Source organism: Pseudomonas sp. W5-36, assembly GCF_046540455.1.
Taxonomy (GTDB): Bacteria; Pseudomonadota; Gammaproteobacteria; order Pseudomonadales; family Pseudomonadaceae; genus Aquipseudomonas; species Aquipseudomonas graminis_B.
Genome location: NZ_JAXCIQ010000001.1, coordinates 172,545 through 628,400, shown reverse-complemented (window position 1 = coordinate 628,400; position 455,856 = coordinate 172,545). Strand labels below are relative to the sequence as shown.

Sequence of the window (455,856 nt, the reverse complement as noted above, 5' to 3'; positions counted from 1 at the left end):
GCCCACGGAGCGAGACCGGAGTGAAGGAACCCGACGAAGTCGGGCCCAACCGAGAGCAAGCACCCTTGGTTACTTGGGGTGCTTTTCCAAGTAACTCGCCGAAGGCGAAACAGAGGCCGTTAGGCCGACGCCCTTGATCTTACGAAGCACGCCCCTCAGGCAGCAGTCATGGTCTTGTGCGTCTCCACCAGATGCGCCACCACACTCGGGTCGGCCAGCGTAGAGATATCGCCCAGCGCGTCGTACTCCCCGGTGGCAATCTTGCGCAGGATACGGCGCATGATCTTGCCGGAACGTGTCTTCGGCAGGCCCGGCGCCCACTGAATCACATCCGGCGAGGCGATCGGACCGATCTCCTTGCGCACCCAGTTACGCAACTCGATGCGCAGCGCCTCGTCCGGCACCTCACCGCCATTGAGGGTGACGTAAACGTAGATGCCCTGCCCCTTCAGATCGTGAGGCACGCCCACGACGGCCGCTTCGGCGACTTTCGGGTGAGCCACCATCGCGCTCTCGATTTCGGCGGTGCCCATGCGGTGGCCGGACACGTTGAGCACGTCATCGACGCGGCCAGTGATCCAGTAGTAACCGTCTTCATCGCGACGAGCGCCGTCACCGGTGAAATACATACCGCGGAAGGTCTTGAAGTAAGTGTCGACGAAACGGTCATGATCGCCGTACAGGCTGCGCGACTGACCCGGCCACGAGTCGAGAATGACCAGATTGCCTTCCGCCGCGCCTTCGATGAGGTTGCCCAGGTTATCCACAAGGGCCGGAATCACGCCGAAGAACGGACGGGTCGCCGAACCCGGCTTCAACGCAATAGCGCCAGGCAACGGGCTAATCAGAATGCCGCCGGTCTCGGTCTGCCACCAGGTGTCCACAATCGGGCAATTCTTGTTGCCGACGGTGTTGTAGTACCAGTTCCAGGCTTCCGGGTTGATCGGCTCGCCAACCGAACCCAACAGGCGCAGGCTCGAACCGTCGGCGCCTTCTACGGCTTTGGTGCCCTCGGCCATCATGGCGCGGATGGCGGTCGGCGCGGTGTAGAGGATGTTGACCTTGTGCTTGTCGACGATTTTCGACACGCGAGTGATGTCCGGGTAGTTCGGCACGCCTTCGAACAGCAGCGTGGTGGCGCCGTTGGCCAGCGGTCCGTAGACGATATAGCTGTGGCCAGTAACCCAGCCGACGTCGGCGGTGCACCAGTACACTTCGCCCGGACGGTAATCGAACACACGCTCGTGGGTCAGCGCGGCGTACAGCAGATAGCCCGCTGTGGTGTGCAACACGCCCTTCGGCTTGCCGGTGGAGCCGGAGGTGTAAAGGATGAACAGCGACTCTTCGGCGCCCATTTCTTTCGGCGCGCAGGTGCTTGAGGCCACGTCCAGCAGCGAGTGGTACCAGATGTCGCGATGACGGTTCCACTCGATATCGCCGCCGGTGCGCTTGCACACGATGACCTTCTGTACGCTCGCCGTTTCCGGGTTGGTCAGCGCACGGTCGACGTTGGCCTTCATGGGCGTTTTCTTGCCGCCACGCAGCCCTTCGTCTGCGGTGATCACCACCTTCGATTTGCAGTCGATGATGCGACCGGCCAGTGCTTCCGGGGAGAAACCACCGAATACTACCGAGTGAATCGCACCGATACGCGCGCAGGCCAGCATGGCCACAACGGCTTCCGGGATCATCGGCATATAGATAGTGACGACGTCGCCGCGGTGGACATCCTGCCCGCGCAGCGCGTTGGCGAACTTGCAGACTTCTTCGTGCAGTTCGCGATAGGTAATGTTGCGGCTCTCGGAAGGATCGTCGCCTTCCCAGATGATCGCAATTGAATCACCGCGCTCGGCAAGATGGCGGTCGAGGCAGTTGTAGGAAACGTTCAGGGTGCCATCGGCGAACCACTTGATGTCGACGCGGTGGTCGTCGAAGGAGGTCTGTTTGACGGTGGTGAATGGCTTGATCCAGTCAAGGCGCTGGGCTTGCTCGCGCCAGAAGCCATCGGGGTTGACCACCGACTGCTGGTACATCGCCTTGTAGGTCGCCTCGTCAGTCAGCGTGTTGGCTGCCACTTCAGGGCGGACGGGGTACAGGGAAGCCGCACTCATCTTTCTTACCTCGGTGGAAATGTTGTTGTTTTATGACCCTGTTGTATCCGCCGACGGCTGCAAAGGCCATTCGACGATGGTCTTACCGCTCCCGAGCATAGCGCCGAAAGCAGGTGACGTGCCCGGCTTCAGGCAAATCTTCATGTCTCGGCTACGACCAAAGAATCCATGGGCGCCTGCGAACAACCTGCATACGACGATTGTTGCCGATTTGCTCAATAGACTTTATCAAAATGGTTTCTATATGAATTCCGGAGAGGGGCATAGAATCCGTTCCGCCAACACGGCAACTGATTGATTAACAACAGCCCCCACGCTGGACATCGATCAACTAACCCACCCGGTCATCATTCGCTTCACTCAGAGCCCCACAAGGATTCTGTGCACCCTGTCGACCGCACTTTCTGCGCCGCAGTGTGAATGAAGCAACTTAGAGGAAACGAGTAATGAAAGCTGCACTGGTTGTAATGGCTCTTTGTGGTTTCAGCGCCATGGCAATGGCAGAAGAATCCGGCGCAAAAGTGGCCGCCCAGCAACAGCGTGTCGAGGAGTACACCTACTCCACAAAACTGGATATCGCGAAAGTCATTTCGGTGGATGAAGTGCCGAACGTCTGCCGGGTCGTCCCCCAGCACATGACCTACGAAGACTCGCAGGGCAAACGCCACGTGCTTGAGTATCAGGTCATGGGTAACGGTTGCAGCAACGGCTGATCAGCCATCTGTTTCGTTGAGTTGAGCGCGCGACTTATTTAAAGAAGCGCGCTTGCTCATGTAATGCGGTGTGTCCGTTTATCTGGCTGTTATCTGTCTGAGTGAAGCGCGGGCAAGGTGGACCGCCACTCCAATCACTCCCCTGTAGTTAATCAGCACATCGTTCAACGTTGGCCTATTCCATAGTGCTTCAACTTATTGGCCACCGTTGTATGGGAAATACCCAGTCGCTTGCCTAATAACCGGCTGCTCGGGTGTGCTGCATATAACTGTTCAAGTACTGCTTTCTCGAATCGCCCGACAATATCTTCCAATCCGCCTTCCAGAGAAAAGTCGCCCAAGGGTTGGCGCACGCCGTAATCCGGCAGGCGAATATGTTCGGCGTTCACTCGTTTGCCGTCGCACAACGAAACCGCCTGAAACAGGACATTCTCCAACTGCCGGACATTGCCGGGCCAGTGGTATTGGCTGAGGCGTTCCATGGCCGCGGGCGCCAGCCGAGGCAAGGTGCAGCCGATCTGCCGACTGGCCTGATCGAGAAAATGCTCCACCAGCGGCGCGAGACCGTCCATGCACTCGCGCAGGGGCGGAATGTGCAAGGACAACACGTTAAGCCGGTGGTAGAGGTCCTGGCGGAATTCACCCCGGGCGCAGAGTTCGGACAAGTCCACTTGCGTCGCGCAGATGATGCGCACATCGAGATACACCTCTTCGTCGCTGCCTACCCGTCGAAAGCAACCTTCCTGCAGATAGCGCAGCAGTTTCGCCTGCAACCGCGCGCTCATTTCCGCGACGCCGTCGAGAAACAACGTGCCGCCCGAGGTCAATTCGAGCAGCCCCAACTTGCCTTCGGCGCGCGCACCTTCAAACGCACCGGGGCCGTAGCCGAACAGCTCGGTCTCGGCCATGGATTCGGAAAACCCCGCGCAGTTGAGCGCCATCATCGGCGACTGACCGCGCGGGCTGGCGAGATGACAAGCCCGCGCCAGCAATTCCTTGCCGGTGCCGGTCTCGCCTTCGATCAGCAACGGCGCATCCAGCGGGGCCATGCGCCGGGCCTCCCGAACCACCGCCGCCATCACCTTCGAACTCTGAAAAATGCTGTCGAAACCGCGCAACTCCTGCTTGCGCACGTTATAGATGTGCTCGCCGACCCGGTCGGCGCGGTGCAATGTCAGCACGGCGCCGGCCATGGCTTCGCTGTCTTCGTGCTCGGATTGCAGGGGCGCGATGTCCGCGAGAAAAATGTCGCCCTTTACCTTCACGCGCAGGCCATTGATGCGCGAGCGGTTGGCGCGCACCAACTGCGGCAGGTCGAAATCCTCGGCGTAACGGGACAGCGGGATGCCCGGCACCTCATCGACCCGCACGCCCAGCAACTGCGCCGCAGCGCGATTGGCCGCAACGATGGAGCCGCCCATGTCGATGGAGAGCACGGGAAACTCAAGGGCGCCAAGCAAGGCATTGAGCTCCATATGCCGACGTTCGCTGGGCATTAATCCCACACGCTTGACGCCGAATACCCCGGCTATGGTCTCGAATTTCGGCACCAGCGCCTGGAACTGCAGATTGATCAGGTTCGGGCAACGCAGATAGATGGCATCGCCATGCTCACCTCCCACTTCGCCACCGGAGACGTTGACGCCGTAGGCCACCAGCAGCTCAAGGATGTCGCGCAGGATGCCAACGCGATTCTGACAATGGACTTTGATACGCATGGAGAGCTCGCGGACGTGGCATCGATTTCAGGTTCGTTCAAGTTTATCGTCAAGAATACGTTACAGCGCAAGGGCCGGAGGCGACCGCGCGGCAATTACATACGAGCCTATCCATGGGATCGTCACGTTTTCTTTACGAATTGTCGTAGCGTTTCAGGCAAATCGAGCGAAAGCCCCGCGTCCGGAAGCGCCAAATCAGCTATCAATAGGCCCATCAAGTTCATCCCAAATCGCGTTGCTCCATATAAGAACAAGCCATCAGGAGAGCCCCATGAGTACCCAGTACGTCGCACGCGAGCCGGACGCCACCGGTTTCATTGATTACTCCGACGCCGAACACAGAATCTGGAACACCCTCATCACCCGCCAGCTCAAGGTGGTCGAAGGCCGTGCGTGTCAGGAGTATCTGGATGGCATCGAGCAGCTCGCCCTGCCCCACGACCGTATTCCGCAGCTCGGCGAAATCAACCGCGTGCTGGGGGCAGCCACGGGTTGGCAAGTCGAGCGCGTGCCGGCGCTGATCCCTTTTCAAACCTTCTTCGAGTTGCTGGCGAGCAAGCGATTTCCGGTCGCCACGTTCATTCGCAGCGAAGAAGAACTCGACTACCTGCAAGAGCCCGACATCTTTCACGAGGTTTTCGGACACTGCCCGTTGCTGACCAACCCGTGGTTTGCAGAATTTACCCACACCTACGGCAAGCTCGGTCTGGCAGCCAGCAAAGAGCAGCGCGTGTATCTTGCCCGCCTCTACTGGATGACCATCGAATTCGGCCTGGTCGACACGCCACAAGGGCGCAAGATCTACGGCGGCGGCATCCTCTCTTCGCCCAAGGAAACCGTTTACAGCGTGTCATCGACCCCTGAACACCAGCCCTTCGACCCGATCGAAGCCATGCGCACGCCCTATCGCATCGACATTCTGCAGCCAGTGTATTTTGTACTGCCAGACCTCAAGCGCCTGTTTGACCTCGCCCATGAAGACATCATGGGCATGGCGCGCATGGCGGCTGAACGGGGCCTGCACGCACCAAAATTTCCCTCAAAAACGAAAGCCGCCTAAAACAAAGGCTGCCTGAACAAGCAGCCCGAACCCGATCAAGGAATTTGCCAATGACCGCTCTCAATCAAGCCCAGTGCGAAGCCTGCCGCGCCGACGCCCCGCAAGTCAGTGACGCCGAGCTGCCGGATTTGCTCAAGCAGATCCCGGACTGGAACATCGAAGTGCGTGACAGCGTCATGCAACTGGAAAAAGTCTTCCTGTTCAAGAATTTCAAATTTGCGCTGGCGTTTACCAACGCTGTCGGCGAAATTGCCGAGGCCGAAGGTCACCACCCGGGTCTGCTGACCGAATGGGGCAAAGTGACCGTGACCTGGTGGAGCCACTCCATCAAAGGGCTGCACCGCAACGATTTCATCATGGCCTCCCGCACAGACGAGGTGGCCAAAAGCGCCGAGGGCCGTAAGTAAAATGCATTTCTCACAGATTCAGCGCGTACCGGACGATCCCATCCTGGGCCTGATTCAGGCCTACGCCAAAGACCCGAATCCGAGCAAGTTCGACCTGGGCGTGGGCGTCTATAAAGATGCGCAGGGCCTGACCACCATCCCCCGCGCGGTGAAAATCGCCGAGCAGCGACTGGTCGACTCGCAGCCCACCAAGAGTTACATCGGTGGCCATGGCGAACCGCGTTTCGGCACGCTGATCTGTGAACTGGTCATGGGCGCCGATTCGCCGCTGATCGCCAGCAAACGCGTCGGCGCCACCCAGACACCCGGCGGTACCGGCGCGCTGCGGTTGAGCGCAGACTTCATTGCCCATTGCCTGCCGGGCAAGGGCATCTGGTTGAGCGATCCGACCTGGCCGATTCACGAAACCATCTATGCGGCGGCGGGCCTGAAGGTCAGTCACTACCCCTACGTGGGCCGCGACAATCAGCTCAACGTGCCGGCCATGCTGGAGACGTTGAAAACCATTCCCGAGGGCGACGTTGTCCTGCTGCACGCGTGCTGTCACAACCCGACCGGGTTCGACCTGTCCCGTGATGACTGGCACGCGGTGCTGGAAATCGTCAAGCAACGCAACCTGCTGCCGCTGATCGACTTCGCCTACCAGGGTTTTGGCGACGGTCTCGAGGAGGACGCCTGGGCGGTTCGCCTGTTTGCCGGCGAGCTGCCTGAGCTGCTGATCACCAGTTCCTGCTCGAAAAACTTCGGTCTGTACCGCGAGCGCACCGGCGCCTTGCTCGTCTGTGCTGACACCACAGAGAAGCTGATGGACGTGCGCAGTCAGCTGTCGGCGACGGCCCGTAATCTGTGGTCGAACCCGCCGGATCATGGCGCCGCCGTGGTGGCCGAAATTTTGGGCGATCCTGAATTGAAGGCCCTGTGGGCTGGAGAGGTTGAGGAGATGCGCAGCCGCATTGCGCAACTTCGGGTTGGGCTGGTCGAGGCACTCACGCCGCTGGGTCTGGGTGAACGTTTCGCCCACATTGGCGTGCAGCGCGGCATGTTTTCCTACACTGGCATGAACGACGACCAGGTCGCGCGTCTGCGAAACGAGCATAGCGTGTACATGGTGGCGGCGGGTCGAGCCAACGTTGCGGGGATTGACGCCACGCGACTGGATGAACTGGCAGCGGCGTTTGCGGCGGTTTGCAAGGACTGAGGCGCTCACCGAGTCGACGCTTTTAAAGGGCCGCGCGCATGTTGCAGGAACCCATCCTCACTACATGACCAGCGGCCCGCATTTAAAAGTCTGATTGTCATTTGTACTGCTGTATCCTCCCTGAGCGTTCTCGGACGCGCTGTTCAATTCAGCCGCAACACACTTGTGAGGAGCGACGATATGCATGAAATCCCGAACTTCCCCTTCCCAAGCCAAAATCAGCAAAGCGCAGCAGCCCGCCAGGAACTCGGTCAGCCGATCGAGATGAAAGCCAGCGGTAAACGCAACGACAGCAGCAAAGCCCAAAGCCCGCGCTAAAGGCCTGTTTAGCCACTGATTTTTCAGCCGCTAAATTTTCAGCCCCTACGGAAGAGCGTCTTCAAGGTGTATTTCCATAAGGGCTGAATCATTCGCGACAGGTTCCACCCCTGCCTGACCCCGAACTCAGATCCACCCATCCGCCACTGCCATGAACCGCCGTGCCTCGCTATCATGTGCCCTCGCGCGGATTCAAGCGTCTACGCTTCAAGCCGATTGCCCCCTCGCTATTCTTTTTCCGTCGTAACCGTGGATCTATGCCCATGCCAGACGCTTCGAGCGCTGCCCCTCAACGTCCTATGGCTGTCACGCTGCAGGTTGTTTCCATCGTCCTTTTCACCTTCATCGGCTACCTGAACATCGGTATCCCGCTGGCCGTATTGCCAGGTTATGTGCACACCGACCTTGGCTTCGGCGCGGTCGCTGCCGGGCTGGTGATCAGCGTGCAATACCTCGCGACCCTCCTCAGCCGGCCCTTTGCCGGGCGATTCATCGACACCCGAGGCCCGAAAAAAGCGGTAATCATCGGCCTGTTCGGCTGCGGGTTGAGCGGCGTGTTCATGCTCCTCGCCGACTGGCTCGACGCCTGGCCAATGATCAGCCTGATCAGCCTGTTTGTAGGGCGGCTGGTGCTCGGCAGCGCTGAAAGCCTGGTCGGCTCCGGCTCGATCGGCTGGGGCATCGCCAGCTACGGCGCCCTGGCCATCGGCGCGCCGGTGGGGGTGTTGTTGGTCAATGCGTTGGGGCTGTGGAGCATGGGCGTCAGCATCATGCTGTTGGCGGCGCTGGGGATTTCCCTGGCCTGGAAGAAAACCCCGGCGCCGCTGGTGCATGGCGAGCGCTTGCCCTTCCTGCACGTGCTGGGCCGCGTGCTGCCCCACGGCACCGGGCTGGCGCTGGGGTCAATCGGCTTTGGCACCATCGCAACGTTTATCACGCTGTATTACGCCAGCCACACCTGGCCAAATGCGGTGTTGTGCCTGAGCCTGTTCGGCGCCTGCTTCATCGGTGCACGCCTGCTGTTCGGCAACCTGATCAATCGCATCGGCGGCTTCCGCGTGGCGATTGCCTGCCTGTCGGTGGAGACGTTGGGCTTGCTGCTGCTGTGGCTGGCGCCCAACCCGAATCTGGCGTTGGCCGGTGCGGCGCTGACCGGCTTCGGCTTCTCGCTGGTGTTTCCGGCGCTGGGCGTCGAAGCGGTGAACCTGGTGCCGCCGGCCAGTCGCGGTGCGGCGGTGGGGGCTTATTCGCTGTTCATTGACCTGTCGCTGGGGATTACCGGGCCGGTGGCGGGCGCCGTGGCGGCTGGTTTCGGCTTCGCGTCGATCTTCCTGTTTGCTGCGCTGGCGTCACTGAGCGGCCTCGGGCTAAGCGTGTATCTCTACAAGCACGCGAAAAGGACGCGGGACAAGCCGGTCGCCAGCTGATCCCGCAAGCGACACTCAAAAATCCACCTTACCCCGCCCTGCCTTGATCGACCCGCGCTTGGTTTTCGATTCCAGCCGGCGGGTCTTCGAGCCCAGGGTCGGCTTGGTCGGCCGGCGCTTCTTCTCCACCTTCCCCGCACTGATGATCAGCTCGCTCAGGCGTTCCAGCGCATCGGCACGGTTCTGCTCCTGCGTCCGGTATTGCTGCGCCTTGATCACCAGCACGCCGTCGCTGGTGATGCGGCTGTCACGCAGCGCCAGTAGGCGTTCCTTGTAGAACGGCGGCAGCGACGAGGCGTTGATGTCGAAACGCAGATGCATGGCGCTGGACACCTTGTTGACGTTCTGACCACCCGCACCCTGGGCACGGATGGCGGTCAGCTCGACGTCGCTGTCCGGCAGATGGATGTTGTTGGAGATGATCAGCATGGCAATCCAGTTCCTGGTCGAAGCCGCCGCGACGTCACCGGCGGCTCTCGCCTTATTTGATGATCGACGTCCGCTGGGCCATTGACTCACTGTTGGCCCGGCGCTTGTTCTTGATCACGTAAAACACCCACATCGCCGCCAGCCAGATCGGGATCGCGTACACCGAAATCCGGATACCGGGGATCATCAGCATGATCACCAGAATCAGCACCACAAACGCCAGACAGACGTAGTTGCCGTACGGGTACCACAGCGCCTTGAACAGCGGCTGCTGGCCGACCCGGGTCAGGTGCTGGCGGAACTTGAGGTGCGAATAGCTGATCATCGCCCAGTTGATGACCAGAGTGGCGACCACCAGGGACATCAGCAGCTCAAGGGCATTTTGCGGCATCAGGTAGTTGAGCAACACGGCGATCAGCGTCACCGCCGCCGACACCAGAATCGCTCGCACCGGAACACCCCGGCCATCGACCCGCGCCAGTGACTGCGGCGCATCGCCTTGCTCGGCCATGCCGAACAGCATGCGCGCGTTGCAATAGGTGCCGCTGTTGTAGACCGACAAGGCCGCCGTCAGCACGACGAAGTTGAGAATATGCGCCGCCGTCGTGCTGCCCAGCATCGAGAACACATGCACGAACGGGCTGCCGCTGTAGGCATCGCCGGACGCATTGAGGTCAATCAGCAAGGCGTCCCACGGCGTCAGCGACAGCAGCACCACCAGCGAGCCGATGTAGAAAATCAGAATCCGATAAATGACCTGATTGATCGCCTTGGGAATGATGGTCCGCGGCTGGTCCGCCTCGGCTGCGGTGAAGCCAAGCATTTCCAGCCCGCCGAACGAGAACATGATGAACGCCAGCGCCATGACCAGCCCGCTCACGCCATGGGGGAAGAAGCCGCCCCGATCCCACAGGTTGCTGACCGATGCTTGTGGGCCACCCTCGCCGCTGACCAGCAGATAGCTGCCCAGGGCGATCATCCCCAGAATCGCCACCACCTTGATGATCGCGAACCAGAATTCAGCCTCGCCGAAGACTTTTACGTTGGCCAGGTTGATGACGTTGATCATCACGAAGAACACGGCAGCCGAGGCCCATGCCGGGACTTCCGGCCACCAGTACTGGATGTATTTGCCGACGGCGGTCAGTTCGGACATGCCCACCAGAATGTAGAGGACCCAGCAGTTCCAGCCCGACAGAAAGCCGGCAAAACCGCCCCAGTAATTGTGGGCGAAATGGCTGAACGACCCGGCCACCGGCTCTTCGACGATCATTTCGCCGAGCTGTCGCATGATCATGAAAGCAATGAAGCCGCAGACGGCGTAGCCAAGGATCATCGACGGGCCTGCGGACTTCAGCACCCCTGCCGAGCCTAGGAACAGCCCCGTGCCGATCGCGCCACCGAGGGCTATCAACTGGATGTGACGGTTCTTCAGACCACGCTTCAAGTCACCCGAATGGGACATGTTTTCACTCATTGGCAAACCACCTTGGCGCGCTTGTCTGTGACGGAATCGAACCCGACGCGCTCATGACGCGGCGGAGGGAAACGGAGTGGGTAACCCCGAGGGGTTGGCGTCCATACGCCGGTGGATCACAGAAAAAACGGGCGCGCATTGTACACCGCTCACATGGCGTTTGGCGGCGAAAGAATTCCCGGCTGAAGCCGGTCCCACAGGATGTGCATGACGCTTCTGTAGGACCGGCTTCAGCCGGGAAGCTGTTCTATACCAACCTCCGACACAATTCTGTCGCAAAAATAATTCTCCGAAATCGAAAGCTCCCTTACGTTGTTTTCGCTGCAAGTTTCCATAATTCCGGCGAAATGCCAGCATTTGTCGGTCGATTTTTACTTTGCAACAGTCTGACTATTGCACTAGTTTTTTCAGTGCTTGCTGGCCACGAAGGTCAGTGTGCTTCCATGACGAGGAGTTAAGGCGATGCCTTTCGTCCTCGCTGCATTCGGCAAGTACGTCATTCTCAGGAGATTCACCTATGCAAACAGTTGAACTGGCTCTGGAAGAAGAACTGCAATTGGACGATTGGTTTGAAGCACCGACTCATGATGCCGCTGTGGAGATGATGCAGGCTGACGCTGTGGTGCCGTTTGGCACCGCGATGTGGCCGTTCTAAAACAGCTGAAGGGCGAACGTGGCTAACGCGTTCGCCCTCTTGTTTCGAGCATCCGGATGCGGAGCGCACTATGGATAACAGCAGCGCAATCGAACATTTCCTCTACTACCTGCAACACCATCCCGCCGTCACCGGCATTCACACCCCCCACGTCTTACTGGCACACACCGCGGAATACCGCCGTCTCATCGAGAGCATCGCCGAGAGCTCGACGGCGCGGGATGTCTTCCGGTTCAGCACATTGCCGCTGGACACTACCCCGGTCGGCGAGCTATCAGAGGCCATCACCGACTCCGATCTCTTCGTCCTGTTCTACGATTCCTCAACGCTGCCCAATCCCCGCGCCGAGGGACCGCCGTTCATTCGTCAGCTGCAAGAGGTGATGTCGGCGCAGTGGAAAAAGTCTTTGCTGTTCAAAGATTACGGCGATTATTTCTACGACACGTTCAGCGTTGAACCCGAACGCATCGCGCAGTTAAATGCGGCGTTGATCGACACCATGAACGGAGGCGAGACCCTCAGCTTCAGCGACGATCACGGCTCGTACTTCGAGGCGCCGCTGCGCGAATTGAAGAAGTGGACCAACATCAACGGCGTCGGTAATTACGACCTGGCACCGGGTGAGATCGCCACCCACAGCGAATCCATCAACGGTCATGTGCGGTTCCTCGGCACCTTTCTCAGCACCATACCCTTCGCGCGCAAGTACGGGATCATCGAGTCGCCACTGGAATTGTGGATCGAGAACTCCACCATCACCCGCATTGCCACCGACGTGCCGGGGCTGGAGCACGACTTCAATAAATACCTGGACGCCAATCCCTCGAACCGGCGCATCGAAGAACTGGGGATCGGCACCAACGAAGGTGTCAGCCAGCTGTACGCACGCAATGCAGGGTTCGAAGAGCGCCATTGCGGACTGCATCTGGGACTGGGTGGCGGTGCCAAAGGCAGCCACCACATGGACCTGATTTTCAACAGCGGCTCACTGGCCGTGGACAAGCGCGTGGTGTTCGACGGGACTGCCTACGTCGTCTGACTCCCAAGCGCGCATAAAAAAACGCCAGTCTCTCGACTGGCGTTTTTTGTACTTCAGACCGCGATTACTGCTTCACAAGGCCATTACTCGGGCTTGCGACGACCAAAGCCCGGGCGCTGACCGGTGCCGCTTGGCGGGCCGCGGCGTTTGCCGGACGGGGTCTTGTCGTCCACCAGACCGATGCCGGGACGCGAAGGCTTCGGCTTGGCGGGACGCTTGTTCATGTCGCTCGGGCGTTCCGCGACCGGCGTGCCGCGACCGTTTTCGCTACGCGCGCTGTCGCCACGTGGATTGCCGCCACGGGCAGTGTCGCCACGACCACCGATAGCCGGACGCGGGGTGCGCGCCGGACGACCGTTTTCCGCAGGCTTGCGCGCCGGGCGCTCGCCATCCGCCAGACGTGGCTCACGGGCCGGACGGTCCGAAGACACTGCATCTTTGGCCGGACGAACCTGACGCACACGTTCGCCTTTGCCCAACGGACGGGAAGACTGGCGCTGCAAACGCTCCAGCTTGTCTTTGGTCTTGGCGGTCATCTGCGGCATCGCGACCGGCGTCAGGCCGACCTCGGCACTGAGAATGTCGACTTCCTGCTGACTCATTTCGCGCCAGCGACCCATCGGCAGATCGGAGTTGAGGAACACCGGGCCGAAACGCACGCGCTTCAGACGGCTGACCACCAAACCCTGGGATTCCCACAACCGACGAACTTCGCGGTTGCGGCCCTCCATGACCACGCAGTGGTACCAGTGGTTGAAGCCTTCGCCACCCGGCGCCTGCTGAATGTCGGTGAAACGCGCCGGACCGTCTTCCAGCACCACGCCAGCCTTCAGGCGCGCCAGCATGTCGTCGTCGACTTCGCCACGGACGCGCACGGCGTACTCGCGGTCCATTTCGAACGAAGGGTGCATCAGGCGGTTGGCCAGTTCACCGTCGGTGGTGAACATCAGCAACCCGGTGGTGTTGATGTCCAGACGACCGATGTTGATCCAGCGGCCTTCTTTCGGACGCGGCAGGCGATCAAACACGGTCGGACGGCCTTCAGGGTCGTCACGGGTGCAGATTTCACCGTCCGGCTTGTTGTACATGACGACGCGGCGAACGGTTTCGGCGGCTTCTTCGCGGCGGATCACGCGACCGTCGACCGTAATGGCGTCGTGCAGGTCGACGCGCTGACCCAGAGTGGCCTGAACGCCGTTGACCTTGATGCGGCCTTCGCCGATCCAGGCTTCAACGTCGCGACGGGAACCGACGCCGATGCGCGCCAGGACCTTCTGCAGTTTTTCGCCTGCTGGGCCGATCTCTTTATCTTGCTTGTCTTGTTCACTCATCTGGGCACCTCCCGGTGTGTCGAATCAGGGCATGCGCGAGTGGGCATGGCCTGTGGCCCGGCTCTCTGGACGAAAGCGGCTCCGGATCAGAACAGCTCTGAGGCGGAACGGGCGGAAAACTGAAATCCCTGGCGCGTGTGGATCGCCAAAAGGTCGCGAATCATACGCGCCTGACGCGCGTTGCGCATCAGAGACTAGATGAAAAATTCAGGCTGACTTCTTTTTCCGCCGACTGGCGCCCTTGAGCTTGATCAGCCGCAGCGCCGATTCGGCGAGCACCGAACGCTTTTCGTCCTTCTCCATCTTCTTCCAGGATTTGATCTCGCGCTTGCTGCGACCACAGCCCAGGCAAATATCATCGTCGAATTTGCAGAGGCTGATGCAGGGATTCTTGGTGCTCATGGGTTCGCCTGAATGAGGAATTGGGCGCTAGGCATCGTCCTGCCACAGCGTTCGTCACCGCGGATCTTCATCGTCCTGCGGCGGTTCTTCCAATTCAGACTCTTTATCGGCCTCATCGAGCAATAAATCGTCGAAGTCGATTTTCAGGCCCTGCTCCATGGTATCCAGCTCGGCCAACAAGCTGCGGAAACTGGTCTCATCCCGGGGCGCCTCAGGCTCTGCGTCAGCATCGAGTGGCAGGCTGGCATCGGCCAACGCCTGCAAGTGCGCGGGCACAGGTGCGTCGTCGAATTCAAGCACCGGCTCGGTTTCCATTTCGCGCAGGTCGGCCAGTGGCGGCAGTTCGTCGAGGTTTTTCAGGTTGAAGTGATCAAGAAAGGCTTTGGTGGTGGCGAACATCGCGGGTTTGCCGGGCACGTCGCGGTAGCCGACGATCCTGATCCATTCGCGCTCCATCAGGGTCTTGACGATGTTGGTGTTGACCGCGACGCCACGCACGTCCTCGATCTCGCCCCGGGTGATCGGCTGGCGATAGGCGATCAGCGCCATGGTTTCCAGGAGGGCGCGCGAATAACGCTGCGGGCGTTCTTCCCACAGACGCCCGACCCAGGGCGCAAACTTCTCGCGGATCTGCAAGCGATAGCCGGTGGCGACTTCTTTCAGCTCAAAGGCGCGGTTGTCGCAGGACTTGCCCAGCAACGTCAGCGCCTTTTTGAACACCGGCGGTTCGGGCCGCTCGCCCTCTTCGAAGAGCTCGTAGAGACGCTCCAGGGACTGCGGTTTTCCGGAGGCGAGCAGAAACGCTTCGAGCAACGGCGCCAGATCGCGGGGTTCATTCAGATTCATTGATCAGCTCTTGCTCTTTATTCGGCTCGCGCCCGCACATGAATAACGGCGAAGGCTTCGTTTTGCACCAGCTCCACCAGTTGCTCCTTGACCAGTTCCAGCACCGCCATGAACGTCACCACCACGCCCAGCCGCCCCTCTTCTGCCGTGAACAGCTCGGCGAAGGGCACGAAACCCGCGCCTTTCAAGCGCTCCAGCACATCACTCATGCGCTCGCGGGTGGACAGCGCTTCGCGGCTGACCTGGTGACTTTCGAACATGTCGCCACGGCGCAGCACGTCGGCCATCGACATCAACAGCTCTTCGAGGGCGACGTCCGGCAACAACTTGCGCACCCGCGCTTCGGGCGCCTCCAGCCGGGGCACCAGTACATCGCGGCCCACGCGGGACAGTTGATCGATGCCTTCTGCCGCTGCCTTGAACCGCTCGTACTGCTGCAAGCGACGGATCAGTTCGGCGCGGGGATCGCCCTCTTCCTCCTCGGCCATTTCCGAGCGCGGCAGCAACATGCGCGATTTGATCTCGGCAAGCATGGCCGCCATGACCAGGTACTCGGCGGCCAGCTCCAGGCGCACGGTTTTCATCAGCTCTACATAGCCCATGTACTGGCGGGTGATTTCCGCCACGGGGATGTCGAGGATATTGATGTTCTGTTTGCGAATCAGGTAAAGCAGCAGGTCCAGCGGGCCCTCGAAAGCTTCGAGGAACACTTCCAGCGCATCCGGCGGGATGTACAGGTCGACCGGCATCTGTGTGACGGCCTGACCGTAGACCATGGCAAACGGCAGCTCTTGCTGGGCGTTGGCCTGCGGGTCGGGCTGAGCGGCGGTCTGAACATCCAGCGTTTGCGCCTCGGTCACTCGACTTCGACCCCGAACGGCGTCGGATCGCCGCAACCCACGCGGACCACCTGGGGCTCGCCATCGGTCAGGTTGACCACGGTCGAGGCCGAGATGCCGCCCTCGCCGGCGTCGATGATCAGGTCCACCTGATGCTCGAGAATCCCGCGCATCTCGTAAGGGTCACTCATCGGAATGGTCTCGCCCGGCATGATCAGGCTGACGCTCATCAGCGGCTCACCCAGTTCCTGCAACAGCGCCTGCGCGATGGGATGACCCGGCACGCGCAGGCCAATGGTGCGCCGCTTGGGGTGCAGGACCAGACGCGGCACGTCACGGGTGGCGCCGAGAATAAAGGTGTACGGCCCCGGCGTGTGCGCCTTGAGCACGCGAAACGCCGCCGTGTCGACCTTGGCGAACAACCCCAGTTGGGACAGATCGCTGCACATCAGCGTGAAATTGTGTTTGTCATCGAGTTGACGCAGGCGACGGATGCGCTCGACGGCAGTCTTGTCGCCCATCTGGCAACCCAATGCGTAGGACGAATCGGTGGGATAAACCACCAGACCGCCCGCCCGGATGATTTCCACGGCCTGCTTGATCAGGCGCGCTTGCGGGTTTTCCGGGTGGACCTGGAAAAATTGACTCACGGTAATTTCCTGTTCAGACGGCAGTAGGCTGGTCATGTTTGAACCGACACCAAAGGGGCGGCAGGTCTTCGGGCAATGGGCGATAAACGCCGATTTCAGACCATGCGCCTGGGGCATGAAAATCACTGCCGGCACTGACCAGCAGACCGAACTCACGGGCCAGAATAGCCAGACTGCCGACCTGATCGGCAGGCTGCAGGCCGTTGACCACTTCTATGGCGTGGCCGCCGGCCTGAATGAAGTCGGCGACCAGCTTGCGACGCTTGCTGCGGGTGAAATCGTAATGCGAAGGGTGCGCGAGGCTGACCCACGCCCCGGCGGCGCGCAGGGTCGCCACCGTTTGCTCAAGGGTCGGCCAGTGTTGCTTGACGTCGCCCAGCTTGCCCGCACCGAGCCATTTGCGGAACGCTTCGGCGCGGTCCTTGACGAACCCCTGGTTGACCAGAAAGTCGGCAAAGTGCGGCCGGGCCGGCGCATTACCGCTGTCGCCCAGCGCCTGCTGCACCGCACGCGCACCTTCGAGCGCGCCGGGCATACCTTTCATCGCCAACTTGCGGCTTATTTCTTCGGCCCGCAACCAGCGGCCGGTGTGCAATTGCTCGATCGCCTCACGCAATTGCGGGGCGTCCACATCGAACCCATAGCCCAGCACATGGATGGTGGCACCGCCCCAGGTGCAGGACAATTCGATGCCGTCGATCAGCTGCATACCCAGCGCAAGCGCCGCAGCACGGGCCTCGGCGAGGCCTTCGAGGGTGTCGTGGTCGGTGAGTGCGAGGACTTTCACGCCGTGCTCGTGTGCACGCGCGACGAGTACCGCGGGCGCAAGGGCGCCATCGGAAGCGGTGCTGTGGCAGTGCAGATCGACGTTCATAGGGGCGCTTTCGCAGTCATTGATGTTTGTTATTATGCCGTCACATCCAGCTTCTGGCTCTTACTGTGAAACAATTCATCGACTTCATCCCGCTCATCCTGTTCTTCATCGTTTACAAAATCAGCCCGCAAGCCGTCGATGTCCTTGGCCACAGCTTCATGGTAGGCGGGATTTACAGCGCCACCGCGATGCTGATCGCCAGTTCCCTCGTGGTTTACGGCGTCCTCTATGTCCGTCAGGGCAAACTGGAAAAAAGTCAGTGGCTGACGCTGATTGCCTGCCTCGTGTTCGGTAGCCTGACCCTGGCGTTCCACAGCGAAACCTTCCTCAAGTGGAAAGCCCCGGTGGTGAACTGGGTCTTCGCGCTGATCTTCGCCGGCAGTCACTTCATCGGCGATCGTCTGTTGATTCAACGCATCATGGGCCACGCGCTGACCCTGCCGCAGGCGGTCTGGACCAAACTGAACATCGCCTGGATCGTGTTCTTCCTGTTCTGCGGCGCGGCCAATCTCTATGTGGCGTTTACCTATCAAGAATTCTGGGTCGACTTCAAGGTGTTCGGCAGCCTGGGCATGACCCTGCTGTTCCTGGTCGGCCAGGGCATCTACCTGGCTCGCCACATCCATGACGCCGAGCCGTCAACCCAGCCTACAAACAAAAAAAGAGAGGACTGACATGCTCTACGCAATCGTGGCAACCGACGTCGCCAACTCGCTGGAAAAACGCCTGGCCGCACGCCCTGCGCATCTGGAGCGTCTGAACGCAATGAAGGCCGAAGGGCGCATCGTCCTCGCCGGCCCGATGCCTGCGGTAGACAGCATCGACCCGGGCACTGCAGGGTTTACCGGCAGCTTGATCGTCGCCGAATTCGAGTCCCTCAAGGACGCCCAGGCCTGGGCTGAGGCGGATCCCTATGTGGCAGCGGGTGTCTACGCTGACGTGATCGTCAAACCGTTCAAGCAAGTCCTGCCCTGAAACGTCTGTCAGGCGCCCGGCTCTGTACACCGGGCCGGACCGCCTTCACCCGCCTTCTGAAGTTCACCCTACGCACTGCCCTGCCGATAAGTTGCTAGAACCAAAGGCTTTGACTGCGGCTCAAAGAGGCACGGGCGGTCATGCCTTGTGGGTATTGACCGAACAATAATGGTTTGTCACGAGGGGTCACGCAGCCAGGGTGGCCCTCCAGTGCGGTATCTTTGCCAGCGGCCGGCGTCGATGTCGTCGGCAATGGCTAAATGAGTGAGTCATGAGCGAGCTGTTACTTATTGATGATGACCAGGAGCTGTGTGAGCTCCTGAGCAGTTGGTTGAGTCAGGAAGGGTTCGCTGTGCGTGCCTGCCACGATGGCCAGAGCGCGCGCAAAGCGCTTGCCGAATCCGCACCCGCTGCGGTGGTGCTGGACGTGATGCTCCCCGACGGCAGCGGTCTGGAAGTGCTCAAACAATTGCGCACCGATCACCCCGACCTTCCCGTGCTGATGCTCTCGGCGCGCGGCGAACCGCTGGACCGCATTCTGGGGCTGGAGCTGGGCGCCGATGATTATCTGGCCAAGCCCTGCGATCCTCGCGAACTGACAGCGCGTCTGCGCGCGGTGCTGCGCCGTAGCCATCCGACGGCGGTATCGTCGCAAATCGAACTGGGCGATCTGTGCTTCAGTCCCGCACGGGGCGTGGTCACGATTGACGAGCAGGAATTCACCCTGACGGTCTCCGAAGCGCGTCTGCTTGAGGCCTTGCTCGGCCAGCCCGGTGAACCGCTGGAAAAGCAGGAGCTGGCGCAACTGGCCCTGGGCCGCAAACTGACGCTCTACGACCGCAGCCTTGATATGCACGTCAGCAACCTGCGCAAGAAGATCGGCCCCCACGCCGACGGCCGCCCGCGCATCGTTGCCCTGCGCAGCCGCGGGTATTATTACAGCCTCTGACGAGGCAGTTGGGAGCGGCAAGCTGCAAGCAACAGCGACAGCACAAGCAACAGCATCGGCAGCGACGCCGGACTGCTTTTTGGCTTGAAGCTTGTGGCTTGAAGCTTGTGGCTTGCCGCTTACAGCTGTGCGCGCACTCGGTAGCAGGCACACTACGTCAACACGCCAGCGCGCCCCCTTTACCCAAGCTTTACCGACCCCTGACCTCCCTTGACCTTGATCTCCCTAAACTGGCCTCAACCGGCACAGAGCCGAAATCGAGACAAGGAGATTCACCATGCGCAAGACTTTGATGGCTTTGATGTTCGCCGCAGCCCTGCCTACCGTTGCAATGGCCATGCCTCCGGAAGCTGGCCCTATGGGTGGCCCTGGCGGTCCTGGCTTTGAAGGCCCTGGCATGCATCATCGCCACGGCCCGATGGAAAGACTCAACCTGACCCCTGAACAACGTCAGCAAGTCGACCAGATGATGGGCGATCAGTGGCGCGGCCGCTCCGAGATCACCCAGAAGTACCTGGCCAAGCTGTCGCCCGCCGACCAGAAGGCGATGATGGATGAACAGGAAGCTGCCCGGGCCAAAACCCAGTCCGGCATCCGCGCCCTGCTGACGCCGGAGCAACAGAAGACCTTCGACCAGATCCAGAAGGATGAAGCCCAGCGCCGTGCGGATCGCGCCGAGTTCGAAGCGTGGAAAGCGCAGAAAGCGCAAAAAACCCAGTAACTGCCTGCTGGCGCGGCATTACACTTCCCCCAACCCGACACGCTCCCCGGCGTGTCGGGTTTTCTTTTTGACACACCGGGTCGAGGGCAGCACGTGCGTTCATTGTTCTGGAGAATCCTGGCGAGCTTCTGGCTTGCGATCGCGTTGGTAGCGGGCCTGTCGATCCTGATGGGCCATGTCCTCAATCAGGACGCCTGGATTCTCAGCCGTCATCCCGGCCTGCACAACTTGCCGCAGAAGTGGGTGGAGTTGTACGAGGACAAAGGCGAGAAATCCGCCCAGGATTATCTGCAAGACCTCAAGCGCAAATACCACATCGACGTTCAGGTGCTCAACGACAGCGGCGAAGCGGTGATTCCCGGCACCTTCCCGCCCCGCGCGGCGGCTTTTGAAGAGCGGCAGAATGACGACACACGACCACTGCCGTGGCGGCGACTGACCTCCGAATACACCAGTGAAAAAACCGGTGAAACCTACCTGCTGATTTACCGGATCCCACATCCGGAGCTGGACGCGTGGCACCGCGACAGTCTGGTCTGGCCGCTGAGCGCGCTGGGCATCGCGCTGGTGGTGCTGACGTTGTTCAGCCTGATGGTGACGCTGTCGATCACCCGCCCGCTAAGCCGTCTGCGCGGCGCGGTGCATGACCTCGGCCAGACCACCTACCAGCAAAACAGCCTGGCGCGACTGGCCAACCGCCGTGATGAATTTGGCGTGCTGGCGAACGACTTCAACCGCATGGGTGCCCGCCTGCAAAGTCAGATCAGCAGCCAGCGCCAGCTGCTTCGCGACGTTTCCCATGAACTGCGCTCTCCCCTGGCCCGGCTGCGGATTGCCCTGGCCCTGGCCGAACGCGCAGAACCGGTGGAGCGCGACAAGCTGTGGCCGCGCCTGACCCGTGAGTGCGACCGGCTGGAAGAGTTGATCAGCGAAATTCTGGCGCTGGCACGACTGGACGCCGACATGGGCAGCGCCACGGCGGTGGATGTGTCGGGGCTTTTGCATCATCTGCAGGCCGAGACGGAGATGGGCGGCGGCGAGCAGACGGTTTCGGTGTCGGTGCAGCCAGGGGTGCAGTTGCAGGGCTGGCCAAGCGTGCTGGAACGGGCGCTGGACAACCTGCTGCGCAACGCGCTGCGCTTCAATCCGGTGGGTCAGCCGATCGAGTTGAGCGCAACCCTTGAGGGGGATGAATGGCGGCTCAGCGTGCGGGACCATGGCCCCGGTGCCAATCCGGAGCATCTGGCGCAGTTGGGCGAGCCGTTCTATCGCGCGCCCAACCAGACTGCGCCGGGCTACGGGCTCGGCCTGGCCATTGCCAAACGCGCCGCCGAGAAGCACGGCGGAACGCTGGTGCTGGGCAATCACCCGCAGGGCGGATTCGTGGCCAGCATCGTCGTGCCGCGCGAGTTAACCGCTATGCACGGTTAATTCCCTGTTCGCAGCCGCTCCCGCTGAATGGGTGCGGTGACTGGTAGGACCGGCTTCAGCCGGGAAGAGGCCTGTCTGTACACCTCAGTTTTGCGGTGTAACGCTTAATGCCTTCCCGGCTAAAGCCAGTCCTACAGATCGGGGCCGGCGCTTATAGCGGGATGAAACCAGTTTGTTACCCCTCCCACGCGCTCACAAAACCAGCAACCTCCGGCTTCGCGGGTTCACGCGGCGGATTTTGCGGCGTGCCGAGGTACAGAAAGCCGACGACTTCTTCTTCGGCTGTCAGACCCAGCCCTTCGGCGACGTGGCGGGAGTAGGACAAATCCCCCGAGCGCCAGACCGCGCCAATGCCCATCGCATAAGCGGCCAGGAGGATGCCGTGGGCAGCGCACCCTGCGGTGATCACTTGTTCCTTTTTCGGCACTTTGAAGTGGTCAGTCAACTTGGCGATGACCACGACCACCAAGGGCGCGCGCAACGGTCCGTTACGGGCCTTGTCCAGCGCTTTGGCCTCAACATCGCCGCCTTTGTCGATCAATGCCTGGGCCAGCAGTTCGCCCATGCGGTTGCGTGCGTCGCCTTCGACGGTCAGAAATCGATAAGGCCGCAAGACGCCATGGTCAGGCGCGCGCAGGGCTGCGCCGAAGAGGATCTCGCGTTGCTCGGCGTCCGGGGCGGGTTCGATCAAGCGGGGCACGGACACGCGATTAAGCAATACGTCGAGCGCTTCCATTAAGTCGTCTCCAGGAAAAATGACGGGCCATTGTAGTGCCCTCGGTGCAGTCTTGAACTTCAATAACGATTAACCGGGGCAATTACTTACAACACTCTCGGAAATGCCTCGGTTTACACCAACGGGCTCGCGAGTAGAATGGCCGCCCTCTCACTACCTGATCAGAGCGACTGCATGGCGTTGCCGACTCTCCGCATCATCGGTTTCATTATCGGCATCTTCCTGATTACCCTGGCCATCGCCATGGTCGTGCCGATGATCACCCTGATGATCTTCCACCGCACCGCCGACATGCCGTCGTTTCTGTGGTCGAGCCTGATTACCTTCGTGTCCGGGCTGGCGCTGGTGGGCCAGGGCCGACCTGAACACGTGCACCTGCGGCCCCGGGACATGTACCTGCTGACGGTCAGCAGCTGGGTCATCGTCTGCATCTTCGCGGCGCTGCCGTTTCTGCTCACCCAACACATCAGCTACACCGACTCCTTCTTCGAAAGCATGTCCGGCATCACCGCGACGGGCTCCACCGTGCTCAGCGGCCTGGACACCATGTCCCCCGGCATCCTGATCTGGCGATCGCTGCTGCACTGGCTCGGCGGCATCGGCTTCATCGGCATGGCCGTGGCGATTCTCCCGCTGTTGCGCATCGGCGGTATGCGCCTGTTTCAGACCGAGTCGTCGGACCGTTCCGAAAAAGTCATGCCGCGTTCGCACATGGTCGCCAAATTCATCGTGCTTGTTTACCTGGGCATCACCGTGCTGGGCACGCTGGCGTTCTGGTGGGCGGGCATGAGCCTGTTCGACGCCATCAATCACGCGATGTCGGCGATATCGACCGGAGGGTTCTCCACCTCGGATCAGTCACTGGCGAAATGGCCGCAGCCCGCCGTGCATTGGGTGGCCATCGTGGTGATGATCCTCGGCGCCCTGCCGTTCACCCTCTATGTGGCGACGCTGCGGGGCAATCGCGGGGCGCTGCTCAAGGATCAACAGGTGCAGGGTTTTCTCGGCCTGCTGCTGGTGATGTGGCTGGTGATGACCGCCTGGTACTGGGCGACGACCGATCTGCCGTGGTACGACGCGTTGCGCCATGTCGCGCTGAACGTGACCTCGGTGGTGACGACCACTGGTTTCGCCCTGGGGGACTACAGCCTGTGGGGCAACTTCGCGCTGATGCTGTTTTTCTACCTGGGGTTCATCGGGGGATGCTCAGGGTCAACGGCGGGCGGCGTGAAGATCTTCCGCTTTCAGGTCGCCTACATCCTGCTGCGCGCCAACCTGCACCAGCTGATCCACCCGCGCGCGGTGATCAAGCAGAAGTACAACGGTCACCGGCTGGACGACGAGATCGTGCGTTCGATTCTGACCTTCTCGTTTTTCTTCACCTTCACCATCTGCCTGATCGCGCTGATGCTGTCGCTGCTGGGGCTGGACTGGATGACTGCGCTGACGGGCGCCGCCAGCACCGTGTCAGGCGTGGGGCCGGGGCTCGGTGAAACCATCGGGCCGGCGGGTAACTTCTCGACGCTGCCGGATGCCGCCAAGTGGATTCTGTCACTGGGCATGCTGCTCGGTCGGCTGGAAATCATCACGGTGCTGGTGCTGTGCATACCGGCGTTCTGGCGGCACTAGAACACTGCGGGCCGGGCAACGTCAGCTGCGTAGCCCCGAGAAATGTCGCGGCGGGCAGTGGGGGCTGGACTAAGCTCAACCAATACCCTGCCCGGAGCATAGCCTTGTGGAAACAGTGAAGCGTTTCGACCGATTCGAAGACTTCTATCCGTATTATCTGCACGAACATCGGGACAGCACGTGCCGACGCTTGCATTTCATCGGCACGAGTCTGGTCATCCTGATTCTGGCATTCGCCGTGCTCAGCGCTCACTGGACATTGTTGTGGGTACTGCCCTTGGCGGGCTACACCTTCGCCTGGATCGGCCACTTCTTTTTCGAGAAGAACCGTCCGGCCACGTTCAAGCATCCGTTCTACAGCCTGCTCGGTGATTTCGTCATGTACGGAGACATGCTCAGGGGCAAAGTACCGTTTTGACCGGCACTCGTCGGCGTCGCGCATGACGCCTTGCTGCCCCACTGTTTGAGTAAAAGCTGCCTGCTCAGACCGTCTCGCCCACGGGCTGCGCTGTTTCCGGGCTTTTGGCTTTGACGTGGGCATCGGCCAACCGGAACAGCTCGATCGTGCCATCCCAGTGCTCGATCAACGCCGTGCAGGACTCCACCCAGTCGCCGCAGTTGAGGTATTCCACGCCGCCCACCTGACGGATTTCGGCGTGGTGAATGTGCCCGCACACCACCCCGTCCAGACCGCGCTTGACGCACTCATGGGCGATGGCTTCCTCGAAATCGCTGATGAAATTCACTGCAGTCTTGACCTTGTGCTTCAGATACGCCGACAGTGACCAATAGCCGTAGCCGTATTTGGCGCGCCAGTGGTTGAGCCAGCGGTTGAGGGTCAGGGTGAATTCGTAGGCCGAATCGCCAAGAAACGCCAGCCAGCGGTGGTAGCGCGTAATGACGTCGAACTGGTCACCGTGGATCACCAGCAGACGACGACCATCGGCGGTCAGATGCACAGCTTCATCGACCAGTTGGATGTTGCCTAGAATGAGTTTTGAATAGCGGCGCAGGAATTCGTCGTGGTTGCCGGTGACGTAAATGACTTCGGTGCCGCGCTTGCTCATGGTCAGCAGACGGCGGATGACGTTGGTGTGGGCTTGCGGCCAGTACATGCCGCCGCGCATCTTCCAGCCGTCGATGATGTCGCCCACCAGGTACACCTTGTCGGCGTGGTATTGCTTGAGAAATCCGGAGAGGTGTTCGGCCTGGCAGTCGCGGGTTCCCAGATGCACGTCAGAGATCCACAAGGTCCGGACACGTTGTTTACGACTGGGTTTCACGCTCTCGGCAATGCTCATGGACCACCTCCACTTTGGTTTTCCCAAGCGTGGACGTGGTCGGTGATATGAACATGACGGCGGTGTTTAGCTTTGATGACACGACATATCGATTAACACTTTCCCAGACCCGATGCGCGCTCAGGTATCCAGGCCGGCGTGACGATCGTTGTGCCCCAGGTCCCGGGCCGGATCGATCTGGTCACGCACGCGCTGCTTGAGCACCTTGGCCTCGGGAAACCCGCCGTCGGCCTTGCGCTCCCAGATCTGCACGTCGTCGCAGGTGATGCGGAATACACCGCCGGTGCCGGGGATCAATGACACTTTGCCGAGATCATCGGTGAAGGTGCTCAACAATTCCTGAGCCAGCCAGGCGGCGCGCAACAGCCATTGGCACTGTGTGCAGTAGGTGATGGTGATTTCAGGCTTGGCAGACATCGGTCAGCCCAACCCTGCCAGCAAATCACGGGCGGTTTGCTGCGGGCCGTCATCGGAGCCGTCGATCACTTCCTGCAACAGCCGACGGGCCTCGTCGACATTGCCTTCATCGATCAGCACCTGCGCCTCATTGATCTTGCTCAGCGGCTCTTCGTCCAGACTCAGCAGATCGAAGCCGCCCTCCTCGATCATGAAACTGTCGAGAAAAGCGTCGTCCAGCAGATCGCTGTTGCTCTGCACAATGACTGCCGGACCGGCCTCGAACTGAACGTCCATTTCCGGCGGCGTTTCCTCTTCGGCGAAGTCGCTGAGGAACTGCTCTTCGGGCATCTCGAACACCTCGGGCAGCTGCGTGAGGTCGGACGAGAACGAAGTGTCCAGTTCAGGTTCGGCTTCGAGTACAGGCGCGGGCTTGCGCGGGGCGGGCGTGCTGTCGAACGGATCAACCAGATCCCAGTCGGCGTCCATGGAGAGGTCGTCGAGGTTGAGCTGGAAATCGTCGGCAGGGTCGACCGGGTTCAGTGATGCGGCCGCATTTTCGTCCAACTGGGGGGGGTCCGTCAGGCTGAGCGCCGGCGGCTCTTCTGATGCCTGACTGGCCGAGGCTGTCTGGCTGGCCAGCACCGCGGCAGCACCCAGGGCCGCGGCGGAGGCTGCGGCCGAGGTCATGGCTGGCGACGCGACTGGCGCGTACGGCGCTGCGGGGACCACGGGCTCGGGCTTCAGTTTCGGGTAACGATTGCGAATATCCTGAAGCTTCTGCGCGTCGACGCCCTGACTCAGGAGCACGCGTTCTTCTTCGTCATACGCATCGATGTCGCCCTGCTCGCCGAGCAGTTCGAGAATGCGCAGGCGAACATCGGTGCGCTCGGGCTGTTTGCCCAACGCATCCCGCAGGATGGCCAGTGCTTCGGCGAAGCGACCGTAGGCGATGTAAATGCTCGCGCCATCCAGGGCGTCAGTGGCGGCACCGGCCAGACGTTGGCCGGCAGGTGCTGACGAAGCCGGACGCGCCGGGGTGACCGCCGGCACTTCGAAGACCGGGGTGACCGTGGCCGCAGACCTGACCACCGGTTCCGCCGGCACAGGCTCGAGGGCCAGCTGATTTTTGATCCGGTTGCGGCGCACAGACCAAGCCAGCGCGAGGAGCAGCAATATCACCAACAGCGCTGCCAGAACCGACGTCCAGGGGAAGTCATCCTCGGCGGCAACCGGCACCGGCGCTTGTACGGGAGTGGCTACCGGAGCGGGTGCAGCCGGCGTTGCCGCCGTCGAGGGGGCGGGAGCAACTGGCGCCGCCACAGGCTTGGCCGATTGGGCCTTGAGTTCGGCGAGTTGGGTCTGCAGTTCGATGATCTGCTTGTCCTTGTCGGCCTCTTCGACGGTGGACGTCTGGACTTGCTGCTTGAGGTCGTCCAGCGTGTTGTTCAACTGCTGGTTTTCCAGCGCCGCCGCCGACAACTGATCGCTGGCGTTCTGCTTCGCCGAGGCAGGCGTCGGGGCGGAGGCTGCGGCCGAGGTGCCGCTGCCTGCAGCAGACCCATTGGCGGTCTTCGGTTCAACGGCGTTGTCCGGCAGCAACAGGCTCTGACCGACCTTCAACTGGCTGCGCTCACCATTGGGAAACGCTTGCGGATTGAGCGCCACCACGCCTCTTATCAACTCGGCAGAAGAGGTCTTGCTGCCCGGCACCTGTACTTGGCGGGCAATACCCGCCAGCGTGTCGCCGGACACGACCGTGTAGTGCTTGCCCTGTCGAGCCTGGGGCGGCGCGACCGGCAGACGCGAATCATCATTTGTCGCGCGGGCCGCTGGCGATTGAGTACGGCTGCGCGTCGCGGCGAGCCCGGTCGGCGATGTCGGCGGATCAAGCAGCACGGTGTATTCATGCAGCTGGTCGCCGTTCGGCCGTACCAGCCTGACGAGGAAATTCAGATACGGCTCGGTGACCGCCTTGTGGGATTCGATGTGAATCACGCTGCGGTTACCACGGATCACCGGAGTGAAACGCAGGTCGTTGAGAAAGAACACGCGCTCCACGCCAGCCTTGGCAAAGGCTTCGGGCGGCGCGAGCCCGACGACGATTTCCTCGGGACTCATCCCACCCGCTTCAATCAATTCGACATCGGCGTTAAAGGGTTGCCCCAACGCAGAATGCAGGCTGATATCGCCCAGACCCAGCGCAGCCGCCACGGAGCTGTGCAGCAACGCGGCTGAGGCGAGCCCGATGGCGAGCAAACCCGAACGAAGACCCGACTGAACGCGAAGAGGCGCACCCCCTTCACGACGACTACCGGCCTGAAAACTCTTCAGCATGCGAACCCTTTTGAAGACGAGGCAGGCTTCCCTGCACATTCGGTATGCCCGGACACGTCATCCGGGCAGCATCAGTATGGGTGCAAATAGAACAGGATGTTTCGCCCGCATCAATGTATTTGTCGCAGGCGTTCGCGCGGTTTTCAGGATTTTTCGAGATTGGCGAGGATTTTCGAATGAACGCGCATGCACATGAGCAATTCTTCTTCGTCGATGCCGGCAAACAACTCGTGGCGCAAGGCGGTGGCGATGGTTTCGATTTTCTCGATCAGCGGACGCGCGGTGTCACAGAGGACGATCTTTTTCGCCCGACGATCTTCGAGCACCGCCTGCCGAAGCACCAGTCCCTGATTCTCCAGGCTGTCCAGCAGCCGGGCCAGGGTCGGGCCTTCAACGCCCACGCTCTGGGCGAGTTCACGCTGGGTGGGTGGCGTTTTGAAACGAGCCAGATGCAGTAACACCAGCCAGCGCGCCTGGGACAATCCCAGATCAGCCAGCCGGCGATCCAGCTCCGCGCGCCAGCCCCGGGACATATGGGCCAGTTGCATGCCAAAGCGATGTTCTTCGGTTAACGGCATAGGTAACTCGATGGTTAAAGGCGAATCCTAATTAATAGGCAGCTAACCATGGAGACAGTGATGAGGCAAGCGCCCGGGCGTGGTGATTCGTCGCAGCGGCGAGGAGGTGCCGGGATGCGGCGGGTATGCCTTCGGGTTGCTTGGGGTTATTTGAGTGTGCTGCCTGTCGAGGTTGCGACGGGTCAGACCTCAAACTCCGACTGCAACGCCGCCCGCACGCAATACAGCACGCCCTCGGGTACGCGCCCGGTGAACAGTTCGGCAATGGCGGCAACGGGGGGCAGCTCGCCTTCGCCGTCGAGAAACGCATCCTGAATCTCGGTCATCAGGTCCTCGGGCAAATCCAGCGCCTGATCCAGGGAAAGCTGCTGTTTGCCAATGGCTTCAGCGAGCATCGTGTAGACGTTTTTCTCCGAGCATTGCAGTTGACCGGCGATCTGCATCGGCGTCATGCCGGCGCGGGCGAGGCTGATGAGCTCATGCCGCACATCGGCGACCACACGCGGCGCCGGTGAAGCACCGCCGAGCACTTCAAGGAACGCCTCACCATAACGCTCCAGCTTGCGAGCGCCCACACCGCTGACCCGGCCCATGTCGGCCATGGACCCCGGCTGGCTGCGCAGCATCTCGAGCAGGGTTGAATCCGGGAAGATGACGTAAGGCGGCACGCCATGTTCTTCCGCCAGCTTGCGCCGCAAGGCACGCAGCGCTTCCCACTGTTCGCGCTCTTCGCCGCGCACCAGTTGGCTCGCCGGGCTGCCGGAGGCTTTCGCGGTGGTCTGCGGTTTCAGGTCACGACGCAGCTGCAAAGTGACTTCGCCACGCAACAGCGGCCGGCAGGTGTCACTCAGGCGCAAGCCGCCGTAGCCTTCCAGGTCAATGTCGGCCAAACCACGCGCCACCAGCTGTCGGAACAATGAACGCCATTCGCCTTCGCTGCGGCTCTTGCCGACACCGAACACCGCCAGCTTCTGATGACCGAAGCTTTGAACCTTGTCGTTTTCCTTGCCCAGCAACACGTCGACCAGATGGCCGACGCCGTAGCGCTGGCCGGTTCGATAGATCGCTGAAAGCGCCTGTCTCGCGGGTTCGGTGGCGTCCCAGGTCTGCACGCCGTCGACGCAGTTGTCACAATGCCCGCAAGGGTTGGGCATGATTTCGTCGAAGTAGGCGAGCAGCGACTGACGCCGGCAGCGGGTTTCTTCACACAGCGCCAGCATGGCGTCGAGCTTGTGCTGCTCGACGCGCTTGTGACGCTCGTCGCCTTCGGAGTTCTGCAGCATCTGCTTGAGCATTAAAACGTCTTGCAGACCGTACGCCATCCACGCATCGGCCGGCAGGCCGTCCCGCCCTGCCCGGCCAGTCTCCTGGTAATAGGCTTCCAGCGATTTGGGCAGATCCATGTGCGCCACGAAGCGCACGTTGGGCTTGTCGATGCCCATGCCGAACGCGATCGTGGCGACCATGATCAGGCCTTCCTCATTAAGGAAGCGCCGTTGATTGCCGGAGCGGGTCTCGATGGGCAAGCCGGCGTGGTACGGCAGCGCCGGGTAACCGTTGTCGCTGAGGAACGCCGCAGTCTCTTCGACCTTCTTGCGCGACAGGCAATAAACGATGCCGGCGTCGCTGCGCCGCTCGGACAGAAATGCCAGCAACTGCTTGCGTGGCTGTTCCTTGGGCACGATGCGGTAAAAAATATTCGGGCGGTCGAAGCTCGACAAAAAGCGCTCGGCGTTCTGCAGGTGCAGACGCTCGACGATCTCTTCACGGGTGCGCTTGTCGGCCGTGGCGGTCAGGGCGATACGCGGCACGTCCGGAAACAGCTCGGCCAGTTGGCCCAGCTGCAGGTATTCAGGACGGAAATCATGACCCCATTGCGACACACAGTGGGCTTCGTCGATGGCGAACAGGGCGATCTTGAGGTTTTGCAAAAACGACAGCATGCGCGGCTGGACCAGACGTTCCGGTGCCAGATACAGCATCTTGATTTCGCCCAGACGAATGCGGTTAGCGAGGTCGCGCTGCTGCTCGGCGCTGAGCGTGGAGTTCAGTGCGGCGGCTGAAACACCGAGTTCTTCCAGCGTTGCCACCTGATCGTCCATCAGCGCGATGAGCGGCGAAACCACGACCGCAAGGCCGTCGCGCAACAGGCCCGGCACCTGGAAACACAGGGATTTGCCGCCGCCGGTGGGCATCAGCACCAGTGCATCACCGCCACTGGCCACGCGCTCGATAATGGCACCCTGGCGACCACGGAAGCTGTCGTAGCCGAAGATGTCTTTAAGTACGCGTTGAGCCTGGTCGAGCATAAATACCCCGGATGGTGCCGCAACAGCGGTTGAGAATCGCTGTGGAAATCGCAAAGCGCGGCAGTATACCGGAGCGCTCCGACAGATTGGACCGCGGTGACACCGGCGGTCGAAATTTACCGGAATACCGATTCCAGTGGCCTCGCCGCTGGCGCCGGGCGCCCTCAGGGCCTAGAATTCAGCATCGTTTATTCCCAAGGTAGTCTGTCAATGTCCTTCGCTGAGCAATTACACCGCCTGCAAGCCTTCCTCGATGCCGATGAGCTGCATGACGAAGCGCTGGACTACGTAGCCGCCCACGGCTATCTCACCGCGCTGTCCATTTGCGCCGAAACCGTTCCTGATCGCGAGTGGATCGACGCACTGTTCGCCGAGCCTCCGCACTACGCCGACGAGGCGCAACACGAGGAAATCGAATCCACCCTGATCCAGCTCAAGGCGCACATCGCTCGCCAGCTGGCATCGGACGAGGAGTTCGAATTGCCGTGCGATCTGGACCTGGGCGATGACCCCGATGACTCCGAGCTGCGTGGCTGGTGCATCGGTTTTATGGAAGGCGTGTTCCTGCGCGAGTCGGCCTGGTTCGAGAACGACGAAGAGGAAGTCAGCGAGATGCTGCTGCCGATCATGGTCGGCTCCGGTCTGTTCGATGAACAGCCAGAGTTCGCCGACATCGCCGCTGACGCCAACCTGATGGACGACATGATCGTGCAGATCCCGGAAGCGCTAACCGCGCTGTACCTGCTGCTGCAAGCCCCGGATGAAAAGCCGGCTATCCTCAAGCCGCGCCATCACTAAGCCCGACCATCAAGTCTCGGCGTTAGCGCAGGAGAAACGTACGAGCCGACGCCGGCTCGTACGCCCCCTTCCCCGCTACTTGTGTTTCTTGTCACTCTTCTTGAATGCCGCCTCGATCGCTTCGTTGATCGTGCGCAGTACCTTGACCCGCGCCCAGCGTTTGTCGTTGGCCTCGACCAGCGTCCACGGTGCGATTTCAGTGCTGGTGCGATCCACCATGTCACTCACTGCCTCCCGATACAGCGGCCACTTGCTGCGGTTACGCCAGTCATCCTCGGTGATTTTGTGGCGTTTGAACGGCACCTTCTCCCTCGCCTGAAAACGCTCCAACTGGGTTTTGTCGTCGATCGCCAGCCAGAATTTCACCACTACAACCCCGAAGTCGGTGAGCTGCTCTTCGAAGTCGTTGATCTCGCTGTAGGCCCTTAACCAGTCAGCCTCGGAGCAGAAGCCTTCGACCCGCTCGACCAGCACCCGTCCATACCATGATCGATCGAACACGGTGAATTTTCCCCGCGCCGGAATCTGCCGCCAGAACCGCCACAGGTAAGGCTGAGCCAGTTCATCCTGACTGGGCGCGGCGATCGGCACGATGTGGTACTGCCTTGGATCGAGCGCGCCGGCGACACGTTTGATCGCGCCGCCCTTGCCCGCTGCATCGTTGCCCTCGAACACCGCCACCAATGAGTGACGGCGCATGCGTTTGTCGCGCATGAGCCCCGAAAGCCGCGCCTGCTCGGTGATCAGTTGCTCGTCGTAATCGTCTTTTTCCAGCGCCAGGGTCATGTCGAGGTTGTCGAGCAGGCTCAGCTCATTGCTGTTGTTGGGCAAAGGGCCGAGTCCGACAAGATGGGTTGCCCCTTCAGGCGTCTTCAGGGCGTTTTGCAAACCTTCGAGCAGCAACCGGCCGACGGTCAGGCTGCGGTAGTTCGGGTCGACGCCTTCGATGACGTGCCAAGGCGCATAGTCGCGACTGGTTCGGCGCAGCACGCGCTCGCCAAAACGCACGAAGCGGTCGTAGGTCTTCGACTGCTGCCAGTCCAGCGGGCTGATGCGCCAACTGTGCAGCGGGTCATCCTTGAGGGTTTTGAGGCGCAGCTTCATCTGCCGCTTGGACAGATGAAACCAGAATTTGAAAATTACAGCGCCTTCGTCGACCAGCATCTTTTCCAGTCGCTCGGCACCGTTGATGGCCTGATCCAGCACCGGGTCCTTGAACTGCTTGTGCACCCGGCCCTGGATCATCTGGCTGTACCAGTTCCCGAAAAACACGCCGATCCGGCCCTTCGGCGGCAACTGGCGCCAGTAGCGCCAGACCGGTGGATGGGCCAGTTCTTCATCAGTTTGTTGATCGAAGGTGCGCACTTCGATGTAGCGCGGGTCCATCCAGTCGTTGAGCAACTTGACGGTCTCGCCCTTGCCGGCGCCTTCGATGCCATTGATCAATACGATGATCTGGCGCTTGCCTTGCTCATGCAGTTCGTACTGAGCCTCCAGCAGCGCTTCGCGCAGGGCCGGGACTTCAGCGTCGTAGGTTTCGTCGTCGATGGTGTGGCCGATTTCAGCGGATTCGAACATTCAAGGCTCCCTTCAGGATCGGTCAAGACTAGCAGGCGGCAGGCAGCGCCGATGCAGGTTATGACCGCCAACCGCTGCGATGGATCACTGCTGCGGGAAACATTCGGTTGCAGGAGAAGCGAGGCGGCACCGCGGCGGCGCCACCTCGTTCAGCCAATTACCAGCCCGCGCGGTACAGATCCGTCAACTGTCTGAGCATCAGTGCTTCAGCCCCATCGCGCTCGGCGATGAGTGCCAGACCTTGTCGGTGGTACTCGTCGGGATCAGCTGGCGGATGTTCTTCCAGCGCTGCCATGCGCGCGCGCACTGACGCGGTGGCCGACGCGAGGGCTGACTCGTGGCCGGATCGCAGTCGCGCGTTCCACTGTTGATTGTCGACGGCAAACTGCAGAAAAGCCGGGCCACGCTCTGCTTCCAGCACACGACCCCGAGCCTCCAGCAACGCACCACGGTCAACCGCTGCTAGGCGCGCCCAGACCATCCGGTAAGGCTGACCGGGCAGCCCGAGGTCGTCCGCCAGTCCGACCCGGTACGCCAGTCGCACCTCGGCATGATCCAGCGCCATCCCCAGACTTTCGCGCCGGGCAATCTCCGCATCCGCGATCGCCTGCACTTCGTTGAGGCGAAAGAGCTGACGAATCACCCCCAGCAACGCGTCCGTGCGCTGACTTTCTGCGACATCCCGCAGCGATCCATGGCTGTATACCGCCACTTGAATATCACTGAAGATCAGCCGTGCCCCGTCCTGACAGGTCTGGTTGGCGCCAAACAGACGGTCGTTGGCCATGACCTCGATCTGCCCGCGCAACACCGCATCCTGCGCGGCCGTTTCCAGAACGGTGAGCACCTCACTGGCAAGCTCGGCGTGGAACTGGCGGAAATCCGGGGTTTCTCTCAGCCGCTGCAACAGCACCAGCAGATGAGGCGCGTCGGCGGCGTGTTCAACCTGAGTCCACGCCGCGAGCAACCGCTGATTCAGCACATCCTCACCCGGGCGCAACCACACCTGAGCGGAGGGTCTGGCAGCACCGGCGCTTGCACCGGCGCGGTGGCCATGAGACTCGCCTTCGTCATCCGATACCTCGGACTCTGTGTCCATCGGCGCGCCTTCGACGTGGATCTCGCGAATGTCTTCGGGAAAATCGTAGTCGAGCTGGTAGCGATGACCGTAGCCGGTGTCGTTGCGCCAGTAATCCTCGAGCGACTGGTGGGTAAACGGGTTGTTGTAGGCGTAGATCACTGTATGGCGGCCATGGTCCTGCGGGTTCTCGATGACTTCGGCGGCGACCTCGGTAATGTGGTTGTCACTGATGTCCAGCTCGCCCAGCCCCAGCGTATGGGTCCATTCCGGCCATTGAGTGAGGCCCGTGTTGTTGATCCACAGGGTCGAGAGGCGCAGGCGGCTGGTGTCGGTGAAGTCGCCCAGACGGCTGCCAGCCAGGCTCAGCGAGTCCAGCGCAGGTATATCCATCAACGTGTTCATGGCGGGCTGCTCCAGCGTCCACGACAAATTTTCCAGCGACAGGTGCTGCAGGGAGTGCAGCTGAGACAATCCGTCCGGCAGCGCGGCCAAACTGCCGCGCACGTTCAGGTGAGTGACGTTCGGAAAGTTGGCCAGAAACGCATTTGCCCCGGAAGTATCAAACTGAACGTTATTGAGCTCGATCTGCGTGATGTCGGCATAGAAACTATGCAACGGCGGCAATTCCGGAATGACCAGGTGCTCCAGCGTCAGCCAGCGCGACCCCCGGGGAGCATCCCCATGGCTGTAACGCCACGCCCGACCCAGCACGTTGGCCACCCGGCGCCGCGCCAGCCGTTCACCGTCATTGAGCAGCACGCTGATATCGTCGGCCTCCGCCCAGGCGATCAGGCTCATGTGCAGGTGGTCATAGGCGGACGCACGGGCGTGCGTCGCGGCCAGCAATTGCTCCAGTGATCGCCCGCGCCGAGCCATGGCCCGCAGCTGATCCGCCAGCTCGACACTCTCCGGATAGAGGTGCGTCATTGCCTGGAGCAATTGCTGTTGAATCGCACCTTCGGCCACAGGCAACCCGCGTCCGCTGAGTGGATAACCGATGCGCCCGTCCAGTAAACGCTGCGGCGGCCTGAACTCGGTGGGTAACGTCCATTGCCCCAACTGCTCGGCCGCCCATTTCGGTTGCGACCGAACCCAGTTGAAGACACGGCGCTTGAAAGCGCGCACGCCGGTCTGCGGGTCGTTGAGCCCCATCGCCTGGCGACTGCTCTCGGGCAGCGCGCGCAACAGCGCGGAAAACAGACTGCCTTTTCCCCCCGATGCCTCAGCGGCCTCTACCTGAAAGCCTTTTTCGCCCTTGATCAACACACGTTGCCGGGTGGCATTCTCGGCGCCGATGCTGTCAAGTAACGCGCCGGTAGCGTCGCCGCTTCGTATCTCAATGCGCACGTCGGCGGGCCATCCCGGGAACGTCGCGAGGCTGCGCAACGTCAGGCGCTGAAGATCGTCATTGGCGGTGCTGGGGGTCAGGAAAAAGCCTTCCAGCGCGCGGCTCATGCGGGTCTGACGCAAATGCCCGCGTACCTTTCCGGCCATTTCCAGCGGGATGCGCCGGGTGTCCAGCATGGCCAGCCGCTGCTCGGCACCGGCCTCAGCGATCAGAGCCTGGCTGGAAGCCAGGGTGAGCGACGGGAAATCGCGTCTCAGCAGTGCAATCAGCGGGTCGTTCGACTGCTCGCTGGCGAGGTATGCCGCGTCCAGGGCCTGGGCAGAGTCGGCCGCCTGCTGACTGAGCCGAAACCGCTTGGCAGTGTCGATCAGCGCTGCGGGCGCGGGTTGCTGACTGATGTGCAATGCGGCCAGACACTCTTCGTCGACGCCGCTCACTGCCATTATCCGGCTGACGGATGGTTCGTCGATGTCTGCGAGTTCGGGGTGCAGACGGCGCAGGGCCGTGCCTACGTCAGTCAGGCGCAGACGACCTGCAGCGTCCCGGGCCGGAAGGCTGCGTTTGATGAACGACGGAGGCTGCGACCCAGCGGATTCTGCGGCCATTGCGCCCGTCGCCGCGCCCGCGGCACCCAGCGCGCCTATGAATGCCAGGTTTTGCGCGACACTCCCCAAGTGATCCAACGCCTCATCCATATCGCCATGGCGCCACGCTTCAATGCCTTCGAAGGTCTCGTCGAGCAACTGCGCACCCGCGACCACCATCATGACTTCACCCAGACCGGGAACGAACAGCGCGGCAACATTCAGCGCGTCCATGCCGTAGTCCAGCCATTCAGCGAGGCGTTGCTCCCGGGTTTTCTGGTCCTCGTCATCGGTAGGGACCGCGAGTAAGCGAGCGTCGTCCTTCAGTCGCAGCATCTGATACAGGTAGAAAACATCACCCAATGCGCCGCCCACCTCGATGGCTTCCAGATCGATAAAAGCAGTCTGATCCACCTCCGAAACGCTGATCAGCTGTCGGTGAAAACCGTTGCCACGGGCGACGCTGTGCAGGACATGGGGCGCCAGTCGTTCGTGCAGACGCTTGAAGAAAGCCGACTTGCTGCGCTGGGGAATAAAACGATCAAAGTAGCGCTGATACACCTCGGAACGCAGTTTGGTCCTCAGTGCCTGTGTGAAATCTTCCAGGGATGCATAGGACTGAATCGCACCATCAGGCTCGCCTGGCAGGTAAACCACGCAACGCGTCTGACCGGCGGCTTTGAACAACAACGCGTCGCGCAACCGGCAGCCCAGCAGTTGCAGGCTAGACACCTGATCCGCAGGCCCGTAGGCATTGACTTGAAGCAGCATCTGGTACTGGGCCTCATCAATGGCGCCCTTGAGGCGTGCGATGTGGGAATCGACCCGCAAGGCCAGACGGGCGTGCTCGATCATGCGCGCCTTGATGTCATCGCTGTCCAGGCTATCTGGCACGTCCGGCCTCGCGACGGGGTGCAGTACATGGTGCAGGTGCCGCTGATACTGGCCGCCCAGATCAAGCCGGCGGCACAGCTCGATGAAGCGACCGGGGCTGACACCCAAGGGATGAACGTTTTCCGTCCCCGCCAGCGCATCCGACGCGCCGCCAATGATAGCCGAGGTGCTTTCGCGATCAGCGTCCGTCGCTTCGACCTCTTCGAAATTCTGCAGCGCAGCGGCCAGCAGCGGACGCGTGCTGGAACCCTGAGGCGAAGCGCGACCTGTCAGCCAGTCACGCTGGAATCTGGCGTGAAAGAAGTGGTCACGGTCGACATCCAGACCCGGACCGAATTCGGTGTCGAGGGCCTGAGTCAGCAACGGCCGCGCAAACGACGGCAGGTCCTGAATGCGCAGGAGAACCTGATTGAGGTGTTCGCGGGCGGCTTGCGCGAAGGTCATGTCCCGGCGCAGCGCGTCGCGCATCGCCGGCGTCGCCTGGATAAACCATTCCGGCAGCGTGTTCCGAATGAATGAAGCAGTGAGAGCCAGACTGGCGGTGTTCATGTGACGTCCTTGTTTCTGCGTGTGATCAAAGGCGCATAGATAAACAGGAACGCGCCCGCAAAGTGGCATACATATGTAGTGCACCGCCCACCGGACGCTGGAGTAACATCGCCACCTTGCCCGCCCCGAGCCGAACATGATCACCACTGACCACACCCAGATCGCCAACGCCCAGATTGACTGGGACGAACACGGCAATCCGCATTCGCGGGTGTTCTCCGACGTCTATTTCTCGACCCAGTCGGGCCTGGATGAAACCCGCCATGTGTTCCTGACCCAGAACGAGCTGCCCGAACGCTTTGCCGCTTTGCCGGCGGGCGGGCGGCTGGTAATCGGTGAGACCGGCTTTGGCACCGGGCTGAATTTCCTGTGCGCCTGGCAGCTGTTCCACGCCAACGCAGTCGCAGATGCACGGCTGCATTTCGTCAGCGTCGAAAAATACCCGCTGAGCCGTGCTGATCTGGAGCGCGCGCTGAATTTGTGGCCCGAGCTCAAGGTGCTGGCGGATCAATTGCTGGGCCGGTACGTGGCGGTGCATCAGGGCTTTCAGCGGTTGGTGTTCGATGGCGGGCGCGTCACGCTGACCTTGCTGATCGGTGACGCGCTGGACATGCTGCCGCAACTCGACGGACAGATCGACGCCTGGTTTCTCGACGGTTTCGCGCCCGCGAAAAACCCGGAAATGTGGACACCCGAGCTATTCGCCGAGCTGGCACGGCTGGCGGCACCGGGCTCGACCATCGGCACTTTTACCAGCACCGGCTGGGTGCGCCGGGCACTGAACGCAGCCGGTTTCAAAATGAAGCGCGTGCCGGGCATCGGGCATAAGTGGGAGGTACTCAAAGGCCGCTTCATCGCATGGCCTGAAGACGTGCCAACGCCTCCGCGCGCCAAGCCCTGGTTTGCCCGGCCCAGTTCCCTGCCACGTCTACTGCCCCGTTCACCAGACACCCCTCGCACAGCATTGGTGATTGGCGCAGGGCTGGCCGGGTGCGCCACGGCGGCGAGCCTGGCGGCGCGCGGTTGGCACGTCAGTCTTCTGGAGCGCCATGGTGATCTGGCGCAAGAAGCATCGGGCAATCCACAAGGCGTGCTTTACCTGAAACTGTCGGCCCATGGCACCGCGTTGTCGCAGCTGATCCTGAGCGGGTTCGGTCACACCCGACGCTTGCTGGAGCGCCTGCAACGGGGCATCGACTGGGACGATTGCGGCGTGCTCCAACTGGCCTTCGACGACAAAGAGCAGGCGCGTCAGGCGCAACTGGCTGAGGCGTTCCCCGACGATCTGCTGCATGTACTGGACCGGGCTGACGCCGAGTCGCGGGCCGGTATCGTGTTGAAGAGCGGCGGCTTGTTTTACCCACAAGGCGGCTGGGTCCACCCACCGGCGTTGTGTCGTGATCAGGCCAGCGCAAGCAACATCAAGCTGCTGACTCACAACGATGCGATCAAGCTGCGGCGGGACGGGCCGCTGTGGCAAGCGTGGGATGGCGAGCGTCTGCTGGCTTCTGCTCCAGTCGTCGTGTTGGCGGGCGCAGCCGAGATCAAACGCTTCCCGGCCAGCGCTGACCTTCCACTCAAGCGTATTCGGGGGCAAATCACCCGACTGGCTGCCACGCCCGACAGCCAGGCCTTGAAGACTGTCGTCTGCGCCGAGGGTTACGTGGCGCCCGCACGCGGCGACGAACACACGCTGGGCGCAAGCTTCGCCTTCAACAGCGATGACCTGACGCCGAGTACGGCCGAACATCTCGGCAATCTCGAGCTGCTGCGGGAAATCTCCGAGGACCTGACCGAGCGGCTGAACGCCAATGGTTTGCCCGCCGAGGACCTGCAAGGTCGCGCCGCATTTCGCTGCACCAGCCCGGATTACCTGCCCATCGTCGGGCCACTGGCGGACCGGGCGGCATTCCTTGAGACGTACGCCGTGCTGCGCAAGGACGCGCGCCAGACGCCGGATACCGAATGCCCATGGCTGGACGGTTTGTATGTCAACAGCGGTCACGGTTCACGCGGCCTTATCACTGCGCCGCTGTCCGGCGAACTGATCGCCGCCTGGCTGGATAACGAACCCTTGCCCCTGCCGCGAAGCGTAGCCGAAGCCTGTCATCCCAATCGGTTCGCGCTGCGAGGGCTGATTCGCGGGAAATAGCAAAGCCTGCGGTATCGGGTGTCCCGCGCCCGTCATCGCTATCCGACGCAACTTCTTTGTCCTGCCGAAGATCCACTGCTTCGCCGGCTACATCGGCTCCGGTCAAACCGTTATCCTCCAGCCCATCCCTTCAATCAGGTGCGTGTCGATGCTGCAAGTCCAGGGTGTGTTCAAGAGCTATGCCACGGCCCAGGGCCCTTTGGCCGTTTTGCGTGGCGCGGACCTGCAACTGGATCAGGGTGGCAGCCTCGCGTTGATGGGTGAGTCGGGCAGCGGCAAGAGCACGCTTCTGCATCTGGTGGCCGGGCTGGACAATGTGGACACGGGCAGCATTGAGATTGCCGGACAGCGTCTGGATCAGATGAACGAGGCGCAACTGGCCAACTGGCGGCGCACGGAAGTCGGTCTGGTGTTCCAGCAGTTCAACCTGATCGGCAGTCTGAAGGTAGAAGACAACCTGGCATTTCAGGCGCGTCTGGCCGGGCGCTACCAGCCTGAATGGCAGGCCGAACTGACTGAGCGGCTGGGCCTGGGCGCGCTGCTCAGGCGCTATCCCGAACAACTCTCGGGCGGCCAGCAACAGCGCGTTGCGATCGGACGCGCCCTTGCTTCGCGCCCCGCCCTGCTGCTCGCTGACGAACCCACCGGCAACCTTGACGAAGCCACGAGCGATGAAGTACTGCAACTGCTGCTGGACCTTCTGGCCGACAGCACCACCAGCCTGTTGATGGTCACCCACAGCCCGAGGGTGGCGGCACGATTGCAGCGTCAGGCCGTGCTGCACCTGGGCCGTCTGGTCAGCGAAGGCGAACGCTGAAATGCCTGTCTTCTACTGGACCTTGAAAGCGCTGCTGAGCCACTGGCGGCGCCACCCCGTTCAGTTTTTCAGCGTGCTGACCGGCCTGTGGCTGGCAACCAGCCTGCTGACCGGGGTGCAGGCGCTGAACAGTCAGGCCCGTGAAAGCTACGCCAAGGCCAGCCAGATGATCGGCGGCGAGCCGCAGAAGATTCTGGTCTCGCCCAACGGCGCCAACTTTTCCCAGGACCTGTTCGTAACCCTGCGCCGGGCCGGATGGCCGGTCTCTCCCGCACTGCGCGGGCGCGTCACCCTCAAAGAGGCGCCGGAGCAACGTCTGACCGTGCTCGGCATCGAGCCGGTCTCGCTGCCGGTGAACACCGCGCTGGCAGGGCAATCCCTGGACACCGCGCAGATCGTCGACTTCTTCACCCCTCCGGGCACCACCTGGATTTCACCGCAGACCCTTGCCGCCCTCGGTCTCCATGAAGGCCAGCAGCCGGTCACCGACTCCGGCAAGGTACTGCCGCCATTGCGCGCGAAAACCGACATGGCGCCGGGCGTACTGCTCATGGACATAGGCTTCGCTCAGCAACTGCTCAACCAGCCGGATCAGATCTCGCGGCTGGTGCTGCCAAAGGACTTTGCGGATAACGCCCCCGCCCTGCCGGCCGAGCTGAATGGCGAGCTGGTGCTGCGCAAAAGTGGCGAAGACAACGATCTGGGCAGGCTTACCGAAAGCTTCCACCTGAACCTCGACGCCCTGGGTTTCCTTTCGTTCGTGGTCGGACTGTTCATCGTCCATGCCGCCATTGGTCTCGCGCTGGAACAGCGTCGCGGGCTGCTGCGCAACCTGCGCGCCTGCGGGGTCAGCGCAAGCGGGTTGATGGTGAGTCTGGTGGTCGAGCTCGGCGTGCTGGCCCTGCTCGGCGGCATAGCGGGTGTCATCAGCGGTTACTGGCTGGCGAGCGCGCTGTTGCCGGACGTGGCGGCGAGTCTGCGCGGGCTGTACGGCGCTGAAGTCGCCGGCCACCTGAACCTTAGCGTCTGGTGGTGGCTGAGCGGTCTGGGCGTCAGTCTGCTCGGCGCATTTCTCGCGGGGGCCAGCAGCCTGCTGCGTGCCGCGCGCCTGCCTTTGCTGGCGCTGGCGAATGCCCAGGCGTGGCATGAAACCCATTCCAAATGGCTGCGACGCCAGGGCTGGGTGGCCGGAATATCGGCGTTGATTGCCGTATCGGCCGCGCTGTTTGGCGACAGCCTGGCACTGGGCTTCGTGCTGATGGCGAGCCTGTTGTTGAGCGCGGCGCTGGGGCTGCCGGTGCTGCTTAATCTGCTGCTCGACGCACTGCTGGGCAGGAGCCGTTCGGTGCTGGGTCAGTGGTTTCTCGCTGACTGCCGACAGCAACTACCGGCCTTGAGCCTGGCGCTGATGGCCTTGCTGCTGGCAATGGCAGCAAACATCGGCGCGGGCAGCATGACGTCTGGCTTCCGCCAGACGTTCACCCACTGGCTGGAACAACGCCTCGGCGCCGAGCTGTACATCAATCCGCAGAACCCGGCGCAAGCCGCGCCGCTGCAGCAATGGCTGAGCCAGCAACCGCTGACGTCCGCCGTGCTGCCCAACTGGCAGGTTTCGTTGCAACTGAAGGGCTGGCCGGCCGAGCTGTATGGGGTGATCGATCATCCGCACTACCGCCAGCACTGGCCGCTGCTGGAGTCGGCAAGCGGTGATGCCTGGAAGCAACTGGCGCAGGAAGACACGCTGATGCTCAGCGAACAACTGGCCCGCCGCCTGGACGTCAGCGTTGGCGATGAAGTAAAACTGCCCGCGCCCGACGGGCCGTGGCCGCTGCGCGTCGTTGGCATTTATGCCGATTACGGCAATCCCAAGGGCCACGTGCTGGTGAACGCCGAGCACCTTCTCAAGCATTGGCCGCAGCTGACACCCAACCGCTTCAATCTGCGCATCGATCCCCGCGCCATCCCGCAACTGCTGCGGGTGCTGCACAACAAATTCACCATCGACGACAACCGCATCGTCGATCAGATCCAGCTCAAGGCCTGGTCGCAACAAGTCTTCGAACGCACCTTCGCCGCCACGGCTGCGTTGAACAGCCTGACGTTGATGGTGGCCGGAGTCGCCTTGTTCATCAGTCTGCTGACCCAGAGCCAAAGCCGCCTCGCGCAACTGGCGCCGTTATGGGCGCTGGGTGTGACGCGGCAGCAATTGATGCTGCTTAATCTGGCGCAGACCTGGCTTCTGGCGGTGCTGACACTGGTGCTGGCAATTCCGCTGGGGCTGTTGCTGGCCTGGTGCCTGGACGCCGTGATCAACGTGCAAGCGTTCGGTTGGCGCCTGCCACTGCAAGTGTTCCCCATGCAGCTGGTGCGCCTGACGCTGCTGGCAATGCTCGCCACACTGCTGGCGTCGGCCTGGCCGCTCTACCGCCTGTACCGCACCCGCCCCGCTGATTTGCTGAGGACTTTCGCCAATGAAGGTTAAAGCCCTGCCCCTGATCACCGTTCGCCTGCAGATCGTCGCCCTGCTGATGCTCGGTCTGCTGCTGAGCGGCTGCGACGACAAACCCGAAGAAGAAAAAGGCTTCGCCGGCCTTGCCGACGACGCCTCAAGTTACGCACGGGTAACGCCGGGCAAGCGGTTCGAGTTTCCCGACGATCACGGCCCCCACGCTGATTTCCGCATCGAGTGGTGGTACGTCACCGCCAATCTGAAGGATGCCGACGGCCAGTCGTTCGGCGTGCAATGGACGCTGTTTCGCAACGCCCTGCCCCGCGCAAAAGGTCTGCAGGGCGATGGGGCTGGATGGAGCAACCGCAACCTGTGGATGGGACACGCGGCGGTGACCTCCCAGGACGAGCACTTCGCAGCGGAACGCTATGCCCGTGGCGGCGTGCAGCAGGCCGGCGTGACATTGGCGCCGTTCGCGGCCTGGATCGACGACTGGTCCTTCACCAGCCAGTCCGCCAGCGATGACCCGCTGGCGGATATGCAGCTGCAGGCCAGCGGGCCACAGTTCAACTACCGCCTGCGCCTGAAAGACACCAAGCCTTTGGTGCTGCAAGGCAAACAGGGCTTTAGCCAGAAGTCCGAGCAGGGGCAAGCGTCGTACTACTACAGCCAGCCGTTCTTTCAGGCGGATGGCAGCATCGAGATCGACGGCAAAACCTACCAGGTGTCCGGGCCTGCATGGCTGGATCGGGAGTGGAGCAGTCAGCCGCTCACCGATAATCAAACGGGCTGGGACTGGTTCTCGCTGCACCTGGGGGATGGTGCCGAAGTCATGCTCTACCGCATGCGGCAAAAGGACGGCGAACCCTACCTGACCGGGACGTGGATCAACGCCGACGGCAGCACCGAACAACTGGCGGCGGCAGACATAGCGCTGGCACCCGAAGACACCACTGACGTTGAAGGCCGCGACATGCCCACACGCTGGTCGGTGAAAATCCCGTCCAAGGCCGTGGACATCGCCGTCGAAGCGCTCAACCCACAGGCGTGGATGAACTTGCAAATTCCCTACTGGGAGGGACCGGTGACCATAAGCGGCAGCCACGAGGGCGTGGGGTATCTGGAGATGACGGGCTACTGACACGCCGCCGCGATAGACCCTGATAAGCCTCTAAAGTTTCTTGGTCGCTGCCGATAAACAAAGAATCGGACAGTGAACCCGATACCCCAACCCCGTCAGGCCAGGACGCCTGCTTCAATAGCGTCTGGAGCCTCAATGCCTACATTAAGCTTGAAAGATATGCAGCTGGATCTCGAAGATTCGGCGGCTTACTTTGACTCTCTGTCGCAATTTCTCGAAGGTCATGCCATCTACCTGAAGGCTCAGAGAGTTGTGTGTCGACAAGAGGACCTCATGCTCCTCGAAAGTCACGCCGGTAACCTTGCCAACTCGGTGCAGTACATCAAAAGCGCTGCTTTACGGATCGCCAACCGCTCGCGTTGACTCGGGCGAGGTATGCGCTCCCAAGACATGACGTGGGGACGCTTCTTGGACCTATGAGCGAGTCGACACCCCACGAAAAACGTCGTCAGTGATTGAAAACCCGGGCACACCTCCCTCGCCTGCAATGTTTTTATTGAACGATCCACGCCTGCCGGTACTCGATAAAGCTAGGCCGCTGACGGCAGCGCGCCCTGATGATGTGTCTGCGCCATAAGGAAGTGGGCTCAGGTCAGGGCTGTATATCCACGCCGGGACAGGGCCCAAACGTTACTGGCTGAGTGCATTGCGCAAGCTTGGGATTTGACAGCGCAGGATGTACGAAACGCGCCATACGTACGCAACCACGTGCCTGATGCCCGGTGTGAACCCGGCCTTCATCGCCGCGCAATCCCAGTAACGCCAAACACGCCGAAAACATAAAGGGTTTAGGACAGATGTGCGGATTAGCTGGCGAACTACGCTTTGACAATCAACCTGCGGATCTCGCCGCAGTAGAACGTATCACCCATCATCTCGCGGCTCGCGGCCCGGATGCGTGGGGATTTCACAGCCAGGGGCCGGTTGCCCTCGGCCATCGTCGCTTGAAAATCATGGACCTGTCGGACGGATCGGCGCAGCCGATGATCGACAGTCACCTGGGCCTGTCCCTGGCCTTCAACGGCGCCATCTACAACTTCCCGGAACTGCGTGCCGAACTCGAAGGCCTCGGCTATCAGTTCCATTCCGGCGGCGACACCGAAGTGCTGCTCAAGGGCTATCACGCCTGGGGCGCCGACATGCTGCCCAAGCTCAACGGCATGTTCGCGTTCGCCATCTGGGAGCGCGACAACCGTAGCCTGTTCATCGCCCGCGACCGTCTTGGTGTAAAGCCGCTGTATCTGTCGCGCACCGACAAGCGCCTGCGTTTTGCTTCTGCCCTGCCGGCTCTGCTGAAAGGCGGCGACATCAGCCCGATGCTCGACCCGATCGCACTCAACCATTACCTGAACTTCCACGCCGTAGTGCCTGCACCGCGCACCCTGCTGGCGGGGGTTGAAAAACTGCCGCCGGCGTCGTGGATGCGCGTCAGTGCCGAAGGCAAGATTGAGCAGAAAGTCTGGTGGACGCTGCCCTATGGCCCGCACGCCGACGAAGCGAATCTGACCCTTGAAGACTGGCGCGACCGTGTGCTCGACAGCACGCGCGAAGCCGTTGCCATCCGTCAGCGTGCTGCGGTGGACGTCGGCGTGCTGCTGTCCGGTGGCGTTGACTCGAGCATGCTGGTCGGTTTGCTCCGCGAAGTGGGCGTGAAGGATCTGTCGACCTTCTCCATCGGCTTCCAGGATGCCGGCGGCGAACGCGGCGATGAGTTTCAGTATTCGGACCTCATCGCCAAACACTACGGCACCAACCATCATCAGTTGCGCATCAAGGAAAGCGAGATCATCGAGCAACTGCCCGCCGCGTTCCGTGCGATGAGCGAGCCGATGGTCAGCCACGACTGCATCGCGTTTTATCTGCTGTCCCGCGAAGTCGCCAAGCATTGCAAAGTGGTCCAGAGCGGTCAGGGCGCGGACGAGTTGTTCGCCGGTTACCACTGGTACCCGCAAGTGGACGGCACCAGCGACCCCTATGGGGCCTATCGCGATGCGTTCTTCGACCGCAGCTACGCCGAATACGCCGAAACCGTTACGCCGAAGTGGCTGACGGCGAATGACGCAGCCGGTGATTTCGTGCGCGAGCACTTCGCGATGCCGGGCGCTGATGCCGCAGTGGACAAAGCCCTGCGACTGGACAGCACCGTCATGCTGGTGGATGACCCGGTCAAGCGCGTCGACAACATGACCATGGCTTGGGGCCTCGAGGCGCGCACCCCGTTTCTGGACTATCGACTGGTCGAGCTGTCTGCCCGCGTTCCCGGCCGCTTCAAATTGCCCGACGGCGGCAAGCAAGTGCTCAAAGAAGCCGCGCGTCTGGTGATCCCGTCAGAAGTCATTGATCGCAAAAAAGGTTATTTCCCGGTACCGGGCCTCAAGCACCTGGAAGGCAACACGCTCAACTGGGTGCGCGATCTGCTGCTCGATCCAAGCCAGAACCGCGGGCTGTTCAACCCGGTCATGCTCGACAAACTGCTGACAGATCCGCAGGGTCAATTGACGCCACTGCGCGGCTCCAAGCTGTGGCAGCTCGCAGCGCTGAACCTCTGGCTCAGCGAACAAGGACTCTGACCGATGAAAGCCAACGCTTCGATTCACAACCAGCGTTTGTTGCGCGGCCAGGCGCCGTCGTACGAACGCTTGCAGGCTCGCCTTGCCGAAGACGGCAGCACGCCTGAGACAGAACCGCTGGCTCTGCATTGCGGCTGGGGACGGCTGCTGATTGGCCATACCTACCCTGACCCGGCCTCTCTCGCGCAGGATTTGATCAACGAAAAGCAGGGCGAGCGCGACATCGCTTTATACGTCGCTGCCCCGCAACAGGTGCTGGCGCAATCGCCGCAACAGCTGTTTCTCGATCCGTCGGACACCCTGCGCCTGTGGTTCAGCGATTACCGCCCGGCCCAGCGCGTGTTTCGTGGCTTCAGGATTCGCCGGGCACAAAGCGAGGGAGACTGGACGTCGATCAACAACCTGTACATCGCCCGTGGCATGTTGCCCATCGACCCCAACCTGCTGACACCGCGTCATCACGGCGGCCCGGTTTACTGGATCGCCGAAGACGAGGCCACCAATGCCGTGATCGGCAGCGTGATGGGCCTGAATCACCAAAAGGCTTTCAACGATCCCGAAAATGGCAGCAGCTTGTGGTGTCTGGCGGTTGATCCGCAATGCACACGGCCCGGTGTCGGCGAAGTGCTCGTGCGTCATCTGGTCGAGCACTTCCAGAGCCGGGGCCTGGCGTACCTGGATCTGTCGGTGCTGCATGACAATCAGCAGGCAAAGAGCCTTTACGCCAAGCTGGGGTTCCGCAACCTGCCGACCTTCGCCATCAAGCGTAAAAACGGCATCAACGAGAAGCTGTTTCTCGGCCCCGGCCCCCAGGCGGACTTCAACCCCTATGCCCGGATCATCGTAGAAGAAGCCCATCGCCGCGGCATCGAGGTGCAGGTGGATGACGCGGAAGCCGGGCTGTTCACGCTGATTCATGGCAGTCGCCGCGTGCGTTGCCGGGAGTCACTGAGCGACCTGACCACCGCGGTCAGCATGACGCTGTGTCAGGACAAACGCATGACCCAGAAGACGCTGAAGGCCGCAGGTCTGGCAGTGCCGGTGCAGCAGCTGGCCGGCAATGGCGACGATAACCTGGCGTTTCTTGAAGAACATCAGTGCGTCGTGGTCAAACCGGTCGACGGTGAGCAGGGTCAGGGCGTGGCCGTGGACCTTCGCACCATCGAAGACGTCCAGGCAGCGGTCGAGCGTGCTCGGCAGTTCGACAGTCGTGTGCTGCTCGAGAGCTTCCATGAAGGCCTGGACCTGCGCATCGTCGTGATCGGATTCGACGTGGTCGCCGCCGCGATCCGTCGGCCCGCCGAGATCATCGGCGATGGCCGTCACACCGTCGGCCAATTGATCGAGGCCCAGAGCCGGCGTCGGTCTGCCGCTACCGACGGCGAGAGCAAGATCCCGGTGGACGATGAAACCCGCCGCACCGTTGAAGAAGCGGGGTTCAGCTTCGACAGTGTATTACCGGCCGATCAGCGCCTGGCCGTGCGACGTACCGCGAACCTGCACACCGGCGGCTGTCTGGAAGACGTCACCGCGATTCTTCACCCGGTACTCAAGGACGCCGCCGTACGCGCCGCGCGCGCCCTCGATATCCCGGTGGTCGGCCTGGACCTGATTGTCCCCGCCGCCGATCAGCCGGAGTACGTATTCATCGAAGCGAACGAGCGCTGCGGTCTGGCCAATCACGAGCCACAACCGACGGCCGAGCGCTTCGTCGATCTATTGTTTCCCCACAGCCAGCCTGCCCATGGCTAAGGCGCCATTCCTGTAGCAGTGAGCTTGCCGGCGGATCGAATCCGCCAGCGAGCCCGCTATCAGGTCATTCAGCGCCCCACACTGAGGTTCCTATGACGACTGCAAACATCCATGAACCGGATCTGAATTACCTGCAGAAAGTCCTGCTGGAAATGCTCGCGATCCCGAGCCCCACCGGTTTCACCGACACCATCGTGCGCTACGTCGCCGAGCGCCTGGAAGAACTGGGCATCCCGTTCGAGCTGACCCGCCGCGGCACCATCCGCGCCACGTTGAAAGGTAAACAGAACAGTCCCGACCGCGCCGTTTCCGCGCACCTGGACACCATCGGTGCCAGCGTTCGCGAAGTCAAAGACAACGGCCGGCTGGGTCTGGCCCCGGTCGGTTGCTGGTCCAGCCGCTTTGCCGAAGGCAGCCGCGTCAGCGTGTTCACCGACAATGGCGTGATTCGCGGCAGCGTGCTGCCGTTGATGGCCTCCGGGCACGCGTTCAACACGGCCGTCGACACGATGCCCATCAGTTGGGACCACGTCGAAGTGCGCCTGGACGCCTACAGCGCGACCCGCGCGGATTGTGAATCGGTGGGCATCAACATCGGCGACTTCGTGGCATTTGACCCGTTGCCCGAGTTCACCGACAGCGGGCATATCAGCGCGCGCCATCTGGACGACAAGGCCGGCGTCGCCGCCCTGCTCGCGGCGCTCAAAGCTATCGTCGACAGCGGCGTCGAGCCCCTGATCGATTGCCACCCGCTGTTCACCATTACCGAAGAAACCGGCAGCGGCGCTGCGGGCAGCCTGCCGTGGGACGTCAGCGAGTTCGTCGGTATCGACATCGCCCCCGTTGCCCCCGGCCAGCACTCCAGCGAACACGCGGTCAGCGTGGCGATGCAGGATTCCGGCGGCCCCTACGACTATCACCTGTCACGCCATTTGCTGCGCCTGGGCGAGCAAAACGAATTGTCCGTACGACGCGACCTGTTCCGCTATTACTACAGCGACGCGCACTCGGCGATCACTGCCGGTTACGACACGCGCACCGCCCTGCTGGCGTTCGGCTGCGACGCGACACATGGCTACGAACGCACCCACATCGACAGCTTGAGCACGCTGAGCCGTCTGCTCACCGCCTACATCATGAGCCCGCCAGTGTTTGCCAGCGACGCGCATCCGTCCAACGCATCGCTGGAGAATTTCAGCCATCAGCTGGAGCACGACGCGCAGATGGAAAGCGACACTCGTGTGCCGTCGGTGGATACATTGGTGGGGCAGCGGTAGCCTGCCCGCACGGGGCGCGATAGCATCGCCGCCCCGTGTACTTTTTGTGATGGCCGAGAAACCTATGCTGATCCCTTACGACCAACTCGAAGCCGACACCCTGACGCGCCTGATCGAGGATTTCGTGACCCGCGACGGTACTGACAACGGCGACGACACCCCCCTCGAAACCCGCGTATTGAGGGTGCGCCATGCGCTGAGCAAAGGTCAGGCAGTGATTTTTTTCGACATGGACAGCCAGCAATGTCAGCTGATGCTCAAGCATGAAGTGCCAAAGGAATATTTCGAGGAATAGGTCACCTGCCCGGCAACAGGTTGGCGAGGTGCTGCAGCCGTGAGGCGATCCGTCGGATAACTTCTGCCCGATGAATCCTGATGCTCTGGGGCGCATCGATTCCCAAGCGCACCTGATTGCCGGTGATGCCCAGCACCTTCACGGTGATGTCATCGCCAATGTTGAAGGTCTCTCCGATTTCCCGCGTCAATACCAGCATACGTCCTACTCCTTGGCTGTAACCGAGGAAGCAGGTTGACGCTCAGGTCCCCGCGCTTCAATGCGCCAGAGCAAAATCAGTAACGCCCTTCATCCCTTCAAGAACATGGCCGACAGACGCTTCCTACGCACTTGGACATTTCCGGCCCACGCGTCGGAGAAAGGTACGGCAGACGTCAGGTTGTGCCTCAGGCACAACGCATCAGGCGGCTGACCAGCGCGGGCCGAGCAGGATGATGGTCGCGCCGATCACGCACAGGCCAACGCCGATCCAGTCGGACGTCAACGGTCGGACACGTTCGATAACGCCCAGCCAGGCAATGGAAGCAATGATGTAGATGCCACCGTAGGCTGCGTAGGCGCGCCCGGCATACGTGGCTTCGACCCGGGTCAACAGCACGGCGAACAGCGTCAGGCTGACCAGCGCCGGAATCACCCACAGCGCGCTCTTGCCCTGTCGCAGCCACATCCAGAAGGCATAACACCCGGCGATCTCGAACAGCGCGGCGAGGAAAAACCACAGGTAATTGAGCACAATGAGCCTCGTCTTGGGCAGCCGGAAAGTGCCGGCCACCCTATCAGAAAAGACCCGTTCAGAATGTCTGGCTCAGCTTCCGGACTTCGCCTTGGCGCGCATCTTCTCCGCCATAGTGGCCATCTCGTCGTACAGCAACTGAGGATTTTTCTGCTTGAGCTGCCAGGCCATTCGCCCTTGCTCATGGGGCAGGATCATGAACTCGCCACTGGCCACCTGCTGGTAGATGTAATCGGCGATGTCCCTCGCGCTGATGGGCGAACTCTCCAGCAACTTGCCAACCTGGGCTTTCATCGCCGGCGTGGGGCCGCGAAAGGAATCCAGCAAGTTGGTCTGGAAGAACGACGGACACACCACATGCACGCTGATTTCCTGCTGACGCAGTTCGATCAGCAGGCTCTCCGACAGCGCAACCACCCCCGCCTTGGCGACGTTGTAATTGCTCATCGCCGGCCCCTGCATCAACGCCGCCATGGAGGCGATGTTGATGATCTTGCCCTTGCTCTGTTCCAGCAGCGGCAAAAACGCTTTGCAGCCCTTGACCACCCCCATCAGGTTGATCGCGATCTGCCAGTCCCAATCCTCCAGGGACAATTCGCCAAAGAATCCGCCTGAAGCGACGCCGGCGTTGTTGACGATCACATCGATGCCGCCGAGTTTCTGTTCGCAGGCCTGGGCGAACGCGGTGAGCTGGCTGTAGTCCCGCACGTCACAGCGCTGAACGAAACCGTCCCCCCCTCCTTCGCGCACCAGGCGCAGGGTTTCCTGAAGGCCGCTGTCACTGACATCCGACAGCGCCAGCTGCCACCCTTCGCGCGCCCAGCGCAGCGCGATCTCGCGTCCCAGCCCGGACCCTGCGCCGGTGATCATGATGCGATTGTGCATAGCAGACGCCCTGTCGGTTGCGAAGAATTAGCCAGAGTGTAAACAGGAGGATTGTCCGACAAACCCTTCATCAGGTCGCTGAATATGAGAGGCAAACCGATGCTTTGAATGGATGGCCACTCTTTTGGATGTATTCGGTCTGCGGGTTGATTAAAGCGCAGCGTGTTATATCAAACTTGGCGACCAGTTAGTTACAGGTTCGTTCCACACTAAGCCAGGCACTTTTTGCGCATTTTTAATCAAAATCTGCTGCGATAAATTGTCTTGCTAAAATTTCAAACCCATGATTTATATAGATTTTTCAACAGGTGTTAATTTTTATTTCCGCCGCTCAGAACCTTTTGATTAAAGCGACAGTCGGATTCATCAAGCAGCACAATGACTCGCCTGAGAGGCAACGTCTTGAGTTGCATAGCCATCTTCCAAGAACACTAGAAGGAACTCGTCATGGGCATCGGCACAATTCTGATCATCATCCTCATCCTGCTGTTGATCGGTGGACTTCCGGTATTCCCGCACTCCAGAAGCTGGGGCTACGGTCCGTCGGGCATCATCGGTACGATCCTGGTGATCCTGCTGATATTGGTGTTGCTGGGCAGGATTTAACTGCCAGGCTGACATTAAAAAAGAACCGCGCTCAGGCGCGGTTTTTTTTGTGTTTTTTTTAGGGGCCGATCTGCCTAGGGGCAGATTGTTCGTTCGGCCTGCACCCAAGTCGCGATTGGCAATGTCTGAGCTTTTTGCGCATGAAGATCAAAAGCAACGACAACGGCAACGGCTTCCCGGCTGAAGCCGGTCCCACAGGGTGTACGCGGTGTGCTTTTTAGTGGGACCGGCTTTAGCCGGGAATGGGTCGGTTTGAACACTAACAATTCAGAAACTTGCGTTCGCCCGTCAGCGGCAGCCACTGGGTGTTGAGGAGATCGGGGGGGATTTACAACGATCGAACAGAACGTTCTGGGGAAGCTAGGGCGTGAAGCCCTAGCCAGGTGCAGATATTACTTTTTCTTTTTTGCAGGCTTGTCGGCCTTTTCTGCCTTGTCTGATTTCTTGGCCTTTTCTGGCTTGCTGTCAGCTTTCTTTGCCGCCTTCTTTGGCTCAGCGGCTTTCTTTGGTTCAGCCGCTTTCTTGGTGTCTTTCTTGGTGTCTTTCTTTTCAGAAGACTTGGAAAGAGTCGAGGCCGCCGCTGATTTCTTTTCCGGAGAGGACTTCTTGTCCTTCAAATCCTTGCTGGCTTTCGAAGCTTCACCTTTGGTTTTCTTGTCGTCTTTAGCCACGTTAACCACCTCTCGAAGAGTGCCGGTATTAGCACAAGGCCTGTGGGAATCTCCACACGCTGATCATTAGGCGAACCGGTGTAAAAGCGGTTCAATCTTTTTTAAGCACTGATCGCAAAAATGACATCTGCCTCAGATTTACCCGCGCCTGAACTGGCCCCTTCCCGGCTAAAGCGGGTTCCACTAAAAGCAGCGCGGGCATTCAGTAAAACGTTTGGTGATCAAACCGGCCCCTTCCCGGCTAAAGCCGGTCCTACACCGGACGCGCTTGTGATCTTGCTCTTCCTACGTAAAAAGCCCAGTCACCGCCAAACGCGACTTGGGTGCAGGCTGAACGGAGGTCTCGCGGAGTGGGCCGAGCGGCATGGATGCCGCGAGAGCGCCGTCAGGACATGGATGTCCGTTCGGCGCGGGCCCACGGAGCGAGACCGGAGTGAGGGTACTCCGACGAAGGAGGAGCCCAACCAGGAGCACAAGCCCTTGGTTACTTGGGGCTTTATCAAGTAACTCGCCGAAGGCGAAACAGTCTGCCCCCAGGCAGACGCTCCTGATCTCGAGCGCTTTTAAAACAAAAACGCCCCGAATAGTCGGGGCGTTTTCATCACAGCATCAGCTCAAATCAATGCGACACCGCACCACTGGCCCCCAGGCCCGTCTGCGAACGCACAAACTGCGGGAAAAACAACGCACGCTCACCTTCTGCCGCCTTCGACTTATCCGTGATCGAGAAAAACCAGATCCCGACAAACGCAATCGCAATCGAAAACAACGCAGGATACTCGTACGGGAAAATCGCCTTCTCGTGATGCAGAATCTGCACCCAGATGGTCGGACCGAGGACCATCAACACCACCGCACTGACCAGCCCCATCCAGCCGCCGATCATCGCGCCACGCGTGGTCAGGTTCTTCCAGTACATCGAAAGCAACAACACCGGGAAGTTACAGCTCGCCGCAATCGAGAACGCCAGGCCCACCATGAACGCAATGTTCTGACTCTCGAACGCGATACCCAGCAGAATCGCCACGACCGCCAATGCAACCGTGGTGTACTTCGACACACGGATCTCGTCTTTCTCGTTAGCCTTGCCCGCCTTGATCACACTGGCATACAAGTCGTGAGACACCGCCGAAGCACCGGCCAGGGTCAGACCCGCCACGACCGCCAGAATGGTCGCGAACGCCACCGCCGAAATAAAGCCCAGGAACAGGCTGCCACCGACCGCATCGGCCAGGTGAACCGCCGCCATGTTATTGCCGCCGAGCAGCGCGCCCGCCGCGTCCTTGAACGCCGGGTTGGTGCTAACCAAGAGGATCGCGCCAAAACCGATGATGAAGGTCAGGATGTAGAAGTAGCCGATGAAACCAGTCGCGTAGAGCACCGACTTACGGGCTTCCTTCGCATCACTCACGGTGAAGAAGCGCATCAGGATGTGTGGCAGGCCCGCGGTGCCGAACATCAGCGCCAGACCCAGGGAGAACGCCGAAATCGGATCTTTCACCAGACCGCCCGGGCTCATGATCGCCTCACCTTTCGGGTGAACCTTCACAGCTTCCGAGAACAGCACGTTGAAGTCGAAGTTGACGTGCTTCATCACCATCAACGCCATGAACGACGCACCGGAGAGCAGCATCACCGCCTTGATGATCTGTACCCATGTGGTCGCCAGCATGCCGCCGAACAGCACGTACAGGCACATGAGGATACCGACGAGCACCACCGCCACCGCATAGTCCAGACCGAACAGCAGCTGGATCAGCTTGCCGGCGCCGACCATCTGCGCGATCAGGTAGAACGCCACGACCACCAGCGAACCGCAGGCGGACAAGGTGCGGATTTCCTTCTGCTTGAGGCGATAGGACGCCACGTCAGCGAAGGTGTACTTGCCCAGGTTACGCAGGCGTTCGGCGATCAGGAACAGGATGATCGGCCAGCCCACCAGGAAGCCGATGGAGTAAATCAGACCGTCGTAGCCGGAGGTGTACACCAGCGCGGAAATCCCCAGAAAGGACGCCGCCGACATGTAGTCACCGGCAATGGCCAGACCGTTCTGGAAACCGGTGATCTTGCCGCCTGCCGAGTAATAGTCCGACGCTGTCTTGTTCTTTTTCGACGCCCAGTACGTGATGTACAGGGTGAATCCGACGAAGACCACAAACATGATGATCGCCGACACGTTCAACGGTTGCTTCTGCACCGCACCGGTCAGCGCTTCGGCTGCCCAGAGTGTCGGTGCGAAAGCCGCAAGGCCGAAGGCCGCAAGCAGGCGCCGGATCATTGCTGTGCCTCCTTAAGGATCGCGTTGTTCAGGTCATCGAACTCACCGTTTGCGCGGCGAACGTAGATGGCGGTCAGAATAAACGCGGACAGAATCAGCCCGACGCCGATCGGCATACCCCAGGTAATGGTTGACGTGGCGCTGAGTTTAGCGCCGAGAATCTGAGGCCCATACGCAATCAGAAGGATGAATGCGGCATAGAGCCCAAGCATGATTGCCGAGAGAATCCAGGCGAATCGTTCCCTTTTCGAGACCAGCTCCTTGAAGCGCGGGCTGTTCTGAATCGAGAGGTAAATGCTGTCGTTCATTGTTTTTGTCCTCGCAGCACAGATGGATGTCACGGTTTGCACTTTAGTCCGCTCTGCGTTGCACTCCAGACGACCTTAGTATTAGAACGACATTAGTTGAGATACGCCGAATTGCACCGCTTCTGCCGACCGCTTTGAAAGAAGTCATGACAGGCGAGCTGAATGGCCAAAAAAAAACCGCCTGGCGATGGCTCACCAGACGGTTCGGTGCAACGTTAAACTTTTGTGACCGGTTACTTGCCGGTCCACTCCTTGACGCGATCCGGGTGTTTCGCGACCCAGTCCTTGGCCGCCGCTTCAGGCTTGGCGCCGTCTTGGATGGCGAGCATGACTTCGCCGATTTCATCCTTGTTGGCCCACTGGAACTTCTTCAGGAAGTCCGCCACATCGGGGGCCTTCTTCGCCAGGTCCAGGCTGCCGATGTTGTCGACGGTTTCAGCCGCACCGTATACACCTTTCGGGTCTTCGAGGAACTTCAGCTTCCACTTCGCGAACATCCAGTGCGGCACCCATCCGGTCACCGCAATGGACTCCTTCTTGTTCTCCGCGCGGGTCAGCTCGGCGATCATGCCGGCGCCCGAACTGGCCTGCAGCTTGTAACCGTCGAGGCCGTAATCCTTGATCGCCTGGTCGGTCTTGATCATGACGCCTGAACCGGCGTCGATGCCGACGATTTTCTTCTTGAAGGAGTCGTCGGTCTTGAGGTCTGCCACCGAGTTGGCTTTCACGTACTCAGGCACGATCAGGCCGATTTTCGCGTCCTTGAAATTGGGGCCGTAGTCGGTGACCTTGTCCTTGTTCTTGGTCCAGTACTCGCCGTGGGTCACGGGCAGCCAGGCGGACAGGATCATGTCCAGTTTGCCGGTCGCGACGCCCTGCCACATGATCCCGGCGGCAACGGCCTGCAGTTTCACCGGATAACCCAGTTTCTGCTTGATCACCTCGGCGGCGACGTTGGTGGTGGCAACACTGTCGGACCAGCCATCGACATAACCGATGCTCAGCTCGGGTTTGGCGTCGGCATGGGCCAGCGTGGAACTGATGGCCAGTGCCAGCGCGGCACCGACACCCAGGATTTTTCGCATCGTCATTTTCACTTCCCCGGTAGTCCAGAACCCGACAGCGGTCGGGCGTCGTTAACGTTCTTATAACGTCGCACTCGCGCCCTGGTTCGGGGCAAGCCACGCGTTTCACGCTTCCACCACGTGCCCGCGCAGACGCAATCACTGCGTGGACAACGGATCATCAACCCCCACAGACCTTGTGCCTTTCCTGCCAGCGACACCCAGCCACCCGGTAAACGACATCACCGGGCCATCAACGACAGACAGGTCGTAAAGACGCTATGAAACCGTCCGAAAATTGCATGGCGTGCAAAAGCGCTGAGAGGATGAGGTGTGTAACCGCGTCATCTTGCTACTATGCCGACCTTCGCCCCACTTCGGCCCCGTCATGTCCGCAACCTCCCGCTCCCCTGTCGCCCTCCTTTATCTGCTCTCCTGTTTGATTGCCCTGCTTGGCCTGTGCGGCTATTGGTACTGGCTGGGCAAGCCGGTGATTCTGCCGGACGCCGCCACGCCGACCCACAAACTGCAGTGCGCGTCCTACACGCCGTTTGACAAGGATCAATCGCCCTTCGACCAGCCGTTCACCCTGCGCCCCGCGCGCATGGACGCAGACCTCGCGTTGCTGGCGACCCGTTTCGACTGCATTCGCACCTATTCCATGACCGGCATGGAAGCGCTTCCCGACATTGCTCGCAAGTACGGCCTCAAGCTGATGCTCGGCGCCTGGGTCAACGGCAATCCGGTCGACACGGCCAAGGAAATCAAGGCACTGGTGACGGCAGCCAATACGCATCCGGATGTCGTGACGGCAGTGATCGTCGGCAACGAAAGCCTGTTGCGCAAGGAAGTCACTGGCGCTCAACTGGCCACGTTGATTCGTCAGGTCAAGGCTCAGGTCAAGCAGCCGGTGACCTACGCAGACGTCTGGGAGTATTGGCGGCAGTACCCTGAAGTCGCGCCTGCCGTGGATTTCCTGACGATCCACCTGCTGCCGTACTGGGAAGACGACCCCACCGGCATCGACGAAGCCCTGGCCCACGTCGCGCAGATCCGCGAAACGTTCGGCAAGCAATTCGCGCCCAAGGACATTCTCATCGGCGAGACCGGCTGGCCCAGCGAAGGCCGCCAGCGTGAAACGGCGTTGCCCAGCCGGGTCAACGAGGCGCGATTCATTCGCAGTTTCGTCACGATGGCCGAGCAGCACGGTTGGCACTACAACCTGATCGAGGCCTTCGACCAGCCCTGGAAGCGCCAGTCCGAAGGCGCCGTGGGCGGTTACTGGGGGCTGTTCGACGCGGATCGCCAGGACAAAGGCGTGCTGGCCGGGCCGGTCTCGAACCTGCCCTTGTGGCCATTCTGGCTGACGGTCAGTGGTGCCATCGCCCTGATGGCCCTGGCGTGGGCCGGCCGTGTCAGTCAACCACGCAGCGCGCTGATGCTCCCGTTGCTGGCGGCGTTCGCCGGTTGCTGCATCGGCACGTGGGGTGAACTGGCCCTGGTGACCAGCCGCTTCGCCGGCGAATACCTGTGGGCGGCGGCGCTGGTAGCGCTCAATCTGCTGGTCCTTGCCCACGCAGCGCTGGCGTTGTCAGCCCGCGCGGGCTGGCGCGAGCGCGTGTTCGCCTGGCTGGACGCTCGGGCCGCGTGGTGGTTGTACGCCAGCGGCTTCGCAGCGGCGGTGATGATGCTGGCGATGGTCTTTGATCCGCGCTACCGCAGCTTCGCGACGGCGACGCTGTGGCTCCCCGCCTTGGTCTACCTGATTCGCCCGGTGGCGGCACCGCGCCGGGAAATCGGCCTGCTGATGTTCATCGTCGGCGCGGGCATCGTGCCGCAGCTGTTTCGCGAAGGCTTGAGCAATCCTCAAGCGTGGGCGTGGGCGGCGGTGAGCCTGCTGATGGTGCTGGCACTGTGGCGCAGCGTGCGCATCGATGTTCGGTTAACCGCGCCGAGCGGTACGCGGACCCGCATCGAAGAGGCTGTGTAACCGAGTGTGCGGCGCCACGGATACATTGTGTTACCGCCGAGGGACTGAAAAGCCCGAAGGCGGGTAACACGGAAACAAAAAACCGTTACACCGCAGAGGTGGCGATTGATCAGATTTCACAACCCCTTGATTTAAGAGGGATTACCAAAGTTGGCACGCACCCTGCTATATCTCCTGCATAACAAGAACAAAATGTGAAAACCCAATAAAAATAAGATGAATCGGCTCTGACATAACAAGAACAACGGCACAGAGACGCAGCCAACAGATTTTTTTGGAGTAGAAACGCTTTACCGAGGCCCCGGCCTCGCAGCCCGACCGAGAACAATAAAACTACCCTCAGGTAGCGGCCAGAACGGGTTGGATCACCTCTCGCAGAAGAGGAATCAAAGCAGGTCAGCGCTCAAAAAAATACGTTTGCTCTTGTATCCCGTATGGGGATCACCGAAGACGCTGTAAAGGGACCGGTTGCCAATAACAACAACAGACCGCCCTACAACAATAAGAAAGCGCACGTGCAACGATTTAAAGGGGAGCCTCGGCTCCCCTTTATGCTGTCTGGGCTTTGGGGTTCAGCGCTCGGTTTTTGAAGTCACGCCTGCCGAGCCCGCACCAGCCGCAACCCGGCAATCACCACCGCGAACACCGCCAGACTGGCCGTGTACAGCACCAGCGCCAGTATTCCCAGCAGCAAGCCAACGACCGCGAGCGCCCGGCCAACCTGACGGGGCACAAAGAACGCGATCAGCGAAGTGATCAGCGCGCCCCAGCCGAACACGCCGTAGTGAATCCACAGGCCCAGGTTCGAGCGCAACTGGCACTGCCATTTCGACGCCTCGTCAGCGCAAATTCCTACCCATTGCACGTCTTCCATCAGGCCGTAGCGCAAGCCATAACTGACGGCCAGCCACAGCAACAGGATAAAAAACAGCACCACCAACGGCAGACGACGGGACACGACACACTCCAGAAAATAACCAACGGCGCGCAGCATAGCCGCAGCCGCCCGGGCAAAACCATACGGGCGATAAAAAGCACGAGCAGACAGGCCAGAAGTGCCATAACCTGTATCGTCGCGGAGGGTCATGCGAGAGTCGCTTGCCGTCACGGCACTTTGGCACTACACCCGTGTCATAGCCTGCGTATTTCAACAGCACATCATTCCCAAGGGATTCAGTCATGCTTCGTTTTCTGCGCCTCGCCGCCTTATCAGGCGGCCTGTTTTTGAGTGCGTCCGTGATGGCGGTCGATATCGATCCGTCCAGCTATGGCTTCCCCTTGACCAATCCGTTCGAAGCGACCATCGCCACGACCCCACCGGATTTGCGTGCCAAGGTGCCTGAAGACGCCGACATCGATCAGGACGATTACAGCCTCACAATGCGCCCGGAGCGTGAGTTCACACTGCCGGACAACTTCTGGGCCGTGAAGAAATTGCGTTATCGCCTCGCCAAACAAGACCACCCTGCGCCGCTGATCTTCCTGATCGCCGGCACCGGCGCGCCTTATAACAGCACCCTGAACGAATACCTGAAGAAGCTTTACTACGGCGCGGGTTACAACGTCGTACAGCTTTCGTCGCCGACCAGTTATGACTTCATGAGCGCCGCTTCGCGTTTCGCCACCCCTGGCGTGACCAAGGAGGACGCCGAAGACTTGTACCGCGTCATGCAGGCCGTTCGCGCCCAGCAGTCCAAACTGCAGGTCACCGAGTATTACCTGACCGGTTACAGCCTCGGCGCGCTGGATGCGGCCTTCGTCAGCAAACTCGACGAAACCCGCCGCAGCTTCAACTTCAAGAAAGTGCTGCTGATCAACCCGCCGGTGAACCTCTACACGTCGATCACCAACCTCGACAAAATGGTTCAGACCGACGTTAAAGGCATCACCAACAGCACCACCTTCTATGAACTGGTGCTGCAGAAGCTGACCCGCTACTTCCGCGAAAAAGGCTACATCGACCTGAACGATGCCCTGCTGTATGACTTCCAGCAGTCCAAGCAGCACCTGTCCAATGAACAGATGGCGATGCTGATCGGCACCTCGTTCCGCTTCTCCGCCGCCGATATCGCGTTCACTTCCGACCTGATCAACCGTCGCGGCCTGATTACCCCGCCCAAGACCCCGATCAGCGAAGGCACCAGCCTGACGCCGTTCCTCAAGCGCGCGCTGCAATGCGATTTCGATTGCTACGTGACCGAGCAGGTCATCCCGATGTGGCGTGCCCGCACCGACGGCGGCAGCCTGCTGCAACTGGTTGATCAGGTCAGCCTGTACGCGCTGAAGGATTACCTCGCCAGCAGCAAGAAGATTGCGGTGATGCACAACGCCGACGACGTGATCCTCGGCCCGGGCGACCTCGGTTTCCTGCGCAAGACATTTGGCGATCGCCTGACCGTTTACCCTTACGGCGGTCACTGCGGCAACATGAACTATCGCGTCAACAGCGACGCCATGCTGGAGTTTTTCCGTGGCTAAACGTCTATTGCTTATCGCCGCCCTCCTCTGCGCTGGCGCCGTCCACGCGGCCGACGCGCCGATCGTTTCCCAGGCAGCCCCGGTCCAGCGGATCGACAACCCGGATGGGTTCACCGAGCCGTTGAAGTCGCTGAAATTCAACCCGGGTCTGGACGCTCAGGAGTTCGAGCGCTCGTCGCTCAACGCACTGAATGTCTACGATCCGCTCGAGTCCTGGAACCGCCGGGTTTACCACTTCAACTATCGCTTCGATGAGTGGGTGTTCCTGCCGGTGGTCAACGGCTACAAATACGTCACGCCGAGCTTCGTGCGCACCGGCGTCAGCAACTTCTTCAGCAACCTGGGCGATGTGCCGAACCTGCTGAACAGCCTGCTGCAGTTCAAGGGCAAGCGCTCGATGGAGACCACCGGCCGCCTGATCGTCAACACCACCCTGGGCATCGCCGGGCTGTGGGACCCGGCGACCATGATGGGCCTGAAGAAACAGAGCGAAGACTTCGGTCAGACCCTGGGTTTCTATGGCGTTCCGGCCGGTCCGTACCTGGTGCTGCCGATCCTCGGCCCATCGAACCTGCGTGACACTGGCGGTCTGGTCTTCGACTTCACCGCTGAATCGCAGATCAACTTCCTCAACGTCGCCCAGGTCAGCGAAGACCACCCTGAGCTGTACCTGCTGCGCGCCATCGACCGTCGTTACACCACCAGCTTCCGCTACGGTCAGATGGACTCGCCGTTCGAGTACGAGAAAGTGCGTTACGTGTACACCGAAGCCCGCAAGCTGCAGGTTTCCGAGTAACGCGGCCTGAACGCTGCCGGCACTGCTGGCAGCAAAACCTGTAGACCGGTTTCAGCCGGGAAGAGGCCCGTCGGCACGCCATCACATTCGTGGTGTTAATGCCGGCGTCTTCCCGGCTAAAGCCAGTCCTACCAGTGCGCGGTCCGGCCGGTGGCGATATGTCGGATGTTCGGGCCTCTTCGTGAGCAAGCTCGCTCCCACATGGACAGTGTTTGCTGCTCGACCTTACGGCGCCCGGATGAAGGGGCTCCCCGACAGTATCCGGAACAAGCCCCAGACCCATCGCCAAACCCGATCATTCCCCCGCAAAAACCTCACCCATCCATCGCCCCAACAGGCCTACCATAGGCGCCATTCCCCTTCTGCCGGAGTGAGCCCCATGCCTCAATTTCGTAACGTGCTGTCGATCCAGGCCGGCCAACCGACGTCGGACGGCGCTGGCGTCAAGCTGACCCGAGTGTTCGGCGGGCCAGGCGTTGAATCCTTCGACCCGTTCCTGATGCTCGACGAGTTCGGCTCCGAGAACCCTGATGAATACATTGCCGGCTTTCCGCCGCATCCCCATCGCGGGTTTGAAACCGTGACCTACATGCTCGAAGGCCGCATGCGCCATGAAGATCACATGGGCAACGTCGGCCTGCTGCAAGGCGGCGGCGTGCAATGGATGACCGCGGCGCGCGGGGTCATTCACAGCGAAATGCCCGAGCAGGAAAAAGGCGCCATGCGCGGCTTCCAGCTGTGGCTCAACCTGCCCGCCAAAGCGAAGATGGGCGACGCCGGCTACGACGACATTCAGCCTGAGCGGATTCCGCGCATCACCACGCAGAACGGCGTCGACGTTGTGGTCATCGCAGGTCAATTTGACGACGGTCAGATGTCCCAGGCAGGCGCCGTGCAGCGTCCGGACACCGAGCCGCAGTATTTCGATTTCCACATGCCCGCCGGCAGCCACATCAACCCGCGCGTCGCCGAGGGCCATCGCGTGCTGCTGTACGTGTACGAAGGTGAAGTCGAGATTGCAGGACAGCCGCAGAAACTGGGCACGAGCCGTCTCGCGCGGTTGTCGGAAAGGGGTGAAATTCAGCTGAATACCCAGGCGGGCGCCCGCGTGCTGCTGATCGCTGGCAAGCCGCTGAACGAACCGATCGTGCAATACGGCCCGTTCGTGATGAACAGCCGTGAAGAAATCGAACAGGCCCTGCGGGATTTTCGGGATGACAAACTGACGGCGTGATCGCCGTCCCTCCGGCATTCAGCAACGCAGTCAGTCCAGCCGCAAGAACCGCTTCAACTCTTCCTTCTGGGCCATCGCATCGCGGCGGCCCAGCTCGATGAGCTCGCTGCAATAACCCGACTCGAACAGCAGATAACTCAGCACCCCCGCCCCGCTGGTCTTGGTCGCGCCCGGGCCGCGCAGAAACGTGCGCAGCGCCGGGGGCAGTTCGCGGCGATGGCGGGCGGCGATTTCGTCGATGGGCTGGCTGGGCGAAATCACCAGCACCTCCACGGGCGCCAGGGACTGAATGGGCGTGGATTCCGACGACTGCGGCCTGGGCTCGTCGGGCCCGGGCAGCATTCGGCTGACCAGATTCAGCCGTTCCAGCAATTCAATGTCACTCTCCAGGCTGTCGATGAACGTGCTGTTGAGCATGTGCCCGCCGATCTGCGCGAGGCTCGGCTGCGTGCCACGGACCGCGCGCGGCACAGGCGGGTTCGCGCCCGGACCTCGGGGGTTGCCGCTGACGCCCACCACCAGCACACGGTTGGCGCCCAGGTGCAGCGCCGGACTGATCGGCGCCGACTGCCGCACCGCGCCGTCACCAAAATATTCCTGCCCCAGTTTCACCGGCGCGAACAGCAAGGGAATCGCTGAACTGGCCAGCAGATGGTCGATGGTCAAGCGCGTCGGCAGGCCGATGCGGCGGTGCCGCAGCCAGGATTCGATCGTGCCCTTGCCCTGATAAAACGTGACCGCCTGCCCCGACTCGTAACCAAACGCGGTGATTGCCACCGCGCGCAGATGCTTCGCTTCAATGGCTTCCTGAATGCCGTCGAGGTTGAGCCGCGCGGTCAGCAGATCCTTCAGCGGCGAACTGTTGAGCAGCGCCACCGGCACCTGTTGGCGACCGATCCCCAACAGGCTGCGACCGAAGAACCGCGCGGCCTGCCGAACGACCCCGGGCCAGTCACTGCGCAACACTTGGTGGCTGCGAAAGCCCTGCCAGAAGTCGGTCAGCTCGTGGACCGCGGTACGAAACTGCGCCGCGCCGCTGGCCAGCTTCACCGCGTTGATCGCCCCGGCGGAGGTGCCGACAATGACCGGAAAGGGGTTTTTGGCGCCGACCGGCAGCAGGTCGGCAATGCCGGCGAGCACGCCCACCTGATACGCCGCGCGGGCGCCACCGCCGGACAGGATCAGCCCGGTGATGGGCTCGACGCCGGGAGATATCGCTGAGTCGTCGCGCACCGCTTGTTGTTCTATGGCGCTTGTCGTCATGGGGATTGAGTTCTCGGTTTCAGCCACGCTTCTTGTACAGCTTCGGCTCACCCGGCGGCCGACTCTTGAAGCGCCGGTGCGCCCACAGGTACTGCTCGGGGCATTCGGTGACCGCACGCTCGACCCATTGATTGATGCGAATGCAGTCCGCCTCGTCGCTCTCCCCCGGAAAATCGCTCAGCGGCGGATAGATCACCAGTTTGTAACCACTGCCGTCGGCCAGACGCTCCTGAGTGAACGGCACGACCAGCGCGTGCCCGAGCTTGGCGAATTTGCTGGTGGCCGGCACGGTGGCCGCCTGAATACCGAACAGCGGCACGAAGATGCTCTGCTTGGCGCCGTAGTCCTGATCAGGCGCATACCAGATCGCGCGGCCCTTGCGCAGTTGCTTGATCATGCCGCGCACGTCTTCGCGCTCGACAGCGATGGAGTCCTGGTTATGCCGCTCGCGGCCGCGTCGCTGCACATAATCGAACAGCGCATTCTTGTGCTCGCGGTACATGCCGTCGATGGTGTGCTGCTGGCCGAGCAAAGCCGCGCCGATTTCCAGCGTTGTGAAGTGCAGCGCCATGAGGATGACGCCATGGCCGTCCAGCTGCGCCTGCTTTAAATGATGAAGGCCTTCGATGTGGGCCAGCCGCGCAAGACGGGGCTTGCTCCACCACCAGCTCATGGCCATCTCGAAAAAGGCGATGCCGGTAGAGGCGAAGTTCTCCTTGAGCAGGCGTTTGCGCTCGGCCTTTGAATACTGGGGAAAACACAGCTCGAGGTTGCGCGCGGCAATCACCCGTCGATCGGTCGCCTGGTAATACATGACCCAGCCCAGCGCACGGCCAATCACCAGCAACACGCGAAACGGCAACTGCACGATCAGCCAGAGCACGCCCAGCCCCAGCCACAGCAGCCAGAAGCGGGGATGAAGAAAGTGAGCTCGAAAACGCGGGCGATCCATTACAGCTTCCGTCAAGACAAAGGCGGGCATTCTACATCGGTTCGCGCAGATCGTGCCCCCGTCGGTTGCGCCTCCCTTGCGGCTGGCGGGCGTTATCGTTATAAGTCTCGGCACTTTTAGCGACAAGCCGCTGTATGCCGACATGAGCCAAATCGAATTGCAAGACAAGGACCCCGTGTTCCAGCTGAAGGGCAGCATGCTGGCCATCACTGTGCTGGAACTGGCCCGCAACAACCTCGAAGCGCTGGATCGTCAACTGGCGGCAAAAGTCGCCCAGGCGCCGAACTTCTTCAGCAATACACCGCTGGTGCTGGCCCTCGACAAGTTGCCGCCGGATGAAGGCGCGATCGATCTGCCGGCAATGATGCGCATCTGCCGCCAGCACGGGTTGCGCACCCTGGCCATTCGCGCTAATCGCATCGAAGACATCGCCGCCGCCATTTCCATCGACCTGCCGGTATTGCCGCCTTCGGGCGCGCGGGAGCGACCGCTCGATCCGACGGAAGGCGAAGTCAAAAAGAAGCCGGAAATCATCGAAAAACCGCCCGAGCCGCTGATCAAGCCGACCAAGATCATCACGGCGCCTGTGCGCGGCGGTCAGCAGATCTACGCCCAGGGCTCGGATCTGGTGGTGATTTCCTCGGTCAGCCCCGGCGCCGAACTGCTCGCCGACGGCAACATTCACGTGTACGGCCCGATGCGCGGCCGCGCGCTGGCGGGGATCAAAGGCGATACCAAGGCTCGGATTTTCTGCCAGCAAATGGTCGCCGAACTGATCTCCATCGCCGGTCAGTACAAGGTGTCCGAAGACCTGCGCCGGGATCCGCTGTGGGGCGCCGGTGTGCAGATCAGTCTGTCTGGCGACGTGTTGAACATCACCCGTCTTTAACGGATACTGCGCCATTTTTAAGCCACTCTGATTCGTCGCGAAAACGACGCGAAGGCACCGGAACGTTCGGGTTATTTTTTTGTTTTCCCGAGCAGGGATTCCGTTACGGATTCCGATCACCGCCCTCGCCCGCTTTAGTTGCGCCGTCACGAGGGGCTCTTCAGGGACTCAACGTCCTTTTCCTCTAGGGGTGATACACCTTGGCCAAGATTCTCGTGGTTACATCCGGCAAGGGTGGTGTGGGCAAGACCACCACCAGCGCCGCCATCGGTACCGGTCTCGCACTGCGCGGCCACAAAACAGTTATCGTCGACTTCGACGTCGGCCTGCGTAACCTCGACCTGATCATGGGTTGCGAACGTCGCGTCGTTTACGACTTCGTCAACGTAGTCAACGGCGAAGCCAACCTGCAGCAAGCGCTGATCAAGGACAAGAAGATCGAAGGTCTTTACGTCCTCGCTGCCAGCCAGACCCGTGACAAAGACGCGCTGACCAAGGAAGGCGTGGAAAAAGTCCTGATGGAACTCAAGGAAACCTTCGAGTACGTCGTCTGCGACTCCCCCGCCGGTATCGAAACGGGCGCTCACCTGGCGATGTATTTCGCCGACGAAGCCATCGTTGTGACCAACCCGGAAGTGTCTTCGGTTCGTGACTCGGACCGCATGCTGGGCCTGCTGGCCAGCAAGTCCCGTCGCGCCGAGCGTGGCGAAGACCCGATCAAGGAGCACTTGCTCCTGACCCGTTACAACCCCGAACGCGTGAGCAAGGGCGAGATGCTGGGCGTGGAAGACGTCAAGGAGATCCTCGCGGTGACCCTGCTGGGCGTGATTCCGGAGTCCCAGGCCGTACTCAAGGCGTCCAACCAGGGCGTGCCGGTCATCCTTGATGATCAGAGCGACGCTGGCCAGGCGTACAGCGATGCCGTTGACCGTCTGTTGGGCAAGGACCGTGAGCACCGCTTCCTGGACGTACAGAAAAAAGGATTTTTCGAACGCCTGTTCGGGGGTAACTGATGAGCATTTTTGACTTCTTTCGTGCCAACAAAAAGCCCAGCACCGCGTCGGTAGCGAAAGAGCGTCTACAGATCATCGTGGCGCATGAACGCGGCCAACGCAGCACCCCGGATTACCTGCCTGCCTTGCAGAAGGAGCTGGTCGAGGTGATCCGCAAGTACGTCAATATCGGCAACGATGACGTGCATGTCGCCCTTGAAAACGACGGCAGCTGCTCGATTCTGGAACTGAATATCACCCTGCCTGATCGTTGATCGAGAAGGCAGTCGCCACGGCGGCCCGGTTGCCTGAATCCCTTGGCGGAATCAGGCAAGCGCGCCGCCGTTGGCGTTCCTGAAGACCTGTTTTCTGCGCCGCGATGGCTGTTTCGATCGTGCTGCGCCTGTTTGAGTGATGAGGCGTTCAATGCCGCTGTCCAACGTTCATATCCTCCATCAGGACGACGCTGTCCTGGTGGTGAACAAACCCACCCTGCTGCTCTCGGTCCCTGGTCGCGCTGACGATAACAAGGACTGTCTGATTACCCGCCTGCAGGAAAACGGCTACCCCGAGGCGCGCATCGTCCATCGGCTGGACTGGGAAACGTCCGGGATCATTTTGCTGGCCCGTGACGCGGACACCCACCGTGAGTTGTCGCGGCAGTTTCATGACCGCGAGACGGAGAAGGCCTACACGGCACTGGCCTGGGGTCAGCCCGACCTGGACAGTGGCAGTATCGATTTGCCGTTGCGCTACGATCCGCCGACCAAGCCGCGTCATGTGGTGGATCATGAGTTCGGCAAGCATGCGCTGACGTTCTGGAAGGTGCTGGAGCGGTATGACACCCATTGTCGGGTTGAGTTGACGCCGATCACGGGGCGTTCGCATCAGTTGCGGGTGCATATGTTGTCAATCGGGCATCCGTTGCTGGGCGATGGTTTGTATGCCCATCCGGAGGCCCTGGCGGCCTATCCGCGGTTGTGTCTGCATGCGAGCATGCTGGCATTTACCCATCCGGGGACGGGCGAGCGGATAAGGTTTGAGTGTCCGGCGCCGTTTTGATTGGTTTGTTGCCACTCGGTTTGATGTAGGTCGCTGGATTCGAGTTGGGGCGGAATACGGTGGCCCTGCCTAACGGCAGAGCGTTTCGCCTTCGGCGAGTTACTTGGAAAAGCACCCCAAGTAACCAAGGGTGCTTGCTCTCGGTTTGGCCCGACTTCGTCGGGTTCCCTCACTCCGACGATGCTCCGTGGGCCCGCGCCGAACGGACATCCATGTCCTGACGGCGCTCTCGCCGCATCCATGCGGCTCGACCCACTCCGCACCGCCTGCGCTCGGCCTGCACCAAAGTCGCGTTTTGCGGTGTCTGGACTTTTTGTGTAGGAAGATCAAGAGCGGCAACAGCAACAGCAACAGCATTCGCGAGCAAGCTCGCTCTCACAGGGAGGGAGTTCGGTCGAACTGTCAGCGCCCAGACCGCCCCCTTCCCGGCTAAAGCCGGTCCCACCAAAAGCAGACCCCGTACACCCCGTGGGACCGGCGCTAACTGTAGGACCGGCTTCAGCCGGGAAGCCTTTGATCTGCTTCGCTTCTGATCTGCTTTTGATCTTCATACGCAAAAAGCCCAGACACCACAAATCGCGACTTGGGTGCAGGCTGAACGCAGGTTTCGCGGAGTGGGCCGAGCCGCAGGGATGCGGCGAGAGCGCCGTCAGGACATGGATGTCCGTTCGGCGCGGGCCCACGGAGCGAGACCGGAGTGAGGGTACTCCGACGAAGGAGGAGCCCAACCAGAAGCACAAGCCCTTGGTTACTTGGGGCTTTATCAAGTAACTCGCCGAAGGCGAAACAGTCTGCCCCCAGGCAGGCGCTCTTGATCTCAAGGATCTTGATCTTGATCTCGATCAAAACACCTTTTGGCCTGTAAACTCCCGCCCATTGCTGCCTGGAGTAACCTATGCGCGAAGAGTTGAATCAGGGCCTTATCGATTTCCTGAAGGCCTCCCCCACCCCCTTCCATGCCACCGCCAGCCTGGTCCAACGCCTCGAAGGCGCCGGCTACCAGCGGCTCGACGAACGCGAGCCCTGGTACACCGAAGCGGGCGGCCGCTACTACGTCACCCGCAACGACTCCTCCATCGTCGCCTTCAAACTCGGCCGCCTGTCACCCCTCACCGGCGGCATTCGCCTCGTGGGTGCCCACACCGACAGCCCGTGCCTGCGCGTCAAGCCGCAACCCGAACTGCAACGTCAGGGCTTCTGGCAACTGGGCGTCGAAGTCTACGGCGGCGCCTTGCTTGCGCCATGGTTTGACCGCGACCTCTCCCTCGCCGGCCGCGTCACCTTCCGCCGCGACGGCAAAGTCGAAAGCCAGCTGATCGACTTCAAGCTGCCCATCGCGATCATCCCCAACCTCGCGATCCACCTCAATCGCACCGCCAACGAAGGCTGGGCGATCAACCCGCAGACCGAACTGCCGCCGATCCTGGCCCAAGTCGCCGGTGACGAACGCCCTGACTTCCGCGCCCTGCTGACCGATCAACTGGCCCGCGAGCACGGCCTGAATGCCGACGTCGTTCTCGACTACGAACTCAGCTTCTACGACACCCAAAGCGCCGCCGTCATCGGCCTCAACGGCGACTTCATCGCCGGCGCCCGGCTCGACAACCTGCTGTCCTGCTTCGCCGGGCTGCAAGCGTTGCTCAATGCTGATGGTGACGAGACCTGCGTGCTGATCTGCACCGACCACGAAGAAGTCGGCTCGACGTCCGCCTGTGGCGCCGATGGCCCGATGCTAGAGCAAGTGCTGCAACGCCTGCTGCCGGAAGGCGACGACTACGTGCGTACGATTCAGAAATCCCTGCTGATCTCCGCCGACAATGCCCACGGCGTTCACCCCAACTATTCCGAAAAGCACGACGCCAACCATGGCCCGAAACTCAACGCCGGCCCGGTGATCAAGGTAAACAGCAACCAGCGCTACGCCACCAACAGCGAAACCGCCGGTTTCTTCCGTCACCTGTGCATGGCCGAAGAAGTGCCGGTACAAAGCTTCGTCGTGCGCAGCGACATGGCCTGCGGCTCGACCATCGGCCCGATCACTGCCGGCCACCTGGGCGTTCGCACCGTCGACATCGGTCTGCCGACCTTCGCCATGCACTCGATCCGCGAACTGGCCGGCAGCCAGGACCTGGCGCATCTGGTGAAGGTGTTGTCGGCGTTCTATGCGAGTGCCGAGTTGCCTTGACCTCAAACCACCCTTGAGCGCGGGCCGATCCATTTCCTTCACAGGTCATGGAAACGGCCTGCACCTCGCGCTATCCGGGACTTCACAATTCCCCCTCGCCACACCCCCCATCCCCTCGTAAACTCATCCGCCTCTGCTTGACCCGGCATGGCTCCCAAACCACGCCATCCCAAGCGCCTGTCTATTCGAGGTCTGTTTCCAGGTGATCGCTCCCACCCGCCTTTCCGTTCTGCCCCGCCTGTTTTTGCTCTGCCTGCTGGCGCTGTTCCCGTTTGCGTTGACCCACGCCGCTGGCCTGCCAAGTCTGCTCAGTGGCGGCGACAAGACGCAGCCTCAGGCCCAGGAACCGCTGGGGCAGTCCCTGGACGAGGTCATCACGTCGCTGGAAAACGATCAGCAGCGCAGCAAGTTGCTGCAAGACCTGAAAAAGCTAAGGGACGCCACCAAAAAAGCGCAGCCAACCGTGGAGCAAGGCGTACTGGGCCTCATCGGCAGCTCGCTTGCGGAGCTGGAAAAACAGTTCACCGGCACCGACAGCCCGCTCAGCCGCTGGGCGGATGAGGCGGGGATGGCTGAAGACGAGCTGATGGCGCTGATGCTGCCGGCCAACCAGTGGTGGCCGATCATCTGGGGCTTTGCCGTGGTGCTGGCGATCTGGGGCCTGCTGGCGGCGGCGTTGATCTGGCTGGGCCACAAGGTGCGCTTGCGCTTCGGCCTTTCCGCCGAGCTTCCGCAGCACCCGCGCCTGTCGGACATGCTGCGCTTCGCGCTACGCAAGCTGGGCCCTTGGCTGGTGGCGCTGGTCATCACGATCTACCTGAGTTACTCGCTGCCGCCGTCGCTCGGCCGCGATCTGGCGATGGTGCTCGCTTACGCGTTGGTCGTTGGCACGCTATTCTCGGCGGTGTGTGTTATCGCGTTTTCACTGCTGGACGGGCCGCACCGGCATCGGGCGCTGTACATCCTGCGGCATCAGGCGTTTCGGCCGCTGTGGTGGATCGGCAGCTTTGCCGCGTTCGGCGAGGCGTTGAGCGATCCGCGCCTGGTCGCCAGCCTTGGCGTGCACCTGGCGCACACCGCCGCAACCCTGGCCAATGTCATGGCCGCGCTGTCCACCGGCCTGTTCATCATTCGTTTCCGGCGCCCGATCGCACACCTGATCCGCAACCAGGCCCTGGAGCGTCGCCTGAAACGCCGCGCCCTGAGCGACAGCATCGAGGTCCTCGGTACGTTCTGGTACCTGCCGGCGCTGGTACTGGTGGGCGTTTCCCTGTTCGCCACGTTCTTTTCGGCTGGCGACACCAGTACCGCATTACGTCAGGCCCTGATCTGTACCGTGCTGCTGGTGATGTGCATGGTCATTAACGGCCTGGTGCGGCGTCATTCACTCAAGCCAAGCCACGCTCACAAGCGTCACGCCCTGTATTCGGACCGCCTGAAGAACTTCTTTTATACCGTTGCGCACATGCTGATCTGGCTGGTGTTCATCGAACTGGGCCTGCGAGTCTGGGGTTTGTCGTTGATTGGCTTCGCCGAAGGCGACGGCCGCGACATCAGTCTGCGGCTGATCGGCCTGGCGGCCACGCTGATGTTTGCCTGGCTGATCTGGATTCTCGCAGACACGGCGATTCATCACGCCCTCACCCGCTCGCGCAAGGGCCTGGCCAATACCCGCGCGCAGACCATGATGCCGCTGATCCGCAACGTGCTGTTCGTGACCATCTTCATCATCGCGTTGATCGTCGCGCTGGCGAACATGGGCATGAACGTGACACCGCTGCTGGCCGGTGCCGGTGTGATCGGTCTGGCCATCGGTTTCGGCGCGCAGTCGCTGGTGGCGGATTTGATCACCGGGCTGTTCATCATCATCGAAGACTCCCTGGCCATCGACGATTACGTGGACGTCGGCGGCCACCTGGGGACCGTGGAAGGCCTGACCATTCGCACGGTGCGCCTGCGCGACATCGACGGCATCGTCCACACCATCCCGTTCAGTGAGATCAAGAGCATTCAGAACTACTCGCGGGAGTTCGGTTACGCGATCTTCCGCATCGCCATCCCGTCGAGCATGAACATCGATGACGCCCTGAAGATGATCCGCGACGTCGGCCAGAAGATGCGCACCGACCCACTGCAACGACGCAACATCTGGTCGCCGCTGGAGATTCAGGGGGTGGAGAGTTTCGACGCGGGCAACGCCATTCTGCGCGCGCGCTTCAAGACCGCGCCGATCAAGCAGTGGGAAGTGTCGCGGGCGTTCAACCTGTCGCTCAAGCGTTATCTGGATGAAGCGGGGATGGATCTCGCGACCCCTAGATTGAGCGTGCAGGTCAACACCAATGGTGGCAGCGTAAGTGAGCTGCGTGGGAAGAAGGGTGACCCGGCAGGCTGATGTGTCAGCCTGTCGACCATCGCTGAGAGTGACGCTTGGTGGAGCCTCTGTCGGAAATCGGCCTCGGGGCTATCTCGCTGATGACCCAAAACACGATTCAGAACTCCCACATGCCGGGGCAACTACTCAAACGTAAACGTATCGACTAAAAACCAATCTCCGCGAGCCGTTTTAAATACCATCTCTCTAATACCCACGGCAGAGAATGTACTTTCAGTCACATAGGGGCTCTCGGGGGGTAATACCACTATCCCCAATGGCGAACCCTCATGATTATAAAAAGATACCTGATGATCCCTCTCGTTCGTAGCGCGGCACCAAAAACTCACTTTAGAGCAACTCCCTCTCAACTTCACACTGACGGTCTGACCCGGTGGCTTTGGATTTCCGCCAGTAAATTTTGCATGGAAGTTCAGCGTCTGCTTTTCTATCTTTCCGGGATAATTGGTGCCCGCAGGCAAGATGCCTACATTACCCACACCTTCTAAAAACGTAATCGTCATCATCGGCGTTTCGATGCTTTGACCAACTGAAATCATGGTATCTGGAAGCGAGTCGAAATTCTCAACGCCCGCTAGCGCACGCTCAACCTGTAAGGCCCACAGGTCGGAAACAGTCGTACCGTCTGCTGTCTTTGCATTAAAGCTGTGAGCCCCCTCCTCCAGCCCTGAAACATTCTTTTCCCACACGCGGCCGTTCACTGGGACAAATCCCAGCGAAACACCGTTGTCAAACAACTCCACCTGGGCATCGGCGTTGCTGTCAGCCCCGCTGGCTTCTTTTAACTGGACCTGCCGCTCCATAATGAATTCCTTTCCATGGCGTTAGCTGAATGATGGATAACGCTATCAGTGTGACGCAATACATGCATTTGGCAACGGCAGCTCAAGAACCCGCGAAGGAGCAAACGCAGCCAGAGATCCGATCATGCGACATGATTCACTTTAAAAATCATAAACATAAAGAATAAAGCTATTCAAATTCGAAATAATGTTAATTTCAAATTGATCTTATAAGCATAAATTAAGGGCCAAGCAGAGCGCCTGATGTGGAGTACGAAGCTCACAACACAACTTCACCAAAGGAATTCAAATATCCGCCACCACTGCGCTCACGTGAATCGCGTCGTGGCGCCAATATTCCAGATCGCAATCGATCAGCCGGCCGCGCTGGTCGTGATTGACCCGGGCGATGCGCAGGCCCGGGCTGCCGATGGAGACTTTCAGCGCTCCCGCCGCTTCCATGGGCAGCGCGGTGGGCACCATTTCGAAACGCACTTGGCCATAGCGAATGTCGTAATGGCTGGCGTAGAGCTCGGTCAGCGACTGGTTCAGGTCGAGCTCGAGGATCTGCGGGAAGTACTCAGGGTTGAGGTAATGCTCTACGTACAGCACCAGTCGCTCGTCAATACGACGGGCGCGGCAGATCTGGATCACACTCGACAGCGCCGGCAATTGCAGCAAACCGCAAATCACGGCGGAGGCCGGTTGCAGCCGCGCGGAAATCACCTGGGTCGCAGGCACTCGGCCCTGGGCCTGAACCATTGCGTGAAAGTGACTGCGCCGCATCAGGTCATAGGCCAGTCGCGGAGGTGAAATGAACCAGCCGCGCCGCTCCTCACGGTAGATCAAGCCCCTGGCCTCCAATTGCACCAGCGCCTCGCGCAAGGTGATGCGTGTGGTATCGAAGACCTCGCTCAGCTTGCGCTCGGCCGGCAACTTGCTGCCCGGCGGCAACAGACCGTGTTCAATCTGCTCTTGCAGCGCATTGCAGATGGTCGTCACCGCTCGGGGCATTTCTTCGCGCATTGCGTTACCTATCTGGACTAGACCAGCGCTATTTAAGGGCAGCGTCGCTCGCTGCCTGGCCCGTTTCGGTGCTCCAGAGCCTAGGCAGCGTAGATGACCGTTGCGTGACATTCCAGCCAGGAACGGCGGCAACGCCGGACTTCAGGAAATCGTCAGGACCTTTCAGATCAGGCGCTTGAGCATGGTCTACGCTCATTTCACAGCGATTGCCCGGGTTGTGGCTTGCTCCAGCAAGAGTCGGTCCAGACACGAAAGCGTCATGTTACTGGCCTAACTTGGCTCAGGTATTGCTGACCTAGACCAATCATCCGCAACGAACACTTCTATGAGTCCGTCGAGAAGTGCACAAAGGAGCTTCGAATGAAACACCTTTTGCTGGCATCACTCCTGGGTTCGGCCATCGCGCTGAGCACGTCGGCCATGGCCGCCGACACCGACCTCAAAACCCTCGAAGCCGCGGCCAAGGCCGAAGGCGCGGTCAACAGCGTGGGCATGCCCGATGACTGGGCGAACTGGAAAGGCACCTGGACCGACCTGACCGCCAAATACGGTCTGGTGCACATGGACACCGACATGAGTTCGGCTCAGGAAGTGGCCAAGTTCGATGCGGAAAAAGACAACGCCAGCGCTGACATCGGCGACGTGGGTGCCGCCTTCGGCCCGATCGCTGTCGCCAAGGGCGTCACTCAGCCCTACAAGCCGAGCACCTGGGCGCAAGTGCCTGACTGGGCCAAGGATAAGGAAGGCCACTGGGCGCTGGCCTACACCGGCACCATCGCGTTCATCGTCAACAAAAAACTGTTGCACGGCTCCGACGTACCGACCAAATGGGCTGATCTGAAAAACGGCAAGTACAAGGTCACCATCGGTGATGTCAGCACTGCGGCCCAGGCTGCCAACGGCGTACTGGCCGCTGCGATTTCCATGAAAGGCGATGAGACCAACCTCGCGCCGGGCCTGCAACTGTTCACCGAACTGGCCAAACAAAAGCGCTTGGGCATCAACAACCCAACGATCCAGTCGATGGAAAAGGGCGAAGTGGAAGTGGGCGTGGTCTGGGACTTCAACGGCCTGAGCTACAAGGCCAAGATGACCAATCCTGACGACTACGTGGTACTGATCCCGTCCGACGGCTCGGTGATCTCGGGCTACACCACGATCATCAACAAGTACGCCAAGCACCCGAACGCCGCCAAGCTGGCCCGTGAATACATCTTCAGCGACGCCGGGCAGATCAACCTGGCCAAAGGCAACGCACGCCCGATCCGCGCCGAGCACCTGACGCTGCCAGCAGACGTGCAAGCCAAGCTGCTGCCCAACGAGCAGTACAAGAACGTGACACCAATCAAAGACGCTGCGGCATGGGAAAAAACCTCGAAAGCCCTGCCACAGCAGTGGAACGAGCAAGTCATCGTCGAGATGCAGTAATCCTCAACGGCTAACGCAGCCCCCTTGTAGGAGTGAGCTTGCTCGCGATGTCGGTGTGTCACTCGACCTGTCTGTCGCAGGCATACCGCGATCGCGAGCAAGCTCACTCCTACAGTGATGTTTGGCGATCCACCCTCCGGAGATGCCATGAAACACAACGTCATCCTCATCCTGCTGGACGGCCTGAGTTACAGCGTGGCGCAACATGCGATGGGGCATTTGCTGGCCTACCGAAACGCAGGCCGCGCGGCGTTGTACAAACTCGAATGCGAACTGCCGTCGCTGTCCCGCCCGCTGTATGAATGCATCCTGACCGGGGTGGCGCCCATCGACAGTGGCATCGTGCACAACCAGGTTTCCCGGCTTTCCAGCCAGCGCAGCGTGTTTCACTACGCCACCGACGCCGGGCTGACCACTGCCGCTGCCGCGTACCACTGGGTCAGCGAGCTGTACAACCGCAGTCCGTTCATTGCCGCACGCGACCGCCACACCGACGATGCCGAATTGCCGATTCAGCACGGGCACTTCTACTACGTCGATCACTACCCCGATTCCCACCTGTTCGACGACGCCGAGCATCTTCGAACAGCCCACGCGCCGCACTTCTTGTTCGTCCACCCGATGAACATCGATGACGCCGGCCACAAGCATGGCCTCGACACCCCGCAGTACCGCAACAGCGCACGCTCGGCCGACATCATCCTCGCCGAGTATCTGCAGCGCTGGCTGGATGCGGGCTATCAAGTACTGGTCACCGCCGACCACGGCATGAACAACGACCGCTCGCACAACGGCGTGCTGCCGGAAGAGCGCGAAGTCCCGTTGTTCGTGCTCGGTGACGCCTTCAGCCTCGACCCCGAGGCGCGACCGAAACAGAGCGAGATCTGCGGCACCGTCTGCGCGCTGCTCGGCGTACCCCACGACAAACCCGTGTGCAGAGAGGTGCTCAAGTGAATTCACTAAGCCGCGGCAAATGGCTGGGGCTGTTGTGCCTTGTGCCGTTTGCGGTTTTCTTCATCGCGTTTCAGATCGCGCCGCTGGCCTGGGTGGCGATCAACAGCCTGCAATCAGACGCCGGCTGGGGCATCGACAACTTCATCAAGGCGTTCAACTCGCGTTTCTACCGCCAGGCCATGCAGTACAGCCTCGAGATCAGCTTCTGGTCGAGCCTGATCGGCATCATCATCGCGATCCTCGGCAGCTATTCCCTGCGCAAAGTGCCGTCGCGGCTGAGGGATTTCGTCAGCGCGTTTGCCAACATGACCAGTAACTTTTCCGGCGTGCCGCTGGCGTTTGCCTTCATCATCCTGCTCGGTTTCAACGGCGCGCTGACGCTGATTCTGAAACAGGCCGGGATCATCGATGACTTCAACCTGTACTCGAAAACCGGCCTGATCATCCTTTACACCTACTTCCAGATCCCCCTGGGCGTGCTGCTGCTCTACCCCGCTTTCGACGCGCTGCGCGAAGACTGGCGCGAGTCGGCGTCACTGCTGGGCGCCAGCGGCTGGGATTTCTGGCGGCACATCGGCATTCCGGTGCTGACCCCAGCGCTGCTCGGCACCTTCGTGATCCTGCTGGCCAACGCACTGGGCGCCTACGCCACGGTGTATGCGCTGACCACTGGCAACTTCAACGTCTTGCCGATCCGCATCGCGGCCATGGTGGCGGGCGACATCACGCTGGACCCGAACATGGCCAGCGCTCTGGCGATGATTCTGGTGGGGATGATGACGCTGGTGACCGTCGTGCATCAGTGGCTGTTGAAGAGGAGCTACCATGTCTCGCGCTGAACGCCGCCCGCCGGGGCTCTACCACCGCGTCGTGGTGTACCTGCTGTTTCTGATCCTGCTCGCGCCGCTGCTGGGCACCTTTGTGTATTCGATCGCCACCAGTTGGTCGGCGACGATTTTGCCCAACGGCCTGACCTATAAATGGTACGTAGCGCTGTGGAGCGATCCGCGGTTTCTGCGCGCGTTTGGCCAGTCGCTGCTGGTGTGCGTCGGCGCGCTGGCGCTGTCGGTGGTGCTGATTCTACCGCTGCTGTTCGTTGTGCATTACCACTTTCCCAAGCTCGACGCGCTGATGAACATCCTCATCCTGCTGCCCTTCGCGGTGCCGCCGGTGGTGTCCTCGGTGGGCCTGTTGCAACTCTACGGTTCGGGACCACTGGCGATGGTCGGCACGCCGTGGATTCTGATCGGCTGCTACTTCACCGTGGCGCTGCCGTTCATGTACCGGGCCATCACCAACAATCTGCAAGCGATCAATCTGGTGGACCTGATGGACGCCGCCCAGTTGCTCGGCGCCAATACCTTTCAAGCCGCGTTTCTGGTGGTGCTGCCGAACCTGCGCAAGGGCCTGATGATTGCCCTGCTGCTGTCGTTCTCGTTCCTGTTCGGCGAGTTCGTGTTCGCCAATCTGCTGGTCGGCACCCGCTACGAGACCCTGCAGGTGTACCTGAACAACATGCGCAACAGCAGCGGTCACTTCAACAGCGCGCTGGTGATTTCCTACTTCTTTTTCGTACTGCTGCTGACGTGGGCGGCCAACCGACTGAACAAGGACAAAGACTGATATGAGCTTCGTCAGTGTCGAAAACCTGCAGAAGAATTACGGCAGCACGGCGGTCTTCAGCGACATCAATTGCGACATCCGCAAGGGCGAATTCGTCACCCTGCTCGGCCCGTCCGGGTGTGGCAAGTCCACCTTGCTGCGCTGCATCGCGGGGCTGACGCCTGTGACCAGCGGCAGCATCTTCCTTGACGGCAAGGACCTGGTGCCGGTGTCGCCGCAGAAGCGCGGCATCGGCATGGTGTTCCAGAGCTATGCGCTGTTTCCCAACATGAACGTGGAGCAGAACGTCGCGTTCGGCCTGCGCATGCAGAAAGTCAGTACCGACGAAATGAAGCAGCGGGTGGCCGAGGTGCTGAAGCTGGTGGAGCTGAACGAGTTCGCCACGCGCTACCCGCATCAGCTCTCGGGCGGGCAGTGTCAGCGCGTGGCATTGGCGCGATCGCTGGTGACCCGCCCTCGCCTGCTGCTGCTCGATGAGCCGCTGTCGGCCCTCGATGCGCGCCTCCGCAAACACCTGCGCGAGCAGATCCGTGCGATTCAGCAGGAGCTGGGCCTGACGACGATTTTCGTGACCCACGATCAGGAAGAAGCGCTGACCATGTCCGACCGGATCTTCCTGATGAATCAGGGCCGGATCGTGCAGAGCGGCGACGCCGAAACCCTGTACACCTCGCCGGTCGATGCGTTCGCCGCCGGCTTCATCGGCAACTACAACCTGCTGGAAGCCGACGCCGCCAGCCGCCTGATGCAGCGCCCGATCAACAGTCGCGTGGCGATTCGCCCGGAAGCGATTCAATTGAGCCTGACCGGTTCGCTGGAAGGCGAAGTGCGCAGCCACAGCCTGTTGGGCAACGTGATCCGCTATCGCGTCGAAGCCCGGGGCGTGGAACTGGTGGTCGACGTGCTCAACCGCTCGGCCAGCGACTTGCACCCGAACGGCCAGCGCGTCACCCTGCACATTGAAGCGTCGGCGTTGTGTGAAGTCGCATGAATTAGACGCCAACCCTGTAGGAGCGTGGCTTGTCCCGCGATCGGCGGGGAACCCGTCGTGAAACCTGCGACGAAGGTCAGAATGACACACCGCATTGGCCTGGGTTGCTGCCGGTTCCCGGCAGATCGCGGGACAAGCCACGCTCCTACAGTTGATCTGCGTGTGAATGATTTAAGAGGACACTTTTAATGCCTTTAGCAATTTTCGATCTGGACGAAACCCTGATCCACGGTGACTGTTCAAGCCTGTGGAGCGAGCAGATGGGGCGTTTGGGCTGGGTCGATCCCGAGTGGTTCATGAAGAAGGACCACGAATTGATGGAAGCCTACGGCAAGGGCGAGCTGGCCATGGAAGACTACATGGCGTTCAGCCTGGACCCGATGGTCGGGCGCACGCCGGAGGAAGTGGATTTTCTGGTGGGGCCGTGGGTTGAGGATTACATCGAGCCGATCATTTTCAGCGACGCGACCAAGGCCATCGCCGAACACCGCGCCGCCGGCGACCGCATCCTGATCATCTCGGCGTCGGGGGTGCATCTGGTCAAGCCCATTGCCGAGCGCATCGGCGTTGATGAAGTGCTGGCCATTGATCTGGACGTCGCCCACGGCGTCTACACAGGCAAGACCACCGGCGTGCTCACCTACCGCGAAGGCAAGATCACCCGTTTGATGGCGTGGCTGGATCAGGAAGGCGAGAACCTTGAGGGGGCGAGTTTCTATTCGGACTCACGCAATGACCTGCCGCTGCTGCAGAAAGTGGATTTTCCGCACGCGGTGAACCCTGACTCAGTGCTGCGCGAAAAAGCGCAAGAGAACGGATGGCCGATTCATAACTGGAAGTGATCCAGCCACTGCGCTCAAGGGAACACCGCGTGTAGGAGTGAGCTTGCTCGCGAAAAGGCGGGTGCATCCGCTAAATTTTCAGCGGCTGTCATGCAGTCTTCGCGAACAGGCTCCCACAGGTTAAGCCCAGCACATCAACAGGTCATCACACCAGGCTTTCGTTGATCACCAGCACGACCTTGCCCGACACCTGATTGGTCGCCAGCTCCGCGTAAGCCGCTTCCGCTTCACTGATCGGAAAGCTGCGCGCCAGTTGTGGCTTCAGGCGGCCTTCGGTGAACAGCGGCATGACGTGTTGGCCCAGGTCGCTGAGCAGGTCGGCCTTGAACTGATCGTCGCGACTGCGCAGGGTCGAGCCGAGGATATGAATGCGCTTGCCCAGCACCTTCGCGAAGTCCAGCTCGGACTTGCTTCCGCCCATCAGCCCGATCAGCACCAGACGACCGTCAACGCCAAGCACCTTGAGGTTCAGCGCCGCGTAGTTGGCGCCCACCGGGTCAAGGATGACGTTGAACGGCGCAAAGTCGTTCAGCGCGTCGAGGTTCTCATTGCGCAGCACACCGCCCTGGGCGCCAAGCGCTTCGCAATACGCCAGCCGCTCCGCCGAGCCCACGGTGACCCAGACCGGGTTGCCGAAGGCCTTGCACAGCTGAATGGCAGCTGAACCAACTCCACTTGCTCCGGCGTGCAGCAACACTTTTTCGCCGGGCTGGAGGCCGGCCAGCTGGAACAGATTCAGCCAGGCCGTGGCGTACACTTCAGGAATCGCCGCTGCTTCGTGCAGCGAAATCCCCTCGGGCACCGGTAGCACATGCCGCGCGTCGACCACGACTTCTTCGGCCATCGCCCCGCCCGCAACCAGCGCACACACGCGGTCGCCGACTTCCCAGGCGCAGCCCGGGCCAACCTCGGCAATCACACCTGAACATTCCATGCCGAGGATTTCCGTCACACCCGGCGGTGGCGGGTAATGCCCCGAGCGTTGCAGCAAATCGGCACGATTAAGTCCGGCGGCTGCCACCTGGATGCGGACTTGTCCTACATCCAGCGTCGGCGATGGCTCATCAACCCATTCCACACGACCTTCCACGCCTTGCAATGCTTTCACGGTGCCTCCATAGTGAGTCTTGACTGAGCCCATGTGCCTCACGGCCACTGGGCTTTTTGCATTATGCGACCGTGTTCTGACCGAACCGGCGACCTCCAAAGACGGCCTAATATGCGTTATCAATTGTCCCCGCGTCGAATCAGCATGAAGCATTTTTTACCCAGCACCACCCTTGCATTACTCATTGGCCTGACTGTCCTGCCAATGTCGGCCAGTTCGTTTGCCGCCAACAGCTGGGATAATCTTCAACCTGATCGCGATGAAGTCATCGCCAGTCTGAATGTCGTGGAGCTGCTCAAGCGCCACCATTACAGCAAGCCGCCGCTGGACGACAAGCGTTCGGAAATCATCTATCAGAGCTACCTGAAACTCCTCGATCCTGCGCGCAGCTACTTCCTCGCCAGTGACATCGCCGAGTTCGACAAGTGGCGTTTCCAGTTCGACGACTTCCTCAAGAGCGGCGACCTGGCCCCAGGCTTTACTATCTATAAGCGTTATCTGGACCGCATCAAGTCGCGTCTGGATTTCGCGCTTGCGCAGCTGAGCAAGGGCGTCGACAAGATCGACCTGAATACCCAGGAAACCTTGCTGGTTGATCGCAAGGACGCGCCATGGGCCAAGAACGAAGCCGAACTCGACGACCTTTGGCGCAAGCGCGTCAAGGACGAAGTTCTGCGCTTGAAGATCGCCGGCAAAGACCCGGCGAAGATTCAGGAAACCCTGACCAAGCGTTACAAGAACCAACTCGCGCGCCTGGGCCAGACCCGCAGCGAGGACGTGTTCCAGGCTTACCTGAATACCTTCGCGATGTCCTACGATCCGCACACCAACTACCTGTCACCTGACAGTGCGGAAAACTTCGACATCAACATGAGCCTGTCCCTGGAAGGGATCGGCGCTGTCCTGCAGAGCGACAACGACAACGTCAAGATCGTGCGCCTGGTGCCGGCCGGCCCTGCCGCCAAGACCAAGCAAGTGGCGACCGCCGACAAGATCATCGGCGTTGCCCAGGGCGACAAAGAGATGGTCGACGTGATCGGCTGGCGCCTGGATGAAGTGGTCAAACTGATCCGCGGTCCGAAGGGTTCGGTCGTGCGCCTGGAAATCGTCCCGGCCAGCAATGCGCCAAGCGACCAGACCACCAAAATCGTCTCGATCACCCGCGAAGCGGTGAAGCTTGAAGAACAAGCGGCGAAGAAGTCGATCCTGCACCTGAACCAGGACGGCAAGGATTACAAGCTGGGCGTCATCGACATCCCCGCTTTCTACCTGGACTTCAAGGCCTACCGCGCCGGCGATCCCGAGTACAAGAGCACGACCCGCGACGTCAAGAAACTGCTGACCGAATTGCAGTCCGAGAAAGTCGACGGCGTGGTCATCGACCTGCGTAACAACGGTGGCGGTTCGTTGCAGGAAGCCACCGAGCTGACCAGTCTGTTCATCGACAAAGGCCCGACCGTTCTGGTGCGTAATGCCGACGGCAAGGTCGATGTGCTGGAAGACGAGAACAGCGGTGCGTTCTACAAAGGCCCGATGGCGTTGTTGGTCAACCGCCTCTCGGCCTCGGCTTCGGAGATTTTCGCCGGCGCCATGCAGGATTATCACCGCGCGCTGATCATCGGCGGCCAGACCTTCGGTAAAGGCACCGTGCAGACCATTCAGCCGCTGAACCATGGCGAGCTGAAACTGACGCTGGCCAAGTTCTACCGTGTTTCCGGTCAGAGCACCCAGCACCAGGGCGTACTGCCGGACATCGCCTACCCGTCGATCATCGACACCAAGGAAATTGGCGAAAGCGCACTGCCTGAAGCGATGACTTACGACACCATCAAGCCGGCGATCAAGCCTGCGGTGGATCCTTTCAAACCGTTCCTCGCCCAGCTGCAATCGCGTCATGACGTGCGTTCGGCCAAGGACGCCGAGTTTGTCTTCATCGAAGAGAAACTGGCGCTGGCGAAGAAGCTGATGAGCGAAAAGACCGTCAGCCTCAACGAAGCCGAGCGCCGCAAGCAACACGCCGACATCGAGAGCAAGCAGCTGGCGATGGAGAACGTGCGTCGCAAGGCCAAAGGCGAAGAGCCGCTCAAAGAGCTGAAGAAGGAAGACGAAGACGCGCTGCCTTCGGACGACGACAAGACCAAACCCGAGGATGACGCCTACCTGGCTGAAACCGGGCGCATCTTGCTCGATTATCTGGGCTTGAGCGGTTCGGTGGCGAAAAAGTAAAACGCCATGAAACGTGACAAATGATGGCAATTCGTCATCAAACAGTCATGAAGCTGTCGTGAAATAGCGGGGCTCGACGCCACAGGCGTCCAGCCCCTTTTTCTTGCCCCGAGATTGCCATGACCGTGACTGAGCAGCTGGGCGCTTTGAGTTCGATTCTGACTCACGGCGACTTGCACAGCCTGTTCCAACCGATTGTGTCGCTATCGGATCGGCGCATTCTCGGCTACGAAGCCCTGACTCGCGGTCCTTCCAACAGCGCGCTGCATTCCCCCATCAGCCTGTTCGCCGTGGCCCGCCAGGCCGGGCGCCTGAGCGAACTGGAACTGGCCTGCCGCGAGTCGGCTTGCCGTCGTTTCAGCCAACAGAAGCTGGACGGCAAGCTGTTTCTCAACATCTCGCCGGAGTCCCTGCTGGAAGCCTCGCACCCGCCGGGGCGCACCTTGCAGCTGTTGCAGCGCTACGGCATACCGCCGAGTCGCGTGGTCATCGAACTGACCGAGCAAACCCCGACCGATGACTTTGGCCTGCTCTACAACGCGCTGTATCACTACCGCGATATGGGCTTCTCCATCGCCCTGGATGATTTGGGCGCAGGGTATTCGAGCTTGCGGCTGTGGTCCGAGCTTCGCCCGGATTACGTGAAGATCGACCGGCACTTCATCGACGGCATCCATCAGGACGCGGTCAAGCGCGAGTTCGTCGGCTCCATGCTGCAGATGGCCAAGGCGTCGCGGGCGCTGGTGATCGCTGAAGGCATCGAGTTGCAGGAAGAGCTGGCGGTCTTGATCGACATGGGCGTCGAACTGGTTCAGGGCTATTTGCTGTGCCGTCCGCAGGAGTTTCCGCCCCGTGACGCTCGCGCGCTGCTGCCGAAAATCGACCCGGCCGCTGCGACCCTGACGGAGGAAACCAGCGACCTCAGCGCCCTCCTCAACGAGCTGCCGGCGGTGGTGCAGACCACGCCCACCGCAACGGTGCTGGAGGCGTTTCGCAAGCAGGCCAATCTCAACTCCCTGGCGGTGCTGGATGAGCAGCATCAGCCGATCGGCATCGTCCATCGCCACTCGCTGTCGGACGTGCTGCTGCAGCCCTTCGCCACCGAACTGTATGCGCGCAAGCCCATTAGTCGTCTGATGAGCGACGACTTTCTGGCCGTCGAGCTGAGCCAGTCGCTGCAGCAGGTCAGCCGGCTGATCACCAGTCGCGCGCGGCAACGCATCGAAGAAGATTTCATCATCATGCAGAACGGTCTCTACCTCGGGCTGGGCCGGGTGATCGATGTACTGAAGCTGATTACCGAAGTGAAGATCCAGCAGGCGCGCTACGCCAACCCGCTGACCCTGCTGCCGGGCAACGTCCCGATCCAGCAATGCCTGACCCGGTTGTTGCAGCAGGGTCGCGAGTCGATGATCTGCTACGTGGACATCGACAGCTTCAAGCCCTTCAACGACATTTACGGCTATGGGCGCGGCGACGAGGTTCTGCTGTGTCTGGCGCAGTGCCTGAACGACCGGATTGACCCGAGCCGCGACTTTGTCGGCCACATCGGCGGCGACGATTTCCTGATGGTGCTGGGCTCGGACGACTGGCGCAAACGCCTGAACATGTTATTGGAAGATTTCCAGAACCAGTGCCGACGCTTCTACCGCGCCGAGCATCTGGAGGCCGGCTGCTTCGTCGCGCTTAACCGCCAGGGCCAACGCCAGGAATTCCCGCTGCTGTCGCTGTCCATTGGCGTCGTGCACCTGCACCCGGAGGTCTGCACGACCCTCGACGCCAGCCAGCTTGCCGAACTGGCTTCCCAGGCCAAGCACCACGCCAAGGAGGTGACCGGTGCAAGTGTGCATGTGATCAATACGCTGGAGGCGGAGGCAATGGCGACCCTGAATCAGGCGGTGTTGGGGTGAGCCGCCGTTTTTCAGAAATGGGGTTGGGGTCAATCTCGAAATCCCGAGTACAACACTAGCCATGTGGGAGCGAGCTTGCCCGCGAAGGCGACAGTCCGGCAAACCTCGAATCAGAAGATGCTCTACTCCGGCTTTACCGGCTGCGCATACTCGAATTCAAACACGCGGGCCACTTCCGAGGCGTGCCAGGACGCTGCAGCGATGCCGTCAGAGGGTCCGGAGAAACGGCCGAGGCGTTCGACGCATTCAAAGAACCCGGTGCGAGGCAGACGGCTGGCGCCCTGACTGATCACCAACGAACTGCGCAATGGCTGCTCGGCGCGGGCGTCGAGGGCGGCGAGGTGTTCAAGGGCGGCAGTCAGGGTTTGCATGGCGGGGGTGGGTAATTGCAACCGCTCAAGCAACGCGCGATAGGTCACCAGATGACGCTGACGACGGGCCAGGTCCAGTTCGGCGAGCAGCCCGTCCCAGTGCTGGCGACTGATCCGCACGCTCATGCCTCACCCCGCCAGCCCGCGACGCCCAGCTCCCACGCCAGACTCCGGCGAATGGCCGCGTCCGGCTCACGGGCGCCGCTCTCAATCAGGTCCAGGTAAGAAGGACTGATGCCGACCGTGCGCGCCAGTTGCGCCACTGCCAGGCCCTTGGCCTCGCGCAATGCACCCAACTGAGATAAAGAAGGCAGGTCTGCGGCGGATGAGGACTGTTCAGACTCGGCCTGGGTGTGGGTAGCCGCCTCTGGCTCCGGGCCAGGCGCAACACCTGCGGCGCGCAACAGGGCCTGATACTGCGCCCATGGCAGCACCGCATATTCCGGCTCTCCATCGCGCGAAATAACCTGAAGATCCATAACGCTCCCCTGTAGGACTAAACACGCTTTTAAGCAGTCTTTTTCTAAGTATGGGCGGCATCTTAACAGCGGTTGGCTACGACTTGGGTGTGGGGATCACTGCAGCACTGGCGACGGAATGGATGAGCTGCACCAACCCGCGTTCAAATCTTTTTCTCGTGCTCCAGCAGGACAGGCGTTGCCGGCAAACGCTCGACCACCGCGAGCTTCTCCGGGTTCTGCAATTCGCGCCAGGCACGGAATGCGCTGAGCTCGGCTTCGAGGTGCTTCATCACCCAAGCCAGGACGGCGATGTCGTCCAGCATACCCAAGCCGGGGATCCAGTCGGGAATCGCATCCAGTGGGCTGAGGAAATACATCAGACCGGCCACGATAGAGAGAATCGCCTTACCGCTGATAGCGCGATATTCCCCGCGCCAGTAGGCCAGGCACAGCGCTTGAAGCAGTTTCAAATCGTCTTTGATCTTGCCCAGCCGACCGCCCTCACTGGCGGTTTTACCTGCAACGGCGAACAGCAACGCGGGCAGGCGACCTGCGGCCATCAAGCGCTTGGCCATGGGCAGATAACGAATGAGATTCCAGGGTGCTTTCATATCCACTCCACGATTACCGATAAAAATCGACATTCCGGCTGACTGGGTAAGCCGCAGTCGCCTGCTGACGCGTGTGCGGGTTCCGCCCCCAAAGGTTATCCACACAAATTGTGGATAACCTTGTGAACAGACCCGCTTTTCGGGGTCGGAACGCCCGTTCTACAGGGGCCGGACTTAGATCGCGCGTTTTTTACACACATAAAAACCCGCGAAAATCGTTGACTCACTGGGGCTGTGGCGCTAGCCACAATCCAATGAGGACCGCGATGAGCGCCCCGCAGCCTCCGACAAATCCCGGGTTAAAGCCCGTTGACTGACCGACATGGGACTCTGCCCGTCCATGCCGGTTCGATGAAATAGGCCCGGAAATGAAAATGCCCCGTCGAGACGGGGCATTTCTTTCAAGCGGTAACCGAACTTACGAACGATTACTTCTTGGCGGCTGGCTTGGCCGGTTCGGCGGCCGGGGCAGCCTCTTCTTCTTCATCAGCGCCGACGGCAGCATCATTGGCGCCTGCAGCAGCAGGGTCCTTGATGCCCAGCAGTTCGAGGTCGAAGACCAGAACCGAGTTCGCCGGGATCATTGGGCTAGGGCTCTGTGCGCCGTAGGCCAATTCGCTAGGGATGTAGAGTTTGACTTTCTCGCCGACGTGCATCAGCTGCAGACCTTCGACCCAACCCGGGATCACGCCGCTGACCGGCAGATCAATCGGGCTGCCACGTTCAACAGAGCTGTCGAACACTTTGCCGTCAGTCAGCTTGCCTTCGTAGTGAACGGTCACGACATCAGTCGGCTTCGGTACTGGACCGTCGGCTTTCTTGATGATTTCGTATTGCAGGCCGGAAGCAGTCGTGGTGACTTCCTTACGCTTGCCGTTCTCTTCGAGGAACTTCTTGCCGGCGGCTGCCGACTCTTCGCTCATCTTGGCCATGCGCTCTTCAGCGCGCTTTTGCAGGTCGCCGAATGCTGCAACCAACTCTTCGTCTTTGAGCTTCTGCTCTTTCTTGCCAACGGCGTCTTCGATACCCAGCGCTACCGCTTTGGAATCCAGATCGTCCATGCCTTCCTGAGCCAGGCTTTTGCCCATGTTCAGGCCGATGCCGTAAGAGGCTTTCTGGGCCGGGGTTTTCAGCTCAACGGTGCTGGCTTGCTTGTCGCAGCCCGCGAGTACCAGACCGACCAGGGCAATCGCCGCTGCCAACCGATGCTGTTTCATTCTGTTTCCTTGTTCATGCGCCAATAGGGCAAACGAGTAAAGCCGCGAGCTTATCAGGCTGCCGCGATCAATGGCTACCGGCATGAGAGGGAGAAAAGGCAGATAAGTTCAGGTATCCAAAGGTTTTCTTGTTTGATCGAGAAATTCGTTCAGTTGGGGTTCAGGGGACAGCCACGGGGGGAGAGAACGGCGCTAATACACGTCGCGCACATAGCGCTTCTGCTCGGTCAGACAGCGCAGCTGTTCGGCCGCCTTTTCCAGGCTGACGCCGCCCTGTTCGCTGATCACACGACGCAGCGCCTGATCGACATCCCGCGCCATCCGCGAAGCATCGCCGCAGATGTACAGGTGCGCGCCCTCCTCCAGCCAGCGCCAGAGTTCGGCGCCCTGTTCCTGTATGCGCTGTTGAACGTAGATTTTCTCTGCCTGATCCCGGGAAAACGCCAGGCTCAGCCGAGTGAGCAGGCCGTCCTGCTGCATGCCTTGAAGCTCGTCGCGGTAATAAAAGTCGGTGGCCTGATGCTGCTCGCCAAAGAACAGCCAGTTCCGGCCCCTATCGCCCCGGGCGCGCCGCTCTTGTAAAAACGCTCTGAACGGCGCCACACCGGTGCCCGGACCGATCATGATCATCGGCACATTGCCATCGACCGGCGGGCGAAAATGCCGCGTGGGCTGCAGGAAAATCGGCACCTCGCACTCGCCCGCACGATCCGCCAGAAAGGTCGACGACACGCCTTTGCGCGATCCATAGCGCACCGCGGAAACCGTCAGGTGAACTTCATCGGGATGCGCTTTGGCGCTCGACGCGATGGAATAAAGCCGCGGTTGCAGCGGCTTGAGGTGGTCGAGCCATTCCTGCGCAGAGCAGGCGATGGGAAACTCGCGCAATACGTCGGCCAACTGCCGGCCCCACAGCCAGTCCTTAAGCTCGCTTTTGAAGGGTTCGGTCAGCAGGGTTTTCAGATCGTTGCTGCCGTTACGCTCGGCGATGAACGCCAAAGTGTCTGCGCCAGGTCGCGCAATCTCGAACTGCTCGGCCAGCGCCTGACACAGCGGCACGTCGCCAGCCTTCACGCCACGCACCGGTTGCTCGGCGTTCAGACCCGTAAGCTCGAGCCACTCGTTCACCAGTTCAGGGCAATTGCGCGGCCACACCCCCAACGCGTCGCCGGCTTCATAGGTCATTCCTGAACCTTCAAGGGTCAATGCCAGTTGCCGCGTGTCCTTGGCGGCACCCTCCGTATTCAGTCGCCGGTTGAGCGAAACCCTGGCGTGATGGGGCTGTGTCCGTGAAGGCTGTCGCCCAACAACCGGGGCGTTGTCAGTGATTGAAGGGGTAGGAAGATTCAGCGACAGCGCCTGCTGCAACCCGGTGAACCAGCTGTCTGCGTGGGCCTGGTATTCGCCGTCGCAATCGATTCTGGGGAGCAGTGACGAAGCGCCCAGGTGCTGCAGGCGCTGGTCGAGGTTCTTGCCGTGCTGACAGAAGCGGTCGTAACTCGAATCGCCCAGCGCCAGCACGGCGTAGCGCAGCGATTCCAGACGTTCTTGCCGGGCAGCCAGCGACTCCCAGAACCGTTGCCCGTTATCGGGTGATTCGCCGTCGCCGAAGGTGCTGCTGATCAGTGCGACGTTCTGCATTTGGTCCAGACGCTCGCAGGGGAAACTGTCCATCGCCGCCACGTGAACGGGCACGCCGGCAGTCTTCAACCGGTCGCCGAACTGCCGGGCCAAGGCCTCGGCATTGCCGGTTTGTGATGCCCAGAGCAGCGTCAACAGCGGCGCCTGGTCAGGTGCTGTCTGCGTCTCGGCGTCGACTTGGGGCACATCGAGGAGGCGATGCCCGATCAGCTCGACCTTGCGCAAGGCGACCGCACAGCACTTGAATTCGGGCTGGCGGGAGATCGGGTCGACGGCGTCGTTGGTCACGGCGTTAATCGCCAGCTTTTCGCCATACACGTCATTCCAGTGAAAGGGCGCGAAGCAGTTGCCCGGCAGCACGCGGTCGCTGATCACCGCAGGCAACACCGCCAGGCCTCGTACGGAACGGATTTCCACGCCATCGCCTTCGCGGATGCCCAGCGCAAGGGCATCGTCGGGGTGCAGCTCGACGAACGGACGGGCATTTAGCGCGTTCAGTGTCGGGACTTTCCCGGTCTTGGTCAGCGTGTGCCATTGGTGTTGCAGGCGGCCGGTGTTGAGCACCATCGGAAATGCATCGTTGGGCAGTTCAGCGGGAGGCATGTGCGGACGTGGGAAAAATACCGCTTTGCCGTTTGCGGTGGGAAAGACAATCGCCGGGCGTGCTGGTGTGCCCCGCTCGACGGGCCGCGCGTTGATCTCGCTGAGGTAGCGAATCGGATTGCGCACGCGCTCGTCATCGGGCGCGCACGGCCACTGCATCGGTTGATCCCGAAGCCGCCCATAGCTGGCGCCGCGAATGTCGTAGCCCGTGGCGGGGTTCCACGCCTGTTTGATTTCCTCGAACACTTCCTCCGCCGAGGCGTAACTGAAGGCGTCGGCGAAGCCCATTTCACAGGCGACCCTGGCGATGATCTGCCAGTCCGGCAACGCCTGGCCCGGTGCATCGACGGCTTTCTGTGTCAGGTTTAGATTGCGTTCGGAATTGATCATCACCCCTTCCGCCTCAGCCCAAAGCGCGCCCGGCAACAAGATGTCGGCGTAGCGATTGGTCTCGGTGTCGAGGAAGGCGTCCTGGGTGATGACCAGTTCGGCGGTCTTCAGGGCGTCGATGACCGTGGTGCGGTTGGCAACGCTGGCGACCGGGTTGGTGCAGATGATCCAGCAGGCCTTGATCACGCCCTCGCGCATCTGCTCGAACAGGTCGATGGTGCCGCCGCCGGGCATGTGCGGGATGCTGCCCTCCGGGATGCGCCAGAGGTCTTCGATGAAGCGGCGGTCGGCGTCTACCAACACCGAGCGCTGTCCGGGAAGTCCCGGGCCCATGTAGCCCATTTCCCTTCCGCCCATGGCATTCGGTTGGCCGGTCAGGGAAAACGGACCGCTGCCGGGCCGGCAAACCGCTCCGGTCGCCAGGTGCAGGTTGCACAGCGCATTGGTGTTCCAGGTGCCGTGGGTGCTCTGGTTCAGGCCCATGGTCCAGCAACTCATCCACTCGGGTGCCGTGCCGATCATCCACGCAGCCTGACGAATGTCGGCTTCGGCCAGGCCGGTGGTCTGCGCGACGTATGCGGGCGTGTACTCGGCGAGGAAGTCGGGCATGACGTCCCAGCCCTGGGTGAACGAGGCAATGAAGTCGGCATCGGTGTCGCCGTTCTTCACCAGCAAGTGCAACAGCCCATTGAGCAGCGCGAGGTCGGTGCCCGGTTTGATTTGCAGGAACAAGCCGGCCTTGTCGGCGGTGGCACTGCGCCGGGGGTCGACGACGATCAGCTTCGCCCCGGCCTTGACCCGGTCCATCATGCGCAGGAACAGAATGGGGTGACAGTCGGCCATATTGGCGCCGATCACAAAAAACAGGTCGGCCTTGTCTAAGTCATCGTAGGACCCGGGCGGGCCGTCCGCGCCCAACGAGAGCTTGTAGCCGCTGCCCGCGCTGGCCATGCACAGCCGCGAGTTGGACTCGATATTGGCCGTGCGCACGAAGCCCTTGGCGAGCTTGGTGGCCAAGTACTGCGCCTCCAGAGACATCTGCCCCGAGACGTAAAACGCCAGTGCACCGGGACCGTCGCGATCCAGAATCCCACGCAAGCGCCGGGCGGTTTCGCTGATGGCGGCGTCCATTTCCGCGCGCACTGGCTCGTGGCTGCGCTGATGGCGGATGTAGGCGGACTCCATCCGCCCCGACTCGGCAATCGCCTGGCCGCAGGTGGTGCCTTTGGTACACAGTCGGCCGAAATTGCTCGGGTGCGTCTTGTCGCCGACGACCTTGATGACCCGGTTGTCCTCGACCTGCATGACGATGCCGCAACCTACGCCACAATAAGGACACACGCTCTTTACGCTGCTGCTCGCCATATTCCGTTTCCTGAAAGCAAAAAAAGGCGCCCTGTTCTCATCCGTTGAAAAAACGGAGAGCACACGGCGCCTTTGTCGTGAATATGGCAATCGGCGTTGATTGCCTGTGAACAGGATATTGCAAACAGCAGGCCAGCCTGGCCGTGGAACGTGCAGCGGGCGGTTTCAGCGAAAGTTGCTCACACGATCAATGGGCGTTGAGCTTCACCGTGGGGCGCACCAGTGTAAATCGCACCCTTTTCGAGCCGGAACCGTTCGCTATGGAGGGCGACGAGATCGAATAACGATCACGCTTCTGGCCCGTCAAACCTGCGCATCTGGCCGGAAAGAAACGGGGCGGGCGCGTCGATATTCCCACTGGCACAGCCATTGCTAAGTCTCTTATCAAGTCCAGCCTGAACACGCGGTTGGCAGCCCTGGCCGGTCAACGCGGACCGCCAGCCGTTCGCGGCGTCGGGCTCACCAGGTTGGCGTCGACCTGTGGTCGCGCGGCAACCCCTAAAAGAACAGGCAAAGGCGCCTGGAACCGAGAGGTTCCGGGCGCCTTTTTTTTTGCTTTCGAAAAACCTGATTGGCCTTGGCCGGGACTCGATATGAACACCACAGTCGCCCCACTCAACGACGTCCAAACCCTCATCGTCATCGGCAACGGCATGGTGGGTCACCACTGCGTCGAGCAACTGATCGCCGCCGGCGCCCTTGAGCGCTATCGCATTCATGTGTTCGGTGAGGAAGGCCAGCGCGCCTACGACCGCGTGCATCTGTCCGAATACTTTGGTGGTCGCGACGCCGAGTCACTGGCGATGAGCGCTGCTTCTTTATATGAGCAGACCGGGCTTGCGCTGCACCTGGGTGTGCCGGTGCTGGAAATCGACCGGGCGCGGCGCGAAGTGATCACCGCCAAGGGCAGCTTCGGGTACGACAAGCTGGTGCTGGCGACGGGTTCCTATCCTTTCGTGCCGCCCATCGAAGGCGCTGAAGGCCATTCTCGGCTGGTCTACCGCACCCTGGACGACCTCGACACCATCCGCGCCGCCGCCAGCCAGGCAAAACGCGGCGTGGTGGTCGGCGGCGGGCTGTTGGGACTGGAAGCGGCCAACGCGCTGAAGTCCCTGGGCCTGGAAGCCCACGTGGTGGAATTCGCGCCGCGCCTGATGCCAGTGCAGCTGGACGATCACGGCGGCGCCGCCCTGAAGGCGCGCATCGAAGCGCTGGGCGTGGGCGTGCACCTGTCTCGCGCGACGCAATCCATCAGCGCGGGTGAGGAATACCGCTACCGGATGAATTTCGCCGGCGATGAATTCCTCGAAACCGATCTGATCGTCTTCTCTGCTGGCATACGCCCCCAGGACGCCCTCGCCCGCCAGTGTGAACTGGCGCTGGGCCCGCGCGGCGGCATCGCCATCGACGAACATTGCCGCACCAGCGACGCCGACATTTTTGCCATCGGTGAGTGCGCCGCCTGGAACGGCAGCGTTTTCGGCCTCGTCGCGCCGGGTTATCAAATGGCGCGCAACGTCGCCGCGCAATTGTGCGACCTGACCGCCGAGCCATTCTTCGGCGCCGACATGTCGACCAAACTCAAACTGCTGGGCGTCGACGTTGGCTCCATCGGCGATGCCCACGGCGCGTTGACGGGCGCGCGCAGCTACCGGTTTATCGACGAGGCCACCGGCAGTTATCGCCGCCTGGTGGTGTCCGCCGATGGCAAAAAGGTGCTCGGCGCCGTGCTGGTGGGTGACAACAGCTATTACGACACCTTGCTGCAATACGTGCAGAACGGCATCAAGCTGCCGGCCGATCCGTCTAGCCTGATCCTCCCCCACAGCGACGGCGCGCCGACGCTTGGCGCCGATGCCCTGCCCGCCACGACAACCATTTGCTCGTGCCACAACGTCAGCAAGGCCTCGATCTGCTCGGCCATCGACGGCGGCTGCACGGACCTCGCCGGGCTCAAGGCCTGCACAAAGGCCGCCACCGGTTGCGGCGGTTGTGCAGCGCTGCTGAAGAGCGTGTTCGAGCACGAGCTGATCGCCCGCGGCGTCACCGTCGATAAAAGCCTGTGCGAGCACTTCCCCTTCACGCGTCAGGAGCTGTACGCCTTCGCCCGCGTGGAAAACATTGAAAGCTTCGACGAGATGCTTGCTCGCCACGGTAAAGGCCATCTGGGTTGCGACATCTGCAAGCCCACTGTCGGTTCGATCCTCGCCTCGTGCTGGAATCGGCCGATCATGGAACCGTCGCTGGTGCCGTTGCAGGACACCAACGACACGTTCATGGCCAACATGCAGAAGAACGGCACGTATTCGGTGGTGCCGCGCATCCCGGCGGGCGAAATCACTGCCGACGGCTTGATCGCCATTGGCGCGGTCGCGAAGAAATACGACCTGTACACCAAGATCACTGGTGGCCAGCGCATCGACCTGTTCGGTGCGCAGTTGCACGAGCTGCCGGACATCTGGGCCGAGCTGATCGCCGCCGGGTTCGAGACCGGCCATGCCTACGGCAAATCCACACGGACGGTGAAGTCCTGCGTCGGCAGCACCTGGTGCCGTTACGGCGTTCAGGACAGCGTGCAGATGGCGCTCAACATCGAGGACCGCTACAAGGGCCTGCGTTCACCCCACAAGCTGAAGTTCGCGGTGTCCGGTTGCACCCGTGAATGCGCCGAAGCCCAGAGCAAGGACATCGGCGTGATCGCCACGGAGAACGGCTGGAATCTCTACGTGTGCGGCAACGGCGGCATGCGCCCGCGCCACGCCGAGCTGTTCGCCACCGATCTGGACGACGAGACGCTGATTCGCTACATCGACCGCGTGCTGATGTTTTACATCCGCACCGCTGACAAGTTGCAGAGAACGTCGGTCTGGCGCGAGTCCATTGAAGGCGGGCTGGATTTTCTGAAGGCCGTGGTGATCGATGACAGCCTGGGGCTGGCCGCTGAACTGGAGGCGCAGATGCAGTTGGTGGTCGACCGTTATGAATGCGAGTGGGCGAATGCGCTGAAGAGCCCGGAGAAACTCAAGCGTTTCCGCACGTTCGTCAATGACAAGGGCGCTGACCCGGACATTCATTTCGTCAAGGAGCGCAGCCAGCGTCGTCCCGCTCGCGCTGAAGAGTTGAATCTGATTGCTGCTGTGGAGGTTTCACGATGAGCCAGGCCAATGCGGCTGTGAGGGAGATGCCAAAAGCTCAGGTGTGGCGCGCGGTGTGTGCGCGCGAGGATCTGGTGCTGAATTCCGGGGTGGTGGCGCTGGTGGGCAATGCGCAGGTGGCGCTGTTTTTTGTGGCCTCGATTGGCGGCGCGCCCCAGTTGTTTGCGGTGGACAATCGCGATCCGGTGACGGGGGTGAATGTGATGGGTCGGGGGTTGGTCGGCAGTTTGGGCGGGGACCTTGTGATCGCTTCGCCTCTATATAAGCAGCATTACCGGCTGGTGGATGGCACGTGCCTTGAAGACGCAGCGCTGCGGCTGCGGACCTGGCCGGTTCGGCTGGTGGGGGATGTTGTGGAGGTGGGTCTAGGGGACTAGTGGGTCTAGGGGACTGATTTATTTACAGCGCTTCACCGTAAATTAATCTGTCCCCGAGTGCGCGGTGCGGCTGAGAGAAGGTCAAGAGCGTCTGCCTAACGGCAGACATTTCGCCTTCGGCGAGTTACTTGGAAAAGCACCCCAAGTAACCAAGGGTGCCTGCTCCTGGTTGGGCCCCTCGTGCCTCGGGGTTCCCTCACTCCGGTCTCGCTCCGTGGGCCCGCGCCGAACGGACATCCATGTCCTGACGGCGCTCTCGCGGCATCCATGCCGCTCGGCCCACTGCGCGAGACCTGCGTTCAGCCTGCACCCAAGTCGCGATTGGCGGTGTTTGGGCCTTCTGTGTACGAAGATCAAAAGCAGATCAAAAGCTTCCCGGCTGAAGCCGGTCCTACGGGACTACGCAGTGCTTTTCGTGGGACCGGCTTCAGCCGGGAAGAGGCCGGTGTGAGCATCATCAGGCTTGCGGGCTATGAATAGTTGAACTGGATGCACGCGCTGCTTTTCGTAGGACCGGCTTTAGCCGGGAAGAGGCCAGTGTGGACACTGGTCACCTCAGATCAGCCGCGCCCACCAAATCGCAGGCACAAAAAAAGCGACCCTAAGGTCGCTCTCTTTGTCGTTACGAGGAGTTCAAGGGCCTCGTAACTCAATATGGCGCAGCGGACGGGACTCGAACCCGCGACCCCCGGCGTGACAGGCCGGTATTCTAACCGACTGAACTACCGCTGCGCGTAACACTTGAAACGAATGGTGGGTGATGACGGGATCGAACCGCCGACATTCTGCTTGTAAGGCAGACGCTCTCCCAGCTGAGCTAATCACCCTTCGCTTCGGTGTGGCGCGCATTCTACGGAGCGATCAAAAAGCTGGCAAGCACTTTTTGAAATAAATTTTATAATCCTTCCAAAGGCTTACATCAGGGTTGGCCGCAGGGTCGCAGCAGCGAATAATGCCCCCCTTTGTATAAAGGAGAGATGTACCCCATGTGGTTCAAAAACCTGCTTGTCTATCGCCTGACCCAGGACCTGCCATTTGACGCCGAGGCGCTGGAAACCGCGTTGGCGACCAAGCCTGCACGTGCCTGTGCCAGCCAGGAGTTGACCACTTACGGTTTCATCGCCCCGTTCGGCAAGGGCGAAGACGCGCCACTGGTGCACGTCAGCGGTGATTTCATGCTGATCTCGGCGCGCAAGGAAGAACGCATCCTGCCCGGCAGCGTGGTCAACGATGCATTGAAAGAGAAAGTCGAAGAAATCGAGACCGAGCAGATGCGCAAGGTCTATAAGAAGGAACGCGATCAGCTCAAGGATGAAATCATCCAGGCCTTTCTGCCCCGCGCCTTTATCCGTCGCTCGGCCACGTTCGCCGCCATCGCCCCCAAGCAGGGCGTGATTCTGGTCAACGCTTCCAGCCCGAAGCGCGCCGAAGACCTGCTGTCGACCCTGCGTGAAGTGGTCGGCTCGCTGCCCGTCCGCCCCGTGACCGTCAAAACAGCGCCAACCGCCGTCATGACCGAGTGGGTCAAGACTGGCGAGACCGCCGAGCACTTCTTCGTGCTGGACGAATGCGAACTGCGCGACACCCACGAAGACGGCGGCGTTGTGAAGTGCAAGCGTCAGGACCTGACCAGCGACGAAATCCAACTGCACCTGAGCACCGGCAAGGTCGTCACTCAGCTGTCGCTGGCGTGGCAGGACAAGCTGTCGTTCGTGCTGGATGACAAGCTCGGTATCAAACGCCTGAAGTTCGAAGACCTGCTGCAGGATGAAGCCGAGCAGAACGGCGGCGACGATGCGCTGGGTCAGCAGGACGCCAGCTTCACCTTGATGATGCTGACGTTCGGTGAGTTCCTGCCGCAATTGATGGAAGCACTGGGCGGCGAAGAGATTCCCCAGGGGATCTGATTTCGCCCACTGACGCAGGGGCCGGCTTGCTGGCTCCTTAGCGTCTGCATCCCCTTCATACCCATAAGAAAGGAGCAGGCCATGCGCGCCCTGGCTGCGTTGAGTCGTTTTGTCGGTAATACCTTCGCGTACTGGGTGCTGCTGTTTGCTGTGCTGGCGTTCCTGTTCCCGTCCTGGTTCATTGGCCTCAAGTCGTACATCGTGCCGTTGTTGGGGCTGGTGATGTTCGGCATGGGCCTGACCCTCAAGCTCGATGATTTTTCTGAAGTCGTGCGCCACCCCTGGCGCGTGGCTCTGGGGGTGGTCGCGCATTTCGTGATCATGCCCGGCGTTGCCTGGCTGCTTTGCCAGCTGTTTCACCTGCCACCGGAAATCGCCGTAGGCGTGATTCTGGTCGGCTGCTGCCCGAGCGGCACATCGTCCAACGTCATGACCTGGCTGGCGAAAGGTGACCTGGCGCTGTCGGTGGCCATCGCCGCCGTCACCACCCTCCTCGCCCCGCTGCTGACCCCGGCGCTGATCTGGCTGCTGGCCTCGGCGTGGCTCCCGGTGTCCTTCATGGAGATGTTCTGGTCGATCCTGCAATTGGTGATGCTGCCGATCGTGCTGGGCGTCATCGCTCAACGCCTGCTGGGCGCCAAGGTGAGCTTTGCCGTCGACGTGCTGCCGCTGGTGTCGGTGGTGAGTATCGTGATGATCGTCTGCGCGGTGGTGGCAGCGAGTCAGGCGAAGATTGCCGAATCGGGACTGCTGATCATGGCCGTGGTGATCCTGCACAACAGCTTCGGCTTTTTGCTGGGCTACTTCACCGGCAAGCTGTTCAAGCTGCCGCTGGCCCAGCGCAAATCGCTGTCCCTGGAAGTCGGCATGCAGAACTCAGGCCTCGGCGCCGCACTGGCCGCCGCGCACTTTTCGCCACTGGCGGCGGTGCCAAGCGCGCTGTTCAGCGTCTGGCACAACATTTCCGGTGCGTTGCTTTCTACGTACTTCCGCAAGATGACCCCGGATGCGGTGGTTGCGGAAGAGAAGCCAATTGCAGGTTGATCGGAATGGCTCCAGTGGGAGATCCCCGATCACCTACTCATCGTCCGATAAACGCGATACATGTGGGAGCGAGCTTGCTCGCGAAGACAGTATTCCTGCCGCCGAAGGTTTAGCGGCTGTACCGGCCTCTTCGTGAGCAAGCTCACTCCCACGGTTCCTCTGTCACAGGTCAGATAGCAGTCTCCCGCAGACTATTCAGCAGTCTGAAATCTTGGATTCTGACTGACGCATCGCCCCTCTTCCTAACGCACCGCACCCCGCAACTGCGCCACCCGCTCGCGCACCAGCGCCGGTTGCGACTCTTCCCCCGTCAATGCCGGCCCGGCCACCAACGTCACGCGCGACCACAGCCGGCGGAATACGCCCTTGTTCGGATCGCGGCTGAAGAAGCTGCCCCACAACCCCTGCAAAGCCATTGGAATCACCGGCACGTCGGTCTCCTGCAAGACCCGGGTCATACCGCTTTTGAAGGTGTCGATCTCGCCGTCGGTGGTCAGCTTGCCTTCCGGGAAGATGCACACCAGCTCGCCTTCCTTGAGGTAATGGGCGATGCGTTCGAACGCTGTGTCGAACACCGCCTTGTCCTCCTTGATGCCGGCAATCGGGATCGCGCCCGCCGTGCGGAACACGAAATTCAGCACCGGCAGATTGAAGATCTTGTAGTACATGACGAAGCGGATCGGCCGGCGCACTGAGCCGGCAATCAACAGCGCGTCGACGAACGAGACATGGTTGCAGACCAGCAACGCCGCGCGTTCATCAGGGATCAAATCGAGGTCGCGATGCTCAACGCGGTACATGGAATGGCTGAGCAGCCAGATCATGAAGCGCATGGTGAACTCGGGCACGATTTTGAAGATGTAGGCGTTGACCGCGATGTTCATCAGCGACACGACGAGGAACAGCTGCGGAATCGACAGTTTCGCCACGCTCAGCAGGATGATCGAAACGATCGCCGAGACCACCATGAACAGCGCGTTGAGGATGTTGTTGGACGCGATGACCCGCGAGCGTTCCTTCTCCGGCGTCCGTGACTGGATCAGCGCGTACAGCGGCACGATGTAAAACCCGCCGAAGACGCCGATGCCGAGGATGTCCAGCAACACCCACCACGCCTGTCCGTAACCCAGAATCGCCAGCCAGTTGTTGGCCTGCACGTTCTGTGGGAAATCACCGGAATGCCACCACAACAGCAGGCCGAACACGGTGAGGCCCATGGAGCCGAACGGCACCAGACCGATCTCCACCTTGCGCCCGGACAGTCGCTCGCAGAGCATGGAACCGGCGGCGATGCCGATGGAGAATACGGTCAGAATCAGGGTGACGACGGTTTCATCGCCGTACAGAAACTCCTTGGCGTAGGCCGGGATCTGCGTCAGATAAATCGCCCCGACGAACCAGAACCACGAGTTGCCGACGATGGAACGCGACACCGCTTTGGTCTGGCCCAGGCCGAGTTTCAGGGTGGCCCAGGATTCGCTGAAGATGTTCCAGTTCAGGCGCATGTCCGGCGAAGCGGCGGCTGCCGGCGGAATGCCCCGGCTGGCGAGATAACCCAGGCAGGCCACCGAGACCATCGCTGCCGCCACGATGGGCGCGTAATGGGTCGCCGACATCATGACCCCGGCGCCGATGGTGCCGGCCAGGATCGCCAGAAACGTGCCCATTTCCACCAGGCCGTTGCCGCCCACCAGTTCGTTTTCATGCAGGTGCTGCGGCAGAATCGAGTACTTCACCGGCCCGAACAGCGCCGAGTGGGTGCCCATGGCGAACAGCGCGGCCAGCATCAGCGACAGGTGATTGAAGAGAAAACCGGTGGCCCCCACCACCATGATCACGATCTCCAGGACCTTGATCATGCGGATCAGTTTGTCCTTGGGGTATTTCTCGCCAAACTGCCCGGCCAGCGCCGAGAACAAGAAGAACGGCAGGATGAACAGCAAGGCGCAGAGGTTGACGTAGATGGAGCGGTCGCCGTCGATGCTCAGCTTGTAGAGAATGGCGAGGATCAGCGACTGCTTGAAGATGTTGTCGTTGAACGCCCCGAGGGACTGGGTCACGAAAAACGGCAGAAAGCGCCGCTTACCCAACAAACTGAACTGCGACTGACTCATCTTCCCTGGTCCTGAGTGGCGCCGGTGCCGGCTTACGGATGGGAACGCCGAACGGCGGTTCCGGGCCACATTGAAGACGACACCGGCGGCAAAGTCGAGCATGCGCTCCAACGGATAGCCCGTTAGAGCGCGCGAGCGTTATTTACCGTGAGGCAGCGATGCACGGCGAAACGAACAGCTTGCCGTTATAGGCGCCGCTCAGGGTGCGCTTCATGATCATCAGCCACAGGGCTGCCAATGCAGCGACGAGCACGCTGCCGAGGGCTGAAAAGAATCCCAGATGAAGTACAGCGCCCAGTTTGAGGGTGGTCAGTGCGAACACACCCAGCGGAAAGGTAAACCCCCACCAGCCCAGGTTGAACGGGATGCCGTTGCGCAGATAACGGGCGGTGATCAGCAGCGCCATCAGGCACCACCACACGCCGACACCCCATAAAATCACGCCGCCAATCAGGCCAAGGCCCGAGGCGATTTCGCCGACGCCGGGCAAGCCGTTGGCCTCGAAGATCAGCGGCGAATCGGCGCCCAGCACGATCAAACCGAATGCACCGGTGCTGATCGGCCCGAGGGCCAGCCAGCTCGACGCGGCCATGCTTTCGTGGGGCAATTTGTGCAGGGCCATGCGCAGCAACAGGATGGTCAGGATGCTGAACGCCACCGGCACCGACATCGCCCACAGCACGTAGCTGGTGATGAGCACGCTGAATTGGCTGTGACTGTCGGCCAGATGCGACGCCAGCAGCCCGCCGCTCACCGCCGCCACTTCGCAGGCGACAAGGGGCAGAAGCCAGACGGCGGTCATCTGATCGATGCGGTGTTCCTGGCGGGTGAACATCAGAAACGGGATGAGCACGCCGCAGGCCAGAGACATCGCCACGTCCAGCCACCACAACAGCTCGGCGAACGGCAGCACGGCATCGCCCCAATGCGGCAGGCCGAAGGTGAGCAACCCGTTAATAAGGGTCGCCAGGCCCATGGGAATCGTGCCGAAAAACATCGACACCGTGGAATGCCCGAACACCCGCCGCGCCTCGTCGAAAAACATCACCCAGCGGGCGATATAGAGCGCACTGAAGGTCAGGAACAGGACGACGTTCAGCATCCACAAGGCTTCCGCCAGCTGGAACAGGCCGGGGATGGTCACCGGAAGCTGCACCAGCACCGCCGAGAGAATGCCGGTGCCCATTGTCGCGGCGAACCAGTTGGGGGTGAATTGGCGGATGACTTCCCGAGGGTGACTCAGTTGGCTGAAGGGTCTTTGCGGGATGAACATGGCGTGGGTCATGGCGGGCTCCTGTCCTCGTGTGAGGTGGCACCCATAGTAGGACGGCAGCTGATATCGAATAAGCGGGTAATTTAGCTATACCTCATAGATTTCCCAGATATGCGTTGACCATGGATTCGCTGCGCCCCTGCGACACCGCGCCGCTCAGACCTTGGTCGTAACAGACGAACCCTACGCGGCGTGCGAGACTGTCCGGCCGGCGAAGGATCGCCACCGAAACCGCTAGCCGCTTGCCTCCGGAGTTCCCATGTCGCTGTCCAGCGGGCTGATCGCTGCCGTCGCCCTGGCCTATATGGCCATCATGTTCGCCATCGCCTTTTACGGTGACCGTCGCAGCACCCCGCTGCCGCCGCGCCTGCGCGCCTGGGTGTACAGCCTGTCGCTGGCGGTTTACTGCACCAGCTGGACGTTTTTCGGCTCGGTCGGCCAAGCGGCCGAGCAACTCTGGTCGTTTTTGCCGATCTACCTCGGTCCGATTCTGCTGTTGCTGCTGGCGCCCTGGGTGCTGCAGAAAATGGTGCTGATCAGCAAGCAGGAAAACATCACGTCCATCGCCGACTTCATCGCCGCCCGCTACGGCAAGTCGCAAACCCTCGCCGTCGTCGTCGCGCTGATCTGCCTGATCGGCGTGTTGCCCTACATCGCGCTGCAGCTCAAAGGCATCGTGCTGGGGGTGAACATTCTGATCGGTGCCGGCGCCGACGCCACCGGCACTCGCGCCCAGGACACCGCGCTGATCGTGTCGCTGGTACTGGCGCTCTTCACCATCGTCTTCGGCACGCGCAATCTCGACGCCACCGAGCACCACCGCGGCATGGTCCTGGCGATCGCCTTCGAGTCGCTGGTCAAGCTGTTCGCGTTTATGGCCGTCGGCGCGTTCGTGACGTTTGGCCTGTACGACGGTGTGGATGACCTGATCAACCAGGCCATGCTCGCGCCGCGCCTGGAGGAATACTGGAAAGAAACGGTCAACTGGCCATCGATGGTGGTGCAGACCGGCGTCGCCATGATGGCGATCATCTGCCTGCCCCGGCAGTTTCACGTCACCGTGGTGGAGAACATCGAGCCCGAAGATTTGCGCCTGGCCAAATGGGTGTTCCCTGCCTACCTGCTGCTCGCAGCCGTTTTCGTGGTGCCGATTGCGCTCGCCGGGCAGATGCTGCTGCCCGCCTCGGTGCTGCCGGACTCATTCGTGATCAGCGTGCCGCTGGCCCATGCACACCCGGCGCTGGCGATGCTGGCGTTCATTGGCGGCGCATCGGCCGCCACGGGGATGGTCATCGTCGCCAGCGTCGCGCTGTCGACCATGGTCTCCAACGACATGCTGCTGCCGTGGCTGCTGCGGCGCAAAACCGCCGAGCGTCCGTTCGAGGCGTTCCGCTACTGGATGCTCTCGGTGCGCCGGGTCAGCATTGTGGTCATCCTGCTGCTCGCCTACGTCAGCTATCGACTGCTGGGATCGACTGCGAGCCTGGCGACCATCGGCCAGATCGCCTTCGCCGCCATCACGCAATTGATGCCGGCGATGATCGGCGCGCTGTACTGGAAGCCGGCCAATCGACGCGGTGTGTTCGCCGGGCTCGCTGCCGGGGTGTTCATCTGGTTTTACACGCTGGTGCTGCCGATCATCGCCCACAGCATGGGGTGGTCGCTGAGCAGCTTTCCGCTGTTGGCATGGCTGCACAGCAACCCGTTCAATCTGCCGATCAGTCCGCTGACCCAGGGCGTGGCCCTGTCGATGATCGGCAACTTCGCGTTGTTTGTGTGGGTCTCGCTGCTGTCGCGAACCCGCGTGTCGGAACACTGGCAGGCGGGCCGTTTTATCGGTCAGGAATTGCAGGCGCGGCCCAACAACCGCTCGCTGCTGGCGGTGCAGATCGAAGACTTGCTCAAGCTCTCGGCGCGTTTTGTCGGCGAAGAGCGCGCGCAGCAGAGCTTCATCCGCTTCGCCTACCGCCAGGGCAAAGGCTTCAACCCCAACCAGAACGCCAACGGCGACTGGATCGCCCACACCGAACGCTTGCTGGCGGGGGTGCTGGGCACGTCATCGACGCGGGCGGTGGTGAAGGCGGCGATTGAAGGCCGCGACATGCAACTCGAAGACGTGGTGCGCATCGCCGACGAAGCCTCCGAAGTGCTGCAGTTCAACCGCGCCCTGCTGCAAGGCGCCATCGAAAACATCACCCAGGGCATCAGCGTGGTGGATCAATCCCTGCGACTGGTGGCCTGGAACGCGCGCTATCTGGAGCTGTTCAATTACCCGGAAGGCCTGATCAGCGTGGGACGTCCCATCGCCGACATCATCCGCTACAACGCCGAGCGCGGTTTGCTCGGGCCTGGTGAAGCGGAGGTGCACGTCGCCCGGCGGCTGCACTGGATGCGCCAGGGCCGCGCGCATACGTCCGAGCGGTTGTTTCCCAATGGTCAAGTGATCGAGCTGATCGGCAACCCGATGCCCGGCGGCGGCTTCGTGATGAGCTTCACTGACATCACCGCCTTCCGCGAGGCCGAGCAGGCGCTCAAGGGCGCCAACGAAAGCCTTGAGCAGCGCGTGGCCGAACGGACGCGGGAGCTGTCGCAGTTGAACACGGCGTTGACCGAAGCCAAGGCCCATGCGGAAGCGGCCAATCAGTCGAAAACGCGCTTTCTCGCCGCCGTCAGCCATGACTTGATGCAGCCCATGAATGCCGCGCGTTTGTTCTCCGCGGCCCTGCTGCACAACGATGACAATGTGCCGGCGGAAGCGAAACAGCTGATCCATCATCTGGACAGCTCGCTGCGTTCGGCCGAAGACCTGATCAGCGACCTGCTGGATATTTCGCGTCTGGAGAACGGCAAGTTCACGCCGACCATCACGCCGTTTGCGCTGAATAATCTGTTTGAAACCCTCGGTGCCGAATTCAAGGCCCTCGCTCAGGAGCAGGGCCTGGACTTCCGCGTGCGCGGCAGCACATTGCGTGTGGCCAGCGACGCCAAACTGCTGCGGCGGGTGCTGCAGAACTTCCTGACTAATGCGTTTCGTTACGCCAAGGGGCCGATTCTGCTGGGGGTGCGGCGCCGTAACGGGCAACTGAGCCTGGAAGTGTGGGACCGGGGGCCGGGTATTCCCGAGGACAAGCGGCAGGTGATTTTCGAGGAGTTCAAGCGGCTTGACAGCCACCAGACGCGCGCCGAGAAGGGCCTGGGTTTGGGACTGGCGATTGCCGACGGCTTGTGCCGCGTGCTCGGTCACTCGCTGGAAGTGCGTTCGTGGCCGGGTCAGGGCAGCCTGTTCAGCGTTACGGTGCCGCTGGCGCCTGCGTTGCCGACGCCGGCCGCTGCGCCGACCGAACCTGTGCGCGCCGCGCTGAACGGCACCCAGATTCTGTGCGTCGACAACGAAGACAGCATCCTGATCGGCATGAACAGCCTGCTGAGCCGCTGGGGGTGTCAGGTCTGGACGGCGCGCAATCGCGAGGAATGCCAGGCGCTGCTCAGCGACGGCGTTCGCCCGCACCTGGCCTTGGTGGATTACCACCTGGACCACGGCGAGATCGGCACCGAACTGATGGCGTGGCTGCGTACGCAATTGGGCGAGCCGGTCCCCGGCGTCGTCATCAGCGCCGACGGCCGCCCGGAGCTGATCGCCCAGGTACACGCCGCCGGCCTGGAATACCTCGCCAAACCGGTGAAACCCGCAGCGCTGCGGGCATTGTTGAGTCGGCATGTGCGGCTGGGTTGAGGAGTGGCTGAGCGCGCATTGATGCGCGGATCCGTGTATCGCCGTGCGCACATTCCGCGCCAGACGACGATTCATGTAGGAGCGTGGCTTGTCCAGCGATCGGCTGCGCAGCAGTCGTAAACCTGACGCCCCGGCAATGCCTGACACACCTCATGCATCGGTTCGCTGCCGCTGCGCGCCAGATCGCGGGACAAGCCACGCTCCTACAGTTTTTGCAGTGCCCGATGAATTCAGCGCAGACCCCAAACCGTTCATGGCCGTGCGCAGATTCCGCGCCAGACCACGATCAATGTAGGAGCGCGCTTGCCCGCGATCGGCTGCGCAGCAGTCGTAAAACCAAACACCTCGGTAATGCCTGATACACCTCATGCATCGGTTCGCTGCCGCTACGCGCCAGATCGCGAGCAAGCTCACTCCTACAGTTTTCATCTGCAGTGCCCGAAGAATTCGCGGCGGGGGTGGACGGTTCTACTCAACCTTCCTGAACACAAACACCAACCCCACCACAATCAGCACCATCCCCAGCAAACTCACCAGCGCGAGGCGGTTGCCGTAGATCAGGTAATCCATGATCGCGGTGACGCCGGGCACCAGGTAAAACAGGCTGGTGACGTTGACCAGATTGCCCTGGGCGATCAATCGGTAGAGCAGGAACGTCGCGAGCACCGACACCACCAGCCCCATGTAGAGCACCGGCACGTAGAAGCCGATGCTGTGCTCGAAATGAAAGGGCTGAAACGGCACGAACACCGCACATACCACCGTCCCCGCAAGGTATTGCACGGGCAGCGTGCCGAGGGGGTTGTCGGTGATGCGTTTCTGCATGATCGAACCTCCGGTCATGCTCAACATGCCGAGCACGCCGAACGCCATGCCGGCGAGCGATCCGCCGTCGCCGATACCTTTCCAGACCACCAGCACCAGACCCGCCAGCCCCAGACCAAGGCCAAACATGCGGGACGTCGAACGGCTGCGCTCGACCAGCACGGCCGTGAGAATCGGTTGCACGCCCATGATCGTGGCCATGACGCCGGGCGCGACTTTCAGGTCCAGCGCCAGCAGGTAGCAGATCTGATAAGCCCCCAGCAGCACAGCGCCCGTCAGCAACGCGAAGCCCATCGAGGCTCGTGTGGCGGGAAGCTTGTAACCCAACGCGGGGATCAGAATCGCCAACGCCACAAGCGCCAGCAGGAAACGGAACAGCAGAAATGCAAACGGTGAAGCGTGGGTCAGGCCCCACTTGGAAACAATCGCGCCGCTGCTCCAGAGCAGGACGAAAAGCGTCGTCGTGGCCATCGAGGCCAGGGCTTTATGAGCAAACATGAGTCACCTGTGATTCAGACAGAATCGGACCCGGCACGTACCGGATTCACGGAAGTTTTGCGGGCGTTTGCAGGCCTGGACCGACAGCGTTTAGGCGGTCGATCAGCCGAGCACAACGACCCCTGGCGGTGCAACAGCGCACACGACAGGACTGTTCACAGGTGGGGGTGGCGGGTAACGCGTGATGAAGACGAGTTGCAGGCAGCCGCGCGGCTCCGCAACAGCGCGAGCCGTGGCGGATAAAACAAACCGGGTGCTGGATGCAGGCATCGTGCTTATCTTCTGAAAGGGAAGGACTGGATGACGCCAAGTGGGGCGGCAACGAAGCCGACTATAACCAGCGACCGGTGCCTTGTGCAATGTCATAAGTCGACGTCGTTGACAGCTCCAACGCGGAACTGCCAGGACAGCAAAAAGCGCCGCCGCGCAGGGTGCGACGGCGCTCGACAAAACCGTTTGTTCAGCCGAACAGCCAGTAGCCCAGCAGCGTCAGTACGACCACCGCCAGCACCGGACGAAGGATGCGATACGCCTTGGGGTTGGCGCGTTTGAACTGCTTGACCTTGCCGCTGAAGCTGTTGCTGAAGCGTTTGCTGAAGGCATATGCCTGATTGATCCCGCCAACGCGTTCGTCATCGGTGTTCTGCGGCGCAGTGGCACGGCCCAGAAACGCGCTGACGCGGCGGTTGACAGCGGTCATGAAGCGATTGCTCAGCGGTCGCTCGATGTCGCAGAACAGAATCACGCGGGTGACGTCGGTTTCGTTCTTGACCCAGTGCACGTAGGTTTCGTCGAACATCACGTCATCACCATCGCGCCAGGCATACACCTGACCATCGACAAAGATGCGGCAATCGTCAGAGTTCGGCGTCGACAGGCCCAGGTGATAACGCAGGGAGCCAGCGAACGGATCGCGGTGCGGGTTCAGGTGGCTACCGCCGGGCAACAGGGCGAACATTGCGCCTTTGACGTTGGGAATACGGCTGACCAACTCAACCGTCTTCGGGCACAGCGCCTCGGCGGACGGCAGCGGTTTGTCGTACCACTTCAGGTAAAAACGCTTCCAGCCTTTCTTGAAAAACGAACCGAAACCCGCGTCGTTGTCCTTGGCGGCGGCACGGATATAGCCTTCGTCGAACAGGTGCATGGCTTCGTCGCGGATGGTTTCCCAGTTGTCGCGCAGCACGTCCAGCTCAGGAAACTTGCTGCGGTCCAGGTACGGCTTTGAGGGCACGCTGGAGAACAAATACATCAAGGCGTTATACGGGGCGAACAGTGCGGAGTGATTCACGAACTGGCGCAATACCGGCAAACGCGCCTTGCCGCGCAAATGCACGTACAGCGTGCTGCCGACAAACAGCAGCAGAATCGCCGCTTTGACAGCAAAAGAAAGGGTCATGAAACTCTCCTTGAAACAGGGCCGAACGGCCCGAAGCTTACGCCGCTGAAACCGCCGCCGGATGATCTGGGACAATCTTCCGGCGGGTTTCGAATGGCGGCCATCATAAGCTTTAGTCCGCCGGGTAAAAAGCCGAAGCCGCGGCGCACACGATTATTGCGTCAGCTCGCGTTCAGTAAACAGGTCGCTGAAGAGCATGCTCGACAAGTAACGCTCACCGGAATCCGGCAGCACGACCACGATCGTCTTGCCCTGCATTTCCGGTTTCTCGGCCATTCGCACCGCTGCATGCATGGCCGCGCCGCAGGAGATACCGCAGAGAATCCCCTCCTCCTGCATCAGCCGCAGGGCCATGGCCTTGGCTTCTTCATCGCTGACCAGCTCGACGCGGTCGACAATCGAGAGGTCGAGGTTCTTCGGGATGAAACCCGCGCCAATGCCCTGAATCTTGTGGGGGCTGGGTTTGATCTCTTCACCGGCCATCGCCTGGGTGATGATCGGCGAGCCCATGGGTTCGACGGCCACCGAGATAATCGGCTTGCCCATGGCGTTTTTGATGTAGCGCGAGACGCCGGTGATCGTGCCGCCCGTGCCGACACCTGCGACCAGCACGTCGATGGCGCCGTCGGTGTCGTTCCAGATTTCCGGTCCGGTGGTCTTCTCGTGAATGGCCGGGTTGGCCGGGTTCTCGAACTGCGCCGGCATGAAGTATGTGGCAGGGTCACTGGCGAGCAACTCTTCGGCCTTGGCGATGGAGCCTTTCATGCCCAGCGCCGGCTCGGTCAGCACCAGTTCGGCGCCCAGGGCCTTGAGCACCTTGCGCCGCTCTATACTCATCGAGGCCGGCATGGTCAGGGTCAGCTTGTAGCCACGGGCTGCGGAGACGAACGCAAGGCCAATGCCGGTATTGCCGGAGGTGGGTTCGACGATGGTCATGCCGGGCTTGAGTTTACCGCTGCTTTCGGCGTCCCAGATCATGTTCGCGCCGATCCGGCACTTCACGGAATACCCCGGATTACGCCCCTCGATCTTGGCCAGAATGGTGACCCCGCGCGGCGCGATGCGGTTGATCTGCACCAGTGGCGTGTTGCCGATGGAATGGGCGTTATCTGCGTAAATACGGCTCATGACCGGGTCCTTGTGCAGGTTTGGAAAAGCTCAAAGCCTATGCCTTGAGCCGGTGCAACGTCCAGTCGAAGCGAACCGATCACATCGCCAGCAGTCAACAAAGCTACGTTACTGGAGGGTGGAGACATGAAACGTCGTTACAGCTGGCCGTTATGGACAATTGTTGGCTTGGTGGTGTTGCTGATCGCAGTCCACATCGCGCTGCCCTACGTGGTGCGCAATTACCTCAACGAAAAACTCGCCGACATGGGCGACTACCGCGGTCAGGTCACCGACGTGGACCTGGCCCTGTGGCGCGGGGCGTACCGCATCAACGGCCTGAAAATCGTCAAGGTCGATGGCAAGGTGCCCGTGCCTCTGCTGGATGCGCCGGTCATCGACCTCGCCGTCAGCTGGCACTCGCTCTGGTACGACCATGCGGTGGTCGCCGAGGTCGCGTTTGTCAGCCCTGAACTCAACTTCGTCGACGGTGGCCCGGACAAGCGCCAGTCCCAGACCGGTGCCGGCACTGACTGGCGTGCTCAGTTGAACAAGCTGCTGCCGATCACCCTCAACGAGCTGCGCATTCAGGACGGCAAGATCACGTTCAGCAACTTCAATTCGACGCCGAAAGTGAAAATCGATGCCGACAACATCAACGCCAGCATCTACAACCTGACCAACGTCGAAGACAAAGCCGGCAAGCGCGATGCCCGCTTCGAGGGCAAGGCCATGCTGCTGGGCCATGCGCCACTGGAAAGCACAGCGACCTTCGACCCGTTCAGCCTGGAAGATTTCGACTTCAAGCTGCGCGCGACCGGTATCCAGCTCAAACGCCTGAACGACTTCGCGTCGGCGTATGGCAAATTCGACTTCAACGCGGGCGACGGCGATGTGGTCATCGAAGCCCAGGCCACCAATGGCCAGCTCAGTGGCTACATCAAGCCCCTTCTGCGTAATGTCGATGTATTTGACTGGCAGCAGGACGTCGAGAACCAGAACAAAGGCTTCTTCCGCTCGATCTGGGAAGCCGTGGTCGGCGGCAGCGAAACGGTGCTGAAGAACCAAGTGAAGAACCAGTTCGCCACCCGCGTCGAACTCAGCGGCAGTGTCCACAAACAGGACATCAGTGCGTTCGAAGCGTTTTTACAGATCCTGCGCAATGCCTTCGTGAAGGCGTTCAATACCCGCTACGACAGTGGCAAGAGCGAGGCGAAATAAACGCAGCGTTTTGACTGGCGCATCCCTGTAGGAGTGAGCTTGCTCGCGAAGCGTTTAGTCAGCGATGACCTTGATCGCTGACACGCCTCCCCCTCGAGTCAGCTCACTCGCCACTTTCGGCTGCCCCCTTGTCAACGCGGTTCTCTTTGGCAACTCCATAGGCCGCACGCTTCTCCGCCAGCAACACACCGTTCTCCGCCTGATTCTGCAATGCATCCCACCCCAGACACGCCAGCGCCAACGTGCGCGGTGCGGCCTCGCTGCCGTTGGTGTAGCGGGTGATGCTTCGCGTGCTGACCCCCAGTGCCTCGGCCGCCAGGGCCAGCGGCAACCCGGTGCGCGCGCGCCAGCCGATGAAGATCCGTGTGTTCTCGTCGGTGGCGGCCTGCGCCTTGGCGTCCAGGTAAAGAGTGTCGGCGCCGATCTGGATGTCGGGCCCGGCCCACTCAACGGTCCAGCCGTCGTCGCCGATCTGCGCCTGCTTGAACACGCTCGGATCCTTGAGCGGTTGCAGCCCCCGGATTGCCGCGATGTCGCCGCTCAGGTCGAGGACGTACGTCACGTCGTTGATGAATGTCAGCGCCAATTTTTGATGAGCCAGCGCCTCGACGGCTTTGAGGCGTGGGCGTTTCATGGATGCCATCGTTTCCATTCCTCCAGTAATTCTGTTTGGTGGGCCCTTACCCATTCGAGCGCCTCCCTGAGTACGGCGGCCGGGGCGTGGCCGAGCATGGGTTCAACCAACTGCAGACAGATCAACACATCCAGCCCGCCACCGGTGAGGTGCACGTGAGGCGGCAGGTGATCCTTTTCCCGCAGTTGAATTCTGTATTTGTCCCTGAATCTGTGTTTGGTCGACATGGCCTGCAAGGTATAGCTATTTTGGCGATACCTCAATGACGGTTACAATTTTCTGCCCGGTCAGACCGTGACGCCCCATTCAGATACTGAATAAACCGTCTGCGTTCACAGTCGCGCGGGGCGCGCGGTATAGTCGCTGCATTCTTTGCGCCCTATCTTGCGCGATTCAGGCCACGGGTCTGTCCGCCTTGTTCGAGGATTTTCCCGATGAAATTCGAAGGCACCCACGCCTACGTCGCCACCGACGATCTGAAGCTTGCGGTCAACGCAGCCATCACCCTGGAGCGCCCGCTGCTGGTCAAGGGCGAGCCCGGGACCGGCAAGACCATGCTCGCCGAGCAACTGGCCCAATCCTTCGGCGCCCGGCTGATCACTTGGCACATCAAGTCGACCACCAAGGCCCATCAGGGCCTGTACGAGTACGACGCGGTCAGCCGCCTGCGCGACTCGCAGCTGGGCGTCGACAAAGTCCACGACGTGCGCAATTACCTGAAGAAGGGCAAGCTCTGGGAAGCCTTTGAATCCGAAGAGCGGGTCATTCTGTTGATCGACGAGATTGACAAGGCGGACATCGAGTTCCCCAACGACTTGCTGCAAGAACTCGACAAAATGGAGTTCTACGTTTATGAGATCGACGAGACGATCAAGGCTAAAAAGCGCCCGATCATCATCATTACGTCCAACAACGAAAAAGAACTGCCGGACGCCTTCCTGCGCCGCTGCTTCTTCCACTACATCGCGTTCCCCGACCGCAGCACCCTGCAGAAGATCGTCGACGTGCATTACCCGGACATCAAGAAGGACCTGGTCAGCGAAGCCCTGGACGTGTTCTTCGACGTGCGCAAAGTCCCGGGCCTGAAGAAAAAACCTTCGACATCCGAGCTGGTGGACTGGCTCAAACTGCTGATGGCCGACAACATCGGCGAAGCTGTGCTGCGCGAGCGCGACCCCACCAAAGCCATCCCGCCGCTGGCCGGTGCCCTGGTCAAGAACGAGCAGGACGTGCATTTGCTTGAACGCCTGGCGTTCATGAGCCGTCGCGGCAATCGCTGAGCCTTTTCTGGTCAAGCTTATTTAGATCAAGGGCGGGACGCCGACTATGTTGCTCAACCTGTTCAACGAAATGCGTGCGGCCAAAGTGCCGGTTTCGTTGCGTGAACTGCTCGACCTCATCAACGCGTTGAAGCAGCGTGTGACGTTCGCTGACATGGACGAGTTCTACTACCTGTCGCGCACGATTCTGGTGAAGGACGAGCGCCATTTCGACAAGTTCGACCGGGCGTTTGGCGCGTATTTCAATGGCCTGGAAAAGCTCGACGATCACTTGCAGGCGCTGATCCCCGAGGACTGGCTGCGCAAGGAGTTCGAGCGTTCGCTGACCGCTGAAGAGCGCGCGCAGATCCAGTCGCTGGGTGGCTTGGACAAGCTGATCGAAGAATTCAAGAAGCGTCTGGAAGAGCAAAAGGAGCGCCACGCCGGCGGCAATAAATGGATCGGCACCGGCGGCACCAGCCCGTTCGGCTCAGGCGGTTACAATCCCGAGGGGATTCGGGTGGGCGACGCCGGCCAGCGTCAGGGCAAGGCCGCGAAGGTTTGGGATCAACGCGAGTACAAGAATCTCGACGACGGGGTTGAACTGGGCACGCGCAACATCAAAGTGGCGCTGCGGCGCCTGCGCAAATTCGCACGCCAGGGTGCGGCAGACGAACTGGACATCGACGGCACCATCGATCACACCGCCCGTGACGCCGGCCTGCTGAACATCCAGATGCGCCCGGAACGCCGCAACACCATCAAGCTGTTGCTGCTGTTCGACATCGGCGGCTCCATGGACGCCCACGTGAAGATCTGCGAGGAACTGTTCTCGGCCTGCAAGACCGAGTTCAAGCACATGGAGTATTTCTACTTCCATAACTTCGTTTACGAGTCAGTGTGGAAGAACAACCAGCGCCGCACCTCTGAGCGCACGGCCACCCAGGACCTGCTGCATAAATACGGCGCCGAATACAAAGTGATCTTCATCGGCGACGCCGCCATGGCGCCCTACGAAATCACCCAGCCGGGCGGCAGCGTCGAGCACTGGAACGAGGAAGCGGGTTACGTCTGGATGCAGCGGTTCATGGGCAAGTTCAAGAAGATCATCTGGATCAATCCGTACCCCAAAGATGCCTGGGCCTACACCACCTCCACCAACATCGTGCGGGACTTGATCGAAGACCAGATGTACCCGCTGACGTTGCGGGGGTTGGAAGAAGGGATGCGGTATCTGGCGAAGTGATGCCGAGCCCGTAGGAGCGTGGCTTGTCCCGCGATCGGCGACGCAGTCGTCGTAAAACCGGATTGTGGCGTACATCAGGCGGAACGCATCTTCCAATTGCTGCCGGTTCCCGGCAGATCGCGGGACAAGCCACGCTCCTACAGCGGACGGCGGACGAGATACTGGAATCCCACCTGCTCCCGATGCGCCACGTCCTGCACCACTGCCCTCATCCGCACCACACTCCCCGGAAGTTTCTGCGCCAGCCGCGCCAGTGACAGCGGCGTCAATGCGCCGAGCCTCGGGTAGCCACCGATGGTCTGGCGGTCGTTGAGCAGGACGATCGGCTGACCATCCGGCGGGACCTGGATGGCGCCCAGCGGAATGCCTTCGGAGATCATCGGTTTGCCTTGGTAAACCAGCTCCGGCCCCAGCAGGCGCATGCCCATGCGGTCGGCGCGGCTGTCGAGGGTCCAGTCGCTGTTAAACGCATCGAACAGACTCAGCCCGCTGAACTGGCCGATTTGCGCGCCCAGCACCACGTCCAACGGACGCTGATCGGAAAGGTCGGGGATGAGGTGATCAGGCAGCGCGTGAAGCTCAAATGACGCCCCCGCATAAGTCAGTTGATCGCCTTGAGCCAGCGCTTTGCCATTTCCTTCGAGCCCACCCAACCCTTCGCGCGTGACGGTAGCGCAGCTGCCGAGCACATCGACCGCCGCAAATCCGCCGGGCGCGGCGAGATACGCGCGGGCACCGGTGATGGGCCGGATAAAACGCAGTTGCTGGCCTTTGCGAATGAAGAAACTGCGCCACGGCGCAATCGGGCGATCGTTGAGCATGGCACCCAGATCTGCACCGGCCAGCGCCAGGCAGCAGTCGGACTCGGCCAGCAGCGTCAGACCGCCCAGCGTCACTTCGATAACGGCAGCATCCAGCGCGTTGTTCAGAAGTTTGTTGGCCCACGACATCGACACCCAGTCCAGCGCCCCACCCTGGGTGACGCCGAGGTGTCGCACGCCAAACCGGCCCGCGTCCTGCAACAGGCACAGCGGCGTGCTGCTTTTCACCGTCAACGCGCTCATGCCAGGCCCTCCAGCGGCGTGTCGTCGCCGCCCAGACGCATGAACTCGGCGTGATCAATGGCGGCAAAACGTACGGTGTCGCCGGGCTGCATCAGGCTGCAGCCGTCGATTTCGCGATCAAACAGTTTGGCAGGTGTGCGCCCGAGGATGTTCCAGCCGCCGGGCGACTCCAGCGGGTAGGCCGCGGTTTGCCGTTCGGCGATGCCGACACTTCCCGCGGCAACGCGCTTGCGGGGTGTCTTGATGCGCGGTGCGGCGAGGCCTTCTTCCACCAGCCCCATGAACGCAAACCCCGGAGCGAAGCCCAGGGCGAAGACCTGATACTCGCGCTGGCTGTGGCGGCGAATCACATCTTCCACCGACAGCCCGCTGCGCCTGGACAACAGGCTCAACTCGGGCCCGACGCTGAGGTCGTACCAGACCGGCAACACATGCTGTCGACCGCTTTGGGCGGCGTCGGGTGTGAGGTCTTTCAGCGCATCGGTAATGATCGCCCGAGCCTGTGTCGGACTCAACGCCAACAGATCGTAATGCACCATCAGCGTGGTGTAGGACGGCACCAGATCAATCAATTGCGCAGCGAAACCCTCGCGCAGACGCATCGTCGCGGCGAGCATCCACGGCATATTGGCCTCGTCGATGGCGTCGAATAGACGGACCATCAGGCAGTCGATGGCGACGACTTCGATGCGCAGGTTCACGGGGCCGACGGTCCGGCGTCAGTGCCGTTCAACGCCTGACGAATGCGCTGGACCGCGTCGATGGAACTGGCGTTGTCACCGTGCACGCACAAAGTGTGTGGTTGCAGCCGCAGCTCGCTGCCATCGCTGGCGATCAAGGCTTCGCCTCGTGACAAGGTCATGGCCTGAGCGATGATGACCTCGGCATCGTGATGCACCGCGCCGGGAAGGTTGCGCGAGACCAGACGCCCCACATTGTCGTAGGCCCTATCGGCAAAGGCCTCGAACCACAGCGTGATGCCGAATTCATCGGCGATGGCTTGCGCCGCCGAGTTGTCGCGCATGGCCAGCAGCATCAGCGGCAGTTCCGGGTTGTAGCGGGCGATGGCTTCGATGACGGCGCGCAGTTGCGTCGGGTTGGCCATCATGTCGTTGTAAATCGCGCCGTGGGGTTTGACGTAGCTGACGCGGCTGCCTTGAGCCCGGCAAACACCGTCGAGCGCTCCGATCTGGTAATGCAGCAGGTCTTGGATCTCCTGCGGCGAACAGGCCATCGAGCGGCGGCCGAAACCGACCAGATCCTGATAAGCCGGGTGCGCGCCGATGGTGACGTTGCTGGCCAGGGCCAGCGCGACGGTCTTGCGCATGACACTCGGGTCGCCGGCGTGGAAGCCGCAGGCGATGTTGGCGCAATCGATGTAGGGCATGACCTCGGCATCCAGACCCATGGTCCAGGCGCCGTAGCTTTCGCCGATATCACAATTCAATAACAGGCGGCTCAAAGGCGTGACTCCTGTGCGAACGAAACGGGGAGAAGCTCGAGTGTACGCGCGGGGTTGTCAGGTTGGCAGCGCGGGACACGGGGCTGTGCGTTGGGGCATTCTTCGGCGCGGATGGCCCAAGCGTCCAACTAATTAAAGCGCGGGGGGAGGATAAGAAAAAGTGAACGGTGCGGAGGATCTTCGCTGAATGGTATGGCCCCTTCCCGGCTGAAGCCGGTCCTACGAAGTACCCCACACTGTAGGACCGGCTTCAGCCGGGAAGGCGTCAGTAGCATCACTGCCCAATCAAGCGGGTGCCGGCAATGAGCATCAACGCCAGTCGCGCCCCACCGGTCGCACGTGATGCCGACCCACAAACACCCAGTCAATGAACACCACAGTGCTTTCGATGACCAGCGAAAACAGCAACGCGCACAGCAGGCCCCAGCCGATGACTTCCGGCGACAACAGCACCTGCCAGGTGTAGCCATTCCAGGTTTCGTCGCGGATGCCGGTGTCGGCGGCGGTCAGCACATGCCAGGCGCGGGAGTACCACGGGCCTTGCAGCGCCAGCCATTCACGGTCGAGGGTCTGATTGCGGGTGAGCAGGTTGCTGATGTTGTCAGCGTCGGTGCGGAACACCGGATCATCGCTGCTGCGGTAATGCTGGATCAGGGCCTGCACGTCGCCACTGAAGAACCGCTGGGCGGTTTCGGTATAACCGCGCAGGCTTTGTTGCGCTTCCAGCATGTGCGCTTCGACGCGCTTGCTGTAATCGCTGATGAAGCCTGGAATCTGCACGCCTATCAACAGGCCTGCCGTGAACAACACCAGTCGTATATAGCTGCGCAGCATAGATCCCTCTCTTTCAGGCCGAGCCTTCGGCAACGCATTCGCCGCGGCGCCAAAGACTCCAGTGACCCGGTTCGTAGCGATTCCAGGTCTCGTTTTCGGTCAGCGGCTCGGTAGCGATCACCGTCACCACATCGTTGGGCGTGGTTTCGGCCTGGAAATCGACGATAACGTCGACGTCTTTCAGGCGCGCCGGGCCAAACGGGGCGCGGCGGGTGATGTGCACCAGCTTGGTCGAACAGTAGCAAAACAGCCAGTCGCCATCACTGAGCAGTGCGTTGAATACGCCTTTGCTGCGGTATTCGTTGCAGGCCTCGACCAGAGTCGGCAGCAACTGCTCGATCTCGACGGGCTCGGGAAACGCTTCACGCACCCGGTTGAGCAGGTCGCAGAACGCCGCTTCACTGTCGGTATCGCCCACTGGCCGATAAAACGTGGCACCGGGGTGAAAATCCGCGAGCTGACCGTTATGGGCGAAACACCAGTTGCGCCCCCACAGTTCGCGCACAAAAGGATGGGTGTTGGACAGGCAGACCTTGCCGACGTTGGCCTGACGAATGTGGCCGATGACCACTTCGCTCTTGATGGGGTAACGCTGGACCAGTTGCGCAACTTCCGACTCGCTGCTCGCGGCAGGGTCCTGAAACAGGCGCAGGCCACGGCCTTCGTAGAAACCGATGCCCCAGCCGTCGCGGTGCGGACCGGTACGGCCACCGCGCTGCATCAGCCCGGTGAAGCTGAACACGATGTCCGTCGGTATGTTGGCACTCATGCCCAGAAGTTCACACATGCTCGGGTCTCGGTGCGTTGAAGCACGCGTCTGGGAGGATGCCGGTGATCATCACAGTTTGGGTTCGACGCGATAGCGGCCGCTCGGCGCAGGTGCTGGCGATGCCGCCGGCGACGGGCTGGCGAAGCGTCCTGCAGGCTGGTCCGCGTAAGGCTCGTCGTGTTCCTTCTGCTCGGCGGCAGCCTGTGCAGCGGCGGCTTCGGCGTGGGCCAGACGGGCTTTTTTCTTGCGCAGGAACGGCAAGCGGATCAAGGCGTAAACCAAGTAGAGGCCCAGCGCGACGGCGCCGTAAGTGGCGAGGTCGAGCACGGCGCGCCAGACGTTGTTGCCGACTTTCAGCGCCAGATCCAGCACGCTGATCGCCAGCGCCGGGGCGTATTGATCCTTGGCCGGATCGACGATGGTCGGGCAGAACAACAGCACGGCGCCGATCACGCGCAGGGGTTCGCGCAGGTAGCGCCACATCCAGCCGGTCAGCTTGAACCACACCAACAGACAGCCCAACGCGGCGAACGCGTAAAGGCCCCAGGCAATCAGATAGTCGTTGTCGGTCATGACGTCCGTGGTAAGGCAGGTAAAGAGGCGCTTATGATAACGACTTTTCACCAGCCCGGCTTCCCCGGCTTCAGTTATCGGTCCGCCGCGTGTCCAGCACCGGGCAGCGCGACCGATCCCTTTTAAATGAGCCCACGTGAGAGAGCCCAGCATGCCTTCCGCCCGACACACTGCCACCGCCCCCGTCGCCCGCAAGGCTGACGGCGCCGACCCGTACGCCTGGCTGCAAAACCGCGACACCGATGAAGTGCTCGATTACCTCAAGGCCGAAAACGCCTGGCAGGAACAGCAGCTCGCCGACCTGCAGCCGTTGCGCGAAACCCTGTTCCAGGAGATCAAGGGCCGCATCCTCGAAACCGATCTGTCCCTGCCCTCCCCTTGGGGCCCGTATCTTTATTACACCCGGACCACCGAAGGCGACGAGTACGCCCGTCACTACCGCTGCCCGCGTCCGGCCGATGACTCCCAGACCCTCGACGAAAGCGCTGAAGAATTGCTGCTCGACCCGAACGAACTGGCCGGCGGTGGCTTCTTCTCCCTCGGCGCGTTCAGCATCAGCCCCGACCATCGGCGCTTGGCTTACAGCCTCGACACCAGCGGCGAGGAGGTTTATCAGCTGTACGTCAAGGAGCTGAGCAGTGGCGCGGTCAGCAGCCTGCCGTTCGAAGACTGCGACGGCAGCATGACCTGGGCCAACGACAGCCAGACGCTGTTTTTCGGCGAACTGGACGACACCCATCGTCCACACAAGCTGTATCGCCACAAGCTGGGCGAAGCATCCGCCGAGCTGGTGTTCAGCGAGCCCGACGGGCGCTTCTTCCTGCATTGCTATCGCAGCAGTTCGGAGCGGCAGTTGATCGTGGGGCTGGACAGTAAAACCACCAGCGAGGCCTGGGTGCTGGACGCGGGCACGCCCGAGCAGGCGTTCGTGTGCATGGCACCGCGCAGCGAAGGCCACGAGTATTCGGTGGACCACGGATTGATCGAGGGCGAATGGAGCTGGGTGATCCGCAGCAATCAGACCGGCATCAACTTTGCGCTGTACCACGCGACTGAAAAGACCGATGGCATCCCGCAACGGGGCGACTGGCAGAACCTGATTGCCCACAGCGAGACGGTCATGCTCGACGGCTTCAGCCTCAACGCCAAAGGCCTGACCTTGAGCCTGCGCGAAGGCGGCCTGCCGATTGTCGAAGTACATCCCCAAGGCCTGCCGGCGTATCGCGTGCAACTGCCGGATGCAGCGTACAACCTGTACGTGCAGGACACCCTTGAGTTCGACAGCGACACGATTCGCCTGCGCTATCAGTCGCTGAACCGTCCGCCGCAGGTATGGCAATTGTCGCTGGCCACCGGGGAACAGGTCGTACTCAAGGAAACGCCCGTACTGGGTGTGTTCGACGCCGATGCCTACGTCAGCCAGCGGTTGTGGGCGACGGCCGCCGACGGTACGCAAGTGCCGATCAGCCTGGTGGTCAAGCGCGAGCTGGCAGGTCAGACGGTTCCGCTGTATCTCTACGGCTATGGCGCGTACGGCGAGAGCCTGGACCCGTGGTTTTCCCATGCGCGACTGAGCCTGCTCGATCGCGGCATCGCTTTCGCCATCGCCCATGTGCGCGGCGGCGGTGAGCTGGGCGAAGCCTGGTACCGCAACGGCAAGCAGGAGCACAAGCAGAACACCTTCAGCGACTTCATCAACTGCGCCGAACACTTGATCGCGGAGAACATCACCACTGCCGAGCAACTGGTCATCAGTGGCGGCAGCGCCGGCGGCCTGTTGATTGGCGCGGTGGTCAATCAGCGTCCTGAGCTGTTCAAGGCGGCCATTGCTGAAGTCCCGTTCGTCGATGTGCTGAACACCATGCTCGACCCCGATCTGCCGCTAACCGTCACCGAGTACGACGAGTGGGGCAACCCGCAAGAGCCGGACGTCCATGCGCGGATCAAGGCCTACGCGCCTTATGAAAATGTCACAGCGCAGGATTATCCAGCCATGCTGGTGATCGCGGGCTATAACGACAGTCGCGTGCAGTATTGGGAAGCGGCCAAGTGGGTGGCGAAGCTGCGTGATCTAAAAACCGACGATAACCTGCTGTTGCTCAAGACCGAACTGGGTGCAGGCCACGGTGGCATGAGCGGGCGCTATCAGGGATTGCGTGACGTAGCACTCGAATACGGATTTATTCTGAAAGTGCTGAACATGGCTTGACGAAATCTGCGCGAGTGGTGTGTCACATGGCAAGCCCCGGACGCTGTAAAGTCCGGGGCTGCTCTCACGCCAGCCAGTGCTTCACGCAATCTCCCTGAACACTCAACAAGAACTCGCTATGTCTACATTACTCAACAAAGAAATCCGCGACATGCTGATGGACTGCGGTCTGTTCATAGCCCTGACGCCTGCAGAATTCGCCGCCGCTGCGGGGTACTTCAGCATCAGCAGCATTGAAAAAGGCGACGCGATCTTCAACGAAGGCGACGCGGGCACGTTCATGTGCATTATTCATTCGGGCACGGTGTCGGTGCAGAAGCTCAACAGCGACGGCCAACCGGTGGAGACCGCCGTACTGCGCAGCGGCAGAGCGTTTGGCGAAATGGCGGTGCTGGACGGCGAACGCCGCTCGGCCACATGCATCGCTGCATCGTCGTGCTACCTGCTGAACCTTGGCAAGGATTCGCTGGAAAAGATGCTCAACGAGGCACCGAAAGTGGCGGCGAAGATCATCCGCGCGATCGCGGTGGCCATGTCGAAGCGGCTGCGCATGATGGACGGCCAGGTGGTGACGCAGCAGGATTGAGAGCGTCGAGCGTGAGTCAGGGACTGGGCTTGGCCGACGGCTGCAAGCCGGGCAATGGCTCATCGTCCTTTGGCGGACCTGGCTGGGGAATCCTCGGCAATAACGGCGGGTTGCCTTGCCCGCCTGCATGGGGAACGCCCGGCGGTGCCACTTGCGGGTACGGCGTTGGCGTCGCGGTGCCGGGCGAACCCTCGGAAGCCGCGATGGGCTCGGGTGTATTCAGAACCGGCTGCAGGCTCTCGGCAGACGCTTGCGACGCGCCGAGCACAGTGATGACAATCGTCAGTAGAATGGAGCACTTCATCGTTGGCCTCCCCTGCCAATCTTTCGCTTACCGCTCAGGCTACTCCTGCGCAACCCATCGCGCTCTGACAAATTGCGCTGCATGCGGCCCTACCCTTTTGACGAGTTATCCATGAAACGTTTTGTTCTGCTCGACACCACTCCGATCCCTGATGACGGCGGCGCCTTGTGCCTGTTCGAGTACGGCGAAGATTTTGTCATCAAGATCCAGGGCGGCGACGGCGGCCAGTTGATGAACACCCGCATGCACGGCTCCGAAGACGCCCTGGCCGAAATACCGTGCAAGAAGGTCGCTGCCCGCCTTAACCCGCGGGTGCTGATCGGCGGATTGGGCATGGGCTTCACCCTGGCGTCGGCACTCAAGCACCTGGGCAAGAACGGCGAAGTAGTAGTCGCCGAGTTGGTGCCCGGCGTGGTGGAGTGGAACCGCGGCGCGCTGGGCGAGAAATCGGGCAATCCGTTGCAGGACCCGCGCGCCAAGGTCGTGGTACAGGACGTCGCTCAAGTGCTGAAAGCCGAACCCCAGGGCTTTGACGCGATCATGCTGGACGTCGACAACGGCCCTGAAGGCCTGACGCAAAAGTCCAACAGCTGGCTGTATTCGGCCGGCGGTCTTGCGGCCTGTGCCAGCGCGCTACGCCCAAAAGGCGTGCTGGCCGTGTGGTCCGCCAGCGCCGATGCGGCCTTCAGCGACAAACTGCGCAAGGCCGGTTTCAAGGCTGAAGAGGTCAAGGTCTACGCCCACGGCAACAAGGGCACACGGCATACCATCTGGATCGCTGAAAAACTCAAGGGCTGATCGACGGGCAAAGCGCTAGACTTGCCTGCATTGCTCTCCATCGCCAACAGAACACGAAACAGGTGACGCCATGAGTTCGGCCAACACGCCAACCAACACTTCCAAACTGGACCGCATCCTCGCCGACGCCCAGCGTGATCGCGAAATGGGTTACCGCGACAAAGCCCTGCGCATGTACCCCCACGTCTGCGGCCGCTGCGCCCGGGAATTTGCCGGTAAACGCCTCAGCGAGTTGACCGTTCACCACCGCGACCACAACCATGACAACAATCCCCAGGACGGCTCCAATTGGGAGCTGCTGTGCCTGTACTGCCACGACAACGAACACTCGCGCTATACCGATCAGCAGTACTTCTCGGAAAGCTCGACCAGCAGCCCGAAAGCCGCCAAGGCCACCCACAACCCGTTCGCCGCGCTGGCCGGGTTGATGAAGAAAGACTGAGGAATGAGCTGCACGTTTTGAGCGGCAAGCGGCAAGTAAAGCACAGCGGCGTCTGTCGGGCCACCGTTCACCGCCTCTTGCAGCTTAAAGCTTGAAGCTTGCCGCTGCTTCTTTCCCCTATAATCCTGCGCTTCCTCTGATGAGCACCCTCCCCCGTGGCCAACAAACGCTATGCCTGCATCGGCTTGTTCAATCCCAAATCCCCGGAAAACGTCGGTTCGGTGATGCGCGCAGCAGGCTGCTATGGCGTGGCGTCGGTGTTCTATACCGGCAAGCGCTATGAGCGTGCGCGTGATTTCGTCACCGACACCAAGAAGATTCATCAGGACATTCCGCTGATCGGCATCGATGACCTGAGAAAGATCATCCCGCTGGGCTGCGTGCCGGTGGCCGTGGAATTGGTCGAAGGCGCACGGGCGCTGCCCGAGTACACGCACCCGGATCGCGCGATTTACATCTTCGGCCCGGAAGACGGTTCACTGGATAAGGAAATCCGCGATTGGTGCGAAGACGTGGTGTACATCCCCACGACGGGCTGCATGAACCTCGCCGCGACGGTCAACGTCGTGCTTTACGACCGCATGGCCAAAGGCATCAACACCCGCTCCGGCCCTCAGTTCGGACGGGAAACCGATCGGACCTGACGTCCGCGCGCTGACAAAACGCATTGAACAGTTTGCGCTGCTGACAGTCAGCTTTAAGGACCCTACCTTTCACGGAGAACGCATCATGAGCGACACCCCGATCATTGAACGCATCGAACGACCTTTGCACGACTACCCGGAGCAGAACGTACAGGGCTGGGAGCGTATTGGCTCGCTGGCAGGTGGTGTCCTGATGATGGGCAAGGGTCTGCGCCGCGGCGGGATCTTTGGTCTGGTGCAACTGGCAATCGGCGGTGCCGTTCTGGCCCGTGGCATTACCGGCCACTGCTCGGCCAAAGCGCTGATCGACAAAAGCCGCAGCGAGATGGACGTGGCCCGTTCGCGCATCGAAGAAGCCGGCGCCGAGCTGAGCAAGCTGAAGACCAAGGCTGAAGTCGCTGTAGAAGACGCTGTCGACACTGGCGCCGACGCGTTGAAAGGTCCGAAAGGCGTCTGATCCACGCTGCATCGCACGCAAGCTCGTGACGGCTGAACCGACAGCCTCACGAGCTTTTTGCTTTAGCCCGCGCGAAAAATCAGGTAATCCTCCCAGTCGTCCTCCGGCACGCTGCCTTCACTGAGCATGCGGCCGGACTGAGAAATACGCTGCTTGTGCACCTGTTCCCGGTCCCCGCACACCAGGTGGTGCCAGAGCGGCAAGTCCTTGCCCTCGCTGATCAGCCGATAGCCGCAGGTGGGCGGCAACCACTTGAATTCATCAGCCTTTCCCGGCGTCAGCTGAATGCAGTCCGGGACCTGGGCGCGACGATTCGGGTAATCAGTGCAGGCGCAGGTCTTCAGATCCAGCAGCTTGCAGGCAATGCGCGTGTAATAAACGCTGCCGTCGTCCTCGTCCTCGAGCTTTTGCAGACAGCACAAACCGCAGCCGTCACACAGCGACTCCCACTCGACTGCATCGAGCTGTTCAAGGGTTTTGCGTATCCAGAAGGGTTCTACGATGGCGGCCATGGTTCTCGCGCAAACAGCTGTGGGGCAATGAAAGGCCGCCAGTCTAGAGGCACAAGTCATTTGGGCCAAGCATTGGCGACTGTCGGTAAACGCGTTCCTCCGGCTGGACCTGCTTTGGCGGGGTAATGCGGTCCGCGAAACGCCGAGCCCGCGTCGGCCGCTGGCTGAACGGGCGGCTGAAGGGGATTTCAGTTTGTAAGGGCTGGACGCTGGGTTTTAGTGGGATCGGCTTTAGCCGGGAAGGCGTCAGAAGCCACACCACAAAATGGATGGCGTACACATCGGCCTCTTCCCGGCTGAAGCCGGTCCCACTAAGTGCGCGCCGTGTCAGTAGAACCGGTTTCAGCCGGGGAGTACTTAATACCCCTTCGCGAAATCCACTTCGCCGCGCAATGCCTCGCCGGCGGTATAGGCCTTGAGGTTGTCCACGAACAGCTGAGTCATCGCCGGCGGCGAGGTCGGCGCCGAGCTGTGACCGGTGAGCAACAGGCCCCATGCCGTCCAGAACGGGTGACGCTGGGGCAATGGCTCCTGCCGGCAGACGTCAATGACCGCCCCCGCCAGATGCCCTTCTTTCAGCGCTTCGACCAGATCCGCATCCACCACCGCCGTGCCCCGCCCGACGTTGATGAACAACGCCGAGGGCTTGAAGCCGGCAAACAGTTTGGCGTTGTAGAGGTCCTGGGTCTGCGGCGTGTTGGGCAGCAGGTTGATGACGAAATCGACCTCGGCCACCAGACGCGGCAGGTCCTCCAGCGCAGCCACCTCAACGAACGGCGCTTCGGTCCGCGCACTCGACGCAACGCCATACAGCTCAACGCCGAACGGCACGAGGAACTGCGCCACGCAGCGGCCAATGTCGCCCGTCCCCACGATCAACGCCTTGCGTCCGGACAGGCTGCGGCCCATGCGGTTGTCCCACTTGCGCTCGACCTGACTGACCAACCGCGCCAGCACCTCACGCTCATGCACCAGCATGTATGTCAGCACGAACTCAGCCATCACCTGACCGAAGATGCCGACGGCGCGGGTCAGTTGATAGTCGCGGTACAGCCCGTCTGCCAGCAGCGGCGTGATGCCGGCCCAGGTCGATTGCAGCCATTTCGGTTTGTGGCCCTGGCGGAGCAGATTCGCCAGCAGGTCAGGCTGACCGAGCCAGATCGGCGCCTCGGCGGCCATTTTCGACAGTTCAGCGGAGTGACCGCTGCTCAACACTTCGATTTCGGGGGCCGCCTGGCGGAGGAGTTCGGTGTAAACGGGATAATCGTGTTCGGCGATCAGAACGCGCATGGCTTCAAAACTCGAATAAACGGGGCATGCGACCGCGCAGCGTTCCGGACCGCGCTCGATTAAGCCGGTCAGGTCTGACGCATGCAACGGTCCGGTGTACCCCTGCGGTGGATTGCAGGGTCAGAAATCGATCACATCGGATCGTTGCGGCGCAGCAGCTCTTCGGGCAGGTGCTCGATGTAATCGTCTTCGGCCGGTGGCATCTGCAGGTGGTAACCCTGCTTTTCCAGGTTGGCGAGCACCGCATGAATGTCTTCACGGGCCAGAGCGCGTTCTGGCGACAGGACCAGGTTGAAAGCGTGCTGCGGCTTGCCGAACGCAGTCAGCAATTCTTCAGGCACACGTTCCAGAGCGTCGCTCTTGAGGACATACAGGTACATTTCGTTCCTGCGCGGGCTGCGGTAGATGGAGCAAATATGTTTCAAGGCTGTTCTCCGGCATTGGCCAGGCTGTCGAGCAGCATCTGGCCCATCAATTCGCGGCGCCAGCCACGCAGCGATTCGGGCAATTTATAGGGACCGTCTGGGTAACCGGTCTTGAGCAGGGCTTCGAGAGTCTTTTTGCGCAGCATCAATTCCGGGGCCATGTCGAGGCGCTCGGCTTGCTGCTGGCCAATGACGCGCAAGCTCTTCAGCACGCTTGAAGCCTCGATCGGCAACGGCTCCGGCAAGGCGGGCGGCCACAGATCCGGCGACACGCTGCCGGCTTTTTTGATCAGGTCGAGCAGAAACTCGCCGTCCTGACGCACGGTCTTGGGGTGCATATCATCGATTTTCGCCAGCGCGGCGAGGTTGTCCGGCTGGGATTTTGCCAGCGGCCACAGCGAGTGCTCGCGCAACACGCGGTTGCGTGGCTGATTGCGCAGGCGCGCCTGCTGCTCGCGCCAGGCACAAAGCTCACGCAGCACGGCGAGTTGCGCCCGGGACAGCTTCCACGCCAGCTTGGCGTCGCGGTAAGCGTCATACGGATCGGTTTCGCGGCGCAGATTGGCGACCAGCTCGGCACCGTCCTCCAGCACCCAGGCGTACTTTTCATCGGACAGACGCGGACGCAGCAGGTTGTACACCTCTGCCAAGTGCACGGCGTCTTCGGCGGCGTAGCTGATCTGGGTTTCCGAAAGCGGGCGCTGCAGCCAGTCAGAACGGGTCTCGCCTTTCGGCAGGTCGATGTTCAGCACTTCCTGGACCAGACGCGAATAACCCATCGAGAACCCGAGGTTCAGGTAGGCCGCAGCCAGTTGCGTGTCGAACAGCGGCGCCGGCAGACTGCCGGTCAGGCGCAACAGCACCTCGAGGTCCTCGCTGCAGGCGTGAACGACTTTGATGACGTCAGGGTTTTCCAGCAGCGCGGCCAGAGGTCTCCAGTCGCTTATCAGCAACGGGTCGATCAGGTAAGCGCGTGAACCGTCGCCGATCTGCAACAGCGCGGCGATGGGATAAAAGGTGTCGACCCGCATGAATTCGGTGTCGAGCGCGACGTAGGACAGGGTCTGCCACTGTGCGCAATGTTCGGCGAGGCTATGGTCGTCGCGAATCCAGTGAATATCGATGGCCACACGGCTCTCCCTCGAAGAATGGCGCGCAGTATATATCGCTACAAGCGGTTACCGGGCATCCGTCCTGCAAGTCTCGAACAACTTCATCTTTGAAGCGCGCAAATAGCCGCCGCGGCAACGACCGTCCATCCGATCACTGATCACTGGCCCGCCTTGCGCAGCACGTACACACGCCACATGGCGTAGCCGGGCAGAAAGTCGTGGTGATCGACGATTCTGAAACCCGCCCGCGCGAACTCGGATTCAATGTCGCTGCGGCACACCACGAATCGATTGCGGGGCGCAGACATGCCGGCGTCCAGTCGACCCTGATGCCGTTTGCGACGCCAGGCTTTGACGTTACCGTCCACCCACAGCCCGACGATGGCCGTGTCGCGGGTTACCCGATGGAACTCGTCGAGAATCGCGCCGCGTTTTTCGCTGTCGGCCAGGTGATGGAACAATCGCATGCAGAAAATGCAGTCCACCGCGTTGCCGGACAGGCCGATGGAAAACGCCGAGCTCTGGAATGTGCGGATGCGCTTGCGCACTTCGTTGGATGACTGCGCCTCGGCGAGCGCCAGCCTGTCGGTGGACGGATCGGCCGCGAGGATCACCCGATTGGCATGTTCGGCCAGCACCGGCCAGAAACGCCCCGAACCCGACGGCACGTCCAGCACCAGTCCAGGCTCGCCCGCATCACGCAACGCCCTCCGTGCCAACTGCGCATCGCGCCACAGACTCAGACGTCGACTGAGGGTGTGTTCGTGCCCGCCCACGTACGCGTCAACGTGTATTTTTTTGCCGAGGGGCTCACTCATTGGCCAGTACCCCGTCCGTATAAATCCCCCGACAACCCGCGAACATGTCCAGCGCCGGGTTATAGGCCTTTGTCTGCACTTCCAGCAGGCCCAGCATCGAATGGAACAGGTTGTCCTGACTGAGAGGGGCATTGCGCTCTTTTTGCAGGCAATGGGTATCCACTGCGAATGACTGCTGATAGTTCTCGGAGAACCAGGCAATCATCGGGACATGTTTCTGTTGATCGGGCGCCAGCACATAAGGCGTGCCATGCAGGAACAGGTTGTATTCACCCAGTGACTCACCGTGGTCGGACAAATACACCATGGCCGTGTCCACTTTGCCCTGATTGCTGCGAAGAATATCAATCAGCGACGCCAGTACATGGTCGGTGTAGAGCAATGTATTGTCATAACCGTTGACGATACTTTCCCGGGAACAGTTATTCAGCGCATTGCTTTCGCACACCGGGGTGAACTTCTCGAATTCTTTTGGATAACGCTTGAAGTACTCAGGGCCATGACTGCCCATCTGATGCAGTACCAGCACGGTGTCCTTGTCCAGTGTGTCGATGAACTTCTGCAGGCCCTGCAACAGGATCTCATCGCGACACTCGTTGTTGGCGCACAGCGCCGGGTCCTTGAGATTGCTGACATCCTGCAACGTCACCCGGTCGCAGGTGCCCTTGCAGCCCGACTGGTTGTCCCGCCAGATCACATCCAGCCCGGCGCGTTTCAATACATCGAGCATGCCTTCTTCATTGCGCGCGGTGGTTGCGTTGTAATCCTTGCGGCCCATGTTGGAAAACATGCACGGCACCGACACCGCCGTCTCCGTGCCGCAGGAATGCACATCCGTAAAGGTGAGCAGGCCGCGCTCCTTGCTCAGCTGGGGCGTGGTATCGCGGTTGTAACCCAGGATGCCGAAGTTCTCCGCCCGCGCGCTTTCACCCACCACCAGCACGGTCAGCGACTTGCGCTTGTGCTGCTGCCAGTCGCTGGCAAGTTTGGCGTCCTGACCGATGCTCAAGAACGGCCGCTGCGCCGACTTGACCTGCTCGCTCAAGTAACCCACGGACGCTGCCAGGTAGTTGCTTGGCACCACCATCAGGCGCAACTCGTGGTGATTGCGAAACAGCGACGACAGCCCCTGGTAATTCATCAACGCAACACCGCCAATGGCGACCGCGCACACCACGGACACCAGCGCCTTGCTGAGCAACTCACGGGGCCAGCGGCGATAGGCAATCGGTGTTTTGAAAAGAATGAACGACGGCACCACACCCAGAAAGAAAAAATAAGCGAGCAACTTCAACGAGAGCAAATCGCGCACTTCCGTAACATTGGTTTCAGCGAAGTTTCTAAACATCCCCGAATCAATCATCACGCCGTATTGGCTCATGAAGTAAGCCACGCCGGCGCTGACGAAAAAGATAACGATCAACACCGGTTTTAATACGCGTTTGAACGCTAACAGCGTGAAGAAAATATTAAACGCACAAAACACCATCAGCGCAAAAGCACAACGCAACAACAGGCCCTTACCATCAGAGTCAGTAGTTGCAAATAAATGCTGCCAGAGGGTCAGGTTAAACCCGATCAATAAAAAGGCACTGGCAAGCACTGTCACAAGCTCGGGACGAACTGCTTTGACGTTCAGCATAAAAGTCTGCTTGGGTGGAAATGAGAATATAAACGCGGAGGAAACCCCGCCGATGCCGCGAACTTTAGGCATCTGGCCATCAATTTTTTGTGAAAAGGATGAGAACGAATGGTGGGGTGGGATTGTTGCTTATTCGATAGGATCCTGCGGTGCAAGCCGCAGGAAATTAGCCAAGTCTTCAGTAGCCGATCAAGCTTTATGCCGAACAGGTCTGCGCCGCTGCATCCTCAACCATCATCTGGGCCGCCTTCTCGGCGATCATCACGGTCGGCGAGCAGGTGTTGCCGGAGGTGATGTTCGGCATGATCGACGCGTCCACCACGCGCAAGCCGGTGATGCCGTGCACGCGCAGGCGTTCGTCGACCACAGCGTCGCGGCCCTGCCCCATCTTGCAGGTGCCGACCGGGTGAAAGATCGTCGTGCCGATGACGCTGGCGGCCTCGCGCAGTTCTTCCTCGGTTTGCAGGCCCGCGCCGGGCAGGTACTCCACCGGCTCGAAGCGAGCAAGCGCAGGCGCGGCGGCGATGCGACGGGTCAGGCGAATGGCGTCGGCCGCCACTTTGAGGTCGGTCTCGTGACTCAAATAATTCGGCCGAATGACCGGCGCGGCATCGGCCAGCGCCGAACGGATCTCCACCGTCCCACGGCTCTGCGGGCGCAAGTCGCACACTGACGCCGTGAATGCAGGGAAGCCGTGAAGCGGTTCGCCGAAGCGCTCAAGGGACAAGGGCTGCACGTGGTATTCGAGATTGGCGCTCGCCTGCTCCGGCCCCGAGCGCGCAAAAGCACCCAACTGACTCGGCGCCATTGCCAACGGCCCACTGCGATTGAAGGCGTAGCGCAGGCCCATGTTCATCTTGCCCCACAGACTGCCGGCCATCTGGTTCAACGTCTGGCCATTGGTGACCTTGTAGATCAGGCGCAACTGCAGGTGATCCTGCAGATTCGCGCCAACCCCGGGGAGCTCATGCCGAACGCCAATGCCGAGCTTTTCGAGCAATGGCCGCGGCCCGATGCCGGAGCGTTGCAGGACCATGGGCGATCCGATGGCGCCGCAGCAAAGGATGATTTCCCGTCGCGCGCGAAGCGTCTGTTCCCGGCCGTTGACGCGAGCAATCACCCCGCTGGCTCGACTGTTTTCGAACACCAGCCGCGACACCTCTGCACCTGTGACCACCGTCAGATTTGGCCGCTTCAATGCCGGCCGGAGAAATGCCTTGGACGCGTTCCAGCGCACACCGCGCCGCTGATTCACCTGAAAATAGCTGCACCCTTCGTTGTCGCCGCCATTGAAGTCGGGGATCGACGGGATGCCGGTTTGAGCCGCCGCTTCACGGAACGCATCCAGCAACGTCCATGAAAGACGCTGCTGCTCGACACGCCACTCACCTTTCGCGCTGTGAAGGTCCGAGTCGCCGGCGTAATGGTTTTCCGAGCGTTTGAAGATTGGCAGGACGTCACTCCAGCCCCAACCCGTGTTGCCCTGCTCCGCCCACCCGTCGTAGTCCCGGGCCTGCCCGCGCATGTAGATCATGCCGTTGATGGACGAGCAGCCGCCCAGTACTTTGCCGCGGGGATAGTTGAGCGCGCGTCCGCCGAGGCCTGGCTCCGCTTCGGTTTTGAAGCACCAGTCGGTGCGCGGATTGCCGATGCAGTAGAGGTAACCCACCGGCACATGAATCCAGGCGTAATTGTCCTGGCCGCCGGCTTCAAGCAGCAGGACCCGATGAGCAGGATTCTGCGACAGCCGATTGGCCAGCAGGCAGCCCGCCGGGCCTGCGCCGACGATGATGTAGTCATGAAGACCGACGTCCGTTTGCATGCGTCCCTCGCTGATATTTTTTGTTTTTATGCAGGCCCCATCCTGAAGTTTTTCGCCACAAAACAAAAGACCGCCGCATGTTTCCATGGGGCGGTCCGGGGTGAAGCGTTTGCCGTCAGTGGCTGTGCGATTACACCGCGCTGCGACGGTAGCTGCGGTAGTTCGGCATCCAGAAGTGACGCTCGATGGCTTCGACGAGCATTTCTTCGGTGGTCTCCAGCGCCATGCCTTCAGCTTGAGCCTGCTTGGCCACGGCCAACGCAATCTTCTTGCTCACCTGTTGAATCTCCTTCAGCGGCGGCAGCACAGCGTCACCTTTGCCCGTCACCATCGGCGAGCATTCGGCCAGCGCATTGGAAGCCGCCATCAGCATTTTGTCGGTGATGCGCGTGGCTTTCGACGCCACAACACCCAGGCCGATGCCCGGGAAAATGTAGGAGTTGTTGCACTGCGCGATGTGGAACGTGCGATCACCTACGGTGACCGGGGCAAACGGACTGCCAGTCGCCACCAGCGCGTCGCCGTTGGTCCAGGTCAGCACTTCCTGCGGGGTGACTTCGACCTTCGAGGTGGGGTTGGACAGCGGCATCACCAGCGGCTTGGCGCAGTGCTTGTGCATCTCGCGGATGACCTGCTCGGTGAACAGCCCGCGTTGGCCGGACACGCCGATCAACACAGTCGGCTTGCCATTGGCGACCACGTCCAGCAACTCGGGCGAACCCTCACCGCTCGACCAGCCCGCTACGTCGGCAGACTTCTGCGCGAGGTTCTTCTGGAAGTCCAGCAAGTTGTCCATGCTGTCGGTCAGCAACCCGAAGCGGTCGACCATCATCACGCGCTTGCGCGCTTCGGCTTCGCTCAGACCTTCGATCACCATGGCCGCAATGATGTGCTCGGCAATCCCGCAACCCGCCGAACCCGCGCCCAGGAACACCACCCGCTGCTGGCCCAGTGTTTCGTGCTTGGCCTTGCACGCCGCCAGCAACGTACCCACGGCAACCGACGCAGTGCCCTGAATGTCGTCGTTGAAGCAGCACAACTCATCGCGGTACTTCTCCAGCAACGGCATGGCGTTGGTCTGGGCGAAGTCTTCGAACTGCAGCAGCACGTCCGGCCAGCGGCGCTGAACGGCCTCGATGAACAGGGCCATGAAGTCGTCGTATTCCTTGCCAGTCACGCGCTCGTGGCGCCAGCCCATGTACATCGGGTCGTCCAGCAGCTCTTTGTTGTTGGTGCCCACGTCGAGCACGATCGGCAAGGTGTAGGCCGGGCTGATGCCGCCGCACGCGGTGTACAGCGAAAGCTTGCCGATTGGGATGCCCATGCCGCCAATGCCCTGATCGCCCAAGCCGAGGATGCGCTCGCTGTCCGTCACCACGATGATTTTGATGCGATCTTTCGTTGCGCTGCGCAGGATGTCGTCGATGCGGTCGCGCTCGGGGTAGGAAATGAACAGCCCGCGGTGGGTGCGGTAGATCTTCGAGAATTCCTGACACGCCTGACCCACGGTCGGGGTGTAGATGATCGGCAGCATCTCGTCGAGGTGCGAATCCAGCAGGCGGAAGAACAGGGTTTCGTTGTTGTCCTGAATCGAGCGCAAGTAAATGTGTTTATCCAGGTCGCTCGCACATTGCTGGTACTGGTTGTAAACGCGGGTGACCTGCTCTTCGATGGTTTCGACGTTCTGGGGCAGCAGGCCGACCAGGTTGAAATCGATGCGCTCTTGGGGTGTGAACGCACTGCCCTTGTTGAGCAGCGGCATTTCCAGCAACGAAGGGCCGGCATAGGAAATATATAAAGGTCGCGAGGTCTTGGTCATTTGCAGTGATCGCCTTTTCTCTGTTTGCTCTATCAATACGTCGTCGAAACGATGCCCCGGAGGTCGATGCATACGACGCTCAACGCAGGATCCGTCCGAAGAAATAGGGGGGTAAAAACAGGGTGCCTATCTTACTCGCCTGAAAACGATTGCGACATTTTGTCGCCCTACGATTGCGAAATGATGGAGCCAAGTCGTCTAAACGGTCAGAAACTGGCCGTGCATTGGGAACCAGCAGGCCGTGGCGGGTCACAGTAAAAACGACGTTATGGCAAATCGACCGTTTCGAGCAAAGCTCTTTCGACCACGGTCACCCTCGACCGAGACACGAAATGCCTTACACATTGAACTGGCGATGAGCCATTGCAGTCACATTGATATCAAAACGGAGATATTAATGTCAGGCCAGCGCATCTTTCGCATCCACTACCGCTTTCTGGGCGAGCACCGAGTATTTCTCCAACCCGACTCAGTGCTGGACGAATCAGACGCCTGGTATTACGCCTGTCTGCACGCAGGCATAGGCGTGCTGCACAACCTGTCCAAGACTCGGGAGGAGCTGACAGCGTTGATGGCCCATGGTCGCCGCTACGGTTTGACGGACGTGCGCTGGGGGGAGTGGGTCTGATTGATTGCCCTCCAAGCCGATCTACCCACTTTTTTGACGCCGTGGTCAGGCCTGTCCAACGCGCTGAATCACATAGCTCGCCTCAAAGCCATGCACACACCCAATCACGTTGAATCCCTTGAAATAGCCCGTCGCGCGAAGCAGGTCCACAGCCGGGCCGACTTCAGGTGAATGCTGGAAGTCGCCGTAATCGTCGAACACAATAAAGCCACCCGGTACGACGCTGGGCGAATACAGCAGGAAATCCAACAGCACATTGCGCCCGGCATGGCCGCCATCGATGTGTAACAGCGCCACCTTCGGCGACAGGTTGTAGAAACGCTCGGCGCATAACTCTGAATAGCCCCTCAGCACCAGAGCGTTCGAGAACAGCTTCTCCTGGTAATAACTGAACTCTTCAAACTGATTGGGCAGCTCAAAGGGATCAATCCCGATGATGCGGCGCTCGCGGTTGCAGACCTCATTCATCAGCACCAGCGACTTGCCCTTCCACACGCCAATCTCCACCACATCACCGGGGATGCCTTCGACCAGCAGCGCCAGATACCCCAGCAGCCGCACATGATCATGAAACGACAACTCCTTGCGCGGCATCGCCCGCTCCGCCGGCAACGTGCTCTGCGCCTGCTCGAAATGCTCGCCAATGAATGTCCAGATCTGCGCGATCGAATCGTTGAGTTCCGGGTTGCTGATGAAGTCGTTGAGCTGTTGGATGGTAGTCATGGCTTCTCTGACTGGCCGGAAGGGCTGAGGGATTGGGGGTGGAGCGTGGAGCGATCTCGTACCGTGAAGGGGCGTGAGATCGAGAGTAGGCGGGGGTTGGGAAAAGTAAAGTGCCAGATACCCAATCGCTAACGCTCCATGACCGATGTCGGAGGAGTCCATCAATTACTGAATAATCTCAGGTCGGCACGACCGCCGAGTTTATCCTTGGGAAGAAAATCTGGGATGGGAGTGCATCACCTGTAACCCATCCACCCAAAATATTTAAGAAGAAGGTCCCTCCTTTTTTTTCAATATGAAAATCTATTAATCCAAGAAGCCCCATGAGAAAAACATGCTCTTCACAACCAAACCTCTCCGGGATAAAGCACAGATCAAAATCATCAAAAACCTCATCAACAGAATAGTCCCCCGCCTCATAAAGTTTTGCGTAGGAAATTATGTCCCGCCTTAAAGAAAGGGCTTGAAAATATGATTTCCGCTGCATCCAGAGATCCACTATTTCTTCGACACTCAGCACTCCTACTCTTAGCTCCTCCGGGAGGTGATCGAGGATCCCATCTCCCAGGTCTTGCATAAAATCTATTAACTGCATATATCCGCGCATTATTACCTCAAGGTATAGGGAACGCTGTGACAATGTAAGCTGGCATGCGATTAAAGTCAGCGAACTCGATGACAACTCTTACCTTAGTCATCTTCACAAGTGAGGGGCGTCAGATCAGGAGCAGGCGGGAGTTGGGGAAAGTAAAGTCCGGGCAAGGTGACGAAGCATCTCCCCAGCCCAGCGCCGACTTGATCTAGCGAAAACCTAACCAGCCAAAGCCCTTGATCAACAGATCCTTTCGTTTTCTCTCAATATGGACGTCGATTGAACACAATATGCTCGTGAACAATTCCCACTCTTCACAGCCAAACCTTTCTGGAATGAAGGAAAGATCGTACCACGACAATATTTCATCTACGGAATAGTCTCCGGACTTATAAAGCTTTATATAGCTTATGAGATCATTCCTGAGGGAACGTGCTGCAAAATACGACTTCCCTTGCATCCATTCCTCTATTACCTGATCCACTGTGAGCTGTCCTACCCTCTGATCCTCAGGCAGATAATCAAGCACCCCGTCAGCCAGATGCTTCATGAAGTGGATGAGTTCCATATAGCCTCGCATGGATACCTCTTGAGGTTTCAAAGAAGTGACACTGTATTCAGGGGCCTGAGCCATCGACTGAGGTTCTCAGATTTCAAGCTACCTGAAAATGACCCATCGTCCGACATAGGGCGCCCTCCTTACGCAAATGGCTTGTTAGCGGTACTGTCCCAACCATCACACTGCCACCGTATGCACGCCGCTGTTGTGAGTACTCGAACTTGATACGACAGTCATTCGGGTGACCACTTCAACTGGGAAGCCAGACTGTTCCGCCCCCTGCCCACTCACCAAGGCAATCAGCGGGGCAATGGGCACTGAAGATGGTCAGAGCGCATAATTCAGAGAGGTTTTCTCGCGTCATCTTAAGGACTTGCCAGACGAAGAAAAATTTTAGCCGACCGTCCTCAAGAGTGCCATACCGTCAGAACCTTTCGCAGACGCCCAAATCTTCAAGCCCCTTCTTATTTAAAACCAAACCAACCGAAATATTTTTTAAAGCTTTTTTTCTTCTCAATTCAATATGCACGTCGAGCATACCCAGAATTTGAGCTAACAATTCTGGATCCTCACAACCAAATCGCTCTTCTACGAAACCGATATCGTAGTAAAAGAACAACTCATCAACCGAGTAATCCCCCTAAGCATGCTTACGAAGATATGATTTAATATCACTTCGTAATACACCGACTTCGTAGCAAGACTTCTTGTCCGTCCAACATTTAAGAAACTCCGTCAGCGACATAGGGCTGGTACGCTGATCTTCAGGAAGGTAATCCTGAATAGCTGTACCAAGCTCAAGCAGAAATTTGATAAGACTGTTATATTGTCTCATTTATCCTCACGGAATGGGAAAAGCAGTGACAATATAAGCAGGCATAAAGTTATATTCTTCGTATTGAATAACAACCCTCACTTTGCTCATGCTAACTAATTTTTCTGGATCTAAACGCAGTACACCGCTGCCAATTATTTCGTTTAGATCCATTACCAAAACAAGGCGCTGCTCTTTAAGTAAAAATCTAACGTTGGACAACATTTGGATTTTTAGTCTATTAGCCTTTAAGACCTGACTAACTGCCCATTCAGTCCACTAGCCACCGGCATTCCTTAATAATTTATTACGCAGGCGATTTTTGAACTCTTTATCAAGCAAGCTCAAAACATTTTTCAGAAAAAAATATAAATCACCTTCGAAATAATCCTCAACGAAAGACGTTTCCTGTCCAAACGGAGGATCTACATATTCTAGACCCTCTGGGGTCATATGGTTTTTAATGTAGCTTTTTATCTGTCTTCTTAAAAAAAATACGTTCAACAAATTTCGATCATCTATGTATCTGGTAACTATCTCATCTAACTCTAGTCGTTTGAACAGCGCCTTCTCATCATCGGTAATAAATTCGCCTACACCTTCTCCCACTTCGTAAATGAACTCAGTTATTAATCTGTACGCCACAATTAAAACCTCATAACGTTGGAAAAGCAGTTATTATGAAATAAGGCATATGGTTATATTCAACAAATTTAATTCTCACCGTTACTTTAGACATCTCAATCGCAACATTAGACGCTTCTCTTCTCACTCCCCAACCAATAGGCTTTTCTAGAGTAGTAAAAATATCATATTGCTTTTCTTTAAGAACAAGCCTGGCTTTGGATTGCATTAAAATCCTGAGTCTATTTCCTTTAATCGCTTGACTGACTGCCCATTCTGCTGTTTCAAGATCATAAAACGTCGATGAAACTACAACTTTCTTAGAAGCAAACCGTGTTTTTAAATACTCTATATCTTTTCCAACGTGTTTAAATATTGTATGTCCACCGCCAAGTTTTTTTGAGGCTTGCACTGGCTTTTCGCTTGTCGCGACAGATATCCGACCCGCACGGACAGACGAAACCCTGAAAGCGTTATAAAGCGAAGCAGTAGTAAGTGGAACTGCGAACTCTGTAGCTAAACCTATGACCTGCCCAGTGCTGCGAGACGCGCCCAAAGCCTCAGCAGCATTGGCTCCTGCTTTGAAGGCGTAAGAGTTAGTTTCTTTGCCCCGTCACAATTTGGTTTGACGCAGCTGCCAACTGATCGGAAGCGTGGACGCCCATTGCAACGCAACCTACTTTTGAAATCATCGTAGGCTCCGGGAGGGCGCACAACACGCCCGAACCTGCCAACTCGATAATGCCACCGACTAGCCTGAGACTACCGAATATGCGGTTAGACATGATCTCGGCAGGCGTAAGGGATTCATGCGTCAGCACCGCCGCCATCTGGGCGAAATTAAGTACAACGCGAAACGATCCATCGTCAGACATAGCGCGCGCTCCCTACGCAAATGGTTTATTAGCGGTCCTGTCCCAACCACCAGAAACGATACCTGCACTGCCACCGTCTGCACGCCGCTGTTGCGAGTACTCGAACTTTATACGACCGTAATTCAGGGTGACGACTTCGACAGGAAAACCAGACTGCTCCGCCCCCTGACCACTCACCAAGAGTGTCGCCATCCGTCTACCTTTCCAAACAGCAGAAACAAAAAAGCCCCAGAAGCATAACTTCTGGGGCTTTTCAAATAATGGCGGAGAGATAGTCCTACTGAATGCCATTCAACGGCATCCAACCCCATACCGTAACCCGCTGTAATAAAAGGGCTTTACGATCTAAATCGTCCAACGTAGTCCCATCAGATCTCACTGCGTCCGAGTGGAAATGTGGTAACGAATGGGGGAACATGGGTCGTCCGTAGAGAGTAGTGATCATGGGTAAGCTAAATCCTGCACAGGTCAAAAACCTTGTCGAATCCGGTACGTACGAAGATGGTCAAGGGCTCCGCTTTGTGGTCAAGGCCAGTGGTAAGAAGTACTGGGTTCTACGTTACCAGCTAGAAGGTAAACGACGTGAGATGGGGCTTGGTGCGTTTCCCCTCGTATCACTGAAGGAGGCGCGAGGCGCTGCCTATGAGAAACGCCAGCTGCTCACCAAAGGAATAGATCCGCTTGCCCGTCGAGATGAAGAAGCCTTAGCTAAGAAACGCGAGACACAACAAAAACTCGCGCGCTCGGTTACCTTCAAGACGCTCGCACTGGAGTACATCGAAACGCACCGCGCGGGATGGAAAAATGCCAAGCATGGCCAACAATGGGAAAACACGCTGATCACCTATGCATACCCGTTCATTGGAGACTTTCCGGCCGAGGAAATCACCACTGAGCATATGCTGCAGGTGCTGAGGCCAATCTGGGAGTCCAAGGCGGAGACCGCATCTCGCGTCCGGAACCGTATCGAGATGGTACTCGACGCGGCAAAGGCCCGCGGTTTAAGAGAGGGCGAAAATCCCGCCCGGTGGCGAGGACACCTCGACAAGCTGCTTCCACCCAGAGGCAAGGTCCAGACCGTGGTTCATCACCCCGCCCTACCATGGGCTCAAATGCCTGAGTTCATGAAAATGCTCATACTCAGGGAAGAACTGTCGAGCCGAGCGATAGTCTTGACGATACTCACGGCTTGCAGAACTAGTGAGGTGCTTGGCGCTACCTGGGCCGAGGTGGACCTCAAGAACAAAGTCTGGAAAATTCCGGCCGCGCGGATGAAGGCAGGCAAGGAGCATCGGGTCCCTTTAAACGAGGTGGCATGTGAGCTTATTCGCGGCTTGAAACAACTCGCAGGAAGCGCCTACCTCTTTCCCGGGGCTAAGAGTGGTAGCCACCTCTCGAATACATCGATGTTGATGGCACTGCGTCGGATGAATCGTACTGATCTGACCGTGCATGGCTTTCGATCAACGTTTCGAGATTGGGCGGCGGAATCGACGCATTATCCTCGGGAGGTATGCGAGCAGGCGCTGGCTCACATACGGCAGGACAAGGCCGAGGCTGCGTACTTTCGAGGTGATTTGTTCGAGAAGCGACGAGCAATGATGGATGAGTGGGCTCAATACGCCTGCGGTACTAGGTAAAAGGCTTTCTGGGGCTGTCTAGGCCCTAGGCAGCTTTATTTTTTTGATCCAAAAGCGTTATGGGATGGCTGAGTACGGTCCAACCTCGTAGACCGCTATCGGCCAGAAGCGGCCGCTCGCCACCGGCAGAAAACCGCTAAAACTGGACGGTACGAGAGATGAACTACCACTAACCAAAGAGTGCTGAGAGCCTGTCTGCAATTATGGGCCAGGCGGACAAAAAACTTACGTTACAAGTGATCCGGCAACTGCCTAAGCAGCCAGTTGCTGGATCAGCACTGCCTCGCGCTACCGAGGCACGGAGGCTAGGTGCTTGTTATTAAGCGGTAGTGATCTCCGGCATCACTGTACGAATTGCGTTGCGAAGACGATTGTCGCGCGAACTCTGAATAGCTCGCGCAACCCAAGCACTAAAAACCTCGACTTTCCAATTGCGTAAGTGGGAGGATGCCAGCGCTAAAAGTGGCTTCTTTCGATCATAAATGGCGAGTAGAGCGGCCAAATCACCAGCTGCGATTGCGGCCGCTATTTTAGTTTCCATTTCAGCTGCTAGCGCGACGACATCAAGTTCGCGCGTACGAGCAGCGTAACTGGCGGCAAGATCCGTGATCGACTTGTCCGCAGATAAATCAATCTGCTTAAGCATCCTGTCGATACGCCGACGGCAGTATCCAAGGACTACTTCGCTCGCGTTCTTTGCATCGGAAGCATCGGCGATAATTGCTGCCTTAAGATTGCAGAGCTTGTCTTCTAACTCAGCCCCGTCGAGATCGTTCATTTCAAGGATCGCGCGTGACACGGCCGGAAGAAGCAGAAGGTTTTCTATTTCCGACACTGGCAAAACCTGGATTCCTATTACGGAGAGTCTGGCGCGGTCAGTTGCGTCGTGGCCATCTGCGTCTACTAGTCCCGCACATTGAATCCGGGTGAAGGCTGCATTACGGCGCAACGTGGCGACAGAATGAATAACGCTCTCGCATCCACCACGCGGCACGACGGTCAAGCCTGGGTAGCATGCACGGTAGAACGCAACATCTAGGCTACACTTCTCGCCTTCTACAAAAAGGATCGGCTTACGACTGCCCAAGATCAGCGTAACAAGATCCTCACTAAATCCTTCTGCCTCGGGCACGTCTTCGATAACCCAGCCGGTAACAGTTGAGTAACTGCGCGCTACGTATTTCTTGCCCGCTCGCGACGCTGCAAACTCAAGGTCGTGGGTAATCAAGAGGAAAGCACAGTCTGCTCGCACGGCCTCCAACTCGTCCCATAGACGGCTGAGGATCGAGCGATGGATGTGAATTTCAGGCTCATCCATGATGAAAACTGAGTCAGGGTCTGCAATTAACGCTTGGCCAATAATGTAGAAAACAGCTTTTTCACCATCGCTCATCTGCGTGATGCTATACGAATCCCCTTCCAAATTTTCAAGGACCTGTGAAACGGTGATGTCGTCCGCTGTAATTTCCAAACAGCGTGTTGGCAGAATCCTATGAAATATAGCTTTAAGCCTTCTCACTAACGTATCTTGGCCCACTATCGGAGTTCCTTCCGCCAAGGCGTTATATGCCTTAACAGCGGTATTCGCCTGTTCAGCGAAAAGTACTTGCAGCAATGCACCAGCGTCATTGAGTATGAAGCGTGGTTGAGCTTGCCCCCATCGATTGACGTTGCGGGCATTCTGGAAGCCTCCATAGTCTTCCGGCTTGGCGTAGCCATATCGGAGCTGTCCTCTAGCTGCCGTCTCGCTAATTTTCTCGATAGCGGGGTCAAGCGCTAACATTCGCTGAGCAGAAATGCGATGTGCCTTTTCCCCCAGCTGCCGTTCGCACTCCACCGCCAACTTGGTTTTTCCGCTCCCATTCGCACCAACGATTATTGTGGACAAGCCCGCACGGAGTTCAATGGGCATACTCGAGCCTAGAATTTCCAGATCAATTTCTAACGGCATTGCTTCGTCCTTGAGGTAGGAATACTGTTGATGCTAAACCACCATGACGAAGTGAGTCCACTACGTTTATTTTGGTTAACTGGCGCTAGATGCGCAGTATCGAATTCGCGTTTAGCATGGCGCCGAGAATGCTCGATAAATCAGTCTGGCCCGACCGGTAGCAACCCAGCGGCCATAAAGGGGGGATCAGCGCTCGGCTGCTAGTGGCCGATCTCTGCCCATCGCCACTGTCAGCTTTGAGTCGAGTAGCGACGGCTGGAAGTCAACCGTCGCTAATCGACTCAAAGCCGACCCTGGCCAAAGTAGATATGCGGTCGGCGTAATGTCCTATTCGGACGCATCGGCAGCAGGTACAAAATAGCCCAAACGCTTTGATTTTCGGTTTTGGCGATTTTATGGGGGCGATCGAACAACATCGGTGTCAGTGGTTTATAATATGAAACTATACAAACTCAGGCGGTTTTTTGCACCCATTGCGCCACCAACCGATCTAACAAAACCGGAGAGTTGCTAATAAATAATTTGAGCCAGTGTGTACGTTCATCACTTGGTAATACTCTTGACGAGTTCAGAACGGCTCTGCGAGCCTTTCCGCCAAGATTATAAACAATCGCTTTATGATTTCGCACCCAAGCAACATTTTTGTTAGTTATTGCAGCCTGAGCCTGATTTTCAATGTTCGGCCCGTTGAAAATAAACGCGTGCAGTGCCGGCGATTTTAATAATATGAGGTTTTGGGCGATGTACCATTCTAGCCAAAAACGGCATATTTGGCTATCGACACAGGGCTTTTCGATTATTTCTTCAATGACGGACAGGAAGTGCTTCGCGAAATAATCGTCTGTAACTTCATGCAAATATAATGCGACGTCGTTTATGACGGGTGCAAAGAAATCAAAGCTTGAGAAAATTACGGTGGCAATATTTGTTTGCTTGTTGCGGCGAGCGGATCTGATAATGCTTCTTGCAAGGCCTAAGTCAAGGTACTCATAAGTAATGATTTTCTCTATCGCTGCCAATAATTGAATCTCTAATATTAAATCCTCGTCTTCTATTTCTATTTTCACCTCTTCCATTTCGTTAGTATATGCGTTGAAAATCTCCAGGGTTTCAAGTAGCTGAACCTTCTCTTCGGCATAGTGATTGTGTAGGTGTTTTTCAATGAACTCTTTCGAGTTCATTAAAAAGGTCTTCTCAGAAGAAACCGTTAGGCGGTGATTTTCATATAAGTACAATGTAAGGTACTCTAGTAAGCTGGATAGATGCCTAGTCGAATTTGAAAAAATCCGTATATCATCGACGTACCGTGTATGGTGCACTCCTTGATCTTTCAAGAAACGATCAATGTCTATGAATACCGCCTCGGCCATTATGATGCTAGCAGCGGGGCCAACCGGAATTCCCTGAGAAGACTTACTATTTTGTGTTGAAAGAAAAGTCTCTATGTCATCACCAAGAGGTTTGAGTGCGGAGTCAGCGATCTCGATCGCGTTATTCAGACGGTGAAGATAAATCTGATTGTAAAAATCAGTGATGTCAGTAATTAGCACGGTACTGTACTGTTCAGCGAGTTCTTCAGTTTTTTTGGTGAAATTTGCCCATCCCGACCCTGCGCCAAAAAAATTTCCGTCTGAAATTTGAAGGCGGTACGAGCAAGCAATATTTTCTTCGCTGGGTATGCGTGCTTTTTCGACCGCATCTGTGACCTCGCAAGCCAAGGCGGTGTAAATCACGGAGTCGATGGGTTCAAGCTGATGAACGATTCGAAAACCACCCTTAGGTTTTGCTATGGTCATGGCTCGTGGTTGGGTTACCCACAATTTAGCAATGTTCTTTGCCATCAGCTCTTTTTTCACATCCTCCCAGTGATACCAGAGGGCCTCGTACTCAATCGGCTTAGGAAAAAAATCTGAGTCGTAGTACTTGCTGATGTGTTCGCGTGCAAAGTCAAGCGATTTTTCGCTAAGTATGGCCATATTTTTTATGCCTTCCGTTGAAGTATTGAGGTTTTCCGTTAACTCCTAAAATTGTGCCTAGATTTTGTTGGTAAGCCATAACATTATTTTTCCGGCCGCCGCCAGTGCTAACTGGCCGGTCCTGGCCGTTAGCTGACCCACATGGATGACCGCTTTGGGTTGTGGATTCAACCGGTGGATGCAACACACTGGCCAAACCTTTGGGCTGGTGTTTCATAGTCTAGTGTCTTGCGCGGCCGTTGATTGAGCATGCGGGCAACATCGTTTAGCTGCTCCTGCGAGTAAATCGAGAGGTCGATCCCTTTTGGAAGGTACTGTCTCAGCAGTCCATTGGTGTTTTCGTTGGTCCCTCGTTGCCAGGGATTTTGAGGGTCACAGAAGTACACTTTAATGTCCGTCGCCAGCGTAAAACGGGCATGTGCCGCCATCTCCTTTCCCCGGTCCCAGGTCAGCGTTTTATAGAGCTCCTGAGGCAGCAGGCTAGCGTTTTCAATCAGTGCGCTGACAACAGACTTTGTATCTTTGCTGCCGACTTTGACAAGCATGACATAGCGTGTTTGTCGTTCTACGAGCGTTGCGATCTGGCTGTTCCTGCTGCCTAACAATAGGTCGCCTTCCCAATGCCCTGGGACGGCCCGGTCTGCAACCGTTGCCGGCCGCTCACTGATTGACACCGTATCGATTATCCTGCCGTGGTTCGCCGCTTTCTGTGTGTGGTGTCTGGATCTGCGCATTGCCCGGGAGCGCCTCAAGTGCTCCAAAAGCTCTTTCTTGAGCGCCCCGCGAGCTTGAATATAGAGCGTGCGATAGATCGTTTCATGTGACACGTGATTGCTCGTATCGTCGGGATATTCGCGCTTTAACCAGCCAGCTATTTGGTCAGGAGACCACTGCAATCGCAGCTTGCCTGCTACGGTTTGGGCGATGGAGGGGCTCATCGCAAGCTTGCATACTTTTGGACGGCGAGCTCGATCCCATGCGGCCTGATCCGCCGTATTGGCCCTGTAAGACTTGGAATCCCCATTTCGCCTGATTTCACGGCTAATGGTAGAAGGTGCTCGTCCAAGCGCACCAGCAATGTATCGAATCGAATGCCCCGCAACCAACGACCGCGATATTTCCTCACGCTCTGCGTTACTCAGCGCCAAGCGCGAGCGACGTCGTTGTGCAGGTCGAATGCCACCGGTTTCAGCCAAAATCCGCTGAATGGAGGAGTGGTTACGATCAAAGAGTTGAGCAATTGACTGCAGCGAATCGCCCGCACGCCACCGCTCCCACATCAAGGCTTTCTGTGTGTCGGTGTAGTAAATTCGAGGCCGCTGCTTCATGGAGAAACCCCTTTCTACCTACTGCATCTTGGACCGTTGCATCCACCGGTTGAATCCACAGTCGAAAGCAGCCTTTCGTAACAGGCCGAAATCGGCCCAATGCAGTCCTTCCGGGTTAGGCAAAGCAGTGGCCGCCATACAATCGGCTTTATTTGAACATTGCGCGCTGCGTAGGCATGACGCGCTCAGCCTTCTCGCTCGTGCCCAGGGCTTATGGCGAACTCCCGCACCTATGCGCAGGGCCGCAAGCCCAGAAGACATCGCAAAAGCTGTTGTCATGCTGATCGAGTCAGACTACCTGACCGGCAAGATACTCCTATCGGACGGCGGGTTGGATCTGACCTGAGTTTCACGTGCTCCGGTGGAGGTGTGAGTAGACGCATTAGTCCGTTTCGCCGAATCACTCAATGGCAGTGCGCGCCTAAGCCAACCGCCGGGGCAGCAACAGGCCCGAATTAGACTGTCACAAAGTGGATCTCCGCCTTTACGAGACGCAGGTCGGTTCTATAGGGCATTTGGCCGGTGCTGAGCTTGGTAAGGTGACTGCTACCCCACCAGAAAACAGCATCACACCGTGCAGCGCGCCATGCTTACTGCGGTTCGCGGAGAGTGCCAAGGAATACTGGAAAGCGCGTATATCGCCCGGCTCGCTTTAAACGATCGTACTGCCGACCGTATAGTCTTCGCCCGAGCGTGTGTTTTCCATCAAAGGCCCCAATGTTCAACCTGAACAACGTCGCCTCAGGACTGAGCAGACCTTGCATCTGAACGCACCAATTCAAGCCGGCGTGATCCCTTTCTTTCTATCAATACTCCTGAAACGCTGGACCGAAAGCACTTGGCACCCTCCTTGCTGGGAGATAAATACCATCATGTATACAAGACAGTATTTGTCCCATAACGCCACTGTGGTGGATTCCCTGAGGAGACGTCATGAATACCAAGATCAACCTAGCGCTATTACCTGCTCTCTTATCCGCATGCATGCTCGCCGCACCGTTCGCGCTGGCCAGGGATGTCGTCAAGATCGCGTTTGTCGGTCCGCTTACCGGGGGCAGCTCGGCCATTGGGCTGGGCGGTCGCAACTCCAGCGACCTGGCCGTCAAACAGCACAACGCCAAGGCCGACGGTCCTTATGAATACGAGCTGGTATCACTGGACGACGAGTGCAAGCCAAACGTTGGTGTGCAGATCGCAACCAAGATCGCCGCTGACAAGGACATTGTGGGTGGCGTTACGCACTTCTGCTCGGCGGTGGCCATGAGCGCGATCGACGTTTACCACAAGTTCAACCTGCCGGTGGTGGTGTGGGGCGCCGTGCTGCCGGACATCACCTACGCCAACGATTTCAAGGAAGTGCACCGGGTCAACGGCACCATGATCAACCAGAACCAGGAAGCGGCGAAGTTCATGGTTGACCACGGCTACAAAACCTTCGCCGTTATCCATGACACCACCGATTACGGCAAGGGCCACAACAAGTACTTCAGCGAGGCACTGGAGAAGGCTGGCGGCAAGATCGTCGGCACCTTCGGAGTGACCGCGGACCAACAGGACTTCACTGCCGAACTGACACAGATCAAGCAGCTCAAGCCGCAGGTCATTTACTTCGGCGGGCTGACGCCGATCGGCATCCGCATTCGTTCGCAGATGGAAAAACTGGGCATCGAGGCGCAGTTCGAAGGCACGTCGGGTATCAAGTCTGACGCCTACATCGAAGGTGCCAGCCCTGTATTGGCCGAAGGTTCGCTGTCGTTCATCGAAGGCGCTCCCTGGGAAAAACTGGCTGCAGGCCCGGCCTTCTTCGCCGCCTACGACCAGCAGAAATACGCCCAACCGCCTGAGGCTTATGGCCCCTTCGCATACGTTGCCAGCAACCTGTTGATGGATGCCATCGACAAGGTCGGCCCGAACCGTCGCAAGGTGCGTGACGAGCTCAACCACACCAAGGATGCCGACACCATGATCGGGCCGATCACCTTCGACGATCACCGCCAGAACATCGTGCCACTGATCACCAGCTACGTGGTTCAGGACGGCAAGTGGGTGCCTTGGCAGGATAGCGAGTACGCCACAGGTGCCCGCAAACTGAAGGGCATGTAAGCCTGCCTGATCCGGCTGCGCCGCCGCTGGCGCAGCCTTGATAACTCTGTTTTCGGGCCTTGCCAATGAATCTGGAAATCCTCAGTCAATACCTGGTCAACGGACTCATGCTCGGCATGATCTACGCGATAGTCGCGGTGGGCTTCACGCTGTTTTTCGGTGTGCTCGACGTGATCAAGTTTTCCCATGGCGATGTGCTGATGATAGGCGGTTTCGCCGGACTCTCCGCCTACATCGGCGCGCAATCAATGGGCATTACCAACCCATGGCTACAGCTGTTGATCATGCTGATCGCGGCGCTCAGCGTGACCGCCGCACTGGGGGCACTGGTGGCGCGTTTTCTGATCCTCCCCCTGCGCGATGCGCCGCCGATCAACCTGCTGCTGATCACGCTGATGCTTGGTCTGGTGCTCAGAGAGTGCGTGCGTCTGTTCTACCCCGACGGCTCCAACTCCAAACCATTCCCGCAGCTGTTGCCCACCAATACCTGGCACCTGGCTGGCCTGGTGATCCGGGCTGACAGTGCCATCCTGCTGATGGTCGGGGCGTTGACGATCTTCGGCGTGCACCAGTTGATCAATCGCAGCAAGCTGGGGTTGGCCATCCGCGCAGTGGCCCAGGACGGCGAAACAGCACGGATCATGGGCATTAACTTCGAGCGCATCGTGCTGCTGACCTTCGCCCTCGGATCGGCATTGGCGGCTACCGCCGGCATGATGAACGGGCTGTACTACAACGAAATCAACTTCAACGTCGGCCTGCTACTGGGCGTGATCGGTTTTTGCGCCGCCATCCTGGGCGGTCTGGGCAATTTCTACGGTGCGATTCTAGGGGGCTTTCTGTTCGCTGCCCTGCAGACGATCGGGGCTGTCGCCCTGCCCCACCTCATTCCCGGTTTTCAAGGCGCCTACAAAGACGTCTTCGCCTTCGCAGCGGTGATCATCCTGCTGGCCTGGAAACCCACCGGCCTGATCGCCGAACGCAGCAGTGAGCGAGTCTGATCATGAGCACATTCTTTTCCAAGGCCTCCAGGGGGCTGTTGATCGGCGCTCTGGCGCTGGGCTTTCTCGCCGCATGGGCATTGCTGCATGCCGAGAGCCAGCTTGAAATTCTGATTCTGGGCGTGATCGTCTTCGCTGTCGTCGGCGCCTCCCGGCACCTGGGCCTGGCCTCGCCACTGGGGGCGAGTGCCAGTGCCAATCCGCGCTTGCTGGGGCTGGGTTGCATCGCGGGCGTACTGATTCTGCTGGGGCTGTTCCATGACGAGCACTTCGCGCTGCTGCTGCTCGCCACGGTGCTGATTTACAGCGTCGCATGCCTGGGCCTCAACGTGCAGTTCGGCTATGCCGGGATCGTAAACTTCGCCGGCGCGGCGTTCTTCGGGATCGGCAGCTACACCGCCGCGATGCTGGCGCTTCACAGCGGCGTCCCGGACCTGCTGGCAATACTGATCGCAGGTTTGGTGGCCGCCGCGCTGGGCTCGTTGTTGATTCTGCCGGTGCTGCGCACCCGCGGTCATTACGCGGCCCTGGTGACCATCGCGTTTGGCATCCTGTTTCGCACGTTCATGGAGGTCAACGACAGCTTCGGCGGCCCGCAAGGCCTGCGCATTCCGAGCATGACGCTCTGGGGCATCGACCTGGGGGAAAGCCTGGAATGGGGCGACAGCGAGATCTCGTTCTACGCCAACTTCGTGATCCTGGCGCTGATCCTTTGCACCACCGCTTTCTGGCTGGTACGGCGTCTGGAGCGGTCATGGCTGGGAGTCGCCATGGACATGGTACGCACCGATGAAATCTCGGCCTCGGTGTTCGGCGTCCGCATTGCACGCACCAAGGTCATGGCGTTCGTCTTCGGCAATTTCCTGATTGGCGTTGCAGGCGCCAGCTACGGGCTGATGACTGGCTACGTCGCGCCCAACAATTTCACCTTTGGTGACTCGCTGATTCTGGTGTCAATCGTGATTCTGGGGGGCATCGGCAACCCGTGGGGAATCATCCCGGCCGTGGCCATCGTCATGATCCTGCCGGAAAAGCTGCAGTCAATTCAGGAGTACCGCTTCCTGCTCTACGGTCTGCTGGTGATTGCCATCCTGCTGTTCAGACCACAAGGCCTGTTGCCACGCACGGTCCGCCAATTCTTTCCGGGGCGTCCTTCATGAAACCATTGCTGCAAACCCGTGGACTGACCATGCGCTTTGGCGGCCTCACCGCCCTCGACGCCCTCGATCTGGACATCGCGCCACAGGAAATCCTCGCCTTGCTGGGTCCCAATGGCTCCGGCAAGACCACCTGTTTCAACGTGATCACCGGACTTTACAAGGCCAGCGCCGGCAGTGTCAGGTTCGGCGGCGAAGACCTCAGTGGTTGTGCACCACAGACCGTCTACAGCCATGGCATTACCCGCACCTTCCAGCGCTTGCGCCTGTCGCTGCCGTTGACGGTGTTCGACAACGTGGTCATCGGCAACACCCGCAACCTGGACGAAAGCCTGTGGTTCAACCTGTTCCGCCGCGCAGCTTTCAAGCGCCAGCATGGCGAGATGGTCGAGCGTGTTCATCAGCTCCTCAAGACCTTCAACGCAGGTCTGGCTGACAAGCTGTGGGAGCCGGCGATCAACCTCAGCATGCTGGACCGCCGCCGTGTCGAAATCTGCCGTGCGCTGATCAGCGAACCGCGTTTGCTGTTGCTCGACGAGCCGTCGGCCGGTATGACCCACGACGAAACCAACGAACTGATGGATGACATTCTCAAGGTTCGCCAGAGCGTCGCGCCCTTTGCCATCGCCTTGATCGAACACGAAATGAACCTGATCCAGCGCATTTCAGAACGTTGCGTGGTGCTCAACTACGGCAAGAAAATAGCCGAGGGCACCTACGCCGACATTATTCAGGACCCACAGGTCCAGGTGGCCTATCTGGGCAAGGAGTGAGCCGATGCCTCTGTTAAGTGTGCAAAACATCGCTACCGCCTATGATCGTATCGATGTCATCCATGACGTGTCTCTGGAGCTTGAGGAAGGCCGCATCTCCTGCATTCTCGGCGCCAACGGCGCGGGCAAGAGCACGCTGATCCGCTCGATCCTCGGCCTGACGCCGCCCAATCGCGGGCAGATCAGCTTTGCCGGAGAGTCGCTGCTGGGCCTGCCGACGCACCGCATCATCGCCAAAGGCATCGCCTGTATCCCGGAGGGACGCAAGATTTTCCCGAAGATGACGGTGGCAGAGAACCTGCGGGTGGGCGCCTATCAAGTGACCGATTCGGCCGAGATCGCTCGCCGCACTGATGAAGTGTTCGAACTGTTCCCACGCCTTAAGGAGCGCCGAGAGCAGTTGGCCGGAACCATGTCCGGAGGCGAGCAGGCCATGGTTTCGATCGGTCGCGGGCTGATGGCCAAGCCACGCCTGCTGATCATCGATGAGCCGTCGCTGGGGCTGTCGCCGCTGTACGTGAAGGAGAACTTTCGGATCATCGCCGATATCTGTCAGCTGGGTATCAGCGTGCTGCTGGTGGAGCAGAACGTCCACCAGACCCTGGCGATTGCCCACTACGGCTACGTACTATCCCAAGGCCGCATGGTCGCTCAGGGCGATGCGCGCAGCCTCGGCGAAAATGCAGAAGTCCAGGCCGCCTATTTCGGCTGACGTTTACTTTGGAGCCTCACAGATGAGCACCGACCACAACCCGATACACATGACTCAGACGCTGGTGCGGATGAACACCATCAACACCCCCGGAGATGAATCCAGCTGTACCCGCTACCTCGCCGAGCTGCTGGAGCCGCTGGGGTTCACTTGCACCCTCAGCGAACTCGCCCCCGGTCGCGCGAGCCTCATCGCCAGCCTGGGCGATATCAGCAAGGGGCTGCCGCTGGCGTTTACCGGACACGTCGATGTTGTGCCACTGGGCGATGCAGCCTGGACCCAGGCGCCGTTTGGCGGCGACATCGTTGACGGCAAACTGTACGGGCGTGGCAGCAGCGATATGAAGGCCGGCGTTGCGGCTTTCGTGTGCGCCGCCATCGCCTGCCGCGAACAATTGGCCAACAGCGCCGGCGTCACCCTGATCATCACCGCCGGTGAAGAAACCGGCTGCGAAGGCGCTTTCCAGATGGCCGCGCAACCGGGGCTGCTGCAACCGGCCGGCGCGCTGCTAGTGGCCGAACCCAGCTACAACAATCCGCTGATTGGCCACAAAGGCGCGCTTTGGCTAAAAACCACGGCGTCTGGCGTCACCGCCCACGGCTCGATGCCCGAGCATGGCGACAATGCCGTCTATAAAATCGCCCGCGCTGCGTTGGCGCTGCAAAGCTTTACCTTCGACTGCCCGACACATCCGCTGATGGGCCGGCCAACGCTCAACGTCGGCATGATCAAGGGCGGCCTGAACGTCAATTCAGTGCCCGATGCTGCGGAGCTGACCATCGATATCCGTACCGTCGCCGGACAGTCCCATGCTCAGATCCAGCAGACGTTGCAATCGCTGTTGGGTGATGACATCACCCTGAACGTCATGATCGATCTGCCGCCGATCTATACCGCCCCTGAGTCGCCGTGGGTCCAGCGCGTCGTCGCTCTGTGCGCCAGCGAGCAGACGCCAGGGACCGTGACGTATTTCACCGATGCCGCAGCGCTGCTGGCACCCTTGGGCAACCCACCGACCTTGATCCTGGGCCCCGGCGAAACCCACCTGGCGCACCAGACCGACGAATACTGCACGGTGGCCCGGATCGAGGAGGCCTTTGACCTTTATCGGCGAATGATTCTGGACTGGTGCCAGCCATGAGTACACGCTTTGCCGATGATCCCAGCCTGTTGAGCGCCAGCGCGGCAGCCGACTTGCTGCAGCAGCGCAGGCTGGGTGCGGAAGAGTTGCTGAGGGCCTGTCTGCGGCGCATCGCCGAGCGCGAGCCGGAGGTCATGGCCTGGTGCAGTCTGGACGCCGAATCAGCGCTGGCCCAGGCCCGGATGCTTGACAGCGGGCCGTTGCGCGGGCCACTCCATGGGCTGCCGCTGGCCGTCAAAGACCTGTTCGATACACAAGACTTCGTGTCCTCCTATGGCTCGCCCATCTATGCCCAACATCGCCCCGTGGCAGATGCGGCGGCCGTGGCGCTGTGCCGCGAGGCCGGGGCCATTGTGCTCGGCAAAACGGTCACCACCGAGTTCGCTACGTTTTCGCCTGGCCCTACGCGCAATCCGCACAATCCGGCGCATACCCCTGGAGGTTCATCGAGCGGGTCTGCGGCCGCCATCGGTGCACACATGGTGCCGCTGGCGCTGGGAACCCAAACGGCGGCGTCCATCATTCGCCCGGCGGCCTATTGCGGCGTAGTGGGCTTCAAGCCCAGCTTCGGTTTGATTGCCCGGGCCGGCATCAAAAGCCTCAGCGAATCCCTGGACACGGTGGGCGGTTTTGGCCGCTGCGTCGCCGATGTCGCCTTGCTGACTTCAGTGATGGCGTGCGCCCCCGCCTGGCGCCAGCTTGGGGTAGATCGTCCGCCACGCATTGGCCTGTGCCGAACCCCACAATGGCAGGCCGCCAGCGATGCGACCCGTCACGCGGTGGAAAGTACGGCGCAGCGACTGCGCCTTGCCGGCGCCCATGTTGTCGACGTGACGCTGCCAGCAAGCTTTGCAGCCCTGCCCGAGATTCACGACCAGATCATGTGGGCCGATGCTTACAAGGCTCTCGCGGACGAGCGTCTGCGGCACCCGCATCAGATCAGCGAGAATCTGCAACAGCGCCTGGCCATCGGCGAAAAAATCGACGTGGTGCAGAACCGCTACAATCGTGATCGTGTCGCCCAGGCCCGCGCTGATTTGACCCAGGTATTCGCCGAATGCGACCTTTTGCTGACACCCAGCACCCACAGTGAAGCCGAGGTCGGTCTGGGGCAGACGGGCGATCCGCTTTTTTCCCGAACCTGGAGTGCGCTGGGTCTGCCGAGCCTGCATCTGCCAACCGGCACGGGTACACGGGGCCTGCCGCTGGGCGTGCAGCTCGTCGGACCGCTGGGCAGCGATGCCCAGACCCTTGCCTGGTGCCATTGGACAGAACGACAGTTGAACCTTTCATAAGGACGGACCATGCAACTCGCCTCCACTTCAAGCCCAGGCAAGGATCGCCCGGAAGGTCTCGCCGACCGGATCTACGCCCAGCTCAAGGAAGACATCTTTGAGTTCCGCTTGCTGCCGGGCGATCGCTTCAGCGAAGGGGAAATCGCCAAACGCATGAATGCCAGCCGTACCCCGGTGCGCCAAGCGTTGTTTCGGCTGGAACAGGAGCACTATCTGGAGGTGCACTTTCGTGCCGGATGGCAGGTTCGGCCGTTCGATTTCACCTTTTTCGAAGAGCTGTACGACGTGCGCATCGTCCTTGAGCAGACTGCACTCAAGCGCATTTGCGAGCATGAGGCGCCCGGCCACCAGGAAGCCCTGCAAAGCTTGTTATCGATCTGGGGAGTCGCGGCCGAGCAACGTTCACGAGATGCCCATGAACTGATCCTGCTCGACGAACAATTTCACCAGCGTTTGCTGATCCTGGCCGGCAACGCCCAGATGAGCCGCATCCATGCGGAAATCGCCGACAAGATTCGCGTGATACGCCGTCTGGATTTCAGCCAGCAGGCACGTATCGACATCACCTATGACGAGCACTCACAGATTCTCAATGCAGCACTGCACCGCCGATCCAGCGAGGCGCAGCGGTTGATCAAGGCACATATAGAGGTGAGCAAGGCCGAGGTGCGCAAGATCACCCTGCATCGGTTATTCAGCGCACGTAGCTGAAGCCAAGCCACAATGGGATACAAGCCTGCCACTTGCACTCGACTTGACTAGCAGACACGAAAGCCAGACTGGCAGAAGACGGCCAATATCAGATATGGGGGCTCGGTCAATAGCTTAAGGGATATTCCCACAACCAGGTTTCGACCCAGCCCTCTCGCCTACCCCAAAGACGAGCCTGCAACCGGGTCTTGAGGATTGAAAGATTCAGCCCGCCAGCATGAGCACACCTGCTCCTGCCGATATCATACCGAGCGTGCGAGTGATGGCTGCCTCTGCAAGCGGCGTCCAGCGCGCCAAGGCATAACCGGCCGCGTGCAGTGCAGAGGTGGCCGCGACGAAGCCTGCCGCAAAGCCTGCCGGGCTGTTCATCGCCGGTAGTTCAAGCCCGTGGGCCATACCATGGACCAGTCCGAACAGTCCGGTCATCACCAGACTCACTGTCACGGGTGGACACGCCGCCGCAGCCACCAGCAAGCCAAGTGCAAGCACCGATGCGGCGATGGCGCTTTCCAGATACGGCATTGCCACCCCGTCGAAACCCAACAGGCCGCCCAGCAACATGGCGCCGACAAACGTCACCGGCAACAGCCAGCGAGCTTGACGCTTTTGCTGGGCAGCCCAAAGTCCCACGGCAAACATCGCCAGCAAATGGTCCCCCCCAATCAGCGGATGCGTCAGGCCGGAGATCAGTCCTGATTCATCGTGCCCGGGATGGGCAAATGCAACCACCGGCAGCACACACAACGCGGCGCCCAGAGACAGCCGTACACATGGAGTCAGTCGCATCTTGCGCTCCTCGATTCTGAAAGGAAGGGCAAGGACGCCAGCCTGTCAGGGGCCAGCGCCTCGCAAGGACGAGCTTACGCGCGCGGTGGTTTGGGGAATTCGCCACGCGCCTGTTCGTAGGCCTGGGCCACGCACAGCGCCAGGGCGTCCTTGAAACGCGGCGCCACGATCATCATCGCCACCGGCAGACCGTCCGCCAGACCTACCGGAATCGAGGTAGCCGGATGCCCGGTCAAGTCGAACGGTGCGGTGTTGGCGAGCATATCGAGGGCGCTGTGCACGTACTCCTCAACGGGCGCGTCTGCAGCGGTCAGTGGGGTCGCCACGAACGCCATGGTAGGCATCACCAGCACGTCGAATGCTTTGAAGGCCTCGTCGTATTGACGGGTCAACTCGGGCACCAGCATGCGCGCCTTGGCGTAGTAGGCACCGTGCAGGTTTTTCAGGCTGTAGTGACCTGTCAGGGCCACCGCTCGCACGCTGCTGGACAACGCGTCGGCGTGTTCTCGACGCTTCTCTCCGAAATAACTCATGATGTCCGGATCGTAGTAGCCATCGACATTCATGCCATAGCCGTTGCCTTGCAGCATCTGGTAGGCCGCGCCATCGGTAGCGATGACGTTCCACAAGTCCATGGCCACGCCCGCATGCCAGGGTGCACTGGCTTCACCCACCGTGGCCCCCAGTTTTTCCAGCTGCTCGACCGCCGCTTTGACCAACGCGTCGACCTGCGGCTCCGAGACGCCTGGAATGGCGAACCCTTCGCGCAACAGCCCGATTTTCAAACCGGCCACGCCTTGGTCGAGCGTGGCGATGCAGTTCACCGCAGGCGGGCTTTTCTGCCGCGAATCAAGACCGTCTGCGCCCGCGATGACGTCGAGCATCGCCGCCACATCACGCACGTTGTTGGCCATCGGCCCGACATGGTCGATGGTGCGTTCAATCGGAAACGCACCGGTGTAGGGCACCAGGCCGTAAGTCGGCTTATGGCCAACGATGCCGCTCCAGGCCGATGGCATCCGGATTGAGCCACCCTGGTCGCCACCAATGGCCATGTCGACTTCACCGAGTGACACCAGCACAGCGCTGCCGCTGGACGAGCCCCCAGCGTTGCGTGTCAGGTCCCAGGGGTTTTTGACCGGGCCGCTGGCAGAAGTGAAACTCGCGCCGGAGAAGCACAAGTCTTCGCACACCGACTTGCCAACAACCGTTGCGCCGGCCGCCAACAGGCGCTTGACCACCGTGGCGTCTTCGGAGGGCACGTAACCGTCCAGACTCAACGAGCCGTTGGCCATGGGCACCCCCGCCACTGACACGTTGTCCTTGATCACGACGGTTCTGCCGGCCAAGGGGCCTTGGGCGGCACCCGCAATGCTGGTTTTCACATACCAGGCGCCATGCAGGTTATCGGCGTCGGGCGCTTTGCTGTATTCGCGTTTGGGCGGTTGCTGCGCAACGTTGGCGGCGTACAGCGCATCGATGGCTTCGTAAGACGTCAGGGTCTCGTCGGCCAGCGAGAGGAAGGCCTCCATCTGGCTGTCGGACAGATGATAACCATGATCTTCGGCAGCGATCAGAAAGTCGGCTTTGCTGGGGCGTTTTACGGACATGGTGTTCTCCAGATAACGTTAAGGACAGCCCGTCGTTCGGGCTATCGTTGACTCGGACCGGCCGCGCTCGATGCACAGGCTTCGGTTCTCCGGAGGACTCCGTTGTCCAGGCCGGCCACCACGTGGCGATCCATACTTGCCGAGTGAGGGCGTATGGCAAACGTCCGCGCAGAAGAGGATCCCGCCATAAGGCCGGACACTCAAAGGCTGTTCAAGTACAGGCTCGTTGAAACAACTCGTGAGCCTTGACCAGCGCTTCGGCAATTTTCTCCACCGGTTCGCGCTTGGCCATGGCTTGATCGCGCAAGGCGTTGTAGGCATCGATTTCCGACATGCCCTTGGTTTCCATCAGAATGATCTTTGCCTGCTGCACGGTCCGCATCACGGCCATGCGGCCTTCCAGCCGTTTGACATGCTTCTCCCGTTCGCGGGCCTTTCGCGATTGGCCCAAGGTGATCGCCAGGGCGGTGAGCAGGCCGAAGGATCTGACCGGTGACGGGATCACCGAGCAGGCGTTGAGCTGCACCAGCGCTTCGACGATGATCGGGTTTTCATAGGCGATCACTGGAATGATCGGCGGCGTGCTGGCGTGCAGCAGCCACGGGGTATTGGTCGACAGGCTTTCCGGGGACACCGCCAACACGATGACATCGGTTTCCAGGGTCAAGCGCTCCGGAATCGGCCATTGCACGCGCACCTGGCAGCCGATGCGCTGTAATTGCTCGATGAGGTTGCGGCCGTCATCATCGTCCGGGTGCATCACCAGTACGCTGATGTCGCGTAGATCCTTGATGCCGCCGGCGCTGTCGTTGCGCAGGCGTTTCTTGGCGGCGCGCAGGGTCATGGCAGGCTCCCGGCCGAACTGGACCAGTCATTGAAGTTCGGCGCGATGGCGTAGGGGTCGGGTTTGAGCGCGGTCTGGCTTTCGTAGAGGATGTCGAACTGGCCCTGGGCGTCGGCCCTGCCAATCCTTGAAAACAGGTACGTGTGGTGGTTGTTGGCATCGACCCGGATACGTCCCTGTGGCGCTTCGAACTCAAGCCCACGCAGCGCCTGCAGAACATCCTCCACTTCAGTGCTGCCGGCGCGGATGATCGACTTGGCCAGCAAATGCACCTGAAAATACGCGGCCTCCCAGCAGCGGTCGGTGACCTGATGCTGACCGAACAGCTCGCGGTACTGCGCAATGCATTCACGGTTGTTCGGTGTGTCTACCGACTGGAAGTACGTGGCCGCGGAAATGTGCCCCGCGCCCAGGTGTACGCCCATTTGCTTGATATCGGTTTCGCTGGTGGTCAGGCTGGCGATTGGCATGACCGCTGGATCGAAACCGGCATCGGCGTAGGCCTGATACAAGTGGCCCATGGTTTCCCCGACCACGGTGGAAAAAATAAAAGACGGTTTCAGTTCCCGGGCCTTGACCATCAACTTGGCGAAATCCTCGGGCCGTGCGTTTTTCAGCGGCAGGTAATACTCGCCCAGCTTGGTCCCGCCGCGCTCATAGAGCAGGTCGCTCATCAACCGGTTGGTTTCGTACGGGTAGACGTATTCGGAGCCGATCATCAGCACGCGATTGCCGAAGTTTTCCAGCATGTAATTGCCCAGCGGCAACGCGTTGTGGTTCGGCGTGGCACCGGTGTAGATGATGTTGCGCGAGTACTCGAACCCTTCGTAATACACGGGGTACATCAGCAGCGCATCGTAACGTTCGACGATGGGCAGCGCCGCCTTGCGCGCGGCCGAGGTGTAGCAGCCGAAGAAGAAACGCAGATGCTCTTCGCGGATCAGCGACTCGATGTGCATGGCGTACAGCGCAGGCGTCGAGTCGGGGTTGCGTGTGATCAGCTCCAGAGGGCGACCATCCACACCACCGGCCGCGTTTATCTGCTGGATCGCGAACTGCGCACCGCGCATCGTCGAGCCCTCGGCTGCGGCGGTGACGCCGGTATCGGAAAACAGACCGCCTATGCGGATCGACTGGTCAACCATGGATATAAACCTTGTTCAACGTGGGATGAGACGCCCGCTCATGGTCGGGGGTCTGGAATCTGGCGGAGGAAGACTGAGCGATATACCGTCGACTAAGTAGACGGTTGCTCTCAGGCCGGTTGTGCCTGGGGCTGGCGCGACAACGCTGTCGGGGCCAGTCATGCGAGGGGCCTTCCACACCTGCCGAGGATGGGCGTGTGACAAGGGACCCTGCGAGGGTGTCGTGCAAGAGTAATGCAGATAGCGGGCCATGCCCAATGCAAGCCTGCACACCGCGAACATCCCGCAATTTCCTGCAGGCAAGTCCTGGTTTCCTCCATGGACGCTACCCCGCCCCCGGGAAAACCCCTCGCGCAGCTTCACGGTATTAGTGCGCGAAGGGCCGTTTCGCGCCAAAGCGGCGCAGGCAGTTTCGACGTTGCTATAGATGCAGCGATACGCCGCGCACCACCGCGAAGATGCCGAAAACCGTGCTGGCGGTAATTGGCACCACCCTTGCTTTAACTCTTCTGAGACATCGCGCCAGCTGTCTGCCCTACGCCCCGCTCGGCAGGTAGGGAGACACCTGGCGTACGACTGGATCGGACACAGTGGTCCCGCCAGATTCGGCACAAGAAGCCTGACCTCCCGGTTATTTATTTATCCGGGACGTCGGGCTTTTTTTATTCCTGGGGAGAAACGCAATGCACAACGAGAAACGCCGCTTGATCAAGCACGCCCTGCTCTTGGGGGCTTTCAGCCTGCTGCCGTTTTCCCTGGTCAGCCAGGCCCAGGCAGACACCGTGAAGGTCGGGATCATTCATTCGCTGACCGGCACCATGGCCATGAGCGAAGCCTCTGTGGTGGACGCTGAAAAACTCGCTATCGAAGAGATCAACGCCAGCGGTGGCGTGCTGGGCAAAACCATAGAGCCGATTGTCGAGGACGGCGCCAGCGACTGGCCGACCTTCGCAGAAAAGGCCCGCAAACTGCTGGAAAATGATCACGTCGCGGCCACTTTCGGCGCTTACACCTCGGCGTCGCGCAAGGCGGTGCTTCCGGTCTTCGAGCGCAACAAGGGCTTGCTCTACTACCCGACGTTCTATGAAGGCCTGGAGAAATCCCCGGCCATCATCTACACCGGCGCCGAAGCGTCCCAGCAAACCCTCGCAGCCGTTACCTGGTTGATGGCCAACAAAGGCAAGAGCGTTTATCTGGTGGGTTCGGACTACATCTGGCCACGCACCACCAACAAGCTGGCGCGGGCATCGGTGACCAAGCAAGGCGGTTCCATCGTCGGCGAAGACTACCTGCCGCTGGGCAACATTGAATTTTCCTCGGTGATCAACAAGATCAAGGCGGCCAAGCCTGACATCGTGCTGTCCACCATCGTCGGCGGCTCCAACGTCGCGTTCTACAAACAGCTCAAAGCCGCAGGCATCGACAGCAGCAACCAGACGCTGATGGCCCTGGCCGTGACCGAGGAAGAAGTCACCGGCATCGGCGCCGAAAACCTCACCGGTTTTCTCACCTGCATGAGCTATTTCCAGAGCCTGAAGAACCCGGTCAACGAGAAGTTCGTTGCTGCGTTCAAGGCCCGTTATGGCGAGAAGCGTGTCGTCGGCGATCCGATGGCAGCGGCCTACACAGCCGTGTACCTGTGGAAGAAAGCCGTGGAAAAAGCCGGCAGCTTCGACGTCCCGGCAGTGATTGCGGCCTCCTCGGAGCTGACCCTGGACGCGCCTGAAGGCGAGATCAAGGTGCACAAGGACAACCACCACCTGTGGAAGCGGGCGCGCATTGGCACCATCAACGCCCAGGGTCAGGTTGACGTGATCTACGAATCGGCACCTATCGAACCCAATCCATTCCCGAAACTGTAATACCGGACCGGGCGTGACGTGATGCGCGCCCTTTTCACCCACGTGGCCAGCTCACGTGGCCAGTCAGCGTGCAGCAACAGGTGGCGACGCAATGACATTCGATATTTTGGTGATGCAGGTGTTCAGCGGGTTTTCGCTGTTCTCGGTGCTGGTGCTGATGGCGCTGGGGCTGACGATCGTATTCGGTCTGATGGGCGTGATCAACATGGCCCACGGCGAGTTGATGGCGATGGGGTCCTACATGACCTACGTCACCTCTGTGGTATTCCAGCGGTACTTTCCGGACTACATGGGCTGGTATTTCATCATCGGCATCGGTGTCGCGTTTGTCGTGACATTCGCCTTTGGTTTCCTGCTCGAACGCTGCTTCATCCGCTTCATGTACAAGCGCCCGCTGGACACGCTGCTGGCGACCTGGGGCCTGTCCCTGGTGCTGCAACAATTATTCCGCCAGGTCTTCGGCCCCAAGGAAGTCAGCGTGCCCACCGTGCAGTGGCTGCAAGGCGCCTGGAAGGTCACTGAAGGGCTGGAATTACCGCTCAACCGGATTTTCATCATCGGCCTGACCCTGGTCATCGCCGGTGCCGTGTTTCTGTTTCTGTACCGTAGCCGTTGGGGCCTGCGCATCCGCGCCGTGACCCAGAACCGTGCCATGGCCGGAGCTGCCGGGATCAACACCGCCCGCGTCGATGCCGTGACGTTCGCCCTGGGCTGCGGCTTGGCCGGGATCGCCGGCAGCTCGTTCACCATGCTCGCTTCAACCGGACCGGTCAGCGGCCAGCAGTATCTGGTGGACACATTCATCGTCGTGGTGTTTGGCGGTGTCGAGAGTCTGCTGGGCACGTTCCTTTCGGCCTTCGCCATTGGCCAGACGCAGATTTCACTGGAATACCTCACCACCGGTTCCATGGCCAAGGCCATCACGCTGCTGGTGGTCATCGTGTTGCTGTTCTTCCGCCCCAACGGCTTGTTTGCCGCCAAAGTGAGACGCTGAGATGAATGACATGACGGACAAATCTCTGCACCGCCCTGACACTCAAGTCCGGGTGCCACGCTGGTTTTCCGGTGGCTGGCTGCCGATGATTGAACGCTACAGCCTGATCTGGCTGTCGATCCTGTTGCTGGTGATATTGCCGCTGAGTCTGGGCGACTTCCGTCTGGGCCTGGCCGGCAAATACCTGAGCCTGGCCTTCTGCGCCGTGGGCATGGTGATGATCTGGGGTTACGGCGGAATTCTCAGCCTGGGTCAAGGCATCTTCTTCGGCCTAGGCAGCTACATGATGGCGATGTACCTGAAGCTTGAGGCCACCGCCACCGACGAAGCCGCCAGCGCCCTCGCCGCCTTTTATGGCTCGGCGCTTCCGGATTTCATGATCTGGAACAGCGTCGACGCCCTGCCCTGGTGGTGGAAGCCGTTCGAGTCGGCGACCTTTACCTTTGCTGCGATCCTGATCCTTCCGGCGTTACTGGCGTTTCTGTTCAGCTACGCCTACTTCAAGAAACGTGTGGGCGGGGTGTATTTCTCGATCATCACCTTGTCCCTGGCGGCGATCATGTCGATCATGATCATCGGCCAGCAAGGCTACACCGGCGGCGTCAACGGCCTGACCGATTTCAAGACCGCCTTCGGCCTGAGCCTGCAAACGCCTCAGACGCCGTGGATTCTGTACCTGATTACCGCGCTGCTGCTGCTCGCCTGTGTCGCGTTGTGCGGATTTATCCTCCACAGCCGCCTGGGCAAAGTAGTGGTGGCGATCCGTGACCGTGAAGACCGTGTACGGTTTTCCGGCTACAACACGGCGCTGTTCAAAGCGTTCATCTTTGCCGTGGCAGCGCTAATTTCAGCACTGGGCGGCGTGATGTTCACCCTGCAGGTGGGCCTGGCCTCGCCTTCCCTGGTGGGCATCATACCGTCGACCGAAATCGTGATCTACGCAGCCCTTGGCGGACGACTGTCGCTGGTAGGCGCTGTGTACGGCACGCTGCTGATCGGCGTGGCGAAGACCTACCTGTCCGAGAATTTCGTCAATTTCTGGCAGTACTTCATCGGCTTCCTGTTCATGGGAGTGGTGCTGTTCCTGCCTACCGGGCTGGCCGGCCTGCTGCAGCGGTTGAGCAAAAGGGAGGTTGAACAATGAGCGGCATGCTGCTGAGTGTCGAAGACCTGACCGTGTCCTTCGATGGTTTCAAAGCGGTGGACAGCCTCAACTTCTACGTCGAGGAAAACCAGGTGCACGTGGTGATCGGGCCCAACGGCGCCGGCAAGACCACCCTGCTGGACATGATCTGCGGCAAGACCCGCCCAAGCGCCGGGAGTATCCGCTTCAAAGACCTGCAATTGGCCAACATGATCGAATACCAGATCACCCGCGCCGGGGTCGGCCGCAAGTTCCAGAACCCGTCAGTGTACGAAGACCTGACGGTGCGAGAAAACCTCGACATCTCTTCGCCGGACAAGCGCGGCATCTTCAATTGTCTGTTCGCCCGCAAGGACCCGGCTCTGCAAGCCGAGATCGAACAGACCGCCGAGATGATCTTTCTGCAGGACCAGTTGGGGCGCAAGGCCGGGCTGTTATCGCACGGCCAGAAGCAATGGCTGGAGATCGGCATGCTGTTGATGCAGCGCCCGGAACTGCTGTTGCTGGACGAGCCGGTGGCGGGCATGAGCGCCGGCGAAAGGGAGAAAACCGCCGGCCTGCTCAAGCGTATCGCCAAGGGCCGGGCGATGGTGATCATCGAACACGACATGGAATTCGTGAAATCGGTGGCCGACAAGGTCACCGTTCTGCACCAGGGCAAGACCCTGGCCTACGGCTCGATGGATCAGGTGCAAAACGATCCTCGGGTCATCGACGTCTACCTGGGGCACTGAGCATGCTGAGCGTCAATCAACTGAACGTGTATTACGGCGACAGCCACGTGCTGCGCAACCTCGACCTGGAGCTGGCGCCCGCCGAGTCGCTCGCGATCATGGGTCGCAACGGCATGGGCAAGACCACTCTGCTCAGGAGCCTGGTAGGCATGCTGCCGGCACGCAGTGGCAGCATCAAATTAGGAGGTCAGGAACTCACCGCCTGCAAGAGCTACGAGCGCGTCGCCGCGGGTGTGGGTTTCGTGCCCCAGGGCAGGATGATTTTCCCGTACCTGACGGTCGAGGAAAATATCCTGGCCGGCATGCAGGGCGCGCCCGCCGTATCTATTCCCGATTACATCTATGAGTACTTCCCGGTGCTGTTGGAAATGCGTCGCCGCAAAGGGGGCAACCTCTCCGGCGGCCAGCAACAACAGCTGGCGATTGCCCGGGCGCTGGTCTCCAACCCCAAGGTGCTGATCCTCGATGAACCCACCGAAGGCATTCAACCGTCGATCATTAAGGACATCGCCCGCGCCCTGAACCTGCTGAAAAAGGAGCGCGGCTTCTCACTGATCGTCTCAGAGCAGGTGCTGTCTTTCGCGATGGCCGTGGCTGACCGTTACCTGATCATCGAGAAAGGCGAATTCGTCCACAGCGAGGTCCGCGAAACCGTCGACCGCGAGCGCATCCTGCGCTACCTGACGATTTGAAGCCGGCCTTGGAGCACACGCCATGTTGATACTCGACCGCATCCTCGGCCAGGCCAGTGACCCTGCCCTCGCCGACCGTCTGCACGACCTGAGCCACGCCGGTCAGGTAGAAATCCTCAGCCTCTCCGGCAGCGATATCCAGCGCCACCGCCTGCGGCTTGCCAGCGATCGCGGTACCGATTGTGCGATTCGCCTGGAGCGCCACCAGCATCTGCGCAACGGATCGGTGTTGATGCTCGACGCTAAGCGCGCCATCGTTGTGCAGATGCAGGACCAGCAGTTCCTCAGCCTGCGACCCCGGGACACCGCTGCGGCGCTGGAGCTGGGTTACTTCGCTGGCAACATGCATTGGACCGTGCGTTTCGCCGGCGACACCTTGCAAATCCCTCTCAACGGCCCTGAAGCCGATTATCTGGAGCGTCTGGCGCCCATGCTCGCTGATGGCCGGGTGCAGCGCGCATGAGTGTGGCACTGACCACGTTGGGCAGCAGCCTCCTAGCCCTGCAGCAGGCTGACAGTTTTTTCCCCGGCGGCGCGGTGGCGTGGTCATGGGGCCTGGAAACACTAGTGGCCGATGCGCGCCTGGGTACGCCGCCAGCCGCAACCACCGGGCGCCGCCAGCGCGGCCTCAGGCAGGACTGCAGTGAACAGGTACGCGCCTTCGTCGAAGGCCAGTTGCGCCATCGATGGAACAGTTTTGACCGGGCGTTTCTTGACGCCGCCTGGCAGGCCGCGGACGAGCTGCCAACACTAATGATGCTCGACGCCCAAGTCGAAGCCCTGACCTTGGCCGAAGAACTGCGCCAGGGCTCACGGCGGGTCGGGCAGTCGTTGCTGGGAGTGCATGTCGCCCTCGGTACCCCGGGAGCTGCGCCTTATCAGCATCAGGTCCTGGCAGCTGCGACACCGGGGCATTTGCCGGTGGTTCAGGGCCTGATATGGCGGAAGCTGGGCATGCACCGCGAGCACTGCCACTTGGCGTCGGCCCACGGATTGTGCACCGGTCTGGTGAGCGCTGCGGTGCGGCTTGGCGTGATGGGCCATCTGGACGCGCAGCGAGTGTTGACCGATATCCAGCCGCTGCTGCTGGAACTGCAGGACACAGCGCCCTGCACTCCCGATGACGCCAGCGGTTTCACACCCATGGCCGAGATCGCGGTAATGCGCCACGAAACCCAGGACCTCCGTCTTTTCGCCAATTGAGTCGGCAGGCTGATCGCTTGCCGCCGACACAGGAGTTTCATCATGCTGCTGACACCCACCGAGCTTGAGCGGCTTACGCTGTACACCGCCGCCGAATTGTCGCGCAAGCGCAGGGACAAAGGCCTGCGCCTGAACTTCCCGGAAGCTTCGGCGCTGATCGCCGACGAGATTCTCGAAGGCGCCCGTGAAGGCCGCAGCGTCGCCGAATTGATCGGCTTCGGCTCGACGATTCTGAACACCGACGACGTGATGCCCGGCGTGGCAGAGTTACTGCCGGTGCTGCAAGTGGAAGGCACCTTTCCCGACGGCACCAAGCTGGTCACCGTGCATCAGCCGATCCGACCGGGACTGCTGGCACTGGCGGAAATGCCTACCCCCGGCGAGATTATTTCGCCGGACGCCGATATCCAGCTTAACAGCGGACGTCCTACTGCCATTCTGCGCGCGGTCAACACCGGCGACCGACCGGTGCAGATCGGCAGTCACTATCACTTTTTCGAGGTCAACAAGGCGCTGGATTTCCCCCGGGAAATCGCCTTCGGCATGCACTTGGACATCCCGGCCGGGACAGCGGTGCGGTTCGAGCCGGGCGAACTGCGCGAGGTGCAATTGGTGCAGTTCGGCGGCAGCGGTGACATCCATGGTTTCAGCGGTTTGGCCAACGGCAACCTGCACGACCCGGCCTGCAAGGCGATGGCCCTTGAGCGCGCCCGTGCACAGCTTTTCAAAGGGGCTTGAACCATGGCAACGATGACTCGAAAGGAATACGCCGCTATGTATGGCCCCACTACGGGGGATGCAGTGCGTCTGGGCGACACCTCGCTGCTGGCCGAGGTGGAATTCGACCATTCGGTGCCGGGCGATGAATGCCTGCACGGCGGCGGCAAAACCCTGCGCGATGGCATGGGCCTCATGCCAGGTCACGACAGCGAAGACGGCGCCCTCGACATGCTGATCTGCAACGCGCTGATCATTGACCCGGTGATCGGCATCGTGAAAGGCGATATCGGCATAAAGGACGGCAAGATCGTCGCGATCGGCAAGGCCGGCAATCCGCAGGTTATGGATGGTGTGCACCCGCAGTTGATCTGTGGCGTAGCTACCACCGTGCGTGACGCCGAAGGCCTAATCGTCACACCCGGCGGCATCGACGTGCATGTGCACTTCGACTCCGCCCAGTTGTGCGATCACGCTCTGGCCGCAGGCTTGACCACGCTGATTGGTGGCTCGCTGGGACCGATCACCGTAGGCATCGACTGCGGCGGGGAATGGAACGTCGGCAAGATGCTGCAAGCCGCCGAAGCCTGGCCGATCAACTTTGGATTTCTTGGACGCGGCAACTCCAGCAAACCGGAGTCGCTGCTGGGCCAGCTGCGCGGCGGTTGCCTGGGCTTGAAAATCCATGAGGACTGGGGCGCCATGCCTGCGGTCATCGACACCTGCCTAAAGGTGGCCGACGAGTACGATTTTCAGGTGCAGCTGCACACGGACACTCTCAACGAATCAGGTTTTCTCGAAGACACGCTGGCGGCCATCGGTGACCGCACGATTCACATGTATCACACAGAAGGCGCGGGAGGCGGTCATGCGCCGGACATCATCAGCGTGGCGGGCAAGTCCAACTGCATCCCCTCCTCCACCAACCCGACCAATCCGTACACCATCAACACCTTCGACGAACACCTGGACATGATAATGGTCTGTCACCACCTCAATCCGGACGTACCGGAAGACGTGGCCTTCGCCGAATCGCGGGTGCGTCCGCAGACCATCGCCGCCGAGGACATCCTGCACGACACAGGGGCCATTTCGATCCTCGGCTCGGACAGCCAGGGCATGGGCCGCATCAACGAGGTGATCTGCCGGACCTGGCAGCTGGCTTCTAAGATGAAGAACCAGCGCGGCCGTCTGCCGGAGGAGAAAACCGGGCTGGGCGACAACGAACGCATCAAGCGTTATATCGCCAAATACACGATCAACGCCGCACGGGTGTTTGGCATCGACAGCTACATCGGCTCGCTGGAGCAGGGCAAGATCGCCGACCTAGTGCTGTGGCGCCCGGCCTTCTTCGGCATCAAGCCGGAGCTGGTGGTCAAGGGCGGTTTCATCGTGCACGGCATAATGGGCGATTCGGCGGCGTCGCTGTACACCTGCGAGCCACTGATCATGCGCCCTCAATGGGGTGCCTTTGGCGAAGCCAAACAGGCGCTGTCGGTGAACTTCGTAAATCGCCTCGCGGTGGAAGCCAATACCGCCGAGAAACTGGGCCTGAAAAAAACCATGTTGCCGGCCTTCGGCACCCGCGCCCTGCGCAAGTCCGACATGCTTCACAACGACGCCTGCCCGGACATTCGGGTCGATCCACAAACCTTCGATGTTTACGCGGACGGCGAGCGCCTGACCTGCGAGCCGGTCAGCGAAGTACCCCTGGCCCAGCGCTACATGCTGCGCTGATCAACGCTGTAAAAAGGAAGCCTGCCCATGAGCATTGCATTGAACGCCCTACCCCAGCTCAACCCGCACCCCGGCGCGGCGCGCGTCGGCATCGGCGGCCCGGTGGGCTCAGGCAAGACCCGTCTGCTGGAGCAGTTGATCCCGCGCTTCATCGCGCGAGGCACGGAGCTTGCGATCATCACCAATGATCTGGCGACGCGCGAGGATGCCGAACGGGTCCAGCGCAGCGGCCTGATCGATCCGCACCGGGTGATCGCCGTGGAAACCGGTGCCTGCCCGCACACGGCAATCCGTGAAGATCCGACCCTCAACCTGCAAATGGCCGACGAGTTGGAAGCGCGTTTCAAGAACCTTGACCTGATCCTGATCGAATCCGGCGGAGATAACCTGGCCTCGACCTTCTCTCTAGATCTGGTGGACTACTGGATCTTTGTCATCGACGTGGCGGGCGGTGACGACATCCCCCGCAAGCGCGGGCCTGGGGTGCTGATCTGCGACCTGTTGGTGGTGAACAAATACGATCTTGCGCCCTACGTTGGGGTGGATTTGCCGCGCATGCGTCGCGAATCGGCCCAAGCCCGTGACGGACGTCCGGTGCTGTTCACCAACTGCGCCACCGGTGACGGGGTCGACGATGTGGTCGACGCCATCAGCCGCGCCGTGCTGTTTGACCATCCATGAACGCGCCGCAAACGCTATTTCCGCCTGCGTCGCTCCCGCCTCAGGTACAACCGGCGGTGCAGGCGCGCATCGCCTTCAACAAAGCACCTTCCGGGGCGAGCTATATCAGTGGCCAGCAGGTGGGTTATCCCTTTCATTTGGGTCGCCCCCTGAAATTGCCAGATGATCCGGCCGGTATGGCGGCGGTGTACCTGCAATCGTGCTCCGGGGGCATTTTTTCGGGCGAGGATTTGCACGTGCAGCTGCATGCCGGACCGGGCAGCGAGGCTCACGTGAGTACCGGCGCGGCGACTGTTGCCCACAGCATGCTCGAAGAATCGGCGCGGCAGACTGTCAGCCTCTCCGCCCAAGCCGGTGCGTTGCTGGAATACCTGCCGATGGCCACGATTCTGTTCCCCCGGGCCAAACTGATCAGCCGGGTAAACGTGGTGTTGCATCCCGGCGCTAGGGTGATGTTGTGCGATGCGTTTTGTCTACACACGCCTCTGGGCAACAGCGGCGTCTTCGACTTTTACCGGGCGGAACTGGAGATTCGGGACCCATCAGGGCAACTGCTGGCGGGTGATCGCCTGGCGCTGACCGGGCAAGACATGGCACATCAAAAGCCGGGCGTGAGTGATCACTTTCAGGCGCTGGCGACCTTCATGCTGGTGGGTCAGGGCTTGCCCGTGGACGCGTTGAAAGCCGCACTGCGGCAAGGCCTGTCGGGGCTTCCCGACAGCTATCTGGGCATCAGCGCTCTGCCTAATGACTGCGGCGTGTCAGTCCGGATCATGACCCTGGATGCTGTCGCGCTGCGCAACGGCCTGCACGCGACATGGGCCAGCTTGCGCAAGCAGCTCACCGGCGTGGCGCCGCGTATTCGTCGCAAATAAGCAATCTCTGTTCTTCTTTAATGGATGAGTGACTGCCGTTGGCTTAAGTTTGCTTGGGTCGAGGTCAGGACCGAACGGCGCAATCTACAAGTCCAAAGAACTGATCGATAGCATTTTGCAAATTCGCACTTTGCTATTGGACAGTTGGGTAAACCAGCGCTGTCATCGCAGGTACGCATTGACAGGCAGCTATCGGCCAAAAGCAGTCGTTTAGGACGTGCAGACAGCTGACGTTTTACTCTGGCGAAGAAGAGTGAATGGGATATCTTGTCGAGCTGTCGATCCGTACAACACCAAGGATGCCAATGCTCTGTTCACTCGTATCAAATGGTCAGCCACAAACGCCTGACCGATTAGAACTGACGGCTCCCTGGTGGAGTTTTACGAAAACAGTCTTGGCTTCGACAGCCCTATCGTTAGTGCGTGATGGGCTCATCGGACTGGATGACCCAATTCTTGATCAGCCTTACACGTTACGTCAGTTACTGCGGCATGAGGCAGGTCTGGCCGACTACGGTGAGCTTGCGCAGTATCACGCTGCTGTTACGAACAATGAGCCAGCCTGGTCAGCAGAGGAAATGATGCAACGCCTTGACGGTGCTCGACTTCGATACAACCCCGGAACCGGTTGGCGTTACTCAAATGTTGGCTACCTGCTTATTGGCAGGCTGATTGAACAGCTAACTGATCTGACACTCGATGATGCGGTGACTCAAAGGGTACTTTCTCCTTTGGGCTTGTTGAACGTTCGCTTTGCTAAAACGCGAGCTGATTTACAAACGACCTACCTTGGAAGCACCTTAAATTATGACCCCGCGTGGGTTTATCACGGACTGTTGATCGGCCCAATTTCGCAAGCAGCGCTATTTCTGGATCGACTCCTCCGTGGAGACCTGCTCTCCACAAGCTTGCTCCAAGAAATGCAGACAGCACGAGCATTAGGCGGCCCGATTCCGGGGCGCCCATGGATTACTCCGGGCTATGGCCTTGGCGTCATGCAGGGTTCAATTGAAGGGGGACATTCCCTATGTGGGCACACAGGCTGTGGGCCAGGCAGCGTCATCGCTGTCTACCATACCTGTGCCGGCGAAACATCGGCTTGCTGCGCTGCTTTTGAGGTGGATGCTAGTGAAGGTACCGTCGAAACCATTGTTGTTGGACAGCTGATGCAGTTGCTGGAGCCGTGAGCTGCAACCGGGTAAGTTCTTTTGGTGTCGATCTCATCATTCACCGGATAACTGCTTTGGGTCGATAGCTGCCCGTCGGGGCCGGCCGCTTCCGACCCATTGCAGCCGGTTGTGACAGGTCTCAACCGACCCAAAGCGGACTGGGTTTCCCCAGCCCGCAAACTATGATCAGCTTTGGCAGAACCGAATTCGATTGCCGAATGGGTCGTAGACTTCCAGCACTTGCCCCCAGTCTTGCTGAACTATATCTGGTCGTCCGTATCCGTAGCGTTTGCCCTGCAATTCGTCGCGCAGCAGTTCGATATTTTGCATCGGAACAAATACGGTCGATCCCGGGCTCGCATCGCCATGATGTTCGGAAAGATGGAGTTGCAGGCCGTTTCGACTGATTCCCAGGTATAGCGGCAGATCTGCTTCAAATCGGTGCTCAAATTCGACGCTGAACCCTAGAAAATCAAGGTAAAACTGGCGCGCCTTGGCTTCGTCAAACATCCGCAATATCGGGATGGCTTTGTCGAAGCTTATAACAGGTTGGGCCGGCTCATAGGGAAGCATCGCAGACGCGGTGTTCCAGTCCTTGAAGCCCAATTGATGTGCTACCAGTTCAAGCGCCGTTGAGTGAGACGCCTCTTGATTGCGCGCCTCAAGCGAGGCACGCAGCCTCTTGGCCATCTGCTTGGCTTGTTCGATTGAAAACATCGTTCCTCCTGTAACCGAGGCATTCTGGTGCTCGCATTGCCAAACCTCGACTCTCAAGAGTTGCGACAGGATTTGGGAGGAGAAGAAATGCTTTCACCTTTCCTTTCAGGAGCGAGCGGCGGGCAGCATCAGCCCGCCCAGATAATACACGGCGGCTCCCACCAGCGAAAGTTGTCTCGATTGCATGTCTCCGGCACGAATAATCAGTCTGCTTTGGGTCGATTGCAGCCCCTCGTCACCGGCGGCACTCAACCCATAGCCGACGTTGGAGACAGGCAGAAATCGGCCAAGGGCTGCCATAGAGATGAGGCGGGCGACCCCTCTATCGCGGTTTACGCTGCCTTCATTCAGCCCAACTCCACGCATGGTGGCCGTTCGGCGCTTCGCCTTGACATCATCGTCATTTCTGACGATGCTTGGCGCATGAGATATCCAGGCGGAAAAGGCAAGTGCTACCAGCGCTTGATCAACCTGATGCCACCGCATCAGACATACATCGAATCCCACCTTGGTGGTGGGGCAGTCATGCGCAACAAAAAGGCTGCGCAGCGGAACATTGGCTTGGACCTCGACGCCCAAGTCATTGAGCGGTGGAAAGCAGAGTGTCCAGATACCTGCGAACTCCACCAAGTCGACGCCGTTACGTTCCTTGAAGGGTATACGTTCGAAGGCCAGGAGTTGGTCTATATCGATCCACCCTACGTTCCGAACACCCGCCGTCGAGCAAAGGTCTATCGCTGCGATTACTCTCAAGAGGACCACATCCGCTTGCTGCGGTGCTTGGTCGCATTACCTTGCAAAGTGATGCTTTCGGGCTATGACTGTGATCTCTACAACCGCGAGCTCATCAGGTGGCGCAAGGTGAGTTTTCCGGCTAAGACCCATGTAGAGCTGCGCGAAGAAACGGTGTGGATGAACTACGAACCTCCCAGCCGTTTGCACGACAGCCGATACATGGGCGAAACATTCCGAGACCGCCAAACCATTCAGCGTCGCCAAACCAGGCTCCGTGCTCGTATCGAGAGCCTAGATCCCATTGAGCGACACGAGTTACTGCAATGGATGCATGAACACTACGGCATTGCCGAGGAGGCCGCCTGATGCAATTAGGCGCTATTTTCATGGACCAAGCGGTCTTCAATGTCGAGCTGCCCAAAGCAGACGCAGAAGTTATTCCGGGCGTCCCGTGGGGGGCCATGGAAGCGTTCCCTACTCCTGCGTACTGGGCCTACCAAGTGTACGCACGCCGTCTCACTGGCGATCGGATCAACTACAAGCTCGGGGCAACACTGAAAGAAGAAGTCGGCGCGTGCTTGTTGGGGGGGCATGGCATCCCCGCTAGCGTCGGGCTCGCCGCCTTTCACCACGTCAAAGAACGCGGTGCCTTTGGCGAGCAACCACCTTCAGAAGAAGGCTTGCTCGAGTGGCTGAAAGAGCCCCTTGCTATCGATGGTCGCCAAGTACGATACCGTTTCGCCGCACAGAAGGCCCGCTACCTCTGCGCGGCACTCCAGAAGCTGTCAGCTGAACGGCCTCCGTTAGGCTCCGGCAAAGCGTTGCGCGACTGGCTGCTGGATATTCCAGGCATTGGTTACAAGACCGCATCGTGGGTTGCCCGTAACTGGCTGGATGCGGACGATGTGGCCATCCTGGACATTCACATTCTTCGCGCGGGGCTACTGGGTAGGTTCTTCGAAGGCAACTTGACCGTTGAGCGCCACTACCTGGAGCTCGAAGAGCAGTTCATTCGCTTCAGCAAAGGTCTTGGCGTCAGAGCATCGGAGCTCGATGCCCTGATGTGGTTGGAGATGATGTCATCGCCCGCCACCGTGCACAGCATCATAGGCATGGGGTACCACTCACCTGAATCAGGCTCTCGCAGCCGAGCCAAGAAGAGCAAGGCCAACCCCGGCCAGCTTTCCCTGATCGGCTAGGGCACTAGCCCACGGCTCACCGGTAATGCCCAGCGGACAGAAGTTGAGTCCCTGGGCTGTCGCAGTCAATGCCATGACTGCGAGCAGCGCCCCCGCGTCACGCCAAACAAGGCTGCAACCATCTTGGTATTTGCCCAATGTTTTTCCGGGCTCGGCCAGAAATAGAATGCGTGTTGCCTCATCACTATCCAGAACCTGCAGACTGAGTTCATAAAGGCCTGCAAGCTTGCCGGTCGCATGTCGGAGCTCCACCAGTTGGTGGACCCTGGGCTCATACATCCACCATCGATTATCTTCGGGCCGCTTAACGACGATGTGTATAGGATGGATCGCGCCAGCCGAAGGGGCAGCTCGATGCTCCAGATCAAAACCCAGGTTTGACGTATCGGAACCTCGAGTTCTACAGGCATGCCAGAGGAAGGCTCCGAGCTGCTGGTCATCGATGACGCCGAACTCGCGATGAGAAGCACGCGCATCCAAAACCTCGCCGAACGGCCGGGCTAATGCCTCCGAGGAAACAGGGAGCGGGCAGACATCACCCATTTCCCACTCGAAAGGCTCATACCGCTCAGGCGCCAGCTTTGGAATAGGGTCACGCAAGTCGATCCAAGTCATACCCCACCTCTTGAAACACTTCCATGTACTTGTTGCAGCCGCGGCAGTTACCACACGCAACATGCGACTTGTGGCAGCTGTGCGCCCAGGCCAGGAGACTCGCAGGGATGCCCGATTTGCGGACAAGCTCAGCAGTAGAAAGCTCTATTGCAGGAGCCTCAACCACCATGCCGCCCTCCTGCAGGGAAAGCAGATGGCTGATCGCCGACATGAACTCTGGCGAGCCATCCCTATGGAAGCCGTCCGATTTCACGGTACCCAACCACAGGTGCGTAACACCGAACGAGATTGCCTTCATCGCCGCCAGCGTAACCAACATCTGGTTCCGGTACGGCCACCAATCCGAGGCTGGAGCCATGCTGTCTGCTTGGCTACCTGCCATATCTCCCGAGCCAAGCTGGCGGCAGTCAACCTCAATCACATGATGAGAGATTTCCAACTGTTGGCAGATCGTCCTTGAAGCCTCGATTTCGGCCTGCGCCGCGAGCTGACCGTAGTTCAGGGTGAACGCGATGTCCGGCCGCTTCCACCAGGCAATCGTCAAGGAGTCCATCCCGCCGGACAACAATAATCCCGTCTTCATAGCACTACCGCTTCCCAGACCGTCTGATAGATCGCACTGACGTAGTCATCGGTGATGCGGCAGTCGGAGCCTTCCATCATTTTCTTGTCCTGTTCGGACTCATTTTCCGCGTAGAAAACTACAGGTTTGTTCAACGCCCGAGCATAGCCAATCTCGTAGATTGTACCCGAGTCGAGCCCATCACCAATCGCAAAGAGAACGTCGCAATTACGCACCCCTTCAAGGTCCTTTTCGACCACGTCCTCAGCAGAGCCAAGACCGACGTCATGGTATGGGGAAAATACATCCAGCCCCATTGCCAGCAGGTCTCTGCGTGCCTGCCCGACCATCCACAGCTCTGCGAGGGTGAAGAATGGCCCTGCGAGGTACACCTTAGGGGCGTAGCCATCGCGATACCGGGCTGACGGTTGCAGTGGGTACGGCTTGAAACCAGCAAGCAAAGCCGGGTCAGGGAAGCCTTGATTTTCGCAATAAAAGGCCGTCGCAATGGAGGCAATCGAGGCTGCATCGTGAGCCGAAAGACCTTTGTCCATCCAGCCCAGTGCAAAGTGGCCGGCGAAGGTATCTCCCGAACCGATCTTCCATACCCGCTCAGTGCGGTATGCAGGTACCGTCGAGATTGCGCCGTTGTCATAGACCAAGGCACCCAGCGGCCCCATCTTGATGACAACCACCTCCGCGCTCTCCTGCTCGGCAAGCACGATTGCGAGCTCTTGTGCGTTCAACCCACTGGAAGAAGGCACCAACTGATTGGCCTCGTGGCGGTTCAGGACCAAAGCCAGGTGCTTTGCTTCAGAGCCATTGGCCCTGAAGGACTCCGTACCGTCGGCATTCTGTGGGTCAAACACCGCGTACTCAGCATCAACTACTGCCGTTCCATCGATCATGCCGAATCGAAGTACCTTCTCGGCGCTAACCTGCAGCTCCGATTTGACGTGAGTACCACGTCGAATATCTGGATTGGCGAGACCATGGATATACTCGAAAGTCACCCCTGCCTGCGCAGCTGTGGCATTGAACTGGAAACCTTCCGCAGTTGCGCGTGCATCAACGACGATCTGGGTGCTGTCATCTACACATGCGTGTAATTCCGCCTGTCCACCGAAACGGGCAATCGCCGTCGCTGCCCGCCCTGCCGACCCATAAATATCGTCCCACGCCGGGCGCATGCAACGCTCTCTGTAGACGCCTCCTACGATGGTGATCATAGAGCTCTCTTTGCTCGCAATTAGATGTGGTAAACCCGAAGGCGTACTTGCCCGCCACCAATGTGCAGCACACGTGCCTGGTACTGTTCGCCCTGGCTCATGCAGCTTCGCAATTGGTTCAGATGTGGGTCGACAATCCCTCCTGCCTCAGCGCCGTTCCACAGTGCGGAGACGACCTGCTGATTGCCAGACTGCGAAAAGACAATGTCGAGGATGTCGTTGACGCTCAACTGTCCAACCACCTGCGCTTTTGGTGAAGCAAGCTGGGTATCAAACTGCAGGGCCGTACAGGAAGTGGTGGGTGTGGATGGACCCAGATAGCTACCGCCAGAACCAGACATTCGCATTTCCTTTCGCTAGTCAATTTAGCGCAAAGCAATATCACATCCAGAGGGCAAAAGGCCATTCTGAATCACCCCTTGTTTCTTAGACACATCCACTGCATGCCCAGATCCCTTCAAAAAACTCACACAACCATAGGTTAGATAAACAGATAGCCCCAACCTTGTGTGGAAGGGCCGCCACAACGCTGCCGGCACCGGTGAAGCGGCCGAAATCCCACGAGCTGAATTTCCTTTGAGGGAAGGGAATTACGTTCAGGCGTATGAGAGCCAAGCGCCTTTAAGTGGTTCGATCGGTCACTGCACTTCTGGGTTCGCCGCGTTCTGCAATCGCCACTGGGCTGGCGTCTGGCCGGTCCAGCGTTTGGATGCGCGCCAGAAGGTGCCGGGTTCGGCGAAGCCCAGGCTCTGGCCGATAGGCACAGGTGCTTGTCAGACGTTACGCATACAAAAGGCTGCTGCTCAGATTGGCATGCCAAATAACGGTCTGCCCAGCAATCCTCATCGTGTTGCCGGGCGCCTCACCGATCGCAGATGTCTTACGACACGCTAGCCTCGGTCAGGACGCCCCAAAGATAGCTACTCCCGAATCTTCAGGAGGCCTTTCTCATCGACCAAACGACCAGAGACGACGACATGCTCGACCATCGCCGCCACACGCTCTCGTACCGAGGCCGAGATAGCTCGGATGCCCATGGCGCGCGCAACGCGTTCGATGACCTGATCGCGATTCGCGCCAAAGTTACGCGCTACGACGATGACGATGGCCTCTGCAAGTTCTGCCTCCGGTAGGTACTCCGCCCGGCGGAGCGCCAGTGAAGATACCTGCGAACGATCGCGTGGAACAACAGGTGCGCTGGCGATGGCGAGCCAGGCGCCGTCCCGAACCACGGAGTTCTGGCGGACAGCCACATCGATTGCCCTTTCGACGGCGTCCTGAATGCGACTTCCAGCTCGCTTGACGCCCCAGGCGTCACGGACACGGGACACGACCTCATCGGTATGCACGGGCCCTTCGATGCGCACAACATCAACCGCTATCTCGGTAAGAATGCCTGTCGGAGTCTCGTGGATTTCTTCCGAACGATGTGTTGGCCGCTGTGGGCTCGCTTCGACATACGGTTCGAAGGTGAAATCACCGTCTTCAGCCCTCACTTCCCGTTCGATGGCGGCTGCAGCGACAGCCTGCTCAACTGAAAGGACTTCCTCGGCTACGCGCTCGTCGAACGCAGCACCCGCTGCATCGATCTGCCGGCAGACAAGGTCGAGCTGTTCTTGGGGACGCTGGAACCAATCGGTGCTCCAGATGCGGTGGAGGTTCCAGCCATGATCAAGCAGGACCTGCTGGCGGAGGCGGTCACGGTCCCGGGCGGACTGAGCGCTGTGGTACGACGCGCCATCGCATTCGATGCCCAGGAGGAAGCGACCTGGGCGCTCCGGATCAGTCACCGCAAGGTCGATGTAGAACCCGGCCAGGCCCACCTGACGCTGGACACTGTATCCCCGAGCCTCGAGCGCTGCTGCAACCTGCTCTTCGAAGATGGAATCGAAGTCCCGTCCCGTGACGGCCGCCGTGTCGAGCTTCCCCGTGCGGGCATAGCGGAGAAAGATGCGGAACGCCTCGATCCCTTTGCGGCTGGCGGAAAATGCGGGATCGATGTCCTCATCGGTGATCGAGGAGAACACCTCGCATCGCTGCTTGGCACGGCTGATCAGCACGTTGAGCCGGCGCTCGCCGCCCTCGTTGTTGAGAGGCCCGAAACGCATGGGTACCTTGCCGCCCGGTACGGTTGGTCCATAGCCAACCGAGATGAAGATGACATCCCGCTCGTCACCCTGAACGTTCTCAAGGTTCTTGATGAAGAACGGCTCACTGTTGCGGCGGTTGAAGAAGGCCTCCACCTCCGCTGGCAAACCACGGCGCAGCACTTCAAGCTCGTCGAAGATGGCGCGGCTTTGCGATGCGGAGAACGCTGCCACACCCAAGGACAGCTTCGGGTTCAGTCGGGCGTGCTGGACGATGGCCTCAGCGACTACCTTGGCCTCCGGCCCGTTGACGCTCTTGACCGGTGAACCGAAGACGCCATCCCTAACAGGGTGAAAGCGCAGGCCCCGCCCACCCTCCTGAGTCCAGGGGCTGGGCACGATGAACAGCTTGTTTTCATAGAACTGGCGGTTACTGACCGCAATGAGCGACTGGTGGCGGCTACGGTAATGCCAGCGGAGCATGCGCATGGGCAGGCCGCGTGCGGTAAACAGGCCAAGGATGCTTTCAACATCGCCGACCTTCGTTGGCTCATCCTCGTCGATGTCTTCATCGCCACTGGTGAGCTTGGCAAAGAAACTTGTTGGCGGTAGCTGACGAGGGTCACCGACCACAACTACCTGCTTGGCGCGAGCCACCGCACCCAGGGCGTCGACCGGCTGGATCTGGCTCGCTTCGTCCATCACGAGCAGGTCGAACTCTAGTGCGCCCGGCGGCAGGAACTGCGCGACCGACAACGGGCTCATCATGAAGACCGGCTTCAGGGCGGTAAGCGCAGGGGCCGCGCGTTCGACCAGCTTTCGCAAGGCCATGTGACCCTTCTTCTTCTGAATTTCCCCCCGAAGCACCCCGAGTGGGCCAATCGAACCACTGTCCCTTCGAGGAACATTCTGGTGGTGAGCCTGAACGACTTCGCCTGCCGCCGCTGCGATGCGCTGGCGGTCAAGGTCGGCGAACTCGCGGACGATATGGCCGTGGGCGACGCCATCGAAGCGGCCCAGAGCCGGTTCAGCCTTCAGCACCCGACGGTATTGCCCTTCAAAATAAGCGAACTCGAACGCAGCGACCGCGCTCGTCGTCGATAGCCGTCCATCGGCAAGTCTGGCGACGACATCCGCGCAACCGTCGCGAATGGCTCGTGCAGCACGATCGCGATAGGCCAGCCACCGGTGCAGTTCTTCCTGTTCGGTAACCCAGCGTGATAGCCGTGCTGCCAGGGAATCCAAATGCACCTCATAGATCCGCGGCGCACCGACACTGGCTGAAAGATCTAGTGCAAGCTCATCTGCAATGGAGTGGAAGGCCGTGGCGAGATGCGCGGCCTGCTCGTCAAGAGCCACGGCGCGAGGAATAAGCGCCTCACGCTCGTTGACTCGACCGGCCAGCGCGCGGATGTCTCCATTGACTTTCAGCCAACCAGCGGCTGTCGAGAGGGCGTCCCAATCACTGTCAAGCCCTCGCCACGCGGAGCCGAACAGCGCGTGGCCGAGGCTATACCCATCTCGTACGCCCTGGCGCTCCTCGCGCCCCGCGTCCAGCCTTTCAAAAATGGCACAGGATGATGCTGCGCTGGTGGGGGGCTGAATCAGGAAGCGGCTGGCCGTCGACCAGGCGTTCGTGTGGCGGACGGCGAGCTGCAACAACGACTCGAGGTCGAGTTGTTCAGGCGCGGTGGCGTCACCGAACACCTGCGTTGCCTGCGCAAGAAAATCGGTATGGACGCCGGACAGGTCGGGAGCGACCTGGGAGAGCAAAAGGCTTACGTGCTTCGAACGCTGGGCGACATCATCCTTCTCAGGACCGCGGGAAGCGATGAGGCGGGGTTCTGCCCCGAGCCCGCGCAGGGACCGCATCCATTCAACCAGAGCCACCAGCGGCGCGGAGGCCGAGCGATCGCCTTGCCAGTCTTCAGCGAAGGCAGCCTTGCCGAAGCTGTCTTCATCGCGCAGCACGCGCCGCGCTTCCTGACCGCGGATCAGGGTATCGAGAGAAGCCAGGGTCACCGGGAGAGGTTGGGCGGGCTGAACCAGGACCGAGCGCATGAGCTTGTTGGCTGCACGCCAGTCGCCACTGAGGAAGCGGAACAGGCTCGTGCCCTTGGCCGCGAGCGCGGCGCGGGCGGGACCTACGTCGATATCCCAGGCAAGCTCGTGGAGCTGACCTGCCAGTGACGTACGAACCCCTTCGAGGTCGGCAGCGGTCTGGGCGATCTGCCCGGCCCGCTCTACGCCGCCGTCCCATAGCTCGGAAGCGAACGTTTCGGGGCTTGCCGGTGGCGCATTTGCAACCCGCTCGCCGATCTTGGCGAGGCGGGCAAATTCCCCAGCGGTCGGCGTGCATTCGCGGCCCAGTGCGTGAGCGAGACCGCGGCCCGCCTGCAATAACGCCGGGATGGCGTCGCGGACGGCGCAGAGGCGGCGAACAGCGTCCGCATCGAAGTCACCAGGGCATTCGGTGAGCGCCTGCTGCACTTCGTGAGTGTCCTCGTCCCACGCCTCGACATTGACTTCGCTCGACAGCGACTGGCGCAAGGCGGCATAGCGATGACCCAACGCCAGCAATGTATCGACCGCCGATACGTTCGACCAACCGTCATCTGCCATGGCGTCGGCATCAAGCACAGGCGCCACACTGATGCGCCGGGCGAGTGCGCTGACAGCGGCCAGTTCGTCGAGCCTGGACGGAGGCTGGGCTTCCAGCAAACTGGCAGTAGCATTGATGTACTGCCGGGCGTCCTCGAGCTGGCCGCGCAGCGTTTCGATACGGGCGACGAGACGCTCACGATCGGTGGGCAGCATCGCTTCAATGCCCACCCCGGTAAAGGCGTGGTCGTCGGGTCTGCCGATGATCTCGATCCGTGTGACCAAGTCATTCAGAAGCGCATGACGCCGTTCGAAACCATCCGCCCCCCAAGCTTCGATCCCCTCCAGAACGACATCATTGGGCATCACCCCCGCTTGCCGCAGGCGTGCGAGATGGCCCATGACCTGGAAAGAGGACAGACTGGATGCTGGGTCGACGGCATGCAGCCGGGCCACATGGCCGTTCAACTCGTCCCGCGCTTCGGTCAGGCGAGCAATCAGGCTTCCCGTGGGAGCTGGCTTCGGGGCTCCGAGATCCCAGGTGCGTCGCAGCTCATCGAGTACCGCGCGCTTATTGGCCTTGTTGCTATGGAGTTCCAGGCACGCATCCCCCACGCCCTTTTCGTCAAGGCGCCGTTTTACCACCTCCAGAGCAGCCATCTTCTCGGCCACGAACAGGACCGTTTTGCCGTCCTTGATAGCCGACGCAATAATATTGGCGATCGTCTGGCTCTTGCCGGTGCCAGGAGGGCCCTGGATGACCATGTCGCGACCGCGACGCACCTCATGGATGGCAATGGCTTGCGAACTGTCGCAATCGAGGATGTGGAGCATGTCCGCCGGCGAAATGACCGGATCGATGTTGGCGCTCTCGTCGAGCATTCCCTCTCCACCTGGGAAGCCGTCTGAGAGCAGGCCCTTAATGAGTGCGCGATCGACGAGTGTGTTGCCCTTGGGCCACACGGCAGGGTCGAGGTCTCTGTACATCAGGAATTTGGCAAACGAAAAGAACCCGACGGTCATCTCATCCGGCAGCACTTCCCACTGGGGCTTGTCCGCCACCGCAGCCGCGACCTCTGCAAAATAGGCATCGATGTCGAAGCTGTCGCTGGCTTCGAAGGCGGGCATACGAAGCTTGTGGATGCGGTCCAGGTACGCTTCCAACGACAGGTTGGATGCGACATCTTCAGCGCGGGCCTTGAGTCGGAATTTCTCGCCCGCCGTTCCGCGGTTCAACTCGACCGGAATTAAGATCAGGGGCGCATGGCGAACGTTGGCCGCATTGTTTGGATCGATCCACTTGAGGGCGCCAAGGGAGGCAAAGAGGACGTTGACGCCCTGCTCTTCCTCGAGTGTCTTTGAGTTCAGGTAGAGCTCGAGCAGATGCTTTTGCAGACCCTTGCCCGTGAGGCGAGTCTGGAGTTTTGTGTCGCTGTGACGGGTGAGCACGCCCCTCTCGTCGACGCTGTCGTCGGGTTGGGCAAGCTGGTCGATTTCATCGGAGTCTTTGGCCGGCTTTGCATCGTCGGCTGCCGAATCATTATCGGACTCATCAGTTGCCGCCTTGCCGGCCAGGAAGGTAAACGCCTTTCCCTCCCGAACGAGGAGGCGATAGACCTCGGATGTCTTCTCATCGACGATCGCAATCGCCGAGGTACGGCTCGATCGCGGCATATTAAGGAGTCGATTTCGCGCTGAGAGGTCAAGCAACTGTGTACGTGCCTGCTCGAGCTTCTCGGCGTTGGGAAGCGTGCTCTGGAAAATCGACGCATCCATGGTCGAGTCGGGCGTCGCTGCTTCTGTCTTACTGTCCATCGTCATGTCCCTGACGGAGCATTTCCGCCGAACGGGCCCTTCATTGGGCGATCAGTCTATTTTCGCATCTCGGGCGGACATACGTCAGCTGCCGATAAGGCCAGGAGCCACGTTGTGACCAGAAATCCCCTTCCAACATCGAAACTGCGTGCGCCTGTTCTAGATAGCATCCATATTAATCCACTGGGAGGCACTTCCAGTGCAGTGTTTTGATATCGAGCAATCAATTTATGTAGAGGGCACGATAGGTATGTCCTTACCAATTTTGTACATTCCCCCTGTCATACCATTCCATAGGCTTCTGTACTCTGTCCTCGATGTGCCCTTGCCGGCCTTTCCGCACAACCCGCCAAAACCAGGGACGCCTATGCATAACTATGGTTCTCCTTATCATCGCTGTGTCGCGACTCGGTGCTATCACCCCCGGCAGAGCTTGATGACTTGATCGACCTAGCCTTCTTCGTCCTCAACTTATTTGGCCGGTTTATAGGCCGAACCTACCTTATTCGGATCCGCATGGGAACAACTGCGTATCCACCCAGGTCTTGAGGTAGCCGATCTCTTTCAGTGCTGTTGAAATGGTTCCGCGGATGCCGTGGCCAGTCAGATGATTCTCGTAATATATTTGCTTCAAAGCTGCGTTGAGCGTGTTCTCGCTGATGCTTTTTTTGAGTTCGCTGGGCTGCGCACGCAGATGTATCTGGGCTGGGCGCATCGCTCGCAAGAGGTAGCACTATGGCACGGTCGGAAACTGATTTTAGCTAGAGAGGCAATCTGACATGGTGAACGAGCCCCATGAAAGACAGGACACCGTTCCCCTTTTAAGATAAGGGATAGGCAAACGGGCATGTCATGACTAACAGCAACGAAGGTTGGCGAGCTGCTCGGCTAGGAACGCCGCCGCCGCTGGAGCACCGACCAGAAGCTGGCCATGGTTCGCGAGAGCCTTGAACCGGGACAAAGCGTGTCCGTGGTGGCTCGACGCAACGGCATCAACGCCAACCAGCTGTTTCTAAGGCGCAAGCTGTACCAGGACGGAAGCCTGTCGGCGGTCAGTGCCGGCGAAGCAGTGGTACCAGTGTCGGAACTGAGCGATGCGCTCAAGCAGATCCGCGAATTACAGCGGATGCTGGGCAAGAAGACGATGGAAGCCGAAGTCCTCAAAGAGGCCGTGGAGATCGCCCGGTCGCGAAAGTGGATTGCGCACTCACCCTTGTTGCCGGGGAGGCCCGGTAAGGGGACGACCAGTGAAACTGATCAGCGAATGTCTCGGTATGTCGCTCTCGCAATTAACGGTTCGAATCAAGCAATTGGCATCGCCTAAAGTAAGGCGACGCTGGGTCGTGAACGATACGGAGTTGGTCGACGAGATTAAGCAGCAAGTCAGCGAGTTGCCAAGTTATGGCTACCGTCGGGTTTGGGGGTTGCTGCGCCGCGAGCGTGAAGTCCAGTTGCAGGCCCCGATCAATGTGAAGCGGGTTTACCGCGTCATGCGCGATCACAATCTGTTGCTGGAACGACGCATGAAGCAACCTGGCGTCCAGCGACGGCATGAAGGACGAATTGCCGTCACTACCAGCGATACACGCTGGTGCTCGGACGGTTTCGAGTTTAGCTGCGACGGCGGTGGGAAGTTGAGCGTGACCTTTGCTCTGGACTGCTGTGATGGCGAAGCTATCGGCTGGGTTGCCAGCCCGACGGGGTATAGCGGCGATGACATCAGAGACTTGATGTTGGAAAGCGTGGAAAAGCGTTTTGGCGATCAGCTACCGAGCACACCGGTGCAGTGGTTGAGCGATAACGGCTCGATTTATATCGCCGAGCAAACGGGTCTGTTTGCTCGCCAGATCGGCCTACAGCCGGTGACCACACCGGTACGTAGCCCGCAGGTAACGGCATGGCAGAGAGCTTCGTGAAGACGATCAAGCGTGATTACGTGGCGCATATGCCCAAGCCGGATCGAGAAACGGCGCTGCGCAATCTGACGATTGCCTTCGAGCATTACAACGAGCAGCATCCGCACAGCGCTTTGAAATATCGGCCGCCGAGAGAGTTTAGGCGCTTGGCAGCAGCATCAATTTAACGGGGAGTTGGTGTCCGGTTTTTTAGGGCAAGTCCACATGGCAGGACGCTTACACTCCCCTAACATCGAAAGCTCAACGAATATCAATAGGTGAGTTCGAGGCTGATTCATACCCACTGGCTAACGCCATTCTCCACGGAGCGCGGCCTACCGCTACGATGGCCTGCTGGCAACGGGCCTAGCTGGCCCTTGCCCATGCACCGGTAACCCGGCAACGCCAGGCGCATGAACTCATCCGGTTTGGTCATGTACTCGGCATAGCGCTCGAAGCCTTTACGGGCTTCGACGTCGGTGTGATGGACAACCCCAAGGAAGCATTCTTTGTAAAACTGTTTGCGCGCGTTGCAGTTGTAGTGGGTGCCCATGCCCTGAGTTACGTCATGGTCCCAGTACAACCCGATACGCTTAGCGATTTTGAAATCTTGTTGGGTTTTTGAGCCATCGAAGAAGAACACACAGTGATAGTGGTAGCCTTTGCGCTTACCCACCTCCAGCTTCCAGGCATACCCCACAAGCGGCCCAAAGGCGCCTTGGTTGAGGGCTGCCAGCAGCGCCTCACGGTGTAAGTGCGTGTCTTGGGCAGAGACTTTGCGCTCAGACCTGAAGTGCTGTGCGTAGGCAAGGTCTAGACGCACGATGCACAGCTTGGCATGCCTACGGAACAGGTCAGTTGCGTACTGCATGATGGAGTCGAAGTTCTGCTTGATCGGCCTACGGTACCGCTTGAGGCTTACCTTGAACTCAGCAGAACGCGTGACGGTGCGGATGACTGCTACGCAGTCGTTGAGCTGCTGTACGCCTACAGGAGCACCCTCCCCTCGCATATCTGCGATGGTTAGGCACAGACCACTCAGCCCATGTGATTGGGCTGAGCTGTAGAATACTTCGAAGTAGGGATTTAATTCGTAATGAGGAAATAACTCTGCTATCGAAGCATGGGTATCGGCTAAACACTCTAGGAAGTGCTTAGCATTCCGTTTAGCCCTGACGGCAGGTATGCCGTTGCGAGTATGGTACAACTCGAATAGCTGATGACTGGTGGTCATCAGGTCTGACATTAGAGGTAGTAGCTTAAAGACTAGCCTCATTCGTATAAGACCTTCGAGGTCGTTATAGAAGGAACCTTCTTCCTCAGAAGCATTCCTAGCTAGGAAGTGGTTACTGGCATCAGCCATCGCTTTGATCGATGTCTGAGCGCGGTTATTATCCTGTACTTTTTTAGACATGATCTCCTCCTGAAACCTGGTGATTGCATGTTTAAGTTGGCTAGTTACTCAATTAGCAGGCGACAAAACATTATCGGTACATAGAAAATACCCGAAGTCAGAAATGCTCAACCATTCGGATTCAAAGGGCTAGAGCTAGCAAAAGCCTCAAAAAGTTAAACTACCAGCACTACCAAATAAGAAACCATATCAGAGCAAATAGTACGATTAATGAATACACTGAGCGCTGCATCTGTGCCCCACCCGATCTTTAGGAGAAAGGCAGTAGTAGATGCTAAGCAATGGATCTCGATCGCACTGAAACTTTGCGCTCAAATCCTGAGCTATAGCCACCAGCCCCGTGTAACCATGCCCCTTATTGATTTCAATACTAGATTCTTTCGAAAAATGTGCGAAGTAGCAATGGTTTGAGGACGGTACACCTAATGCCTGCCCCCAGGCTGAGCGGACACATCTCAACAATCTAGAATGCGCAGTGTTGTCAGCTACTCGATAGGCGTAGAAATTCACCATAGCTAACATTCTGTACCGGACAGCGCCTATAAGGACCGCGGCGTCCCTAACGAAGACCGTCCTAACTCCAGTCATTTGCATGCGACTGTTTCGTTTGTTTTCGCGTAAACAGTCACGTAATAGTTTGACGTGAAAGATCTTAGAAAACTTATAAATCAGACTGAAACTACTCTCCTCATAGCCAGCTCTGGGCGTGCAGAGATCAAATGCAGCCACATTTAGCCTATGATTTTCCGAGATTGCAGCTCTGAATACACTATCAACTACACTCTCGACGAGTAACGGTTTCGTAAAAAAGTACTTCATAGCCTTATCCCCTAGATTTTACTTTGAGATGCAATAAAAACGAGCACACTCTGATTTTTAGGATGCAGAGAAAGGCAAAATTACCATACCGCTCGATAAATAGTTATATAGCGGTTAATGCTTTTTTGCTAATCCAAACTTCAATATCACTTTCCAAAAAACCGATCGCCCCACCTTTAACCCCCGTGAGATTGATACGCTTTGGGAACGTCAGGTCGTAGTATTTAGACTTTGGGTTGATAAGGTTATAGATTGTGGATCTGGAGAGCCCTGTGCGGCGTTGGACCTCTAGCAACCGTAAAAAGCACGCGCACACAAGCAAAGTCATTGCTTCTGAACTGCTCATCATTAAGTCCTCATCATGTTCCTAGGGGTACGATACAACGAGGCTTAACGTATATGAGGATTCTGAAACCATTACAGCGAATTACAGTAAAATTTCAGCTATGCAGGCAATCATAAGCTGGCCACAGCTGAGATCGGACCGCCAGCCATGATGAAGCTAAAGGTCTTCCCTACGTGGCCAATCAAGGCTTTTCAGCCAAACGCACGTAGCTTGTGAACACTATCGTGAACTCAAGCCTATCCGTAGATTGCAGTAGCCCACCAGCAAGCTACGCTTCGCCAAACGGAAGGGTATCTTTGCCTGCGCTCGACAGGTATATTCCAACTGAGTACACCATCATATTTGGATGATCGAATGGGCAATAATCTTGAGGAGTTTCGAGCTCCGTTCACAGTGCAGGAAGCAGTTGATGCAGCGGAACTGCCGCTCGAACACACTCTCGACCTGATTGAGTGGTTGGAGGTTACCGTATTAACACCCATGCCAGATAATTGCAGAGTTGCTCTATTTGTTACTTGCAAAACTGTTGATCCTGGCAGCGTAATCGAGCCAACACTTCTCGACCTTTCACCCGAGTATTTGCAGATAGCTTCAGCGACCTTCAGAGTATTGCGACAGGAGGTAGCAAACCCGTACATAACTTCTCTGGAGCGGTCAATAGCAACAACCACAAAACAACAAGCAAAGAACAGTTCAGCCTAAAAATAGAAGAGCTTAGACGAAAAAACCCAGGCACCCCCATATGGGGACTCCCAGGATTTTTATTCAAAACTTGGTTCAAGTTAGTAAGTGACAATATCAATCAGCACCGTATTTTTATGGTTCCCCTAATCTCGCCTGACGAAATAAAAACCATTACAATCGACAAATGCACAGTCTTTTTATATGCTCCAAACTTCCTCTCCCTGCTTGATTTTATAGAGGCCCACCGTCGACCAACAATACTACAGAACACAACGACAAATCTTGACATCATCAACAGCGCAGCCGAAAAATTTAAAATCGAAATAATAAATCTCATTGAAACAGGCGATTACAACTACAAGTCACTTAGCGATTCTAAAATCGCATCTTATCTGAAAATAAACCTGAAGGGAGGCGGCAAAAGAACGCACGAACTATGCGTACGCATACTCGTAGATGACTATGCAATATCCCCCAAGCCTAAAATAGAAAACATGTTAAAAATCGAGTACCCAAAGTACTACTCACAAAGATTGATACTTCTCAATGAAATAGTCAAAAAAGCGTACCAGAGCCACAAACCATTCAGCAAAGCGGCCAAAGAAGAAATACAAAAAAGCTTGAAAGACAAAGAATTTAAAGACACACTATTCACACACGTAGAATGCCTTTTTTAGTAATTTCGCGCCAATTCAGATAGTTTCATATCCCTGAAGGGTAGAACTTTAGGCTAATCGAACTGCTGCCAAAGTAATGCGCTGATAAAACTCCTCTCCCCATGAGAATTTCGAGCGCTGCGTTAAGCCGCTCTGCTCGGCGCAAGGCAGCCGGGCCATATTGCAGAATATTATTTTTTACGTGAACCGTCGTGTCATGCTCCTGGTATCTCTGCATTAACCACTTATATAGCCGTTGAGCATCTGCCTCATCTTGACCCTTTTCTCCGAACATAATCAAGAACTGATCAACATGCCAAAAGCAAATTTTGCAGGCAAACTCAACTGTCTCTATTGATATATCACCAACTTTCCCTTCAAATTGATGAAGAATAGCAGCCACGCGTATTATGTTTTCAGGCGTCCTTGCTGATAAATCTTTAAACCCCCTGAATCTCCCTCCTACTTTTGACTCATAAACTACCGAGTTTTTAATGCTGAGCCAATACTCTTTAGCACAGGGAGTCAACCTCAACACTGTTCGGTTACATTTTACCGTACCATCCTGCAAAAACACTCGAATCCGATCATGAAACTGAGCCAGGCTGGACCAATTGAGTTTTTGCCCATCCTCATAGCCTCCTACATCGGCCTCACGGACTGACATAACTAGACATCGAGCGAAAAAACCAGAATCTCTTGCTGTCGAGCCATGCCGCTCGACAAAGCTTTCAAATATACCAGGCTGGCACATAATCATCACTGACACTCTAACGTCATCCAAAATGAAGCTTTCGGAGCTCTTGCGATCAACTGTGACCCGATCCCCGCTCCACAGTTGATTTAGCGCTGGCATATTTTTCATAGCGTGCTGGGAAAGAACTATACCCCCTTCACTTGTTTTCAAATAAGCACTTTTCACACCGCTCCCCATGGCAGAAAGAAGAGCCTCTGGCGTCGTGTCTTCGAATACCATTCTAAAGTCGCTTATAAATGACGGCTTATTTATATCGTGCGCTTTCAAGTGCTCAAAAAACTCTTCGCTCTCAAGATCGTCACGCCATACTCGCTCTAACCTCTTAAGCTGCAATTCCCATACCCGCAGTCGGGTTTTAAAATCTACGAGTTCTCTCTCCCTATCCTGAGCCATCTTCCTTTCGAATTCTTCGATCGGGGCCTGGAATAACTTCATTGTTCTGTTTTTTCCCCCACCTGAAGGAACCGTGATCAGCACGTTGAGTGAAACCGGAATGGATCCTCCAGAAGGCATCTCAACGTCTATTGATCCCTGAAGCGTTGCTGCAATTGCACTAAGGGCGGTCAGGCACATCATAGAATTAGGTAATTTAAGATTTGTAGATGCCTCCATTATTGTTGAGGTGAAGCAAGGGTGGTGATCCGAAAACACCGGAAATGTTGAGTTTGCAGACGGCAACATCCAACCACTGTAGTTTATGAACATATGTCACTCTGCTCCTGTGTTAAGGGTTTCTTTCCCAACGACCCTATCACCACGCAAGCGATCAACGTGGATTCTGAAACGGTTACAGTGAATTACAGTGCAATTTCAGACTAGATAACGGAGGTAGACGGGGCCAAAGGACCAGATCTGCTATTCGATAGCAGGAATAGCTGCTACTAGAGTGAGAGATACACTGGCCGGGATGCGCCGGCTTCGCCTATTCGATTCCACAAAATTTGAGACCTATATAGCCCAGGTGAATCCACAGCTGAGCTCTGTCAAATGTCAGCCAAATGCCCCACCTGCAGCAGCTGTAAGACCCTCTCAATTAGTTCGGCACACCGCATCGCAGTCGTGGCGAAGGCGGTCAACCGGCTGATCATTCATCAGGTCTCAAAAAGTCGGAAAACTGCTCGAAACCCCTTAGTAGTAGCCACTCTTGAAGAGTTAGCCGTCAGGCTTTTTGATGCTTTAGACCTAGCTTTAAAAATCAAATATCAAAACGCTTCAGATACCAGTGCAACTCATGTCTGCATTCGCTGCGGCCTTTTATTTAGCGTATGCCCCAACTCATCTCTAGATACAAATCCAAACCCATAGGGGATAACTAAGATGGCACATGAAATCCAACAAATGGCTTATGTCGGTGCTACACCCTGGCATGGTCTGGGTAACCAGCTACCACAGAATCAGCCTCTTGAGGTTTGGCAGCAACAAGCCGGTATGAACTGGCAGATTGAATCTAGTCCAGTCCATTTCAAATCCACGACTAAAGGCCCGCTGTCCGAGATCCACTCCTTCGCCGATCAAAAGGTGCTTTATCGGTCAGACACGCTGGAGCCGTTGTCCGTCGTGTCGCATCGTTACCAGGTGGTTCAGCCAGCCGAAGTCCTCGAATTCTACCGAGACCTTACCGAGGTCTCGGGTTATGAGCTTGAGACCGCTGGCGTGCTCAAAGGAGGCCGCAAGTTCTGGGCCCTCGCCCGCACTGGACAGTCGACAGCGCTCAAAGGAAAGGATGAGGTGGGCGGCTATCTGCTGCTGGCAACGTCTTGCGACGGCACGCTAGCCACTGTAGCTACGCCCACCACGATTCGCGTCGTTTGCAACAACACCTTGGCTATGTCGCTCGGGAGTGCAACCGGCGCGATCAAAGTGCCTCACAGCACCCGCTTCGATCCGCAAGCGGTGAAAAAGCAGTTGGGTATCGCCTTCTCGCAATGGGACGACTTCATTTACCGCATGCGCCAACTCGCGGAACGCAAGATATCCCCTCAGGAAGCCCAAGCATACTTCGGGCAGATCCTACACACCGAAGTCACCCCACGCAGCAGAACCAAGCCTGCGGTAAACCATGCTTTCCAGAAGACTATGGCGCTCTACACAGGGCGCGGCCGAGGGTCTGATCTGGTATCAACCAAAGGTACTGCCTGGGGCTTGCTGAACGCCGTCACCGAGTACGTGGATCATGAGATGCGTGCCCGATCGGTAGACTACCGCTTGGACTCGGCCTGGTTCGGCCCAGGCGCAGGGATCAAACAGCGTGCGTTGGATGCTGCGCTTGAGCTCGTTGCCTGAACGTTCAGGCGCATACATGGGATGCCCTCAGGGCATCCCATATTTCTTTTTTAGGTAAAAAGGAGTTCATAATGTTGAAGCTAGCGCTGGGCTGCGCCCTTGCGGCATTAACCCTGATACTCAGCACGGCGAAAGTTATCGTCGCTGCAGAGCTCAGCCTGCTTACGGTAAGCTTGCTTGCCGCAGCATTGGGATTGGTGGTCCTGGCCGCCAGGGCTGCCCGTGAACCGAACAGCGGTCATACAGCCGCTTAGTCCCAATAGAGGCGCACAACTGCAGTGGGGGGACAGATGGGTGAACAACTGACGCTAAAAACCAAAAAGCCCCGCATTGCGGGGCTCTTAGGACACATAATGGCGGAGAGATAGGGATTTGAACCCTAGGTACTGTCGCCAGTACAACGGATTTCGAATCCGTTTTCGGCACCTACAAATATTAGGCGAAAACTCTGCAGCCCTTCTATTCCGAGCCTTTCAGCTAAGCATGACACAACATGGTTCCACACGATTCGGGGGAGTCACTCCCCCAAAATTCCCCCACCTGTCCTCAGTTATCACCAGACAGGGTTTTTATAGCGCTCCCGAGCTTCTCGGCCCTGTAAGCCAGACCCCGGAAGCACTTGTCCTGCTCGGGCTCTTGGAGACGCAAACAGCGAGATGCCTCGTCAGCGATACTCTGTTGTCCTGCATATAGTTTGTATGCCAGAAGCAGCGCGCCCAACATGAGCACCAAATAAAGCCAATACAGTCCTTTCATTACAGCTCCTTTTTTGAATACGCGAAGATATTTGGATCAGGGACGTCAATAGTAGCGCGGCTTAACGGCGGCTGGTAGCCACCGCTGCCCTACTCAACCTGTGTAGAGCTGAGCCAGTCTCGATACGCAAGCTCCTCCGATACATGCCCGTAGGCCGCATCGGCGTACTCGAGCATTTCCCTCAACTCGTCTTCGTCAATGACGCCGGTCCGGTGCAGCGCCTTGGCGTGGCCAGCCAACTCCCCCGCCCAGTGATCGATCGCGCATTCGCGCCGAGCCTCGTGCTCGATCAGGTCGTTCCAGATCTTCGATTCTCGAGCTTTGACGTCCATGCTCAATTCCTCCAGTGATCCCGAATGCTGTAAGTGACCACGCCCCAAATATCGAAGTCGTCCCCTTCCATGATGAAACGGTCCGGGTATTTTCGGTTCGCCGAGCGCAGCACCGTGTGACAGCTCACGAAGGCGAGGTACTTGACCAGCGGTTGCTGATTGACGACGCCGATGATGACCTGCCCGGCCTTGGCGTCGATCCCCTTATCCACGATCAGCAGATCACCGCAGAAGATGCCCGCCCCCTCCATGCTGTCACCTTCAACCTTCACCAGGTAAGTGCCCGGCGCGCGGATGTTCAGGAGCTCATCCAGTGAAAGGTCCAGGTAGTCAGGCGCCGTGTCGTCATTCAAAGCGGCACCACCACGACTGGAAGTAGAACGCCTCTTCGATCTGCTCGATGCCGGAAATAATAAGGCCCTGGGTACCCATGCTCGTCACGCTGGCATCGAGAAGCCTTGGCAAAGCATCCCGCGCGTGGCCGACGCTGTTCAAAATGAAGGCTTCCCGGGTAATGCGGCCGAGGGCGGAGCACTGAGACTCAACGATCTGCACGTCGCCTTTGAAGGGCGGGAGCTTGCTGAGCTGGTCTTTCGGTATGGCGACGCCCATTTGGCGGCGCGGAGTGATAAGGACGTACATGGGAATGCTTCGCTTAGTGATACTGTATATGCGTACAGTTAACTAAGCGGGACGAATGCGGTCAACACTGTGTAAGCCAATTTGCGACAGGTGACCTCATGTGCGGACGCTACTCGATCTACGAGCCGATGGACCATTACCTCAAAGGAGCTTTTCCCAGAGCAGTTGGTCATCAATGGATATCACCTTTCGCCGATCGGGCGCTACAACGGTATGCGATGACTCGTATCGTGATCATCAATTCGACCGAAGCCGAATCGAACGTTTCTAGGCCTCAGGTAAGGAGCCGCTAGCTGGCCGAGCGCTTTTTTCGGTCGAAAGGAAGCTGGATGAGGGTGGGGGTTGCCCGGTCAGTACTGCGAAGCGCTCTTCAAAAGCTCGAGTGTAAATCTCAGCCAGAATATTGAACTGATGCGGGGTAACTGCTCTCACCAACCCGAGCCCTACGCCGAGACCAAGCGCGCGGCCATGAGCGTGGCTCAGACCAGCGATGGTTTCCGCGTTCCAAATAAGTTCGATGCCAGACTCCAGCCCCCATTGGACATCGTGGCCCAACCGCAACCCGCGTATAACGCGGAGCGGATCAGATGGCGAATTAAGCAAGCGGTAGGCCATACAGCTCTCCTCTGCCGGTTGAGTTCAAAGGCGCTCATACCGTATCAGGATTACTGCCAGTCTACGCCCCCTAAGTCAGCAGCTGACGAAAGTTCAAACCGTCCGAAGCCCAATTTGACGGATCCGCCAAAGAATCTGGCACGGCCCGAGACTCAAACTCGGGTCCTGTCGCCAACTTGATCGCCGTTTCGTTTGAGTTTAGGCCATACATCGAAGGACAAGCAAACCGGGGCTTGTTCTTGGAATCATCAGACAGCGAGCCTGAGCAACTTCGGAGGCGATATTAGTCACCGCCAAGCCCGCTGGAAAACCGAACTAGCTACGTAGCTCTGACCCGCCTAATCCTACTCCAAGAGTGCAAGCATTCATCAACAGGACGTGCCGAATTTACAGCTGGAAAATCATGGAGCTGTTGGGATCTGAGTTAAAGTCGGAATTGTGCCACCAATGTGTTGAATGAAATTGCCAGCCGCGATAGCTCCTGACTCGAAGCGCTCGTTTGATTGGCGCCTGCCGCCGTTTGAGTGGAAAGGTCCTGAATGTTTACAAGATTTCGGTCAACCTCGCGCGCTACTTGGGCCTGCTCTTCTGCCGCGCTGGCTATCACCAAGTTTCGTTCATTTATCTGGCTGACGCCCTGGTTAATCCTTTCCAAAGCCAAGCCGGCCTCAGTCGCCAGCTGCTGAGTACTTCTCACGAGATTTTGGCTTTTCCCCATAGCCTGCACTGCATCGTCGGCGCCGCTACGAACCCGGCTGATCATGGCTTCAATCTCGCCAGTCGAGGTCTGGGTGCGGTGTGCCAAGGCACGAACTTCATCGGCCACTACTGCAAAACCACGACCTTGCTCGCCCGCGCGCGCTGCCTCAATTGCCGCGTTGAGCGCGAGGAGGTTTGTCTGCTCAGCAATGCCCCGAATGACGTCCAGAACCTTTGTAATTTCGTGGATCTGTCCGGCCAGCGCTTCTACCCGCTGCGTCGAGTCAGTAATTTCCTCAGTCACGGTATTGATGGCCGTCACAGCCTGCTGCACCTGTTTCTGGCCTTTCGACGCGTCTTCAGCGGTTTGAGTGGAGATTTGAGATGTGCTGACAGCGTTACGTGCCACTTCTTCCACCGCAGCCGTCATTTCGTTAACTGCAGTGGCCGCTTGTTGAATTTCATCGTTTTGCCGAACCAGTCCACGAGTGCTGTCCTCTGTAACGGCAGTTAACTCTTCGGCTGCTGAAGCCAACTGGTTTGAGGCATCTGCAATTTGCTGAACGGTACCCTTGAGATTGCTCTGCATATTGGAAAGGGACTGAAGCAGTTGGCCCGTTTCATCGGTGCCTCGAACTTCTATGGCCTGTGTCAGATCGCCCTTAGCGACTCGCGCAGCCCCTTGCACCGATAGATGGATTGGTCTGGTTATCATGCCAGTGACAATAACTCCAAGCGCACCTGCGCAGGCCATGGCGATGAGACAACCAATAATCAGAACCCAGGTCACTTGACTGCTGGTGCTCTGACCGGCCTGCATCACCTCCCCGGCTTGCCGAGTGTTAGATTCGACCATAATCTTGATTTCGGATACGACTTTTAGGTAAGCGGGCGTCACGCTTAATGCGGCAATTTTTCTAGCCTGGTCAATATCGCCATTTTTTAGTGCAGCAAGGCCGGTATCAACCGCCGAGGTGTATGCAGGCCAGTCGCGTTCAAAATCGTCGCCCGCTGCTTTTTCGTCGGGCTGCAAGGGTGTGGCGCGGTAGATTTGGAATGCGCTTTGAGCTTCGGACTGATTCTCATGATATGACTGGAGAACGGCATTGATATCATCGGCGCCAGCATTCGAAGCAGACAATACGATGGCTTTGAAGAAGTCACGGTTGGTGGCAATGGCGTTTCCTTTGATCGCGTCAGTTTTTTGGATCGAGACCAGATTGTTGGTTACGGTATCTTCCAGCTGGCCATAGATAGTCGCGATGCCGGACTGGCCAAGCGCGGCCACGACAAGGGTAATCAACGCGCATAACCCGAATGCAATTAGCAGCTTGGACTTCAACTTCAGCTTTCTCAGCCAAGACATATAGAGTACTCATTCATAGGTCAAAAGGGATTAGAAATTCCGTTCTATGAGGAGCATAGCGGCTGACGGGCGGTGAACTTGAAATACCTTTCAACTTTACGCCCGATGGCTCGATGTACAAAGAGTCACCCCGAACTCGGCATAGCAGATTCAATCTGAGCAGATCTGCTTGAGTCAGTTTGCGTTGACCTCTTCGCCTAAGCGTAGAGAACGTAAAGCTACACACCAATCTGTCCCTGCCTCTCCGCCATTGTCGATGGCGGGGTATTCGATGCCAGGAGGGGGTCAGGGCACATCGCGCAAGAAAATGTATCACCTAGACCCAGCATCCGCTTAGCCTTGGCGCTTCAGTCCCGCTTCGGCACTGCGGTCGCGTAATTGTGTGGGGCGCCGCGGTACGGTTCGGCACCATGCCGCCGACGCTAGGTCAGCAGCAATCCGCTCCAGCGCGCTTGGTGATATCCGAACCTGGCTTTTCCCGACCCTTGTCTATTCTTAAAGGGGCTTCAGCAGTACGAGGCCTAGCCCGCCAGGCCCGCCTACCTCCTCTGGCGGGCTCCTGCTGCCGGGATCTGTTCCGCGCATTCGACTCACCGGATAGAGTACAACCCCCCCTACACCTTCCTGATTCCGAACTGGCCAGCTTTCACACGAACACCCTCCAGATTGACGCCGGTCGCCAGATACAACCCCATCCGGGCGGTCACCAGTGTCTCCGATTTGTCGACCGTGGCTCGCTGGGTCTCAAGAGCTCCCGAGAACACGGCTGGCAAGGTGAAAGGCTCCTGGTACTTGTCCATCGAGCGGTAGTAGATCGCCGTTGAGGCGCCGTTCACCGGCTTCGTGAAGATCAGCTCGGCCTCCCAGCCAAGTATCGCGCGCGATGTCCCGGCGATTTCAACTGCCGATACCATCTCGACCAGGTCACCAGCCAGCAAGCTGTCGAGCGTGACGTTGGCGTTCGGCTGCAGGTAAATATAGCCGCCTGCGGCTGTCATGCTGCCGTTCAGTTCAATGCATTGCACCTCGCCGTATTGGCCTTGCTCTTTGTACCAGCGAGTGGTGACGCCAGCCAGGCCAGAGCCGGCCGCCTTGTAGTTGTCCGCCAGCACCGAACCGGCCACCGCATTGACGCCGGCTGGCAGCGTACCGCCCACGCCGATCATCAGAGGGTTGGCGTTGAGACAGCCGAATGGGCGAATTGCCGAGTACAGATCGGCGGCATCCGTAGGCAATGGCACGCCGAAGAATTCGAAGTTGGCATTGATCACTGGTACGCACCGCGACTGAATGAAGTCTGCACCGATCAGGTTCGGGTGCAGATCATCGACAGTCATGTCTTGAGTGAACCCATCCCAGATGTTGACCACCGGCACGAACTGCCTGACGTAGCTCAGCACCCAATCCTTGTAAGCGATCGCGTCTGCCAAGGCCTGGCCGGCCAGCGCCTTGGTGCCGAAGCGCGGCGTGCCCGTGCCGACGATCAGGTATTTGCCAGGTGTGTTCTGGAACGCAATGATCGCTTTCACCACGTTCGCCTTGCTGTCGGCCAGACTCATTCCCACCGTGGTGCTGTCGTTGGTCCGCGACAACAGCATCCACAGATCGGCAGTGAGTGAGGTCAGGCAGGAAGGAACCCGCGCGATGAACTGCCCGGAATGGTCGCCAACCTTTCCCTGATTGTCCAGGTAACTGGGAAATAGGCCGGTCTTTGCCGCGATGGCGCCGGCATAGCCGTATGCTTCAGTGCCGAACGCCTTCGGGTCAATCGTGTGGCAGTTCGCGCTGAAGCTGTCGCCCAGCAATCCCAGACCGCGACGAATACGGCGCCGGGTTGGCTGCGCCTCGGCGAGCAGGCTCATGCGAAAACCTCGAAGGCAGCGCCGTTCGCCGGCACAAAGCGCACCGTCGCGCGCGGGATGTTGAGTGGATACGCCCCGTCATTCCAGAGCGTGTCGGATGTTAGCCAGGTGTCAGCCGTTTTTATCTGAATGGCGACCGAGCCGCCGTTCGTTTTTACGGCCAGCGTCACGCGCATCGCGCGCGAGAACGTCTCTTCTTTTATCGTCGTCTGCACAGCTTTCTCCGTCAGGGTCTCCCCTTCCAATGTTGATCTTTGGGCTCAGGGCACATCGCGGAAGAAAACATGATTGCCGAGTTTCAGCGTCCGGCTTGCCTTCGCCGCCCAGTCCGGTGCCTTGGGCATCGAGGTCGCGTAGTAGTGGGTTGCGGCGCCGGTGGGGTCAGCCACCTTGCCATCGATAACCTGGTCAGCAGCGATGCGACATTGCGCCAACTCGCGGAATGGGATCTGGCGCGCGCCGATCAGGAAGGGGTAGTTCGGATCGTTACGGTTCCAGCAGCTGAACTGATACGGCTTCTGGCAGACGCCGGCGTAACCCTCGCCCCACCACGACTTGTCTTTTCCGTCATCCACGCGGTTGCGGATCGTCCAGGCCACGGCCACCATTCCGACCAGCCCCTCCCCGCGTGCTTCGCCCCACAGCGTGCGCGCGAGCACGTCACGGTCTCTCTCAGTTACGGCCATAACTATTCTCCAGGCGAAAAAAATCCCGCTCGGCGGCGGGCTGAAATGTTGCTGTTCTCGAAAACCCAGCTATGGTTTTGGCGAACCTTGTGTCGGCTTTTCCATGAATGCTGTGGCGAAACAGCCACGGCTGCCGATATAGCGTTTATTAATCTCTGGAGATCCCCGCTATGGAAAAGGCACGGCTGGATAAAACCCTTCTGCTGTTGAGCGACTGCACGGAAGGTCAATTCTCGTTCGCTGAGCTTCAAAGCACCCTGGACTTCGAGGCAGCAAGGCATCTGGCCAGCCTGCAGCTGGTCAATTGCTCGGTGGCATACCTCGACCAAGGCGGTTACCGATTCAGTTGGACGTCGAGCATTCCGTTCACAGCATCAGGCTTGGGTCTGATATCTGCTTTAAAAGCAAAGCGAACGCATGCGACTGCTTCGGTGGTCTCCACCCCCAAAGTTGCGAAGGCAAATTACCTGCGATACGGGCAGGGCTTTTAAAGGTTTGAAACATAATAGTGAACGGCAGCATACAATCAACAAGTAAAGGACACTGAGGCAAGAAATGGCATTATGGAACTCAGCAGAAGAACTCGGAAAGTTTAATTCATACCTGCAAATGGGCCTTGTTATCTTTGGCATTCTAACCGGCCTAATCGGTGCATCGTCATTCATCGTATCGCAACGCAAAGACCTTTTAACCGGCCAAGAAGAAGCGAGCCTCAAAGCCAAGGTAGCCGACATTAGTAGTCGCACTACAAATATTAATGATTTACCCCAGCGGCACCTAACAGTTCAACAAGAGGAAATAATATTTAAAGCCTCCAAGGAATTTCCAGGCACAAAGCTGCTATCTATCCGCTCGAATTCCAAGGAAAGCCAGCAGTATGCCTACGAAATCGAGGCCGTACTGAAGCGCGCTCAATGGAACGTCGATCAGTTCCTAACGTCCTCTGGGCGGAATGTAGCCGAGCCAACGATAGGGTTACGGGAGGATATAAACTCCAGCCCCGCCTTCGAGGCTCTAAAGAAGTCATTCGAGGAGGCTGGGCTTCCATTCAAGGCCGGTACATTCACCGGCGGGAACGCAGAAACGAGTTTAGATGTTGGCATAGTACCAGCGAACGCCTACCAGTCTCTTATAGATAAGATCAACTAAACTGCGTTGTTGGGTGGATAATCTTACTGTCCATTCGCACTCGCAAAGACGAGTACAGTTGCGACACCTAAGGCTTGGGCATCAAGTCTCAGGGAGTCGACAATGCTTTGATGCTAGAAAATCGGCGTGGCTGGCCACTCGGGGCCTTGTGCCACCACTTCCACCCTGTTCACGGCAACCCGATACTGCTTCCACTTCTTGAGCAGAGCAGCCTCTGCCGCCGTCGCATCATCCAGATCAGTGGCGTCCTGCAGCGGCGCAATCGCCAGCGTGGCAATTGACAGCAATCTGTCTCGCTCAGTGACGTTGGCTGCTCTGATTTCCTCGGGGCTGGGCTTGTACGGCACGGGCGGCGCAAATTTTTTGCCGTCGTACGTCCAGTTCTGATCCGGCATCGGGTCCAGGCCAGTGATCTCTATCATCTCGGCTACAAGCTCGGGGACGTAACGCTCATTCACAGGGACGTACTCGCCTTCATCATTGGCGAACGGCGGAATGATCTCCCACACCGCGCCGTCCAGCACTCGTGCGTAAACCTTCATCATGCGTACTCCCAAACAATCACCAATCCCATGCCGCCTGCACCGCCTGCAAAACCGCCGCCGGTGTTGCTTTGCGAAATAGCTCCGCCACCACCGCCGCCGTAGACGCCAGCGCCGCCAGGCGCGGAACCCACCGCTTTGAATCCACCACCGCCGAAATGGCTTGGCCCTCCCGCCCCTGAAATACCATTACCAGACGCAAGGATCACGCCTGCACCTCCACCGGCGCCCGGCCCGGCTACCACGTTGCCAGCGCCGCCGACGGCGCCATTGGCCCCGGCTGCCTGAATCGGAAAAGAAGCCGATGCAGCCATGAACGAACCGCCACCGCCGCCACTGGCACTGACCAGACTGCCAAATGAAGAGATGCCGCCCGTGCCACCAGAAGATGGCGAGGCGGTACCGCCGGCGCCGCCCGCGCCCAGTGTGACGGCCACGCCGGCAAACCCGGAAGTGAGGCGAGCGCAGCTATAGCCGCCGGCGCCGCCACCGCCCCCTGCACTGCCGGCTCCGCTGGCCGTCGCGGGCGCACCGCCGCCGCCACCGCCCCCACCTTGAACTTCAACCACCACAAAGTTGGTTCCAAGCGCCGGCACATAGGTGCCACCGGCAAGCGTAAACGCCTGCACACCGATCAGCCTGCCGCTGAGAAAGGTCCCTCCGGACGCTGACACCAGCAGCCAGCAATCGAACGTCGCAGAGTAGGTGACGGTGCAGTAACCGCCTGCCGTGATTTCTCCGCCCACCAGGGAGTTCTGGCTGAGGTTGAGGATGTTTCGTGCCGCGATCTTGTTCGGCGCGAAAGTGGCGGCGCCGGTGTTGGTGGTGTTGGCCCTGAACCGCAGCGTCATACCGTCGACGAGGTTGACGACCTCCGGCGCGTACGAGGCTTTATAGGTGTTTGCTCCGCCTGTAGTGCCCGAGTGAGAAAACGCGCCTGCACGAATCGCCTGTACCAGTTGCGCCGGGTCCGACTCGGCGGCGGCCAGACCACCATTGTTGATGACGGCCAGGATCTCGTCTGTGACCGCATTGCCCCAGGCCGCTGGGATCAGCGAGCCTGGCGTGCCGGTCGCGGTGTTCTCGTCCACAAACTTACCGCCAACCAGCCCGACGTTGGGCACGCTCTTGGGATAATCCAATTGTTATTTCCTCATGAGTAATTGATGTGCGGCACGGTGTGCGCCGGGGCGTAACGTCTGATCAGGCACTCGAGCGAGCTGCCGGCATTGGTGCCGAACCGCTCGCCCCAGAAGCTCGCGCCGAACCGGCGACCCAGCTGCAGCCTGCCCCCGGTGTTGAGCGTCCACATGAACTGGGCGCTCCAGGTTCCGAAGTGACTGACGCCAAACCGCGACCTGCCAAAGCGCGGCGCCCTGTACTGGGTAACGGAGGCGTTCGGGTAGCCCTGGCTTTTGGCGATCGCAATGAAGTAGGACGCGCGCTGGCTGCCCACCGCGATGAGGCGTTGTTGAACCGCCTTCTGCCGGTCAGAGAAAGAAGGGTCGAGCCCAAGGCATGCGTCCGGCAGATCCATGACGGCTTCCCAATCCGGGACAAGTTCAGTCACCAGCGCGGGGTCCATTTCCGAATTCAGTGCCACGGCACGGGTGTCGATCCGGGCCATTTCCTGCGCGATACCCATCAGAACACTGCTCAGCTCAGGTGCTGTTTCCAGATCCCAGGCCGGACCTTGAGGAAGCAAAGCGGTCAATTGCGAGAGATACTCCGCGGCCGTTCTTATTGCCATGTGATCGTCCCTACCGTGAGCAGCTCATTCGGCTTGGCGGTGACATCATTGGCGGGGCTGCCAACCAGGCTGTCCACTTCGCCTTGGGCACTGCTGATGGCTTCCCGGATATGACTGATCAACAGCGTCTGACCCAAGCCGGCCTCCCGCTCGTGCAAATCGGTTAGCTCGGCAGCAACAGCGGCGCGCACCACGGTTGTATCGGGCGTCAGCTTGATTGTGTAGTTCACCGCTTTGAGGACCGGCGCCGAGGCGAAGACTTCGGCGGTAACCGGGGCCTTGCTTTCAAGGTAAGCCTGAACGGTGGCGACTTCGTTAGCATCCGGAATGATCGTTGCGTCACCGTCGCGCACGAAGAAAACCCCGACGGAACCGGGGCCCAGATAATTCTTAACCGTCCAGGCGCGCGTCACGCCGGCACATTCCAGCGCCCACGTAACGTAGTCGTCCGCGTCTCCGCCGTGAGGGATGACCTGATAGCTGCGAATAACGCGACTGCGCAGCGACTCGACTGACTCTTGATCACTGCCGCCGGTGATGCCTGGCGCCAAGACCGTGAACGTTTCAGCAATACCTGCGACAGGCTGCACCAACTTCAATGCCAAGCCCGCGACGGCATTGCCCAACACCCCGCCATCGACTGCCTCGAGTTTTGCAGTGTTCGCCCCCGAAACAGGAGTGATGGAGGTCACGACACGGTACTGACGACCGTCGCTCGCCTGCACCACCAGGTTGGCATCCAAAATCGATCCCGCTGAGGCCTGGAAGCTTGCCGATCCGGTGGCACTTTTTGCGGAGATGCGCGGAGTTTCCAGCCGTAGCAGGGCTTGCCGCTCGAGCGTGACAGCGTCCGCCGTGTCAGGAAGGATCTGTTTGGCAATCCAGTTGAGGTAGCCGTACAGCCCATAGGCAGCGCCGCTGATAGTGCGCGACAGCACTTGCGCATCTGACTGACGCAACGCATCACTGGCAAGGTCAGCGGCGGTGCGGCTGATGAGCGTGGGCAGGGTCGGGGTTTCAAACGGCATAGAGCACCTGCCAATTCTCGTTAGGGTAGATATCGAGGGTTTCGCCGGAGGGCAGCGTCATGGCGACGCCCAGATTGAGTCGTGAGTGCCCGGTGCGCTCCGTCAGCACCTGCACCGCAGTGGCGTGTCCGTCATCCAGCAACCATTTGAGCGCCTCTTGCGCATAGGTCACGGCATCTCCGATGGTTGCAGTCGTGAGCGTGCGCCGGCGCAGTAGCCAGAGCCGCGAGCCAATGCGGTCGTTCGCGACCAGCGGAAAGCTGTCACCCCACCAGCCGTAACGCTCTTCGTCCTCAACCTGGTCGGAGGCATTGGCGCGGCGCCATGTGAACAGGCTTATTTCCACGGCCCGGCGCAGGTTGACCTCTACGCCATCCGCAACGATGACGGTCATGACGCACCCCCAGGGATCGGCGGACCGCTCTGGTCTGGTCCTGACTTCACACCGGTGTGCGGGTGATTGATCTGGCTGACGTTCGCGGCGATCTGGTCGCCCTGGCTGACGATTGTCCCGGTTTGGGTGATGCTCGGCGTTTCGAAGTGAACGCCCTTCGCCGCGCGAATGTTCAGCGTCTGGGTTTCAATGTCGATGATGCGGCCGCGCTTGAAATGGATCTTGTCGCCCTCATCGGTGAATATCGCGACTTCGCCCGCCTCCAGAGCTTGCAAGCGATATCGTCGGTCCGCGACCACCACCACAACGCCATGGGATCGATCGCCCCCCATAAACGCGGCCAGGCCTTCCGCCCCCTCGTGGGGGCAGCTTGTGAAACCGTAGGGCTCAAGGTGCTCCATCCCGTCTTTGAGCTCGCCATGAGTCAGGCGCATCTGCAGGCTTTGCATCTTGCCCGTGGACTTGACCATCGCCACGACGCCGCGCGTCAGCAGGTTCATCAGTCGGCTCATTTGTCTTTGTAGTCCGCAGGTAGGAGGTATTCGACGGCGTCGGTTTTTTTGGCTTTGCGCTTCTTGTGCGGGTCGTCGGGCTCTTGCAGGTAGCCCTCGGGCGGTCCCACTCGAAGACGGCAGATCGACCCTTGCTCGTCGAGTGTGTAGGTCACCTCGGCGATGAGCATGTCGCGGTCGTAACCGATCACCGGGTCAACGACGCGCACGATGGTGTTGGGCAGCCACAGCGCACCGTTGCTCTGCCGCCAGCCCTGGACGTCATAGGTCACTTCCAGCGCCTTGCCCACGGCGGTTCCGCGTTCCCAGTTGGCCCGGTCGGCCGCCAGCTTGTCGCTGAGCTGTCCACTCTCATGGATGACCTTGACTCGCTTGCGCGCCATACGCGGGTCCGTGACGGAGCTGTTGACCTCGGTGGTGGTCTTGGCAAAGTCCTCATCGGTGCCTGAGCGCTGGCCGATGACCCGGTATTCGGAGAACACGCGTGTGAAATCCAGCGCGGCGTCTGCCTTGAGCACATTGCGGCCCAGCTCCAGCGATTCGGCTGAGCGCCCTGCACTACCCACCTCGGCCAGCACAACGTTGCCTTTCGCATCGTCGGTGCTGAAAACCCGATACAGGGTGAGCAGGCGATCGATGGATTCAAACGCCGTCTCTCCCGGCTCAATAGTGTGGTCCGTCAAACTGCCGGTGGTCGCGATCTCACTCCTAACCGAAAGTCCGTAGGGGCTGGCGAGCGCCTGGACGATTGCCTGCACACTCTGGCCTTTCCACTGGCCCGGCTGATTAATCGCGCCGCAGTCGATCAGGTCACCGGTTGATGATCGGCCTGCAATGGAGGTGGTGACCTTCTCATGGTCGTAGCTGATCGGCGTGGCATCCACCCAGCCCGTCACCACCAGATCACCGCCGATGCGCACTTCGCAGCGAGCACCCTGCTTGACCGGCCGTAGCACGTTCTGTCCGGGCCACTTCCAGGTGATGCCAATGTTGAAGCTGCGCGCCTGACGCTCGAGACCTGCACTGATTTCTACCGAGGTCCAACCGGAATAATCCAGCCCGTCCACGGTCAGGGTCACAACCGTGTTCGGGTCGGACATGCGGTTACTCCCTGGCTACTTGAAGGGGTGCGGCAGGCACAAAGCCTGGGTGATTAATCTTGTTGCGCTGCACAATTTCGCCCTCGCGAGTGGCGTCGCCAAACCGCCGATAAGCCATCACCAGCGCCGGCACGGTTTGCAGCGGGGTCACGCTGATCAGTTGAACACCGGAAGCGGCAACCGCCGTCAGGTGCCTGGATACCTGCTGGCGTGCCTCATTGATGGTGGGGTAAAAGGTCGCATCAGCTTTGAGAGCGGCCTGCCAGAACGCCGAATCCAGTGCGTCCCTTACAGCAACCACCTCATCGGCCACCGGCACCTCGGCTCGCGCCACGGGTTCGACGACTTGCTGTTGTAGCGATGCCGTTGACTGGTCTTTGCCGGTAGGCGTCAGCGTAGGCATCTGCGCCACCGTGGCCGTTGCCTGCACCAGAACGGCGTCCTGCACGAGATTGGCGAGCGCCTGTGCGGCCGCTGTCGTGTCAGCGCCGCTGCCTGCCACGACCGTATCAATGCTGAGCGCATCCTCTGCCTGCCTTGTCACTATCCCCACTGCATCGGTGTAAGTGTTGAACATCGATGCGCCGGCGCTGGTAGCGCTCGTGGCACTCGCCACGGAGGCGGATGAATCGACGTCACTGCCGCTGGAGCCCCCTCCGGAGCTTGCGCCGGAAGATGATCCGGTACCGCTCGACGCCGCAACGCTCGAGCTCTTTGCTGAGGACTGACCCAGGTCGCTGAAGTAGCCACTGAACAGGCTCGACAGCGCGCCAGGCGAGTTGGTCAGCATCTGCGCCAGCGATCGTGCAGATCCGATTGCGCTGCCCAGCGGCGAAAACTGCCCGGTGATGACGCCAAATAGACCGGTGACGGTGTTCTGCAGGCCGATCAGGTTGATGCGCGCGGTGTCGACCGTGGCCATGGCCGATTTGTACCGCCCAAGCGCGGCGCTCCAATAGCTGGCCGAGGTCTGCCCTGCCATGCGCGCAGTATTGGCGCGCACCGACGGGTTGGTCTGGGCGTTGCCTGGATAGAACGTAAGGTCGAAGGTGACCATGCCGCCCTCTCGGCGGCTGTGGGCCATCTCACAAGCACCGGGCACAACCTGCAATTGCCCAAGCCAGGGATGAACAAGTGTCCCCTCCCCCTCGGTCTCCAAGGCTTTGAGCAACTTGTCACGGCGCTGGAAGCAATCGTCGCCGATGACGTACGCCTTGACCTTGTGCACCCGGGCGACTTTGCCCATCTGTTCGGCGAACGACTCGTCTCGCTTGGGGTACTCGTGAAGCTGAACCTTGCGCCCCACTGGCACCGACGTGTCCTCGATGAGAAACGTCTCGCCCCGAAACGACGCCGGCAATAACTGCTCGCGCCAGGTATCGGCCATCTATTGCGCTCCAGAAAGGGATCGGTAACCGACGTTGGTGCTGATCTTGAGTCCGGGCTGATCGGTCGTGGCCGGTTGAGGCCGCACGCCCCGCGTATCCCCCTCCAACCGAATGACCAGCTCCCCGTTCAGCTGCGATTTGCCCGAAGCGCCAGCAAGCAGATTGCCCGGCGCAGGCAATATTGAGCCGGGCATCAACGGTAAAGGGCCCCCAAAACCGGAATTGCCCCCTGAGGCAACTAGCCCAGGCGACGCAACGACGCCTCCGGCCACGATCGGCGCGGCTTCTTTATTAATGCCTGCCGCCAACTGTCGAAGCCCCTGAGTACCATCGCTGATCAAGCCGCCGGAGATGGCGGCAGGATCACTTTTGGAAAAAAAGTTACTGACCTGCGCAGCCTTGCCCTTTACCCAGCCGGTGGCCGCATCGGTTTTCTGATTGGCCCAGTCACCTGCATCCATCAGCGGCTGGATGTAAGGCCGAATCCTCTCGAACAGGCCCTTGAAGTACGCCACCAGTCGCTCCCACTTCTCGGTGACGATCTGCACCGGATCGAAGCCCAGTTGCTCTTTGATCCAGCCCCACGCCGCGGACATGGTGTCTTTGATGCCCTCCCAGGCGACCGCTGCCAAAGCGCGAATGACGTCCCACAGCGCGCTGAAGAATTCCGACAACGGTTGCCAATTACGCGCGATCACAGTTATCGGTGCCCAGTTGAAAGCCGCCTTCATGAAGTCCCAGGTGGACACAGCGGCGGCCTTGATAACGTCCCAGAGCGCTCCGAGGAATTCGCTGATAGGCTCCCAGTTGGCAATGATTTGTCCTACTGGCGAGAACTTGAACAACTCTTTCATCCAGCCCCACACCTCCATCGCCGGGCCTTTGATGCTGTCCCACAGCTGTTCGAAGTACGGGGCCAAGGTGTCCCAATTTGCGACGATCACACCGACAGCGGCGGCGATAGCCACAGCCGCGATGCCTATCGGAGTCGCTGAAAACGCAAGACCCAGCAAACGCGTGGCGACCGTAGCGGCCACAGCGCCCACACGAATCGCGGTAAAAGCAACGCCCGCCATCGCGAGCCCCCTGACAAACGCAGGATTGGCTTGAATGAAGTCCGCCATTCGAGTGATCAGAGGCTGCACCGCTTTCACAACCGCATTGAGGGGTGGCAGGAATGCCTGGCCCAACGCAATACCCGCTCGGTTAACGGAGTTGCGCATGAGCGTTAGATTGTTTTCGGTGGTAGCCGCGCGCGATGCGTACTCGGCCTCCATCGAGCCGGCATACTGCGAAGCGTCCCCAGTTTTTTTCAGGTTGCTCTCGAGCAAACCCAGATTGGTCAAAAGCGGCGAAATTGCCGCAACGGACTCAGTGCCAAAAAGGTTTGTCAGCAGGGCTGGCCGCTTGACTGCATCAACCTCTGCAATGCGTTTGAGCACCTGGAGCATGGTGCCTTGAGCATCCTTCTGCATCCCTGCAGCCACGGTTTTTGAATTCAACCTGAGCGACTTCATCGCGTTCGATTGGGTCTTCGTCGCGGCGCTGCCTTTGGTAAGCGCGAGCATGAAATTCTTGATGCCGGTGGCGGCCACCTCCTGCTCGACACCCGTGCCAGCCATGGTCGCGCCCAGAGCAGCAATCTGGCCCGACGCTACGCCCGCGACTTCCCCCAACGGCCCGACACGAGTAACGATGTCGGAGATCTGCTTGGTATTGGCCGGCCCTGTGTTCCCAAGGTAGTTGATCTTGTCAGCGAGCCCGACCACCTCGGCCTGGGTCATTTTGAAGGAGGTCCGCCACTTGGCCATCATGTCGCCGCTCTGCTCAGCAGTCTGATCAAACGCGATGCCCATCTTTACCGCGTCTTCTGCAAAACCCAGAAGCTCACCCCGGGCAATGCCCGACTGCCCGCCCGCTGCAACGATCTTGGCGATGTCATTGGCGGCCATCGGCAGCCGCTCCGACATTTTGGTGATGTCGTCGCCCATCTCCTTGAATTGGCTGGGCGCGTCAAAGTTGACCACTTTGCGCACGTCGGCCATCGCCGATTCGAATTCAATCGCTGCGCGCACGCCCATCACAAACGGCGCTGCCAACGCACCACCGGTGATGACCTCCTTGAAACTGAGATTGCCCAGACCTGTGCTCTGCAAGCCCTTGCGGAAATTGGCAACGTTCTTGCGGATCCCGGCCAAGGTCGGCGACAGCTTGTCGACGCCGGTGATCAGCGCCTTGAGCTGAAATTGATCTGCCATCAGTCCACCTGCAGCGTGCGGTTGATGCGCTGCGCCTGCGCCAGCGATTCAAGAAAGATATCCAGCGGCCTGGCCATCATCTGTTCAGGGTCAACCTTCCAGAAATAGGCCAGGTCATAGACCAGCGAAATCAGGTCTTCGAGGCTGGTGACGCCGGGGTCATGAAAAAACCTGCCACCATCCAGGCAAGCTTGTTGAGGTCGGCCAGATCCAGCTGGTTCACCGAGGAAGGCGGGATACCCGCACACACTGCGATGTACTTGGCCGACACATCCAGATCCAGGCACACCGCCTCATCCGCATCGATCTTGTACGGCAATGCCTTGATCGCCCGGGCTTCCTGAGAGGTCGGGCGGCGCAGCACCAATTCAGTGAGCTGTTCGCTATGCGCCTGAATCGGGGCGCTCAACTGGATCGGCGCGTTCGGGTCAACTACCTGCTTTTCTTCACTCACAGCCATACCCCTTTAACGCCGTCAAATTGCAGCTCAATGGTGCCTTCCTCGCCGTTCGAGCTTGGCTGATCCACCAAGTAGGCGCCGGACAGTGTGTAGACCTTGCCGTTTTTGAACTCGACGGTGATGGTCATGTTCGTGCCCTCGGTCAGAGCCTTGAGCGGGAAATTTGGCGTGTGTACGGCCGAGAACTTGAGCCAGGGGGCTTTGTCCTCTTCCTTGAAATAACCGGGCACTATCGTTTCCCGGGTCTTATCCATCAACGGCGCTTCTGCGCCGCCCTTAAGGGTCAACTGCGTGCCGTCAACTTTGACGTAGCAGGTACCTGCAGCTTTCTGCCCCATGAGTGGGCCTCCAAAAGAAAAGGCCCGCGCGCGGCGGGCCTTGTGAACGGGACAGCGTTACGCTGCTTCGGCGGTGTACTGCAGGCGGAACTGGTTAAGCAGCGCGAAGATGCGCAGCCCGTTCACGTAGTCCGGCGGGTACAGCACGTTGATGCGCGTCGGGCTCTTGCTGTCGCGCTCGACGATCAAGTACTGGGCAAACATTGCCGAGTTCTCGACGTGGCCGTCGCGCTCCATGTTGCCGTATTCGCTGATCAGCTCACCGCGAATCACGTTGGGCGTGACGATTGGCTGACCATCGCCGAACTGGGTGCCGTCGCTGGCCAGCTTGTGGCGACCGTACTTGCTGGTGATGATGCCTTTGAGGCGACGCACGATGTACGCGCTCTGGTGCATGGTCTCGCTGTCCAGGTAGGAATCATCCGCCTGGCCATAAGCGTTCTTCTGATAGGTGGTGATCGCACGCTGAATGCGCACGTAGCCGCCCTCGTAGAACAGGGTCGCAATACCGTATTGCAGCAGCGAGTTGAACTCGGTCAGGGTAAAACGTGCCCCTTCAGGCGCGGGGTCGATGCCCACCAGCACGCCGGTCTGGGTTGGCCGGCTGGCATCGGCGGACAGGAATACCGCCTGACGTGCAGCGCCGGCTGCGGCCACGCGCCAGAATGGCTGAGGAACGCCAGCCTCAAAACCGAAGATGGTCATGTGCTGGTCGTTGCGCGGCTGGCCGGCGGCCACCAGCGTACCAAGCGTACCGCGCAGGGCGCTGTAGACGTGACCATAGAGCTGCTTGGCCCATGACCAGCGGCCGCTGGCATCCCCCATCGCAACCTTCCACGCATCCAGGGTGGTAGTGTCGGCCCAGGGTACGCAAATGAACTCGAACGGTGCGTCGCCCAGCGCCGCGAGGGCGGCTGTGGCATCAGGAGTCCCCGCGCCGCCAGACATGGGCGCTACCACAACGGTCAGGCCCGCCGGGGTGAATTCGCCATTGCTCTTGCCAAGGCGGTTCAGGCTCAGGCCGATATCGTTTCCGGAATCACCCAGCCACTTGGAGGTCAGCGTCACCACGCCTGCCGCCGCAACCGCCGTTACAGGGAGATCGGCCGCAGCGTTGATCTTGGTGGCCAAAGCGGCGGCCGCGACGGCCGCAGCAGCGCCAGAGGCCACGGTCGCCTGAACGCGCACACCCGCCACATACAGGTTGATCAGCCCGGTTTCAATGGCAGCGTTGGTGATGGTCACCTTGCCCGTCGCCGCAGTACCGGCACTGGCCTTGACCGGCAAACACCAGATCTCGCCCACCAGGTCGTTCTGGCGCCAGGTGTCGTACATCGCCGCGAGCATCGAGCCCTGGCCGCCGATCGTCTTGGCCTGGGCCAGGCTCGACACCAGTACCAGCTTGCCGATTTCCTCGGCCGTGGACAGGTCGTTGACCTGGCCCACGATCAGGCGGCGCAGCGCGCTCGACGCGCTATTGGCGTTCGAGTTGTCCATCTCCGCGTAGAACAGCGGTACGCGGATGTCCGCGGGGATCTGTTGAAATCCTACGCTCATTTGGTCGCGACCTCTTTGGCAGGAGGGTTAGGGATCACGACGTCGCCATCAGCAAGACGGCGGCGCCAGTACGCGTCATCGGGCACATCCCGACCGTCGGGCAACAGGAGTTCCCCGGTTTCCGGATCGGGCACCGCGCGCCCCTTGGCCGGCACCACAGTAATGCGGTTCATGGCAGTTCCTCTTTGAGTTGAATTTCAATACGCCCATCCGGGCCGGGGTACTTGAGGTTGCGGTCTGCCGGGTCGATGCAGTCCACATTGATGTCCATGCCTTCCAACCTGGGCAGGCCGTCGAGCTCAAGCTCATGCCAGGTCTCGGCAGGATCCGTTGCAGCGTTGCGGCCCAGCTGGAAAGCAGTCACGAAGGAATAGCGGTAGATCACCAGCGCGCGGTCAATTTGCACCAGGTCGCCGCCGTCGTAAGTGATGGGGTCGTACTCGGCGCCGGGCCTCCAACCCACCAACGCACGCCACAGCTGCGCCCGGATGTCGTGCAGCACATCCACAGCCAATTGCCCGCGTTGATCTTTCGCATCCAGGATGACGAGCACATCAAAAGCGTCTGTGATGTCTTGTCGGATGCCGTTCTGCAAGTCGTTGTCCGTGGCGTCATCGCCGGTCGCGATGACAAACGCACCAGGCCGGTCAACCTGCTGACTGGCCTTCACCGCGTCGAAGTCGATGCCGCCCGCCACGCGCCCACCCAACAGCGGGCAGCGCTGCCGCAGGTGCAGCACCACAGGAGTGATTTTCATGGGTTGTCTCGTTGATCAGCGCAGAGCGGCGGCAAAGGCCTGCTTGAGAATGGAGCGCACGCCGTCATTGCTGTTGTTGAGCGAGTCGACCATGTAGTTCTCGCGAGGCTCGATGCGCCACGCCCCGGTCGCTTCCTGCTTTTTATGGGACTTGCCACGTTTGGCACCGCGGCGCACGCCGTACCAGAGATAAGCCGGGTAGAAGTCCTTCATGTCGGCGGTCTTCTGCGGTTCGATCTTCACCAGGAAGCCGGCACGGCTGACCCGGTATGTGATCGAACGGCGCAGCCTGCCCTTGCGCATGCCGGGGTACTGGCCTTTTCCTGACACCGCGCGCTTGCTGACCAGCTTTCGGCCCTCGGCGCGCACCAGCACACCGGCCTTGCGCATGCCCTTGCGGATTTCTTTCTTGTCGAAGTCGAGCTTGCCGTAGCTGTCGAACTCACCGAAGTGTAAATAGGCTGCAGGTCTAGCCATACAGGCTTCCTCCCGGCTGGTCCATGCCGAGTTCCTCAACCTCAAGAACAGTGAATTTATGGCTGCCGTTCATATCGGTTGCACGGCTGACACGGTAGACGACGGCGCCGTGAACCACCTCGAAATCGATGGGGAGAACACCGAGATACCTCAAGGTAATGCGGTGCGTGATTTTGGAATCGGTCTGCGCACTGTCGTGGTAAATGGCAGTGCCAACAGGCTCTATGCGGGCCCATCGCTTTTTTTCTTCGCTGAACTGCGAAGTCAGGCCACCGCCATCGGCGGGAGAATCTGAGCGCCTCCTCAGGGTAACGCGGCGATTTAAGTCGCCGGCACCAGGTTCAGACATCGCCATCAGACCCCCATTTGGACACGATAAGGTGCAAGGAGAAACCTCGAACCTTGCGGCAGGGCAACCGCGGTCATTGTCCCGGCACCTGCCACGACATCCTCTCGGTTGGTATAGAGGTGCCCCAAGATGAGCAGGCAGGCAGCCTGAATCGCCGGAGTGAGCACGACGCCCAGGCTCATCGCTTCCGACTGAGTGGTCGCATCCTTGAGACCGTATTCAGCAATCTCAACCGCAGACAAGCGATCATCCTCGTCATAGATGAGGCCAGCCGTTGCCACCGCTTCGCTGTAGCTGACTCTGGACTGGGCACGCAACTCAATAGCAGCTGCCCGGCCTGCGACCATAGCGGGAGCATCGGCATACACCCGGCGGGCCAAGAAATTGCAAGCCGCTTCCTCTGCCGCGTCCAGCAGGCCTTGGATGAGGTCGCGATCATCATCCTCGGCGCGCAGGTGATCAATCGCCACCTCGATACTGATCGCGGACATTGGTTACTCCTGAACGGGCTCGTCCGACTCGATCACCGGAGGAAGTGTTTCATCCGTTACCAACTGCTCGGTGGGAAGTGCGATGGGTGTTTCTGGTACAGCGGCAGAGGCCGCTTGAGCTGCAGCCAGCTTCGCAAGCTCGGCTTCGGCTTCATCACGTTTGCCGATGAAGTCGCCGACCTGAGCGCCCTGGGCGTCAGCGACAATCCAGCGCTGGCCCTTCTTGGCAATTTTCAGCGCAAAGGTCGGGTCAGATTTGGACGGCAGGTCCATCGCCGATGAGCCATCTTCACTCACGATCTGGCACAGCTTGAGCTGTTCCAATTCCTTCGCGAGCCATACCGGCGCCGCGTAGGGCTCGTTATCGACGTCGCGAATGGTGCCGCGGTCCTCATAGGCCCGCAGCGGCTTGATCAATACATCTGGCATATCTCACCTCGATGGGGACGGCAGCGCCGCCCCATTTCAGGGGTTGGGTTTAAGCAGCTGCAGCGAGCTTGCCGGTGACGAACGCTTCGGTACGGTAGATGGCGAAGGCCAAGCGCTCTTCGGCGCGAAGCGTGACCATGTTGTTCTCGAAGTCCTTGTCGTTTTCGGTAGAGATGAGGACCTCCACCTCCATCCGGTCAAAGATCTGCGCGCCCAACTTGAAGGCACCCACCAGGAAGTCGTTCGCCTTCATCGCCTGAGTGGCTACGACAGGGCGGTTCCACAAGCGAGCCGCGGTGCCGTCTTGTGGCTGACCGATCAGATAGCGACCGGTGTCGTCCTTGAGCAGATCGATCAGGGCCCAGTCAGTCGGGTTTAGCACGATGCCATCGGAAGGAAACTCAGCCAGCTCGGCTTGCAGAAGAGCCAGGCGCAGGCGATCGATGCGCTGCTCGCCGGTGGCACTCCAGCCCGCTGGTGCGGCGTAGATATTTGCCAACGGAACCAGACCTTGCAGGTTCGCACCGGCGCCGCTGCCGTAAAGCAGCTGGGCCTCTTCGGTCAACAGCAGGCCATAGCGAGCACGGGCGTCGATATAGCTTTGCAGCGCCTTGGCATCGTCGAGGATCTGACGAGACGCCTTGAAGAGGTGAGCGATGGTGCGGACCGGTGCCGTGATCAACGCGGTGGTGATTTCGGAATAAGGCTTGGCAGCCCCTTCCGCCACGATCGCGGCGTTGTTGGTGAAGCCTGTCTCGCGAACGTACTCGAGCGAACCTGCTTCGGTCTGACCAGGCGCGACCAGATCGCGAATGGTCGCCCGGCGCACGCCCGGCAGGGCGACAGTGTCCAGGCGCTCTGTAGCCGCGAGGCCGCCGGCAGAGGTGGTGGTAATTGCGGCGCGCGGTACAGAGACGCGACGAGAGCCGCGGAAGGACGAGTTGACACCCTCCATTTGGTCGCTGGCAACGAACAGTTCACCAGCGGACTTTGGCGGCTCGTTGCGCTGAGTGTCCCGGTTTGCATTGACCAGCTTCTGCTCCGCTTCAAGCACGCGCGCCTGGAGCTCGCCCTGCTTCATCAGCAGCTCGTCGACCTTGGCCGAGGTTTCTTTGCTCAGACCCTCGTGGCGATCAACGTGCTTCTGTGCAGTCTCGGCATGCGCCTTGAGCTGATCACCGATGTCCTTGAGGTTGGCCTGAGTTTCCTTGTACTGGGTTTCGATGTCGGCCTCACCGATCTTGCCCATCTGGGCATTCCAGCCGGTGTAGCGGGAGGTGCCCCGTTTCACGAGCGTGGTCGCGAACCCGACCAGAAAAACCGCACCGCCGATGGCTTGGGGGGTTACGCCGAAGGTCAGCGGAATCAAGGCAGCGATGGCCAGCACCGCCATCAAGAATGCCGGGGACAGACGAAATTTCATCATGGTGTGAAGCCTCACGCAGGAATTGAGAAAGAGAGTTTTGGCAGGGGTGCAAGGTCGAGCTCGACAGCGCGGGGCTTGTCGGACGAGGTAGCGTGTTGCGTACCCCCGCCAACAGCGCGCGGCGTGCTGGACTTGAAATTGGCGAAAAGCTCGCGGCGCGCGCTGCGGGCCATCCCCGCCTTCGCGAGAGCCACATCCATGGCTTTGAGCGCGTTGCTTTGCTGGGTCTGCTCGTCTTCCCGCTCGGTGATCTCGTCGGATGACAGCAATCCGGTCGCGAAACCGAGCTCCACCGCTCGTTTGCCGCGGATGAAGGTCTCGTCATCCAGCATTTCAGTGATGTCGGCGACGGCCTGACCGCTGCTTTCCGCGTACAGATCAGCCATTGCCGCGTCGAACTCTTCCATGGTGTCTGCGGTGTTGTGCAAGTCGTGGCGGTTGCCGACGGCAACGGTCCAGCAGTTATGGATCATCAGGAAGCCGCTACTTGCGACCTCACGCTTTTCGCCGGCCATGTAGATGACAGAGGCAGCCGAGGCAGCCAGACCCAGAACCTTCGTGGTTACCGCCTGGCTGTGCTCGCGAAGCCGGTTGTAGATGGCCAGGCCTTCGAACATGTCGCCGCCCGGCGAGTTGATATAGACGTCAACTGGCTTGTCGCCGATGGACCGCAAAGCCGCGTCTATGCGCGAGACGGTCACGCCTTCTCCGTACCAGTCCTGGCCGATCACACCGTAGATGGTGATGGTGTCGTTGGTTGACTCCACGGCTGCCTTGATGGCCGGGTTCCATCTGTCGAGCGCACGCGGACTCAGCTCGCAGTTGAAACTGCCAGCCTTCGATTTTGGTTGCATGAGTTAGTCCTTCGAGTTTGCCGGCTGATCGAGCCAGTTCTGCAGAGCAGCCCTTGCGGCTTGCCCGTCGTCGCCCCGACCGAGTTGGTCGATGGGGGAGAGGTTAGTTTGTACGGTGAGCACCGAGGCATTGCCTCCCATCCTCGGGAGGTTTTCCTTCATCCGGCATTCGTCGCGCGTGTAGATGCCGTTCTGCACCATCTGCGAATACAGCGTGGCGCGGGCGGCACTGTCAGCACGCATCAAGCCTTCAATGGAGAACTCCGGGTAAATCTGGCGACGCTGCGCAGGCGTCAGTAATTTGCGGCTGATCGCCTCCTCGATGCGGCGCATGTAACTGCGCAGCGTAAAGGTCAGAAACCGCAGCAGCTTCTGCTCCAGCCCGGTGCCCCAGTTCGAAGCTTTATCGCTGTAGCCGACCAGCGTCGGGTCCACCATGTAGAACCGGCAGATTTCCTCAGCGCTGTATTCACGCGACTCCAGCAGTTGAGCATCGACGGGGTTGATGCCAATCACCTTGGCACTCACGCCCTTCTCCAGAACAGGCGATTTGCCGGCGTTCATCGCACCACTGATACGCTGGACGTAATCCCGAAAGTCATCGCGTTGCTGCTTGTTCAGCGTCTGATCAACTTCGAAGGCCACGGTCTGGTGCATACCGTTCTTGAAGGTCGCGCTGGCCACGTCCTCGGCCGACATAGCCGCGCCAAAAACATCAGCACCGTAAGCGATGGGTGAAAGCCCGACTTGCCCGTCCAGAGAGAACGCCGGAATGTGCATCATGTCGCTGCCGGCAATGTCACGGAGCTGGCCGTTTTTTTCGCGGTACCGGTAAAGCAGCTCACCGTTTTCGGCTACGTCCAGCTCTACACGGTTTGGCAGCAAGAACTCAAGCGCCACAATTCGCCCGCTGATGCGGATGATCTCAACGAAGGCATTGCCTCGCAGCAACATGGAAGCAACCACGGCTTCCCAGAACTGCACCGCTGTCATTCGGCTGTTGGGATTGGTGTTGAGTATCCAGTGCAGGTCGTTGTCGCCGGCGACCTCTCGACCGCCGTCCGGCATTCGGCGATACAAGCCGAGGGGAAGCGTGGCGATCGTTTCGGAGATAAGGCGCACACAGGACCAGCAGGCCGCCAGGCGCATGGCCTTGTTGATCGTCACCGTCTTGCCATTGGCGGAAGTGCTGCCAACTGTCTGCGCCCATATCCCGGAAGCGCCACCGGAGATTGATCGGCCTACCCAATCGATGATCGAAGATCGTGGCGCCGTCACCGCACTGCTTAAAACAGATCGCAGAGACTTAGCCACTGGTCAGCCCCCTTCGAATGAAGGCCGCAGCAACGAAGCACGATGATGCGGCGGCAAGTAGTGCCCAGCCGATGCCGAGCAGGATGTAAACGCCCGCCACAGCACAGGCGAAGCCCAGCACTGCGATCAGCAAGTAAATAATCGATGCTGTGTTCATTCGAATATTGGGTCCCGGATTGAATCCATGAATCGGTCCACGCCGCCATCGCCGAGAACAACTTTCGTCATCGCCCGACCTACCGACATGATCAGCGCAACCGCGCCATCGATTTTGTTGTCATCGCCCTGCTTGATCGGACGGACGACGTCGTTGTTGCCTGGCAGGTGCTTGCCGATCACGTTGGCAATACACCAGGTCATGACCGGGTTGCCGTCATGGTGGAACCGACCGGCTTCGATCGCCGCTTCCAGTTCCTTCATGGGGTCTGACATGTTGGTGTAATTCTGGATGATCGTGATCGGGTTAAAACCCTCGTCGTCCAGGTCGTGGCTCAACCCCGTTGCACCGTGGGGGTCGATGGGGGATTCGCTCAAAGGGGCCTGATGATTGGCTTCCTTCGTGTCCTCGAGGATCTCGCGGTAATCGATCTCCGCCCCGTCGGTCACGTCCAGATGCCCAGAGTTGACCCAAGCCTGGAACCGTTCGGCCATGCGTTTGTTATCGGTGTTGTAAGCGGTGTCGTAAGGGACCCAGAATTTCGGCTTGATGCTGTAGTAATGGGTCTTGCCATCGATGACACGCCAGAAAAGGCGAGCCCTTGAGTTCATGTCCAGCTTGCGCGCCAGGTCGAAACCGGCAATCCACTCCTGCCCCTCGAACTGTTCGAGCGTCAGCGACGTGTCTTCGCAAGCCTTCCAGCTTTCCATGTTGAAAAAGCCGGCCTTGGCGCTGACCCACAGGTTTAGATGCTTAGTTTTGAACGTATTGGCGAAGCGAGCAGAACGAATCGCCCGGGCCTGCTGGCTTTCCAGGTACTCCTGAAACACCGAGACGCCATGATTCGGGTTGGCCTTGGCCAACATTTTTGGATCGGTCCAGTCGTCCCCCTCGTCAAGAGTCCATATCCATCCGAACAGCTCCTCATCGGGCACGGTGCCGGCCAGCATCTCTACGACTTGGCGCCGCTTGTCGTAGCACGGCCCTTCGATATCTGCGCCCGCGGTGGTGATGATGAACATCAGCGGCTGACGGCGTGCGCCCATACCTGTGAGCATCGTGTCGTACTGGGCCGACGTCGGGTGTTCGTGATACTCGTCCACGATCGCGCAGCTGGGCGACGCACCATCGCCAGGGTTACCTATCAGTGGCTCGAAGCGGCTGAAGTCAGAAGGGATATTCATGTTCGAGGCGTTAACCTCGATCCCGGCTGCCTGAATCAGCATTGGCGACTTGCTGACCATTAGCTTCGCGGGCCGGAACACCTCCCACGCTTGCTTCTCCGTGGTCGCACCCGCATACACCTCGGCGCCGAATTCGCCGTCGGCCACAAACATGCTGATACCAACGCCGCCGGCGACAACGGATTTACCGTTCTTGCGAGGGACTTCCCAATAGCTCTCACGGAACCGACGGTGTCCGCCTTTTTTTTTGACCCAGCCAAACGTGACCGCCAGGCCGAACAACTGCCAAGGCTCAAGGCTGATCAACTGACGCTTGAAAGCCCACTCGCCCTTTGTGTGCGGCAGGAGCTGCATCAGCTTGAGTTTCTTCTCGGCCTTGGCCGGATCGAACTTGAAGCGGTACCCCCGCTTGCGGCTGGCAGCCAGGTCGTCGAATTGACGCTGGATAGCCTGATGAATAAAGCGGCACGCCGGGACCTTCCCTCGGAGCACGGACCTTGCCCATACCATCGCCTTGTCGACGTTGGGGTGGGCAAGTTTCGGCATCAGCTACTCAGTAATTTGGCGAACTCGTTGGTTTCCTTTTCCTTGTTGCCGCCGATCAAGCGTGTGCGGCTTGCCGGGTCCAGGCCTAGCATTGATCCGAACGTCACCATCTGGCGCATCGTTTCGTTTGCCGCGGTCAGCGCTGGATTCTTCATCGGGCCGCCGGTGGCCCCGGTCACCACAATGCCGTGCGCCTTGATCGACTCCTGCGCCATACGCCAGTTGTCATAGGCGGTGCAGAAGGCTTCCACGTTATGAAGGTCGGTGATGGCAACCACGTTTTCTCGCAGCAGCTCCGGAACAATCATGTTCCACATCGTGGCGGCCCGAGGGCTGAACCACTCGGGAGGATCTACCTGGGTGATCTTCGAAAATTGGGGCTCGGCGGTGTTTAGCGCACGCTTGCCCGGGTTCCCGGCCAATGCTTTCTTGGCCGTTGGTTTGGGTTTGCGACCACGGCCGGCGACCGTGGCGGTGCCTCCCATCGCGCAACTCCTGATTTTTTAATTTCGCGGGTGTAAAAAAACGACGGGCAGGCGGTGTCCGCCTCCTAAAGCCCTGAACTTTCGACCCTCTCCCGCCCCAAAACGGTGCATATCCGACGAGCGGTCGGGGAGTTGGCGTGCCACAAGGGCCTATGACGTGCCACACGACGCCGCTCCGCCTCAGCCGTTGCCGCGGGCGGCCTGTGCCTCGCGGGCGGTCTTCAGCTTGTGGCAGTCGTGATGGATCGCCCTGAGGTTGCTTGGGTAGTCAGTGCCGCCATGTGCCAACGCCACGATGTGGTCGACCTCCGTCGCAGCACGCACTCTGCCAAGCCGAACGCAATCATCGCAACGGCATAGGTAATGATCGCGCGCGAGAATCCGATCTCGCAGTCGGCGCCAAGGCCTGCCTCCCCGGCCTGAGCCTTGCCTGGTTCCCCAGGCCTTGGAGAGATCCAGGTGCGCGTCGCAGTACTTGGCGTTGCGAGTCAGCGCATTGCAAGCTCGCGCGGCGCATGGCTTGAGAGTTCTCTGGGGCATGTGCGCCTCAACCTACGGAGCTGGTCGGCTACCTGCAGCGCGCGAAAGTGAGAGCGGTTGCATGGTCGTGTCCGACCGGCATGATTATGGGAAACGGCTAAACGACGAACCGCTGTTGTTAAAGCCGAAGCATGCATTCTTAATGCTGCTATGCATTTGGTTAGGCGCAGCAAGTCATGTCATCAACCTCAGTCCCACTAATACTCGCCTCGATGCCCGAATCTGTGGTGATCGCCACACTCCAGGCGGTTCAGATTCAACTCGCCGAGCTTTTAGCTTTGCCAGTGAGTGAATGGGGTCCGAATCACCAACTGGACTATTCACAGCTGACGCTTTACGAGGATTCGCTAAGAGCTCAGCTTCTGCGTGAATGACGTCAACTCCTCGCCTATTTGCTATGACTGCGCAGGATCTGGGCGTCTACCTGATCGGCACATGTGTCGAGCAGCTTGATGGCATGATCCTTCAGCTCCCATACGTCGCCGTTGTCGCGCAGATCGGTATCGTCCGCATTGACCCGCTCGCATGGGATCAGCTCAGGGGCTTCCAGCCTTATGGCTGTTGTCTTTGTTACCACTTGCGGCTTTGCCGCGCAGGCCGTCAGGCAAAGGCTGAGCAGCCCAATCACGAACAGGTTTGCTGTTGCGCTTGAGATCATCGAAATCCTTCTTGGCCTTTTTGGCCTTGTCTTCGCTGGCTTTGATCCGCTTGTTCAGGTCGGCGGTGTAAGCAGCATTGCGTTCAGCCTCAGCCTTCAGCGTGGTGATCGTCGCCTGGCTGGCGTTGTTCGCATCCACCGCCTCCTGCTTGGCTTTAGCCTCGACGGTCACAGCGCCCTGAAGCGTGACGACGCGGATCTGCTGGATAGCGATCAGCAGGCTCATCACGATGACGATGACGATGGCCGCCGCAATGGCTCGCAATGTGGAGCCGACCTTGGCTACTGCTACAACGGGTTCGAGGCTCATAGTGAATCCGCCTTGCGACCGAGGAATCTAATGATCAGCTCACGGATCGCCGTAACGCCGATGAACCCGATGGTGCCGCCTGCGGCGACAGACAAGCTCGACGGCCAAGCCATCCATTCGATGACGCTGCTTGCTGACAGGCTCAAGGCACCACAGATCAACGCCTCGAGGATGACGCGCCACTTGTTGGCCTCTTTTCCTTCGTACAGCACGCGCAGCAGTGAAATGGTTGCGGCCATGATCGCTCCTTGCCAGAGCGGATTCGACAGGACGAGCCAGACCTGCGCCCAGAAGTCAGGTGATTTTTCAGGCATATTCGTCGTAGTCCGATATCCACCCTTTCGGGATCGGAAATGAATCGGCCCCGCTGCACTCCCAGCTCGGAGCGATGGGTGTGGCGGGGCTGAAAAAGAAAAACCCGGCGCAGGGGCCGGGTTTCTGATGTTGGCTTATATGACGCAAACCCGCCTCGTAGACGGGCTTTGCTGGCGGAAAAACCGCAAAGTAATCCGAAATCTACACATTCAGACCGGGGGCGTCAACACCAAAAAAGAATTGCTGGACTTGCTTGTCCACCTAGCCATACAGCGCTCTGCAATATCAATGGTGACGCTGTATCATTTCGAGCAGGTAAGGACAGTTCCTTCAGCCTAGAAAAATCCACGGATTTGCAGACCCCTTCAATGGAGCTTGAACATGCGAAAACTAATCTTGGTGGCCCTTGCGACGGCGATCTCCTCGGGCGCCCACGCGGCCGAATGGAAGAAATTTGTTCCCACTGCTTATGTGCTCTCCCCTGCCGAAGACGCGCACATCGTCGCGATGGCGAACTTGAACGGGGATGCCTTCGTAGTCAATCTGGTTGACCTATCTGGGTCGTTCTGCAAGGAGTCTCAGAATTCTGATGTCTCGCCAGCGGGCCCCTACAAAGTTAATGGTCAGAATCTCAAGTTCATTCAGGCCTGCATAAGCGGCAATCGTATTCTTTCGCCAGAAACGCCGAAGGGAAAACAGTTCCTCGCTAGCGCTATTACAAGCGCACCAGCCACGGTAGAACTGGACCTCGGCGTTGTGCTTCACTTCGCTAGCGAAGACTTCGACTCAGCGAAAAAAGCGATGCTAGACACTAAATCAGCAATGTAATCCTTATTAGGCGGCCTCTCGGCGCGACTCGAGAGCGCCATCAATCCAGGCGATACCTGCTTTCCACAGTCCGCGAGTTTTCTCCTCACCAAAACCCATCTTCTTGCCAACCTCCATTAGGGAGGTATCGCGTGTCGTGTAGTACTTCATAAGCACCTGACCGCACTCGTGATAACGCTTTATCAGCCGCCCCATAAGTCCGTCGATAATCAGCGCGTCGTCGTCCGTGATCATCGGTGACAGGATGGTGTTCTCGCGGGACGCGCAGCTGGACACGCCAGAGCCCAGCACGACCCAGCGCCCCCAGTGCTCTAGAAGATCTTCAGCAGTGCGATTTTTGAAGCTTGGTGTGTAAGCCATGGATCAATCCCCTGTGTAGTTCGAGCCACCGGCGCCGCGGCGGTTGTTCTGTTCATATTGTTCGTGCGCGCCGCCTTGGCTGTATCGTGCCCTGTTCAGCTCGGCGGTGACGTTGCGCAGCTTCATGTTCAGTTGCGGCACCAGGTCTTCCAGTGGCAGCGCATCCCCGGTTGACTGGCAGACCCAGCCCGAGCCGTGGCAGGCAGTGCAATCAAGCTGATGGAAAACCCCGCTGACGACGCCGGCGCCGCGGCAGGTTGCGCACTCCATCAGCGGCTTCAATTCCTTCCGGAAAGCAGGTCCATGGCTTTTTTTCATAGGCGTTCACTACCCTCTCTTGCGCCGATAAAGCCTTCGGCGAAGCCCTCGACAGCCGCACCGACCAAGAACGTAACGACAACGATAGTTGCGACCCATCCGGAGTCGAACAGGACCGCCACACCCATCCCAGCAACACTGAGGATGGTGACGTAGTGCTGCCACAGGGTGACGCTTGGCTTAAAAAGGCCCTGATTCAGCATTTTGAAACCTCGCCATTCACAATGTTGGAAACAGGCTCGCAGACCTCGCCGTTCGCGGCGTGCGCGGGGTTTTGCGAATCTTCATATTGGGTGTCTGTCAGGTTGTGAATCGCGTTAAGGCCGCGCTCATCTAACCAGTTGTGCCACTTCTCCAAAGCCGCCAGACGCTGTGCCCGGGCCTGCGTGTTGATGTAGGTGCTGGCGATCTTGCCCAGCGAGTGATTGAGCAGCATCTCGCCGATGTGCCCGTCGATGCCGAGGTCTGTCCACGCTGTGCGGGCAACCTTGCGCAGGTCGTGACTGGTCCACTCACCTCGGCCGATGCGGGTGAATACCGCGCTCGCCTGCCCCTCGCTCAGCACACGGCCGCGGCGTGACGGGAACAGGTAAATGCCCTCGTAACCAATAGCCAGCTGGATGGCCCGGTACCGGGTCAGCAGCGCCTTGGCCTGAGCGGTCAACGGAACGCGATGTTCGGTCCGGGTCTTGGTGTTCTCGGCGGGAATGAACCACTCGCCGTCCGGCATGGAGATGTCTGACCAGCGCGCCATTCGGGTTTCACCGACTCGGGTGCCGTGGCACAGCATCATCAGCGCCAACATGGACTCGCCGGGCTGGCTCTCGAACAGGCCGGCCAGCATGGGCACCACCGCCGCCAGGTGTCCTCCGCGCAACCGGGCCGCCTTCGGCATGATGCGAGCCTTCGTGAAGTCCACGAACTTCATCTCAGCCATCGGGTTTTTATCGATCAGGCCCAGCTTCGAGGCCTGCAGGAACGCTACCACCAGCAGCACGAATAACTGGTGCACGTACGACAAAGACAGCTCTTGCTGGCATGGCCACATCAGCTCCCGATCCAGCACGGCGGCAGTCAGGTCACGCAGCGGAACGTGCTCCAGCCTGGGCTTCAGGTGGCACTTGATGGCTGACTTGGCGCCGGCCTTGCGCTTCGCCGACAGCGAGCGGTCAAGGCTCATGCGCTCGCCGTACCAGTCGATCAGTTGCCCGCACGTGGCGAGCTGCCCCACCGCTACGGCGGCTTCTGGATCGTGAAGCAGGCGCTGACGGAGCGCAGGCAACTCCGCAACAATGGCGGCCGCACTCAGTTCGGGCCAGCGCGCGAGGTGCTTCCACGCCTTGCCTTTGACCAGATACCAGGAGCCGCGCTGCCGATCTTTGCCGAATCGCAGGTACAGGCCCGGGTGACGAGGGTCACGGAGGTCGTGCACGGCGACGTCGGCCGCCTGCCGGCGGATTTCTGCATCGCTGAGCTTCACAGCGCGGGTCTTACTCATGCAACCAGCCCCATCAGATGCTGCGCCAGCACGACCCAGCTCAACGGCGGAAGCGTTACGCAGCCGAGCGTCAGCCAGAAGCCCTTGGCGACCGCGATGCCACACACCCATGCAGTGACGATCACCAGATATACAATCGACTCACCCGTGCTCATGCGGCCACCACTGTCGGAGCGAGTCGCAGGTAAGCGCGGATCTGCTCCATTGCGTCGAAGTGGCCACGGCACACGATCGCCAAATAGCCCTGTTCGTTGAGCCGGCGAATCCACGCGTGCTGGTTTGCCGAGACCGGAGCCGCACCTGGCGGCGTAGCCTTGAATTCCAGGTACAGCCCGAAATAGCCGCCGCGGGCCATAGGCAACACCAGATCAGGAACGCCGGCTTTGACTCCCTGCTCTTTCAGTTTCACGGCCACCAGCTTGTGACGGTGCCCGCCATTGGGGACGTGGTAGATCAAAGCGGCCACGGCCGGCAGGCACAGTTCCAGTTCCTTCATCAGCGCGGCCTGCTCCAAGCCTTCGCGGTCAACAGGCTTGGCGCGGGTGGTCTTTACCTTGAACAGCCTCACTTGGCTGCGCCTTTAGCTGAGCCGCGGGCCGGGGTGAAAACAAAGCCGTCCCGGCCGGCACGGATCACCGTGGAGTTATTCAGCAGGGCTTTCAGTTGGTCCCAAGTCGTGATCACGCCGCCACCTTCCCTTCGCTGACCAGAATGTCGATGGTCCGCACCATGCCTTCCATGTGCATCGTGCGGAGTTCTTCACGGCTGAATCCGGTGTTGCGGCGCGCGTCGACGGCGTCGTGACAGGCCGAGCACGCCCAGGCGGCCTGCAAGTCGTGCGGCTTCAGGCCGGTCCCGCAGCGAGTACCGGCCATGCGGAGATGCGCCAGCACGGTGGTTTCCGGATTGCCGTTGCACACGCCCGGGATTCGGATCTGGCAGTCGCGGCCCCGCGCGGCCTTGGTGAACTTGGTCTGCTTGGTCATCACATCCACGCCCCGAACTGAGATTCAACTGGAGGGACAGACCCGTCGTAGCCGGCCCCCATGACAGCAATGAGGCACCTGGCGACATTGGCGAGCGCGTTGATAGTTCTCATCGTGCGGCCTCCATCAGATCGACCACTTCGAAGGTGCTGGGCCACATCAGGCGGCCAAACGACTCGGCAACGCCCTTGCGATCAAACAGCGCAACAGCTGGATCCGGCGGAACTGACAGCTCGATCTTCGAGGAGCACGCGTACACGGCGTACCGGAACGCCGCCGGATCTGGTGGGGTTAGTCTGTTATTTGTCATCAGAAACGCTCCTGGCCGGCGGCGACCTTGAGTTCGGCAAAGGCGGCGCGGGCATGGCGCTTGCGGAGGTAGCTATCAACTCGGCGGCGCTGCGCTTGCTTCAGGCGATCGCGCTCTTTCAACCGCTTGCTCTCTTTGAGAATCTGACGGACTTCGTCGAGCTTGGCGCGAACATGCGGGACAACATGAGTCGGCTGAGTGCCGGTGAGCAGACCCGCAATGGCTTGGCCTTCCTCGGTGATGGGAGCAATGCGCAGGTCAGCAAGGTATTTGCTGCCAGTCTCATGGGTGATGAGTTGCGAGCGCACGGCGGACTCAATGGCGACCGAGCGACGAGCCGAGTCGTGGCCCAGCGATACTTCCCATTTCGCTGGGCGATCTTCGGCGCGGGCAAATGCGACGAGGCGCTCATAAGCGCTCATGAAGGCCATGCGTGCGCCCACCTTGTCGCCAGCTTGGAGAATCGGTGTTGAGGCAGACATGGCTTGGCGGATTTCCGCGGTAAGTACGACGGTCTCGTACTCATCACTTGCCGAAAGGGCAATCGACCAGGCTTCATCTTTGCCCGGGCGACCGTCGGCGGCGTGTATGTTCTTCAGCACCATGCCGAGGCAAAGCTTCCCACTCGGCTCACGGCGGCAGGCCCGAAGCGCGGCGATGATCACGGCCGCCTCATAACCGGCGAGATCCTCGGCAATAACTTGGGCGCCGGCGGCGCTGATCGTCTGGCCCATCGCTTCAGCGGTGGCGCAGATTGCCCCTGACAGTTCGGCGATTTCGTCATAGGAAAGCATTGCGGCGACCTCCTTGGCGGATGTTCTCGGCAGCCTGTTGCGCGGCGTTGATGTTCGCTTGGGTCTGCTCGATCTGGCGCGCCGTGGTCGCGTTCATTTGGCGATTAGTCGTCCACTGCGTGTGGTAGGACTCGGCCTTGGCCAGTAGGTCGCCGATGCTGTGCATGTTCCCCACGACGCGGGCATCGTTGATGCTCAGGAAGAATGCGGACACATGATGAGCAACATCGATGCCCAGCCGGTCCACCAGCAGAGATACCTGCTTTGCAACCTTCGCGTTCCATACCGGCCAGGCGTTGTGGCGCTTGCGGTAGGCCATGGCGTAGTTCGCCCAAGCCTTGAAAGTTTTGCAGGCCTGATCTTTCGGCCCTGGCATGTCATCAGGAATTACGCAGCGAGGTGCCTCGTTGGAAATCAGAGTCAAAGTGGCGGCTTGCGACGGCGCAGCCGGGGCGAGTTGCAAACCCTGACTGGTACCCTGATTGGTATCCTGATTATTGGTATCCTGATTTGTCGGAGATTTTTCCGACCCTTGCTCGGATTTTTTTCCGACCTTGCTCGGAGATTTGTCCGAGGTAGCTCGGATATTTTTCCGACCCTTTGCTCGCTCTTGGGTCGGATATTTTTCCGACCCATCAAGCTTCCTGTTCCACTCGGTGCCTTTTTCGGTCAGGCGGAACAACGTGATGTTGGAAGTGCTGGAGAGCTCAATGAGTCCTGCCTCGTCCAGGGCCTTCAGCATCCTGTAAGCGGTGTCTGGTTTGTCGGTGAGCAACGGCAGCTCTTCGACGATTTTGGCCTTGCTGAGGGCAAAGAAAATACCGGCATCAGTCTTCACCGGCTTGGCCCAGCTCGGGCAGCCATAGACGAATGCAAACAGAAGGGCTTGCTGGGAGTTAAGCCCCCATTCCAAAGCCTTCACCTGGTTTACGGTCACTGTGAACTGCATGTCAGAACTTCTCGCTCTGGAAGATTTCAGCCAGGCGAGTCAGGCCTTTGGGAGTTACCAATGGCTGGAAAGCAGCACGTTCGATCCCGGTCTCAGTATCGGGTTTGAGGGCTGTCACCTTGTGCTTGAGGAAGCCGGACCGGATTCGGGGCTGCATCGCGATCCAACGAGTGGAACCACCGCGGCGATAGATCCAGCGGTTCGCTTGGAGCCAGTCGAAAAGCTTGGAAGGCGTGAGCCCGAGTTGCTTTGCCGCGTCGGTGATGCAGATCGCGCCCTCTGCGGCTGCAAGACGTTGAATAGCGGCGACCTTCGGCGCCTGAAGTTGAATCACGCCCAAGAGACGGCTGTTCTCACGGGCTTGATCCGCCGCCAGCTGCAAGGCCTCTGCGTAATCCGCCGGTATCCGATGGACGCCAGCCGCTTGGCCCTCCAGTTCCTGCCAGCGGTCAACCAGCCGAGCGGTGAACTCAGGGCTAAGCTGGGCGACAACCACGAAACTGTCACGCTTGCACAGGTGGTAAACGGATTCGGTGCGAGGACGGCCCAGCGAGTCTTTGATCTGTTCGTCCCCCAGTGGGGGTTGGACGACGGTGCCCCGTTGGACAAGCCGTTCGATGGATTGCTTGACCTTGTCGTGGCGTGAATTGAGCAGGTCCGATATCTCCCGCGACGACATGGACTGACGTGTCATGTTCTGCCGCGCCGGGAAAACTGACGCATCAGTGGCCCTATTGCTCTGGGTGTTCGTGGTGTGCATAATCGGACCTCACAAGTGTTGTTGAAGAAGCCGGGCCGCAATCCCGGCTTTTTTGTGCCTGCGATTTAGGCCGCCTTGATCGAAACCTTGAGAACGTGCAGCGCCTTCTCTGCCTCAGCGATCTCGCGCATGATTCGCGCCCGCTCGACTTGATCAACGCGACCGTCAGCCATTGCGCGGTGCGTCTCGACAGTCACTTCGGAAATCTCCAGGGTTACGTGCCCCAGCGCCTGGTGAACATCAATCGCCGCAGGCTGCTCCTTCCCAACGAGGTCAAAGCCGAACCCGGCAGCGAGCGCCATTAGAGGACGCATGTCCTGGGTGTGAAGCAGAATCCCAAACAGATGCTCGATGGTCAGGTGATGCGCGGCGTTATCCGGGTTGGAGCGCTGTAGCAGGCTCACGTGGGCAAGACACATCTTTCCGGCCAGTTCTTCAGCGCCACTCTCCTTCACAGTCGTGTGGCAAGCCCGCAAGAAATCTTCCATTCGTAAACCCTCAGATTTGTTTCAGTGGCTGCGTGCCACCACACGTTGCAAAATATTTCCACACCGAGCGCTTACGCAGCGCCGAGCAGCACCTTGTGAGCCAGACACAGCAAGTCAGGACGAAGTCCAGCGATGGTGATCTCTCCACCCGACGCATCCTGCAGACGCTCAGCAAGCTCGGCAGAGGCCTTGCGATGACCGCCGGCGAGCTGCCAGAGGTGCCCAACAGTGGTGTTTGCCGCTGCTGCAACTTCTTTACGGCGCGGCGGAGGAGCGGCAGCAAGCCATTCACGCAGGTGGTGATTCATAGGGGTCTCCTAAAACATAGGAGAAATTTAGCTTAGGGCTAATAACAGAGCAAGGAATATTTAGCTTTGAGCACATTTAGCATTCAGCTAAACACTGGCATTCTTGCGCGCATGGACATCTATTCAATCCGCAAGCAGCAGCTGATCAGCCTCATTGGTAACCAGAAGAAAGGCGCGTGCGCTGAACGATGGGGGATGGCGCCTGCTCACTTGAGCCAGATCCTTTCAGACAAGACTGCAAAGAATCTTGGCGATGACGTGGCTAGGCGAATCGAAACGGTCGAGGGCCTGCCGAGAGGATGGTTCGACTCACTTGGGGCCACCGACAAGGGTGTTATGCCTGCTACAGCAGCAAGCCAAAGCTCGGAAGATGCCCCAAAGTCCACAGCGGCTGATTTGGTGAAGCAAATGCTGGCTAAGGTGGGCGGACTCTCGACAGCGGCTCGTGATCGAATAGTCGCCGCGGCGGAAGAGCCGGACGACGGCTCGTCTGGTCTGTTGCCGGCCAATTTCGCAGCCCTTCGCCCAACGAATGAAGAGATCGTCATCCGCCAGTACGACATCCGCGCTGCGATGGGCCATGGACAGGTGCCGCCTGATTACACCGAGGTTGTGCGCAACCTGGTGGTGAGAGAAGAGATTCTTCGGGAGAAGGGGGTCAGCTACACATCAAAGACTGCACTGGCCATGATCAGTGGCTGGGGCCAGAGTATGGAAGGAACCATCAACGACAAAGACCTGGTGATCGTCGACAAAGGCGTGCAGGACTTTATCGGTGACGGGATCTACGTGCTGACTTGGCACAAAGACCTCTACATCAAGCGCGTCATGCGGCTGGACGAAGAGAATTACCGGCTGATCTCAGACAATCAGCATTACGAAAATCAGACAGCAAGGATTGATGACGTGACGATTCACGCGAAGGTTCTGCTGATCTGGAATGCTCGCAAGGCTTGAAAAACCATAACCTGCGAATTTAAGTGTTTATCGCTATCCCGCAAAGCCGGCGGGTAACTGAAAAAGCCCGCCATTTGAGCGGGCTTTTTTGCGCCCGTCAGAAAGGCGCCGCCTCCTCCACAGCTTCGAATTCGTCCCGCAGCTGAACGCGCGGATCCTCCTCTGATGGGGCCTCCCACTTCAGCGTGACGGAACAGTCCTCATCGTTGAACACCATCTCTATGCCGTCCACTTCCGCGATCGCGCCCATCACCTCCTCCCACTCTCTCTCGCCGTCCGTCTCCAGCTTGTGGATGGTCACCCACATCTGCTCCTGCGCCAGCGGGTGATTGATCATGTTCGCAACCCTCAGGTTGAGCCGCTCTATACCGGACATCGGCTTGCGTTCTAGGGGTTTAGCTTTTTGAGCCTTCGCCATGTTGCCTCCTCTATTGCTGTATGTATGTACAGTATTTCCGCATATTATCTGGCTGTCCAAGCGGCCCACAACCCTCAAGTGGAGTGACGGCAGCAAAAAAACATAAACCCTAAAGTTTCACCACAAGCTAAATTATTTAGCTTGGAGCTATTGACTGGTGTTTAGCTTGCGGCTAAATTAATTTCAACGCCAGATAGTCTGGCGCCAGCGGCGAAAAGCTGCGGCGCTCTTTAAAAACCAGCAGTAACAAATCAACAGACCGCATTGCCTCTACCGGCGACCGGCGATCAGACAGGTGAACGAGGAAAGCCTGCCAACGACAGGGAACACCCTGTACGGCTGATCGATGACGAAACGTCAGAACCGTGTGAATGACCCGGCAAGCAGCGCGCCCCGCCACCCCGGCGGCAATGGGAAAGATTTCACTGGCTGGCCTTGGCAACAGGGCCAGACGGGAAATCACCCCAACCCGAGGTATCAATATGTTCGGCAAACTGTTCGGAAAGAAAGGCCGCGAAGCCCGCGCCGCGATGGGCGTTATCCAGAACCGCGACCTGATGCAGGCGATTGTTTACGGCGCTTTCTACGTCGCCGCCGCTGACGGCGAGGTCAGCGAAGACGAGCTGAAGAAAGCTGAGAAGCTCATCGCCAATACGCCACAACTCAAAGGCTTCGGCCCGGAGTTGTCCAACACCATGGACCGGGCCGAGAAAGACTTCCACGACGGCGGCCATCGCATCCTGCGCATGAACGCCGAGAAGGAGCTGAAGGATCTGGCTCATTCGCCAGAAGAGGCCCAGGTCGTCATCAACGTCATGCTCACCATCGCGGAAGCGTCCGGCGACATCGACGACAAGGAAATGGCCGTGCTGGAAAAAGCCGCCAAGCTGATGGGGCTTTCGCTGAAAGACTATCTGTAATGCCCCTGCTCAGCGAGATGGTGAAGCGCCTTCGGGCGTTTCTCATCGTGGCCTTGCTGATCGGCGTGGTGTTGATCGACTCCGTATCCCGGGTGATCAGTATTTGTGCCGACGGCTTTCTCGCCGCGCTGGTCCTGCTGCTGGTCTGGCCGCTGATTCGGGGCAAGAAGTGAAGCCAGCCAACATCAGCTACACCATCACGGCCGATGACAGCGGCGCCGACTTCGACGGCGAGCTCTACGAGGGCCTGCTACATGCAGTGCGCCACTTGAGCAGCGAGGAACGGCTGAGGTTGATCGAAGACCTGCAGGCCGCTCACGCCGAAATCGAAGGCACCAATCGATAGACAACCAGCGCCAGCGTCAGCCTGACGGAAACTGCCCGATCGCCTCGAAAGAGGCTGCATCGGAATGTCGGCGCCCCATGAAAAAAGCTGATCCAGGCCAACTGTTTGTATGCGAACGGGCGGACGTAGTTGAGCAACTTGGTCAGGACCGACATTCCAATGCAGCTTCAAATCCAACCTACCCGCAAGGAGCAACCCATGGAACAAACCCTTCAGCAATTACTGGCCGAACGCGTCAGTGCCTATGCGTTGTCTGATCGCCCTCGCGAGTTGATCGATGACGGTATCGACAAGATGTTCAAGAGCGTCGTCGACGACGCATTCCGCTCCTACGGCACCATCGGCGAGTCGATAAAGGATGCAGTAAAGAAAGCGTTCCCGGCCAATGTCACCGACGTTTTCGAACTGCAGCGCTACAACGCCATGATCGCCGCGGCTTTGCGCGAGCGCTGGGAAGCCGCAGGCATGGAATCAGCGATCCTCGCCCAAGCAGATGCCTCAATTACAGAGGTGCTCACCGGCGAAGGTCTGCTCACCGGCGAGGTTTCGCTGAAAGCGCTGCTGGAAGAGTTCGTAGACGCCCACAAAGAAGAAGCGGCCCAAGACCATTGGAGCGCGCCAGAAATCCGGATTACAGAGGACGACTCTCACACCCGAAAATTCGTCCACATCTACTTCGACCCTGCCCCAGAGGGTCAAAACATCTACAGCTCCTCACGCCGCAGTGACTATTCGCTGAAGCACAACCTGCACGTGATGATCGAGGGCGAGCGAGATACCGGCGACCGCTGGCAGCCAAAGTTCGCCTTCGGCCAGGTGTACAGCGCCCAGCTCGACGATGAAAAGGTTTCCCTGAATAGAAGCGTACGCACCAAGTGGGAACGGATGCTCGCATCTCTGTATTTCGGCAACGCCGTTCTGCTGATCGACTGCGAAGAAGGGGACTTTTCATACGGTTTCGACGATTGAAAACCGCTCCAACGTCAGCCTGACGTTAACTGCCCGATGCCCTGGTACTCCCCAGCACCAGGCCGCATCGGAGAGTGAGCGAAGCGTGCCCGAGCGGGCTGCAGCGCTAGGATCGCAAAGCCCCGTGAATGTCCTGAGCCGGTACAAGCGAGACGGCCAATACCAAAAACGCGGCGGGAAACAAGCAGGGGTTGCGCCCTGGTGTTTCGATCACTCTCCGATGCGGACGAAGCTGCGGCCTATAACCGCCCACCTGCATTGTGCCTATCAACTAACCGAGGGTTTGCAGCCATGTAAACGACATTTACCCGGCCTACCGCATCAGGCGGCGCCGGCAAGCAAGGCTCACGTAGGGAGGCCTCGTGAACCAGCGAAACGAAAAGCCCCACGTAGATGGGGCTTTTTTTCACCCCGCGTTTACCCGTCAGCACTCTCCCCTGCGCCCAATCGGCTTTCGTCAGGTGGCCAGAGTGCTGACGAGTACACGCACCGAACTGAGGAAAGGACATGCACCCACAAATCCAACAACGCGTGGATGGCCTGAACGCCATGCGCGCCCGCACTCATCTCGCCACAGCGGAGTTCTACGCCATGATCGGTAAAGAGCCGCCAGCCCAGAAGATTCGCTACCAGGTGATCGCAAAGAGCGCAAGCGCTTGGCATGTCGTGGAGATCAGTACCGGCAAGGTTCGCGGCTTCCGCTTCAGCTACAAGGAAGCGTCGAATTTTGCCCAGGTCCTCGAAGCGCGCGCCGATGGCGTGGTGTTCACGCTGTCGCAGGCGGTGCTGCAATGATCGGCGAGAGCGTGCCGGACCAGCACAAGCAGGCCATCGCGCAACTGTCCGCCCAGATCGACCACTTTCTCGCCACCGGCCACCGTATCCAGAAAATTGACCAGGGCGTCAGCGCCAACGCGCCGCTGCTGGGCACCACGAATCATCTGGAAACGCTCAAGGCCAAACGCGACAAGCGTGCGCCGCGGATACGGGCGCTTGCAGAGGCCGGGCTTAACGCCCGCCAGATCGGCATGAAGCTCGGCGTCGATACCCGCACCGTCGCACTCACCGCCCGAGAGCACGGCATCACATTCACCGCGGCCACCTGATGCGGCGTCTATTGAAATGCGCCAACCAGCGCAGGCGTCAGACCTGGCTCAGCATGCCAGCGCACCAGATCGGAGATTCACCAGATGGAAAAGACAGCAGCGGCGAAGCACTCGGCGGACTACCGCCGGCGCCAAAAAGAGGAGAAGGAAAAGCTGGGGATCGAAACGCTGGAAGTCGATGCCCCATTGGGCACTCGGTCGGGCATGACGGTTGCGATGAAGGATCACGGATACAAGCAGATTCAGGAGCTGTGGCAGGATCTGGCGCTGTCATTTCTTGCAGCACCTCGCGAAGAGCAGGCGCGGCGGTTACGCAAACCTAACGCGTCAGATTTTGTAGTTACCCCAAGCCTAGCGCGCCAGTTGAAAGCGGCCGGCATGGCCCAGGTGGACCCCGATGCAGACGAAGAGTGAACTCACCCCGGCGCAGGCTAAAACACTGGCCTTCATCCGCAGCTACATCGCCAAAAATGGATACTCGCCGACCTTCGCCGAGATTGCCATTGCCGAGAAGGTCAACGTCAACGCGATCGGCGAACGCATCGCGCAGATGGTCAAGAAGGGCGCCGTGACCAAAGCTGACGGCATCGCTCGTAGCATTCGGCCCGTCACGCAGGCATAACAATCAGCACCAGATGTTATGCAGACGAAACGCCTGCCCGCGCCCGCGCCCGCGCCACGAAATGAAGGTATCGCCGATCGTGGCGCGGAGGCTTGGACTTGCCTATCAGCGTGGAGTTGAGGACAGACCGGGACGATTGAGTTTTCTACTCCAACGACCTCATCATGTCCTTCACCAAAGCTATCGCGCGGTCGCGGCTTGCTTCGAATGAAGAATCCCGGGTGTTGTCGTCGTGCTTCGAGCCCCTACCATCCGTTGTCTCTACAAAGATACGGAAGCCTCTCGGCGTTGGGTCAGTGGACAACCCCCACTTAAATTCGATGCGACCTACTTCATGGTTCGGCCCGGTCCAGGTGATGTTGCGCGGTCGATCAATCGGAATATCCATTCTTCACTCCTCGATCCGGTCCCTTGCCGGTCACCACGTATAGCCCATCACCAACCCTTTCGCCACCGTCCCGCATCGGAGGACGGCGCATGCAATGGAGAAACCCATGAAATACCTCGCCCGCGTCAATCCGAAGTACTTCGCAGCGATCCACCAGTGCGCCGCCAAGGGTGATGTTCGCTACTACCTCAATGCAGTCCAGATTGAGGCCCATGCAGCCGGCGGCGTTGTCATCGTCGCCACAAACGGTCACTTCATGGGCGCCATCCACGACCCAGAGGGCTGGATTCATCCTGATCACAAGTCGGTTCTCATTGGCACCGTCTCCAAGCGGATGCTCTCTGCCTGCGCTGCCCGGAAAGGCCCGGACGGTGAGCCCGCTGCGGTGCTCTGGATCGCGGAAAAGTTCTCGCTCATCACCAGCCTGGCCGACGTCTCGGCAGAGCCGGAGCTGTTCGGCGAATTCTCACACCTTACCGAGAAAACCGACCTAGTCGACGGCGTGTTTCCCAACTGGCGCCGCGTAATTCCAAAGAAACGCCAACAGTTCGAGGGCTCGTATCCATGCCTGAATGGTGAATACTTGGAGGTGTTCAACAAGATCGGTGTGATGCTTTCGGGGCAGAAGCGTTTCGGAGGCGGCGGAATGCACCTTGAAACTGGCGAGGACAAAGGCTCAGTTATCGTGCGGTTCGATGGCCTTGACCTGATTGAACGCTTTGTCGGCGTGCTCATGCCGATGCGCGGTGAGGATTTGAAAGGGTTTCTGCCCGCTTGGACCGAAACAGAAACCGCTTCTGAAGCTGCCTGATCAGTGAATCACCGGCAGCGCATCTGCCGCCACCTCGATCGCCACAGTGGCCTCAGCCACATCCGCTAGGTCGTAGAGCTGTTCGCCGTACATCGATTGAATCGCCAACTCCGTGAGCTCGTCGATATCGACGCAGCATTCCTGCGCCGCGACCAGCACCGCCTTCAGCGCCATCTGCAAAACCCTTTCCCTGTCTTCGCTCATGACTTTACCCCTTCCTGTGGAGAGGTAAGCGTAGGCGATTATCGCGTTCAGCGGACGTTGGGTTTCTTAGGTCTGCAGTGCATCGGTCGCTACCTCTATCTCAGTGATAGCCATCGGCACGTGCTCGGCGTCATACGCGCGGTACATCAACAGCTCATCAGCTGCCGCCTCTGACAGCTCGTCGAGGCTCAGCCCCTGTTTCCGGGCCACGTTAATAACTGCCTTCAGCGCCAGCAACAGCGCCTTTTCCCTGTCTTCGCTCATGACCGTATCCCTTCCTGTGGAGCGGTAGGCGTAGTCCATTCCCGAAGGACCCTCATGACAATCTCCGCTCCGGTGATTCGCTACCACGGCGCCAAGTTCAGGCTGGCGCCTTGGGTGCTCCAGCACTTTCCGCCCCACACCTGCTACGTCGAATCGTTCGGCGGCGCCGCCGGTGTGCTCATGCAGAAGCCGCGGTCGTATGCGGAGGTCTACAACGACCTCGATGGCGACATCGTGAACTTGTTCCGCACGCTGCAGGACACAACCACGCGGGCAGCGCTGACCGAGCGCCTGCTGCTGACGCCTTACTCGCGGGCAGAGTTCGAGCTCTCTTGGGAGTCGACTGATGATCCTGTTGAGCGCGCCAGGCGCACGATCATGCGGGCACAGATGGGGTTCGGCTCTGCAGGAGCGACGAAGGGTGTCACAGGATTCCGCATCGATACGAAGCGTCAGTACGGCACGGCCCAGTCGCTGTGGGCCGAATATCCCGACTCGATCGCGGAAGTAGGCCGGCGGCTGGCGGGCGTGTTGATTGAGAACCGGCCGGCGATCGAGGTCATCACCGCACATGATGCGCCAACCACGCTTCATTACGTTGATCCGCCCTACGTGCATGACACCAGGTACAGGGGCGCATCGAGTGGGCGGTATTACCGGCACGAGATGAACGACACCGAACACCGAAAGCTGCTGGGCGTTTTGCTCGAGCTAGAAGGAATGGTCGTCCTTTCCGGGTACCCGAGCGAGCTTTATAGCGAGTTGCTTCCGGACTGGAGCTGTTACAGCACATCGGCGCGCATCTCCGCCGCGCGCGGGACAGCAAGCCGCACCGAATGCATCTGGCTGAACCCCGCCTGTGTCGATCGAGTAAGTCAGATCGGCCTTGACCTGGGCGAACGCTCCTGAATCCCCTTTTCCAAATTTGAATCACGCCACTGGCGAGGATCCCTTATGTCCGCACATCAGAAGAAACACCCCTTCGATTTCAAAACTCAGTACGGCCTTGGCTTCGACCCGCAAGACGATGAGATCGTCGTGGACTTCTTCTGCGGCGGTGGTGGCGCCGGTACCGGCCTGGAAATGGGCCTCGGTCGCAAGGTCAGCGTTGCGAAGAACCACAGCGCCAAAGCGATCAGCATGCACACAATCAATCACCCGGGCGCCAAGCACTTCACCACCGACGTTTTCGACGGTGATCCGGATACTGAGTGTGGCGGCAAGGCGGTGGGCTGGTTCCACATGTCGCCGGACTGCACCCACCACAGCCAGGCCGCCGGCGGGCAACCGCGCAAGCGCGAGATCCGCAACCTATCGTGGATCGGCTTGAAGTGGGCGGGTATGAAGCGCCCTCGAGTCATCAGCCTGGAGAACGTAAAGCAGATATTGCAATGGGGCCGGCTTATTGCGAAGCGCGACAAGGCCACCGGACGGGTCATCAAGCTGGGCGGCGCGATCGCCGCACCTGGTGAGGTCGTGCCGGTAGACCAGCAGTTCCTGATTCCAGATCCGAAGCAGCGCGGGCGCATCTGGCGCCGATTCGTGGCCCTGCTTGAAGGCATGGGCTACGTCGTCGAATGGAAAGTGATTAAGGCCTGTGACTTCGGCGCGCCAACCAGCCGCGAACGGTTGTTCATGCTCGCCCGTTGCGATGGGCAGCCGATTGTCTGGCCGGAACCGACCCACGCCAAGAAGCCGGCCAAGGGCCAAAAGCCCTGGCGCACCGCGGCGGAGTGCATCGATTTCTCCGATCTGGGCAAAAGCATTTTTGGCCGCAAGAAGGACCTGGCCCCCGCCACGCTGCGGCGCGTAGCGAAAGGCATGAAGAAATTTGTCATCGACAACGCGACACCCTTCATCGTGCCGATTGCCAACTGGTCAGGCGAAACGGTGCAGTCAGCCAATCAGCCTCTGCGCACCGTCACCTCCTATCCGAGAGGTGGGGCCTTCTCAGTTGTCAGCCCGGTGATTGCGCCAGCCACCCATCAGGGCAGTGACCGTATCAACGATCCACTTGAGCCGCTACCGACAGTGACGTGCGCCAACCGCGGCGAGCTGACGCTGATCAGCCCCGTAATGGTCACCGCCGCCCACGGTGAAGGTAGGCCGGGCGGTGTGCAACGATGGGGCGATGGTAGTAAGGCTGCATCAGATCCAATAGGCACTATTACTGCGTCCGGTGGGCACTCGGTAGCAGCAGCGACACTTGTACAGCTTGGCAACGGCGACAAGCCCGGATCCGCGCCACGTACGGCTGACATGAACGACCCTCTTGGCACAATCATGGCTTCTGGCGGCAAATACGCGGTAGCCGCTGCGCACTTGGTGAAGTTCCGCTTCGACGATGCGGGTAAGCCGCTGGACGAGCCGTTACCGACGATCACCAGCGGCGGAAACTATCAGCGCCCCGCCGGTGCCGCTCACGCGATGGGCGTCGCCACAGCGTTCATGGCGCAAATGAACGGCGGGTTCAACGCCACGCACGCCAAAAGCGCCGACGAGCCGATGACCACAGTCACCAATACGGGCAGCCAGCAGCAGCTGGTTACCGCGAACCTGGTGCATCTGCGCGGCAACTGCCATGCCCGTGACGTCAACGATCCTCTGCATACCGTCAGCGCCAGCGGGACACACCACGGACTCGTCACCGCTTTCATGGAGCGCCAGTTTGGCGCCAGCGTCGGCGAGCCTCTGGATGAGCCGGCACCGACCATCACTGCGGGCGGCGGAGGCAAGAGCTCGTTGGTCAGCTTCGAACTGTCACCCGAGCACGAAGAAGGAGCGCTGCGCGTCGCCGCGTTCCTGATCAGCTACTACGGCACCGAGAACATGAGCGGCTGCGACCAGCCCGCGCCAACGATCACCACAAAGGATCGACTCGGCCTGGTCACCGTGATGGTGAAGGGCACGCCGTACGTGATCGTCGACATCCGGCTGCGGATGCTGCAACCGGCTGAGCTGTACCGGGCGCAGGGTTTCCCGACGGACTACATCATCACGCACGGCGCCGACGGCAAGCCGTTCACGAAGACCGAGCAGGTCCACATGTGCGGCAACAGCGTCAGCCCTCCGCCGATGGCCGCCCTCGCCCGCGCCAATGATCCATGGCGTACCAACGTTCAGCACCAGGTGGCCGCATGAAACGCATCTACCTCAGCGGGCCCATGACGAGCCTAAAAGACTTCAACTACCCGGCATTCAATGCGGAAGCCGCCCGGCTCCGCGCACTGGGCTACACGGTCGAGAACCCCGCAGAGAACCCGCCCGTTCAAGGCGTGCCCGTTTTGCGGCACTGACGATGATATCGACCCCGCTGGCGTGCTGAATGGCGATGGAACACGATCGCCAGAGTGCATAGAATGCGGTGCTACCGCCCCAATCGTAGCGACTTGGAACTGTCGCATAGCCGCCCCTGCCGAGGATGTCAGCGCAGTGGTGACGACGGCCGTTCTCCCGGAACTGACCAGCGATCTTCGTGAAATCCTCGGGCGGCCGAACTTCACCTGCCACTTCATCGCCAAGGCGCTGCGGCTGATGGGCTTAGACATCCCTCAGAAATCTGAGGAAGAACAAGCCGTAACCATTTACTGGATGCTTGGGCACTACCTTCGAGATCCGGTTAACTGGCGAGACGCCGCTTCCGCCGAACTGAAAGCGAGCATGCCAGAACCACCCGCTCAGCAATAACCCCGCCGCCCGCTCGGCCCCACCCTATCCCTATTGCCTGCTGCGTATGCGGCGAGGCGGAGCTTTGCCAATGGAACTTGAAGCCATCACCACGGAGACTCAGCTGTGCGCGATATTCATGCTGGAGTTCAACAGCCTGCCTGGCTGGACCTGCCACCCTGAAGCTGCAGGGTTCGACGTGCTGGTCGTGCATGAGGATGGCCGGCAGATCGGCGTCGAAGCCAAGCTCACCCTGAACGCGAAGGTCGCCGATCAAATACTCCCATCACTGGGCGATGAATTTTACGGTAGACCCGGTCCGGATCACCGCTTGGTTATCGTCAGCAAGATATCGGACGCAAGCGAAGGCATCAGGAAGATGCTCGAGCACCTCGGTGTTCGTGTGCTGGTAGCGAGCAAGTACTCCAGAGTGAAAGGCTGCTCGCATGGCTTCAGCATCGATTCCGAGCTGTTTTGGCCTGAAAAGGCGGTCCCACGCTGGGGCTATTCCAACCGTATGTTCGACTGGTGGCCCACCGAGCGCTGCCGGGTGCCTTCTGTTGTCACCACTCTCCCGGCCGGCGTGCCGTCTCCGGTCAGGCTCACACCCTGGAAAGAGTCAGCCCTCCGGGTGATAGCGCAAATGCGCCAGCAGGGTTTTATCACTGCCAAACAGATCGCCTCCTATGGCATCGGTGTAACGGCGTGGACCCAAGCGCCTGGCAGCAAGCCCGGATGGCTCGCTCGCGGGACGTCCCGAGGACAGTGGATTGAGACAGAGCACATGCCTGCCTTCGACAAACAGCACCCGGATGTCTATGCGCTGGCAGTCGCGGAGGTGGCCGCAAAAGCCTTGGAACCGTTGGAGCTCACATCATGATCAAAGAACGCCCGATCCTTTTCTCGGCGCCGATGGTGCGCGCCATCCTGGAAGGCCGGAAGACAGTCACGCGCCGACCTGTGAAGGTACAGCCCTTCGATCTCAGCTGGTCGCGGCACGATCACCGCATCGAGTACACCGCCGGCCGCGCCGAGAATGGTGATGAGATAGACGGTTTCCATGCGTACAGCACCCGCAGCGGCGGCGAGTGGAGCGCCAAATGTCCGTACGGTCAGCCCGGCGACCGACTATGGGTGCGCGAGACTTGGGCTCAACCCGCAAACCTTGATCCGAGCCCGACGGTTTACCGAGCGACTTATCCCGAGTGCATCAAGGGTCAGGGCTGGGAAAACCTTATCCCATCCGGCGCGATCCGCTGGAAACCCAGCATCCACATGTTCAGGCGTGACAGCCGCATCCTGCTGGAGATCACCGATGTGCGCGTCGAGCGCCTGCAGGATGGGGAAGGCGAGACCGCGTCCGAAAGTCGGTACATCGCTGAAGGCATTCACCGCATCCACCACGGTGACGGTGATTATTACTTCCACCCCTTCAAAGACGAGCCCGGCCCGGGCAACTGGTGCGATCCGTTCGACGCCTGGCGAGAGCTGTGGGTATCCATCAACGGAGCCGACTCATGGAACAGCAACCCATGGGTCTGGGTCGTCGAGTTCAAGCAGGTGACGCCGTGAAGATCGTCCCTGATGCAGGCACCGGAATGCTTCCACGCCGCTTGCAAAAACACGGCCGCGAGCTCGAGGTTTACCGGTGCCCCGATCATAGGAACACCGATTGTGGTGTGTGCGGCGGTACTGGATTCCGCGCCATCTGCAATCTGACCGCGTGCCACGAACATGGCTGCCAAGGCGGCTGCTCACGCACCGCAGAAGGTTATCGGCTTCAACTACTTGCGTAACCCCTTCCCCATCTATCCACATGCCTGCCGGTGTGTAAGGCGGGCGGGAGATTTCCTGTGAAAAAAGAAGACATCGCGGCTCTCGGGCCAAAGATTGCCATCGCCATCGAGGCCGGCAAGTTCGCATCCGATGCCCGGCCGGATGATGGAGGCAGCGCCAACTGTGATCGGTTGGTCATCCCGATGCCCGGCGCCCGTGAGGCCTGGGTCGCTGGATTGCCTGGCTGCCTGCAGGAGCGCAGCGGGTGGCACCGGCGCGGCCTGCACCTCGATACACCATTCGGTGGCATCGGTAACCGTCGAGCCGCCGGCGTTCAGGCGATGCACCGCTCACTCAAGGCCCAAGGCGTCGACTGCTACGTCTATTACCAAATTGATTGATCAGCCGCATATACAGCGGACGGAGAATGCCATGTCAGAAGAATCAGAAGTAGTGAAGGTGGACGGTCTGGCGAAAATGCTGGGCCGTACCGAAGCATCTATCAGGGAGGGGATTCGCCGGGGCGTCGCTTGGCTCCCTCCCAGCTTTAAGATGGGAGGCAAGCACTGCTGGCTTAAAGATGACGTGCGCATTTTTTTGCAAGACTTCCGTGACGGCCAGCACTTGCCCGCGAAGCTAGGTAGACCTAGAAGGGAGCCTCCGACTCTTCGGATTCATATATAATTTTTATCCACAAGTCGCTGTACCCCCTTGAGAAGTGTTTGAAAACTAGTCGAGGCGTTGCGATCGGGATCAATATGCTTAGATATTGTTCTTGCGCCACTGACTTTCTGATAGCCCGGAATAATTCTCGCCAACTCCTGGCTAGCATTGGAAAGCAAGTCGGGGTTTCTAAATTTTCGATTTGCGGCCATAGCCTTCAAGTTCGGCTTCCCATACGCGTTACCGACAGCTTCCAGGTCCCCCAATATCCAACTTTCAAGATGGTGAACAGCGATGCGGACCAGTGAGTCCGGACGGTCACATTGCACACACATGTCGATGAGCCGTTGTTTTAGAACAAGCGGTTGCTCAGCATCCTTATCACGGAGTATAACGAAGTGACTGTTGGGAGCACGCCACCCCTTGAGCTTCCTGGGTATCGATTTTTCCAAGTCCTGCTTACCTTCGTGAACAAGATACTGCACATGTACACCCTCAGGGAGATATCTCGCAATAAACCCCTCAAGAAAGTACTTCATTGATGGTTCTTCAAGCATGAAGATGAGATTCATGACGGATCAATCTCTGGAAAGGCGCCCTGCTTCCACAACGTGCCCGGCAAATCTCCCTCAGCGACAAGTGCTGCTAGCTGCTCATTCTCACTAGCTCTGCGGATATCCGTCCTACCGTTTAGCTTGGACAGCCAATATATTTCATCGAGCTCAATACGGTTGAGTAAGTCAGGGGAATGGGTCGAGACGATTACCTGCCCGCCCCGCTCTGCGTATGCCCTGAACTCCTCAGCCAGTTCGATCATAAGGCTTGGGTACAATTGATTTTCAGGCTCTTCAATACACAGAAGAGGGTGAGGCACAGGATCATGAAGGAGCAACAAGTAAGCGAACATCTTAATAGTGCCATCGGATACATAGCGCGATATAAATGGATCTTTGAAGCTTCCGTCCTGAAACCTCAAAACAATTCTACCGTCCTCCGTTTCTACTGCTTGAACTTCCTTAACTCCAGGGACACGCTGCTTCATTTTCTCCAAGACAAGATCAAACTGTTCGCGATGATTCTCATACATAAACTGAGCTACAAGGGCGAGGTTTTCACCATTTGGCGAAAGATGCTCTGCATAGCCGGCTTCTTGGGTCTTCCTCGCATCATGTATATGAAAGTCGGAAAGGTGCCACTTTTCTATAAGCTGTCGAAAGGCGCTCGCCGCTTTGAAACGCTGAAACTGCCCGAGTCCTTTAATAGCTAGGATATCGGCACTCTCAAGCTGCTGGGCCTCGCGGGATAGTTCCTCATCCGGCCTGTCGAAGTCTTCCTCGTTCTCGATAGCGAAACCGCTTCCGTTTTTAAAAATAAGGAAATTGAACGGCGAGCCGTAAGCCGCGCGCTTATACTTCAAGCGCTCTTCTGAGACTACGGGTCGACCATCCTCAAGCTTTATAGAAATGCTATAAGTTACAAGCCGCTCAACCGTAGCGATAGGCATACGGAACTGCAGTTCTATATAAATTCCCTCATCCTCGCATCCTCTAGACACAACCTCTTTATAGCCTCCTCGGCGTTGAAGAGCAGCCCGGACATTGGTTACTAAGCAGTCTCGTAGAAAACCGAAAACATCGAACAACGTACTTTTACCACTGCCATTAGCACCGATGAAGACACCGAATTTGGGAAGGTTTTTCAACTCAACATCATATAGAGCCTTAAACCGCTTAACCCTGATCGTCTCTAGTTTCATTCGCTTCCCGCCTAATCTGCTGATCCGTGCGCACAGGCCCTAAAGGTTGAGCACTTGTCGAATCCGATTATCACTTGCGGGCCAAATAAACGCGATACAAAGCTTCGAACGCAGCGATATGAACTGCTCAGCCCAGCTTGTCCGCCAGGTCTTGCGGGCTTAAGTGCGTGTAGCGCTTGAGCATGGCCAGGGTCTTGTGCCCAGTGATGCTTGCTACCTCCATCAACGTAAATCCGCGCTCGAACAGACGGCTTGTAGCTTCGTGGCGGAGGTCATGTAGACGCAAATCCGTGATCCCTGCCTTCTCGCAAACCAGCGGGAAGTAGTTACTGATGGTGTCCGCTTTCAAATGAAAGTACCTGCCCCCGGCGATGGGCTTCGGCAATCCTTCCAATAGCGCCAAGGCCCGCGATGAGAGAGGGACCGACCGGCGCTCGCCGTTCTTCGTGTCTTCGAGGAACGCCACCTTTCCCCTCACCTGGTCTTTCCTAAGCATCACAAGCTCAGATCTACGCATTGCAGTTTCAACCGCAAGCTCGATGATAATGGGCAACTCCGGGTTCATGTCGGCGGCGAGTTTATAGATGGTCTTCAGCTCTTCACCGGTTGGGCGCCGCTCACGTTGCTTACTGCCTTTCGGCATACGGATCGCCCGACACGGGTTTGTCAGCCCTTCTATGCCCCAGTCCTTTGCCGCTACGGTATACAGATGACTGATGACAGCTAGGTCGAGCCGCACGGTGGCGGTGGACTTCCCGGCCCTGAGTTCGGCGTCGCGGTACGCGGCCATGTCGCTTGACCTCAACGAGGCGAGCGACTTGTGAGCAAAATCGGAATCCTGCCACTTCTGTATGCGAACCCTTTCTTGCTTCTCGCCCTTCTTGCCGACCGACACCTCAGACTGGTACCGCTTCAGAGCTTCAAAAAGCGTAGTGGACTCGGCCTCGCGGATATCCACAAAGCGAGCACGCGACATATCGCCTTCGATCTCGGCTGCCCAGCGCTGGGCTTCTGCCTTGGTGTCGAAGGAAGCAGATAAGGTGGGATATCCTTTGCGACGGATCTGGGCGCGCCAGCTCTCGCCACGTTTTTCGTAGTAGGCCATGGGGGAATCATAACCGGTGGCTGGGGGAATCGCACGTTCCCCCATTCCCCCAATATTCCCCCAAATGAAAAAGGCCCCGAGCGCTACAAACGCTCGGGGCCTTACATATGGCGGAGAGATAGGGATTTGAACCCTAGGTACTGTCGCCAGTACAACGGATTTCGAATCCGTCCCGTTCGGCCACTCCGGCATCTCTCCAACGGCGCGCATCATAACAGTTCGTCCGAAGAACGCGAACCCTTTTTACGGATTTTTTCGCGTTCTTTCAGATGCTTGCAGCGTTTTCCGCGTGAAGCGTTGGATCAGAGCGGTACGCCAAGACGCTGGGCGACTTCTTCGTAGGCTTCGATGACATCGCCAAGGCCCTGACGGAAGCGGTCCTTGTCCATTTTCTTGCGGGTTTCTTTGTCCCACAGGCGGCAGCCGTCCGGGCTGAACTCGTCGCCCAGGACGATCGAGCCGTCGCTGAACACGCCGAACTCAAGCTTGAAGTCGACCAGCAGCAGGCCGGCGTCGTCGAACAGCTTGGTCAGGACTTCGTTGACCTTCAGGGACAGCTCTTTCATGCGAACCAGTTGCTCGGCGGTGCCCCAACCGAACGCGACGACGTGGGAGTCGTTGATGAATGGGTCGCCCTTGGCGTCGTCCTTCAGGAACAGCTCGAAAGTGTAAGGGTTGAGCTTCACGCCCTCCTCCACGCCCAGGCGCTTGACCAGGCTGCCGGCGGCGTAGTTACGCACGACGCATTCGACCGGGATCATGTCGAGCTTCTTGACCAGCACTTCGTTGTCGGCCAGCAGTTTATCGAACTGGGTCGGAATGCCAGCGGCTTCCAGCTTCTGCATGATGAAGGCGTTGAACTTGTTGTTCACCATGCCTTTGCGGTCGAGCTGTTCGATGCGCTTGCCGTCAAACGCCGAGGTGTCGTTGCGGAACACAAGGATCAAGCGGTCAGCGTCATCGGTCTTGTAAACCGACTTGGCTTTGCCGCGGTAGAGTTCTTCACGTTTTTCCATGATGGGCTCCGCTTGCTGAATCTGGCTGAATAATGGGGGGCGAGTCGCCCGTTTGGGACGCTAGGCGATTTCGCGCCAGTCGAGCCCTGAATCCTGATCGGCCAATTGTAGCCAGTCCTCGTCGCACCCAAGGGTGTCGACGAAACATTGCCGGGCCAGATGCGGCAGGTTGTTCTTGCTGCTCAGATGGGCCAGCACCAGGTGCTGAAGATCCTGCCATCCCAACTCGTTCACCAGACTGGCAGCCTGATGATTGTTCAAATGACCGTGATCACCACCCACCCGCTGCTTGAGAAAGTACGGGTACTGACCCCGGGCGAGCAGATCGCGGCAGTGATTGGACTCGACCATGAGCGCGTCGAGGCCGCGGTAGCTGTCGAGCACCATCGGGCAATACGATCCAAGGTCGGTCAACAGGCCGAAGCGACGGCGCCCGTCGTTGAACACGAACTGCGTGGGCTCCAGCGCATCGTGAGCCACCGACACCACGTCAATGTCCAGACCGCCAATGCGCAGCCCCTGCCCGCCCACCAGCCGAAGACCGGCTTCGACCGGTTTGCGCATGCCGCGCAGCGTGCCGTCGCTGAGGTACACCGGCACATCGTAGCGCCGAGACAGCAAACCCACGCCATGCACATGATCGGCATGTTCGTGGGTCACTAGAATGGCGCTGAGCTGTTTACCGCTGACGCCCAGCCTGTCGAGCCGCCGTTCGGTTTCCCGCAAGGAGAAACCGCAATCGACCAGCACATACGTGTCGTTGCTCGCAACCAGCGTGGCATTGCCACGGCTGCCGCTGCCGAGAACCGCGAAGCGCACTTAACCCAGGTTGTCCTGAATGACGCTCAACACACGACGAGCGACTTCCGTCGGCGCCACGGTGTTGATGTTCTTCTCGACCGTTACCTGAACGTTCTCGCCGACCTTGCTCAGGCGAACCTGATAACGCTCGGCGCGGGCTTCTTTCTCTTCCTTGGACTCTTCACTGCCGAACACACGGCTGAGGAAGCCAGGCTTGTTTTCAGGCTTGTCGGCTTTTTCCGCCAGGTTGATGTAATACAGGCCCAGGCTGCGGTTGATGTCCTCAACGCGCCAGTCGCCCTGGTTAAGCGCACGGCCGACGCTCGACCACGCCCGATCCAGGTCTGCGCCCAGGTTCAGCACCGGGTTGCCGCTGCCGTCTTCACTGAGAGAGACGCGGCTTGGGGTGTCGAAATCACGCGCCGCCAGCAGGGACACCGAACCGCCCTTCTCGGCCGTACGGGTCAGGCTTGCCAGCATGTCGTCGGTCAGCACGGAGTCGAGGCCGGCGTTAGTGCTGCGCGACGGGAATGCAGGATCATCACGGCTGCCGGCCGGACGTTGCACGCTGACCACATAGATTTCACTGGTGTTGCGCTGCACGCCCGGCTCAATACGAACGCGGACGCGGGTCTCGGTGTTGGCGGCATCGCCACTCGAACCCATGCGCTTGGCCACCGATGCGGACAACTCGTCCATGCGCTGCCAGGTGGTGTTGAATTCACCGGTTTGCGGACGATCTTCGGCGATGCGGAAACCGTTGTCTTCGAAATACTGATGCGCCACTGGCCAGACTTCAGCCGGTGCGCGCTGGGCAAGAATCCAGCGGTTGTCGCCGCTCTTCTGCAGCGTGTAGTCGCCGGAGTCCTGAGCGGTGGTCAGCGGTTGCGGACGCGGCACGGTGAATTCACCCTTCTGGGTGTCGTCGGCAACGTTGCGCGGAATCGGCAGCAACGGGTCCAGTCGTTTGACTTCCTGGACGCCTTCGGGCATTTGCATCGGCGGCTTCTGGGTCGCTTCCAGGTAATCGCTGCTGCGATCGCGGAAATAACCGTCCTGGCCAAAAAGCCAGCTGCAACCGCTGGTGCTGGAGATAATCAAGGCTAGTGCGGAAAGTCCGGCCAGTCGCTTCATTGCGTAATGCTTCCTCATTAGACCAATACACCGGACTGGCGCAGGGCCTGACGCAGCGGCTCGTGGCAGGACTCGCTGAGCCAGGTGAGTGGCAGACGAATACCGTCTGGCATCAAACCCATCTCATGCAGGGCCCATTTCACGGGAATAGGGTTCGATTCGATGAACAGAGTCTTGTTCAGCGGCATCAGTTTTTCATGGATGGCGCGGGCGGCGTCGGCGTCACCGTCCATCGCGGCCTTGCACAGGTCGGCCATGGCGCGCGGTGCGACGTTGGCGGTGACCGAAATATTGCCTTTGCCACCGAGCAACATCAGCTCGACAGCAGTCGCGTCGTCGCCGGAATAGACCAGAAAGTCGCTGCTCACGCCGGCAAGAATATCCTTGGCGCGCTGCAGGTCTCCGGTGGCTTCCTTGATGGCGATGATGTTTTTGACTTTCGACAGGCGGATGACGGTCTCGGCAGACATGTCGCAGGCAGTACGACCCGGCACGTTATACAGAATCTGCGGGATGTCGACGGTTTCGGCGATGTGCTTGAAGTGCTGGTACAAGCCTTCCTGGGTCGGCTTGTTGTAGTACGGGGTGACCAGCAGGCAGGCATCGGCACCGGCGTTCTTGGCGTTGGTGGTCAGTTCGACCGCCTCGCGGGTGGAGTTGGCGCCGGTGCCGGCGATGACCGGAATGCGGCCAGCGACCTGCTGAACCACGCGGCGGATGACTTCGATGTGCTCGTTGACGTCGAGCGTCGCGGATTCACCGGTGGTGCCGACGGCAACAATGGCGTTGGTGCCCTCTTGCAGGTGAAAGTCCACCAGTTTGCTCAGGCTGTCCCAATCGAGACGACCTTGTGCATCCATGGGTGTGACCAGTGCCACCATACTGCCCGCAATCATGCAAACCGCTCCTGCCGGAAAAAGAGAGCGGTAATGGTACTGGCGCCATGATCCTTGCACAAGGCGAGCATTCCCCTCGGCGCCGGTTTTCGCTACCCTTCGGTCTTTGATCGGTACGGGTCATCTGCCCGGCTCGTTCGACTGCTCGATTTTGACGTCACTTACCCCGCCCTGCGTCGTTATCGCGCGCCATGACAGGCTCATGGCAGCGATTGCCGGCTGTGGGTCGGGGCGACGTCACGATGCCTTCGTCCGTCGAGCCCGCCGGCAAAGGCCTGCTGCGTACCGACCGCTCATCGTTTAGGAATGCTGCATGTCATCCATCCCCACAGTTCGCGAACAATTCCTTGTCATCAGTGCCCTTGGCGCCAACCCAATGGAGCTGACCAACGTCCTGTGCCGCGCCAGTAACGAAAGCCGTTGCTCGGTCGTCAGCTCACGCCTCACTCGCCACGGTGAGTGCAGCGCGCTGATCCTGCAGATCTCCGGCAGCTGGGACGCCCTGGCGCGTCTGGAAACCGGTCTGCCCAACCTGGCGAAGAAACACGCCTTCACCGTCAACGTGGTGCGCAGCGCTTCGCTGGAAAACCGTCCGGAAGCCCTGCCCTACGTGGCCTACGTCAGTTCGGCGTACCGTCCGGACATCATCAACGAGCTGTGCCAGTTCTTCATCGACCACAACGTCGAGCTGGAGAACCTGATCTGCGACACCTATCAGGCACCGCAGACCGGCGGCACCATGCTCAACGCTACGTTCACCGTGACATTGCCGGCCGGCACCCAGATCAGCTGGCTGCGTGACCAGTTCCTGGACTTCGCCGACGCCCTCAACCTCGATGCGCTGATCGAACCATGGCGCCCTCAAGCACCGATGTAAGGAGCCCCGAATGGCTGTAGAACTCGACCAACCCGTTGCCGACTTTCAGGTGCAGGCCACGAGCGAACAGGCAGTCAGCCTGTCGGCGCTCAAGGGTCAGCAGGTCGTCCTTTATTTCTACCCGAAGGACAGCACCCCTGGCTGCACCACCCAGGGCCAGGGCTTTCGCGATCATCACGCCGACTTCAAGGCCGCCAACACGGTGGTGTTCGGTGTGTCGCGGGACAGCCTGAAATCCCACGAGAACTTCAAGGCCAAGCAGGAATTCCCGTTCGAGCTGATTTCGGACAAGGACGAATCGCTGTGCCAGCTGTTCGATGTCATCAAGCTGAAAAAGCTGTATGGCAAGGAATACCTGGGCGTCGACCGCAGCACCTTCCTGATCGACAAGGAAGGTGTGCTACGCAAGGAATGGCGCGGCGTGAAGGTGCCGGGGCATGTGGCGGCGGTGCTTGAAGCGGCTCAGGCGCTTAACCAGGCTTGATCGCCATGATGTAGGAGTGAGCTTGCTCGCGATCGGGTTCGTTTAGTCATCGTAGGTTGACCATGACGACGCCGATCGCGAGCAAGCCCACTCCTACAAAAGCACGGCAACATTTACAGCAACGGCGCCACCGTCGGTTCGTTTCGTGGCCACGCATCCAGCACGGCCTTGAACAGGGTCGCCAGCGGGATCGCAAAGAAAATCCCCCAGAACCCCCACAGCCCGCCGAACAACAGCACGGCGCAGATGATTGCCACCGGGTGCAGGCTCACGGTCTGGGAGAACAGCAGTGGCACGAGCACGTTGCCGTCCAGGGTCTGGATGATGCCGTAGACCGCCATCAGATAGATGAACTGATCGCTCCAGCCCCACTGGAACAGCGCGATGAACGCCACGGGCACCGTCACCACCACCGCGCCCACATAGGGCACCACCACCGAAATCCCCACCAGCATCGCCAGCAACGCCGAGTAATTCAGGCCCATGGTCACGAAGGCGATGTAGGTCACCCCGCCGCAGATGAAAATCTCGATAACCTTGCCGCGAATGTAGTTGGCGATCTGCCGATTCATTTCCTCGGCCACATGGGTAATCAGCGTACGTTCGCGTGGCAGATAGCCCCTCGTCCAGCGGCTGATCATCCGACGATCTTTAAGGAAGAAGAACACCAGGATCGGCACCAGCACCAGGTAGATCATCATGTTGACCAGCAGCGGCAAGCTGGACAGGGAAAACGTCAACGCCCATTGCCCGAACTTTCCGACCTCGCCGCGAGCCACTTCTATCGCCTGCAAGACCTGCTCGTCCGACACCAGGTGCGGATAACGCTCCGGCAGCAGCAACAGCAGCGACTGCCATTTGGCGAGCATGCCGGGCAATTCGTTGAACAAGGTAATGAGCTGGCGCCACAGCAAAGGCACGAGCACCAGCAGAAACAGCGCCAGCGCCCCCATGAATAAAGCGAAGACCAGCCCCACGGCGCCGCCTTCGGGCACCCGCAGACGCTCGAGCAGGTTGACCAGCCCCTGCATCAGAAAGGCGAGCACCAACCCGGCGAGCACCGGCGCGAGCATGCCGCCGAGGGTGAGGACAACGGTAAATCCCAGAACCAACAACACCGCCAGCACTACCGCTTCCTCGTCGGAAAAGTAGCGCTGTATCCAGTCGCGAAGCACTTTGAACATCAAGAATCCTAAGGGGGTTGCGAGGGGTCAGAAACGCTCAGGCCTTGCGTAGCCAATACCGATAAATGCCGTCAGCGTTTTCTTCGTGGAGCAGCGCGTGCCCGGCCAATTTTGCGAAAGTACGGAAGTCACGCTGCGAGCCGGCGTCGGTGGCCGTCACTTTGAGCACCGCGCCGCTGGCCAGACGGTTGAGTTCCATCTTGGCTTTGAGCAAGGGTAGCGGGCAATTGAGGCCGCTGGCGTCCAGCTCTGCATCGCAGGCTGCGGGGTGTCCTACAGCGTCAGACATCGTTTCTCTCCGGATAGACACATCCGCCATCGCATAAAAGCCAACGGGCGGAAGAACATTCTTACAAGTTTTCCAGAATACCCCACTCTGGTCAGCAAGCCATTGAGCCAGCTACAGTGACGCCTTTCTGCCCCAGAGTTTCGTGCATGAATTTTTTGCGCCCCACGCTGCTGACCCTCGCCTGCCTGCTGGCAGCGCCGAGTTTCGCAGAAGACGACCTGCCCTCCCTCGGCGACGCGAGTTCATCCATCGTTTCTCCGCAGCAGGAACACGACCTGGGGCGTGCCTGGCTCGGGCTGCTGCGCTCTGAAGTGGCGCAGCTGTCCGACCCGCTGCTCAAGGACTTCGTCGAATCGTCGGTTTACCGGCTCGCTGAAACCAGCCAGGTGCAGGACCGCCGTCTCGAGTTCATCCTGATCAACACCCCGGAGATCAACGCCTTTGCAGCGCCCGGCGGGATCATCGGGGTCAACGGCGGGTTGTTCCTCCACGCTGAAACCGAGGGCGAATACGCTGCGGTCCTCGCCCACGAACTGGCTCACTTGTCGCAGCGGCACTTTGCCAGGGGCGTACAGGCGCAACAGCGCATGCAAGTGCCGGTAATGGCGGCGATGCTTGCCGGCATCGTCATGGCCGCTGCGGGCGCGGGCGATGCGGGGATTGCCGCGATCGCCGGTACCCAGGCTGCCGCGATTCAGGAGCAGGCGCGATTCTCCCGGCAGAACGAAGCAGAAGCCGACCGCATCGGCATCCTCAATCTGGAAAAGGCCGGCTACGACCCGCGCAATATGCCCACCATGTTCGAGCGTTTGGCGCGCCAATATCGCTACGACGCCAAGCCGCCGGAATTCCTGATGAGCCACCCGGTGACCGAATCCCGTATCGCGGACACCCGCAACCGCGCCGAACAAGCCAAGCCCGGCGGCAAGGAAGACAGCCCGGCGTATCAATTGATGCGGGCACGCACCGTGCTGATTTACGAAGAAACCCCCGGCATGGCCGCCAAGCGCTTCCGTGCACAACTGGCCGAGAACCCGAAAAACGACGCGGCTCGCTACGGTCTGGCGCTTGCCCAGACCAAGGCGGGTCAGCTCAACGAAGGCCGTGAGACGCTGAAGCCTTTGCTCGACAAGGCGCCGGACAATATTCCCTACAACCTCGCCGCCGTGAACCTGGACATCTCCAACAATCGCCTGCCTGACGCTCAACAGCGGGTGGACCGAATGCTGAATCTGTATCCCGACAACTACCCGCTCAATCAGGCGAAAGTCGACGTCTTGCTCAAGCAGTCCAAGGCGCCCGAGGCGTTGAAGTCTCTGGAGATTCTGTTGAAGAGCCGTCCGGACGATCCGGACATCTGGAATCAGGTGGCTGACACCCGCGGTCTGTCGGGCAACACCATCGGCCTGCATCAGGCCCGTGCGGAATATTTTGCGCTGATGGGCGATTTCAAGCAGGCGATTCAACAGCTCGAATTTGCCAAGCGACGGGCGAACAACAACTTCCAGCTGGCCTCACGCATCGACGCGCGGCAGCAGGAAATCATCGCCCAGGAACGGGCGGTGAAGGACATGATGAATTGAGGCGAGCTACGAGCGGCAAGCTGCAAGCTGAAATGCGGCGAGTTCGCTTTTCGCTTGAAGCTTGAAGCTTGCGGCTAACCGCTGCTACTCAAGCATTACCCGAGTTTTTCATCCGCGCCGCCTGGGTAAAGTCCAGCATGCGCTGCAACGGCCGGACGGCGTGAGGGATGACCGCTGGGTCAACGAAGATTTCGTTGCTGCCTTCGCGCAGGCATTGAAGCGTGCGTGCCAGGGTGTTCATCGCCATCCACGGGCAGTGCGCGCAACTGCGGCAGGCGGCGCCGTTGCCCGCAGTGGGCGCCTCAATGAAGACCTTGTCCGGGCAGAGCTGCTGCATCTTGTAGAAAATGCCGCGGTCGGTGGCGACGATGAAGGTTTTGTTCGGCAGCGTTTGCGCCGCTTTGATCAACTGGCTGGTAGAGCCCACAGCATCGGCCAGGTCGATGACTGACTCGGGCGACTCCGGATGCACCAGAATGGCCGCGTCCGGGTACAAGGCCTTCATGTCCTCCAACTGCCGGGATTTGAACTCCTCGTGCACGATGCAGGCGCCGTCCCACAACAGCATGTCCGCCCCGGTTTCGCGCTGGATGTAACGGCCCAGATGCTTGTCGGGCGCCCAGATGATTTTCTCGCCGTTGTCCATCAGGCTTTCGACGATCTCCAGCGCACAACTGGACGTCACCACCCAGTCAGCACGGGCTTTTACGGCGGCTGAGGTGTTGGCGTACACCACCACAGTGCGCTCGGGATGTTGATCGCAGAACCCAGCAAACTCATCGACCGGGCAACCGAGGTCCAGTGAGCAGGTCGCTTCGAGGGTCGGCATCAAGATGCGTTTTTCAGGGGTCAGAATTTTTGCGGTTTCGCCCATGAAACGCACCCCGGCCACCAGCACGGTTTTCGCCGGATGGTTTTTGCCGAATCGCGCCATCTCCAGAGAATCCGAGACGCAACCGCCGGTTTCTTCCGCCAGTGCCTGAATCACCGGATCGCAGTAGTAATGAGCGACCAGCACGGCGTCCTGGGCCTTGAGCTCGGCGGCGATCAAGCGGCGGTATTCCGCTTCCTCGTCAGGGCTCAGGGTTTTGGGCTGTTTGGCGTCCAGGTGCGCTTGGACCAGAAGGCGTTCGGAGATGTGTGTCATGTCGATGAACCTGAGTACGCGTAAGGAGCAAAAGTCCGCAGGGTAGAAAACGCCGGGGAAGTTAGCACGGGTTCTGTTGAGCGATCACTTACCGGCAGTCCCCGCCCTCAATGTTAGCGCCATCGCCACCGCCTCAAGCGAGGGCATCGTAAAAACACGTCCGCAATGGTTGGAACGAGTCAGTCAAAAAAGCACCGAAACCCTCAAGCCCGCCATTCAATGGCAGAATCTGCGTCACTGGACAGTTTTGGAGATCCTCATGCTGCGCGTATTTGAACGACGCCTCGACCCCTTCCCACCCGACGAAGCGCCGCCGCCACCTGTGGGTCTGGTACGTTTTCTGTGGGCCTGCACCCGGGGTGCGCGTGGCTACATCCTCGCCCTGGCAGTGCTCAGCGCCTGTGTATCGATTTACGAAGCCTGGCTTTTCTCGTTTCTCGGCCAAGTGGTCGATCTGCTGTCGACCTGGAAGGACGGCGGCGCCACCGCAGGCGAAGAAAGCCGAGCGCTGTGGGGCATCGGCATTGTGCTGGTGATCAGCGTCGGGCTGGTGGCCATGCGCACGATGGTTCAGCATCAGGTGCTGGCGATCAACCTGCCGTTGCGGCTGCGCTGGGACTTTCACCGGCTGATGCTGCGGCAGAGCCTGTCGTTCTTTTCCGATGAATTCTCCGGCCGGGTCACCACCAAGGTCATGCAGACCGCGCTGGCGGTGCGGGACGTGCTGTTCACCCTGATTGAAATCGCGCCCGGCATCGGCGTTTATTTCATTGCGATCATCGCGCTGGCAGGCGGTTTCGCCTTGAAGCTGATGCTGCCGTTCCTTGCCTGGATCGTGCTGTTCGGCCTGGCGATGGTGTACTTCGTGCCGCGCCTGGGCAAAGTCGGTCAGGAGCAGGCCAACGCGCGGTCGTCGATGACCGGGCGAATTTCCGACGCCTACACCAACATCACCACCGTGAAGCTGTTCTCCCACTCCAAACGCGAAGCGCAGTTTGCCCGCGCGGCGATGGAGGACTTCAAGCACACGGGCTTTCGCCAGATGCGTCTGGTGAGCCAGTTCGAAATCGTCAATCAGGCGCTGGTCGTCGCGTTGATTCTGGGCGCAGGCGGTTACGCCCTGTGGCTGTGGCATCAGGGTGACGTCGGCACTGGCGCGGTGGCGGCGATTACCGCGATGGCGCTGCGCATCAACGGCATGTCCCACTGGATCATGTGGCAGATGACCTCGCTGTTCGAGAACATCGGCACGGTGCAGGACGGCATGGCGACCCTGACTCAGGGCCCTAAAGTACAGGACGCGCCGAATGCAAACTCGCTGAAAACCACCGGCGGCGCGGTGACCTTCGAGAACGTCAGCTTCAACTACAACGGCGAGCGCCAGGTGCTGGAGGGTTTGAATCTGGCCATCCGCCCGGGCGAGAAGATAGGCCTGGTCGGCCGTTCAGGCGCCGGTAAATCCACGCTGATCAATCTGCTGCTGCGCTTCTATGACGTGGACAGCGGCGAGATTCGCATCGATGGTCAGAACATCAAGCAGGTCACGCAAGACAGCCTGCGCAGCGCCATCGGCATGGTGACTCAGGACACCTCGCTGCTGCATCGGTCCATCCGCGACAACATTGCGTACGGTCGGCCTGACGCCACCGATGAGGAAATCCACACCGCTGCGGTCAATGCCCAGGCGGATGGGTTCATCAGTCAGCTCAGCGACAAGCATGGCCACAGCGGCTATGACACGCTGGTCGGTGAGCGTGGCATCAAGCTCTCGGGCGGCCAGCGCCAGCGGGTTGCCATTGCTCGCGTGATGCTGAAGAACGCGCCGATTTTGCTGCTGGACGAAGCCACCAGCGCGCTGGATTCGGAAGTCGAAGTGGCGATTCAGGAAAGCCTCGATGAGATGATGAAAGGCAAAACCGTGATCGCCATCGCCCACCGGCTGTCGACGATTGCAGCCATGGACCGGCTGATCGTGATGGACGACGGGCGCATCATCGAACAAGGCACCCACGCTGAACTGCTCACCAAGAACGGTACTTACGCGCGTCTGTGGCATCACCAGAGCGGTGGGTTTCTGGGTGAGGATCAGGGCGTGCCTGAAGCGGTGGATCAGGTATAGCGGGCAGACTCGCGGTATAAACGCGCTGAACGACGGCTTGGGGCGCAGCCGTCGTTCGACGCGGGCCGCGCCGACCCACGACAGCATCGTCCATCAGAATCCTCTAGTAGACCGACTTACTAGGATGTATTCTCCGACGCTATGAATACTCCCCAAACACGTGGTTCATCTGATGTTCGTCAAGGCATCCTCGACGTCGGCCAGCGCATCATGGCCGCCAAGGGGTATTCCGGCGTTGGCCTGAACGAAATTCTGGCCGCTGCGGGCGTGCCGAAAGGCTCCTTCTATCATTATTTCGGCTCCAAGGATGCCTTCGGGGAGGCGTTGCTTGAGCACTACTTCGACGACTACCTCGCTGACATTGATCGCATCCTCGGCGAGCCCGGCCTGCCCATGGGCGAGCGCTTGATGAACTACTGGCGCGTCTGGCAGGACACGCAGTCGTTTCAGGAATGCCAGGGCAAATGCCTCGCCGTGAAGCTTGGCGTTGAAGTGGCCGATCTGTCGGAAACCATGCGCGCCGTTCTCAAGCGAGGCACTGCCGGGATCACCGACCGGCTCGGCAGCGCGATCGAGGCTGGCGTTGCCGACGGCTCGCTGCCCGCCTGCGAGAATCCTTTCGCCGTTGCGCAAAGCCTGTATCAACTGTGGGTAGGGGCCAGCGTGATGGTCAAGATTGAAAGAAGCCTTGCCCCTTTTGAAACAGCCATGGCGACCACGCGTGTGATTCTGCGCCTGGCCTGATTGGCGCACGGCAACCGTGCGCCGCACCATCTGCAACCCCTCATCCCTGGTTCACGCCGCCATGACGCCTGCCGGCCTCGTGCGGCCCAGCCCATGCACCTCATTTGCGCGGACCTCTCCATCGCTCAATCAACGCGCAAATAATTTTTTGAATTAACTCTAGACGACTGGTCTACTCAAGACTATGGTGTACCTACTTTAGCCCGTCACAAGGAATACACCCGATGAAAGTTCTCATGGTTCTGACTTCCCACGACACCCTCGGCAACACCGGCCGTCCTACCGGCTTCTGGCTGGAAGAGCTGGCCGCGCCCTACTACTCATTCAGCGACATCAACGCTGAAATCGTTCTGGCTTCGCCACAAGGTGGCCAACCTCCGCTGGATCCGAAGAGCAACGAGCCTGATTTCCAGACCGACCTGACCCGTCGTTTCGAAAAAGACGAAACCGCCAAAGCCCTGCTCGCCAATACCGTTCGCCTGGACAGCGTGTCCCAGGCAGATTTCGACGCTGTGTTCTACCCAGGCGGCCATGGCCCTCTGTGGGATCTGGCCGAAGACAAAAATTCCGTTCAGCTCATCGAGTCGTTCATCGCAGCCGGCAAGCCCGTCGCTGTCGTCTGTCACGCCCCTGGCGTGCTGCGCCACGTGAAGAGCGCCGACGGCACGCCACTGGTGAAAGGCAAGAAGGTCACCGGCTTTGCCAACAGCGAAGAAGAAGCGGTCGGCCTGACCAATGTGGTGCCTTTCCTGGTGGAAGACGAGCTGAAATCACTCGGCGGCGTCTACTCCAAAGGTCCGGACTGGGGCTCGTACGTCCTCACCGATGGTCTGTTGATCACCGGTCAGAACCCTGCTTCCTCCGGTCCTGCGGCAGACGTGCTGATCGAAGCACTGCAGAACAAATCGGCCTGATCACCGCCCAGCGCGAGGGGTGTTCGCACCCCTCCCCGCTTCTCACCTTCGCAACGAGATAACTGCCATGAACTGGTAATGAACGGATTCAACCCGACCCCAGGCCCGACTTTATGTCGGGCTTTGTCGTTTCTGGGCGAAGGCGAATAACCAAACAAACACGGCTTTAACGGGTCTACCACGGTGGTGGCGGGCATTGATGAACACTCATGATGCCCATTGCAACTGGATCTGTTGTTTACGGCGATCGCAGTACCAACCCCTCTATCGCGAGAGAAAAAATGGCTCAGGGAACGAAAGCGGCATTGCAGAGTGAAGCGGTTGTCATGACTGCTCATGGCACCTATGACAGCTACGTGGGCACGGCGGATGACGACACCATCACGGGCACCACAAAGCGGGACTTCATCTCTGGCGGCGATGGCGACGACATCCTCATCGGTCAGGAAGGGGATCCCGACCCGTTCAGCAACGCACAGGATCGCTACAACGGCGGCGCGGGCGTCGATACGATCACCAGCCACTCCGCTTATGTCTACGGGAACACGTTCGTCTACACCTCGGTGACGGACAGTTACTTCGACAAACAGGGCTCCCACTCGGACCTGATCAAAAACTTCCAATCCACTGACGTACTTGACCTGACGGCCCTCGGGCTGGAGCGCGTTGGCAATGGCCACAACGGTGATCTGGCGGTCACCTACAACGCCGACGAGGACATTACCTATGTTCGCTCGCTGGATAAAAACGCCCAGGGCCAGGCATTCGAAGTCAGACTTGAAGGCGATCACGCCGCTGAGCTTGGCACGCAAAATTTCGCTCTGCGTTACGACCTGACTGCAGAAAGCACTGGCCGCGAACATGGTCTAAGCAACAAGCAATACGTCATCACCGGGACCGATGGCGATGACGTTCTGGTCGTTCCCCGCTCCGGCAACATCGTGACCGGTGGAGGCGGAGCGGACGACATGTCCGGCGGCGGTTCCCGTAACACGTTTGTCTTCGAGCATCTCACCGATAGCTTCGTGAACGACGGCACAGGCCAATCCAGCGTTGACCTCATCCACAATTTCAGACTCGGTGACGGTGATCTGCTGGACGTTTCGGCACTGGGGTTCACCGGCCTTGGTAATGGCTACAACGGCACGCTCAATTACAGCTACGACAATGAAGCTGGTTACGCGATTGCCCAATCCTTCGAGGCCGATGAAGCCGGCAACCGATTCGCCGTGCACCTGACTCAGTACGACCGGGATCCGCTTACCGGCCTGCAGGACATGGATCGCTTCACCTTTGCCGGAGACAGTGCAGCAGACCGCGCCAACCAGACGCTGACTGGCGATAACCACCGTGACACGCTCACCAATTCGACCGCGGGCGGCATCCTCGTCGGAGGCGGTGATGATGACCTGTTGGTGGGCAACACCGGGGTCGACACCTTCCGATATGTCGAGAAGAGCGACAGCTTCCGGGGCAATTCGGACTTCATCAAAAACTTCGACGCTACTCAGGACCGCATCGATGTTTCAGCGCTGGGTTACACAGGCCTTGGCGATGGCACCGATGGCACGCTCAAGGTGATCTACGACACCGCCCTGAACCGCACCTATCTCAAGGATTACGAAGCGGACGCTGACGGTAACCGATTCGAGATCAGTATCGACAAGAACGTCGCCAAGACTTTCACCGCCGATAACCTGATCGTGGCTGACGCGAGCGCTGCGCATATCGAGCTTGTGGGCCTGGCACCCGCTGACCTGCACCCGATCGGTTGAATCGAGAAGCGCCCTTCCAAATGGCAGGTACGAAAAAGCCGTCGCAGGTGCGACGGCTTTTTTGCAGCATGGGCGGTGACACAGCTTCTCCCATGCGGGTACTGCTCACTGACTCTCAGTCAACGCTTTTGGCCCACACCGCCTGGGCGTTGGTGAATTCGCGCAACCCGAAGTGGGACAGCTCGCGACCATAGCCACTCTTTTTGACGCCTCCCACCGGGATGCGCGCGTTAGTGGCCGGAAACCCATTGATGAACACGCCGCCGGTTTCCAGACGCCGGGCGATGCGTTGCGCGCGCGGAATGTCCTGGGTCCACAGGCTGCCGCCCAGTCCGTAGTCACTGGTGTTCGCCAGCAGGATAGCGTCTTCGGCGTTGGCGGCGATGGTGATCGCGGCCACCGGCCCGAAGGTTTCTTCATCGAATGCGGCCATGCCTGGCTTCACATCGGCCAGCACGGTAGGCGCGTAGAAGTTGCCGGGACCGTCGATTTTCTTCCCGCCCAGTAGCAACGTCGCGCCGGCTGCAACAGTGCGTCGAACCTGACCATCCAGCTCATCGCGCAGATCAGCACGAGCCATCGGGCCGACATTGATGGCGCTGTCCAACGGATCGCCCACTTTCAGTTGCTCGACCGCCGCAACGAATTGACGGGTGAATTGCTCGGCGATCGGCGCCTCGAGAATGAAGCGCTTGGCCGCGAGACAGACTTGGCCGGCGTTCTGAAAACGCGCTTCGACGGCGGCTTTCACCGCAAGGTCGATGTTCGCGTCGGCCAGCACGATGAAGGCGTCCGAACCGCCCAGCTCCAGCAAGCTCTTCTTGAGTGCCTTGCCTGCGGTGGCCGCCACGGCAGACCCTGCGCGCATGCTGCCCGTCAGCGTCACTGCAGCGATGCGCGGGTCTTCAATGGTGCGGGCCACGGTGTCGTTGTCGGCAATAAGGTTGGTGAACAGCCCTTTTGGAAAGCCCGCCGCCTCGTAGGCTTCTTGCAACGCGTAAGCCGAGCCCATGACGTTCGGCGCGTGCTTGAGCATGAAGCCATTGCCCGACAACATGATCGGCCCGGAGGCACGAATCACCTGCCACAGCGGGAAATTCCAGGGCATCACCGCCAGCACGGTGCCGATCGGCAGGAAGGACACATGGACTTCATCGTCGCCGTCTACATTGACCGGCTCATCGGCAAGAATCGCCGGGCCGTTGTCGGCAATCCACTCGATCGTGGCCGCGCACTTCTCCACTTCACCACGGGCCGCCGCCAGGGTTTTGCCCATTTCAGCGGTGATCAGCGCAGCGAAGGGTTCCGACCGCTCACGGAGGATGGCTGCCAGACGACGGTAAGCCGACACTCGCTCAGCCATTGGCGTGGCGCGCCACAGACGAAACGCCGCAGCGTTCACGTCCAGCAACTGCTCGACTTCAGCCTGCGTCTGGAAGAGATAAGTGGCGATCAGCTCACCGGTGGCCGGGTTGCGTGATGTGGCGACGTTTGCGGTGGAGATCGTGCTCAGGTCAGACATCGTGATTACCTCGTTGGCGGTCGGTGCAGCACATGTGCGCTGCGATGACCGTCACTCTAGGCAAGCCCGAAATAGCCAGGAAGGCGTGTTGTTATCCTATGACCGTGAGTCATAGGCAGTGTGGCGGGGAATGTAGGTCACCAGCGACAGGTCCGGCCGCCCTTCTGGCGTCAATGCGACGTAGGTGAAATCGATATGGCCGCTGATGGGGTGCAGCAGGCGCTTGCGACCCTCTTCGAAGCCTTTGACCTCGGTGTCCTGCCACCACTCTTTGAACTCGGGGCTCTGCGCCGAGAGTTCTTCGATCAGGCTGTCGAACGGTGCCTTGTCCTGAGCCAACGCGCGCGATGCCCGAAACGCACTGATCATGCCCCGCGCCATCTGCTCCCAATCCAGGATGATGGTGCGGTACGGAATGTACAGAAACAGCAGACGCAGCGTGTTGCGCTCATGGGGTTGCAACGAACCGTAGTCGACGAACAGCTCGGCGATGGCGTCGTTCCACGCCAGGATGTCGAGTCGGGCGTTGCGCACATACGCCGGAATCGGGTTGATCGCGCGCACCAGCATTTCCAGCCCGGCCGTCACCCCGCCGCCGGTCGCAGCAACCGGCACTTCCAGCGCGGAAAGCGCGTACAGGTGCGCGGACTCCACACGGTCGAGCTTGAGGACTTTGGATATCCGTTCCAGCGCGTCCGGCGAGGGCTGAATGTCACGGCCCTGCTCAAGCCAGGTGTACCAACTGACGCTGACCCCGGCGAGCGCCGCCACTTCTTCGCGGCGCAATCCCGGCGTGCGCCGGGGCCCCTCCGGTAGACCGAAGTCCTTCGGATCAAGGCGCGCCCGCCGGCTGGACAGGAAATTGCCGAACTCGCGGCGCTGCTCTATCGACGGTCTTTTCGCCATAACTCACTCGTGATCCATGCTGTCGTTTATCGCCGACAATCAGGCATCGTGGGTCATGGTCTGGCGTGGGTCAAGCCGGTCAAGGTATCGGCGATGGCTTTAGTACGCCGCGCCGTGCCTTCGGTGGCCTGGTTCGAGTGTTCCAGGGAATCGAGCATTTCGCGCAACGCGCCGACGCCGGTGGACTGGTCCTCGATCTGCTGCGCCACCCGCTGAATCTCGCTGGAGAGCAGGTCGATGTCGACGCCGATCTCCGCCGCGTTCTTGCGGGTGATTTCCGCCAGCTTGCGCACTTCGTCGGCGACCACGGCGAAGCCTCGGCCCAGGTCCCCTGCCCGCGCGGCCTCGATCGCGGCGTTGAGCGCCAGCAGATTGGTCTGGCCGGCGATCTGCTGAATCACCTGCACGATGGACTGGATGCGCAGGCTCGATTCCGCAAGGGCCCGTGCGCCGACCACCGCTTCGTCCGCCTGGCTGACCAGCGCTACCACGGTATTGCCGGCGTTTGTCGAGACAGTGTTCTGCTGGTCAATCGTTCCGGCCAGATCGTCCATGGACAGGTGCAGCTCGCCGGAATAGTGCTTGATTTGCGTGGACATCTCTTCCTGCTGCTGACCGGCCTGGGCAAGGACCCTACCCAGTGCGGCCAGGCCCTCGAACACGGGCAGCACTTTGGTATCCAGCCCGCGAGTGTCCAGCGCATTGTTGAAATCGTTGAGCTTGAACGCCTCGATCTGCTTCACGATGACGTGGTTCAAACCCACCATCTTTTTCAGCTGGCGGCGCAGGAAAAACGCCTTGAACTCTCCGTAGTGGGCGATGAAATTGTCCACGTACTCATCCGTGAATGACGCGCCTTTTGCCACCCGGAAGAAAAAGATCGCCGTGAGCGTCTGGTTCAGGTTCAGGCCGAGAATTTCGCCGAAGGTCGAGAACCCCACCACCGGCACGTCACCGAACAATCCGGTCATGCTGCCCAGGTCCTTGCCGTTGTTGGCCCGACGCAAGATGCAGTCGTTGAGGATCGCCGCCACGGGCTGCCCGCCCTTGCCGCGCAGGAATTGCTCGTAATCCACCTGGGTGGCTTCGCGCAACGGGGTGCGCTTGACCATCACCAGCTCCTCGCCGGGAGCCACGTCGCAGAACAGCTGAATGATTTGCTGTGCATGGTCGATGCGCGCGATCGATCGCACGAACAGTTCGCCGCCCACGCGAATGGCGAAAGAGTACTCCGCGAGGTTCTTTTCCAGCGCGTGAGCGTCGCAACTGAAGGCGTTACACAGCGCCTGGACCATGCTCATGATGTTGCCCTGGCTGTCGATCACCTGGTCGATGGTGCGGTCTTCGACCGACGCTGTCAGGACACTGAAGGTCAGCCCGGCGGGTTTGAAGTTCTGACTTTTGAACACGCCGAACCGTATGTCGGCAGCGGTCTTGATGAAGACAATCTGCGCATGATTCTGATAGCTGCGCTGGCCGTCGTGGATCAGGGTCTTCTTGAAATCCGACTTGCCACCAGCCGAACCGCCGACAAAAAGGCATGGGAAGCGACCGGACTCGTAAAGCGCTTCCATGAAGAACGATTCGGACGCCGACAAGCCGTCGAACACCACATAGGCCAGGGTGTCGCGGTGGTCGATGGCCGTGCTGACCTGGGCACGCTTGATATTGTTGACCAGTTTTTCAATACGCTCACGCATTTCCATGCGCTTGCCGCCGCTGCGGATGTCTTCGCATTCCAGCGGCACCATCACCACTTCAGCGGAGGCAATCACGCTTTTTTCGAAAAGCTGCAAGACGATGCGGTCCCAGCGATCGCCCGTCGCACAATACAAACCGGTCGCACTGTTGCACAGCTCGCCGGAGGTGGTGCACAGGCTCAGCGCGCTGCCGGGAAAGCGCTGCTTGATACGCGCCGCGACCTGATCGATGTCCAGATGGGGAGAGACGAAACCCGTCACCAGAACGGGAACCGAACGCACGCCTGCCAAGGCACGATCCAGTTCACCAGCGGTGCAGTTAATGCTGATCGCGTCCTGACGGTTGGCACGGGATCGGTTGAAGAGGTTGAGTGGGTTCATCGTCGGCTCACTAGAAGGGATCGCTGAGCGCATGACTGCATACGCGGCAGCTTTCCTCTGTATCGGCCGTGGAAAATCTGACTTGAAGGACAACCCGCGGGATTGGTCGGGGGGGCGAACCTAAGCCCGCATGATTGCTTCAGTTTCAATCGCCGTCGGTGCGATGGATGCGAAAGCCGTGGCGCCCGCCGCGAAGCGGGGCTTGAGCGTGAGCGCCGGGATTTCATAATCTCCGGCGTTCTGTCGACGCCCACCTGTGGCGGCGCGACCTCATTGCTTCGACGATCAAAACGACGTCCTGCCCGCCGCACTGATGCTGAGGCCTGCATCTGTCATGCGCAATCAAGGCGCGCTGACCCCATGGCTGAATCCTGGAGCCCCGTCGTCAGCGAAGGCCAAACCCCATCCGGATCAATTGCTCAACCAGATGTTCACGGCCATGGAGGTTGGAGGTGTCACGAAGTCGGTTGACGACTTGTTCAGACCAACCGTTTGCCCTCATCCCCTCGCGCTGGTAGAAAGCCCCCAACCGCTGATCATACGCGGCGACTGCGGCCGGCTCTGGCTCCGCCGCGTAGGTTTCGTGGTGAAGCACCGCGGCCTGTGGAAGCCTCGGTTTGACCTTCGCGGGCAGTTCGCTGGAGGGATAGCCGACGCAGAGGCCAAATACGGGGTAAACGTGTGGAGGCAGTTCTAGCTCCTTGGCGACCCCCTCGATGTCATTGCGAATGGCGCCGATGTAAACGCTGCCAAGCCCCAACGATTCGAGTGCCACAACGGCGTTTTGAGCCGCCAGCGAAGCATCTATCGTGCCCAGCAACAGGCTTTCGAGGTAGGGAAGCGCGTGCAGTTCGGCGTGCTGCTGCTCGGCTACACGGGAGACGCGAGAAAGGTCGGCAAGCCATACCAGAAACAGCGGCGCCTGTCGGATGTAAGCCTGGTTGCCGGCCAGCGCCGAGAGGCGCGCCTTGCGATCCGTGTCCCGCACCGCGACCACGCTCCAGACCTGCAGGTTTGAAGAGGTGGCTGCAGACTGCGCAGCAGCGACCAGTGTTTCCACCAGCCCATCCGGCAGAGGCTCGGTGCTGAAAGCGCGAACGCTGCGATGGTCGAGCAATTGATCGATGGTATCGTTCCAGGTGGTGAGCGCAGACGCATCGGGCTCGCCGTACCGCGCCGCCATTCTGGATTGGCTGGTTGTGGTCATAAATCTCTCCAAAAAAGTGATGCGAGGCTATCAAATCGATGCCACAGGCGCATGCCTTGGGTGGGCATTTTCATGTAACCGCCCTTCAAACTGAGCCAACCAAGGAAAGCCATTTGTCAGCAGAGCCTCTTACTGCGCGTGACACCTGTCAGGTCCTGCGTGACATTGCCCTCGGCATTCGTGTGATGCGTCGGGTGGGCAGCACCGCTCAAATCCAGACCGACAGCGGACTGATGACCGTCGATGCCGATGGCTGGCTGATCACGTTTTACAAAGAGCACAACGCCCTGGACCACTGCGACCGCTGCGTCAGCCCCGAAGGCCGGGCCTATATGTTTGACGCCCGCCAGCGTTACGGCACTGATCCCCTTGAGCTGCTGAGCACGTGGGAACGCGGTCAGCTGGAAACGCTGCTCTCCCTCATCTAATCGAACACTCATACACCGCGCGTCAAAAGAAACGGGCTCGGCCCCATAGCGTGGGATGACGGAACCAAAGCGGATCAGTTGCCACTCAAGCGGTATAACGTCCGGAGCGATACGGGTGCGTCTTCTCAAGGCAGTGGCAGTGCGCAAGGCAAGGCGTGAGATGGGCTGGAAGGCTCTGACTTACTGACTCAACCCGACCACCTACCTTCAGACAGGCAAAAAAATCTGGAAAACCCGTTTTCATGGGCCTTCCAGATTTTCAAATGGTGAGTCGTGTGGGATTCGAACCTACGACCCATTGTTAGAGACAAACGGCCGTAAGACTCGCTCCAAGCCCCCGTGACATAACGTGCTTAGCCCAAGGCATTCGGCAATGCAGCCCCTAATGAATCCCCATTAAATGCGACTGACCCGCTCCGCCTGGGCCGGCGCTTTGTGACCCAGGCGTATCAGTTCGTTGGAGAAACACAAACCAGCGATGATCAGGGCCGCTCCCAGATAAAGGCTTTCGCGCGGTACTTCATTGAGGGCGACAAATGCCAGCAGTGCCGCGAAGAGCGGTTCGGTCAGTTCAAGCGCTTGCACCTGGGATGGCTTGAGGTATTCGATGGCCTTGGTCGTGCAGAAAAAGCCGAGGATGGTCGGCAGCGCGGCCAGCGCCAGCAGTGCGGCAATCGCCATGGATGACAGCTCGCCTATCACGAAGCCATCGGCAGCGGCAGGCATCAGCAGGTACAGGCTGCCGAAGAAGAGCAGTTGACGAGTGAAATGCAAGCCTCCTGAAACACCCATTTTTTTCATCGCAACTGAAAACGCTCCGTAGCCACAGCCTGCGACGGAGGCCAGCGCTGCGCCTTCCAGCGTGAAACCCTGCTGCAAATCAGCGCCGAATATCACTGCAATCCCTGAGATGGCAAGTGCGGCACCCACGGTTGCGTTTGCAGTGATGGCATCCTTCAGGAACAGGCGCCCCAGAATGATCGACGAAATTGAGGCACTGGCCATGAGTACGACGACGACACCCGCGGCGGCGTAATGCCGGTAGGCGGAAGTCTCGAAATGGAACAGCACGAAAATACCAAGGAACGCGCAGATCGCTGCCTGACTCCATTTGGCGGCTGAGGTCGGACGCTTGAGAAAAAGCAGCACGATCGAGAGCAGGATGCACCCCACTATCGTTTTGATGACGGCAACGCTGCTGGAAGTGAAGCCATTGCTCATGAGCACCTTGCTGAGCACCCCAATGGTTGCGTTCAGTGCGGCAGCGGAGAGCGCGAAAATAACGCCTTTGCTGAAATTAGATTGCATTGATGTCGGTCCCTGTACTGGTTTGTCGTCCGAGAAGATGTTGGCCCGTATCGACGGGGCGAAATTCGAGGATGTGAAGATGCTGCCAAAGCCCGCCGTGTAAGCAGGCTGATGGGGCAGCTACAATTCTTGCGCAGATATGGATCCAACAATCATTACTGATGTCACCATGAGAGCGCAACCGCGAAGGCGTGCCGAATTCTCACTGGGTCGATCGTTGGAGCAAGGCAGGAAGGGATCGTAGGTGGGGTCAGGTAGACAATGCGCGGGCGACGGCCCGTGGTGAAGTCTGCGCGCGACTACACCTCAGGCTTGATGGCTCCGCTGGGATACCGCACGTCTGCGACTTCCAGCGAGGCCACCTGAGCTATCCGGATGTCGCTGGAAGGGGTGACCCACAAAAGCATCACATCGCGCTTCGGTAGACGGCCAGTCAGATGCGGCGCGCATCAGGTGATTGGATGCGCAGGGCGAAAGGAGGTGGACAGCTTCAACAAGCTGCAGTCGCCTGGCACAAAGCGAAACTGAGGGAATAGTCGTGCCCAGTTCCCAGTTGCATCGCCTCAGTTCGCAGCTTTACTCACGCCCTACTGCTTTTCAGACAGGCAAAAAAAAATCTGGAAATCCGCATTTTCATGGGCCTTCCAGATTTTCGAAATGGTGGGTCGTGTGGGATTCGAACCTACGACCAATTGGTTAAAAGCCAACTGCTCTACCAACTGAGCTAACGACCCGCTTCGTTGTGGCGCGTATATTACTGATATTTCACAGTAATTCAATACCCAAGCGAAAATAATTTAAAAATAACGCGTCGGGTCCGTCACACCCGCCGCCGCGAAGCCCTCAGCACGCAAGCGGCAGCTGTCGCATTTTCCGCACGCACGCCCCTGCTCGTCGGCTTGATAGCAGGAAACCGTCAACCCGTAATCCAAACCCAGACGCGTACCGGTTTTGACGATATCGGCCTTGCTCAGCATCTGCAGCGGCGCCTGTATCCTGAAGCCCTGCCCTTCCACGCCAGCCTTGGTGGCGAGATTGGCCATGCGCTCGAACGACTCGACGAACTCCGGACGGCAATCTGGGTAGCCGGAGTAATCCACGGCGTTGACCCCGATGAAGATATCCCGTGCGCCGAGCACTTCGGCCCAGCCCAACGCGAGAGAGAGGAAAACGGTATTGCGCGCCGGCACGTATGTCACCGGTATGCCTTCGCCCGGCGTCTCCGGCACCGCGATGCTGCTGTCAGTCAGCGCAGACCCGCCAATGCCGTTGAGGTTAAGGCCGATGACCTTGTGCTCAACGACGCCCATATCCGCCGCTACCCGCTCCGCCGCCTGCAACTCGGCGCGATGCCGCTGGCCGTAGTCGAAGCTCATGGTGTAGCAGCTGAAGCCATCGGCCTTGGCCATTGCCACCACGGTGGCCGAATCCAGGCCGCCGGACAGCAGGATTACCGCTCTTTTCTCAGTCATCGATTGCTCACTCATTCAGCGCCCCGGTTCGTCGTTCCAGAGGATTTTATGCAACTGCAATTGCAGGCGCACCGGGAGGTTGTCGGCAACGATCCAGTCGGCCAGGTCTCTGACGTTCAGATCGCGATGGACAGGGGAAAACAGCACTTCGCCGGCGCGACGGTCCAGACCGTACTGAATGATCTTCGAGACGGCCCAGTCGTAATCTTCCCGCGAACAAATCACGAATTTGATCTGGTCGTTGGGCGTGAGCAGGTCAATATTTTCGTATCGGTTGCGTGTCACTTCTTTTGAACCAGGGGTCTTCAAGTCGACGACGCGGCTCACGCGGGGATCGACTTTCGAGATGTCCAGCGCGCCGCTGGTTTCCAGAGAAACCTCGTAGCCCGCGTCACACAGCCGCTGAAGCAAAGGAATAGCGTTCGGCTGAGCAAGGGGCTCGCCGCCTGTGACGCAGACGTAGCGCGGGCGGTAGCTGGCAACCTGCTCCATCAATGAGTCGAGGGTCTGGATCGTTCCGCCCGTGAAGGCATATTCGCTGTCGCAGTAACCGCAACGCAAAGGGCAGCCGGTGAGTCGCACGAAAACGGTAGGCAAGCCTGCCGTGCGCGTTTCACCCTGCAGAGAGTAGAAAACTTCGGTGATGCGTAATGTGTCTTGCATAGGGGCCACGGGCGTAACGGCTAAACAGGCCATCCGCCTCCGTCAGGCACTTCTGTAAACCCTGCGCACGCAGAATCCACAGAAGCGTAATCAATACCGGAATTTCGGGGGCGGAATTCTAACGAAGAAAGCCGCGCAATGCGCGGCTTTCTTGAATCAGCGGTCAGATTGAGTAGCAATCAGAGACGCTGCAGGTCTCGCTGAGCCAACTGGGCGGCTGAAGTGCCCGGATACTGAGCAACCACTTGCTGAAGAATACCCTTCACTTTGTCAGTGTGACCCAGTCGACGTTCAACGTCCGCCAGCTTGTACAGGGAATCAGGCACTTTGGCGTGCTTTGGGTAAAGCTGACTGACCTTTGCGAAGGCCTGACCGGCACCTTGAAGGTCGCCCTTGGCGAGATTCACTTCGCCCAACCAGTATTGAGCATTGCCCGCGTACTGGCTGTTCGGGTATTTGCGCAGGAACGCCGCAAAAGCCTGACTGGCCTTGTCGAAGTCTTTCGCCTTGATCAGATCGAAAGCAGCATCGTAATAAAGCTTTTCTTTCGCTGGGTCACCGGGTTCGCTGCTCGCCTGAGGCGCTTGGGCGGCTGATGACGCGGGTGCTCCGCCGGCATTGCTGCCACCGTCGGATGCGGAATTGTTGGTAGCTGATGGGGCAGATGCGCCTCCAGCTCCGATACGGGAATCGAGATCTTTGTAACGATCCAGCGCTTCTTGCTTCATCTGCTGGATATCGTTCTGCTGGACTTCCACTATTCCGCGCAAGCGCGAAATTTCGTCCTGCATTTGCTGCAATTGCATGAACAGCTGACCTTGCGCCGAAGGCGCGGCCGTAGCCGCACCCCCGGCGTAGGCGCCAGACGTGCCATAACCCGATGGCGGATAACTGCTACCAGCAGAGCCAGAGTTGTCATCGACCACAGGAACCGCACCCATCGCTGCAAGAGGAAGGGTGAGAGCCAAAACGGTTAAAGCACGTCGGCACGTTCGCATGTCAAATTACTTACGCAGTTCAACGCGACGGTTTTGAGCCCACGATTGCTCGTCGTTACCGGTAGCAACTGGACGCTCTTCACCGTAGGAAACGAGTTCCAGCTGAGCTGGCGAAACGCCTTGCAGAACCAGGTAGCGTTGAACGGCTTTCGCACGACGCTCGCCCAGTGCCAAGTTGTATTCGCGAGTACCGCGTTCGTCGGTGTTGCCTTCCAGAACTACGCGAGCGCCGTTGGCTTTCAGGTCTTTGGCGTGAACGTCCAGAGCGCGCATGGCTTCTGGCTTCAGGTCGGAACTGTCGTATTCGAAGTAGAAAGTGGTGATAGCGCGCAGAGCAGCTTCTTCGCTCAGGCTGCCATCAACAGCGCCAGAGTTAGCGCCGTAACCAGCGTTAGGATCAACAGCAGCGCCGCCAGCACCGGCATTGTCGCCGCCTTTGGACGAGCAACCTACAGCTACAGCCATGGCCAGAGCCAGCGCAGCAAATTTACCAAACTTCAGCATTTCCATCGTAAAACTCCTAATGAACCCCAAGTGTGTTAAGTACAACGTAAAGCGCCGCGTCAGTTCAGGTAAGGGGACCAGGAAGGTTCTCTGACTTCGCCTTGAGCGGTAGGAAGCGGGAGCCTTACGCGTCCATTAATGGACACGAGCATCAAGACTCCCCGGCCCTGCTGGCGGGTGGCGTAGATTACCATGGTGCCGTTAGGCGCAACAGTAGGCGACTCATCAAGGTTGCTGTCTGTGAGGATTTTTACGCTACCGCGCTGCAAATCCTGAGCTGCCACCTTGAAGTTAGTGAAGCCATCTTGACGATGGATCATCACCAGAGTCTTTTCATCCGCCGATAACTTAGGGTTGGCATTGTAGTTACCGATGAAAGTAACGCGCTCTGCCCCTCCGCCATTAATATTGGTTTTATAGATTTGTGGCTTGCCGCCGCGGTCAGACGTGAAATAAAGCGTGGAGCCGTCTTTACCGAAGAACGGTTCTGTATCAATGGAAGAATCGTTGGTCACTCGCGACAATTGACGCGACGCCAGATTCATCACATAGATTTCCGGGTTGCCATCTTTCGACAAGACCATGGCCAGCTTAGTGCCATCCGGGGACCACGCAGGGGCGCCGTTCAGGCCTTCGAAGTTGGTGATCTGCTCGCGACGACCGGTGTCGATGTGCTGAACGAAGATCCGTGGGCGCTTCTGTTCGAACGACACATAGGCAATACGCTTGCCGTCGGGCGCAAAGCGAGGCGACAGGATCGGCTCACGGGACTGCAACAGCGTGACAGCGCGGGCGCCATCGTAGTCTGAACGCTGCAGGGTGTAGCGCGTGTTGTCAGTCGAAAAACGTTCCGCAGTCACATACAGCATGCGGGTCGAAAACGCACCCTTGATGCCGGTCAGCTTCTCGAATGACTGGTCGGCAATGTAGTGCGACATGTCACGCAATTGGTCTGTGGTGCCCGAAACGTTGCCGGTCAGGACCTGCTGCTCGGTGGCCACATTGAACAGCGCGTATTGGACCTGCAAGCGACCGCCCGAAGGAACAATGCTGCCGACCATGACGTACTGGGCACCCAGCGCCTTCCAGTCACGGAAGATGACTTCGCTGGCCTGGCTTGGCTGGCTGATCATATTTTCCTTTGGAATCGGCGAGTAGTAGCCCGAGTTCTGAAGGTCGTTGCCAATGATCTTGGCCATGTCTTCCGGCAGCACACTGCCGCCCTGCAAGCCGAACGGCACCACCGCGATTGGCGTGGCGCGGTCACTGCCGCTTGTTACCAGAATGTTCTTTTCGTCGGCAGCGGCGAAACCCGCTGCGCAACACAGAACGACAAGCATTCCTCGAAGAAGGTTAATCACAAGGCTAGGTCCTCAGGTGTGAATGTCATCTTGAATGAACGGTAAGGTGCGAAGTCCGAAGGCTTCATTCCCTGCATCTCTGTCAAACGACCAATGTTCTTGACCGCCGCTACTGCTGAACTGTCGAAAGGACCATCGCCGCTGGACTTGCTCACGTTGACCGAAGTCACGGTGCCGTCCGGCAACATGTTGATCTGCAGCACGACTGTCATGCCCTTGCGCGCGGAAGGGGGACGTGCCCAACCTTCAGCCGCCCGAGAGCGAATCAAGTCATCGAAGCTGCCAGCCACTTCGTCGCCACGCTCATCGGCCAGCGCCTGTTGGCGTTCCGGCTTGTCGGAAAGCAGGTCGGCCAGTGCTTGCGCCTTCTTGTCTTCCGCTGATTTGCGGGCAGCGTCCTGGGCTTTCTTCTTGGCGTCTTCCGCAGCCTTCTTCTTGGCGTCCTCAGCCGCTTTTTTCTTCGCGTCTTCGGCAGCCTTTTTCTTGGCGTCGTCTGCAGCCTGCTTCTTCGCGTCCTCGGCAGCCTGTTTCTTGGCTTCCTCGGCAGCCGCGCGCTTGGCGTCTTCCTCGGCTTTCTTCTTCGCGTCGTCTTCGGCTTTCTTCTTGGCTATATCAGCCAATTGTTTCTCTTCAGCGGTTTTCTTCGCGTCATCCGCTTTTTTGGCTTCGGCCTTCTTGGCGTCGTCCGCAGCTTTCTTGGCGTCATCGGCTTTCTTGGCGTCGTCAGCTTTTTTCGCTTCCTCGGCCTTTTGTTCTTCGGCTTTTTGAGCGGCATCGGCTTTCTTTTGTTCCGCCGCCTTCACCGCCTCCTGCTCAACTTTTTTCTGCTCCATCTGCTCGACTTCGGTTTGTCGCGCAGCGGACTTCTTCGCCTCACCGGCAAGCTTCTGGTTGGTCTGGGTGGTTGCCTGACTTTTTGATTTCAACTGATAGAGCGTGGCCTGAACAATCGGCCTGGCTTCAGGAAGCTCGGGCGTCATTGCGAAGCTGACGAACAACAAACCAAAAATCAGGACGTGCAGTCCTACCGCCCAGACGGACGGCCAGAAGTAGCTTTCCGAGGCGGACGGCTCTCGAATCGGCTGCATCAGGGGGCCTCGGTAATCAAACCAACGTTCCCGACCCCGGCCTTCTGCAACCCGCCCATCGTGCCCATGACAGCGCCGTAGTCGACCGTCTTGTCGCCACGGATGAACACTTGGGTCTGCTTGCCCGCGTCACGGCCGGCTGCAATGATTTTGGTCACGGCGCTGGTCAGTTGGGGCAAGGTCATTGCCTTGTCCATTTGCTTGTCGGTGTCGACTTCGCTGCCAAGGTTCCAGTAATAGGTCTTGTCAGCCTTGATCGAGATCGTCAGAACCTGATTGTTGTTGTCCTGCGGCAAAGCCTCGCTGGAGACCTTGGGCAGATCAACTTTCACGCCCTGGTTTATCATCGGAGCCGTCACCATGAAGATAACCAGCAGCACCAGCATCACGTCGATGTACGGCACCACGTTCATTTCGGCGACCGGCTTGCGCTTGTTGCGTCGGCCGCGAGCGATTAAAGCCATTGGGAAATACCTGCTTATTCTTCGCTGGTGTGCACTTTACGGTGCAGGATCGCCTGGAACTCATCGGCGAATGTGTAGTAACGACCGATCAGGTTCTCGCCACGAGCGGCGAAACGGTTGTAAGCGATGACCGCAGGAATCGCGGCGAACAGGCCGATGGCAGTGGCGATCAGCGCTTCGGCGATACCCGGTGCAACCGTGGCCAGAGTGGCTTGTTGCGCAGTGGCGAGGCCGCGGAAGGAGTTCATGATGCCCCAGACGGTACCGAACAGACCGATGTACGGGCTGGTGGAACCCACGGTTGCCAGGAAGGGCAGGCTCTGCTCGAGTTTCTCTTCTTCACGGGAGATCGCGACGCGCATGGCACGTGCAACACCTTCCATGACGGCATCCGGATCGACGCCAGCCTGCTGACGCAGACGGGAGAATTCCTTGAAGCCCGCGCGGAAGATCTGCTCTACGCCGGAGTCCGGGTCCGGATTGCTGCCGGCCTGACGGTAGAGCTTGGACAGATCGATACCTGACCAGAAGCGCTCCTCGAAGCTGTCCAATGCGCGACGACCGGCGCGCAGCATGGCGCTGCGCTGAAAAATCATGATCCACGAGGTGACCGAGGCGGCCACCAGGATCAGCATCACCAACTGCACAACCACGCTGGCATTGCTGACCAAACTCCACATGGAGGAATGGTCGACGACGTTAGCTTCCACGCTGTATCTCCTGCTCTGAATGTGTACCCGCGCCGCCCTGCCCGGCAAAGGCCGTGCGCAGAGCTTCGGGAATGGCCCGGGGTTTCAAACTGTCGGCGCGCACACACGCCACCAAAAACTGCCCTTCGCAGAGCAGTACATCATCCGCAGCCCGCCTGACCTGTTGCTGAAAGCGCAGGCTGGCGCGGTTCAATTCGATTACTTCGGCGCTGATCAGCAGTTCGTCGTCCAGCCGCGCGGGCTTGTGGTATCGAGCCTCGCTTGAATGCACGACGAACAACAGGTTCTCGACACCCGCCATTGCGGATTGGGCAAAGCCCAGTTCCCGCAGTCGCTCGGTTCGAGCCCGCTCCATGAATTTCAGGTAATTGACGTAGTAAACGATGCCGCCGGCATCGGTGTCCTCGTAATAAACGCGACAACGATGTGCGAACGACTGAGCCCCGTTTTGCGCGCGCATACTCTAGTGCTTACTCCTCAGGTTGCCAATCCGGCCAGGCAACTGTTTTTCATCGTTTTTACTGCCCGCGTCACATCACTTAACGGTGACTGCCCTTCAGACCCTCAATCACCCGAATAAATCGGTCAATTGTGCATTTATTCGTCAGGGTCTTCGACCGGTTCATCCATCACCGCCCGGTCACCCATCCGCGAGGGAATGTTCAGACCGAAGTGCAGGTACGCATGCCGCGTGACCATGCGGCCGCGAGGTGTGCGCATCATATAGCCTTGCTGAATCAAATAGGGCTCCAGCACGTCTTCAATTGTGTGTCGTTCTTCGCTGATCGCCGCCGCAAGATTGTCCACCCCGACCGGCCCGCCATCGAACTTCTCGATCATCGTCAGCAGCAAGCGCCGGTCCTGATGATCGAAACCGCGTTCGTCGACGTCCAGCAGGTTCAGCGCGAGGTCCGCAATCGCCTTGGTGATCTCGCCCTTGGCGCGCACCTCGGCGAAATCCCGTACCCGACGCAGCAGCCGGTTGGCGATCCGTGGCGTGCCCCGTGCACGGCGGGCAATCTCGAATGCGCCTTCGTCCTCAATGTACAGCCCGAGAATTTTCGCCGAGCGCGACACGATTGTGGCCAGATCCGCGGTGCTATAGAACTCAAGACGCTGCACGATACCGAAGCGGTCACGCAGCGGATTGGTCAGCATGCCCGCACGGGTGGTCGCCCCCACCAGCGTGAACGGCGGCAGGTCGAGCTTGATGGAGCGCGCCGCAGGGCCCTCACCGATCATAATGTCCAGCTGGAAATCTTCCATTGCCGGGTAAAGCACTTCCTCGACAATGGGAGACAGACGGTGGATTTCGTCGATGAACAGCACGTCGTGCGGCTCAAGATTGGTGAGAATCGCCGCAAGATCACCCGGCCGCTCGAGCACGGGCCCCGAAGTGCTCTTGATCGAAACGCCCATTTCCTGAGCGATGATGTGTGCCAGCGTGGTTTTACCCAGGCCCGGCGGACCGAAGATCAGCGTGTGGTCCAGCGCTTCACTGCGCCCGCGCGCCGCCTGGATGAACAGCTCCATCTGCTCACGCACGGTGGGCTGACCAATGTAGTCGGCCAGGCTCAGCGGCCGGATGGCACGGTCCAGTTGCTCGTCACGGTCACGCCCGGTGGCGGCGATCAGACGGTCGGCATCTATCACTTACAGCATCCCCTTCAATGCGCGGCGAATGAGGTCTTCGCTGCTGAGATTCTTGTCCTTGATCGCGGTCACTGCCTTGCTCGCTTCCTGGGGTTTGTAGCCCAGGGAAATCAAGGCGCTGACTGCATCCGACTCCGCCGTCGCCACTGCCATCGGCGCGCCTGGTCCGTCCGATACCAGGGCGAAGGTGCCCGGCAGCGAATCCCACGCCTTGAAGCGATCCTTCAGTTCAACCAACAGACGCTCGGCGGTCTTCTTGCCAACGCCCGGGACGCGGGTCAGCGCGGAAGTGTCCTGCGCCTGGACACAGCGCACCAACTCATCCACTTCCAGCGTCGACATGAGGGCCAGCGCCAGCTTTGGTCCGACCCCGTTCAGACGAATCAGCTCGCGGAACATCTCGCGGTCACGCTTCTCGTAGAACCCGAACAACAGGTGCGCGTCCTCGCGGACCACCAGATGGATGTGCAGCGTCACGGTTTCGCCCAGATGAGGCAGGCGATAAAGCGTGGTCATGGGCACTTCGACTTCATAACCCACGCCGTTGACATCCAGTACCAGATGCGGCGGCTGCTTCTCGACCAACGTACCGCGTAGACGTCCAATCACGAATCAAATCCTTTCCAGATGCCCGTCGCTGCGACGGGCCGTGCTAACGCAAATAATGCCATCAGAGCCGCAGACGACCGCCACGACTGCGCGCGGTATTGAGGCCGTGAGGGATGAGGCTGGATCGGGTATGCGCGTGACACATGGCAATTGCCAGTGCATCCGAAGCATCCACCTGAGGCTTGGTGGTCAGCTTGAGCAGATGCATCACCATCATCATCACCTGATCCTTGTTGGCACCGCCTGTTCCGGCAACCGCCTGCTTGACCTGGGTCGCAGTGTACTCGGCGATCTCCAGCCCCTCTTCGGCGCCCGCAACAATAGCGGCACCGCGGGCCTGACCCAGCTTCAAGGCCGAGTCGGGGTTACGCGCCATAAACACCTTTTCGATGCCCATGGTCACCGGGCCGTACGTCTGAATGACCTCGCGCACGCCGCGGTACACAATCTGCAGCCGTTCATGAAGCAAGCCTGTGCCCGTACGAATGCAACCCGAGGCCACGTACTCGCAGCCACGCCCGGTATCACGCACCACGCCAAACCCGGTAATTCGTGAACCGGGGTCGATACCTAAAATAAGAGTCATAACGCCTGCAGCTTGAGAGGTAACGCGAACAATTGGACGCAGCATAAAGGCAGAAGCCGGAGGCCGATAGCGTTGATCATCAACGCTTCGTGCGCTCCGGCCTCAAGTCCGAGCGGGCAAAGGATCAGCCTAGCTGCTCCAGCACCTCGTCCGGGATTTCTGCATTGGAATAGACGTTCTGCACGTCGTCCAGGTCTTCCAGCATATCGATCAGCTTGAGGACCTTCTCCGCCATGTCCAGATCGAGCACCGCACTGGTGGTCGGCTGCATCACGATTTCCGCATCGGCGGGCGTGAAACCAGCGGCTTCCAGCGCATTGCGCACAGCGTAGAAACTGGAGAACGAGGTGAACACGTCAATGGAGCCGTCTTCGTGGGTCACCACGTCGTCAGCGTCCGCTTCCATGGCAGCTTCGATCAGCGCGTCTTCATCAACGCCCGGTGCAAAGGATATCTGCCCCTTGCGCTCGAACAGATAGGACACCGAACCGTCAGTCCCCAGGTTGCCACCGCATTTGCTGAACGCATGGCGTACGGCAGCCGCGGTCCGGTTGCGGTTATCGGTCATGGTTTCGACCATGACCGCGACGCCGCCGGGGCCGTAACCTTCGTAGCCCAGTTCGACCATGTCATCGGCATCGGCCGCACCGGCGCCACGAGCGATGGCGCGGTCGATGATGTCGCGGCTCATGTTCGCGCCGAGGGCCTTGTCCTGCGCCAGACGCAAACGCGGGTTCGACGCCGGATCACCACCGCCCTGACGGGCAGCGACGGTCAGTTCGCGGATCCACTTGGTGAAGATCTTGCCTTTCTTGGCATCCTGACGCTCTTTGCGGTGCTTGATGTTCGCCCACTTGGAATGACCAGCCATAACACGCTCCAAACCTTGAAACACGCACGCCCGCGCTTGATCGCTCACACGCAGACGCTTCACTCGAATCTGTGCCCGGAATGGGCGGGGATCAGGGCGGACCGAATGGTCGGTCCGCCGAGCCCCCATGTTCTACAAGGCCTACACGGCTTACTCGGCCTTCGGCGTCTCGCGCAGGCGGATGTGCAGCTCACGCAATGCCTTGGCATCAACCACGCCCGGCGCCTGGGTCATCACGTCCGCAGCGCTCTGGGTTTTCGGGAAGGCAATGACTTCACGAATGGACTGAGCGCCGGTCATCAGCATGACCAGACGATCCAGACCGAACGCCAGACCACCGTGGGGCGGCGCGCCGTACTTCAGCGCATCGAGCAGGAAGCCGAACTTCTCTTGCTGTTCGTCTTCGGAAATACCCAACAGACGGAACACGGCCTGCTGCATTTCCTTGCGGTGGATACGGATCGAACCGCCGCCCAGCTCAGTGCCGTTCAACACCATGTCGTAGGCGCGGGACAGCGCCGTCGCAGGGTTGGCTTCGAGCTCTTCAGGGGAGCATTTGGGCGCGGTGAAAGGGTGGTGCAGCGCGGAGAAGCTGCCGTCGTCGTTCTCTTCGAACATCGGGAAGTCAACGACCCACATCGGTGCCCACTCACAGGTGAGCAGGTTCAGGTCGTGGCCCAGCTTGATGCGCAGGGCGCCCAGTGCTTCGCTGACGATTTTGAACTTGTCAGCGCCGAAGAACACGATGTCGCCGTCAACTGCACCCACGCGATTAAGGATCACGTTGAGGTTGGCTTCCGGGATGTTCTTGACGATCGGGGACTGCAGGCCTTCGACGCCCTTGGCGCGCTCGTTGACCTTGATGTAGGCCAGACCTTTGGCGCCGTAGATGCCAACGAATTTGGTGTACTCGTCGATCTTGCTGCGCGGCATGCTTGCGCCGCCGGGAACGCGCAGCGCCGTGACACGGCACTTCGGATCGTTCGCAGGGCCGCTGAACACCTTGAAGTCCACAGCCTGAAGCTGATCGGCAACGTCAACCAGCTCCAGGGGGTTGCGCAGGTCCGGCTTGTCGGAGCCGTAGCGGCGCATGGCCTCTTCGAAGGTCATGTGCGGGAAGTCGTCGAACTCCACATCCAGCACTTCCTTGAAGAGCTTGCGGATCATGGTCTCGGTGATGCCCATGATTTCCTCTTCGTTGAGGAAGCTGGTCTCGATGTCGATTTGAGTGAACTCAGGCTGACGATCGGCACGCAGGTCTTCGTCGCGGAAGCACTTGGCTATCTGGTAGTAACGGTCGAAACCGGCAACCATCAGCAGTTGTTTGAACAGCTGAGGCGATTGCGGCAGGGCGAAGAAGCTGCCCGCATGGGTGCGGCTTGGAACCAGATAGTCACGGGCGCCTTCGGGCGTGGCGCGGGTGAGGATCGGCGTCTCGACATCCAGGAAGCCGTTGCCGTCCAGGAAGCCACGGATGCTCGAGGTAATACGCGAGCGAAGACGCAGCTTTTCAGCCATCTCCGGACGACGCAGGTCGATGAAGCGATAACGCAGGCGGGTTTCTTCGCCGACGTCGGAGTATTCATTGAGCGGGAACGGCGGGGTTTCCGACTCGTTGAGCACTTCTAGCTCGTAGCCCAGCACTTCGATCGCGCCCGACGCCATGTTCGGGTTGACGGCGCCGGCAGGACGCGCGCGCACCTTACCGGTCAGCTTGACCACGTATTCACTGCGAACACGGTCGGCGATGGCGAAGGTGTCAGCACGATCCGGATCGAAAACCACTTGGGCCAGACCTTCACGATCGCGAATGTCGAGGAAAATCACCCCCCCGTGGTCGCGACGGCGATGGACCCATCCGCAAAGGGTAATTTCCTGACCTTCCAGGCTCTCGTTCAGTTGGCCGCAATAATGGCTGCGCATCATGATCGTGTGTTCACTTCTCGTAATTCGGAATTCGATGGAGCTTTCGCCCGTCGCCGGTGCAAGGGTGCGCAAGCTTTGGCATGCAGTCCGACCTGACGGTCAGTTCCTGCCTTCCACAGTAAGGCGGGGGATTATATAGGGATAATCATCGCTGTGCAGCCGCGCAGCCCGATACCGGGCAAGAAGATGTCGGCGCGGCGCGTGGATGGCGCGGTGCCGCCAGCGAATGCAGGCCCGCCGCAACGGGCCCGCTGAAATCAGGTCATGTCGGGGACGGCGTCAACCGCAGGCCCTCGGCACTCAATACGTGCGCTACGCACACGACGCGGATCAGACCGCTGAAGTTCTTGACGCCGCCGTAACGCAGGTGAACCTCGCGATCGACGTAGGACAGCACGGCATTGATGGAGCAATCGTTGAATCGGGCCATTTCGGACAGAATATTCCAGTACACCTCCTCAAGTCGCAGGCACGTGGCCAGCCCATTGAGCCTCACCGATCTGGCGTGCGGCTGGGCGAGGCTCATGTTGAAATTTTCGATAAAAGGGTCGCCCCGGGCGTTCAGACACTGGGTCGGCTCCCATCCCTCTCGGGCAGTATTCAGGTTCATGCAGGTCCCCCTTGTTGCGATTACGGATTTGGCATCGGCACCTTCGCAATCAGTTGAAAAGAGGTGTCTATCAAGCCGTATTCCAAAAGGCGCAACCAGCAGAAGGAGCACTCTGAACCTGTAGGAGATCGCCACGCTGCAGGGGTGATTTTCGAGAGGCGGCAAACGGCCCAGACCCTATCTCCCTCGGGGTGTTAGATATGTATTTTTTGCCGATTTATTTCGTCCCGTTCAGCCGACGACTGCAGTCAGCCCGACTCGACAAACTCGGCGAATGCGTTTTACAGATGAGCGCGATGAGCGGAGGGATTTGACACAGAGGATGAATCAGGAGGGGACAGTCGTGCGAGGCGGGTAGCAGCAGTGCGGAGCGGGCACTCGTTACGTTGCCCGCGCCTGTGTTTCGTTGATCAGTTGTCGCTTACTGCGTGTCTGATTACTGGGTTTCCAGCATCGAGCGCAGCATCCAGGCCGTTTTCTCATGCACTTGCATGCGCTGGGTCAGCAAGTCCGCCGTTGGCTCGTCGCTCACTTTGTCCAGCAACGGGAAGATGCCCCGTGCCGTACGGGTGACCGCTTCCTGCCCCTGAACCAGCGAACGAATCATGTCCTCGGCCGCAGGTACGCCCTCTTCTTCCTTGATCGACGACAAACGTGCATAGGTCGAATAGGTACCCGGGGCCGGGAAGCCCAGTGCGCGGATACGTTCAGCGATCTGATCCACCGCCAGCGCCAGTTCGTTGTATTGCTCTTCAAACATCAGGTGCAGCGTACGGAAAGCCGGGCCAGTCACGTTCCAGTGAAAGTTATGGGTTTTCAGATACAACACGTAGGTGTCTGCCAGCAGGCGGGAAAGACCGTCCACGATGGACTTGCGGTCTTCTTCGCTGATGCCGATATCGATTGCCATGTTCAGCCCTCTTCTATGATGGTTTTTTTCAAACGACTGCCGACCACTCTATCAAGACCATTGACCCTGCGCAGCCATCTGTCGGGATTAGTTCGGCCACGACGGCCGCGGTCAGACCCGCTTCATTTAATAGCAACGATCGGCGTGACGGTTTGTTTATGGCGGCCGCTCTGGAACGAGCTTTTGATCGCAATCAAAAAAAACCGGCATACGGCGGCAATCATCCGCCTGCACGGGCGCTAAGCGCTTGATTTGAGTAGCTCTCGGCTTTGCTGTTAAATACAGACGCGCTGCCACCAAAGTGCCGTCCGGCGGCAGTGCATAGGCAGGACCGACACTCGTGCATCACGCCTCCCTTTTTTCCCGAAGCGTACCGAAGGTCACCCGCTATTTCCTTGTGATCCATCTTAATGTGAGTCATCGAAATGTTGAAAATAGTCCACCTGCTAACGGGCGCAGCTGCCCTGCTGCTGTCTTTCATCCCCAGCCTGCGTAGTGAAGCGCTGTCTTCTTACCTGTCCCAACCGGATGCGCTGTACCTGGCGCTCTTCGGCCTCATCAACCTGGTGCTCGCGCCAGTCATTCCCTACTGGAATAAAGGTCCACGTCATCAACTGCAAAACCTGGTCAGCGGCTTGCTCGTCCTGGCCGTCGTGCTTCAAATCCTCACGCTGGTCGTTCCACTTGAAACCATCGCCGGCCAACCGGCCGTTCTGGTCAGTCTGCTCGCTGTCGTGATTGCCGTGGCATTGCACCTGGCTGTCAGCTTTTATCGCTCCTCTCCCGCGCCCGCCGCGCAGTCCCAGGACTTGGGCAACCGCGATACCGGCACGGTAAAGTGGTTCAACACCTCCAAAGGCTTCGGATTCATTTCCCGTGATTCGGGCGATGATATCTTCGTGCACTTTCGCGCTATCCGCGGTGAAGGTCACCGCGTTCTGGTCGAAGGCCAGCGTGTCGAGTTTTCGGTGATGAACCGCGACAAAGGCCTGCAAGCGGAAGACGTCATCGCTGCGCTCCCGCGCCGTTAACGTCGCCGCAAAAAGAAACCGCGCTCACAGGCGCGGTTTTTTTTGGCTGAAATTCCTGCCCTTAGCGCCCTTTCCCTTAATAGTGAGGGGGACGCGAGTCTTCAGCAAAGCCGTCGCCCTGCCCGCCCATTTCCTCCTGACGCTTGATCAGGGCGGCGATCTGTAATTCCAGACGATCAAGGCTGCGCTGCTGGGCAACCAATACGTCGTTGAGGGCCTGAATCGTATCGTCCTGAAAAGCCAGTCGACTTTCCAGCTCCATGACCCGAGATTCGAGCTCCATGGTCAGTCCTCCTTAAAGGTGAATGCTTCGGTCAATTCCGACTTCAGTAGCGTGGTAATTCGGGCCACCTCCTCCGCCGAGTAAGGCTTGGCGGGGTGCTTGCCCCACACCGGCGCAGGCCAGGCCGCGTCGCCGACCCGGCGAACGATGACGTGCATATGCAGCTGATTGACCACATTTCCCAAGGCTGCAACGTTCATTTTGTCGGCCTTGAAAGTACGATCAAGTACGGCCGAGAGGTAGGTGGTTTCCCTCCACAACTGGGCCTGCTCCGTCTCTGAAAGCTGAAACACTTCACTGATGTCCGGACGCTTTGGCACCAGGATGAACCATGGGTAATTGGAATCATTGGACAGCAGCAGCGTGCACAGCGGGAAATCGCCAATCGGCAGTGTGTCTTGCAGCAAGCGCGGATCCAGAACAAACACGTTGATACTCCTGATCGCCGATTAGATTTAATGAGCCAAGTCACTGGCCCCGATGGAGGCCTTGGGATAGGGAAGGATACTCGTGAATTCCGCGTGATTCATCTGGCACGGCGGTTCAAGGCATTTTGCGGATTTGGTGTTGACCGGCGAGCAGTACGCGCCCGCCTCGCACCAGAAGCGCGCATAAAAAACCGCAGCGCACGCTCATGAAGCAGATCAAGGCCCGCGTTGATCGCTGCGAATCAAGCACCGGATTTCGGACAAACCCTTTGAACTCGGGCCTCACGCTCAATTTTAGACACTGACCCTACCGGCATAACGCCTGGCATCAAGCCGACTCCGATCCGAGAGAACCAAACGCAGGCAACTTCGCCGGACGACGCACCAAAAAGACTCAGATGAGGCGCGAATATGTGACAGCTATCCGCGATTTACCCACTCCGGAGGGGTAACAGGTAACGCCAGTGACATTTGCCCGCGTTATCCTCAAGGCAACTGATGTTACAAAGCAGGCTATCTAAAATATTTTTATCGTTTTAATTCAGTGGGTTAAGGGCTACATCGAATGTTTCCTCACCGCTTTCGACATTTTTTTCATGTTCGTCGAAATTTTGTGCACGGTTGTTGCTTTGTCACACACAAGCTTGAAGACGAGCGCGTCGAAAGACAGGCCGGACCCGAACGGACTCAACGTCGTTTGACAAGGTAGCTGGAGCGGCTGGATTCGGTGAGTGATGAATGAATTCAGCGTCCACAGTGACCCGGTAGCGCACGGTTGAATAAACAGGAGCTGTTCAGTAGCGACATGGACAAAGCTGGCGGCGACAAGGCCGTAAAGAAACTGAAAGGATAGGTTTGTCACTATCGCCAATAATGTCAGCGTGTTGTAGATTTCGCCGACACCAAAAAGAAAGAAGCCGGCCAGATAAAAAAACAGGTGGACGGCAGTACTCTTCTTAAAAACCAAAGGAGCAAAGTCACGATGAGAGTGATGAAGTGGAGCGCAATCGCACTGGCAGTTACTGCAGCCAGCACCCAATTGGCATCGGCTGCGGCATTCGTAAGCGATCAGTCCGAAGCAACTGGTTTTGTAGAGGGGAGCAAGCTGGATGTTAAGGCTCGTAACTACTATTTCAACCGCCACATCCTGCACGACGAAGGTCGCAAAGACCAACGTGACTGGACTCAGGGATTCTGGGGCAACTTCACTTCGGGTTACACCCAGGGTCTGATCGGCGTAGGTGTCGACGCCTTTGGTTATGCAGGCTTCAAACTTAGCGGCGACGACAAGCACTCGGGTTCTGGCAACCTGACGCTGGACACCACACCGAATTCCGACGGCTTCCGCGACAACCACGACAGCTTCGGCAAAGCCGGTGCCGCCGCCAAGTTCCGGATTTCCAAAACCGAACTCAAGATCGGTGACATGCAGCCTCAGAACCCAGTGTTCGCGGTGGGTGGCTCTCGCTTGTTGCCACAGACCGCCAGCGGCCTCAGCCTGCAGAGCAGCGAGATCAAAGGTCTCGATGTTGAAGCCGGGCATTTCTATTCGGGCACCAGCCAGAACGATACCAGCCATGACGGCGGCATTTTTGCAACTTACGCAGCGGTGGAAGCGAAAACTGCCGACTTCGGCGGTGGTAAATACTCCATCACCGACAATCTGGGCGTTGGTTTCTACTACGCCAAATTGGAAGACGTTTGGAACCAGTACTACGGCAACATCAACTACGCGCTGCCGTTAACTGACGACCAAGCCCTGGCGTTCGACTTCAACATCTACAACACAAAAGATACCGGCAGTGCCAAAGCTGGCACTATCAGCAACACCGCATGGTCGGGCTCGGCTGCTTACTCCTTCCTGGCTGCGCATACGTTGACACTCGCCTTCCAGAAAGTTAACGGTGATACGCCGTTCGACTACATCGGTATCGGCGACAATAATAAAGGCGGCGACTCGATCTTCCTTGCGAACTCGATTCAATACTCCGACTTCAACGCTCCGGGCGAGAGATCGTGGCAAGGTCGTTACGACCTGAACATGGCGCCCTACGGTGTGGCCGGCCTGAGCTTCATGGCCCGTTACGTCAGCGGTACCAACATTGATGGTACTCATACTCCATCCAACAGCTCTTACACCGGTCTTTATGGTGCTGACGGCAGCCACCATGAAACAAACGTCGAGGCCAAATACGTCGTTCAAGCTGGCCCGGCCAAAGACCTGTCGTTCCGTATTCGTCAAGCGTGGCACCGCGCCAATGCCGACGAAGGCGAAGGTGATGTCAACGAGTTCCGTCTGATCGTCGACTACCCGATTTCGGTCCTGTAATCGCACTGTCTGACACTCGTTATCGAAAAGCCCGGCCTTCGCGCCGGGCTTTTTCATGGGCGCACGGTTGACAATCCCTCCCCTTGCGGCGCCCGTCCGGCCTGTACTCAGCGATACCACCACCGTACAATGCCGGGTCATTTCCCAGTCACCGCAACCGACAACGGCCGACCATGCGTACCAGTCAATATTTGCTCGCCACACAGAAAGAAACGCCATCCGATGCGGTCGTGATCAGCCATCAGCTGATGCTTCGTGCCGGCATGATTCGCAAACTTGCCTCCGGTCTCTACACCTGGCTCCCCATGGGCCTGCGGGTATTGCGCAAGGTCGAAGCGGTGGTTCGTGAAGAAATGAACGCAGCGGGCGCGCTGGAAGTATTGATGCCGGGCATTCAACCGGCAGAGCTTTGGCAGGAATCGGGCCGCTGGGAACAGTACGGCCCTGAGCTGTTGCGCCTGAAAGACCGTCATGATCGCGAATTCTGCGCGGGCCCGACCCACGAAGAAGTCATCACCGATCTGGCCCGCAACGAGCTCAACAGCTATAAACAGCTGCCGATCAACATGTACCAGATCCAGACCAAATTCCGTGACGAAATCCGCCCGCGCTTCGGTTTGATGCGCGGCCGCGAATTCATCATGAAGGACGCCTATTCCTTCCATGCGACCCAGGATTCCCTTCAGGAAACCTACGACCGTATGCATCAGGCGTACTGCAACGTGTTTACCCGCCTGGGCCTGAACTTCCGCCCTGTGGTGGCTGACAACGGCTCCATTGGTGGTGCGGGCTCCCATGAGTTCCACGTACTGGCGGAGTCCGGCGAAGACGACATCGTATTCAGCGACACCTCCGACTACGCCGCCAACATCGAAAAAGCCGAAGCCATTCCGCGCGAGGCCAGCCGCCCTGCCCCGACTGAAGAACTGCGCCTTGTCGACACCCCCGACGCCAAGACCATCGCGGCCCTGGTCGAGCAGTTCAATCTGCCGATCGAAAAGACCGTCAAGACCCTCGTTGTGCATGCTGCCGAGGAAGGCAAGCTGATTGCGCTGATCATCCGTGGCGATCACGAGCTCAACGAAATCAAGGCGTCCAATCTGGAGCAAGTCGCCAGCCCGCTGGTCATGGCCTCCGAAGCCGAACTGCGTGACGCCATCGGCGCCGGCGCGGGCTCCCTCGGCCCGCTGAATCTGCCGCTGCCGTGCATCATCGACCGCTCGGTGGAGCTGATGAGCGACTTCGGCATTGGCGCGAACATCGATGACAAGCACTACTTCGGCGTCAACTGGGAACGGGACCTGCCGGTTCCCGCCGTGGCTGACCTGCGTAACGTCGTCGCCGGCGACCCAAGCCCTGACGGTCAGGGCAATGTGATCATCAAGCGCGGCATCGAAGTCGGGCACATCTTCCAGCTGGGCACCCAGTACAGCGACGCGATGAAGTGCCAGGTGCTGGGCGAGAACGGCAAGCCGGTCACCCTGACCATGGGTTGCTACGGCATTGGTGTGTCCCGCGTTGTGGCGGCTGCGATCGAGCAGAACAACGACGCAAACGGCATCATCTGGAGCGACGCGCTCGCGCCTTTCCAGATCGCCCTCGTGCCGCTGCGCTACGAAACCGATGCAGTCAAAGAGGCAACCGACAAGCTGTACGCCGAACTGACGGCGGCGGGCTTCGAAGTGTTGCTGGATGACCGCGACAAGAAGACCAGCCCGGGGATCAAGTTTGCCGACATGGAACTGATCGGCATTCCGCATCGCATCGTGGTCAGTGACCGTGGTCTTGCTGAGGGCAACCTCGAATACAAGAGCCGCACCGAAGCCGAAGCGCAGGCCCTGCCTGTTGCCGATGTGTTGTCTTTCATCAAGGACCGGATCAAGCGCTGACCGGATGGCGCGCCTGCGATTGTGCAGGCGCGCTTTCATCCGCCACGCCTCTGCGATGCGCCTTACCTGCACCTAGAGATCTCATGTTCAAGCGAAATACCTCACGTCTCGCGGGCACTGTGTTGTGCACCAGCCTGGTTCTCGGCGGCTGTGCCAATCATCTGTCCCAGCGCAGCGAGCATGAAGAACGTGTCGAGCGCAAATTGCTCGACCACAGTTTTCAGGTCGACCTTGGCGAGCCCAAGACGCTGGAATTGCCCCAGCGCCGGATACGCATCCACGAGCTGAAAACCTTCGACATCACTGAATTCGAAGTCACCCGCCACTACGACCGGTACACGCCGTATCAGCCTTGGCGGGAAGTCTATGAAATCCCCCTGGGCGCCGTGGCCATCGTCGCGGGCGTCGGCGCCAACGTGGTCAACGTGCTGACGTTCGGCAGCCTGCCGGACAGTGTCACCAAGGACTGGCTCACTTACGGGGTCGCGGGCGTCAACCCGTTCATGAATGCACCCTCCCATGGACGCGCTCAACAGAACCTGGCCGGTATCGACGAGGTGCAGCGCGATCATCGCGTCGAGCATTCGAGCCTGCCGTGGAGTGAAGCGCCGGTTGAAGTCACTGCGGGCAAAGAGGCCCACGAGCTGAATACGGACCGTAACGGCGTGCTGCGGGTGAATCTGCTGGACAGCCCGTTCGCCGAGCAGAACCTGAGTTATGTCACCCAGCTGAACATCAAGGTTCAGGATGACCAGAGCAACGTCCAGGCAACTGCCACACTGCCGCTGAGCAAATCACTGCGCGGCAAGCTGATTGAAGCCCATGACCTGATTTACGACGATCTGGAAGACGACGAAGTCAGCCAGTGGGTGCATCGCGTCAAGCGTCTGTCCGAGCTGGGCCTGGAAGAAGAAGCCAGTGAGCTGGAACAGTCATTGATCGAACTGACCCGCAACGATCCGCAGTTGCAGCACGAATTCCTTCGGTCACTGGCAAAAGACGCCGGTCGACTGGTCGCAGTGCCGCCGGGCAGCGAATAACCTGGCCTGAACCAGCCTCAGCTGAACAACTCCAGCTGTTCATGGGCAGCACGAAGGTCATGCAGACGCACGCCGATTCCCAGCAATCGCACAGGCTTGCCACCGCGTGCGAACGCCTGGGTCAGCAGTTGCTCGTAACTGCTCAAGTCCCGCCCTGCCCCCGCCTGTTCCAGCGTCGTTTGGGTGAAGTCGTGAAACTTGACCTTCACGAACGGCTTGCCGGGGCGGTAAAGGCTGTCGATCCGCCCGATGCGGTCGTTCAACGTTTCCAACAACGCCGGCAACATCAGCAAACAACTGGCGAGGTCCGGCAGATCGGTGTCGTAGGTGTTTTCGACGCTGACCGACTGGCGCCGATTGTCGTTCTGCACGGGACGCTCATCCACACCATGGGCCAGATTCCACAGCCGCTCGCCGAACGAGCCGAATTCCCGCACCAGCGACAACTTGCTCCAGCCGCGCAGATCGGTGCAGGTGATGATGCCGAGGCGGCCAAGCTTGTCGGCGGTGACTTTGCCGACACCGTGCAATTTGGACACTGGCAACTGGGCGACGAAGTCTTCAATCTGATCAGGCGTGATCACGAACAGCCCGTTGGGCTTTTTCCAGTCACTGGCGATCTTGGCCAGAAACTTGTTCGGGGCAACGCCGGCGGAAACCGTGATGTGCAGCTGATTGGAGACCCGCCGCCGAATGTCCTGGGCGATGCGCGTCGCGCTGCCGGCAAAATGCTCGCATTCCGTGACATCCAGATAAGCCTCATCCAGCGACAGCGGCTCGATCAGGTCGGTGTAGTCGCGGAAGATCGTCTGGATCTCTTTCGATGCTTCTTTATAGGCATCCATCCTCGGTTTGACGATGGTGAGGTCCGGGCACAGTGTCAGCGCATGACGGGATGACATCGCGGAGCGAATGCCGTAGGCCCGGGCCTCATAGTTGCAGGTGGCGATCACACCCCGCCGTTCTGCCGACCCACCCACTGCAAGGGGCTTGCCGGCCAGGCGCGGGTCATCGCGCATCTCAATCGCGGCGTAGAAGCAATCACAGTCGATATGGATGATTTTGCGCTGCGGCATCACATGGGGTCGTAGGAAAACGGTCGCGCAGTATCTCATTCACGCGACTTTCTGACACTTAATAAGCCTCGCTCCCTACGGAATGTGCGCGCCACCCAACCAGCCAAAATACCCCTAAACCGAGGCGCGCCACCGATATCCGTCCCACCCGCCACGCTAACCGCTTGAAGAAAAAGCATTTTTTTCTGCCGATTGCTTGACACCCCGGCGATCCTCTGTAGAATGCCGCCACACAGACGCGGGATGGAGCAGTCTGGTAGCTCGTCGGGCTCATAACCCGAAGGTCGTCGGTTCAAATCCGGCTCCCGCAACCAAACATCAAAAAAGGCTACTCGAAAGAGTGGCCTTTTTTGTGGCCGCTGTTTGAGCAAGCCCGCCCCCATCGTTACCCCCCTCACCTCTTCATATGAATTAAACCGGGTCCATGGATGACGGCGACCTGCCCTTCGGCGCGGATTTCGATAAAAGCCTTGTCCAACCGCCACTTAGGCGACCCAACGCTCCCGATACGGTTATTTTGTCGATCCTTGGCATTAAAGGTTGACACTTTGTCGTTCGACTGTAGAATGCCGCCACACAGACGCGGGATGGAGCAGTCTGGTAGCTCGTCGGGCTCATAACCCGAAGGTCGTCGGTTCAAATCCGGCTCCCGCAACCAACATCTAAAAAGGCTACTCGAAAGAGTGGCCTTTTTTTTGCCTCGCTGAAAGCTCACGAACAGCGGGTCGGAATCCTTGTCACATCCCATTACCGGGGTGCGTTCATCCGAGAGGTCTTGTTACTGTATGTTGCCGGGGCAATAGTTTTAATCGCCCCTGCCGATACGCTGGCCAGCGACTGAACCTAGACTGAACGGTCACTGATACGTACCCGTGGTATTCGCCCGTTAGACGTTGAAGCGCTAACATCCTGAATTATTTTTTGCGTAGGGATTGGTAACTTGGCTGTATACCTCCATCCTGTCGCGCACGATCCAAGGAGTGATTGATGCGCGCCAACCCGTCCGACACAAATGAAGCAGTGACGGAGCATCCTCCGGCTCCCCCGAAACGATTGCGCCCACGCGAACTGGTGAGCAAGTACCGTCAACCCATCGGGTTGGGCGTCACCATCCTTTTGTTCGCCGTCGCCCTGATCGCCTGCCGGCACATGCTGACCGAGCTGGACATCTACGCCCTGCAGGATTCGCTGCTCAGCGTGCCGCTGCCTTCTCTGGCGGGCGCGGTGCTGGCGACGGCGATCGGCTTTGTGATTCTGCTGGGCTACGAGTGGTCCGCGAGTCGCTACGCCAATGTCGATCTGCCACCGAAGTCGCTGATCATGGGCGGGTTTTGCGCGTTCGCCATCGGCAACGCCGTAGGCCTGTCAATGTTGTCCGGCGGCTCGGTTCGTTACCGTCTTTATTCGCGACTGGGAGTGGGTGCGGGCGAAGTTGCCCACATGACCCTGTTCGCCAGCCTGTCACTGGGTTGCGCACTTCCCCCGCTGGCGGCCCTGGCGACCTTGAGCGACCTGCCCGCCGCTTCGCTGGCGCTGCATGTGTCGGTGCCGGTGCTGGCCACCGTGGCGGTGGCGGTGTTGGCCATCAGCGCAATCCTGGGTTATGCCATTTATCGCCGACGTCTGCCGGAACAGACGATCCCGCATAACTTGCTGGTGCGCGCCGGCCGCCGAACGCTGCGTTTGCCTGGCGTGCGCCTGACGCTGATGCAGCTGGTGATCACCGCGCTGGACGTTGCAGCCGCTGCGGCCGTCCTTTATCTGTTGCTGCCCTCCGCCCCACCCTTCGGCGCTTTCCTGCTGGTTTACCTGCTGGCCTTGGCCGCCGGTGTTCTCAGCCACGTGCCCGGTGGAGTCGGCGTCTTTGAAGCCATTCTGCTCGCCGCATTTGCCGACGAACTGGGCGCTGCACCGTTGGCTGCCGCGCTGCTGCTGTACCGCCTGATTTACGTGGTGATGCCACTGCTGATCGCGTGTCTGGTGCTGCTCTACAGTGAGGCCAAGCGACTGCTTTTCGCGCAACAGGCCATGCGTGTTGCATCAGGCCTTGGCGCCCCGATTCTGGCGTTGCTGGTGTTCCTCTCCGGCGTGGTACTGCTGTTTTCCGGCTCCACGCCCGAGATTGATACCCGTCTGGAGAGTCTCGGGTTCCTCATTCCCCATCGACTGATCGACGCTTCTCACTTCGGCGCCAGCCTGATTGGCGTGCTCTGCCTGCTGCTTGCCCAGGGCCTGCGTCGTCGCCTCTCCGCGGCATGGATGCTGACCACGATTCTGCTGTTTGTGGGCTCCATCCTGTCTATCCTCAAGGGCTTCGACTGGGAAGAAGCGAGCCTGCTGCTCCTGACCGCGTGCCTGTTGGCGATCTTCCGGCGCTCGTTCTACCGCCCGAGTCGTTTGCTGGAGCTGCCGTTTTCGCCGCTGTATCTGGTCGCCAGTGTTTGCGTGCTGGGCGCTTCGGTCTGGTTGCTGCTGTTCGCCTACCAGGACGTGCCCTACAGCCATCAGTTGTGGTGGCAATTCACCCTGGACGCCGACGCCCCTCGCGGGCTGCGTTCGGCACTGGGCAGCGCGGTGTTGCTGTTGATCGTCTCGCTGACCTGGTTGCTGCGCACCGCTCGCCCTGTGATCAACCTGCCTGACGAGGCGCAACTGGCCAAAGCGGCAGAGATCATCAAAGCGTCCAGCCAGCCCGATGGTGGTCTGGTCCTCACCGGCGACAAAGCGGTGCTGATGCACCCGGACGGCAACGCCTTTCTGATGTACGCCCATCGTGGCCGCAGCCTGGTTGCGTTGTACGACCCGATTGGCCCGACCCAGCAACGGGCCGAGCTGATCTGGCAGTTCCGCGATCTGTGCGACGTTCACCATGCCCGCCCTGTGTTCTATCAGGTGCGCGCCGAGAACCTGCCGTTCTACATGGACATCGGCCTGACTGCTATCAAGCTGGGCGAAGAAGCCCGGGTGGATCTGCACAAGTTCGATATCGAAGCCAAGGGCAAGGAAATGAAGGACCTGCGCTACACCTGGAACCGGGGTGGGCGCGACGGTCTGTCGCTGGAAATCTATGAAGTGGGTCAAGCGCCCATGGATGAGCTCAAAGTGATTTCCGATGCGTGGCTAATGGGCAAGAACGTGCGCGAGAAAGGCTTCTCGCTGGGCCGCTTCAGCCTGGAGTACCTCAAGCATTTCCGTATCGCCATCGTCCATTTCCAGGGCAAGCCGGTCGCGTTCTCCAATCTGCTGGAGACCTCGCGCAATGATCTGGCGAGCCTGGACCTGATGCGCTCGCACCCGGAAGCGCCAAAGCTGACCATGGAATTCATGATGGTCGGGCTGATCCTGCATTACAAAAAAGAAGGTTACGCCCGCTTCAGCCTCGGCATGGTGCCGTTGTCCGGGCTGCAACCGCGGCGTGGCGCACCTCTGACCCAGCGTCTGGGTTCGATGGTGTTCAGCCGTGGCGAACAGCTCTACAACTTCCAGGGGCTGCGCCGTTTCAAAGACAAATTCCAGCCTGACTGGGAACCTCGTTATATGGCCGTGCCCGCAGGACTTGATCCGCTGGTGGCACTGGCAGATACCGCCGCCCTGATCGCGGGCGGCCTGACTGGATTGGTGAAACGCTGATGATTCAACGCTACTGGCGCTTTTTGCTCGCAGCCCTGGTAATTCTGGTGGTGGCATTGGGTTTCTGGCTGTGGAACCGCCCCGCCGCGCAACCGACCCTTGAACACATCACCCTGGACGACGGCTCTGCGCTGATCCGTGTAGTGCCCTCGACCAAGGTGAAAACCCAAGTCGCCCTGGCCGTCACCGCCGAAGAATCACTGACCGAGAAGCAACTGCTCGCCCTGAGCTACGACGCTTCCGCTCGTGTGATCCAAGTGACACTGCCGAAGGATGACTGTCAGCTTCAGGCCAAGACCTTCAATGCTGCGCTGCAGAAGCTCGACGGTGCCCCTGATCTGGTCGCCGGTGTCGGGCCTGGTGCTTCGGTGGCCTGGCGCTGGCTGGCCGGTCAGAACAACGACAACGCCCGGGCCATCTCGGTCGGCTTCGTGCGCGATCAGCCGGGCTGCACCGATCCTGTGCCGAAAGCCGCCGCCCACGGCAAGTGGACGGTCGCCTGGAACGATGGGCCTGACGACGAAAGCGCCACGCTGGTCCGTGACGCACCCAACACCGAAACCAGCATCAGCGATTACGACATCAAATACCCGCAGGTGCTGAACAACGAAGTGCGCCGTCGCCTGATTGGTGGTGATGACAACGGCGGCCTGAACATTCCTGTGGTTGAGGTGCCGTCTTCACAGCCCTCCGACACGGTGACGCTGTTTCTGTCCGGCGACGGCGGCTGGCGCGACCTGGACAAGGACGTGGCAGGCGACATGGCGAAAATGGGCGGCTACCCGGTCGTCGGCATCGACACGCTGCGTTATTACTGGGAGCACAAATCGCCTGAACAGACCGCCGCTGATCTCAGCGAGCTGATGGCCCACTACCGGCAGAAATGGGGTGCCAAGCACTTCGTCCTTGCCGGCTACTCCTTCGGCGCCGATGTGCTGCCCGCGATCTACAACCGCTTGCCGGAAGAAGACAAGGCGCGGGTCGACGGGATCATCCTGCTCGCCTTCGCCCGCACCGGCAGCTTCGAGATCGCTGTTGAAGGGTGGTTGGGCGCTGCCGGTAAAGAAGCCGCGACAGGGCCTGAAATGGCCAAGCTGCCCGGCGACAAGGTGTTGTGCGTCTACGGCATCGAAGAGAAGGACGAAAGCGGCTGCACCGAAGCCACTGCGCCCGGCGAGAAGATGCAGCTGCCCGGTGGCCATCACTTTGACGAAGACTACCCTGCCCTGGCCAAGCGCTTGAGTGCGGTGATCGACAAGTGGAAGGGCAAAGAGCCCGCCGCCGAGTAATCCAGCACCCATAAAAAATCCCCGCGCTCTTGCGAGTGCGGGGATTTTTTTGTTTTCGGGGTCTGCTCAAGCCGGTTAGCATCTGGGATACGTTTCATCCCCGGGGGATCGACGTCAGCCGGGCAGAGGCCTGTATGTACGCCATCAATCTCGCGTCGTGACACCCGACACATTCCCGGTTAAACCCCATCGCACCGAAACGGAGCTGATTACATCTCCACCTGCGTACCCAGTTCGATCACCCGGTTAAATGGCAGCTTGAAGAACCTCAGATTGCCGTTGGCGTTCTTCAGCATGAACGCGAACAGACCCTCGCGCCAGCGGGCCATGCCCTCCAGTTTCGACGAGACCACGGTTTCGCGACTGAGGAAGTAGGTCGTGCGCATCGGACTGAAGTCCAGCTCCTTCAGGTGACACAGGCTGAGGGCCGCCGGCACGTCCGGCTCATCGATGAAGCCGAAGTGCAGAATCACGCGATAGAAGCCCTCGCCAAACGCCTCGACCTCGAAGCGTTGCGCTGCCGGCACGCGCGGGGCGTCTTCGTACACAACGGTCAGCAATACAACTTGTTCATGCAGCACCTGGTTGTGCAGCAAATTATGCAACAGCGCATGGGGCACGGCGTCCGCACGCGCCGTCAGAAACACTGCCGTACCCTGAACGCGATGGGGCGGCTGCACGCGAATACTGCTGATGAAGATCGGCAGCGGCAGACCCCCTTCGTCGATGCGGTCCACCAGCAGCTGCTTGCCGCGCTTCCAGGTGGTCATCAGGATGAACAGCGCAATGCCCGCCAGGAACGGGAACGCCCCGCCCTGCAGGACTTTTGGCACGTTCGCCGCGAAGAACATGCCGTCCACGAACAGGCATCCGGCCAAAATCGGCACCGCGATCAGCGGTGGCCACTTCCAGGCCAGCAGCATGACCGCCGCCACCAGAATCGTCGTGCAGAGCATCGTGCCGGTCACCGCCACGCCGTACGCCGAGGCCAGCGCGCCGGAAGACTCAAAGCCCAGCACCAGCAGGATTACCCCGACCATCAGCGCCCAGTTCACCGCGCCGATGTAGATCTGCCCTTGGGCGTCGCTTGAGGTGTGCTGGATGTACATGCGCGGGATATAGCCGAGCTGAATCGCCTGCAGCGTCATCGAGAACGCCCCGGAGATCACCGCCTGCGAAGCAATAATGGTCGCCAGGGTCGACAGCGCGATCAAAGGCAACAAGGCCCAACTCGGCGCCAGGAGGTAGAACGGGTTGCGCACCGCTTCCGGGTCCTGGATCACCAGGGCGCCCTGACCGAAGTAGTTCAGCACCAGCGCCGGCAATACCAGCGCGAACCACGCGCGCGAGATCGGCTTGCGACCGAAGTGGCCCATGTCCGCGTACAGCGCCTCGGCGCCGGTCAGTGCGAGTACTACGGCGCCCAGGACCGATACGCCAATGCCGGGATGATCGATAAAGAAGCGAACCGCCCACACCGGATTGACCGCGTGCAGCACTTCCGGCTGCTGGAGGATGCCGTGGACACCGAGCACGCCGAGGGTCACGAACCACAGCACCATGATCGGGCCAAACATCACGCCGATCCGCGCGGTGCCGTGACGCTGAATCAGAAACAGCGCCACCAGCACAACAAGAGAAATGGGCACCACCCAGTGCTCAAGCCCGTCAAATGCCAGCTCCATGCCTTCGACCGCCGACAACACGGAAATCGCCGGGGTGATCATGCTGTCGCCGTAAAACAGCGCTGCGCCGAACAGGCCAAAGACGATCATGCTCGCCTGCAGCTTCGGGTATTTGGCTGAAGCCCTTCGCGCCAGCGCCGTGAGCGCCATGATGCCGCCTTCGCCGTCATTGTCGGCACGCAGCACCAAGGCCATGTATTTGAAGGAGACCACCCAGATCAGTGACCAGAAGATCAGCGACAGAATGCCCAGTACGGCGTCGTGACCGGCTTGCACGCCGTAGCCGCCGACGAACACTTCTTTAATGGTGTACAGCGGGCTGGTACCGATGTCGCCATAGGCTACACCCACCGCGCCCACCAGCAGACTCAGCGGTTTTGCCGAAGAATGCCCGACCCCTGCCTGACTCGTTGCGTGACCCATTTACCACTCCTGAAACCATGACTCGATCACCGCGATCCGGCGTTGTCGGATTGACCTGCGCCGCACCGGTAAATTCCGATGCGCCCGGCCCACTTGGGGCGCCGGGCGTAACGCCGCGAAGCATAGCGCAGCACTCGTCGTAATTCTCTGTATAACACTGGTCAATCGTTCGACGCGCCGCTAGAATTGCGCACTTTTTGATCAGAGGCGCCCCAAGCGCCCAGTCAATGCTTCGGCTATTCGCCGGGCATCCTACGCCGAGGTTAGTCAATGTCCACCGTCACCACGTCCGCCGCCCCGAAGGTCGGCTTTGTCAGCCTCGGTTGCCCGAAGGCCCTGGTCGATTCCGAGCGCATCCTGACTCAGCTGCGCATGGAAGGCTATCAGGTCGTTCCGACCTACCAGGACGCTGACGTGGTCGTGGTCAACACCTGCGGTTTCATCGACAGCGCCAAGGCCGAATCCCTCGAGACCATCGGCGAAGCGCTGGCCGAGAACGGCAAAGTGATCGTCACCGGCTGCATGGGCGTCGACGAAAGCGTCATCCGCAACGTGCACCCGAGCGTACTGGCCGTGACCGGTCCGCAGCAGTATGAGCAAGTGGTCAATGCCGTCCATGACGCCGCGCCGCCCAAGCTCGATCACAACCCGCTGATCGATCTGGTACCGCCGCAAGGGGTCAAGCTGACTCCCCGTCATTACGCGTACCTGAAGATATCCGAAGGCTGCAACCACAGCTGCAGTTTCTGCATCATCCCGTCCATGCGCGGCAAGCTGGTCAGCCGCCCGATTGGCGACGTGCTCGACGAAGCCCAGCGGCTGGTCAAAGCCGGCGTGAAAGAGCTGCTGGTGATTTCCCAGGACACCAGCGCCTACGGCGTCGACATCAAATACCGCACCGGTTTCTGGAACGGTCAGCCGGTGCGCACGCGCATGACCGAGCTGTGCCAGGCGCTGAGTTCGCTGGGTGTGTGGGTGCGCCTGCACTACGTTTACCCGTACCCGCACGTCGACGAGATCATTCCGTTGATGGCGGCGGGCAAGATCCTGCCGTACCTGGACATCCCGTTCCAGCACGCCAGCCCGAAGATCCTCAAGCTGATGAAACGCCCGGCCTTCGAAGACAAGACCCTGGCGCGCATCAAGAACTGGCGCGAGCAGTGCCCGGACCTGATCATCCGTTCGACCTTCATCGTCGGCTTCCCGGGCGAAACCGAAGAAGACTTCCAGTACCTGCTGGACTGGCTGACTGAAGCCCAGCTCGACCGCGTCGGTTGCTTCCAGTACTCCCCTGTCGAGGGTGCACCGGCGAATCTGCTGGATGCGCCGATCGTGCCGGACGACATCAAGCAGGATCGCTGGGACCGCTTCATGGCGCACCAGCAAGCCATCAGCGCCGCGCGCCTGCAGATGAAAATCGGCAAGGAAATCGAAGTGCTGATCGACGAAGTGGATGAACAGGGTTTCGTCGGTCGTTCATTCTTCGACGCGCCGGAAATCGACGGCAATGTGTTTGTCGAAAGCGACCGTGACTTCAAGCCAGGCGACAAAGTTATGTGCCGCGTTGTAGATGCCGATGAGTACGACCTGTGGGCTGAGCCGATCTAAGGCTCAATTTCCAGCTCGACAGCGCTTCACCTCCAACAGCCCTGCCCGTAAAACGGCGGGGTTTGTTTTTTCTGGCTATCGTCCCCACATCAGGATCACTACCCAGGGAGCAGCGGCAATATGGTCCGGCACTCGGTCATCTATCTGCCCAGGCAGCACGACTTCGCCGAACTCACCCGGGTCTGGGAAGCCTCCGTGCGCGCGACCCATGACTTTCTGCCGGAGAACTACATCACGCTGCTGCGGCATCTGCTGGAAACCCAATACCTGGGCGCCGTGAACCTGTTCTGCACCCGGGACTCGCACCTGCGCATCACTGGCTTTGCCGGCACCACGCCGGGCAAACTCGAAATGCTGTTTATCGCCCCTGAACACCGTGGGATGGGCCTGGGCAAGCAACTGCTGGACTACGCGATCGAGCATTTCCACATCACCGAGCTGGACGTGAACGAGCAGAACGCCCAGGCGCTGGGCTTTTATGAACGGCAGGGGTTTGAGGTGGTGGGCCGGGCGGAAGTCGATGGACTCGGTCGGCCGCATCCGATGCTGCGGATGCGGCTCAGGATCAGTTGAAGCACACCGAATCAACGCTTCAGGCTTTCCAGCAGCACCTTGTTGAACTGCTGCGGATCCTGAATCTGCGGCGCATGGCCCAACCCGGCGAACTCCACCAGCGTCGCCTGGGGAATGCGCTTGGCGGCGGCCTTGCCCAGCTCCGGGTAATTGCCCAGCGTCTTGCGCAATGCCTCAGGCGCTGCGTCTTTGGCAATGGCGGTATTGTCCTTCTGGCCGATCAGCAACACGGTCGGCATCTTCAATTTCTCGAAGTCGTAGAACACCGGCTGATTGAAGATCATCCCGTAGGTCTGGGCAGAAGCTCGCGCCACCTCCTCTTTGCCTTTGCCGTTGAACATGCCGGCCTGCATATTGACCCAGTGATCGAACTCGGGCCGCCATTCGTTGGCGTAATAGGTCGACTGCTGATACTTGCGAATGCTGCCGGCGTTGGTCTTCAGCTCCCGGGTATACCAGTCATCGAAGCTGCGATCCGGTACGCCTTTGGCTTTCCAGTCTTCCAGACCGATAGGGTTGACCAGCAGCAACTGGTCCACTTGCTCGGGGTACATCAGCGCAAAGCGCGTCGCCAGCATGCCGCCCATGGAATGCCCGACCACCGTGACGTGATCGATGCCCAGTTGGGTCAGCAGCGCTTTGGTGTTCTGCGCCAGTTGCTCGAAGGTGTATTTATAGTCCGCCGGCTTGCTGGAGCGGCAGAAGCCGATCTGATCCGGCGCGACCACACGATAACCTGCGCCCGTCAGCGCCTTGATAGTGCCTTCCCACGTGGCGCCGCAAAAGTTCTTGCCGTGGAGCAGCACGACGCTGCGTCCATTGGCAGTGCCGCTCGGCTTGATGTCCATGTAACCCATCTGCACCGGCGCGCCCTGGGATTCGAAACTGAAATTCTGCGCCGGGAACGGATACTGGAAGCCTTCCAGCTGCGGGCCATAGGATGGAGTTTGCGCAGCGAGTAGCGGCAAGCTGACAGTCATCAGCAGTGCGGGTAGCCATTTGGTCATGAATTCGCTCCAGACAATGTAGGAATAGAGAGCAGACCTGCGTCGCTCCCGGAAAAATCCATCGAGTGGAGGCTTATTCACCCGCCAATTTCAATGTGGCCGCGATTAACGGTGCCTGGGCGGGTACAATAGGCGCCTTTCCATTTTGTTACGGCTTTTCTCATGACTGACCCCATTCGCCTTTCCAAACGCCTGATCGAGCTGGTCGGTTGCTCCCGGCGCGAAGCCGAGCTGTTCATTGAAGGCGGCTGGGTCACGGTGGACGGCGTTGTCGTCGACGAGCCCCAGTTCAAGGTCGAAAACCAGACCGTGGTGCTGAATGCGGAAGCAAAAGCCGATACCCCTGAATCCGTCACCCTGCTGTTCAACGCGCCGGCGGGCATGGCCCCTGAAAGCGCCCTGGCGCTGATCACGCCAGGTACGTTGTCCGCCGACCACAGCATCGGCCGGCGTCCGCTCAAAGGGCACTTCCTGCGCCTGGAATCTATTTCCACGCTGCAAGCCAACGCCAGCGGCCTGATGGTGTTCAGCCAGGACTGGAAAATCCTGCGCAAACTCACCGACGACCGCAGCAAGATCGAGCAGGAATACGTCGTCGAGATCTCGGGCGACATGGTTGCCCACGGCCTCAACCGCCTGAACCACGGCATGACCTACAAGGGCAAGGAACTGCCCAAGGTCAAAGCCAGCTGGCAGAACGAAAACCGCCTGCGCTTCGCCATGAAAAACCCGCAGCCCGGGGTCATTGCCCAGCTGTGCGAAGCGGTGGGTCTCAAGGTTGTTTCGGTGCGACGTATTCGTATCGGCGGCGTGTCCATCGGCAAGGTGCCTGAAGGCCAATGGCGCTACATGAACGACAAAGAAAAATTCTGAATCCCCTTTCTGAGCGGCCTATCGACTCTCGCGGGCGCTCATCTGCGAATCCCCAGGAAATACACGCACCATGATGAACAACGATGTACTGCGCAGCATCCGTTACATGCTTGATATCAACGACGCCAAAGTGGTCGATATCATCAAGCTCGGCGGGTTCGACGCGACCAAGGCCGATGTCGCGGCCTACATGAAGAAAGACGAAGAAGAAGGCTTCGTGCCGTGCAGCGACGAGGTCATGGCGCATTTCCTCGACGGTCTGGTGTTCTTCAAGCGCGGCAAGGACGAGAGCCGCCCGCCGCTGCCTGTCGAGCTGCCGATCACCAACAACATCGTTCTGAAAAAGCTGCGTGTGGCCTTCGAGCTGAAGGAAGACGACATGCACGCGATCCTCAAGGCGTCCGAGTTCCCGGTGTCCAAGCCTGAACTCAGCGCCCTGTTTCGCAAGGCGGGTCACACCAACTACCGTGTCTGTGGCGACCAGTTGCTGCGCAACTTCCTGCGCGGCCTGACCCTGCGCGTACGCGGCTAAGCGCTGCAGCTCCGTTGATGACCCAGGCCTACAGCGTTTCGCCGATCGGTTTCATGCGCTCGTGCTTCAAAGAGAAGTTTGCGATTCCCCGGCAGCCGCAACTGGCGCCTGCCGCGCGGGGCGTGTTGGAGTTGATCGCGCCCTTTGATCAGGGTGACGCCGTGCAGGGCCTGGAACAAGTCAGCCATGTCTGGCTGCTGTTTCTGTTTCATCAAGCCCTGGAGGACAAACCGCGACTCAAGGTGCGCCCTCCTCGTCTGGGCGGCAATCAGTCGATGGGCGTGTTCGCCACGCGCGCCACCCATCGGCCCAACGGCATCGGTCAGTCGGTGGTCAAGCTGGACAAGGTCGAAGCCGGGCGCCTGTGGTTGTCGGGCATCGACCTGCTGGACGGCACGCCGGTGCTGGACGTCAAACCCTACGTGCCCTACGCCGATGTCATCGCTGATGCGCGCAACGGCATGGCCGCCGCTGCGCCGGAGCTGATTCCGGTGCAGTGGGGGGATGCGGCGCTGGCCCAGGCCCGCGAACACGGGGTGCGCCTCGAAGAACCGCTGATCGAACTGATCGAGCAGTGCCTGGCTCAAGACCCGCGACCGGCCTACCAGACGCCCACGCCAGAGCGCCGCTACGGCGCGCAGTTCTGGGACCTGGACGTGCGCTGGCACTATCCGCAGCCGGGTGTCATTTGCGTGCTGGAGGTGGTTCCCGCCGCCGGTTGATAAACGACTGACGCCTGCCCACAAAAAAACCGCCTGGTCCGTGACCTCCAGGCGGTTTTTTTCAGACCCCAAAAATGCGGGTGCCTGTACTGACCTATTCGCCGATGACGTCACCCTCGCAGGGCTGGGAGGGTGTTCATCGGCGATTGGGTCGTATCTGAACGGCGTTACTTCTCGACGAAGGCGCGCTCGATCAGGTAATCACCCGGCTCGCGCATCCGCGGCGAAACGGTCAGACCGAAGCTGTTAAGCACTTCGCTGGTTTCGTCGAGCATGCTCGGGCTGCCGCACAGCATGGCGCGGTCGTCCTGCGGGTTGATTGGTGGCAGACCGATGTCGCTGAACAGCTTGCCGCTGCGCATCAGGTCGGTCAGGCGGCCTTCGTTCTCGAACGGCTCGCGGGTCACGGTCGGGTAGTAGATCAGCTTGTCGCGCAGCATCTCGCCGAAGAACTCGTTTTGCGGCAAATGCTCGGTGATGAACTCGCGGTAAGCGACTTCGTTCACGTAACGCACGCCGTGGCAGAGGATGACCTTCTCGAAACGCTCGTAGGTTTCTGGGTCCTGAATCACGCTCATGAACGGCGCCAAGCCAGTCCCGGTGCTGAGCAGGTAAAGATGCTTGCCCGGCTTGAGGTCATCCAGCACCAGCGTGCCCGTAGGCTTCTTGCTGATGATGATCTCGTCGCCTTCCTTCAGATGCTGCAGCTGGGAGGTCAGCGGGCCGTCCGGCACCTTGATGCTGAAGAACTCCAGATGCTCTTCCCAGTTCGGGCTGGCAATGGAGTAGGCACGCATGAGCGGGCGCCCGTTTGGCTGCTGCAGACCGATCATGACGAACTGACCGTTCTCGAAGCGCAGGCCAGGATCACGGGTGCACTTGAAACTGAAGAGGGTGTCGTTCCAGTGATGAACGCTGAGGACACGCTCGTGATTCATGTTGCTCATGGTACGTGGGAGCTCCTGATAAATAACCTGCGCCAGTCGATGCGCCATTGCGCGACATTCTAGTGGCAGACACAATATCTGTTAACTGAATTATCAAGATATGGGTTATCGGTTATATAGATATGCGATTTACTCTCCGTCAGCTCCAGGTTTTCGTCGCCGTCGCTCAGCAGGAAAGCGTTTCCCGCGCAGCGGTCCTGCTGTCCTTGTCGCAATCGGCGGCGAGCACGTCCATCACTGAACTGGAACGCCAGTCCAGCTGCCAGCTGTTCGACCGCGCCGGTAAGCGGCTGAGCCTCAATGCCACCGGCAGGCAGCTGTTGCCCCAGGCCGTTGCGCTGCTGGATCAGGCCGAGGAGATCGAAGACCTGCTCAACGGCAAGTCCGGCTTCGGCTCGCTGGCGGTCGGCGCAACCCTCACCATCGGCAACTACCTGGCGACCCTCTTGATCGGCAGTTTCATGCAGCGCCACCCTGAGAGCCAGGTGAAGCTGCACGTGCAAAACACGGCGAACATCGTTCAGCAGGTCGCCCATTACGAAATCGATCTGGGCTTGATCGAAGGCGACTGCAGCCACCCCGACATCGAAGTGCAGACTTGGGTCGAGGATGAGCTGGTGGTGTTTTGCGCCCCTCAGCATCCGCTGGCCAAAAAGGGCCGGGCGTCACTGGAGGAATTGACGCGGGAGGCGTGGATCTTGCGGGAGCAGGGTTCGGGGACGCGCCTGACCTTCGATCAGGCCATGCGTCACCACTTGAACAGCCTGAACGTGAGGCTGGAGCTGGAACACACCGAGGCGATCAAACGCGCCGTCGAGTCAGGGCTGGGAATTGGTTGCATCTCGCGTCTGGCCCTGCGTGACGCTTTCCGTCGCGGCAGCCTCGTTGCGGTTGAAACGCCGGAGCTGGATCTGGTGCGCCAGTTCTACTTCATCTGGCACAAACAGAAATATCAGACGTCCGCTATCCGCGAATTCCTCGACCTCTGTCGCTCATTCACCGCCGGTGTTAACCGCAGCGACGAGATTGTGCTGCCGAGCATTGCCTGACGCGCAGCCCGGCTATAAAGGCGATTGTCAGCCCAGCAAGATCAGGCCCCAGACCACGGCAATCATGCTCAGCGCCACGAACTGTGCGGCGCTGCCCATGTCTTTGGCGTTCTTCGACAGCGGGTGGCGGTCGAGGGAAATCCGGTCAATCGCGGCTTCGATGGCCGAGTTCAGCAGTTCCACGATCAGCGCCAACAGGCACACCGCGATCAGGATCGCGCGCTCGCCGCGGCTGACATGAAACACGAAGGACAGCGGGATCAACACGACGTTGAGCAGCACCAGTTGACGGAACGCCGCTTCGCCCTTGAATGCAGCGGTCAGGCCGTCAAAGGAATAGCCAGACGCGTTGAGAATACGTTTGAGGCCGGTCTGGCCTTTGAATGGGGACGTCATAGGAAAACTACTGATGAATGAAAGCGGTGGAGGCTAGTGCGGCGACGGTCAAAAAAGTGTGAAGGTCGGCCGCGTAAAGCCCGGGTTTGGCCTGATTCGCGGGAATCAGCTCTGGGGAATGGATTCCAATTGTTGCAGCAGTAAAGCGGCCTGGGTTCGGGTGCGCACGTTGAGCTTGCGAAAGATCGCCGTGACGTGGGCCTTGATCGTGGCTTCCGACACGCTCAGCTCGTAGGCGATCTGCTTGTTCAGCAACCCCTCGCAGACCATCGTCAACACGCGAAACTGCTGGGGCGTCAGGCTGGCAAGGCCTTCGCTGGCGGCCTTGGCCTCCGGCGACACGCTGATGCTTTCGTTGACCTGCGGGGGCCACCAGACATCGCCATCCAGCACCGTTCGCACGGCCTTCTGAATGGTTTCCAGAGAACTGGATTTCGGGATGAAGCCGCTGGCGCCGAACTCGCGGGACTTGACCACCACCGCGGCCTCTTCCTGAGCGGAGACCATCACCACCGGGACTTGCGGGTACTGACCGCGCAACAGCACCAACCCCGAAAAGCCATAGGCGCCGGGCATGTTCAGGTCCAGCAGAACCAGATCCCAGTCAGACTTCTCGGTCAGTCGCGCTTCCAGATCAGCGATGCTCTCGGCCTCGACCAATCTGGCGTCCGGCCCGAGCCCAAGGCTCAGCGCCTGATGCAAGGCGCTGCGAAACAGGGGATGGTCGTCGGCAATCAGGATTTCGTATGGCATTTCATGATCCTGTAAGTGACTGAGCGCCGACGAATTCAACACCCAATGAGGTCACCCGCGACATCTTGACACAGGGACCGTACGTGAGCGGCGCCAAGGATGCCCAGCGAAGTCGGGGTGGTCAAGCCTGATGCTTTGCGGCAAAGTCTGCGCCCCCGACCTGACGAGTGCCATCATGCCAAACCATGCCCTGCGAGCGGACCTGCTCATGCTCCTGACCGCATTGATCTGGGGCACCGGCTTCGTCGCCCAGACCGCCGGGATGGATCACATCGGTCCCTATCTGTTCTCGGGTCTGCGGTTCGCGCTGGGCTCCCTCTGCCTGATCCCGCTGATTCTGCGCAACGCCAAGACGGCCCGCGTGCCGGAGCCCTTGCTCAATCGCGGCATGTTACGCGCCGGCATCATCATGGGCCTGGCGCTGGCACTGGGCATCAACCTGCAACAGGTCGGCCTGCTGTTTACCAGCGTGACCAACTCCGGCTTCATCACCGGCCTTTACGTGATTGTAGTTCCGTTGCTGGGCTTGCTGCTCGGGCATAAAACCGGGCTGGGCACCTGGCTGGGCTGCCTGTTGGCAGTGGTCGGCATGTGCCTGCTCAGTATCGGCGATAACTTTCACGTCGCTTCGGGGGATTGGCTGCAGTTGATCGGCGCGTTCGTGTGGGGTGCACACGTGGTGTTGGTCAGTTTGTTCGCCAGCCGCCACGACCCGATCCGTCTGGCTTTTTTACAGTTCGCCACCTGTTCGGTAGTGAGCCTGCTCCTGGCAGTCCTCTTCGAACCGATCGCCCTCAATGCGATCATCGATGCGGGCCCTTCCCTGCTTTATGGCGGCATCGTCGCGGTGGGCGTGGGTTACACGCTGCAAGTGGTCGCGCAGAAGCACGCCATTGCCTCCCATGCCGCCATCATCCTCTCTCTGGAAGCCGTGTTCGCCGCCATCGCCGGCGCCTGGATTCTGGGAGAGGCCTTGCAACTGCGTGGTTATATCGGTTGTGGATTAATGCTGGCGGGGATGCTGCTGGCGCAGTTGTGGCCGAAGAAAACTCTCGCCTGAGGTCATACTCGTATTGCGAGCCGTTTTGAAGCGGCTCGCGGGCGGCGACACAACTGATGACTACTCGAGGTAACCCTTCAGCTCTTGATGGGCATCGCTTAGCAAGTCGAGGGGCAACTGATTTTTAGCCCCTAAATAGTGCTGACTGAACACATCGAAATAACAGCTCAACGCAGAGCCTGCCTCAGTATCGCCGGCCAGATCGAAACACAGTGCGGCCACTTCAGCGGTACAGAGATGTTCGCTGCGGGTGGAGCGTCTCAACTTGTATCGTGAAAGCTTCTCGGGAATCAGGCTTAAAATCGGGATCGAATCAAAGTAAGCGCTTTTACGGAAGATCTTCCTCGCTTCAGTCCATGTCGCGTCAATCAGCACAAACAGCGGTCTCTTGTTCGGATTAATCGTCACGGTGTTGGTAACGCGCTCCGCCGCTACGTATTCACCCGGAAAAACCAGGTAGGGCTGCCATTGCGGATCATTGAGCAATGCAATCAGCTTTTCGTCGACCTCGGTGCGTGACCACACAAACGCATGGTTATCCTGAATCACGTCTGCTATCAGCCAACCGGTATTGCTGGGTTTGAACACCTCTTTTTTGGTCATGATGAGGCAAACCCCAGATCGTGCCTGGACCTTGGGACGCCACCTGCAAAGGCAGTGACTTTCGATCACTCGACAGCAATGGCACCTTGGCGCACGTGATCCGCGAGCCAGGAAAGGTTTCGTGCTCTCCTCCTCCCGCTCATCTCTCAGACGTGCGACCGAATTACCGTGAAAAACAGTCTGGGTCATTGAGGGGTAAGAAGGCAGTGACACGAGGGGCATCCGGCAGGTCGAAAAGTCGCGGCATTCTATCAGACGCAGGCCAAGGCGCCGTGCTCTCTGGTGTCCGCCAAGGCTCCTCCCCTATACTGCCCGGCCTTGAGAGCACTCACGCCTACAGTGAACGCCTCGGGATGTCGCCGGTCCAACGGCCAGCCTCTGCAACACCCGTCCACGCACCAGGAGAATTCAATGCTGCGCCTCATCGCCCCCACTCTCACGCTTTTGCTCGTCGCTCCACTGTGCGCCAACGCGGCGTCCAAGCAGGATTACGAACTGAGCCAGATGCTTGATAAAGTCGCGAAGGAAAGCAGTGTCGGCACCCCACGCGCCATCAACGAAGACATCCTCGACGAAGGCTACACCGTTGAAGGCAAGATGCTGATCAACCACCTGAGCGTGCAGTCCGGCCAGGCGGCTCAGATGCGCGAAAACCCGGACGACGTCCGCGGTCAGCTGGGCGGTAGCGTGTGCCGCAATGCCGGTTACCGCCAACTGATGGCCAAGGGCGCGATCCTGCGGTACCAGTTCACCGAATACAAAACCAACAAGCTCATCACCACTCAGGAAATCAAAGCGGCGGACTGCGCTGCCAAGCCCCCTGCCCACAAGAAGTGATGTAACGAGCTTTACGGACTGCGCGCTTCAGGACCCCTTCAACGCGCAGTCTTCCCTTCCCCTCCCCGCTACATACGCCATTCAAATTCCCGCCACTCAGCACGTCCCGCCCGCTGTTTGATCGCTGATCCTGGTGCCTGCTTTTCGTTTCGCCGTGCCCATCCTGACTCATCACATTTTGCATGCAAGAAAGGGTTGCCTGCGGCACCGGTTGCCATCAATGTTTTCTCTTTTCAACCATGGATTAGTCCAGAATCGGGCGCCGCGCAGCTTTGATGCTCCCCTGTCTTCCGGATGCGCTGCGCACGCCGACGCATGAAGCGTCGCGATCCCGCCCCCTGGTGACGGTCAATGATTCTGCAGAAGGAGAAAGCGTGAATGCCGTACGTACCCAGTGACGCGTTATCTCAACACTTTCAGAGCAACGGAAACGACCTCACCCTCAAGGTCGAAGAGCTCCTCGGTTCGGTCGCCCCGGACAGCCCCAATCTTCCGCTGTACCGCGACATGACCCTGACCGTCCTGCGCATGGCCCAGGACGACCTCAATCGCTGGAATGCCAAAATCACCCTGCAAGCATTACGCGAACTGGAAAATGCTTTCCGGGTGCTCGAACGATTCAAAGGCCGGCGCAAGGTCACCGTGTTCGGCTCCGCCCGCACACCCCTCGAACATCCTGTTTATGCGCTGGCCCGTGAACTGGGCAAGCAACTGGCCGCCTCGGACCTGATGGTCATCACCGGCGCCGGTGGCGGGATCATGGCCGCGGCCCACGAAGGCGCCGGTCTGGATCGCAGCCTGGGCTTCAATATCACCCTGCCCTTCGAGCAGCACGCCAATGCGACCGTGGATGGCACCGGCAATCTGCTGCCGTTCCACTTCTTCTTCACGCGTAAGCTGTTTTTCGTCAAAGAGGCCGATGCGCTGGTGCTCTGCCCAGGCGGGTTTGGCACCCTCGACGAAGCGCTGGAAGTGCTGACGCTGATCCAGACCGGCAAAAGTCCTCTGGTTCCGATCGTGCTGCTGGATGCCCCGGGCGGGACCTTCTGGGAAGGAGCGCTCAGCTTCATCAGAAATGAGCTGGAGACGAACAAGTACATTCTGCCTACGGACATGAACCTGATGAAGCTGGTGTACAGCGCCGATGAGGCCGTCGCCGAGATCAACCGCTTCTACAGCAACTTTCACTCCAGCCGCTGGCTGAAGAACACCTTCGTCATTCGCATGCACCACGCCTTGAGCGAACAGGCGTTGAACGCCCTACAGGACAGGTTTGTCGATCTGCGGTTAAGCGGCGACTTCCAGCAATACGGGCATCAGGACGAATATGACGAAGCGCAGTTCAGCCATCTCACGCGCCTGGCATTCACGTTTAACGGCCGCAACCATGGCCGCTTGCGCGAACTGGTGGACTGCATAAACCTGGAGGAAAACTGGGCAAGACCTGCGCACTCTCAGCAGGCCCGAGGGACAGAGCCTGTGAAATCGATGTGATGGTGCATGCTTGAGGGCGCGTCTGCGCGCCTTCAGGCAGATCACGCGTCAGTCGTCGTTGCCCTTGCCACTCAGCAAACGACCAATCAGCTCGGGCGGGTATCCGCGATAACTCAGAAAGCGCATCTGCTGGCCACGCTCGCGAGCATCCCTGGGCAGTTGACCGCTGAACTTGCGCTGCCACAGCGCTTCCAGTTTCTCCCACCAGTCCACGCCGCACTCGCGCAGCGCTTGTTCGACGTCTGCACGCGGCAAGCCGCGTTGCCCCAGCTCTTCGCGGATACGCAAAGGGCCGTGGCCAGAACGGGCACGGTAGGAAACGAAGCTTTCGAGGTATCGGGATTCAGACAGCAGACCCTCTTCCGTCAGACGGTCGAGCGCTGCGTCAATCAATTCGGGGGGAGCGCCGCGCTGACGCAACTTGCGCGTCAGCTCGACACGACCGTGCTCGCGTCGTGCGAGCAGGTCCATTGCAGTACGCCTTACAGCGACGGGCGTATCAAGCACAGCTGGCATGGCGGGGATCAGATGTCCGCGTCAGCTTCGACTTCAGCCACATCGTCTGCCGCTACGCGGGACGACTGGGCCTTCACATCAGGCGCTGCCGTCAGCAGCTTCTCGCGAATCTGCCTTTCGAGGGTTGTCCCGATTTCCGGGTTGTCCGCCAGGAACTTCGCGGAGTTGGCCTTACCCTGACCGATCTTGCTGCCCTGGTAGCTGTACCAGGCACCGGATTTCTCCAGCAGACCGTGCAGCACGCCGAGGTCGATGATCTCGCCGTTACGGTAGATGCCCTTGCCGTAGAGAATCTGGAACTCAGCCTGACGGAACGGCGGAGCCACCTTGTTCTTGACGACTTTGACGCGGGTTTCACTACCGACGACTTCGTCGCCTTCCTTGACCGCGCCCGTGCGACGGATATCCAGACGGACCGATGCGTAGAACTTCAGCGCGTTACCACCGGTGGTGGTCTCCGGGCTGCCGAACATCACGCCGATCTTCATACGGATCTGGTTAATGAAGATAACCAGGCAGTTGGCAGTTTTGATGTTACCGGTGATCTTACGCAGCGCCTGGGACATCAGTCGGGCTTGCAGGCCGACGTGCATGTCGCCCATTTCGCCTTCGATTTCAGCCTTTGGCACCAGAGCGGCAACGGAGTCGACGACGATGACGTCGATCGCGTTCGAACGCACCAGCATGTCGGTGATTTCGAGGGCCTGTTCGCCGGTGTCTGGCTGGGAGACCAGCAGGTCATCGACGTTGACGCCCAGCTTGCCGGCGTACTCTGGATCAAGCGCGTGCTCGGCGTCGACGAATGCGCAAGTGGCGCCCATTTTTTGGGCTTCTGCGATGACGGACAGAGTGAGGGTGGTTTTACCCGAAGATTCCGGGCCGTAGATTTCAACGATCCGGCCTTTTGGCAGGCCACCGATACCGAGTGCGATATCGAGGCCCAGCGAGCCGGTGGAGATAGCAGGAATAGCCTGGCGGTCATGGTCACCCATGCGCATTACGGCACCTTTGCCGAACTGACGCTCGATCTGACCCAAGGCCGCAGCCAAGGCTTTCTTCTTGTTGTCGTCCATTGAATCCTCTCGTAATAGGTTAGGCCTTGACGGCCGATATAACTGTATAAGTAGCCAGTATTATTCCACAGGGTCCGACGCGCGCCTACCCCTGATTTGGTATTTCTCCGCGAGAGAGCCGGACAAGCCCCTCTAGCGCGGCGATCACCGTTTGTCGGCGGACCGCATCGCGGTCACCTGCAAATAGAAACCGCTCGGCGATCAATCGTTCCGCCACACCCCAGCAGACCCACACCGTGCCCACGGGTTTCTCCAGCGAGCCCCCGTCCGGCCCGGCCACGCCGCTGACCGCGACCGAAAACTGCGCGCCGCTGTTGGCCTGCGCGCCCCTTGCCATGGCCTCGACCACTTCGCGACTGACGGCACCGACTTGCGCAAACAACGCTTCCGGCACTGCCAGTTGTCGGGTCTTCTGCCGGTTGGAGTAAGTGACATACCCGGCCTCGAACCAGGCCGAACTCCCCGGGATTCGGGTGATGGCTTCGGCGATACCGCCTCCGGTGCAGGATTCGGCAGTGCTGACCTGCGCGCCTGTTGCCAACAGTTGCTGGCCCAGGGTTGCTGCCAGATGGGTAATGTCATCCACGGGAGATTCTCCGTATCGGTCGAGGCGAAGCAGACACGCTACACCAGCCGGGTCGATCTGCAACACAGGACGCGACCTGAATCCGGATCACGCCTGCAAGACACTTATTTGCGCTCCGGTTTTTCGGGGCAGGGTTTCTTGACGGTTTCCACGATGGTTTCCCGTGGACGTCGCTTGGCCTCCTCCAGAGGGATGAAACGGCCGTTGGTTGAATCTCGTCCTCGCTTGCGTTGCATGGTGCAATCCTTGTCGATGATGCCGCCTCCAGTCGGGCGGTGCTCGACATCCTAGCCAGCTCGAAGCGCTTCGTGTCGGTTCGGAAACGCGCCGTGACGAATCAGCCGGACCTGCGGCCCGCGAACGTGCGTGGTAACCTTGCCGCCATCGCAAAAGCAATCGGACATGACGTCGAGCCACGTAGGTGGAATCCACGTCGTCGCCCGAAACTTGCCTCAATCTCCTACAGAATTTGCCTAAATAACTGATGAATAAAGCAATTTCCGACCTCTCCTCGCACACCCCCATGATGCAGCAGTACTGGCGGCTGAAAAATCAGCACCCCGACCAGTTGATGTTTTATCGCATGGGTGACTTCTACGAGATCTTCTACGAAGACGCCAAGAAGGCGGCCAAGCTGCTCGACATCACGTTGACCGCCCGGGGCCAGTCAGCAGGGCAAAGCATTCCCATGTGCGGCATCCCCTATCACGCAGCGGAAGGCTATCTGGCCAAGCTGGTGAAATTGGGCGAGTCCGTGGTCATCTGTGAACAGATCGGCGATCCAGCGACCAGCAAGGGCCCGGTTGATCGTCAGGTGGTGCGCATTATCACGCCGGGCACCGTCAGCGACGAAGCGTTGCTGGACGAGCGTCGGGATAACTTGATCGCCGCCGTGCTGGGCGACGAGCGCCTGTTCGGCCTTGCCGTGCTCGACATCACCAGCGGCAATTTCACCGTGTTGGAAATCAAGGGCTGGGAAAACCTGCTGGCCGAGCTTGAGCGGATCAATCCGGTCGAGCTGCTGATTCCCGATGACTGGCCCCAAGGCCTGCCAGCGGAAAAACGCCGCGGCGCCCGCCGTCGCGCGCCATGGGACTTCGAGCGTGATTCGGCGCACAAAAGCTTGTGCCAGCAGTTCTCCACTCAGGACCTGAAAGGCTTCGGCTGCGAGAACCTGACGCTGGCAATCGGCGCGGCCGGCTGTCTGCTGAGTTACGCCAAGGAAACCCAGCGCACGGCATTGCCTCACTTGCGCAGCCTGCGCCATGAACGCCTCGACGATACGGTGATTCTGGACGGCGCCAGCCGTCGCAATCTGGAACTCGACACCAATCTGGCGGGCGGCCGGGACAACACGCTGCAATCGGTCATGGATCGCTGCCAGACCGCCATGGCCACGCGCCTGTTGACCCGCTGGCTGAACCGGCCATTGCGCGATCTGCGCATCCTTCAGGCCCGGCAGGAATCAATCGGTTGCTTCCTTGAACGCTATCGCTTCGAGAACCTGCAGCCGCAACTGAAAGAGATCGGCGACATCGAGCGCATTCTCGCGCGCATCGGCCTGCGTAACGCCCGTCCCCGTGACCTGGCGCGTCTGCGTGATGCCCTGAGCGCGTTGCCCGAACTGCAATTGGCGCTGGCAGAGCTTGAAGCGCCGCACATTCAGCAATTGGCGAAAACCGCGAGCACCTACCCGGAGCTCGCCGACCTGCTGCAACGCGCAATCATCGACAATCCGCCTGCCGTCATTCGCGACGGCGGCGTACTGAAGACCGGTTACGACGCCGAGCTCGACGAGTTGCTGTCCCTGAGCGAGAACGCCGGGCAGTTCCTGATTGATCTGGAAACACGGGAGAAGGCGCGCACCGGGCTGGCCAACCTCAAGGTCGGCTACAACCGGGTGCACGGCTACTTCATCGAGCTGCCGAGCAAGCAGGCGGAACAGGCGCCGGCCGATTACATCCGCCGTCAAACGCTCAAGGGCGCCGAGCGTTTCATCACCCCCGAGCTCAAGGAATTCGAAGACAAGGCGTTGTCGGCCAAGAGCCGCGCGCTGGCTCGGGAAAAAATGCTGTACGAGACGCTGCTGGAAGACCTGATCGGGCACCTTGCGCCGCTGCAGGACACCGCCGCGGCTCTGGCCGAGCTGGATGTGCTGAGCAACCTGGCCGAGCGGGCGTTGAATCTGGACCTGAACCGTCCGCGCTTCACCGATGAGCCGTGCATGCGCATCGAGCAGGGGCGTCACCCGGTGGTTGAGCAGGTTCTTTCGTCGCCTTTCGTGGCCAATGACCTGGACCTGAACGACAGCACGCGCATGCTGGTGATCACCGGTCCTAACATGGGCGGTAAATCCACCTACATGCGCCAGACCGCTCTGATCGTGCTGCTGGCGCATATCGGCAGCTTCGTGCCGGCGGCGAGCTGCGAGCTTTCGCTGGTCGACCGTATCTTCACGCGGATCGGTTCAAGCGATGACCTGGCCGGCGGACGCTCCACCTTCATGGTGGAAATGAGCGAGACGGCGAACATTCTGCACAACGCCACCGACAAAAGCCTGGTACTGATGGATGAAGTCGGACGTGGCACCAGCACCTTCGACGGGCTCTCGCTGGCGTGGGCGGCGGCGGAATGCCTTGCCCAGCTGCGTGCGTACACGCTGTTCGCCACGCACTACTTCGAGCTGACGGTGCTGCCGGAGAGCGAGCCGCTGGTGGCCAACGTGCATCTGAATGCCACCGAGCACAACGAGCGGATTGTCTTCCTGCATCGCGTGCTGCCGGGCCCGGCGAGCCAGAGCTATGGCCTTGCCGTGGCGCAACTGGCCGGCGTGCCAGGCCGCGTCATCACCCGGGCCAAGGAGCATCTGTTGCGTCTGGAGACCACCAGCCTGCCCCACGAACAGCCCAGGGCCAAGCCGGGCAAACCGCCGCTACCGATGCAGAGCGATATGTTCGCAAGTTTGCCGCACCCTGTTCTGGACGAGTTGTCGAACCTGAAGATCGACGACCTGACGCCGCGCCAGGCGCTTGAGTTGTTGTATTCGATGAAAACTCGCATCTAACGTGATTCGTAACAAGCTGTTAGAATCCCGCGCGGTTCGGGACGCTGTGAGCTTTTAGCCTGGCTTTACAGCGCACCTGGCCGCGATTGAACGCAGCGAACCAAGGTCGGACATCGCCGCGCAGGACACCTTGCCTGCCGCGTTGCTCGAGAAGCTGAGTTTTACGGCCGGGGGACGTCCCGTACCTGGCAAGCCGGACTGAACGGCCTTGCTGCCGCCGCCTGAGGAGAGAATTAGAAATGACCTTCGTCGTCACCGACAACTGCATCAAGTGCAAGTACACCGACTGCGTAGAAGTCTGTCCGGTGGACTGCTTTTACGAAGGCCCGAACTTCCTGGTGATTCACCCGGACGAGTGCATCGACTGTGCCCTTTGCGAACCTGAATGCCCTGCGAATGCGATCTTCTCGGAAGACGAGATTCCGGCCGGCATGGAGAATTTCATTCAGCTGAACGCAGAGCTGGCTGACGTCTGGCCCAACATCACGGAACGCAAGGATGCGCTGCCGGATGCTGCGCAGTGGGATGGCAAGACCGGCAAGATCGCCGATCTGGAGCGCTAGGCGTCTGGAGCGCTGCGCATTCTGCTGACACAAAAGGCCCCTCGGGGCCTTTTTGCATCGTGGACCGGTTGCAGTCGCACTTTTCTGCAGACGAAAAAAGGGGCGGTATGACCCGCCCACATTTTTTCCATAATCCCTTTAATCCTTGTTCATCATCCTGATGAATCGCGTCCTGCGATGTCCTTGAGCAGTCGTCCTTGACCGCTTGTACCAATCCGTCGGTACAGGACTGATCTTAGTGATTTAAACGGTGAGGGCAAGCGCCGAGAGTTTGCAGAAAAATTCAGCCGCTGATCGACGCTCATTTTAAATTGATAATTAAATCAATGGGATAACCATCGGCTCTCAACTGACGGAGACCTGATCCTCCAAAGAAGAGACGATAACTCACATTACGCGTAAGAAACGGCTTACAGGAGGAGTAAGCATCACTTACCCGATTGTGAAAAAGAACATCGGCGTGTCCGGTCGGTGTCACGTGACATCCATCTAAAGCGCCTTCAGCTGACATAAAAAAAGCCCCGACGCGTCGGGGCTTTCGTGTTGCTGTTATCTGACTTCCGCCAACCATCGGCGGTTTATTGAAAGAGTGACTCGCTGGATAACCCATTCTTCTCGAGAATCTCGCGAAGGCGTTTCAACCCTTCCACTTGAATCTGCCGCACACGCTCTCGGGTCAGGCCGATTTCCAGCCCGACGTCTTCAAGGGTGCTGCTTTCATGCCCGCGCAGCCCGAATCGCCGGACAACGACTTCACGCTGTTTGTCGGTCAACTCGGACAGCCACTGGTCGATGCTCTGGGAGAGATCGTCGTCCTGAAGCAACTCGCACGGATCGGTCGGACGATCGTCCGTCAGCGTGTCGAGCAGCGTCTTGTCAGAATCGGGGCCCAGCGACACATCCACCGAAGACACGCGCTCATTGAGGCCCAGCATGCGCTTGACCTCACCGACCGGCTTCTCCAGCAGGTTGGCGATTTCTTCGGGAGAGGGTTCGTGATCCAGCTTTTGCGTCAGCTCCCGCGCGGCGCGCAGGTAGACGTTGAGCTCTTTGACGACATGGATCGGCAGACGAATCGTGCGCGTCTGATTCATGATCGCGCGCTCGATGGTCTGACGAATCCACCAGGTGGCGTAGGTCGAGAACCGGAATCCGCGCTCCGGATCGAATTTTTCGACTGCTCGAATCAGGCCCAGATTGCCCTCTTCGATCAGGTCCAGCAATGAAAGACCACGATTGACGTAGCGCCTGGCGATTTTCACGACCAGCCGCAGATTGCTCTCAATCATACGTTTGCGCCCAGCCGGATCGCCGCTTTGCGACAGTCGCGCAAAGTGGACTTCTTCTTCCGGGGAGAGCAGGGGGGAAAAACCGATTTCATTGAGATACAGCTGCGTAGCATCCAGTGCCCGAGTGTAGTCAATGTACTTATGCTGTTTGAGCGCTGCAGAGTTTTTGGGTTTTGCACGAACAGAAGGTGTAGCTGGCTTCTCATCCGTTGCAGAATCCAGGACGATTACGGGCTCCATGAGGAGAACCTCGTCGTCTATGTCAAACTCCGGCACTTCTTTGCTGAGAGCCATTGTTATAGTCCTTTGGTGAGTTCGACCTCAAGCTCCAGTGACGCCTTCTTCCGTGGCAGCACTTGAGCCTGTCCCCTCTACGCAGGAACAGGCTGACAACCGATCAGCGACGTGGCAAAAATTCCAGTGGATCTACAGGTTTACCCTGGCGGCGAATCTCGAAATGCAGTTTCACCCGGTCCGTTCCCGTCGAGCCCATCTCGGCAATACTCTGCCCTGCCTTGACCTGTTGTCCCTCCCGAACCAAGAGCCGACGGTTATGACCGTAGGCACTGACGTAGGTATCGCTGTGTTTGATGATGACCAGCTCGCCGTAGCCCCTTAAACCACTCCCGGCGTATACCACTGCCCCATCAGACGCGGCCAAAACAGGCTGTCCCAAATCACCAGCGATATCAATTCCTTTATTCAAACTACCGTTTGAAGAGAACTTACTGATCAAAACGCCGCTTGTCGGCCATGTCCAGCCGCTTGGCGAGCGGGCACCAGTGACCACTGTTGTGTTGACCGGCGTGGTCGTCGAGTTGCTGGTTGGCGGAGGCGTCGTCGCGGCAACGGCGCCTACCGGCCTTGAAACCACAGTGGTCTTCAGCGACCCGGAAGGCGATGTAGAACTGCTGGTCCTGGTCTGCGGAACGCCGACCGGCGCAGCGGCCACTGCCGTGGATGGCGAGTTGGCGCGCCCGTCAAAGCGGATCGTCTGACCGACATGAATGGTGAACGGCTCTGGAATGCTGTTGCGTGCAGCCAGCGCTTTCCAGTCCCAGCCGTAACGGAATGCAATGGAAAAAAGCGTGTCGCCGCGCTTCACAACGTACTGGCCAGTGGTGACCGGCTGACGCGTCGGCACCGTCGATTTGCCGTTACGGTCAACAACGCGCACGCCGCCTGTTGGCGTGCTGGAGCAGCCGACCAGAAGGATACTCAGGGCAACTCCAATCACCAGACGCTGAAAACTTGTTGAAGAACTACGCTGCCGAATGACTGTGAGACTCACCCGCCACTCCCTTTACCGGTGACTGAAGAAGAAACTGCCCTGCATCGTGAAAAGACCAGGCAGCCATGAAAAAATGGTGTGAGACGGCGCTGCGGCAGTTGGCCGAAGCATCGTTGCAAAACGCCAGCCTGTAGACCGACTGCGTTCTGTGGAATTCATTGCCGCTGCAAAATAGCGCTCAGGCCAGCGGGCCGTTGAGCAGCGGGACGAAACGAACGGCGCCCAGCACATGCCGGGAGAAGCCGCTTTCCTCGCGGATGATCAGCATCAGTTGCTGCACTTCACCCGAGCCCACTGGAATCACCAAGCGACCGCCGGGGGCCAGTTGGTCCAGCAACGCCTGAGGTACGTCAGTGGCAACCGCGGTGACGATGATCCCGTTGTAGGGCGCGAGCGCCGGCCAGCCTTCCCAGCCGTCGCCCCAGCGAAACACCATGTTGCGCAGGTTCAGCTCGACGAGGCGTTCCTTGGCACGGTCCTGCAGCACCTTGATGCGCTCAACGGAGAAAACCCGCTCCACCAGCTGCGCCAGCACCGCGGTCTGATAACCCGAGCCGGTGCCGATCTCCAGCACCTTGTCCAGCGGACCCGCCGCCAGCAACAGCTCGCTCATGCGCGCCACCATGTAAGGCTGGGAAATCGTCTGGTTGTTGCCGATCGGCAGCGCGGTGTCTTCGTAGGCGCGGTGCGCCAGAGCTTCGTCGACAAACAGGTGACGGGGGGTCTTGCGAATGACGTCCAGCACCTGGGTGTTGGCGATGCCTTCTTCGCACAACCGTTGAATCAGACGCTCGCGGGTGCGCTGGGAAGTCATCCCCACGCCACGTCGTAACAGATCATCTTGCTCACGCGACATCAGGCCATTCCCTCCAGCCATGCGTTCAGGCTGTTGAAACCGTCCTGATAGGTACGATCCAGCTGCAACGGGGTGATCGACACGTAACCCTGCATCACAGCGTGGAAATCGGTGCCCGGCCCGCCGTCTTCGGCATCTCCGGCGGCAGCAATCCAGTAACCGGCCTTTCCGCGCGGATCGACCACGCGCACAGGCGCCGCCGCACGGGTGCGGTGGCCAAGACGGGTCAGCTGGATACCGCGCACGTGCGCCAGCGGCAGATTAGGGATATTCACATTCAATACGGTACGGGGTGGAAGGTCGAGACGTTCGTGGGCTTCGACCAAAAGCCGGGCAAAATGCGCGGCGGTTGCCAGGTTATCGACCTGACGCGACAAAAATGAAAAGGCAAATGACGGACGTTGCAGAAAACGACCTTCCAGCGCTGCGGCGACGGTGCCTGAATAGAGCACATCGTCGCCCAGATTGGCGCCCAGATTGATGCCCGAAACGACCATGTCCGGCTGATCGGGCAGCAAGCCGTTGAGTCCGAGGTGGACGCAATCGGTGGGCGTGCCGTTGAGGCTGATGAAGCCGTTGTCCAGGGTATGCGGGTGCAACGGACGGTCCAGCGTGAGCGAACTGCTCGCGCCGCTTTTGTCTTGATCGGGCGCAATCACCAGGCACTCGGCGTACCCGGCCAGTGCGCCATGCAGCGCAACGAGCCCGGGCGCCATGACCCCGTCATCATTTGAAATCAGAATACGCATGAGCTGTCCGTCTGCCCTGCCGGCGCGAGATCGACGAGTTCACGCACCAATGCGGTGGCGAAGCATCCGGCCGGCAGGACGAATTCCAGTTGCAGAATGTCAGGCTCGGGATAATGCCACGTCAACCGCCCGATGGGCAGTCGCAGGATGCGCCGTTCATGCTCCATTCCCGCTTTTATCAACCAGTTACAGAGCGACGCCTCGCGCAAGGCGATGCTGTTTTCAAGCTCGGCGGTAGCGCCGGAGGCCGGAGAATCGCCCTCGCCCCACTGTGGCCCGGTGGGGTGCAGATCGAGGATGGCCAGTCGCGGGTCGCTGCACTCGGCTTCGCCTGCGGGGAAAAAACTGCGGCTGTCGGTGAACGCCAGCAGATCGCCCACTTGCGCTCGCTGCCAGCTGCCGTCGGCAACCCGGGCGGCCAAGACCTGATTGAACAGGTAACTGCGGGCGGTGGAGAGCAGCCGAGAGCGCACATTGCGCTGCTCGGGCAAAGCTTGACGCTCGGCATAGTGCCGGGCTTCACCCAGATTCCCACCCTCATGGCCAAAACGCTGGGCGCCAAAATAATTGGGGATGCCGTGTTGCTTGATCAACTCAAGACGCGCATCGAGCCCGGCTTTGTCGGCGTGCAATTGCGTCAGACGCAGCGTGAAACCATTGGCCGCGTGGGCGCCCCGTTGCAACTTGCGCTTGTGGCGTTTGCTGTCGAGGATCTTAAGAGAATCGTTCTGAGCTACCGACATGTCCGGATCGGCCTTGCCCGGCAGCTGAATGCTGAACCACTGGCGGGTCAACGCCTGACGATCCTTCAAACCGGCATAGGCGACGGTTCGCAACGGCACGCCGGCCGCCTTGGCCAGACGCCGGGCCGCTTCCTCGGTGTTCAGGCCGCGTTTTTCGACCCACAACCACAGGTGCTCGCCGTCCCCGGACAGCGGGATGTCGAGCACTTCATCGACCTGAAAGTCTTCGGCGGTGGCCTTCAGCACGGCAGTACCCAGCGTGTCGCCGTAAGCGCTCGGGCCCAGAAGTTCGAGCTCGGTCATGCGCTGATCAACAACGCGACGGCATGCACGGCGATGCCCTCTTCACGGCCAGTGAAGCCCAGCTTTTCAGTGGTGGTGGCCTTGACGTTGACCTGGTCGATGTCGACTTGCAGGTCTTCGGCAATCAAGGCGCGCATGCTTTCGATGTGCGGGGCCATCTTCGGCGCCTGGGCAACGATGGTGGCATCGACGTTGCCGACCTTCCAGCCCTTGCCCTGCACCTGCTTGAGCACGTGGCGAAGGAGGACCCGGCTGTCGGCGCCCTTGAATTGCGGATCGGTGTCCGGGAAATGCTTGCCGATGTCGCCCAGCGCGGCAGCACCCAACAGGGCATCGCTCAGCGCATGCAGCACCACATCTCCATCGGAATGCGCGAGCAGACCCGACGTGTGCGCAATGCGCACGCCGCCCAAGGTAATGAAATCGCCTTCAGCGAAACGGTGCACATCGTAGCCGTGGCCAATACGCATAAAAAAACGCCCTGAAAAAGTCAGGGCGTGATTCTACCTACTTTGACCGAGATTAGGGTCGGCCCGCGTTCAATTGCCCGTGACGCTGCAATTGAAGGCGAAGACTTCAGCCGGCCAGGGCTCGGGCGTGATGGCGCAAGTGGTCTTCGATGAAGCTGGCGATGAAGTAATAGCTGTGGTCGTACCCCGGCTGCATGCGCAATTCCAGAGGATGACCGGCCGCCTTCGCCGCCTGAACCAACGATTCCGGCTTGAGCTGATTGCCGAGGAAGTCGTCGCGATCGCCTTGGTCCACCAGCAGTGGCAAGCGTTCGGTGGCTTCGGCAATAAGCACGCTGGCGTCCCATTCACGCCAGCGCGAACGGTCTTCGCCCAGGTAGCGGGAAAACGCTTTTTGTCCCCACGGGCAATCCATCGGGTTGCAGATGGGCGAGAACGCCGACACCGATTGATAGCGGCCCGGATTGCGCAATGCGCCGACCAGCGCGCCGTGGCCACCCATGGAATGCCCGCTGATGCTGCGTTTGTCCGAGGCCGGGAAGTGCGCCTCGATCAACGCGGGCAGCTCGCTGATCACGTAATCGTACATGCGGTAGTACCGCGCCCACGGTTGCTCGGTGGCGTTCAGATAAAAGCCGGCGCCCAGGCCGAAGTCGTAGGCCTTGTCCGGGTCATCCGGCACGTCGGCACCGCGGGGGCTGGTGTCCGGCGCCACGATGATCAACCCCAGTTCCGCCGCCACGCGCAGCGCACCGGCCTTCTGCATGAAGTTTTCATCGGTGCAGGTCAGCCCTGACAACCAGTAGACCACCGGCAGCTTGCCGCCCTGCTCCGCTTGCGGAGGCAGATACACCGCGAACACCATGTCGCAGCCGAGCACATCAGAGTGATGTTTGTAACGCTTGTGCCAGCCGCCGAAGCTTTTCTGGCACGAGATGTTTTCCAGACTCATGGGCTTCTCCGGGCGGCAAGCTTCAAGCCTCGAGCGGCAGAGGTCATGACACGCCCCTCTTGCTGCTTACAGCTTTAAGCTTGCCGCTGCTCCTCAGAAATGAATGACGGTACGGATGCTTTTGCCTTCGTGCATCAGGTCAAAGGCTTCGTTGATCCGGTCCAGGCCCATGGTGTGGGTGATGAAGGTGTCCAGCGGGATCTCGCCGGCCTGCGCTTTTTCGACGTAGCTTGGCAGTTCGGTGCGGCCTTTGACGCCGCCGAAAGCCGAGCCGCGCCAGACGCGACCGGTCACCAGTTGAAACGGACGTGTAGAGATTTCCTGACCTGCGCCAGCGACGCCGATAATCACCGATTCGCCCCAGCCCTTGTGGCACGATTCCAGCGCCGCACGCATCAGGCCGACATTGCCTACGCACTCGAAGCTGTAATCAACGCCGCCGTCGGTCATCTCAACGATGACTTCCTGAATCGGCTTGTCGTGGTCCTTTGGATTGACGAATTCTGTCGCACCCAGTTCACGGGCCACGTCGAATTTGGACGGGTTGATGTCGACCGCGATGATGCGCGAGGCCTTGGCCATTTTTGCGCCAATGATCGCCGCCAGGCCAATGCCGCCCAGACCGAAGACCGCCACAGTGGCGCCCTCCTCGACTTTGGCCGTGTTCAGCACCGCACCGATGCCGGTGGTGACACCGCAACCGAGCAGGCAGACCTTCTCCAAAGGCGCTTCCTTGGGGATTTTTGCGAGTGAGATTTCCGGGACAACGGTGTATTCGGAGAACGTCGAGCAGCCCATGTAGTGGTAGATCGGCTGGCCGTTGTAGCTGAAGCGGGTGGTGCCGTCGGGCATCAGGCCTTTGCCTTGGGTGGCGCGGACTTTCTGGCAGAGGTTGGTTTTGCCGGATTTGCAGAATTTGCACTCGCGGCATTCGGCGGTGTACAGCGGAATGACGTGGTCGCCCACGGCGAGCGAGGTCACGCCTTCGCCGATGGCTTCAACGACGCCGCCGCCTTCGTGCCCGAGGATGCACGGGAAGACGCCTTCAGAATCGGCGCCGGACAGGGTGTAGGCATCCGTGTGGCAAACGCCGGATGCCACGTTACGAATCAACACTTCGCCGGCTTTAGGGGCCTCAACGTCCACTTCGACGATCTGCAGTGGTTCATTGGGCGCAAAAGCTACGGCAGCACGTGACTTGATCATCATGATCTCCAGCTAAATAAAAACGAGCCATGAGTGTAATGCAGTGCTGGCTGATTAATAATCGGCCTGAAAGCAAAACATTAATGCTGTCCAGGGACAATCTATGCAGGTCAATCGCTGGGAAGGTCTGGACGAGTTCGTCGCCGTCGCCGAGTGCGGGCAGTTCACCGCCGCGGCTGAGCGACTAGGGGTGTCTTCATCGCACATCAGTCGACAGATTGCGCGGCTGGAAGAGCGCTTGCAAACACGCTTGCTCTATCGCAGCACCCGCAAGGTAGCGCTGACCGAAGCCGGCCAGACGTTTTTGCATCATTGCCAGCGCTTGCAGGACGGGCGAGAAGAAGCGCTGCGCGCGGTGACCGACCTGACCAGCGAGCCGAAGGGGTTGCTACGGATGACCTGCGCCGTGGCGTACGGCGAGCGGTTCATCGCCCCGCTGGTGACACGCTTCATGGAGGACTACCCGCAACTGCGCGTGGACATCGAGCTGACCAACAACACGCTGGATCTGGTGCATGAAGGCCTGGACTTGGCGATCCGGCTGGGTCGGTTGCAGGAATCGCGACTGGTGGCCGCCCGACTGGCGCCGCGCAAGATGTACCTGTGCGCCTCCCCTGCCTATCTCGAACGCTATGGCCGGCCCCACAGCGTGTCGGAACTGGCGCGACACAACTGCCTGATCGGCAGCTCGGACAGTTGGCTATTGCAACAAAACGGACGGGAATTTTCCCAGCGGGTGCAAGGCAACTGGCGCTGCAACAGTGGGCAGGCAGTGCTGGATGCGGCATTGCGCGGGGTCGGGCTGTGTCAGCTTCCGGATTACTATGTGCTGGAGCATCTCAAGCGAGGTGCGCTGGTGTCGCTGCTGGATGCCCATCAGCCGCCGAACACCGCCGTCTGGGCGCTGTACCCGCAGCAGCGGCATCTGTCGCCCAAGGTGAGGAAGCTGGTGGACTACCTGAAGGCGGGACTGGCTTCCCGGGAGGAGTACAGCCTGTAGGCGGATTAGCCGTTGAATTCCACACGCCGCTGGCGCAGCCATTCGAGGTCTTCCGGGCGGGTGACCTTGATGTTGTCCGCGCGCCCTTCAATCAGACGCGGGGATTGCCCGGCCCACTCAATGGCCGAGGCTTCATCGGTGATCGCCACGTTCGACACCAGACTGTCCGCCAGCGCGCGATGCAGCGCACCCAGACGAAACATCTGCGGCGTATAAGCCTGCCAGATAAGGCTGCGATCCACCGTTTCGGTCACGCGGCCATTGGCATCGGCGCGCTTGAGGGTGTCTTTGGCCGGCACCGCCAGCAAGCCGCCGACCGGATCATCCGCCAGCTCGCCAAGCAGATTATCGAGGTCCGAACGCGCCAGGTTCGGGCGCGCTGCGTCATGTACCAGCACCCAATCGTTGTCATCCGCGCCGTTGGCGTGCAGGTGCAGCAGTGCATTGAGCACCGAGTCCGCACGCTCTTTGCCGCCTGCGACCTGCTGAATCCGGGAATCCAGGGCGCAAGGCAACGTCGGCCAATAAGGGTCATCCACAGCGAGACTGACCACCAGGCCCTTGAGCCGCGGGTGATCGAGAAAACAAAGCAGGCTGTGTTCAAGAATTGTGAGGCCGCCCAGTTGCAGGTATTGCTTGGGACGGTCTGCCGCCATGCGCGCGCCAACGCCCGCTGCGGGAATCACTGCCCAAAAGGCAGGAAGGGATTGAGTCATTACACCAACGTCACTGTGCCAACTGATAAAGGGTTTCGCCGTCCTTGACCATGCCCAATTCATGACGGGCACGCTCTTCAACGGTTTCGAGGCCTTTTTTCAGCTCCAGCACTTCCGCGTCCAGGACTCGGTTACGCTCCAGCAGAGCATCGTTTTCGGCGTGTTGATCGGCGATTTGCTGCGTCAGACTGGCCACCTGCGCGAGACTGCCGTTACCTACCCATAGGCGATACTGCAAGCCAGCGAGCATCAAAAGCAGAACGAGGAACAACCAGTTAGGACTGCGCATTGTGAATATCTGTTACCCGGCGAATAAAGACAGCAAAACCGACCATTTCAAATGCCCATAAGCCCGGTGGTCACCGGGCTCATGGATCAGGACGACAAGAGAAGTCACCTTTAAGAGACTTCTCCTACAACGCCTGCTGCCTTTTTACCACCTTTGCAATCAGCCGCGAAACTCGCCGCGACCACGGTACACCGCTTTGGCGCCCAGTTGCTCTTCGATACGCAGCAGCTGGTTGTACTTGGCGATACGGTCGGAACGGCTCAACGAACCGGTCTTGATCTGGCCGGCAGCGGTGCCCACGGCCAGGTCGGCAATGGTGGAGTCTTCGGTTTCGCCGGAACGGTGGGAGATCACGGCGGTGTAACCCGCAGCCTTGGCCATCTGGATGGCTTCCAGCGTTTCGGTGAGCGTGCCGATCTGGTTGAACTTGATCAGGATCGAGTTACCGATCTTCTTGTCGATGCCTTCTTTCAGGATCTTGGTGTTGGTCACGAACAGGTCGTCGCCCACCAGCTGGATCTTGTCGCCGATCTTGTCGGTGAGGACTTTCCAGCCATCCCAGTCCGACTCGTCCAGACCGTCTTCGATGGAGATGATCGGGTGCTTGCTGACCAGATCAGCCAGGTAGTCGGCGAAACCGGCGGAGTCGTATTCGCCTTCTTCGCTCAGCACGTACTTGCCGTTCTTGTAGAACTCGCTTGCTGCGCAGTCCAGCGCCAGGGTCACGTCGGTGCCCAGCTTGTAGCCCGCGTTGGCAACGGCTTCAGCGATGGCGTCCAGTGCGTCACCGTTGGAGTTCAGGTTCGGTGCGAAGCCACCTTCGTCGCCCACGGCAGTGTTCAGGCCGCGCGCTTTCAACACCGCTTTGAGGTGGTGGAAAATCTCGGTGCCCCAGCGCAGGCCTTCGGAGAAAGTCTTGGCGCCCACCGGCTGAATCATGAATTCCTGGATGTCGATGTTGTTATCGGCATGCTCGCCACCGTTGATGATGTTCATCATCGGGACCGGCATCGAGTAAACACCCGGCGTGCCGTTCAGGTTGGCGATGTGCGCGTACAACGGCAAATCCTGGTCCTGAGCGGCCGCTTTGGCAGCAGCCAGGGACACAGCGAGGATCGCGTTGGCGCCCAGGCTGGCTTTGTTCTCGGTACCGTCCAGCTGGATCATCGCGTGATCCAGGGCTTTCTGGTCAACCGGGTCTTTGCCCAGCAGCAGGTCGCGGATCGGGCCATTGATGTTGGCCACAGCCTTCAGAACGCCCTTGCCCATGTAACGGCTCTTGTCGCCATCACGCAGCTCGAGCGCTTCACGCGAGCCGGTGGAAGCACCGGACGGCGCGCAGGCGCTGCCGATGATGCCGTTGTCGAGGAGCACGTCTGCTTCCACGGTGGGATTGCCACGGGAGTCGAGAACTTCACGACCTTTGATGTCGACGATTTTTGCCATTGTTGTTAACACTCCAAGATTGACGAAAACGACGCAGCTGGGAAAACGATTCGGCGTCTCAGGGCTCTAGGACAACGGGCAGGCCCTGAAACGACAATTTTCCCGACCCTTTGGTCGGGAAAACAACGAACGGCACTCTACCGGAGGGCTCGGCGCCGGAGAAGCGGGTTTTACGCCGTTTCGATCGTCGGGAAGCTTTTAACGAGTTCGTCGAGCGCCTTGAGCTGGGCCAGAAACGGCTCCAGCTTGTCCAGGCGCAGGGCGCAGGGACCGTCACATTTGGCGTTGTCCGGATCCGGGTGGGCTTCCAGAAACAGACCGGCCAGGCCCTGACTCATCCCGGCCTTGGCCAGATCGGTCACCTGGGCGCGACGACCGCCAGCGGAGTCGGAGCGACCGCCCGGCATCTGCAAGGCGTGGGTCACGTCGAAGAACACCGGGTATTCGAACGATTTCATGATGCCGAAACCGAGCATATCGACGACCAGGTTGTTGTAACCGAAGCTCGAACCACGCTCGCACAGGATCAACTGATCGTTCCCCGCTTCCACGCACTTGGCGAGGATGTGCTTCATCTCGTGAGGCGCGAGGAACTGGGCTTTCTTGATGTTGATCACGGCGCCGGTCTTGGCCATGGCCACGACCAGGTCAGTCTGGCGGGACAGGAAGGCCGGCAACTGAATGATGTCGCAGACTTCCGCCACGGTCGCGGCCTGATCAGGCTCGTGCACGTCGGTGATGATCGGCACGCCGAAGGCTTGCTTGATGTCCTGGAAAATCCGCATGCCTTCTTCAAGGCCCGGACCACGGTACGAAGTCACCGAAGAACGGTTGGCCTTGTCGAAGCTGGCCTTGAACACGTAGGGAATGCCGAGCTTCTCGGTCACTCGCACGTATTCTTCACAGACCTGCATCGCCATGTCGCGCGACTCCAGGACGTTCATGCCGCCGAACAGAACCATAGGCTTGTCGTTGGCGATGTCGATCGAGCCGACGCGGATGATTTTCTGTGCCATGTGATAAATCCCTGTCAGCCGTTCTTCTGGTGTTGAGCAAGCGCTGCCTTGACGAAACCACTGAACAACGGGTGGCCATCGCGGGGCGTAGAGGTGAACTCGGGGTGGAACTGGCACGCCACGAACCACGGATGGTCAGGAGACTCGACCACCTCAACCAGCGCGCCATCGCCGGAACGACCGGAGATTTTCAGACCGGCTTCGACCAGTTGCGGCAGCAGATTGTTGTTCACTTCATAACGGTGACGATGGCGCTCGACGATGACGTCGTTTGCGTAGCAATCGTGCACCAGCGAACCCGGCTCCAGCAGACACTCCTGGGCGCCCAGACGCATGGTGCCGCCCAGGTCCGAGGTCTCGGTGCGGGTTTCGACAGCACCGGTGGCGTCTTCCCATTCGGTGATCAGACCGACGACAGGATGCTGGCTGGCGCGATCGAACTCGGTGGAGTTGGCGTCTTTCCAGCCCAGCACGTTACGGGCGAACTCGATGACCGCCACCTGCATGCCCAGGCAGATCCCCAGGTACGGCACCTTGTTTTCGCGAGCGAACTGCACCGCCGTGATCTTGCCCTCGACGCCACGCAGACCGAAGCCGCCCGGGACGAGAATCGCGTCAACGCCTTCGAGCAGGCCGGTGCCCTGGTTTTCGATGTCTTCGGAATCGATGTAGCGCAGGTTGACCTTGGTGCGGTTGCTGATGCCGGCGTGACTCATCGCTTCGATCAGCGACTTGTACGCATCGAGCAGCTCCATGTACTTGCCGACCATTGCGATGGTGACTTCGTGTTCCGGATTGAGCTTGGCGTCGACGACCTTTTCCCACTCGGACAGGTCGGCGCTGCCGCACTGCAGACCGAAGCGCTCGACGACGAAATCGTCAAGGCCCTGGGAATGCAGGATGCCCGGGATCTTGTAGATGGTGTCGGCGTCTTCGAGGGCGATGACCGCACGCTCTTCAACGTTGGTGAACTGCGCGATCTTGCGGCGCGACGAGATGTCGATCGGGTGGTCGGAACGGCAGACGAGCACGTCTGGCTGCAGGCCGATCGAACGGAGTTCTTTCACCGAATGCTGAGTCGGCTTGGTCTTGGTCTCGCCCGCGGTGGCGATGTACGGAACCAGTGTCAGGTGCATGAGCATGGCGCGCTTGGCGCCCACTTCGAAACGCAGCTGACGGATCGCTTCGAGGAACGGTTGCGACTCGATATCGCCCACCGTGCCGCCGATTTCGACCATGGCGACGTCGGCATCGCCGGCGCCCTTGATGATGCGACGCTTGATTTCGTCGGTGATGTGCGGGATCACCTGAATGGTCGCGCCCAGATAATCACCACGGCGCTCTTTGCGCAGGACGTGTTCGTACACACGGCCGGTGGTGAAGTTGTTGTTCTGGGTCATGGTGGTGCGAATGAAACGCTCGTAGTGACCCAGGTCCAGGTCAGTTTCAGCGCCGTCGTGGGTGACGAACACCTCACCGTGCTGGAACGGACTCATGGTGCCGGGGTCGACGTTGATGTAGGGGTCCAGCTTGAGCATGGTGACCTTAAGTCCCCTCGCCTCCAGGATGGCCGCCAATGAAGCCGAGGCGATGCCTTTCCCCAATGAAGAAACAACACCGCCCGTGACGAAGATGTAGCGCGTCATGAAAAACCCTAGAAGTCTGCGTTAAAGCGGTCAGAGCCGCCGGGGAAAGCGAAGGAAGGCCGAAGCCCCCGACAACCTGCGTGTATCACTGCGCATTTTCGAATCTGTCGCGCCCAAGTCAACGACCGACCTTGAAAAGGTCTGTCCGTGGCTCGCCACATTTTTGAGAATCGCCCAGTAAAGACTGGCTGGTAATCGGCAACTTGCATCGTTCCGAAAGGATCGACATAAGCTGTATCAAGAAGGGAGCGTAGTCTACCGGAAACGCCCATTCAGCTCAAACTTTGGTCATTCGTCGGTGGCAACCAGTGCAATCGCCAGTCGCCACGGGGGCTGGCGTCCAGTCCCGGCAGGTTTGCCACGGCCAATAACTGCTCGCCGCGGTACAACAGCGGCAATCGGCCGCGCAGAAACACCGGCACGCCCTTCTCGTTGAGCAGCCTTTTCAGGTCTCGACGTCCACGGTCCGGTACATCGAAGGTTTCGCCGCCCTGGCGGTAGTGCACGTGCAGACCGCCCGCCGGCGCAGCGCCGAGGATCTGCAGCATGCCGTTGCCAGGCAGCGTGAGGGGTTGCGAGGCCAGGGACCAGTGTTGCGAGCCGGCGACGTTTTTCAGCCAGATCCCCGACAGCCACCAGATGCGCCCCTCGGCACGGTGCATCTGACCCTCGGCCAGTCGCCAGATCGGCCGACCGTCCGGACCGGCATCGCGCAACGAGTCCCAGCCCGCCCAGTGATCGGTATCGGGCAATCGAGTGAGCGGCGCCAGCCAGTGGCGCAGTGCATTGCGTTGCCGGGCAGGAGACAGCGCTTCGAGCGGCGCGAGCTCAATAGAAGGCATGTCCAGCCAGGGCCAGGGGCACGGGGTATCGGCCAAAGCCAGATCCTGCACCGCCAGTTCGTCCAGCAACTGCTGGGCTTCGGCCAGATGCCCGGCGCTGCGGGCCATGCTCGCAATCGCTTGCGGCCAGCGGCTCGTCACCAGCGGCAGCACATGGCTGCGCAGGTAGTTGCGCGAAAAACGGCTGTCTTTGTTGCTCGGGTCCTCGATCCAGCTCAAACCCTGTTCCCGGGCATAGGCCTCGAGGGTCGCGCGGGATTCGTCCAGCAGCGGCCGAAGCAACTGCCCTGCGCCCAAAGGACGCTGCGCCGGCATGGCGGCCAGTCCGCGCACCCCGGCGCCACGCAGCAGTCGGAACAGCAAGGTTTCAGCCTGATCGTCACGGTGCTGGGCCGTGAGCAGCACCTCGCCGGGCCCCAAGGTTGAGTTGAATGCGGCGTAGCGAGCGTCGCGTGCCGCTTGCTCAAGGCTTGCACCGGGGCGCACCTGGACGTCGATGACCTGCATCGGCACGCCCAGAATCTGGCACATCTGCCGACAATGCACCGGCCACGAGGCCGCCACAGCCTGAAGGCCATGGTTGACGTGAACAGCGGTCAGAGGAGGAAGCGCGTGAACCCTGGCCAGTTCGGCCAGCAGGTGAAGCAGGACAGTGGAATCGAGCCCACCAGAGAAAGCGACCCGCCAGCCGGCTGCATCACGCCAGGGTTCAAGGCGTGACAGCAGACGTCTGGAGAGTAAGAGTGCGATGCTGTCCGGTTTGCTCATGCTGGTTAACCCTGCTTAAAGCTCGCCGGACCGGGAGCGTCACCGGGTTCGGTGACGCTTTTCATGCAGAAAGGTCCGGTTAAAGGCCATAGCTCATCAGGCGGTCGTAACGGCGGGCCAGCAGCGCGTCGTTATCGAATTTCTGGAGCATGCTCAGTTGGCTGCTCAATTCTTCGCGGATCAATGCAGCGGCAGCGGCCGGGTCACGGTGCGCGCCGCCCAGTGGCTCGTTGATCACCTTGTCGACGATGCCCAAGCCCTTCAGGCGCTCGGCAGTGATGCCCATCGCTTCGGCGGCGTCCGGCGCCTTCTCGGCGGTTTTCCACAGAATGGAAGCGCAGCCTTCCGGCGAGATCACCGCGTAGGTCGAGTACTGCAGCATGTTCAGTTGATCGCACACGCCAATGGCCAATGCGCCGCCCGAACCGCCTTCGCCAATCACGGTGGCAATGATCGGGGTTTTCAATCGCGCCATTACGCGCAGGTTCCAGGCGATGGCTTCGCTCTGGTTACGCTCCTCGGCGTCGATGCCAGGATAAGCGCCCGGCGTGTCGATGAAGGTCAGAATCGGCATCTTGAAGCGCTCGGCCATTTCCATCAGGCGGCAGGCCTTGCGATAGCCTTCAGGACGCGGCATACCGAAGTTGCGGCGAACCTTTTCGCGTACTTCTCGCCCCTTCTGATGACCGATCACCATCACCGGCTGGTCGTTAAGACGGGCAATACCGCCGACGATAGCGGCGTCGTCGGAGAAGTGGCGATCGCCATGCAGCTCGTCGAACTCGGTGAAGATGTGTTGAATGTAGTCCAGGGTGTACGGACGACGCGGATGACGCGCCATGCGCGCGATCTGCCAACTGGTCAGGTTGCCGAAAATGCTTTCGGTGAGCGTATTGCTCTTCTCTTGCAGTCGAGAGATTTCGTCGCCGATGTTCAGCGAGTTGTCATTGCCCACCAGACGCAGCTCTTCAATCTTGGCTTGCAGGTCAGCAATCGGCTGTTCGAAATCCAGAAAATTCGGGTTCATAGGCATCCGTCTTGGGTCGACGGCCAAGAGGCCGGCCGGTTGATCCGATAAGCGCCCTACCTTAATGGAGCGGGCGCCTTTCGGTCGAGTTTAAAGTGTCGAGTCGCAAATGTTGAGCTGATCGGTGTCAGCGATACTGCAGGAAGACGTTCTCTCGTCCGAACTGGTCACGCAGCGCCTGAATCAGGCTGTCTGCGGGATCGATCCGCCACGCTTCGCCGAACTGCAGCAGTGCCTTGGCTTCCTGCCCGGTGTAGTCGAGGGTGATCGGGCATGCGCCGCGGTGCTTCTTGCACAGCTCGCCCAGCCAGCGCAGCCGGTCGCCCTTGAGCGCTTCGGCACGCACGTTCAGGCGCAGACTCTCCGCCAACCCGGTGCGCGCTTCTTCCAGGCTCATCACCCGTTTGGCGCGTAACCGCAGGCCGCCGGAGAAATCATCGGTACTGACCTCCCCTTCCACCACCACCATCGCGTCGGTTTGCAGCAGCGACTGGGCGGCCTGGAACGAATCGGCAAAGAGCGACGCTTCGATACGCCCTGAACGGTCGTCCAGGGTGATGAAGCCCATCTTGTCGCCCTTTTTGTTTTTCATCACCCGCAGCGCGATGATCAGACCGGCAATGGTTTGGGTTTCCCGCGAGGGCTTCAGATCAACAATACGTTGGCGCGCGAAGCGGCGGATCTCACCTTCGTATTCGTCGATCGGGTGGCCGGTCAGGTACAGGCCCAGGGTTTCTTTCTCGCCACGCAGCCGTTCCTTGAGCGTGACCTCTTTGGCGCTGCGATGGTTCGCGTAAACGTCGGCGTCGGCTTCGACGAACAGGCCGCCGAAGAGATCGGCATGGCCGCTGTCGTGACTGCGCGCGGTCTGCTCGGCCGCCTGAATGGCTTCTTCCAGCGCGGCCAGCAGGACGCCGCGATTGCGATCAATGTTGGCTTGATACTGTTTCGGTTCGTCATAGAAGAACGGGCCGAGACGGTCCAGGGCACCACTGCGAATCAGGCCATCGAGGGTGCGCTTGTTCACGCGCTTGAGGTCGATGCGGGCGCAGAAATCGAACAGATCGGCAAACGGGCCTTCCTGACGCGCTTCGGTGATCGCTTCCACCGGGCCTTCGCCGACGCCCTTGATCGCACCGAGGCCATAGACGATACGGCCGTCGTCGTTCACGGTGAACTTGAATTCGGAGTTGTTCACGTCCGGCGCATCCAGGCGCAGTTTCATGATCCGCACTTCTTCGATCAAGGTCACGACCTTGTCGGTGTTGTGCATGTCCGCTGAAAGCACCGCCGCCATGAATGGCGCCGGGTAGTGACGCTTGAGCCAGGCAGTCTGGTACGACACCAGCCCGTAGGCCGCCGAGTGCGACTTGTTGAAACCGTAACCGGCGAATTTCTCTACCAGGTCGAAAATGTTACCGGCCAGGTCCGGGTCGATATTGTTGGTCTTGCAGCCCTCAATGAAACCGCCGCGCTGCTTGGCCATTTCCTCGGGCTTCTTTTTACCCATTGCACGACGCAACATGTCCGCGCCGCCGAGGGTGTAGCCGGCCATGACCTGCGCAATCTGCATCACCTGTTCCTGGTACAGGATGATGCCGTAGGTCGGCGCAAGCACCGGCTTGAGGCCTTCGTACTGGTAATCGACGTGGGGGTACGACAGCTCCGCACGACCGTGCTTGCGGTTGATGAAGTCGTCAACCATGCCCGATTGCAAAGGACCGGGGCGGAACAGCGCCACCAGTGCGATCAAGTCTTCCAGGCAGTCAGGCTTGAGCTTTTTGATCAGCTCTTTCATGCCGCGGGATTCAAGCTGGAAGACGGCCGTGGTTTCGGCGCGCTGCAGCAGCTCGTAAGTCGGCATGTCGTCCAGCGGGATGAACGCGATGTCGAGGGGTTCTTCGTCGACCTTGGCGCGGTCGCGGTTGATCGTCTTCAGTGCCCAGTCGATGATGGTCAGGGTGCGCAGACCGAGGAAGTCGAACTTCACCAGACCGGCTGCCTCGACGTCATCCTTGTCGAACTGGGTGACCAGGCCGCCGCCCTCTTCATCGCAGTAAATCGCCGAGAAGTCAGTCAGTTTGGTCGGCGCGATGACCACGCCGCCGGCGTGCTTGCCGACGTTACGCACAACGCCTTCGAGCTTGCGCGCCATTTCCCAGATTTCCGCCGCTTCCTCATCCACCTTGAGGAAGTCGCGCAGGATCTCTTCCTGCTCGTAGGCTTTTTCAAGGGTCATGCCGACTTCGAAGGGGATCATCTTCGACAGACGATCGGCCAATCCGTAGGACTTGCCCTGCACCCGCGCCACGTCACGGACCACCGCCTTCGCGGCCATGGAACCGAAGGTGATGATCTGGCTGACCGCGTTGCGACCGTATTTTTCGGCCACGTACTCAATGACCCGATCGCGACCGTCCATGCAGAAGTCGACGTCGAAGTCGGGCATGGAAACCCGCTCGGGGTTAAGGAAACGTTCGAACAGCAGGTCGTATTCCAGCGGGTCGAGGTCGGTGATCTTCTGCACATAGGCCACCAGCGAGCCGGCACCCGACCCCCGGCCCGGACCCACCGGCACGCCGTTGCTCTTGGCCCACTGGATAAAGTCCATAACGATCAGGAAGTAACCGGGGAACCCCATCTGGATGATGATATCCAGCTCGAAATTCAGGCGGTCAACGTAAACCTGTCGCTTGGCCTCGTAGTCCGGCGTGGTCTCTTTCGGCCAGAGCACTGCAAGGCGCTCTTCCAGCCCCTCGAAGGACACCTTGCGGAAATACTCGTCGATGGTCATGCCATCGGGGATCGGGAAGTTGGGCAGAAAGTGCGTGCCCAGCTTGACGTCGATATTGCAACGCTTGGCGATCTCGACGGTGTTGGCGAGGGCGTCCGGCAGATCGCTGAACAGCTCAGCCATCTCCTCCGCGCTCTTCAGGTACTGCTGGTCGCTGTAGTTGTGCGAGCGGCGCGGGTCGTCCAGCGCCCGGCCTTCGCCGATGCACACACGGGTCTCGTGGGCTTCGAAATCTTCCTGCTTGATGAAACGCACGTCGTTGCTGGCGACCAGCGGCACGCCGTGGCGCTCGGCCAGGGCGACGGCGGCGTGCAGGTGCTCTTCATCATTGATGCGGTTGGTGCGCTGGACTTCGATGTAGAAGCGGTCCTGGAAAACCGTCAGCCACTCTTTCAGCAACTCATCGGCTTCCGCCGGGTTGCCGCCGAGCAGGGCCATGCCGATCTCGCCTTCCTTGGCCGCAGACAGGGCAATAAGCCCTTCGCTGGCCTCGGCCACCCACTCGCGCTCGATCACCACCAGGCCATTGCGCTGGCCATGCATGAAGCCTCGGGAAATCAGCTCTGTGAGGTTGAGGTAGCCTTTGGGGTTCATCACCAACAGGCTCAAACGGCTGAGCGGTGCATCGCGGTCACGCCCGGCCAGCCAGACGTCGGCGCCACAGATCGGCTTGATGCCCGCGCCCATGGCCGCTTTGTAGAACTTCACCAGCGAGCACATGTTGTGCTGGTCGGTCACCGCCACGGCCGGCATGTTCATGGCCGTAAGCGCCTTGACCAACGGTTTTACACGGACCAGACCATCAACGAGGGAGTATTCGGTGTGCAGGCGTAGATGAACGAAAGAAGCCGGCATGGGTGATCCTATGGTGCACAAAAAACGAAGGCCGGATTGTACCGGCCATTCAGAAAAACATCAGCCCGCGATCAACTGAGTGGCAGCGACATAAAACCGGTGGAGACCATCATGTCCCGTGCAGCCCAGGCCTGACGGACCGGACCGAACGAACGCCGATGAATCGGCGTAGGCCCCAGCCGCGCCAGTGCTTCGAGGTGCACGGCGGTGGGATAACCTTTATGGCCGCCGATGCCGTAGCCCGGATAAAGCAGCTCCATGCGCGCCATTTCCCGGTCGCGACTGACCTTGGCCAGAATCGAGGCGGCGGCAATGGCCGGCACGTGAGCATCGCCCTGAATGACCGGCGCGCTGGGCACCGACAGCTGCGGGCAGCGATTGCCGTCGATCAGCGCCAGCTTCGGCGTGATGATCAAGCCTTCTACCGCGCGCTTCATCGCCAGCATGGTGGCGTGAAGAATATTCAGCTCATCGATCTCTTCGACCTCGGCCCGCGCGATGTGCCAGCACAGCGCTTTCTCGCAGATCTCGTCGAACAGTCTTACGCGCTTGGCTTCGGTGAGCTTCTTCGAATCGTTCAGGCCCAGAATCGGACGCTTGGGATCAAGAATGACAGCCGCAGTGACAACGGCGCCACACAGTGGGCCGCGGCCGACTTCGTCGACACCGGCGACCAGATCCTCGACAAGATTGAAGTCCAGACCCATTTGCATTGATTGCCTGCTCATTGTGAAGGCGTTGCGCCAATCAGGTTCAACACCGCTTCGGCGGCCTGATTGGACGCATCGCGACGCAAGGTTCGGTGAATCGCGTCGAAGCCAGCCGTCTGTGCGTCGCCGTTATCCAGCAACGGCAACAGCGTCTGCGCCAGAGCTTCGGCGGTCGCCGCGTCCTGCAGAAGCTCCGGGACCAGCAACCGCTGGGCCAGCAAGTTCGGCAGCGACACGTACGGGCTTTTCACCATCCGCTTGAGTATCCAGTAAGTCAGTGGCGCCATACGATAGGCAACCACCATCGGTCGTTTGTACAGCAACGCTTCCAGGGTCGCTGTGCCGGAAGCGATCAGCACGGCATTGCACGCGGCCAGCGCCACGTGGGACTGGCCGTCGAGCAGGGTGAGCGGAAGATCGCGGCCTTGCAGAAGTTGCTCAATCTGTTCACGGCGCTGAGGGCTGGCGCAGGGCAGCACGAAACGGATGTCGGGGCGCGCGGCCAGCAGGCGCTCGGCTGCGTCAAAAAACAGCGCACCGAGGCGTCCGACTTCGCCACCGCGACTGCCCGGCATCAATGCAACCACCGGGCCTTCGCCCAGGCCAAGTTCCGCACGCGCGGCCCGTTGATCCGCCTGCAGCGGAATGGCGTCGGCCAGCGGATGCCCGACAAAGCGCACCGGCACGCCCTTCTCTTCGTAAAAACGAGCTTCGAACGGCAGGAGGGTCAGCATCAGGTCGCAGCCTTCGCGGATTTTCAGGACACGCTTCTGCCGCCACGCCCACACCGAGGGGCTGACGTAATGTACGGTCTTGATGCCGGCCTGACGAAGCTTGAGCTCGATAGTGAGGGTGAAATCCGGCGCGTCGATACCGATGAACACGTCCGGCTTTGCGTCGATGAGGGTCTGAATCAGCAACTTGCGCCGGGCGAGCAGCTCTTTGAGGCGACCCAGCACCTCCACGAGGCCCATGACCGACAGGCGCTCCATCGGAAAATACGACGTCATGCCCTGGGCTTCCATGAGCGGCCCGCCGACACCGATGAATTCGGCGTCCGGATGCCGCGCCTTGATCGCACGCATCAAGCCGGAGCCGAGAATGTCGCCGGAGGCCTCTCCGGCCACCAGCGCAATACGCAAGCGAGCCATGGTCAGCGGGTGATGCCGCGAGTCGAAGACTGGATGGACGTGAGGAACAGCTCGACTTCGGGGAACTGCGCAGCGGGTTCGCTCAGCTCGACGATCGCCTGTTCCACGGTCAGGCCCTGACGGTAGACGGTCTTGTAGGCGCGGCGCAGCGCATGAATCGCTTCCTCGGAGAACCCCCGACGACGCATGCCTTCGAAGTTCATGCTGCGGGCTTCGGCCGGGTTGCCAAACACGGTAACAAACGCCGGAACGTCCTTGCCGATGGCAGTGCCCATGCCGGAAAAGCTGTGCGCGCCGATGTGGCAATACTGATGCACCAGGGTAAACCCGGACAGAATGGCCCAGTCATCCACGTGCACATGACCGGCCAACGCCGTGTTGTTGACCAGAATGCAGTGATTGCCTATGACGCTGTCATGGCCGATGTGCGCGTAGGCCATGATCAGGTTGTGGTCACCCAGGGTGGTTTCCGCACGGTCCTGAATGGTGCCACGGTGGATCGTCACGCCTTCGCGGATGACGTTGTGGTCACCGATTACCAGACGCGTCGCTTCACCTTTGTATTTCAGATCAGGCGTGTCCTCACCTACCGAAGAAAACTGGTAGATGTGGTTGTGTTTACCGATCTTGGTCGGGCCGCGCAGGATCACATGCGGACCGATCACTGTACCCTCGCCGATTTCCACACCAGGTCCGACGATCGACCACGGGCCGACCTCCACATTGTCGGCCAGCACGGCCGTCGGATCGATGATTGCGCGAGAGTCAATCAAACTCATAGTTTGCGTTCCGCACAGATGATTTCAGCCGAGCACACCGGCTTGCCATCAACCGATGCCTGGCACTCGAACTTCCAGATCTGCCGCTTGCAGCTCAGGAACTTCGCTTCGAGGATCAGCTGATCACCCGGCAGCACGGGCTGGCGGAAGCGCAGCTTGTCGGAGCCGACGAAGTAATACAGGGTGCCATCGGCAGGCTTCACATCGAGCATCTTGAAACCCAGGATGCCGGCAGCTTGAGCCATGGCCTCAATGATCAGCACGCCAGGCATGATCGGGTGCTGCGGAAAGTGACCGTTGAAGAAAGGCTCGTTGATGCTGACGTTCTTGTAGGCACGAATGCTCTTGGTCTCGACATCCAGCTCCACCACACGGTCCACAAGCAGGAACGGGTAACGGTGCGGCAGATATTCGCGGATTTCGTTGATGTCCATCATTTCGAAAGGAAGCCTGTAGTAAAGAGTGGGAGGGCGCGACTAACGCGCGTCACTCCTCTAGCAAATCAAGGAGGCAGTTTATCGGCTGTGCACGCTTGATAAGAAAAAGGTATCAGCCATCAGATGAAGCTTTACCGCCTGAGGTCACTGCCTCGACAATCTTTTCCAGGTGCTGCAGGCGTCGCGCCATGTCGTCGAGATGACGCATGCGTGCCGCGCTCTTGCGCCACTCCGCAGCCGGCTGCATCGCCGTCCCCGAAGAATACGAGCCGGGCTCGGTGATCGACCGGGTGACCATGGTCATGCCGGTGACGAAAACCCCGTCGCAAATCTCGATATGCCCCACCAGCCCTACACCGCCGGCGAGCATGCAATGCTTGCCGATCTTCGCGCTGCCCGAAATGCCGACACACGCGGCCATGGCCGTGTGATCGCCGATCTGGACGTTGTGGGCGATCTGAATCTGGTTATCCAGCTTCACGCCATTGCCGATACGGGTGTCATCCATGGCGCCGCGGTCGATGGCGGTGTTGACGCCAATCTCGACATCGTCACCGATGGTCACGCCGCCGATCTGCGCGATCTTCTGCCAGACGCCTTTCTCGTTGGCGAAACCAAAACCTTCACCGCCCAACACCGCACCGGACTGGATCACCACACGCTGCCCGATACGGACGTCGTGATACAGCGTGACACGGGGGGCAAGCCAGCCGCCCTCGCCGATCACGCTGCGCGCACCGATGAAGCACTGCGCACCAATGGTCACGCCCGCCGCAATCCGTGCGCCGCTCTCGATGACCGCATAAGCGCCGACGCTGGCCGCCGGGTCGACGAACGCGCCTGCGGCCACTACGGCAGTCGGGTGTACGCCGACGGCAGCTTTGGGCTTGGGATCGAACAGATGGGAAATACGGGCGTATGCAAGGTAAGGATCAGGCACCAGCAATGCGTCGGCGGCGTATCCTTCCGCATCCGCCGGCTTGAGCAGCACGGCAGCGGCCTGGGTGGTCGCGAGGAATTTTCGGTACTGAGGATTGGCCAGAAAACTGACCTGATCAGGACCGGCTTCCTGCAAGGTCGCCAGTCCTGTGATTTGCTTGTCCGCCGGGCCACGCAGGGTGGCGCCGAGGAACTCGGCCAATTGGCCGAGTGTGATGGTCGCGGTCATTAACTTACTTCAGCTGATTCATGCGCTCGATAACCTGGCGAGTGACGTCATATTGCGGCTTGACGTCAATCACGGCACCGCGCTCGAACACCAGGTCAAAGCCGCCTTTCTTGATGACTTCTTCTACCGCCTGGTCCAGCTTCGGCTTGAGTTGCTTGAGCATGTCGCGGTCAGCGACTGCCTTGGCTTCGTTCAGCTCTTTAGACTGAAACTGAAAGTCACGGGCCTTTTGCTTGAAGTCCAGCTCCAGACGCTCGCGCTCAGGCTGGGCCATTTTGTCGCCACCGGCGACCAGACGATCCTGAATGCCTTTGGCGCTGCTTTCCAGAGCCTTGAGTTTGGTCAGCTGGGGACCGAATTTCTTCTCTGCATCCACGGCGTACCGTTTGGCTGCGTCGGATTCGAGCAGGGCCATCTGGTAGTTCAGTACTGCGATTTTCATGTCAGCAAATGCCGGGCCTGCGATCAGAACCGTTGCCAGCAATGCCAATTGGGTCAACTTACGCACGATGTAACTCCTACAGAATCCGTTTTCGTTAGCAGTGATCAGACCCTTAGAAGGTCTGACCGAGAGAGAATTGGAAGACCTGGGTTTCGGTGCTGTCGTCCGGTTTCTTGACCGGCATCGCCAGGGCAAAACTCAACGGACCCAGTGCAGTCACCCACGTCACGCCGACACCGACGGAGCTCGCCAGGCCGGAGAGATCAGGGCCGTTGCATTCGACTTTTTGTTTGTCGAGCGTGGTCTTCTGCGAGCCGCAGTTGGTGCTGAACGTATTACCCACATCCCAGAACAGCGACGTGCGCAGCGAACGTTGATCCTTGATAAACGGAAGCGGGAACAGGATTTCTGCGCCACCGGTGATCAGGACGTTACCACCGAATGGCAGTGGATCTTGATCCGGGTCTGCCAAGGTACCTTTTCGATCGTTGGCTTGACTTGGCGTGCTGCGCGGACCGAGCGTACTGTCCTTGAAGCCGCGAACCGAGTTGAAACCACCGGCGTAGTAGTTCTCGTAGAACGGCAGACCAGACGTGGAACCATAACCGTCGCCATAACCAAGCTCCGAGTGCAGGCGCAGGGTGTAGTTGTTGGTGATCGGGTGGAACAGCTGACCGCGATAATCAAGTTTGTAGAACGACAGGTCGCTGCCCGGAATGGTGGTTTCCAGGGTCAGGCTCTGGGAGCTACCACGGGTCGGCAACGTGCCTTTGTTGAGTGTCGACTCGGACCAGCCCACCGACGCCTTGAAGTTGGTGAAGCTGTCGCCTTCCTTCTCGATGAAGTCGAAGATCTCATCAACGGTGTATTTACCGGTGCTCAGCTCATCCTTCTGTACCGACAGGCCGAAGTTCAGGCGAGAAGTCTCGCTGATCGGGTAGCCCATGTTGATGCCGGCACCCAGGCTGTCAACCGAATAGCTCGCTACGTCGACGTCAAGGTCGTCGTAGTCGGTCTTGCGGTAGAACGCGCTGTAGCCAAGGCTCACACCGTCCGGTGTGAAGTACGGATCGACGTAGCTGAAGTTGTAACGGGTCTGATATTCGCTTTTGGTCAGGCCGATGCTGACCTTGTTACCCGTACCCAAGAAGTTGTTCTGGCTGATGGAGCCACCAAGGATCAGACCCGCGCTCTGCGCAAAGCCGACACTGGCGGTGATCGAACCGGACGCCTGCTCTTCAACGGCGTAGTTCACGTCTACCTGATCGTCGGTTCCAGGCACCGCCGGGGTTTCAACGTTCACTTCCTTGAAGAAGCCCAAACGGTCAAGACGGGTCTTGGACTGGTCGATCAGGTAAGTGGAGGCCCAGCCGCCTTCCATCTGACGCATTTCGCGACGTAGCACTTCGTCTGCTGTCTTGGTGTTGCCACGGAAGTTGATGCGGTTGACGTAAGCACGCTTGCCCGGATCGACGACGAAAGTGATATCGACCGTGTGGTCTTCATCGTTCGGGGTCGGCACACCGTTGACGTTGGCGAAGGTGTAACCCTCGTTACCCAGACGGCGGGTGATCAGCTCGGAGGTGGTGGTCATCACCTTACGGGAGAACACCTGGCCCGGCTTGACCAGCAGCAGCGATTTGACCTGATCTTCAGGGACCTTGAGGTCACCGCTCAGCTTGACCGACTTGACGCTGTACTTCTCGCCTTCATGAATGTTGACGGTGATGTACACGCTCTTCTTGTCGGGCGTGATGGATACCTGAGTCGAGGCGATATCCATGTTGATATAGCCGCGGTCGAGGTAGTACGAACGCAGACGTTCCAGGTCACCGGAAAGCTTCTCACGGGCGTACTTGTCGTCGTTCTTGAAGAACGAAAGCCAGTTGGTGGTCTTCAGTTCGAACAGATCCACCAGATCGTCTTCAGGGAAGACCGAGTTGCCCACCACGTTGATGTGCTGGATGGCGGCAACTGCGCCCTCGTTGATGTTGATCTTCAGACCCACACGGTTACGCGGCTGCGGCACGACTTCGGTGGCGACTTCTGCAGAGTAGCGGCCCTGTGCAACGTACTGACGTTGCAGCTCGTTGCGCACGCCTTCCAGCGTTGCACGCTGGAAAATCTCGCCTTCGGCCAGACCCGACTGCTTCAGACCCTTCATCAGGTCCTCAGTGGTGATCGCTTTGTTGCCTTCGATCTCGATACTCGAAACCGACGGACGCTCGACAACTGTGATGACCAGGACGTTGCCGTCGCGGCCCAGCTGGATGTCCTGGAAAAATCCGGTTTTGAACAGCGCGCGAGTTGCGTCGACAAGACGCCCATCATCGGCCTGTTCACCCACGTTCAACGGCAGCGCGCCAAACACGCTGCCGGCGGAAACCCGCTGCAGACCGTTGACACGGATATCGGAGATAGTGAAGGACTCGGCGTGAACTTCGGCGATCATCAGTACGGCAAGAACCGCAGTTAGCAGCAGACGTTTCATGAAGTCCTTTCTTATTCCAACTGGCAATAAACAAACTGCCGCAAAATGCGGCAGATTCACAATTCGGCGTAGCTTTTACAGTCGTCCCAGATCGTTGACCAGTGCGAGCAACATCACTCCAACCACCAGACTGATACCGATCTGAACCCCCCAGCCCTGCACCTTCTCTGACAGTGGTCGACCACGCGCCCACTCGATCAGATAAAACAGCAAGTGCCCCCCATCCAGCACGGGTATGGGCAGCAAATTGAGAACACCCAGGCTTATGCTCAGATAAGCGAGGAAATTCAGGAAGTCACCTACGCCTGACTGGGCCGAAGCGCCCGCCACTTTAGCAATGGTTATCGGTCCGCTCAAGTTTTTTACCGAGAGCTCGCCGAACAACATTTTCTTCAGCGAATCGAGCGTGAGCACGCTCATGGTCCAGGTACGCCGCGCGCCTTCTGCCACGGCGGCTACAGGGCCATAGCTCACCTCGCGCAACATCTCCGGCGGCCAATCCACACCTTTCACGCCCGCACCCAGATACCCGGTCGCCGCAGCGCCTTCGCCCCGTGTAACCAGATCGACAGGCACATTCAGCTGAGCGCCGTCACGCTCGACGCGCACGGAAATCCGCGTGTCGGGATGGACACGAACCCAGTCCACGACCTTCTGCCATTCGTCGACAGGCTCGTCATTAAGGGCCAGCAGACGGTCACCGGTTTTAAGACCTGCGGTTTGTGCAGGGCCTTTCGGATCGAGCTCTGCCAGAACCGGCGGCAGGGCTGGACGCCATGGACGAATACCCAGCGAACGAATAGGGTCCGGCTCGGCTGCGCCCTTGAGCCAGTCGTTGAGCACCAGCGAACGTGGGGTTTCCATGTCAGAACCCTGCTCGCGAACCTTCAACGCGATGCTGCCGCTCTCACCCAGGCGACGCACCAGTTGCAGGTTCACGCCGGCCCACCCGGTGACGGCTTCGCCATCCACCGAGACAATTTCCTGACCGGAATTCAGCCCGGCCTTTTCCGCAATACTGCCTGGCTCGACACCGCCCACGACGGGCCGAACCTGCTGGCTGCCCAGCATGGCGAGTACCCAGAAAAATACAATCGCCAGCAGAAAGTTGGCGACCGGGCCGGCAATCACGATAGCGATACGCTGGTAGACCGACTTGCGGTTAAAAGACTGATCAGCCAGCTCGGGGGGGACGTCGCCCTCCCGTTCGTCGAGCATTTTCACGTAGCCGCCGAGCGGAATCGCCGCCACGACGTATTCGGTGCCCTTGCGATCACTCCAGCGCAACAACGGCATGCCAAAGCCCACCGAAAAACGCAGGACTTTGACGCCACAGCGGCGGGCCACCCAGAAGTGGCCGAACTCGTGAAACGTCACCAGCACGCCCAGCGCAACCAGGGTGCCGACAATCATGTATAGCGCGCTCATCGCTGCTCTCCGGGTACCGATCTAGCGGTGCGTTGAAGCCCACATTGCCTGCGAATCATAAGAAACATTACTGCCTGAACCGACTGCCTAGCGACCATTGCGCCCTAGCCATTGCTCAGCCAGCGCACGCGCTCGCGCATCGATCTCGAAAACCGTCTCCAGCTCGGACACGGCGACGACGGGCTCGAGGTTCAGAACCTCGTCGATCATACTCGCGATTTCCGGGTAGCGAATGCGCTTGTCCAGAAACGCCGCGACCGCGACTTCATTGGCAGCATTCAGTACTGCAGGTGCACTGTCGCCCGCCTCAGCAGCTTGCCGTGCCAGACGCAGGCATGGGAAGCGCACTTCGTCCGGTGCCTCGAAGTCCAGCCGCGCGATGCTGAACAGATCCAGCGGCGAGACACCTGAGTCGATACGCTCGGGCCAGGCCAGCGCGTGGGCAATCGGCGTACGCATGTCGGGATTACCCAGCTGCGCGAGCACCGAACCGTCGACGTAATCGACCATCGAATGGATCACGCTCTGAGGGTGAATCACCACCTCGATCCGCGCGGGCGTCGTGTCGAACAGCCAACAGGCTTCGATCAGCTCAAGGCCCTTGTTCATCATGCTGGCGGAATCGACGGAAATCTTGCGGCCCATGGACCAGTTGGGATGGGCGCAGGCCTGATCCGGGGAAACGTGCTCCAGCTCGGCGAGCGGTGTCTGCCGGAACGGGCCACCGGATGCGGTCAGCAGAATGCGCCTGACGCCAACCTTCTCGAGACCGCTTTCGTAATCACGCGGCAAGCACTGGAAGATCGCGTTGTGTTCGCTGTCGAGCGGCAGCAGCACCGTCCCACTGCGACGAACAGCCTGCATGAACAAGGCGCCGGACATGACCAGCGCTTCCTTGTTGGCCAGCAGGACCTTCTTGCCCGCCTCGACAGCGGCCAGGGTCGGACGCAAACCGGCGGCACCGACGATCGCGGCCAGCACGGTATCCACCAGAGGGTGTGCAGACACTTCACAGAGCCCGCCCTCCCCCACCAGCACGCGGGTATCGAGACCCGCGGCGCGCAGGTCGTCCTGCAACTGCCGCGCGGCGGCTGTCGTCGGAACCACGGCGAATTGCGGGGTATGGCGAACGCACAACGCCAGCAGCTCGGCCAGACGCGTGTAGCCCGTCAGGGCAAACACCTGGTACCGCGACGGGTGCCGTGCGATGACGTCCAGCGTACTTAACCCGACCGAGCCCGTCGCGCCAAGCACGGTAATGAGCTGAGGCGTACTCACATCACGCCCCAGTCCTGGGCAGCCCAGAGCAGCAGTGCGAACACCGGAATGGCAGCGGTCAGGCTGTCGATGCGATCCAGCACACCACCGTGGCCCGGAAGCAGGTTGCTGCTGTCCTTGAGCCCGGATTTGCGCTTGAACATGCTCTCAGTGAGGTCACCGACGACCGAGATCAGCACGACGATCGCCGCGCACACCAGCGAGAAGATGATTTCGCCCAGCGACCAGCCGCGATAGACACCCACCGCCGCAGTGATCAGCAGGCACGCCGCCAGACCACCATAAAGGCCTTCCCAGCTTTTACCCGGGCTGACCTTCGGTGCCAGCTTGCGCTTGCCGAATGCCTTGCCGGAAAAATAGGCGCCAATGTCGGCACCCCACACCAGAATCATCACCGACAGGATCAGCCAGTTGCCCAGCGGCATTTGCTTGATCAGCACCAGACCCTGCCACGCCGGCAGCAGTATCAGCAAACCGATCAGCAGCTTGCAGATGGCACTGGACCAGTGCTCGCTGGACTCGGGATAGGTCAGCACCAGCCAGGTTGCCACCAGCCACCAGATCAGCGCCGCTACCAGCAACCAAGGCGCGAGGTCGGGCAACAGGTACAACAGAAACAGCAGCGCAGCGACCACCACGGCGTACAGAACGCGGGAAGATTGCGCCTCGAAGCCGGAGAGACGCGCCCACTCCCATGCGCCGAGCACGACGACTGCACCAATGAACAATGCAAAGCTGCCGCCTTCGAGCAGGAAGAAACCGCACAGGGCCAGCGGCGCAAGGATCAGCGCAGTGATGATTCGTTGTTTAAGCATTAAGCGCGGGCTCCAGCTTCTACCTGCTCGCTGGTTTTCCCGAAGCGGCGTTGGCGAGAAGCGAAATCGGCCAGCGCAGTGCGCATGGCATCGTGTTTGAAGTCCGGCCAGAACAGGTCGGAGAAATACAGCTCGGCATAGGCCAGCTGCCAGAGCAGGAAGTTGCTGATGCGGTGCTCGCCGCCCGTGCGGATGCAGAGGTCGGGCAACGGCAGATCGCCAGTGGCCAGGCACGTCTGCAGAAGCTCCGGAGTGATGTCGTCCGGCCGCAAGTGGCCTGCCTGAACTTCACGGGCCAGCCGCTGGGCTGCCTGAGCGATATCCCACTGACCGCCGTAGTTGGCGGCAATCTGCAAAACAAAGCGGCTGTTTTCAGCCGTGCGCTGCTCGGCTTCGCGGATGGCGGCCTGAAGCTCGGGATGAAACCGCGAACGGTCGCCGATGATGCGCAGACTGATGCCGTTCTCGTTCAGGCGCTTGGTTTCGCGACGCAGCGCCGTGAAAAACAACTCCATCAGCGCGCCGACCTCTTCCGCCGGGCGCTGCCAGTTCTCGCTGGAGAACGCGAACAAGGTCAGCACTTCGACCTTGGCCTCTGCACAGACTTCAATCACGGCACGAACAGCATCGACCCCGGCCTTGTGGCCCGCTACACCGGGTAGCAGGCGCTTTTTGGCCCAACGGTTGTTCCCATCCATGATGATCGCGACATGACGCGGCACCGATGCCGGCGCAGCCAGCTTTGTCTTATCCATGAAAGCTTCCCGGCCCTTATACGGCCATCAGGTCCGCTTCTTTGGACTTGGTCGCGGCGTCGATGTCAGCCTCAGCCTTGTCCGTCAGCTTCTGGATGTCGGCAGCAGCACGGCGCTCTTCGTCTTCGCTGATTTCCTTGTCCTTGACCAGCTTCTTCAGCTCACCCAAAGCGTCACGACGGATGTTACGCACGGCAACGCGAGCGTCTTCTGCGGCACTGCGTGCCTGCTTGGTGAAACCCTTGCGTGTCTCTTCCGTCAGAGCAGGCATGGAGATCAACAGCATCTCGCCCAGGTTGGTCGGGTTGAGGTTCAGACCAGCACTCTGAATGGCCTTGTCGACCGCAGAAAGCATGTTGCGCTCGAACGCCACGACCTGCAGCGTACGGGAGTCCTTCACGGTCACGTTGGCCACGCCGCTCAACGGGGTGTCGGAACCGTAGTACGGCACCATCACACTGCCGAGAATGCTCGGGTGGGCCTTGCCGGTACGGATCTGGCCGAATGCATGGGCCAGGGACTCAAGGGATTTCTTCATCCGCTCTTGAGCGTCTTTCTTGATTTCGTTGATCATTGTTCGCCTTCCTCGATCAAAGTACCTTCCGCGCCGCCATGCACGATGTTCAGCAGGGCGCCGGGCTTGTTCATATTGAAGACACGCAGTGGCATCTTGTGGTCACGACACAGACAGATGGCTGTCAGATCCATTACACCCAGCTTGCGATCCAGCACTTCGTCATAGGTCAGACGATCGAACTTCTCGGCATGCGGGTCCTTGAATGGATCGGCAGTGTACACACCATCGACCTTGGTTGCTTTCAGCACGACATCAGCGTCGATCTCGATCGCGCGCAGGCACGCTGCTGAATCCGTGGTGAAGAACGGATTGCCGGTACCGGCCGCGAAAATCACGACTTCCTTGGCATTCAGGTGACGCATGGCTTTGCGACGGTCGTAGTGATCGGTCACGCCCACCATGGAAATGGCCGACATCACGATGGCCGAGATGTTGGCGCGCTCCAGCGCGTCACGCATGGCCAGCGCATTCATTACGGTGGCCAGCATGCCCATGTGGTCGCCAGTGACCCGATCCATGCCGGCCGCGCTCAGCGCTGCGCCGCGGAACAGGTTACCGCCACCGATGACCAGGCCGACCTGAACGCCGATGCCGACCAACTGACCAACTTCAAGGGCCATGCGATCCAGCACCTTGGGGTCGATGCCGAACTCTTCCGACCCCATCAGGGCCTCGCCGCTGAGCTTGAGTAGAATGCGTTTATAGCGAGCTTGATAGCCACTGCCCTGCTGAGCCATTGCGAATCTCTCCTGCGGCGTTTGAAAAAAATCGTTCGAGTTGCGGGCCGTTTTCGACCTGCGCTAACTCTAGGTCACTGCTTCAGGGAATTGCAGCCTCGTAGGCCCAACTTCCTGCAAAAACAAATTCCGTGCAGCAATAACAATTCCGCGTACCGCTTTGACAAAGAGGCTGCGCGCGTGAGCGGGCAGCCTCTTCGGGGCGACAGTTGGAAACCGTCTTATTGCTTGCTTGCAGCTACTTGAGCAGCGACTTCTTCAGCGAAGTTGTCGACTGGCTTCTCGATGCCTTCGCCTACCTTGAAGTAGGTGAAGGAAACGATTTCAGCGCCGGCTTTCTTGGCCAGTTCACCGACCTTGATTTCCGGGTTCTTGACGAACGCTTGCTCAACCAGGCTGGCTTCAGCCAGGAACTTGCTGATACGACCGCCAACCATCTTCTCGGCGATTTCAGCAGGTTTGCCTTTCAGCTTGTCTTCGTTCAGTTGCATGAAGACATTCTTCTCGCGCTCGATCGCTTCCGGGGAAACGTCCGAAGGCAGCAGGAACTCAGGGTTGGTCGCTGCTACGTGCATCGCGATGTCTTTGGCCAGCTCTGCATCGCCGCCCTTGAGGACGACAACCACACCGATCTTGTTGCCGTGCAGGTACGAACCCAGAACGTCGCCTTCGATGCGCGCCAGACGACGGATGTTGACGTTCTCGCCAACCTTGCCGACCAGAACCAGACGATCAGCTTCCATCGCTTCAACCAGAGGCTCAGCGGTGGTCAGCTTGTCAGCGAAGGCTTTCTCGACGCTTTTAGCGACGAATGCCTTGAAGTCATCCTGCAGAGCCAGGAAGTCGGTCTGGGAATTGACTTCGATCAGGACTGCGGCTTTACCGTCGTCCTTGATGGCGATGGCGCCTTCAGCAGCAACGTTGCCTGCTTTCTTGGCTGCCTTGATTGCGCCCGAAGCACGCATGTCGTCGATGGCTTTTTCGATGTCGCCGCCAGCCTTGGTCAAGGCCTTTTTGCAATCCATCATGCCTTCGCCGGTACGCTCGCGCAGTTCTTTGACCAACGCTGCAGTAATCTCTGCCATTTCAAAATCCTCTTGGATAGGTCTTCAACCATTCCACCCGCAATACGGGCGTTCAAATTCTTGAAAATCCATGGTGACTGCTGCACATGACAATAAGATCGATGGCAACGTCAGATGGTTTTCGAGGTGGCAAAAAGGGGGCCAAGCCCCCTTTTTGCGTACTGAGTCAACGCCAGGCGTTAGTTACTCAGCCTTCAACAGTTGCCGCTGGAGCTTCTTCAGCGTAAACGTCGGTGCCGCCAGCATTGTTGTTGCGACCACGGATTACAGCGTCAGCCATCGAACCCATGTACAACTGAATGGCACGGATTGCGTCATCGTTGCCCGGGATGATGTAGTCAACGCCTTCAGGGCTACTGTTGGTGTCGACAACGCCGATGACCGGGATACCCAGCTTGTTGGCTTCGGTGATCGCGATGCGCTCGTGATCAACGTCGATAACGAACAGGGCGTCTGGCAGACCGCCCATGTCCTTGATGCCACCCAGGCTGCGATCCAGCTTTTCCAGATCGCGAGTGCGCATCAGCGCCTCTTTCTTGGTCAGCTTGGTGAACGTGCCGTCTTCTGCCTGGACTTCGAGATCACGCAGACGCTTGATGGAAGCGCGGATGGTCTTGAAGTTGGTCAGCATGCCGCCCAACCAGCGGTGATCGACGTACGGCGAACCGCAACGTGCTGCTTCTTCAGCAACGATCTTGCCAGCGGAACGCTTGGTGCCGACGAACAGAATCTTGTTTTTGCCCTGGGCCAGGCGCTCAACGAAAGTCAAAGCTTCGTTGAACATAGGCAGGGTTTTTTCAAGGTTGATGATGTGAATCTTGTTGCGCGCGCCGAAAATGTATTTACCCATTTTCGGGTTCCAGTAACGGGTCTGGTGACCGAAGTGCACACCGGCCTTCAGCATATCGCGCATGTTGACTTGGGACATGATAGTTCCTTGATAAGTCGGGTTAGGCCTCCACGTATCCCAATGACCAACCAGCGGCTTGAGCCGAAGGCACCCAGGTCATCGTGTCGACACGTGTGTGGGTTAGAGCTTTCGGGGCAGACCCCGTAAAGCGGCGCATTTTATATCACAAAAAACCGGATAACGGAACTCGAAATAAGAGCCTGTTTTCCCGACGCTTTTGCCTCCCTCGTGCGAGCCGTCAGGCACCCTGCCTGCTCGAAGGGAGACGGGATGATAACCCGCCTGACGACGGTCTGGTAGAATCGCGTTTTTTCCGTATCAAGCCGTGGCTGCGCCGCGCCGAGAGAGCCTGTTTAATGACCGTGACACTGAAAACCCCCGAAGACATCGAAAAGATGCGAATTGCCGGCCGCCTGGCTGCCGACGTGCTGGAAATGATCGGCGCCCATGTAAAGCCTGGCGTAACCACCGACGAGCTGGACCGCCTCTGCCACGATTACATCGTCAACGAGCAGAAAGCCATTCCGGCGCCGCTGAATTACAAGGGTTTCCCGAAATCCATCTGTACCTCGATCAACCATGTCGTCTGCCACGGCATTCCGAACGAGAAGCCGCTCAAGAATGGTGACGTGCTGAACATCGACGTGACCGTCATCAAGGACGGCTACCACGGTGATACCAGCAAGATGTTCCACGTGGGCAAGGTGCCTGAGTGGGCCGAGCGTTTGTCCCGCGTCACCCAAGAGTGCCTTTATAAAGGCATCGAAATGGTCAAGCCCGGTGCGCGCCTGGGCGATATCGGCGAAGTGATCCAGAAACATGCCGAAAAGAACGGCTTCTCCGTCGTCCGCGAATACTGCGGCCACGGCATCGGCAGGGTCTTCCATGAAGAGCCGCAAATTCTGCACTACGGCGAGGCTGGTAAAGGAATGGAGCTCAAGGAAGGCATGACCTTCACCATCGAACCGATGATCAATCAGGGCAAGGCTGACACGCGTCTGCTGGGCGACGGCTGGACAGCCATCACCAAGGACCGCAAGCTGTCGGCGCAGTGGGAGCACACCATTCTGGTGACCGCGACCGGCTACGAAATCTTCACCCTGCGCAGCGATGACACCATCGCCCGCACCTCGGCCTGATCGCGACGTCACTCGCCATTGTGGTCGTTACAGCCAGCACGGTTGGTTTAGCACGGTCGGTATAGATAGAAGGAAAGCAGTTCGATGCCGCAGGTGGACCCAGATTTATTCGATCGCGGCCAGTTTCAGGCCGAGCTGGCGCTGAAGGCCAGCCCCATACCCGCCTTCAAGAAAGCTATCCGTCAGGCGCGTGAAGTGCTGGACGGACGCTTCAAGTCAGGCCGGGAAATTCGCCGCCTGATCGAAGACCGCGCCTGGTTCGTCGATAACATCCTGCAGCAAGCCTGGGATCAGTTCGACTGGAGCGAAGACGCCGACATCGCCCTGCTGGCGGTCGGCGGCTACGGTCGCGGCGAACTGCACCCCTACTCCGACATTGATCTGCTGATCCTGCTGGACAGCGCCGACCATGAGGTTTTCCGCGATTCCATCGAGCGTTTTCTGACGCTGCTGTGGGACATCGGCCTGGAGGTCGGTCAGAGCGTGCGTTCAGTGGACGAATGCGTCACCGAGGCACGGGCCGATCTCACCGTCATTACGAATTTGATGGAGAGCCGCACGATTGCCGGCCCCGAGCGACTGCGTCAACGCATGCTCGCCGTCACCAGCACCCGCGAAATGTGGCCGAGCAAGGAGTTCTTCCTGGCCAAGCGCGCCGAGCAGAAGAACCGTCATCACAAATATTTCGACACCGAGTACAACCTCGAGCCCAACGTCAAAGGCTCGCCCGGCGGGCTGCGGGATATCCAGACCATTCTCTGGGTTGCCCGTCGCCAGTACGGCACGCTGAATCTGCACGCACTGGCCGACGAGGGTTTTCTGCTGGAGAGCGAAAACGCGCTGCTGGCGTCCTCCCAGGAATTTCTCTGGAAGGTCCGTTATGCGCTGCACATGCTGGCCGGTCGTTCCGAAGACCGACTGCTGTTCGATTACCAGACCAGCATCGCGCGCCTGCTGGGTTACGAAGACAGTGACGCCAAGCTGGCCATAGAGCGCTTCATGCAGAAGTACTACCGGGAGGTCATGAGCATTGCGCAGCTCAGCGACCTGATCATCCAGCACTTCGAAGAAGTGATTCTCGCGGACGACGAAGGCACGGTCACCGAGACGATCAACTCGCGCTTCCAGCTGCATGACGGCTACATCGAGGCGACTCATCCAAACGTTTTCAAGCGCACGCCGTTCGCGATGCTCGAGATCTTCGTGCTGATGGCGCAGCGCCCGGAGATAAAAGGCGTGCGCGCCGACACCATCCGGCTGCTGCGGGAACACCGCTACCTGATCAACGACGATTTCCGCAACGATATCCGCAACACCAGCCTGTTCATCGAGTTGTTCAAATGCGAGATCGGCATCCACCGCAACCTGCGGCGGATGAACCGTTACGGCATTCTCGGGCTGTACCTGCCAGAGTTCGGCCACATCGTCGGGCAGATGCAGCACGACCTGTTCCACATCTACACGGTCGACGCCCATACGCTGAACCTGATCAAGCACCTGCGTAAGCTGCAATACACCCAGGTGTCAGAGAAATTCCCGCTGGCCAGCAAGCTCATGGCCAGACTGCCCAAGCCCGAGCTTATTTATCTGGCCGGGCTGTACCACGACATCGGCAAGGGCCGCGGCGGCGATCATTCGGAACTGGGCGCGGTGGATGCCGAAGCGTTCGGCATTCGTCATCACCTGCCCCACTGGGACACCCAGCTGATTGTCTGGCTGGTGCAGAACCATCTGGTGATGTCGACCACCGCCCAGCGCAAGGACTTGTCCGACCCGCAAGTGATTCACGACTTCGCCCAGTTCGTCGGCGATGAAGTGCATCTGGACTACCTCTACGTGCTGACCATCGCCGACATCAACGCGACCAATCCGACGCTGTGGAACTCGTGGCGGGCCAGCCTGTTGCGCCAGCTGTACACCGAGACCAAGCGCGCGCTCAAGCGTGGGCTGGAGAATCCGGTCGACCGCGAGGAGCAGATCCGTCGCACCCAAAGCGCCGCCCTGGATATTCTGGTGCGCAGCGGCACTGATCCCGACGACGTCGAGCAATTGTGGTCGCAACTGGGTGATGACTATTTCCTGCGTCACACCGCAGGCGACGTGGCCTGGCACAGCGACGCGATTTTGCAGCAGCCGGCCGATGGCGGCCCGCTGGTGCTGATCAAGGAAACCACCCAGCGCGAGTTTGAAGGCGGCACGCAGATATTCATTTATGCGCCCGACCAGCATGACTTCTTCGCCGTGACCGTGGCGGCGATGGACCAGCTGAACCTGAACATTCACGACGCCCGGGTCATCACCTCCACCAGCCAGTTCACCCTCGACACCTACATCGTGCTCGACAGTGAAGGCGGCTCGATCGGTGAAAACCCGGAGCGCATCAAGGCCATTCGCGAAGGACTGACCGAGGCGCTGCGCAACCCCGACGATTACCCGACGATCATCAAACGCCGGGTACCGCGTCAGCTCAAGCACTTTGCCTTCGCGCCTGTGGTGACGATTTCCAACGACGCGCAACGGCCAGTCACGGTGCTGGAACTCAGCGCGCCGGATCGCCCCGGGCTGCTGGCGCGACTGGGCAAGATCTTCCTGGAGTTCGATCTGTCACTGCAGAACGCCAAGATCGCCACGTTGGGCGAGCGCGTGGAAGACGTGTTCTTCCTGACCGATGAAAACCACCAGCCGCTGTCCGATCCGCAGCTGTGCCGACGCCTGCAGGATGAAATCGTCGAACAGCTCAGCGTCAATCCCGAGCCCGGCAGCGAGTTGCGCATCAGCATTTGAACCGGCCAGGACGGCCAGCCATACCGACTTGATTCAACGGCGCCCTGCCACATCGTGAACACGAGTGCGGGCGCCCAGCCTTGAGAACGATTCGACATGAATAACGCCCTGCAGCAGCTTCAGCCCTACCCTTTCGAGAAACTCCGCGCCTTGCTCGGTGCCGTCACGCCGAATCCGGACAAACGTCCGATCGCCCTGTCGATCGGCGAACCCAAGCACAAGTCGCCAGAGTTCGTGGCCAAGGCGCTGGCCGACAACCTCGATCAGATGGCGGTCTACCCGACCACGGCAGGGATTCCTGCGCTGCGTGAAGCCATCGCTCACTGGTGCGAGCGCCGTTTCAGCGTGCCGGCCGGCTGGCTGGATGCAGCGAAACATGTGCTGCCGGTCAACGGCACCCGCGAGGCGCTGTTTGCCTTTACCCAGACGGTCGTCAATCGTGCTGACAACGGTTTGGTGATCAGCCCCAACCCGTTTTACCAAATCTATGAGGGCGCAGCGTTTCTGGCCGGCGCCACTCCGCACTATCTGCCTTGCCTGGCCGAACATGGGTTCAACCCGGATTTCGACGCGGTCAGTGCTGATGTCTGGGACCGCTGCCAGATTCTGTTTCTGTGCTCGCCGGGCAACCCGACCGGTGCGCTGATCCCGCTGGAAACCCTGAAGAAGCTCATTGCGCTGGCCGACAAGCACGATTTCGTGATCGCGGCCGACGAGTGCTACAGCGAGCTGTATTTTGACGAAGCGACCCCGCCGGCCGGGCTGCTCAGCGCCTGCGCGGAACTGGGCCGCCAGGATTTCAAGCGCTGCGTGGTGTTCCACAGCCTGTCCAAGCGTTCGAACCTGCCGGGCCTGCGTTCAGGTTTTGTCGCAGGCGATGCCGACATTCTCAAGGCGTTTCTGCTTTATCGCACCTACCACGGCTGCGCAATGCCGGTGCAAACGCAACTGGCAAGCATCGCGGCCTGGAGCGACGAAGAACACGTGCGCGCCAACCGCACGCTGTACCGGGAGAAGTTTGACGCTGTGCTGGAAATCCTCAGCCCGGTCATGGACGTGCAGCGCCCCGACGGCGGCTTCTATCTGTGGCCCAACGTCGGGACTGATGACGCGAAGTTCTGCCGTGATCTGTTCGTCACTGAACACGTGACGGTGGTGCCAGGCTCGTACCTGTCCCGGGACGTCGACGGCTTCAGCCCCGGCGCCGGCCGCGTGCGCATGGCACTGGTCGCACCGCTGGCCGAGTGCATCGAAGCCGCCGAGCGCATCCGGGATTTCGTCACGAGCCGCTGATACCTGTCCTGCTGATGCGTTATTCGTGCCTCAGTGCGCCAGACCCAGATTGGCTTCGTTGAGATCGAGTTCCGCCAGCACCAGGCGCAGCACGTCATCGCCGATCTGGTGATGACGGTGCAGGTTGTAAAGCTCCAGACGCTGGGCACGCAGGGCGTTGAGGCGCATGCGTTTCTCCAGTTGGTCCATCTGGAAGGCCAGCGCCTGGGCCTCGGCGGTGTCGTTGAATATATCCAGGCGCTGGCGGTACTCGGACATGATCCGCGCCTTTACTTCTATCGCGAGCACCGCCTGCGCAGCCTCGGGTGAATCCGTGGCTGCGGGGATCGCTTCGTTCTCCAGTGTCTTGATTGCCGCCTGAGCCGTCCGTTTCCAGGCATCCCGCACTTCGCGCTTCATGCGCGTGTCCGGCTCATTGACCTGCCCACGCAGCAGCAGCGGCAAGCCAATGCTCGCCGACACCAGCGACAGCAGGATCACCCCTGCCGCGATGAAAATCAGCAAATCACGCTCGGGAAAGTCGACGCTGGCGCTGATCAGCAGCGGCACCGACAACGTACCCGCGAGCGTGACTGCACCGCGCACCCCGCCCACCGTCAGCAGCAATGAAGAACGGGTCGACAGATCCAGCGTGCCATCGCCCCTGCCGCGCCAGCGCCGAATCTGGATCATCAGCCGCCAGACGCTCTGCACCCAAATGTAACGCAACACCGCCAGCACGACGAAAATCGCCAGCACATCCAGGCAACGCCACAACAGTGTCGGCCACAGGGTCGCTTCGTGGTGGGTAACGGCGGTAATGATGTCCGGCAGTTGCAAGCCCAGCAGCAGGAAGATCAGGCCGTTGAACGCAAACTCCAGGAGGGTCCACACGCTACGATTGAGCAGTCGAGTAGTGGTCTGGCGGGGCAGCAGATCGACCCAGCTTTGCATCATCCCCGCCGCCACCGCCGAGAGAATGCCGGACAGTTCAAGGCGCTCGGCCAAGACGTAAGCGGCAAACGGCAGCAGCAACATGAAGACAACGTGGGTCGCCGGATCATCCCAGCCCCGGGTGATCATCCGGCTGCGCAGACGCCCCACCACCCAACTGAGCGCAACGCCGACGGCCAGACCGCCACACGCCACCAGCACAAAATTCAGGCTGGCATCGGTCAGGGAGAACACGCCTGTGATGGCAGCTGCGAGGGCAAACTTAAAGGTGACCAGGCCGGTGGCGTCGTTCATCAATGCCTCGCCCTGGAGCATGCGCATGATCGGCGCGGGCAGCCGGTCCTGGGCGATGGCCGAAACCGCCACGGCGTCGGTCGGGGACAGCACCGCGGCCAACGCAAAGGCGACAGGCAAGGGAATGGAAGGCAGCAGCCAGTGGATGAAGTAACCGGCGCCGATCACGGTAAAAATCACCAGCCCGACCGCGAGGGTCAGGATTGCGCCGCGATAGCGCCAGAGATCGCGCTTGGGCATGCGCCAGCCATCGGAAAACAGCAGCGGCGGCAGGAACAGAAACAGGAACAGCTCAGGGTCGAGCGCCACGTGCAGGCCCAGCGTCGGCCAGGCGAGTAAAGCGCCCGCGGCGATCTGCACCAGCGGCAACGGCAGCGGAATCACCCGGGCCAGCAATCGCGAGACACCTACCAGCGTCAACAAGATAAGGACGGTATAGGCTGATTGCATTGCGTGTTTCCCCAAGCGTGTGGCACATGACTGACATCGGCAACAGACCCGATGCGTCCGGCAAAGTGCCCCTCATAGCGGCTGCAAGGGGTCATGGGTTTCTGATACATCCCTGGTAGCCGGCCATTGTCGCCCCAGGTCACGCCGCGCAAACCCACCTCGAACGGACAAAGCGTCGGCCCGCCGCGCTTACCCGGCGTGTACGTGGCATAATCCTCCACCGTTTTTTTCAACCGTCCCGAAAGGAGCAGGCCGATGGCCAAGGAAACCCACACGTTGCACCTGTTTGGGATCAAGGCGTGCGACACAATGAAGAAGGCGCGCACCTGGCTCGATGAAAAATCGGTGAATTACGATTTCCACGATTACAAGACCCAGGGCATTGATCGGGACCACCTGGCCCGTTGGTGCAACGAGCATGGCTGGCAGACGGTCCTCAACCGCGCCGGCACGACCTTTCGCAAACTGGAGGAGGCGCAGAAAGCCGACCTCGACCAGGAAAAGGCCATTGAGCTGATGCTCGCCCAGCCCTCGATGATCAAACGCCCGGTGCTGGATCTTGGCGAAAAAACCCTGATTGGCTTTAAACCCGAACTGTACGCTGCGGCTATCGCCTGATTGAGATAGCCCTAAATAACGAGGTATCTGCATGTCCACTTCTCTGTTCAGCCTGGCCTTTGGCGTTGGCACACAAAACCGTCAAGGCACCTGGCTGGAAGTTTTCTACGCCCTGCCGCTGCTCAACCCGTCGGCTGAAATCGTCGCCGCCATCGCGCCGATCCTGGGCTACACCGGTGGCAATCAGGCCATCGCATTCAACACTGATCTGTCCTCGCGTCTGGCCAATGCACTCAAGGGTATCGACGACACCCAGGCCGCACTGCTGACCCGACTCGCCGAAAGCCACAACCCGCTGGTTGCCACGCTGCTGGCTGAAGACGCCGCGCTGACCTCCACCCCTGAGGCTTACCTCAAGCTGCATTTGCTGTCCCATCGTCTGGTCAAGCCCCACGGTTTGAGCCTCGCCGGCGTGTTCCCCCTGCTGCCGAACGTCGCGTGGACCAGCCAGGGCGCCATCGACCTGGGCGAACTGGCCGAGCGTCAGTTGGAAGCTCGCCTGAAAGGCCACTTTCTGGAGGTCTTCTCGGTGGACAAATTCCCGAAAATGACCGACTACGTCGTGCCGGCCGGTGTGCGCATCGCTGACACGGCGCGCGTGCGTCTGGGCGCCTACATCGGCGAAGGCACCACCGTGATGCACGAAGGTTTCGTCAACTTCAACGGCGGCACCGAAGGCCCGGGCATGATCGAAGGTCGCGTGTCGGCTGGCGTATTCGTCGGCAAGGGTTCGGACCTGGGCGGCGGCTGCTCGACCATGGGCACGCTGTCGGGCGGCGGCAACATGGTGATCAAGGTCGGCGAAGGCTGCCTGATCGGCGCGAACGCCGGCATCGGCATTCCGTTGGGCGATCGCAGCACCGTTGAAGCCGGTCTGTACGTCACCGCCGGCACCAAAGTGGCGCTGCTGGACGACAAAAACGAGCTGGTCAAAGTCGTGAAGGCCCGTGAGCTGGCCGGCCAACCAGACCTGCTGTTCCGTCGCAACTCGCAGACCGGCGCAGTGGAGTGCAAATCCCACAAGTCGGCCATCGAGCTGAACGAAGCGCTGCACGCTCACAACTGATCGATGCTGCGTGCGGGTTCGGTTTCCTTCAGGGGCCGAGCCCGCCTCAACGAGCGTGACTGATATGCCCCTCATTTCTCCCTGGCGCGCTGACTTTCCGGCCATCGACGCCCTGCAACGGCAAGGCCAGACCTACCTGGACAGCGCCGCCACCGCACAAAAACCCCAAGCCCTGATCGACGCCACGGTGCATTACTACGCCAATGGCGCGGCGAACGTGCATCGCGCCCAGCACCTGCCGGGCGCGATGGCAACACAGGCCTTCGAGGACACGCGGCGCAAGGCCGGCGAATGGCTGAATGCCGGCGCATCGGGGCAAATCGTTTTTACCCACGGCGCCACCTCCGCGTTCAACCTGCTCGCGTATGGCCTGGAGCACGTGTTTCAGGCCGGCGACGAGATTGTCATCAGCGCGCTGGAGCACCACGCCAATCTGTTGCCCTGGCAGCAACTGGCCCTGCGTCGCGACCTGAAGCTGGTGGTCCTGCCCGTCACCGAGGCGGGTGTGATTGATGTTGAGGCCGCCGCCGAACTCATCACTCCAGGCACCCGATTGCTGGCAGTCAGCCAGTTGTCCAACGTGCTCGGCACCTGGCAGCCGGTCCGGCAGCTCGTCGCGCTGGCCCAGGCACAGGGCGCGCTGACGGTGATTGACGGCGCCCAAGGCGTCGTCCATGGCCGACACGATGTGCAAGACATCGGCTGCGACTTCTATGTGTTTTCCAGCCACAAGCTCTATGGCCCGGACGGCGTGGGCGTGCTGTTCGGCCGACATCAGGCGCTGGCACAGTTGCAGCATTGGCAGTTCGGCGGCGAAATGGTCCTGCAGACCGGTTACCAGACGGCTACGTTTCGTCCTGCACCGCTGGGCTTCGAGGCGGGCACGCCGCCCATCAGCGCGGTGATCGGCCTCGGCGCGACGCTGGATTATCTCAACGCACTCAATCAATCCGCTGTCGCCGAATACGAAGCCCGCCTGCATGAGCGGCTGCGCGCCGGGCTGATGCTGCGCGACGGCGTAAGAGTGCTGGGCGATCCCCACGTGGCGCTGGTGAGTTTCATCGTCGAGGGCGTGCACAACGCCGATCTTGCGCACCTGCTGACCGAGCAAGGGGTTGCCGTTCGCGCCGGTCACCACTGCGCCATCCCGTTGATCAGTGGTTTAGGCCTCTCTGGCGCAATCCGCGTGTCGCTGGGGCTGTACAACGACTCCGATGATCTGGAGCGGTTTTTCATCGCACTGGATCAAGCGTTGGAGCTGTTGCGATGAGCCTGCCGTCCGATGCGCATGCGGCGCTGGAAACCTTCAACGGGTCATTGAGCTGGGAGCAGCGCGCACGGTTGCTGATGCAATGGGGTGATCGGCTGCCGCCCATGAGCGACGAAGAAAAAACCGACGAGCATCGGGTGGACGGCTGCGAGAGCAAGGTCTGGCTGATGGGCGACGTGATCGACGGGCACTGGCAGTTCCGCGCCGCCAGCGATGCGCGCTTGATTCGGGGTCTGGTGGCGTTGCTGCTGGCTCGGGTCAACGGTCTGTCGTTGCAAGAACTGCAACAGGTGGATCTGGTTGAGTGGTATGCGCAGCTGGGATTAAGTCGCCAGCTGTCGCCCTCCCGCAGCAACGGGCTGAATGCCGTGTTGCAGAAGATGCGACAGCTGGCCGGCTGAGACCGCTTACCCAGCCGTCAGGCCGCAGGCTGCGCCTTGGTCCGCTCCGACGGGCGTCGCACGCCGGCGACGATTTTGTCCACGGCCTTGGTCGCGGCGACCATCCCGAACGTGGCGGTGACCATCATGACCGCGCCAAAACCACCCGCGCAGTCCAGCTTCACGCCGTCGCCGACGAAGCTTTTCTGGAGGCAAATGCTGCCGTCCGGTTTCGGGTAGCGCAGTTGCTCGGTGGAGAACACACACGGCACGCTGTAATGGCGGGTGACCGTGCGAGAAAAGCCGTAGTCCCGCCGCAGGGTCGAACGCACTTTGGACGCCAGCGGATCGTTGAATGTCCGGTTGAGGTCGCAGACCTGAATCAAGGTCGGGTCGATCTGCCCGCCCGCGCCGCCGGTGGTGATGATCTGGATCTTGCGGCGCTTGCACCAGGCGATGAGTGCCGCTTTGGCGTTGACGCTGTCGATGCAATCGAGCACGCAGTCGATGTCCGGCGTGATGTATTCGGCCATGGTCTCTCGGGTGACGAAGTCGGCGACGGCGTGGACCACGCAATCGGGATTGATCTCCCGCAGACGGTCGGCCATGACTTCGACCTTGGCGCGGCCAACGGTGCTGCTCAGGGCGTGCAACTGGCGGTTGCTGTTGCTGACGCACACGTCGTCCAGATCAAACAGGGAAATCTCGCCCACGCCACAGCGCGCCATGGCTTCCGCCGCCCAGGAACCCACGCCGCCTATGCCGACCACCGCCACGTGGGCCGCGCGCAGGCGTTCCAGGCCCTCGATGCCGTACAGGCGGGCGACGCCAGCGAAACGCGGATCTTCTGTGCTCATGACCAATACCCCAAAAAACCGGCGCGCATTATAGGCCCTGACGGCGATTCGCAAAGCGCTGAGTTGCAGGCGTTTGGTCTGAAAGTCAGCGCTTTCCCGGCAGGCCCGCAGAGAGCCGGTAACGTCTCACATGCGTGGCCGAACAGAACTTGAACACGTGTCGGTTGCCAAAGTTTCGGCCCGCTGTACCCTGTCACTCCTCCCCGTTCCCCTTTTGGAACCTGAAGCACCTATGTCATCGCGTAAATTTGGACTCAACCTCGTTGTCGTCGTGGCGATCGCTGCGCTGTTCACCGGCTTCTGGGCGCTGATCAACCGCCCCGTCACCGCCCCCAACTGGCCTGAACAGATCTCCGGCTTTTCCTATTCGCCTTTCCGGCTGGGACAGAATCCGCAGAAGGATCTCTACCCGTCCGACGAAGAAATGCGTCAGGACCTGGAGCTGATGAGCAAGCAGACGGACAACATCCGTATCTACTCGGTGGACGGCACGCTCAAGGACATCCCCAAGCTGGCCGAGGAGTTCGGCCTGCGGGTGACCCTCGGCATCTGGATCAGTCCGGACCTGGAGCGAAACGAGCGCGAAATCACCACGGCGATCGAACTGGCGAACACCTCGCGCAGCGTCGTTCGCGTGGTGGTCGGCAACGAAGCGCTGTACCGCGAAGAGATCAAACCCAAGGACTTGATGGCCGCCCTCGACCGCGTGCGCGCCGCCGTCAAAGTCCCGGTGACCACGTCCGAGCAGTGGCATATCTGGGAGAAGTACCCGGAACTGGCCAAGCACGTTGACCTGGTCGCCGCGCACATCCTGCCGTACTGGGAATACATCCCGATGGATAAGGCCGGGCAGTACGTGCTCGACCGCGCCCGCGAATTGAAACGCATGTTCCCGAAAAAACCGCTGCTGCTCTCTGAAGTCGGCTGGCCAAGCAACGGCCACATGCGTGGCGGTGCGGACGCCACCCAGGCGGATCAAGCGGTTTACCTGCGCACGCTGGTCAACAAGCTCAACCGTCAGGGCTTCAACTACTTCGTGATCGAGGCCTTCGACCAGCCGTGGAAAGCCAGCGACGAAGGCTCTGTCGGGGCGTATTGGGGCGTTTACAACGCTGCCCGCCAGCCGAAATTCAATTTCGAAGGCCCGGTCGTGGCGATCCCGCAGTGGCGCGTGCTCGCGATCGGCTCGGCAGTATTGGCGATGCTCGCCCTCGCCTTGCTGCTGATTGATGGCTCGGCGCTGCGTCAGCGTGGCCGGACATTCCTGACCTTCATCGCCTTCCTGTGCGGCTCGGTTCTGGTGTGGATCGGCTACGACTACAGTCAGCAATACAGCACCTGGTTCAGCCTGCTCGTAGGATTTTTACTGGCACTGGGCGCGTTCGGTGTTTTCATCGTGCTGCTGACCGAGGCGCACGAACTGGCCGAAGCGGTGTGGACGCACAAGCGCCGCCGCGAATTCCTGCCCGTTGAAGGGGATTCGGCCTACAGACCGAAAGTCTCTATCCACGTGCCCTGCTACAACGAGCCGCCGGAGATGGTCAAACAGACCCTCAACGCACTGGCCGCACTGGATTACCCGGATTTCGAAGTGTTGCTGATCGACAACAACACCAAGGACCCCGCCGTGTGGGAGCCGGTCAAGGCCCATTGCGAAATGCTCGGCCCGCGCTTCAAGTTTTTCCACGTCGCTCCCCTGGCCGGGTTCAAGGGCGGCGCCCTGAACTACCTGATCCCGCACACCGCGCCGGACGCCGAAGTGATTGCCGTGATCGACTCGGACTACTGCGTTGATCGCAACTGGCTCAAGCACATGGTCCCGCACTTCGCCGATCCGAAAATCGCTGTAGTGCAGTCGCCCCAGGACTATCGCGACCAGCACGAAAGCGCGTTCAAGAAGCTCTGCTACTCCGAATACAAAGGCTTCTTCTACATCGGCATGGTCACCCGCAACGACCGCGACGCGATCATTCAGCACGGCACCATGACCATGACCCGTCGTTCGGTTCTGGAAGAACTGGGCTGGGCGGACTGGTGCATCTGCGAAGACGCCGAGCTGGGCCTGCGCGTGTTCGAAAAAGGCTATTCGGCGGCGTACGCCCACAACAGCTTCGGCAAGGGCCTGATGCCCGACACCTTCATCGACTTCAAGAAGCAGCGATTCCGCTGGGCCTACGGTGCGATTCAGATCATCAAGCGTCACGCTGCCAGCCTGCTGCGCGGCAAAGACACCGAACTGACCCGTGGCCAGCGTTATCACTTCCTCGCGGGCTGGCTGCCGTGGGTGGCCGATGGCATGAATATCTTCTTCACGGTTGGCGCATTGCTCTGGTCGTCGGCGATGATCATCGTGCCCAACCGGGTTGACCCGCCGCTGCTGATTTTCGCGATCCCGCCGCTGGCGCTGTTCTTCTTCAAGGTCGGCAAGATCATCTTCCTTTACCGTCGCGCCGTGGGCGTGAACCTCACGGACGCATTCTATGCGGCCCTCGCGGGGCTGGCGCTGTCTCACACCATCGCCAAAGCCGTGCTGTACGGGTTCTTCACCACCAGCATCCCGTTCTTCCGCACCCCGAAAAACGCCGAAAGCCATGGCTTGCTGGTGGCGATTTCCGAGGCCCGCGAAGAGCTGTTCATCATGCTGATGCTGTGGGGCGCGGCGCTGGGCATCTGTCTGGTGCAGGGCCTGCCGAGCAACGACATGCGCTTCTGGGTCATCATGCTGCTCGTGCAGTCGCTGCCGTACCTCGCGGCGCTGATCATGGCGTTTCTGTCTTCACTGCCAAAACCAAAACCGGCAGACGAACCCGCTACCGCCTGAAACAATGGGGCGCTGTACTAAACGGCGGCCTTCGGGTCGCCGTTTTGCTTTAAGCTATTCGCCGGTTTATCGCCTTGCCTTCACTCAATATCTCGGACTTTTCATGACAGCCCCAGCCGACCTCTCGCCCACGCTGCAACTCGCCTGCGACCTGATCCGTCGCCCATCCGTCACGCCACTGGACGCCGACTGCCAGGCCGTGATGATGAAACGCCTGAGCGATGCCGGTTTTGCCCTGGAGCCTATGCGTATTCAGGATGTGGATAACTTCTGGGCCACCCACGGCAGCCAGGACGGTCCGGTGCTGTGTTTTGCCGGCCACACCGACGTCGTGCCGACCGGCCCGGTTCAGGCCTGGCAGAATGACCCGTTCAGCGCGCTGATCGACGAAGACGGCATGCTCTGCGGCCGTGGCGCGGCGGACATGAAAGGCAGCCTGGCGTCGATGATTGTCGCCACCGAGCGTTTCGTTGCCGACCACCCGAACCATAAGGGCAAGATTGCCTACCTGATCACCAGCGACGAAGAAGGCCCGGCCCACCACGGCACCAAAGCGGTGGTCGAGCGTCTGGCGGCGCGCAAGGAGCGTCTCGACTGGTGCATCGTCGGCGAACCGTCGAGCACGACGCTGGTGGGCGATGTGGTCAAGAACGGCCGTCGCGGCTCACTGGGCGCAACCCTCACCGTCAAAGGCATTCAGGGCCACGTCGCCTACCCGCATCTGGCGAAGAACCCTATTCATCTGGCAGCACCTGCGCTGGCCGAGCTGGCCGCCGAGCACTGGGACAACGGCAATGATTTCTTCCCGCCCACCAGCTTCCAGATCTCCAACCTGAATTCCGGCACCGGCGCGACCAACGTGATCCCGGGGGATCTGGTGGCGGTGTTCAATTTCCGCTTCTCCACCGAATCCACCGTCGAAGGCCTCAAGCAGCGCGTGGCCGCTATTCTCGACAAGCATGACCTGGACTGGCACGTGGAATGGGCGCTGTCCGGCCTGCCGTTCCTCACCGAACCGGGCGCGCTGCTGGACGCAGTGTCGGCGAGCATCAAACACGTCACCGGCCGCGACACCCGTGCGTCGACCAGCGGCGGCACGTCGGACGGTCGCTTCATCGCCACCCTCGGCACCCAAGTGGTTGAACTGGGGCCGGTCAATGCGACGATCCATCAGGTCAACGAACGCATCCTCGCCAGCGATCTCGACGTGCTGACCGAGATCTACTACCAGACTCTGGTCAAGTTGCTCGCCTGATGCTGACTTGCCCGATCTGCTCCGCCCCGCTCGATTCAGCGGATAACGGCGTCGTGTGCCCGGCCGGGCACCGCTTCGACCGCGCCCGTCAGGGGTACCTGAACCTGCTGCCCGTGCAGCACAAGAACAGCCGCGACCCTGGCGACAATCAGGCGATGGTCGAGGCGCGCCGCGACTTTCTCAACGCGGGGCATTACGCACCGGTGGCCAAACGGCTGGCAGAACTGGCTGCCGAGCGCGCCCCCGCGCATTGGCTCGACATCGGTTGCGGCGAGGGTTATTACACCGCGCAGATCGCCCAGGGCCTGCCCGACGCTGACGGCTATGCGCTGGACATCTCTCGCGAAGCGGTGAAGCGCGCCTGCAAACGCGACCCGAACATCACTTGGTTGATTGCCAGCATGGCCCGCGTGCCGCTGCCGGATGCGAGCATGCAGTTCATCGCCAGCGTGTTCAGCCCGCTGGACTGGGCCGAGGCCAAGCGTCTGCTGTCGCCGGGCGGCGGCCTGATGCGTGTAGGACCGACCAATGATCACCTGATGGAATTGCGTCAGCGCCTGTACGACGAAGTCCGCGATTACAGCGATGACAAGCACCTGGCGCTGGTGCCGGAAGGCATGAGCCTGCAGCACAGCGAAACCCTGCGCTTCACCCTGACACTGGTGGACGGCCAGGCCCGCGCCAATCTGCTCGCCATGACGCCCCACGGCTGGCGCGCCAGTGCCGAACGCCGCGCGAACGTTGTCGATCAGGCCGAGCCGTTCGAGGTTACGGTGTCCATGCGCTACGATTATTTCGTCCTGAATTGACGGCTTGAAGCACCCGAACAGACTGAATCCGCGAGTGGATTTTCCAGCACAACCAAGAGGCATCCATGCGCCAACCCGATATCGAGATTTACCTGAAAGACGCTGACGTCGACCACAAGGCAATCACCGCCTGGCTCACCGCAGACATCGGCCCTTGCACCGACTGGACACAGAAAGGCCAGACCTGGAAATGCCAAGCGGGCGACGTGCCCGTGACCTGGATTCCCAAGGCCGTCGGCAAGTGGAACAGCCTGTGCCTGGACAGCGACAAAACCCCGTGGGACGACGATATCGCCTGCGCCCGCGCCGCCTTCGCCACGTTGAAAGTCGAAGTGCGTTGCGCGCCGGGGACCTGGGTCGAGGAAGAGAGTGACGCCGAAGCCGATCAATGGATTCGCATCAGCGTTGATGGTGAAGAAGAAATCACCTGGCATACGTCCTGATACGTCATCCCGCCGGGCACCCGCGCCGCTTTGCCCATCCCCACCAGATACGGCAAACTGGCGGCCTCGCGGGCGTCGCCCCTCTCAGCAGAATTCTATGACCCGTTCCCCGTTTCGCCGTCTTGTATTCGGCACCGTGCGCCGCCTGCTTTACCTCTGGGTGCGCTCGGAGACGATCAACCAGTCGTCTTTCACCCTCAACCTCGACCGCAGCCGCCCGGTTTTCTACGCGCTGCAAAACCCTTCGATGAGCGACCTTGCCGTCCTCGACACCGAATGCCGCAAGGCCGGTCTGCCGCGCCCGGTGCTGTCCGTGGCGGTTGGCAATCTGACCGAGCCGGCTGCGTTTTTCTACCTGACGCCCGAGCCCGACTGGCTGGGCCGCCACGACAAACGCGGCGCGCCACCGACCCTTGAACGTCTGGTCGGCGCAGTCACGCAAAATGCCACGGAAGATGCGCAAATCATTCCGGTCAGCGTGTTCTGGGGCCAGTCCCCGGACAAGGAAGACAGCCCGTGGAAACTGCTGTTTGCCGATAGCTGGAAGGTGACCGGGCGTCTGCGTCGCTTCGTGACCATTCTGATCCTGGGCCGCAAAACCCGCGTGCAGTTCTCGGCGCCGGTTCATCTGCGTGAGCTGGTCGATCAGAACAAGGGTTACGAGCGGACGGTGCGCATGGCTCAACGTTTGCTGCGTGTGCATTTCCGCAACCTGAAGACCTCCGTCATCGGACCGGACCTTTCGCACCGTCGCCATCTGGTCAAAGGGCTGGTGGCGGATCCGCTGGTCAGGCAGGCCATTCTCGACGAGGCCGCCCGGGAGAAAATCACCGAAGCCAAGGCCCGGGAAAAAGCCCTGCACTACGGCAACGAAATCGCCTCGGACTACACCTACACCGCCATCCGTTTTCTGGAAGTGGTGCTGAGCTGGTTCTGGAACAAGATTTACGACGGCATCAAGGTCAGTCATCTGGAGGGCGTGCAGAACGTCGCCCAGGGCAACGAGATCATTTATGTGCCGTGCCACCGCAGCCACATCGACTACCTGCTGCTGTCCTACCTGCTGTTTCGGAATGGTCTGACCCCGCCGCACATTGCCGCCGGGATCAACCTCAACATGCCGGTGATCGGCGGCCTGTTGCGGCGCGGCGGCGCGTTTTTCATGCGCCGCACGTTCAAGGGTAATCCGCTGTACACCGCGGTGTTCAACGAATACCTGCACACGCTGTTCACCAAAGGTTTCCCGGTGGAGTACTTCGTCGAAGGCGGACGTTCGCGCACCGGGCGCATGTTGCAGCCGAAGACCGGAATGCTGGCCATCACCTTGCGCAGCTTCCTGCGCAACTCGCGCATGCCCATCGTGTTCGTGCCGGTGTACATCGGTTACGAACGCGTGCTGGAAGGCCGGACCTACCTGGGCGAACTGCGCGGTGCGGCGAAGAAGAAAGAGTCCATCTTCGACATCTTCAAAGTCATCGGCGCGCTGAAGCAGCGCTTCGGCCAGGTCTCGGTCAACTTCGGTGAACCGATCAAGCTGACCGAGTTTCTCGACCATGAGCAGCCGGACTGGCGCACCCAGGAACTGGGCCCGGTGTTCAAACCGGCCTGGCTCAACGAGACCACCCACCGTCTGGGCGAACGCGTGGCACGCCATCTGAACGAAGCGGCGGCGATCAATCCGGTGAATCTGGTGGCGCTGGCGTTGCTGTCGACAGCCAAACACGCGCTGGACGATCAAGCCCTGGCGCGGGTGCTGGATCTGTACCTGACGCTGTTACGCACCGTGCCCTACTCGCCCCATACCACGCTGCCGGACGGCGATGGACGGGCGCTCATCGCGCACGTCAAAGGCATGAACCTGCTCTCGGAACTCAGCGATGCGCTGGGCAAGATTCTGTATCTGGACGAGCAGAATGCCGTCCTGATGACGTACTACCGCAACAACGTGCTGCACATCTTTGCGCTGCCCTCGTTGCTGGCCTGCTTCTTCCAGAGCTCGTCACGCATGAGCCGCGAACAGATTCTGCGGTATACGCGGGCGCTGTACCCGTACCTGCAATCGGAGCTGTTCATCCGCTGGTCGCTGGACGATCTGGATGACGTCATCGATCAGTGGCTGACGGCGTTTGTCGATCAGGGCCTGCTGCGATTCGAGAACGGCGTGTACCTGCGCCCGGCGCCGAGCTCGCGCGCTTTTGTGATGCTGACGGTGCTGTCGCGAGCGATTGCCCAGACCTTGCAGCGTTTCTACATGGCCATTTCCCTGCTGCTTAACAGCGGTCAGCACACGCTGACCGCCGAAGGGCTCGAGGAGTTGTGCACGACGATGGCCCAGCGGCTGTCGATCCTGCACGGCCTGAATGCGCCGGAGTTTTTCGACAAGAGCCTGTTCCGGCATTTCATTCAGACGCTGCTGGATCAGGGCGTTCTGCGCACCGACGCGGCAGGCAAGTTGAGCTATCACGATATGTTGGGAGATCTGGCCGAAGGCGCCGCCAAGCGCGTATTGCCAGCGGAAATCAGGCTGTCTATCCGCCAGGTGGCGTTGCATCGCAGTGATGAAGTCATTGGGGACGCGCCGATCGCCTGAGCGACGACGCACGCCCTCTCACCTGTTTGACCTGACAAGGAGCATCACATGAAACATATCCTGCTCACCCTCATGACCACCGTGCTGGCCGCTTGCGCCCATACGCCGGACAACCTGCCGGGCTCGGTGGACGGCGAAGTGTTTTACCTGCAGCGCATGGCGCTTCCGCCAACCGCTACGCTGAAGGTCTCGCTGCAGGACGTGACGCTGGCAGACGCGCCCGCGCAGATCCTCGCCAGCCAGAATGGCCCGATCAAAGGCCAGGTGCCGCTGCCGTTTCAGCTGACCTACGATCAGAAGCAGGTCCAGCCGGGGCACACCTATTCGGTCAGCGCGCGCATCGAGGTGGACGGCAAGCTGCTGATGATCAGCACCGAGCGCTACACGGTGGACCTGACGCTGGACGAAAAACCGCCCGTCAAAATTCGTTTGAGCCCGGCCCGTTAATCGGGCGTGGATCACAGACCGTTGAAAAGGACATTACCCATGTTGCGTCGCTCTCTCTCGTTCACTGGCGTGTGCGCCGGTCTGCTGTTGTCGGCCAGTGCCTTCGCGCTGTCGCTCAATGATCTGTCGCAATCGGACGCCACCGGCGGGTTGAAGGATGCCCTCACTCAGAGCGCCCAGGTCGCCGTCAAGCAACTGGGCGTGCCCGGCGGATTTTCCAATAACAAGGATGTGCGCATCGAGCTGCCGGGCAGCCTGGGCAAGGTCGCCAAGAAGATGAAACAGTTCGGCATGGGTGCACAGGTCGACCAGCTGGAAACCAGCATGAACCGGGCGGCGGAAGCGGCGATGCCCCAGGCGCAGACGTTGCTGGTCGATGCCGTGAAGAAGATGAGTGTGTCCGACGCCAAAGCCATCCTCAGCGGCGGCAAGGACTCGGCCACCCAGTACCTGAGCACTTCCAGCCGCGAACAGATCCGCGCCAAATTTCTGCCCATCGTCAAGCAGGCCACTGACAAAGTCGGGCTGGCGCAGAAATACAACGCCTTCGCCGGTCAGGCCGCGACGCTGGGCGTGCTGGACGCGAAGAGCTCGAACATCGAAGGCTACGTCACCGAGAAGGCGTTGAACGGCCTGTTCGAAATGATCGCCAAACAGGAAGAAAGCATCCGCGCCAACCCGGCAGCGGCGGCGACCGGTCTGGCGAAGAAAGTGTTCGGCGCGCTGTGAAGGCAAGCGCCCCCGCCGGACCCGGCCGCCCCAAGGATCTGGCCAAGCGCCAGGCCATTCTCGAAGCCGCCAAAAACCTGTTCATCCGCAACGGTTACGCCAACACCAGCATGGACGCCGTCGCCGCTGAGGCCGGGGTCTCCAAGCTCACGGTCTACAGCCACTTCACCGACAAGGAGACTTTGTTCTCCTGCGCAGTGGTTGCTCGCTGCGAGGAACAGGTGCCGGGGTTGTTCGTGGATGTGCCGGTTGATGAGCCCGTTGAAACAGTATTGCTGGGTATTGCCAGAGGGTTTCAAACGCTGATCAACAGCCCGGAGTCCATCGACCTGAACCGTTTGATCATCGCGTTGGGGCCTCAGGCATCATCGCTGACACAGGTGTTCTTCGAAGCAGGACCGCAGCGAGTCCTGCGCGAGCTGGAGCGGTTCCTTCGCAAGCTGAGCGGTAAAAACGGCCTGCATTTCGAATCGCCGCTTGATGCGGCGGGGCATTTTTTGAGTTTGATCAAAGGCGTGCATCATTTCAGGCTTCTCATCGGCACCGGGGAAATACCGGACGAGCGAGCTGCCGACCACCACGCCAGGGACGTGGTGGCGCTGTTCTTGAAGGCGTATCGGGTTTAAGGCTGTAGATTCGATGGCGCGCGCACCGGCCTCTTCCCGGCTGAAGCCGGTCCCACTGAACGCAGAGCGTGCATCCGCGGATACTGGCGTCGGTCCTACAGGCCGCGCGCGCCTGTGGGACCGGTTTGGGTTCTGTCAACGAGGCTCGTGCATCGGGCAGCCGTTGTGGCTGGCGCGGAAGCCTGAGGACAGCTCGTAGGACGGCTTGCGCACCCGCATGACGCCGCCCAGTGGACGGTGTTCAACCACGCCGTGCCAAGGGCTGAAGGCCATACCCTCGTCGATTTCCTGCTGGCGTTCGTCTGACCAGCTGTCCTGAAGCGGCACCTCGATACGGGCAACCGTCACGAACGGGCTCAGCTCTTCGGACCATTCCACCGAAGCATCTTCAATCGGCATTTTTTCAAGGTCGGTGGCGAGTTGGATACGCACGTCCCAGACCCCTCCCTTGCTCGCAAAGTGACTGCGCACCGCTTCCCGCAAGCCGTCCGGATGGCCATTCAGGTCCACCTTCTGGTCGGTCAACGCGGTGAGTTCAGGGGACACAGGCACCACGCTCAGCTTGGCGTAGTAGCGGCCATAGAGAAACGGCACGATGCTGTTATAGGTCTCCCCGAGCAGGTGGGTCATCGGGTGCCCGCCCAGTGACCTGAGCGTTCCACTCTCCCCGCCCACAGCTTCAACCACCGACTCCAGACCGCGGAAGAAGGCCGACAGCGCTTTCTTCATGTTGGGCACTTTGTCGGTGGTCTTGGCCAACAGCTTCAGCGTCTTGAGAAAATCCTTGGGCGTGGCGGCCGTGAACGCCTTGGCGTTCTGCATCACGAAGTCCTGGGTGACCTGGCCTTCACTGCCCGGCAAGCGTGCGCCCTGCACACCGACCAGCTTGATGGCCAGACCGCGTGGCGTCGACACCTTGTCGTCGAGCAGATCACCTGGATTGGTGGAAAAGCGCATCTTCACGTCCAGCGTGCCGGGATGCGCAAAGACACCCTGGGCCAGCTCGGGCGGCAGATTATCCAGAATGCGGATTTGCCCATGCAGCAAGCCGTGGGCTTTGGCATGCACGCTGCGTATGGCATGGCCGCCATCTTCGTAGGTGGTTTCCAGAATACTGTGCATGGCCTCAGCCAGCTCTTTGCTCGTCTGAGCCTCGTCATCGGGTATCTGCTCGAACTGCGGCTCGAACGGCAAGGGGGTCACGGACAACGTGGAAGCGCTCATCGGTTATCTCCGGCTACGGATCAGGTCAGGTTTGGCTCCGATGAGCGCACACTCATAGGGTGGCTTTTCTCGCATCGGCACAGCAGATGACTGCGCCGATGATTGCCGGGTTCATCGAATCGCATGAATTTCACGGCCGCGCGTTCTTCAGCGCCTTTATCGGGTAAATGTCGTAGCGGCTGGATTTGCCGTCCAGCGCGTAAGACGGCTTGGTCCCTTCGATGCACGGCGCCTTGCGCGGGCGTTTGACGACAACGCGATGGCTGGCCAGCGCCAGCGCCGCAGCCAACAGTGCCGGGGCGTCCATGTCGTCGCCCACCAAAGGCCGGAACAGGCGCATTTCCTTCTTCACCAATGCGGTCTTTTCCCGGTGGGGAAACATCGGATCAAGGTAGATGACTTGGGGCGGCTCGCCTTCCCATTGCCGAATCAGGTCGATCGAGTTGCCGGTCAACAGGCGCATCTGCGCGATGATCCCGCCCACGTCCAGATCCCTCGCACCGCGCGCCAGGCCGTCTTCGAGCAGCGCGGCGATAATGGGCTGCCGCTCGATCAGGCTCACTTCACAACCCAGACTCGCCAGCACGAACGCATCCTTGCCCAGCCCTGCCGTGGCATCCAGCACCCGAGGCCGTACGCCCGGCTGAATACCCACGGCCTTGGCGATCATCTGCCCGCTGCCGCCGCCAAACAGACGCCGATGGGCCGCCTTGCCTTCGATGAAATCCACTCGGACCGGGCCCGGTGCATCGTCACCCAGTTGCTGCAATTGCAGGCCATCTTCGGCCACTTGCAGGGCGAAATCCGCGTTGGCGTCGTCCAGCGGCAAACCCAGTCGCTGCGCCCACTGCGCTGCGGTGTCCTGCCCGTCGGGGGTCAGGCTGTCGACCCGAATGCGGCTGCCCGCGTGCTGCTCAGTCATTGTCTCTACGCGCTCAAATATTCTTAATGATTGGCAACATCTGCCGATAACAAAAGTATCCGGCATTTTGCCAGACCCACGGGCTGTACTGAGCGCTTATGTCAGACATTCAGCAAACCTCCTCGATAGGCTATTTGACGTACGCAGGCGACTACAGCGTACGCAATACCCAAACCCTGAGCGGCGTTACGCAGCTCTGGCAGGATGCGTTTGCCCGTGCGATGGCTCAACAGGTCGATGACAACGCCGGCACAGCGCCCGAATACAGCGCCGTTGCCACGAATGACAGTCTGACCGGCGAGCCGGTGGCCGGCGCCACCGCACTGGACAAGATCGTCGAGCAGCGTGAATGCCCGGTTCAGGACAAGGAAATCGCGCCGCCGGAGCCTTTGTTCCTGCCGATCGCCGAGTTCGAATGGGATCTTGCCGACAAGCCGGCCAAGCCGTTCACCGCGATGGAAATGATCGAGCAGCAGCGCAACCTCGAATTCGATGACACCTGGGTCCGCCCAACCGTGCTCAACCCCTACGATGACAGCGTTGAACCCGGCCCGGGCCCTCAGCCTCGCCCACTGTTCCTGCCGATTGCCGAGTTTGAATGGGACTTGGCCGACAAGCCCGCCACACCCTTCAGCGCTGAAGAGATGACCGAGCAGCAGCGTCATCTGGCCTTCGATAACGGCTGGGCGCGGCCGATTGTGCTTCAAAACCTTCGTATCGCTGCCTGACGCCAGGCCGCAACCCAGCGCAGCACACAACCTCGCTCGCCTCCCCTAGCGACACACCCGCCAGCGTCCCATGTCCAGGTGAAAGTGGTTTCGGTGCGCAGCGTTGTACTCCGGGCTCAGCACCGTATTGAACTGCTGGCAGGCGCCATCCCTCACAAATCGCAGAAAACGCCCCTCCTCGCCCTCGTCTTTCCAGTCCTTGAGCACCGAAATCCTGCGCCCGTCTGCCAGTCGAAACCCGGCGATGTCCAGCGCGTTGGCGGTAGCGTGCTGGCTCAGTCGGCCTTCACTGCGGTTGTAGATGTTGCGGCAGGCGAAGCTGCCAAGGTGATCGATCCGGGCGACCTTTTGCCCGAATACCGCCTGGGCCGCTGGCTGCAATTGATGAATATCGAACAGCGCATACGCCACTGCCAGACGACAACTGGACAGAAAGCTGCTGCTCAGCGCGATGTCGCCGCCCTGGATACGCAGGGTGTTGGTGAGCGGGCATTTGGCGTCGGCGGCGCTGTCGGCCTGGTGCGTGTAGCGCAGGGTCGACGTTTGCAGCGCGGCGTCGCACAACGCCGGATCCTCCTGCAATCGCCAGAGTTTGAAAGGTGTAAGGAGGTTGGGCTCGTCCCGCACATTCAGCGGGGCCCACGGGTTCCAGCGGTCGGCGACAGGCAACCAGCCACGCCAGATCGACACCGCAACCGCTGCGCTCATCAAAATCAGTAGGAGAAAGAGGGTCGAGCCGCGCATGCCGGAAGGTTCTCGTCTGACGGAGGGATGAGTCCACCCTATCTCGACCTCAGAGCAGCCCGAGTTGCTCCACTTGTCGACCGCGATCCAGCTCCGGCAGGTCGGGCAGCCCCGGCAGCAGGGTCATGAGCTGATGGTGAAAACGACGGGCCAGTTGGGGCGAGGCGATGTTGTCAGGCGTGTGCAGGAACACCGAAGGCGTGCGCCCCTCCTCGATCCAGCCGGCCACCTTTTCCGCCCACTGCACAATGAAGCCTTCGTTGATCGCCTCATCCGGCCCGCCAATGAAGCGCACCTGGGGGAAGGACGTCAGCGCCGCCGGACGCGGTGGCACCTTGGGCTTTTTCGACTGTGCATGAAGAACGGCAGGCTCACTGGAAACGCAGCTGAACAGCGGCCGGGAATCCAGGCAGATACGCTCGACGCCGCGGTCGAGCAACAGGCGGTTGAGCTGACGTTCGTCCTCGCCTTTGGTGAAAAACGCCATGTTGCGCACTTCCACCGCCAATGGCCGGCCTTCCAGTGCATCAATGAAGGCGCCCAGCTCATTCAGCCGATGGGGGCCGAAACTGGCCGACAGCTGCAGCCACAGCGGTTCAAGCCTCGACCCCAGCGGCGCAAGCAGTTGCAGGAAATCCTCTACCGCGACCAGGTGCTCACGCAGGTCGCCAGCATGGCTGATGTCGCGGGGGATTTTTGCAGAGAAGCGGAAATGCTCAGGCAAAGCGTCCGCCCAGCGCTGAACGATTTCAGGCTTGGGGCGTGCGTAGAACGTGGTGTTGCCCTCGACGGCATTGAAGACCTGCGCATACAACCCGAGTAATTCCAGGTCAGGGGCATCCGGCGGATACAGCGATTCACGCCAGGCTTTTTCGCTCCAGGACGGACAACCAATGTAGTAAGGCGGATGAGCGAGGTTCAAACGTGAAGATCGAGCCCGGCAACTTCGAGGTCCCAGTCGACGAAGGTCGAGGTCATCAGATAGCTGCTCAGCGCGTGGGCGACGCGGGTGCTCATGGCACGGGGGAAGATAATGTCTTGCTGACGCGCGGGCACGTTGGCTGTGGTCCCGGTCTGGCGACGGGCCACTTGCGGGTTCACCTCGATCTCATCGTTCACTTCCTCGAACGTGCCTTCCAGCGCCGCAGAATCCTTGCGAAGCTTGCGCTTGATCGGGTAGGTACGTGGTGAAGGACCGGTGATTCGCATCATGCTTACTCGGCGTTTGATAGTGGCAATTTAATCTCGCAGCTGGCTATTAAGCAAACATGCGAACGATAACTAGACCACACTTATTGCGAATTGTTTAAAGCAGCCTGAATTTTATGCGGTTTTATCGCTGAACGGTCATGAACAGTGTGACCTGCGTCGCAGATCGGGCGTGGTGCGAATTATTCACGACTGCCTGGGGGACACGTTATCGCCCCTCACCGCGCCTTGGGTGTGGCGACTTTATCCCGAAGGTAAACCGGCTGGGCGTCGTCGGCAACAATGGCTTCGCCCCGGTGCCAGGCGAAGGTGCCGAGGGTGAGCAGGTCCTGCGCGTGGGGCAACAGCGTGGCGTCATGGGCACTGACACCGGCGGCAATGCGCTCGGCATAACCCCAGCCGGTGCCCGCCCCGAACCAGTCGCCCGTCGCACCGCTCGGCAAAGTGGCCATTTCGGGTGGCATGACGGCCTCTTCACCGGTCAGCCTCATCTCCCCTGCCACTTCGCGGTAGCAGCCCCAATAGACTTCGTCCATCCGCGCGTCGATGGCGGCCGCGACCTGAGTGGCGCCCCGCTCGCGAAAGGCCCGCTGGGCTAACGCCGCGAGGTTGGAGACCGGCAGCACTGGACGATCCAGACCAAAGGCCAGCCCCTGAACCACACCGATGGCAATGCGCACGCCGGTGAACGCACCCGGCCCACGCCCAAAAGCGATGGCGTCCAGCGCCGACAAGCCGATGCCCGCCTCGGCCAGCAGGTCCTTGATCATCGGCAGGAGCTTTTGCGCGTGCAGGCGCGGGATCACCTCGTAGTGAGTCAGCACTTTGCCGTCATGCAGCAAAGCGACTGAGCAGGCTTCAGTGGCGGTGTCCAGGGCCAGCAAGGTGGTCATCGGGGTTTCCATCGTTGTGCGAAAAAAGTGCCGCATTATAAACAACAACGGCCCGCAAGCGGGCCGTTGTTCAATGCCTTGAGTTCGAATCAGCTCAGGGCTTCAAGCACCTTGGCGGTGATCTGTTCGACCGAGCCCACGCCTTCGATGTGACTGCACTTCGGCGTCCCGTCCTGAGCCTGCAGCTTGGTGTAGAACTCCACCAGCGGCTTGGTCTGCGAATGGTAGACCGACAGGCGATGGCGAACGGTGGCTTCGACGTCGTCCTTGCGCTGAACCAGTGGCTCGCCAGTGACGTCATCCACGCCTTCAACCTTAGACGGGTTGTACAAAGTGTGGTAAACGCGACCGGAGCCTTCGTGAACGCGGCGACCGGAGATGCGCTTGACGATCTCTTCGTCGTCGACCTTGATCTCGATGACGTGATCGATGGCCAGGCCGGCTTTCTTCAGGGCTTCAGCCTGAGGAATGGTGCGCGGGAAGCCGTCGAACAGGCAACCGCCAGCGCAATCAGGCTCGGACAGGCGATCCTTGATCAGGCCGATGATCAGGTCATCGGAGACCAGGCCGCCGCTGTCCATGACGCTTTTGGCTTGCAGGCCCAGTTCAGTACCGGCCTTGACCGCAGCGCGCAGCATGTCGCCGGTGGAAATCTGCGGAATGTTGAATTTCTCAGTGATGAACTTTGCCTGAGTACCTTTGCCGGCCCCGGGAGCTCCCAGCAGAATCACGCGCATTGTTGTGCTCCTCAAATTTTTATAGAGATATCGTCGGATTCGCCTAAATGGGGCCAATCGCAAAATTTTACTGACCCAACGGCCAAAGGCTGATCAAGATACACAGCCGATTCATGGCGCACAAGACGCCGAAAGTCGCAGTAACCCGCGAAAAACCAGTAGCTTGGCATCGATCTGCGCAAGGGTGAGACCTCGTGCGACGGGGTGACGCCGCAGCGGCCACGACGCCACAGGTCCGGCCGAATGAAAGGGGTCGTGTTCATTCGACCGGCCTGCCTGCCCGTCAGCCGGTGTTGCGCAACCCGGCGGCGATGCCTGCGACAGACACCAGCAGCGCCTGCACCAGCGGACTGTCCAGACTCGCCTCCTGCTGACGCGAACGCGCCAGCAACTCTGCCTGCAATAAATGAAGAGGATCGAGGTAGGTATTGCGCAGGCTGATGAACTTCAGCGTTTCGGGGCTGTGGGCCAATAGTCGGGACTGACCTGTCAGGCCCAGCACGACGTCACACGCCTGCGACAATAGGCCGCGCAAATGCGTCCCCAAATGCAGCAGTTTCGGCTCAACCAGGCGCTCGTCGTAGAGCTGGGCGATGTCGCTGTCGGCCTTGGCCAGCACCATTTCCAGCATGTCGATGCGGGTGCGGAAGAACGGCCATTGCTCACGCATCTCGGCGAGCAGATCACCCTGACCGCGTTCCAGCGCCTTGCTCAACGCGTTTTCCCAGCCCAGCCAGGCGGGCAGCATGAGGCGCGTCTGGGTCCAGGCGAAAATCCACGGAATCGCGCGCAGGCTTTCCACCCCGCCTTCGCGGCGCTTGGCTGGACGGCTGCCCAATGGCAAGCGGCCCAGCTCCTGTTCCGGCGTGGCCTGACGGAAGTACTCGACGAACTCCGGGTCTTCCCGAACCACGGCGCGGTAGGCTTTCACGCCATCTGCCGCCAGTTCGTCCATCACCTGACGCCAGGCGGGTTGCGGCATCGGCGGCGGTTGCAATGTGGCTTCCAGCACTGCAGCGAGATAAAGGTTGAGGTTCTGCTCGGCGATGTCCGGCAGCCCGAACTTGAAGCGGATCATCTCGCCCTGCTCGGTGGTGCGGAAACGCCCCGCCACAGAGCCCGGCGGCTGCGACAGAATCGCCGCATGTGCGGGGCCGCCGCCACGACCAACCGTACCGCCGCGACCGTGGAACAGCAGCAGCTCGACCTCTTGGGCGCGGCAGATCTCAACCAGTTTTTCCTGCGCCCGGTACTGCGCCCAGGCCGCAGCCGTGGTGCCGGCGTCTTTGGCCGAATCCGAGTAGCCGATCATGACTTCCTGCGGACCTTCCAGGCTTCGGCGGTAGGCCGGAATGCTCAACAGCTGCTCGATCACCGGGCCGGCGTTGTCCAGGTCGGCGAGGGTTTCGAACAGCGGCACGACGCGCATGGAGCGCTGCAGCCCGGCTTCCTTCAATAACAGTTGAACGGTGAGCACATCGGAGGCCGCGCCGGCCATGGAGATCACGTAGGAACCCAGCGAAGCCGCCGGCGCAGCCGCGACCTCACGGCAGGTCGCCAGCACTTCGGCGGTGTCCGCTTCAGGGCTGAAATGCGCAGGCAGCAGCGGCCGTTTGTTGTCCAGTTCTCGCAGCAGGAATTCAACCCGCGTCGGCTCGTCCCACTCGTCGTAGCGGCCGAGCCCGAGGTATTCGGTGATTTCGCTCATGGCCGAACTGTGCCGCGTGGAATCCTGGCGCACGTCGAGCTTCACCAGGAACAGCCCGAAGGTCACCGCGCGACGCAAACAATCGAGCAACGGGCCATCGGCGATGACGCCCATGCCGCATTGGTGCAGCGAGTCGAAACACAGCTTCAGCGGCTCAACGAGCTCGCGGTTTTCGTGCAGCACGTCTACCGGTGCGACCTGGGTGACACTCAGTGAGGCGTGAGCCCAATTGCGCGTGGCCCGAAGCCGCTCACGCATTTGCTTGAGCACACTGCGGTAAGGCTCGGCGCTGTCACCCGCTGCTTCCATCAGCGCCGGGCTGGCCTGCTGCATCGACAGTTCGGCGGCCAGTTGATCGACGTCGCGCAGGTACAAATCAGCGGCCATCCAGCGCGCCAGCAACAGCACCTCGCGGGTGACGGCAGCTGTCACGTTGGGGTTGCCGTCGCGGTCACCGCCCATCCAGGAAGCGAAGCGAATCGGCGCCGACTCCAGCGGCAGGTGCAGACCGGTCGCGGCGTGCAGCGCCTGATCGGCCTTGCGCAGGTAGTTGGGGATTGCTTGCCACAGGGAATTTTCGATGACCGCAAACCCCCACTTCGCCTCGTCGACAGGCGTGGGACGGACGCGGCGGATTTCTTCGGTGTGCCACGCTTCGGCAATCAGTCGCTGCAGACGCTCGGTGATCTGCTCCCGCTCGTGGCGATTCAAGTCGCGATGATCGAGCGCGGCCAGTTGCGCAGCGATAGCGTCGTACTTCTGGATCAGCGTGCGCCGCGCGACTTCGGTCGGGTGGGCGGTCAGCACCAGTTCGATTTCCAGCGTGGTCAATTGCTGCGCCAGCGCTTCGGGTGTCTGCCCGGCCTGCTTCAGGCGTTCCAGCAGCTCGGGCAACACGCGGGACTCAAACGGCTGCGGCTTGCCGTCATCGCGACGATGGATCAGCTGATATTGCTCGGCGATGTTCGCCAGGTTGAGAAACTGGTTGAACGCACGTGCCACCGGCAGCAATTCATCCTCACCCAGGCCTTCAAGACTGGAGCTAAGCTGCTCGGTGCCTTGTGTCGACGCATGGCGATCAGCCTTTGCGCTTTTGCGGATGCGCTCGATCTTCTCGAGAAAATCACCGCCGTGCTGATCACGAATGGTGTTGCCCAACAGCTCACCCAGCAGGTGAACATTCTCGCGCAATCGTGCATCGATATCAGCCATCCAGCCCTCTCCTTAAGCCTTGTTGTTTTTACCGGCGAGTCCTTGCGGGGGTCCATTCGCTGCTGCCGAACGGAACGCCCTGCGGGGTTTCGTTTCTATTGGTGTGTATAGAGCGACAAATTGATGTCCCTACGCAACCCTCGACGCACTTTCACCGCCGGGGAAGCCCGTCTCAGTCACGCTTCACCGTGGCTCTCCATGTCCAATGCCCGCCCTCGCGCGGGAACCGATGAGGTATGTATGAAAATCCGAGAACTCGCCGAACAGTGGGAACAGAACGCCAAAGGCCGTCTGACCGAGACCGCCTACGCCATTCATTTGGACGTGGAGGCTGCCGCGCGGCTTGCGGCGATCGCCGAGATGTACCCCAAGCGCACGCCTGAGGAGTTGCTGGGCGAGCTGATCGGCGCCGCGCTGGAAGAACTGGAGGCGAGTTTTCCGTACGTGCGCGGTCAGCAGGTCGTCGCCACCGACGAGGAAGGCAATCCGCTTTACGAAGACGTTGGCCCGACGCCCAGGTTTCTCGAGCTTTCTCGACACCATCTCCAGGAAATCTCCGATCGTGAAGACCTGTGACGGTGGCAACTACGACGACGTTTTTGGCCCGGCAAAATGCTCCACAGGCCGAATCGGGCCAGTAATCTGGCGGGCAAAACCCCGCCATTTTTCGAGCGTCAATTTTACAACACGTAACAAAAGCTGACCGCAAGTTTAAAAAAATGTCTGAACTATTCAAAAAACGCAGCGGTCGGAGCAGTTAGCCATTCCAGTAAAGCCGTCAGATGACAGCGGAAGCGACGTAACACCATCCATCCGCGTGGGCTGCTGCTGAAATGGAACAACCAGTTTTCAGGAGTTAAGAAATGGAGTTGACCACCATGAACACCAGCACTGCCAAACCAACGTTCAATCGCCTGCGCGGGCTGAAGATGGCTGCACTGGCGCTGGGCACCAGCGTTCTTCTGGCTGGTTGCGCGGGCAATCCTCCAAGCGAGCAGTACGCCGTGACCCAGTCGGCCGTCAACGCCGCCGTCACCGCTGGCGCTACCGAGTATGCTGCCGTTGAAATGAAGTCCGCTCAGGACAAGTTCAAGCAAGCCGAACTGGCCATGCAGGACAAGAAATACGACGAAGCTCGTAAATACGCCGAGCAGGCCGAGTGGGATGCCCGTGTAGCCGAGCGTAAGGCTCAGGCCGCGAAGGCACAGAAAGCGGTGCAGGATGCTCGTCAGGGCGTCAATGAGCTGCGTGAAGAAGGCATGCGTCAGGTTCAGCCTGTCACACAGTAACGCTTCGCAGTTCAAGCATTGGCCATTGAGTTAAAGGACGAAAATATTATGCGTAAACAAGTACTTATTCCTGCCCTGCTGGCTCTGAGCGTTGGTCTGGCGGCGTGCTCGTCGCAGCCGAACGTGAATCTCGAACAAGCCCGCACCAACTACTCCGCGCTGCAAAGCAACCCTAAAGCCACTGAACTGGCTGCGCTGGAAACCAAAGACGCCAGCGAGTGGCTGGACAAGGCAGACGCCGCGTACCGCAACAACGATGACCAGAAGAAGGTCGATCAGCTCGCCTATCTGACCAACCAGCGCGTCGAGCTGGCCAAGCAGACCATCAACCTGAAGACCGCTGAAAACGATCTGAAAGGCGCTGCAGCCCAACGTGCACAAGCGCGTCTGGATGCTCGTGATGCTCAGATCAAGGCCTTGCAGAACAGCCTGAACGCCAAGCAGACCGAGCGCGGTACGCTGGTTACGTTCGGCGACGTGCTGTTTGACCTGAACAAGGCTGAGCTGAAGTCGTCCGGTCTCGTCAACGTCAACAAGCTGGCCCAGTTCCTGTCCGAAAACCCTGATCGCAAGGTCATCGTTGAGGGCTACACCGACAGCACCGGTTCCGCTGCCTACAACGACTCACTGTCCGAGCGTCGCGCCAACTCCGTGCGCATGGCCCTGGTCAAAATGGGTGTAGGTCCGGAGCGTATCGTGGCTCAGGGCTACGGCAAGGAATACCCGGTGGCTGACAACGCCAGCGCCTCGGGCCGTGCCATGAACCGTCGCGTGGAAGTCACCATCTCCAACGACAACCAGCCAGTTGCACCGCGCTCTTCGATGAAGTGATGCGGTTGTAGCGGTACATGAAGAGCCCCGCCTGTTGCGAGACAGGCGGGGCTTTTTTGTGGCGAGTTGAAGGCATTCGCACGGCTGCCAACGGCGCTAGATCAAGCGGGAGATTACCTGTCGTCCAGCCGCCAAGCTGCTGTCCAGCAAACGCCGCCCATGTGGGGGTGAGCTTGCTCACGAAGACGCATACCAGCCGCTGGAGATTTAGCCGATGTGATTGTCCCTTCGTGAGCAAGCTCACTCCCACATGCACTGATCGCGCGGATTGTCACTCGTGGCGCTGCTCCGCTCACGGTTAAGGCGACGGTGCCGCCTTGCCAGTTTGAGCATCAGGATAATTCGGAATTTCCCCCAGCCTGCGCAGCCCGTTGAAGTGCTGCGGATCGTCCAGATAGCGAACCATCACCTCGCGCCAGGTGGGGTCGCCGAAGGTCTGCACGTGAGGCCCACGCGTGAGTTGCAGCACACGCGGTGGCGGCGCGGCCTGATACAGGCTGATGCCGTTGTGCAGCGGCACTTGCGTGTCGTCCAGGCTCTGGAACAGCAGCATCGGCGTGCCCTTGAGCTGCGGCATGCCGTTGATGGCGCTGTCGGCGTCCGGGATCACCCACGATAGCGGCCGTTTGATGGGCCACGTCAGCCACGACGTGCTGAGGGTATAGCGGGCGACCTCACGATAGCTCGCCGGCACCCCATCGAGGACCAGCGCCTTGACCCGCGCGCGCTGCTGCGGATGTTCGGACAGGTAATGCACCGCCAGTGCCCCGCCGATGCTTTGGCCGAGCACCACCAGCGGTTTGCCCTGCACTTCAGGCGCCGCGTTCAGCCAGTCAAACGCCGCGTCGATGTCCTGATAAATGGCCGGCAGACTCGGCTCACCTTCCGACCGACCATAACCGCGATAGTCCACCAGCAGCACTTGATAGCCCTGCTCCGGCAACCACCAGCTCCCCGCGAGATGCCAGGCCATGTTGCCGCCGTTGCCATGCATGTGCAGCACGGTGCCCTTGACGGGTACGCCGGGTTTTACCGGCAGAAACCACGCGTTGAGTTTGGTGCCGTCGGCCGCTGTAAGGGTGACATCGCGCCAGGCGAGGTGGGCCTTGTCCGGCGTCAGCGGCAAACCGCGTTCCGGGTAGAACAGCAATTCGCTGCAGCCACTGAGGGAAATGACCAGGAGCAAGGTAAGAAGAAGCTTCAAGCGATGTCCTTCAATTCTGGATGGGCAGACGACGGGAAACCTGACAAAGGCGCCGATGTATCGGCGCCCACAGACTCACAGAATATTCGAATAGTCCGCTTCGATCCGGTCCAGGCTCAGGTGATTGAGGAAGTTGGAGAAACACATCCACGCTGACAGCGCATTCATGTCACGGAACTGATCGGGCAGGTATTTGGGCGGCACCACCAAGCCTTCGTCCACCAACTGGCGCAGCGTGCGCATGTCTTCCAGCGTGGTCTTGCCGCAGAACAGCAGCGGCACCTGCTCCAGCTTGCCCTTTCTCACGGCCAACTGGATGTAGTTGTAGACCATGATGAAGCCCTTGAGGTAGGACAGATCCTTGGTGAATGGCAGGCCATTCGGCACCGAGCCCCGGAATACCCGACTGGCGTTGCCGTAGCTTTCCGACATGCCGAAGCCTTGCTCGCGATAGAACTCGAACACCTGCAAAAAGTCGGCGCCCTCCTCGGCCATGTGAATGGCACGGGTGCGATTGGTCAGCTTGCGCAGGCGGCTCGGGTAGGACGCGAAGCCGATGATCTCCATCAGAATCGCCAGGCCTTCCTGGGTCACTGTCGACGAGGGCGGGCCTTTGGACAGGAAGGTGCAGATCGGCTGATTCTGCCCATTGAGCGTGGTGCCGACGTGCACCAGGCCTTCATGGACTTCCAGCGCGCGCACGTCGCGTTCGTTGAACATCGCGTCGCTGCGGATCTTGATGTAATCGGCCCCGGCTGCCGCGTCCGCCACGATGCCGTCGGATTCGAACACCCGGATCGTCTCTTCAGCCTCACCGAACGTGCGATTGAGCCGGGTTTGCAGCATGGCGACGGCGTCTTTGGCCGTCAGGATTTTCGGCTCGTCCTTGAGATCGCCGCGGCCGGCAATGTTGTTCAGGTAATCGGAGAGCATCATGCCGAGGTCGGACAGGGTCGGGTCGCCGGCGTGGAAAGCATCGGACGCCGCGCCGTACAGCTCCTGAGAGATCAGGCCGAAGTCGGGGGTGCCGCGTGCTTCGAGCATGCGGATGACCATCCGGTACTCTTTGCACATGCGGCGCATGATCTGCCCGACCGGGTTGAACTGGCCCAGCTGCCGGGTGATGTCCCGCTCGATGTTCTGGAACTCCAGCTTCACCGCTCCGGAATCAAAGCCCAGCGGGCGATTCTCGTAGTACGCGCGATCCACCTCCGGCAGGTTTTTGCCTTTGCCGTCGAGGAAGGTCTTGCGGATGTTGTCATCCCACTTCACGGCATCAAGGACGCGGATCGGCGTCTGCGCCACCACGATACGATCGGACAACGTGCGAATAGTCTGCTGGTATTCGTCCACCCGGTACCCCTTATTGAACCGTTTGCGCTATTTGGTCATGCGCTGATATTGAGCTGCCTTGAGAAAGATGTCGGAATTGGCCGGGTCGTCGAGGTAGCCAAAGACCTTGTCCATGGGACTTGAGATCAGCATGCCGTCGCCCTTGACCGTATCGACCCGCTCCCCGTCCAGAAGCTTCTGCTCGACCAACTGCTGAAACCGCTCCAGGTCCAGGTCATAGACCACCAGTTCGTCGGCGCCGTTCTCGTTATCCATCAGGTCGAAACCGGCGATGACGTAATTGCCGCCGTATTTGTCAGGCAGCGCGGCGGACACGTACCAGCGACTGCCGTGCCGCGACACGGTGAAGGCGTACTCGTCACGGTTTTTGCGATCGCCTTTGCGGTAGCTGACCGCTTTGTAACGGTCGGGGCCGGCGCGGCTGATTTCCAGTTCGAGCGGCTCGCCCCAGGCATTTTTGCTGCTCCAGGTGCCGAGCAATCTGGGCGGGGCGGTGTTGCTGACCGGAATCGGGTCCTTGAACGTCACCAGGCATCCGCTCAACAGCGCGAACGACAGGGCGAGCAATACGCGCCAGACTTTCATCAGGTTCTCCTTGAGGTATCAGCCAGCCATCGGCTTGGCAGTGCCCAGTACCAGATGCATCTGGCGAGTAAGAATAGCGAGCATTTCTTCGTCTGCGCCGGGGCGGGGCCCGTTGAGCAGCCCCTGATATTCCATCCGGCAGATGAGCCCCGTCAACACTTGGGCATCCAGTTGCGGCTGAACCGAGCCCATGACTTCGAGAAACTGGGCGCTGCCCTGCAACAGGATCTGCTGGTGGGCGCTCACCAGTGGCGCCAGTCGCGGGTTGATCAGCGCTTCGAGATGAAAGGCGTGCTCGGCAATGAGCTGGTCACGACGGGTCAGCAGTTGATGGCGCACGTACTCCATGGTCATCCGCGCGATCTCATCGGCCAGCCGGGCGCGGGCCTCGGCGCTGCCGTCGTTACGGGCGACCATCTCGCGGAGCAGCGCCTCGGTGTTGGTCCACAGCTTGGCCATGTACGCCGCGCTGCGTTCAACGTATTGCGCGAAGGCATCGGTGAGCAGGTCATCGATGTCCTTGAAATAGTAAGTGGTGGCGGAGAGCGGCACTTGCGCTTCGGCAGCGACTGCGCGGTGACGCACGGCCCTAACGCCGTCACGAATGAGGATGCGCATGGCCGCATCGAGAATCTGTTGCCGACGCTGTTCACTTCCCTGTCGACTCGCCTTGCGGCCCTGGTACTGAACACTCTGTGCGACTGCCGTGGCCAGGCCAGCGGCTCCCTTTTGAGCGATCGTGCGGTTCACAACTGGATTTCCTTTTCATTGAGTAGCAGGCGCGGTGTCTGCAGGAGCGTGGCCTATCCCGCGATCGGCGGGGAACCCGTCGTAAACCCTGAGCATGCGGTTTACCTGACACACCGCATCACCGGTTTTGCGACGACTGCGTCGCCGATCGCGGGACAAGCCACGCTCCTACGGTTGGCCTGCGTGACTTTACAGACAAAAAAAAGCCGCCCTGCGCAGGCGGCTTGTTTTGACGCTTAGGCTTGCGGCCGCATGTGCGGGAACAGGATGACGTCTCGTATGGACGGCGAGTTGGTCAGCAGCATGACCAGACGGTCGATGCCGATGCCCTCGCCCGCGGTCGGCGGCATGCCGTATTCCAGCGCCCGGACGAAGTCTGCGTCGTAGTGCATGGCTTCATCATCGCCCGCGTCCTTGTCCGCCACCTGGGCCATGAAGCGCTCGGCCTGGTCTTCCGCGTCGTTCAACTCGGAATAGGCGTTGGCGATTTCACGGCCGCCAATGAACAGCTCGAAGCGGTCGGTGACGTTGGGGTTGTCATCGTTGCGACGGGCCAGCGGCGACACTTCGAACGGGTACTGGGTGATGAAGTGCGGCTGCTCCAGCTTGTGCTCGACCAGCTCTTCGAAAATCATCACCTGCAGCTTGCCCAGACCTTCGAAACCCAGCACCTTGGCGCCGGCTTTCTTGGCGATGGCGCGGGCCTTGTCGATGTCGTTCAGGTCATCGGCGGTCAGCTCGGGGTTGTACTTGAGGATCGAGTCGAACACCGACAGACGCGCAAACGGCTCGCCGAAGTGGAACACCTTGTCGCCGTACGGCACGTCGGTGCTACCGAGCACCAGTTGGGCCAGCTCGCGGAACAGCTCCTCGGTCAGGTCCATGTTGTCTTCGTAGTCCGCGTACGCCTGATAGAACTCAAGCATCGTGAACTCGGGGTTGTGACGGGTCGAGACGCCTTCGTTACGGAAGTTGCGATTGATCTCAAACACCTTCTCGAACCCGCCAACCACCAGACGCTTGAGGTACAGCTCCGGCGCGATGCGCAGGAACATTTCCAGGTCCAGCGCGTTGTGATGCGTCTCGAACGGCTTGGCCGCTGCGCCGCCCGGGATGGTCTGCAGCATCGGCGTTTCGACTTCCAGGAAGTCGCGCTGCATCAGGAAGCTGCGGATGTGGGCAATGACTTTCGAGCGAACGCGGAAGGTTTCACGCACGTCATCGTTGACGATCAGGTCGACGTAACGCTGGCGATAACGCTGCTCGGTATCGACCAGGCCATGGTGCTTGTCGGGCAGCGGGCGCAAGGATTTGGTCAGCAGGCGCACGTTGGTCATTTCGACATACAGGTCGCCCTTGCCGGAACGGGCCAGGGTGCCTTCGGCTGCGATGATGTCGCCCATGTCCCAGGTTTTCACCGAGGCCAGGGTTTCTTCCGGCAGGGTCTTGCGGTTGACATAGACCTGGATGCGACCGGTCATGTCCTGAATCACCATGAACGAGCCACGGTTGAGCATGATGCGCCCGGCAACCTTGACCGGAATCGCCGCTTCAGCCAGCTCTTCCTTGGTCTTGTCCGCGTACTGCTTCTGCAGCTCGTTGCAGTAGTTTTCGCGACGGAAGTCGTTCGGGAAGGCATTGCCCTTGGCGCGCTCGGCCGCAAGTTTTTCCTTGCGCAGGGCGATCAGGCTGTTTTCTTCCTGTTGCTGGGCTTGCGGGTCGAGTTGTTGGTCGCTCATGTCTTGATTATCCATCACAGGTTCGTGGCCCTTCGTCTGGCCGGGAAGCGCGACGAAGGATCGCGGGCGGCGACGTCATGATGACGCGCCCGACCCGCAACAGTGGTGTGGCGATTACAGGCCCTGTTTGAGGCTCGCGATCAGGTATTCGTCGATGTCGCCATCGAGCACCTTGTCGCAATCGCTGCGTTCGACGCTGGTGCGCAGGTCTTTGATGCGCGAGGCATCGAGTACGTACGAACGGATCTGGTGACCCCAGCCGATATCCGACTTGGTGTCTTCCAGCGCTTGCGAGGCCGCATTGCGCTTCTGCACTTCCTGCTCGTACAAGCGCGCCCGCAGCATCTTCATCGCGGTGTCTTTGTTGGCGTGCTGGGAACGTTCGTTCTGGCAACTGACCACGGTGTTGGTCGGCACGTGGGTAATCCGGACCGCCGAGTCGGTGGTGTTGACGTGCTGACCACCGGCGCCCGAGGAGCGGTAGGTGTCGATACGCAGGTCAGACGGGTTGATGTCGATTTCGATGTTGTCATCGATTTCCGGCGAAACGAACACTGCCGAGAACGAGGTGTGACGGCGGTTGCCGGAATCGAACGGGCTCTTGCGGACCAGACGGTGGACGCCGATTTCGGTGCGCAGCCAGCCGAATGCGTACTCGCCCTTGATGTGCACCGTGGCGCCTTTGATACCGGCGACTTCACCGGCCGACAGCTCCATGATGGTCGCGTCGAAGCCGCGCTTGTCGGCCCAGCGCAGGTACATGCGCAACAGGATGTTCGCCCAGTCCTGGGCTTCGGTGCCGCCGGAACCGGCCTGGATGTCCAGGTAGGCGTTGTTCTGGTCCATCTCGCCGCTGAACATGCGACGGAATTCCAGTTTTTCCAGGGACTCGCGCAGGCGCTCGACTTCAGCGGCAACGTCGTCGACGGCGGCCTGGTCTTCTTCTTCGGCGGACATCAGCAACAGGTCCTTGGCGTCCACCAGGCCGGTGCTCATTTCGTCGAGGGTGTCGACGATCTGCGCCAGCAGCGAACGCTCGCGGCCCAGTTCCTGGGCGTACGACGGGTTGTTCCAGACGTTTGGATCTTCGAGCTCGCGGTTAACTTCGGTCAGACGATCATGTTTGTGATCGTAGTCAAAGATACCCCCGAATGGTTTCGGAGCGCTCGGACAGGTCCTTGATGCTGTTTAGGATCGGGTTGATTTCCATGGTAGGCAGCACTCGCAGGCGATTTTCACAAAGCCGGCGAGTATAACGCAGGCAAACCCGGGATGGCAGTCCGTTGGGCAGGGGTGCGCCGCGTTCGTTGTTGTTGCCAAGGACCCGACCCGGTTACGGCCAGAGCGCGCAGGAATGCGAATCCTCGCCCTACCCCACCGCCACCTGATTGCGGCCATTGTGCTTAGCCGCATACAGCCCCTGATCCGCACTTTGAATCAACTGGCGACTGTGGCTGCCCACTTGCGGGACGACAGTCGCCAGACCAATGCTGACCGTCAGGCTGGAGCCTTGGGTCGGGGCGACGTGGGGGATATTCATGCCGGCGATGGTCTGACGCAGTTTTTCAGCCAGCAAACGCGCGCCGCCCGGGGAGGTGCTGGGCAGCACCAGCGCAAATTCTTCGCCGCCGTAACGCGCCGGCAGGTCGGAAGGACGGCTGGAGTTGGCGCGGATGGCTTTGGCGACCTGACGCAATGCCTCGTCACCTTCGAGATGGCCGAAGGCGTCGTTGTAGGCCTTGAAGTAATCGACGTCGATCATCAACAGCGAGATCTGGGTCTGCTCCCGGGTGGAACGGCGCCATTCCAGTTCCAGGTACTCGTCGAAGTGGCGGCGATTGGACAGGCCGGTCAAACCGTCGGAGTTCATCAGCCGTTGCAGCACCAGGTTGGTGTCGAGCAGCTGTTGCTGACTGACCCGCAACGCACGATAGGCTTCGTCGCGCTGCAGCAGCGTCATGTAGGAGCGCGAGTGGTAGCGAATGCGCGCCACCAGTTCGATGTTGTCCGGCAGTTTGACGAGATAATCGTTGGCGCCAGCGGCAAAGGCGGCGCTTTTGATCAGCGGGTCTTCCTTGGTCGAGAGCACAATGATCGGAATGTCACGGGTCTTCGGATTGGCGCGGTACTCACGCACCAGTGTCAGGCCGTCCAGGCCGGGCATGACCAGGTCCTGAAGAATCACGGTCGGCTTGATGAGGATCGCTTGGGCAATCGCCTGATGCGGGTCTGCGCAGAAATGGAAGTCGATGTTGTCTTCGTGCGCCAGCCCGCGGCGGACAGCCTCGCCGATCATGGCCTGATCGTCGACCAGCAGCACCATCGCAGCGTTTTCATCCGTGGCGTTCAGATCGTCCAGTTGCAAATCATGCATGCGGGGTCTCCTGGTCACAGGCGGGCTGTGAAATCACCTGGAAATTCATTGGGTGAATACCTCCTTCAAGCGAGGTGCGATCGAGTCCAGTGAGCGAATTTCCATGGCGGCGTCGATCGCCGCTGCCGCTTTAGGCATGCCGTACACCGCACAGCTTTCCTGATTCTGGGCGATGGTGAGAAAGCCCCGCTGACGCATCAGCTTGAGTCCCTGCGCACCATCACGGCCCATGCCGGTCAACAAAACACCCACTGCGTCACCATTCCAATAGCTGGCCACACTTTCGAAAAACACGTCGATGGAGGGCCTGTAAATTTCGTTAACCGGCTCTGCGGTGTACGCCAGCGTGCCGTTCCTGAGCAGACGAATATGGTGGTTGGTGCCTGCCAGCAGCACCGTGCCCACTTGCGGCGGCTCGCCATCGCGCGCCAGCCTGACCTCAAGCCCCGAAGAGCCGCTCAGCCATTGCGCCATCCCTTCGGCGAATACCTGATCCACGTGTTGCACCAGCACGATGGCGGCCGGAAAGTCGTTCGGCAGCGCCTTGAGCAGTATTTCCAGCGCGGCAGGCCCGCCGGCCGATGATCCGATCGCGATCAACCGCTGACGCTGTGCCGACTCGCGCACCGGGGCCGGCACGGGGCGCACCCGCGTGTCCCGCTCGCCAATGAGCCAGCCTATATTAAGTATCTTGCGCAACAAAGGCGCGGCGGCATCCCTGGGGTTGCCGGCCCCCAGCGCGGGCGTGTCGACCACGTCCAGCGCGCCATGGCCCATGGCTTCGAACACCCGATGCACATTCTGCTCGCGATCCACGGTGACGATGACGATGGCACACGGCGTCGCCGCCATAATACGTCGAGTCGCCTCCACGCCGTCCATCACCGGCATGATCAGGTCCATCAGTATCAGATCGGGCTTTTGCTGGACGCAACGCTCGACAGCCTCGGCGCCGTTACTGGCCACCCAGACAATCTGGTGCGCCGGCTCGAAAGCCAGCGCGCGACGCAGCGCCTCCACCGCCATGGGCATGTCGTTGACGATGGCGATCTTCATCCCTGCGCATCTCCTATCAACTCAACGACCGCATCGAGCAACGCGTCGTCGTGGAAACTGGCCTTGGCCAGATAGTAATCGGCGCCGGCGTCCAGGCCGCGGCGGCGATCTTCTTCACGGTCCTTGTACGACACCACCATCACCGGCAGCGATTGCAGGCGGCTGTCGCGACGCACCAGCGTCACCAGCTCGATGCCGTCCATGCGCGGCATGTCGATGTCGGTGATGAGGAGGTCGAAATCCTCACCGCGCAGGGCGTTCCAGCCGTCCATGCCGTCCACGGCCACCGCCACTTCATAGCCACGACTGAGCAACAGTTTGCGTTCCAGTTCGCGCACGGTCAGGGAGTCATCGACCACCAGCACGCGCTTGCGCACCCGTGCGTCAGCCTGACGACTGCGCCGGTCGATGCGTTCCAGGCGTCCGGTATTGAGCAGTTTCTCCACCGAACGCAGCATGTCTTCAACGTCGATGATCAGCACCGCCGAGCCGTCGTCGAGCAACGCGCCGGCGGAGATGTCCTGAACCTTGCCCAGGCGCGGATCCAGCGGCAACACCACCAGGGTGCGTTCGCCGATGAAACGCTCCACGGCAACCCCATACACCGCATCGCGCTCGCGAATCACCACCACTTTGAGCACGTCTTCACTGTGCTGGCTGGCCGGACGGTTGAGCAGCTGAGTGGCGGCTACCAGCCCGACGTGGCGCTCTTCATGCCAGAAATGCTGACGCCCTTCCAGCTGTACGATTTCGTCGGCGCGCACGTCACGCATGCGCTCGATGTGCGCCAGCGGAAAGGCATACGCTTCGCCGCCGACGTCCACCACCAGACTGCGCACCACCGACAAGGTCAGCGGCACTTCGAGATGGAAACGGCTGCCCTTCCCCGCGCGCTGGTCCAGTTCGACGCCGCCACGCAGCTGCCGGACCATGTGCTGAACCGCATCCAGACCGACGCCTCGACCGGACACTTCAGTGACCTTGTCGCGCATGCTGAACCCGGGCAGGAACAGGAAGCTCAGCAGTTCCTCCTCGCTCAACTGCGCAGCGGTTTCGGCGGGCGAGAGTTTGCGATCGATGATGCTTTGGCGCAGACGCTCAAGATCCACCCCGGCGCCGTCGTCGATCAGCTGGACCACCAGCAAACCGGCCTGGTGAGAGGCCTTCAGCTTAATCAGCCCCTCGGCTGGCTTACCGATGGCGACGCGCTGCTCGGGCAGCTCGATGCCATGGTCGACGGCGTTGCGCAGCAAGTGGGTCAATGGCGCTTCAAGTTTTTCCAGCACGTCGCGATCGACCTGAGTCTTTTCGCCGTCGATCTCAAGCCGCACCTGCTTGCCCAGCGAGCGGCCCAGATCACGGACCATGCGCGCCTGCCCCGCCAGCACGTCGGCAAACGGTCGCATGCGGCAGGCCAGCGCCGTGTCGTAGAGCAGTTGCGCGCGTTGCGAGGCCTGCCAGCCGAACTCGTCGAGGTCCGCCGTTTGTTGAATCAGCAAATGCTGCGCTTCGCCGAGCAGACGCCGCGCTTCGTCCAGCGCCTTCTGCGCGTCGGGATCGGTGTTGGCGCCGAGCAAGGCTTCGAGACTGTCCAGCGCTCGGGTCGCGCCGGTCTGGGTGCGTTTGACCCGTTGCATCGCGGCCAGATACGGCTTCAGCCGTTGGGTCTCGACCAGCGACTTGCTCGACAGGTCCAGCAGGTTGTTCAAGCGTTCGGCGGTGACGCGCAGGACACGTTCGCCGGTCTCGACCACACGTCGTTCACCGGGACCCTCCGCTTTGAGCGCAGGGTCCGGAACGGGTTCGACAGTGGAAGCTGCCAGCTCTTCAGCCGCCGAATCCTGCGCCGACTGAAGCGAGGTGACCAGCGACTGCGCGTTGGCCAGCAGGATGTCTTCGAGGGAAGGCAGCGCGGTCGGCACCAGCATGGCTTTCATCGCCGGATCGTCGCTGACCATGTTGTTCATCAGCGCCACATAGCCGTCGACATCTGCCTGAGGCACGGTGGCGCCAGGCGTGGCGATGCGCATCAGCAAATCGGTGCCCATCAGCAGCGCGTCGATATGCTCGGGCAGCAGGTGCAATCGCCCTTCCTGGGCACTGACCAGGCAATCTTCCATGACGTGGGAAACGCTGACGCCGGCGTTGACCCCAACAATACGCGCCGCGCCTTTCAGCGAATGGGCCGCGCGCATGCACGCTTCCAGTTGATCGGCCTGGGTCGGATTGCGCTCAAGGGCCAACAGGCCTGCGCTCAACACGTGGGTCTGCGCTTCCGCCTCCAGGGTGAAAAGTTCGAACAGCGACGCATCGCGCATTTGATCGGGCGTCATGTCAGGCTCCGGTTCACAGCCGACAACAGGTGGTCTTCATCGAGCAGGCGCAAGCTGCGGTTTTTCCATTGCACGACCCCTCGGGTGAAGCGCGCGTTGCTGTTCTGCGTCGACGCCGAGGCACTGTCCAGCAGACGCGCCTCAATGGCATGAATGCCGTCGACTTCGTCCACCGGCACCACCACCGGACCGCCGTCTGCCGAAACGATCAGCATGCGCGGCAATGTTCGGGCGTCACCCACCGGCGCGACTGAAGGGTCCAGCCCGAGCAGTTCGACGAACGACAGGCACGCCACCAGGGCGCCGCGCACATTGGCAACCCCCAGCAAGGCGCGGGAACGCTGGTGCGGAAGGGAATGAATGGCTTGCACCGGCGACACTTCCACCAGACACCGGGTCGGCAGACCGAGCCACTCTTCGCCCAGACGAAACACCACGGTCGAGCGGGTTTCGACGTCGACGGCCAGCGCATCGGTGTGCATCGACACGCGCTGCTCCTGCGCCAGCGAATAGCGGTCGAGCAAGCGCGTGGCTGCGGCCGAGTAGAGGGAGCAGTTACGGCAATGAATATGATCGGCAAGCAGCGGGCAGGAGCGGTCGCCATGGATGCCAATGCGGTTCCAGCAGTCGTCGATCGCCTCGGCGTCGTCGCTGACCAGCTCTGTGTGTACGCGACTCATCCACTGTGTCCTTCTTTAGTGACACCCCGTGCCGCGCGCTCCTGCAGCCGCCGGGCCCCTGCGCTGTCGCCCTGGGCGGCGAGGAGCGCGGCCAGTTGCGCCAGGGTTTCCGGATGCTGTGGTTGCAGATACAACGCCTTGCGATAAAACCCTTGTGCCGCGCTCGTCTCCCCCGCCACTTCGCTGAGCAGGCCCAGCCAGTAAAACACCGGCGCCACGGGGTCGAAGCGCTTGAGGTACTGCTCGCACGCCACCTTCGCCTCGCCACTGCGGCCTTCGTTGGCAAGGACGGCGATGCTGCTCAGCAACTCGGCTGCTTCGCCGCTGCCAGCACCCGGCGCTACCACCGCCTTGATGTCCGGTCTGAGCGCAGCCCTGCGTTCTTCAGCCAGCGCAGGATCACCCAACAACCTCGGCGCAAAGGCCTGGGGTTTAAGGGTGCCGCGCGACGGGGCCGAGGCTGAGCGAGCAGTCGTTGAGTAAGCAGGTAAAACATCGTTTCGCGACGGCGGCATGGCTGGGGCAGTCAGCCCGCCGTGGGGTTCGGAAACGGCCTCGTCACGCCGACGAAAGGCAAAGGATTGGGGAATGCCGATCGACACCATGCCCATGCGCCCGAGCAGGCTGCCCTCGGCGGGGCCGATAAACAGCACGCCGTCGTCGCGGGTCATGCGTTTGAGCGCCTCGAAGCCCTGACGCTGGGTCTCGACGTCGAAGTAGATCAGCAGGTTGCGGCAGAACACGAAATCGTAGGCCGACTGCGCCACCGGCATGGCGGGATCGAGCAGGTTGCCGGACTGAAAGCGGACCTGATCACGTACGCGCATCTCCAGACGATAGCCCTCTTCGGCCGCGTTGAAGAAACGCTCCCGAAAACCCAGTTGATCCCCGCGAAAGGAGTTCTTGCCATACACGCCCTGGCGCGCGCGCTGGATCGAAAGCGGGCTGATGTCCACCGCCTCGACGCTGAACTGCGGGCCTCGCAAACCGGCGTCGAACAGCGCCATGACGATGGAATAAGGCTCCTCGCCGGTGGAGCACGGCAGGCTGAGAATCCGCAGCGGACGCACGCCATTGAGCTGCGCCAGTCGGGTACTGGCCAGCTTGCCGAGGGTGACGAAGGATTCCGGATAACGGAAAAACCACGTTTCGGGGACGATCACCGCTTCGATCAGCGCCTGTTGCTCGTTCGCCGAAACCAGCAGCGTCTGCCAGTAATCGTCGTGGTCCCGCGCCTTGGACAGCGTGCAGCGCTGACGCACGGCGCGCTCGATGATCGCCTCGCCCACCGACGCGACGTCCAGCCCGATGCGGTCCTTTAGGAAAGCGAAGAAACGCGCATCGCTGCTCATGGCGTGGCCTCGAAGGCATCCAGGCTCATGGGCTGTTCGGGAAACAACAGTTCGCGCACAGCGTCGCTGAGCAAGTCTTCCACGCGTATCCACTGCAGCAGGCCGTGTTCGTCTTCGCGCACCGGCCCCAGATACGGCGCTTGGGCGTTGTCCAGGCCGTAGGCTTTGAATTCATGGGGCGAGCAGCGCAGCGTGTCGGTTGCCTGTTCGAGGATCAACCCCAGCTCACGCGGGGGACGATCGCCGCCGAGGCGATAGTGCACCAGCACCAGCCGTGTGCTGGTGCGCAGCTGGGAAGGATGGCCTAAGGTCAGCGCGCTGAGGTCGATGACAGGGACGATTGCACCCCGGTGGGCGAATACACCGGCGACCCAGTGCGGCGCTTGCGCGATGGGCTTGAGCACCAGCCGTGGCAGCACTTCGGCGACTTCTGTCGCTTGCAGCGCATAACGTTCCGCACCGATACGGAACAGCAGAAACAGCTTGCTCTTCGGCAATACCGCAGCGCTGCGTTTGGCTGAATGCTCGATCATGGGCCTGACTCAGACCTTGAAACGCGAAACGCCGCTACGCAGCCCCACCGCCACCTGGCTCAGCTCATCAATGGCAAAGCTGGCCTGACGCAGGGATTCAACGGTCTGGCTGCTGGCATCACCCAACTGCACCAGCGCCTGGTTGATCTGTTCGGCGCCAGTGGCCTGGGCCTGCATGCCTTCGTTAACCATCAAGACACGCGGCGCGAGGGCCTGCACCTGATGAATGATCTGCGAAAGCTGCTCGCCGACCTGAGTCACTTCGTACATGCCGCGACGCACTTCTTCGGAGAATTTGTCCATGCCCATGACGCCCGCCGACACCGCCGACTGGATCTCCCGAACCATCTGCTCGATGTCGTAGGTGGCCACGGCGGTCTGGTCGGCCAGACGCCGGACCTCGGTCGCCACCACGGCGAAACCACGGCCATATTCGCCGGCTTTTTCGGCTTCGATGGCGGCGTTGAGCGACAGCAGGTTGGTCTGGTCGGCGACTTTGACGATGGTCACCACGACCTGATTGATGTTGCCGGCCTTCTCATTGAGGATCGCCAGCTTGGAGTTGACCAGATCGGCCGCGCCCATGACCGAGTGCATGGTTTCTTCCATGCGTGCCAGGCCTTGCTGACCGGAGCCCGCCAGGACCGAAGCCTGATCCGCAGCCGAGGTCACTTCCGTCATGGTGCGCACCAGATCCCGGGAAGTTGCGGCAATTTCCCGCGACGTCGCGCCGATTTCCGTGGTGGTCGCAGCGGTCTCGGTGGCCGTGGCTTGTTGCTGTTTGGAGGTCGCGGCGATCTCGGTCACCGAGGTGGTCACCTGAATCGACGAGCGCTGGGCCTGGGACACCAGTGCGGCGAGTTCGGCGACCATGTCGTTAAAGCCGGTCTGCACCGATCCGAACTCATCGTTGCGGTCCAGTGCCAGCCGCGTGCTCAGGTCGCCAGTGCGCATGATGTCGAGGATCTGCACGATGCGGTTCATCGGCGCCAGAATTGCGCGCATCAGCAACAGGCCGCACGCAGCTGCTGCCAGCAGAGCGATGATCAGCGAGATGCCGAGGGTGATCTTGGCGCTGGAAACCGCGGCCTGGATGGCGTCGGACGCCTTGTCGGCGACCACCTTGTTCTTGGCGCCGAGTGCATTGAGTTCCTTGCGACCCTCAAACCAGGCGGGCGTGAGTTGCTCGGCAAACATCCGTTGGGACAGCGCATAGTTATCGCCCTGATAGGCCGCTAGCACACCGTTGAGCACTAGCTGATAGCGCTCGCGCAACTGCAGAAACTGGGCAAAGTCATTGCGATCGGATTCGTCGAAGATGCTTTTCTGGTAATTGACGATCTGCGCCTGCAGGCGGTCTTCGAAGTCTTTGTACTGGTCTTCTTCAGCGCTGGTGAGGTCGCGTCCGGCGCCCTCACTGAGTAAATGCTGAGTGGCTACGTAGCTTTCAACCCAGGCGCCGCGCACGGTGCTGCTGTAAAAAACGCCGGGCAGCGCGTCCAGCCGTACGGCATCGCCACTGCTCTCGATCACCAACAAGCGATTGAATGCCGCAACCACCATCAACAGCATGATGGCGATGATGACAGCGAAGCTCGCCAAAATCCGTTGACGCAACGTCCAGTTCTTCACAGTCAGCCCTCAAGGGTTCAACGCCGGCATGACCGGGTTCAAGAAGCGGACCGACAGACGGTCCAAAGCGAGCGGGAGTATAGCCTAGTGCCTTACCGACACTTGGGGTGTTTCTGACGAGGAAAACGCCATAACACACAGCCATATCGGAAATGTCTTACACGCTATCGGCTTGATGTGGCGTTGCTTGATGGTACGAATGCGCCGCGGGCGGATGTCTGGGTGGGACTTTCGTAGCGAGGAATAAGAATGCGGGTCAGGCCCCAGTGATTGTGGGGCCTGACCCAACAGGTTTGCGGCTATTGGCCGTCGTATCCGTGCCGGATCGCAGGGCGGACTGACGGTTTACGGCTGGGCCTGACGCACCTGCTGCTCAAGCTCGGTCTTCAACGCCGGATCGAGTTTCAGTTGCTTGGCGAGTTCGTCCAGGTAAGCGCGCTCCATGAAGTGCTCTTCGTCGACCATCATCACGCTGGCCAGGTACATCTCCGCGGCGATTTCCGGGGTTTGCGCCGCACGGGCGACATCGACAGGGTCCAGTGGTTTGTTCAGCTCGGCGTGGAGCCACTGCTGCAGTTCGTTGTCGCCGGTGATGCGGGTGAACTCGCCTTCGATGAGTTCGCGTTCACGGTCGTCGACGTGGCCGTCAGCCTTGGCCGCGGCCACCAGCGCCCGCAGGATGGCCTCGCTGTGCTGTTCAACCTGGGCCGGTGGCACGCGGTCAACGGTTTGCGGCTCAACCGGTTGCGCCACCCCCTGACTCGCCTGCCAGTTGCCATAGGCCTTGTACGCCAGCACGCCCAACGCTGCGAGCCCGCCGTAGGTCAGCGCTTTGCCGCCCATTTTGCGTGCGCCTTTGTTGCCCATCAGCAAGCCCATCGCGCCCGCCGCCAACGCACCGCCGCCAGCACCGGAAAGCAGCCCGCCAAGGCTGCCGCCCAGCTTGCCTCCCAGACCGCTGCCGCCGACCTTGCCAAGCAGATCGCCAAGCCCGCCCTGCCCGTTTTGCCCGCTTTTGCCGCTCTTGTCGTGAGCGCCGGCCTTGTTTTGCAGCAGGTCCTGACCGGATTTCAACAATTGATCAAGTAAACCGCGCGTGTTCATGACTTCACCTTCAGAAATGGGGACAGACGATTCGACCCGCAGGTTAAGGCGAAGGCACCGACGCACGTCAGGCGGGTTTGCTTCTGAATGTTGCGGCGACTGAGCGTCCAGAGCCCGGACAGGTTTTCACTCAACCGCATCCGCCTGCAGGAATGGGCTCGGTATTTGCTGCGTGATGTTTGTCGGGGATCGAACGGGGCACTACGCTCTGCACCACCGATCTCTGCCCAAACCACCACCATGAGGCAAACCCACCATGTCCGTGCACAAGACCGCGATTCTGAGCGCCGTGATTACCGCACTATTCACCAGCGGCGCGGTGCAGGCCGCTGAAGCACTCACGGCGGTGGGCGATGGCGAGGGGCAGCTGGATATCGTGGCGTGGCCGGGTTACATCGAGCGAGGCGAAAGCGACAAGGCCTACGACTGGGTGACCGGCTTCGAGCAGGAGACCGGCTGCAAGGTCAACGTCAAGACCGCTGCAACCTCCGACGAGATGGTCAGCCTGATGACCAAGGGCGGCTATGACCTGGTCACCGCGTCGGGCGACGCGTCGTTGCGGCTGATCGCCGGCAAGCGCGTGCAGCCCATCGATCCCACGCTGATCCCGAACTGGAAAACCCTCGACCCGCGCCTGAAAGATGGTCCGTGGTACACGGTTGAAAACAAAACGTACGGCACGCCGTACCAGTGGGGCCCGAACGTGCTGATGTACAGCACCAACGTGTTCAAGACGCCGCCGGTGAGCTGGAGCGTGGTGTTCGAGCCGCAGGATTTGCCCGACGGCAAACCGAACAAGGGCCGGGTCCAGGCCTATGACGGGCCGATCTACATCGCCGACGCCGCGCTGTATTTGAAAACGGCCAAGCCGGAACTGAACATCGTCGATCCCTATCAGCTCACCGAGACCCAGTACAAGGCCGTGCTCGATCTGCTACGCGCCCAGCAGCCGCTGGTTCATCGCTACTGGCATGACGCGACGGTGCAGATGAGCGACGTGAAAAACGAAGGCGTGGCGGCGTCCAGTTCGTGGGGCTACATGGTCAACGGGCTGGTTGCCGAGAAACAGCCCGTGGCCTCGACCATCCCCCAGGAAGGCGCCACCGGCTGGGCCGACACGACGATGTTGCACGCCGAAGCCAAACACCCGAACTGTGCCTACAAATGGATGAACTGGTCGCTGCAACCGAAAGTTCAGGGTGACGTCGCCGCCTGGTTCGGCTCCCTGCCGGTGGTGCCTGACGCCTGCAAGGGCAACGCACTGCTCGGCGCCGAGGGCTGCGAAACCAACGGATTTGACCTCTTCGAGAAAATCGCCTTCTGGAAAACCCCACAGGCTGAGGGCGGCAAGTACGTGCCGTACAGCCGCTGGACTCAGGATTACATTGCGATCATGGGTGGGCGTTAGACGCCTGCATCGCCCGCTCCGGGTTCATTCAAATGCATCCAGCCCCGTTGCTGTGACGGCGAGGCTGTCAATCGACCTGATTTCCGGAATCAAACGCCATGACCCACGCCGTCCAGTTCACCCAGGTCTCGCGACTGTTCGGCGAGGTGAAAGCCGTGGACCGCGTGTCCATCGACATCGAGGACGGCGAGTTCTTTTCCATGCTCGGCCCCTCGGGTTCCGGCAAAACCACCTGCCTGCGCCTGATCGCAGGCTTCGAGCAACCCAGCGCCGGCTCGATCCGCATTCATGGTCAGGAAGCCGCCGGCCTGCCGCCCTACCAGCGCGACGTCAACACAGTGTTTCAGGACTACGCGCTGTTCCCGCACATGAACGTGCAGGACAACGTCGCCTACGGCCTGAAAGTCAAAGGCGTCGGCAAGGCCGAACGGATCAAGCGGGCCGACGAGGCCCTGAACATGGTCGCCCTTGATGGCTACGGCACACGCAAACCCGCGCAACTGTCCGGCGGCCAGCGCCAGCGTGTAGCCCTGGCGCGGGCACTGGTCAATCGCCCGCGGGTGTTACTGCTCGACGAACCCCTCGGCGCCCTCGACCTGAAGCTGCGCGAACAGATGCAGAGCGAACTGAAGAAACTGCAGCGTCAACTGGGCATCACGTTCATCTTCGTCACCCACGACCAGACTGAAGCGCTGTCGATGTCGGACCGGGTCGCGGTGTTCAACAAGGGCCGCATCGAGCAGGTCGATACGCCACGCAATCTGTACATGAAACCGGCCACGACCTTCGTGGCAGAGTTCGTGGGCACCTCCAACGTCGTGCATGGTGAACTGGCGCAGATGTTGAGCGGCAATCCGGGCGCGTTTTCGATTCGACCGGAGCACATCCGTTTTGCCGAGGGCGGCACTGTGACGCACGACATTCAGCTCAGCGGCGTGCTGCACGACATTCAATACCAGGGCAGTGCCACCCGCTACGAGGTCAGACTGGACAACGGCCAGACGCTCACGGTCAGCCAGGCCAACGATCAGTGGCTGGACACCGGCGCGCATCATCGACCGGGGCAACCCGTCACCGTCCGCTGGGCGCGGGAAGCGATGATTACGTTGCATGACACGCCGGTTGAGGCGCCGTGAGATGGGTCAGACCTTCACAGGCTTGGCACCGACGCAACGGCCATCGCCACTCCGGCGCTTTTCCAACTTGCTGTATCGACGCCCGAATCTGTACCTTTCGCTGCTGCTGATCCCGCCGCTGCTGTGGTTCGGCGCGATTTACCTCGGCTCGCTGCTGGGCCTGTTGTGGCAGGGCTTCTATACCTTCGACGACTTCAGCATGACTGTGACGCCGGACCTGACCCTGGCGAACTTCGGCGCGCTGTTCAACCCGGCCAATTTCGACGTCATCCGGCGCACCCTGGTCATGGCGGTTGCAGTGTCCATCGCCAGCGCCATCGTCGCCTTCCCCATCGCCTATTACATGGCGCGCTACACCACCGGCAAAACCAAGGCGTTCTTCTACATTGCGGTGATGATGCCCATGTGGGCCAGCTACATCGTCAAGGCCTACGCGTGGACGCTGCTGCTGGCCAAGGGCGGCGTGGCGCAATGGTTCGTGCAGCATCTGGGGCTGGCGCCGGTGTTGCAGTGGCTGTTGAGCGTGCCCGGCATTGGTGGCAGCACATTGTCGACCTCGCACCTTGGGCGTTTCATGGTGTTCGTCTACATCTGGCTGCCGTTCATGATCCTGCCGATTCAGGCCTCCCTCGAACGCCTGCCGCCCTCTTTGCTGCACGCCTCCGCCGACCTCGGTGCCACGCCGCGGCAAACGTTCATGCAGGTGATTCTGCCGCTGTCGGTGCCAGGGATTGCGGCGGGCTCGATCTTCACGTTTTCGCTGACGCTGGGGGATTTCATCGTGCCGCAGCTGATCGGCCCGCCGGGCTACTTCATTGGCAGCATGGTCTACGCGCAGCAAGGCGCCATCGGCAACATGCCCATGGCCGCGGCGTTCACGCTGGTGCCAATCGTGCTGATCGCGGTTTATCTGGCTATTGTCAAACGACTGGGGGCTTTCGATGCACTCTGAAAGAGCGTCGTGGGGCCTGAAGATCGCCGCCTGGGGCGGGCTGGTATTCCTGCACTTTCCGATCCTGATCATCTTCGTCTACGCCTTCAACACCGAAGACGCCGCCTTCAGCTTCCCGCCGAAGGGTTTCACCCTGAAGTGGATCGGCGTGGCGTTCGCGCGGCCCGACGTCCTGGAGTCGATCAAGCTGTCGCTGCAAATCGCCTGCATTGCCACACTGATCGCCCTGGTGATCGGCACGCTAGCCTCGGCGGCGCTGTACAGGCGGGACTTCTTCGGCAAGGACGGGATTTCACTGATGCTGATTCTGCCCATCGCCCTGCCCGGCATCATCACCGGGCTGGCCTTGTTGTCAGCGTTCAAGACCCTGGGGATCGAGCCAGGGATGTTCACCATCATTGTCGGCCACGCGACCTTCTGCGTGGTGATCGTCTACAACAACGTCATCGCCCGCCTGCGCCGCACCTCCCACAGCCTGATCGAAGCGTCGATGGACCTCGGTGCCGATGGCTGGCAGACCTTCCGCTACATCATCATGCCTAACCTTGGCTCGGCGCTATTAGCTGGCGGCATGCTGGCGTTTGCCCTGTCGTTCGACGAAATCATCGTCACCACCTTCACCGCCGGGCACGAACGCACCCTGCCCATCTGGCTGCTCAACCAACTCAGCCGCCCGCGCGACGTGCCGGTGACCAACGTTGTGGCGATGCTCGTGATGATGGTGACCCTGCTGCCGATCCTCGGCGCGTATTACCTGACTCGGGGCGGGGAAAGCGTGGCGGGGAGTGGGGGGAAGTGAAGGGCTATCTTCATTCCGGAGGCCGACGCAGGACAAATGTGGGAGTGACCGGGGTGGCGCTCCCACATGCATCTTCTCCAATATAACCAGCATCACAGAGCCAGAGATGCTGGAGCAGTGCAGATCAGCTATTCAGCGGTGTGATCAATCCCGCAAATCCGACTCATGAATCGGCTGATCGCGGTGCGTTGCTCGCTGGTATTGCGCAGGCCATGTGGCCTGGCGTCCACCGAGCGCCTCGTCGGCTTGCAGCGGCCAGTACGGATCGCGCAGCAGTTCGCGGGCGAGGAAAATCAGGTCTGCCTGGCCGGTACGCAGAATGGTGTCGGCCTGGGTGGGTTCGGTGATCATGCCCACGGTGCCGGTAGCAATGCCGGACTCGTTGCGCACGCGAGCGGCGAACTCGGTTTGATAGCCCGGGCCCACGGGGATCTCGGCTTTCGCCGCAGTGCCGCCGGAGGACACGTCAACAAGATCAACGTCCAACTCTTTCAAGCGCTTTGCCAGCTCAACGGTTTCGTCCGCAGTCCACCCGCCTTCCACCCAGTCGGTGGCCGAGACGCGCACGAACAACGGCAGGCCTGCAGGCCAGACGTCGCGCACGGCTTTGGTGATTTCAAGCGTCAGACGAATGCGGTTTTCGAACGAGCCACCGTATTGATCCTGACGCTGGTTGCTCAGCGGCGACAGGAACTGATGCAGCAGATAGCCGTGGGCAGCATGAATTTCGACGACTTCGAAACCTGCGGTCAAGGCACGTTTGGCGGCGTCGACGAACGCCTTGATCACGTCCTGAATCTGGGCTTCATCCAGCGGCGTGGGCACGGTGTAGGTCGGGTCGAATGGGATCTTCGAGGGCCCCCAGGTCGCCCAGCCACCCTGGTCGGCAGGGATGGCGCCACTCTGGCTCACCCATGGCCGCCATGTACTGGCCTTGCGTCCGGCATGGGACAGCTGAATGCCGGCAACCACGCCCTGTGCTTTGATGAATCGAGTGATGCGTTGCAGCGGCTCGATGTGCTCGTCGTTCCAGATGCCGAGGTCTTCCGGGGTAATGCGCCCATCCTGGGTCACCGCCGCCGCTTCAGTGAAAATCAGCCCTGCGCCGCCGACCGCGCGGCTGCCCAGATGGACCAAATGCCAGTCATTGGCCAGGCCGTCGGCGCAGCAGTACTGACACATTGGCGAAACCACGATGCGATTGCGCAGTGTCAGTTGGCGAAGGGTATAGGGTTCAAGCAGCAGGCTCATGGGGGACCTCTCAGATCGTGTGGCAGGTTCCTTACGTGCGAACCTTGAGCCTAGTCGACAACCCGAGCGAAGTGAGGGTTCAGTCATTTCCCGGCTGAAGCCGGTCCTACCGAGACACCGCGTACGTCCGTAGGACTGGCTTTAGCCGGGAAGGCCTCGGATGTCACACCGCGAGATTGAGGGTGCCCACGCAGGCCCATTCCCGGCTAAAGCCGGTCCTACTAGCGCGTCCACTCGTAGGTTGGCTTTAGCCGAACCCAATGAATCAACGCGGTGAAAGGTGAACCACCATCAGTTGCACGGTTTCGTTGCCGCGAAATTCGTTCAGGTCCAGCTTGTAGGCCAGCTCGACCCAGCGCACAGTCGGGTTGGGCCATACGTCGCGGTCGACGCTGAAGGCGATGCCGTCAAGCTTCACGCTGCCGCACTCGGTCTTGAGTACCATCTTCAGATGGCGCTCGCCGACCACCCGCTGCTCCACCAGCTGGAACACGCCATGGAACAACGGTTCGGGAAAGTGCTGCCCCCACGGGCCGGCATTGCGCAGGGCACGGGCCAGTTCCAAATGAAATTCTTCCACCGCCAAGGTGCCGTCGGACAACAGCCGGCCGGTCAGGTCTTCTTCCTTGAGCTGGCGGCGAACCTCGGTGTCGAAGGCCTCGGCGAATGCCGGGAAGTTGCCTTCCGGCAGCGACAGCCCGGCCGCCATCGCGTGGCCGCCGAACTTGCTGATCAGCTCGGGATGTTTCGCCGCCACGGCATCCAGTGCGTCGCGGATGTGAAAGCCCGGCACCGAACGCGCCGACCCCTTCAGCACACCCTCGCCGGCGCTGGCGAACGCGATAGTCGGGCGGTGATAACGCTCTTTCAGGCGCGAAGCCAGAATGCCGATCACGCCTTGGTGCCACTCGGGTTCGAACAGGCACAGCCCAAACGGCATCGACTCCAGCGGCAGGTCCTTGAGCTGGGCGAGCGCCTCGCGCTGCATGCCCTGCTCGATGGATTTGCGGTCCTGATTGAGCTCGTCCAGACGCACCGCCATTTCCCGCGCCTCGGTCTCGTCATCACACAGCAGGCATTCGATGCCCAGGCTCATGTCATCCAGACGCCCGGCCGCATTCAGGCGCGGGCCGATGATGAACCCCAGATCGGTGGAGGTGATGCGCGACGCCTCGCGACGGGCGACCTCCAGAATGGCGCGCAAACCCGGACGTGCACGCCCGGCGCGGATGCGCATCAGCCCCTGGTGCACCAGAATCCGGTTGTTGGCATCCAGCGGCACCACGTCAGCGACGCTGCCCAGCGCCACCAGATCCAGCAATTCGCCCAGATTGGGTTGAGCGCGGCCCTCGAACCAGCCTATGTCCCGCAGTCGCGCGCGCAAGGCCATCAACACATAAAAGATCACGCCGACGCCGGCCAGCGACTTGCTCGGGAAGGTGCAGCCGGGCTGGTTCGGGTTAACGATGGCATCAGCCGCCGGCAATTCGTGGCCGGGCAAGTGGTGATCGGTGACCAACACCTGCAAGCCCGCCGCTTTCGCTGCCGCAACGCCTTCGACGCTGGAAATGCCATTGTCCACGGTCATCAGCAAATCGGGCTGACGTTCAAGGGCGACCTGGACGATTTCAGGTGTCAGGCCATAACCGAATTCGAAACGGTTCGGCACCAGGTAGTCCACGTGCGCGGCACCGAGCAAGCGCAGGCCCATCACGCCGACGGTGCTGGCCGTCGCGCCGTCGGCATCGAAGTCGCCCACGATGAGAATGCGATAGCGCTGCTGCAACGCCGTCACCAGCAGCTCGACGGCGGCGTCGATGCCCTTGAGCTGTTGATACGGAATCAATCGGGCAAGGCCCTTGTCGAGTTCTGCCTCCGAGGCGACACCGCGGGCCGCGTACAGCCGGGTGAGCAAGGGTGGCAGGTCGCCAAGAAAAGGCAGGGTGTCAGGTAACTCGCGTGGTTCGATGCGCATTCAGGTTCCGCTGGGATTCTCGTTGGGACTGGCAGGAGGCAGCGATGCCGTCGCGATGGCTTGGCAACAGCATCGCGAGGCCGTCGCGGTGCAGGCGTGAATCAGCCCCGCTCGCCTGCCAGCCACTGCAATTGCACTTCGTGCTGGCCGCGATCATCTGTGACGAAGATCGTGCCTTCGCTGATCATGACGTCCCACTTGATCACCCGTGGCATGTCCTTGGACAAGACTTCGAGCGCCTCTTGGGGTACCGAAGCGATGTTGACGTTCTTCAGCGTCTTGATCGCCGGTATGACCTTGCCTTCCCACACCCGCAGACTGCCGTAGGCCAGCAGGCTGGTGCGTTCGGTACGGCGCGAGCACCAGGTCAAACGGTCGGCGTCGGGCTGTCCGACTTCGATCCAGTGCAGGACGCGATCGTCCAGACTCTTTTCCCACAGCGCCGGTTCATCGACGTCTGACAGACCCCGGCCAAACGACAGGTGCTCGTTGTACCAGAAGGCGTAGGCCAGCAGGCGCACGGTCATGCGCTCTTCGGTTTCCGAAGGATGACGGGCGATGGTCTGCTTGACGGTTTCATAGACCCCGCGATCAAGGTCGGTGAGGTTGAGTTCGAACTTGTAGGTCGTGGACGGCTGGGCCATGAACGGGCTTCTAGAGAGACGGGAAAGGCGGCAAGTCTACCCGATGCAGCCCCGTTGAACGACCGAACTCGATGAGCGATGCGGCTCGTCTCTCAAATGGGAGACGGGGCACAACGTTCGCGAGGCGTTACTCATGCCCCCATGACATGTGTTAAATAAATGAGGCACATCACCGATTCCTTGCTGCGAGACGCTGTCGATGAGGGTCAACGCTTCCATGCATGTCACCGGTTCCCGAATGCGCGCCTTGCTGATCGCAGGCCTGTTCGCCTGCCTGCCCGGTACGGCGTCGGCACGTGAAACGCTGATCTGGCTGCTGCGCGACTTCCCGCCCCTGACCATATTTTCCGGACCATTGGCGGGCCAGGGCGCCATTGACAAGCTGATGCCCGAGCTGACCGCCCGGATGCCGGAGTACGATCACCAGGTCATGCACGTCAACCGCGCGCGCGGAACCCAGATGCTCAATGACCCCGACGTGTTCGCCTGCGACCCGACCCTGCTGTGGACGCCCGAGCGCGACAAAACCATTCTGTTTTCCATCCCGTCCTACGCCACGCCCAGTAACGGCGTCACGATCGAGCGAAGACGCCACGCACTGTTCGCACCGTTCATCAACGCCGACGGCCGCCTCGACCTTGCCGCCTTACTGGCCAGCGACAGCGTCGATGTCGGCATCGTCGGCGAACGCAGCTACGGCCCCGTCATCGATAAAGTGTTGCGCGAGACCCCGCACCCCGAACGTCTGATCCTGCACTACGGCAATACAGCGGTGGGCAGCATGCTGGAAATGGAACGGCTGGATCGCTTCCAGGCGATCATCAGTTACTGGCCGGAAGCGCGCTTTCACGCGCAGGAACAGGGCATTCCGCTAGCAGAGCTGGAGTTCTTGCCGGTCAAAGACGTGCCCAAATACCAGTTCGCTCACATTGCCTGTTCGAAGACCGAGAAAGGCCGTGCGGCGATGGAGATCATCAACCGGGAAATGCGTGTGCTGCGCGTGACGCGACTGATCGGGTTTTACGCGGAGTGGATGATGAAGAAGGAGGAATACCTGCGCGACGCCCAGACATTTTTCGATGAGGAAACGAATTGACGCCGGGTGAAATCCGCGCCTGGCGTTGAAGCCCTGAATGTCAGACAAAAGAAACCCCGAGCAGCGGGGAGACTACTCGGGGTCAACCGTGGTCCATCTTGGACCCGTACGGCAGGCAGCATGAACATCGGAGCACAATGCCTGCGCCTGCCGTAACTGATAGGAGCCTACCGAATGGAGAAGGTTCCCTGCGACTCAGACGAAAGGTCGGGAGGCAGCATAAGCGGCAGACTGGGACACATTGCGCATGGCAGCTATGACACAAGGCTCGATGCGCCCTTCTGCCACCATCAAATCACGGTGAAGACCATCTACCACGTCAGTCAGCTGACGCTTGTCGCCCAACTGCGATGCAGAAAAAACCCGTTCAATCACCATCGCACCCGCTGGATTTTTCAGCGTCACCAGGCGCTCGCCCAGAATACCGGCCGGGCCGATAATCGCCTGATAAGGAGACAGCGCTTCGCTCAGTAGCAAGCTGATATTTTCCATCCGGATCACCACTCAACAGTTTGAATGCAAAGGTGCTAACCAATGACCATTGGCAGCAGCGGAAAGTTCTGAGCAGTGTGGCGGTTTGACACATGCGCACTGACTGCAACAGCTTGACTCCGGAGCATGCCTGCCGAATGTGACAGGCAAAATTTACACCCCTGATGCCTTCGCCCGCCCCAATTCGTCGAGCAGCGCCTTCAACTGCCCTGCCGCCCGCTCCGCGGCCTGACGTGCTTCGCGCAACTCGCTCTCCAGGCGCTTACGCTCGCTGATGTCCATCCAGCCGCCGAGCAATCCCTGCATTTGACCGTCGGCGCGATGATAGGGCACCGCCCATTGCCAGGCGTAGACCCGTCGCCCGGCCAGCGTAAGGACGCGCTCGGCAAACACCGGCTCCTGCGTCTCCAGCAGCTTCATGTAATCGGCGTGCAGTTGCTCGGCCATATCGCGGTCAACGAGATCGACATCGGTCAGGCGTCGGCCTTGCATCTGTTCGTAACCGATCCCGAAGCTCTCCTCATAACTGCGGTTGCAGGCGACGAGCCGGCCTTGCAGATCACGCACATAAACAGGGTTGGGGAACGCATCGAGCAATGTCCGTTTGAAGGCGAGCTGATCACCCAACTGTGCTTCGGCGCGCTGCCGTTGATGGATCTGATACCTCAGGCGGCTACTCCAGACCAGCGACACCAGACCCAGCAACAGTGAGGCGCCCGTAACCCCGTAGATCCAGTTGGGGATGCGGTTCCACACCGAAGGCGCAGCGGCTGCCGCGCCGAGCCATTTGAGGCGAATAGCGCGCATTTCCGTCACGGAAAATTCCTCAAGGGCCTTGTTCAGAATGCCGAGCAATTCGGGATGGGCCTTGACCACGGAAAACCGGTCCGGAGACCACAACCCTTCGACGCTGCGGCCCACTTTCAGCCCGCCGGGCGGATACAGCCAGGCGCCCGCCTCGTTCTGAATAGTGGCGTCCGCCTCCCCCTCCTCGACGAGCTGGCGGGCTTCGGCGTAGGTGGGCACGAGCAGCAGGCGGATCTGCGGGTAGCGTGTCTGAATAAACTCCAGCAACGCATGTCGCGCGGGGAGTGCGAGCACCTTGCCGGTCATGTTCGCCAGCTGAAGGGAGACATTGCTGTCGGCGCGCTCCAGAAATACCCAGCTGTTGCCTCCAAATGCATACGTGAAATACAGCATTTTCTTGCGCTCGGGGTTCTCGGCCAGGGTGGTATTCATGTGCGCGCCGCCGTCTGCCAGGGTCTCAAGCAGAGAATGGGTGGAAGGCGCTTCCTGATAGACAAACTGCAACCCGGTCAGGCGCGAGATGCGCGCCAGCACATCGACATTCAGCCCCACCCATTGACCACGAGCGTCTTTGTAGATGTAGGGAGGGTGCTGAGTTGACGCCACCACCACCCGCGGATGTTTGCGGATCCACAACTGTTCAACGGGGTTGATACTGACTTGCCGACGCGCAGGGTCAGCGCCAAGCCCGACGGTCCATCGGCTCAGGATTTCCCGGTGCAAAGACTCGTCCATGTCTGCCAGCACGCGGTCGAACAGTGCGTGAAGTCTTGCGTCTTTATCGCGAAGGGCGAACGAAAAACCCATGGGGGGCAACAAGCTGTCGAACTTGCTTTGCAGCCCCAGGTACGGGCGCAAAAGGCTGTAGGACTGCACCACGAGCTCGTTGGCAATCAGCGCGTCGGCGTCGTCGTGGGCCAACGCCTCCATGGCGCTGTAGAGCGTGGGCGCAAGCACGATGTTGCTTTCGGGGTAGATGCGCTGCACAACCGCAGCGTCGGCATAGCCGTCCAGCAGCACCACGCGTTTGCCTTCCAGCGTAGGCTTGAGGCTGGTGTCGTTGGCCCGGCCGAACACCACCGCGCGGTCCGCCAGGTAGTCGCGCGTCATCGACAGTCCGGCTTTGTTTCGCTCAAATCCGCTGGCGCTGGTCAGCACGTCGATGTCACCGGCCAAGAGTGCCTCCACCGCCTTCTCTCGTTTAGCGAACCCTCGCACTTGAACGGGAATTGCCAACCGGGCGCTGACCACGCTGAGGTAATCCGCGCTGATGCCCTGATAGCGATTGCGGTCAGTGGTGATGTCGACGGGCTCGTGATCGGCGACGGAAATGCCAACCCGGAGCGTTTTTCGTGCGTCCAGCCACTGACGGTCCGCGTCATTGAGGGCGATGGGCTGTTGCGCAAGGAAAGGCGCACCCAGGGCGAACGGCAGGTTTTCACTGGAGTGACCCATGGGACTGTAGAGGCAGACGAGCAGCAGCAATGCCCATAGCGCCGGTCGGAGATCAAGGTGACGGCCATTGAATGCCGTTGAGTAAAAATGTTTAACAACCACAGGCTTATCCGAGAAATTAAGATTCTTCGGAAGTGTGGCACGCAGAAAAAACAAGGCCCGCTGCGAGGCGGGCCTTAGTTGTTACACGGCGATACGGTCAGAGAGGTTTGCCACGATTGCCATGCTGGCTGACAAAGGCCTGTACGGCCTTGAGGTCATTTGGCAGGACGGTGCAGCGTTCGTCTCGCTCAAACAAATCAGACAAATGTGCAGGCAGCTCAAGCGCTTTTCCTACACCGGCCTTCAGCACGGCATCCGGGAACTTGACCGGATGCGCCGTTCCCAGAATCACCATCGGCGTATCGAGGCTGCGGCGGCAGTCCCGTGCGGCTTTCACGCCGATCGCGGTGTGCGGATCGAGCAGCTCGCCAGTGCTGGCGAATACTTCGGCGATGGTTTTGCAGGTGTCTTCGTCACTGACCGCCAGCGAATCAAACAGCTTGCGGGTTTCGGTCCAGCGTTCTTCATCCACGCTGAAACCGCCGCCTTGCCTGAAGGTGTCCATCAGCTTGGCAATCGCGCCGCCGTTGCGACCGTGCATGTCGAACAGCAGACGCTCGAAGTTGGACGACACCATGATGTCCATCGAAGGGGTCAACGTCGCGTGCAGGGTTTCCTTGACGTACTGATTGCCGCTCATGAAGCGGTGCAGGATGTCGTTGCGATTGGTCGCGACCACCAGTTGGCTGATCGGCAGGCCCATGTTGCGGGCCAGGTAACCGGCGAAGATGTCACCGAAATTGCCGGTCGGCACGGAGAACGCCACCGAACGTGCCGGGCCGCCCAACTGCAGCGACGCGTGAATGTAGTAGACGATCTGAGCCATGATCCGCGCCCAGTTGATCGAGTTCACCGCCACCAGACGCGTGCCTTTGAGGAAGCTCTGGTCGGCGAAGCTGTTCTTGACCATTTCCTGGCAGTCGTCGAAGTTGCCTTCGATCGCGATGTTATGGATGTTCTCGCCGAAGATGGTGGTCATCTGGCGGCGCTGAACATCGGACACGCGATTGTTCGGGTGCAGGATGAAGATATCGACGTTGTCGCAACGACGGCAGCCTTCGATGGCGGCCGAGCCAGTGTCACCGGAGGTGGCGCCGATGATGACCACACGTTCGCCGCGCTTCTCGAGCACGTAGTCCAGCAGACGACCCAGCAGTTGCAGGGCGAAATCCTTGAACGCCAGGGTCGGGCCATGGAAAAGCTCCAGCACCCACTCGTTGCCGTTGAGCTGACGCAGGGGCGCAACCGCAGCGTGGGAGAACACGCCGTAGGTTTCTTCGAGGATCTTCTTGAAATCCGCGTCCGGGATGCTGCCGGTCACGAACGGGCGCATGACGCGAAACGCCAACTCGTGGTAAGGCAGGCCGGCCCAGGACGCGATTTCTTCCTGGGTGAAACGCGGCAGGTTTTCCGGAACGTACAGACCGCCATCGCTCGCCAGACCGGTCAGCAGCACGTCTTCGAAATTCAGGGCCGGTGCCTGGCCGCGGGTACTGATATAGCGCATTGTTCAAACCTTCGGTTTGGGCGGCAAGCTTCGAGTGGCGGGCTGCAAGTCAAAGTGCTTAACCTTCAACTCCAGCCAGGGACCCAAAGCTCACCGCGGTATGATTTTGCTGTTACTTGCAGCTTGCCGCTTAACGCTTGCGGCTGATCTCAGTTCAAATGCTCAACGCGGATGCGGACAACCGGCCCGGCGACATCTTCCAGCGCTTCCAGCGCTTTGATCGCATCGTTCATGCGTTTCTCGACCACGCGGTGGGTCAGCAGAATCATCGGCACCAGGCCGTCATGTTCTTCGACTTCTTTCTGCATGATCGATTCGATGTTGATGCCGCGCTCGGACAGGATGCTCGCCACCTGCGCCAGCACGCCGGGATGATCCTTGGCCTGGATGCGCAGGTAGTAGGCACTTTCGCACGCGTCGATCGGCAGGATCGGGTGGGCCGACAGCGAGTCGGGCTGAAAGGCCAGATGCGGGACACGGTTTTCCGGATCGGTGGTCAGGGCACGGACCACGTCGACCAGATCTGCGACGACGGACGAAGCGGTCGGCTCCATGCCGGCACCTGCGCCGTAGAACAGAGTCGATCCGGCTGCATCGCCGTTGACCATCACGGCGTTCATCACACCGTTGACGTTGGCGATCAGGCGATCGGCCGGGATCAGGGTCGGGTGGACGCGCAGCTCGATACCGCTCGGCGTGCTGCGGGCGACGCCCAGGTGCTTGATCCGGTAGCCCAGCGCTTCGGCGTAATTGACGTCGGCGGTGGTCAGCTTGGTGATGCCCTCGGTGTAGGCCTTGTCGAATTGCAGCGGGATGCCAAAAGCGATGGACGCCAGAATGGTCAGCTTGTGCGCCGCGTCGATGCCTTCGACGTCGAAGGTCGGATCGGCTTCTGCGTAACCAAGCGCCTGCGCTTCAGCGAGGACGTCCGGGAAGGTACGGCCTTTTTCGCGCATCTCGGTGAGGATGAAGTTGCCGGTGCCGTTGATGATGCCGGCCACCCAGTTGATGCGGTTGGCCGACAGGCCTTCACGAATGGCCTTGATCACCGGAATGCCGCCCGCCACTGCCGCTTCGAATGCGACGATGACGCCCTTCTCCCGGGCCTTGGCGAAAATTTCGTTGCCGTGCACGGCGATCAGCGCCTTGTTGGCGGTGACCACGTGCTTGCCGTTTTCGATGGCCTTGAGCACCAGTTCGCGGGCGATGGTGTAGCCACCGATCAGCTCGATGACGATGTCGATTTCAGGGTTGCTCGCCACGTCGAACACGTCGGTCGTGGTCGGGGTACCGGTAATCTGGCAATTGGGGTTTGGTGTACGCATGGCAATCTGCGCCACTTCGATTCCACGCCCGGCACGACGGGCAATTTCCTCGGCGTTACGCTTTAGCACATTGAAGGTACCGCCACCGACAGTACCCAGCCCACAGATGCCTACTTTGACCGGTTTCACTATGAACTCCCCATAAAACGGCCGACGCGAGGCCGGCCGTGGAATCAGCCGCATTCAACACGGCCCGCTATTGATGAAGCGCTGCAGACAGGCCGCTTCAGTGTCTACCGCAGGAGGCTGCGATAAACGAAATTACTTGGCGCCGAGCGCCAGTTTGGCCACTTGCGGCGCCGGCTGGTAGCCCGGAATCAGCTGACCGTCGGCCAACACGATGGCCGGTGTGCCGTTCACGCCGATGGACTGGCCGATCTCGAACTGTTTGGTGACCGGGTTATCGCACTTGGGCGCCTGAATATTCTTGCCGTCGACCATGCGGTCCATTGCACCGCGGCGGTCCTTGGAGCACCACACTGCCTGGAGTTGCTCGTCACCCGGCGAACCGAGGCCCTGACGCGGGAACGCTACATAGCGCACTTCGATGCCGCGCTTGTTTAGCTCCGGCACTTCGGCGTGCAGCTTGTGGCAGTACGGGCAGGTGGTGTCGGTGAACACCGTGATGTGGGATTTGGTCTCGCCCACGGCTGGGTAGACGACCATCTCAGCGGCAGGGATGCCGTTGATGGTCTTGGAAATCGCCTGACGCTCGACTTTCTCGGTCAGGTTGACCGGCTTGCCGGCCTGCATCTGATACAGGTTGCCCTGCATCACGAACTGGCCGTCCGCACTGGCGTACAGCACGCGACCGCCTTTCAGATTGACCTCATAGAGGCCGTTCAACGGGCTGCTGGAAATGCTCTCGATGGGAATTTCCAGATTGAGCGATTCCAGGGTCTTGCGAATGGCTTTGTCGGACGCCTCATCGGCGTGGGCAAACAGGCTGAAAGAGCTGGCCAGCGCTACAACGGCAGCACCGAGAAAACGAGTGACGCGCATGAAAACTCCTCGAGCGGTGAGCAGACGGGCCGGGCTGAAAACGGGTGGCGAAACCGCACCAGGATGTTTTCAGGGCCTTGATCTGCGAAACCGGCAAAGCCTATCACATAAGGCTCGCAAGGCCGACGCCCGCCGATGTAAGACAGGTCGCAAATTACTGAAGTCATCTACCCCCTCGGGTGGTGCTTCGCATGCATTTCCTGCAACCGCGCGCGGGCGACGTGGGTGTAGATTTGCGTCGTCGACAGATCACTGTGACCGAGGAGCATCTGCACGACGCGAAGATCGGCGCCATGGTTGAGCAAGTGCGTGGCAAAGGCGTGACGCAGGGTGTGTGGCGAGAGGGACTTGCCGATGCCGGCGACTTTGGCCTGGTGCTTGATGCGGTGCCAGAAGGTCTGGCGGGTCATCTGCTCGCCGCGCTGGCTGGGAAACAGCACGTCGCTGGGGCGGCCGTTGAGCAATTCGTGGCGGGCGTCGCGCATGTAGCGCTCGACCCAGACGATGGCTTCCTCCCCCATCGGCACCAGCCGCTCTTTGCTGCCCTTGCCCATGATGCGCAGCACACCCTGGCGCAAGTTGACCTGCTCAAGCGTCAGGCTGATCAGCTCGGTCACCCGCAGTCCGCAGGCGTAGAGCACTTCAAGCATCGCCCGGTCACGCTGGCCGATGGCGTCGCTCAGGTCGGGCGCAGCCAGCAACGCTTCGACGTCGGCTTCGGACAAGGATTTGGGAAGTGGCTTACCCAGTTGCGGCATGTCGACCTGCAACGTAGGGTCGACCGCGATCAGCTTTTCTCTGAGCAGGTAGCGATAGAAGCCACGTACGCCGGAAAGCAGTCGCGCTGTCGAGCGAGGCTTGTAGCCGTTGTCGACCCGCCATCCGAGGTGATCGAGAATCGCCTCCCGACTGACACTCATCAGGTCCACGCCCTGCTCCTGCAACCAGCCGTTGAACAGTGCGAGGTCACTGCGATAGGCATGGCGCGTGTTGTCCGACAGCCCTTTCTCCAGCCACAGAGCGTCAAGGAAGCGGTCGATCATGGGATGGTCAATGGCGGGCATGGGTTCTGACTTGGGGGGTGGAAACCGGTGGCAGTTTTTCATACTTGCGAAGGCGGGACAAAACCGAATGCCAGAAAGCAAAAAAGCAGCCCGTAGGCTGCTTTTTCATTCGCGTGGGAAGACTGGGATTAAACCAGTTTTTCCTTGATGCGAGCTGCTTTACCGGACAGGTCACGCAGGTAGTACAGCTTGGCCTTGCGAACGTCGCCGCGACGTTTCACAGCCATGCTGTCGATTTGCGGGCTGTAGGTCTGGAAAGTACGTTCAACGCCAACACCGTTGGAGATTTTACGAACAGTGAAAGCACTGTTCACACCACGGTTACGCTTGGCGATAACAACGCCTTCGAACGCCTGCAGACGAGCGCGGTCGCCTTCCTTCACTTTCACCTGAACGACAATGGTGTCGCCCGGGGCAAAGGGAGGGATCTCTTTGGTCATCTGCTCTGCTTCGAGTGCAAGGATGATTTTGTTAGTCATGCTGTGCTCCTAAGGTAAATCGGTTCGATCTACCATCGATACGTTAACTATCGTCCCGCTCGCGGAGGTATTCCGCCAGCAGCTTCTTCTCTTCTCCAGAAAGCGAGCGGCTTTCCAGAAGATCGGCGCGTCGTTCATAGGTCCGCCCAAGGGACTGCTGTAAACGCCAACGCCGGATGTGTGCGTGATTGCCACTAAGCAATACGTCGGGAACACGCTGATCCGCATACACCTCCGGTCGGGTGTAGTGCGGGCAATCCAGCAGACCATCCGTGAAGGAATCTTCCTCCGCGGAATCTACATGCCCTAAAGCTCCAGGCAGCAGTCGCGTAACCGCATCTATCAGGACCATGGCCGGCAGCTCACCGCCAGATAACACATAGTCGCCAATCGACCACTCTTCATCGACATGAGCTTCAATGAAACGCTCGTCGACGCCTTCATAACGACCGGCAATCAGGATAAGTGCTTCTTCCTGCGCCAGTTCGCGTACCGCAGACTGATCCAGCTTGCGGCCTTGTGGCGACAGGTAAATCACCTTCGCCGCATCCCCCGCCGCCTGCCTGGCCTGAGCCAGAGCATCTTCGAGAGGCTTGATCTTCATCACCATGCCAGGGCCACCGCCAAACGGGCGATCGTCCACAGTGTGATGTCGATCAGTGGTGTAATCCCGCGGATTCCAACAGGTCAGCTGCAACAGCTCCTGTTTCACCGCACGGCTGGTAATGCCGTATTCGCTGATGGCGGAAAACATCTCGGGAAACAGCGTGATGACTTCTATGCGCAGGCTGGCCATTGCTTAGAAATCCGCGTCCCATTCCACCTTCATCTCGCCTGCAACCAGATCAACTGCCAACACGCATTGCTCCGTATAGGGCAAAAGGCGTTCGCGATCATCCAGACTGCCTGCGCAGGGTTTGACCACCATTACATCGTTTGCGCCGGTTTCCAGAAGATGATCGACCTTCCCGAGCAATTGCCCAAGACCGTCAATGACCTTCAGACCTTCAAGCTGGTACCAGTAGTACTCGCCGTCGGTCAATTCAGGGAACAGGTTGCGCGGCACGCAGATCTCATAACCGGCCAGAAGACGAGCTTCTTCACGATCATCAAGACCCTTGAGCTTGGCGACCAGGAACTTGTCGTTCCCGCGTCCACTGACCAGCTCGACCTGTTTCACATTGCCTTCGCGCTTGAGCGTCCAGGTTTTGTACTGCAACAGGTTTTCAGTCGGATCAGTAAAGGAATACACCTTCACTTCGCCGCGAACGCCGTGTACCGAGTAAATCTTGCCGATGACGATCAGATCGTCGGCGGAAGCTGGCGTCGCGTTCATATTGCTCAGGCCGCAGCCTTGGCAGATTCCTTCAACAGCGAAGCAACACGCTCAGAAGGTTGTGCACCAACGCTCAGCCAGTAGGCCAGACGCTCTTGGTTCACGGACAGACGGATTTCCTGACCACGGGCAACCGGGTTGAAGAAACCGATTTGTTCCTTGTGGGAACCGTCACGTGGGTTGCGGCTGTCGGTGACAGTCAGGTGGTAGAACGGGCGCTTTTTAGAGCCGCCAAGGGCAAGACGGATTGTTAGCATTGAACAATTTTCCTGTAGTCGGTGCTGCAAATCTAAGATGCACAGCGGGCATGGGTGCCCGAAAGGCCGCATATTCTAAGGAATATCCGGATTTTTGCAAATGACTTTTTCCGGCGTACGCCGTCAGGCCACTTAGATCTGCCGTGGAGCCGTCAGCGAGGACGGCGGTGAGCGCCTGCCTGAGCAGGCCATCGGGACGGTTGCCCCCATGAATGACGCGCGGGAATCACTCCCGCGCGATGCAATTTACATTTTGGGCATACCGCCGCCGGGCAACATTCCGCCCATGCCGCGCATCATTTTCGCCATGCCGCCCTTGGTCGAAAACTTTTTCATCATCTTCTGCATCTGTTTGTGCTGCTTGATCAGACGACCGATGTCCTGCACCTGGGTGCCCGAACCCATGGCGATACGGCGTTTGCGTGAACCGCTGATCAGCTCAGGGTCGCGACGCTCGGCCGGGGTCATCGAATTGATGATGGCTTCCATTTGCTTGAACTGCTTTTCGGCGGCGCCTTGTGCGTTACCCATCTGCGACAGGTTCACGCCACCGATGCTTGGCAGCTTGTCCATGAGCCCGCCCAGGCCGCCCATGTTCTTCATTTGTTGCAGCTGATCGCGGAAGTCTTCGAGGTCGAAGCCCTTGCCCTTCTTCAGCTTCTTGGCCAGCTTGTCGGCCTTGTCCTTGTCGAGGGTCTGTTCGGCCTGCTCGATCAGGCTGAGCACATCACCCATACCGAGGATGCGCGATGCGATACGGTCCGGATGGAAAGGCTCCAGCGCCTCGCTCTTCTCGCCCATGCCGATGAACTTGATCGGCTTGCCGGTAATGGCGCGCACCGACAGTGCAGCACCGCCACGGGCATCGCCGTCGACCTTGGTCAGGATCACACCGGTCAGCGGCAGCGCATCACCAAACGCCTTGGCGGTGTTCGCAGCATCCTGGCCGGTCATCGCGTCGACGACGAACAGCGTCTCGGCCGGCTTGACCGCCGCGTGCAGCGCCTGGATCTCGCCCATCATCTCGGCGTCGATGTGCAGACGACCGGCGGTGTCGAGGATCACGACATCAATGAACTTGAGTTTGGCTTCTTTAATAGCCGCTTCGGCAATGTCGACCGGCTTCTGGCTGATGTCGGACGGGAAGAACGTCACGCCGATGTCGTTGGCCAGGGTTTCCAGTTGCTTGATCGCGGCCGGACGATAGACGTCCGCCGACACCAGCATCACGGTTTTCTTTTTGCGTTCTTTCAGGAATCGGGCGAGCTTGCCGGCAGTGGTGGTCTTGCCCGCACCTTGCAGACCCGCCATCAGGATGACCGCCGGCGGCGTGACGTTGAGGGTCAGCTCTTCGTTGGCCGCCCCCATCATCTCTTCCAGCTCGGCCTGGACAATCTTCACGAACGCCTGGCCCGGCGTGAGGCTGCGCGACACCTCGGTGCCGACGGCGCGCTCCTTGATGCGATTGACGAAGTCTTTGACAACCGGCAAGGCGACGTCGGCTTCAAGCAGCGCCATACGCACTTCACGCAGTGTGTCCTTGATGTTGTCCTCGGTCAGCTTGGCTTTACCAGTGACCTGGCGCAGCGTCTGCGAGAGACGATCTGTCAGATTTTCAAACATGCGTGATCCTTTGGGTTCGTGCTGAACCCCGATTGATGCGGCCAGGCCCGTAGCGGCCTTTTTCAGTCGGCTGGCGAGATCGCGACGCCTGCTCTTCAGAGAGTCGCTATTGAAATAGGGACGCTATAAAGGCGGCTGAAACAGCGATCGGCTAGCCTGTGGCTTGAGCAGGTCGCGGATTATAGCGAAGACTCCAGCGCACGGACACCACGGCGTCTCCTTCTGTAGTCTTTCGTGAAATGCGCGTTTTATGCCAAACTCACCGGCTTTCGAGCACGCCCAACAGGATCTATGTCCCCCTTGTCACCGAGTTTGCTCTTCAGCCTCGCCGCCGCCGTGTTTTATGCCGCTGCGACTGTCTACCAGGGTATGCGCCTGCGTCAGGGCCAAAAGGCCGACAAATGGCTGCTGTGCCTGATCGGCACCCTTGCCGTCGCTTGCCAGGCCAGTGCGCTGTTCGGCCAACTGGTGCGCCCTATCGGCCTGGGTCTGGACTTTTTCAGTGCCGCCAGCCTGATTGCTGTTGCCGTCATCATCGTGACCATGCTCGCGTGCATTCGCCTCCCGGTCGAAATCCTGCTGATCCTCCTGTTCCCGCTGGGGCTGCTGACGAGCCTGATGGCGCAGTTCGCGCCTTCCGGCACCCAGCAACCGATCATCGAAGAACACGGCATCATCAGCCATATCCTGCTGTCGATCCTCGCCTACGGCATGTTCACCATCGCGGTGTTCCAGTCCCTGCTCCTGCTGCTGCAGGACCACCAGCTGAAGAACAAGCACCGCCTTGGCCTGATCAGAAGCTTCCCCCCGTTGCAGACCATGGAAAGCCTGCTCTTCGGCTTCCTCTGGGCCGGGTGGGTCTTGCTGTCGATGTCGCTGATCTCCGGCTGGCTGTTCGTCGAAAACCTGTTTGCCCAGCATCTGGTACACAAAACCCTGCTGTCGATCCTCGCGTGGATCGTCTTCAGTGTGCTGCTGTGGGGACGCCACCATCTGGGCTGGCGCGGCCACAAGGCGATCCGCTGGACGCTGGGCGGATTCCTGCTCCTGATGCTGGCCTACTTCGGCAGCAAGCTCGTTCGTGAATACATCCTGCACATCTGACGGGCGTTGATCATGGATAATCTGCCGGTCGGCACAATGCTCACGCTGCTTGCCCTGCTCACCTTGTGGTCCGGGCTGTTCAGCGCGGTCGAGGCGGCGCACCATAATCTGCGGGCGATGCCGGTCAATCATCGTTCCAACGAGCCACCGAAGCCGGTTCTGGCGTTCAACCTCAACAGCCTTATCCTCGGCAACACGCTGCTCAAGGCGCTGATCACCGTGCTCGCCACGTTGCTGGCCATCGGGCACTGGTATTTCCACGGCCCGCTGATTGCCTGGCTAGGTGTCGCCAGCGTGCTGGTGGTGGTGACCGAGTTCATTCCGCGAAAGCTGGCGGCGCGTCGTCCCGAGTCAATCCTGCTGCTGGGCAACAACGTGCTGCGCATCCCGGTTCGGCTGCTGCAGCCGCTGACCTGGCTCTACAAGAACATCGCCAAGACGCTGTTGCGCCCTTTTCTGTCGAAGCGCCGGCCAGACACCATCGATGACGAAGACGACACGCGCCCGACGGTCTATCAGGACAACGAGAGCCAATATGGCCGTGCCCACGTCATCTCCGGGATTTACGCGCTGGACCGCATGACCGTGAATGACATTCTGGTGCCGCGCAGCGAAGTCGACGGCATCAACCTCGACGACACCATCGAGGAGATCATCGACAAGCTGATCATCTCTCGCCACACCCGCCTGCCGGTCTACTACAACGACATCAATCAGGTGGAAGGCGTGCTCAACACGCGGATGATCAGCCACCTGCTGCCGCGCAACGAGCTGACCAAAGAGGCGCTGCGGGCCGCCTGCTACGAACCGTATTTTGTGCCGGAAAGCACGCCGCTGCAGATGCAACTGCTCAACTTCCACAAACAGCAGCGGCGCATGGGCGTGGTGGTCGATGAATACGGCGAGGTGCTGGGCATCGTCAGCCTTGAGGACATTCTGGAAGAGATCGTCGGCGAATTCGAAAGCGAGCAAGCCCTCGACAATCCGCATATTCAGCCGCAGCCTGACGGGCGCCTGGTGATTGACGGCGCGGCGTCGATTCGCGATTTGAATAAAAGCCTCGGCTGGCACCTCCCTTCCGACGGGCCCAAAACCCTCAACGGTCTGATCACCGAAGCGCTGGAGACCATTCCCAACAGCGCGGTCTGCCTGAAGATCGGCCCTTACCGCCTGGAAATCCTCGAGACCGAAGACAACCGCGTCAGCCGCGTGCTGATGTGGTTGAACACCCGCACCAAAGACGTGATCTGAAAAGTCGGGCGGCGCCCTGAGGCACTTGTTTCCGCGCCGATCCCCTTCCTATAATCGATCCGCTTACCCAGCCCCGCCGATCCGCGTGCTACCCGCACGATGCGCGATCTGGCCAGTCACACAGCCTGACCGCTCACGCGACACCCTGGCCTTCGCTCCCATCCCGAGCACGCCACGCATCTTTGCCCGCATCCGGGCTAGTCTGTTCAGCGCTGGACCAAAAAAACAATTAACGATTGCCGCAGCGCGTACGAATTTTCGTCACCCGCTGACAGGCGATACGACTGCCAGGGATTCCCCATGACCACGACTTCTGCCTTTCCGAGCAGCGACGAGAGCGAGGCCCGCCCCGCCAATTCCGCGGCCCGCGTCGCCACCGCCAGCTTCATCGGCACCGCCATCGAGTTCTACGATTTCTACGTGTACGCCACCGCCGCCGCGCTGGTGATCGGGCCGGTGTTTTTTCCGCAAACCTCCAGCACCGCACAGATGCTGTCGGCGTTTCTGACGTTCGGGATCGCCTTTCTCGCGCGTCCGCTGGGCTCGGCGCTGTTCGGTCACTTCGGTGATCGCGTCGGCCGCAAATCGACGTTGGTCGCCTCGCTGCTGCTAATGGGCGTCTGCACCACGCTCATCGGCGTGTTGCCGGGTTACGACGCCATCGGATCATGGGCGCCGATCCTGCTCTGCGTGCTGCGCTTCGGCCAAGGCCTCGGATTGGGCGGCGAATGGGGCGGCGCGGCGTTGCTGGCGACCGAGAATGCGCCCAAGGGCAAACGTGCGTGGTTCGGCATGTTTCCGCAGTTGGGACCATCCATCGGCTTCCTCGCGGCAAACGGGCTCTTTCTGACGCTGGCGATGACGCTGGATGACGAGCAATTCCGCTCCTGGGGCTGGCGCGTGCCGTTTCTGCTCAGTGCCGTGCTGGTCATCATCGGGTTGTATGTGCGACTCAAGCTTGAGGAAACGCCCGTTTTCGCCAAAGCCATCGCCCGCCATGAGCGTGTGAAACTGCCGATTGCCGAGCTGTTCGGTCAGTACTGGAAGCCAATGCTGCTAGGGGCCGCGTCGATGGTGGTGTGCTACGCGCTGTTCTATATCTCCACCGTCTTCTCGCTGAGCTATGGCGTGAAAACCCTGGGTTACAGCCGCGAATCGTTCCTCGCGATGCTGTGCTTTGCGGTGCTGTTCATGGCCATGGCGACACCGCTTTCCGCGTTGGCGAGCGATCGATTTGGTCGCAAGCCGGTGCTGGTGATCGGCGGCGTGCTGGCGATCTTGTCGGGGTTTCTGATGGAGCCCTTGCTGACCCACGGCACGACCTGGGCGGTGACGCTGTTCCTGTCGATCGAGCTGTTTCTGATGGGCGTTACATTCGCGCCGATGGGGGCGATGTTGCCGGAGCTGTTTCCTACGCGGGTGCGATATACCGGCGCGTCGGCGGCCTACAACATCGGCGGCATTGTTGGTGCCTCGGTGGCGCCTTTCTTCGCGCAGAAGCTGGTGGAGATGGGCGGTTTGAGCTGGGTCGGTGGCTATGTCTCGGCGGCGGCGTTGATCAGCGTGATCGCTGTGCTGTGCCTGAAAGAAACCCGGCACGCGGACCTGGATACGATTGCCTGAGCAAACCGGGTATCGACGGTGCGTGATCGCCAAACAAAAACGGCGCCCCTGAGGGCGCCGTTTTTCATTCAGCGTGATGCTTACAGCTGAACCTTCACCGCCATCGACGCGCGGGTGGCTTTGCGACGGGCTGCTTCGATCGACTCGTCGCGCGCCAGTGCCACGCCCATCCGGCGCTGACCATTGACCTCAGGCTTGCCGAACAGGCGCAGCGCGGTGTCCGGTTCGCTCAGGGCTTGCTCCAGGTTGGCGAACGCCGTCTGGGTCGACTGGCCTTCAACCAGAATCACGGCCGATGCTGATGGGCCGAACTGGCGAATCAACGGGATCGGCAGACCGAGAATGGCCCGCGCGTGAAGCGCGAACTGCGAAAGGTCCTGGGAGATCAGCGTGACCAGACCTGTGTCGTGGGGGCGCGGCGAGACTTCGCTGAACCAGACCTGATCGCCCTTGATGAACAACTCGACGCCAAACAGACCACGGCCACCCAGCGCCTCGGTTACCGCTTTGGCGACGCGCTCGGACTCGGCCAATGCCACCGGGCTCATGGCCTGGGGCTGCCACGATTCCTGATAGTCGCCCTTCTCCTGACGATGACCGACCGGCGAACAGAAGGTCGTGCCGCCGACGTGACGCACGGTCAGCAAGGTAATTTCGTAATCGAAATCGATGAAGCCTTCGATGATCACACGGCCTTTGCCGGCACGACCGCCTTCTTGCGCATAGTCCCAGGCCTTTTGGATGTCCGCGTCGGTTTTCAGCAAGCTTTGACCCTTGCCCGACGAGCTCATCACCGGCTTGACCACACACGGGAAGCCCAGGTCTTCGACGGCTTTTTTGTAGTCTTCGAAGGTGTCGGCAAAGTGATATGGCGAGGTGGGGAGGTCCAGCTCTTCAGCGGCCAGACGACGAATACCTTCGCGGTTCATGGTCAGCTGCGCAGCGCGGGCCGTCGGAATGACCGTGAAGCCTTCGGACTCCAGCTCCACCAGGGTCGCGGTGGCGATGGCTTCGATTTCCGGGACGATGTAATGCGGTTTCTCGGACTCGATCACCGCACGCAAGGCGGCGCCATCGAGCATATTGATCACGTGGCTGCGGTGTGCGACCTGCATCGCCGGAGCATTGGCGTAGCGGTCGACGGCGATCACTTCAACGCCCAGGCGTTGCAGCTCGATCACTACTTCCTTGCCAAGCTCGCCGCAACCGCAGAGCAAAACGCGGGTCGCGGTCGGCGACAGTGGAGTTCCGATTTGAGTCATCTCAGGTCCTCATGGAGCAGGTCGAAGGTCGCTCGCCGTGTGCAAGCAACCGCAGGTAGAAAGGCGCGCAATTTAACATGAAGGCCGGGGAATGGGATGCAGCGGCGCAGGGTTGATTCAACCTTGAGGGTTGTTGCCACCCAGTAGAAACATCATCCCGCTGGCTCTCGCCCGCTCCTCGCAGGCGATCAACACCGCGCGACGTGCCTGGTTGTCCATGCGGCTCCAGCCGGTGATCTCGGCCACGGTGCGCTGGCAACCGGTGCAGATGTCGGCGTCGTCCAGGGCACAAATGCTCACGCAGGGCGAGCGGACGGGCTTTTCATGAATCGGCTTGTCATGAACGGTTGCTTCATGGATCGGGGGTATGGCGCTGGACATCAATCTTCCTGCGGGGCCAGGTCACGCGCGTAGCGGTGAGCGTTGTGGACGTAATGGGCGGCGCTGGCGTCGAGCATCTGCTTCTGTGCGTCAGTCAGCTCGCGGACGATTTTGCCGGGCGAGCCCATGACCAGCGAACCGTCAGGAATGACTTTGCCTTCGCCGATCAACGAGTTCGCGCCGATGATGCAATGCTTGCCAATCTTCGCGCCATTGAGAATGACCGCGTTGATGCCGATCAGCGTGCTGTCACCCACGCTGCAACCGTGCAGCATCGCGTTGTGGCCGATGGTCACGTTCCGTCCGATGGTCAGCGGCGAGCCCATGTCGGTGTGCATCACGGTGCCGTCCTGCACGTTGCTGTTCTCGCCGATGTCGATGAGCTCGTTGTCGCCACGCAACACCGCGCCGAACCAGACGCTGGCGTTGGCCTGCAAACGCACGTTGCCGATGACGGTGGCTGTCGGCGCGATCCAGCTGCTGGCGTGCGCATCGACGCGGGCATCGCCCAAGCGGTATTTCATGGCGTATTCCTCATGACGTATTCCTCACGGCTCGGCCCTCATGGCTCATTCCTGATGCAAGGCGCGGCGGCCGCGAGTCAGGATTTCAGCGTGTGGATGATGGATCGCTTTGGCGGCTCGTTGAGGTCGATGGCGCTGTCGAACAACAGGTTCATCAACTCGACGATCATGATCGCGGTCAGGCCCCAGATCTTGTACTCGCCGAAGCGGTAACTCGGCACGTACCAGCTGCGCCCTTGATAGTCGATGCGGTGGGTGTGTTCGCGGGCATCCTGACGGAAGAAGTCCAGCGGCACGCTGAAGACGGCTGCGATTTCGCCATCATTGGGTGTGTACTCGACGAAATCCGGAATGATGCCGACGTAGGGCGTCACTCTTATGCCGTGCTTGGAGATCAACGGACTCAGCGGGCCGATGACTTCAACGAGACCCGGTGGCAAACCGATCTCCTCCTGGGCTTCGCGCAGCGCCGTGAAGATGAGGTCCGGATCCTCCGGGTCACGCCGTCCGCCCGGGAAGGCCACTTCGCCGCCGTGGGTCGACAGGCCGCTGGCGCGCAGGGTCAGCACCAGTTCGGGCTCTGCATTGCGGGTAATGGGGAGAAGCACGGCGGCCTCGGGAAAGCGCGCGTCCGTTTTCAGTATCACCGGCGTGTGGCTGCTCATACGGTGAAGTAGCTCATCCAGCATGGGAATTCTCGATCGGTTGCCTGCCCGGCATCATGCACCAAAGCGACGATGCGCCCAAGTCTTGTAGGACAACCCGCGCGTGCAAGACGCCTCTTGCCGTCCACCCGCGCTACGGCTCAAGATAGCCGCTGCCAACAGGAACCCGATTCGATCATGAAATTCTGCAGCAACTGCGGCGAACAGGTCATCCAGCGTATTCCCGAGGGCGACAGCCGCCCGCGTTACGTGTGTGAACATTGCGACACCATTCACTACCAGAACCCCAACATCGTGGCCGGCGTCGTGCCGGTGTGGGGCGACAAGGTCTTGCTGTGCCGTCGGGCCATCGAGCCGCGACTGGGCTACTGGACGCTGCCCGCCGGGTTCATGGAAAACGGCGAAAGCGTCGAGCAGGCGGCCCGCCGCGAAACGCTGGAAGAAGCCTGCGCGGAGGTCGAGGACCTGCAGTTGTACTCGATGATCGATGTGCCGCACATCAATCAGGTGCATATCTTCTACCGCTCGAATCTGGTCAAACCGGAGTTCGCGGCCGGTATCGAAAGCCTTGAAGTGAAGCTCTTCGACGAAGCGGATATTCCGTGGTCTGAGCTGGCGTTCAATACGGTCAGGCGTACCCTGGAGTGTTTTTTCCGCGACAGGCGGCATCAAGATTTCCAGGTACGCACCGATTGTCTGTCTGTCACACCGCCGCTCAAGACCACTTGATCGAAACGATGATGCGCGATTGCCGCGCAGTCTTCAGGGATACCCTTTTCATGCGTTGGTTGCTTGCCGTTTTATGCCTGTCGGTTGTGCCGCTGTCCCAGGCTGCGTTCACCCAGACCATCGTGCCCAAAGGCAGCGAACAGAAGTTCGTTGGCGGAAAGGTCGTCGACACTCAGAACATCGCGGACCGGACTGTCGATAAAGTGCTGGTGCTCAAATCCGCGCATCAATTGCAGCTGATCAGCCGTGGCGAGGCGCTGAAGACGTACCGGATCTCACTGGGCAAAGCGCCCACCGGACCGAAGCTGCAAGAGGGAGACCAGCGCACACCGGAGGGTTTCTACTGGCTCGACTGGCGCAAGACTAGCGACGCCTACAACCTGTCGATGCACATTTCCTACCCCAACATTTCCGATGCCGCACGCGCCCGCCGCGAAGGCGTTAAACCCGGCAGCATGATCATGATTCATGGCACGCCGATCAACGACGATTACCCGGAGTGGTATTTCCACACGCTGGACTGGACGAACGGCTGCATCGCCATGCGCAACAGCGATATTCGTGAGGTGTGGGATCTGGTGAAAGACGGCACGATGATAGAAATTCGGCCGTAAGATTCTGCGGGGTGATGCGGATTGCTTCAATCTCGAGCCATGCTGCAGGGAAGCTAGATATCTTCCAGCTTCCACACGTCATAAGCCGGTACTTCGTAGGGATGGCTGTCCTTCAGCGCAGCAACCGCCTGCCTGATCAGCTCATCTGACACGACAAGCTCGACCTTCCATTCCTGAACCTGCTCGACCTCGCCGGCTTGCCCGATGAATGGCTGACTGCCATCCAGCGGGCGAAACTGGCCGTGGCCAAGCACTTGCCATGAGCAGCGGTCATACGCGCCGATTCGCCCCGCACCGGCGGCGAACAACGCGTTTTTGACCTGTTCCACATGGCTCTGCGGCACAAAGAAGGCCAGCTTGTACATCAGCGATCAGTCAACCCATACGCGGGCGTTGCGGAACATGCGCATCCACGCGCCGTCTTCAGCCCATTCATCCGGTCGCCACGAGTTGGTCACGGCGCGGAACACCCGCTCAGGGTGCGGCATCATGATGGTGACGCGACCGTCGAGGGTGGTGAGACCCGCGATACCGCGGGGCGAACCGTTCGGGTTGGCTGGATAGGTTTCAGTGACCTTGCCGTGATTGTCGACGAAACGCACGGCAACGGTGCCGGACAGATCGGTTTCGATCAGCGACTCAGGGGTCTTGAACTCGGCGTGACCTTCACCGTGGGCGATGGCGATCGGCATGTGAGAGCCGGCCATGCCTTGCAGGAAGATCGACGCCGACTTCTGGATTTCGACCATCGCCACGCGCGCTTCGAACTGCTCCGAGCGGTTGCGCACGAAGTGCGGCCAGAATTCGCTGCCCGGGATCAGCTCGCTGAGGTTGGACATCATCTGGCAACCGTTGCAAACGCCCAGCGCGAAGCTGTCGGTGCGGGCGAAGAAGCCCTGGAACGCATCCCGTGCACGGCTGTTGAACAGCGCGGACTTGGCCCAGCCTTCGCCGGCACCCAACACGTCGCCGTAGGAGAAACCACCGCACGCCACCAGACCTTTGAAGTCGTTGAGGTCGACGCGACCGGCGAGGATGTCGCTCATGTGCACGTCAACCGAGGCGAAACCGGCGCGATCGAACGCAGCCGCCATTTCAACCTGACCGTTGACGCCCTGCTCACGCAGCACTGCCACTTGTGGGCGAACGCCCTTCTTGATGTAAGGCGCAGCGATGTCGTCGTTGACGTCATAGCCCAGCTTCACGCTCAGGCCTGGATTGTCTTCTTCCAGCAGCGCGTCGAATTCCTGATCGGCGCAATCGGCATTATCGCGCAGGCGCTGGATCTGATAGCTGGTCTCGCTCCACTGACGCTGCAGCAGGCGGCGATCGCCTTTGAACACGGTGTCGCCGCTCAGGCTGATGATCACATCGCTGTTGTTGATCGGCTTACCGATCACGGCGACGCAATCCTCGCCCAGGCCGGCAGCGCTGAACTGCGCGAGCACCAGCGGCGTGGCGTCCTGGCGAACCTGGATCACTGCACCCAGCTCTTCGTTGAACAGAATGGCCGCAACTTTTTCGCGGGTGCCGGTCAGCGTGTCGAGTTCGAGGTTCAGGCCACAGTGCCCAGCGAACGCCATTTCCAGCACGGTCGCCATCAAGCCACCGTCGGAACGGTCGTGATAGGCCAGCAGGTGGTCGTCGGCGTTGAGGCCCTGGATGACGGCAAAGAAGGCTTTCAGGTCTTCAGCGTCATCGACGTCCGGCGCAACGCTGCCGAGCTTGCCGTGGGTCTGGGCGAGGATCGATGCGCCCATGCGGTTCTGACCACGACCGAGGTCGATCAGGATCAGATCGGTCAGGCCCTTGTCCATGCGCAATTGCGGGGTCAGGGTCTTGCGGATGTCGGTGACCGGGGCGAAACCGGTGACGATCAGCGACAGCGGCGAGGTCACGGTTTTTTCGGTGCCCTCTTCGCTCCAGCGGGTCTTCATGGACATCGAGTCCTTGCCCACTGGGATGGTAATGCCCAGCTCGGGGCACAGCTCCATGCCGACGGCTTTCACGGTGTCGTACAGACGCGCGTCTTCACCCGGGTGACCGGCAGCGGACATCCAGTTGGCGGACAGCTTGATGTCGGAAAGCTTGCCGATGCTCGACGCTGCGATGTTGGTCAGGGTCTCGCCAATCGCCATGCGGCCGGAAGCCGGGGCATCCAGCAAGGCCAGCGGCGTGCGCTCGCCCATCGCCATGGCTTCGCCGGTGTACACGTCAAAGCTGGTTGCGGTGACGGCGACGTCCGCCACCGGCACTTGCCACGGGCCGACCATCTGGTCGCGATTGACCATACCGGTGATGCTGCGGTCGCCAATGGTAATAAGGAAGCTCTTGCTTGCCACGGCCGGGTGATGCAGCACGCGCTGCACGCTTTCTTCGATGTCGAGCGCGCTCGGGTCGAAGTCGTCACCCAGCTCTGTCTCACGCTCGGCCGAACGGTGCATGCGCGGGGCTTTGCCCAGCAGCACTTCCAGCGGCATGTCGACAGGGTTGTTGCCGAAATGGCTGTCAGTGACGGTCAGTTGCGGCTCTTCAGTGGCCTCACCGACCACCGCGAACGGGCAACGCTCACGTTCGCAGATGGCTTTGAAGCGTTCGAAGTCAGGAGCGCTGACCGCCAGAACGTAACGCTCCTGGGACTCGTTGCTCCAGATTTCCAGCGGGGCCATGCCTGGCTCGTCGTTTGGCACGTTGCGCAGTTCGAAGCGGCCGCCGCGACCGCCGTCGTTGACCAGTTCAGGGAAGGCGTTGGACAGACCACCCGCGCCGACGTCATGGATGAACGCGATCGGATTGGCTTCACCCAGCTGCCAGCAGCGGTCGATGACCTCTTGGCAACGGCGTTCCATTTCCGGGTTTTCACGCTGCACCGAGGCGAAATCCAGGTCAGCCGAGCTGGTGCCGGTGGCCATGGATGAAGCCGCGCCGCCACCCAGACCAATCAACATCGCGGGGCCGCCGAGCACGATCAGCTTGGCGCCAACGGTGATTTCGGCTTTCTGCACGTGCTCTTCGCGGATGTTGCCCATGCCGCCTGCGAGCATGATCGGCTTGTGGTAGCCGCGAACTTCGTCGCCATGTGGCGTGCTGATCGACTGCTCGAAGGTACGGAAATAACCGGTCAGCGCCGGGCGACCGAACTCATTGTTGAACGCCGCGCCACCCAGCGGGCCTTCGATCATGATGTCCAGTGGTGTCACGATGCGCTCGGGTTTGCCGTACGGCTTTTCCCAGGGCTGCTCGAAACCCGGAATGTTCAGGTTGGACACCGTGAAACCGGTCAGGCCGGCTTTCGGCTTGGCGCCACGTCCGGTCGCGCCCTCGTCACGAATCTCGCCGCCGGAACCGGTGGCTGCGCCAGGGAACGGGGCAATTGCCGTCGGGTGGTTGTGGGTTTCGACCTTCATCAAAATGTGCACCGGCTCCTGAACCGCACCGTACTCGCGGCTTTCAGGATTCGGGAAGAAGCGACCGGCCACGCTGCCGACGATCACCGAGGCGTTGTCCTTGTAAGCGGACAGCACGCCTTCGTTGTGCATTTGGTAGGTATTCTTGATCATGCCGAACAGGCTTTTGTCCTGGCTCTGGCCGTCGATGTCCCAACTGGCGTTGAAGATCTTGTGACGGCAGTGCTCGGAGTTGGCCTGCGCGAACATCATCAGCTCGATGTCGTGTGGGTTGCGCTTGAGGCCGGTGAACGCGTTCACCAGGTAGTCGATTTCGTCTTCGGCCAGGGCCAGACCCAGTTCAACGTTGGCTTTTTCCAGCGCCGCACGGCCGCCGCCCAGCACGTCGATGGCGATCAGCGGCTTGGGCTCGGCGTGGCTGAACAGGCTGGCGGCCTCTTCCAGCGCGCCCAGTACGATCTGGGTCATGCGGTCGTGCAGCGTGTCGGCGATCAGTTGCGCATCAGCGTCGCTGAACTGGCCTTCTACATAAAACGCGATGCCGCGCTCAAGGCGCTGGATCTTGGTCAGGCTGCAATTGCGCGCGATGTCGGTGGCCTTGCTCGACCATGGCGAAATGGTGCCGAAACGCGGGAGTACCAGGAACAAGCGGCCCGCCGGCTCCTGAACCGGCACGCTCGGACCGTATTTCAGCAGGCGGGCAAGGACTTGCTGCTCGTCTTCGGTCAGGACGCCATTGACCTCAGCGAAGTGGGCGAATTCAGCGTACAGGCCACTGACAGCCGGAACTTTATCGTTCAGCTGCGCAAGTAATTTCTTGTGGCGGAAGGCGGAAAGGGCGGGAGCACCACGCAGGATCAACATCGTCGGGACAGCCTCGGGAAGGGGGTGTGCTTTGAGGCCGTGCATTCTAGCCTAATCAGTCTGCGTCGGCACCCGAAACCACGGCATGGGATGCACCCGAATGTCGGCTCCGGGCGCTTGCCTGCGCCGGAAGGTAAAAATTCCTCGGCTCTATCAGACGGGACCCGCGCTGTCGAGATATGGCGGTATGGCTCCTTTGCGTATACTGCACCGATGTTTTCCCTATCAGATTTCCGCCCACGCTGTGCCAAGTGGCTCATCGCAACCGGAATCTTCCTGCTGCTCGGCGCGTGTGTGGAGAAACCCAACACGCTGGAACGAGTCAAGGAGGATGGCGTTCTGCGCGTCGTCACCCGCAACAGCCCGGCGACCTATTTTCAGGACCGCAACGGTGAAACCGGTTTCGAGTACGAACTGGTGAAGCGTTTCGCCGACGATCTGGGCGTTGAACTGAAAATCGAAGCCGCCGACAACCTCGACGACCTGTTCGATCAGATGGGCAAACCCGGCGGGCCGGTGCTGGCGGCAGCGGGCCTGGTGAGCAGCGAAAACCGCGCGAAGCAGGTGCGTTTTTCCCACTCCTATCTTGAAGTCACCCCGCAGGTCATTTACCGCAACGGCCAGTCGCGCCCCACCGATCCGGGCGATCTGGTCGGCAAGCGCATCCTCGTGCTTAAAGGCAGCAGCCACGCCGAGCAACTGGCGGCGCTGAAGGTCAAGTACCCCGGCATCAACTACGAAGAATCCGATCAGGTCGAAGTCGTCGACCTGCTGCGGATGGTGGACGAGGGTCAGATCGACCTGACCCTGGTGGATTCCAACGAACTGGCGATGAACCAGGTGTATTTCCCCAACGTGCGCGTCGGCTTCGACCTCGGCGATGGCCGCGATCAGCGTTGGGCCGTGGCGCTGGGGGATGACAACAGCCTGCTCAACGAGATCAACGCCTATCTCGACAAGATGCAGAAGAACGGCATGCTGCAGCGGCTCAAAGACCGCTACTACGGGCATGTCGACGTCCTCGGTTATGTCGGCGCCTACACCTTCGCCCAGCATTTGCAGGAGCGCCTGCCCAAGTACGAGAAGCACTTCCAGACCGCCGCCAAAGCAGAACAGGTGGACTGGCGCCTGCTCGCGGCGATCGGTTATCAGGAATCGTTGTGGCAGCCGGGCGTGACGTCGAAGACCGGCGTGCGCGGCTTGATGATGCTCACCCAGAGCACGGCCCAGGCCATGGGTGTGTCCAATCGGCTCGACGCCAAACAGAGTATTCAGGGCGGCGCCAAGTATTTCGCCTACGTCAAAGAACAGCTCGACGACTCGATTCAGGAGCCGGATCGCACCTGGCTGGCGCTGGCGTCCTACAACATCGGCAGCGGCCACCTGGATGACGCGCGCAAGCTGGCCGAAAGCGAAGGCCTGAACCCGAACAAGTGGCTGGACGTGAAGAAGATGCTGCCGCGTCTGTCGCAGAAGAAGTGGTACAGCAAGACCCGCTACGGCTACGCCCGTGGCGGCGAACCGGTCAGTTTCGTCGCCAACATCCGCCGTTACTACGACATCCTGACGTGGGTGACGCAGCCGCAGATGGAAGGCGGCCAGGTGGCGGAAGGCTCGTTGCATGTGCCTGGGGTCGACAAGACCAAGCCGTCGGAAGAGAAAGCGCCGCTTTAGTCAGCGCCAGAATCCGCTCGCCGTCGCACTGAACTAACCCTTCGCCCGCCTCATCCTGAAAAACTCGCTCAGCATCGTCCCGCATTCCTCCCCCAGCACCCCGCCTTCGAACAGAACGCGATGATTGAGAAACGGCTGCATGAAGAACTGCCCCTGACTCTGCACCACCCCCGCTTTGGGCTCGGTCGCGCCATACACCACGCGGCTGATGCGCGAATGAACGATCAACCCCGCGCACATGCTGCAGGGTTCCAGCGTCACGTACAGCGTGCTGCCGGGCAGGCGATAATTGCTGAGTGACTGCGCCGCCGCGCGAATGGCGACCATCTCGGCGTGGGCACTGGGATCGCTGCCGCTGATGGGGCAGTTGAAACCGCGGCCAACGATTTCGCCGTTCTGCACCACCACCGCGCCAACCGGCACCTCGCCCAGCAACGCACCCTCCGCCGCCAGCGCCAGGGCTTCGCGCATGAAATGCTGATCGCGACTGCGATCGATGATGGGCGGCTGACGCATCAGGAGACCTCGATAGCGGCCATGAGACCGGTTTCCATGTGATCGATCACATGGCAGTGAAACATCCAGACGCCGGGATTATCCGCCACCAACGCGACGCGCGCGCGCTCGTTGCGCCCCAGCAGATAGGTGTCCGTGAAATACGGAACCACCTTCTTGCGATTGGAAGCGATGACCTTGAAGCTCATGCCGTGCAAGTGAATGGGATGCTGATACTGCGTCATGTTCTTCAGCTCGAAGATGTAACTCTTGCCTTGTTCGAGCTTGGCGATCGGCCGGTCCGCGCAGGTCTTGTCGGTGATGTCCCACGCTTGGCCATTGATCTGCCACAAGCTCGGCGGTTTACCGTTGTCGACATTCACCGACACCGACCCGACCCACTCGAAGTTGAAATTGAGCTTCTCGGCGTTGGCCAGATCGGGCTCGGCGACCGGATTCGCCGGCAGCTCAGGGGGCCACTCGCCCGGCGTATCGGTGCTGGCGACCGAACGGAAGGTGCCCAGCCGCACCGGGCCGTTGCGCAGGGAAATCTCTTCACCGACCGCTGGCGCTTTGATCGCCAGACAGATGCGCATGCCCGGCCCCAGCCAGTAATCCTTGCCCAGGGGGCGCGGTTTGACCGGGTTGCCGTCCAGGGCGTAAATCATCGCCTCGGCGCCTGGCAGATTCAGGCGATAGGTCACCGTGTTGTCGAGATTGAGAATGCGCACCCGGGTGATTTGCCCGGCAGGCAGCTCGACGACGCCCTGTGGCACGCCATTGATCGTCGACAATCGCCCGGCCGTGCCCTCGCGGGCAGCCTCGCGAATGACGCTGAAATCAGTGAAAGCGCCCTCTTCGTCCACGTGCCAGCTCTTGAGGCTGACGACGCGTTCGTGGGCAAATCCGGTCGGCTCGCGCTCCTCGACGATCAGCGGCCCCACCAGCCCGCGGCCCAGCTCCTCACTGCTGCTAACATGGGGGTGATACCAATAGCTGCCGGCGTCCGGCACTCGGAATTTATAGTCGAAGTACTCGCCCGGCTTGACCGGCAATTGCGAGACGTAAGGCACGCCGTCCATCTCCAGCGGGAGCCGAATGCCGTGCCAATGAATCGTGGTTTCCACGGGCAGATGATTGATGAAGCGCACCCGTAGCCACTCGCCCTGCCTGACGCGCAATTCAGTGCCCGGAGCCGACCCGCCGAATGCCCAGGCGGGCGTCTGGTGCCCGGCCACCAGTTCAACGTCCAGCGGCGCGGCGATCAGTTCATAATCGTGCCCTTCTCCCGGCCCGCGTTTGCCCAGCCAATACCTTGAGGCGCCGCCCGCGCCAAGCCCGACAACCGCAAGACCGGCCAGACCTCCGAGTATCTGTCGACGGGTAAAAGACATGAACGAAAAAACCTCAAACGACGGGTCGCATCCGTGAACGATGCGAGGGGCGGACACGATACACCTGCCCTTACAGAAATTTAAGGCGACGGCGTACGCAATACATATTTAGTGCCAAATGAATCAGCAATCACGCCAAGCTTGTCTTCCCATTCATCAAGGAAGACGAATATGACCGTTGCACCCGCTCACCCGCCCGCTGCATCCCTGAGCCAGGACCGAAACGCCCTCATCAACATGAGTGAGCGCATGGTCGAGGCCTGCCCGGACATGCGCGAAATGGCCCGCAGCATCGCCCGAGAAGTCCTCCTGCGCCAGACCGGTCACGACATCGAGCCTGATACCGTTTACTGGCACCGCTTCCACACGGCAGTCAGCAGTCCGCGGTCATTCAATGGCTGGGAGCACCGCGACGCACCCTATCAATCGATGACCCTCCCGCAACTGGTCATGCACCGCTTCAACCCCCACGATCAGGACAACGCCGACACCCTGCAGATGCTTAGCGGGTTCTACACCGCAGGCCCCGATGCAGAAGCGTTCGATGAACGAAACGAGGTCAGGGTGTTGCCCGCCCAGGTCATGACTGAGTTTTGGTCCGTGGACTTCAAATCGCGCTATCAGGAAAAGCTGAAGGCGTTCTGGCGCGACTTCGCCGACAATTTTCGCACCATGGCCAAAGCCAACTTCATTGCCAGCGCCTTCGAAGACCAACAGGCCGGCTGGCTCAGTGAAGAAGATCTGCAAAGCGTCTTGCGTGCGGCTAACGTTGAACCGTCCGAGTCGCCGAGCCTGCAAACCCTGCAGGCTAGTGCGCCGGCCAGCGCTGACGCGAAAGTCTGGACCTTCGACGTGATCGGCTACGAAGCCAGCGACGTCTTGCGCATCGTGACCGCAGAAGGCCGGCAAATTCTCTACACCCCCGGCGAAGTGCAGGCCTTTCATGCCTTCGCCACGCCCGAAGAGCTGCATGGGTGGCTGCTGTCGCAGAACAACCGCCCAGAACGCCGCGCGCGTTTCATGGGCCATTTCCCGTTGTCGGCACACGGAGCGGCTGACAACAACATCGGGCTGTTCCATGGCCTGGATGTGCTCTACACCTCATGGGGATCCGCTCATCCCGGTCTGATCAATCAACACAGTCGGCCCGTGTCGGGAGACCCGTTCAGCCATTTGCGCGACGCGATCCGAGCTCGGATGTTTGCCGACGCAGACCTGGCGCTGCATTCCAACGGCGACCTGCGCAAACAGATGTGGATCGGCTATCTGCGGTCGTTCTCCCAGCTTTCCGGTGCGCTGGCGGCGATTGACTGGCCGATTGCGCTGGCAGCCGTGGGTGCCGGCATCGCCGACATGGGCCTCAACATTGATCAGGCCGTGAACGGGGCAAGCACGGCGCAACGCAAGGCAGGGGTCATCGGCGCTGTGACCGCCAGCATCGACGTCTTGTTCAACAGCACCTTTCTTATCGGCGGGGAGGCGATGCCGGAAGGCGAGTTGCTGCAGCCTGAACCCGAGGGAGAGCTGGCACCGGAAGTCGATGAGCCCACCGATGAGTTAGTTCAGACGCCGGGCGTGGAACCAGAATCCGTTTACCCCTTTGAGCGCGACGATGCGTTGGCCTACTTCGAGACCAACATGCTGCTGGATGCCTTCGAACCCGTGCGTGAAGAAGGTCGCATGAAGGGCATCTACCTGACCGATCAGGGCGAAACCTTCATCGAGATCGATGGCTTCGCCTACGCCGTTCGCTACATCAACGAGCTGAAATGCTGGGCCATCATCGACCCTGCAAACCCCTACTCCTTTTACCGAAACATGCCTGTGCGCCTTAACGCTGCCGGCACCTGGGAGCCCGTCACTCCCTTGCACCTGTCAGGCGGCGGGAAGGTGCTCGGCAAGATGGGGCCCGGTCGTGGGGTCGGCGTTTCTCCCCAGACGACCACCCTCCCCAGCCCATACGAAGTGCCAGCGGCGCTGAGGACTGAAGTCATGGATGGCGCGCAATATGGCGGCCGCTTTGTCGACGATCGCTATCACAGCCCCGATTTTGACAAACCTGATCCCTATGACGACTTCAAGCGCATCCGTCGCAATCTGCGCGATGACGCCAACGCCTTCTTCAACACGCTCGAACTGCCAAAGCGTCCAGACATGCCAGAGCTGAGTGCCAACGCGCCGCTCAAACGTGCGCTCAAGATCGTATTCAAACGTTCATCGGGCCTGGTCATCGGCGAGAGCCATGCAGGGATCGGCAGCAAACAGTTTCTGATCGAACAGATGCCGCTGCTCACCAAGCTCAAGGTGAAAACCCTGTACATGGAGCACGTGCTCACCGACTTTCATCAGGTGGATCTCGATACGTTTTCGAGAACGGGCACTCTGTCGCCTCAGCTTGAGGACTACATCAAGGCGCTGGACAAAGGCCATCGAACTGATCCAAACGGCAAATACACCTTCATGGCCGTTTTCAAAGCCGCGCAAGAAAACCGCGTGCGCATCCGCGCCATCGACTGCATGGCGAGTTACCGCGTCGACGGCATGGACGGCGCGGAGCAAGGGCTGCGGCAGAAGGTGATGAATTACTACGCCAAGGGCGTGATCGACGCAGACCAAGGGGCGAGAAGCGGCGGCCACTGGGTAGCACTGGTGGGTAATTCCCACGCCAATACGTATCAGGGCGTCCCCGGTCTCGCGGAACTGGAAGGCGCGGTAGGGCTGCGCATTGAAGACGTTCGTGTGGCTGAATCGGCTGGAATAACGCCAGACCCCGGCGTTGAAATGACCGATACGGTGGGCCGTCGTGCGGGACGCGTACAGAGTGATCTGCGTCTGCAAGTGCTCGTCGCCCCGCCCCGGATTGAGCTCAGCCTGGAGAACAAACTGCTCCGAGCGGGCATGTTCACCCTCGATGACAGTGGTGGTCACCTCGCCATCGTCCACCGCAGCAACGAAGGCATTGCGGTTCGTACCGAGATCAAACGAGAGGGCAAGCGCATCTATATCGATCGGCCGAAATGGCAGCGGGTGAGCGGACGTCGGTTTGAGACGTTGGCGGATCTGACGACGGCGCTGGAGCTGATGGGGATGACGTTGGTGCGTTGAGACTTTGTGAAGCTTTGAATGCAAAAAAGCCGGGGGCTGCGTTGATGGCCCCCGGCCTTTAGGCTACGACGTTATAACGAGTTCAGATCAGAAGTTGATCATTCCCACTCAATCGTCGCAGGCGGCTTGCTCGACACGTCGTACGTCACGCGCGAAATGCCTTCGATCTCATTGATGATTCGGCCACTGACCGTTTCCAGCAGTTCGTAAGGCAGGTGTGCCCAACGTGCGGTCATGAAGTCGATGGTTTCCACGGCACGCAGGGCGACGACCCAGGCGTAACGACGGCCGTCGCCGACCACGCCAACCGATTTCACCGGCTGGAATACGACGAAGGCCTGGCTGACTTTGTGGTACCAGTCGGCTTTGCGCAGTTCTTCGATGAAGATGTGGTCGGCGCGACGCAGCAAGTCGGCGTATTCCTTCTTCACTTCACCGAGGATGCGCACGCCCAGGCCCGGGCCCGGGAATGGGTGGCGGTAGACCATGTCGTACGGCAGGCCCAGTTCCAGGCCCAGACGACGGACTTCGTCCTTGAACAGTTCGCGCAGCGGCTCGACCAGTTTCAGGTTCATCTCTTCCGGCAGGCCGCCCACGTTGTGGTGCGACTTGATGACGTGGGCCTTGCCGCTTTTGGCGCCAGCGGACTCGATCACGTCAGGGTAGATGGTGCCCTGGGCCAGGAACTTGATGTTGTCGAGCTTGGTCGACTCGGCGTCGAAGACGTCGATGAAGGTGCGCCCGATGATCTTGCGCTTCTTCTCTGGATCGCTTTCGCCAGCCAGGTTGTTGAGGAACTGGTCCTCGGCATTGGCGCGGATCACCTTGACGCCCATGTTCTCGGCGAACATGGCCATGACTTGCTCACCTTCGTGCAGACGCAGCAGGCCGTTGTCGACGAAGACGCAGGTCAGTTGGTCGCCGATGGCTTTGTGCAGCAGCGCTGCGACCACCGAGGAGTCAACACCGCCGGACAAGCCCAGCAGTACGTTGTCGGTGCCGACCTGGGCGCGAACCTGGGCGATGGCGTCTTCTGCGATTTTCGACGGGGTCCACAGCGCTTCGCAGCCGCAGATGTCGAGGATGAAGCGCGACAGGATGCGACCGCCCTGCTTGGTGTGGGTCACTTCCGGGTGGAACTGCACGCCGTAGTAACCGCGGGTGTCGTCGGCCATGCCGGCGATCGGGCAGCTCGGGGTGCTGGCCAGTACGTGGAAGCCTTCCGGGATCTCGGTGACTTTGTCGCCGTGGCTCATCCACACGTCGAGACCGAAAACGCCATCGGCGTCGACGTGGTCTTCGATGCCATCCAGCACGCGGCTCTTGCCAACGATATCGACGCGGGCGTAACCGAACTCACGCATTTCGGAGCCGGCCACGCGGCCACCGAGCTGCTCGGCCATGGTTTGCATGCCGTAGCAGATACCGAAGATCGGCACGTTCAGGTCGAACACGGCCTGCGGCGCGCGCGGGCTGTCGGCAACGTGGACGGACTCGGGGCCGCCGGCGAGGATGATGCCTTTCGGGGCGAATTCGCGGATCGCTTCGTCCGACATGTCGAACGGGTGCAGTTCGCAGTAAACGCCGATTTCGCGAACGCGACGGGCGATCAGCTGGGTGTACTGGGAACCGAAGTCCAGGATCAGGATGCGGTGGGCGTGAATGTCGAGGGCCATGAGAGGACTCTAGATAGAGCAGCTTCAAGCCTCAAGCTTCAAGCTGCAAGGTGTTGGGGGCCGCAGATCCGTAGCGACAGGCCTAGAGGCGGTGCCGCTACAGATCGCTTGTAGCTAGTAACTATCAACTTGTGGCTGGAGGCGTCAGCCGACGCGGTAGTTCGGCGCTTCCTTGGTGATCTGCACGTCGTGAACGTGGGACTCAGCCATGCCGGCACCGGTGATGCGTACGAATTCAGGCTTGGTGCGCATTTCGTGGATGTCGGCGCTGCCGGTGTACCCCATCGAAGAGCGCAAGCCGCCCATCAACTGGTGAACGATGGCAGTCAGCGAACCCTTGTACGCAACGCGGCCTTCGATACCTTCCGGTACGAGTTTTTCCGCGCCATCGGACGAGTCCTGGAAGTAACGGTCCGACGAGCCTTGAGCCTGGGACATTGCGCCCAGCGAACCCATGCCGCGATAGGCCTTGTACGAACGCCCCTGGAACAGCTCGATCTCGCCCGGTGCTTCTTCAGTACCGGCAAACATCGAACCCATCATCACGCAGTAGGCACCGGCAACGATGGCCTTGGACAGGTCACCCGAGAAACGGATGCCGCCGTCGGCGATCAGCGGAACGTCGGTGCCTTCCAGTGCCGAAGCCACGTTGGCGATGGCGCTGATTTGCGGGACGCCCACGCCAGCCACGATACGGGTGGTGCAGATGGAGCCAGGACCGATGCCGACCTTGACGCCGTCAGCGCCAGCTTCGACCAGCGCGAGTGCAGCGGCGCCGGTGGCGATGTTGCCGCCGATGACCTGCACGTCAGGGAAGTTCTGTTTCACCCAGCGAACGCGGTCGATCACGCCTTTGGAGTGGCCGTGGGCGGTGTCGACAACGATAACGTCCACGCCCGCAGCAACCAGTGCGCTGACACGTTCGCCGGTGTCTTTACCGGTGCCGACCGCAGCGCCGACACGCAGGCGACCCTGGTCGTCTTTGCTCGCCAGCGGCCAGGCTTTGGATTTCTCGATGTCCTTGACGGTCATCATGCCCTTGAGCGCGAACTTGTCGTCGACGATCAGGACTTTTTCCAGACGGTGCTTGTGCAGCAGATCGCGCACTTCGTACTTGTCGGCGCCTTCGCGGACGGTGACCAGACGCTCTTTCGGCGTCATCACTTCGCGAACAGGCACATCAAGGCGGGTTTCAAAACGGACGTCGCGGGAGGTCACGATGCCGACGAGCTCGCCGTCATGCAGGACCGGAACGCCGGAGATGTTGTGTTGACGGGTCAGTTCGAACAGATCGCGAACGGTGGCGTCAGCCTCGATGGTGATCGGATCCTTGACCACACCCGCTTCGAACTTCTTGACCTTGCGCACTTCGGCAGCTTGCTGCTCGACGGTCATGTTCTTGTGGATGATGCCGATGCCGCCTTCCTGAGCCATGGCGATTGCCAGACGGGCTTCAGTGACGGTGTCCATAGCGGCGGAAACGAGGGGGATGTTGAGTTCGATGCCACGGGTCAGGCGTGTTTTAAGACTGACTTCGTTGGGAAGCACCTCGGAATAACCGGGCACAAGGAGAATGTCGTCGAATGTAAGGGCTTCTTGGCTGATACGCAGCATCGCTGGGCTCCCGAGCGGGAAAATGGAAGCGCGCCATTGTACCCAGACACCTGCACTATCTCAATGTAAAGATCAGGCTATTTACGCATGAGCCGGATTACGGCGCCCAATGACAGCCGCGCAGATCTACATCCTGACGTTGACATGGGACACCGGCCGGTCCATTCGCTCGGCAAACGCCTCGACAAAACTGCTTTTGAAGCCGGCATCCAGCCAGTTGTTGAAGATGAACCCCAGATTCGAGAACCCGCACGGCTCAAGAAACAGAAACCCGTTGATGTCGTCTTCGTGGCGGCATTCGGGGCACATGAAGTTGTCGGTGTGGCCCGGCATCCAGTCTTCCAGGCTGTCGAACAGGGCTTCGCCGATCTCGCGCCGGCATTCCGGGCAACCGGCCTCCTCCTTGAAGCCCTGCTGCGGCGTATAGATGCAGCGCTTGAGGACGATTTCCAGACCGTTGACCGGTTGACCGAATGGCAAGGCGTCCGGGTTTTCGACGAAGCGTCGCGCGCCCGGGGCAACCGCGTAGGCCATGCGGTTGAAGCTGCGCCCACAGGTGGTCAGCGATTCTTCGACGACGTTCAGCTTCACCAGCCAGCGCAGGATCGCCCGCGCCTTCGCTTCGTGCGCAGGAAAGCTGGAGATTTGCGGGACGAGGATGCTTTGGGTGTCCATGACGGGCCTGTCTGACGAGTAATCGGGGGCGGCAGCTTAATCGCGCTGTCGGTGACGTCAAGTATGGCCGTCGGGGCGCGCGCCGTCAGCGATCTCATCTGGTGACCCGTGCCCCAATGCCTTTATGATGCCGCCATGATCAAAGACCCCTTCGCAAGACTCGGCCTTGACCGGGACGTCCTCACTGTCAGCCAGCTCAACGGCCGCGCACGCGTGCTGCTGGAAGATGTGTTTTCCAGCATCTGGGTCGAGGGCGAGATTTCCAACCTCTCGCGTCCGGCCTCCGGGCACGTTTACTTCACGCTGAAGGACTCCGGCGCCCAGGTGCGTTGCGCGTTGTTTCGCAGCAACGCGGCGCGGGTGCGTCAGGCGTTGAAGGACGGCCTGGCGGTCAAGGTGCGCGGCAAGGTTTCGCTGTTTGAAGGCCGCGGCGACTATCAGCTGATTCTCGACACCGTAGAGCCTGCTGGCGATGGCGCGCTGCGTCTGGCTTTCGATGCGCTGAAAGAGAAGCTCAGCGCCGAAGGGATGTTCAGCGCCGAGCGCAAGGTCGCCCTGCCCCTGCACCCCAAGCGCATCGGCATCATCAGCTCCCCGACCGGCGCGGTGATTCGCGACATCATCAGCGTGTTTCGCCGTCGCGCCCCCCAGGTCGAACTCACTCTGATCCCCACCGCTGTGCAGGGCCGCGAGGCCATCGGCCAGATCGTGCGCGCCCTGAAACTTGCTGACGATCGCGGCTTCGATGCGTTGATCCTCGCCCGGGGCGGCGGCTCGCTGGAGGACCTCTGGTGCTTCAACGAAGAGGCCGTCGCCCGGGCCATTGATGCGTGCGTAACGCCGATCGTCAGCGCGGTCGGTCACGAAACCGATGTCTCGATCAGTGACTTCGTCGCCGACGTGCGTGCCCCGACCCCCTCCGCCGCTGCAGAACTGCTGGCGCCGGATTCAAGCGACTTGCAGCGCCGGGTCGACAGCCTGGAGCGCCGACTGATCAGCCGCATGCAGGACCGGCTGATGCGCGAGCAATTGCGCCTGGACGGGATATCCCGCCGCTTGCGTCACCCTGGCGAGCGTCTGCGTCAGCGCGCCCAGCGCCTCGACGATCTGGACATGCGCATGCGTCGTGCCTTTGAGCAGCAGATGCACAAGCGCCAGGTGCGCATGAGCCATCTGGAAAGCCGCCTGGCCGCGCAACATCCGGGACGCACGCTGATGTTTCTGCGTCAGCGCCTGGCAGTACTGGCCGAGCGCCTGCCCCGTGCGATCAAGGAAAACCTCAAGAGCCGTCGCCTGCAGCTACAAAGTCAGGTGCAGACGCTCAACGTGGTCAGCCCGCTGGCGACCCTGGGCCGTGGTTACAGTATTTTGCTGGATGAACGCGGCAGGGCCATCCGCGCTGCCGAGCAGACGCAACAGGGTCAGCGCCTGACGGCAAAACTGGCGGATGGCGAGCTGCAAGTGCGCGTTGAAGACAACCATCTGACACCTGTCACCCTTTCACTTCTGGATTGATCAATGCTGCCTCTTCTATCCCGCTCGTTGGCCACTGCCGCGTTGGTCTTTTGCGCTGCCCTGCCCGCCTACGCTGACAGCTACATTTCCCGCCTGCTCAACAAGCCGGTGCCGGGCGGCGTGGCGGTGGTCGATCTTGGCCCCGCCGCGCAAGCACCCAAGGCCACGTGGCAGGGCAAGCCGGTGCTGGTGGTCAAGGATCAGGACGCGCACTGGCTGGCCATTGTCGGCATTCCGCTGAGCGTCAAGCCAGGCACGTCGCAGCAGGTCAGCAGCGGCGGCCGTAACCTGCCTTTCGTGGTGGGCAACAAGCAGTACCCGGAGCAGCGGATTACCCTGAAGAACCAGCGCCAGGTCAATCCCAACCCGGACGACCTCAAGCGCATTGAGCAGGAACTCGATGTGCAAGTCCGCGCCTACCGTACGTTCAGTCCCGTGACCCCGAGCAACCTTCTGCTGGACAAACCGGTGGACGGGCCGCTCTCGAGCAAATTCGGCGTGCGACGCTTCTTCAACGGCGAGGAGCGTAATCCTCACGCCGGACTGGACTTCGCGGTTCCGGCCGGTACGCCTATCAAGTCGCCGGCGGCGGGCAAGGTGATTTTGATCGGTAACTACTTCTTCAACGGCAATACGGTGTTTGTCGATCACGGGCAGGGCTTCATCAGCATGTTCTGCCATATGTCGAAGATCGACGTGAAAGTCGGCGATGCCGTGCCGCGTGGTGGCGTGGTCGGGCGTGTGGGTTCGACCGGTCGCGCGACGGGACCGCACATGCACTGGAACGTCAGCCTGAATGACGCGCGGGTGGATCCGGCCATTTTCATCAATGCGTTTCAGCCGTAACGATTTAGAGGGCTGAGTAGCTCTGTAGGACCCCTGTAGGACCCGCTTTAGCCGGGAAGGCGTCAGGCGCTGCACTGCAAATCTGATGGCATGCGATCTGACCCCTTCCCGGCTGAAGCCGGTCCTACCATTGGAACGGCCGGTACGTTCAGACCGAATCGCACCAGCAATTAAATCGCGCACAGCATCAAAATCTGGCAATAGAATCTCAACCTGAAGTTTTTACCGGTTACTTCTCTCAATTTTTCCCAACCGCTTGCCAGCTTTCACCCCATTAGTTACGTTTGGCGACATGAAAACCTCTCACACCCTCATTCTGATGCGTCAACATCGCTGCCTCTGCCTCGTCAGTGCACGACTGCAAAGCTGAACGCGGTGCCTCGACGCTCACCCGCAGTGCTACTCTCGCATCAACCGGCTGGCCGCCTTCTTTCGGCCCTGAGTACAACAAGGATTATTCACATGACCATGCTCAAAGATCCCTCGACCAAGTACCGCGCCTTTCCTGTCATCGACCTGCCTGACCGCACCTGGCCTTCCAAGACCATCACTGCGGCGCCGATCTGGTGCAGTTCCGACTTGCGTGACGGTAACCAGTCGCTGATCGAGCCCATGGATGCGGTCAAAAAGCTGCGTTTCTGGAAGACCCTCGTGCAAGTCGGCGTGAAGGAAATCGAAGCCTCCTTCCCTTCCGCGTCGCAAACCGATTTCGACTTTGTGCGCACGCTCATCGAAGACGGCCACATCCCCGACGACACCACGATTCAGGTGCTGACTCAGGCCCGCGAAGACCTCATCGCACGGACGTTCGAATCCCTGCGCGGCGCCAAAAAAGCCATCGTCCACCTGTACAACGCCACCTGCCCGTCTTTCCGCCGCATCGTCTTCAACCAAGACAAAGCCGGCGTTAAAGCCATCGCCGTGAATGCCGCTCAGCTGTTCGTCAAATACGCCGCCCTGCAGCCAGAAACCCAATGGCAGTTCGAGTACTCGCCTGAAACCTTCAGCGCCACCGAGCTGGAGTTCGCCAAGGAAGTCTGCGACGCCGTGATCGAAGTGTGGAACGCGACGCCGCAGAACAAGGTGATCCTCAATCTGCCGGCAACCGTCGAAGTCGCCACCCCGAACATCTACGCCGACCAGATCGAATGGTTCTGCCGCAACATTTCACGCCGTGACAGCGTGATCATCAGCCTGCATACCCACAACGACCGAGGCACCGGCGTGGCGGCGACCGAGCTGGGCCTGATGGCCGGCGCGGATCGCGTTGAAGGCTGCCTGTTCGGCAACGGCGAGCGCACCGGCAACGTCGACCTGGTGACGGTCGCGCTGAACATGTACACCCAGGGCCTGAATCCACAGTTGGACTTTTCCGACATCGACGGCGTGCGCAAGGTCGTCGAGGAGTGCAACCAGATTCCGGTGCACCCGCGTCACCCGTATGTCGGCGACCTGGTGCATACCGCGTTCTCCGGCTCCCACCAGGATGCGATCCGCAAGGGCCTCACCCAGCAGAAAGAAGGCACGATGTGGGAAGTGCCGTACTTGCCAATCGACCCGGCCGACATTGGCCGCAGCTACGAGGCGGTGATCCGCGTCAACAGCCAGTCGGGCAAGGGCGGGATCACTTACCTGCTGGAACAGGAATACGGTATTTCCCTGCCGCGTCGCATGCAGATCGAGTTCAGCCAAGTGGTTCAGGGCGAGACCGATCGACTGGGCCTGGAGATGACCGCTCAGCAGATCTACTCGCTGTTCAAGCGTGAATACCTGCAGGCCAACAAGCCGTACGCGCTGGTCAGCCATCGTCTGCAAGAAGAAAACGGCAACAGCGCAGTCGAAGTGGTCGTGACCGGAATGAGCGACAGCGAAAGCAATCTGCGCTGGAAAGGCACCGGCAACGGCGCCTTGGAAGCGCTGGTCGCTGGTCTCCCGGTGTCAGCCGAGATCATGGACTACAACGAACACGCCATCGGCGCAGGCACCACGGCGAAGGCCGCCGCTTACATCGAGTTGCGTGTGAACGGTGACCGGGCGGTGCATGGCGTCGGCATCGACGAAAACATCACCACGGCCAGCTTCAAGGCGCTGTTTAGCGCTCTCAATCGTGGCTTGCTGCAGGCTGACGCGACAAAAGCGGCATAACTGCCGGCAATCATTCCTACGATAAAAAAGGCCCTGAAGTGCAAGCTTCAGGGCCTTTTGTTTGAGCGCCGGATTATCAGGCCGTGGTGTCGACTTTGACTTTCATCAAGTTCAACAGGGACGCCTGCAATGCGCCCAGCTGCGCCATGGTCCCGGAAATCTGCTGCTGGATCGCCATGACCTGCGTGGCCTTCAATTCATCGGGTGTCTTGCTGCCCTGGATCGCGGCCAACTGAGCCTGCTGCTGCTGGAGCATTTTCTGGGTTTGCTGAATCTGCTCCTGCAACTGCTTGATCATCTCCTCCTTCATGCTCGGCGCGTCGCCTGACTCACTGGCGCCGGCCGCCTTGGAGTCGCCATACACATTGCCACGCAGCTCGACGCTGGCGGTCTTGGCATCGCTCTTGGTGGAGTCGTCAGTTTTGACGGCAGCCGTGAACACGCTGGAGTAAGCGCCCAACGAACTGGTGTTGATGGTGGTCATGATGAACTCCTTATGAGGTGCACTTTGTATCGGCCAGCGTACAAACATCTGAAGTCGGATTTATTGCAGACGCAAATACGCCCCACGACCGAGGTCATGGAGCGGGTTATGTTTGAATCAGTGAATCAGGCGGTGGTGTTGATGCTGCCGGACTTCTGCAGTTGTAGAAGCGCCGCCTGCTCCGTGGACAGGCTGGCGGTCGTCGACGAGATCTGTCCCTGAATGGCCATCACCCTTGCCGATTTCTCCTCATCGGAACCCGAACTTGCCTGAGCGGCAGCGAGTTGCTGTTGCTGCTCCTGCAGGCGCTTCTGGGTTTCCTTGATCTGCTCTTCCAGCTTCTCGATGGCCTGCTCGCTGGTGCTGGAAGAATCAGACGCGCCGCCTGCCCCACCGGCACCGCCAGCGCCACCCGCTGCAGTCGTTGTCGTCGATGCAGACACCGAAGTGGCATCTGTCGTGGTGGAGGTGTCGCTGTCTGCCGCCGTCGTCGTGGCGTCTTTCTTGACCGCCACGGTGAAGCTGGTGGAATACGAACTCAATGAGGATGTGCTGATGGTGGTCATACCGATCTCCTGTCTGGGTACAACCGCTATCGACCACTCGCCCACTAACTCTATGACGTTACTGTATCTCGAATGTATCAGCGTCGAGACAGGCCGGGAATTTCTCGCGGTAGGCCGCCAGGCTCTGCGCTGACAGGCTGACCTGAAACACCCCGTCCGCCTCGCCGATGTTGAGCAGGCTCTCGCCCTGAAAATCCAGCACCTGGCTGTCGCCCGTGTAGGCGAAGCCCTTGCCATCAATCCCCACACGATTCACCGCAGCGACGTAACACAGGTTCTCGATGGCGCGCGCCGGCAGCAAGCGGTTCCAGTGCAGACGGCGAGCACCCGGCCAGTTGGCGGTATAGAGCAGCAGATCGGTGTTGTGGGCGTCACGGCTCCACACCGGAAAACGCAGGTCGTAGCAGATCAGCGGACGAATCCGCCAGCCCTTGAGCTCGAACTGCACCTGGCGCTCGCCCGGACTGTAATGCTCGTGCTCGCCGGCCATCCGGAACAGATGGCGCTTGTCGTAATGCAGCAGCTCGCCGTCCGGCCGCGCCCACAGCAAGCGATTGCGATGGCTGCCGTCAGCAGCGCGAATGATCACGCTGCCGGTCACCACGGCATCCAGTTGCCTGGCCTGCGCCAGTATCCACTGGGCAGTCGGGCCGTCTTCAGGTTCGGCCTGAGTTTCGGACGCCATGGTAAAGCCAGTGGTGAACATCTCCGGCAGGATCACCAGATCCGCGCCTTTGGCCTGGGCCAGCAGCTCTTCGAAGTGGGCGTGGTTCGCCGGGGCGTCGTGCCAGACCAACGTGGTCTGAACCAACGCGATATTCAGATTGGGCAGCGTACTCAGATCGCGCATAGCTTCTCCGCCGCCAGACGCAGCGTCTCCTCACGTTTGGGGAAGCACAGCCGGATCAGGCGCTGGCCTTCGGGCGGATTCTGATAGAACACCGAAATCGGAATGCTGGCCACACCGTGCTCGCGGGTCATCCACAGCGACATGTCGACGTCATTGAGGTCCGGGCGGATCTGCGAATAATCAACGAGCTGAAAGTACGTGCCGCTAGCCCGCGTGAAGGTGAAGCGCGACGCTTCCAGGCGATCGCAGAAATAGTCGCGCTTGGCCTGATAGAACGCTGGCAGTTCGTCAACGTGTTCAGGGTGCACCGCCATGAAATCGGCCAACGCCCATTGCAGCGGTGTCACCCCGCAGAACGCGACGAACTGATGGATCTTCCGCGCTTCGGCGGTCAGTGCCGGCGGCGCAACGAGGTAGCCGGTTTTCCAGCCAGTGACGTGGTAGGTCTTGCCGAACGAACTGACCACAAACGCGCGCTGGTAGAGTTCATCGTGGGCCAGCACGCTGGCGTGCTGCAGGCCGTCGAACACCAGGTGCTCATAGACCTCGTCGCTGAGCACGTAAATGTCCCGATCCCGAATCAACGCCGCCAGGCGGTCCAGTTCGTCGCGGGTGATCAACGCGCCGCTCGGGTTGTGCGGCGTGTTGATGACGATCATACGAGTGCGAGGGCTCAGCGCTGCGCTGAGCTTTTCCCAGTCGATGGCGAAGTCGCCATCCTTGAGCTGCACATGCACCGTGCGCCCGCCGGCCAGTTCTACCGAAGGGGCATAACTGTCGTAGCACGGGTCGAAGACGATGACTTCATCGCCGGCGCTCACAACAGTTTGGATGGCGCAGAAAATGGCGTGGGTGGCGCCGGGGGTGATGGTGATTTCGCTGTCGACGCCGACCTGACGGCCGTAGCACCGCGCAATCTTGGCGGCGACTTGCTCGCGCAGCGCCGGCAGGCCGGCCATCGGCGCGTATTGATTGTTGCCGTCCATGACGCGGCGGCAAAGGGCTTCACGCAATGCGTCGGGCCCATCGAAATCGGGAAAACCCTGAGACAGATTGATCGCCCCGGTTTCGGCGGCAAGCTGAGACATCACAGTAAAAATGGTGGTGCCAACGTTCGGCAGTTTGCTGGTGATCATGGGGTTTTCCTGCTCCACTCCCGACACCTGAAGGGCTCGGGGACCCGCAGGATAGCCCAGATGTCGCGCACAAAAAAAGGCGCCACTGGCGCCTTTTCCGAGAAAGACCTCTACACGATCAGCGCTTGTCGCGGCGCTTCTTGTCGGCCTTCTTGTGGTGCGACATCATCCGACGCTTCTTGTTGACCTGGCGGTCGGTCAGCGTGTTCTTGTTGCCTTCATACGGGTTCTCGCCGCCCTTGAACTCGATGCGGATCGGCGTACCGACCAGCTTGAGCACGCGGCGATAGGTGTTCTCGAGATACCGGACGTACGACTTCGGCACTTTCTCGACCTGGTTACCGTGGATCACGATCAACGGCGGGTTCGCGCCACCCAAGTGAGCGTAACGCAGCTTGATGCGGCGGCTGCCCACCATCGGCGGAGCGTGCTCGCTGACCGCATCTTCAAGGATCTGGGTCAGGCGGCTGGTCGGCCAACGGGTCACAGCGGATTTGAACGAGTTCTGCACCGACTGATACAGGTTACCTACGCCGGTGCCGTGCAGCGCCGAGATGAAGTGGATGTCGGCGAAGTCGACGAAGAACAACCGGCGCTCCAGCTCAACCTTCACGTAGTCGCGCTCGCTCGGCACCATGCCATCCCACTTGTTCAGCGCAATGACCAGGGCCCGACCGGATTCAAGGGCAAAGCCCAGCAGGTTGAGGTCGTGGTCGACGACGCCTTCGCGGGCGTCCATCACGAAGATCACCACGTTGGCGTCTTTGATTGCCTGCAGGGTTTTCACCACGGAGAACTTTTCGACTTCTTCGTGGATCTTGCCGCGCTTGCGGACACCGGCGGTGTCGATCAGCGTGTACTTTTCTTCGTTGCGTTCGAACGGGATGTAAATGCTGTCGCGGGTAGTGCCCGGCTCGTCGTAGACGATGACCCGGTCTTCACCGAGCATGCGGTTGACCAGCGTCGACTTGCCGACGTTGGGGCGACCGATGATTGCGATCTTGATGCCGTCCTTTTCGCTAGGACCCGGAATGCGCTTGGCTTCCTGACCTTCGGCAACGACTTCCTCTTCTTCGCCTTCTTCGACTTCGTCAGCGTCTTTCGGGAAATCGCGGAGGGCGATCTCGAGCATCTGCGTGATGCCTCGACCGTGAGCGCCGGCGACCGGAATCGCGTCACCCATGCCCAGCGGTGCGAACTCGGCGCGGGCCGTGTCAGGGTCGATGTTGTCGACTTTGTTGGCGACCACGTAGGACGTCTTGTTGCGCTTGCGCAGGTGCTCGCCAATCATCTGGTCGGCGGCAGTGAAGCCTGCTTTGGCGTCAACGAGGAACAACACGACATCGGCCTCTTCGATGGCCAGCAGCGACTGCTCGGCCATTTTTTCGTCCATGCCGTGTTCGTCACCGGAGATACCGCCGGTGTCGATCAGGATGTAGGAGCGCCCTTGCCACTTGGCCTCACCGTATTGGCGATCACGGGTCAGACCGGACAAGTCGCCGACGATGGCGTCACGAGTCCTGGTCAGGCGGTTGAACAAGGTGGACTTGCCGACGTTCGGTCGACCCACCAGGGCGATTACGGGAACCATGCGGCTCTCCACTTCGTTATTTCAGAAAATACAAAAGCCGCTGCAAGGCAGCGGCCGGAGTTCGGAGCAACGCCAAAGCGTCGCAGGCCCCATGAAAGCGGGGCCGCCTGGGGAAGCCGATACTCGACCGCCTCAAGCATAGACAGCCACTACTTGATCGTCAGCGCTTCCAGCTTGCCGCTGTTGCCGAAGACGTAAATGGTGCTGCCGGAGACCAGCGGGCGAGCACGCAGACCATCGCTGTCGATCTTTTCACGGGCGACGAAATGGCCATCGACCTGGCTCAGCAGGTGCAGATAGCCTTCCATGTCACCGACCGCGACGTAGCTGGAGAACACTTCCGGCGCGCCGAGTTGGCGACGGGCCAGCGAGTCGTTGCTCCACAGACCGGTGGAAGAGCGCTCATCGATGCCTTCCACGGTGCCGTTGGCAAGCGAAACGTAAACGCTGCCGAAGCCCTGCGCCACACCCGAATAACTCGAGGCATCACGCTGCCACAGCACACGACCGCTCTGCAGTTCCAGGCCGGCTACGCGGCCCTGATAGGTCGCGACATACAGCGTGTTGCCGGAAAGCAGCAAACCGCCGTCGATGTCGACCACGCGATCCAGCTCGGAACGACCTGTCGGAACGGCAACGCGCTGCTCCCAGGCCGGGACGCCGTTGTTGATGTCCAGCGCCACAACCTTGCCGGTCGACAGCCCAGCGATGGCCAACGAACTGGTGGCAATCGGTGCGCCGGTGCCCCGCAATGTCAGAACCGCAGGACTGCTCTCGTAGATCCAGCGCTGATCACCAGTGATGGCGTCATAACCGATAACCCGGTCATCCTGCGTCTGGGCAACCACGACACTGCCGTTGGTGGCCGGAGCGGACAGCACTTCGCTGGTCGCCTTGGCTTTCCACTTCTGCTCGCCAGTGGCTTCGTCGAGGACGATGACTTCGCCGCGCAACGTGCCCAGCATGACCAGACCGAAACCTACGCCGACGGCGCCGGATACCGGTTGCTCAAGCTCTTTTTTCCAGACCACGTCGCCGTTGCTGCGGTTGATCGCCATGACCAGGCCGTTCGCATCGGCAGCGTAGATGTTCTCGCCGTCGATGGCCGGAACCAGCATGTTGTAGATGTCGCCCTGACCGTCACCGACGGAACGGCTCCACAACTTCTGCAGGGTCACTTCTTGCTTGAAGTCGACGAGTTCTGCCGGTGGCAGCTCTTTTTTGCTGTTGCTGCTGCAACCCGCGGCCAGAATGGCCAGAGCCAGCAATGCTGCATGTTTCCAACGAATCACGTCACGCATCCCCTTTCGCCAGATCGTCGAGCTTCATTTGCAGACCGCCAACAGCCGCTTCTTCGGAAAGCGCCGCCTTGGCCTTTTTGTATGCAGCATAAGCGTCATCGGTGCGACCCAGCTGAACCAGCAGGTCGCCACGCAGCTCTTCACGGCTGGCCGCGAAAGACTGGTCGGCCTGACCGTCGAGCAGCTTCAGCGCGTCTTCGGCCTTGTTCTGTGCAGCGAGGACACGAGCCAGACGCTGACGGGCGATTTCACCCAGGGTCGCGTTGGCCGGCTTGTCGTTCACGGATTTCAGTTCGTTCGCAGCGTCATCCAGCTTGCCGGTGTCCACAGCCACTTTGGCCACGAACAGGCTGCCGTACTGGGCGTACGCGGTGCCACCGAATTCGCTCTTCAGCTTGCCGGCGATCTCGGCCAGACGGCCTGCATCAGCCTGGCCGCTTGGCGTCAGTGCGGTTTCCAGCAATTGCTGGTACAGCGCCGAACCACCCTGCGCCTGGTTGTTCTGATAGCGCTGCCAGCCTTGCCAGCCCAACACCACGATCACCGCGAGCAGGCCGCCGGTCAGCAGAGGCTTGCCGTTACGCTGCCACCAGTCCTTTGCAACCAGCTCATCATCATCGGTACTCGACACCCCAATACTCCTATTCGCTAAATCGGCTTTTATCTGCTTCAACCCTGCGAAATGCAGGTGGCCAGGTGCTCGGACAGAGCATCCCAGGCAATATTTTGTTGCTCGCCCTGACCACGCAGCGGCTTGACGCCCACTTCCTTGCGCGCCAGCTCTTCGTCGCCAAGGATCAGCGCGTACAGCGCACCGCTCTTGTCGGCCTTCTTGAACTGGCTCTTGAAGCTGCCAGCCCCGGCATTGACTTGCAGACGCAGATTTGGCGCCTGATCGCGCAAGCGCTCGGACAGGGTCAGCGCTGCCAGCTCGCCGGCCTCGCCAAACGCGCAGACGTAAACGTCGACCGTACGGGCGATTTCTTCGGGAATCTGCTCAAGGGTTTCCAGCAACAGCACCAGACGTTCGATGCCCATGGCAAAGCCCACGCCCGAGGTCGGTTTGCCGCCCATCTGCTCGACCAGACCGTCGTAACGGCCGCCCGCGCAGACAGTGCCCTGAGCGCCAAGCTGGTCAGTGACCCACTCGAATACGGTTTTGCTGTAGTAATCCAGGCCGCGAACCAGCTTCGGGTTGATCACGTACGGAATGCCCGCTGCGTCGAGACGCGCCTTCAGGCCTTCGAAGTGAATCCGAGATTCGTCATCCAGATAATCTGCCAACCTGGGGGCATCAATCAGCACAGCCTGGGTTTCAGGGTGTTTGGTATCGAGCACACGCAACGGGTTGGTCTTCAGACGGCGCTGGCTGTCTGCGTCCAGTTGCTCGTGACGCGCCGAGAGGTACTCGACCAGCGCTTCACGATAACGACCGCGGGCTTCACTGGTGCCCAGGCTGTTGAGTTCCAGTTTGACGGCATTGCGGATACCCAGCAGGCCCCACAGACGCCAGGTCAGAACGATCAGCTCGGCATCGATGTCCGGACCATCGAGGTTGAACACCTCGACGCCGATCTGGTGGAACTGACGATAACGGCCTTTTTGCGGACGCTCGTGGCGGAACATCGGGCCGATGTACCAGAGTTTCTGCACCTGACCGCCGCCGGTGATGCCGTGTTCGAGGACCGCACGAACGCAGGCCGCTGTGCCTTCAGGGCGCAGGGTCAGCGAATCGCCATTGCGGTCGGCGAAGGTGTACATCTCTTTCTCGACGATGTCGGTGACTTCGCCGATGGAGCGTTTGAACAGGTCGGTGAACTCGACGATCGGCATGCGGATCTGGCGATAACCGTAGTTATCCAGCAAACGCGAGACCGTGCCTTCGAAGTAGCGCCACAGCGGCGTCTGGTCCGGCAGGATGTCGTTCATGCCACGAATGGCTTGCAGAGACTTACTCACAAATATTCCTTGGAAACTGGGTTAGCCGCGCGCGATCAGCGCTGCGTCGGCCTCGACCTTTTCGGCCGCTCTCTGACGGATCAAGCGTTCAAGCTGTTCCACCAGATTGTCATTTGTCAGCTTTTGCGCAGGCTTGCCATCGATGTAGATCAGGTTCGGCGTGCCTCCGGTCAGACCGACATGGGCTTCTTTCGCCTCGCCGGGACCGTTCACCACGCAACCGATCACCGCAACATCCAGCGGCACCAGCAAATCTTCAAGGCGCCCTTCCAGCTCGTTCATGGTCTTGACCACATCGAAGTTCTGCCGCGAGCAGCTCGGGCAGGCGATGAAGTTGATGCCACGGGAACGCAGGCGCAGCGACTTGAGGATGTCGTAACCGACCTTCACTTCTTCAACCGGATCGGCTGCCAGCGAAATCCGAATGGTATCGCCGATCCCTTCGGCGAGCAGCATACCTAGGCCGACGGCCGATTTCACTGTGCCTGAGCGCAAACCGCCCGCTTCGGTGATGCCCAAGTGCAACGGCTGGATGATTTGCCTGGCAAGAAGCCGATAAGCCTCGACCGCCATGAACACATCGGAGGCCTTGACGCTGACCTTGAAGTCCTGGAAATCCAGACGATCCAGATGCTCGACGTGACGCAGCGCGGACTCGACGAGGGCCGCCGGCGTTGGCTCGCCGTACTTCTTCTGCAGGTCTTTTTCCAGCGAACCGGCGTTGACGCCGATACGGATCGGAATGCCGCGATCGCGGGCCGCCTCGACCACCGCGCGGACGCGGTCTTCGCGGCCGATGTTGCCCGGGTTGATCCGCAGGCAATCGACGCCCAGCTCGGCAACGCGGAGGGCGATTCGATAATCGAAGTGGATATCAGCGACCAGCGGGACCTTGACCAACTGCTTGATACGGCCGAAGGCCTCGGCAGCGTCCATGTCCGGCACCGAGACGCGAACGATGTCCACGCCGGCGGCTTCCAGACGGTTGATCTGTGCCACGGTAGCCGCGACGTCATTGGTGTCGCTGTTGGTCATGCTCTGCACTGCGATCGGGGCATCGCCACCGACCGGCACCGAGCCGACCCAGATTTTACGAGATTCGCGACGTTTGATCGGAGATTCGCCGTGCATG

General features: G+C 60.1%; 431 protein-coding genes, 6 tRNA genes and 7 pseudogenes. 171 read left to right on the top strand and 273 right to left on the bottom strand.

What is annotated here, in order from left to right; genetic code table 11:
• Window positions 1-155: 155 nt before the first annotated feature.
• The gene (gene acs, locus SLW74_RS02970) at window positions 156-2,111 is read right to left on the bottom strand and encodes an acetate--CoA ligase (protein WP_065986974.1); all 1,956 of its coding nucleotides are present in this window, start codon (window positions 2,109-2,111) and stop codon (window positions 156-158) included.
• A 446-nt stretch (window positions 2,112-2,557) separates the two neighbouring features.
• Here acs and SLW74_RS02965 point away from each other — a divergent pair, with 446 nt between their 5' ends.
• Window positions 2,558-2,824 (top strand): DUF2790 domain-containing protein, encoded by a 267-nt coding sequence (locus tag SLW74_RS02965; RefSeq protein ID WP_369304632.1) that lies wholly within the window; start codon window positions 2,558-2,560, stop codon window positions 2,822-2,824.
• Window positions 2,825-2,988: 164 nt separating this feature from the next.
• Here SLW74_RS02965 and SLW74_RS02960 read toward each other — a convergent pair whose 3' ends face one another.
• Window positions 2,989-4,542 carry a sigma-54-dependent transcriptional regulator gene (locus SLW74_RS02960; RefSeq protein WP_065986966.1) on the bottom strand — a complete coding sequence of 518 codons (1,554 nt, stop codon included), beginning with the start codon at window positions 4,540-4,542 and terminating at the stop codon, window positions 2,989-2,991.
• Window positions 4,543-4,813: 271 nt separating this feature from the next.
• On the opposite strand from SLW74_RS02960, the gene phhA reads away from it, so the two are divergent.
• The 5 genes from phhA (at window position 4,814) to SLW74_RS02935 (ending at window position 8,952) form a co-directional block, all read left to right on the top strand.
• On the top strand, window positions 4,814-5,602 hold the full coding sequence (gene phhA, locus SLW74_RS02955; RefSeq protein WP_410928089.1) for a phenylalanine 4-monooxygenase: 789 nt from the start codon (window positions 4,814-4,816) through the stop codon (window positions 5,600-5,602).
• Between the two features lie 50 nt (window positions 5,603-5,652).
• On the top strand, window positions 5,653-6,009 hold the full coding sequence (locus SLW74_RS02950) for a 4a-hydroxytetrahydrobiopterin dehydratase (protein WP_192135438.1): 357 nt from the start codon (window positions 5,653-5,655) through the stop codon (window positions 6,007-6,009).
• Window position 6,010: 1 nt separating this feature from the next.
• The gene (locus SLW74_RS02945; RefSeq protein ID WP_410928088.1) at window positions 6,011-7,207 is read left to right on the top strand and encodes an amino acid aminotransferase; all 1,197 of its coding nucleotides are present in this window, start codon (window positions 6,011-6,013) and stop codon (window positions 7,205-7,207) included.
• 180 nt (window positions 7,208-7,387) lie between these two features.
• A complete protein-coding gene (locus SLW74_RS02940; RefSeq protein ID WP_166650518.1) occupies window positions 7,388-7,525 on the top strand; it encodes a hypothetical protein in 138 nt (45 codons plus the stop codon).
• 263 nt (window positions 7,526-7,788) lie between these two features.
• On the top strand, window positions 7,789-8,952 hold the full coding sequence (locus SLW74_RS02935) for an MFS transporter (protein WP_410928087.1): 1,164 nt from the start codon (window positions 7,789-7,791) through the stop codon (window positions 8,950-8,952).
• A gap of 15 nt (window positions 8,953-8,967) precedes the next feature.
• Here SLW74_RS02935 and arfB read toward each other — a convergent pair whose 3' ends face one another.
• Both arfB and SLW74_RS02925 read right to left on the bottom strand, forming a co-directional pair.
• Complete coding sequence (gene arfB, locus SLW74_RS02930) at window positions 8,968-9,381, bottom strand: alternative ribosome rescue aminoacyl-tRNA hydrolase ArfB (RefSeq protein WP_065986956.1); 414 nt, start codon at window positions 9,379-9,381, stop codon at window positions 8,968-8,970.
• 52 nt (window positions 9,382-9,433) lie between these two features.
• Entirely contained in the window at window positions 9,434-10,858 is a 1,425-nt protein-coding gene (locus SLW74_RS02925; protein WP_065986952.1) for an amino acid permease, read from the bottom strand.
• A gap of 517 nt (window positions 10,859-11,375) precedes the next feature.
• Here SLW74_RS02925 and SLW74_RS02920 point away from each other — a divergent pair.
• Together SLW74_RS02920 and SLW74_RS02915 are read left to right on the top strand one after the other, a co-directional pair.
• Complete coding sequence (locus tag SLW74_RS02920) at window positions 11,376-11,513, top strand: hypothetical protein (RefSeq protein WP_163022139.1); 138 nt, start codon at window positions 11,376-11,378, stop codon at window positions 11,511-11,513.
• Between the two features lie 70 nt (window positions 11,514-11,583).
• Entirely contained in the window at window positions 11,584-12,552 is a 969-nt protein-coding gene (locus SLW74_RS02915; protein WP_410928086.1) for a leucyl aminopeptidase, read from the top strand.
• A gap of 83 nt (window positions 12,553-12,635) precedes the next feature.
• On the opposite strand, the gene rluB is transcribed toward SLW74_RS02915, so the two are convergent.
• The 6 genes from rluB to SLW74_RS02885 form a co-directional block, all read right to left on the bottom strand.
• Window positions 12,636-13,883 carry a 23S rRNA pseudouridine(2605) synthase RluB gene (rluB, locus tag SLW74_RS02910; protein WP_065986948.1) on the bottom strand — a complete coding sequence of 416 codons (1,248 nt, stop codon included), beginning with the start codon at window positions 13,881-13,883 and terminating at the stop codon, window positions 12,636-12,638.
• A gap of 207 nt (window positions 13,884-14,090) precedes the next feature.
• Window positions 14,091-14,285 (bottom strand): DUF1289 domain-containing protein, encoded by a 195-nt coding sequence (locus SLW74_RS02905; protein ID WP_065986946.1) that lies wholly within the window; start codon window positions 14,283-14,285, stop codon window positions 14,091-14,093.
• A 54-nt stretch (window positions 14,286-14,339) separates the two neighbouring features.
• A complete protein-coding gene (gene scpB / locus SLW74_RS02900) occupies window positions 14,340-15,131 on the bottom strand; it encodes an SMC-Scp complex subunit ScpB (RefSeq protein WP_065986944.1) in 792 nt (263 codons plus the stop codon).
• Between the two features lie 17 nt (window positions 15,132-15,148).
• Entirely contained in the window at window positions 15,149-15,847 is a 699-nt protein-coding gene (locus tag SLW74_RS02895; RefSeq protein ID WP_163022142.1) for a segregation and condensation protein A, read from the bottom strand.
• A gap of 140 nt (window positions 15,848-15,987) precedes the next feature.
• Window positions 15,988-16,620, bottom strand: coding sequence for an L-threonylcarbamoyladenylate synthase (locus SLW74_RS02890; protein WP_108121457.1), 633 nt, complete (start codon window positions 16,618-16,620; stop codon window positions 15,988-15,990).
• 13 nt (window positions 16,621-16,633) lie between these two features.
• Window positions 16,634-17,494: a PHP domain-containing protein gene (locus SLW74_RS02885; RefSeq protein WP_192135444.1), complete on the bottom strand. Its 861-nt coding sequence runs from the start codon at window positions 17,492-17,494 to the stop codon at window positions 16,634-16,636.
• 65 nt (window positions 17,495-17,559) lie between these two features.
• Between SLW74_RS02885 and SLW74_RS02880 the strand changes: the two genes are divergently transcribed.
• The 5 genes from SLW74_RS02880 to SLW74_RS02860 all read left to right on the top strand — a co-directional run bounded on the left by SLW74_RS02880 (window position 17,560) and on the right by SLW74_RS02860 (window position 21,570).
• Entirely contained in the window at window positions 17,560-18,168 is a 609-nt protein-coding gene (locus tag SLW74_RS02880) for a septation protein A (protein WP_296306112.1), read from the top strand.
• A gap of 1 nt (window position 18,169) precedes the next feature.
• The gene (locus tag SLW74_RS02875) at window positions 18,170-18,469 is read left to right on the top strand and encodes a YciI family protein (RefSeq protein WP_410928085.1); all 300 of its coding nucleotides are present in this window, start codon (window positions 18,170-18,172) and stop codon (window positions 18,467-18,469) included.
• A 271-nt stretch (window positions 18,470-18,740) separates the two neighbouring features.
• Window positions 18,741-19,418 (top strand): response regulator transcription factor, encoded by a 678-nt coding sequence (locus SLW74_RS02870; RefSeq protein ID WP_065986934.1) that lies wholly within the window; start codon window positions 18,741-18,743, stop codon window positions 19,416-19,418.
• Between the two features lie 277 nt (window positions 19,419-19,695).
• Window positions 19,696-20,139 carry a Spy/CpxP family protein refolding chaperone gene (locus SLW74_RS02865; protein WP_065986932.1) on the top strand — a complete coding sequence of 148 codons (444 nt, stop codon included), beginning with the start codon at window positions 19,696-19,698 and terminating at the stop codon, window positions 20,137-20,139.
• Between the two features lie 93 nt (window positions 20,140-20,232).
• Window positions 20,233-21,570 (top strand): sensor histidine kinase, encoded by a 1,338-nt coding sequence (locus SLW74_RS02860; protein WP_410928084.1) that lies wholly within the window; start codon window positions 20,233-20,235, stop codon window positions 21,568-21,570.
• Window positions 21,571-21,745: 175 nt separating this feature from the next.
• Here the strand turns inward: SLW74_RS02860 and SLW74_RS02855 are convergent, their stop codons facing one another.
• Window positions 21,746-22,306 carry an NAD(P)H nitroreductase gene (locus SLW74_RS02855; protein ID WP_065986926.1) on the bottom strand — a complete coding sequence of 187 codons (561 nt, stop codon included), beginning with the start codon at window positions 22,304-22,306 and terminating at the stop codon, window positions 21,746-21,748.
• A gap of 174 nt (window positions 22,307-22,480) precedes the next feature.
• On the opposite strand from SLW74_RS02855, the gene SLW74_RS02850 reads away from it, so the two are divergent.
• The gene (locus SLW74_RS02850) at window positions 22,481-23,935 is read left to right on the top strand and encodes a TrkH family potassium uptake protein (protein WP_410928083.1); all 1,455 of its coding nucleotides are present in this window, start codon (window positions 22,481-22,483) and stop codon (window positions 23,933-23,935) included.
• Between the two features lie 106 nt (window positions 23,936-24,041).
• Window positions 24,042-24,353 carry a DUF962 domain-containing protein gene (locus tag SLW74_RS02845; protein ID WP_410928082.1) on the top strand — a complete coding sequence of 104 codons (312 nt, stop codon included), beginning with the start codon at window positions 24,042-24,044 and terminating at the stop codon, window positions 24,351-24,353.
• Window positions 24,354-24,417: 64 nt separating this feature from the next.
• On the opposite strand, the gene SLW74_RS02840 is transcribed toward SLW74_RS02845, so the two are convergent.
• From SLW74_RS02840 to recQ, 5 genes are all read right to left on the bottom strand, one after another.
• Window positions 24,418-25,236 carry a UDP-2,3-diacylglucosamine diphosphatase gene (locus tag SLW74_RS02840; protein ID WP_065986920.1) on the bottom strand — a complete coding sequence of 273 codons (819 nt, stop codon included), beginning with the start codon at window positions 25,234-25,236 and terminating at the stop codon, window positions 24,418-24,420.
• 120 nt (window positions 25,237-25,356) lie between these two features.
• Window positions 25,357-25,653 (bottom strand): SelT/SelW/SelH family protein, encoded by a 297-nt coding sequence (locus tag SLW74_RS02835; protein WP_065986919.1) that lies wholly within the window; start codon window positions 25,651-25,653, stop codon window positions 25,357-25,359.
• Between the two features lie 3 nt (window positions 25,654-25,656).
• Complete coding sequence (locus SLW74_RS02830) at window positions 25,657-27,969, bottom strand: FimV/HubP family polar landmark protein (protein WP_410928081.1); 2,313 nt, start codon at window positions 27,967-27,969, stop codon at window positions 25,657-25,659.
• Between the two features lie 143 nt (window positions 27,970-28,112).
• Window positions 28,113-28,547 (bottom strand): MarR family transcriptional regulator, encoded by a 435-nt coding sequence (locus SLW74_RS02825; RefSeq protein WP_065986915.1) that lies wholly within the window; start codon window positions 28,545-28,547, stop codon window positions 28,113-28,115.
• Between the two features lie 182 nt (window positions 28,548-28,729).
• Entirely contained in the window at window positions 28,730-30,856 is a 2,127-nt protein-coding gene (gene recQ, locus SLW74_RS02820; protein WP_410928080.1) for a DNA helicase RecQ, read from the bottom strand.
• A 210-nt stretch (window positions 30,857-31,066) separates the two neighbouring features.
• On the opposite strand from recQ, the gene SLW74_RS02815 reads away from it, so the two are divergent.
• Window positions 31,067-31,654, top strand: a complete 588-nt coding sequence (locus SLW74_RS02815; RefSeq protein WP_192135458.1) for a YecA family protein — start codon at window positions 31,067-31,069, stop codon at window positions 31,652-31,654.
• 75 nt (window positions 31,655-31,729) lie between these two features.
• Here the strand turns inward: SLW74_RS02815 and pap are convergent, their stop codons facing one another.
• Entirely contained in the window at window positions 31,730-33,232 is a 1,503-nt protein-coding gene (gene pap, locus SLW74_RS02810; protein WP_065986909.1) for a polyphosphate:AMP phosphotransferase, read from the bottom strand.
• A 157-nt stretch (window positions 33,233-33,389) separates the two neighbouring features.
• Complete coding sequence (locus SLW74_RS02805; RefSeq protein WP_410928079.1) at window positions 33,390-37,688, bottom strand: dermonecrotic toxin domain-containing protein; 4,299 nt, start codon at window positions 37,686-37,688, stop codon at window positions 33,390-33,392.
• Between the two features lie 136 nt (window positions 37,689-37,824).
• Between SLW74_RS02805 and mnmC the strand changes: the two genes are divergently transcribed.
• The 9 genes from mnmC (at window position 37,825) to SLW74_RS02760 (ending at window position 50,141) form a co-directional block, all read left to right on the top strand.
• A complete protein-coding gene (gene mnmC, locus SLW74_RS02800) occupies window positions 37,825-39,840 on the top strand; it encodes a bifunctional tRNA (5-methylaminomethyl-2-thiouridine)(34)-methyltransferase MnmD/FAD-dependent 5-carboxymethylaminomethyl-2-thiouridine(34) oxidoreductase MnmC (protein ID WP_410928078.1) in 2,016 nt (671 codons plus the stop codon).
• Between the two features lie 148 nt (window positions 39,841-39,988).
• Window positions 39,989-40,657, top strand: coding sequence for an ABC transporter ATP-binding protein (locus SLW74_RS02795; RefSeq protein ID WP_065986903.1), 669 nt, complete (start codon window positions 39,989-39,991; stop codon window positions 40,655-40,657).
• Window position 40,658: 1 nt separating this feature from the next.
• Entirely contained in the window at window positions 40,659-43,139 is a 2,481-nt protein-coding gene (locus SLW74_RS02790; protein WP_410928077.1) for an FtsX-like permease family protein, read from the top strand.
• The gene (locus tag SLW74_RS02785; RefSeq protein WP_410928076.1) at window positions 43,129-44,247 is read left to right on the top strand and encodes a lipocalin-like domain-containing protein; all 1,119 of its coding nucleotides are present in this window, start codon (window positions 43,129-43,131) and stop codon (window positions 44,245-44,247) included. The genes SLW74_RS02790 and SLW74_RS02785 overlap by 11 nt, the downstream gene beginning before the upstream one ends.
• 135 nt (window positions 44,248-44,382) lie before the next feature.
• Window positions 44,383-44,610, top strand: a complete 228-nt coding sequence (locus tag SLW74_RS02780) for a hypothetical protein (protein ID WP_410928075.1) — start codon at window positions 44,383-44,385, stop codon at window positions 44,608-44,610.
• Between the two features lie 434 nt (window positions 44,611-45,044).
• Window positions 45,045-46,817 carry an N-acetylglutaminylglutamine amidotransferase gene (locus SLW74_RS02775; RefSeq protein ID WP_410928074.1) on the top strand — a complete coding sequence of 591 codons (1,773 nt, stop codon included), beginning with the start codon at window positions 45,045-45,047 and terminating at the stop codon, window positions 46,815-46,817.
• Between the two features lie 3 nt (window positions 46,818-46,820).
• A complete protein-coding gene (gene ngg, locus SLW74_RS02770) occupies window positions 46,821-48,569 on the top strand; it encodes an N-acetylglutaminylglutamine synthetase (RefSeq protein WP_410928073.1) in 1,749 nt (582 codons plus the stop codon).
• 92 nt (window positions 48,570-48,661) lie between these two features.
• Window positions 48,662-49,846 (top strand): osmoprotectant NAGGN system M42 family peptidase, encoded by a 1,185-nt coding sequence (locus tag SLW74_RS02765; protein ID WP_065986892.1) that lies wholly within the window; start codon window positions 48,662-48,664, stop codon window positions 49,844-49,846.
• Between the two features lie 64 nt (window positions 49,847-49,910).
• Window positions 49,911-50,141 (top strand): YheU family protein, encoded by a 231-nt coding sequence (locus SLW74_RS02760; RefSeq protein WP_065986890.1) that lies wholly within the window; start codon window positions 49,911-49,913, stop codon window positions 50,139-50,141.
• A 1-nt stretch (window position 50,142) separates the two neighbouring features.
• Here SLW74_RS02760 and csrA read toward each other — a convergent pair whose 3' ends face one another.
• From csrA to SLW74_RS02745, 3 genes are all read right to left on the bottom strand, one after another.
• Window positions 50,143-50,340 (bottom strand): carbon storage regulator CsrA, encoded by a 198-nt coding sequence (gene csrA / locus SLW74_RS02755; protein ID WP_410928072.1) that lies wholly within the window; start codon window positions 50,338-50,340, stop codon window positions 50,143-50,145.
• A 201-nt stretch (window positions 50,341-50,541) separates the two neighbouring features.
• On the bottom strand, window positions 50,542-50,874 hold the full coding sequence (locus tag SLW74_RS02750; protein ID WP_065986886.1) for a YnfA family protein: 333 nt from the start codon (window positions 50,872-50,874) through the stop codon (window positions 50,542-50,544).
• A gap of 72 nt (window positions 50,875-50,946) precedes the next feature.
• The gene (locus SLW74_RS02745) at window positions 50,947-51,759 is read right to left on the bottom strand and encodes an SDR family oxidoreductase (protein WP_065986885.1); all 813 of its coding nucleotides are present in this window, start codon (window positions 51,757-51,759) and stop codon (window positions 50,947-50,949) included.
• A 447-nt stretch (window positions 51,760-52,206) separates the two neighbouring features.
• Between SLW74_RS02745 and SLW74_RS02740 the strand changes: the two genes are divergently transcribed.
• Window positions 52,207-52,365, top strand: a complete 159-nt coding sequence (locus SLW74_RS02740; RefSeq protein WP_092410703.1) for a DUF3309 family protein — start codon at window positions 52,207-52,209, stop codon at window positions 52,363-52,365.
• 392 nt (window positions 52,366-52,757) lie between these two features.
• Here SLW74_RS02740 and SLW74_RS02735 read toward each other — a convergent pair whose 3' ends face one another.
• From SLW74_RS02735 to SLW74_RS02720, 4 genes are all read right to left on the bottom strand, one after another.
• Entirely contained in the window at window positions 52,758-53,045 is a 288-nt protein-coding gene (locus SLW74_RS02735) for a hypothetical protein (protein ID WP_065986884.1), read from the bottom strand.
• A 610-nt stretch (window positions 53,046-53,655) separates the two neighbouring features.
• Window positions 53,656-55,314 (bottom strand): cation acetate symporter, encoded by a 1,659-nt coding sequence (locus SLW74_RS02730; RefSeq protein ID WP_192135476.1) that lies wholly within the window; start codon window positions 55,312-55,314, stop codon window positions 53,656-53,658.
• On the bottom strand, window positions 55,311-55,622 hold the full coding sequence (locus tag SLW74_RS02725) for a DUF485 domain-containing protein (RefSeq protein ID WP_065986881.1): 312 nt from the start codon (window positions 55,620-55,622) through the stop codon (window positions 55,311-55,313). Before SLW74_RS02725 ends, SLW74_RS02730 begins: the two co-directional genes overlap by 4 nt.
• A gap of 233 nt (window positions 55,623-55,855) precedes the next feature.
• Window positions 55,856-56,713 (bottom strand): glycine betaine ABC transporter substrate-binding protein, encoded by an 858-nt coding sequence (locus tag SLW74_RS02720; RefSeq protein WP_065986879.1) that lies wholly within the window; start codon window positions 56,711-56,713, stop codon window positions 55,856-55,858.
• Window positions 56,714-57,074: 361 nt separating this feature from the next.
• Between SLW74_RS02720 and SLW74_RS02715 the strand changes: the two genes are divergently transcribed.
• On the top strand, window positions 57,075-58,676 hold the full coding sequence (locus tag SLW74_RS02715; RefSeq protein WP_410928071.1) for a glycosyl hydrolase family 17 protein: 1,602 nt from the start codon (window positions 57,075-57,077) through the stop codon (window positions 58,674-58,676).
• 592 nt (window positions 58,677-59,268) lie between these two features.
• Here the strand turns inward: SLW74_RS02715 and SLW74_RS02710 are convergent.
• Window positions 59,269-59,634, bottom strand: coding sequence for a hypothetical protein (locus tag SLW74_RS02710; RefSeq protein WP_410928070.1), 366 nt, complete (start codon window positions 59,632-59,634; stop codon window positions 59,269-59,271).
• 221 nt (window positions 59,635-59,855) lie between these two features.
• Between SLW74_RS02710 and SLW74_RS02705 the strand changes: the two genes are divergently transcribed.
• The 3 genes from SLW74_RS02705 (at window position 59,856) to SLW74_RS02695 (ending at window position 63,184) form a co-directional block, all read left to right on the top strand.
• Complete coding sequence (locus SLW74_RS02705) at window positions 59,856-61,154, top strand: serine/threonine protein kinase (protein WP_065986875.1); 1,299 nt, start codon at window positions 59,856-59,858, stop codon at window positions 61,152-61,154.
• Window positions 61,147-61,950: a VacJ family lipoprotein gene (locus SLW74_RS02700; protein WP_065986871.1), complete on the top strand. Its 804-nt coding sequence runs from the start codon at window positions 61,147-61,149 to the stop codon at window positions 61,948-61,950. Before SLW74_RS02705 ends, SLW74_RS02700 begins: the two co-directional genes overlap by 8 nt.
• Window positions 61,951-62,329: 379 nt before the next feature.
• Window positions 62,330-63,184: a pirin family protein gene (locus SLW74_RS02695; RefSeq protein ID WP_296307786.1), complete on the top strand. Its 855-nt coding sequence runs from the start codon at window positions 62,330-62,332 to the stop codon at window positions 63,182-63,184.
• A gap of 30 nt (window positions 63,185-63,214) precedes the next feature.
• On the opposite strand, the gene SLW74_RS02690 is transcribed toward SLW74_RS02695, so the two are convergent.
• Both SLW74_RS02690 and SLW74_RS02685 read right to left on the bottom strand, forming a co-directional pair.
• Complete coding sequence (locus SLW74_RS02690) at window positions 63,215-64,447, bottom strand: patatin-like phospholipase family protein (protein ID WP_296307788.1); 1,233 nt, start codon at window positions 64,445-64,447, stop codon at window positions 63,215-63,217.
• A 19-nt stretch (window positions 64,448-64,466) separates the two neighbouring features.
• Window positions 64,467-65,399, bottom strand: a complete 933-nt coding sequence (locus SLW74_RS02685; protein ID WP_410928069.1) for a lipid A biosynthesis lauroyl acyltransferase — start codon at window positions 65,397-65,399, stop codon at window positions 64,467-64,469.
• 142 nt (window positions 65,400-65,541) lie between these two features.
• Between SLW74_RS02685 and minC the strand changes: the two genes are divergently transcribed.
• The 6 genes from minC (at window position 65,542) to SLW74_RS02655 (ending at window position 72,919) form a co-directional block, all read left to right on the top strand.
• Window positions 65,542-66,288 (top strand): septum site-determining protein MinC, encoded by a 747-nt coding sequence (gene minC / locus SLW74_RS02680; RefSeq protein ID WP_074890214.1) that lies wholly within the window; start codon window positions 65,542-65,544, stop codon window positions 66,286-66,288.
• Window positions 66,289-66,488: 200 nt separating this feature from the next.
• Complete coding sequence (gene minD / locus SLW74_RS02675) at window positions 66,489-67,301, top strand: septum site-determining protein MinD (protein WP_037013830.1); 813 nt, start codon at window positions 66,489-66,491, stop codon at window positions 67,299-67,301.
• The gene (gene minE / locus SLW74_RS02670; protein WP_037013831.1) at window positions 67,301-67,555 is read left to right on the top strand and encodes a cell division topological specificity factor MinE; all 255 of its coding nucleotides are present in this window, start codon (window positions 67,301-67,303) and stop codon (window positions 67,553-67,555) included. The genes minD and minE overlap by 1 nt, the downstream gene beginning before the upstream one ends.
• Window positions 67,556-67,706: 151 nt before the next feature.
• Window positions 67,707-68,342 (top strand): RluA family pseudouridine synthase, encoded by a 636-nt coding sequence (locus SLW74_RS02665; RefSeq protein WP_192135484.1) that lies wholly within the window; start codon window positions 67,707-67,709, stop codon window positions 68,340-68,342.
• Window positions 68,343-69,237: 895 nt separating this feature from the next.
• On the top strand, window positions 69,238-70,527 hold the full coding sequence (locus SLW74_RS02660; protein WP_192132015.1) for a M18 family aminopeptidase: 1,290 nt from the start codon (window positions 69,238-69,240) through the stop codon (window positions 70,525-70,527).
• Window positions 70,528-70,729: 202 nt separating this feature from the next.
• Window positions 70,730-72,919, top strand: a complete 2,190-nt coding sequence (locus tag SLW74_RS02655) for a mechanosensitive ion channel domain-containing protein (protein ID WP_410928068.1) — start codon at window positions 70,730-70,732, stop codon at window positions 72,917-72,919.
• A gap of 122 nt (window positions 72,920-73,041) precedes the next feature.
• Here the strand turns inward: SLW74_RS02655 and SLW74_RS02650 are convergent, their stop codons facing one another.
• Together SLW74_RS02650 and SLW74_RS02645 are read right to left on the bottom strand one after the other, a co-directional pair.
• A complete protein-coding gene (locus SLW74_RS02650; RefSeq protein ID WP_410928067.1) occupies window positions 73,042-73,722 on the bottom strand; it encodes a hypothetical protein in 681 nt (226 codons plus the stop codon).
• A 285-nt stretch (window positions 73,723-74,007) separates the two neighbouring features.
• Window positions 74,008-74,727 (bottom strand): UTRA domain-containing protein, encoded by a 720-nt coding sequence (locus tag SLW74_RS02645; RefSeq protein ID WP_410928066.1) that lies wholly within the window; start codon window positions 74,725-74,727, stop codon window positions 74,008-74,010.
• Between the two features lie 360 nt (window positions 74,728-75,087).
• Between SLW74_RS02645 and SLW74_RS02640 the strand changes: the two genes are divergently transcribed.
• From SLW74_RS02640 to SLW74_RS02615, 6 genes are all read left to right on the top strand, one after another.
• Entirely contained in the window at window positions 75,088-76,155 is a 1,068-nt protein-coding gene (locus SLW74_RS02640) for an ABC transporter substrate-binding protein (RefSeq protein WP_410928065.1), read from the top strand.
• 147 nt (window positions 76,156-76,302) lie between these two features.
• Window positions 76,303-77,109, top strand: a complete 807-nt coding sequence (locus SLW74_RS02635; protein ID WP_065986854.1) for an alkaline phosphatase family protein — start codon at window positions 76,303-76,305, stop codon at window positions 77,107-77,109.
• The gene (locus SLW74_RS02630) at window positions 77,106-77,948 is read left to right on the top strand and encodes an ABC transporter permease (protein WP_065986853.1); all 843 of its coding nucleotides are present in this window, start codon (window positions 77,106-77,108) and stop codon (window positions 77,946-77,948) included. The genes SLW74_RS02635 and SLW74_RS02630 overlap by 4 nt, the downstream gene beginning before the upstream one ends.
• Window positions 77,935-78,732, top strand: coding sequence for an ABC transporter permease (locus tag SLW74_RS02625; RefSeq protein WP_410928064.1), 798 nt, complete (start codon window positions 77,935-77,937; stop codon window positions 78,730-78,732). Before SLW74_RS02630 ends, SLW74_RS02625 begins: the two co-directional genes overlap by 14 nt.
• Window position 78,733: 1 nt before the next feature.
• A complete protein-coding gene (locus tag SLW74_RS02620) occupies window positions 78,734-79,723 on the top strand; it encodes an ABC transporter ATP-binding protein (RefSeq protein WP_410928063.1) in 990 nt (329 codons plus the stop codon).
• Between the two features lie 188 nt (window positions 79,724-79,911).
• Entirely contained in the window at window positions 79,912-80,565 is a 654-nt protein-coding gene (locus SLW74_RS02615) for an HAD family hydrolase (RefSeq protein WP_410928062.1), read from the top strand.
• 145 nt (window positions 80,566-80,710) lie between these two features.
• Here the strand turns inward: SLW74_RS02615 and SLW74_RS02610 are convergent, their stop codons facing one another.
• Window positions 80,711-81,673: an NAD(P)H-quinone oxidoreductase gene (locus tag SLW74_RS02610; protein ID WP_369319728.1), complete on the bottom strand. Its 963-nt coding sequence runs from the start codon at window positions 81,671-81,673 to the stop codon at window positions 80,711-80,713.
• Window positions 81,674-81,817: 144 nt separating this feature from the next.
• On the opposite strand from SLW74_RS02610, the gene SLW74_RS02605 reads away from it, so the two are divergent.
• A complete protein-coding gene (locus SLW74_RS02605; RefSeq protein ID WP_410928061.1) occupies window positions 81,818-83,899 on the top strand; it encodes a carboxy terminal-processing peptidase in 2,082 nt (693 codons plus the stop codon).
• A 119-nt stretch (window positions 83,900-84,018) separates the two neighbouring features.
• Window positions 84,019-85,809 (top strand): bifunctional diguanylate cyclase/phosphodiesterase, encoded by a 1,791-nt coding sequence (locus SLW74_RS02600; RefSeq protein WP_410928060.1) that lies wholly within the window; start codon window positions 84,019-84,021, stop codon window positions 85,807-85,809.
• A gap of 122 nt (window positions 85,810-85,931) precedes the next feature.
• Here the strand turns inward: SLW74_RS02600 and SLW74_RS02595 are convergent, their stop codons facing one another.
• The 5 genes from SLW74_RS02595 to SLW74_RS02575 all read right to left on the bottom strand — a co-directional run bounded on the left by SLW74_RS02595 (window position 85,932) and on the right by SLW74_RS02575 (window position 92,468).
• Complete coding sequence (locus SLW74_RS02595) at window positions 85,932-86,306, bottom strand: hypothetical protein (RefSeq protein WP_065986840.1); 375 nt, start codon at window positions 86,304-86,306, stop codon at window positions 85,932-85,934.
• Window positions 86,303-86,659 (bottom strand): helix-turn-helix domain-containing protein, encoded by a 357-nt coding sequence (locus tag SLW74_RS02590; protein WP_410928059.1) that lies wholly within the window; start codon window positions 86,657-86,659, stop codon window positions 86,303-86,305. The genes SLW74_RS02595 and SLW74_RS02590 overlap by 4 nt, the downstream gene beginning before the upstream one ends.
• Window positions 86,660-86,802: 143 nt before the next feature.
• A complete protein-coding gene (locus SLW74_RS02585) occupies window positions 86,803-87,252 on the bottom strand; it encodes a YkvA family protein (protein ID WP_065986833.1) in 450 nt (149 codons plus the stop codon).
• Between the two features lie 428 nt (window positions 87,253-87,680).
• Window positions 87,681-88,469, bottom strand: a complete 789-nt coding sequence (locus tag SLW74_RS02580; RefSeq protein WP_410928058.1) for an FKBP-type peptidyl-prolyl cis-trans isomerase — start codon at window positions 88,467-88,469, stop codon at window positions 87,681-87,683.
• Between the two features lie 192 nt (window positions 88,470-88,661).
• Window positions 88,662-92,468: a molybdopterin-dependent oxidoreductase gene (locus SLW74_RS02575; protein ID WP_410928057.1), complete on the bottom strand. Its 3,807-nt coding sequence runs from the start codon at window positions 92,466-92,468 to the stop codon at window positions 88,662-88,664.
• Window positions 92,469-93,061: 593 nt separating this feature from the next.
• On the opposite strand from SLW74_RS02575, the gene nirB reads away from it, so the two are divergent.
• Together nirB and nirD are read left to right on the top strand one after the other, a co-directional pair.
• A complete protein-coding gene (gene nirB / locus SLW74_RS02570; RefSeq protein ID WP_410928056.1) occupies window positions 93,062-95,623 on the top strand; it encodes a nitrite reductase large subunit NirB in 2,562 nt (853 codons plus the stop codon).
• Entirely contained in the window at window positions 95,620-96,000 is a 381-nt protein-coding gene (gene nirD / locus SLW74_RS02565) for a nitrite reductase small subunit NirD (protein ID WP_410928055.1), read from the top strand. The genes nirB and nirD overlap by 4 nt, the downstream gene beginning before the upstream one ends.
• A gap of 655 nt (window positions 96,001-96,655) precedes the next feature.
• Here the strand turns inward: nirD and SLW74_RS02560 are convergent.
• Both SLW74_RS02560 and SLW74_RS02555 read right to left on the bottom strand, forming a co-directional pair.
• A tRNA-Asp gene (locus SLW74_RS02560) sits at window positions 96,656-96,732 on the bottom strand.
• 19 nt (window positions 96,733-96,751) lie between these two features.
• A tRNA-Val gene (locus tag SLW74_RS02555) sits at window positions 96,752-96,827 on the bottom strand.
• Window positions 96,828-96,986: 159 nt separating this feature from the next.
• On the opposite strand from SLW74_RS02555, the gene rdgC reads away from it, so the two are divergent.
• Together rdgC and SLW74_RS02545 are read left to right on the top strand one after the other, a co-directional pair.
• Entirely contained in the window at window positions 96,987-97,907 is a 921-nt protein-coding gene (gene rdgC, locus SLW74_RS02550; protein WP_065986824.1) for a recombination-associated protein RdgC, read from the top strand.
• An 81-nt stretch (window positions 97,908-97,988) separates the two neighbouring features.
• A complete protein-coding gene (locus SLW74_RS02545; RefSeq protein WP_410928054.1) occupies window positions 97,989-98,951 on the top strand; it encodes a bile acid:sodium symporter family protein in 963 nt (320 codons plus the stop codon).
• Between the two features lie 242 nt (window positions 98,952-99,193).
• Here SLW74_RS02545 and SLW74_RS02540 read toward each other — a convergent pair whose 3' ends face one another.
• Window positions 99,194-101,065: an MFS transporter gene (locus SLW74_RS02540; protein ID WP_410928053.1), complete on the bottom strand. Its 1,872-nt coding sequence runs from the start codon at window positions 101,063-101,065 to the stop codon at window positions 99,194-99,196.
• Between the two features lie 142 nt (window positions 101,066-101,207).
• Window positions 101,208-102,350, bottom strand: a complete 1,143-nt coding sequence (locus SLW74_RS02535; RefSeq protein ID WP_410928052.1) for a TDT family transporter — start codon at window positions 102,348-102,350, stop codon at window positions 101,208-101,210.
• A gap of 247 nt (window positions 102,351-102,597) precedes the next feature.
• Here SLW74_RS02535 and SLW74_RS02530 point away from each other — a divergent pair, with 247 nt between their 5' ends.
• On the top strand, window positions 102,598-106,071 hold the full coding sequence (locus SLW74_RS02530; RefSeq protein ID WP_410928051.1) for a NahK/ErcS family hybrid sensor histidine kinase/response regulator: 3,474 nt from the start codon (window positions 102,598-102,600) through the stop codon (window positions 106,069-106,071).
• Between the two features lie 468 nt (window positions 106,072-106,539).
• On the opposite strand, the gene SLW74_RS02525 is transcribed toward SLW74_RS02530, so the two are convergent.
• From SLW74_RS02525 to cysK, 3 genes are all read right to left on the bottom strand, one after another.
• Window positions 106,540-107,394 (bottom strand): DMT family transporter, encoded by an 855-nt coding sequence (locus SLW74_RS02525; protein WP_065986811.1) that lies wholly within the window; start codon window positions 107,392-107,394, stop codon window positions 106,540-106,542.
• A gap of 460 nt (window positions 107,395-107,854) precedes the next feature.
• Window positions 107,855-108,793 carry an aspartyl/asparaginyl beta-hydroxylase domain-containing protein gene (locus SLW74_RS02520; protein WP_065986809.1) on the bottom strand — a complete coding sequence of 313 codons (939 nt, stop codon included), beginning with the start codon at window positions 108,791-108,793 and terminating at the stop codon, window positions 107,855-107,857.
• Window positions 108,794-108,946: 153 nt separating this feature from the next.
• Entirely contained in the window at window positions 108,947-109,921 is a 975-nt protein-coding gene (gene cysK, locus SLW74_RS02515) for a cysteine synthase A (RefSeq protein ID WP_410928050.1), read from the bottom strand.
• A gap of 126 nt (window positions 109,922-110,047) precedes the next feature.
• Between cysK and SLW74_RS02510 the strand changes: the two genes are divergently transcribed.
• A complete protein-coding gene (locus SLW74_RS02510; RefSeq protein WP_065986805.1) occupies window positions 110,048-111,121 on the top strand; it encodes a DUF748 domain-containing protein in 1,074 nt (357 codons plus the stop codon).
• Window positions 111,122-111,224: 103 nt separating this feature from the next.
• Here SLW74_RS02510 and SLW74_RS02505 read toward each other — a convergent pair whose 3' ends face one another.
• Complete coding sequence (locus SLW74_RS02505; protein WP_410928049.1) at window positions 111,225-111,755, bottom strand: DUF2442 domain-containing protein; 531 nt, start codon at window positions 111,753-111,755, stop codon at window positions 111,225-111,227.
• On the bottom strand, window positions 111,752-111,982 hold the full coding sequence (locus SLW74_RS02500) for a DUF4160 domain-containing protein (protein WP_065986801.1): 231 nt from the start codon (window positions 111,980-111,982) through the stop codon (window positions 111,752-111,754). Before SLW74_RS02500 ends, SLW74_RS02505 begins: the two co-directional genes overlap by 4 nt.
• A 207-nt stretch (window positions 111,983-112,189) precedes the next feature.
• On the opposite strand from SLW74_RS02500, the gene SLW74_RS02495 reads away from it, so the two are divergent.
• Window positions 112,190-113,035, top strand: a complete 846-nt coding sequence (locus SLW74_RS02495; RefSeq protein WP_410928048.1) for an AAA family ATPase — start codon at window positions 112,190-112,192, stop codon at window positions 113,033-113,035.
• Between the two features lie 46 nt (window positions 113,036-113,081).
• Window positions 113,082-114,260 carry a vWA domain-containing protein gene (locus SLW74_RS02490; protein ID WP_065986798.1) on the top strand — a complete coding sequence of 393 codons (1,179 nt, stop codon included), beginning with the start codon at window positions 113,082-113,084 and terminating at the stop codon, window positions 114,258-114,260.
• Between the two features lie 137 nt (window positions 114,261-114,397).
• Here SLW74_RS02490 and SLW74_RS02485 read toward each other — a convergent pair whose 3' ends face one another.
• The 6 genes from SLW74_RS02485 to SLW74_RS02460 form a co-directional block, all read right to left on the bottom strand.
• Window positions 114,398-115,324: a biotin-dependent carboxyltransferase family protein gene (locus SLW74_RS02485; protein WP_410928047.1), complete on the bottom strand. Its 927-nt coding sequence runs from the start codon at window positions 115,322-115,324 to the stop codon at window positions 114,398-114,400.
• The gene (locus tag SLW74_RS02480; RefSeq protein WP_065986794.1) at window positions 115,321-116,025 is read right to left on the bottom strand and encodes a 5-oxoprolinase subunit B family protein; all 705 of its coding nucleotides are present in this window, start codon (window positions 116,023-116,025) and stop codon (window positions 115,321-115,323) included. The genes SLW74_RS02485 and SLW74_RS02480 overlap by 4 nt, the downstream gene beginning before the upstream one ends.
• Window positions 116,022-116,786, bottom strand: coding sequence for a 5-oxoprolinase subunit PxpA (locus SLW74_RS02475; RefSeq protein ID WP_410928046.1), 765 nt, complete (start codon window positions 116,784-116,786; stop codon window positions 116,022-116,024). Before SLW74_RS02475 ends, SLW74_RS02480 begins: the two co-directional genes overlap by 4 nt.
• Window positions 116,787-117,095: 309 nt before the next feature.
• Complete coding sequence (locus SLW74_RS02470; RefSeq protein WP_410928045.1) at window positions 117,096-117,620, bottom strand: DUF2937 family protein; 525 nt, start codon at window positions 117,618-117,620, stop codon at window positions 117,096-117,098.
• Window positions 117,621-117,633: 13 nt separating this feature from the next.
• Window positions 117,634-118,407, bottom strand: coding sequence for a class II glutamine amidotransferase (locus SLW74_RS02465; protein WP_065986787.1), 774 nt, complete (start codon window positions 118,405-118,407; stop codon window positions 117,634-117,636).
• A 51-nt stretch (window positions 118,408-118,458) separates the two neighbouring features.
• Complete coding sequence (locus SLW74_RS02460; RefSeq protein ID WP_410928044.1) at window positions 118,459-118,962, bottom strand: MFS transporter; 504 nt, start codon at window positions 118,960-118,962, stop codon at window positions 118,459-118,461.
• A 151-nt stretch (window positions 118,963-119,113) separates the two neighbouring features.
• Here SLW74_RS02460 and SLW74_RS02455 point away from each other — a divergent pair, with 151 nt between their 5' ends.
• On the top strand, window positions 119,114-121,171 hold the full coding sequence (locus SLW74_RS02455; RefSeq protein ID WP_410928043.1) for a S9 family peptidase: 2,058 nt from the start codon (window positions 119,114-119,116) through the stop codon (window positions 121,169-121,171).
• A 118-nt stretch (window positions 121,172-121,289) separates the two neighbouring features.
• Complete coding sequence (locus SLW74_RS02450) at window positions 121,290-121,757, top strand: Crp/Fnr family transcriptional regulator (RefSeq protein WP_192132072.1); 468 nt, start codon at window positions 121,290-121,292, stop codon at window positions 121,755-121,757.
• A gap of 16 nt (window positions 121,758-121,773) precedes the next feature.
• On the opposite strand, the gene SLW74_RS02445 is transcribed toward SLW74_RS02450, so the two are convergent.
• Window positions 121,774-122,061: a hypothetical protein gene (locus tag SLW74_RS02445; RefSeq protein ID WP_410928042.1), complete on the bottom strand. Its 288-nt coding sequence runs from the start codon at window positions 122,059-122,061 to the stop codon at window positions 121,774-121,776.
• 111 nt (window positions 122,062-122,172) lie between these two features.
• On the opposite strand from SLW74_RS02445, the gene SLW74_RS02440 reads away from it, so the two are divergent.
• From SLW74_RS02440 to SLW74_RS02425, 4 genes are all read left to right on the top strand, one after another.
• Complete coding sequence (locus SLW74_RS02440; RefSeq protein WP_192132076.1) at window positions 122,173-122,859, top strand: spermidine synthase; 687 nt, start codon at window positions 122,173-122,175, stop codon at window positions 122,857-122,859.
• 70 nt (window positions 122,860-122,929) lie between these two features.
• Window positions 122,930-123,301, top strand: coding sequence for a YajD family HNH nuclease (locus SLW74_RS02435; RefSeq protein WP_065986779.1), 372 nt, complete (start codon window positions 122,930-122,932; stop codon window positions 123,299-123,301).
• Window positions 123,302-123,456: 155 nt separating this feature from the next.
• On the top strand, window positions 123,457-123,945 hold the full coding sequence (locus SLW74_RS02430; RefSeq protein ID WP_065986778.1) for an RNA methyltransferase: 489 nt from the start codon (window positions 123,457-123,459) through the stop codon (window positions 123,943-123,945).
• 85 nt (window positions 123,946-124,030) lie between these two features.
• Window positions 124,031-124,402, top strand: a complete 372-nt coding sequence (locus SLW74_RS02425; RefSeq protein WP_065986777.1) for a DUF2892 domain-containing protein — start codon at window positions 124,031-124,033, stop codon at window positions 124,400-124,402.
• Window positions 124,403-124,464: 62 nt separating this feature from the next.
• On the opposite strand, the gene SLW74_RS02420 is transcribed toward SLW74_RS02425, so the two are convergent.
• The 8 genes from SLW74_RS02420 to SLW74_RS02385 all read right to left on the bottom strand — a co-directional run bounded on the left by SLW74_RS02420 (window position 124,465) and on the right by SLW74_RS02385 (window position 133,842).
• Complete coding sequence (locus SLW74_RS02420) at window positions 124,465-124,914, bottom strand: YcgN family cysteine cluster protein (protein WP_410928041.1); 450 nt, start codon at window positions 124,912-124,914, stop codon at window positions 124,465-124,467.
• A gap of 357 nt (window positions 124,915-125,271) precedes the next feature.
• Window positions 125,272-126,204, bottom strand: a complete 933-nt coding sequence (locus SLW74_RS02415; protein WP_065986775.1) for a D-2-hydroxyacid dehydrogenase — start codon at window positions 126,202-126,204, stop codon at window positions 125,272-125,274.
• A 131-nt stretch (window positions 126,205-126,335) separates the two neighbouring features.
• Window positions 126,336-126,629: a YcgL domain-containing protein gene (locus SLW74_RS02410; RefSeq protein WP_065986773.1), complete on the bottom strand. Its 294-nt coding sequence runs from the start codon at window positions 126,627-126,629 to the stop codon at window positions 126,336-126,338.
• Window positions 126,626-127,759: a ribonuclease D gene (gene rnd, locus SLW74_RS02405; protein WP_410928040.1), complete on the bottom strand. Its 1,134-nt coding sequence runs from the start codon at window positions 127,757-127,759 to the stop codon at window positions 126,626-126,628. The genes SLW74_RS02410 and rnd overlap by 4 nt, the downstream gene beginning before the upstream one ends.
• Window positions 127,760-127,899: 140 nt before the next feature.
• Window positions 127,900-128,559 (bottom strand): class I SAM-dependent methyltransferase, encoded by a 660-nt coding sequence (locus tag SLW74_RS02400; protein WP_410928039.1) that lies wholly within the window; start codon window positions 128,557-128,559, stop codon window positions 127,900-127,902.
• Window positions 128,552-130,201: a phosphoethanolamine transferase gene (locus SLW74_RS02395; protein ID WP_410928038.1), complete on the bottom strand. Its 1,650-nt coding sequence runs from the start codon at window positions 130,199-130,201 to the stop codon at window positions 128,552-128,554. The genes SLW74_RS02400 and SLW74_RS02395 overlap by 8 nt, the downstream gene beginning before the upstream one ends.
• Window positions 130,202-130,397: 196 nt before the next feature.
• Window positions 130,398-132,023 carry a GMC family oxidoreductase gene (locus tag SLW74_RS02390; protein ID WP_410928037.1) on the bottom strand — a complete coding sequence of 542 codons (1,626 nt, stop codon included), beginning with the start codon at window positions 132,021-132,023 and terminating at the stop codon, window positions 130,398-130,400.
• 130 nt (window positions 132,024-132,153) lie between these two features.
• Window positions 132,154-133,842 (bottom strand): NAD-dependent malic enzyme, encoded by a 1,689-nt coding sequence (locus SLW74_RS02385; protein ID WP_410928036.1) that lies wholly within the window; start codon window positions 133,840-133,842, stop codon window positions 132,154-132,156.
• A 397-nt stretch (window positions 133,843-134,239) separates the two neighbouring features.
• Here SLW74_RS02385 and SLW74_RS02380 point away from each other — a divergent pair, with 397 nt between their 5' ends.
• Complete coding sequence (locus SLW74_RS02380) at window positions 134,240-134,470, top strand: DUF6555 family protein (RefSeq protein ID WP_065986976.1); 231 nt, start codon at window positions 134,240-134,242, stop codon at window positions 134,468-134,470.
• Window positions 134,471-134,515: 45 nt separating this feature from the next.
• Here the strand turns inward: SLW74_RS02380 and SLW74_RS02375 are convergent, their stop codons facing one another.
• The 9 genes and pseudogenes from SLW74_RS02375 to SLW74_RS02335 all read right to left on the bottom strand — a co-directional run.
• The gene (locus SLW74_RS02375) at window positions 134,516-135,193 is read right to left on the bottom strand and encodes a class I SAM-dependent methyltransferase (RefSeq protein ID WP_065986762.1); all 678 of its coding nucleotides are present in this window, start codon (window positions 135,191-135,193) and stop codon (window positions 134,516-134,518) included.
• 178 nt (window positions 135,194-135,371) lie between these two features.
• The gene (locus SLW74_RS02370; protein WP_410928035.1) at window positions 135,372-135,788 is read right to left on the bottom strand and encodes a hypothetical protein; all 417 of its coding nucleotides are present in this window, start codon (window positions 135,786-135,788) and stop codon (window positions 135,372-135,374) included.
• Between the two features lie 205 nt (window positions 135,789-135,993).
• Window positions 135,994-136,365 (bottom strand): hypothetical protein, encoded by a 372-nt coding sequence (locus tag SLW74_RS02365; RefSeq protein WP_410928034.1) that lies wholly within the window; start codon window positions 136,363-136,365, stop codon window positions 135,994-135,996.
• A 403-nt stretch (window positions 136,366-136,768) separates the two neighbouring features.
• The gene (locus SLW74_RS02360) at window positions 136,769-136,963 is read right to left on the bottom strand and encodes a hypothetical protein (protein ID WP_410928033.1); all 195 of its coding nucleotides are present in this window, start codon (window positions 136,961-136,963) and stop codon (window positions 136,769-136,771) included.
• A gap of 222 nt (window positions 136,964-137,185) precedes the next feature.
• Window positions 137,186-137,419 (bottom strand): annotated as a pseudogene (locus SLW74_RS02355) (RNase A-like domain-containing protein); the annotation flags it as partial.
• A gap of 18 nt (window positions 137,420-137,437) precedes the next feature.
• Window positions 137,438-137,803 carry a hypothetical protein gene (locus tag SLW74_RS02350; RefSeq protein WP_410928032.1) on the bottom strand — a complete coding sequence of 122 codons (366 nt, stop codon included), beginning with the start codon at window positions 137,801-137,803 and terminating at the stop codon, window positions 137,438-137,440.
• A gap of 10 nt (window positions 137,804-137,813) precedes the next feature.
• Entirely contained in the window at window positions 137,814-138,194 is a 381-nt protein-coding gene (locus SLW74_RS02345) for an RNase A-like domain-containing protein (RefSeq protein ID WP_410928031.1), read from the bottom strand.
• A gap of 184 nt (window positions 138,195-138,378) precedes the next feature.
• Complete coding sequence (locus tag SLW74_RS02340) at window positions 138,379-138,657, bottom strand: hypothetical protein (RefSeq protein ID WP_410928030.1); 279 nt, start codon at window positions 138,655-138,657, stop codon at window positions 138,379-138,381.
• Window positions 138,658-138,669: 12 nt separating this feature from the next.
• Window positions 138,670-138,834: pseudogene (locus SLW74_RS02335) on the bottom strand (Hcp1 family type VI secretion system effector); the annotation flags it as partial.
• Between the two features lie 266 nt (window positions 138,835-139,100).
• Here SLW74_RS02335 and SLW74_RS02330 point away from each other — a divergent pair.
• On the top strand, window positions 139,101-140,297 hold the full coding sequence (locus SLW74_RS02330) for a tyrosine-type recombinase/integrase (protein ID WP_410928029.1): 1,197 nt from the start codon (window positions 139,101-139,103) through the stop codon (window positions 140,295-140,297).
• A gap of 319 nt (window positions 140,298-140,616) precedes the next feature.
• Here the strand turns inward: SLW74_RS02330 and SLW74_RS02325 are convergent, their stop codons facing one another.
• The 3 genes from SLW74_RS02325 to SLW74_RS02315 form a co-directional block, all read right to left on the bottom strand.
• Complete coding sequence (locus tag SLW74_RS02325; RefSeq protein WP_410928028.1) at window positions 140,617-142,248, bottom strand: AAA family ATPase; 1,632 nt, start codon at window positions 142,246-142,248, stop codon at window positions 140,617-140,619.
• 452 nt (window positions 142,249-142,700) lie between these two features.
• Entirely contained in the window at window positions 142,701-144,224 is a 1,524-nt protein-coding gene (locus SLW74_RS02320) for a reverse transcriptase domain-containing protein (protein WP_410928027.1), read from the bottom strand.
• A gap of 167 nt (window positions 144,225-144,391) precedes the next feature.
• The gene (locus SLW74_RS02315; protein ID WP_410928026.1) at window positions 144,392-145,552 is read right to left on the bottom strand and encodes an IS30 family transposase; all 1,161 of its coding nucleotides are present in this window, start codon (window positions 145,550-145,552) and stop codon (window positions 144,392-144,394) included.
• 202 nt (window positions 145,553-145,754) lie between these two features.
• Between SLW74_RS02315 and SLW74_RS02310 the strand changes: the two are divergent.
• The 9 genes and pseudogenes from SLW74_RS02310 to SLW74_RS02270 all read left to right on the top strand — a co-directional run.
• Window positions 145,755-145,898 (top strand): annotated as a pseudogene (locus SLW74_RS02310) (SDR family oxidoreductase); the annotation flags it as partial.
• A 587-nt stretch (window positions 145,899-146,485) separates the two neighbouring features.
• A complete protein-coding gene (locus SLW74_RS02305; protein ID WP_410928025.1) occupies window positions 146,486-147,655 on the top strand; it encodes a branched-chain amino acid ABC transporter substrate-binding protein in 1,170 nt (389 codons plus the stop codon).
• Between the two features lie 65 nt (window positions 147,656-147,720).
• Entirely contained in the window at window positions 147,721-148,656 is a 936-nt protein-coding gene (locus tag SLW74_RS02300) for a branched-chain amino acid ABC transporter permease (RefSeq protein WP_410928024.1), read from the top strand.
• A gap of 2 nt (window positions 148,657-148,658) precedes the next feature.
• Entirely contained in the window at window positions 148,659-149,816 is a 1,158-nt protein-coding gene (locus SLW74_RS02295; RefSeq protein ID WP_410928023.1) for a branched-chain amino acid ABC transporter permease, read from the top strand.
• Window positions 149,813-150,586 (top strand): ABC transporter ATP-binding protein, encoded by a 774-nt coding sequence (locus SLW74_RS02290; protein WP_410928021.1) that lies wholly within the window; start codon window positions 149,813-149,815, stop codon window positions 150,584-150,586. The genes SLW74_RS02295 and SLW74_RS02290 overlap by 4 nt, the downstream gene beginning before the upstream one ends.
• Before the next feature lie 4 nt (window positions 150,587-150,590).
• Entirely contained in the window at window positions 150,591-151,298 is a 708-nt protein-coding gene (locus SLW74_RS02285; RefSeq protein WP_410928019.1) for an ABC transporter ATP-binding protein, read from the top strand.
• A gap of 22 nt (window positions 151,299-151,320) precedes the next feature.
• A complete protein-coding gene (locus SLW74_RS02280; protein ID WP_410928018.1) occupies window positions 151,321-152,439 on the top strand; it encodes a M20 family metallopeptidase in 1,119 nt (372 codons plus the stop codon).
• The gene (locus SLW74_RS02275; RefSeq protein WP_410928017.1) at window positions 152,436-153,734 is read left to right on the top strand and encodes an amidase; all 1,299 of its coding nucleotides are present in this window, start codon (window positions 152,436-152,438) and stop codon (window positions 153,732-153,734) included. The genes SLW74_RS02280 and SLW74_RS02275 overlap by 4 nt, the downstream gene beginning before the upstream one ends.
• 9 nt (window positions 153,735-153,743) lie before the next feature.
• Window positions 153,744-154,445, top strand: a complete 702-nt coding sequence (locus SLW74_RS02270) for a GntR family transcriptional regulator (protein ID WP_410928016.1) — start codon at window positions 153,744-153,746, stop codon at window positions 154,443-154,445.
• Between the two features lie 204 nt (window positions 154,446-154,649).
• Here SLW74_RS02270 and SLW74_RS02265 read toward each other — a convergent pair whose 3' ends face one another.
• The 4 genes from SLW74_RS02265 to SLW74_RS02250 form a co-directional block, all read right to left on the bottom strand.
• On the bottom strand, window positions 154,650-155,231 hold the full coding sequence (locus tag SLW74_RS02265; protein ID WP_410928015.1) for a HupE/UreJ family protein: 582 nt from the start codon (window positions 155,229-155,231) through the stop codon (window positions 154,650-154,652).
• A gap of 74 nt (window positions 155,232-155,305) precedes the next feature.
• Window positions 155,306-156,841 (bottom strand): amidase, encoded by a 1,536-nt coding sequence (locus SLW74_RS02260; RefSeq protein ID WP_410928014.1) that lies wholly within the window; start codon window positions 156,839-156,841, stop codon window positions 155,306-155,308.
• A gap of 211 nt (window positions 156,842-157,052) precedes the next feature.
• Window positions 157,053-157,685: an ANTAR domain-containing response regulator gene (locus SLW74_RS02255; protein ID WP_410928013.1), complete on the bottom strand. Its 633-nt coding sequence runs from the start codon at window positions 157,683-157,685 to the stop codon at window positions 157,053-157,055.
• Window positions 157,682-158,830, bottom strand: coding sequence for a transporter substrate-binding domain-containing protein (locus SLW74_RS02250; RefSeq protein ID WP_410928012.1), 1,149 nt, complete (start codon window positions 158,828-158,830; stop codon window positions 157,682-157,684). The genes SLW74_RS02255 and SLW74_RS02250 overlap by 4 nt, the downstream gene beginning before the upstream one ends.
• A 683-nt stretch (window positions 158,831-159,513) precedes the next feature.
• Here SLW74_RS02250 and urtA point away from each other — a divergent pair.
• The 12 genes from urtA (at window position 159,514) to SLW74_RS02190 (ending at window position 170,656) form a co-directional block, all read left to right on the top strand.
• A complete protein-coding gene (gene urtA, locus SLW74_RS02245; protein WP_410928011.1) occupies window positions 159,514-160,692 on the top strand; it encodes an urea ABC transporter substrate-binding protein in 1,179 nt (392 codons plus the stop codon).
• Between the two features lie 91 nt (window positions 160,693-160,783).
• Window positions 160,784-161,686 (top strand): urea ABC transporter permease subunit UrtB, encoded by a 903-nt coding sequence (gene urtB, locus SLW74_RS02240; RefSeq protein ID WP_410928010.1) that lies wholly within the window; start codon window positions 160,784-160,786, stop codon window positions 161,684-161,686.
• A 1-nt stretch (window position 161,687) separates the two neighbouring features.
• Entirely contained in the window at window positions 161,688-162,830 is a 1,143-nt protein-coding gene (gene urtC / locus SLW74_RS02235; RefSeq protein WP_410928009.1) for an urea ABC transporter permease subunit UrtC, read from the top strand.
• On the top strand, window positions 162,827-163,564 hold the full coding sequence (gene urtD / locus SLW74_RS02230) for an urea ABC transporter ATP-binding protein UrtD (RefSeq protein WP_410928008.1): 738 nt from the start codon (window positions 162,827-162,829) through the stop codon (window positions 163,562-163,564). The genes urtC and urtD overlap by 4 nt, the downstream gene beginning before the upstream one ends.
• A 2-nt stretch (window positions 163,565-163,566) precedes the next feature.
• Complete coding sequence (gene urtE, locus SLW74_RS02225) at window positions 163,567-164,256, top strand: urea ABC transporter ATP-binding subunit UrtE (RefSeq protein WP_410928007.1); 690 nt, start codon at window positions 163,567-163,569, stop codon at window positions 164,254-164,256.
• 22 nt (window positions 164,257-164,278) lie between these two features.
• Entirely contained in the window at window positions 164,279-164,719 is a 441-nt protein-coding gene (ureE, locus tag SLW74_RS02220) for an urease accessory protein UreE (RefSeq protein ID WP_410928006.1), read from the top strand.
• On the top strand, window positions 164,716-165,459 hold the full coding sequence (locus SLW74_RS02215) for an urease accessory protein UreF (protein ID WP_410928005.1): 744 nt from the start codon (window positions 164,716-164,718) through the stop codon (window positions 165,457-165,459). Before ureE ends, SLW74_RS02215 begins: the two co-directional genes overlap by 4 nt.
• Window positions 165,460-165,501: 42 nt before the next feature.
• A complete protein-coding gene (locus SLW74_RS02210; RefSeq protein WP_410928004.1) occupies window positions 165,502-166,197 on the top strand; it encodes an urease subunit beta in 696 nt (231 codons plus the stop codon).
• A gap of 3 nt (window positions 166,198-166,200) precedes the next feature.
• Window positions 166,201-167,913 carry an urease subunit alpha gene (ureC, locus tag SLW74_RS02205; RefSeq protein WP_410928003.1) on the top strand — a complete coding sequence of 571 codons (1,713 nt, stop codon included), beginning with the start codon at window positions 166,201-166,203 and terminating at the stop codon, window positions 167,911-167,913.
• A gap of 27 nt (window positions 167,914-167,940) precedes the next feature.
• The gene (gene ureG, locus SLW74_RS02200; RefSeq protein ID WP_410928002.1) at window positions 167,941-168,594 is read left to right on the top strand and encodes an urease accessory protein UreG; all 654 of its coding nucleotides are present in this window, start codon (window positions 167,941-167,943) and stop codon (window positions 168,592-168,594) included.
• On the top strand, window positions 168,591-169,469 hold the full coding sequence (locus SLW74_RS02195; RefSeq protein WP_410928001.1) for an urease accessory protein UreD: 879 nt from the start codon (window positions 168,591-168,593) through the stop codon (window positions 169,467-169,469). The genes ureG and SLW74_RS02195 overlap by 4 nt, the downstream gene beginning before the upstream one ends.
• A 305-nt stretch (window positions 169,470-169,774) precedes the next feature.
• The gene (locus SLW74_RS02190; RefSeq protein ID WP_410928099.1) at window positions 169,775-170,656 is read left to right on the top strand and encodes a serine hydrolase domain-containing protein; all 882 of its coding nucleotides are present in this window, start codon (window positions 169,775-169,777) and stop codon (window positions 170,654-170,656) included.
• 168 nt (window positions 170,657-170,824) lie between these two features.
• Here the strand turns inward: SLW74_RS02190 and SLW74_RS02185 are convergent, their stop codons facing one another.
• A complete protein-coding gene (locus SLW74_RS02185) occupies window positions 170,825-171,355 on the bottom strand; it encodes a glyoxalase superfamily protein (RefSeq protein WP_410928000.1) in 531 nt (176 codons plus the stop codon).
• An 87-nt stretch (window positions 171,356-171,442) separates the two neighbouring features.
• On the opposite strand from SLW74_RS02185, the gene SLW74_RS02180 reads away from it, so the two are divergent.
• On the top strand, window positions 171,443-172,456 hold the full coding sequence (locus tag SLW74_RS02180; protein WP_410927999.1) for a DNA adenine methylase: 1,014 nt from the start codon (window positions 171,443-171,445) through the stop codon (window positions 172,454-172,456).
• Window positions 172,456-173,289, top strand: coding sequence for an 8-oxoguanine DNA glycosylase (locus SLW74_RS02175; RefSeq protein ID WP_410927998.1), 834 nt, complete (start codon window positions 172,456-172,458; stop codon window positions 173,287-173,289). Before SLW74_RS02180 ends, SLW74_RS02175 begins: the two co-directional genes overlap by 1 nt.
• On the opposite strand, the gene SLW74_RS02170 is transcribed toward SLW74_RS02175, so the two are convergent.
• The 6 genes and pseudogenes from SLW74_RS02170 to SLW74_RS02145 all read right to left on the bottom strand — a co-directional run.
• Window positions 173,224-173,904, bottom strand: coding sequence for a nitroreductase family protein (locus tag SLW74_RS02170; protein ID WP_410927997.1), 681 nt, complete (start codon window positions 173,902-173,904; stop codon window positions 173,224-173,226). The two genes, SLW74_RS02175 and SLW74_RS02170, sit on opposite strands and share 66 nt — an antisense overlap.
• The gene (locus tag SLW74_RS02165; RefSeq protein WP_410927996.1) at window positions 173,882-174,487 is read right to left on the bottom strand and encodes a 7-cyano-7-deazaguanine synthase; all 606 of its coding nucleotides are present in this window, start codon (window positions 174,485-174,487) and stop codon (window positions 173,882-173,884) included. Before SLW74_RS02165 ends, SLW74_RS02170 begins: the two co-directional genes overlap by 23 nt.
• On the bottom strand, window positions 174,484-175,695 hold the full coding sequence (locus SLW74_RS02160; protein WP_410927995.1) for a PfkB family carbohydrate kinase: 1,212 nt from the start codon (window positions 175,693-175,695) through the stop codon (window positions 174,484-174,486). The genes SLW74_RS02165 and SLW74_RS02160 overlap by 4 nt, the downstream gene beginning before the upstream one ends.
• A 20-nt stretch (window positions 175,696-175,715) precedes the next feature.
• On the bottom strand, window positions 175,716-176,036 hold the full coding sequence (locus SLW74_RS02155; protein WP_065949243.1) for a hypothetical protein: 321 nt from the start codon (window positions 176,034-176,036) through the stop codon (window positions 175,716-175,718).
• Window positions 176,037-176,615: 579 nt separating this feature from the next.
• Complete coding sequence (locus tag SLW74_RS02150; RefSeq protein WP_410927994.1) at window positions 176,616-182,198, bottom strand: DUF3320 domain-containing protein; 5,583 nt, start codon at window positions 182,196-182,198, stop codon at window positions 176,616-176,618.
• 474 nt (window positions 182,199-182,672) lie between these two features.
• Window positions 182,673-182,928, bottom strand: a pseudogene (locus tag SLW74_RS02145) (integrase); the annotation flags it as partial.
• Window positions 182,929-183,129: 201 nt separating this feature from the next.
• Between SLW74_RS02145 and SLW74_RS02140 the strand changes: the two are divergent.
• Window positions 183,130-184,281: pseudogene (locus SLW74_RS02140) on the top strand (IS3 family transposase).
• A 107-nt stretch (window positions 184,282-184,388) separates the two neighbouring features.
• Here SLW74_RS02140 and SLW74_RS02135 read toward each other — a convergent pair.
• The 3 genes from SLW74_RS02135 to SLW74_RS02125 all read right to left on the bottom strand — a co-directional run bounded on the left by SLW74_RS02135 (window position 184,389) and on the right by SLW74_RS02125 (window position 186,654).
• The gene (locus SLW74_RS02135; RefSeq protein WP_410927993.1) at window positions 184,389-185,507 is read right to left on the bottom strand and encodes an inovirus-type Gp2 protein; all 1,119 of its coding nucleotides are present in this window, start codon (window positions 185,505-185,507) and stop codon (window positions 184,389-184,391) included.
• Between the two features lie 207 nt (window positions 185,508-185,714).
• Complete coding sequence (locus SLW74_RS02130) at window positions 185,715-186,326, bottom strand: inovirus-type Gp2 protein (RefSeq protein ID WP_410927992.1); 612 nt, start codon at window positions 186,324-186,326, stop codon at window positions 185,715-185,717.
• Window positions 186,327-186,429: 103 nt separating this feature from the next.
• On the bottom strand, window positions 186,430-186,654 hold the full coding sequence (locus SLW74_RS02125; protein WP_410928098.1) for a helix-turn-helix transcriptional regulator: 225 nt from the start codon (window positions 186,652-186,654) through the stop codon (window positions 186,430-186,432).
• 372 nt (window positions 186,655-187,026) lie between these two features.
• On the opposite strand from SLW74_RS02125, the gene SLW74_RS02120 reads away from it, so the two are divergent.
• Both SLW74_RS02120 and SLW74_RS02115 read left to right on the top strand, forming a co-directional pair.
• Complete coding sequence (locus tag SLW74_RS02120; RefSeq protein ID WP_410927991.1) at window positions 187,027-187,374, top strand: hypothetical protein; 348 nt, start codon at window positions 187,027-187,029, stop codon at window positions 187,372-187,374.
• A gap of 116 nt (window positions 187,375-187,490) precedes the next feature.
• Window positions 187,491-188,033, top strand: a complete 543-nt coding sequence (locus SLW74_RS02115; protein ID WP_410927990.1) for a hypothetical protein — start codon at window positions 187,491-187,493, stop codon at window positions 188,031-188,033.
• A gap of 25 nt (window positions 188,034-188,058) precedes the next feature.
• Here the strand turns inward: SLW74_RS02115 and SLW74_RS02110 are convergent, their stop codons facing one another.
• The gene (locus SLW74_RS02110) at window positions 188,059-189,474 is read right to left on the bottom strand and encodes a YfjI family protein (protein WP_410927989.1); all 1,416 of its coding nucleotides are present in this window, start codon (window positions 189,472-189,474) and stop codon (window positions 188,059-188,061) included.
• A 612-nt stretch (window positions 189,475-190,086) separates the two neighbouring features.
• Between SLW74_RS02110 and SLW74_RS02105 the strand changes: the two genes are divergently transcribed.
• Window positions 190,087-191,052 carry a DUF932 domain-containing protein gene (locus SLW74_RS02105; protein ID WP_410927988.1) on the top strand — a complete coding sequence of 322 codons (966 nt, stop codon included), beginning with the start codon at window positions 190,087-190,089 and terminating at the stop codon, window positions 191,050-191,052.
• Window positions 191,053-191,897: 845 nt separating this feature from the next.
• On the opposite strand, the gene SLW74_RS02100 is transcribed toward SLW74_RS02105, so the two are convergent.
• The 7 genes from SLW74_RS02100 to SLW74_RS02070 all read right to left on the bottom strand — a co-directional run bounded on the left by SLW74_RS02100 (window position 191,898) and on the right by SLW74_RS02070 (window position 198,010).
• Window positions 191,898-192,140, bottom strand: a complete 243-nt coding sequence (locus SLW74_RS02100; RefSeq protein WP_410927987.1) for a hypothetical protein — start codon at window positions 192,138-192,140, stop codon at window positions 191,898-191,900.
• A 2-nt stretch (window positions 192,141-192,142) separates the two neighbouring features.
• Window positions 192,143-192,493 (bottom strand): LexA family protein, encoded by a 351-nt coding sequence (locus tag SLW74_RS02095; protein ID WP_410927986.1) that lies wholly within the window; start codon window positions 192,491-192,493, stop codon window positions 192,143-192,145.
• Entirely contained in the window at window positions 192,486-192,782 is a 297-nt protein-coding gene (locus SLW74_RS02090) for a hypothetical protein (RefSeq protein ID WP_410927985.1), read from the bottom strand. The genes SLW74_RS02095 and SLW74_RS02090 overlap by 8 nt, the downstream gene beginning before the upstream one ends.
• Window positions 192,783-193,821: 1,039 nt before the next feature.
• Window positions 193,822-195,462, bottom strand: coding sequence for a methyl-accepting chemotaxis protein (locus tag SLW74_RS02085; protein ID WP_410927984.1), 1,641 nt, complete (start codon window positions 195,460-195,462; stop codon window positions 193,822-193,824).
• Between the two features lie 614 nt (window positions 195,463-196,076).
• Window positions 196,077-197,324, bottom strand: coding sequence for an SGNH/GDSL hydrolase family protein (locus SLW74_RS02080; protein WP_410927983.1), 1,248 nt, complete (start codon window positions 197,322-197,324; stop codon window positions 196,077-196,079).
• Window positions 197,321-197,539, bottom strand: coding sequence for a hypothetical protein (locus SLW74_RS02075; RefSeq protein WP_410927982.1), 219 nt, complete (start codon window positions 197,537-197,539; stop codon window positions 197,321-197,323). The genes SLW74_RS02080 and SLW74_RS02075 overlap by 4 nt, the downstream gene beginning before the upstream one ends.
• Window positions 197,540-197,584: 45 nt before the next feature.
• Window positions 197,585-198,010, bottom strand: coding sequence for a cell wall hydrolase (locus SLW74_RS02070; protein WP_410927981.1), 426 nt, complete (start codon window positions 198,008-198,010; stop codon window positions 197,585-197,587).
• Between the two features lie 170 nt (window positions 198,011-198,180).
• Between SLW74_RS02070 and SLW74_RS02065 the strand changes: the two genes are divergently transcribed.
• Window positions 198,181-198,501, top strand: coding sequence for a hypothetical protein (locus tag SLW74_RS02065; protein ID WP_410927980.1), 321 nt, complete (start codon window positions 198,181-198,183; stop codon window positions 198,499-198,501).
• 64 nt (window positions 198,502-198,565) lie between these two features.
• Window positions 198,566-199,159 carry a hypothetical protein gene (locus SLW74_RS02060; RefSeq protein ID WP_410927979.1) on the top strand — a complete coding sequence of 198 codons (594 nt, stop codon included), beginning with the start codon at window positions 198,566-198,568 and terminating at the stop codon, window positions 199,157-199,159.
• A gap of 113 nt (window positions 199,160-199,272) precedes the next feature.
• On the opposite strand, the gene SLW74_RS02055 is transcribed toward SLW74_RS02060, so the two are convergent.
• The 28 genes from SLW74_RS02055 to SLW74_RS01920 all read right to left on the bottom strand — a co-directional run bounded on the left by SLW74_RS02055 (window position 199,273) and on the right by SLW74_RS01920 (window position 220,777).
• Window positions 199,273-199,704 (bottom strand): tail fiber assembly protein, encoded by a 432-nt coding sequence (locus tag SLW74_RS02055; RefSeq protein ID WP_410927978.1) that lies wholly within the window; start codon window positions 199,702-199,704, stop codon window positions 199,273-199,275.
• Window positions 199,701-200,843 (bottom strand): hypothetical protein, encoded by a 1,143-nt coding sequence (locus SLW74_RS02050; protein ID WP_410927977.1) that lies wholly within the window; start codon window positions 200,841-200,843, stop codon window positions 199,701-199,703. The genes SLW74_RS02055 and SLW74_RS02050 overlap by 4 nt, the downstream gene beginning before the upstream one ends.
• 11 nt (window positions 200,844-200,854) lie before the next feature.
• Complete coding sequence (locus tag SLW74_RS02045; protein WP_410927976.1) at window positions 200,855-201,451, bottom strand: YmfQ family protein; 597 nt, start codon at window positions 201,449-201,451, stop codon at window positions 200,855-200,857.
• Entirely contained in the window at window positions 201,442-202,479 is a 1,038-nt protein-coding gene (locus SLW74_RS02040) for a baseplate J/gp47 family protein (protein WP_410927975.1), read from the bottom strand. Before SLW74_RS02040 ends, SLW74_RS02045 begins: the two co-directional genes overlap by 10 nt.
• Complete coding sequence (locus SLW74_RS02035; RefSeq protein ID WP_410927974.1) at window positions 202,469-202,873, bottom strand: phage GP46 family protein; 405 nt, start codon at window positions 202,871-202,873, stop codon at window positions 202,469-202,471. Before SLW74_RS02035 ends, SLW74_RS02040 begins: the two co-directional genes overlap by 11 nt.
• On the bottom strand, window positions 202,870-203,385 hold the full coding sequence (locus tag SLW74_RS02030) for a phage baseplate assembly protein V (RefSeq protein WP_410927973.1): 516 nt from the start codon (window positions 203,383-203,385) through the stop codon (window positions 202,870-202,872). Before SLW74_RS02030 ends, SLW74_RS02035 begins: the two co-directional genes overlap by 4 nt.
• On the bottom strand, window positions 203,382-204,485 hold the full coding sequence (locus tag SLW74_RS02025; protein ID WP_410927972.1) for a phage baseplate assembly protein: 1,104 nt from the start codon (window positions 204,483-204,485) through the stop codon (window positions 203,382-203,384). The genes SLW74_RS02030 and SLW74_RS02025 overlap by 4 nt, the downstream gene beginning before the upstream one ends.
• Before the next feature lie 4 nt (window positions 204,486-204,489).
• Window positions 204,490-205,872, bottom strand: coding sequence for a DNA circularization protein (locus tag SLW74_RS02020; protein ID WP_410927971.1), 1,383 nt, complete (start codon window positions 205,870-205,872; stop codon window positions 204,490-204,492).
• Entirely contained in the window at window positions 205,873-208,071 is a 2,199-nt protein-coding gene (locus SLW74_RS02015) for a phage tail tape measure protein (RefSeq protein WP_410927970.1), read from the bottom strand.
• A 190-nt stretch (window positions 208,072-208,261) separates the two neighbouring features.
• Complete coding sequence (locus tag SLW74_RS02010) at window positions 208,262-208,585, bottom strand: phage tail assembly protein (RefSeq protein ID WP_410927969.1); 324 nt, start codon at window positions 208,583-208,585, stop codon at window positions 208,262-208,264.
• Complete coding sequence (locus SLW74_RS02005) at window positions 208,582-208,929, bottom strand: phage tail tube protein (RefSeq protein ID WP_410927968.1); 348 nt, start codon at window positions 208,927-208,929, stop codon at window positions 208,582-208,584. Before SLW74_RS02005 ends, SLW74_RS02010 begins: the two co-directional genes overlap by 4 nt.
• A 57-nt stretch (window positions 208,930-208,986) precedes the next feature.
• Entirely contained in the window at window positions 208,987-210,486 is a 1,500-nt protein-coding gene (locus SLW74_RS02000) for a phage tail sheath subtilisin-like domain-containing protein (protein WP_410927967.1), read from the bottom strand.
• Entirely contained in the window at window positions 210,483-210,659 is a 177-nt protein-coding gene (locus tag SLW74_RS01995) for a DUF2635 domain-containing protein (protein ID WP_410927966.1), read from the bottom strand. Before SLW74_RS01995 ends, SLW74_RS02000 begins: the two co-directional genes overlap by 4 nt.
• Window positions 210,656-211,243, bottom strand: coding sequence for a hypothetical protein (locus SLW74_RS01990; RefSeq protein ID WP_410927965.1), 588 nt, complete (start codon window positions 211,241-211,243; stop codon window positions 210,656-210,658). The genes SLW74_RS01995 and SLW74_RS01990 overlap by 4 nt, the downstream gene beginning before the upstream one ends.
• Before the next feature lie 15 nt (window positions 211,244-211,258).
• Window positions 211,259-211,720 carry a hypothetical protein gene (locus SLW74_RS01985; RefSeq protein ID WP_410927964.1) on the bottom strand — a complete coding sequence of 154 codons (462 nt, stop codon included), beginning with the start codon at window positions 211,718-211,720 and terminating at the stop codon, window positions 211,259-211,261.
• Window positions 211,713-212,075, bottom strand: a complete 363-nt coding sequence (locus SLW74_RS01980; RefSeq protein ID WP_410927963.1) for a phage head closure protein — start codon at window positions 212,073-212,075, stop codon at window positions 211,713-211,715. The genes SLW74_RS01985 and SLW74_RS01980 overlap by 8 nt, the downstream gene beginning before the upstream one ends.
• Complete coding sequence (locus tag SLW74_RS01975; RefSeq protein WP_410927962.1) at window positions 212,075-212,560, bottom strand: head-tail connector protein; 486 nt, start codon at window positions 212,558-212,560, stop codon at window positions 212,075-212,077. Before SLW74_RS01975 ends, SLW74_RS01980 begins: the two co-directional genes overlap by 1 nt.
• 3 nt (window positions 212,561-212,563) lie before the next feature.
• On the bottom strand, window positions 212,564-212,977 hold the full coding sequence (locus tag SLW74_RS01970) for a hypothetical protein (RefSeq protein ID WP_410927961.1): 414 nt from the start codon (window positions 212,975-212,977) through the stop codon (window positions 212,564-212,566).
• Between the two features lie 61 nt (window positions 212,978-213,038).
• Complete coding sequence (locus SLW74_RS01965; RefSeq protein WP_410927960.1) at window positions 213,039-214,415, bottom strand: phage major capsid protein; 1,377 nt, start codon at window positions 214,413-214,415, stop codon at window positions 213,039-213,041.
• A gap of 11 nt (window positions 214,416-214,426) precedes the next feature.
• Window positions 214,427-215,269, bottom strand: coding sequence for a head maturation protease, ClpP-related (locus SLW74_RS01960; RefSeq protein WP_410927959.1), 843 nt, complete (start codon window positions 215,267-215,269; stop codon window positions 214,427-214,429).
• A 3-nt stretch (window positions 215,270-215,272) separates the two neighbouring features.
• Window positions 215,273-216,583, bottom strand: coding sequence for a phage portal protein (locus SLW74_RS01955; RefSeq protein ID WP_410927958.1), 1,311 nt, complete (start codon window positions 216,581-216,583; stop codon window positions 215,273-215,275).
• Complete coding sequence (locus SLW74_RS01950) at window positions 216,576-216,740, bottom strand: hypothetical protein (protein ID WP_282372752.1); 165 nt, start codon at window positions 216,738-216,740, stop codon at window positions 216,576-216,578. Before SLW74_RS01950 ends, SLW74_RS01955 begins: the two co-directional genes overlap by 8 nt.
• On the bottom strand, window positions 216,737-218,470 hold the full coding sequence (locus SLW74_RS01945; protein ID WP_410927957.1) for a terminase large subunit: 1,734 nt from the start codon (window positions 218,468-218,470) through the stop codon (window positions 216,737-216,739). Before SLW74_RS01945 ends, SLW74_RS01950 begins: the two co-directional genes overlap by 4 nt.
• Window positions 218,470-218,955: a phage terminase small subunit P27 family gene (locus tag SLW74_RS01940; RefSeq protein WP_282372748.1), complete on the bottom strand. Its 486-nt coding sequence runs from the start codon at window positions 218,953-218,955 to the stop codon at window positions 218,470-218,472. The genes SLW74_RS01945 and SLW74_RS01940 overlap by 1 nt, the downstream gene beginning before the upstream one ends.
• 180 nt (window positions 218,956-219,135) lie before the next feature.
• On the bottom strand, window positions 219,136-219,495 hold the full coding sequence (locus tag SLW74_RS01935) for an HNH endonuclease (RefSeq protein WP_410927956.1): 360 nt from the start codon (window positions 219,493-219,495) through the stop codon (window positions 219,136-219,138).
• Window positions 219,496-219,883: 388 nt separating this feature from the next.
• Window positions 219,884-220,072, bottom strand: a complete 189-nt coding sequence (locus SLW74_RS01930) for a hypothetical protein (protein ID WP_410927955.1) — start codon at window positions 220,070-220,072, stop codon at window positions 219,884-219,886.
• Window positions 220,032-220,418, bottom strand: a complete 387-nt coding sequence (locus SLW74_RS01925; protein WP_410928097.1) for a hypothetical protein — start codon at window positions 220,416-220,418, stop codon at window positions 220,032-220,034. The genes SLW74_RS01930 and SLW74_RS01925 overlap by 41 nt, the downstream gene beginning before the upstream one ends.
• A 41-nt stretch (window positions 220,419-220,459) precedes the next feature.
• Complete coding sequence (locus SLW74_RS01920; protein ID WP_410927954.1) at window positions 220,460-220,777, bottom strand: phage holin, lambda family; 318 nt, start codon at window positions 220,775-220,777, stop codon at window positions 220,460-220,462.
• A gap of 382 nt (window positions 220,778-221,159) precedes the next feature.
• On the opposite strand from SLW74_RS01920, the gene SLW74_RS01915 reads away from it, so the two are divergent.
• Entirely contained in the window at window positions 221,160-221,606 is a 447-nt protein-coding gene (locus SLW74_RS01915) for a hypothetical protein (RefSeq protein ID WP_410927953.1), read from the top strand.
• Between the two features lie 6 nt (window positions 221,607-221,612).
• On the opposite strand, the gene SLW74_RS01910 is transcribed toward SLW74_RS01915, so the two are convergent.
• The 13 genes from SLW74_RS01910 to SLW74_RS01850 all read right to left on the bottom strand — a co-directional run bounded on the left by SLW74_RS01910 (window position 221,613) and on the right by SLW74_RS01850 (window position 228,377).
• Entirely contained in the window at window positions 221,613-221,966 is a 354-nt protein-coding gene (locus tag SLW74_RS01910) for an antiterminator Q family protein (protein WP_410927952.1), read from the bottom strand.
• Between the two features lie 3 nt (window positions 221,967-221,969).
• On the bottom strand, window positions 221,970-222,284 hold the full coding sequence (locus SLW74_RS01905; RefSeq protein WP_410927951.1) for a hypothetical protein: 315 nt from the start codon (window positions 222,282-222,284) through the stop codon (window positions 221,970-221,972).
• Window positions 222,281-222,487 carry a hypothetical protein gene (locus SLW74_RS01900; RefSeq protein WP_410927950.1) on the bottom strand — a complete coding sequence of 69 codons (207 nt, stop codon included), beginning with the start codon at window positions 222,485-222,487 and terminating at the stop codon, window positions 222,281-222,283. The genes SLW74_RS01905 and SLW74_RS01900 overlap by 4 nt, the downstream gene beginning before the upstream one ends.
• Complete coding sequence (locus SLW74_RS01895; RefSeq protein ID WP_410927949.1) at window positions 222,481-223,782, bottom strand: tyrosine-type recombinase/integrase; 1,302 nt, start codon at window positions 223,780-223,782, stop codon at window positions 222,481-222,483. Before SLW74_RS01895 ends, SLW74_RS01900 begins: the two co-directional genes overlap by 7 nt.
• Window positions 223,779-223,937 carry a hypothetical protein gene (locus SLW74_RS01890; protein ID WP_410927948.1) on the bottom strand — a complete coding sequence of 53 codons (159 nt, stop codon included), beginning with the start codon at window positions 223,935-223,937 and terminating at the stop codon, window positions 223,779-223,781. Before SLW74_RS01890 ends, SLW74_RS01895 begins: the two co-directional genes overlap by 4 nt.
• Window positions 223,934-224,350, bottom strand: coding sequence for a VRR-NUC domain-containing protein (locus SLW74_RS01885; protein WP_410927947.1), 417 nt, complete (start codon window positions 224,348-224,350; stop codon window positions 223,934-223,936). Before SLW74_RS01885 ends, SLW74_RS01890 begins: the two co-directional genes overlap by 4 nt.
• A 112-nt stretch (window positions 224,351-224,462) precedes the next feature.
• Window positions 224,463-224,768 carry a DUF1364 domain-containing protein gene (locus SLW74_RS01880; RefSeq protein ID WP_410927946.1) on the bottom strand — a complete coding sequence of 102 codons (306 nt, stop codon included), beginning with the start codon at window positions 224,766-224,768 and terminating at the stop codon, window positions 224,463-224,465.
• A 109-nt stretch (window positions 224,769-224,877) separates the two neighbouring features.
• Window positions 224,878-225,078 carry a hypothetical protein gene (locus SLW74_RS01875; RefSeq protein WP_410927945.1) on the bottom strand — a complete coding sequence of 67 codons (201 nt, stop codon included), beginning with the start codon at window positions 225,076-225,078 and terminating at the stop codon, window positions 224,878-224,880.
• Complete coding sequence (locus tag SLW74_RS01870) at window positions 225,078-225,872, bottom strand: hypothetical protein (protein WP_410927944.1); 795 nt, start codon at window positions 225,870-225,872, stop codon at window positions 225,078-225,080. Before SLW74_RS01870 ends, SLW74_RS01875 begins: the two co-directional genes overlap by 1 nt.
• Entirely contained in the window at window positions 225,859-226,821 is a 963-nt protein-coding gene (locus SLW74_RS01865) for a phage replication protein (protein WP_410927943.1), read from the bottom strand. Before SLW74_RS01865 ends, SLW74_RS01870 begins: the two co-directional genes overlap by 14 nt.
• 1 nt (window position 226,822) lies before the next feature.
• On the bottom strand, window positions 226,823-227,500 hold the full coding sequence (locus tag SLW74_RS01860) for a phage antirepressor KilAC domain-containing protein (RefSeq protein ID WP_410928096.1): 678 nt from the start codon (window positions 227,498-227,500) through the stop codon (window positions 226,823-226,825).
• 146 nt (window positions 227,501-227,646) lie between these two features.
• Window positions 227,647-228,069 (bottom strand): phage regulatory CII family protein, encoded by a 423-nt coding sequence (locus tag SLW74_RS01855; protein ID WP_410927942.1) that lies wholly within the window; start codon window positions 228,067-228,069, stop codon window positions 227,647-227,649.
• Between the two features lie 71 nt (window positions 228,070-228,140).
• Window positions 228,141-228,377, bottom strand: coding sequence for a hypothetical protein (locus SLW74_RS01850; protein WP_037010812.1), 237 nt, complete (start codon window positions 228,375-228,377; stop codon window positions 228,141-228,143).
• A 111-nt stretch (window positions 228,378-228,488) separates the two neighbouring features.
• Between SLW74_RS01850 and SLW74_RS01845 the strand changes: the two genes are divergently transcribed.
• Complete coding sequence (locus tag SLW74_RS01845; protein ID WP_410928095.1) at window positions 228,489-229,334, top strand: helix-turn-helix transcriptional regulator; 846 nt, start codon at window positions 228,489-228,491, stop codon at window positions 229,332-229,334.
• Window positions 229,335-229,431: 97 nt separating this feature from the next.
• On the opposite strand, the gene SLW74_RS01840 is transcribed toward SLW74_RS01845, so the two are convergent.
• Window positions 229,432-229,752, bottom strand: a complete 321-nt coding sequence (locus SLW74_RS01840) for a DUF1654 domain-containing protein (protein ID WP_410927941.1) — start codon at window positions 229,750-229,752, stop codon at window positions 229,432-229,434.
• 482 nt (window positions 229,753-230,234) lie between these two features.
• Here SLW74_RS01840 and SLW74_RS01835 point away from each other — a divergent pair, with 482 nt between their 5' ends.
• From SLW74_RS01835 to SLW74_RS01795, 9 genes are all read left to right on the top strand, one after another.
• Window positions 230,235-230,672 carry a tellurite resistance TerB family protein gene (locus SLW74_RS01835; RefSeq protein ID WP_133772900.1) on the top strand — a complete coding sequence of 146 codons (438 nt, stop codon included), beginning with the start codon at window positions 230,235-230,237 and terminating at the stop codon, window positions 230,670-230,672.
• The gene (locus SLW74_RS01830; RefSeq protein ID WP_208294958.1) at window positions 230,672-230,845 is read left to right on the top strand and encodes a DUF3927 family protein; all 174 of its coding nucleotides are present in this window, start codon (window positions 230,672-230,674) and stop codon (window positions 230,843-230,845) included. The genes SLW74_RS01835 and SLW74_RS01830 overlap by 1 nt, the downstream gene beginning before the upstream one ends.
• The gene (locus tag SLW74_RS01825; protein ID WP_410927940.1) at window positions 230,842-231,018 is read left to right on the top strand and encodes a hypothetical protein; all 177 of its coding nucleotides are present in this window, start codon (window positions 230,842-230,844) and stop codon (window positions 231,016-231,018) included. The genes SLW74_RS01830 and SLW74_RS01825 overlap by 4 nt, the downstream gene beginning before the upstream one ends.
• 198 nt (window positions 231,019-231,216) lie before the next feature.
• Complete coding sequence (locus SLW74_RS01820) at window positions 231,217-231,987, top strand: hypothetical protein (protein ID WP_410927939.1); 771 nt, start codon at window positions 231,217-231,219, stop codon at window positions 231,985-231,987.
• A 507-nt stretch (window positions 231,988-232,494) separates the two neighbouring features.
• Window positions 232,495-232,782 carry a hypothetical protein gene (locus SLW74_RS01815; protein WP_410927938.1) on the top strand — a complete coding sequence of 96 codons (288 nt, stop codon included), beginning with the start codon at window positions 232,495-232,497 and terminating at the stop codon, window positions 232,780-232,782.
• The gene (locus SLW74_RS01810; protein WP_410927937.1) at window positions 232,779-233,093 is read left to right on the top strand and encodes a hypothetical protein; all 315 of its coding nucleotides are present in this window, start codon (window positions 232,779-232,781) and stop codon (window positions 233,091-233,093) included. The genes SLW74_RS01815 and SLW74_RS01810 overlap by 4 nt, the downstream gene beginning before the upstream one ends.
• An 84-nt stretch (window positions 233,094-233,177) precedes the next feature.
• Window positions 233,178-233,507: a hypothetical protein gene (locus SLW74_RS01805; RefSeq protein ID WP_410927936.1), complete on the top strand. Its 330-nt coding sequence runs from the start codon at window positions 233,178-233,180 to the stop codon at window positions 233,505-233,507.
• Window positions 233,491-233,715 (top strand): LexA family protein, encoded by a 225-nt coding sequence (locus SLW74_RS01800; RefSeq protein ID WP_410927935.1) that lies wholly within the window; start codon window positions 233,491-233,493, stop codon window positions 233,713-233,715. The genes SLW74_RS01805 and SLW74_RS01800 overlap by 17 nt, the downstream gene beginning before the upstream one ends.
• Window positions 233,716-234,209: 494 nt before the next feature.
• Window positions 234,210-234,914: a hypothetical protein gene (locus tag SLW74_RS01795; RefSeq protein WP_410927934.1), complete on the top strand. Its 705-nt coding sequence runs from the start codon at window positions 234,210-234,212 to the stop codon at window positions 234,912-234,914.
• On the opposite strand, the gene SLW74_RS01790 is transcribed toward SLW74_RS01795, so the two are convergent.
• Together SLW74_RS01790 and SLW74_RS01785 are read right to left on the bottom strand one after the other, a co-directional pair.
• A complete protein-coding gene (locus SLW74_RS01790) occupies window positions 234,915-235,118 on the bottom strand; it encodes a hypothetical protein (protein WP_410927933.1) in 204 nt (67 codons plus the stop codon).
• A gap of 66 nt (window positions 235,119-235,184) precedes the next feature.
• Complete coding sequence (locus SLW74_RS01785; RefSeq protein ID WP_410927932.1) at window positions 235,185-235,421, bottom strand: hypothetical protein; 237 nt, start codon at window positions 235,419-235,421, stop codon at window positions 235,185-235,187.
• A 15-nt stretch (window positions 235,422-235,436) separates the two neighbouring features.
• Between SLW74_RS01785 and SLW74_RS01780 the strand changes: the two genes are divergently transcribed.
• The 8 genes from SLW74_RS01780 to SLW74_RS01745 all read left to right on the top strand — a co-directional run bounded on the left by SLW74_RS01780 (window position 235,437) and on the right by SLW74_RS01745 (window position 241,508).
• Entirely contained in the window at window positions 235,437-236,291 is an 855-nt protein-coding gene (locus SLW74_RS01780) for a DNA adenine methylase (RefSeq protein WP_410927931.1), read from the top strand.
• 45 nt (window positions 236,292-236,336) lie between these two features.
• A complete protein-coding gene (locus tag SLW74_RS01775; protein WP_410927930.1) occupies window positions 236,337-238,523 on the top strand; it encodes a DNA cytosine methyltransferase in 2,187 nt (728 codons plus the stop codon).
• Window positions 238,520-238,678 (top strand): DUF4406 domain-containing protein, encoded by a 159-nt coding sequence (locus SLW74_RS01770; protein WP_410927929.1) that lies wholly within the window; start codon window positions 238,520-238,522, stop codon window positions 238,676-238,678. The genes SLW74_RS01775 and SLW74_RS01770 overlap by 4 nt, the downstream gene beginning before the upstream one ends.
• A gap of 136 nt (window positions 238,679-238,814) precedes the next feature.
• The gene (locus SLW74_RS01765) at window positions 238,815-239,069 is read left to right on the top strand and encodes a hypothetical protein (protein ID WP_410927928.1); all 255 of its coding nucleotides are present in this window, start codon (window positions 238,815-238,817) and stop codon (window positions 239,067-239,069) included.
• Between the two features lie 70 nt (window positions 239,070-239,139).
• Window positions 239,140-239,928, top strand: coding sequence for a hypothetical protein (locus tag SLW74_RS01760; protein WP_410927927.1), 789 nt, complete (start codon window positions 239,140-239,142; stop codon window positions 239,926-239,928).
• Entirely contained in the window at window positions 239,925-240,620 is a 696-nt protein-coding gene (locus SLW74_RS01755; RefSeq protein WP_410927926.1) for a hypothetical protein, read from the top strand. Before SLW74_RS01760 ends, SLW74_RS01755 begins: the two co-directional genes overlap by 4 nt.
• Before the next feature lie 281 nt (window positions 240,621-240,901).
• The gene (locus SLW74_RS01750) at window positions 240,902-241,225 is read left to right on the top strand and encodes a hypothetical protein (protein WP_410927925.1); all 324 of its coding nucleotides are present in this window, start codon (window positions 240,902-240,904) and stop codon (window positions 241,223-241,225) included.
• 31 nt (window positions 241,226-241,256) lie between these two features.
• Entirely contained in the window at window positions 241,257-241,508 is a 252-nt protein-coding gene (locus SLW74_RS01745; RefSeq protein WP_410927924.1) for a hypothetical protein, read from the top strand.
• On the opposite strand, the gene SLW74_RS01740 is transcribed toward SLW74_RS01745, so the two are convergent.
• The 8 genes from SLW74_RS01740 to dapA all read right to left on the bottom strand — a co-directional run bounded on the left by SLW74_RS01740 (window position 241,499) and on the right by dapA (window position 248,195).
• On the bottom strand, window positions 241,499-242,059 hold the full coding sequence (locus SLW74_RS01740; protein WP_410927923.1) for a DUF4276 family protein: 561 nt from the start codon (window positions 242,057-242,059) through the stop codon (window positions 241,499-241,501). The genes SLW74_RS01745 and SLW74_RS01740 overlap by 10 nt on opposite strands.
• Window positions 242,056-243,243, bottom strand: a complete 1,188-nt coding sequence (locus SLW74_RS01735; RefSeq protein WP_410927922.1) for an AAA family ATPase — start codon at window positions 243,241-243,243, stop codon at window positions 242,056-242,058. The genes SLW74_RS01740 and SLW74_RS01735 overlap by 4 nt, the downstream gene beginning before the upstream one ends.
• A 127-nt stretch (window positions 243,244-243,370) precedes the next feature.
• Window positions 243,371-244,348 (bottom strand): integrase, encoded by a 978-nt coding sequence (locus tag SLW74_RS01730; RefSeq protein ID WP_410927921.1) that lies wholly within the window; start codon window positions 244,346-244,348, stop codon window positions 243,371-243,373.
• A 108-nt stretch (window positions 244,349-244,456) separates the two neighbouring features.
• Window positions 244,457-244,546, bottom strand: a tRNA-Ser gene (locus SLW74_RS01725).
• 104 nt (window positions 244,547-244,650) lie between these two features.
• Entirely contained in the window at window positions 244,651-245,364 is a 714-nt protein-coding gene (purC, locus tag SLW74_RS01720) for a phosphoribosylaminoimidazolesuccinocarboxamide synthase (RefSeq protein WP_410927920.1), read from the bottom strand.
• Window positions 245,365-245,424: 60 nt separating this feature from the next.
• The gene (locus tag SLW74_RS01715; protein WP_065986758.1) at window positions 245,425-246,183 is read right to left on the bottom strand and encodes an MBL fold metallo-hydrolase; all 759 of its coding nucleotides are present in this window, start codon (window positions 246,181-246,183) and stop codon (window positions 245,425-245,427) included.
• Window positions 246,184-247,299, bottom strand: a complete 1,116-nt coding sequence (bamC, locus tag SLW74_RS01710) for an outer membrane protein assembly factor BamC (protein ID WP_410927919.1) — start codon at window positions 247,297-247,299, stop codon at window positions 246,184-246,186. It lies immediately after the preceding gene.
• A 17-nt stretch (window positions 247,300-247,316) separates the two neighbouring features.
• Window positions 247,317-248,195: a 4-hydroxy-tetrahydrodipicolinate synthase gene (gene dapA / locus SLW74_RS01705; RefSeq protein WP_065986755.1), complete on the bottom strand. Its 879-nt coding sequence runs from the start codon at window positions 248,193-248,195 to the stop codon at window positions 247,317-247,319.
• Between the two features lie 313 nt (window positions 248,196-248,508).
• On the opposite strand from dapA, the gene SLW74_RS01700 reads away from it, so the two are divergent.
• Both SLW74_RS01700 and SLW74_RS01695 read left to right on the top strand, forming a co-directional pair.
• Window positions 248,509-249,072: a glycine cleavage system protein R gene (locus SLW74_RS01700; RefSeq protein ID WP_037014004.1), complete on the top strand. Its 564-nt coding sequence runs from the start codon at window positions 248,509-248,511 to the stop codon at window positions 249,070-249,072.
• 10 nt (window positions 249,073-249,082) lie between these two features.
• Window positions 249,083-249,556 carry a peroxiredoxin gene (locus SLW74_RS01695; RefSeq protein WP_065986754.1) on the top strand — a complete coding sequence of 158 codons (474 nt, stop codon included), beginning with the start codon at window positions 249,083-249,085 and terminating at the stop codon, window positions 249,554-249,556.
• Between the two features lie 113 nt (window positions 249,557-249,669).
• Here the strand turns inward: SLW74_RS01695 and SLW74_RS01690 are convergent, their stop codons facing one another.
• Complete coding sequence (locus SLW74_RS01690) at window positions 249,670-250,740, bottom strand: AI-2E family transporter (protein ID WP_410927918.1); 1,071 nt, start codon at window positions 250,738-250,740, stop codon at window positions 249,670-249,672.
• A 37-nt stretch (window positions 250,741-250,777) separates the two neighbouring features.
• The gene (locus SLW74_RS01685; protein WP_065986752.1) at window positions 250,778-251,029 is read right to left on the bottom strand and encodes a sulfurtransferase TusA family protein; all 252 of its coding nucleotides are present in this window, start codon (window positions 251,027-251,029) and stop codon (window positions 250,778-250,780) included.
• Between the two features lie 146 nt (window positions 251,030-251,175).
• On the opposite strand from SLW74_RS01685, the gene SLW74_RS01680 reads away from it, so the two are divergent.
• Window positions 251,176-252,612 carry a M48 family metalloprotease gene (locus SLW74_RS01680; protein WP_065986750.1) on the top strand — a complete coding sequence of 479 codons (1,437 nt, stop codon included), beginning with the start codon at window positions 251,176-251,178 and terminating at the stop codon, window positions 252,610-252,612.
• Window positions 252,613-252,700: 88 nt separating this feature from the next.
• On the opposite strand, the gene nadA is transcribed toward SLW74_RS01680, so the two are convergent.
• Complete coding sequence (gene nadA / locus SLW74_RS01675; protein ID WP_065986748.1) at window positions 252,701-253,759, bottom strand: quinolinate synthase NadA; 1,059 nt, start codon at window positions 253,757-253,759, stop codon at window positions 252,701-252,703.
• 259 nt (window positions 253,760-254,018) lie between these two features.
• On the opposite strand from nadA, the gene SLW74_RS01670 reads away from it, so the two are divergent.
• The 4 genes from SLW74_RS01670 (at window position 254,019) to SLW74_RS01655 (ending at window position 259,311) form a co-directional block, all read left to right on the top strand.
• Window positions 254,019-255,878 (top strand): ABC transporter ATP-binding protein, encoded by a 1,860-nt coding sequence (locus tag SLW74_RS01670; RefSeq protein WP_296312397.1) that lies wholly within the window; start codon window positions 254,019-254,021, stop codon window positions 255,876-255,878.
• Between the two features lie 141 nt (window positions 255,879-256,019).
• Window positions 256,020-256,622: a TetR/AcrR family transcriptional regulator gene (locus SLW74_RS01665; protein WP_065986744.1), complete on the top strand. Its 603-nt coding sequence runs from the start codon at window positions 256,020-256,022 to the stop codon at window positions 256,620-256,622.
• Window positions 256,623-256,846: 224 nt separating this feature from the next.
• Window positions 256,847-257,536 carry a type 1 glutamine amidotransferase domain-containing protein gene (locus SLW74_RS01660; protein WP_410927917.1) on the top strand — a complete coding sequence of 230 codons (690 nt, stop codon included), beginning with the start codon at window positions 256,847-256,849 and terminating at the stop codon, window positions 257,534-257,536.
• A gap of 281 nt (window positions 257,537-257,817) precedes the next feature.
• Window positions 257,818-259,311, top strand: a complete 1,494-nt coding sequence (locus SLW74_RS01655) for a M10 family metallopeptidase C-terminal domain-containing protein (protein ID WP_410927916.1) — start codon at window positions 257,818-257,820, stop codon at window positions 259,309-259,311.
• 115 nt (window positions 259,312-259,426) lie between these two features.
• Here the strand turns inward: SLW74_RS01655 and SLW74_RS01650 are convergent, their stop codons facing one another.
• From SLW74_RS01650 to SLW74_RS01635, 4 genes are all read right to left on the bottom strand, one after another.
• Window positions 259,427-260,824, bottom strand: coding sequence for an NAD-dependent succinate-semialdehyde dehydrogenase (locus SLW74_RS01650; protein WP_410928094.1), 1,398 nt, complete (start codon window positions 260,822-260,824; stop codon window positions 259,427-259,429).
• 105 nt (window positions 260,825-260,929) lie between these two features.
• Window positions 260,930-261,739 (bottom strand): helix-turn-helix transcriptional regulator, encoded by an 810-nt coding sequence (locus SLW74_RS01645; protein WP_065986018.1) that lies wholly within the window; start codon window positions 261,737-261,739, stop codon window positions 260,930-260,932.
• Window positions 261,740-261,792: 53 nt separating this feature from the next.
• On the bottom strand, window positions 261,793-263,820 hold the full coding sequence (locus SLW74_RS01640) for an FIST N-terminal domain-containing protein (protein WP_410927915.1): 2,028 nt from the start codon (window positions 263,818-263,820) through the stop codon (window positions 261,793-261,795).
• Window positions 263,821-264,205: 385 nt separating this feature from the next.
• Window positions 264,206-265,027, bottom strand: coding sequence for an NADPH-dependent oxidoreductase (locus SLW74_RS01635; protein WP_192132110.1), 822 nt, complete (start codon window positions 265,025-265,027; stop codon window positions 264,206-264,208).
• A 113-nt stretch (window positions 265,028-265,140) separates the two neighbouring features.
• Between SLW74_RS01635 and SLW74_RS01630 the strand changes: the two genes are divergently transcribed.
• Window positions 265,141-265,455, top strand: a complete 315-nt coding sequence (locus SLW74_RS01630; protein WP_410927914.1) for a hypothetical protein — start codon at window positions 265,141-265,143, stop codon at window positions 265,453-265,455.
• A 396-nt stretch (window positions 265,456-265,851) separates the two neighbouring features.
• Here SLW74_RS01630 and SLW74_RS01625 read toward each other — a convergent pair whose 3' ends face one another.
• From SLW74_RS01625 to SLW74_RS01540, 18 genes are all read right to left on the bottom strand, one after another.
• Window positions 265,852-266,763: a DMT family transporter gene (locus SLW74_RS01625; RefSeq protein ID WP_410927913.1), complete on the bottom strand. Its 912-nt coding sequence runs from the start codon at window positions 266,761-266,763 to the stop codon at window positions 265,852-265,854.
• A 658-nt stretch (window positions 266,764-267,421) separates the two neighbouring features.
• Window positions 267,422-267,497: transfer RNA gene (locus SLW74_RS01620), tRNA-Lys, on the bottom strand.
• Between the two features lie 63 nt (window positions 267,498-267,560).
• On the bottom strand, window positions 267,561-268,235 hold the full coding sequence (queC, locus tag SLW74_RS01615) for a 7-cyano-7-deazaguanine synthase QueC (RefSeq protein WP_410927912.1): 675 nt from the start codon (window positions 268,233-268,235) through the stop codon (window positions 267,561-267,563).
• A 15-nt stretch (window positions 268,236-268,250) separates the two neighbouring features.
• Complete coding sequence (gene queE, locus SLW74_RS01610; RefSeq protein ID WP_410927911.1) at window positions 268,251-268,898, bottom strand: 7-carboxy-7-deazaguanine synthase QueE; 648 nt, start codon at window positions 268,896-268,898, stop codon at window positions 268,251-268,253.
• 179 nt (window positions 268,899-269,077) lie between these two features.
• Window positions 269,078-269,896, bottom strand: a complete 819-nt coding sequence (ybgF, locus tag SLW74_RS01605; protein WP_065989717.1) for a tol-pal system protein YbgF — start codon at window positions 269,894-269,896, stop codon at window positions 269,078-269,080.
• Window positions 269,897-269,902: 6 nt separating this feature from the next.
• Window positions 269,903-270,406, bottom strand: coding sequence for a peptidoglycan-associated lipoprotein Pal (pal, locus tag SLW74_RS01600; protein ID WP_065989719.1), 504 nt, complete (start codon window positions 270,404-270,406; stop codon window positions 269,903-269,905).
• A gap of 53 nt (window positions 270,407-270,459) precedes the next feature.
• A complete protein-coding gene (gene tolB, locus SLW74_RS01595; protein ID WP_175514218.1) occupies window positions 270,460-271,740 on the bottom strand; it encodes a Tol-Pal system beta propeller repeat protein TolB in 1,281 nt (426 codons plus the stop codon).
• Between the two features lie 17 nt (window positions 271,741-271,757).
• Complete coding sequence (gene tolA, locus SLW74_RS01590) at window positions 271,758-272,849, bottom strand: cell envelope integrity protein TolA (protein ID WP_065989723.1); 1,092 nt, start codon at window positions 272,847-272,849, stop codon at window positions 271,758-271,760.
• A complete protein-coding gene (gene tolR, locus SLW74_RS01585; protein ID WP_037014073.1) occupies window positions 272,849-273,313 on the bottom strand; it encodes a protein TolR in 465 nt (154 codons plus the stop codon). The genes tolA and tolR overlap by 1 nt, the downstream gene beginning before the upstream one ends.
• Before the next feature lie 14 nt (window positions 273,314-273,327).
• Window positions 273,328-274,023 carry a protein TolQ gene (tolQ, locus tag SLW74_RS01580; RefSeq protein ID WP_037014076.1) on the bottom strand — a complete coding sequence of 232 codons (696 nt, stop codon included), beginning with the start codon at window positions 274,021-274,023 and terminating at the stop codon, window positions 273,328-273,330.
• Complete coding sequence (ybgC, locus tag SLW74_RS01575; RefSeq protein WP_093463495.1) at window positions 274,013-274,483, bottom strand: tol-pal system-associated acyl-CoA thioesterase; 471 nt, start codon at window positions 274,481-274,483, stop codon at window positions 274,013-274,015. Before ybgC ends, tolQ begins: the two co-directional genes overlap by 11 nt.
• 137 nt (window positions 274,484-274,620) lie before the next feature.
• Window positions 274,621-275,676 carry a Holliday junction branch migration DNA helicase RuvB gene (ruvB, locus tag SLW74_RS01570; protein WP_065989736.1) on the bottom strand — a complete coding sequence of 352 codons (1,056 nt, stop codon included), beginning with the start codon at window positions 275,674-275,676 and terminating at the stop codon, window positions 274,621-274,623.
• Window positions 275,677-276,285, bottom strand: a complete 609-nt coding sequence (ruvA, locus tag SLW74_RS01565; RefSeq protein WP_065989737.1) for a Holliday junction branch migration protein RuvA — start codon at window positions 276,283-276,285, stop codon at window positions 275,677-275,679.
• A gap of 61 nt (window positions 276,286-276,346) precedes the next feature.
• Window positions 276,347-276,871 carry a crossover junction endodeoxyribonuclease RuvC gene (gene ruvC / locus SLW74_RS01560; RefSeq protein ID WP_065989739.1) on the bottom strand — a complete coding sequence of 175 codons (525 nt, stop codon included), beginning with the start codon at window positions 276,869-276,871 and terminating at the stop codon, window positions 276,347-276,349.
• Between the two features lie 124 nt (window positions 276,872-276,995).
• Complete coding sequence (locus SLW74_RS01555) at window positions 276,996-277,742, bottom strand: YebC/PmpR family DNA-binding transcriptional regulator (RefSeq protein ID WP_065989740.1); 747 nt, start codon at window positions 277,740-277,742, stop codon at window positions 276,996-276,998.
• Between the two features lie 150 nt (window positions 277,743-277,892).
• The gene (gene aspS, locus SLW74_RS01550; RefSeq protein WP_410927910.1) at window positions 277,893-279,668 is read right to left on the bottom strand and encodes an aspartate--tRNA ligase; all 1,776 of its coding nucleotides are present in this window, start codon (window positions 279,666-279,668) and stop codon (window positions 277,893-277,895) included.
• 262 nt (window positions 279,669-279,930) lie between these two features.
• Complete coding sequence (locus tag SLW74_RS01545; RefSeq protein ID WP_065989744.1) at window positions 279,931-280,278, bottom strand: ribbon-helix-helix domain-containing protein; 348 nt, start codon at window positions 280,276-280,278, stop codon at window positions 279,931-279,933.
• Between the two features lie 436 nt (window positions 280,279-280,714).
• The gene (locus SLW74_RS01540; RefSeq protein ID WP_037014103.1) at window positions 280,715-281,188 is read right to left on the bottom strand and encodes a Dps family protein; all 474 of its coding nucleotides are present in this window, start codon (window positions 281,186-281,188) and stop codon (window positions 280,715-280,717) included.
• A 425-nt stretch (window positions 281,189-281,613) separates the two neighbouring features.
• On the opposite strand from SLW74_RS01540, the pseudogene SLW74_RS01535 reads away from it, so the two are divergent.
• Together SLW74_RS01535 and SLW74_RS01530 are read left to right on the top strand one after the other, a co-directional pair.
• Window positions 281,614-281,889: pseudogene (locus tag SLW74_RS01535) on the top strand (cold shock domain-containing protein membrane protein); the annotation flags it as partial.
• A gap of 108 nt (window positions 281,890-281,997) precedes the next feature.
• Window positions 281,998-282,219, top strand: coding sequence for a cold shock domain-containing protein (locus SLW74_RS01530; protein ID WP_004667445.1), 222 nt, complete (start codon window positions 281,998-282,000; stop codon window positions 282,217-282,219).
• 76 nt (window positions 282,220-282,295) lie between these two features.
• Here SLW74_RS01530 and SLW74_RS01525 read toward each other — a convergent pair whose 3' ends face one another.
• Window positions 282,296-282,502, bottom strand: coding sequence for a SlyX family protein (locus SLW74_RS01525; protein WP_065989748.1), 207 nt, complete (start codon window positions 282,500-282,502; stop codon window positions 282,296-282,298).
• A 2-nt stretch (window positions 282,503-282,504) separates the two neighbouring features.
• Window positions 282,505-282,930, bottom strand: coding sequence for an HIT domain-containing protein (locus SLW74_RS01520; RefSeq protein ID WP_065989749.1), 426 nt, complete (start codon window positions 282,928-282,930; stop codon window positions 282,505-282,507).
• A gap of 982 nt (window positions 282,931-283,912) precedes the next feature.
• Here SLW74_RS01520 and SLW74_RS01515 point away from each other — a divergent pair.
• From SLW74_RS01515 to SLW74_RS01505, 3 genes are all read left to right on the top strand, one after another.
• The gene (locus SLW74_RS01515) at window positions 283,913-285,259 is read left to right on the top strand and encodes an OprD family porin (protein WP_410927909.1); all 1,347 of its coding nucleotides are present in this window, start codon (window positions 283,913-283,915) and stop codon (window positions 285,257-285,259) included.
• Window positions 285,260-285,432: 173 nt separating this feature from the next.
• On the top strand, window positions 285,433-287,148 hold the full coding sequence (locus SLW74_RS01510) for a proline--tRNA ligase (RefSeq protein ID WP_369319704.1): 1,716 nt from the start codon (window positions 285,433-285,435) through the stop codon (window positions 287,146-287,148).
• 83 nt (window positions 287,149-287,231) lie between these two features.
• The gene (locus tag SLW74_RS01505) at window positions 287,232-288,188 is read left to right on the top strand and encodes a hypothetical protein (protein WP_410927908.1); all 957 of its coding nucleotides are present in this window, start codon (window positions 287,232-287,234) and stop codon (window positions 288,186-288,188) included.
• A 17-nt stretch (window positions 288,189-288,205) separates the two neighbouring features.
• Here SLW74_RS01505 and dinB read toward each other — a convergent pair whose 3' ends face one another.
• Window positions 288,206-289,264: a DNA polymerase IV gene (gene dinB, locus SLW74_RS01500; RefSeq protein ID WP_192132123.1), complete on the bottom strand. Its 1,059-nt coding sequence runs from the start codon at window positions 289,262-289,264 to the stop codon at window positions 288,206-288,208.
• Window positions 289,265-289,501: 237 nt separating this feature from the next.
• Here dinB and SLW74_RS01495 point away from each other — a divergent pair.
• The 4 genes from SLW74_RS01495 to SLW74_RS01480 all read left to right on the top strand — a co-directional run bounded on the left by SLW74_RS01495 (window position 289,502) and on the right by SLW74_RS01480 (window position 294,183).
• Window positions 289,502-289,578: transfer RNA gene (locus tag SLW74_RS01495), tRNA-Met, on the top strand.
• 267 nt (window positions 289,579-289,845) lie between these two features.
• A tRNA-Met gene (locus tag SLW74_RS01490) sits at window positions 289,846-289,922 on the top strand.
• Between the two features lie 329 nt (window positions 289,923-290,251).
• Window positions 290,252-292,894, top strand: coding sequence for a bifunctional lysylphosphatidylglycerol flippase/synthetase MprF (mprF, locus tag SLW74_RS01485; RefSeq protein ID WP_065989761.1), 2,643 nt, complete (start codon window positions 290,252-290,254; stop codon window positions 292,892-292,894).
• Window positions 292,894-294,183 (top strand): virulence factor family protein, encoded by a 1,290-nt coding sequence (locus tag SLW74_RS01480; RefSeq protein WP_192132128.1) that lies wholly within the window; start codon window positions 292,894-292,896, stop codon window positions 294,181-294,183. The genes mprF and SLW74_RS01480 overlap by 1 nt, the downstream gene beginning before the upstream one ends.
• A 209-nt stretch (window positions 294,184-294,392) precedes the next feature.
• Here SLW74_RS01480 and SLW74_RS01475 read toward each other — a convergent pair whose 3' ends face one another.
• Window positions 294,393-296,291 (bottom strand): potassium transporter Kup, encoded by a 1,899-nt coding sequence (locus tag SLW74_RS01475; RefSeq protein WP_065989764.1) that lies wholly within the window; start codon window positions 296,289-296,291, stop codon window positions 294,393-294,395.
• A gap of 270 nt (window positions 296,292-296,561) precedes the next feature.
• Between SLW74_RS01475 and rimO the strand changes: the two genes are divergently transcribed.
• Window positions 296,562-297,899, top strand: a complete 1,338-nt coding sequence (gene rimO, locus SLW74_RS01470) for a 30S ribosomal protein S12 methylthiotransferase RimO (protein ID WP_065989766.1) — start codon at window positions 296,562-296,564, stop codon at window positions 297,897-297,899.
• Window positions 297,900-298,019: 120 nt separating this feature from the next.
• On the top strand, window positions 298,020-298,472 hold the full coding sequence (locus SLW74_RS01465; RefSeq protein ID WP_410927907.1) for a GNAT family N-acetyltransferase: 453 nt from the start codon (window positions 298,020-298,022) through the stop codon (window positions 298,470-298,472).
• Window positions 298,473-298,483: 11 nt separating this feature from the next.
• Here the strand turns inward: SLW74_RS01465 and SLW74_RS01460 are convergent, their stop codons facing one another.
• A complete protein-coding gene (locus tag SLW74_RS01460) occupies window positions 298,484-299,479 on the bottom strand; it encodes an alpha/beta fold hydrolase (RefSeq protein WP_410927906.1) in 996 nt (331 codons plus the stop codon).
• A 162-nt stretch (window positions 299,480-299,641) separates the two neighbouring features.
• On the opposite strand from SLW74_RS01460, the gene SLW74_RS01455 reads away from it, so the two are divergent.
• The 3 genes from SLW74_RS01455 (at window position 299,642) to tsaA (ending at window position 301,606) form a co-directional block, all read left to right on the top strand.
• Window positions 299,642-300,352, top strand: a complete 711-nt coding sequence (locus SLW74_RS01455; RefSeq protein ID WP_065989772.1) for an rRNA pseudouridine synthase — start codon at window positions 299,642-299,644, stop codon at window positions 300,350-300,352.
• 70 nt (window positions 300,353-300,422) lie between these two features.
• Window positions 300,423-300,884 (top strand): DUF1456 family protein, encoded by a 462-nt coding sequence (locus SLW74_RS01450; RefSeq protein WP_074891250.1) that lies wholly within the window; start codon window positions 300,423-300,425, stop codon window positions 300,882-300,884.
• A gap of 17 nt (window positions 300,885-300,901) precedes the next feature.
• Window positions 300,902-301,606, top strand: coding sequence for a tRNA (N6-threonylcarbamoyladenosine(37)-N6)-methyltransferase TrmO (gene tsaA / locus SLW74_RS01445; protein WP_410927905.1), 705 nt, complete (start codon window positions 300,902-300,904; stop codon window positions 301,604-301,606).
• 167 nt (window positions 301,607-301,773) lie between these two features.
• Here tsaA and fpr read toward each other — a convergent pair whose 3' ends face one another.
• Window positions 301,774-302,553, bottom strand: a complete 780-nt coding sequence (fpr, locus tag SLW74_RS01440) for a ferredoxin-NADP reductase (RefSeq protein WP_065989778.1) — start codon at window positions 302,551-302,553, stop codon at window positions 301,774-301,776.
• Between the two features lie 122 nt (window positions 302,554-302,675).
• On the opposite strand from fpr, the gene SLW74_RS01435 reads away from it, so the two are divergent.
• Window positions 302,676-303,602, top strand: a complete 927-nt coding sequence (locus SLW74_RS01435; RefSeq protein WP_410927904.1) for a LysR family transcriptional regulator — start codon at window positions 302,676-302,678, stop codon at window positions 303,600-303,602.
• Window positions 303,603-303,629: 27 nt separating this feature from the next.
• Here the strand turns inward: SLW74_RS01435 and SLW74_RS01430 are convergent, their stop codons facing one another.
• Both SLW74_RS01430 and erdR read right to left on the bottom strand, forming a co-directional pair.
• Entirely contained in the window at window positions 303,630-303,998 is a 369-nt protein-coding gene (locus SLW74_RS01430) for a diacylglycerol kinase (RefSeq protein ID WP_065989780.1), read from the bottom strand.
• A 105-nt stretch (window positions 303,999-304,103) separates the two neighbouring features.
• Window positions 304,104-304,751 (bottom strand): response regulator transcription factor ErdR, encoded by a 648-nt coding sequence (gene erdR / locus SLW74_RS01425; RefSeq protein ID WP_065989781.1) that lies wholly within the window; start codon window positions 304,749-304,751, stop codon window positions 304,104-304,106.
• A gap of 175 nt (window positions 304,752-304,926) precedes the next feature.
• Here erdR and SLW74_RS01420 point away from each other — a divergent pair, with 175 nt between their 5' ends.
• On the top strand, window positions 304,927-305,811 hold the full coding sequence (locus SLW74_RS01420) for a DMT family transporter (protein WP_065990259.1): 885 nt from the start codon (window positions 304,927-304,929) through the stop codon (window positions 305,809-305,811).
• A 60-nt stretch (window positions 305,812-305,871) separates the two neighbouring features.
• On the opposite strand, the gene SLW74_RS01415 is transcribed toward SLW74_RS01420, so the two are convergent.
• Complete coding sequence (locus tag SLW74_RS01415; RefSeq protein ID WP_065989782.1) at window positions 305,872-306,603, bottom strand: tRNA-uridine aminocarboxypropyltransferase; 732 nt, start codon at window positions 306,601-306,603, stop codon at window positions 305,872-305,874.
• Between the two features lie 222 nt (window positions 306,604-306,825).
• Between SLW74_RS01415 and SLW74_RS01410 the strand changes: the two genes are divergently transcribed.
• Both SLW74_RS01410 and SLW74_RS01405 read left to right on the top strand, forming a co-directional pair.
• The gene (locus tag SLW74_RS01410) at window positions 306,826-307,251 is read left to right on the top strand and encodes a quorum-sensing-regulated virulence factor family protein (RefSeq protein ID WP_065989783.1); all 426 of its coding nucleotides are present in this window, start codon (window positions 306,826-306,828) and stop codon (window positions 307,249-307,251) included.
• 378 nt (window positions 307,252-307,629) lie between these two features.
• Complete coding sequence (locus tag SLW74_RS01405; RefSeq protein ID WP_410927903.1) at window positions 307,630-308,745, top strand: LOG family protein; 1,116 nt, start codon at window positions 307,630-307,632, stop codon at window positions 308,743-308,745.
• Between the two features lie 48 nt (window positions 308,746-308,793).
• Here SLW74_RS01405 and recX read toward each other — a convergent pair whose 3' ends face one another.
• From recX to SLW74_RS01385, 4 genes are all read right to left on the bottom strand, one after another.
• A complete protein-coding gene (gene recX / locus SLW74_RS01400) occupies window positions 308,794-309,261 on the bottom strand; it encodes a recombination regulator RecX (protein WP_065989787.1) in 468 nt (155 codons plus the stop codon).
• Window positions 309,262-309,269: 8 nt separating this feature from the next.
• Window positions 309,270-310,334, bottom strand: coding sequence for a recombinase RecA (gene recA, locus SLW74_RS01395; protein ID WP_065989790.1), 1,065 nt, complete (start codon window positions 310,332-310,334; stop codon window positions 309,270-309,272).
• Window positions 310,335-310,419: 85 nt separating this feature from the next.
• Entirely contained in the window at window positions 310,420-310,920 is a 501-nt protein-coding gene (locus tag SLW74_RS01390) for a CinA family protein (RefSeq protein ID WP_410927902.1), read from the bottom strand.
• Window positions 310,921-311,024: 104 nt separating this feature from the next.
• Window positions 311,025-311,156, bottom strand: a complete 132-nt coding sequence (locus SLW74_RS01385; protein ID WP_265386899.1) for a hypothetical protein — start codon at window positions 311,154-311,156, stop codon at window positions 311,025-311,027.
• A gap of 260 nt (window positions 311,157-311,416) precedes the next feature.
• Here SLW74_RS01385 and mutS point away from each other — a divergent pair, with 260 nt between their 5' ends.
• Together mutS and fdxA are read left to right on the top strand one after the other, a co-directional pair.
• Window positions 311,417-313,984, top strand: coding sequence for a DNA mismatch repair protein MutS (gene mutS / locus SLW74_RS01380; RefSeq protein ID WP_369319563.1), 2,568 nt, complete (start codon window positions 311,417-311,419; stop codon window positions 313,982-313,984).
• 239 nt (window positions 313,985-314,223) lie between these two features.
• Entirely contained in the window at window positions 314,224-314,547 is a 324-nt protein-coding gene (fdxA, locus tag SLW74_RS01375) for a ferredoxin FdxA (RefSeq protein WP_065989796.1), read from the top strand.
• A 578-nt stretch (window positions 314,548-315,125) separates the two neighbouring features.
• Here fdxA and rpoS read toward each other — a convergent pair.
• The 8 genes from rpoS to SLW74_RS01335 all read right to left on the bottom strand — a co-directional run bounded on the left by rpoS (window position 315,126) and on the right by SLW74_RS01335 (window position 322,406).
• Complete coding sequence (gene rpoS, locus SLW74_RS01370; RefSeq protein ID WP_065989798.1) at window positions 315,126-316,130, bottom strand: RNA polymerase sigma factor RpoS; 1,005 nt, start codon at window positions 316,128-316,130, stop codon at window positions 315,126-315,128.
• A 103-nt stretch (window positions 316,131-316,233) separates the two neighbouring features.
• Window positions 316,234-317,127 (bottom strand): peptidoglycan DD-metalloendopeptidase family protein, encoded by an 894-nt coding sequence (locus SLW74_RS01365; protein WP_410927901.1) that lies wholly within the window; start codon window positions 317,125-317,127, stop codon window positions 316,234-316,236.
• A gap of 178 nt (window positions 317,128-317,305) precedes the next feature.
• The gene (locus SLW74_RS01360; protein WP_192132497.1) at window positions 317,306-317,941 is read right to left on the bottom strand and encodes a protein-L-isoaspartate(D-aspartate) O-methyltransferase; all 636 of its coding nucleotides are present in this window, start codon (window positions 317,939-317,941) and stop codon (window positions 317,306-317,308) included.
• 41 nt (window positions 317,942-317,982) lie between these two features.
• Window positions 317,983-318,732, bottom strand: coding sequence for a 5'/3'-nucleotidase SurE (gene surE, locus SLW74_RS01355; RefSeq protein ID WP_410927900.1), 750 nt, complete (start codon window positions 318,730-318,732; stop codon window positions 317,983-317,985).
• On the bottom strand, window positions 318,720-319,778 hold the full coding sequence (truD, locus tag SLW74_RS01350) for a tRNA pseudouridine(13) synthase TruD (protein ID WP_410927899.1): 1,059 nt from the start codon (window positions 319,776-319,778) through the stop codon (window positions 318,720-318,722). Before truD ends, surE begins: the two co-directional genes overlap by 13 nt.
• The gene (gene ispF / locus SLW74_RS01345) at window positions 319,775-320,248 is read right to left on the bottom strand and encodes a 2-C-methyl-D-erythritol 2,4-cyclodiphosphate synthase (protein ID WP_122622973.1); all 474 of its coding nucleotides are present in this window, start codon (window positions 320,246-320,248) and stop codon (window positions 319,775-319,777) included. The genes truD and ispF overlap by 4 nt, the downstream gene beginning before the upstream one ends.
• Before the next feature lie 106 nt (window positions 320,249-320,354).
• A complete protein-coding gene (gene fghA / locus SLW74_RS01340; protein ID WP_410927898.1) occupies window positions 320,355-321,200 on the bottom strand; it encodes an S-formylglutathione hydrolase in 846 nt (281 codons plus the stop codon).
• 93 nt (window positions 321,201-321,293) lie between these two features.
• A complete protein-coding gene (locus tag SLW74_RS01335) occupies window positions 321,294-322,406 on the bottom strand; it encodes an S-(hydroxymethyl)glutathione dehydrogenase/class III alcohol dehydrogenase (protein WP_410927897.1) in 1,113 nt (370 codons plus the stop codon).
• Between the two features lie 103 nt (window positions 322,407-322,509).
• Between SLW74_RS01335 and SLW74_RS01330 the strand changes: the two genes are divergently transcribed.
• The gene (locus SLW74_RS01330; protein ID WP_192132152.1) at window positions 322,510-323,406 is read left to right on the top strand and encodes a LysR substrate-binding domain-containing protein; all 897 of its coding nucleotides are present in this window, start codon (window positions 322,510-322,512) and stop codon (window positions 323,404-323,406) included.
• A gap of 5 nt (window positions 323,407-323,411) precedes the next feature.
• Here the strand turns inward: SLW74_RS01330 and ispD are convergent, their stop codons facing one another.
• The 23 genes from ispD to rpsB form a co-directional block, all read right to left on the bottom strand.
• On the bottom strand, window positions 323,412-324,122 hold the full coding sequence (ispD, locus tag SLW74_RS01325; RefSeq protein ID WP_172610982.1) for a 2-C-methyl-D-erythritol 4-phosphate cytidylyltransferase: 711 nt from the start codon (window positions 324,120-324,122) through the stop codon (window positions 323,412-323,414).
• Window positions 324,123-324,132: 10 nt separating this feature from the next.
• Window positions 324,133-324,411, bottom strand: coding sequence for a cell division protein FtsB (gene ftsB, locus SLW74_RS01320; RefSeq protein ID WP_037014212.1), 279 nt, complete (start codon window positions 324,409-324,411; stop codon window positions 324,133-324,135).
• Between the two features lie 159 nt (window positions 324,412-324,570).
• Window positions 324,571-325,857, bottom strand: a complete 1,287-nt coding sequence (gene eno / locus SLW74_RS01315; RefSeq protein WP_122537377.1) for a phosphopyruvate hydratase — start codon at window positions 325,855-325,857, stop codon at window positions 324,571-324,573.
• 170 nt (window positions 325,858-326,027) lie between these two features.
• Window positions 326,028-326,873, bottom strand: a complete 846-nt coding sequence (gene kdsA / locus SLW74_RS01310; RefSeq protein ID WP_065989822.1) for a 3-deoxy-8-phosphooctulonate synthase — start codon at window positions 326,871-326,873, stop codon at window positions 326,028-326,030.
• Between the two features lie 14 nt (window positions 326,874-326,887).
• Window positions 326,888-328,519 (bottom strand): CTP synthase, encoded by a 1,632-nt coding sequence (locus SLW74_RS01305; protein WP_192132158.1) that lies wholly within the window; start codon window positions 328,517-328,519, stop codon window positions 326,888-326,890.
• 272 nt (window positions 328,520-328,791) lie between these two features.
• Entirely contained in the window at window positions 328,792-330,129 is a 1,338-nt protein-coding gene (gene tilS / locus SLW74_RS01300) for a tRNA lysidine(34) synthetase TilS (RefSeq protein WP_410927896.1), read from the bottom strand.
• Between the two features lie 79 nt (window positions 330,130-330,208).
• Window positions 330,209-331,156, bottom strand: coding sequence for an acetyl-CoA carboxylase carboxyltransferase subunit alpha (locus tag SLW74_RS01295; RefSeq protein WP_065989826.1), 948 nt, complete (start codon window positions 331,154-331,156; stop codon window positions 330,209-330,211).
• A 127-nt stretch (window positions 331,157-331,283) separates the two neighbouring features.
• Window positions 331,284-334,805: a DNA polymerase III subunit alpha gene (gene dnaE / locus SLW74_RS01290; protein WP_192132162.1), complete on the bottom strand. Its 3,522-nt coding sequence runs from the start codon at window positions 334,803-334,805 to the stop codon at window positions 331,284-331,286.
• Between the two features lie 71 nt (window positions 334,806-334,876).
• The gene (gene rnhB / locus SLW74_RS01285) at window positions 334,877-335,518 is read right to left on the bottom strand and encodes a ribonuclease HII (protein WP_410927895.1); all 642 of its coding nucleotides are present in this window, start codon (window positions 335,516-335,518) and stop codon (window positions 334,877-334,879) included.
• Between the two features lie 11 nt (window positions 335,519-335,529).
• Window positions 335,530-336,666, bottom strand: coding sequence for a lipid-A-disaccharide synthase (gene lpxB / locus SLW74_RS01280; RefSeq protein WP_410927894.1), 1,137 nt, complete (start codon window positions 336,664-336,666; stop codon window positions 335,530-335,532).
• A gap of 2 nt (window positions 336,667-336,668) precedes the next feature.
• The gene (lpxA, locus tag SLW74_RS01275) at window positions 336,669-337,445 is read right to left on the bottom strand and encodes an acyl-ACP--UDP-N-acetylglucosamine O-acyltransferase (RefSeq protein ID WP_065989832.1); all 777 of its coding nucleotides are present in this window, start codon (window positions 337,443-337,445) and stop codon (window positions 336,669-336,671) included.
• On the bottom strand, window positions 337,442-337,882 hold the full coding sequence (fabZ, locus tag SLW74_RS01270) for a 3-hydroxyacyl-ACP dehydratase FabZ (protein WP_037014232.1): 441 nt from the start codon (window positions 337,880-337,882) through the stop codon (window positions 337,442-337,444). The genes lpxA and fabZ overlap by 4 nt, the downstream gene beginning before the upstream one ends.
• 112 nt (window positions 337,883-337,994) lie before the next feature.
• Window positions 337,995-339,050, bottom strand: coding sequence for a UDP-3-O-(3-hydroxymyristoyl)glucosamine N-acyltransferase (gene lpxD / locus SLW74_RS01265; RefSeq protein WP_410927893.1), 1,056 nt, complete (start codon window positions 339,048-339,050; stop codon window positions 337,995-337,997).
• A gap of 4 nt (window positions 339,051-339,054) precedes the next feature.
• Entirely contained in the window at window positions 339,055-339,558 is a 504-nt protein-coding gene (locus tag SLW74_RS01260) for an OmpH family outer membrane protein (RefSeq protein ID WP_037014235.1), read from the bottom strand.
• 46 nt (window positions 339,559-339,604) lie between these two features.
• Window positions 339,605-341,983 carry an outer membrane protein assembly factor BamA gene (gene bamA / locus SLW74_RS01255; RefSeq protein ID WP_122622963.1) on the bottom strand — a complete coding sequence of 793 codons (2,379 nt, stop codon included), beginning with the start codon at window positions 341,981-341,983 and terminating at the stop codon, window positions 339,605-339,607.
• 75 nt (window positions 341,984-342,058) lie between these two features.
• On the bottom strand, window positions 342,059-343,411 hold the full coding sequence (gene rseP / locus SLW74_RS01250; protein ID WP_410927892.1) for an RIP metalloprotease RseP: 1,353 nt from the start codon (window positions 343,409-343,411) through the stop codon (window positions 342,059-342,061).
• 87 nt (window positions 343,412-343,498) lie between these two features.
• Window positions 343,499-344,689 (bottom strand): 1-deoxy-D-xylulose-5-phosphate reductoisomerase, encoded by a 1,191-nt coding sequence (ispC, locus tag SLW74_RS01245; RefSeq protein WP_192132175.1) that lies wholly within the window; start codon window positions 344,687-344,689, stop codon window positions 343,499-343,501.
• Window positions 344,686-345,504 carry a phosphatidate cytidylyltransferase gene (locus tag SLW74_RS01240; RefSeq protein ID WP_410927891.1) on the bottom strand — a complete coding sequence of 273 codons (819 nt, stop codon included), beginning with the start codon at window positions 345,502-345,504 and terminating at the stop codon, window positions 344,686-344,688. The genes ispC and SLW74_RS01240 overlap by 4 nt, the downstream gene beginning before the upstream one ends.
• Window positions 345,504-346,259 carry a polyprenyl diphosphate synthase gene (uppS, locus tag SLW74_RS01235; protein WP_065989844.1) on the bottom strand — a complete coding sequence of 252 codons (756 nt, stop codon included), beginning with the start codon at window positions 346,257-346,259 and terminating at the stop codon, window positions 345,504-345,506. The genes SLW74_RS01240 and uppS overlap by 1 nt, the downstream gene beginning before the upstream one ends.
• A 16-nt stretch (window positions 346,260-346,275) precedes the next feature.
• The gene (gene frr / locus SLW74_RS01230; protein ID WP_065989845.1) at window positions 346,276-346,833 is read right to left on the bottom strand and encodes a ribosome recycling factor; all 558 of its coding nucleotides are present in this window, start codon (window positions 346,831-346,833) and stop codon (window positions 346,276-346,278) included.
• Window positions 346,830-347,573 carry a UMP kinase gene (gene pyrH / locus SLW74_RS01225; RefSeq protein ID WP_037014256.1) on the bottom strand — a complete coding sequence of 248 codons (744 nt, stop codon included), beginning with the start codon at window positions 347,571-347,573 and terminating at the stop codon, window positions 346,830-346,832. The genes frr and pyrH overlap by 4 nt, the downstream gene beginning before the upstream one ends.
• Before the next feature lie 221 nt (window positions 347,574-347,794).
• A complete protein-coding gene (tsf, locus tag SLW74_RS01220; RefSeq protein WP_296309204.1) occupies window positions 347,795-348,658 on the bottom strand; it encodes a translation elongation factor Ts in 864 nt (287 codons plus the stop codon).
• Between the two features lie 187 nt (window positions 348,659-348,845).
• Window positions 348,846-349,586: a 30S ribosomal protein S2 gene (gene rpsB, locus SLW74_RS01215; protein ID WP_065989848.1), complete on the bottom strand. Its 741-nt coding sequence runs from the start codon at window positions 349,584-349,586 to the stop codon at window positions 348,846-348,848.
• A gap of 338 nt (window positions 349,587-349,924) precedes the next feature.
• Between rpsB and map the strand changes: the two genes are divergently transcribed.
• The 3 genes from map to dapC all read left to right on the top strand — a co-directional run bounded on the left by map (window position 349,925) and on the right by dapC (window position 354,784).
• Window positions 349,925-350,707, top strand: a complete 783-nt coding sequence (map, locus tag SLW74_RS01210) for a type I methionyl aminopeptidase (protein WP_410927890.1) — start codon at window positions 349,925-349,927, stop codon at window positions 350,705-350,707.
• A gap of 84 nt (window positions 350,708-350,791) precedes the next feature.
• The gene (locus tag SLW74_RS01205; protein ID WP_065989850.1) at window positions 350,792-353,491 is read left to right on the top strand and encodes a [protein-PII] uridylyltransferase; all 2,700 of its coding nucleotides are present in this window, start codon (window positions 350,792-350,794) and stop codon (window positions 353,489-353,491) included.
• A gap of 96 nt (window positions 353,492-353,587) precedes the next feature.
• The gene (dapC, locus tag SLW74_RS01200; protein ID WP_410927889.1) at window positions 353,588-354,784 is read left to right on the top strand and encodes a succinyldiaminopimelate transaminase; all 1,197 of its coding nucleotides are present in this window, start codon (window positions 353,588-353,590) and stop codon (window positions 354,782-354,784) included.
• 30 nt (window positions 354,785-354,814) lie between these two features.
• Here dapC and SLW74_RS01195 read toward each other — a convergent pair whose 3' ends face one another.
• Window positions 354,815-356,461, bottom strand: coding sequence for a Na+/H+ antiporter (locus tag SLW74_RS01195; protein WP_410927888.1), 1,647 nt, complete (start codon window positions 356,459-356,461; stop codon window positions 354,815-354,817).
• Between the two features lie 255 nt (window positions 356,462-356,716).
• On the opposite strand from SLW74_RS01195, the gene SLW74_RS01190 reads away from it, so the two are divergent.
• The 4 genes from SLW74_RS01190 to SLW74_RS01175 all read left to right on the top strand — a co-directional run bounded on the left by SLW74_RS01190 (window position 356,717) and on the right by SLW74_RS01175 (window position 359,816).
• Window positions 356,717-357,079: an ArsC family reductase gene (locus tag SLW74_RS01190; protein ID WP_410927887.1), complete on the top strand. Its 363-nt coding sequence runs from the start codon at window positions 356,717-356,719 to the stop codon at window positions 357,077-357,079.
• Window positions 357,080-357,110: 31 nt separating this feature from the next.
• Window positions 357,111-358,145, top strand: a complete 1,035-nt coding sequence (dapD, locus tag SLW74_RS01185) for a 2,3,4,5-tetrahydropyridine-2,6-dicarboxylate N-succinyltransferase (protein WP_410927886.1) — start codon at window positions 357,111-357,113, stop codon at window positions 358,143-358,145.
• A gap of 64 nt (window positions 358,146-358,209) precedes the next feature.
• Window positions 358,210-359,415: an aminotransferase class V-fold PLP-dependent enzyme gene (locus tag SLW74_RS01180; RefSeq protein WP_065989860.1), complete on the top strand. Its 1,206-nt coding sequence runs from the start codon at window positions 358,210-358,212 to the stop codon at window positions 359,413-359,415.
• Window positions 359,412-359,816 carry a SufE family protein gene (locus SLW74_RS01175; protein WP_410927885.1) on the top strand — a complete coding sequence of 135 codons (405 nt, stop codon included), beginning with the start codon at window positions 359,412-359,414 and terminating at the stop codon, window positions 359,814-359,816. The genes SLW74_RS01180 and SLW74_RS01175 overlap by 4 nt, the downstream gene beginning before the upstream one ends.
• Window positions 359,817-359,833: 17 nt before the next feature.
• On the opposite strand, the gene tcdA is transcribed toward SLW74_RS01175, so the two are convergent.
• Window positions 359,834-360,652, bottom strand: coding sequence for a tRNA cyclic N6-threonylcarbamoyladenosine(37) synthase TcdA (gene tcdA / locus SLW74_RS01170; protein WP_410927884.1), 819 nt, complete (start codon window positions 360,650-360,652; stop codon window positions 359,834-359,836).
• A 232-nt stretch (window positions 360,653-360,884) separates the two neighbouring features.
• On the opposite strand from tcdA, the gene SLW74_RS01165 reads away from it, so the two are divergent.
• The 8 genes from SLW74_RS01165 (at window position 360,885) to SLW74_RS01130 (ending at window position 370,372) form a co-directional block, all read left to right on the top strand.
• Entirely contained in the window at window positions 360,885-363,473 is a 2,589-nt protein-coding gene (locus SLW74_RS01165) for a glycosyltransferase family 2 protein (protein ID WP_410927883.1), read from the top strand.
• Between the two features lie 103 nt (window positions 363,474-363,576).
• The gene (gene dapE / locus SLW74_RS01160) at window positions 363,577-364,728 is read left to right on the top strand and encodes a succinyl-diaminopimelate desuccinylase (protein ID WP_410927882.1); all 1,152 of its coding nucleotides are present in this window, start codon (window positions 363,577-363,579) and stop codon (window positions 364,726-364,728) included.
• Window positions 364,728-365,537: a putative RNA methyltransferase gene (locus SLW74_RS01155; RefSeq protein WP_065989870.1), complete on the top strand. Its 810-nt coding sequence runs from the start codon at window positions 364,728-364,730 to the stop codon at window positions 365,535-365,537. The genes dapE and SLW74_RS01155 overlap by 1 nt, the downstream gene beginning before the upstream one ends.
• 65 nt (window positions 365,538-365,602) lie before the next feature.
• Window positions 365,603-365,980: a hypothetical protein gene (locus SLW74_RS01150; protein ID WP_065989871.1), complete on the top strand. Its 378-nt coding sequence runs from the start codon at window positions 365,603-365,605 to the stop codon at window positions 365,978-365,980.
• 97 nt (window positions 365,981-366,077) lie between these two features.
• The gene (plsB, locus tag SLW74_RS01145; protein ID WP_192132197.1) at window positions 366,078-368,570 is read left to right on the top strand and encodes a glycerol-3-phosphate 1-O-acyltransferase PlsB; all 2,493 of its coding nucleotides are present in this window, start codon (window positions 366,078-366,080) and stop codon (window positions 368,568-368,570) included.
• A 48-nt stretch (window positions 368,571-368,618) separates the two neighbouring features.
• Window positions 368,619-369,017 carry a YbaY family lipoprotein gene (locus SLW74_RS01140; RefSeq protein WP_192132199.1) on the top strand — a complete coding sequence of 133 codons (399 nt, stop codon included), beginning with the start codon at window positions 368,619-368,621 and terminating at the stop codon, window positions 369,015-369,017.
• A 39-nt stretch (window positions 369,018-369,056) separates the two neighbouring features.
• Window positions 369,057-369,746, top strand: a complete 690-nt coding sequence (locus tag SLW74_RS01135) for a DUF4197 domain-containing protein (RefSeq protein ID WP_410927881.1) — start codon at window positions 369,057-369,059, stop codon at window positions 369,744-369,746.
• Window positions 369,743-370,372 carry a TetR/AcrR family transcriptional regulator gene (locus SLW74_RS01130; protein WP_065989879.1) on the top strand — a complete coding sequence of 210 codons (630 nt, stop codon included), beginning with the start codon at window positions 369,743-369,745 and terminating at the stop codon, window positions 370,370-370,372. The genes SLW74_RS01135 and SLW74_RS01130 overlap by 4 nt, the downstream gene beginning before the upstream one ends.
• A 135-nt stretch (window positions 370,373-370,507) precedes the next feature.
• Here the strand turns inward: SLW74_RS01130 and SLW74_RS01125 are convergent, their stop codons facing one another.
• Window positions 370,508-371,596 carry a catalase family protein gene (locus tag SLW74_RS01125; protein ID WP_065989880.1) on the bottom strand — a complete coding sequence of 363 codons (1,089 nt, stop codon included), beginning with the start codon at window positions 371,594-371,596 and terminating at the stop codon, window positions 370,508-370,510.
• Between the two features lie 130 nt (window positions 371,597-371,726).
• Complete coding sequence (locus tag SLW74_RS01120; protein ID WP_410927880.1) at window positions 371,727-372,518, bottom strand: class I SAM-dependent methyltransferase; 792 nt, start codon at window positions 372,516-372,518, stop codon at window positions 371,727-371,729.
• Between the two features lie 98 nt (window positions 372,519-372,616).
• Between SLW74_RS01120 and SLW74_RS01115 the strand changes: the two genes are divergently transcribed.
• Window positions 372,617-373,246 (top strand): energy transducer TonB, encoded by a 630-nt coding sequence (locus SLW74_RS01115; RefSeq protein ID WP_192132208.1) that lies wholly within the window; start codon window positions 372,617-372,619, stop codon window positions 373,244-373,246.
• A 45-nt stretch (window positions 373,247-373,291) separates the two neighbouring features.
• Here the strand turns inward: SLW74_RS01115 and SLW74_RS01110 are convergent, their stop codons facing one another.
• The 6 genes from SLW74_RS01110 to ppc form a co-directional block, all read right to left on the bottom strand.
• A complete protein-coding gene (locus SLW74_RS01110; RefSeq protein ID WP_410927879.1) occupies window positions 373,292-373,990 on the bottom strand; it encodes an extensin family protein in 699 nt (232 codons plus the stop codon).
• 49 nt (window positions 373,991-374,039) lie between these two features.
• Window positions 374,040-374,912, bottom strand: coding sequence for a DUF72 domain-containing protein (locus SLW74_RS01105; protein WP_296309779.1), 873 nt, complete (start codon window positions 374,910-374,912; stop codon window positions 374,040-374,042).
• Entirely contained in the window at window positions 374,909-375,199 is a 291-nt protein-coding gene (locus SLW74_RS01100) for a hypothetical protein (protein WP_296309788.1), read from the bottom strand. The genes SLW74_RS01105 and SLW74_RS01100 overlap by 4 nt, the downstream gene beginning before the upstream one ends.
• Before the next feature lie 218 nt (window positions 375,200-375,417).
• On the bottom strand, window positions 375,418-376,092 hold the full coding sequence (tsaB, locus tag SLW74_RS01095; RefSeq protein ID WP_065989891.1) for a tRNA (adenosine(37)-N6)-threonylcarbamoyltransferase complex dimerization subunit type 1 TsaB: 675 nt from the start codon (window positions 376,090-376,092) through the stop codon (window positions 375,418-375,420).
• A gap of 89 nt (window positions 376,093-376,181) precedes the next feature.
• Complete coding sequence (gene adk / locus SLW74_RS01090; RefSeq protein WP_410927878.1) at window positions 376,182-376,829, bottom strand: adenylate kinase; 648 nt, start codon at window positions 376,827-376,829, stop codon at window positions 376,182-376,184.
• A 283-nt stretch (window positions 376,830-377,112) separates the two neighbouring features.
• Complete coding sequence (gene ppc, locus SLW74_RS01085) at window positions 377,113-379,749, bottom strand: phosphoenolpyruvate carboxylase (protein WP_410927877.1); 2,637 nt, start codon at window positions 379,747-379,749, stop codon at window positions 377,113-377,115.
• Window positions 379,750-379,989: 240 nt separating this feature from the next.
• Between ppc and SLW74_RS01080 the strand changes: the two genes are divergently transcribed.
• From SLW74_RS01080 to SLW74_RS01070, 3 genes are all read left to right on the top strand, one after another.
• Window positions 379,990-380,325, top strand: coding sequence for a pilin assembly protein (locus SLW74_RS01080; protein WP_065989900.1), 336 nt, complete (start codon window positions 379,990-379,992; stop codon window positions 380,323-380,325).
• A 287-nt stretch (window positions 380,326-380,612) separates the two neighbouring features.
• On the top strand, window positions 380,613-381,038 hold the full coding sequence (locus SLW74_RS01075) for a DUF4398 domain-containing protein (RefSeq protein ID WP_192132220.1): 426 nt from the start codon (window positions 380,613-380,615) through the stop codon (window positions 381,036-381,038).
• Window positions 381,039-381,086: 48 nt separating this feature from the next.
• Window positions 381,087-381,869, top strand: a complete 783-nt coding sequence (locus tag SLW74_RS01070; protein ID WP_192132222.1) for an OmpA family protein — start codon at window positions 381,087-381,089, stop codon at window positions 381,867-381,869.
• A 298-nt stretch (window positions 381,870-382,167) separates the two neighbouring features.
• On the opposite strand, the gene SLW74_RS01065 is transcribed toward SLW74_RS01070, so the two are convergent.
• From SLW74_RS01065 to SLW74_RS01000, 14 genes are all read right to left on the bottom strand, one after another.
• Complete coding sequence (locus SLW74_RS01065; protein ID WP_410927876.1) at window positions 382,168-383,073, bottom strand: alpha/beta hydrolase; 906 nt, start codon at window positions 383,071-383,073, stop codon at window positions 382,168-382,170.
• A 75-nt stretch (window positions 383,074-383,148) separates the two neighbouring features.
• Complete coding sequence (locus SLW74_RS01060) at window positions 383,149-384,426, bottom strand: flavohemoglobin expression-modulating QEGLA motif protein (RefSeq protein ID WP_065989910.1); 1,278 nt, start codon at window positions 384,424-384,426, stop codon at window positions 383,149-383,151.
• Window positions 384,427-384,453: 27 nt separating this feature from the next.
• Window positions 384,454-385,011: a hypothetical protein gene (locus SLW74_RS01055; RefSeq protein WP_410927875.1), complete on the bottom strand. Its 558-nt coding sequence runs from the start codon at window positions 385,009-385,011 to the stop codon at window positions 384,454-384,456.
• An 18-nt stretch (window positions 385,012-385,029) separates the two neighbouring features.
• Complete coding sequence (locus tag SLW74_RS01050) at window positions 385,030-385,761, bottom strand: TetR/AcrR family transcriptional regulator (RefSeq protein ID WP_133772657.1); 732 nt, start codon at window positions 385,759-385,761, stop codon at window positions 385,030-385,032.
• 236 nt (window positions 385,762-385,997) lie between these two features.
• The gene (gene lysS / locus SLW74_RS01045; protein WP_410927874.1) at window positions 385,998-387,500 is read right to left on the bottom strand and encodes a lysine--tRNA ligase; all 1,503 of its coding nucleotides are present in this window, start codon (window positions 387,498-387,500) and stop codon (window positions 385,998-386,000) included.
• Between the two features lie 114 nt (window positions 387,501-387,614).
• Window positions 387,615-388,710 (bottom strand): peptide chain release factor 2 gene (gene prfB, locus SLW74_RS01040; RefSeq protein ID WP_331105809.1). Its coding sequence is split into 2 segments (ribosomal slippage): window positions 387,615-388,637 and window positions 388,639-388,710, totalling 1,095 coding nucleotides; the frame shifts between segments, so codons are not numbered across the junction.
• Window positions 388,711-388,869: 159 nt separating this feature from the next.
• Window positions 388,870-389,874, bottom strand: coding sequence for a PleD family two-component system response regulator (locus SLW74_RS01035; protein WP_065989920.1), 1,005 nt, complete (start codon window positions 389,872-389,874; stop codon window positions 388,870-388,872).
• A gap of 45 nt (window positions 389,875-389,919) precedes the next feature.
• Window positions 389,920-390,930, bottom strand: coding sequence for a chemotaxis response regulator protein-glutamate methylesterase (locus SLW74_RS01030; RefSeq protein WP_410927873.1), 1,011 nt, complete (start codon window positions 390,928-390,930; stop codon window positions 389,920-389,922).
• Entirely contained in the window at window positions 390,927-393,263 is a 2,337-nt protein-coding gene (locus tag SLW74_RS01025; protein WP_410927872.1) for a hybrid sensor histidine kinase/response regulator, read from the bottom strand. The genes SLW74_RS01030 and SLW74_RS01025 overlap by 4 nt, the downstream gene beginning before the upstream one ends.
• Complete coding sequence (locus tag SLW74_RS01020) at window positions 393,260-393,943, bottom strand: chemotaxis protein CheW (protein WP_410927871.1); 684 nt, start codon at window positions 393,941-393,943, stop codon at window positions 393,260-393,262. The genes SLW74_RS01025 and SLW74_RS01020 overlap by 4 nt, the downstream gene beginning before the upstream one ends.
• On the bottom strand, window positions 393,940-395,295 hold the full coding sequence (locus tag SLW74_RS01015) for a CheR family methyltransferase (RefSeq protein ID WP_410927870.1): 1,356 nt from the start codon (window positions 395,293-395,295) through the stop codon (window positions 393,940-393,942). The genes SLW74_RS01020 and SLW74_RS01015 overlap by 4 nt, the downstream gene beginning before the upstream one ends.
• Window positions 395,292-395,828 (bottom strand): chemotaxis protein CheW, encoded by a 537-nt coding sequence (locus SLW74_RS01010; protein WP_410927869.1) that lies wholly within the window; start codon window positions 395,826-395,828, stop codon window positions 395,292-395,294. Before SLW74_RS01010 ends, SLW74_RS01015 begins: the two co-directional genes overlap by 4 nt.
• A 9-nt stretch (window positions 395,829-395,837) precedes the next feature.
• Window positions 395,838-397,460 (bottom strand): methyl-accepting chemotaxis protein, encoded by a 1,623-nt coding sequence (locus SLW74_RS01005; RefSeq protein ID WP_065989928.1) that lies wholly within the window; start codon window positions 397,458-397,460, stop codon window positions 395,838-395,840.
• Window positions 397,461-397,805: 345 nt separating this feature from the next.
• Window positions 397,806-398,564, bottom strand: coding sequence for a tellurite resistance TerB family protein (locus SLW74_RS01000; RefSeq protein WP_065989930.1), 759 nt, complete (start codon window positions 398,562-398,564; stop codon window positions 397,806-397,808).
• Window positions 398,565-398,820: 256 nt separating this feature from the next.
• Between SLW74_RS01000 and ydcS the strand changes: the two genes are divergently transcribed.
• The 4 genes from ydcS to SLW74_RS00980 all read left to right on the top strand — a co-directional run bounded on the left by ydcS (window position 398,821) and on the right by SLW74_RS00980 (window position 402,859).
• Window positions 398,821-399,972: a putative ABC transporter substrate-binding protein YdcS gene (gene ydcS / locus SLW74_RS00995; RefSeq protein ID WP_410927868.1), complete on the top strand. Its 1,152-nt coding sequence runs from the start codon at window positions 398,821-398,823 to the stop codon at window positions 399,970-399,972.
• A 98-nt stretch (window positions 399,973-400,070) separates the two neighbouring features.
• The gene (locus tag SLW74_RS00990; protein ID WP_410927867.1) at window positions 400,071-401,108 is read left to right on the top strand and encodes an ABC transporter ATP-binding protein; all 1,038 of its coding nucleotides are present in this window, start codon (window positions 400,071-400,073) and stop codon (window positions 401,106-401,108) included.
• Between the two features lies 1 nt (window position 401,109).
• A complete protein-coding gene (locus SLW74_RS00985; protein WP_410927866.1) occupies window positions 401,110-402,060 on the top strand; it encodes an ABC transporter permease in 951 nt (316 codons plus the stop codon).
• On the top strand, window positions 402,050-402,859 hold the full coding sequence (locus SLW74_RS00980; protein WP_192132255.1) for an ABC transporter permease: 810 nt from the start codon (window positions 402,050-402,052) through the stop codon (window positions 402,857-402,859). Before SLW74_RS00985 ends, SLW74_RS00980 begins: the two co-directional genes overlap by 11 nt.
• A 144-nt stretch (window positions 402,860-403,003) precedes the next feature.
• Here the strand turns inward: SLW74_RS00980 and SLW74_RS00975 are convergent, their stop codons facing one another.
• The 3 genes from SLW74_RS00975 to SLW74_RS00965 form a co-directional block, all read right to left on the bottom strand.
• The gene (locus SLW74_RS00975) at window positions 403,004-404,110 is read right to left on the bottom strand and encodes an NADH:flavin oxidoreductase/NADH oxidase (protein WP_410927865.1); all 1,107 of its coding nucleotides are present in this window, start codon (window positions 404,108-404,110) and stop codon (window positions 403,004-403,006) included.
• A 265-nt stretch (window positions 404,111-404,375) separates the two neighbouring features.
• On the bottom strand, window positions 404,376-406,085 hold the full coding sequence (gene recJ, locus SLW74_RS00970; RefSeq protein ID WP_410927864.1) for a single-stranded-DNA-specific exonuclease RecJ: 1,710 nt from the start codon (window positions 406,083-406,085) through the stop codon (window positions 404,376-404,378).
• 101 nt (window positions 406,086-406,186) lie between these two features.
• Window positions 406,187-406,729 (bottom strand): YaeQ family protein, encoded by a 543-nt coding sequence (locus tag SLW74_RS00965; RefSeq protein WP_065989944.1) that lies wholly within the window; start codon window positions 406,727-406,729, stop codon window positions 406,187-406,189.
• Window positions 406,730-406,979: 250 nt separating this feature from the next.
• Between SLW74_RS00965 and SLW74_RS00960 the strand changes: the two genes are divergently transcribed.
• Entirely contained in the window at window positions 406,980-407,825 is an 846-nt protein-coding gene (locus tag SLW74_RS00960) for a TIGR02285 family protein (RefSeq protein WP_410928093.1), read from the top strand.
• Window positions 407,826-408,020: 195 nt separating this feature from the next.
• On the opposite strand, the gene SLW74_RS00955 is transcribed toward SLW74_RS00960, so the two are convergent.
• The 11 genes and pseudogenes from SLW74_RS00955 to ffh all read right to left on the bottom strand — a co-directional run bounded on the left by SLW74_RS00955 (window position 408,021) and on the right by ffh (window position 419,274).
• The gene (locus SLW74_RS00955) at window positions 408,021-408,317 is read right to left on the bottom strand and encodes a DUF3509 domain-containing protein (protein WP_410927863.1); all 297 of its coding nucleotides are present in this window, start codon (window positions 408,315-408,317) and stop codon (window positions 408,021-408,023) included.
• A 213-nt stretch (window positions 408,318-408,530) separates the two neighbouring features.
• Window positions 408,531-410,579: pseudogene (locus tag SLW74_RS00950) on the bottom strand (transporter substrate-binding domain-containing protein); the annotation flags it as partial.
• 199 nt (window positions 410,580-410,778) lie between these two features.
• A complete protein-coding gene (thrC, locus tag SLW74_RS00945) occupies window positions 410,779-412,188 on the bottom strand; it encodes a threonine synthase (protein WP_410927862.1) in 1,410 nt (469 codons plus the stop codon).
• A 149-nt stretch (window positions 412,189-412,337) separates the two neighbouring features.
• Window positions 412,338-413,642 (bottom strand): homoserine dehydrogenase, encoded by a 1,305-nt coding sequence (locus tag SLW74_RS00940; protein ID WP_122623446.1) that lies wholly within the window; start codon window positions 413,640-413,642, stop codon window positions 412,338-412,340.
• Between the two features lie 132 nt (window positions 413,643-413,774).
• A complete protein-coding gene (gene dsbC, locus SLW74_RS00935) occupies window positions 413,775-414,515 on the bottom strand; it encodes a bifunctional protein-disulfide isomerase/oxidoreductase DsbC (protein WP_065989952.1) in 741 nt (246 codons plus the stop codon).
• Between the two features lie 167 nt (window positions 414,516-414,682).
• Window positions 414,683-415,579, bottom strand: a complete 897-nt coding sequence (gene xerD / locus SLW74_RS00930; RefSeq protein ID WP_065989954.1) for a site-specific tyrosine recombinase XerD — start codon at window positions 415,577-415,579, stop codon at window positions 414,683-414,685.
• 128 nt (window positions 415,580-415,707) lie between these two features.
• Entirely contained in the window at window positions 415,708-416,058 is a 351-nt protein-coding gene (gene rplS / locus SLW74_RS00925; RefSeq protein ID WP_037012438.1) for a 50S ribosomal protein L19, read from the bottom strand.
• A 43-nt stretch (window positions 416,059-416,101) separates the two neighbouring features.
• Entirely contained in the window at window positions 416,102-416,854 is a 753-nt protein-coding gene (gene trmD, locus SLW74_RS00920) for a tRNA (guanosine(37)-N1)-methyltransferase TrmD (RefSeq protein WP_065989956.1), read from the bottom strand.
• 3 nt (window positions 416,855-416,857) lie between these two features.
• Window positions 416,858-417,394: a ribosome maturation factor RimM gene (gene rimM / locus SLW74_RS00915; RefSeq protein WP_037012440.1), complete on the bottom strand. Its 537-nt coding sequence runs from the start codon at window positions 417,392-417,394 to the stop codon at window positions 416,858-416,860.
• Window positions 417,395-417,399: 5 nt separating this feature from the next.
• On the bottom strand, window positions 417,400-417,651 hold the full coding sequence (gene rpsP, locus SLW74_RS00910) for a 30S ribosomal protein S16 (protein WP_037012442.1): 252 nt from the start codon (window positions 417,649-417,651) through the stop codon (window positions 417,400-417,402).
• 246 nt (window positions 417,652-417,897) lie between these two features.
• Window positions 417,898-419,274: a signal recognition particle protein gene (ffh, locus tag SLW74_RS00905; RefSeq protein WP_065989960.1), complete on the bottom strand. Its 1,377-nt coding sequence runs from the start codon at window positions 419,272-419,274 to the stop codon at window positions 417,898-417,900.
• Between the two features lie 291 nt (window positions 419,275-419,565).
• On the opposite strand from ffh, the gene SLW74_RS00900 reads away from it, so the two are divergent.
• From SLW74_RS00900 to SLW74_RS00890, 3 genes are all read left to right on the top strand, one after another.
• Window positions 419,566-420,378, top strand: a complete 813-nt coding sequence (locus SLW74_RS00900; RefSeq protein ID WP_065989961.1) for an inner membrane protein YpjD — start codon at window positions 419,566-419,568, stop codon at window positions 420,376-420,378.
• A gap of 12 nt (window positions 420,379-420,390) precedes the next feature.
• Window positions 420,391-421,629 (top strand): CNNM domain-containing protein, encoded by a 1,239-nt coding sequence (locus SLW74_RS00895; RefSeq protein WP_192132277.1) that lies wholly within the window; start codon window positions 420,391-420,393, stop codon window positions 421,627-421,629.
• Between the two features lie 300 nt (window positions 421,630-421,929).
• Window positions 421,930-423,252, top strand: a complete 1,323-nt coding sequence (locus tag SLW74_RS00890; RefSeq protein WP_065989963.1) for an MFS transporter — start codon at window positions 421,930-421,932, stop codon at window positions 423,250-423,252.
• 80 nt (window positions 423,253-423,332) lie between these two features.
• Here the strand turns inward: SLW74_RS00890 and purT are convergent, their stop codons facing one another.
• From purT to SLW74_RS00870, 4 genes are all read right to left on the bottom strand, one after another.
• Entirely contained in the window at window positions 423,333-424,514 is a 1,182-nt protein-coding gene (purT, locus tag SLW74_RS00885; RefSeq protein ID WP_296306137.1) for a formate-dependent phosphoribosylglycinamide formyltransferase, read from the bottom strand.
• 117 nt (window positions 424,515-424,631) lie between these two features.
• The gene (locus SLW74_RS00880; RefSeq protein WP_065989966.1) at window positions 424,632-424,895 is read right to left on the bottom strand and encodes a DUF1289 domain-containing protein; all 264 of its coding nucleotides are present in this window, start codon (window positions 424,893-424,895) and stop codon (window positions 424,632-424,634) included.
• On the bottom strand, window positions 424,895-425,419 hold the full coding sequence (locus tag SLW74_RS00875) for a gamma carbonic anhydrase family protein (RefSeq protein WP_065989968.1): 525 nt from the start codon (window positions 425,417-425,419) through the stop codon (window positions 424,895-424,897). Before SLW74_RS00875 ends, SLW74_RS00880 begins: the two co-directional genes overlap by 1 nt.
• Window positions 425,420-425,496: 77 nt before the next feature.
• Window positions 425,497-426,108, bottom strand: coding sequence for a CoA pyrophosphatase (locus SLW74_RS00870; RefSeq protein ID WP_410927861.1), 612 nt, complete (start codon window positions 426,106-426,108; stop codon window positions 425,497-425,499).
• 153 nt (window positions 426,109-426,261) lie between these two features.
• Here SLW74_RS00870 and SLW74_RS00865 point away from each other — a divergent pair, with 153 nt between their 5' ends.
• Complete coding sequence (locus SLW74_RS00865; protein WP_065989972.1) at window positions 426,262-426,813, top strand: NUDIX hydrolase; 552 nt, start codon at window positions 426,262-426,264, stop codon at window positions 426,811-426,813.
• A 50-nt stretch (window positions 426,814-426,863) separates the two neighbouring features.
• Window positions 426,864-427,427 carry a murein L,D-transpeptidase family protein gene (locus SLW74_RS00860; protein WP_192132287.1) on the top strand — a complete coding sequence of 188 codons (564 nt, stop codon included), beginning with the start codon at window positions 426,864-426,866 and terminating at the stop codon, window positions 427,425-427,427.
• A gap of 53 nt (window positions 427,428-427,480) precedes the next feature.
• On the opposite strand, the gene SLW74_RS00855 is transcribed toward SLW74_RS00860, so the two are convergent.
• Together SLW74_RS00855 and purL are read right to left on the bottom strand one after the other, a co-directional pair.
• Window positions 427,481-427,792 carry a YqfO family protein gene (locus tag SLW74_RS00855; protein ID WP_296306139.1) on the bottom strand — a complete coding sequence of 104 codons (312 nt, stop codon included), beginning with the start codon at window positions 427,790-427,792 and terminating at the stop codon, window positions 427,481-427,483.
• Between the two features lie 6 nt (window positions 427,793-427,798).
• On the bottom strand, window positions 427,799-431,698 hold the full coding sequence (gene purL / locus SLW74_RS00850) for a phosphoribosylformylglycinamidine synthase (protein ID WP_410927860.1): 3,900 nt from the start codon (window positions 431,696-431,698) through the stop codon (window positions 427,799-427,801).
• Between the two features lie 213 nt (window positions 431,699-431,911).
• Here purL and mltF point away from each other — a divergent pair, with 213 nt between their 5' ends.
• A complete protein-coding gene (gene mltF / locus SLW74_RS00845) occupies window positions 431,912-433,372 on the top strand; it encodes a membrane-bound lytic murein transglycosylase F (RefSeq protein ID WP_410927859.1) in 1,461 nt (486 codons plus the stop codon).
• A 33-nt stretch (window positions 433,373-433,405) separates the two neighbouring features.
• Here the strand turns inward: mltF and tadA are convergent, their stop codons facing one another.
• Together tadA and SLW74_RS00835 are read right to left on the bottom strand one after the other, a co-directional pair.
• Complete coding sequence (gene tadA, locus SLW74_RS00840) at window positions 433,406-433,888, bottom strand: tRNA adenosine(34) deaminase TadA (RefSeq protein ID WP_065989978.1); 483 nt, start codon at window positions 433,886-433,888, stop codon at window positions 433,406-433,408.
• Window positions 433,888-435,261 (bottom strand): multicopper oxidase family protein, encoded by a 1,374-nt coding sequence (locus SLW74_RS00835; RefSeq protein WP_410927858.1) that lies wholly within the window; start codon window positions 435,259-435,261, stop codon window positions 433,888-433,890. Before SLW74_RS00835 ends, tadA begins: the two co-directional genes overlap by 1 nt.
• Before the next feature lie 171 nt (window positions 435,262-435,432).
• Between SLW74_RS00835 and SLW74_RS00830 the strand changes: the two genes are divergently transcribed.
• Window positions 435,433-438,366, top strand: coding sequence for a dermonecrotic toxin domain-containing protein (locus SLW74_RS00830; protein ID WP_410927857.1), 2,934 nt, complete (start codon window positions 435,433-435,435; stop codon window positions 438,364-438,366).
• A 98-nt stretch (window positions 438,367-438,464) separates the two neighbouring features.
• Here SLW74_RS00830 and guaA read toward each other — a convergent pair whose 3' ends face one another.
• The 3 genes from guaA to SLW74_RS00815 all read right to left on the bottom strand — a co-directional run bounded on the left by guaA (window position 438,465) and on the right by SLW74_RS00815 (window position 442,331).
• Entirely contained in the window at window positions 438,465-440,042 is a 1,578-nt protein-coding gene (gene guaA / locus SLW74_RS00825) for a glutamine-hydrolyzing GMP synthase (protein ID WP_065989987.1), read from the bottom strand.
• A gap of 144 nt (window positions 440,043-440,186) precedes the next feature.
• On the bottom strand, window positions 440,187-441,656 hold the full coding sequence (guaB, locus tag SLW74_RS00820; RefSeq protein ID WP_065989989.1) for an IMP dehydrogenase: 1,470 nt from the start codon (window positions 441,654-441,656) through the stop codon (window positions 440,187-440,189).
• 126 nt (window positions 441,657-441,782) lie between these two features.
• Window positions 441,783-442,331 carry a sugar ABC transporter ATPase gene (locus SLW74_RS00815; protein ID WP_410927856.1) on the bottom strand — a complete coding sequence of 183 codons (549 nt, stop codon included), beginning with the start codon at window positions 442,329-442,331 and terminating at the stop codon, window positions 441,783-441,785.
• 135 nt (window positions 442,332-442,466) lie between these two features.
• On the opposite strand from SLW74_RS00815, the gene xseA reads away from it, so the two are divergent.
• From xseA to leuA, 3 genes are all read left to right on the top strand, one after another.
• Window positions 442,467-443,846, top strand: coding sequence for an exodeoxyribonuclease VII large subunit (gene xseA / locus SLW74_RS00810; RefSeq protein WP_065989994.1), 1,380 nt, complete (start codon window positions 442,467-442,469; stop codon window positions 443,844-443,846).
• A gap of 3 nt (window positions 443,847-443,849) precedes the next feature.
• On the top strand, window positions 443,850-444,692 hold the full coding sequence (locus SLW74_RS00805) for a peptidoglycan DD-metalloendopeptidase family protein (RefSeq protein WP_296315636.1): 843 nt from the start codon (window positions 443,850-443,852) through the stop codon (window positions 444,690-444,692).
• Between the two features lie 462 nt (window positions 444,693-445,154).
• Complete coding sequence (leuA, locus tag SLW74_RS00800) at window positions 445,155-446,837, top strand: 2-isopropylmalate synthase (RefSeq protein ID WP_192132305.1); 1,683 nt, start codon at window positions 445,155-445,157, stop codon at window positions 446,835-446,837.
• A 76-nt stretch (window positions 446,838-446,913) separates the two neighbouring features.
• On the opposite strand, the gene SLW74_RS00795 is transcribed toward leuA, so the two are convergent.
• The 9 genes from SLW74_RS00795 to ispG all read right to left on the bottom strand — a co-directional run bounded on the left by SLW74_RS00795 (window position 446,914) and on the right by ispG (window position 455,855).
• On the bottom strand, window positions 446,914-447,321 hold the full coding sequence (locus SLW74_RS00795) for a hypothetical protein (protein WP_065989998.1): 408 nt from the start codon (window positions 447,319-447,321) through the stop codon (window positions 446,914-446,916).
• Between the two features lie 125 nt (window positions 447,322-447,446).
• Window positions 447,447-447,887, bottom strand: a complete 441-nt coding sequence (locus SLW74_RS00790; RefSeq protein ID WP_296315429.1) for a hypothetical protein — start codon at window positions 447,885-447,887, stop codon at window positions 447,447-447,449.
• Between the two features lie 58 nt (window positions 447,888-447,945).
• Window positions 447,946-448,737, bottom strand: coding sequence for an amidohydrolase (locus SLW74_RS00785; protein WP_065990001.1), 792 nt, complete (start codon window positions 448,735-448,737; stop codon window positions 447,946-447,948).
• Complete coding sequence (locus tag SLW74_RS00780; RefSeq protein ID WP_410927855.1) at window positions 448,725-449,873, bottom strand: pyridoxal phosphate-dependent aminotransferase; 1,149 nt, start codon at window positions 449,871-449,873, stop codon at window positions 448,725-448,727. The genes SLW74_RS00785 and SLW74_RS00780 overlap by 13 nt, the downstream gene beginning before the upstream one ends.
• 118 nt (window positions 449,874-449,991) lie before the next feature.
• Entirely contained in the window at window positions 449,992-451,464 is a 1,473-nt protein-coding gene (gene der / locus SLW74_RS00775) for a ribosome biogenesis GTPase Der (RefSeq protein WP_410927854.1), read from the bottom strand.
• A gap of 149 nt (window positions 451,465-451,613) precedes the next feature.
• On the bottom strand, window positions 451,614-452,765 hold the full coding sequence (gene bamB / locus SLW74_RS00770) for an outer membrane protein assembly factor BamB (protein ID WP_065990004.1): 1,152 nt from the start codon (window positions 452,763-452,765) through the stop codon (window positions 451,614-451,616).
• Entirely contained in the window at window positions 452,758-453,396 is a 639-nt protein-coding gene (locus SLW74_RS00765) for a tetratricopeptide repeat protein (RefSeq protein ID WP_410927853.1), read from the bottom strand. Before SLW74_RS00765 ends, bamB begins: the two co-directional genes overlap by 8 nt.
• A gap of 38 nt (window positions 453,397-453,434) precedes the next feature.
• A complete protein-coding gene (hisS, locus tag SLW74_RS00760; protein WP_410927852.1) occupies window positions 453,435-454,724 on the bottom strand; it encodes a histidine--tRNA ligase in 1,290 nt (429 codons plus the stop codon).
• 21 nt (window positions 454,725-454,745) lie between these two features.
• Window positions 454,746-455,855 (bottom strand): flavodoxin-dependent (E)-4-hydroxy-3-methylbut-2-enyl-diphosphate synthase, encoded by a 1,110-nt coding sequence (ispG, locus tag SLW74_RS00755; RefSeq protein WP_410927851.1) that lies wholly within the window; start codon window positions 455,853-455,855, stop codon window positions 454,746-454,748.
• Window position 455,856 lies beyond the last annotated feature (1 nt).

Coding starts and splice junctions, on each gene's coding strand:
- kdsA (WP_065989822.1), bottom strand. CDS start 326,873: ATGGCACAGAAAATCATCCGCGTCGGCTCGATCGACATCGCCAACGAC.
- ruvC (WP_065989739.1), bottom strand. CDS start 276,871: ATGACTCTTATTTTAGGTATCGACCCCGGTTCACGAATTACCGGGTTT.
- SLW74_RS00815 (WP_410927856.1), bottom strand. CDS start 442,331: ATGGACACCCAAAGCATCCTCGTCCCGCAAATCTCCAGCTTTCCTGCG.
- SLW74_RS01165 (WP_410927883.1), top strand. CDS start 360,885: ATGTCATCGCGTAAATTTGGACTCAACCTCGTTGTCGTCGTGGCGATC.
- truD (WP_410927899.1), bottom strand. CDS start 319,778: ATGACCGAGCTCGAACTTCTGGGCCCGAGCGCTTACGGCGACACGCTG.
- SLW74_RS01920 (WP_410927954.1), bottom strand. CDS start 220,777: ATGCCTGAAAAATCACCTGACTTCTGGGCGCAGGTCTGGCTCGTCCTG.
- SLW74_RS00875 (WP_065989968.1), bottom strand. CDS start 425,419: ATGAAATACCGCTTGGGCGATGCCCGCGTCGATGCGCACGCCAGCAGC.
- SLW74_RS01010 (WP_410927869.1), bottom strand. CDS start 395,828: ATGATCGAGCATTCAGCCAAACGCAGCGCTGCGGTATTGCCGAAGAGC.
- tolR (WP_037014073.1), bottom strand. CDS start 273,313: ATGGCTTTAATCGCTCGCGGCCGACGCAACAAGCGCAAGCCGGTCGCC.
- mltF (WP_410927859.1), top strand. CDS start 431,912: ATGTTTTCCCTATCAGATTTCCGCCCACGCTGTGCCAAGTGGCTCATC.
- SLW74_RS02540 (WP_410928053.1), bottom strand. CDS start 101,065: ATGAGTCAGTCGCAGTTCAGTTTGTTGGGTAAGCGGCGCTTTCTGCCG.
- ftsB (WP_037014212.1), bottom strand. CDS start 324,411: ATGCGCAGTCCTAACTGGTTGTTCCTCGTTCTGCTTTTGATGCTCGCT.
- SLW74_RS01690 (WP_410927918.1), bottom strand. CDS start 250,740: ATGTTCAAAGTGCTTCGCGACTGGATACAGCGCTACTTTTCCGACGAG.
- SLW74_RS00880 (WP_065989966.1), bottom strand. CDS start 424,895: ATGTCCAGCGCCATACCCCCGATCCATGAAGCAACCGTTCATGACAAG.
- ispD (WP_172610982.1), bottom strand. CDS start 324,122: ATGACTCAATCCCTTCCTGCCTTTTGGGCAGTGATTCCCGCAGCGGGC.
- SLW74_RS01055 (WP_410927875.1), bottom strand. CDS start 385,011: ATGAAAGTCTGGCGCGTATTGCTCGCCCTGTCGTTCGCGCTGTTGAGC.
- SLW74_RS00955 (WP_410927863.1), bottom strand. CDS start 408,317: ATGGAAAATATCAGCTTGCTACTGAGCGAAGCGCTGTCTCCTTATCAG.
- SLW74_RS02620 (WP_410928063.1), top strand. CDS start 78,734: ATGAGCTTCGTCAGTGTCGAAAACCTGCAGAAGAATTACGGCAGCACG.
- lysS (WP_410927874.1), bottom strand. CDS start 387,500: ATGAGCGACCAACAACTCGACCCGCAAGCCCAGCAACAGGAAGAAAAC.
- xerD (WP_065989954.1), bottom strand. CDS start 415,579: ATGCCCGCCATTGACCATCCCATGATCGACCGCTTCCTTGACGCTCTG.
- rpsB (WP_065989848.1), bottom strand. CDS start 349,586: ATGTCCCAAGTCAACATGCGCGATATGCTGAAGGCCGGTGTGCACTTC.
- SLW74_RS02025 (WP_410927972.1), bottom strand. CDS start 204,485: ATGTCCGACCCGAACACGGTTGTGACCCTGACCGTGGACGGGCTGGAT.
- fdxA (WP_065989796.1), top strand. CDS start 314,224: ATGACCTTCGTCGTCACCGACAACTGCATCAAGTGCAAGTACACCGAC.
- SLW74_RS02370 (WP_410928035.1), bottom strand. CDS start 135,788: ATGCAGTTAATAGATTTTATGCAAGACCTGGGAGATGGGATCCTCGAT.
- SLW74_RS02780 (WP_410928075.1), top strand. CDS start 44,383: ATGCCTACATTAAGCTTGAAAGATATGCAGCTGGATCTCGAAGATTCG.
- nirB (WP_410928056.1), top strand. CDS start 93,062: ATGAACACCACAGTCGCCCCACTCAACGACGTCCAAACCCTCATCGTC.
- urtB (WP_410928010.1), top strand. CDS start 160,784: ATGACATTCGATATTTTGGTGATGCAGGTGTTCAGCGGGTTTTCGCTG.
- SLW74_RS02415 (WP_065986775.1), bottom strand. CDS start 126,204: ATGCGCGTTCTGATCGCCGAACACGATTATCCCGTTTACACCGAACTC.
- plsB (WP_192132197.1), top strand. CDS start 366,078: ATGACCCGTTCCCCGTTTCGCCGTCTTGTATTCGGCACCGTGCGCCGC.
- SLW74_RS01460 (WP_410927906.1), bottom strand. CDS start 299,479: ATGACCAAATGGCTACCCGCACTGCTGATGACTGTCAGCTTGCCGCTA.
- SLW74_RS01475 (WP_065989764.1), bottom strand. CDS start 296,291: ATGGGTCACGCAACGAGTCAGGCAGGGGTCGGGCATTCTTCGGCAAAA.
- SLW74_RS01015 (WP_410927870.1), bottom strand. CDS start 395,295: ATGAGCAGCGATGCGCGTTTCTTCGCTTTCCTAAAGGACCGCATCGGG.
- SLW74_RS01480 (WP_192132128.1), top strand. CDS start 292,894: ATGATTCAACGCTACTGGCGCTTTTTGCTCGCAGCCCTGGTAATTCTG.
- SLW74_RS02135 (WP_410927993.1), bottom strand. CDS start 185,507: ATGTCTAAAAAAGTACAGGATAATAACCGCGCTCAGACATCGATCAAA.
- SLW74_RS01100 (WP_296309788.1), bottom strand. CDS start 375,199: ATGCGAATCACCGGTCCTTCACCACGTACCTACCCGATCAAGCGCAAG.
- SLW74_RS01695 (WP_065986754.1), top strand. CDS start 249,083: ATGGCTGTAGAACTCGACCAACCCGTTGCCGACTTTCAGGTGCAGGCC.
- SLW74_RS01510 (WP_369319704.1), top strand. CDS start 285,433: ATGCGTACCAGTCAATATTTGCTCGCCACACAGAAAGAAACGCCATCC.
- SLW74_RS02165 (WP_410927996.1), bottom strand. CDS start 174,487: ATGAAGACGGGATTATTGTTGTCCGGCGGGATGGACTCCTTGACGATT.
- tilS (WP_410927896.1), bottom strand. CDS start 330,129: ATGAGCAAACCGGACAGCATCGCACTCTTACTCTCCAGACGTCTGCTG.
- SLW74_RS02950 (WP_192135438.1), top strand. CDS start 5,653: ATGACCGCTCTCAATCAAGCCCAGTGCGAAGCCTGCCGCGCCGACGCC.
- SLW74_RS01895 (WP_410927949.1), bottom strand. CDS start 223,782: ATGAGTAAGACCCGCGCTGTGAAGCTCAGCGATGCAGAAATCCGCCGG.
- fpr (WP_065989778.1), bottom strand. CDS start 302,553: ATGAGCAACATGAATCACGAGCGTGTCCTCAGCGTTCATCACTGGAAC.
- SLW74_RS02805 (WP_410928079.1), bottom strand. CDS start 37,688: ATGAACACCGCCAGTCTGGCTCTCACTGCTTCATTCATTCGGAACACG.
- rpoS (WP_065989798.1), bottom strand. CDS start 316,130: ATGGCTCTCAGCAAAGAAGTGCCGGAGTTTGACATAGACGACGAGGTT.
- SLW74_RS01915 (WP_410927953.1), top strand. CDS start 221,160: ATGCGAAAACTAATCTTGGTGGCCCTTGCGACGGCGATCTCCTCGGGC.
- SLW74_RS02935 (WP_410928087.1), top strand. CDS start 7,789: ATGCCAGACGCTTCGAGCGCTGCCCCTCAACGTCCTATGGCTGTCACG.
- SLW74_RS01110 (WP_410927879.1), bottom strand. CDS start 373,990: ATGCGCGGCTCGACCCTCTTTCTCCTACTGATTTTGATGAGCGCAGCG.
- SLW74_RS02530 (WP_410928051.1), top strand. CDS start 102,598: ATGTCGCTGTCCAGCGGGCTGATCGCTGCCGTCGCCCTGGCCTATATG.
- ispF (WP_122622973.1), bottom strand. CDS start 320,248: ATGCGTATTGGCCACGGCTACGATGTGCACCGTTTCGCTGAAGGCGAT.
- lpxA (WP_065989832.1), bottom strand. CDS start 337,445: ATGAGTTTGATTGACTCTCGCGCAATCATCGATCCGACGGCCGTGCTG.
- SLW74_RS02300 (WP_410928024.1), top strand. CDS start 147,721: ATGAATCTGGAAATCCTCAGTCAATACCTGGTCAACGGACTCATGCTC.
- SLW74_RS02510 (WP_065986805.1), top strand. CDS start 110,048: ATGAAACGTCGTTACAGCTGGCCGTTATGGACAATTGTTGGCTTGGTG.
- SLW74_RS02580 (WP_410928058.1), bottom strand. CDS start 88,469: ATGAAACAGCATCGGTTGGCAGCGGCGATTGCCCTGGTCGGTCTGGTA.
- SLW74_RS02660 (WP_192132015.1), top strand. CDS start 69,238: ATGCGCGAAGAGTTGAATCAGGGCCTTATCGATTTCCTGAAGGCCTCC.
- SLW74_RS02285 (WP_410928019.1), top strand. CDS start 150,591: ATGCCTCTGTTAAGTGTGCAAAACATCGCTACCGCCTATGATCGTATC.
- SLW74_RS01775 (WP_410927930.1), top strand. CDS start 236,337: ATGTCCGCACATCAGAAGAAACACCCCTTCGATTTCAAAACTCAGTAC.
- guaB (WP_065989989.1), bottom strand. CDS start 441,656: ATGCTGCGTATCAGCCAAGAAGCCCTTACATTCGACGACATTCTCCTT.
- SLW74_RS01745 (WP_410927924.1), top strand. CDS start 241,257: ATGTCAGAAGAATCAGAAGTAGTGAAGGTGGACGGTCTGGCGAAAATG.
- SLW74_RS02575 (WP_410928057.1), bottom strand. CDS start 92,468: ATGGCGAGCAGCAGCGTAAAGAGCGTGTGTCCTTATTGTGGCGTAGGT.
- SLW74_RS01685 (WP_065986752.1), bottom strand. CDS start 251,029: ATGTCTGACGCTGTAGGACACCCCGCAGCCTGCGATGCAGAGCTGGAC.
- SLW74_RS02765 (WP_065986892.1), top strand. CDS start 48,662: ATGACGACTGCAAACATCCATGAACCGGATCTGAATTACCTGCAGAAA.
- SLW74_RS02730 (WP_192135476.1), bottom strand. CDS start 55,314: ATGATCCGGCGCCTGCTTGCGGCCTTCGGCCTTGCGGCTTTCGCACCG.
- SLW74_RS02250 (WP_410928012.1), bottom strand. CDS start 158,830: ATGGTTGACCAGTCGATCCGCATAGGCGGTCTGTTTTCCGATACCGGC.
- dnaE (WP_192132162.1), bottom strand. CDS start 334,805: ATGCCGGCTTCTTTCGTTCATCTACGCCTGCACACCGAATACTCCCTC.
- ffh (WP_065989960.1), bottom strand. CDS start 419,274: ATGTTTGAAAATCTGACAGATCGTCTCTCGCAGACGCTGCGCCAGGTC.
- trmD (WP_065989956.1), bottom strand. CDS start 416,854: ATGGCCAGCCTGCGCATAGAAGTCATCACGCTGTTTCCCGAGATGTTT.
- ispG (WP_410927851.1), bottom strand. CDS start 455,855: ATGCACGGCGAATCTCCGATCAAACGTCGCGAATCTCGTAAAATCTGG.
- SLW74_RS00790 (WP_296315429.1), bottom strand. CDS start 447,887: ATGACCACCATCAGCACATCCTCATTGAGTTCGTATTCCACCAGCTTC.
- SLW74_RS02460 (WP_410928044.1), bottom strand. CDS start 118,962: ATGACCGACAACGACTATCTGATTGCCTGGGGCCTTTACGCGTTCGCC.
- SLW74_RS02640 (WP_410928065.1), top strand. CDS start 75,088: ATGAAACACCTTTTGCTGGCATCACTCCTGGGTTCGGCCATCGCGCTG.
- SLW74_RS01025 (WP_410927872.1), bottom strand. CDS start 393,263: ATGACGCCCGATCAAATGCGCGATGCGTCGCTGTTCGAACTTTTCACC.
- SLW74_RS01155 (WP_065989870.1), top strand. CDS start 364,728: ATGCTGACTTGCCCGATCTGCTCCGCCCCGCTCGATTCAGCGGATAAC.
- SLW74_RS02195 (WP_410928001.1), top strand. CDS start 168,591: ATGAACGCGCCGCAAACGCTATTTCCGCCTGCGTCGCTCCCGCCTCAG.
- SLW74_RS02870 (WP_065986934.1), top strand. CDS start 18,741: ATGAGCGAGCTGTTACTTATTGATGATGACCAGGAGCTGTGTGAGCTC.
- rimO (WP_065989766.1), top strand. CDS start 296,562: ATGTCCACCGTCACCACGTCCGCCGCCCCGAAGGTCGGCTTTGTCAGC.
- SLW74_RS02960 (WP_065986966.1), bottom strand. CDS start 4,542: ATGCGTATCAAAGTCCATTGTCAGAATCGCGTTGGCATCCTGCGCGAC.
- SLW74_RS01905 (WP_410927951.1), bottom strand. CDS start 222,284: ATGAAAAAAAGCCATGGACCTGCTTTCCGGAAGGAATTGAAGCCGCTG.
- SLW74_RS02400 (WP_410928039.1), bottom strand. CDS start 128,559: ATGAGTGAGCCCCTCGGCAAAAAAATACACGTTGACGCGTACGTGGGC.
- SLW74_RS02455 (WP_410928043.1), top strand. CDS start 119,114: ATGCCTTCCGCCCGACACACTGCCACCGCCCCCGTCGCCCGCAAGGCT.
- SLW74_RS02465 (WP_065986787.1), bottom strand. CDS start 118,407: ATGTGTGAACTTCTGGGCATGAGTGCCAACATACCGACGGACATCGTG.
- SLW74_RS02325 (WP_410928028.1), bottom strand. CDS start 142,248: ATGCCGTTAGAAATTGATCTGGAAATTCTAGGCTCGAGTATGCCCATT.
- SLW74_RS02605 (WP_410928061.1), top strand. CDS start 81,818: ATGAAGCATTTTTTACCCAGCACCACCCTTGCATTACTCATTGGCCTG.
- recJ (WP_410927864.1), bottom strand. CDS start 406,085: ATGCGCATCGAACCACGCGAGTTACCTGACACCCTGCCTTTTCTTGGC.
- surE (WP_410927900.1), bottom strand. CDS start 318,732: ATGCGTATTCTGATTTCAAATGATGACGGGGTCATGGCGCCCGGGCTC.
- SLW74_RS01430 (WP_065989780.1), bottom strand. CDS start 303,998: ATGACGTCCCCATTCAAAGGCCAGACCGGCCTCAAACGTATTCTCAAC.
- SLW74_RS02385 (WP_410928036.1), bottom strand. CDS start 133,842: ATGACCAAGACCTCGCGACCTTTATATATTTCCTATGCCGGCCCTTCG.
- SLW74_RS02745 (WP_065986885.1), bottom strand. CDS start 51,759: ATGCACAATCGCATCATGATCACCGGCGCAGGGTCCGGGCTGGGACGC.
- SLW74_RS01890 (WP_410927948.1), bottom strand. CDS start 223,937: ATGAGCACGGGTGAGTCGATTGTATATCTGGTGATCGTCACTGCATGG.
- SLW74_RS02395 (WP_410928038.1), bottom strand. CDS start 130,201: ATGCTGAACGTCAAAGCAGTTCGTCCCGAGCTTGTGACAGTGCTTGCC.
- SLW74_RS02965 (WP_369304632.1), top strand. CDS start 2,558: ATGAAAGCTGCACTGGTTGTAATGGCTCTTTGTGGTTTCAGCGCCATG.
- SLW74_RS02490 (WP_065986798.1), top strand. CDS start 113,082: ATGTTGCTCAACCTGTTCAACGAAATGCGTGCGGCCAAAGTGCCGGTT.
- SLW74_RS02035 (WP_410927974.1), bottom strand. CDS start 202,873: ATGACCGTCATCGTTGCGGATGGCGTAGAGGTCAACCTGCGCCGGGCC.
- SLW74_RS02330 (WP_410928029.1), top strand. CDS start 139,101: ATGGGTAAGCTAAATCCTGCACAGGTCAAAAACCTTGTCGAATCCGGT.
- SLW74_RS02105 (WP_410927988.1), top strand. CDS start 190,087: ATGGCACATGAAATCCAACAAATGGCTTATGTCGGTGCTACACCCTGG.
- SLW74_RS01660 (WP_410927917.1), top strand. CDS start 256,847: ATGAAAGTTCTCATGGTTCTGACTTCCCACGACACCCTCGGCAACACC.
- SLW74_RS02060 (WP_410927979.1), top strand. CDS start 198,566: ATGGCATTATGGAACTCAGCAGAAGAACTCGGAAAGTTTAATTCATAC.
- SLW74_RS01505 (WP_410927908.1), top strand. CDS start 287,232: ATGTTCAAGCGAAATACCTCACGTCTCGCGGGCACTGTGTTGTGCACC.
- SLW74_RS01330 (WP_192132152.1), top strand. CDS start 322,510: ATGCAGGTCAATCGCTGGGAAGGTCTGGACGAGTTCGTCGCCGTCGCC.
- xseA (WP_065989994.1), top strand. CDS start 442,467: ATGATCAAAGACCCCTTCGCAAGACTCGGCCTTGACCGGGACGTCCTC.
- SLW74_RS02005 (WP_410927968.1), bottom strand. CDS start 208,929: ATGGGGCAGAAAGCTGCAGGTACCTGCTACGTCAAAGTTGACGGCACG.
- SLW74_RS01835 (WP_133772900.1), top strand. CDS start 230,235: ATGTTCGGCAAACTGTTCGGAAAGAAAGGCCGCGAAGCCCGCGCCGCG.
- SLW74_RS02470 (WP_410928045.1), bottom strand. CDS start 117,620: ATGCTGCGCAGCTATATACGACTGGTGTTGTTCACGGCAGGCCTGTTG.
- SLW74_RS01770 (WP_410927929.1), top strand. CDS start 238,520: ATGAAACGCATCTACCTCAGCGGGCCCATGACGAGCCTAAAAGACTTC.
- SLW74_RS02150 (WP_410927994.1), bottom strand. CDS start 182,198: ATGGACAGTAAGACAGAAGCAGCGACGCCCGACTCGACCATGGATGCG.
- SLW74_RS02600 (WP_410928060.1), top strand. CDS start 84,019: ATGACCGTGACTGAGCAGCTGGGCGCTTTGAGTTCGATTCTGACTCAC.
- SLW74_RS02875 (WP_410928085.1), top strand. CDS start 18,170: ATGCTCTACGCAATCGTGGCAACCGACGTCGCCAACTCGCTGGAAAAA.
- urtD (WP_410928008.1), top strand. CDS start 162,827: ATGAGCGGCATGCTGCTGAGTGTCGAAGACCTGACCGTGTCCTTCGAT.
- SLW74_RS02390 (WP_410928037.1), bottom strand. CDS start 132,023: ATGCAAACGGACGTCGGTCTTCATGACTACATCATCGTCGGCGCAGGC.
- SLW74_RS01985 (WP_410927964.1), bottom strand. CDS start 211,720: ATGGCTAGACCTGCAGCCTATTTACACTTCGGTGAGTTCGACAGCTAC.
- tolA (WP_065989723.1), bottom strand. CDS start 272,849: ATGCAGCCGATTCGAGAGCCGTCCGCCTCGGAAAGCTACTTCTGGCCG.
- erdR (WP_065989781.1), bottom strand. CDS start 304,751: ATGCCATACGAAATCCTGATTGCCGACGACCATCCCCTGTTTCGCAGC.
- SLW74_RS02920 (WP_163022139.1), top strand. CDS start 11,376: ATGCAAACAGTTGAACTGGCTCTGGAAGAAGAACTGCAATTGGACGAT.
- SLW74_RS00865 (WP_065989972.1), top strand. CDS start 426,262: ATGAAATTCTGCAGCAACTGCGGCGAACAGGTCATCCAGCGTATTCCC.
- SLW74_RS00985 (WP_410927866.1), top strand. CDS start 401,110: ATGGGTCAGACCTTCACAGGCTTGGCACCGACGCAACGGCCATCGCCA.
- SLW74_RS01945 (WP_410927957.1), bottom strand. CDS start 218,470: ATGCCGAAACTTGCCCACCCCAACGTCGACAAGGCGATGGTATGGGCA.
- SLW74_RS02685 (WP_410928069.1), bottom strand. CDS start 65,399: ATGGATCGCCCGCGTTTTCGAGCTCACTTTCTTCATCCCCGCTTCTGG.
- SLW74_RS02520 (WP_065986809.1), bottom strand. CDS start 108,793: ATGACCCTTTCTTTTGCTGTCAAAGCGGCGATTCTGCTGCTGTTTGTC.
- SLW74_RS01820 (WP_410927939.1), top strand. CDS start 231,217: ATGGAACAAACCCTTCAGCAATTACTGGCCGAACGCGTCAGTGCCTAT.
- purT (WP_296306137.1), bottom strand. CDS start 424,514: ATGACTCAAATCGGAACTCCACTGTCGCCGACCGCGACCCGCGTTTTG.
- SLW74_RS02100 (WP_410927987.1), bottom strand. CDS start 192,140: ATGGACGTCAAAGCTCGAGAATCGAAGATCTGGAACGACCTGATCGAG.
- SLW74_RS01665 (WP_065986744.1), top strand. CDS start 256,020: ATGAATACTCCCCAAACACGTGGTTCATCTGATGTTCGTCAAGGCATC.
- SLW74_RS02255 (WP_410928013.1), bottom strand. CDS start 157,685: ATGACCCTGCGCGCCGCCAAGAAACGCCTGCGCAACGACAGCGCCGGC.
- guaA (WP_065989987.1), bottom strand. CDS start 440,042: ATGGCCCTCGACATTCACGCCCACCGCATCCTGATCCTGGACTTCGGT.
- SLW74_RS01515 (WP_410927909.1), top strand. CDS start 283,913: ATGAGAGTGATGAAGTGGAGCGCAATCGCACTGGCAGTTACTGCAGCC.
- recA (WP_065989790.1), bottom strand. CDS start 310,334: ATGGACGACAACAAGAAGAAAGCCTTGGCTGCGGCCTTGGGTCAGATC.
- tsf (WP_296309204.1), bottom strand. CDS start 348,658: ATGGCAGAGATTACTGCAGCGTTGGTCAAAGAACTGCGCGAGCGTACC.
- SLW74_RS01075 (WP_192132220.1), top strand. CDS start 380,613: ATGGAGTTGACCACCATGAACACCAGCACTGCCAAACCAACGTTCAAT.
- SLW74_RS01140 (WP_192132199.1), top strand. CDS start 368,619: ATGAAACATATCCTGCTCACCCTCATGACCACCGTGCTGGCCGCTTGC.
- SLW74_RS01240 (WP_410927891.1), bottom strand. CDS start 345,504: ATGCTTAAACAACGAATCATCACTGCGCTGATCCTTGCGCCGCTGGCC.
- rseP (WP_410927892.1), bottom strand. CDS start 343,411: ATGAGCGCGCTATACATGATTGTCGGCACCCTGGTTGCGCTGGGCGTG.
- SLW74_RS01625 (WP_410927913.1), bottom strand. CDS start 266,763: ATGCAATCTAATTTCAGCAAAGGCGTTATTTTCGCGCTCTCCGCTGCC.
- queC (WP_410927912.1), bottom strand. CDS start 268,235: ATGACTGAGAAAAGAGCGGTAATCCTGCTGTCCGGCGGCCTGGATTCG.
- SLW74_RS00890 (WP_065989963.1), top strand. CDS start 421,930: ATGACCACGACTTCTGCCTTTCCGAGCAGCGACGAGAGCGAGGCCCGC.
- ppc (WP_410927877.1), bottom strand. CDS start 379,749: ATGGCTGATATCGATGCACGATTGCGCGAGAATGTTCACCTGCTGGGT.
- SLW74_RS01795 (WP_410927934.1), top strand. CDS start 234,210: ATGAAATACCTCGCCCGCGTCAATCCGAAGTACTTCGCAGCGATCCAC.
- SLW74_RS01950 (WP_282372752.1), bottom strand. CDS start 216,740: ATGAACACAGCATCGATTATTTACTTGCTGATCGCAGTGCTGGGCTTC.
- minE (WP_037013831.1), top strand. CDS start 67,301: ATGAGCATTTTTGACTTCTTTCGTGCCAACAAAAAGCCCAGCACCGCG.
- recQ (WP_410928080.1), bottom strand. CDS start 30,856: ATGCTCGACCAGGCTCAACGCGTACTTAAAGACATCTTCGGCTACGAC.
- ybgC (WP_093463495.1), bottom strand. CDS start 274,483: ATGCGCGCGCAAAACGGGGCTCAGTCGTTCGCACATCGTTGTCGCGTT.
- SLW74_RS01435 (WP_410927904.1), top strand. CDS start 302,676: ATGCGATTTACTCTCCGTCAGCTCCAGGTTTTCGTCGCCGTCGCTCAG.
- SLW74_RS01360 (WP_192132497.1), bottom strand. CDS start 317,941: ATGACTTCCCAGCGCACCCGCGAGCGTCTGATTCAACGGTTGTGCGAA.
- SLW74_RS02525 (WP_065986811.1), bottom strand. CDS start 107,394: ATGTTTGCTCATAAAGCCCTGGCCTCGATGGCCACGACGACGCTTTTC.
- SLW74_RS02080 (WP_410927983.1), bottom strand. CDS start 197,324: ATGAGCCTGCTCGCCGAGGCGCAGCCAACCCGGCGCCGTATTCGTCGC.
- SLW74_RS01935 (WP_410927956.1), bottom strand. CDS start 219,495: ATGCCCCAGAGAACTCTCAAGCCATGCGCCGCGCGAGCTTGCAATGCG.
- SLW74_RS01860 (WP_410928096.1), bottom strand. CDS start 227,500: ATGTCGTCGCGGGAGATATCGGACCTGCTCAATTCACGCCACGACAAG.
- SLW74_RS01810 (WP_410927937.1), top strand. CDS start 232,779: ATGATCGGCGAGAGCGTGCCGGACCAGCACAAGCAGGCCATCGCGCAA.
- der (WP_410927854.1), bottom strand. CDS start 451,464: ATGGTTCCCGTAATCGCCCTGGTGGGTCGACCGAACGTCGGCAAGTCC.
- SLW74_RS02925 (WP_065986952.1), bottom strand. CDS start 10,858: ATGAGTGAAAACATGTCCCATTCGGGTGACTTGAAGCGTGGTCTGAAG.
- SLW74_RS01405 (WP_410927903.1), top strand. CDS start 307,630: ATGCCGTACGTACCCAGTGACGCGTTATCTCAACACTTTCAGAGCAAC.
- SLW74_RS01845 (WP_410928095.1), top strand. CDS start 228,489: ATGGACATCTATTCAATCCGCAAGCAGCAGCTGATCAGCCTCATTGGT.
- recX (WP_065989787.1), bottom strand. CDS start 309,261: ATGCCAGCTGTGCTTGATACGCCCGTCGCTGTAAGGCGTACTGCAATG.
- SLW74_RS02180 (WP_410927999.1), top strand. CDS start 171,443: ATGCTTTCACCTTTCCTTTCAGGAGCGAGCGGCGGGCAGCATCAGCCC.
- SLW74_RS02260 (WP_410928014.1), bottom strand. CDS start 156,841: ATGTCCGTAAAACGCCCCAGCAAAGCCGACTTTCTGATCGCTGCCGAA.
- SLW74_RS02190 (WP_410928099.1), top strand. CDS start 169,775: ATGCTCTGTTCACTCGTATCAAATGGTCAGCCACAAACGCCTGACCGA.
- SLW74_RS01180 (WP_065989860.1), top strand. CDS start 358,210: ATGCCCCTCATTTCTCCCTGGCGCGCTGACTTTCCGGCCATCGACGCC.
- SLW74_RS01525 (WP_065989748.1), bottom strand. CDS start 282,502: ATGGAGCTCGAATCTCGGGTCATGGAGCTGGAAAGTCGACTGGCTTTT.
- SLW74_RS01800 (WP_410927935.1), top strand. CDS start 233,491: ATGCAGACGAAGAGTGAACTCACCCCGGCGCAGGCTAAAACACTGGCC.
- SLW74_RS01780 (WP_410927931.1), top strand. CDS start 235,437: ATGACAATCTCCGCTCCGGTGATTCGCTACCACGGCGCCAAGTTCAGG.
- SLW74_RS02290 (WP_410928021.1), top strand. CDS start 149,813: ATGAAACCATTGCTGCAAACCCGTGGACTGACCATGCGCTTTGGCGGC.
- SLW74_RS01295 (WP_065989826.1), bottom strand. CDS start 331,156: ATGAACCCGAATTTTCTGGATTTCGAACAGCCGATTGCTGACCTGCAA.
- SLW74_RS00795 (WP_065989998.1), bottom strand. CDS start 447,321: ATGACCACCATCAACACCAGTTCGTTGGGCGCTTACTCCAGCGTGTTC.
- SLW74_RS01120 (WP_410927880.1), bottom strand. CDS start 372,518: ATGACTGAGCAGCACGCGGGCAGCCGCATTCGGGTCGACAGCCTGACC.
- nirD (WP_410928055.1), top strand. CDS start 95,620: ATGAGCCAGGCCAATGCGGCTGTGAGGGAGATGCCAAAAGCTCAGGTG.
- SLW74_RS01760 (WP_410927927.1), top strand. CDS start 239,140: ATGGAACTTGAAGCCATCACCACGGAGACTCAGCTGTGCGCGATATTC.
- arfB (WP_065986956.1), bottom strand. CDS start 9,381: ATGCTGATCATCTCCAACAACATCCATCTGCCGGACAGCGACGTCGAG.
- SLW74_RS00965 (WP_065989944.1), bottom strand. CDS start 406,729: ATGGCCCAGCCGTCCACGACCTACAAGTTCGAACTCAACCTCACCGAC.
- rnhB (WP_410927895.1), bottom strand. CDS start 335,518: ATGCAAATGGGTCTGGACTTCAATCTTGTCGAGGATCTGGTCGCCGGT.
- SLW74_RS01830 (WP_208294958.1), top strand. CDS start 230,672: ATGCCCCTGCTCAGCGAGATGGTGAAGCGCCTTCGGGCGTTTCTCATC.
- SLW74_RS01990 (WP_410927965.1), bottom strand. CDS start 211,243: ATGAAAATCACTCCTGTGGTGCTGCACCTGCGGCAGCGCTGCCCGCTG.
- SLW74_RS02125 (WP_410928098.1), bottom strand. CDS start 186,654: ATGACTTTGCTTGTGTGCGCGTGCTTTTTACGGTTGCTAGAGGTCCAA.
- SLW74_RS02110 (WP_410927989.1), bottom strand. CDS start 189,474: ATGTTCATAAACTACAGTGGTTGGATGTTGCCGTCTGCAAACTCAACA.
- SLW74_RS02635 (WP_065986854.1), top strand. CDS start 76,303: ATGAAACACAACGTCATCCTCATCCTGCTGGACGGCCTGAGTTACAGC.
- SLW74_RS01385 (WP_265386899.1), bottom strand. CDS start 311,156: ATGCAACGCAAGCGAGGACGAGATTCAACCAACGGCCGTTTCATCCCT.
- ngg (WP_410928073.1), top strand. CDS start 46,821: ATGAAAGCCAACGCTTCGATTCACAACCAGCGTTTGTTGCGCGGCCAG.
- SLW74_RS00780 (WP_410927855.1), bottom strand. CDS start 449,873: ATGATCACCAGCAAACTGCCGAACGTTGGCACCACCATTTTTACTGTG.
- SLW74_RS01205 (WP_065989850.1), top strand. CDS start 350,792: ATGCCGCAGGTGGACCCAGATTTATTCGATCGCGGCCAGTTTCAGGCC.
- mprF (WP_065989761.1), top strand. CDS start 290,252: ATGCGCGCCAACCCGTCCGACACAAATGAAGCAGTGACGGAGCATCCT.
- SLW74_RS02595 (WP_065986840.1), bottom strand. CDS start 86,306: ATGAGCGTGCGGATCAGTCGCCAGCACTGGGACGGGCTGCTCGCCGAA.
- SLW74_RS02045 (WP_410927976.1), bottom strand. CDS start 201,451: ATGGCAATAAGAACGGCCGCGGAGTATCTCTCGCAATTGACCGCTTTG.
- SLW74_RS01555 (WP_065989740.1), bottom strand. CDS start 277,742: ATGGCTGGTCATTCCAAGTGGGCGAACATCAAGCACCGCAAAGAGCGT.
- SLW74_RS02065 (WP_410927980.1), top strand. CDS start 198,181: ATGGAAAAGGCACGGCTGGATAAAACCCTTCTGCTGTTGAGCGACTGC.
- eno (WP_122537377.1), bottom strand. CDS start 325,857: ATGGCAAAAATCGTCGACATCAAAGGTCGTGAAGTTCTCGACTCCCGT.
- SLW74_RS02270 (WP_410928016.1), top strand. CDS start 153,744: ATGCAACTCGCCTCCACTTCAAGCCCAGGCAAGGATCGCCCGGAAGGT.
- ureG (WP_410928002.1), top strand. CDS start 167,941: ATGAGCATTGCATTGAACGCCCTACCCCAGCTCAACCCGCACCCCGGC.
- SLW74_RS02020 (WP_410927971.1), bottom strand. CDS start 205,872: ATGGCCGATACCTGGCGCGAGCAGTTATTGCCGGCGTCGTTTCGGGGC.
- SLW74_RS01730 (WP_410927921.1), bottom strand. CDS start 244,348: ATGGCCTACTACGAAAAACGTGGCGAGAGCTGGCGCGCCCAGATCCGT.
- SLW74_RS01980 (WP_410927963.1), bottom strand. CDS start 212,075: ATGGCGATGTCTGAACCTGGTGCCGGCGACTTAAATCGCCGCGTTACC.
- SLW74_RS01855 (WP_410927942.1), bottom strand. CDS start 228,069: ATGGAAGATTTCTTGCGGGCTTGCCACACGACTGTGAAGGAGAGTGGC.
- SLW74_RS02295 (WP_410928023.1), top strand. CDS start 148,659: ATGAGCACATTCTTTTCCAAGGCCTCCAGGGGGCTGTTGATCGGCGCT.
- SLW74_RS02435 (WP_065986779.1), top strand. CDS start 122,930: ATGAGTTCGGCCAACACGCCAACCAACACTTCCAAACTGGACCGCATC.
- SLW74_RS01865 (WP_410927943.1), bottom strand. CDS start 226,821: ATGCAGTTCACAGTGACCGTAAACCAGGTGAAGGCTTTGGAATGGGGG.
- SLW74_RS02440 (WP_192132076.1), top strand. CDS start 122,173: ATGAAACGTTTTGTTCTGCTCGACACCACTCCGATCCCTGATGACGGC.
- SLW74_RS02115 (WP_410927990.1), top strand. CDS start 187,491: ATGGTTCCCCTAATCTCGCCTGACGAAATAAAAACCATTACAATCGAC.
- SLW74_RS02785 (WP_410928076.1), top strand. CDS start 43,129: ATGAAGGTTAAAGCCCTGCCCCTGATCACCGTTCGCCTGCAGATCGTC.
- SLW74_RS00895 (WP_192132277.1), top strand. CDS start 420,391: ATGGATAATCTGCCGGTCGGCACAATGCTCACGCTGCTTGCCCTGCTC.
- SLW74_RS02535 (WP_410928052.1), bottom strand. CDS start 102,350: ATGACCCACGCCATGTTCATCCCGCAAAGACCCTTCAGCCAACTGAGT.
- SLW74_RS02855 (WP_065986926.1), bottom strand. CDS start 22,306: ATGGAAGCGCTCGACGTATTGCTTAATCGCGTGTCCGTGCCCCGCTTG.
- scpB (WP_065986944.1), bottom strand. CDS start 15,131: ATGAATCTGAATGAACCCCGCGATCTGGCGCCGTTGCTCGAAGCGTTT.
- SLW74_RS02155 (WP_065949243.1), bottom strand. CDS start 176,036: ATGTCTGGTTCTGGCGGTAGCTATCTGGGTCCATCCACACCCACCACT.
- cysK (WP_410928050.1), bottom strand. CDS start 109,921: ATGAGCCGTATTTACGCAGATAACGCCCATTCCATCGGCAACACGCCA.
- SLW74_RS01070 (WP_192132222.1), top strand. CDS start 381,087: ATGCGTAAACAAGTACTTATTCCTGCCCTGCTGGCTCTGAGCGTTGGT.
- pal (WP_065989719.1), bottom strand. CDS start 270,406: ATGGAAATGCTGAAGTTTGGTAAATTTGCTGCGCTGGCTCTGGCCATG.
- SLW74_RS01850 (WP_037010812.1), bottom strand. CDS start 228,377: ATGAATCACCACCTGCGTGAATGGCTTGCTGCCGCTCCTCCGCCGCGC.
- SLW74_RS02690 (WP_296307788.1), bottom strand. CDS start 64,447: ATGACGACAAGCGCCATAGAACAACAAGCGGTGCGCGACGACTCAGCG.
- SLW74_RS01450 (WP_074891250.1), top strand. CDS start 300,423: ATGATGAACAACGATGTACTGCGCAGCATCCGTTACATGCTTGATATC.
- acs (WP_065986974.1), bottom strand. CDS start 2,111: ATGAGTGCGGCTTCCCTGTACCCCGTCCGCCCTGAAGTGGCAGCCAAC.
- lpxB (WP_410927894.1), bottom strand. CDS start 336,666: ATGGCTCGCTTGCGTATTGCGCTGGTGGCCGGAGAGGCCTCCGGCGAC.
- SLW74_RS02380 (WP_065986976.1), top strand. CDS start 134,240: ATGTCAGGCCAGCGCATCTTTCGCATCCACTACCGCTTTCTGGGCGAG.
- fghA (WP_410927898.1), bottom strand. CDS start 321,200: ATGAGTCTGGAAAACATCTCGTGCCAGAAAAGCTTCGGCGGCTGGCAC.
- SLW74_RS01975 (WP_410927962.1), bottom strand. CDS start 212,560: ATGTCCGCGATCAGTATCGAGGTGGCGATTGATCACCTGCGCGCCGAG.
- SLW74_RS01635 (WP_192132110.1), bottom strand. CDS start 265,027: ATGACCACAACCAGCCAATCCAGAATGGCGGCGCGGTACGGCGAGCCC.
- SLW74_RS01940 (WP_282372748.1), bottom strand. CDS start 218,955: ATGGGAGGCACCGCCACGGTCGCCGGCCGTGGTCGCAAACCCAAACCA.
- SLW74_RS01540 (WP_037014103.1), bottom strand. CDS start 281,188: ATGGCAATCGATATCGGCATCAGCGAAGAAGACCGCAAGTCCATCGTG.
- SLW74_RS00785 (WP_065990001.1), bottom strand. CDS start 448,737: ATGCGCGATCTGAGTACGCTGCCCAATCTGAATATCGCGTTGGTTCAG.
- SLW74_RS02815 (WP_192135458.1), top strand. CDS start 31,067: ATGTCCTTCGCTGAGCAATTACACCGCCTGCAAGCCTTCCTCGATGCC.
- SLW74_RS02715 (WP_410928071.1), top strand. CDS start 57,075: ATGTCCGCAACCTCCCGCTCCCCTGTCGCCCTCCTTTATCTGCTCTCC.
- SLW74_RS02375 (WP_065986762.1), bottom strand. CDS start 135,193: ATGACTACCATCCAACAGCTCAACGACTTCATCAGCAACCCGGAACTC.
- SLW74_RS00860 (WP_192132287.1), top strand. CDS start 426,864: ATGCGTTGGTTGCTTGCCGTTTTATGCCTGTCGGTTGTGCCGCTGTCC.
- SLW74_RS02320 (WP_410928027.1), bottom strand. CDS start 144,224: ATGGCCATACTTAGCGAAAAATCGCTTGACTTTGCACGCGAACACATC.
- SLW74_RS02160 (WP_410927995.1), bottom strand. CDS start 175,695: ATGATCACCATCGTAGGAGGCGTCTACAGAGAGCGTTGCATGCGCCCG.
- rluB (WP_065986948.1), bottom strand. CDS start 13,883: ATGAGTGAACAAGACAAGCAAGATAAAGAGATCGGCCCAGCAGGCGAA.
- SLW74_RS00805 (WP_296315636.1), top strand. CDS start 443,850: ATGCTGCCTCTTCTATCCCGCTCGTTGGCCACTGCCGCGTTGGTCTTT.
- SLW74_RS00990 (WP_410927867.1), top strand. CDS start 400,071: ATGACCCACGCCGTCCAGTTCACCCAGGTCTCGCGACTGTTCGGCGAG.
- dapE (WP_410927882.1), top strand. CDS start 363,577: ATGACAGCCCCAGCCGACCTCTCGCCCACGCTGCAACTCGCCTGCGAC.
- SLW74_RS02170 (WP_410927997.1), bottom strand. CDS start 173,904: ATGACTTGGATCGACTTGCGTGACCCTATTCCAAAGCTGGCGCCTGAG.
- map (WP_410927890.1), top strand. CDS start 349,925: ATGACCGTGACACTGAAAACCCCCGAAGACATCGAAAAGATGCGAATT.
- SLW74_RS02665 (WP_192135484.1), top strand. CDS start 67,707: ATGCCGCTGTCCAACGTTCATATCCTCCATCAGGACGACGCTGTCCTG.
- leuA (WP_192132305.1), top strand. CDS start 445,155: ATGACCATGCTCAAAGATCCCTCGACCAAGTACCGCGCCTTTCCTGTC.
- dinB (WP_192132123.1), bottom strand. CDS start 289,264: ATGCCGCAGCGCAAAATCATCCATATCGACTGTGATTGCTTCTACGCC.
- SLW74_RS01790 (WP_410927933.1), bottom strand. CDS start 235,118: ATGAGCGAAGACAGGGAAAGGGTTTTGCAGATGGCGCTGAAGGCGGTG.
- SLW74_RS02425 (WP_065986777.1), top strand. CDS start 124,031: ATGAGCGACACCCCGATCATTGAACGCATCGAACGACCTTTGCACGAC.
- SLW74_RS01125 (WP_065989880.1), bottom strand. CDS start 371,596: ATGAGCGCTTCCACGTTGTCCGTGACCCCCTTGCCGTTCGAGCCGCAG.
- SLW74_RS01670 (WP_296312397.1), top strand. CDS start 254,019: ATGCTGCGCGTATTTGAACGACGCCTCGACCCCTTCCCACCCGACGAA.
- rdgC (WP_065986824.1), top strand. CDS start 96,987: ATGTGGTTCAAAAACCTGCTTGTCTATCGCCTGACCCAGGACCTGCCA.
- SLW74_RS02315 (WP_410928026.1), bottom strand. CDS start 145,552: ATGAAGCAGCGGCCTCGAATTTACTACACCGACACACAGAAAGCCTTG.
- SLW74_RS02505 (WP_410928049.1), bottom strand. CDS start 111,755: ATGAAACGCCCACGCCTCAAAGCCGTCGAGGCGCTGGCTCATCAAAAA.
- SLW74_RS02030 (WP_410927973.1), bottom strand. CDS start 203,385: ATGAGCCGACTGATGAACCTGCTGACGCGCGGCGTCGTGGCGATGGTC.
- SLW74_RS02840 (WP_065986920.1), bottom strand. CDS start 25,236: ATGAGCATTGCCGAGAGCGTGAAACCCAGTCGTAAACAACGTGTCCGG.
- bamA (WP_122622963.1), bottom strand. CDS start 341,983: ATGAAACGTCTGCTGCTAACTGCGGTTCTTGCCGTACTGATGATCGCC.
- SLW74_RS02650 (WP_410928067.1), bottom strand. CDS start 73,722: ATGGAGCGGCAGGTCCAGTTAAAAGAAGCCAGCGGGGCTGACAGCAAC.
- SLW74_RS02090 (WP_410927985.1), bottom strand. CDS start 192,782: ATGTACGTCCTTATCACTCCGCGCCGCCAAATGGGCGTCGCCATACCG.
- SLW74_RS01840 (WP_410927941.1), bottom strand. CDS start 229,752: ATGGCGAAGGCTCAAAAAGCTAAACCCCTAGAACGCAAGCCGATGTCC.
- SLW74_RS02000 (WP_410927967.1), bottom strand. CDS start 210,486: ATGAGCGTAGGATTTCAACAGATCCCCGCGGACATCCGCGTACCGCTG.
- SLW74_RS01150 (WP_065989871.1), top strand. CDS start 365,603: ATGCGCCAACCCGATATCGAGATTTACCTGAAAGACGCTGACGTCGAC.
- SLW74_RS02615 (WP_410928062.1), top strand. CDS start 79,912: ATGCCTTTAGCAATTTTCGATCTGGACGAAACCCTGATCCACGGTGAC.
- SLW74_RS02040 (WP_410927975.1), bottom strand. CDS start 202,479: ATGCCGTTTGAAACCCCGACCCTGCCCACGCTCATCAGCCGCACCGCC.
- SLW74_RS01805 (WP_410927936.1), top strand. CDS start 233,178: ATGGAAAAGACAGCAGCGGCGAAGCACTCGGCGGACTACCGCCGGCGC.
- SLW74_RS01410 (WP_065989783.1), top strand. CDS start 306,826: ATGCTGCGCCTCATCGCCCCCACTCTCACGCTTTTGCTCGTCGCTCCA.
- rimM (WP_037012440.1), bottom strand. CDS start 417,394: ATGAACGCGACGCCAGCTTCCGCCGACGATCTGATCGTCATCGGCAAG.
- SLW74_RS02085 (WP_410927984.1), bottom strand. CDS start 195,462: ATGTCTTGGCTGAGAAAGCTGAAGTTGAAGTCCAAGCTGCTAATTGCA.
- SLW74_RS00900 (WP_065989961.1), top strand. CDS start 419,566: ATGTCCCCCTTGTCACCGAGTTTGCTCTTCAGCCTCGCCGCCGCCGTG.
- dapC (WP_410927889.1), top strand. CDS start 353,588: ATGAATAACGCCCTGCAGCAGCTTCAGCCCTACCCTTTCGAGAAACTC.
- SLW74_RS02485 (WP_410928047.1), bottom strand. CDS start 115,324: ATGAGCGCGTTGACGGTGAAAAGCAGCACGCCGCTGTGCCTGTTGCAG.
- SLW74_RS02945 (WP_410928088.1), top strand. CDS start 6,011: ATGCATTTCTCACAGATTCAGCGCGTACCGGACGATCCCATCCTGGGC.
- phhA (WP_410928089.1), top strand. CDS start 4,814: ATGAGTACCCAGTACGTCGCACGCGAGCCGGACGCCACCGGTTTCATT.
- SLW74_RS02545 (WP_410928054.1), top strand. CDS start 97,989: ATGCGCGCCCTGGCTGCGTTGAGTCGTTTTGTCGGTAATACCTTCGCG.
- SLW74_RS01740 (WP_410927923.1), bottom strand. CDS start 242,059: ATGAATCTCATCTTCATGCTTGAAGAACCATCAATGAAGTACTTTCTT.
- uppS (WP_065989844.1), bottom strand. CDS start 346,259: ATGGATAAGACAAAGCTGGCTGCGCCGGCATCGGTGCCGCGTCATGTC.
- SLW74_RS02645 (WP_410928066.1), bottom strand. CDS start 74,727: ATGCGCGAAGAAATGCCCCGAGCGGTGACGACCATCTGCAATGCGCTG.
- thrC (WP_410927862.1), bottom strand. CDS start 412,188: ATGCGCTATATCAGTACCCGCGGCCAGGCACCGGCCCTGAATTTCGAA.
- SLW74_RS01900 (WP_410927950.1), bottom strand. CDS start 222,487: ATGCTGAATCAGGGCCTTTTTAAGCCAAGCGTCACCCTGTGGCAGCAC.
- SLW74_RS01000 (WP_065989930.1), bottom strand. CDS start 398,564: ATGAACACGCGCGGTTTACTTGATCAATTGTTGAAATCCGGTCAGGAC.
- lpxD (WP_410927893.1), bottom strand. CDS start 339,050: ATGACCGCGACCATCACACTCGGCCAATTGGCCGAGTTCCTCGGCGCC.
- ybgF (WP_065989717.1), bottom strand. CDS start 269,896: ATGCGAACGTGCCGACGTGCTTTAACCGTTTTGGCTCTCACCCTTCCT.
- SLW74_RS02055 (WP_410927978.1), bottom strand. CDS start 199,704: ATGATGAAGGTTTACGCACGAGTGCTGGACGGCGCGGTGTGGGAGATC.
- bamC (WP_410927919.1), bottom strand. CDS start 247,299: ATGAAGCGACTGGCCGGACTTTCCGCACTAGCCTTGATTATCTCCAGC.
- SLW74_RS02850 (WP_410928083.1), top strand. CDS start 22,481: ATGGCGTTGCCGACTCTCCGCATCATCGGTTTCATTATCGGCATCTTC.
- SLW74_RS02130 (WP_410927992.1), bottom strand. CDS start 186,326: ATGAAGTACTTTTTTACGAAACCGTTACTCGTCGAGAGTGTAGTTGAT.
- queE (WP_410927911.1), bottom strand. CDS start 268,898: ATGCAAGACACATTACGCATCACCGAAGTTTTCTACTCTCTGCAGGGT.
- SLW74_RS01545 (WP_065989744.1), bottom strand. CDS start 280,278: ATGAACCTGAATACTGCCCGAGAGGGATGGGAGCCGACCCAGTGTCTG.
- SLW74_RS02585 (WP_065986833.1), bottom strand. CDS start 87,252: ATGAAAGCACCCTGGAATCTCATTCGTTATCTGCCCATGGCCAAGCGC.
- SLW74_RS02695 (WP_296307786.1), top strand. CDS start 62,330: ATGCCTCAATTTCGTAACGTGCTGTCGATCCAGGCCGGCCAACCGACG.
- SLW74_RS02940 (WP_166650518.1), top strand. CDS start 7,388: ATGCATGAAATCCCGAACTTCCCCTTCCCAAGCCAAAATCAGCAAAGC.
- SLW74_RS02175 (WP_410927998.1), top strand. CDS start 172,456: ATGCAATTAGGCGCTATTTTCATGGACCAAGCGGTCTTCAATGTCGAG.
- SLW74_RS02905 (WP_065986946.1), bottom strand. CDS start 14,285: ATGAGCACCAAGAATCCCTGCATCAGCCTCTGCAAATTCGACGATGAT.
- SLW74_RS02885 (WP_192135444.1), bottom strand. CDS start 17,494: ATGAACGTCGATCTGCACTGCCACAGCACCGCTTCCGATGGCGCCCTT.
- SLW74_RS01335 (WP_410927897.1), bottom strand. CDS start 322,406: ATGATCAAGTCACGTGCTGCCGTAGCTTTTGCGCCCAATGAACCACTG.
- rpsP (WP_037012442.1), bottom strand. CDS start 417,651: ATGCTAACAATCCGTCTTGCCCTTGGCGGCTCTAAAAAGCGCCCGTTC.
- SLW74_RS01020 (WP_410927871.1), bottom strand. CDS start 393,943: ATGAGTCGCGTACACACAGAGCTGGTCAGCGACGACGCCGAGGCGATC.
- SLW74_RS01960 (WP_410927959.1), bottom strand. CDS start 215,269: ATGCAACCAAAATCGAAGGCTGGCAGTTTCAACTGCGAGCTGAGTCCG.
- SLW74_RS01735 (WP_410927922.1), bottom strand. CDS start 243,243: ATGAAACTAGAGACGATCAGGGTTAAGCGGTTTAAGGCTCTATATGAT.
- SLW74_RS01455 (WP_065989772.1), top strand. CDS start 299,642: ATGACTGACCCCATTCGCCTTTCCAAACGCCTGATCGAGCTGGTCGGT.
- SLW74_RS02865 (WP_065986932.1), top strand. CDS start 19,696: ATGCGCAAGACTTTGATGGCTTTGATGTTCGCCGCAGCCCTGCCTACC.
- dapA (WP_065986755.1), bottom strand. CDS start 248,195: ATGATTGCGGGCAGTATGGTGGCACTGGTCACACCCATGGATGCACAA.
- rplS (WP_037012438.1), bottom strand. CDS start 416,058: ATGACTAACAAAATCATCCTTGCACTCGAAGCAGAGCAGATGACCAAA.
- SLW74_RS02835 (WP_065986919.1), bottom strand. CDS start 25,653: ATGTCTGCCAAGCCTGAAATCACCATCACCTACTGCACACAGTGCCAA.
- urtE (WP_410928007.1), top strand. CDS start 163,567: ATGCTGAGCGTCAATCAACTGAACGTGTATTACGGCGACAGCCACGTG.
- purL (WP_410927860.1), bottom strand. CDS start 431,698: ATGTTGATCCTGCGTGGTGCTCCCGCCCTTTCCGCCTTCCGCCACAAG.
- SLW74_RS02625 (WP_410928064.1), top strand. CDS start 77,935: ATGTCTCGCGCTGAACGCCGCCCGCCGGGGCTCTACCACCGCGTCGTG.
- SLW74_RS02790 (WP_410928077.1), top strand. CDS start 40,659: ATGCCTGTCTTCTACTGGACCTTGAAAGCGCTGCTGAGCCACTGGCGG.
- SLW74_RS02795 (WP_065986903.1), top strand. CDS start 39,989: ATGCTGCAAGTCCAGGGTGTGTTCAAGAGCTATGCCACGGCCCAGGGC.
- SLW74_RS01190 (WP_410927887.1), top strand. CDS start 356,717: ATGGCCAAGGAAACCCACACGTTGCACCTGTTTGGGATCAAGGCGTGC.
- SLW74_RS02365 (WP_410928034.1), bottom strand. CDS start 136,365: ATGCGAGGCTATATGGAACTCATCCACTTCATGAAGCATCTGGCTGAC.
- SLW74_RS01700 (WP_037014004.1), top strand. CDS start 248,509: ATGTCATCCATCCCCACAGTTCGCGAACAATTCCTTGTCATCAGTGCC.
- SLW74_RS02740 (WP_092410703.1), top strand. CDS start 52,207: ATGGGCATCGGCACAATTCTGATCATCATCCTCATCCTGCTGTTGATC.
- SLW74_RS01655 (WP_410927916.1), top strand. CDS start 257,818: ATGGCTCAGGGAACGAAAGCGGCATTGCAGAGTGAAGCGGTTGTCATG.
- SLW74_RS02450 (WP_192132072.1), top strand. CDS start 121,290: ATGTCTACATTACTCAACAAAGAAATCCGCGACATGCTGATGGACTGC.
- SLW74_RS02340 (WP_410928030.1), bottom strand. CDS start 138,657: ATGTCTGACGATGGATCGTTTCGCGTTGTACTTAATTTCGCCCAGATG.
- SLW74_RS01415 (WP_065989782.1), bottom strand. CDS start 306,603: ATGACCCAGACTGTTTTTCACGGTAATTCGGTCGCACGTCTGAGAGAT.
- SLW74_RS01195 (WP_410927888.1), bottom strand. CDS start 356,461: ATGCAATCAGCCTATACCGTCCTTATCTTGTTGACGCTGGTAGGTGTC.
- tolB (WP_175514218.1), bottom strand. CDS start 271,740: ATGCTTGTCGTTCTGTGTTGCGCAGCGGGTTTCGCCGCTGCCGACGAA.
- SLW74_RS01880 (WP_410927946.1), bottom strand. CDS start 224,768: ATGACCAAGCAGACCAAGTTCACCAAGGCCGCGCGGGGCCGCGACTGC.
- adk (WP_410927878.1), bottom strand. CDS start 376,829: ATGCGCGTGATTCTGCTGGGAGCTCCCGGGGCCGGCAAAGGTACTCAG.
- SLW74_RS01175 (WP_410927885.1), top strand. CDS start 359,412: ATGAGCCTGCCGTCCGATGCGCATGCGGCGCTGGAAACCTTCAACGGG.
- SLW74_RS02720 (WP_065986879.1), bottom strand. CDS start 56,713: ATGACGATGCGAAAAATCCTGGGTGTCGGTGCCGCGCTGGCACTGGCC.
- urtA (WP_410928011.1), top strand. CDS start 159,514: ATGCACAACGAGAAACGCCGCTTGATCAAGCACGCCCTGCTCTTGGGG.
- SLW74_RS01965 (WP_410927960.1), bottom strand. CDS start 214,415: ATGATGAAATTTCGTCTGTCCCCGGCATTCTTGATGGCGGTGCTGGCC.
- SLW74_RS02275 (WP_410928017.1), top strand. CDS start 152,436: ATGAGTACACGCTTTGCCGATGATCCCAGCCTGTTGAGCGCCAGCGCG.
- dapD (WP_410927886.1), top strand. CDS start 357,111: ATGTCCACTTCTCTGTTCAGCCTGGCCTTTGGCGTTGGCACACAAAAC.
- SLW74_RS01680 (WP_065986750.1), top strand. CDS start 251,176: ATGAATTTTTTGCGCCCCACGCTGCTGACCCTCGCCTGCCTGCTGGCA.
- SLW74_RS02775 (WP_410928074.1), top strand. CDS start 45,045: ATGTGCGGATTAGCTGGCGAACTACGCTTTGACAATCAACCTGCGGAT.
- csrA (WP_410928072.1), bottom strand. CDS start 50,340: ATGCTGGTATTGACGCGGGAAATCGGAGAGACCTTCAACATTGGCGAT.
- minC (WP_074890214.1), top strand. CDS start 65,542: ATGAGCCAAATCGAATTGCAAGACAAGGACCCCGTGTTCCAGCTGAAG.
- SLW74_RS01035 (WP_065989920.1), bottom strand. CDS start 389,874: ATGCATGATTTGCAACTGGACGATCTGAACGCCACGGATGAAAACGCT.
- SLW74_RS02120 (WP_410927991.1), top strand. CDS start 187,027: ATGGGCAATAATCTTGAGGAGTTTCGAGCTCCGTTCACAGTGCAGGAA.
- SLW74_RS01030 (WP_410927873.1), bottom strand. CDS start 390,930: ATGAAGATCGCCATCGTCAACGACATGCCCATGGCGGTGGAGGCGCTG.
- mnmC (WP_410928078.1), top strand. CDS start 37,825: ATGATCACCACTGACCACACCCAGATCGCCAACGCCCAGATTGACTGG.
- SLW74_RS01465 (WP_410927907.1), top strand. CDS start 298,020: ATGGTCCGGCACTCGGTCATCTATCTGCCCAGGCAGCACGACTTCGCC.
- SLW74_RS01815 (WP_410927938.1), top strand. CDS start 232,495: ATGCACCCACAAATCCAACAACGCGTGGATGGCCTGAACGCCATGCGC.
- SLW74_RS01785 (WP_410927932.1), bottom strand. CDS start 235,421: ATGGACTACGCCTACCGCTCCACAGGAAGGGATACGGTCATGAGCGAA.
- nadA (WP_065986748.1), bottom strand. CDS start 253,759: ATGACACACATCTCCGAACGCCTTCTGGTCCAAGCGCACCTGGACGCC.
- SLW74_RS02305 (WP_410928025.1), top strand. CDS start 146,486: ATGAATACCAAGATCAACCTAGCGCTATTACCTGCTCTCTTATCCGCA.
- SLW74_RS01115 (WP_192132208.1), top strand. CDS start 372,617: ATGTCAGACATTCAGCAAACCTCCTCGATAGGCTATTTGACGTACGCA.
- SLW74_RS01645 (WP_065986018.1), bottom strand. CDS start 261,739: ATGGCGAAAAGACCGTCGATAGAGCAGCGCCGCGAGTTCGGCAATTTC.
- SLW74_RS02725 (WP_065986881.1), bottom strand. CDS start 55,622: ATGAACGACAGCATTTACCTCTCGATTCAGAACAGCCCGCGCTTCAAG.
- SLW74_RS01420 (WP_065990259.1), top strand. CDS start 304,927: ATGCCAAACCATGCCCTGCGAGCGGACCTGCTCATGCTCCTGACCGCA.
- SLW74_RS02495 (WP_410928048.1), top strand. CDS start 112,190: ATGAAATTCGAAGGCACCCACGCCTACGTCGCCACCGACGATCTGAAG.
- SLW74_RS01995 (WP_410927966.1), bottom strand. CDS start 210,659: ATGAACCGCATTACTGTGGTGCCGGCCAAGGGGCGCGCGGTGCCCGAT.
- SLW74_RS00835 (WP_410927858.1), bottom strand. CDS start 435,261: ATGTCTTTTACCCGTCGACAGATACTCGGAGGTCTGGCCGGTCTTGCG.
- SLW74_RS01080 (WP_065989900.1), top strand. CDS start 379,990: ATGAAAATCCGAGAACTCGCCGAACAGTGGGAACAGAACGCCAAAGGC.
- SLW74_RS02185 (WP_410928000.1), bottom strand. CDS start 171,355: ATGTTTTCAATCGAACAAGCCAAGCAGATGGCCAAGAGGCTGCGTGCC.
- SLW74_RS02760 (WP_065986890.1), top strand. CDS start 49,911: ATGCTGATCCCTTACGACCAACTCGAAGCCGACACCCTGACGCGCCTG.
- ydcS (WP_410927868.1), top strand. CDS start 398,821: ATGTCCGTGCACAAGACCGCGATTCTGAGCGCCGTGATTACCGCACTA.
- ureE (WP_410928006.1), top strand. CDS start 164,279: ATGTTGATACTCGACCGCATCCTCGGCCAGGCCAGTGACCCTGCCCTC.
- ureC (WP_410928003.1), top strand. CDS start 166,201: ATGGCAACGATGACTCGAAAGGAATACGCCGCTATGTATGGCCCCACT.
- frr (WP_065989845.1), bottom strand. CDS start 346,833: ATGATCAACGAAATCAAGAAAGACGCTCAAGAGCGGATGAAGAAATCC.
- bamB (WP_065990004.1), bottom strand. CDS start 452,765: ATGCGTGACGTGATTCGTTGGAAACATGCAGCATTGCTGGCTCTGGCC.
- SLW74_RS01755 (WP_410927926.1), top strand. CDS start 239,925: ATGATCAAAGAACGCCCGATCCTTTTCTCGGCGCCGATGGTGCGCGCC.
- fabZ (WP_037014232.1), bottom strand. CDS start 337,882: ATGATGGACATCAACGAAATCCGCGAATATCTGCCGCACCGTTACCCG.
- tsaB (WP_065989891.1), bottom strand. CDS start 376,092: ATGACCACCTTGCTGGCCCTGGACACCGCCACTGAAGCCTGCTCAGTC.
- SLW74_RS02215 (WP_410928005.1), top strand. CDS start 164,716: ATGAGTGTGGCACTGACCACGTTGGGCAGCAGCCTCCTAGCCCTGCAG.
- SLW74_RS02825 (WP_065986915.1), bottom strand. CDS start 28,547: ATGCCGTTAACCGAAGAACATCGCTTTGGCATGCAACTGGCCCATATG.
- tadA (WP_065989978.1), bottom strand. CDS start 433,888: ATGCGTCAGCCGCCCATCATCGATCGCAGTCGCGATCAGCATTTCATG.
- SLW74_RS01870 (WP_410927944.1), bottom strand. CDS start 225,872: ATGCTTTCCTATGACGAAATCGCCGAACTGTCAGGGGCAATCTGCGCC.
- pap (WP_065986909.1), bottom strand. CDS start 33,232: ATGTTCGAATCCGCTGAAATCGGCCACACCATCGACGACGAAACCTAC.
- SLW74_RS02705 (WP_065986875.1), top strand. CDS start 59,856: ATGCTTCGTTTTCTGCGCCTCGCCGCCTTATCAGGCGGCCTGTTTTTG.
- pyrH (WP_037014256.1), bottom strand. CDS start 347,573: ATGGCTCAGCAGGGCAGTGGCTATCAAGCTCGCTATAAACGCATTCTA.
- SLW74_RS02265 (WP_410928015.1), bottom strand. CDS start 155,231: ATGCGACTGACTCCATGTGTACGGCTGTCTCTGGGCGCCGCGTTGTGT.
- SLW74_RS00980 (WP_192132255.1), top strand. CDS start 402,050: ATGCACTCTGAAAGAGCGTCGTGGGGCCTGAAGATCGCCGCCTGGGGC.
- SLW74_RS02915 (WP_410928086.1), top strand. CDS start 11,584: ATGGATAACAGCAGCGCAATCGAACATTTCCTCTACTACCTGCAACAC.
- SLW74_RS00975 (WP_410927865.1), bottom strand. CDS start 404,110: ATGAGCCTGCTGCTTGAACCCTATACCCTTCGCCAACTGACACTGCGC.
- SLW74_RS02070 (WP_410927981.1), bottom strand. CDS start 198,010: ATGGCCGTAACTGAGAGAGACCGTGACGTGCTCGCGCGCACGCTGTGG.
- SLW74_RS01875 (WP_410927945.1), bottom strand. CDS start 225,078: ATGACAAATAACAGACTAACCCCACCAGATCCGGCGGCGTTCCGGTAC.
- SLW74_RS02500 (WP_065986801.1), bottom strand. CDS start 111,982: ATGTCGACCAAACACAGATTCAGGGACAAATACAGAATTCAACTGCGG.
- SLW74_RS02210 (WP_410928004.1), top strand. CDS start 165,502: ATGCTGCTGACACCCACCGAGCTTGAGCGGCTTACGCTGTACACCGCC.
- SLW74_RS00855 (WP_296306139.1), bottom strand. CDS start 427,792: ATGTACAAGCTGGCCTTCTTTGTGCCGCAGAGCCATGTGGAACAGGTC.
- SLW74_RS02590 (WP_410928059.1), bottom strand. CDS start 86,659: ATGGATCTTCAGGTTATTTCGCGCGATGGAGAGCCGGAATATGCGGTG.
- SLW74_RS00870 (WP_410927861.1), bottom strand. CDS start 426,108: ATGCTGGATGAGCTACTTCACCGTATGAGCAGCCACACGCCGGTGATA.
- SLW74_RS01135 (WP_410927881.1), top strand. CDS start 369,057: ATGTTGCGTCGCTCTCTCTCGTTCACTGGCGTGTGCGCCGGTCTGCTG.
- dsbC (WP_065989952.1), bottom strand. CDS start 414,515: ATGCGCGTCACTCGTTTTCTCGGTGCTGCCGTTGTAGCGCTGGCCAGC.
- SLW74_RS01305 (WP_192132158.1), bottom strand. CDS start 328,519: ATGACGCGCTACATCTTCGTCACGGGCGGTGTTGTTTCTTCATTGGGG.
- SLW74_RS02830 (WP_410928081.1), bottom strand. CDS start 27,969: ATGCTGAAGAGTTTTCAGGCCGGTAGTCGTCGTGAAGGGGGTGCGCCT.
- purC (WP_410927920.1), bottom strand. CDS start 245,364: ATGGAAAAACGTGAAGAACTCTACCGCGGCAAAGCCAAGTCGGTTTAC.
- SLW74_RS01910 (WP_410927952.1), bottom strand. CDS start 221,966: ATGGCTTACACACCAAGCTTCAAAAATCGCACTGCTGAAGATCTTCTA.
- SLW74_RS02280 (WP_410928018.1), top strand. CDS start 151,321: ATGAGCACCGACCACAACCCGATACACATGACTCAGACGCTGGTGCGG.
- tsaA (WP_410927905.1), top strand. CDS start 300,902: ATGACCCAGGCCTACAGCGTTTCGCCGATCGGTTTCATGCGCTCGTGC.
- aspS (WP_410927910.1), bottom strand. CDS start 279,668: ATGATGCGCAGCCATTATTGCGGCCAACTGAACGAGAGCCTGGAAGGT.
- SLW74_RS02445 (WP_410928042.1), bottom strand. CDS start 122,061: ATGAAGTGCTCCATTCTACTGACGATTGTCATCACTGTGCTCGGCGCG.
- urtC (WP_410928009.1), top strand. CDS start 161,688: ATGAATGACATGACGGACAAATCTCTGCACCGCCCTGACACTCAAGTC.
- SLW74_RS01640 (WP_410927915.1), bottom strand. CDS start 263,820: ATGAACCCACTCAACCTCTTCAACCGATCCCGTGCCAACCGTCAGGAC.
- tcdA (WP_410927884.1), bottom strand. CDS start 360,652: ATGAGCACAGAAGATCCGCGTTTCGCTGGCGTCGCCCGCCTGTACGGC.
- SLW74_RS02420 (WP_410928041.1), bottom strand. CDS start 124,914: ATGGCCGCCATCGTAGAACCCTTCTGGATACGCAAAACCCTTGAACAG.
- SLW74_RS00830 (WP_410927857.1), top strand. CDS start 435,433: ATGACCGTTGCACCCGCTCACCCGCCCGCTGCATCCCTGAGCCAGGAC.